The organism is Schaalia sp. 19OD2882, from assembly GCF_018986735.1.
In the GTDB taxonomy this organism is placed as follows: Bacteria; Actinomycetota; Actinomycetes; order Actinomycetales; family Actinomycetaceae; genus Pauljensenia.
This window is the reverse complement of record NZ_CP065521.1, coordinates 692,060-1,147,969: the sequence shown is the minus strand read 5'-3', so window position 1 is coordinate 1,147,969 and position 455,910 is coordinate 692,060. Positions and strand designations below refer to the sequence as shown.

Here is a 455,910-nt window from a genome sequence, read left to right as displayed (position 1 = left end):
GGCGGTGAGCATGTCAGTGGCCAGGTCGAGGCCGCTTGCCCGGTCGTTCTTTCCTGCCTGTCGGGCCACGACCTTGATGTCCGGGTGTGCCTTGAGGACCTCGTCGCAGCCTTTGACGCGGTCCTGCGGGGCGCTGGTCGGTGTGCCTTCGATGACGAGGATGTTGCCCTTTCCGCCGATCTTGTCGACCAGCGCCTCACAGGACTGTTTGCCGGCCAGGACGTTGTCGGTGGTGACGGCGGCGTCCGCACCCGAGGCGTCTACGTCCACGGCGACGACGACGATACCTGCCGCCTTGGCGCGTGCCACTGCCGAGCCGATTCCCTCCGAGTCCACGGCGTTGATGAGGATGAGGTCCACCTGTTGCTGGATCATCGCGTCGATCTGGTCGTTCTGGGTGCCCAGGTCCTGGCGTCCGTCCTGGACGTTGAGGTCGAAGCCTTTGGCTTCGGCTTCTTCCTGCATGCGTGTCTGCATGGCGGCGAAGAACGGGTTGGAGATGTCCTGGAGCATGAGCCCGACCTTCTCCACCTTGCCGCCCCCTCCAGCGCCTGCGGCGCCGCTGGAGGCTTCATCACCTGTCGTGCACGCCGCCAGGGCGAGGAAAGTTGCTGCGGCCAGTGGGATCGCGATCATCGGAGAAAATCTCATCGTGCCTCCTCGGTTGTCTCGCCCGTGTCGTGCGGGCGTGGGCCAGCTCGTCGGTGAGCTGGTCGCAGACTATTGCGGCCGAGGGAGATTTGTCCAGCTCTTGAACTTTTTGCATCCGAAATGATCTCAGGGCGGGCCCGGGCATGCCGGGACCAGCGGCCAGTGAGGATGAAACACGAACGCCGCCCCCGAAGGGACGGCGTGATCCGTGGTGGGCGATACTGGGATCGAACCAGTGACCTCTTCCGTGTGAAGGAAGCGCGCTACCCCTGCGCCAATCGCCCGAGGTGGGTACGGGATTCGAACCCGTGTGTACGGCTTTGCAGGCCGCTGCCTCGCCTCTCGGCCAACCCACCACGGTCCGTCCGGGATCCGGTGGACCCGGTAGGAGACCGAGCGGATGACGGGACTCGAACCCGCGACCCTCACCTTGGCAAGGTGATGCTCTACCAACTGAGCCACATCCGCGTCAGACCGCATTGCGGCCGGGGCCGAGGCCCCACCACACCGGCGGACCGGCGTGGCCGTGGGCGATACTGGGTTCGAACCAGTGACCTCTTCCGTGTCAGGGAAGCGCGCTACCGCTGCGCCAATCGCCCGAGCGGATGACGGGACTCGAACCCGCGACCCTCACCTTGGCAAGGTGATGCTCTACCAACTGAGCCACATCCGCGTTGCGTTTCCCTCTCGGGAACGGATGGAAGCCTAGCAGGACTTTGCCTCCGAGTCGAAACGAGGTCGTGCGACTCGGCTCACAAGCATGAGCCTCGCCCGGCACTGCACGCACAAGTCGACGTTGCCCCGGTGGTGGCCGACCATCTCGACGCGCCGGATCCGATGACGGACGGGCCCGCACGTGGCACGCTGTTCCCATGCAAATCTGGCCTGGAAAGCCCTACCCCCTCGGCGCGACCTTCGACGGACGCGGCACCAACTTCGCGATCTACTCCTCCGTGGCCACTCGGGTGGAATTGTGTCTCCTTGACGCCGACCGCAATGAGACCCGCATCGACCTGACCGAGGTCGACGGATTCGTCTGGCACGCCTATCTGCCGGAAGTCACCGCCGGGCAGCGCTACGGATTCCGGGTGCACGGCCCCCACGACCCCGCCCAGGGACACCGCTGCGATCCGTCGAAGCTGCTCCTGGACCCCTACGCCAAGGCGATCACCGGCCAGGTGACGACCTCGTCGACCCTGTACTCGCACGACCTGGTCGACCCCTCGCGCCGCAACGAAGAGGACTCGGCCGCCGACACCCTGCTGGGCGTCGTCATCAACCCCTACTTCGACTGGGGCTCGGACCGCTCCCCCGGCCTGGACTACTCCGAATCGATCATCTACGAGGCCCACGTCAAGGGCCTGACGATGCGCCACCCCGACATCCCCGAGGAGCTGCGCGGCACCTATGCCGGCATCGGCCATCCCGCGACGATCGCCCACCTGAAGAAGCTGGGCGTGACCACCATCGAGCTCATGCCCGTCCACCAGTTCGTCAACGACCCCGTCCTGCAGGGACGCGGCCTGTCGAACTACTGGGGGTACAACACCATCGGTTTCTTCGCACCACACAACGCCTACTCCTCCTCGGGCGAGTGCGGCGGCCAGGTCCGCGAGTTCAAGGCGATGGTCAAGGCACTGCACGACGCCGGCATAGAGGTCATCCTCGACGTCGTCTACAACCACACCGCCGAGGGCAACCACATGGGCCCGACGCTGTCCTTCAAGGGCATCGACAACAGCTCCTACTACCGGCTGGTCGAGGGCGACCGGCAGCACTACTTCGACACCACCGGCACCGGCAATTCACTGCTCATGTCCAACCCTCACGTCCTGCAGCTCATCATGGATTCGCTGCGCTACTGGGTCACCGACATGCACGTCGACGGGTTCCGCTTCGACCTGGCATCGACCTTGGCGCGCCAATTCGCCGAGGTCTCCCGCCTGTCCGCCTTCTTCGACCTCATCCAGCAGGATCCCGTGGTCAGCCAGGTCAAGCTCATCGCCGAGCCATGGGACATCGGCGACGGCGGCTACCAGGTCGGAGGATTCCCTCCCCTGTGGACGGAGTGGAACGGGAAGTACCGCGACACCGTGCGTGACTTCTGGCGCGGAGAGTTCTCATCCCTGCCCCAGTTCGCCTCACGACTTGCCGGCTCGGCAGACCTCTACGAGCACACCGGACGCCGCCCCATGGCCTCAATCAACTTCGTCACCGCCCACGACGGTTTCACCATGCACGACCTGGTCTCCTACAACGAGAAGCACAACGAGGCCAACGGCGAAGGAAACGCCGACGGGGAGTCCCACAACAGGTCGTGGAACTGCGGTGCCGAAGGGCCGACCGAGGATCCGCAGATTCGCGCCCTGAGGGCACGCCAACACCGCAACTTCCTCACGACCCTCATATTCAGCCAGGGTGTGCCCATGATCTGCCACGGGGACGAGTTGGCCCGCACGCAGCAGGGCAACAACAACTCCTACTGCCAGGACAACGAGATCTCCTGGGTGGACTGGAACCTGGACGAAGAGCGCCAGGCCCTGCTGGAGTTCACCGGACGCCTGCTGCAACTGCGACGCGACCATCCGGTGATGCGCAGGCGCCGCTTCTTCAAGGGCGCCGCCCAGCGGGGCGGAGAGTCCGACCTGTCCGAGGTCGAATGGTTCAGCCCGGACGGCAGCCACATGACCGAGGAACAGTGGAACCAGCCCTGGGCGCGCTCGACCATGGTCTTCTACAACGGCGCCGCCATCCAGGAGCCGGATCGTCACGGCCGTCCGATCCACGACGACGACTTCCTGCTGCTGCTCAATGCCGCCCCCGAGCCGGTCGATTTCGTCCTGCCCCATTCGCAGTACGGGCTCACCTGGCACACGGTCGTCAACACGGCCGACGACTCCGACACCTCCACACACCAAGAGGGCGAGGCCATCCGAGTGCCCGCTCGCACGAGCCTCATCCTGCTCAATCCGCAGGGTCAATGAATTTCCGACGGCGCGTCTGCGCACAATGGATGCCCAACACATCTACTGTGGAAGGGTGACCGTGCCAGAGCCGCCGGAGGACTTCATCACAGCCCTCTACAGCCTGCGCGAGGCCGCAACGAATCCCTTGGTGCAGTATGAGGAAGTGCCCTCCCCGACGAGGCTGGCACCGTGGACGGCGGCGCTCGCGTTGCGAACCATTGCCGAAGACCACTCCCAACCCCGGTCCTCGGGACGTTTCGTCGTCCTGTACGACCCCGAGGGACAACCCGGATGGAATGGTGAGTTCCGTCTGGTCGCGCAGCTTCGTTCGCAGATAGAACCCGAAATGGGTGAGGACCCCATCCTTCCTCGAGGGGTGTGGAACTGGGCCCATGACTGCCTCGAGGAAGCCGGCGCCGGCTTCCACGACCTCACAGGGACCGTGACTCGGGAACTCTCCGAGTCCTTCGGCGGCCTGGAACTGCGTGGAGCCACCATGCATGTGGAGCTGCGCGCTTCCTGGACACCGAACACCCCGTGGATCGGTGAACACCTCAACGCCTGGGCCGACCTCATGTGTCGCAGCTCAGGCGCTTTGGCAACGACCTTCCTGGAGGGCATCGGCTGATGATCGTCGACAACCTCGGCGGTCTTCCGACCGGCGACACCGACGATCCGGTCCTCGTCCACACCCCCCGCGACGGCATACCGCATGTCGTCGACTCACCGGAGGACCTCGCGGAAGCCGCCCACGTTCTTGCCCGCGCAAGCGCACCCGTCGCCCTCGACGTCGAACGCGCCCAAGGATTCCGCTACGGATCGGACCCGTACTTGGTGCAGATCCGACGCGAGGACGTGGGCACCGTCCTGGTCGACACGCACGCCCTTCCCGACCTCCGCCTGCTCGGCCCGGCCCTGTCGGGTACGTGGATCCTCCACTCGGCTTCCCAGGACCTGCCGAACCTGCGACAGGTGGGATTGGACACCACCGACCTCTTCGACACGGAGCTTGCGGCACGACTGGTCGGACTCGACAGATTCGGCTTGGCGGCAGTGTGTGAACAGGTCCTGGGCCTGGCACTGGTCAAGGACCACCAGGCGGCGAATTGGTCGGTGCGTCCCCTGCCAAAGGACTGGCTCCGCTACGCGGCCTTGGACGTCGAGTTGCTCACCGAGGCCCGCAGACGCTTGGCCATGCGTCTGCACGACCTGGACCGGTGGGAATGGGCCACCGAGGAATTCGACCACGTCCTGCACATGGCAGCCCCGGCGCCGAAGGTCGACCGCTGGCGCCTGCTGCCCGGAGCCTCGAAGATCACCTCACGGCGTGAGTTGGCGGTGCTGCGCGAATTGTGGGAGGCACGTGAGGACGTGGCCCGCAGGATCGACCTGGCACCCGGGCGCCTGGTCCGCTCCCAGGCCCTGGTGCGCGCCGCCCAACAGCCGCCGCGCAACCGACGCGCCCTGCTCTCCTTCGGCGAGTTCCGCTCCCCCGTGGCCCGCACCCACGTCGACGTGTGGCTGCGCGCGATCAACCGCGCCGTCACCATGGACGAGGACGACCTTCCCCCCAAACGCTCACCCGCACCGCGCGGCGCCGTACCTCAGGCACGCAATTGGCAGCGCATCGATCCCGAAGCCCACGCGCGCCTGCAAGCGGTGCGCGGCGCGATCTCGCGGCGGGCCGAGACCCTCGGGATTGCCCAGGAGGTGCTCCTGGAACCCAAGGTGCAGCGGTGGGTGGCCTGGGCGCCACTGGACCCCTCCATTGCACTGACCCGGGCAGTGGCCGCACGCCTGGACGAGTCGGACGCCAGGCAGTGGCAGAAGCGACTTGTGGCGGGCGCGCTGGCCGATGCCCTGTCCTGACGGGCACGCTGGGCGCCCAGGCGGCGCCCCCTGCCGGCTTGGTGGAGGTCAGGACCGCCGGCCAGGTGCGAGGGTGTCAGGCCAGGTGCGCCCGCACTGCGGCGGCAATGCCCACGGCGTCCAGTCCGAGGCCGGTCAGGATGGATTCGCGGGTGGCGTGGTCCAGGAAGCGGCGCGGAACCCCCAGGGTGACGACCGGAATCCGAGAGGTGCCCAGCAGGTCGCGGACAGACCAGCCGAATCCGCCCTCGACGATCCCGTCCTCGACGGTGACGACGAGGTCCGCTCCGACGGCGAGTTCCCGCAGGTCCTCGGGTACGGGGATGATCCACCTGGGGTCGACCACGCGCACCCGGTGGCCCTGCGCGGACAGTGCGGCGGCGGCCTCCAACGCCTGGGGCACGAGGGAGCCCATGGCGATGAGGAGCACGAGGGAAGAATCCGCGCTCGCCCCCTCGCCGGTCCCGCCCGGGCCTGCGGCGTGCTCGGCCCATTCGTCCATGAGGACGTCGACGACTCCGTGTCGGCGCAGAGCCTCGATCGGCGCGGGCAGGGAGCCTTTCCTGTAGCGCAGGACGGTCGGGGCGTCAGCGACCTCGACTGCCTCGCGGAGCTCTTCACGTAGGGTGGTTTCGTCACGTGGGGCCGCCATGCGCAGACCGGGCACGACCTGCAGCATGGACACGTCCCACATGCCGTTGTGGCTGGCTCCGTCGTCTCCCGTGATGCCGGCGCGGTCCAGGACGAAGGTGACTCCGGCCCGATGCAGGGCCACGTCCATGAGAACCTGGTCGAAGGCCCGGTTGAGGAAGGTCGCGTAGACGGCGAAGACCGGGTGGGCGCCTGCGAAGGCCATGCCGGCGGCGGCGGCCGCCGCATGCTGTTCGGCGATGCCCACGTCGATGACCCGCTCGGGGAACTCCTCGGCCATGGGCCCAAGACCGACCGGCAACAACATGGCGGCTGTAAGGGCCACGATGTCGGGGCGCTGCCTGGCGATCAGGCACATCTCATCCGCGAAGACGCTGGTCCAGCCGAATTTGGCGGGTGCGACCGGCAAGCCGGTCTCCGGGTGGATCCGCCCCACCGCGTGGAAGCGGTCGGCGATGTCCTCTTCGGCGGGGGTGTAGCCGAAACCCTTCTGGGTCATCACATGGACCAGGACCGGGCCGTCCAGTCCCGAGGCCCGCTGGAACAGGTCCTCCAGGGCGATGACGTCATGGCCGTTGACGGGTCCCAAGTACTTCAGGCCGAGGTCTTCGAACATGGCCTGCGGAATGAGGGCGTCCTTGAGGCCGGCCTTGAGCCCGTGGAGGGCGTCGTAGGCGGCCCGTCCCGGGTCACCCAGGCGCAGCAGCCGGTCCTTGGTCCACGACAGCGCGCGCTCGTAGTTCTTCGACGAACGCAGGAAGTCCAGGTGGTGGGCCACCCCGCCGATGGTCGGCGCGTAGGAACGCCCGTTGTCGTTGACGACGACCAGGACGCGCCGGTACGGATCGGAGGCAATGTTGTTCAGGGCCTCCCAGGCCATGCCTCCGGTCAGGGCCCCGTCGCCGATCACGGCGATCGTCCACGACATGTCCCCTGAGCGCTGTTTCTCTCGGGAGATGCCGTCGACCCAGGACAGGGAGGTCGATGCATGGGAGTTCTCGACCACGTCGTGCACCGACTCGCTGCGGCTGGGGTACCCGGACAGGCCGCCTTCCTGGCGCAGGGTCGAAAGGTCTGCGCGGCCGGTGAGCATCTTGTGGACGTAGGCCTGGTGGCCTGTGTCGAAGACCAGGGTGTCGCGTGGCGAGTCGAAGACGCGGTGCAGGGCCAAGGTCAGTTCGACGACTCCCAGGTTGGGGCCCAGGTGTCCACCGGTCCGGGAGACCGACTCGATGAGGCGCGCGCGCACCTGCGCCGCCACGTCCACGAGTTCGGCAGGTGTGAAGGAGCGCAGAGCTGCAGGTTCATGCACCCGCGCCAGCAGATCCGGCTGCTCGTCCCGTCCGACCATGATGGGGAGTGTAGTGCTCCCACCGCGCCATCACTGCATCGACCGGTCGGGGCCCGCGGTGACTAGGATTGGACTCGTGCCCACGGACCCGCAAGCAGTCCGTGACGACCCTGACGAAGAGGTACGCATGTCACAGGCAAGAGCGCCCTACGGCGATTGGTCCTCCCCCATCACCGGCGATTCCTTCGTCGCCCGCAGCGTGGTGCTGTCACAGGTGCGCGTGGACGGGCCGGACACCTACTGGGTCGAAGGCAATCCCAGGGCCGGTGGCCGCAACACCCTCTTGCGCCGCAACCGCTTGGGGCAGACCAGTGAGGTGCTTCCGATGATCGACGAGGTGCGTCTGCCCGACGTGCGCACCCGCGTCCACGAGTACGGGGGCCGCGCCTACGCGGTGCTGGACGGCATGATCGTCTTCTCCGACGGCTTCGACGGGCGCCTGTACAAGTTCGACCGCAAAGATCCCCGCGCCGTCCCTGTCCCGCTGACCCCCATGGCCGACATGCGTTTCGGCGACCTGGAGATCGCCGATGTGCGCGGCATCGTCTACGCGGTGCGCGAGGACCACACGGTGGCGGGTGAAGTCGTGAACTCCTTGGTGGCGGTGCCCATGGACGGGTCTGCGGCCCGCGACGCCTCGCGGGTCGTGACGATCTTCGAGGGCACTGACTTCGTCATGGCGCCGACCTTGTCCCCCGACGAGTCCAAACTCGCATGGCTGTCATGGAACCACCCGGACATGCCGTGGACCCGCAGCGCCCTGCACGTGGGCCGTCTTGACTTCGACGGGCGCGTGGTCACCCACCGCGTCCTCGTCGATGCCCTCGACGTGTGCGTGTACGAGCCACGATGGACCCTCAGCGGCGACCTCGTCCACGTGGACGACTCCACGGGCTGGGCCAACCTCTACCGCACCGAGGGATTCCACTGGCACGAGGGCGAGGACGTCGACGCGTGGACGACCCGCCTGCGCACACGGGAACTGCACCCGGGCCGCAAGGCCTTTTCCCACCCGCACTGGCAGTTGGGCCTGCACTCCTTCGACAACTTCGATCACGAGCACCTCATCTGCTCGTGGGCCGAGGACGTCACCTGGCGGGTGGGCACCATTCGCATCGACAACGGTCTGGCCGAGGAATGGGCGACCGGCTGGTGGCCGATCGGCAATGTCGCGGCGGACGACGGCCGAGTGGTCTTCCTCGCCGACTCGGCCACCCACACCCCCGCCATCGTCGAGGTCAAGGACGGGGTGACCACCGTCATCCGCCCTTCCTCCGAGGCGGAGATCGACCCGGAGTTCGTCTCCGTGGCCCGCTCCATCTCGTGGGCCACCTCGGACGGTGAGGAGGCCCACGGCTTCTTCTACCCGCCGACCAACCCCTACCACGTGGGGCCCGAGGGCGAGCTGCCCCCCTCATCGTCAATGTGCACGGGGGTCCGACCTCGTCGGCCCGCCCCGGCCTGTCGATCCCCTTCCAGTACTGGACCAGCCGTGGCTTCGCCGTCCTGGACGTCAACTACCGGGGGTCCACAGGATTCGGACGCGCCTACCGCGAGCGCCTCAACGGCCAGTGGGGCGTCATCGACGTCCAGGACTGCATCGACGGTGCCCGATACCTGGCCGGACGCCAACTGGTCGACCCCCGACGAATGGCGATCCGTGGGGGTTCGGCAGGCGGGTTCACTGTCCTGTCGGCCCTTTCCACCAGCGACGTGTTCTCCGCCGGAGTGTCCTTCTACGGGATCGGCGACCTAGTCGCACTGGCCAAGGAGACCCACAAGTTCGAGTCGCGGTACGTCCACCGTCTGCTGGGCACCGATGACCTGGACGATCCCGTGTTCGCGGAGCGTTCCCCCATCCACCACACCGAGGCCGTGTCGGCTCCGCTGCTGCTGTTGCAGGGCGCAGAGGACCGAGTGGTCCCTCCTGCCCAGGCCCAGTCCATGCACGACGTCCTGGCGGCAGCAGGCCGCCCTGTGGCCCTTCGCATCTTCGAGGGAGAGGGTCACGGATTCCGCAAGGCGGACAACATCAAGGTGGCGTGGGAGACCGAGCTCGGGTTCTACGCCTCCGTGTGGGGCATCGCCCCGGACGGAGCCTGCCCGATCCCCGTGACGAACCTGTGAGCCCCTGCCGCTGACTCTGTCCGCTTCCCCTTGTCCCTCTCGACACCTGCACTGAGACGATGACCACTTCCGCGCACCAATGGCGTACCCGGCTGTGCCGGACCGTGGCCGGCCACCGGAGTGCCTTGGCCGTGGTCGCCGTGCTCATCGGCGTCCTCGTCGGCGCCGCTTCTCTGCTCTTCGACCTCATGATCCACCTGTGGAGTCGCCTGCTCACCGGATTCGAGGACTACCCGTCCCATGCGGGTCAGGCGCACGGCACGTGGGGCTGGGCGCCCTGGGTGTTCCTGCTCCTGGCGCCAGTGGTCTCAGCCCTGCTCTACGGTCCCCTGGTCCAGCGCTTCGCGCCCAGCGCCCGCGGACACGGCATCCCCGAGGTGATGTTGGCCGTCCAGCGCAAGGGCGGCAGGATTCCCGGGCGTGTGGCCGTGGTCAAACTTGTTGCGTCTTCGCTGACGATCGGCGGCGGGTCGGCCGGCCGTGAGGGGCCCATCGTCCAGGTCGGCGCGTCCCTCGGCTCCAGTGTGGCGACCTTGCTCGCCCTGCCGACCTCGCGGGTGATCCTCTTGGCCTCGTGCGGGGCGGCCGGCGGCATTGCGGCCACCTTCCACGCGCCCCTGGCCGGAGCGGTCTTCGCACTGGAGGTCATCCTTGTCTCCTTCACCGCCGAGGCCTTCGGCTATGTCGTGCTGTCCTCGGTGGCGGCCTCCGTGGTGGCCACGGTGGTGCGAGGGGACCATCCTTTGGTCGACCTCGGTGTGGACCTCTCACTGCCCGCAATGCAGGACATGGCGTGGATCGCGCTGCTCGGGTTCCTCGCGGGGCTGGCAGGTCTGGGGTTCTCCAAACTGCTCTACCTGGTCGAGGACGGAATCGACTGGCTGTGGGAACGGATCCGGTTGCCCGAATGGTCAAGGCCCGTCGTCCTGGGTGTTGCCCTCGGAGCCGCTCTCATCGCCTTCCCGCAGATGTACGGGTCCGGGCAGTCCGTGCAATTGGCGGCGCTGCGTGGAGACTTCACGATTCCTTTCCTCCTCCTGCTGTTGTTCGGGCGGGCGCTGCTCACCTCGTGGACGATCGGCATGGGCGGCTCCGGCGGGGTCTTCGCCCCCACCCTGTTCATGGGGGCGATGGTCGGTGTGGCCTTCGGGCAGGGTCTTGCGCCGCTGTCCTCGACCCCTGCGGCAGTGTTCGGCGTCATCGGCATGGGGGCGGCCTTCGCGGGGGCAGCTCGCGCACCGATGACGGCCGTGCTCATCATCGTGGAGATGACCGGCCAGTACGGGCTGATCCTGCCGATGATGCTCGCCGTGGTCATCGCCACCGCCGTCTCCCGTTTCCTCACTCGTGCGACGATTTACACGGAGAAGCTGCGCCGACGCGGCGACGTCCTGGACGAGCCCGTCGACCACACGCTGCTGGGGCGCCGACCGGCTTCGCGCCTCATGCGGCCGCTTCCGGCCGTCCTGTCGGTGACCGACGAGGTCGCCCATGCGATTTCCCTCATGCGTCGCTCGTGCGCCGCCTCCCTGCCCGTGTGCGAGGGACCCGCAGGAAATGGGGCCACTTTCGTCGGCTCGGTGAGCGCCCTTGACCTGGCCGCCCTGGTCGCTCAGGGTCTGGATCCGCACACTGCCCTGTCCGAGGTGCGCCTGGACCCCACCCATGTGTGCGAGGACGACCTGCCCTCCCGGGTGCTGGACGTCCTGGCGAACGGGCGCACCGAGGGCATTCCCGTGCTGCCGCGTTCCTTCGACGAGGGGGCCGCAGCCGGCCCTGTCGGGTGGATCACCAGGGCGGACCTGGTCGAGCTCATGAACAGGGATCAGCACAGGGCCCTTGCTGCCGGCCGTGAGAGTTCGTGGGGTTCACGCTGGCGCGAGAGGCACTCGCGCTCGTCCTTGCGTTGACGTCGGGCGCCGGAGCGGTTCTCGGACCCGCGTGGGGGGGCGATGGACGCAGCGGCCACCTCAGAGGGCGCAGTGGAGCTCGTGCAATTCCTTCAGCGGGACGGGGTGCCTGCTGGCGGTGGTGATGTCGACCTTGGTGAACAGGAATGGGACGACGGAGATCCCCGATCCAGCGGCAGATGCTCGACCTCCGCCTGCCAGCCGGGCCAGCGCGACGCCTTGTGGAAGGTCGGGTGCTCCGGTGAGGTCGGCGCCCATCCCCTTCCACGCCAAGGTGTCGGGGGCCAGGTGGCACATCTGCCCGGGGCGATGCCGAGCCCTCCCCCATCGATGGCGAAGACTCCGCCGAGGATGCACAGTCACCCGGGGTCGAGGACGAGTCCGCCGCAGTTGAGCACACGTGAGCCGAGGACGGAGGCCTCGCTCAGGTGCATCCTCTGTGCGGGCTCTGCGCAACACGCGGGGTCTGCGGCCGGGAGGATGCGTGCCCTCCTCGGCGATTCCTGGACGGCGGCAGTGATGATCTCCCAGACTTTCCCCTCACGCATTCCCTTCGTCGGCTGGTCGGTCCACACTCGCTTTTCCCACCCGCCTGAGTATTGCGCGGGAGGGGTTCAGCCACGTTTGGCCAGCTCCCGCAGGACGTACCGGAGAATGCCGCCGTTGCGGTAGTAGTCGGCCTCGCCGGGGGTGTCGATGCGCACCACGGCATCGAACTCGATGGGATCGGCCCCCTCCCGAGTGGCGACGACCTTGACGGTCTTCGGGGTGACACCCTCGTTGAGGGCCTCGATTCCCGTGATCTCGAAGGTCTCCTGGCCGGTCAGCCCCAGGCTGTCGCGCGTCTGCCCCGCAGGGAACTGCAGGGGCAGGACACCCATGCCGATGAGGTTCGAGCGGTGGATGCGTTCAAAGGACTCGGTGATGACCGCCTTGACACCCAACAGCGACGTGCCCTTGGCCGCCCAGTCACGCGAGGACCCGGAGCCGTACTCCTTGCCGCCGAGCACCACCAGCGGCACACCTGCCGCCAGATAGGCCTGCGCCGCATCGTAGACGGGCACCACTGGGGCGTCGGCCTTCGTGAAGTCCTTGGTGAAACCGCCTTCGACGCCTGGGACGACCTCGTTGCGGATGCGGATGTTGGCGAAGGTGCCGCGGATCATGACCTCGTGGTTGCCGCGGCGCGAGCCGTAGCTGTTGAAGTCGCGGCGCTCGACCCCATGTGCCAGCAGGTACCGGCCCGCCGGGGTCTCCGGCTTGAAGGAGCCGGCCGGCGAGATGTGGTCGGTGGTCACCGAGTCCCCCAGTTTGAGCAGCACCCGTGCCCCGTGGATGTCGCTCACCGGTTCCGCAGTCATGCCCATGCCCTCGAAGTACGGGGGCTTGCGCACGTAGGTGGAGGCCTCGTCCCAGGCGAAGACGTCACCTTCCGGGGTGTCCAGTCCCTGCCAACGCGCGTCCCCGGCGAAGACGTCCTTGTAGGAGCCCTCGAACATCTCGCGGGTGATGGCCGTGTCGATGGTCTGCTGAACCTCTTCCGCCGAGGGCCAGATGTCTCGCAGGTACACGTCCCCCCCGTCCGGGTCCTGGCCGAGCGGCTGGGTCTCGAAGTCGAAGTCCATGGTGCCGGCCAGCGCGTAGGCGATGACCAGGGGCGGGGATGCCAGGTAGTTCATCTTGACGTCGGGGTTGATGCGCCCCTCGAAGTTGCGGTTGCCCGACAGGACTGAGACCACCGCCAAGTCGTGCTCACGAACGGCGGCCGAGACGGCCTCGGGCAGGGGGCCGGAGTTACCGATGCAGGTGGCGCAGCCGTAGCCGACCAGGTTGAAGCCCAGGGCATCCAGGTCAGCCCACAGGCCCGCCTTGTCGTAGTAGTCGGTGACGACCTTCGATCCGGGGGCCATTGACGTCTTCACCCACGGCTTGGAGCGCAGCCCCCGGGCCACCGCCTTGCGGGCCAGCAGGCCTGCGGCCAGCATGACCGACGGGTTCGAGGTGTTGGTGCACGAGGTGATCGAAGCGATCGCCACGTCCCCGTGGTTGAGGCGGGTTGCGGTGCCGTCCTCCATGGTGACGACCACGTCCTCGCGGACGCCCTCAGGGGCGTAGGTGCCGATGGCACGGCCGAAGGCGCCCTTGGACTCGGACAGGACGATCCGGTCCTGGGGTCGCTTGGGGCCGGCGATGGAGGGCACCACGGTGGACAGATCCAGTTCGAGGTACTCCGAGTAGGTGGCCTCGCGTGAGGGGTCGTGCCAGAGTCCTTGGGCCTTCGTGTAGGCCTCGACCAGGGCGATGGACTCCTCGCTGCGGCCGGTCAGGCGCAGATAGTCCAAAGTGACTTCGTCGATGGGGAAGATTGCGGCGGTGGAACCGAACTCGGGGCTCATGTTGCCGATGGTGGCACGGTTGGCCAAGGGCACTGCGCCGACGGATTCGCCGTAGAACTCGACGAATTTTCCCACCACCCCGTGGGCGCGCAGCATCTGGGTGATGGTCAGGACCACGTCGGTGGCGGTCACACCCGACGGGATCGCACCCGACAACTTGAAGCCGACGACCTTGGGGATGAGCATCGACACGGGTTGGCCGAGCATGGCGGCCTCGGCCTCGATGCCACCGACGCCCCAGCCGAGCACACCCAGGCCGTTGACCATGGTCGTGTGGGAGTCGGTGCCCACGCAGGTGTCCGGGTAGGCCTCGATGCTGCCGTCGCCGACCTCGCGGGTGAAGACGGTGCGGGCCAGGTGTTCGATGTTGACCTGGTGGACGATGCCCGTACCCGGCGGGACCACGCGGAAGTTGTCGAAGGCGCCCTGACCCCAGCGCAGGAACTGGTAGCGCTCTCCATTGCGTTCGTATTCGCGTTCGACATTGCGTTCGAAGGCGTCGGGGCGACCGAAGACGTCGATCTGGACGGAGTGGTCGATGACCATCTCTGCGGGGGCCAGCGGGTTGATGCGTGTGGGGTCCCCACCCAGGTCCGCCACGGCCTCGCGCATGGTGGCAAGGTCGACGATGCAGGGCACGCCGGTGAAGTCCTGCATGACCACGCGGGCCGGGGTGAATTGGATCTCCGTGTCGGGTTCGGCGGTGGGGTCCCAGTTGGCCAGTGCGCGCACCTGGTCGGCGGTGACGTTGGCGCCGTCCTCGGTGCGCAGCAGGTTCTCGGCGAGGACCTTGAGGCAATAGGGCAGCTTCTCGGTGCCGGGCACCGCATCGAGGCGGTGGATGACGTACTCGCGCTGGCCGACGGGAAGGGTCGAACGTGCGCCGAAGGAGTCGATGCTGGCCATGTGGTCTCCTTTGGTCAGGGCCGGGTCCGGGCACTCGCACCCAGATATCTCGACATCAAGATAAGTGTGCTCCGAGCCCCCTGCAAGCAGGTTCCACCATGGCCGACGAGCCCTTCACCATCGGCGCGATCGCGCCGAAATACAGGGCTTGGCGCACCGCCCGGCGAGAGTTGCCCCGGAAAACGTGACCACAAATAGGTCACGCACTGCGCGCGTTAAGAGGTGTCTGCCCGGGTTCAGGGGCGCACGAGTCCCGCAATGAACTCGACGTGGTGCGTGTGCGGGAACAGGTCCCAGGCCCGCAGGGACTCCACCACGTAGCCCGCACCCACCAGCGAGGCCAGATCACGCGCCCCCGCAGCCGGATCACAGGACACGAGGACCACGCGCCTCGCCTCCGTGGCGGCGATCGCCTCGCACACCTGCGCTCCGGCACCGATCCTGGGTGGGTCAAGGACCACCAGGTCGGCGCGCGCACCCAGCTCACCGGCCAAGTCCGCCACCCCGTCGCGGTCGACGCGGCCGACACAGGTCTCCACGGCAGCTTGGGAGGCGGTGTTGGCGCGTGCGTCCACCACGGCACCCTCGTCGCCCTCCAGGGTGAGGACGCGCCCACGCGGACCGACGGACTCCGCCAGGAACAAGGAGAACAGCCCGGCGCCGGAATAGAGTTCCATGACCCTGTCCCCCGGCGCGACCTTGGCGGCGTCGAGCACTCCCTGAGCGAGGACCCCTGCCCCTTCACGGTGGGTCTGCCAAAAGCCTGCGGGCCGCACAGCGAAGTGTCGGACTTGTCCGCCCACCTCCACCACCCAGTCAAGAACCTCTCGTCGAACCTTGCACCCTTGGGAATCGAAGAGTTGCCGGCCCACAAGGACATGCGGGGAGTCCCCTGTCGGCGCCAACGCGCGCACCCGGCTCCCCGGGCGCCAGAGCCCAGCCCACGGAGATGAGGCGGAGAAGAGGTCGAGGTCCTCGATGCCCCGGACCGCCAGAGGCATCGAGGTCAGGGGTACCAGGTCGTGTCCGCGGTGGCGGGCCATCGCTGGACGCCCGTCGTGGTCAATGACGACCTCGATCCGCGTGCGACGTTGCAACAGAGGATCATCGGGCGCCATGTCCCCCGGCGCCGGCAGGACCTCGACCCCGCCAATGGCGTCGACCGCATCCCACAGTTCCTGCCCGCCGATGCGACGCAGCTGTCCACGGACCACGTCCGCCTTCCAGCGCCTCTGGGCACATGGAGCCACATGGGCCAACTCCGCCCCGCCCACACCTGCCGGGCCGGCATCGGGCCACACCGAGGGCACGCGGTCGGGCGAGGCTTCGAGGACCTCCACGGCGTCGGCCAACGCCAACCGGTTGCGCACCGAGGTGACCCGGGCGCGCACAAGCTCTCCGGGCAGGCCGTGGCGGACGAAGACGACTCGGCCCCCGCCGTCACGGGCCACGCAGGCCCCGCCGTGGGCCGCCTCCCCCAGACGCAGGGTGAGTTCCTCCGGCGGGACCCGGTCCTGGGCGCCTGCCGGGGTGGTCGAACGGGCAGCGCCCGATCGGCGAGGGACCGGCCGGCGTCGTCCTCGTGCATTGGTCACCGTGACTCATCCTCCTTGACACGTGGTGGAGCCTGCAGTGCCGGACGGAACGGGTCGTTGACGAGTTGGCGCCCCTCGACGACGTCGTCCTCGCCGAGCATCCACGGCACGAAGGTGAGGACGACACCCGGGATCCTCACCAGCGAACGGCGCAAGGCGGCGGCCGTCCCGTTGTGCAACCCGTTCTCCCACCAGTGCCTCACGAGGAACTCGGGGACGTAGACGACGAGCATCTCTCCCGGGTTGCTGCGTCTGAGGTCCCGCACGTACTGGGTGACCACTCCGGTGACGTCCCGGTAGGGGGAGGAGACCAGCGTCAGCGGCAGAGGCAGCCCGGAAGCCTCCCACGCCGTACGGATGCGCTCCTCCTCGGAGGAGTCACGCACGACGCTGACCAGTTCCAGGGACGAGGGCGATGCGGCGCGGGCGGTTGCCACGGCCCGCATGGCGGGCTTCGACAGGCCCGAGACGAGGACCAGGGCCCGCACACGTGTCGGCAGAGCGCGTTTGGCCGACCAGTCCTCGACCCGGAGTTGTACGGCGGTGGCGTCGTAGTGACTGCGGATGAGCTTTTGGACGACGAAGACCAGAGCCATGAGCAGCAACGTGATCCATGCTCCATGGCTGAACTTGGTCACGAGGACCACGCCGAGAACCAGGGCGGTCGCCATGAAACCGACGACGTTGACAGCCCTGGAACGCAGCGCGGCCGAACGCTCGTCGCCACTTTGCGGGGTGCGCAGTCGGCGGTTCCAATGTCGGATCATTCCCAGCTGGGACAGGGTGAAGGACACGAAGACGCCGACCACGTAGAGCTGGATGAGTCGTGTGACCTCCGCGTCGAAGGCGACGATGAGGACCCCTGCCGCCACCGCCAGGGCGAGGATTCCGTTGGAATAGGACAGGCGGTCTCCCCGCTCGTGCAACTGGCGGGGCAGGAAGGAGTCGTGGGAGAGCACCGAAGCCAGGGTCGGGAAGCCGTTGAAGGCAGTGTTGGCCGCCAGGACCAGGATGAGGCCCGTGACGACGGTGACGAGGTAGAACAAGACGGACCCGTCGCCGAAGACGGCCTTGGCGATCTGACCGATCGCGGGATCCATGTCGATGTCGCCGACGCTCTTTCCGTTCAACACCAGTTGAGTGGCCGGATTCTCGACGACCTTGACCCCGCTGGCTCGCGCAAGGACGAGGATCGAGAGCATCATGGCGGCAGCGATCGAACCGAGCAGTCCCAAAGTGGTGGCGGCATTGCGGGACTTTGGGCGTCGGAAGACGGGGACGCCGTTGGAGATGGCCTCCACACCGGTCAGTGCCGCACAGCCGGAGGAGAAGGCTCGCATGAGGAGGAACGCTCCTCCCAGACCCACAAGTCCTTCCGCGTGCGTGGCCTCGGGCACGAGGTCGTACTGGGCCGTGGGCGCCGCCCCCAGTGTGCCAGTGGCCATCTTCACGAAGCCGACGACCACCATCAGGGCGATGGAGAGCATGTACACGTAGGTGGGGATGGCGAAGGCCAGACCGGCCTCCTTCGTACCGCGCAGGTTGAGGACGGTGAGGACCGCTACCAGGGTGACGGCAATGACCACCTCGTGACCGTCGAGCCACGGCACCGCGGTGGTGAGGTAGTGGGCGCCCGAGGACACCGAGACCGCGACGGTCAGGACGTAGTCCACCAGCAGCGCCGATGCGACCAGGAGCCCCCACGTGGGGCCCAGGTTGGTCGTGACGACCTCGTAGTCGCCTCCGCCGCTGGGGTAGGCATGCACCGTCTGACGGTAGGAAAGGACCACGACCGCCAGGACCGCGGACACCGCCACACCGACCCAGAACGACTGGAGGGCGGCCAGTGAACCGGCAAGGGCCAGGGTCAGGAGGATCTCGTCGGGGGCGTAGGCCACCGAGGACAGGGCATCCGATGCGAAGACGGGCAGGGCCACACGTTTGGACAGGAGCTGGTGTCCAGCCGCATCCGACCGCATGGGTCGCCCGATGAGCACGCGCTTGGCGTGCGTGAACATTTCGCGCACGAAGCCACAGCGTAGTCCTGCGGCCCGCGACTGGGACCACCTGCCCCGTCTCGGAGGGCCTGCGCACCGGCAAAGTGTCCTGTGCCGCGTCCGCGCGGTACGTTTGAGCCGTGCACTTCGTCATCATGGGATGCGGTCGGGTGGGCGCCCTGCTGGCCACCACCTTGGACCAGAACGGACACTCGGTGGGCGTCATCGACGCGGACCCACGGGCATTCGCCAGACTGCCGCAGGACTTCTCGGGCCGCCGCGTCACCGGCCTGGGAATGGACAGGGAGGTGCTGCGCCAGGCCGGGCTGAAGGACGCCTACGCCTTCGCGGCCGTCTCCAGCGGAGACAACTCGAACATCATCTCCGCCCGCCTGGCACGTGAGGTCTTCCACGTCGAAAGAGCGGTGGCCAGGATCAACGACCCGGCCCGCGCAATCGTCTACGAACGCCTCGGAATCCCCACCGTCGCCACCGTCCAGCGGACCGCCCAGTCGGTGTTGCGCCGCCTGCTGCCACCTTCGGCCGATGTCACGTGGACCCACCCGTCGGGGATGGTCTCGCTGGTCACGGCCACCCCGGTGGCTCCTTGGCTGGGCGTGCCCTTCCCCATGGTCGAAGAACTCACCGGAGAACGGATCGCCTTCGTCTCGCGACTGGGCGCCGTGGTGCCCGCGCGGGCCGACCTGGTCGTCCAGGAACACGACCAGCTCTTCTTCGCCGTCGCCGGCAAGGACGCGACCAAGGTCAAGGGTGTCCTGACCCGGGCACCGAAGTTGGAGGCATGAGGTGAAGATCGTCATCGCAGGAGCCGGCGCCGTCGGCCGGACCGTCGCACTGGAGCTCATCGACCACGGTCACGATGTCACCCTCATCGACCACCAGCCCGACCAGATCCGCGTCTCCTCCGTGGCCGAGGCCGACTGGGTCCTGGCCGATGCCTGTTCACCGGACGCGCTTCGCGAGGCGGGGGTGGGCGATGCCGACGTCCTCGTGGCCACCACCGGTGACGACAAGGCGAATCTCGTCATCTCCCTGCTGGCCAAGACGGAATTCTCCGTGCCCCGTGTCGTGGCCCGACTGACGAATCCCAAGAACGAGTGGCTCTTCGACGCTTCGTGGGGTGTGGACGTCCTCGTGTCCACCTCGCGTATTGTCACCGCCCTCGTCGAAGAGGCCATCAGCGAGGGACTCCCGGTGCGTCTCTTCTCCTTCAACAACTCCGACGTGTCGATGTACGCGCTCACCCTGCCCGAAGGGTCGGCCCTGTCCGGCCAGGCCGCCGGACGCATCCAGTGGCCGGCCCGCGTGGCCCTGACCGCGCTGCTGCGCGACGGGCGACCGATCACCCCGGGTGCCGACGACCTGTTGGAGTCCGGCGACGAATTGGTGCTCCTCGTGCCGGACACGGACCGGGCCGTCCTCGGAGAGCTCGCACGGATGGTGGAGGTGCGCCCGCGGGGCGAGGACGAGGGAACCGGGGACCTGGACGCCGCGTGGTGAGGCCCTTGCCCCGACTCACTCGGACTCGGACCGGGCCCCCTGCCCGGTGCGACTGGGCGCGAAACGGTGCAGGAGCAGCCAGGTCAGCCAAGCCAGGACGGCGAAGAGGGGCAAGCCCAGCACCATCTTCGCCACTCCCAGCTCGGCCACCATTCCCGCGCTCCACAAGGGGTACTGGACGGCCAGCCTGAGGGCGAACATCGCACACCACGCCCAAGTGACCAAGTGGGCGCGTCGACGAAGCTCCCTGCACTGCGGATCCCGCCACCACGAGGGCGCAAGACCCCAGACCATCTCGAGGACGACTCCCACCAAAGGGCGCCGGACCAGGGCGGACAGGCCCAGGACGGTGGCGAACAGACCTGCCGAGACCAGGCCCCACAAGAAGTAGTCCTCTCCCCTGCCGGTCCACGCGGCCAATGCCACTGACAGCGCCACGCCCATCAGGCCGGAAATCGCCTGCAGGAGACTTTCTCGCAGGACCAGCCGCACCACGGTGAAGACGATGGCCAACACGCAAGCAGCGACAAGTGCCCACAGGAGGTTGCGGGTCGGGACGAAAACCCCTAGGAAGACCACGGCGGGCAGGACGGATTCGGCCACCTCCCGGGGGCCGCCGATGACGGCCGACCACGAGAAGGTCTTGTCACCCAACTGCCGGACGATGGGGGATCCGCCCCCATTCGACGAGGCCGGGCCACCAACGGACGTGTCTTCGTTCTGCGGGTTCATTCGTGCTCCGGCGCGACGAGACGATACAGGGGGTTGACGATGGTCAGGAGCCCCCCTTGGCGGCCGGCCACACCTTCGACCTCGACCCTGGCGCCCACGTGCAGGCCAGGAATCGAGCGCCTACCGTGCCAGAGCAACTCGATGGTGCCGGTACCGTCGTGAAGGGTGGCGCGCAGGACGGCGGCTGCGCCTTCGGGCGGGAAGGTCATGGAACTCAATGATCCGAAAAGGACGACCTGGGCGCGTTCCTGCACGTCGCACACGGCAATGCGGCCACGTTCACGGCGCGCACGGTCCTCGTCCTCGGCCTCCACGCCCTCACGCGAAGCGGAGGCCCCGGCCAAGGCGAGGCCACTGCGCAGCCGTTTCCACGCGGACACCAACCACTCAGACACCGGAGCTCTCCCCTGCGCCCTCGGGCAGGTGGATCGGCAGCAGGTCCAGGCGGGCACGCGGATGCTGGTCACGCACGACCACGAGACGGTCGATGACCTGCTCCAGGTTCCGGGCATCCTCCTGGGAGGACACCGCAGGCCCCAGCACGTCGATGCGCGCGAACCAGCGGGGACCTTCGCGGCCGATGATGCGCATGCGCGAGGAGGCCGTACCGCCATCCGGTGTCGTCACGGGCACGTCGGCGAGGATCTCCGTACCGTATCGTCCCTTGACCTGCTCCACCCGGGCGCCGTCGGCCTGCAGGCCACCGATGATCTGTGAGCGCAGCTCGTCCCAGACCCCGCCGGACCGGGGGGCCGCCGCCAGCGATATCTGCAGGCCGGAGGTGCCAAGGACCAGCATGACGCGAACGACGGACTGCTTGTCGTCGGCCATCTGCGTCTGCACCTGCATGCCGGGCACGGCAGGCACGCACAGTGACCCCATGTCGATGTAGCCCACCGAGTGGTTCACCTCGGAGGCATCACGTGGGCCGGGCTGCGACCACACGCGATCCGGGTCCCTCAGCGTGGGAAGACGCCGCGGCGCCGACTCCTCGGCGCGCGAGTGGGCGGAACGGGACCTGAAGGAGAACACTGCCGCCCCTCAGATCGCGCACTCGGTGCACACGGGCAGACCCGCCCCGTCCACGTGGTCGAGTTGCGAGGCGTGGTGGACGAGGAAGCACGAGGAACAGGTGAACTCGTCGTCCTGGCGGGGAACGACATGGACGGTGAGTTCCTCCTTGGACAAGTCCGCGCCGGGAAGCTCGAAGTTCTCGGCGACCTCGTTCTCGTCCTCGTCGACGTTCGCGGAACCGGCGTCGTTGCGACGGGCCTTGAGTTCCTCGATGGAGTCCTCGGCGACGTCGTCCTCGTTCTTGCGGGGAGCATCGTAATCGGTTGCCATGGTCCCTTCCCTTCCGCCGGGTCACCCACCCTCGACATGGGAGGAGGAACCTCGGCGCAGGGAGGATAACACTTGACACCCGCCCGTGCCACACCCCATCGCGCACTTCGGGACACGCGGGTGCTGCTCCGGTGGCGCTGGCGAGGATCTGCGACGATTCTTGACAGACAACGCCAGGAGGTGCACATGATCGAGCTCGACCTTCTCGGGGTCGGCGCTGACGGCGAGACACTGGTCTTCACCGACGCCAATGGTGAACGCTACAGCGTCCAGATCACCGATGAGCTCCGCGGCAGTGTGCGCCGGGACCGCCCTGTCCTCGAATCCGTTCCGGCCCCCGGACGGGCACCGCTTCGCCCCAGGGACATCCAGGCCCTTTTGCGTGCCGGCGCCAGCCCCACGGAGATCGCCTGCGACCACGGGCTGGAAGTCTCCCAAGTCCAGAAGTGGGCCAGCCCCGTGGAGGCCGAGAAGGAGTTCGCCTTGGCGCGCGCCCTGGCGAGCACCATCGGTGCGGACTCCGACTCGCCGCGGATGGGTGACCTGGTCGTCGACCGTTTGGCCGCCCGCGGGGTGGATCCCACGTCCCTGTCATGGAGTGCACGCCGCGAGGAGGCCGCCCCCTGGCAGATCTGCCTGACCTTCATCCAAGGTGCAGCCGAACACGGTGCCCACTGGACCCTCACCTCCGCCGGGCACGTCGAAGCCATCGACCAGGAGGCGAAGTGGCTGACGGAGACGATCTCCCAGACTCCCTCGGCGGCGATCTTCACACCGCTGCCCGCCCAGCCTCCGGCCTGCGAGAGGGCCGACGCCGCGGACGTGCGTGCCCGTGAGGCGCTTCTCGACCAACTCAACGCCGCCCGTGGCAAGCGTCAGGAAATCGACATCGACCAGGACGACGAGGACGAGGGCGCAGACCTGGAGATCCTCCCCGCCCCGTACCCGGCGCCCTACCCGGATCCCCCGGAGTCCGTCTCGGAGGAACTCGGCCAGGACGAGGACGAGGACGAGTCGGAGCTCTCACTGTCGGCGCAGATCTACTCCCTGGCGGGGGTGCGCTCGAAGGAGGGCGACCGCGAGGACGGGCGGCCCGAGGATGCCGAAGAGCCCACGGAGGTGGACACCGCGGAGGCCACCGCCAAACGAGGCGCCCCCCTTGCCCTTGCCGCACCCGCACCGGAGGACTCCACTGGGGCCGGACGGCCCGAGGACCTTGTCGACGACGCCCTGCCGGGCCTGGACCCGCAGGCACTTGCGGCGACCGTGGAGGAGACCAAGCCGAAGGAGGAGCCTTCGAAGAAGCGTTCCCGCAGGCGCTCAGTGCCGTCCTGGGACGAGATCGTCTTCGGCTCCAGGCCCTGAGGCCTTGCCCCGACACAGGTGACACGGGCCGGACTGCCCCGTCACTTCGCGGCGGCGGCCACCCAACGTTCGACGAGCCGCGCGGCCTTGCCGGAGTCCAGGACCGTGCGCGCGACTTCGACTCCCCGGCGAAGACCGTCGACCAGCGGCGCTTCGGACACGGCGGGGACCTCGGGGCTTCCATGGGCCACGAGTCCGGCCGCGACATTGAGGCACACCGCGTCGCGCACGGCCCGGGGCCCGCGCCCCGCGAAGACCTCGCCGGCGATGGCGGCATTGTCCGTGGGGGTTCCGCCACGCAGGTCCTCGACGGTGGCGCGGGCCATGCCGAAGGTTTCGGTGGCGTCGATCTCGTGGATGTCGACCACTCCGCCGTGGACGTGCCAGACCTGGTTGACGTCGACCGTGGAGAACTCGTCCAGGCCAAGGTCGCGACCTCGCACCACCACCGCGTCGACGCCGCGCTGGGCGCACACCCCCGCGATGATCCTCGCGTTGGCTTCATTTGCGGCCCCGAAGGCGCCTGCCCTGGGGCGCGCCGGGTTGGTCAGTGGCCCCAGCAGGTTGAAGACCGTGGGGAACGCCAGGGCGCGGCGCACCGGGGCGGCAAAGCGCATGGACGGGTGGAACTTGTTGGCGAAGAGGAAGGCGATGCCGACCTCGTCGAAGAGACGGGAGAGGTTCTGCGGCGCCAGGTCAAGGTCGATGCCCAAGGCTTCAAGAAGGTCGGCCGACCCGGAGGCGGAGGTCGACGCCCGGTTCCCGTGCTTGACCACCGGGACCCCCGTCGCCGCAAGCACCAGCGCTGACATGGTCGAGACGTTGACGGTGAAGTGCCCGTCCCCACCGGTGCCCACGATGTCGAGGGAGTCGGAGGGTAGGTCGGTGGGCAGGGCGTGGTCTCGCATGGCGTCGGCCAAGCCGTGCACCTCGGCCACTGTCACACCTTTGATGGTCAGCGCCGTCAGGGCGGCGGCCAGTCGAGGTTCGGGGACCTCCCCCTCCATGACGGCATCCATGAAGGCGTAGGCGTCCTCACGGGTGAGGCTCTGGCCGGCCAGAAGGGTGGAGATGAGCTGCGGCCACTCCATCATCGGCAGGACAGGACGGCCGCCACGGCCTCCTGCAGGCGCATCGGGTCCAGTGGGCGGGCGATGGTGGCCGCGGCTCCGGCCCAAGTGGCCAGCCACTCGTCCTGCTGACGGGCGGTGAGGTAGATGATCGGCGGCACGCGGTCCACCGTGTTCTCCAACTCCTTGGCGATCCCCATGCCACCGTGCTTCTTCGCTTCGGCGTCCATGACGATCAGGGCGAAGTCATGGGCGCCCACCGCTTCGGTGACGCCGAAGGTCGTGGCGGCTTCGTGCCAGGTGATACGGGGAGAATTCTTGGAGGCCTTGATCCCGACCCCGTCGATGACGGCCTTGCGGGTGTCTGCGTCGTCGCTGAAGACGAGGACGTCAACGGATTCTTCGCTCACAGGTGCTCCTTGAGGACTGGGTTCCCGGGGGCGCACGCCCGCAGGTGGTGGTGACATTCTAGACGCACGTGGGCGGGCCCCCTTTGGGGGCCCGCCCACGTGCATGTGCCCTTGTCGAGCGGTCTCAGCCGGCCGCCGACTGCGCGCCGATGATGTCGAAGACGATCACCTGGATGAGGGGCGCCACCGCCGACTGCGGTCCGGACTGTCCGACCATCTGCGGGGCCTGGACGACCTTGACCAGCAACACTCGCGAACCGACCGTCTGGTCCACCAGACCGTACTGTTCGGCGGGGGCCGAGATCGACTGGTCGGGCCAAGTGGTTGCGCCCTCGGCCTGCGAGGGGCTTGCGGCCACACCATGCATGTAGACGGTGTCTCCCGCCTTGATCTTCGCTCCGGTGCCGGTGGCCAGGACCACGAGCTTCTCCTCCGGCGCGACATCGCCGGTGAAGGTGATCTTCGGTTCCTTGCCCAAGTCACCGGCGACCTCGATGCCCGGAATCGTCTCGCCGGTGGGCTTGGCCGAGCCGAGGGCGGAGGTGTCCGAGGGGTCGAAGGCGGAGATGATGTCGACGACGAAGACCAAGGTCGACCCTGCGGGGATCTGGCCCTGTGACTGGTCGCCGTAACCGAACTCCGCCGGGATGACCAATTCGACCCGGTCGCCGATGCGCTGGCCCGCCAGTCCCCACTTCCAGCCCGGGATGACTTGGTTGAGGCTGAAGGTCGCGGTGGCCGCGCGATCGAAGGAGGAGTCGAAGGGGGTGCCGTCCCACAGCACGCCCGCGTAGTTGACGGTGAGGATGTCGTCGGGGCAGATGGGGGCGCCCTCGCCCTTGGTCAGGGTGGTGGCGATGATGCCCTTGGGCGTCTCACCGGCTCCCGGGGCGATGGTGGGTTTTTCACCGTATGCGCCGGTGACCTTCGGAATGCTGACGCTGCCGGAGCGGTCGACCTCGGGAGCCTGGCCTCCGGACTGCGGGGCGCACTGGCGGTCCGCGGGGACGGCTCCGGCACCCGATGCGCTGCCGGACTGTCCCGTGTTGAGGTTCGAGGTGCACGCGGCAAGGCCGAGGCCGGCGACGAGGGCGGCGCAGGCCACCGCGGCGAGGGAGCGGATGCGACTGTTCACATGTACCTCCGGCTCAGTGGAAGGAGTCGCCGCAGGCGCAGGTGTTCGCGGCATTCGGATTGTCGATGGTGAAGCCCTGACGCTCGATGGAGTCGGCGAAGTCGATGGTGGCTCCGTTGAGGTAGGGCACCGACATGCGGTCGACGACGACCTCGACCCCGTCGAAGTCACGAAGGGCGTCACCATCGAGCAGACGGTCGTCGAAGTAGAGCTGGTAGATGAGACCGGAGCATCCGCCCGGCTGGACGGCGACGCGCAAGCGAAGGTCGTCGCGTCCTTCCTGCTCGAGAAGGCTCTTGACCTTGGCGGCTGCCCCGTCGGTGAGGAGGACTTCGTGGGTCGCGGTCCCGATGCTGTCGGACATGTTGCTCCTTAGGATTCGGTGCCCGCGGGACGGCCCGGGGCGCTCGTCCAAGCCTACGACCGCGGCGTCGGCAGTGCCATTGCGGGTCCCACGCGCGCGCCCAATGGTGAGGATTGCCTCACTCGGGCAGCCACGTGTGTGCCAGCCGCACACCCGCCTCGCGCAGCCCCCGGAGGTCGTCGCCCTCGTCATGGGTCAGCAGGACGCCGTGGAGTCCCCACTGGGCGCATTCGTGTCGTGACAGCGAGGAGGAGGTCGCCACCGCGACGCAGGGCAGCGCGTGGGCGGCGGCCACGGCGCTGACCGTGTCCAGGGTGGCCTCGGCCAGCAGCGGCGAGTCGAGTCGAGGTTCGAGGACGACGACGAGGTCTGCGCCGCTCACCTTCGCGTCCAGGTCAAGAAGGTCACGCAGGACCTCCCCGGTCGGCGCGAGTCGGCCCCCGAGGGCCAGGACAACGGCGCCCACTCCCCCGCCTGCTCCGCTGCCGGCCGCCCGCGCGGGCACCCGGTGGGTGTCCTGGTCCTGGCCGGCCAGGGCAAGGAGGTGCCGCGCGGGGGCCGCCGCAGCGAATCCGGCCAGGAGGGCGCTGGTGAAGGCCCGGTCCTGGTCCTGCCGGGCGGACAGGTCCGGGTCCACGGCCAGGACCGAGGCCATGCCGAGCAGCGGACGGTTGGTCGAGGCGGCCATGAGCAGGTCGAGACCGGCCACGCGGCGGCGCGCCTCCACCAGGGCCTCGGGCAGTGCGTGGGCGATCCTGTGGTCGTGCGGCAGTTCTGCGCCGGTCAGGGCGCCGAGCATTCCGAGTCCGGCGTCGGGATGGGAGGGATGACCGCCTTCGAGGACCACGCGGGTCCCCTGCTCGGCAGCCGCAGCCAAGGCGCGTCCGACCTCCTGCGTCGGCCCGTCGGCCACGAGGACGGGACGCGGCCCGCCCTCGCCCAAGGAGTCGAGGGCGGCGGCGAAGTCCTTCCCACGTCCGAGGACGACGGAGCTCACCTGCGTGTCGGGCCTGCGTTCCCGGATGCCGTGTGCCACTGCGGCCAGAGCCTCCGCCGTGTCTGCGCCGGTGGCTCTCCACGAGCCCGCGAGCAGGACGTGCGGGTCAGTCACGACCCGCTGCGGCCTCTGCCAGGCGGGCCAGGTACAGGGCCTCGGCAAGGATCGCGCAACGCAGGTCCGGCACGGACTGGGACTCGTCCTCGGAATGCGCATTCGTCAACGGGTCCTCCACGCCGGTGACCACGACGGAGGCGCCGGGGAAGGTCTGCTGGAACTGCGAGATGAAGGGGATGGAACCACCCACTCCGATGTTGACCGAGGGCACTCCCCAGGCTTCGGTGAGGACCTCGTGCAGGAGGTGGGTGGCCGGCGCATCCATGTCGGCCTGGTATGCGGGACCCAGGTCCACCTGGGAGAACTCCAGCCGGCATCCCCACGGGGCGCGCTCCCGCATGGCGGCTTCGACGGCGGCCATCGAAACCGCCGGATCCTGCCCGGGCACCGTGCGCAGGGAGAAGCGGATCCGGGTGGAGGCCGCCAAGGTGTTGGAGGCATCGGCCACGCTGGTCGAGTCCCAACCGATGACGGTCAGGGCGGGTTTGGTCCACACGCGGGCGGCCAGGTCGCCGGTGCCTGCCAGCCTGACCCCGTCCAGGACACCGGCTGCCTGGCGGTACTCGTCCTCGGGCCAGACGACGTCGGCCTCGTCGGTGCCTCCAAGGCCATCGACAGACAGGTTCCCGTCCTCGTCGTACATGGAGGCGACCAACAGGGCGCCGCAGGTGACGGCGTCCAGGAGCGGGCCGCCGAACATGCCGGAGTGGACTGCGTGGTCGGCCACACGCAGGTCCACGGTGAAGGTGCAGTTGCCGCGCAGGGTCGCGGTGACGGCCGGTTCGCCGACCTTCCAGTTGTCGGAGTCGGCGACGACGATGACGTCGGCGGACAGTTCTTCCGCGTGGCGCTCCAGGAAGGTCTGGAATGAGGGGGAGCCGATCTCCTCTTCGCCCTCGATGAAGACGACGACATTGACAGGCAGGTCGTCGCCGAGAAGGCGCAGGGCGCCCAGGTGGACGATGATGCCCGCCCCGTCATCGGAGGTGCCGCGCCCGTAGATGCGTTCGCCTCGAATCTCGGCGGTGAAGGGGTCCGAACTCCACGTGGAGGTGTCCCCCACCGGCTGGACGTCGTGGTGGGCGTAGAGGAGGACCGTGGGCGCTCCCTCGATGCGGGGGCCGTGGGCCAGGATCGCGGGCTTGCCGACGACGCCTTCGGGCGTGGTTTCCGACAGGACCCGCGCCTCCAGTCCGGCGGCTTCGAAGCGGGAACGCACGTGCTCGGCGCTGCGGGCAAGGTCGTCCTGGTGCTGGGGCAGGGAGGAGATGGAGGGGATGGCGACGAGGGCTCCGAGTTCGTCGAGGAGGGCCGGGAACTCGGCGTCGAGTCGGGTGCGCAGGTCGGCGGTGGAGGGGGCAGGCTTCTTCGCAGTCATGGTCCAAGCCTAGCCGCCCCACGGGTCATCGCCCGGCTCGCACGAGCCTTCCCGGGCGCCGGGGGCGCCTCATCGGTCGGGGTGGGAGTCGACTACGATGCAGGGGTGTTCTTCAGCCGCAAGAAGTCCGAGTCCGAACAGCCCGCCGAGCCGACCCGTCCCGACCCGTCCGGCCGCAAGGGGCGTCCCACCCCGACCCGCAAGCAGGCCGAGGCCGCGCGTCAACGCCCACTGGTGCCCTCCGACCGCAAGGCCGCCCGCAAAGCGGCCCGCGCCAAGCGGGACGAGGCCTACCGTCGCGAGCAGGAGGCCCTGGTCACAGGCGACGAGCGATGGTTGCCGGCTCGCGACAAGGGACCGGTCCGCCGTTTCGTCCGCGACTGGGTCGATGCGCGCTGGTCGGCCTCGGAGTTCATCCTGCCGGTCATGGTGCTCTTCCTGGCCGCCATGATGATCGTCTCCCTGTTCAAGATCGAGGCCGGCATGGCGGCCACGATCGTCATGGGCGTCACCATCGTCATGTACGGGTTCTTCGGCATTTCCATCGCCGAGGCCGCCCTCGTGTGGTGGCATCTGAAGAAGAAACTGGCCGACGCCTTCGGTGCGGACGCGATCCCGCGCGGGACGTGGTTCTACACCTACTCGCGCATGATCATGGCGCGCATGTGGCGTTCCCCCCGCCCTCAGGTCAAGCGTGGCGAGTTCCCGGAGGTCCGCCACAAGAAGCGCTGACCCGCCGGGGCCACCTGCCGGCCCGCGGCCCCGTCCACAGGCTCTTCCCCGCTCGGAGCCGTCCACAGTCCCCGTCCTTCCGGGCACCCCCGTCCACAGGTCCTCCCCCATGCTCTGGTGTCGGCCCGTGTCCTCCTCGCACGCTGGGGTGAGGATCCCGCGACGAAGGAGGACGCCATGAAGGGCGAGAGCAATGCCACTGCCACGACCGCCGATGACGAAGGCCTGTTCGAGGGCCTCCACGCACCCATGGGGTGGACGCGCGCCCCACGGATCCGTCGGATCATCCTGCCCTTGTTGGACCCGCACGACGTGGAGGCCCCCTTCGCGAGGTTCGCCGACCTGGGCGGGCACGACGCCCGGCGTCTTGCCGAGTTGCTGCCCGCATCGGCCCTGGAGGACCGGCAGAACAGTGGACCGACCCTGTTCCAGTGTCTTCGATCGGCATGTGCGGACCCCACCGTGCGCCTTTCCGGATACCTGGTGAGTCCTCCGCGCTGGGACGAGCGCCTCACGGTCGACGCCATCGAAGTGGCCGACACGGAGTCGGCGGACTCCGCGACGGCCGCCGACCATCCGGGAACCCAGCGGGTGTGGGAGGAACTGCGCATCCGCCTGGGACTGGCCGACACGGTCGCCGGCCCCGACGAGCTCCTGCACCTGCGGCGCCTCCCCTCGAGTGGCCGACCCGGGTGGTGGATGTGGTGGGACTAGGCTGGACGCATGATCGGCTTCGTGTACCGGCTCCTGTTCCGCACCCTCATCCGACACACCGACCCCGAGGCCGCACACCACCACGGCCTGTCCGCCATCGCGCTCGCCGGCTCCGCACTGCCCACTCGTCGCCTCATGCGCTCCGTCCTGGGGCATGCGCGCACCCCCGAACCCCACGGTCGTCAGGTCCGCATCGGCCCACGGATCGTGCCGGGACGCCTGGGACTGGCCGCCGGCATGGACAAGGACGCGCAGGCAGTGCTGGGCCTGACGGCAATGGGTTTCGCCTTCGTCGAGGTGGGCACCATCACCGCCCTGCCCCAGCCCGGCAACGACGAGCCCAGACTGTGGCGTCTTCCTGAGGCGGGCGCCCTGCGCAACCGCATGGGTTTCAACAACGGGGGCGCCCAAGCGGCCGCCGAGCGCCTCAAGGCTCTGCGTTCCACGCCCGAGGGGCGCGCGGCCATCGTCGGCGCGAACATCGGCAAGAACAAGATGACGCCCGAGCACCTGGCGGCCGAGGACTACCGGATGTGCGCACGCATGTTGGCCAAGTGGGTGGACTTCGTCGTCGTCAACGTCTCCTCCCCGAACACTCCGGGGCTTCGGGACCTCCAGTCCGTCGACCACCTGCGCCCCATCCTGGAGGCCGCGCGGCTGGGCTGCGAAGAGTCCTGCACGCGCAGGATCCCCCTCTTGGTGAAGATCTCGCCCGACCTGGCTGACGAGGACGTCGTCGCCGTGGCCGAACTGGCCCGCGAGCTCGGACTCGAAGGCATTGTCGCCACCAACACGACGACCGCTCACGACATGGGTGAGGGAGGCCTGTCGGGACGCCCCCTCAAGGAGCGTGCCCTGGAGGTGGTCCGACTGGTGGCCCGGCACATGGACGACGACCAGGTTCTCATCGGCGTCGGCGGCATCAGCGACCAGGAGGACGCCCTCGACATGCTCGAGGCCGGAGCTGACCTTGTCGAAGCCTTCACCGCCTTCGTCTACGAGGGCCCCTCATGGCCGGGCCGCATCAACCGGGCCCTGGCAGCCTACTGAACACGCGCAACCAGACGAACCCGTAATCGCCCAAGGAGACCCGCCCGTGCTCGTGCCCCTTGACGAGTCGTCCCTGTCGAAGGACCCTCGTCTGGAGGACTACACCTCCATGACGGACGTCCGTCTGCGCTCTCGCCTGGAACCCGAACGCGGCCTCTACATGGCAGAGTCGACGAATGTCATCATGCGGGCACTCGAGGCCGGGCACCGGCCTCGTTCCCTGCTGATGGCGCCCCGCTGGGTGGACACCATGGCTCCCCTGCTCCACGCCGCCACCGGCGCCGACGACGGCGGCGAAGTCCCCGTCTACGTGGCCCCAGAGCCCCTGCTGCGCGAGATCACGGGCTTCCACCTGCACCGTGGCGCGCTTGCCGCCATGCACCGCCCCGAATTGGACAGCGTCGACCATGTGCTCGCACGCTGTCGTGAGGGAGCAGGAGCCCGACGCGTCGTCGTCCTGGAGGACCTGGTCGACCACACGAATGTCGGAGCGATCTTCCGGGGCGCGGCAGCGCTCGGCGTGGACGCGGTCCTGGCCAGCCCCAGGTGCGCCGACCCCCTCTACCGGCGCAGCGTCCGCGTGTCGATGGGCACGGTGTTCCAGGTGCCGTGGACACGCACCGGCCACTGGCCCCACCCGGGGGTCGAGGACCTCCAGAACTGCGGGTTCACGGTGGCCGCCCTGGCCCTGTCGGAGGACTCGGTGAGTCTTGACGACTTCGCCGCCTCGACGGCGTGCACCGACCCGGATGCGCGCATCGCCCTGGTCATGGGGACCGAAGGGGATGGACTGTCCCGACACACCCTGGCTGCCTGCGATGTCGTCGTGCGCATCCCGATGTCCGGCGGTGTGGACTCCCTCAATGTCGCCGCCGCCTCTGCCGTGGCCTTCTGGGCCACCCGCGGCGTGGGCGCACGCTGAGGCCCCACTGGGCCGACCCGCACGCGCCGACCGCCGTCACTCCGAGGTGCGCCCCCCGAAGGGGGCCAACCTCAGATGTTGTCGGGGACCGACCCGTGACGAGGATGCTCCTGAGCGAGGTGCTCCAGCCCCTCGGCGTCGATTTCCGGGCTCGCCTCGGGCACTGGCAGCACCCTGAGGGCGACGATCGAGGCGACCAGTCCACCCCACACGAGGAGGATGGTGATGGCCATCATGAAGACTGCGACGGCGCTCATCGGGTGGCCTCCTCAGTGTCGGAAACGGCGGTCAGGTCGCTGATGTGCAGGGTGATGGGACGGTGCCGCCACGGCACGAAGGTCAGGACCAGGGACGCCAGGCCGACGAAGACGATGGAGCCCCAGCCGAAGACCCCGACGTACCATGCAGGATTCTCCCCGTACCCCTTGGTCACATAGTCGACAAGGGCCATGAAGAGCATGACACCCAGGACGATCGGCACGACGATCCCGACAAGGTGGTCCCATGCCCTGGGCACCTTGACCGAGGACACGGAGTTCAAATGGGCCCGCAGTCCCTTCATCTTCGGGCCGAGGATCGCCGCGTAGACGGTGGTGGCGATGGCCGAGCCGACGATGCCCACGTTGTTGATGAATGCGTCGACGATGTCCAACGTGTTCAGTCCGGAAGTCGTGCCGTACAGGACGATCGAGATGACGGTGGCCGGGATGCCCATGGTGAAGGAGGCGGCGACGGGGCTCATGCCGAACTTGTCCTGCAGGCCACCCGAAACCACCTGGAGCAGTGAGAGCAGGGAGGTGATGCCGGCCAGGACCAGGGAGGTGAAGAAGAGGACACCGAAGAGAGGTCCTCCCGGCATCATCGAGATGATCTTCGGGAAGGTGACGAAGGACAGGATCGGTCCGGTGAGCCCTTCGAGCTGGCTGAATGTGACCCCCTGTTCATGGGCCATGAAACCCAGGGCGGAGAATACTCCCAGGCCTGCGAGGATCTCGAAGGAGGAATTCGCGAAGCCCGCCACCAGACCGGTGCCCGTGAGGTTCGAACGGGGCTTGAGATAGGAGGCGTAGGTGAGCATGATGCCGAAGGCCACGGACAGCGAGAAGAAGATCTGGGAGATCGCTGCCAGCCACACGTGGTAGTTCGTCAGCGCCGACCAGTCCGGGGTGAAGAAGGCGTTGAGGCCTTCGACGGCGCCGGGAAGGAAGAGGGCGCGCACGACCAGGGCGAGGAAGAGGACGACGAGCAGCGGCAGGAAGATCCTGTTGGCCACCTCCACGCCCCGGGAGACACCCAGCCCCATGATGAGCAGGACCACCAGCCACACCAGGGCCAGTGGGATGGCCACCGCCGGCACGAAGTCGAAATGGACGGCGTCGGTGTCGGCAACCTTGAGGAAGTCGCCGACGAAGAAGGTCATGGGGTCGTTTCCCCAGGCCTCGGTGACCGAGAACACCACGTACTGGGCGGCCCAGGCGATCACTGCGGCGTAGTAGGCGAAGATGACGAAGCACACGAAGACCTGGACCCAGCCGAAGAACTCGCCGACGGCGCCGATGCGACGCAACGCCCACGGCGGTGAACCACGGAACTTGTGACCGATGGCGTAGTCGAGCCACAGGACGGGGATGCCGATGGCGACCAGGGCCACGAGATAGGGGATCAGGAACGCGCCGCCGCCGTTGGTGTAGGCCACGCCCGGGAAACGCCAGATGTTGCCCAGTCCGATGGCCGAGCCGATGGCAGCGAGCAGGAAACCGGTCTGACCGGTCCACGTGTCGCGTGTCTTCGCGCCGCTGGTCGGCGCTGCGGATTCACTCATGTGACTGTGCCTCCTTGGGGACTGTGCACACGTTAGCGTCCTTGCACATTTCGCGATGAAGTGCTCACCTTGTGGTCAGAGCGTGTGGATGCCCAGCGCGACGAGGATCCGGGCCACCACGAGGACGAAGACGAGGCCGATCGCGCGCACTCCTTGGACGATCGGTCCCACGTGTTCACGGCCGGACCCGCAGGTTCCTCCCGGACGCTCAGGTCCGTCGGTCGGGCCGGTGGCCCGACTTTCGACCAAGGCGCACCTCAGTTGAAGCCCATGACCGCTTGGGCCACCTTGTAGCCGATCATCGCGATCCTGCGACCCGGACGGCCGGGAATGGCGATGAGGCGCCCGAGCAGCGACCGGGTGACCGCCTCCGAGGCCTCGGGATCGACCGCTGCGAGGTCGTGCCACAGTTGTTCCTTGGCCTCCAGGTGCTCGGGGGTGCCCGACCTCAGCAGCATGACCGTGCACACCACGCAGTTGATGCGCAGGTAGTGGGCCATGTAGCGGTACAGGTTCGCCGGCACACTGCCGCGAGGAGGCATGGCCTCGACCATGAGGCGATTGACCCGCAGCAGTTGGTCGATGCGCGAGATCATCACCTTCTCGTTCACCGACTGGTCGTCGCGTCCGATGAAGTAGCGGTACAGGTCCACGTCCAGGTAGCGGATGGTGCGCACCAGCGGCAGCGGGACGTGCGAGTACAGGTAGTCGACGTAGAAGGTCTTCTCCGGCAGGACCAACCCGGAGGCCCTGACCAGGTCGGTGCGCAGGATCAGCGAGTGCATCATGAGGTACTGGTCGTACCGGCAGCGGCGCACGTTCTCCCAACCGATGACCTTCCCCTCGGGAAGGACGTTGCGGAAGCGGACCACCGTCTTGTGGGCGCGTCCCTGCTTCTCGTACACGTAGTTGGTGACCAGCAGGTCCAAGGGTTCAGCGGCTTCACGCGATGCGCGGAGCACGTCGAGGACGGCGTGAACGCTGGCACGGTCCAGCCAGTCGTCGGAGTCGACGACCTTGAGGTGGCTGCCGGTGGCGACACGGATTCCGGCATTGAGGGCGCCTCCGTGGCCGGCGTTGACCTGGTGGACCACGCGCACGGATTCCGGGTGCTTGGCCGCCCAGTCGTCGGCCAATCGGGGCGTGGAGTCGGTCGAGCCGTCATTGACGATGATCACCTCGACCTCCTGGCCGTATCCGACCAAGGACTGCATGGCCCGGTCGAGGTAGGCCTCGGAATTGTAGGAGGGGACGATCACCGACAGCAAAGGTGCTGGAGCATCGACGCGGGCACCGTGTTCGTTCATGGTCACCGACCAATCGTGCCCCACTGACCGGTCCGGTATCAACGTCGACGCGCACCGAGATGTGGCGGGCGCGACCCCTCACGAGCGCGAAGCGGGGGCGGGCCGCGGGGTCTCGTCCCGGGAGGCTGCGTCCTCGTCCCCTTCCGGGACGCGTTTGAAGATCACTTTGAACACGAGGTAGAAGACCCAAAAGGCGATGGTCGAGTTGATGAGCATCGTCACCACGTCGGCGACACTCTGTCCCCGGACCTGGCCGAACCAGTTCTGCATGAGGGAGTAGACGGGTGCCTTGTAGGCCACCTGCAGGGCCGCCGCAGCCACGGTGATGAGGATGTAGGCGATCGCGTACCAGAATGCGGCCACACGGATCGACGTGTTCGACCGGAAGGTGATGTTGCGCTGGGCGAAGAAGTCCAGCACCTGACCGATGAACAGGGTGATCTGGACGGCCAGGAAGTAGGCCAGGCCACCGCCCAGGCCGTCGGCGTCCACGTGCCCGGCCGCGTAGTCGAACATGTAGACCACATGGTCACCACTGCCGCCGATGGGCAGGGCCTGGACGGGAATGTCCACCAGAGACGTCTTGCCGAAGACCCACTTGAGAATGGGCATGAGGACGAGCTGGACGACGGTGATCGCATTGGCGAAGAACATGAACAGGACGAATTGGGCCACCGATCCGAAACGTTCTTCGAAACGGCGCCACAACTCCTTGCCCGCCCTGACCATCCGACTCCTGCCATCGCCCGCATGCCCACCGGCACGATCCGTGTTCCAGTGTGCCACGCACAGGTGTGTGCTCGCCGAGCGTGTCACAGCCGCCACGGCGGGGCAGCCCGGGCATCGAAAGGCTCCGACCACGCCGATCCTCGCGTGGGACAATGCGCACATGCGAATCACACCCGATTCCCGTCTGGTCTTCGTCGACATCGATGGCACCTTGGTCGACCACCACCAGCAGGTGCCGGCCAGCGCGGCTCGCGCCTGCCGGGCCGCTGTCGAGGGCGGGCACCGGCTGCTCCTGTGCTCGGGGCGATCTGCCCCGGAGATCTACCCGCGGATGTGGGAGCACGGCTTCTCCGGTCTGGTCGCCGGGGGCGGCGCCCATGTCCTCGTCGACGGAGCAACCCTGCTGGACACGAGGATCCAGGCCGACGACATTCGCACCATCGACTCCTACCTTGCATCCTTGGGGGCCATCTGGATCTGGCAAGGGCCCGACGCAATGCACCCGAGCCGGGGTTTCATGGAACAGTTCCTGGAAAAGATGAGCGCCGCGGGAGCCACCTCCTCATGGGAGGAATACGCGACCTCCGTGGGACCCCACCTGCGCAGTGGGCTGCCCGAGACCTCGTCGAAGGTCACCGTCTACGTGCCCGTGGGACACAGCAGCATCGACGAGGTGCGCGCAGCGCTGCCCTCCTCGGTCCGTATGGTTCCGGGCTCCGTCCACGCTGCGACGACATTCGTCGTCGAGATCATGCCTCGGGGAGTGTCCAAGGGAGCGGCCATCGAGTTGGTCGCCGCTCACCTTGCCGTCCCCATGTCACACACAGTGGCACTGGGCGACTCGCACAACGACATCGAGGCCCTGACTGTCGCGGGCGTCGGAGTGGCCATGGGGGGCTGCGCGCCGGAAGTCATGGAGGCCGCCGACCGGGTGACCACGGGTGTGACCGAGGACGGCCTCGCCCGGGCCTTCGTGGACCTGGGACTCGCCCCCGCCACGGTCCTCGACCAGGACTGAGGGCTGCCCACGGGCGCCGGCGCCGTGCAAAATGCGCTCCGACACGCCTGAGGAGTCACGCAGTAGCGGCCCGGCGCCGCGAGGCGGGGTCTATCCTGATCGGGAGGATTCCCCGCGCATGAGCGGGCCGAAGTGAGGAGTGGACAATGAGCCAAGCACAGACCATCCTCGACGCCCTGGGCGGCTGGTCGAACATCGACGTCATCGAGGCGTGCATCACCCGCATCCGCGTCGAGGTCAAGGACGTGGAGCCCGTCGACGAGAAGGCCCTGGAGGGCGCCGGCGCCTTCGGAGTCGTGGCCGTGGGCAACTCACTCCAGTTGGTCATGGGCCCCGAGGCTGAAGAAATCACCACCGCCATCGAGGCGCTCCGGTGAGACTGCGCCGACCGAAGGACCTGTGCTCCCCCGTTGCGGGAACCGCAGTACCCTTGGCCGACGTTCCCGACCCGGTCTTCGCCGAAGAGATCGTCGGACCCGGTGTGGCCGTCGAGCCCTTGGGGGATTCCTCCGTGGCGGTGGTCGCCCCCGTGGGCGGACAGATCTCCAAGCTGCACCCGCACGCCTTCGTCATCACCACGGGTGAGGGCCTGGACGTCCTCGTCCACCTGGGGATCGACACAGTGACCTTGCGGGGCCGGGGTTTCGAGGTCCACAAGGTCGAGGGCGAGACGGTCCAGGTGGGCGACAAGATCGTCACCTGGGATCTCTCGGTGGCCAAAAAGGCCGGCCTCGGTGTCACCGTGCCCGTCATCGTCCTGACGGGTTCGCCCTACACGCCTGAGCCCCTCGTGTGGCCGGGCACGCCGGTCCTGCTCGGCTCGCCTCTGTTGCGCCTGAAGTAGAGGCCAACGCACGGCCACACCATCGACCTCAACGGGGCCGCCCCGGCCCCGTCCTCGCCCGCCCCGGAGGGCAGGGCGGAATGCTCAGGAATGGACCGTGTGGTCCAACTTGGAAAAGAGCGAACCCAAGCGGTCGTTCGTCGGCAGGTCGTCGATCAAGACCTCCACACCCTCCGCATCACACAGGGGAATGCACCAGTTCGGGTACTCCTTGTCAGTGCCCGGCAGGTTCTGGGGCCGCTTGTCGCCGACAGCGTCGACAAGTCCGGCCACCACCAGCAGCGCGGGGGTACGCGCCATGTAACCGTGCATGGCCTCGACCCTCTCCTGGACACTGGGATCTGCCGAAGTCGTCAGACCGTACTCGCGCAGACGCACGGCCATCTGCTCCCGTTCGACCAGATCGGCGGCCCGCACGGCCTCCACGTCCTCCACCAGAAGGCCGAGTCGGTCACGCAGGGTCGTCTGGATGCCTTCGACGTACCCGGCGGTGGGCGGCAGGTCGTGGGTGGTCACCGCCGCCAAGCATTCCCTGCGATACCAGTCGGCGTGCATGGGCCAGCCGGAGTCCTCCTTCTCGAACCACAGGACGGAGGTGCCCAGGATCCCCCGGTCGCGCAAGTAGTCGCGCACCCACGGCTCCACGGTGCCCAGGTCCTCACCGATGACCAGGGCTCCGGCCTTCTGGGCCTCCAGCAGGACCACGCCGACCATTGCCTCGTGGTCGTAGTACACGTAGGTGCCGGCGCTGGCCCCCTGGCCTTCGGGAATCCACCACAGACGGAACAGGCCCAGGATGTGGTCGATGCGCACCGCGCCTGCCGACGCGACGGCTGCCCGCGCCATGTCACGCAGAGGGGCGTACCCCGCCTCGGCCAGGGCGCGCGGCGACCACGGCGGCTGGGACCAGTCCTGCCCCTGCTGGGAGTACATGTCCGGGGGTGCTCCCACGGAGATGCCGCGGGCGAACATGTGCGGGTCGGACCAGATCTCGGAGCCGCGGGGGTGGACGCCCACCGCCAGGTCCGCCATGACTCCGAGGTCCATGCCGATCTCGACGGCCACCGCCTGCGCATGGGCCAGTTGTTCGGAGGCGATCCACTGGCACCACTGCCAGAATTCGATGCGATCGGCCAGTTCGAGGCGCGCCCTGTCGGTGCCCGGGGCTCCGGACCAGGAGACCTCCTCAGGCAGGTGCGTGCCTTCAGCGCGCTCGACCAGCGCACACCACAGGGCGAAGTTCGCCAAGTCCGTGCCTCCGCGTGCCACGAAGCGACGGAACTGGGAGTCCCGGTGGATGGAACGCGGCAGGGCGAAGACCAACTCCAGCGCCTTGCGCTTGGCCTCCCAACTGCGGTCGCGGTCGACCAGCGTGTCCTTCTCCTCCACCGGCGCAGTGGCCAGTCGCAGTTCCTCCACGGCGGCGCGCACATGCGGTGACGCCTGGGCGAATTCCTCGACCGCCTCTGGACGCACGTACAGGGGGTTCACCCAGCGTCGGGTGACGGGAAGATATGGGGAGTTCTCGATGGGGGCGACGGGTGCGGAGGCGTGGACGGGGTTGATGAGCAGGAAGTCCGCACCCCTGTCGCCGCACACGGCCAGAAGGTCGGCCAGGTCCTCGGCGTCGCCCATGCCCCACGACCTCGCCGAGCGGGTCGAGTACAACTGCGCGGAGACACCCCACCTGCGTTTTCCGTCCTGTGCGGGCACGTGCAGGGAGTTCGGGGTGACGATCAACGTCGCGGAGTGCACGTGGCCGCCCTCGACGGTGGCGACGAGGCGGTGCCACCCGATGGGCAGGTGCGAGGGGACTCGGAAAGTCGCACGCCCCACCATGGCGTCATCGACCCGGCGCGGCGGCACCCAACGGTCCACCTGTTCGCACATGCCGGAACCGCCGTCCTCAAGCACCCATGTGACACTGACCCAGTGGCCGTCAGGAACGTGGACTGGGAACTCGGCACCAGAGCCTTGCCTCACGACGATCGTCGGCGGCAGGGTACGTCGCCAGTGGGCGTCCTCGGTCTCCTCCAGGGCGGCCCGGACGTCGGCGACCGTGGACTGGGGTGTGACGTCGACCCCCAAGGAAGCCAGGACGCGCAGCAGGGAATCGGCGCTGACGGCTTTCCAGTTGCCGTACCAGTCCCAGAATCCAGTCGCCACACCGTTGACATCCGCAAGGTGTCTGAGAAGGTCGATGTCAGCTTCGGCGGTGGGCATCTGGTCCACGCGGGTTCTCCTCCGGGGGTCGGGATCTGGGGAGGTCTCCACCAGTCTAGGACGGGCCGGTGTCCGCCGAGGACAAAGGGAGACACTCCTGCGTCCTCGTCCAACGTCCCGACTCCTGGGCCCCTTCCTGGCCGGCGCGCTCCAGCAGGGCGATCATCTCTTCCGCGATCCCGTCCGAGGGCGGGCCTGCGACCACCTGGACGATGCTGCGGGAACGGACCACGGCAAGGACGCCGGTAATGCGCAGTCCCTTCTCGTCGACGAGGGCGGGGTCGGCCACTTCCACGCGGATGCGCAGGACACACGGTTCGACGTCTTCGAGATTCTTCGGTCCGCCGAGGGCGTCGACGAAGGCCATGGCCATCGAAGTGGTGTCCAGGGTCACGTCCTGCCTCCTCACGTCCCCGGCGAATCCCTGCGCCGCACCGACGGCGGTGCGACGTCCGTCACAGACTAATCCGTGAGGTTGAAGGCGGCAATCCAGGCGCGAACGCAAGAGTGCGCTGACGGCAGCACAGGTCCACACTTGTGACATGACCGCTCCAGTTGACATTCCCCTGCTCACCGCCGAACCCGTGGCCTCGGTGCTGAGGATCCTCCAATTGGAGGAGGCCGGGGACGACCTCTTCCACGCGCACTGTCTTCCGCAGGTCAGACGCGTCTACGGCGGACAGGTCATCGCACAGGCGGCGCTGGCTGCCTGCGCCACCCTGGAGGACCCGGAGCGGATGATGCACTCGCTGCACGCCTACTTCCTGCGCGGAGGCGACCCGGCGGCCACCTTCGAGATCAGCGTCGAGCGTCTGCGTGACGGTCGCAGTTTCTCCTCCCGCGCGGTCAGTGCCGTCCAGGACGGGCGAGAGATCCTCACCATGACCGCCTCCTTCCAAGGCGCCGAGGACGGGCTCGTCTTCGAGACCGACGCTCCCACGGCGCCCGCCCCGGAGGAGCTGACCAGCGCACTGGAGATCTTCCGCATGATGGAGCACCCCGTGGGCCGCTTCCTCGGCAAGACCGCCGCCTTCGACCTGCGACACGTGGGCGCCTCCCTGTACACGGGCGCCGACCCGGCCCCCAGCCCCGTCCAGCACCTGTGGATGCGTCCTCGCGTCCCATTGCCGAAGGGCGCCTCACAGAACGTCCACCGGGCACTGCTCGCCTACGTCATCGACCAGGTGATGTTGGAGCCGGCAATGCGGGTGCTCGGCCTGTCGTGGATGACTCCCGGACTGTCGGCGGCCTCCCTCGACCACGCGATGTGGTTCCACCGGGACGTGGACGTGTCCCAGTGGCTCCTGGTGGAAGGCACCTGCCACAACGTCAACAGCGCGCGCACCCTGACCCGTGCCCGGGTCTTCACCCGATCAGGTGAGCTCGTGGCCGAAGCGGAACAGCAGGGCATGGTGCGCGTGCCTGACGAACACCACCAGGGTTCGCAGCGTTGGGGTTTCGGTGTGGATCCGGTGACGGGCAGGCCGGCCCTCGGCACGGCCTGAGCCCGCCCCCCGTGAGCCTGCCCGTCACTTGTCGGGTCGGTCCTGACCTTGGGGGGCTTCGACCTCGGCAAGGGCCTTCTGGCGTGCGCGGCGGCGTGTGCGCGCCCCTCGCACGTCCAGCCAGGTGCACAGGGCGGTCAGTGCCACCGCGAAGGCGGTGAAGCCCCACATCATGACCTTCCACGGGGCCACCGTCTGACGCACGGTGGTTTCAGGGCCCACTCCATTCATGGCGTTGGAGTTGACGACTGTGAAGACCACGTCCTTGGCGGCACGTCGCATGTCGGCCACCACCGCCTCCGAAAGCGCTTCGTCGTCGAGTTTCCACAGGTGCGAGTCCGTGTTGAGCCACAGGCTGGTGCCTGCCGCCAGGCCCTCACGCAGGTCCTCGTACGCGAAGTTCGCAAATGACGCCTGGTCGGTGATGGCAGCGCCCCGGAAACCCCATTCCCCTCGAAGGACCTCGGTCATGAGTCCCCGGTGTCCGCCCGCCCACCGGGCGCCGATCCGGTTCATCGACACCATCACCGCGTTGGCCCCGCCCCGGCGAACGGCGGTCTCGAAGGGCGACAGGTAGATCTCGCGGATGGTCTGCTCGTCCGCGAAGGTCACGACGCCCATGCGGTTGGTCTCCTGGTCGTTCAGGGCGAAGTGCTTCGTCCAGGCGATCACTCCCTTCGAGCGTGCTCCGGAGACGACGACGGCGGTCATGTCGCCGGACAGGAGCGGGTCCTCGGACCAGTACTCGAAGTTGCGGCCCGAGTAGGGGCTGCGGTGGATGTTCGTCGAGGGGGCGTACCAGCCGGTGACTCCCAGGGCCAGCGAGTCCTCTCCGACTCCGGCGCCAAATTCCGTGGCGAGCTGCGTGTTCCAGCTGGAGGCCAGGACGACCTCCGGTGGGTAGGCGGTGCCCGAAGTGCCGCCGACCAGCGTGTTCGAAATGCCTGCGGACCCGTCCTTGGCGACGGTTCCGGGAAGCTGGATAGATTCGACGGGGCGCGTCTGGTAGCCGCCCACGCGGACCAGGGCATCCAACTCGTCGACTCCGAGTTGGCCGACCAAGGTCTCCCAGGCCGGGTCGTCCCAGTCCTTCCCGACCAGGTCGACGGCTTTGAGCGGGGTGGAGGCCCCTGAGGAGGAGGCGCCGTCGCCACCGGAGGAGACGGTGTCGATGGCCAGGTCTTCGAGAAGCCGGGCGGGCGCCTCCCAGGAGCCGTCGGCGAAGGTCGTGGGCCATGTGCCCTGCCAGTCGCTGCGGGAGAGCCTGGTCCAGTCCTGTCCGTAGTGGGCGGGGTCGGCTTCCTCGAAGCGTGCCGTGACGGGCCGCCCGGTGGCCGGGGCGGTGGCCCATGTGGTCCGGTCGGTGGTGGCCACGGTGAATCGGTGGACGAGGTCGACCACACCCGGCCCGTCGAGACGCTCCGCCGGGATTCCGGTGGCCGCCAGGACCGAGTTCAGCGCCTGGTGCGCGTCCTGGCCGAGGGCCAGCGCGTACTGCCCTGCTTCGACGATCCACGTGCCGACCGTCGGGTCCCACACACGCAGGGCCTCTTCAGGGGTCTCGATGGTCACCGTCTGACTCTCACCGGGGGCCAACTGCCTGGTCTTGGCGAAGCCCACGAGGTTCACGGCTGCGCGTTCGATGCCGGCGCTGCGGTCCTGGTCGCTGTAGGGGGCGTGCAGGTACAGCTGGACGACGTCCTTGCCCGCCACCGACCCGGTGTTCGTCACCGTCACCGTGGTCATCCACCCCTTGGCGCTGCGGGTGGTGGAAGCCGTGGACCACTGGAAGTCCGTGTAGGACAGGCCGTGGCCGAAGGGGAATTGGACCTCGTCGGCGTAGGTCCACCGGCCCGCATTGCCCTGGCCACGCACGACGTCCTCGTAGCGGGTCTCGTAGTAGCGGTAGCCCACGTAGATGCCTTCGGAATAGGCGATGACCTTGTCTCCGTTGGGCACTTGGGAGTTGCTGATCGAGAAGTCGCCGATGTTGGCGGTGGCGGGCGCCGACAGGGAGTCGGTGGAGTAGGTGTCGACCAGTGCGCCGGAGGGGTTGGCTGCGCCGGTGAGGACCTCGCCGACGGCCTTCGCGCCGCCCTGGCCCAGGGCACCGATCCACACCAGGGCGTCGGGGCGGATCTGGTCCAGCTCCGACAGGTCCATGGCGTTTTGGGTGTTGAGCAGGACGATCACCTTGGGGAAGCGTTCGCGTGCCAGTGTGAGCAGGTCCAGTTCCTCGGTGGACAGTTGCAGGTAGGTGCGCCCCTTGGCATCGGGGGCTGTGGGCAGGTCGGAGCTCTCGCCTCCGGAGCGACCGATGACGACCAGTGCCGCATCCCCGTAGGAGTCGAAGGAGGACAGCGCGTCTTCCGTGTAGGCCGACTGGGGGACTTCGTTGACGGCGAAGTCTCCGCGGCCGTAGACGTCGGTGGTGGTCTTGCGGAACTCCTTGCCGGGGCCCTCCTTGTAGAAGGCCGTCAGGGTCGGGTTGACCTGGAGTCCGCTGGCGGCAAGGCCGTCGACGAGGCCCACTGCGGTCGAGGCGTCGACCGAACCCGCGCCGCCTCCGCCGTGGACGGGGTCGACGCCGTCCTGTCCGAGCACCGTCACCTTCGCACCCGCCTTCAGCGGCAGAGCGCCCTCCGAATTGCGCATGAGGGTGATTCCTTCGCGTGAGACGTCGGTGCTCAGGGCCTCAAGGGCCGATCGTCGTTCGTCGGCACTGGCGTATGCGCTGGTGAAACGCTGGGTTTCCGCGCCGCCGGGGTTGACCAGTTCGGTGCCGCCGGCACCGAGGAAGATGCTGAGGATCCCCTCGTAGCGGGGTCCGAGGACGAAAGTGCCTGCCAGTCCCGCAAGGACGAGGACGGAGCAGGCTCCGTACACGAACAGTCGACGCAGGGCGCGGCGCACGCGGCGCCATGTGGTCTCGGCTTTGCCAACCATGGGTTCCTCCTCGAACCTGCGATGGGGCGGACGCCCCGGCGCAACCCCATCCCACACCGTCGCAGGAGTCGATGTGCGGGTCCGGGCACATTCTGTCGATCCATGTCGATGATCTGTCCACGCGCGACGCGCCGAGCGCGGGCTCACATGACGACGCCACGCAGGTGCCCCCGATGTGGGGCGCCTGCGTGGCGTGTGCGTGGTCGGATCGGGTCAGCCGCGTGTGAGTTTGCGGTGGGTGACACGGTGTGGGGCGGCGGCCTCCGCTCCCAGACGCTGAACCTTGTTCGCCTCGTAGGACTCGAAGTTGCCTTCGTACCAGTACCAGTGGGCAGGGTCCTCCTCGGTGCCTTCCCACGCGAGAATGTGTGTGGCCACACGGTCGAGGAACCAACGGTCGTGGGTGACGACCACCGCGCACCCGGGGAACTGCAGGAGCGCATTCTCCAGGGAGCCCAGGGTCTCCACGTCGAGGTCGTTGGTCGGCTCGTCCAGCAGCAGCAGGTTGCCGCCCTGCTTGAGGGTGAGGGCAAGGTTCAGGCGGTTGCGTTCACCGCCGGAAAGGACCCCGGCGGGCTTTTGTTGGTCGGCGCCCTTGAAGCCGAAGGCCGAGACATAGGCGCGCGAGGGCATCTCGACGTTGCCCACCTGGATGTGGTCCAGGCCGTCGGAGACGACCTCCCACAGGGTCTTGTCGGGGTCGATGCCCGCGCGGGTCTGGTCCACGTAGGAGATCTTCACGGTCTCGCCCACGGTGAGTTCTCCCCCGTCCAGGGGCTCCAGGCCGACGATCGTCTTGAACAGGGTCGTCTTGCCGACACCGTTCGGGCCGATGACCCCGACGATGCCATTGCGCGGCAATGAGAAGGACAGGCCGTCGATGAGGGTGCGCTCCCCGAAGCCCTTTTTCAGGTCCTTGGCCTCGATGACGACACTGCCCAGTCGCGGCCCCGGCGGGATCTGGATCTCCTCGAAGTCGAGTTTGCGGGTGCGCTCGGCCTCGGCCGCCATTTCCTCGTAGCGCTCCAGGCGGGCCTTGGACTTGGCCTGACGTCCCTTGGGGTTCGAGCGGACCCACTCGAGTTCCTCCTTGAGGCGCTTGGCCAGCTTGGCGTCCTTGTGTCCCTGGACCTGCAGACGCTTCTCCTTGGTCTCCAGGTAGGTCGAGTAGTTGCCTTCGTAGGGGTAGAGGTGACCGCGGTCCACTTCGGCGATCCACCCGGCCACGTGGTCCAGGAAGTAGCGGTCGTGGGTGACGGCGATGACGGCGCCCGGGTAGCCGGCCAAGTGCTTTTCCAACCACAGGACGGATTCGGCGTCAAGGTGGTTGGTGGGCTCGTCCAACAGCAGCAGATCCGGTGCTTCGATGAGCAGGCGGCACAGGGCCACGCGGCGACGCTCACCACCGGAAAGGACGTTGACGGGCTGGTCGGGCGGGGGGCAGCGCAGGGCGTCCATGGCCTGTTCCAGCTGGGAGTCGATGTCCCACGCGTTGAGGGCGTCGATCTCGGTCTGGAGTTTGCCCATCTCGTCCATGAGGGCGTCGAAGTCCGCATCAGGGTTGGCCATTTCCTCTGAGATGGCGTTGAAGCGGTCCAATTTGGCGAAGGTGTCGGCGGCGCCCATGCGGACGTTCTCCACGACGGTCTTGGTGTCGTCGAGCTCCGGTTCCTGCATGAGGATGCCGACCGTGTAGCCGGGGGTCAGGCGCGCCTCGCCGTTGCTCGGCTCGTCCAGGCCCGCCATGATCTTGAGGATCGAGGACTTGCCGGCGCCGTTGGGGCCGACCATGCCGATCTTCGCCCCGGGCAGGAAGGACATGCTCACGTCGTCGAGGATGACCTTGTCCCCGTGCGCCTTGCGCGCCTTGATCATCTGGTAGATGTACTCAGCCACGGTTCTCCGTCCGCTCGTCAGGTGGTTTCCCGGGCCCGCCGGCGTCCTTTCCCTGGGAGCAGGGTGGCGCCCCCGTGCGGGGCTGCGGCAGTGCCCGATGGCACGGCTCCAATGCTAGGGCACGCCGAAGGCCCGGGCTCGGTCCCACTGGCGTGTGACGGGCCACCCTGCCCCGCCTCACGAGGCGTAGGCGTTGACGAAGGCCGGAGTGACCTCTCCCTCCTCGGGTGTGCCTTGAAGGGCGGAGCCTTCCTGGTCGGCGCCGGCCGGCTCCGCGTCAGGCCCGGTCTGGACCCCCATTGCGTCCTCGTCGCAGGAGACCTCGCGCAGGATCTCCCCCGTGTGCGGGTCCACCGTCGGCCCGGGAAGCGGCGCGTGCGCGGCGGGGGGCTCCTCATGGACGTGTTCGGGACGCCCGGCTGCGAAGAAGTGGCTGGTGCCTGCGGACAGGTCGTGTCCGAGCGCCTGGGCGGAGATCACCAGGGCCGTGCGCACCTCGCCCTCCTTGTCCTGCCAGGCCTGCGCCCCCGGCCTGCCGACGACAATGACCTTCTGGCCCTTCGTCAGCGACCGCAGGGCGTTGCGGGCCAGGCGGTCCCACGCCTTGACCGAGTACCACATGGTTCCGGTCTCGACGAAGTTGCCGCGGTCGTCGATCCTCCACTGGGGCACCGCCAAGCGGAACCTCACCCAGACGTGGTCCTTCGGGGTCCTGCCGCTCACCAGGTCGGTGCCCACCCGCCCACGCAGGGTGATGCTGGGCATGTCGCTCATGGTTCCTTCTCCCTTCATCCGCTCCTTCGGCGAACTGCTCCCAGACTCCGATGGAGGGAGGCGGCAGGGGAAGACGCCGGGGCCACCCCTGTGGACAACGCTCCGGGGCGCCCCGGGTCCTGTGCACGAGCGCCCGGACCCGCAGGGCCTGTGGACCAGGCCCCGCGGTTCAGGCGGGACTCACCGGGTGCGCTGGCACCCGGTGGAGGTGATTCCCATGGCCATCACATGTTCACGCGCGGCCACCGCCTGCTCACGGGTGGGCGGCTCCTGGGGGAAGAGGACGCGCCGGTAGTACTGGAGTTCCTGGATGGATTCCAGGATGTCCGCGAGCGCCCTGTGTCCACCGCACTTGGCGGGGGCTTCTTCGAAGGCCCTGCGGTACCAGCGTTTGGCGAGCTCCTTGACGGAGGAGACGTCGACGACCCGGTAGTGCAGGTGCGCAATGAGGTCAGGCATGTTCGCCTCGAGGAACACCTTGTCGGTGCCGATGGAGTTGCCGGCCAGCAGGCCCTTGCGGGGCTGGGGCACGAATCGTTTGACGTAGGACAGGACCTGCGAGCGCGCTTCGTCCATGGTGATGCCGTCCTTGAGGTCCTCCAGCAGCCCGGAGGAGGTGTGCATGGTGCGCACCAGGTCGTTCATCGAGTCCAGGGCCTCCTGGGGTGGGGCGATGAGGACGTCGATGCCGGGGTCGAGGCTGTTGAGTTCGGAGTCGGTGACGACCACGGCGACCTCGACGAGGGCGTCGGTGGCGACGTCCAGGCCGGTCATCTCGCAGTCGATCCAGACCAGGGGGTCCTTGGGTGCTCGTGTCATCCCACAAGGATAGGCCGCGCTCAGGTGCGGGCCCGCGCCTCGGTAGAATCCTTGGCGCACTCGCACCTGGAGTTTCGGAGGCCCCCATGTCCGGCAACGGCACGCCTGTCACCCTTGACGCCGCCCTCGTCAACGAGGCCGACCGGGTGTTGCGCGGGATCATTCGACGCACCCCCGTCTCGCATTCGGCGCGCCTGAGCGATGCCTTGGGGGTGGAGGTGCTCCTCAAGCGTGAAGACCAGCAGAAGTGCCGGTCCTTCAAGGTGCGCGGCGCCTATGCGCGCATGGCCGCCCTGTCCCCCGCCCAGCGCCAGGCGGGAGTCGTGTGCGCCTCGGCGGGCAACCACGCGCAGGGTGTGGCCTATGCGTGTGCGCACCTGGAGGTTCGCGGAACCATCTACCTTCCGGCCAACACTCCCAAGCAGAAGCGCAATCGCATCAAGGTGATCGGTGGTGACTGGGTCGAGCAGGTGATCGTCGACGGCACCTTCGACAGGGCCAACGCATTGGCACAGGAGGCCGCCCGCGTGTCGGGGCGCACCTATGTGCATCCCTATGACGACCCGATGACCATTGCCGGTCAGGGGACGATCGGGGTGGAGTTGGCCGAGCAGATGCCTGCCGACACCGCGTGCGTCCTGGTGCCGGTGGGCGGTGGTGGTCTGGTGGCCGGCCTTGCGGTGGCTCTGCGGGCGGCGCGGCCGGGTGTGCGTCTCATCGGTGTGGAGCCGGAGGGGGCGGCGTCCATGCGTGCTGCTCTGGATGCGGGCACGCCGGTTTCCTTGGAGCGGGTGGACCCGTTCGTGGACGGTACTGCAGTGGGGCGGGCCGGCGCCCTGCCCTTCGAGGTCGTCATGCGCGAGGTGGACGACGTGCTGGTGGTGCCAGAGGGCGCCGTGTGCACGCAGATGCTGGAGTTGTACCAGTCCGACGGTGTCATCGCCGAGCCCGCGGGCGCTCTGGCCTCGACGGCCGCTCAGTTGCACTTGGCCACCCCCCAGGACCGTGAGCGCGTGCTGGGGCGCGGGGACGGCGCGGTGGTGTGTGTGGTCTCCGGAGGCAACAACGATCTGACCCGCTATGCGGAGATCATGGAAAGGTCCTTGCGTCACGAGGGGTTGCGTCACTACTTCCTGGTGACCTTCCCCCAGCAGCCGGGAATGCTGCGCATGTTCCTGGAGGACGTCCTGGGGCCGGGGGACGACATCGTCCACTTCGAGTACACGAAGAAGAACAACCGTGAATCAGGTCCCGCCCTGGTCGGCATCGACTTGGCGGACCGGGCGGACATCGAGGGACTGCGTCGCAGGATGGAGGCGTCCCCCTTGCACGTGGAGGAGCTCGAAGCCGATTCGGAGATCTACCGTCTCGTCATCTGAATCTGCGGGCGCGCCTTCCCACCTACCATGGAATTCCCGGCATCACAGGAGGTGACTTGTGATCAGGATCGGAGTGGTCGAGGACGATGCCGTGTCGCGAAAACTCGTCCTGGACTACCTGGCCCGTTACGAGGCCGAGCATGACCTGTCCTTCGACGTGTCCGTGTTCACCGACGGCGCGCAGATCCTGGAGGGTTACCGACCCCGTTACGACATCGTCTTCCTGGACATCCAGATGGAGCGGATCGACGGGCTGACGGCCGCCCACCACATTCGCAGCATGGATGACCAGGTGGTCATCGTGTTCATCACCTCAGCGGCTCAGCACGCCATTCGCGGCTACGAGGTCAATGCCCTGTCCTTCCTGCTCAAGCCCTTGCCGTGGTTCGCCTTCGAACAGGAGCTCACCCGCTGCCTCACGCAGGTGCGGCGTCGCCGCTCGGCCTCCCTGTTGTTGCAGACGGGCACCCAGATGGTGCGTGTGGCGGTGGAGGACGTCATCTACATCGAATCCGTCAAACACCGCCTGACGGTCCACACCACTGCCGGCGACCATTCGCTGGTCGGCACTCTCAAGGACATGGAGGCCCAGCTGGAAGGGCATGGTTTCTTCCGTTCGAACTCCTGCTACCTGGTCAACCTCGCGCATGTGCAGGGGGTGCGCGACCAGTCCTGCGTGATGACCGGCGGAGAGGACCTGCGCATCTCCCGACCTCGCAAGCGGGCCTTCCTCACGGCCCTCACCCGCCATGCCGGGCGGTCCCGGTGATCGACCAGGTCCTGCCCGACATCCCCCGCGTCCACACGGGGCTGGCGGAATGGGCGGCCTGCGCCTTGTACGTGTGGCACCTGTGGCGCACGCGCACGCCGAGGAAGCATGCCATTGCCGTCCTCGTCCTGGGATTGCCGGCCCTGGTCTGCCTCCAGGTGGCTGCAGGCCATGCCCCGCACTACCTGTGGCTGGTCGGGATGGCCGCATCGGTGGGCGCCATGGCCCTGGTGGTGCGTTGGTCGACCATGGCGGGGTGGGTCGTGGTCGGCAACCTCACGGCCCGCGCCTTCATCCTTGCCGAACTGCTGGCCTCCTTCGCCTGGCAGCTGACAGTGTGGTTCCACCCCTCGGCCTCTCCATGGGACCCGCCCTCGGCGGCTCTGACCGCGGCGGCTTCGCTGCTGGTCCTGGGGCCGGCGTGGCTGCTGGAGAGGCGTCACTTCCCCGAGGGGGAACGTCTCCACCTCGAACACGCGGACCTGTGGGTGGCCATTGCAGTGGCCACGCTGACCTTCGCCATGTCCAACCTGAGTTTCACCGGAGTGCCCTCCCCCTTTTCCGGGCAGGCCGACTCCGAGGTCTTCTACATTCGCACTCTCGTGGACCTGTGCGGTTTCCTGGTGCTGTACACCCAGCAGGAACGCATCCGTGAGTTGGCTGCCGCGGCGGACCTGGCTGCCGTCCAGGCGCAGTTGCGCGCCCAGCACGACCAGTACTTGCAGTCCAAGGCCAACATCGAGGCCGTCAGTCGTGCCCACCACGACCTCAAGCACAAGATCGCGCTGATCCGCGCGGAGGTCGACCCTCAGCGCACGGTCGAGCGTTTCGAGGAACTGGAAAGGTCGGTGGGGGCCATCGGAGTCCAGTACGAGTGCGGAAACCCCGTGCTGGACGTCGTGCTCACGTCGAAGGCACAGTCCTGCGCGGCGGGTCACATCACCTTCACCGTCGTCGCCGACGGCACGCTGGTGGCGGGCCTGAGCGCCATGGACGTGGCCACCCTCTTCGGCAACGCCCTGGACAATGCCATTGAGGCGGCCCTGCACGTGAGTGACCCGGACAAGCGCCTCATCCGCCTTGCGCTGCACGCCAAGGGCACGATGACGGTGCTGCGGGTGGAGAACTACTTCGACGGCACACTCGTCAGGGACGAGGACGGCGAGCTGCGTACGCGCAAGACCGAGGCGCGGGGCCACGGCATCGGCCTGCGCTCGATCCGCTGGACCGCCCGTCAACACGGCGGCGAGGTGACCGGCGACGTCGAAGGCAATTGGTTCACCCTGACGGTCCTGTTGCCCCGGGGGAGCGTCTCAGAGTGACGGAGTCCTCGCCGCCTCGCTGCGGTCGGCCTCGTGGTCGAGGGCGGAGGTCGGCGCGTGTGCGCCGGCGTCCTCGGTGCTCTCCTTCGCGACGCCTCGCGCACCGGCAGCCTCCTCCTCGGGGACGCGACGGAAGATCCACTTGAAGATCGGGAAGAAGATCCAGAAGGAGATGGCCGAATTGATGAACATCGTGAGCACGTCAGCGGCGGTCTGTCCCGGGCCGACCCCCATGATGTCCTGGAAGAAGGCGTAGATCGGGCCCTTGTAGACCACCTGCGCCGCCGCAGCCACCACGGTGATGACCACGTAGGCGATGGCGTACCACATGGCGGCCTTCCACACCGACGAGTTCGAGCGGAAGGTGATGTTGCGTTGGACGAAGAAGTTGACCACTTGGCCGACGAGCAGGGAGACCTCCACCGCCAGGAAGTAGGCAAGGCCGCCTCCCAGGCCGGCCGCATCGACCGGGCCCGCCGCGTAGTCGAACATGTACACGGTGTTGCCGTCGATGACGCCGATGGGCAGGAAGAGGAAGGGCACGTCGATGAGGCTGGTGAAGCCGAGCATCCACCGGAAGACAGGCATGACGACCAGTTGCAGGACGGTCACCGAGTTCGACAGGACGAAGAAGAGGATGAACTGGGCAGCAGTCGGGTGTTTGTCCTCGAAGCGCTTCCACAGTGCTTTGATCCGTGTGAGCATCTCAGTGTCTCTTTCCTGCGGTCTTCCGGCAGTCGCTGTCGTCGGTGGTGGGATTGGTGGGGCGCAGCGGGCCGCGGGGGCGGTCCTGCGGGAGCTCAGCGGGGGACGCCGAGTTCGGCGCGTGTGCGCGCGTCATCGCGCTTGGCGCGCACAAGGGCGGAGGCCGTGCGGCGCAGGCCGCGCCACGTGCGCCCATTGGCCAGGTCGACGATCCCGTCGACGGCTTCCGGTGTCACGGCGCCCTTCGTCATCTTCCCCAGCGCCCTGAAGGGCATGTTCTGCACGAAGAGGATGTTGAGGTCCGGATGCCCCTTGGCGTCGGCCTGGCGGCGTTTGCGTTCGAGCAGGCGCGCAGCCATGCGTGCCAGTGCGCTGCGAGCACCGGCCATGGCGGACAGGGGGGAGTCCTCTGCCAGGTCGTGAGGGTCCTCGGTGGGTGGAAGTGGGTGTCCGAGCAACGCTTCGAAGTCTGCGCGGGCCACCGAGCGCACCTGTCCGTCGACGTACGGGGCGGGGGGCGCGGGGGCCACCACGTCAGTGCCCTCCAGAGTCAGCGCGGCACGGTCAACGATGTGCATGGCGTCGGTGCCCAGGCACACGCTCCACTCCCCCGCTTCGCGCTGCCACGAGGAGGTTTGACCGTCCCAGTGCCGCAAGCCGTACTCGTCCAAGTCGATCCGGACCTTCTGGACGGCCCCGGCGGGGACCTCGACCCTTCGGAAGGCGGCAAGTGTGCGCGAGGGGCCCCACACCCTGCCCGGGCGTTCGACGTAGACCTGGATGACGTCGCACCCGTCCCGCTCGGAGGTGTTGCGCACCTCCACATCGACCCCGTGGCCGTCAACCGCCAGGATGCGCCGCTCGAAACTGGCGTAGGACAGGCCGAAACCGAAGGGGTGGGCCACGGGGGTGTTGGTGTGGGCGAAGTAGCGGTAGCCGACGTACAGGGCCTCCCGGTACTGAGAGACCGGCCCGGCTGCCGGGACGAGGTCGGCGCTCGGATGGTCCTCCAGGTGGAGCGGCCACGTCTCGGCCAGGCGTCCGCTGGGCTCGGCGCGTCCGGTGAGCAGGTCCCACGTGGCACTTGCCCCCGCCTGGCCCGACAGGCAGGTGTGCAGGACGGCGGCGGCGTCCTTCTCCCAGTCGCACTCCACTGCCGAGCCGCTGGACAGGACGACCACGACCTTCGCGTTGACCTGCGCGATGCGGGCAAGAAGCTCGGTCTGCACAGCGGGCAGGCGCATGTGCCGACGGTCCAGGCCCTCCGATTCGGAGAGTTCGTCCAATCCGATGGCCAGGATGACGACGTCACTGCGCCTGGCAAGGGCGACGGCCTCGTCGACGAGGACGGGCCGTGGGGCCCCCTGCCGGTCGTATCCCTGGGCGTGGCCGACCAGGTGCAGGTCGGTGGAGGCGACCTCGTCGAGAAGGTTCTCCAGTCGGGTGGGGTTGACCTGGGAGGATCCTGATCCTTGGTACCGGGGGGTGCGTGCCATGTCTCCGACGAGGGCGATGCGGGTGCCCGGCGCCAGAGGAAGCAGGCCGTCGCGGTTCTTGAGCAGAACCGAGGAACGAGTGGAGATGCGCCGGGCCAGCGCATGGTGGGCGTCGGCCTCGAGTCGGGGATGATCCGGGCGGGTCGAGGGCGGGTCCGCCGCCAGACGCAGGACCTCTGCGGCGCGGGCGCGCACGTCGGCCTCGGCCAGGCGACCCTCCTGGACGGCGGTGACGATCTCGCGCACGGAGGACAGGCCCGGTGCCGGCATCTCCAGGGAGCCTCCGGCAGCCACCGCCGCCACTGCGGAGTTCGATCCGCCCCAGTCGGAGACGACCATTCCGTCGAATCCCCATTCGCCGCGCAGGATGCCGGTGAGCAACAGGGGGTTCTCGTGGGCGTGGACGCCGTTGACCTTGTTGTAGGAGGACATGAGGACCTGCGGGTGAGCCTCGCGCACGACGATCTCGAAAGCGGTCAAGTAGATCTCGCGCATGGTCCGCTCGTCCAGAACGGAGTCCGATGCCATGCGGCGAAGCTCCTGGGAGTTCACGGCGAAGTGCTTGGGTGTGGCCGCCACTCCTTGCTCCTGGATGCCGCGGACCATGCCCGCCGCCATCCGGCCTGAGAGCAGGGGGTCCTCCGAGTAGTACTCGAAGTTGCGTCCGCACAGGGGGGATCGTTTGATGTTGAGTCCGGGGCCAAGGACCACGTCCACCCCGAGGGCCAGAGCCTCCTGGCCGAGAGCGCGTCCCATTTCCTCGGCCAGTTCCGGGTCCCACGAGTTGGCGAGGGTCGCAGCCGTCGGAAAGCACGTGGAGGGTTCGGATGCGGCGATCCCCAGGTGGTCGCCGTCTCCGAGTTGGCGGCGGATGCCGTGGGGGCCGTCGGACATGACGAAGGACAGGACCCCCTTTGCGGGCAGGGCGCGCGAGTCCCACTCGGTGGCGCCCGAGAGCAGGGCGGCGGCTTCTGCCAGGGTGAGGGTGTCCAGGAGGGAGCTGATCTCCGAGGTCATCGTCTGTTCCTTCGCTCGGCTGGGGGACGCCGCCTGCGGGCCGTGCGCGCGCAGGCGGCGTCAGGTCACTTGTCCCGGGTCGGGGCCTGTGCGCGCACGCGCCTGGCGACCAGGACGCCCCCACCGGCGATGAGGAGCACCAGCAGGGCGCTCACGCCCCACTGGACGTACTTCCAGGTCGGTGGCGTGTAGGTGACGGTGGCTCCGGGGGCAAGGCCGACCATGGCATTGGAGTTGGCGACCGTGTACAGGACGTTCTTGGTCGCCTGACGCAGATTGGCCACCGCGTAGGCGGAGCTCGTGTCCGCATAGGCCTTCGACGGGGCGAAGGAGAGCGTGAGGTCCGTTCCGGCCGCGATTGCCTGGTCGGGGCTCATGTAGTTGTACAGGTTGAAGTCCGTGATGGCGAATCCCGTGAAGCCCCACTCGCCACGCAGCACGTCGTGCATGAGTCGTCGGTCGCCGCCGGCCCAGACGCCGCCGATGCGGTTGAAGGAGCTCATGACGGCGGCCGCACCGATCTCGGTCTCGGCCAGCGTGCCTTGGTCGTCGCTGATGTAGGTCACCGGAAGGGTGACCTCCTTGACGGCGATCTCGAAGGGGCGCAGGTAGATCTCGCGGATCGTCTGCTCATTGGCCCAGGTGGACACGCCGTTGTTGACGCGGTTGGTCTCCTGGTCGTTGAGGGCGAAGTGCTTGAGGGTCGTGTACAGGCCCTTCGATCCGGCACCCCGGGAGACTGCGGCGGCCATCTTGCCCGACAGCAGCGGGTCCTCCGAGTAGTACTCGAAGTTGCGGCCGGCGAAGGGGCTGCGGTGCAGGTTCATTGCCGGCGCGTACCAGCCGGAGACCTGCTTGAGCAGGGACTCGTTGCCCACCATCTCACCCATCTGCTCGGCCAGGTCGACGTTCCACGTCTGGGCGAGCAGGAACTCCGAGGTGAAGGCCGGGCCGTTGACGGAGGCGTTGATGAAGGAGGAGAAACCGGCCGGGCCGTCGAGGTCGGTGACCGCCGGCTTGCCCACCGAGGGGATGGCCGCCGAGTTGTAGGCGCCGTTGAGCAGCATGTCGGTCATGTCGTCCACGGAGATCGAGTCGAGCAGTTCATCCCACTTGGGGTCGTCGTAGGGCAGGCCCCGCAAGTCGATGAGGGTCAGGTCGGAGTCGACGCCGGTCTTGGGCATCTCGACCTTCGCGGCGGCTGCGGCGCCCTGGTGGTCGTGGACGGCGAAGGCTGACTGGGCAACGTCGCTGGCGTGCATGAGGTCGCCGGCCGGTGCGGTCGGGAAGGTGCCCTTGAAGTCCGCGCGGGACATGTTGAGGATCTTCGAGCCCTTGTCGGCCGGGTCGTCGGTGAAGGCGGCCGAGACCGCGTCGAAGCGGTTGACGGCAGCGGTGTCGTCGCCCTGTCGGGGGTTGGAGTCGTTGAAGACAACGGTCTCGGCAATGTTGTGCACGTACGGGGTCGTTCCGGGGGCCACCGTGTGGGAGTCCTTGCGCACGGAGATCCCATATGCGCCCTTTTCGAGGACGTAGGCGCCCTCGCCCTTGTAGTCGTAGGAGGCCATGTCCTGGACGGGGAATTCGACGGTGACCTTCTCGCTGGCTCCGGGGGCGATGACGGGGGTCTTGGCGAAGCCGCCGAGGACCACGGAGGGCTTCTCGATGCCGCCCTTGGTGTAGGGGGCCGAGTAGTAGACCTCGACGACGTCCTTTCCGGGCGCGGTGCCCGTGTTCTTGACCGTGACCTCGACCGTGACCGTGCCCTTGGCGTCACCGACCACAGGGGTGGCGGCACTCCATTCGAAGGTCGTGTAGGACAGTCCGTGTCCGAAGGGGTAGACGACGGCCTGGTCGTAGTCGATGAAGCCCTCTGCGGCGGCGGTCTCGTAGTACCGGTAGCCGAGGTAGACGCCTTCCTGGTAGTTGACGAAGGTCGCCTGGTCGGACAGTTCCTGGTTCGAGGCCACATTCGCCAAGGCGGTGGAGGGGTAGGAGACCTTGAGGTCGTCGTAGACGAAGCTTCCGAAGTTCACGAAGGTGGGGTCCTTGGTGAAGTCGGCGGCCCAGATGTCGGTGGTGCGCCCCGACGGGTTGGCCTTTCCGGAGAGCACCTGGCCGACGCCGTTGAAGCCGGACAGGCCCGGGGAGCCGATGAGCAGGATGGAGTCGACGCCGGTGTCGGCCTGGACCGTGCCCAGTTCCATGGTGGTGGAGGCGTTGACGAGGATGACGACCTTGTCGAAATTCGCCTTGGCCAATTCGATGAGGTCCTTCTCGTCCTTGTTGAGTTCGAGTTGGTGTTGGCCCTCGGTGTAGTTGTCGTCCCAGCCCTTCATGTCGCGCGCAAGGTCGCCGCCTTCGCCACCGGGGCGTCCGATGAAGACCAGGGCGGCGTCGCCGTAGTCGGCGAAGGTGGCCTTGTTGGCCTCGTACTGGGCGACGGGCAGCTCGCCGATGGTGTAGCTGGATTCTTCCGGCTTGTCCATGACGATGTCGCCGCGGGCGTTGCCTTCGGCCCATGTGGCGATGCTCTGGTAGACGGTGTCGTTGACGACGAAACCCGCATTCTCCAGGCCGGTGCGGGCGTTGACGGCTTTGGTGACGTCGACGGAGCCGGATCCTGCACCACCGTAGACGGGGTCGGCTGCGGCGCGTCCGAACATGGTCACCTTTGCGCCTGAGGACAGCGGCAGTGCGGCGCCCTCGTTCTTGGCCAGGACGACGCCTTCTGCTTCGATCTGCTCGATGAGGGCACTGGCGGCGCTCATGTGGGAGTCGAGGTCGGCGTAGTCGGCCGTGTAGTAGGTGGTGTCCCAGGACTGGGCGGCCTCGGAGTTGATCACTTCGTATGTGCCCGCCCCCAGTTGGGAGCCGATCCACCGGTCGAAAATGCCGATGGCGACGTTGACGATGATGACGAGGACCAGGAGGACGGCCAGTACGCTCCCCCAGATCCCCAGGAACTTGGTGTTGGACATGGGCGTCCGCGCCTTCGTGTCAGCCACTTCCTCGACTCCTTGTCGCTTGTCCTGCGTGGGCTGGTGTTGGTGGTGTGGTGGCCCGGGGCCGCGTCCCCACGGCCCCGGGCTTCCCCCACGGTCCGCCCCGAAGGGCGGAGGTCGTCCATCTCACTTGGTCTTCTCGGAGATGTTGCCGTCCTGGTCGATCTGCCAAGTCTTCTGGGACTCCTTGGCGAGGGCACCGATCACGTACTTGCCGTCCTTGATCTCCACGATCGAGGTGGTGAGCTTCTCGGTGGCGTCGGAGTGCTTGTAGGGCACGACGAGCATGCCGTACTTCTCCGTGGGTTTGTCGACGTCTCCGGCCAGGTAGACCTTGGGCAGGTCGGGCTGCTCTGCCAAGGTGTCCTTGACGGTCTTGAGCGCCAGCTCCAGGTCCGCCTTGGTCTCGGCGTCCTCACCCTGGGCGGTCTGGCTGCCAGCGGACTGGGAGGAGGTCGCCGCACCGGACGCGGCGGCGTCGCCACCTGTGGTGGCGCCACCACAGGCGGCCAGGCCCGCTCCCAGGCCGAGGGCGAGGGTCGCTGCCAGTGCGGTGCGGATGATGCTGTTCTTCATGGTGTTTCCTTTCCGGGAACGATCCGTGGGGGGTGGGTGGGCCATGGACGGTCAGTCCGTGATGGGTTTGCCGTCTGCGTGCAGGCCGAAGCCGTAGTCGTAGGTGTTGCCGGCCGAGTCCTTGTAGGGGGTGACGTCCTTGGGCACGTCCTCCTTGTTGGCCTCGACGGTGTCCATGTCCTTGGGGAATTGCATGGGCAGTCGTCCGTTGGACTCGTGCAGGCCAAGTGCGATGCGCACCAGGGCCTCGTCGGCGGTTCCGAAGCCCACGACAATGGCGTCGGAGGCGGCTTCGAACTCTGCGGGGATCACCGGGTTGTTGGCGCGCAGCAGGGTGAGCACGGGGATGTCCTTGCCCGATGCCTTGACTGCCTCGACGGCCCGTTCGAAGGCCTCCAGGTCCGCCGCATTGGAGATCTTGGAGGTTGCGCCGAAGTAGGAGCGGTTCTCCTTGCTGCCGTCCTCCTTGGTGTCGCCACCGATGGAGGTCTTGCGCACATTCGCTCCGTCAGCGGTGTAGGGCTTGTACTGCAGGGTCAGCGGGTACCAGGTGTTGTCCTTCTGGTTCCATCCGGCCTTGGTGAAGGCGTTGCCGTTGTTCGGGGAGTTCAGGCCGACAAGGACCATGTCGACCTTGGCCAGGTCGGGGGCCTTGTAGGTGAAGGTGCCGTCGGCGTTGTCGGTGACGGAGTCGGTGACGACCTCCTTGAAGTACTTCTTCAGGACGTCCTCGTTGACGGACAGGCCCTCGGTGACCTCGGCCTTGCCGAACACTCCGTCCCAGCCGCGGTCGAAGGTGTGGGGCACGTAGACGACCTTGTCGGAGAAGTCGGCCTTCTCGTCCAGTTTGATGACCCCGTTGTTCTTCAGGGTGACCACCGAGTTCAGCTGAGCCTCGACTCCGGCGTCCACCTTGTCCTGGGAGCCGACCTCGGCCTGGGAGTCCTCCAGCACCAGGTACGGATCGTCGAAGGCGTCGGCGTTGAACTCCATGGTCAGCACTCGAGCTGCGGACTGGGCCCAACGGGTCTTCGCATCGACTGGGACCTCGCCCTTGGCGTGAGCGGCGTCCCACATCGCGTAGGCCTCAAGGACGGGTTTGGCGTCATTGTCTCCGCCGAACATGTCGGTGCCGTTCTTGAGGATGACGAAGCGTCGTTCGACGGGGCTCATCTTCTCTGCGCCGTACGCCATGCCGAAGGGCAGGTCGGCGCTGTCGGACAGGGCTTTGGTCACACCCCAGTCGGTGCAGATGACGCCCTCGTACTTGTTGTCGTCGCGCAGCATGGACAGGCGCTTGGCACCGTAGGAGGTGGCGACGATCCCGTCGTCGTAGAGGGATCCGCCTTCACCGTCGAGGATGACGGAGTAGTCGGTCATGACGGCACCTGCGCCGATCGCCTCCTTGAAGACCGACATGTGCTCCTGCTGGTTCTTGCCCGGGAAGACGGCGAACTTTCCGGCGTTGGTGTGGGATTCGCGGCCGCCCTCACCAGCCCCGTCGCCGGGCCAGTGCTTGATCATCGCATTGACTGAATCCGCACCCCAACCAATGCTCTGACCCGACTCGTCGAAGGTCCCCTGGAAACCCTCCACATAAGCCTTGGCCATGGCACCGGCCATCTTCGAGTCCTCACCGAAAGTCCCCGCATTGCGCAACCAGCGCGGTTCCGACGCCAAGTCGATCTGCGGGCTCAACGCAGTCGAAATGCCCAACGCCTTGTACTCGGCAGAGGCCATCTGACCGAATTCCAACACGGTCTCGGGCTTGAAGGTCGCCGCCAGGCCCAATGAACTCGGCCACTTCGAGATCTCACCCGACTGCGTGAACAGACCCGTGTGCGACGCATCCGAACGCGGATCGGACGAATAGTTCACAGGAACGTACGGCGTCCCCTCCCCGGCAAGCGTCTCCACGAAAGCCTGCATCTCGTTCACCCACTGGACGTTCTGCTTCGTGTCCGAGGGCCCCGCATTCAAAACGTTCCGCAGATGGGAACTCTGCAGGTAGTCCTTCTGCGCATCCGTCAACCCGTCACCCGGAGCACGCTCATGCGAGGAGAACAACATCAGACCCGCCTGTTGCTCCTTGCTCAACTGCGGGGCCAGATCCGCGGCACGCTCAGAAGCCCCCAGACGCCAGTCCTCGAAAGCATCCAACTTCCCATTGGCATTCATGTCCTTGAAGGCGTAGGTGAACTCACCGTCCTTGGCCTCCACCAACGACATCGGACCATCCACCGAGAACGACAATGTCGCTCCCCCGTTCGGGTTCAGCACCCGGGTGAACTCGGTCTTCCCATCGGTGACCGTCGACGAAATGTACGTCGACGTGTCATTCACACCCGCCCGCCCACTGGCAGGCGAATTCGCAGGCAAGCACGCCGCCAGCACAAAGGCGGCCGCACCACACACGGCCACCCCTCTGATCAAAGGTGTCGAACGCATCGCGTGTCCTCTCACGTCCTCGTGTCCACAGGTCGACGATGACCTGCCTTCAGCGGCGCGTACCCGGGGCCTTGCCGGCCGGGCCCCGACAGGCAACTGCGTCACGCGCGCCGTGTGAAGATGCTCAAGGAATCCGAGCAGGGTGCGCTCAACCGCGTGGATGATCTGTCGATTGGCGTGCACAACCTGTCGCGACACGTCCCGATCGTGACCGCTTCGTGATCCGAGCGTGTCTGGGCCGCAATCTGCACGCAGATCTTCGGCCCACGAGGGGTGTGGAACCGTCGTGTCAGGCCGCCAGGGTGTGCACGCCGGAGTGACGCAGGCGCACGTGGGCGGTGCGGTTGAAGCGATAGCCCTGTCCACGCACGGTGGAGATGAGGTCGGCCGCGCCGAGTTTTGCACGAAGGCGGCGGATGTGGGAGTCGACGGTTCGTGAGGTCGAATCCAGGCCGCGGCCCTGCCAGACGGTCTCGAAGAGTTCGGCCCGTGACACGTCGCGGTCGGCATTGGTGGCCAGATGCGACAGCAGTTCGAACTCCTTGAGGCACAGGGGGACGTCCTCGCCGTCGACGCGCACTGTTGCCGCGTCGACGTCGATTTCGACTCGAATGGGGCTCAGACGAAGGCTCTGGAGGATCTGCAGGAATTCTTCGAAGGTGGTCTGGGCGCCCTGGGCGGAGATGGTCTCGGGGGTGTGGACGAGGGTCATGGTTGTGCATCCGTTTCAACGGGGCCGCTGCACCCGCTCCCGCGGGTTCACACCTCGCACGGGGACCCGTCACCGGGTACCGGGGCTTGATCGGCGGCTGGATCGACTGGGGGTCCGGGTGTCGATCACATGCACATTCGAGAGCACATCGAGCCGCACATGGGGCGGCACACGCGCATCTCGAGAGCAGACATGGGAACGAGTGTGCCAGAGGTCATCGCAATGTCAAAGTGGCGCCCCCACCACGTCCGGACTTCGGACCCGTGTGACACCTCCACGTCACCGGGGCGGCCTTGGGCATGAAGAGCCTCCTCGAACGGGCACGACCGGTCCCGTGCGCTACCCTTGACCTCGCGCCGACCGCGCTGGTCCTCCAGGACGTGTCGGCCCCGCCTCCGTAGCTCAATGGATAGAGCAAGGGCCTTCTAATCCCGAGGTTGCAGGTTCGAGTCCTGTCGGGGGCGCCATTCGTCCACTGTCACCGGCGCGGGGCTCGAGCACGACGACAGCCGAGGACCACCGCGCGCAGCGAAGCGAGGAGGAGGATCACGCGTGGCAAACCCGCCCGTCACCAGCACCCCTGCCCAGTACTGGGAGGAACGCTACTCACGAGCGCCGCAGGTGTGGACGGGCAAGGTCAATCGCACGCTTGCCGAGGTCGTGGGCCCGCTTGCCCCGGGGACCGCCCTCGATCTCGGATGCGGCGAGGGCGGGGACGTCCTCTGGCTGGCGGCGCAAGGCTGGGAAGCCACAGGGGTGGACATCTCCCCCACGGCGATCGCCAGGGCACGCGCGGCAGCCGACGATGCGCCTGTGGCGCCGGGCCGGGCGCATTTCGAGGTCGCCGACCTGTCCGGCCCTGTCGCGGCAGACCTACGGGCGCTGGGTCCACGCAGCGGCTTCGACCTCGTGTGCGCAAGTTTCCTGCACTCCCCCGTCGAACTCGACCGGATCCGGATCCTTCGGGGCGCCGCCGCCCTCGTCACCCCCGGAGGACACTTGGCGATCATCTCCCACGCCGCTCCCCCGCCGTGGGCGAGAGGGCACTTGTCCACGGGCGACGGGAGTGCGCACGGACACCATTTGCACGCCCCGGATAAGGAACTCGCACTGCTCGACCTGGACCCCGACGCGTGGCAGAAGATCCTGGTCGAGATTCGCGAACGTGAGGCGAGCGGCGCGGAGGGGACCACGGCGATCCTCAAGGACGGTGCAATTCTGCTTCGCAGGACCTTGACGGCCTGAAGCCTCCCGAGGTTCACACACTTGAACTCTCCTGGTGGCAGAGCTCACACACTCGTCTTACGGTGGTCGCACATGTTCGAAGGAGACACCGACGACTGGGAGGCGAAGTCATGCCGACACCGAAGACCACGCCTGCACACGCCACCGCGTGGGCCGTCCTTGCGACCGTTTGCCTGGGACTTGCCGCATGTTCGGTCGGAACCGCCGGAAAGGTCGACACCGGATCTTCCGGAGCGGGCAACGCCGGCGGATCCGGCCAGTCCGAAGCCATGGAGCAATCCGCGACGAATCCACCGGCTCCTCCGAGCCCGAGTGAAGGGTCACCTCGCCCGCACTCACCCGAGTCCGGCGCCATGCGTACGGGCAATGGCCCCGCGCCCGGGGGATCTTCGGACCCGGTGGTCGCCGACGCACCTCCGTCGCAGGCTCATCCGGGTGCGGGCGGCCCGGTGCCCACAGGCGCGCGCCCCGTCACCACTGTGCTCACCGGTGCGTACGACTCCACCATCTTCGCCACCGAGGACGGCGGCATCGGGTGCGACATCCGTCACAACATCATCGGATGCCACGTCAACAGCTACCGGACGACGATGCCCTACGGTCGTGACGACAAGGGCTCGGAGAATCCTCGCTGGGCGATCTGGTGGCAGGACAAGGCCGGCGTGCCCGAGCTCGGCATCCAGTCGGACATGCCCACGTGGCAGCTCGCCCTGAGCGGCAAGGAGGCCGAGCTGCCCCGGCCGCAAGTGGTGCCAGTGGGCGAAGTCGTGGCCCATGAGGGTTTTGTCTGTGCCAACGACCCGGCCGGCATGACGTGCTGGGTGGCCGATTCCGGACACGGCGCGTTCATGAACGACAAGGAGACGATCTTCTTCTGAGCCGCATGGATGCCCGCCCCCACCCCGGGCGGCCCCGCCGGCACAGGCGCACGCACTGGCGCCCCTCAGGCGCTGCGCCGCTGGAGGATGCGCAGGCGCCGCACCCCCTCCAGCCGTGCGGCGCGTTCCTGTCCAGGATCTGCCCCAGCGACGTCGGCTGTCCGCGACGAGGGCGGGGTCGTGGCCGCCTGGTCCTCCAGATGCCAGTGGTCCTCGACCGCATCCTCCGGCCCCCACCTGTGCAGGTGCCCGGCGAGCAGCGACTCGACCCGGCAAACATCCATTCCCATGCCTATGGCGACGATCTCACCTCGCCGACCGGGCGGGATCTGGGCTTCGGACAGGGCGGACAGGCGCACCTGTCCGGCCACGGAGTTGACCAGGAGCCACTTCTCCCCATTGGTCCAGCGCACGGGCAGGCGTCCTTTGAGGCGGTAGATCTGGCCCGGGACGGGCTCGAGCAATTCGGCAAGAGCCAAGGGATGGACGGGCCGGCCCACCTCCACGGTGACGACATCGGCGTGGGTGTGGTCGTGGCGGGACTCGCCGGCGGCGCCCTCGTGCCCTGCGCTCGCCCCGGGCGAGGACGCGCGCACCCGGGATCCCGCCCCGTCCGGGGCCCCTTCCGGCTCGACTGGGTCGTCGAAGAGTTCCCACAGGGGAAGTTCGTCGGGTGCGGGGATGCAGGACTGGGTGTCGAAGACCAGGTCGGGGTCCACTCGGCCGTGGCTGGTGGGCACGACCAGTGCCCACGGGTTGACTTCGCGCACGCGGGACTCGATCCGTTCCACCAGCACGGGCTCTTCGGCCAGGTCGGTCTTGTTGATGACCACCAGGGTCGCCGCGGCAAGGCGCGTGGGCGGAAGAACCCCGGTGTCGATGGTCGAGAAGTGGTTGATCGCATCCACGACCTCGACGATTCCCCCGGGCGCCATGCCCTTGACACGGGAGGTGCGCAGCAGGTGGGCGACGGTCACCGGGTCGGCGATGCCGGAGGTCTCGACCAGCACGGCGTCCAGGCGCAGGTCGGGTCGGTCGAGTTTGCGCAGAGCGACGTCCATGCCCTCCTCGGCGCTGAGGCAGCACAGGCACCCTCCGGGCACCGAGACGGCGTCGTCAACCTGCCCGACCACCAGCCCCGCATCGACATTGACCTGGCCGACGTCATTGACGATGACTCCCAGGCGCGCCCCTCGTCGACGCAGCAGGTGGTTGAGCACAGTGGTTTTGCCCGCACCCAAGTGTCCGGTCAGTGCGATGACGGGCACGCGGCGGCGGGCGGAGCAAGCGGATCTGGCAGCCATGGGATCGGTGTGTCGTGACGGAAAGAGCCCGCCACCTGGGGTGACGGGCTCTCCTACGGGATCGGGGCTCAGGCCTCGACGTCCAGCAGGCCGTTCTTGTACGCCTTCGCCAGACGACGCGGGACCCGCACCTCGCGGCCGGCCACCTTGATGGTGTTCAGCTCGGTGAGGTCGGCCTTCCACGTGGAACGGCGAGTGCGGGTGTTTGCACGGGACATCTTGCGCTTGGGAACTGCCATGACCCTACCCCTGTCTACTCGGTGACGATTTCCTTGCCGGCCCTGCGCGGACCCCCACACATTGGGGCGTTCGCGCGGATGGCAACCCGTGAAGTCTAGCACGGGGCACGCGGCCTGCCGACCTCGGGTCGACTCGGCTGCGTGCGATCCTCGTCTCAGCCTTGACGCGCTTTGAGGCGCGGATTCTTCTTGTTGATGACGTACAGGTGTCCGCGTCGGCGGACCACCATCGACCCTGGCTGCCGGGCCAGCGATCGAATCGATGCGCGCACCTTCACAGGTGCCTCCTCTCACGTGCTTTCACTTGCGCCCGTAGCGGGCGTAGAACTTCTCGACGCGGCCAGCGGTGTCGATCATGCGGGACTTGCCGGTCCAGAAGGGGTGGGATGCCGAGGAGATCTCGACGTCGATGACGGGGTAGGTCCGCCCGTCCTCCCATTCGATGGTTTGCTCGCTGGTGCGGGTCGAACGGGTGAGGAAGGCGAAGTTCGCCGCACGGTCGCGGTAGACGACCGGGTGGTAGTCCGGGTGGATTCCGGGCTTCATGGGGACTCCCTGGGTGTGGTGGTGCGGTGGTGAGGTGCCTCACCAGGAGGACTTGGTGACGCCCGGCAGTTCACCGCGAAGGGCGAGTTGGCGGAACTGGACGCGGGACAGACCGAACTTGCGCATGTATCCGCGCGGGCGACCGTCCGAGATGCCGCGGCCGCGAAGGCGCGTCGGTGAGGCGTCGCGAGGCAGGGCGTGCAGGGCCCTCATTGCGGCGTCACGCTCGTCCTGGGTCAGGTGCGGGTTGACGGATGCGGCCTTGAGGGCCGCCCGGCGCTCGGCGTACTTGGCCACGACAGCTGCACGCTGCAGGTTCCGGGCGATCTTCGACTTCTTTGCCATGTCAGCGGGTCTCCACGAATTCGACGTGCCTACGGGCCACCGGGTCGTACTTGCGAATGCGCAGGCGATCGGGGGTGTTGCGTCGGCTCTTGGTGGTCACGTAGCGGAATCCGGTGCCCGCGGTGGACTGCAGGGTGATGATCGGGCGCAGGTCCTTGGACTTGTTCGACGCCATCAGAACTCCTCCCCTCGTTGGCGCATGTCGGCAATGACCGCTTCGATGCCCACCTTGTCAATGGTCTTGATGCCGCGGGCGGACACGGTCAGCGTCACGGTGCGCCCCAGCGAGGGCACGTAGTAACGCTTCTTCTGGACGTTGACGTCCCAGCGCCGCTTGGTGCGGCGGTGGGAGTGGGACACCGAGAAGCCGAATCCCGGCCTGGCTCCCGTGACCTGACAGTAGTTACTCATGGGCTCTATATTAGGAACGATTCTCATTCGCGCAAACTTGCTCGGCGCCCACTCCGTGACTGCGCGCCGGCTCACACCTCCCGGAGGTCCTCCCCCATGCTCCTGTCAGTCCTGTCGACCACGGACCCCCTCGTCCGCGACCTCGCCGCCTTGGCGGCCAGTGACTGCGCCGACCTGCTGACCTGCGACTTCGACGAGGACGACGCCGTGCTGCGTCTCACACGCCACGGAAGGCAACTGTGGGAACACAGGATCCCGCTGGCGCACCCGTGCCTCACATGTTCCCTTCGCGAGGCCGTCGTCCCCGCCCTCGTCGACATGGCACACGGCGGCACCGAGCGCCTGACACTGTGCCTGCCCACTGCGGTCGAACCCGTGGTCGTCGTCCCATTGCTCGCAGGACTGACCCAAGCGGGCGAGGCCCTCGAGCACTGCGAGGTCACCACCTGCGTGCACGCCATCAGTCAGGACAATGCGCGCAGGGATCTGCTCACCCACACTCCCCTGTCCGAGGTCGGCCTGGCCCTTTTCGAGGACGACACCCGCTGCACCGGAGAGGTTCTCATGACCTCGCTGGGATACGCCGACGTGCTGCTCAGCATTGGCGAGGACGAGCTCGGCGGAGACCTGGTCGAACACCTGCGTCCCTTCGACACCCTGCGTCTGGACCACCTCGATCAGGTCACCGCTGATGTCCTGTTCGTGGCGCGCCACGACGTCGAGCGCGCCATCGAGCGAGTCCATCCGGCCTCCACCTCCGCCTGGGGCGGCCCGACGACCCATGGAGTGTGGACCTTGGACCTGCATTCGGAGCGGCCCTTCCACCCCGAACGCCTGCTGGAGTTCGCCACCGACCTGGCCGCCGGCGGCACATGTGCGCGCGGCTGCTTCTGGCTGCCCTCGCGCCCCGACACGATCTGCACGTGGGAGGTCAACGGGGGCTCGGCGTCGGTGGGCACCGCCGGCGGCTGGGAGACCTCCGCCCACACGCACATCGTCGTCACGGGCACCGGCGAGGACGGGGTGCGCGAAAGGGTCGAGGCGGCCTTCTCGAACATCCTCATGACCGAGGCGGAGATGCCGGAGGCCTTCGTGTGGATCGGCGCGGACGACGGATTGTCCCACTGGTTCCCGGACGAGGAGGATTGAGCCCCGCAGCCTCTCGAATCCGCGCGGAGCTGCACGTCGAAACCCTGCGGAGCCGCATGTCCGTGCCGGCGATCACCTACGATGATGGGGCAAGGAGGGGCCCGATGAACTCGACCAGCCACGACGCCTACTTCGCCGATAATGCGGCCAACTGGGACGAACGCGCCCGCCTGCATGAGGAATCTGGGTACGGGATCGCCGAGCTCCTGGCCGATCCCACGGCGATCTCGCCGGAACTCGCACAGGACGTGGACCGCTTGGGTGACCTCTCGAGGCTCGATGTCATCCACCTCCAGTGCCACCTGGGTACTGACACCATCGGCTTTTCACGCCTTGGCGCCGCCCGGGTCGTGGGAGTCGACCTGTCCGGGGAATCCCTGCGGCGCGCACGCAGCATTGCCGAGCGCGCGGGGGTCGAGGTCGAGTACGTCGAGTCGAATGTGTACGACGCGAGGGCGGCCGTCCAGGGAGACTTCGACCTCGTCTACACCTCCATCGGTGTCCTGTCCTGGCTGCCCGACATCCGAAGATGGGCGCAGGTGGTCGCCTCACTCATGCGACCGGGCGCCCGCTTCTTCGTCCGCGACGACCACCCGATGTTCCTGGCCGTCGGCGACGACACCTCCAATGGACTGGTCCTGACCGACCCCTACTTCGAGTGCGAGGAACCGCTGACCTGGGAGTCCGAGGAGTCCTACGTCCCCAGGGGCGAGGGCGTGGCTCCGCTTGCGTCCACGCGCAACCACTCGTGGAACCATTCCTTGGGTGAAGTCGTCACCTCCCTCATCGAGGCGGGCCTGGTCATCGACTCACTGGAGGAGACACGTGAATCCGCCTGGGCGCGCTGGCCAGACCTCATGGAACGAGGTGAGGACTGCGCCTTCCGGCTGAAGGACACCCCTGATGTCCTCCCCTTCGCCTTCATCATCCGCGCCCACCGACCTCAGACGCGGTAGCATGTCGGCCATCGAGACCATCGCGGCAGGCACACACCTTGTGCACGAGATCGATGTCAAACGATCCCGCTTCATCACGGCGCTGGCGCGGTCGGACTCTCCCGGCCGGGCTCGCGCATTCATCGACCAGGTGAAGGCCGGGCACCCGCAGGCCAGACACAACTGTTCGGCCTACCTCATCCAGGTCGAAGGCCGCTCCCCCCACCAGCACTCCAGCGATGACGGAGAGCCCGCGGGTACGGCCGGCACACCGATGCTCGAAGCCCTGCGGGCCGCAGGGGTGTGGAATGTCACTGCGGTGGTCACCCGATACTTCGGCGGGATCCTGCTGGGGGCAAGCGGCCTGACTCGCGCCTACTCCAATGCGGTCTCCGATGCCTTGGCCCTGGCACCCAGAGCGCGGGTCCTTCAACTGGACGTCCTAGAGACCACACTTCCTCCGGCCCAGGCAGGAAGGATCGAGGCCGAGATGCGCTCTGCAGGGGCGTTCGTCCTCGATGTCGCCTGGGACCAGCAGGTCACCCTGCGCATAGGCGTCGACAAGGCGCAGGATCGCGCGATTCATGAACTGCTGGCAAGCCTGACTCACGGGCGGAGCAGCTTCCATGTGGCGGGCACGACCAGCGTAGAAATGGACGCTCCACGACCTTGACCATAGGCTGGACACATGATGCGCCGGACCAGCTGCACCCCCGCCTGCGGGGCACACGTGCAGGCCGGTGCACGCCGCGCCGCGCTGTCCATGGCCGCCTCGATGTGCTGGCAGGCCCAGGCGCGCCCCGCGTGTACGCAGGGCGGACAGCCCCACTGGCGCCCCTGAGCACGCTGCTGGCCGCCCACTCCACCCTTGCGAGTCCCAGCCCGGGTCGGACTCTGCCCCCTTCCGTCCACAGACAGGAACACCCATGTCCGCCATCGCCGCAAATGTCACTGAACTCATCGGACGCACCCCCCTCGTGCGCATCAACCGCCTGACTCCGGGCGATGCCACCGTCCTGGCCAAGGTCGAAGCCTTCAACCCCGCCTCCTCCGTCAAGGACCGCATCGCCGCTTCCATCGTCGACGCCGCCGAAGCCTCCGGCGCTCTCGAGCCGGGCGGCACCATCATCGAGGCCACCTCCGGGAACACCGGCGTTGCCCTGGCAATGGTCGGCGCGGCACGCGGCTACAAGGTCGTCATCACCATGCCTTCCTCCATGAGCGTCGAGCGTCGCGTCCTCATGCGCGCCTTCGGCGCCGAACTGGTCCTCACCGACCCCTCGGGCGGCGTGTCCGGGGCAGTGGCCGAGGCCGAAAAGATCCGCGACGAGCGTCCCGGGTCGATCATCGCCTCACAGTTCACCAACCCGGCGAATCCCGCCGTCCACCGCCGCACCACTGCGGAGGAGATCTGGGCCGACACCGACGGTCGTGTCGACATCCTCGTGGCAGGCGTGGGAACCGGGGGCACCGTCTCCGGAGTGGGAACCGTGCTCAAGGAACGCAATCCCGGCCTGCACGTCGTCGCCGTCCAGCCGGCCGAGTCTCCGCTGCTCACCGGCGGCCAAGCGGCCCCGCACGGCATCCAGGGCCTTGGCCCGAACTTCGTGGCCCAGACCTTTGACCCGAGCGTGGTCGACGAGGTCATCGACATCGACACCCCGACAGCATTGGCCACCGCACGTCGCGCCGCAGCCGAGGAGGGCCTGCTGGTCGGAATCTCCTCCGGCGCGGCTCTCGCCGCCGCCGCCCAGGTGGCGGCCCGCCCCGAGTCCGCAGGCAAGACCATCGTCGTGGTCCTGCCCGACACCGGTGAGCGTTACCTGTCGACCAAGCTCTTCGAGGACCTGGTCGACTGAGTCCTGCCGGGACGTCACCGGGGCGTCCGCGTTGAGCGGACGCCCCGGCCTCGTCCCAGGACGCTCGACCCCGCCCTCGTCCCCCGGCAAGGCGACCCGACCCGCCCGTCCACCGGGGACGTGCCACCCACCCGCCCCGAGCCGGGTGACAATGGAACCCTCACTCAGACGGAAGGCCCTTGATGTCCCCCAACACCCGCAAGGCCCTGTACCTCCTTCGCGAGGACCTGCGCACCGCGCGCAGACGCGACCCCGCCGCACGCTCCGACGTCGAAGTGGCCTTGGCGTATCCGGGCGTGCACGCTCTGTGGGCCCACCGGCTCTCCCACGCCCTGTGGCAGACGGGCCTGGGGACCCCCGCTCGGGTGCTGTCCTCCCTCTCACGGATGTTCACCGGCGTGGACATCCATCCGGGCGCGAAGATCGGCAGACGCGTCTTCATCGACCACGCCACCGGAGTCGTCATCGGCCAGACAGCTCAGGTCGGCAATGACGTCGTCATCTTCCACGGAGTGACCCTGGGCGGAGTGTCCATGACCCCCGGCAAACGCCACCCCACCATCTGCGACCACGTGATGATCGGAGCCGGAGCCAAGGTCCTGGGGCCCATCACTGTGGGCAGCGGAGCGAAAATCGGCGCGAATGCCGTGGTGACGAAGGATCTGCCGTGCAATGCGGTGGCCATCGGCGTGCCGGCCCGCATGAAGGAACGTCCCGAGCCCTGCCCGGACAAGGACCTCATCATCGACCCGACGACCTTCGAGGACCCGACCCTGTGGATCTGAGCCCTTCGGCCTGACTCTTGCATATTTGCAGGTCCTGGGGCACGCCGGGAGCATTGAAGTCCCGTGTCGGGCCTCACTGCGCGCCTACACTTGGGTCATGACACAGCGAACACTGCAAGCCCAACTGGATGCGTTGGCTGATGTCGAACGGCCCGCGGACTACGAGGTCGCGACACTGACGCGCTACGACATCCCCGCCATGGCCGCCCTGCACGTTGAGGCCTATGGAGCCCCACGGACCGCGGAATCCCTGATCGAGGCGACCGACGAGATGCGCATGACCTTCGACGGGGTCTTCGGCACTCCGCGCGACGACTCCTTCGTCGGGGCATGGCATGAGGGCACCTTGGTCGGCGCCCTTTTGTGTGTCACCGAACCGCCGTGGGAAGAGCCCGGCGACTGCCCGGTGGTCCTCGATCTGGTCGTGGACCCGGAGTACCGGCGCCGTGGGATTGCCACGGCCCTGGTCGGTGAGATCGCCCGCCGCAGCGCCGCGTGGGGCCACGACTCACTGTCCCTGCGCATTGACGCACGTCACGGGGCGGCCGAGAAACTCTACGACGTCCTCGGATTCGAGCAGTCCCCGGACAAGGGCGACTGAGCACCCGCCCCACCGGGCACCACGGCCGGGCCCGACCGGAGCTGGTCGGGCCCATCGCCTCACATGGAGCCGTGCCAAGTGGCCAAACGCTCGTAAAGGATCCTGTTCGACTCTGCGAAAGCCGTTGCTCCGCCCTCGGCAGTGCCGCCGAACGAGATCTCCCATCCCGTGCCCAACTTGTCGAGGTCCTCGGAGAAGATGTGACCCGCATTGGGGAACACATGTGCTTCGAATGAGTCGGATTGCGCGGCAAGGGTCTTCGCCGCGACGTCGCCTGGCCACATGGCATCCTTGTCGCCCGCGAAGAACAGGGCGTGACCCTTGAAAGAAGTGAGGTCGATCTTCGAGTCCGCCGCAGCATTCTTCGCCGCAACCTCGTACATCTTCCGGTACGAGGGCGGGTAGTTCGTGAGCATCGCCCACATGACCTCAGAGGAATCCGCGGGCTCGAGCTTCTCGAAGGAAGCGAAGGGCACCGGGCTTCCCTGGTAGGTGAAGGACGGATGGAATGCTTGGTAGTCGTAGACGAGTCCGCCGTATGCGTGGTCGGCAGGCGCGAAGTTCACCAAGTTGTCGACGCCGAATCCGTGGGCGGCCAGTTCTGCGGCGAACTCCGCACCCTTCGAGGAGCCGATGACCGTGATGGGGCGTGGGTGGTCGACATGGGCCTCAATGTACTTCTCGACCTCCGTGAACTGGTCGAGCGGCACATTGGCCAAGCTCGGCTGCTGGCCCTCCTGACCCCAGAAGTACAGGGCCAGGACCTCGTAACCCTGCTCGTGGATGGCTTTGGCCTGGCGGTAGTTCGGCGACCCCTCGGAGCCTCCGTAGACGACCACGGTGCCCGGATGCAGGCGCATCCTCGGCGTGAAGCGGTAACCGATCACGGCGCCCTCGCGGATCCGGACGATCTCGTCGGTGGTCTGGTATTGGGAGTCGTTCCTCGCATTGGCTGCAGCTTGGGTGATCGTGTACTTCGACCCATTGTACCAGCGGAGCCCGAAGATGACGCCCACCAGGACGAGGACCAGGACGATCAGGGTGATGATCGTCCTGAGGATGATCTTTCCGACTGTCTTCATGAGCAATAGCACTTTTCCTTTTCGCAGGTGCAGAAATGTTGGTCGCCGGCTCCGAGCCGAGGATACTGCACAGTGCTGCAGCACACTCAACTCTGGCAGGAGGGGCACCAGAACAGGCGCCTGGCCTGCATGGGCTTCTCGGCGATGGGAGTCCCGCACCGCAAACACGGGCGCCCTGTGCGGTGGTAGACGTACCAGCGGGAAGCCTCCTCGTCACCCTCGATCGGCGGGTCGGGAGCCTCGTCGGGATCCATGGTCACCAAGTACCCGGCTGCCAAGCCTCGGTTCATGAGGTCGCAGATGAGGACCCACAATTTCCTGGCGCGCGCCGCCGAGAGCCGCTCCCCCTTGCGCATGGGGCTGATGCCGGCCAGGAACAGGGCCTCGGCCCGGTAGATGTTGCCGACACCGGCAATGATCGACTGGTCCATGACCAGCTCCCCGATGGCCCGACGTCGATATCGTACGGCGTCGACGAAACGCCCTGCGGCCGCCCGGTCCTCCCGGGCACCCGGGGCAAGAGGGTCGGGGCCGAGCTTCGCCTCGGCGGCCACGCGTTCGGCGTCCCCGATGAGCTCGCACCTGGTCGGCCCGGCAAGGTCGGCCACCGCGTGGTCGGCCAGGATCCGCAGGCGCACCTGGCCGATCGGCTCCGGGGCCTCCCACAGGTCGTCGACATCGGCGGACTCAGGCGCCCCCGCACCCGGCCCATCGACGAGGTCGCCGCCGCCCTCGTCCCGCAACTCGGTGAGATGCTCGGGGGCGGGGTTGAGCGGCCCCGTCCCCCAGCGCTGCGGACGGTGGGTGTCCTTGGGGCCCACGCGGCGGGCAACCCCGTGGCCAAGATCCATGACCGTGGAGTCCCCGTTGAATCGCCACCATCCGTACAGGCCCAAGTGGATGTGCACCCAGTGGTCGACCTCGCCGGAGGTCTCGCCCGGCGGGGGTACGAAGCCGAGGAACATGTGCTTGCCCACGGCGCGGGCGCGCGCCAGCGTCCACCCATCCAGGCGAGCCGCCGAGGAGGCAAAACGCCCCTGGGGAGAGCTCACGTGGACGCGGTGGCCGACGAAGACCTCGTCGAAGGTCTCCGCCAGGCGTCTGATCGCGTCACCTTCCGGCATGGGCGACTCAGGCCTTCGGCAGGACGATGTTCACCAGCGAGGGCGTACGGACGATGACCTTGAGCGGGTCACGCCCGTCCAGCAGACGCACGATGGGCGCCGCCTCCAGGGCGGCGGCTCGCAGGTCCTCCTCGCTGATCGAGGGCGGGACCTCCAGTTTGGCGCGCACCTTGCCGTTGGCCTGGACGATCGCCGTCACCGCCTCCTCGACCAGCAGGGACTCGTCCTCGACCACGGGGAAGGGCACGCGGGCAAGCGACCCCTCGTGGCCCAGACGCGACCACAGCTCCTCGGCGATGTGCGGGGCAACCGGGCTGACCATGAGCACCAGCTTCTCCACGACCTCGCGCGGAGCCGCCGACAGGCCTGTCAGGTGGTTGTTGAGGACGATGAGCTTGGCGATCGCCGTGTTCACGCGCATGTTCTCGTACTCGACGGTGACATCGGCGATGGTGCGGGCAAGCAGGCGTCGAGTCTTGAGGTCGGCGTCGGCGTCGGAGACGACCAGTTCGCCGGTCTCCTCGTCCACGACATTGCGCCACAGGCGCTGCAGGAAACGCTGCGAGCCGACGACTGCGCGGGTCTCCCACGGGCGGGACAGGTCCAGCGGCCCCATGCTCATCTCGTAGACGCGGAAGACGTCCGCCCCGTAGGCCTCGTACATCTCGTCCGGGGTGACGATGTTCTTCAGGGACTTGCCCATCTTGCCGTACTCGCGTCTGACGCTCTGGCCCTGCCAGGTGAAGCCGGACTCCTCATCGCCCTCGACCTCGTCGGCGGGCACGTACTGACCGCGCTCGTCCTTGTAGGCGTAGGCCTGGACGTACCCCTGGTTGAACAGGGTGTGGTACGGCTCCGAGTCGGGGACGTGCCCCAGGTCGAAGAGGACCTTCTGCCAGAAGCGCGCGTAGAGCAGGTGCAGGACCGCGTGCTCGACACCACCGACGTACAGGTCGGTGCCGCCCGAGGGCTTGCCCTCACGCGGTCCCATCCAGTAGGCGAGGTTCTGGGCGTCCGACAGCGCCTGGTCGTTGTTGGGGTCGGTGTAGCGCATCTCGTACCAGCACGAGCCGGCCCACTGGGGCATGGTGTTGGTCTCGCGGCGGTACTTCTTGGGGCCATCGCCCAGGTCCAGGGTCACGTTCACCCAGTCCTCGGCCCTGCCCAGCGGCGCCTCGGGCGAGGAGTCGGCGTCGTCGGGATCGAAGGTGCGCGGCGAGTAGTCGGAGATCTCCGGCAATTCGACCGGCAGCATGTCCTCTGGCACAGGGTGGGCCACGCCGTCCTCGTCCCACAGAATCGGGAACGGCTCTCCCCAGTAGCGCTGGCGGCTGAAGAGCCAGTCGCGCAGACGGTAGGTGACGGTGCCGCGTCCCAGGCCCTTGGACTCCAACCACTGGACCATCGCGGCCTTGGCCTCGTCCTTCGACATGCCGTCCAGGCTGATCTCGTCATTGGCGCTGTCCACGGCCACACCGTCGCCGACGTATGCGGAGGTGGACAGGTCGTGGCCGTAGGGGTCGGCGGCGGCCCCGATGGTGCGGATGACCTCCAGGTCGAAGGCGCGGGCGAAGTCCCAGTCGCGCTGGTCGTGGGCGGGCACTGCCATGATGGCGCCGGTGCCGTAACCCCACAGGACGTAGTCGGCGACGAAGACCGGCACCGGGCGGCCGTTGGTGGGATTGGTGCCGTAGAAGCCGGTGAAGACGCCGGTCTTGACGCGGTCCTCGGCAGTGCGTTCCGTCTCGGACTTGGCGGCGGCCTGCGCGCGGTAGGCGGCAACGGCCTCGCGCGGAGTGGCGTGTCCACCGGTCCAGGCCTGCCGTGTGCCCTGCGGCCAGGAAGTCGGCACCGTCAGGGAGTCGGCGTCGGTGGCGTCCCCGCCGAAGGTGCCACCGAGGATCGGGTGCTCGGGGGCCACGACCATGAAGGTCGCGCCGAACAGTGTGTCGGGGCGCGTGGTGTAGACCTCGAGGGTGGTCGGGGTGGCACCTGCGGCTTTGGCCGCGGGCATGTCGAAGAAGACGTTGGCGCCCTCGGAGCGCCCGATCCAGTTGCGCTGCATGGCGCGCACCTTTTCGGGCCAGTCGATGGTGTCCAGGTCGTTCGCCAGACGCTGGCCGTAGGCGGTGATGCGCATCATCCACTGGCTGAGGTTGCGCTTGAAAACCGGGTAGTTGCCGCGTTCGGAGCGCCCTTCCGAGGTGACTTCCTCATTGGCCAGGACAGTGCCCAGGCCCGGGCACCAGTTGACGGGGGCCTGGCTGACGTAGGCCAGGCGGAAGCTGTCGACGACCTTCGCGCGTTCGACCTGGTCCAGGTCGGCCCAGTTGCGTCCGTCGGGAACCGCGATGGTTCCGGCCTCCAACTTCTCACGCAGTTCGGCCACCGGCCGCGCGGCGCCCGTGGAGCCGTCGGGGGCGGTGGCCTGCGGGTCGAACCACGAGTTGAAGACCTGCAGGAAGATCCACTGGGTCCACCGCACGTAGTCGACATCGGTGGTGGCCAAGGAGCGGCGACGGTCGTGGGACAGGCCCATGCGTCGCAGCTGGCGACGCATGTTCGCAATGTTCTGCTCGGTGGTGATCCTGGGGTGCTGGCCGGTCTGGACCGCGTACTGTTCCGCCGGCAGGCCGAAGGCGTCGTAGCCCATCGTGTACAGGACGTTCTCACCCTTCATGCGGTGGAATCGGGCGACCGTGTCCGTGGCGATGTAGCCCAGGGGGTGGCCGACATGCAGTCCCTTGCCCGAGGGGTAGGGGAACATGTCGAGCAGGAAGAAGGGAGTGCGCTGCGCCAGCGGGCCAGCAAGGTCACCCACGGGGTTGTCGGCGTTGAAAGTGCCGAGTTCGTCCCACCGGTCCTGCCACGCCAGTTCGATCTGCCCGGCAAGTTCCGCGGTGTAGCGGTGGGCGGGTTCCGTTCCCGGAGTCTGGCTCATCGAGCGCTCCCCCTTGATATTTCGATGTCGTTTGCCTGTTCGAGCCTAGACCATCGCAGCCCTTTCCCCGTCGAGCGGTCCGCGTGACGATGGCCGCCCTCGTCGCCGCCTCTCAGGCCTGTCGAGCAGGCGAGCACCGCCCCAGTCCCATTGACCCGTCATCGATCACATGCCCGTCGCTCTTCCTCGTGGGATCCGGAGAATCCGCTGAACCCGTGCGTCGGGCGAGGGAGCTCGCCACCGAGATGAGGCGCGCAGGCCGACGCGCCGACGTCCCACGTTTCACCAGGCAGGAGGGCGATGCGCACTGCCAGGTCTCGAATCTCCCACTGGCCCAAGCCGTCGTCCTCGACCGGCTCGACGAGGTCCTCGAACGACGAATGGGCCAATGAGAAGATTCCTCGAGTCAACGCACCGGGACTCCGCCGTCTTGCGACAATGAGCCCATGAGCACAGTCTTCGAGAAGATCATCTCCGGCCAGTGGCCGGGACGTTTCGTGTGGGCCGACGACGTGTGCGTCGCCTTCGCCACAATTGCCCCTGTGGCACCCGGCCACGTCCTCGTGGTCCCCCGTGAGCCGTGGGCCAAATGGACCGACGCCCCCTCCGACGTGGCCAGCCACCTCATGAAGGTGGCCCGTCACATCGGACTTGCCCAAGAGGCAGCCTTCGACGTGTCCCGCTCCGGACTGGTCATTGCCGGTTTCGAGGTGCCCCATACGCATCTGCACGTCATTCCGCTGACCACGGAGAAGGACGTCAACCTGGCCCATGGCCGCCAAGCCGCACCCGAAGAACTCGACTCCACCATGGAGGCCCTGCGCATCCAGTTGCTGGCCATGGGCCACCAGTCACACGTGCCCACCAGCGTCTCCTCCCCTGCCTTGTCCTGACCGATGCGCATCCTCGTCATCGGCGCCGGAACCATCGGCCTGGCGCACGGGTGGCTGCTCTGCCGCCAGAACGAGGTGCGCTTCCTCGTGCGCAAGGCCAGGGCCCGGGCACTGGCCCATGGAGTCACCCTGACAGTGCACGACCTACGCCCCGGCCACGCAGACGTCGACACGCACTTCCGGCCGCACCTGGTCACGCGGATGGACCCCGAGTGGCCGGAGGTGGTCCTGGTCACCGTCGACCAGCAACACCTTCCCGAGGTGCTCCCCGACATGGCTCGGCTGCCTCCAGGCGTGTGCATCGTGTTCATGCTCAATCACTGGGACCTTGAAGCGGCGCTCGCCCCGCACCTCAGGCGCGAGCAATACGTCATCGGCTTCCCGTCGCAGGTCGGCGGAGGCCGCGACGAGGGCCGGGTGGATGTGACCGTCTTCCCCGAAGGAACTGTCGTCGAAGCACCGCCCACACGAGATTCCCAGAACATGGCCGATCAGGTCGCCCTCGTCCTGACGAGGGCCGGGCTGCGGGTCAGACGCGAAGCCCGCATGGGTGCCTGGCTGGCCGTGCACCACTTGCAGCAGTCGCTGACCGCCACACCGATCCTGGAAGCCGGGTCCTACGACGCCCTGGTCGGCAACCGGGTCGCACTGGCCCGAATGGTCGACGCATTCCGTGAAGGGCTCACCGTGGTCCGTTCACGCGGCCTGCCCGCACACCGCGTCTGGCCGGCGCCCCTCTTCCTGCTTCCACGCCCCCTGGTCGTGCGCGCGCTTCACGGGATGTTGGCTTCGCAGGACACGCGGACCATGGTGGTGCGCCACATGACTCACGGGCTGCCTGAATGGATCGACGGATTCGCGCGGATCCATGCCTGCGCACGACGGGCGGGCCTCAGGACACCGGCCCTCGACAGACAGGCCGCCATCTTGCGGGAAGCCGGACACGACCTGCCCTGACGCCGACTTGTCCCAAGGACCTTGTGCGGCGGGAGCGCCTTCGTCGACGCCGCAGTTCACATACCGCTTCGCTCCTCACTCACTCCTGCGGCCAAAGCACGTGAATCGCTTGGCACCACTGCTTGGGCAGGAGCACTTCCGCGCCATCCGGCCCGACCCTGACCCGCATCTGACCGTCGGAGGCGTGTCGAAGGACCTCCAAGTCGGCGTCCAAGCGGACACCCGCCTCGTGGAGTGCACGGATGAGGTCTGTGTCGCGGTCACTCACGCGGACGACCCGGACCGACGCCCCTTCCTCGACCTCGACCAGCGGAGTCGCCACCGGTCCTCGGTTCCCACCGTCCGGGGCAGGAATCGGGTCGCCATGAGGGTCGCGCGCCGGATGTCCCAGGACCTCGTCGAGGCGGTCGAGCAGACGGTCCGAGACGGCGTGTTCGAGGATCTCGGCCTCTTCGTGGATCTCGTCCCAGTTGAAGCCGAGGGCGTCATGAAGGTAGGTCTCCAGAAGCCTGTGGCGCCTGATCATGCCTATTGCAACCGCACGCCCTTGGTCGGTCAGGTGCACCTTCTGGTACGGCTTGTGGCTGAGCAGACCTTGAGCGGCCAGACGGGTGACGTTCTCGGAGGCCGTTGACGCCACGACTCCGGTGGCGCGGGCCAGGTCGTTGACGCTGAGGCCGGCCCCGTCGACCTCCTCCTGGGCCCACAGCAACTTGAGGTAGTCCTGGGCGACCGCCGATGTCGTCCTTGGCGAGGTCGCAGTGGCCATGGGGTCCTCCCGGTGTGGGCGCTGTGGAGCACACCCACTGTATCGAGGGGCCTGCAGCGCCGTCGAAGGTCGACCGGTGGGCGGGCGGCAAGCAGTGTGGCGATTGCCGCAGGCCCGGGTTTTGCACACGGTGCCAAAGTACGAGTAGAGTCATCTCTCGGTCACAGACCACCGCGCCGTTAGCTCAATTGGCAGAGCAGCTGACTCTTAATCAGCGGGTTGGGGGTTCGATTCCCTCACGGCGCACCACCCGGAAGCAGCGCCACGCGCTGGCAAGGGTCCCGCGCCGTTAGCTCAATTGGCAGAGCAGCTGACTCTTAATCAGCGGGTTGGGGGTTCGATTCCCTCACGGCGCACAGACCAGCCCGGACCGCACGGTCCGGGCTTCACTCGTGCTCCCGGCCATCATGAGCACGGGCCTCTGCCCCGCCACGCATTGCGCACACAATGCTGCTGGCTTCTCCACTCGGAGACTGCCCAGAATCCCGAAATCCGGCCACTTTCATGGCGACCTCAAGGCATCGACGGCATGCATTGTGTGCGCAATGGTTCGCCGATGGTGCTGTCAGGCACAAGCCCCGGTGTTGTCCGGAACTGCTACCGACGGTGTGGCTCGGCCACCGACGCAGCGACCTTGCGGCCGACGTCGCAACGTCGGCAGGAGAGCAGCAACATCGGTACGACGCAGTGATGTCGGCAAGAACGCCTCCATGGACGGCCGCGCCTCACGGTTGCCTGCCCACCTTCGTGCGCCACCACGTCGGGAAGGCCTCGCCCCGCAATGTCAGTCGATGCCGAGTTCCTTGCGGATGCGCGCCACATGGCCGGTGGCCTTGACGGCGTACTTGGCGAGGACCACCCTCCCGTCGGCACCGAGCACCACGGTGGAACGGATGACACCCACGACGGTGCGCCCGTAGTTCTTCTTCTCGCCCCAGGCCCCCCAGGCCTCCATGACCTCGTGAGTGGGGTCGGAGGCCAGCGGGAAGTTCAGGGACTGGTTCTCGACGAAGCGCTCCAGGGCGGGCATGGCGTCCGGGCTGATGCCGATGACCGTGTACCCGGCGGCCTTGAAGGAGTTCAGGTGGTCGCGGAAGTCGCAAGCCTCCGTCGTGCACCCCGGCGTGGAGGCCTTCGGGTAGAAGTAGACGACAACCCCCTTGTCGGCGGCAGCAAGCACCTCGGACAGGTGAATCCGCCCAGCAGTGGATTCGAGCGCGAAGTCAGGGGCCGACTGCCCCTCGATGAGTGTTCCCATGACCCTCATCCTCCCATGCGCGCTCAGTGCCGGCCCTCCTCCGGTTTCGTGCGTGAGGCGAACCACTGGGCGAGGCCGACGAAGAAGGCGCCGCCGATGACATTGCCCACCAGGACGGTGCCCAGATTGCGTCCCGTCTCCCACAAGGTGGCGTGGTCGACCTGGTGGAACAGGCCCAGGCAGAAGGTGGTCATGTTGGCGACCACGTGTTCCATGCCCGATGCCACGAATGCCGCCATGCACCACGCCATGAGGATCATCTTGGCCACGTCGCTGCTGGTGCGGGTGACCGACCACATCGCCAAGCACACGAGGATGTTGCACAGGATCGCCCGGAAGAACAGGTTGATGGTCGACTTGTGTGTCTTGGCGGCAATGAGCACCGCCAGAGCCTCTCCGCCCACGCTGTCGGGCGCCATGATCCCCGAGCCCAGGACCAGGGCCGCCAGGACGGCGGCTCCCGCCAGGTTGCCGAGCACCATCAGGATGAAGGCTCGTCCTGCGGGTCCCCATCCGATGCGCCGCTCCAGCAGGCCGACGGGCAGGATCATCATGGCCGAGGTCGCCAACTCACCACCTGCGAAGACGGTGAGGATCAGGCCAATGCCGAAGACGGCGCCCTCGGCCAAGGGGGCTGCCGCCGATCCTGCCACGCGCAGCGGGACAGCAGCGGTGATCATGAAGACGTCGGCCAGTCCGATGAAGGCTCCGGCCATCATGGCGGCAACGAAGTAGCGGGCGATGGAGGCGGAGCCGTGGGCCTTGTGGGCTGCGGCGTCGCACTGGGCGTCGATGTTCTGGGTCAGCGTGAGCACGGTGCCCCATCGTGGCGCAGACCCTCACCGGATTCCTGGGACCTGCGTACCCGACGTGAGGCATGCCTCAGTCGCCCGGGCGAGGGCCGGCCGCGAGCCGGGGTCGCGCAGCGACGGGGTCACGCAGCAAGGAGTGCGCGAGATGGGACTCGAACCCACACGTCAATGACACTGGAACCTAAATCCAGCGCGTCTGCCAATTCCGCCACTCGCGCGCGGCACCATCCTAGGGGGTGCGGCCCGCCCCGGTGATGGTGGCCTGTCCCAGGACGCGGCTGTCGCGGTACAGGACCAGGGACTGGCCGGTGGCCACACCCCGCATGGGCTCTTCCAACTCGACCGTCAGGCCGCCGGCGGCCGCCCCCTGGTCCCCGGCGCTGCAGGGAGCGTCCTCCCACGTCAACCGGCGCACGGGAAGCGCCCGGCCGTGGGCACGCACCTGCGCCAGGACTTGGCCGCAGCCGGTGTCCGCACACTCGTCAGCCGCATCGTCCGGGGCCAGCCAGACGACCTCGCGGGCATCGATCCGGTCGACGCTGAGCATCTCCTCCGGGCCGACGACCACGACATTCTTCGCCGGGTCGGTGCGCAGCACGTAGCGGGGTCGCCCGTCGGGGGCCGGATCTGGCAGGGCGAGGCCGCGTCTTTGTCCCACGGTGAAGTTCCAGTAGCCCTGGTGGGTGCCCACCTGCGTGCCGTCATCGGTGACGACCGCGCCGGGCGCCGTTCCCAGGCGTGCGCGCAGAAAGCCGCGGGTGTCGCCGTCGGGGATGAAGCAGATGTCGTAGGAGTCGGGCTTCGACTCGACCCCGAGGCCCAGCCGTGCGGCCTCGGCGCGGACCCAGGCCTTCGACGGAGCCTCCCCCAGGGGCAGCAGCACCCGTGAGAGTTGCTCGCCTCCCATGACCGCCAGGACGTAGGACTGGTCCTTCAGCAGGTCCCACCCCCTGTGGAGTTCGGGGCCGTGCGGCCCTGCCACCAGGCGCGCGTAGTGGCCCGTGCACACCGCGTCGAAGCCGAGGACCTGCGCACGCAGGGCCAGCTCGCGGAATTTGACGAACTCGTTGCAGCGCACGCAGGGGTTCGGGGTGGCACCGCGGCGGTACTGGTCGACGAAGTCCGCGATGACAGTGCGTTCGAATTCTTCGGCCAGGTCCCACACGTAGAAGGGGATGCCCAAGTGCTCAGCCGCACGTGCGGCGTCCCCGGCGTCCTCGACCGAACAGCAGCCGCGTGAGCCGATGCGGCACTCCTGGGGGCTGGTCGACAGTGCCATGTGGACGCCGACCACTTCGTGTCCGGCTTCGACGGCCAGGGCGGCGGCGACGGCCGAGTCGACCCCGCCGGACAGGGCGGCAAGGACTCTCATGACTCTCCCCCCTTGCGCGTGAGCCCGGAACCGGTCGGGCGGTCGAGGGCGTCCAGGGCGCGCGCCGCCTCCAGTGCGCCGGGCAGTGCGGACAGGAAGGCGTCGATGTCGCCGGTGGTGGTCCCCTTCCCCGTGGACACGCGCAGGACCCCCAGGGCTTCGGCCCGGCTGCGTCCGGCGCGCAGCATGACCTGCGATGGCCGGGTGACGCCCGCATGGCAGGCGCTGCCCGCCGACACGTGCACGTCGGCGGTGTCCAGGGCCATGAGCAGGGCCTCGGGGTGACGGGTGGGCAGGCTCAGGTGGATGATCGCCGGCGAGGAGGCCTTGGGGGAGATGCTGGGACGCACCACGCCACCGCACACCCGGGTGAGGCCCGCCAGCAGGTGGTCACGCAGGTGCCGGGCGTGTGCGACGGTGCGCTCCCGTTCGTGCGCGGCGAGGTCCAGGGCGGTAGCCAGGGCGACTGCTCCTGCGACATCCGGGGTGCCCGAGCGCAGGCCGCGCTCGTGCCCTCCTCCGGGCCGGTCGGAGACAATGGGGCAGCCTCTGCGCACGAGCAGTGCGCCGGTGCCAACGGGGGCACCGACCTTGTGGCCACCCACGCTCAGCATGTCCACTCCCAGGGTGTGGAAGTCGACCGGCAGAACGGGGATTGCCTGTGCGGCGTCCGTGTGGACGAGGGCGCCGGGGTGGTGGGTGCGGGCCGAGCGCAGGATGTCGCCCACGTCCTGGAGGGTTCCGAGTTCGGAGGAGACCATGCCGACCGAGACCAGTGCAAGGGCGTGCGAGCTGCGGAGCATTTCCACCTGGATGCGCCCGTCCCGGTCGAGTTCCAGGATGCGCACCTCCATCCCGTCTCGGGAAAGCACCTCAGCCTGTTCGAGGACGGCGTCGTGGTCGGCCCCACCGAGCAGCACCTGACGCCGATGGGGCTCGCGTGAGCGCACGCCCCTCGCGCCCCCGACGACCGCCAGGGCGTCGGCCTCAGTGGCACCGGAGGTGAAGACCACCTCGGGGCGCTGCGCCCCCAGGGCTTGGGCGACCTGCGCCCGGGCGTCCTCCAGGAGCCGGCGCGCGCGACGCCCTCCCCCGTGCAGAGAGGCCGGGTTGCCCGGATGGGCGGCCAGGTCACGTGCGGTGCGCATCCACGCCTCGAGCACCTGAGGCACACAGGGCGTGGTGGCGGCGTGGTCCAGGTAGTGGGTCACCGCGCTCCGCGGGCCTGCTCAAGGGCCTCGATCGCCTGGGGGACCACCTCGAAGAGGTCGCCGACCACGCCGAAGTCGCAGATCTCGAAGATCGGCGCATCCGGGTCGTCGCACACGGCCACCACGTGTGCCGCCGAGCGCATGCCGACCGTGTGGTGGATCGCGCCGGACACGCCCAGGCCCACGTACAGGTTGGGCGAGACGCTCACGCCTGTCTGTCCGATCTGGATGGAGCGGGGCACCCACCCTTCGTCGGCGCACACGCGGGTGGCGCCCACTGCGCCGTCCAGGGCGTCGGCCAGGGCTTCGACGGGTGAGAAGTCTCCGTCGGTGCCCCGCCCGCCCACGACCACAGTGCGTGCTTCGGCCAGGGACACCCGGCCCGTGGAGACCTGCTCGGCCGAGGAGAGGACCTCGACGCCCTCGGCCTCGCGGGAGAAGGAGACGGGCATGTTCACCCGTTCGGGCACGGTCGGGGCCTGGGCGTCCTCCTCGGTGACCACCGAGGGGCGCAGGGCGATGACGGGGGTGCCGCGCGTGATGCGCAGGCACGTGGTCCACGAGCCTGCCAGTGCGGATTTGGAGGCCAGGAGGCCCTCCTCGCTGACTTCGAGGGAGGTGACGTCCACTGCGGCGCCGGAGCCGAGCAGCGCCCCCAGGCGTCCGGCGACTTCGCGGCCCCTGTAGTTGGCCACACACAGGACCACGCCGGGGCGGATCTGCTCCACGCAGGCGGCCAGTGCGTCGGTGACGACGGCCGAGACGCGGGGCGAGTGTGCGCCGAGATCCGGCACGAGCACGCGAGCCACCGCCTGGCGGCCCAGGGCGTCCAGGTCGGGTGCCGGGTTCAGGGCGACGGCGATGACCTCGGCGCTGGTCAGACCCCGCGCAAGGGTGAGCAGTTGGGCGCTGGGGGTGGTCAGCGTGTATCCGGAGACGGCGTCACCGGTGTGGTCGGTGAGGACCAGGACGGGGCGGTCGATGGTCGTCATGTCACAGCACCTCTTCGAGCAGGTGGGCGGCCAGTTGCTTTCCGGCGTCCCCGGAGTCGGTGACGACGGTTCCGGCGCCCTCGCGGACCTTCGCGTCGGCGGCGACCACACGGGTGGCGGTGAAGGCGTCCTCGACGTCGTCGACGTGCAGGACCTCGGCCAACTCGTCGAGGTCCCACTCGTCCATGGGCTTGGAGCGGGCGGCCTTCATGGCGGCGAAGGCAGGGTAGCGCGGCTCGTTGACCTGGTCGGTGACCGACACGAGGGCGGGGGTGGTGGCTCGCAGTCGGTCGTCGAAGCCGTCGGCGCTGCGCGAGATGGTCACCGTCCACGGGCCTTCGCCCTCTACCTGGAGTTCGTGTGCGAGGCCCAGGAAGGGCAGGTGGAGGTGGCAGGCCAAGGCCGAGGGCATCATCGAGGTCATGGCGTCAAGGGAGGCCATGCCCGTCAGGACGAGGTCGACGGGGGATTCCCCGTGGAGTCGGGTGATCGCCGCCGACAGGACGAGGGCGGTGCCCAGGGCGTCTGCGCCTTCGAGGCGGTCGTCGCTGACGAGCACGCCGCGGTCCGCTCCCATCTGGAGTGCCCGCATGAGGGCGTCCTCGGCGTCGGCGGGGCCCATGGTCAAGGCGATGACCTCTCCCCCGTGTTCCTCGACCAGGCTCACGGCGGCTTCGACGGCGTTCTCGTCGAGTTCGTTGAGGACGTCGTCCTCGCCGCGCACCAGTCGACCATCCTCGAAACGCCGGTCGGACTGGACGTCCGGGACGTGCTTGACACAGACAACGATTCGCATGGTCCAAGGGTGCCACATCGCACACTCGACCTGCCCTTCCGCTCATGTGGGGTGCCCCTCCCCCGGCGGCGGCGCATGGGACGGGGCCGAACGAGGTGCACGCCCGACCAAGGCAGGGGTGCACATCTGACAATTCGTGCTTCTTCCACATGTGGGACCTTCCGAAGGCGTCTGACCATTCGGGTATGCTCATGGCCACCTGAAGGCCGGGAGTCGGCCACCGAAGCGCAATGGACACACAGAGTGAAGGGTTGGAAGGTGTCTACCGGGCTCGAGACCACCGACAAGCACCCACGGTCGCGTCGCGTACAGGAACCGAATCCGCAGCCTCGCCGCATCGGCGTCTTCGCCCGGGCGGGCGGTCTGGACATCTCCTTGGTGGCCGGAGACGCCACGGCCGTCCAGTTCTGCGTCGTCGACCCGACGACCGGCCGTGAGGACAGGTGGGACCTCATCGGCCCCGCATCCGGCATCTGGCACGGACACATCGACGGTTTGGGGGTGGGCACGCACTACGGTTTCCGTGTCCACGGCCCGTGGGACCCGGACGGGGGCCTGTTCCACAACCCGAACAAGCTGCTCCTGGATCCTCGTGCGCGCGGAATCGTCGGCGCCCTCGACCTGACCCCGCACGTGTACGCCCACCGGGTGGACGAGGACCACTACCCGACCTCGTACCCCTTGGAGAAGTCCTGCCTGGACTCGGCCGGTCACGTCCCCCTCAGTGTCGTGGTCGACTCGGACTTCGACCAGGCTCCCAAGCCCCGCATCCCGTGGGACCGCACCGTCATCTACGAGCTGCACGTCAAGGGCTTCACGAAGAACATGCCGGGCGTGCCGGAAGAGCTGCGGGGCACCTACGCCGGGCTTGCCCATCCCGCGTCGATCCGTCACCTCACGGAACTGGGTGTGACCACCGTCGAACTTCTGCCCGTGCACGCCAAGGTCGACGAATCCTTCCTCACCGAGCGTGGCCTGACGAACTACTGGGGGTACTCCACGCTGGGGTTCTTCGCCCCTGAACCCACGTACGCCTCTGCGGCGGCCCAGGCGCGCGGGGCCCAGGGAGTGGTCGACGAGTTCCGGGGGATGGTCTCCATCCTTCACGAGGCGGGCCTGGAAGTGGTTCTGGACGTCGTCTACAACCACACCTGCGAGTCCGGTGCGACGGGCCCGACCCTGTGTTACCGCGGCATCGACCAGAGCCTGTACTACCGGCAGACGCCGCATCGTCCTCGTCAACAGGTCGACACGACGGGCTGCGGGAACTCGCTCAACGTCGACCACCCGCAGACCATGTCGCTCATCCTGGACTCCTTGCGCTACTGGTCCACGGTCATGGGCATCGACGGTTTCCGTTTCGACCTGGCCGCCACCTTGGGGCGCTTCGCCTGGGGGTACACCCCTTTGCACCCTCTGCTGCTGGCAATGGCCACCGACGACCGGCTGAGCCTGGACAAGCTGATCGCCGAACCCTGGGACGTGGGCATGGGCGGCTGGCAGACCGGAAACTTCCCCGACCCCTTCTCCGAGTGGAACGACCAGTACCGCGGCACGGTCCGCGCCTTCTGGCTCTCCGACGTCGCCTCACTGTCCAAGGGCTTCGGCGCCCAAGGGCCGAACACCTTGGCGACCCGACTGGCCGGCTCCCATGACGTCTTCAGCCACGGCGCCGGATACCTGCGGGGCCCCCGCGCCTCGATCAACTTCGTCACCGCGCACGACGGTTTCACTCTGGCGGACCTGACGGCCTTCGACCACAAGCACAACCTCGACAACCTCGAGGACAACCGTGACGGCACCGACGACAACCGCTCGTGGAACCACGGCTTGGAAGGCGCCATCGCCGCCAGCCCCACCGAAGGTCTGGCGGAGGTCCTGGACGCCACCGGCCTGGTCGAGGACCTGTTCCCCATGCGTCAGCGCTCCCAGCGCAATCTGCTCACGACGATGCTCGTCTCCGCCGGCACGCCCATGATCACCGCGGGTGACGAGTTCCAACGCACGCAATTCGGCAACAACAACGCCTACTGCCAGGACGGGCCGATCTCGTGGATCGACTGGGACCTGTTCCCTTCCCAGCGCGACCAGTTGGCGACCACCCGCTGGTTGCTGTCCCTGCGTCGCAACCACCCCGCCCTGCGGCCTTCCAGTTTCGCCACGGGAAGCGTGCGTCCGGGCGACACCATCGAAGACCTGTCGTGGTACCAGGCCGACGGGCACCGCATGCGCGACGACTCCTGGGGCGACCAGGCGCACCGGACCTTCCAGATGCTCCGTTCGGGGGTGCCCGTGGGAGGCAGGGACGCCCTCGTCCTGGTCAATGGGACCCTGCAGGACCGTCAGGTCACTCTGCCGCGGGGGCACGGGGTGGACTGGCTGCTGGTCATGGACACGTGCTGGGGCTCGCCGGCCGATGGAGGCATCGACGTCTCCTTGGACGTCGACTCCCTTCCCCTGGGGTTGGAGCAGGTGACCTGTGGGGCCACCCTGGTCCTCGAACCCGCCTCGATGATGGTCCTGCTCTCCGACGTGGTCGTGGACCCGCAGGATTGAGGCCCTGGAACGAGGGCGCCGCGCCGCGCGGTAGGATTTCGTGGTGACCACGAGCGAAGACATCCTGGCGAACTCCACCAACGAGGCATCCCTGAAGCGTTCGATGCGGCGCAGTGCCGAGATCGAAATGGCCATCGACGAGGATCCCTCGCGCTTTCGCGTGATGACCGGGGACCGCCCCACGGGTCGGCTGCACTTGGGCCACTACTTCGGGACACTGCGCAATCGGGTGCTCCTCCAGCAGCGAGGGGTCGACACGTGGGTCCTCGTGGCCGACTACCAGGTGATCACCGACCGCGACGGTGTGGGCCCCATCCGCGAACGCGTCCTGGGGCTGCTGGCCGACTATCTGGCCGTGGGCCTGGATCCGGAGACGACGACGATCTTCAACCACTCGGCCATCCCCGGGCTCAACCAGCTCATGCTGCCCTTCCTGTCCTTGGTCACCGAATCCGAATTGCACCGCAACCCGACGGTCAAGGCCGAGTTGGAGGCCACCGACGGTCGCGCCATGAGCGGCCTCATGCTCACCTACCCGGTGCACCAGGCCGCCGACATCCTCTTCTGCAAGGCGAATCTGGTGCCCGTGGGACAGGACCAGCTGCCCCATGTCGAACAGACTCGCCTGATCGCCCAGCGTTTCGACAAGCGTTACGGGCGTGTGGACCCTGAGCGTCCGGTCTTCCCGCGCCCGGACGCGCTGCTCTCGCAGACCCCCCTGCTGTTGGGAACCGACGGCCAGAAGATGTCGAAGTCTCGCGGCAACACCATCGAGTTGGGCATGAGCGCCGACGAGACCGCGAAGGTCCTGCGCAAGGCGAAGACCGACGCCGAACGCGTCATCACCTTCGATCCTGTCTCGCGCCCGGAGGTGGCCAACCTCCTCCAGTTGGCGTCCCTGGCCACCGGTGAGGCCCCGCAAGCCATCGCGGAGTCGATCGGCGACAAGGGGGCCGGTGCTCTCAAGGCCTTGGTCACCGAGTCCCTCAATGCGATGCTCGCGCCGATTCGCGCCCGCCGTGCGGAACTCGAGGCCGACCCGGGTCACCTGTTGGGCGTTCTGGCGCGCGGCAACGAGCGGGCGAACGCCCAGGCCGAGGAGACCCTCACCGAAGTTCGCACCGCCATGCAGATGATGTACTGAGGCTTGCCGAAGTCCTCCCCGACGAGCCTGACCTACCGGTCAGAAGGGGTGGCTGCCCTTCGTGGAAATCGCGAAATCATGCGGATACCGTGACCTCCATGAGTGCACTCACCGCGGGCTTCACCGCCCTGTCCTCCACCCTGCGCCCGGGGCTCGCACACTCCTCCCCCGGCAGGACGCAGGCCGGCACCACCCGCAGCGGGGACAACGGTCCCGCCTCCGTCGCCTCACGCCTGAACTGGCTGCGCGCGGGGGTTCTCGGCGCCAATGACGGCATTGTTTCGATCTCAGGTCTGCTGGTCGGTGTCGCTGCGGTGGATCCGGGCAACACTGCGGCCCTGGCCATTGCCGGTGTCGCCGGCATCTGCTCGGCAGCCCTGTCCATGTCGGTGGGCGAGTACGTGTCCGTGTCCACCCAGCGCGACACCGAAGAGACCCTGGTCGCAGCCCAACGCAAGGCGCTGGCCGATGACCCGCAGGGGCAGGAGGCCCGTTTGGCCGGCATCTGGCAGGCCAAGGGGCTGAAACCGGCCACAGCAGCCCTTGTCGCCAAGGAACAGAGCGCCACCGGCGCCCTGGAGGCCCACCTCACCGCCGAACACAACCTGGATCCGGACGACCTGACCAACCCGTGGGCGGCGGCCGCCTCCTCCTTCCTGGCCTTCCTCCTGGGTGCGGCGCTGCCGCTGGTGACGATGCTGGTCCTGCCCACCGCACTGCGCATCCCCGGCACCGTCGTCTCAGTGCTCGTGGCCCTTGCCCTGACCGGCTGGACCAGCGCCGTCCTGGGTCAGGCTCCACGTCTGCGTGCCGTGACACGACTGGTCGTCGGCGGCGGCGCCGCAATGCTGCTCACCTGGGTGATCGGGCACCTCTTCGGCATCACGGTCTGAGACCGCCTGCAGGACGCCCTCGAGCGGCCTGGACGCACACGGGCCGCGTGAGGCGAGCAGAGGATCACGAGCTCAAGGTCTGCGAGGATTCGGAGACGAAGGTGTACAGGAGCGTGCCGAAGATCAGCCACAGGACGACGAAGGTGACAAGGGCGATGAGCCCCCACACGATGGTGGCAATGGCCCAACTCTTCTTCGCAACCGACGAGCCCGACCCGAGCGCAAGGATCAGGACGTAGATCGGCCCGACGATCGGCAATGAGGCGAGGAAGAGCGTGAGCATCCATGAGCCGACCGTCTCCTGGTCGACGACCACGGGCACGGCGACGGGCTGGACGTACTGGGTCGGTGCGGCGTATTGGGGCGCACCGTAGGCGGATTGGTCTGGGGCGGCGCCTGGATGGGACACGGTGGGCCTCCTCCGGAGGTCGGACGACATGGGGCGGATCTGTACCCCTGCGAGCATACGCGCTTCGGAATGTGACCATTGTCTTCGTCCCTTCCAAGCCCCACAGCGCCGAGCCCGGCAGTTTAGGCTTGTCGCGTGAGCGAGAACCTGCTTCCCCGGATCCCTGCCGTCGAATTGTTCCCCGTGGTCGAGGGCGGTCGCCTTCCCGCCAAGGCCACCGAGCACGAACCTTTCCCGATCCGTGCCACCGTCTTCCGAGAAGGCCACGACGCCAAGGCGGCAGAGGCGGTCCTCCTGCGCCCGGACGGCACCGAACACTCACGCACCCTCATGGTGGACATCGCCCCCGGGCTGGACCGGCACGAGGCATGGGTGGTGGCTGACACCCCCGGAGCATGGAGCTTCCGCGTGGACACGTGGTCCGACCCCTACGCCACGTGGCGCCATGACGCCACCGTGAAGATCGACGCGGGGGTCGACGTGGAGCTCATGCTCGAAGAAGGAGCACGTCTCCTGGAGCGCGCAGCCTCCGGAAAGGCACTGCTCAACACGTCCCAGGCCGCACCCCCGGCCCCCCAGCGGGAGATCCTCCTGGACGCCGCCCACCGCCTGCGCAACTCCTCGACCTCGCCCCAGCAGCGCCTGTCCGCAGGGCTCTCCTCCCGCGTCCGTCAGGTCATGCGCACCCACCCCTTGCGAGACCTGCTCGACCGCACCCCGTCGATGCCGCTGCGAGTGGCCCGCGAGCGCGCCCTCGTCGGATCGTGGTACGAGATCTTCCCGCGTTCGGCCGGTGCCCACCAGCGCGAGGACGGGACGTGGGTCTCGGGCACCTTGGCCGAGGCCGCGAAGGACCTGCCTCGAATCGCCTCCATGGGATTCGACGTCGTCTACCTGACTCCGATCCACCCCATCGGCACCACCCACCGCAAGGGGCGCAACAATGCCCTGGAAGCGGCCCCCGGCGACCCGGGCTCCCCCTACGGCATCGGCTCTGCCGAGGGCGGACATGACGCCATCCACCCGGACCTGGGAACCTTCGACGACTTCGACGACTTCGTCGCTGCCGCCAAGGGGCTCGGCATGGAGGTTGCCCTGGACCTCGCCCTGCAGTGCTCCCCCGACCACCCGTGGGTCCAAGAGCACCCGGAGTGGTTCACCACCCGGGCGGACGGGACGATCGCCTATGCGGAGAACCCGCCGAAGAAGTACCAGGACATCTACCCCCTGAACTTCGACAACGACCCTCGCGGCATCTACCGGGCGGTGCGGCAGGTCCTGCAGGTGTGGATCGACCACGGGGTCACCCTTTTCCGGGTGGACAATCCCCACACCAAGCCGATCCCCTTCTGGCAGATGATGATCGCGGATGTCCACTCCACCCACCCCGACGTCATCTTCCTGGCCGAGGCCTTCACGCGCCCCGCCATGATGCGCACTCTCGGCGCAGTCGGCTTCGACCAGTCCTACACGTACTTCACGTGGCGGCGCACCAAGGGCGAGATCGAGGCCTACCTGCAGGAGGTCAGCCATGAGACCGCCCACCTCATGCGCCCCGCGTTCTGGCCGACCACCCACGACATCCTCACGCCGCAGATGTGGACGGGAGGCACCGCCGTCTTCGCCCTGCGCGCGGTCCTTGCCGCCACGGGCAGCCCCACGTGGGGCATCTACTCCGGCTACGAATTCGTGGAGAACGTCAACCGCCCGGGCTTCGAGGAGCAGAACGACAACGAGAAGTACCAGTACCGTCCTCGTGACTGGGCGGCCGCCGAATCCACCGGTATCCCGCGTCTGCTCGCACTGCTCAACAATGCGCGTTCCAAGCACCCGGCTCTGCGCCAGTTGCACGACCTGCGCATCCACCCCACCGACCACCCGGAGATCCTCTGTTTCTCCAAACACGTGCCCGCGCGCCTGTCCCCCACCGGCCAAGCGGACACGGTGATCGTCGTCCTGTCCCTGAACCCGCACGACACTGTTGAAGGACATGTGCACGTGGACCTGTCCTCCTTGGGGATCGAGTCGGCCAACGGGCAGATCCGGGTCGTCGACGAATTGGACGGGGAGCAGTACACGTGGTCCTCGCACACGTGGGTGAGCCTGTCCCCGTGGACGCGCATCGCCCACGTCCTGGCGGTCGAGCCGCCCCTGTACGACTGACAGCCGCCCGTCCTCAACCGTGGACGTGTCGACGATGTCGCCCCCTGCTCTCCCCTCCGCCGACGATCTGGTGCGGGCCGTCACCTCATGGTTGGCCGGCCGCCGCTGGTTCCCGGGAGACGACCACTCGAAGATCCTTGCCGGGCAGTGCACGGCTCGCCGCGTGGGCGAGGACATGTGCATCGATCTGGTGGTGCTGGTGGATCAGGTGCGCCTGAACGTGCCGCTGGTGCTCACCCCCGGCGAACCTTCCGCCGGAGTCATCACCCGCTTCGAGGGCCAGTGGGTCGTGGACGGGCCGATGCATTCGGCGTGGTGGCAGAACTGGCGAGACCAGGCCCGCCGCGTGCCCGGTTGTGAGCGGGAGCCCGGCGCCCTGGTCCCTGCCGGGTCGCGCATGCGTCTTGTCGGCGCCGAGCAGTCGAACTCCTCCTTCATCATCGAAGGCCCTGCGGGGCCGCTGGTGCTCAAGGTCTACCGGACCCTGAGTGCGGGCGAACACCCGGACCTGCACCTGGGTGCCGCCTTGGCCGGCTCCGGCTGGACTCATGTGGCCACGCCCCTGGCGTGCACCCACCTCCGACTCGACGACGGGGAGGCGCTGTCCAGTCTGCTCACCCCGCTGGTACCCGGGGCGGTCGACGCCTTCGCACACTTCATCGACGGCGCCTCGCGCGGCCGGGACTGCCGAGGGCAGGCCCAGGAGCTCGGAAGTGTCACCCGGCAGATGCATGTCAGGCTCGCGGAGGTCCTCGGCACGGCAGACCCGATCCTCCCGCAGGAGTTGGCGGGCAGGGTCCACGGCGAGATCGACCGAACCCGCGCGGAGGTCCCCCTCCTGGACGCGGACCTGGCTCGAAGGCTCCACATGTGCGTGGAACCCCTTGGGCGGCTCGACCGGATGCCACTGCCCCAGCGGGTGCACGGTGACTACCACTTGGGACAGGTGTTGCTCAGCAGTGACGCCGCCCGGTGGTACGTCCTCGACTTCGAGGGAGAGCCACTGCGTCCCCTGGAAGAACGCAGCCGCCCCGACCTCGCCCTCAGGGACGTGGCCGGGATGCTCCGTTCCTTCGGCTACGCGCGTGCGCTGGGACAACGGCAGGCCCGCCAGGCCGACTCGCCCATTGACGAGGGCGCCGCCTGCACCTGGGAGCGACAGTGCGTACGTGCCTTCCTTCACGGGTGGAGTGGGGGCCGCGGGCTGGATGCCACGGAACAGGCGGTCCTGGACTCCCTCGTCGTGGAAAAGGCGTGCTACGAACTGCGTTACGAGGCGTCGATGCGCCCCACGTGGACGGACATTCCCCTGCATGCCCTGGAGGAGATCGCGGGTGGACGGACCCCGGAAGGCCCGGGCCGCACAGCTCAGTGACCGACGTTACACACCAAGCCACTTCACGTGCGAGGATGGACCCATGGAAAATGACACCCCGATCGCCGTTGACACGGACCTCCTGGACGCAGTCGCATACGGCACGCACTACATGCCCCACTCCGTCCTCGGAGCCCACTTGGGTGCAGGCGGTGTGACTGTCCGCACCGTTCATCACCTTGCTGACGCGGTCGACGTCGTCACCGCCAACGCCTCCTACCCGGCGACCCACGAACGCAATGGAGTGTGGGTCGCCGTCCTTCCTCTGGAGGACATTCCCGACTACCGCGTGCGCGTCACCTACGGCGACCAGATCGTCACCAAGGACGATCCCTACCGTTTCCTGCCGACCTTGGGCGAGATGGACACCTACCTGATCTCCGAAGGCCGTCACGAGGAACTGTGGAAGGTCCTGGGTGCCCACGTCAAGCACTACGAGGGCGAGATGGGCCCCGTGGACGGTGTGGCCTTCGCCGTGTGGGCCCCCAACGCCCGCGCGGTGCGCGTCGTCGGCGACTTCAACTACTGGGACGGCACCGCCACCGCGATGCGCTCATTGGGTGCTTCGGGCGTGTGGGAGATCTTCATCCCCGGTGTGGGCATCGGCGCACGCTACAAGTTCGAGATCCAGGGCCCCGGAGGCAACTGGTTCCAGAAGGCCGACCCGATGGCCCGCGCCACCGAGATCCCGCCGGCCACCGCCTCGGTGGTCACCGCATTGCACCACGACTGGGCGGACCGGACGTGGATGGATCAGCGCGCGCAGCGCAACGTCCACCGCGGCCCCATGTCCGTCTACGAGGTCCACGTCGGATCCTGGCGTCAGGGTCTGGGATACCGGGGCCTGGCCGACGAACTGGTCCCCTACCTGACCCGCATGGGCTTCACCCACGTGGAATTCATGCCCGTGGCGGAGCACCCATTCGGCGGATCCTGGGGCTACCAGGTCACCTCCTACTTCGCGCCCTCGTCACGCTACGGCACGCCCGACGACTTCCGCTACCTCATCGACAAATTGCACCAGGCAGGTATCGGAGTCATTCTGGACTGGGTGCCCGCCCACTTCCCCAAGGACGAGTGGGCGCTGGCCCGCTTCGACGGGACCCCCCTGTACGAGGACCCGGACCCCATGCGCGGTGAACACCCCGACTGGGGCACCTACGTGTTCAACTTCGGCCGGCGCGAGGTCCGCAACTTCCTGGTGGCCAACGCCCTGTACTGGCTCGAAGAGTTCCACATCGACGGCCTGCGCGTCGACGCGGTCGCTTCGATGCTGTACCTGGACTACTCGCGCAAGGACGGCCAGTGGCGTCCCAACCAGTACGGCGGCCGCGAGAACCTGGAAGCCATCGAGTTCCTGCAGGAAGCCAATGCCACGGCCTACCGCCGCAATCCCGGAATCGTCATGATCGCCGAGGAGTCCACCGCTTGGCCCGGTGTCACCGCGCCCACCTCTTCCGGCGGCCTGGGATTCGGCATGAAGTGGAACATGGGGTGGATGAACGACACTTTGCGCTACATGCGAGAGGACCCGGTCAACCGCCGCTGGCACCACGGGGAACTCACCTTCTCGCTGGTGTACGCCTTCTCCGAGAACTACGTCCTGCCCCTGTCCCATGACGAGGTCGTGCACGGCAAGGGTTCGCTCATCAACAAGATGCCCGGCGACAAGTGGCAGCGTCTGGCCGGTCTGCGTTCCCTGCTTGCCTACCAGTGGTCGCACCCCGGCAAGCAGCTGCTCTTCATGGGTCAGGAATTCGGCCAGGAGCAGGAGTGGGTCGAGGCCTACTCCCTTGACTGGTGGCTCACCGACCAGGAGGAGCACGCCGGTGTGCAGCGTCTGGTGGCCGCCCTCAACGGCGTCTACTCCACACATCCGGCCATGTGGGACGACGACTACACGGGCTTCGAGTGGATCGACGCCTCCGACGGGGACCACAACGTCATCTCCTACCTGCGCAAGGGCGTGGACGAGGACGGGAGGCAGCAGATCATCGTGTGCGTGTCGAACTTCGCCGGTAACCCGCACGAGGGTTACCGCGTGGGCCTGCCCTTCGCCGGAGAGTGGGGCGAGGTGCTGAGCACCGACGACGTGGCCTTCGGCGGGTCCGGGGTGACGAATGTCGGACCGGTGATCGCCGAGGAGGTGCCGTGGAACGGCCGTCCTGCCTCCGCCGAACTGCGCGTGCCGCCCTTGGGAGCCGTCTGGTTGACCCCGAAGGTCGACTGATCGGCGCCCGCCGGGCCTGATGCCCAGTGCCCCCGGTCCCTTCGGGGACCGGGGGCACTGCACGCGAAGCCGAGGCGCGTCAGAGCACAAGGCTCCGCAGGAGTGTCGGGCGCCTCAGACCATGAGAAGTGTCGTCAGACGCTTTCGAGCTGCGCGGACCTCTGGGGTGGGACCGGCAATGCGGAACAGGTCGACCAGGCGCTCACGCATCCGGTCGCGTTCCTCCGCCTGCCTCGAGGCGGACATGGCGTCCAGAAGCAGGTCGAAGGCCTCGGCGGGGCGTCCTGCGGCGAGCAGGGCATCCGCGCGGGCCTGCGGATCCTCGGCAGGTGCGCCTTCCACGTCAGCAGCAGCGCTGCGCAGGAGCAGACGCACGCGGGCGAGCTCGGCCTTTGCCTTCTCGTCGCGTGAGTTCAGGTCCACGACCTTCTCCCACGCGGCCAGGGCGGCGTCCAGGTCACCGGCGGCCTCGGCTTCCAAGGCCGGCAGGTGCTCCTCCGGGGTGGGCTCGGCCGTGTCGGCCTCGTCAACCGCGATCTTCGCGGTGACACCCAATTGGGCAGCGGCCTCGAGCAGCTGCGGGAGCGCCGGGCGGATCTGTTCCTTGGTCAGCGGTCCCTGTCCAATGGGGATCGGGCGGGCACCGAGCAGGGCGAGGAGGGTCGGAATCTCCTGCACACGCAGCGCTTGGGCGATGGCCGGGCAGGCGTCCGCGTCGATGCGCACCAGCTGGAAGTCACCGGCGCTATCACGCGCCAGGTCCTCCATGGCGGCGATGAGCTGCTTGGACTCCAGGGACCTGGGTGACCAGACCAGCAGGACGACGGGCACCGCCTGCGAGGTCGCGACAATGTCCTCGAAGTTCGAGTCGTTGCCGTCGATCACCAAGGGAATCTGCAGGCGCACGACGGCCTCGCCCTCGGGGTTCTGCCCCGCGGCTCCGGCCACTGGGGTCGAGTCAAGATCTGGCACGCGAATCTCCTTGGTGGCTTCAGCCGGCGTTGTCGGGGTTGGTCGACGGGTCCAGGGTCACACCCTGGATCACTTGCTCCGCGCCGACCACCGAGATCGAGCCCGGCTGGGTGGCCGGCGGGATCTTGAGCAGGACGGCGCCCGCGAAGGTGACCACGGCCTTGCCTTCGACCTTGTCCTCGTCGCCCGGGTTGAGCACCTTGGGCATTCCGGCCAAGGTCATGGTCGACTTGGCGATGGTCCTGTTGTAGGTCACCGTGTAGACCAGCGGGGCCGAGACAAGCGCAGCTCCGTCCTCAAGGGTGACGCCCACGAGGGGGTCTGTGTTCTCGGCGGCCTGGAAGGTCACCGACCCCGCGGCCTTGGCGGACTCGTCGACCTTCGCCGTGTCGGAGAGGATCTTGGTGGAGAACTCGTCGGCAGTGAACACGTCGTTGCCGGCCTTGCCCGAATTGAGCATCTCCACGTAGGCCGCCACGGCCTCACGCGGGGTCTTGACGAATCCATTGGAGTCATCCGACAGGGTCTTGGAGCCCTTGGCGACATTCGGCAGGGTCACTTCGGTGCCGCCGAGCATACGGGTCCAGGAATGGAGCTTGTAGGGCGAACGCGCGTCGGACTGGACGAGCATCTCGACCACGGGAAGCGCAATGCCGTCCTGCGTGGTCACGTTGAGGATTGCGCGGGGCCAGGTGGCCGAGTCCGACACGGAGAGCGTGTCCGGGGTCGCGTTGATGCGGGGCACGTCAGGGCCACCGGCCTTGGCGAGGGCGTATTGCGCCTTGCGCATTCGAAGGGCCGGATCGGCCAGGCGGCTGGCCAACAGGGTGGTGTCGTTGGTTGCGTCGGCGCTGGCGACCACGGATTCAAGGTCCTTGAGGACATGCGAAGCGCGGTCGGCGTCGATGGTCGGCCCCGACTGGGGAATCGTGTCGCCCGACTGGGCGACGAGGTCCCCTGCGGAGCAGGCCGCCAAGCCCAAGGACGCTGCTGCGGTGAGCGCGAGGAACGCGCGGAAGTGGCGTGCCATCACTTGCCTTCCGTGTTGTGGCCGGTGCGGCGCTTCCAGCCGGCCATGATCGACGTCCACGATCCTGTTGACGGGTCCTCTGTCTGGTCCGCGGCGGATGCCTGGCCCTGCTGGGGCTTTTGGGACAGGACCGGGATCAGGCCGGTGTCGAACTCGTGTCCTTCGACGGTGAAACGCTCGTCGCCGCGTTCGCGGGCCTCGCGCAGCGCACGGCGGGTGGGGAGGGCCGCTCCCGGGCGGATCGAGGACAGGTCGATGATGCCCGTGTCGGTCGGCTCCTTTGCGGGCGGGTCGAAGCCGTGGGGGCTCACGACGCCGTGGCGACCGGTGACACCGAAGGTCTCCGAATCCGTGGCGGGCGATTCTTCGCCGGTGGCGGCCTCCGTCCGGGGCACCAAGGATTCCTCGCGGACGTCCTGGCCGAAGGCCGCTGGGGCGTCGGCACCCGCCTGGGTGCCGAATGGGGCGAAGGCGCGTGGTGTCGCCGCGGGCTGGACCTTTTCGACCTCGGCGGTTTCGATCCCGATTTCGTAGGCGTCAGCCCCATCGACGGTCTCGTCCTCGGCCCCAGTGGTGGCACCCACGGCGGGCACCTGCGCATCATCGGCATCGTCGGAGCCGGTCTCGTACGAGGTCGCAGGCTCCTTGGGCTCCCAGCCGAAGTCGACGGCCGCACTGGCGGGGGTCTGAGGGTTCTCGTCGGCGGCCGGCATCGCCAAGGAGGTGACCTCCGGGTCGTCGGAGTCGGCGTCGGCCGCATCCGTCGAGGCGCCCCCGAAGGAGGAGCGGCGCACAATCGCTTCGGCGGCCAAGGAGGCGGCTTCGTCCTGCTCAGGCTCCTGGGAGGGTGACGGGGCCGGGATCGTCTCGCCGTCCTCACCCTTGGGCGCCGGCATCGGCGCAGCGGCAGTCGCGCTTCGGCCACGTCTGGACACCAGGTGGAGGATCCCGGCGAGGACGGCGAAGAAGAGGCCGACGCCGAGGGCGATCCAGGCAAGGAGATTCGCCTGTGGAGTGGGCCAGACGATCGAGACCTGCAGGTCCTTCGAGGTGCCGTCGGTGGCGATGAGCAACGCGCGGTCCTTGGGCACATCGGCAAGTTTCATGGTCACAGAACCGGTGCCGGTGATCTGGTCCAGCCACATGTCGGAGTCGATGACCGACGGTGGCATGGCCACCGACTGGGAGGCGTCGGACTGGCCGGCATCGGACTGCGGTGTCTCGACCGCGGGCAGGGCGGGCACCGACTGGGGCAGTTCACCCGACTGGGCGGTCTCGCCCGACTGGCCGAGGTCGGCGATGGCGTGTTCCTCCGTCTTGAGGGTCACCCGATCGGCTGCGACACCGACGACTTCGGTGTGTGCCGAAGAACCGACCCATCCCTTGACGTCGGTCGTCGTGCCCAAGGCGATCGAAACGGTGCCGCCGGAGGTGTTCGTCGCGGTGACACTGGCTTCAGTCCCGATGAGGGAGAAGAGCCCGTCACGTGTGGTGACGAGGGGGCTCGACGGTGTCACACTCGCGTTGATCTCCTGTGCCGGGCGCAGGACGGTCAGGGCGAGCACCCCGACCACCAAGCACACCACCGCGAGCAATGCGGCGGTCGCAGCCCAGACGTTCTCCTTCAACCGTTCCACTGGATTCCTCCTCGCAGGCGGGAATCGGTCCACATCCCGACCACGATACGGTGTGACATGCGTGGTTCGCACGCTCGAAACGCATGGATCCGCACACATTCACGTAGATGAGTTCTGGCATTCACGGTTCAGCGGGGTCGCAGGCGACGCCTCCAACACTCCGTGTGCCAGTGCCTTCTGGCCTCGGCGCCGGCCTCGCGCCCCCACGGGGCCTCCTCCGGCCAAGCGACCACATGCGCTGAACCCGTCCTCACCGGAGCGAGGCACCCGGGACACGTGTACTCCTTGGAGGCCGAACGCAGACGCTGGACCTGCCACTGCGTGCCGTCCGGGCCGGTCTCACTGTGCCGAGGGGCTCCGAGGGCACTCGGATCGAAAGCGCGGTGGGGCGCGGACCACGGGCGTTTGGAGGATCGTCTGGCCACTGTTCAGTCTTGTCGGAGGGCGGGTCTCACTCGACGCGAGAGCCGCGGAACCAGACCTCCAGCGCCCGCAGGTCCTCGTCCAGGACCAGGACGTCCGCACGGCACCCGCTCTCCAGGGAACCGATGTCGCTCCGGCCGAGGATTGCGGCCCCCTGGGCGGTGGCCATGAACACGGCGTCCGCCAAGTCGATCCCGCCCTTTTGGACAGCGGTGCGCACACAGTCCAGCAGGTGCGCGGTGCCACCGGCGATCGTGTCCTCCTTGGTGAGCAGCGCAATGCCGTCCTTGACGGTGACCTCCTGGGGCCCCAGCACGTAGGAGCCGTCCGCCATGCCGCATGCGGCCATGGCATCGGTGACCAGGACGCAGGATCCTCGCCCCACGGTCTCCACCACTGTGTGGACCAGTTCGGGATCCAAGTGCACTCCGTCGCAGATCATCTCCACCACGGCGCCGCCGCGGGCGGCATCGGAGAGGAACTCCATGATGGGCCCCGGGTCGCGGTGGTGCAGGGGGCGCATGCCGTTGAAGAGGTGGGTGACGGTGGCCCGCGGGGAACGCCGCTGGGCCACGGGGGTCCGGGCAAGGCATTCGCGTGAGAACTCCAGCGCATGGCGGGCCTTGAACGGATCGGCGTCGGTGTGCCCCCAAGAGGGTAGGGCGCCGCCCGAGATGAGGACCTCCGCCACTGATCCCGGGCCGTAGGCCTTGTCCTTTTCCGGAGCCAGCGTCATCGTCACAGCGTGTCCGCCGGCAGCCTCGAGCAGTTGCCTGGTGAGCTCCGGGTCGGGGGCGATGATGAAGGTGGGGTCCTGGGCGCCCTTGCGTTCATGGGAGACGAAGGGGCCCTCATAGTGCACGCCGGCCAGTTCGCCGTCCTGGCTGAGTTCACCCAGAAGGCGACCTCGTCGCAGGAGGACATCGGCGGCGGCGGTCACGCAGGACGCCACCAAGGACGTGGTCCCGTGGCGCCGGTGTTCCATGACGGCCACCATGGCCTGGTCGCGGGTCTCGGCATTGGGGAAGGACTCGCCGCCCCCACCGTGGCAGTGGACGTCGACGAGGCCCGGGATGATGATGGCATCACGCCACGGGGTCTGGGCGATGGCGTCGGCCAGGTCGGGGTTCTCGGAGGAGATGCGCTCCACAGGGCCGGTGGCGCGGATCCGCTCTCCCTCCATGACGACCACACCGTCGTTGATCATTTCATCGTCGAAAAGGACACGGGCGCGCAGGATCGAGCATTCAGAGGCCATGGCTCCATTGTGCACCCATGTGCAGCCGCCGCGGGAGGACCCCGGGCCCCTCGACCTCGACCGGGCCGCCGGACCACGGGCTTCAGGCGGAAAGACGCCTCGTCATGCGATCCACCGCGCGTCGCACATCCGCCTCCAGACGGGCACTGAGTTGCGCCTTCGGGTGCCAGAGCAGGTCGGAACCCCGCTGGACCGCCACCAGACGCCCGCGATCCACGACGAAGGGGCGGAACATCCCGTTCTTCGCCGGGCAGATGAGGTTCTCCCCCACCGTGTCGGTCAGACAGCTGCGGTCCTTGTACCCCACGTGCATCTCGTCGAACATCCCCAGGTACACGGTACCGAGCGCGCGTCGGCGTGAGGCCTCCACGAGCTCTGGAAGGTCAGCCCTCATGTAAAACGCGTGGGCGTTGCGTTCACGCGCCGAGATCGGGGTCTCCCACGGCACCAGGCGGGCCCCGCCCTCGTCAAGGCGCATCCGCGCCACCGGGGTGTCGGTCCGCGCGCTGGACTCCACCGCCGCCTCCAGTGCGCGCGAGCACTCCCCCGCGGGGATCATCAGCCAGCGCGCCAGGTCCGCCACCTGCACCGGACCGTGTCCGAGGGCGAATCGGCGCGCAATCTCCGCCAAGGCGGCCTCATGGCCGCTCTCTCCGCGCCCGACCTTCTCCCCCGGCACCGCACCGCAGGTCTCGTCCGGCAGGTCACGCGCATCGACCAGCAGGTGTTCATTGACCCCGGCCGGAGCCTGGACGAGAATCCCCTCCAGGTGCAAGAGCATGACAAGGCGCCGGCGGCGCGAGGTCTCCTGCCACGCCTCTTCGATCGACGCACCGGCACTGACCGTGCGTGCCGGATCCATCAGGCCGGCCTCGGCCCACAGTTCCACCGCGCGGGCCCGCGTGATCGGGCCCTCCCTGTCGATCTCCTCCAGGACCGTCGCGGCCGCCACGCCCAGGGTTTTCGCGTCGATTCCATGGTTCTCGGCGGCATCGTGGCGATAGGTGTCATAGCGGTGCAGCAAGGCGGCACGCAGCCAGTGGTGGTCCTGGGCGGTGGTGATGTGGACGGTTCCGCGCATGGGCCACGAACGCACCAGGGCGATCTCGTCGAAGGCGGCGCGCACGTCGCGCACGGTGGCGGAAGGGGTCCTGGCCAGCAGCGCGTGGGGGACGGCGCTGACCTGTTGTCCCTGGAGCGCCAGCAGGGAGCCGACCGCCGAGGTCACCTCCTGTGCGGCGGTTGCGGGAACCAGACCTTGGGCGACCAGGCGGCACAGTGTGATCTGCGTGGGCAGAGGTTTCAGCGTGGGCAAGGGCCCTCCTGGGTTGCCGTGTCCTCGGCGAAGTGGGGCGGGACGAGGGCGGATGCGAATCCGTGTCGGGGCAACGGTCAGAACAGGCGCGAGTCCGGGTCGTCCATGCCCCGCATCGCATCGTAGTCCAGGACCAGGCACTCGATGCCGCGGTCCTCGGCGAGTGTGCGCGCCTGCTTGGTGATCTCCTGGGCGGCGAAGATTCCCCTCAGTCCGCGCAGCAGTGGGTCGCGGCCCAGAAGCGACAGGTAGCGGGTCAGCTGCTCGACGCCGTCGATGCCGCCGCGCCTCTTGACCTCGATGGCCACCGAGGCTCCCTGCGGGTCACGCACCATGAGGTCCACCGGCCCCACCGGGGTCGGATGCTCACGCCGGACAAGCTCCCAGCCCTGGCCGAGCACCTGCGGGACCTGTTCGGCAAGGAGTTCCTGCAGGTGGGTCTCCACCCCGTCCTTGACCAGCCCCGGGTCCACGCCCAAGTCCTCGAACACGTCGTGGAGAACTTCGTGGACGCGGATGACCAGGCGGTCGTCCGTCTTGGTCGCCTGGACGGTCCACACCTGGCTGACTCCGTCGGCCCGGTCGTCCTCACCCGGGGAGTCCACACTCAACGTGCATGGCGCCGTCATCCAGTTCAGCGGCTTGTAGGAGCCTCCGTCGGAATGGACGAGGACGGAACCGTCCCCTTTGACCATGACGACACGGGTGGCCAGGTCGAGGTGGGCGGCAAGGCGTCCGGAGTAGTCAACGGTGCATCGGGCAATGATCAGGCGCACCCGGCGAGCCTAGCAGGGCTTCAGCCTCGCCCGGCCGGTGGGCCGGACTCCACCCACGAGACCAGACCGTTGTACGTCAAGGCTTCCACGGCCACCTGGACCCGGGTCTGCCCCGAGGTGAGACTGACGACCACGACGCTGCCGTCCGCGGTCAGGGGATAGGGCACAGAAACCTCCAGCCCGCGACGCGGCAAGGCGTACGCGGGCTGGCGGGAGAAGGAGACCAGGCGATACCAGGTCAGGGACTCCGTGCCGTACATGCCGATTCCCGTGACCCACCCCGACTGCGTGTCCTCACGGGTTGAGCACTGGAAGGACCCGAAGCGGCCGTAGAGGCGCCGTGCGCGAAGCATGAGGTAGACCCAGGCGAAGAACAGGCTGAGCGCCGCAAGACCCAGCGCCCACCCGGCGATGTCGAGAACAGGTCCCATGACGTGTCCGCCTCCTCACGTGCTCAATGCGTGAGCGGGGCCCGAGAGGGCCCCGCTCATCGGCCTTTCTCAGGCCACGGTAGCGTGATCTGCGACGACGGTCACGTAGTCGGAGTCAACCGAAGCGAAACCGCCCTCGATGGTGAAGGTGCGTGCGCCCTGGGCGGACTCCACGACCAACTCTCCCACCCCCAGCATGGCCAGCAGGGGTTGGCGCCCCGGCAGGATGCCGAGCGAACCGTCCTGGGCGGGGATGCGCACCTGTGAGGCCTTGCCGCTCCACAGGCGCCCCTCACGGGCGACGACCTCGACCTGCAATCCGGTGCTGTCGGTCATCAGGCGTCCTTGGCCAGCTCGTGCCAGCGACGCTCGAGGTCCTCGATGCCGCCGATGTTGAAGAAGGCCTGCTCAGGCACCTGGTCGTAGTGTCCTTCGGCGATGCGTCTGAAGGCCTCAATGGTCTCCGACAGGGGGACGGTCGAGCCTGCCACACCGGTGAACTTCTCCGCCATGTACGTGTTCTGGGAGAGGAACTGTTCGATGCGCCGGGCCCTGGCCACGGTGACCTTGTCCTCCTCGGAGAGCTCGTCCACGCCGAGGATCGCAATGATGTCCTGCAGTTCCTTGTTCTTCTGCAGAATCGCCTTGACGTGGGTGGCCACGTCGTAGTGCTCCCTGCCCACCAGGGCCGGGTCCAGGATTCTCGAGGTCGATGCCAGCGGGTCCACCGCAGGGTACAGGCCGCGCGAGGCGATCTCACGGGAGAGTTCGGTGGTGGCGTCCAGGTGTGCGAAGGTCGTCGCCGGGGCCGGGTCGGTGTAGTCGTCGGCGGGCACGTAGATGGCCTGCAAAGAGGTGATCGAGTGCCCACCCGCGGAGGTGATGCGCTCCTGCAACTGCCCCATCTCGTCAGCCAGGTTCGGCTGGTAGCCGACGGCGGAGGGCATGCGTCCCAGCAGCGTGGAAACCTCGGAGCCGGCCTGGGTGAAACGGAAGATGTTGTCGATGAACAGCAGCACGTCCTGGTGCTGGACGTCGCGGAAGTACTCCGCCATTGTCAAGCCGGTCAGGGCGATGCGCAAACGCGTGCCCGGCGGCTCGTCCATCTGGCCGAAGACCAAGGCAGTCTTGTCGAAGACACCCGCCTCTTCCATCTCGTGGATGAGGTCGTTGCCCTCACGGGTGCGCTCGCCCACGCCGGCGAAGACGGACACGCCGCCGTGGTCCTGGGCCACGCGCTGGATCATCTCCTGGATGAGGACCGTCTTGCCGACTCCCGCGCCTCCGAAAAGGCCGATCTTTCCGCCCTGCACGTAGGGGGTCAACAGGTCGATGACCTTGATGCCCGTCTCGAACATCTTCGTGCGCTTCTCGAGCTGGTCGAAGGCCGGAGGCTGGCGGTGGATGGGCCAGCGTTCGGTGACTTCGAGGGTCTGGCCGGGCTTGAGGTTCAGGGGCTCGCCGGTGACGTTGAAGACGTGTCCCTTGGTGACCTCACCCACGGGCACCGTGATGGGAGAGCCCGTGTCGACCACAGTGGCTCCACGCACCAGGCCGTCGGTCGGCTTCAGGGCGATGGTGCGCACGAGGTTGTCTCCCAGGTGCTGGGCGACCTCGAGGGTCATGGTGAAGGCGCCTTCGCCCTCGCCCTGGCCGGACAGGTCGATGTCCACGTGCAGGGCGTTGTACAGCGGCGGAATGCGATCCGGCGGGAACTCGACGTCGACGACGGGGCCGACGACTCGCGCGACGCGCCCGTTGACGCCAGTGGCAGTGTTGCTCATGTTGTCCTTCTCCGTGTGCACGGGCGTTCAGCCCTTGACCAGTGCGTCGGCCCCACCGACGATCTCGCTGATTTCCTGCGTGATCTCCGCCTGACGGGCCGAATTGGCCAGGCGCGTGTACTTCGTGATGAGCTCCTCGGCGTTCTCGGTGGCCGTGTGCATGGCCCGTTGACGGGCGGCGAGTTCCGAGGCGGCCGACTGGAGCAGGACGTTGTGGATGCGGCTCTCCACGTACAGCGGGAGCAGCGTGTCCAGGACGTGCTCGGGTGAGGGGATGAACTCGTACTGCGGGAAGGCGTTCTCCGGGCGGTCCTCGAAGCCGAGCTCGCTTTGACGTTCCGCATCCGAGGACGGGGCGTCGACCACCGTCAGGGGAAGCATCTGGCGGACCTCGGGGACCTGGCTGACCATCGTGTGGAAACGGGTGTACACCAAGTGCACCTCGGCGACTCCCGTCATGAGCTCCCCGTCCATGAAACGTGCCAGCAGTTCACCAGCGATTTCACGCGAGGTCTCCACCGTGGGCGAGTCGGACTCGCCTTCCCATGCCTTCTCGATCGCCACCCCGCGGAAGCGGAAGTAGGACTGGGCGCGACGCCCGCAGGTGTAGAGCACCGGCTCCTTCCCGTCCTCGCGCAGACGCTCCAGCAGGCGTTCGGTTTCACGAAGGATGGTCGCCGAGTAGGCGCCCGCCATGCCTCGGTCGGAGGCGATGACCAGGACAGCCACCCGGTGCGTGTCGTGACGCGGGTCGGTCAGCGGGTGGTTCATGTCCGTGTGGACCGCCACCGCCGCCACGGCCTGGGTCAGCGCCTTCTCGTAGGGACCGAGTTCGGTCGCCGCGCGCCGGGCTGCGCCGATCCTTGACGCAGCGATCATCTCCATCGCGCGGAAGACCTTCTTCAGCGTGGTCGTCGCCGCGATCCGCTGCTTGTAGATCCTCTGCTTGCCGCCCATGCCTCAGGCCTTCTGGGCGGGACGGGCGCGGGTGATCTCCTCACGGGAGAACTCTGCCTCGGTGTCGGCCTCGTCCAGGCGGGTCATGCCGCGACCGCCACTGATCCACTGGTCGTGGAAGGTGGTGACGGCCTCGCGCAGCTCGGCCTCGGTCTCCTCCGTGAGCAGCCCCGTCTCCTTGATGGTCGCCAAGGCGGTGGAGTTGGCACGCAGGTGGTCCAGCAGGGCCTTCTCGAAGGGCAGGACGTCGGCGACCTCCAGGTCGTCGAGGAAGCCGTTGGTACCCGCCCAGATGGCCGCGACCTGGTCCTCGACCATGTAGGGCGAGTTCTGCGGCTGCTTGAGCAGCTCCATGAGGCGCTCGCCGCGGGTCAGCTGGCGGCGGGTGACCGCGTCCAGGTCCGAGGCGAACATGGCGAAGGCGGCCATCGAGCGGTACTGGGCCAAGGTGAGTTTGAGGGTACCGGCAACCTTCTTCATCGCTTTGATCTGAGCGGCGCCACCCACACGGGACACCGAGATGCCCACGTCCACGGCGGGACGCTGGTTGGAGTTGAACAGGTCGGACTGCAGGAAGATCTGGCCGTCGGTGATGGAGATCACATTCGTCGGAATGTAGGCCGACACGTCATTCGCCTTGGTCTCGATGACCGGAAGGCCTGTCATCGAGCCGCCGCCGAGGTCGTCGGAGAGCTTCGCGCAGCGCTCCAGGAGGCGTGAGTGCAAGTAGAAGACGTCGCCCGGGTAGGCTTCACGCCCCGGCGGGCGGCGCAGCAGCAGGGACACGGCGCGGTAGGCCTCGGCCTGCTTGGACAGGTCGTCGAAGACGATGAGGACGTGCTTGCCCTGGTACATCCAGTGCTGGCCGATGGCAGAACCCGTGTAGGGCGCCATGTACTTGTAGCCTGCCGGGTCCGAAGCCGGGGAGGCGACGATCGTCGTGTACTCCAGGGCGCCGGCGTCCTCCAGGGTCGAACGCACCGAAGCGATGGTCGAGCCCTTCTGCCCCACGGCCACGTAGATGCAGCGGACCTGCTTCTTCGGGTCGCCGCTCTTCCAGTTCTCACGCTGGTTGAGGATGGTGTCGATGGCAATGGCCGTCTTGCCGGTCTGACGGTCACCGATGATGAGCTGACGCTGGCCGCGGCCGATCGGGATCATCGAGTCGATCGCCTTGAGTCCGGTCTGCAGGGGCTCGTGGACGGACTTGCGCATCATGACGCCGGGAGCCTGCAATTCGAGGGCGCGGCGGCCCTCCACGTCGGTGATCTCACCCAGGCCGTCGATGGGCCTGCCCAGCGGATCGACGGTGCGACCCAGGTAGCCGTCACCCACCGGGACCGAGAGCACCTCGCCGGTGCGCTGGACGGTCTGCCCCTCCTCGATCTTGCCGAATTCACCCAGGATGACGGCGCCGATCTCCCTGCGGTCGAGGTTCATGGCCACACCCAGGGTCCCGTCGGCGAAACGGAGAAGCTCATTGGCCATCGTGCCCGGCAGGCCTTCGACGTGGGCGATGCCGTCAGCAGTCTCCGTGACGTGACCGACCTCTTCGGTGGCGACCTCGCAGGGGCGGTAGGAGTCGACGAAGGAGTCCAGTGCTGCCCGGATCTCCTCGGGTCTGATGGACAGATCAGCCATTGAGCGTTCCTTCTGTGAGCGGGGTGAAGTTGGGGGTGGTGGTCGGGCTCAGCCGACCAGGGTGCGTCGAAGATCCGACAGGCGGGTGCGCACCGAGGCGTCGACGGCCTCGCTGGCGGTCCTCAGGCGGAATCCGCCCACGACGGTGGGGTCGACGGAAACCGCCAAGGTCACTTCGGAGCCGAAGCGGGTGGTCAGCGTGCGCCGCAGTCGCTGCATCTGGGCCTCGGTGAAGGGCACAGCGGTCTCGACCGTGACCAGTTGACGTTCTTCCAGGCGGGCAGCGCTCTCGGCGAAGGAGCGCAGTTTCTGGATAAGGCGACCGTGTGCGGTGCGCCCCACGGCCCGGCGCAGCAGACGCAGTGTCCATGCACTCACGTGGGGGGCGAAGATCTTCTGCGCGAGATTCGCACGCTCGTGCGGGGTGGCGTCGGACAGGTCGGACAGTGTGATGCGCAGGTCCCTCTGGTCCTTGAGGATCTCTTGGAGTTGGAAGAGTTCGTCTTCGACCTGCGCCAAGGAGCCGGCCCGCTGGGTGTCGCCAAGGACTGCCAGGACACCGAGTGCTTCGAATGCCTTGGGCAGGGCTTCGGGGCGCCTCCAGTGTTCACCGACGACTGCCTGCGCGACTTCCAACGAGGCCGGGGCAAGCGCCCGTCCGAAGGCGTCGGCCGCCAGCTTCTGCTTGTCGGCGGTTGACCGGGAAGGGTCCGACAGAGCGCGGCGTGCACGCGCATCGCCCTGGAGAATGTCGGAGAGTCCGAAGAGGTCCTCGCCAACTCGCATCGCATCGACGTCCGCCGGTGTCAGGGCGGTTTCGAGTGCGGTGCGTGCCCCGGCGGGGATCGACTCCGAAACGATCGTCATCAGGCCTTCTCCCCCACGGTGTTCGCGGACTCGAGTTCATCGAGGAAACGATCGACGACTCGCGAGGTGAGCGCGGTGTCCTTCAACTGCTCGCCGACGATCCGCTCGGCCAACTCGGTGGCCAACAGACCCACGTCGGCACGCAAAGAGATCTCGGCCGCCTGCTTTTCGGCGAGGATCTGACGCTGGGCGGCCTCGGTGATGCGTGCGGCCTCGGCCTGGGCCTCGGTGCGCGCCGCGGCAATGATGCCCTTGGCGTCCTCGTTCGCCTTGTCACGGATCTGGTGTGCCTCGGCGTTCGCCTCCCGGAGGATCTCGTCACGATCCTGCTGGGCCCGGGCGAGTTCCTTGGCGGCCTTGTCCGCGGCATTGACGCCTTCTTCGATGACGCGGGCACGCTCGTCGAGCATCGCGTAGATCTTGGGCAGCCCGTAGCGGCCCACCACCAGGACCAGGAGCAGCAGCATGACTGCCGCCCAGAAGACCTCGTACAACGGCGGAACGACGGTGGCCAGACCGCCGACCTCCTCCTCGGAGGATGCCAGGAGCGCGAACATCACTTGACGACGAGGGGCATGACGAAGCCGATGAGGCCCAGGGCCTCGACCATACCGGCGCCGATGATCATGTTGGTGAAGAGTCGACCGGCGACCTCGGGCTGACGGGCGATGGACTCCTGGGTCTTGCCGACGAGGATGCCGATGCCGATGGCAGGGCCGAGGGTCGCGAGGCCGTATCCGATGTAGGCGAGGGACATGCCCATGGTGTGGTTTTCCTTTTCTCCTGGGCACCTGAGGTGGTGCCTCTGATGGGGTCTGGCTCGACGCGGCCTCAGTGGGCCTCGACGGACAACTTGATGTAGACGGCGGACAGGATCGTGAAGATGTAGGCCTGCAGGACCGCCACGAAGATCTCGAAGCCGGTCATGACGACCATTGCGGCCCCCGTCAGGACACTGAGCGAGGACATGACCTTGAGTTCGTGCAGCAGCAGTGCGGTGCCGAAATACGTCATGCCGAGCAGCAGGTGGCCGGCGATCATGTTGGCCAGGAGTCGCAGCGTCAGCGTCACGGGTCGCACGATGAAGGTCGAGAGGAACTCGATCGGCGTGATGAGCAGGTACATGGCCTTGGGCAGGCCGGGCGGGAAGAGTTGCGAGGCGAAGAAGTGTCCGACACCCTGGGCCTTGATGCCGGCGCTGATGAAGGTCACGTAGGTGTAGGTCGCGAAGACCAGCGGAACGGCGACGGCGGAGGTGGCGGCGATGTCAATGCCCGGGAAGACGCCTGCGAGGTTGAGCAGCAGGATCGACAGGAAGGACATCGTGAGCATCGGGGCGAATTGGCGCCCCCGCTTGTCGCCGAGAAGTTCGACGGCGATGTTGCCACGGATGAAGTCGGCGGCCAGTTCAAGGATCTGCTGACCGCGTCCGGGAACCATGGACAGTTTGCGCACTCCCAGAACCATGGCCAGGCACAGCAGGCCGGCCATGACGAAGCGCGCAAGTGTCAGCCGGTTGAATTCGAAGACGGTGCCCTCGCCGAAGATGGCGGAGGGGAAGAAGTCCGCGACACCGGGCTGGTGGGGCTCCTGGGTGAAGGCGGGCACGGCGGTGACGGCGATCACCGCGACGAGAACTGCAACGAGGACCCAGTACCACGTGGGAGTCCGATAGGTACGAGCGGGTGTCGCCTCGGCCTGTGTGAGCGCGGACAGTGTGCCCTCCCCTGGTCGTCGGTCAGCATCGATGGGGCGTCGAGCGCCGGCCCGACTGGAACATGCTAACAGTTCGTGCAGGAACCGGGGCGCACCCCTTCCCACTGCGAGATGCGGCCCCGCCCTCGTCCCAAGGCATGTGAGGCACCCGGCCTGCTCCGCCCGACAGCCTCAGGATTTCGGGTCGACGGCCGGCACACGCGCCCTGACCAGCACCCACATCTCCACCCCCAGCGCCACGAGGACGACGACCACCGCCGAGACGGCGACGAATCGGACGTCCCCGTCGAAGACCTTGGCCGCTTGGACGGCGCCGAGCAGGACGAGGATCTTGGCGACATAACTCAGCCCCACCCACAGAACCAAACGGTCAGGATCCGAGGCGACCCTGGGCAGCACCAACACCTGGACGGCCACCAGCAGCGACGTCGCCACCACGGCCAACGCCAGTGAGGCCACATTCGTCGAAAGGACGAGGGCGGCACCGACCTCGCCGATGACCAGGACGACACCTGCGATGCAAAGAATGCGCTGCATGCGCCGCAGAGCCGCGGCCAGAGGAGTTGGGGGAGGCGGGGTCATCACTGGTCCTTCCGGGACGAGGTCGTTGGCTGCCAAGGATCGTCCTCGGTGACGTTGGGGCGGGGAAACTCCCACATGGTCGCCGCCACACCGATGAAGAAAGGCACGGCGGCGAAGGCGACCACCACCTGCCACCGGGCCACCAGGAGTCCGGCCGCCGAGAAGGCGACGATCGCCGTCCACAGCCACAGGATCGCGACGACTCCGCGGTGTGAGTGGCCCCTGGCCAGCAGGTTGTCGTGGAAGTGGGAGCGGTCCGCGCGGAAGGGGTTGCGTCCCTTGAGCAGTCGGATGAAGGCGGTGGTCAGCAGGTCACCCATGGGAATGGTGATGACCGACAGCGGCAGGATGATGGGCAGCCACCCGACGAGGATCTGCTGCCCGCCCAGCAGGCTCGGATCGATCTGGCCGGTGACGACCACGCCTGCTCCGGCCAGGATCAGCCCCAGTGTCTCGGCGCCGCCGCCCATGAGGATCGACGAGGGGTGGTAGTTGAACCACAGGAAACCCATGCACACTCCCACCAAGGTGACGACCACCAGCGAGGCGGTCGTCGCGTAGGAGGGGGCTCCCATGATGACGGTGATGAGGTAGGAGTAGATGAAGAATGCGCCGGCGCCGATGCCCACGACTCCTGCGGCCAGTCCGTCCAGACCGTCGATGAAGTTCACCGCATTGATGATCGCCACGATGACGAGAACCGTGAGGATGATGGAGAAGCGGGAACTGCCGATCGTCAGACCGAAGATCGGGAAGTTCACCAGTTGGACCCCGCCCAGTCCCATGAGTCCGACGATGAGGACCTGGCCGGAGAGTTTCGTCTGCCAGTCCAGGTCGATGAGGTCGTCGACCACCCCGACCACGCTCATGGCCGCTGCGCCACCGGCCAGGGCCCATGGCACGGAGGTTTGGAAGAGTGGTGCGAGGAAGGGGATGCGCCAAGCGATGAGGACGGTGATGAGGAAGGCCACCGTCATGGCCACTCCCCCCAGGCGCGGCAGAGGCACGCACTGGATGTCACGTTCACGCAGGGCCGGAAGGATCCCCCAGCGGTGGCACACCCAGCGCACCAGCGGCGTGAGCAGCGCCGTCAGGCCCGCCGCCACCAGTGCCAGCAGGATGTAGACCTTCATGGGGTGTCGGGGCTCCGCTCGTCGAGGATCGGGTGGCCGACGGTGGCGGCCAAGTCCTCCAAGGATATTGCCCCGTTGCGAAGGGGACGAATCCCCCCGTGGGCCAGGTCGAGGATCGTTGAGGGCGTGGAGCCCGCTGTGGGTCCGGAGTCGACGTAGGCGGCGACACGAGTGCCGAAGTAGTTGCGAGCCCGGTCGACATCGGTGGCGGCCACCCGCCCGGTGGGATTGGCCGAAGTGACGGCCATGGGGCCCGTGGCCGCAAGCAAGTCGAGGGTGCGCGGGTGGTCGGGCATGCGCAGAGCCAGGGTGCCGTCACTGTCCCCCAGGTCCCATCCGAGGTCGGGGCGCGCTCGAAGGATCAGGGTGAGGGCTCCGGGCCAGTGGGCGTTTGCCAGGGTGCGGGCCTCGTCCGGGACGTCGACACACAGTCGGTCCAGGTCGGCGGCACTGGCGACCAGGACGGGGGGCGGCATCTGGCGGCCTCGTCCCTTGGCGTCGAGCAAGGCCGTCACCGCCACCGGGTCGTCGGCTCGGCACCCGATCCCGTACACGGTGTCGGTCGGCAGGACGATGAGTTCCCCTGCTTTCACAATGAGCGTGAGGGTGTCGAGATCTGCTTGTCGCCATCCCTCGGAGCAGTCGACAATGGGCACCTGCGCTGTTCGTTCCACGCGCACATCCTCCCACTCTCCCACTGCCGACCGGTTGACCTACTTCACCGACAGGTCCCCGACGGACGAATCTCACCGGTCGACGGACGAATCCCACGGGGGTGGGGCAAGGGGGCGGCGGGCGTGGAGCAGACGGTCCCGCCCAGTCAGGTCCGGCAGGGTCCGCACCTCGGCGTACCCGCGCTGGCGGGCCTCGCGACGCATCTCCCGGGACTGGGACGAGGCGTGCTCGACCACCAGCAGGGCCCCAGGAGCCAACAGATGCCAGGCGACCTCGACGATTCCACGGGGAACGACCATTCCGTCCTCCCCTCCCCCGTACAGCGCACGCTCCGGGTCGACCAGCGCTTCGGCCTGGGTGACGGGCTCGCGGTCGGGTACGTACGGCGGATTCGAGACGACGACGTCCACGCCGCCCTCCAACAGGTCCAACGTCGAACGGGAGGTCGCATCCCCCACCACCAGGTCAACCCGTCCGGGTGCCAGCGCGTCGATGTTCGTGCGCGCCAGGTCCGCAGCGTCCTCGTCGATCTCGACGGCCACCACCCGCGCGGAGGGCACTTCCGTGGCCACGGCAATGGCGATGGCTCCCGAACCCGCGCACAGGTCGACGACCAGCGGCCCCGGGCGCCCCTGCCCGGCGCTTTCGCCCGCCAGGCGGGCGGCCTCGTCAATGGCGCAGCCCGCCACCACCTCGGTCTCGGGTCGGGTCACGAAGACCCCGGGGCGCGCGACAAGAGTCAAGTCGCGGAACCACATGCGCCCCACGACGTGCTGGAGGGGCTCTCGCGCACACCGGCGCGCCAAGGCTTCATGGAAGCGGCGCTCCTGGCTGCGGGTCAGTGTGGCCGGGGCGGTCCACAGGTCGTCGGCGCCCATCGCCCATTCCAGCAGGATTCGCGCCTCCTGGTGCGCGTTGGCCCCCTCGATGTGGGCCAGCGCCGCACGCGCCTTGGCAAGCAGTTCCTGTTGGGTGGCTCCCGCGTTCACCCCTCGACCTCGGCCAGTCGGGCGGCCTCGTCGGCGGCGACGGCCGATTCGATGACCGGCCCCAAGGCTCCTTCCAGCACCTGGTCCAGGTTGTGGGCCTTGTACCCGGTGCGGTGGTCGGCGATCCGGTTCTCGGGGAAGTTGTAGGTGCGGATGCGCTCGGAGCGGTCCACGGTGCGCACCTGGGACAGGCGCTGCGCCGAGTCCTCGGCCTGCTTGCGTGCCTTCGCCTCGGCCGCCAGGCGGCTGGCCAGGACTCGCAGGGCGGCCTCCTTGTTCTGCAGCTGCGACTTCTCGTTCTGCATGGCCACGACGATGCCGCTGGGCAGGTGGGTGATGCGTACCGCCGAGTCGGTCGTGTTCACGCTCTGTCCGCCCGGGCCCGAAGACCGGTAGACGTCGATGCGCAGGTCGGCGGGGTCGATGACGATCTCTGAGTCGTCCTGGACCTCGGGAACCACGAAGACACCGACGGCACTGGTGTGGATGCGTCCGGCCGATTCGGTGACGGGAATGCGTTGGACGCGGTGGACGCCGCCCTCGTACTTGAGGCTGGCCCACACGCCGTCCTCGGGTGCGGGAGTCCCCTTTGCGCGGATCGCGAAGGAGATGTCCTTGAAGCCGCCGAGCTCGGTGTGGGTCGCGGACAATTCCGTGACCTTCCATCCGCGACTTGCCGCGTAGCGTGTGTACATGCGGGCCAGATCGGCGGCGAAGAGAGCCGATTCCTCGCCTCCTTCCCCGGCTTTGACCTCCAGGATGACGTCGAGGGCGTCGTCGGGATCCCGGGGGACGAGGATCGCCACGAGGGCGGCGCGTGCGGCAGCCTCCTCGGCGCGCAGGGCCCGCACCTCCTCGGCGAAGGAAGGGTACTCGGCGGCCAGTTCGAGGGCGGCGGCAAGATCGCCGGTGGCGGCGGAAAATCGCTCGGCAGCAGTGTGGATGCGCTGCAACTCGGCCAGGCGCCTACCTGCGCGCCGCAGGGCCGCCGGGTCCGCGACAGTGGTGGGGTCGGACATGGCGGCTTCGACGGCGCCGCGTTCTGCCAGCAGGGGTTCAAGGGCGGGGAACTGTCTGACAGCCGGGTCAGTGCTGTTCACATGGGGTCCTGGTTGTGTGCGCGCTCGTGCGCGGGGTGCGGTGGAGTGAGCCGAGGGCGCCTGTGCGGGGCCGGCGCGGATGTGCGGCGGCGCCGGCGGCTCATGGCCACCGGCGCCGCCGACGAGGTCACTTGGAGGGGCGCACGCGCTTTCCGTAACGGGCCTCGAAGCGGGCGACGCGGCCGCCGGTGTCGAGGATCTTCTGCTTGCCCGTGTAGAAGGGGTGGCAGGCCGAGCACACGTCGACGCGCATCTCGCCAGAGGCGATGGTCGAACGGGTGGTGAAGGTGTTGCCGCAGGTGCACGTCACATTGGTGTCGACGTACTCAGGGTGGACTCCCTGCTTCATGGTGTTCTCCTTAAGGGATTCGAGGATGCCGGGTCCTGGCGACTCCTGCCGCGAGGTGAACCGGAACCAGTGCTCGATTCTGCCACTTCCTCACCCGCACGGTCCACGCAGGTCCCGCCACGGCCGCGTGAGGTCGACGACAACGGATGTCCGGCATGACCCGGACGCCCCCTGGTGCTTCCGCCTGCACGCTCGCCCCGATGGGTGGAGCACACGCTGCCCACAGGGGCGCCGTGGGGGACAGGGCGAACTCAGTCGTTGCTGGGTGTGGTCTTTTGCACGAGCATGAGGAACTCGGCGTTCGACTGGGTCTCCTTGAGTTTGTCCAACACCAGCTCCAGTGAGCTCTGCTGGTCCAGGGTGCCCAGGACCCGGCGCAGCTTCCACATGATGCGCAGTTCTTCGGGACGGAAGAGGACCTCTTCACGACGAGTGCCCGACGCGTTGACGTCGATCGCCGGGAAGATGCGACGCTCGGCCAGCTGACGCGACAGGCGCAGCTCCATGTTGCCGGTGCCCTTGAATTCCTCAAAGATGACTTCATCCATCTTCGAACCGGTCTCCACCAGCGCAGATGCGATGATGGTCAGCGAGCCGCCCTCCTTGAGGTTGCGGGCGGCACCGAAGAACTTCTTCGGCGGGTACAGGGCCGAGGCGTCCACGCCGCCGGAGAGGATGCGGCCCGAGGCCGGGGCGGCCAAGTTGTATGCGCGGGACAGGCGGGTCAGCGAGTCCAGCAGCACGACGACGTCCTGGCCCAACTCCACGAGGCGCTTGGCGCGCTCGATGGCCAGCTCCGCGACGATCGTGTGGTCAGAGGCGGGACGGTCGAAGGTCGAGGCGATGACCTCTCCCTTGACGATGGAACGCATGTCGGTGACTTCCTCGGGACGCTCGTCCACCAGGACGACCATGAGGTGCACCTCAGGATTGTTCAGCTCAATGGCCTTGGCGATCTGCTGGATGACCATCGTCTTGCCGGCCTTGGGCGGGGAGACGATGAGGCCGCGCTGACCCTTGCCGATGGGCGCCACAAGGTCGATGACACGCGGGGTGAAGGCCTTCGGCGACGTCTCCATGCGCAGCTGCTCATTCGGGTACAGCGGGGTGAGCTTGCCGAACTCGCGGCGGGCCGCCGCTTCCTCGGTGGACATGCCGTTGACGGCGTCCACACGCACGAGGGCGTTGAACTTCTGGCGCTGACGCTCTCCCTCGCGGGGCTGGCGCACCGCGCCGAGCACGGCGTCACCGGGGCGCAGTCCCCAGCGGCGCACATTGCCCAAGGTCACGTACACGTCATTCGGGCCGGGCAGGTAGCCGGAGGTGCGCACGAAGGCGTGGTTCTCCTGGACGTCGAGGATGCCCGCAATGGGGGCCAGGACTTCGTCCTCACGCAGGGGCGCATCCGCGTCGCGGTCACGGTTGCGCTCACGACGGTTCTCGCGGCCACCGCGATCCTCACGGGTGCGCTCACGGTCGCGTCCGCGTCGGCGGTCGCGTCCTCGACGGTTGCGACGGCCCGCCTCGGCCTCGTCGCCCTCGGGAAGTTCGATGGACTCCAAGGCCTTGGGGGCCTCGTCGGCGCGGGATTGACCTGCCTCGGGGCCCGAGTCCTCGCCGCTTGCGGAGGCGATGTCGGCCTTGACCGGCGCGGGCAGGTCGAGTTCGATCTGGGCCGGCTCGGCGGACTCGGTGGTGACCGCGCGGCGACGGCGGGACTTGCGCGGGGACTGGGCGGGCGCACCCGAGTCGGCGGGGGCAGGAGCCGAGGCCGGGACCTCCTCCGGAGCCGACGCCGCCTCAGGAGCGGGTGCGGGTGCCGACTCTGCGGTGGAGGGTTCGGTGGCCGGAACCTCCACGGCGCGACGCGTACGGCGCGCGCGGGTGGGGGCCGCCGACGAGGTCGAGGCGTCCGCTGCACCGGAGGACGAGCCGGAGGCGGCTGCAGCGATGGCGGCGACGAGGTCGCCCTTGCGCATGGCCGAGATGCCTTTGAGGCCGAGTTGGGAGGCGAGGGCCTTGAGTTCAGGCAGCTTCTTCGCCGCAAGTGATGTGGCGTCTGCTGCGTGGGTGTCGTTGCTCAACGATTGATCCTCTGCTGGATTCGCCCGGAGGCGGGTCTTGCCCGCAGTCCTGCACGGAGTACGAGCCTGATGTGGCGGAACACGTCTTCGCCACTTTGGATGCCGATCATCGGCTGGGCCTCGGAGGGCTTGATGAGCGCCATGCTAGCAAGGCACAGCGGGTCGATGTCCAGTGAAGAGCGGACACCCGGCCCCGCTGCGCCACAGATCACACACGGCGAAGGAGGCGCACGGCCACTGGGCTCACATGTGGGACGAGGTACCAAGGTCCTTCATGATGCGCCCGCGGGTGATCCGCACGCCGGTCATCGTCACCGCCAGAGGCAGCACACGCCACCCGGCTGCCTTGGCGTCGATGCGCACCTGGGTGAGCACGTGTTCCAGGGACAGCACAGTGGGACCCGCGCCGGAGACCACGGCGGCCATTCCGGCCGAGCGCAGCCAGTCGACCATCTCCATGGAGGTCTCCATCGTGCTTCGACGCTGCTCCTGGTGCAGGCGGTCCTGGGTGGCCGCCATGAGCATCTCGTGCATGGGTGTGCCCTGGGCGCCCGCCACCAAGTGGTCCCTCGAAGCACCGCTGAGCAGGGCGACCAGCAGCGCCACCCTCGACACGTTGTGGACCGCGTCCCGATGACTCACCTGGTCGGGAATGGCCGCCCGCGCAAGGGAGGTCGACAACTCGAAGTCGGGGATGAAGGCCACCGGCGAGATCCCCTCGGGCGGGTCCAGGCGCACGGCTCCCGCATGGCCACGGTTGACCCAGGCCACCGTCGCCCCACCCAGGACGGCAGGAGCCACATTGTCCGGATGCCCTTCCATCTCGGTGCCCAGGTCCAGCAGATCCGCCTCGGTCAACGCCTCCGGGTCGCCGATCAGGGCGCGGGCCAGAGTCAGACCGGCGACGATAGCGGACGCCGAAGACCCCAGCCCTCGCCCATGGGGGATGCGGTTGACGCAGCGCATGCGCACCCCCACCTGCGGGGCGCCCACGCGGTCCAGGGCCAGGCGCAGGGCCTTGACGACCAGGTTGTCCTCGCCCGTGGCGACTTCACCCGCACCCTCGCCCTCGATGACGACCTGCGTGGGCCCGGTGATCGCGTGGACGGACACGTCGTCCCACAGGTCCAGCGCCATGCCCATCGAGTCGAAACCCGGCCCCAGATTCGCCGTCGTGGCGGGCACGGAGACCGCGACGAAGTCGTCACGCAGCTTCACGGCGTGTCACTCCCCCTCCACGCGCAAGGTGGACAGGACCTCACGCACCGCGCCGGACTGGCCCAGGGCATTGGCCACGGCCCGCAGGTCGGCCTCACGTGCGGTGTGGGTGGCGATGACGATGGTGGCCGCTCCGGGGTCGGTGTTGTAGCGCTGGTGGACGGACTGGATGGACACCCCGTGCCGGGCGAAGATGCCGGCCACGTCGGACAGGACCCCCAAGCGGTCCTCGACCTTGAGGCGGATCTGGTAGCGGGTGTGCGACAGTCCGGCGTCCAGGATCGGCAGGTGCGCGTAGACGGATTCGCGCGGGGCGTTGCCGCCGTGGGCGCGGTGGTGAACGGCTGCGACAAGGTCGGACAGGACGGCGGAGGCGGTCGGGGCGCCGCCCGCCCCCTGGCCGTAGAACATGAGGCGCCCTGCGGCTTCTCCTTCGACGACGATGGCGTTGAAGGCGCCGGCCACGGTGGCCAAGGGGTTGTCCCCGGGCACGAGGGCGGGGTGGACACGCGCAGAGACCCCTTCGGTGCCGTCCTCGCCCACACGACGCTCGGCGATGGCCAGCAGTTTGACGGCGTGCCCGGTCAGGGCCGCCTCGGCCATGTCCTCGGTCGTGATGCCGGTGATGCCTTCGACGGCCACGTCCTCGATGCCGACCCGCGTGTGGAAGGCCAAGGAGGCCAGGATCGCGCACTTGGCGGCGGCATCCAGGCCGTCGACGTCGGCGCTGGGGTCGGCTTCGGCGAAGCCCAGACGCTGCGCCTGCGACAGGGCCTCCTCGTAGGTCATGCCTTTGGTGGCCATGGAGTCGAGGATGAAGTTCGTGGTCCCGTTGACGATGCCCATGACGCGGGTGACGCGGTCCCCCGCCAGGGACTCGCGCAACCCGTAGACCACGGGGACGGCGCCGGCCACTGCGGCCTCGTAGTAGAGGTCGGCTCCACTGGCGGCGGCGGCCTCGTAGAGTTCGGGGCCGTGTGCGGCCAGGAGGGCCTTGTTGCCGGTGACGACGGAGATTCCTTGGTCCAGGGCACGGCGCACGAAGGTGCGGGCCGGTTCGATTCCGCCGATGAGTTCGACGACGACGTCCCTGCCGTCGATGGCGGTGGCCGGATCGGTGGTCAGGACCGACGGGTCGACGTCGACGTCTCGGGGCGCTTCGGGATTGCGCACGAGGACGGAGGCGACGCGGATCTTCGCCCCGGAACGCGCAGTGAGGTCGTCGGCCTGTTCGCCCAGGATCCGGATGACTTGGGAGCCGACCGTTCCTGCGCCCAGGACTGCGACGTCGATGGTGGGGTGGGTGTCGGTCACTGCGGCTCCTCGGGTTTTGCGCTTTCCGTCGGTCAGTGTGACGGTCTGGTGCTGCCAGGCGGGTATTCGTCACGCCTGCCGCCGATTCTACGGTCCCACCTCCCCGCGGGATTCGTCCGCCATCCCGCGAGACTCCTTCGCCGATCCGCGAGATTCGTCGGTGGATCCGCGAGATTCGTCCATCGCCCCACGCGGTGGAGCCCAGACGCACTGACGAGGGCGAACCTCGCAGGCACCAACCCCCATCTGGGACCCAAGTCCCAGATGGAGGCGTAAGCTGGATTGCCGTCCGGCCCTGTGGGAGGGATGCCACACGCCTTTGTCGCAGTGAGGCCTGCCTTGTTCACAAATGGCCGGGATGATTGTTGAAGCACCCCACCGGGTGCCACGACTGCCACCGTCACACCCGCGTCGGTGGAACTCCCGAAAGAAGGACGCATGACAGAGGAGACCGCTCCCGCAACAGTGACCGATGCGTGGGAGGGATTCGAAACCGGGCCGTGGACGCAAGCCGTCGACGTGCGTGACTTCATCCAGCGCAACTACACCCCCTACGAGGGCGACGCGAGCTTCCTCGCCGGCCCCACGGAAAAGACCCTTCGTCTGTGGCAGACCCTGGAGGAGAAATTCCTCAAGGAGGAGCGCAAGGTCCGGATTCTCGACGTCGACACCCATACACCTGCGGACATCGACGCCTTCCGCCCCGGCTACATCAGCGATGATGACGACGTCATCGTGGGCCTGCAGACCGACTCCCCACTCAAGCGCGCAATGATGCCCAATGGTGGCTGGCGCATGGTCGAGACGGCCATCCACGAGGCCGGCAAGGAGATCGACCCCGAGGTCAAGAAGATCTTCACCCAGTACCGCAAGACCCACAATGACGCGGTCTTCGACATCTACACCCCGCGCATCCGCGCAGCTCGCTCCTCGCACATCATCACCGGCCTGCCGGACGCCTACGGCCGCGGCCGCATCATCGGCGACTACCGCCGTGTGGCCCTGTACGGCGTGGACAAGCTCATCGAGTGGAAGCAGCAGGACAAGGACCGCTACGCCGACCAGGGCTTCTCCGAGCACTGGGCCCGCTACCGCGAGGAACACTCCGAGCAGATCAAGGCCCTGAAGAAGCTCAAGATGATGGCGGCCGACTACGGCTTCGACATCTCGGGCCCGGCCCGCACCGCCCAGGAAGCAGTCCAGTGGACGTACTTCGGCTACTTGGCGTCGGTCAAGAGCCAGGACGGCGCGGCCATGTCCATCGGCCGCCTGTCGGGATTCCTCGACATCTACTTCGAGCGCGACCTGGCCGCAGGTGCCATCACCGAGACCGATGCCCAGGAGATGATCGACGCCTTGGTCATCAAGCTGCGCATCACCCGCTTCCTGCGCACCATCGACTACGACCAGATCTTCTCGGGCGACCCCTACTGGGCCACGTGGTCGGACGCAGGCTTCGGCGATGACGGCCGCACCTTGGTCACCAAGACCTCCTTCCGTCTGCTGCAGACCCTTCGCAACCTGGGCCCCGCCCCGGAGCCGAACATCACGATCTTCTGGGACGAGAACCTGCCCAAGGGCTACAAGGAGTTCTGCGCCGCGATCTCCATCGAGACCTCGTCGATCCAGTACGAGTCCGACGGCCAGATCCGTGAACATTGGGGAGACGACGCTGCCATCGCCTGCTGTGTGTCCCCCATGCGGGTGGGCAAGCAGATGCAGTTCTTCGGCGCGCGCGTCAACGCCGCCAAGTCCCTGCTCTACGCCATCAACGGTGGCCGCGACGAGATGAGCGGCAAGCAGGTCGTCACCGGCCTGGCCGGCATCGAGGGTGACGGCCCGCTGGACTTCGACGAGGTCTGGGCCAAGTACGAGGACATGTTGGACTGGGTCGTCGGCACCTATGTCGAAGCCCTGAACATCATCCACTACTGCCACGACCGCTACGCCTACGAGTCGATCGAGATGGCTCTGCACGACTCGGAGATCGTCCGCACCATGGGTTGCGGCATCGCGGGTCTGTCCATCGTCGCCGACTCCTTGGCGGCCATCAAGTACGCGAAGGTCACCCCGGTTCGTGACGAGTCCGGCCTGGTCGTCGACTACGTCACCGAGGGCGAGTTCCCGACCTACGGCAACGACGACGACCGCGCGGACGACATCGCCGCCACAGTGGTTCACACGATCATGGACAAGATCCGCCAGATCCCCATGTACCGTGACGCAATCCCGACCCAGTCGGTGCTCACGATCACCTCGAACGTCGTCTACGGCAAGGCCACCGGCAACTTCCCCTCGGGTCACCGTGCCGGCACCCCCTTCGCCCCGGGCGCCAACCCCGAGAACGGCATCGACACCCACGGAATGGTGGCCTCGATGCTCTCGGTCGGAAAACTCGACTACAACGACGCGCTCGACGGCATCTCGCTGACGAACACGATCACACCTTCGGGCCTTGGCCGCACGAAGGACGAGCAGATCACCAACCTCGTCGGCATCCTCGACGCGGGCTTCGTCCCGGACGAGGAATGCGGTCTCGTCCCGAGCCACTGACCTCCGCCCACCCCTGACCTTCACCACTGCACACTGAGAACCGAAAGAGGACACACACATGGCAACCAGGACCTACGAAGAGCGTCTCGCCGCGATGAAGGCCGCCCGTGAGGAGCACGGCGGCATCGCCGGCCTGTACCACGCAAACATCAACGTGCTGGACCGCGCCACCCTCGAGGACGCCATCGACCACCCGGAGAAGTACCCGAACCTCACGGTGCGCGTCTCCGGCTACGCGGTGAACTTCGTCAAGCTCACCCGCGAGCAGCAGCTGGACGTCCTGTCCCGGACCTTCCACCACTCGGCCTGAGCTCCGAGTCCGCCCGGACTCCGGACGGCTGAACGCTTCGAGGTGCCCTCGGCACCCCGAAGCAGACCACCCGCACGGCGCCGCGAGAGCAGGGGCTCCCCTGCCCCGCGGCGCCGCCGCACTGACACCACCGACGAGGACCCATGACCGACCTGCCCACGCCCGTCGCCCTCGGAGACGGATCGAGCATCGTCCCCACCGGACCCGTGTCCGAACGCGCCCAAAACCTGCGCGACCAGGACTTCGAAGCCCCGACCGCTCGCGCGGTCGGCCTGGGCATCGCAGGTCTGGAGGTACTGTCCGACCTGGAAAGGGCCGACCGGCTGCACCGAATGCGTGAAGGCACCTTGGGGTCGGTGCATTCGTGGGAGCTCGTCACCGCCGTGGACGGCCCCGGTACCCGACTGACCGTGTTCCTCAACGGGTGCGGACTGCGTTGCCAGTACTGCCACAACCCCGACACCTTCCTCATGAAGGACGGGGCGCCGGTGAGCATCGAGGACATTCTGGCCAGGATTCGCCGTTACCGCCGGATCTTCCGCGCCAGTGGCGGAGGCGTGACGATCTCCGGTGGAGAGGCGATGATGCAGCCCGAGTTCGTGCGTCGCATCTTCCGCGGAGCCAAGGAAATGGGTGTGCACACCTGCCTCGACACCTCGGGGTTCTTGGGCGTCAACTGTGATGACGCAATGCTCGACGACATCGACCTGGTCCTGCTGGACGTCAAGTCCGGGCTGCCGGACACCTACCGGAAGGTCACCGGCGGCGAGTTGCAGCCGACCATCGACTTCGGCGACCGGTTGGCGGCGCGCGGGACCACGCGCGTGTGGATCCGATTCGTCCTGGTGCCCGATCTGACGGACGCCAAGGAGAACATCGAGGCGATCGGCCGGATCATCTCGAAGTGGCGCAATGTCATCGATCGCGTGGAGGTCCTGCCCTTCCACCAGATGGGTCGCGACAAGTGGAAGTCACTGGGCCTGCACTACACCCTGGACGCCACGCAACCGCCGAGCGTCCAGGCCACGACCGAGGTGCGCGACCACTTCCGCTCGTTGGGCTTCGTCGTCACCTGAAGGCGTCCGCACCACCGGCGAGCATCCGCCTCACCTGCCACGGCCTGCCAGGCGCATTCTTCCTGGCCCTCGACGAGGGCGGCGTGCCCGCGTCCGGGAGGGCGCGTCGTCCTCTGCTGCACTCGGGTCCCATTGTCCCCCGTTCCACCCGGCTGCGGCGATGGCTCGTTCAGCTCGCTGGGCCCACGGGGACCCCAGACGTTGGGTGTAGACAATGCCGTCGAGGTGGTCGAACTCGTGCTGGAAAATACGCGCCAGCCACCCGCACGCCTCGATGCGCAGTGGCTCTCCATCCAGGTCACGCCCAGTCAGGATGGCGCGTGTGGCTCGCACCACCGGGTAGGCAAGTCCCGGCAGCGACAGGCACCCCTCCATCTCCGTGTCCGGGTCGGCTGCACGCTGAGGCAGGTCGGACAGTTCCAGGACCGGGTCGATGACCACGCCCGAACTCGGCCCCGGCCGCTCGGCGGGATCCAGGCGAGCGTCCCACGGGTGGCCGCCCTCATGGTGCCAGACGAAGATCCGCAGCCCATGCCCCACCTGCGGGGCCGCCAGCCCGACTCCGTCGGCGGCGTGCATGGTCTCGACCATGTCGGCAACCAAGGTGCGCACGGCCTCGTCGATCTCGCCCACCTCGCGGGCTCGGTTGTGCAGGACCTCGTCGCCCCACACTCGGATCGGCAGAATGCTCATTGGGCCCCCATCACCTCGGTGATTGTGCGAATCTCGTACTGACTCATGTGTCCCAGCGTAGTCCCGGCACTCGAGTCCGGGCTCAGGAGGAACGATGACGGAACGGACCCAGCGCAGGAGTCGACCTCGTCGATTGCGACGGTGGCTGATGTGGGCGGGTGTGTGCACGCTGGTCGCACTGCTCGCCCTGGCGGGCGCTGCCGCCGCCTACCGGCACCACAACCTGCATTTCGACGAGGGCGAGCTTGACGCCACGTGGGCGGCCGGCTACGTGGAGAAGCAGGCACACACCGCTTCGGGGACGACCCTGAACTACGTCGAGGGGCCGGACAACGGGCCCGCGCTGTTGCTCGTCCACGGCCAGCAGATGTCCTGGGACGACTACCACGCGGTACTGCCCGAGCTTGCCAAGGGGTTTCACGTCTTCGCCGTCGACTGCCACGGCCATGGGAAGTCCTCGCACGACCCCGCCGCCTACACGGCGCGCCGTGGCGCACAGGATTTCGTGTGGTTCCTCCGTGAGGTGGTCAGGGAGCCGGCGATCGTCTCTGGGCACTCCTCCGGTGGGATCATCGCGGCCCTGGTGGCCGCCGAAGCACCCGATGACGTGAGGGGACTGGTCCTGGAGGATCCACCGTTGTTCTCGGTGACCCCGCAGGAGATGCGCGAAGGGGCGGGCACTTTCGTCTGGAAGGACTCCTTCACCACGATCCACGACTTCCTCGGCCAGGACGCACTCGGCGACTACCCGACGTACTACATGGAGCATGCGTACATGGCGCACCTCTTCGGTGGGCTGCAGCCGACCCTGGCAAAGTGGACGCGCGAGCGGCGCTTGGCCCATCCGGGTGAGCGCCTCAAACTCGACTGGGTGCCACCACAGCTCCTCCGCGGTTTCCGCTCGATCGACTCCTACGACCTGGCCTTCGGTGAAGCCTTCCATTCGGGCACGTGGATGGAGGGCGTGGACCAGGAGGCGACACTGGGCGGGATCAAGGCGCCGACCGTCTACCTCAAGGCCGTCACGAAGTACGGCAATGACGGGACCTTGTTCGCGGCGAACACGGAGGAGGACGCCGCGCGTGTCATGGCGGCTCTGAACCCCGGTGCGCGCCGGGTCGATGTGGACTGCGGCCACGACATCCATGCGGAAGAGCCTGAGGTCTTCGTCGAGGCGGTCCGTTCCTTGTCTGACACTTTCGCGTTCGTGCACGGCTTTTGCCCGGGGGATGGGGACGGGGCGGCGCCTCGTCGGCGCCGCCCCGGATCACGGGTGGGTGGTTGTTCAGGCCAGCGTGCCCATCGGGTCCCAGGCGGGCAGGTGGATGGGCTCTTCGGACAGTGCCGGGCGCAGGTCCTCGGGCAGACGGTCGACGTGGACGACGACCTCGAAGACGTAGTCCGTGAACCACTGGTCGTCCATCGTGTAGAAGCCCTTGTCACCGGGCTCTTCACCCCAGGAGTTCTCCACGCGCCAGCGGCGCGGGCTCCCGGCATCGTCAAGGTCGACTCCGGTGAAGAGCATGGCGTGGTTCATGGCCGACTCGCCGGTGAGGACCCTCTGGAGCTTGGACGTTGACAGGTCGAGGCCGAACAGGCCCGTGTGGTCGTACAGTCCCGAGACCAGCAGACCGGAGTCGCGGTCCGACTGGGGTGTGACGTCGGCACCGAACCACACGGGTTCGCCTGCAACGATCGTGGCTGCCGCGAGACGCTTGATGACGTCGATGTCGGTGTTCACGTAGCGAATCCGGCGCCCGCCCACGACATTTCCAAGGTTGTCGACGCTCAGGGCCCGCCCCTTGGGGTGCTCGGGACGGGGGTCGTCGACCAGGCACACGTACTGGGTGAGGTCGATGCCGACATAGGTGTCGTAGAACTGGGTGGGGGTCAGGGTGCCGCCACGGTGGAATTCGCCCTCGTCGTCGCGCCACGTCCATTCGATCGAGGTCGGGGGCTCGCCCAGGCAGATGACGAGGATCCGCCAGACCTTGGCAAGGACGTCGTCCTTCGCGGCGGCCAGCGTCTCGGCACCGGCTCCGGCGGCGGCGAGTTCTCGCAGTTCGAGGGCGCTGCGGCGCAGCAGGGTGCGCAGGATCGGGTTCATGTCGTCGGTGTTGCCAGAGCATGCGGTCTCGGGCATGGCCTGTTTGGGGACGACCCCGTGCTTGAGGTAGACGGAGACCGCCATGTCCCACTGGCCACCGTCTCCGAGGACATCGGCCAGGAGGAACTGGAGCAGACGGCCGTCCAGTGGCTGGTCGGCGGTGGCGATGATGTCGGTGAGGAACCAGTTGGCGCGTTCGAACTTGTCCCAGAACATCGCGTGGTTCTGGGAGAACTCGAAGTCCTTGATTCCCAGACGCGCCCGGGCGGTGTCTCGCAGCAGGTTCAGTGAGGAGAAGAGCCAGCACCTGCCGGACTTCTTCTGGGAGGTGACCTTCCACGTGTCGAGCTTGTGGGAGACGACCGTGGGTGTGGCGACGACCTTTGTCCGGTCGGTCGCGCATGCGTCGACACCACTGCGGGTGACCGCGTTGCGGGCGACAAGGGCCTGCGGGTCCTGTGCCGCGCGCACACAAGCCTCGATCGTTTCCGTGGTGATGGGTGTGCGGGCGTTGTCGGAACCGGTGGCAGGGGCGGTCATGCCGTGTCTCCTCAGTAGGTGTCGAAGGTTGGGGTCTTCCCCATGGGGTCGATACATCCTACTCCTGCTTGTCGCGACCCATTCTCAACACGGATGGCGTCCTCGCCGACCGGTCGGCGCCCGCCGATCCGACATGCGCACTAGGATCATGGGTGAGGCAACGACGCCGCCGAAGTAGCCCCTCAACCTTGGGAGACACCCATGCCCCCTGCAGCATCCGGCAAGGAACTCGTCCTGACCAGTGGCGACTACGTCGCACGAGTCGTCACTGTGGGGGCTGGGATCGCCGGGCTGACTCTGCGCGGGGTCGATCTGCTCCAACCGCATGCTGTGACCGAGATCCCCGAAGGGTACTTGGGCAAGACGCTGGTCCCGTGGCCCAATCGCATCGCCAACGGCTCCTACACGTGGCAGGGGATCCGCCACGACGTGCCTGTCAACGAGGGCGAGACGGGCTGCGCCCTGCACGGGCTCATGTGCTGGGTTGACTGGGAGGTGGTGCACGCGGACAAGGACTCGGCGACTCTGGGGACCTTCATCGCTCCCAGGCCCGGTTACCCGTGGGCCCTCCAATGCTGGGTCACCTACGCGTTGTGCGCGGAAAAGGGCCTGTCGGTGACCGTTGCGACGAAGAACATCGGCGTCGAGGCCGCTCCCTACGGGGCCAGCAGTCACCCTTACCTGACCGTGGGCCTGACCGAGGTGGACGAGTACTCGATGACGATTCCCGCTGCGACGGTGGCCGAAGTCGACGAGGACCTCATCCCTGTGGCCCTGCGCCCTGCGGGCGACCTGGACCTGGATCTGCGCGAGGGACGGGTCCTCGGGACCGCTCGCATCGACCACGCCTTCACCGATCTTCCGGAGGGGCCGTGGACGGTGCGTCTGACGATCCCGGCCACGGGCTCGTGGGTGGAGATCGAGTCCGACGCGCGATGGGTCCAGGTCTACACGGGCGAAAGGCTGGGCCGACGCGGGGTGGCAGTTGAACCGATGACCTGCGCCCCCAACGCCTTCAACTCCGGGGACGGCCTGGTCGAGTTGGAACCCGGGGTCACACATTCCTTGACCTTCACTGTGCGCGGGCACGTGGCCTGAGCCCCTCCGCCGGGCACACTTGGCCTGTGACCTCCGACTTCGACCGTCTGCTGGCCCGGCCGCCCGAACTCCCCGTCGTCGAGGGCCTGCCGGAGGTGGTCCGAGCTCTCGTTGGCGCAGACACACTGGTGGTCACTGCTCCCCCGGGCTCGGGCAAGACGAGCCTGCTTCCGGCGCTTCTTGCCGGCCACTTCGACGGCAGGATCCTCGTCACCCAGCCGCGGCGTGTGGCAGTGCGAGCGGCCGCCAGGCGGCTCGCAGGCCTGCTCGGTGAGCCCTTGGGAGAATCCGTCGGGCACACGGTGCGCGGCGAGTCCTCGTGCTCGGGCACGACGCGCGTCGAATTCGCCACCCCCGGTGTCCTGGTGCGGCGCCTCCTACGCGATCCTGACCTGCACGGGGTCGACGCGGTGATGATCGACGAGTTCCACGAACGCCAACTCGACACTGATCTGGTCCTGGCAATGCTCTTGGCCGGTCGCCAAGCGGGACGTACGAAAGCTCACCTGACGGTGACCTCGGCCACCCTGGACACCGCGATGCTGCTGCCGCACCTGCGAAGGCACTGCGATGCGGAGCCTGCCCTGGTCGATGTCCCCGGACGCATCCACCCCCTTCGCACCCTGTGGGCGCCGCCTCCGCGCGGTGTCGGCCCGCTGGTGACCGACCGCTTGGGACGCACCGTCGTGGACCGCCGTTTCTGCGCGCATGTGGCCCGCACGATCGCTCGCGCCCTGGACGAGGGCGATGGCGACGTCCTCGTCTTCCTTCCGGGAGTGTGGGAGATCGACGAGGTCGCCCGCTCTCTGGGCAACCCCGAGGGGGTCGAGGTCCTCGTCCTGCACGGCAATGTGAGCGCCTCCACGCAGGACCGCATCCTCAGCCCCCGCAATGACGGGCGTCGCCACGTGGTGCTGTCCACCTCCGTGGCGGAGTCCTCGCTGACGGTGCCCGGTGTGCGCACGGTCGTCGACGCTGGCCTTGCCCGCGAGCCGCGCTTCGATCCGGCGCGGGGTGCAGGCATGTTGGTGACGGTTCCCGCCTCGCGGGCCCGTGGCGACCAGCGGGCCGGGCGCGCCGCCCGACTGGGGCCGGGCACGGTCCTGCGCTGCTGGGAGGAGGCGGAGTCCGCGCGCAGACCCGCCCGCACGCGCCCCGAGATCGAGACCGCCGACGTCACCGAGGTGGTTCTCCAGTGCGCGACCTGGCGCCGCCTGGGCCTTCCCGAACCCGCCCTTCCCACTCCGGTGCCCGATGGTGCGGCCACGGCCGCCCGGCAGTCCTTGCAGGCGATGTGGGCGTTGGAGGAGAGCGGAGAGGTCACGGACCTGGGCGTCAGCCTTGCTGCGCTTCCGCTGGAGCCCGGACTGGCCCGCGCTCTGCTCGAATCGGCCGCTCTGGTGGGTGCACATGAGGCCGCAGGCCTGGTCGCTTTCCTTGCGGAGGAGCCGCGCGTCCGGGACGCGGACCTTGCGAGGCTGTTCACACAGGTCAAGCACGGGTCGGAGCTTGAGCTCGGCGGGCGAATGCGTGCACAGGCCCAGCGCCTGGAGCGTCTTGTCAGCGCTGACATGGTCCAGGACACGTGGGCGGGGCTGGGCCTCGCCGTCGAAGGTGACCAGTGGGCGAAGGCCCTTCGACCGGGCACTTCCTCCGAAGCCCTCGCCCTCGTCGTCGCATTGGCGCACCCGCGGTGGATCGCCCGCCTGCGCCCGGGGACGAGCCGCTACCTGATGGTGGACGGACAGGGCGCACAACTGCCGCCCTCGTCACCACTCGAGGGCAGCACATGGTTGGCGGTCGCCGAGTTGCAAAGGACCCCCGGCGTCAGCGACGCCCTCATCCGCTCCGCCGCCCCGATCAACCCCGTGGTCGCCGAGTACGCGGCCACACCCATGCGTCAGGGGCGCTTCGAGGCGAACCTGGTCCAGGGGCGCATTCGAGGGCGCCGCGTGGAGGCCCTTGGCGCCATTGAGTTGGTCTCGCGACACCTGGACGCAGTGCCTGAGGGAACGGCGCTCGACGTTCTCGGCAAGGCGCTGCAGCGAGAGGGTCTTGGCCTGCTCGAATGGCCGCGCGCCGCCCAGGAACTGCGCTGGCGCATGACCGCCTTGCACGAGGCACTGGGCCCACCCTGGCCGGATGTCTCCGACGCCGCCTTGGCCGCCCGGGCAGCCATGTGGCTGGCCGGCGACCTGCCGGGGCTCGCCGCGGGAGCACCACTGTCACGGATCGACACCCTCGCTGCCCTTCGGGCCATGCTGCCGTGGCCCGAGGCCGCGCGCCTGGACGAACTGGCCCCGGAGCGTGTGGAGATACCCACGGGCGCCACCCGCTCCTTGGACTGGTCCAGCGGTCGCCCCATCCTCACCTTGCGTGTGCAGGAGGCCTTCGGTTGGGTCGACTCCCCGACCTTCGCCGATGGGCGTGTCGCTCTTGTCGTCCACTTGACGGACCCGGCGGGGCGCCCCACGGCGGTGACCTCCGACCTGAGGAGTTTCTGGTCCGGCCCCTATCAGCAGGTGCGCTCCCACCTGCGGGGCCGTTACCCGAAGCATCCCTGGCCGGAGGACCCCTTCACCGAGAAGCCGACGTCGCGGGCAAAGCCTCGGCCCCGCACCTGAGGTCGGGGCGAGCCGAGGAGTCGGTCCTCGCCCTCGCCGAGGACGGTCATGTCCTCCGATGTCTGGCGGGAAGTCGAAACTCTCCGGTACGCCCGGTACCCAGGGCGGAGCAGCCATCCCCTGCCCGGCCTTTTCGCCCGGCCATGGTTGGGCGGACGATGGGGGCACACGGATCCGGGGCACCCTGGTGGGCACCCCGGATCCGCTCGTGTGTTCAGTCACCGGGAGTCTTCCAAGGTGACCTGCCGCTCAGTCCTGGCTGCGGCGAATGCGACGCGATGCGAACAGCACCGCCACACCGCCAATGACCACCAGAGCGAAGGCGCCGAGGAGGACATTCGTCAGCGGGGCGCCCGTCCTGGCCAGGTCACCGGCCTGTGCGGACTCGGCCGAGACCGTGACGACGTCACTGCCCGGCGCGGACGGTGAAGGCTTGGTCGGGTCGGCCGGCGCGGGCTTTCCCGGGTCGGCCGGCGTGGGCTTGGAAGGATCATTGGGCGTAGGCGTGGGTGCCGTGCGGACGGTGAAGGCCACCGAGGCACTCACGTCGTCATCGGCACGCGCATCCTTGTTGCGGCCTTGGGCGCTGACCTTGACGGTCACCGCAGGGCCGGCGGCGCGCACACCGTCACCTGAGGTCTGTGCCGCGCGGGTCGAGAGGTCAACCGATGCGGCCTTGAGCTCCACCGAACCGTCAAATGCTCCACTGGCCTGTGCTTCGGCGGTGGCCAGGCCGTCCACGTCCAGGGTCGCCGCTGTCACCGGTCCGGTGAGGCCGACACGAATGGAGATCGTCGTGGGGACCGAGGCGCCCTCAAGAGGTGCCCAGGTCTTGCCGTCCGTCGAGTACTCGACGGTGCCGATGGTGGGCTTGGGCTGGTCCTTGAGCACTGCGGACAGGGCGTTGACCAGGCCCGCTCCCCGGTATTCCTTGAAGACTCCGTTGGTCTCCGAGGGCTGCAGGCGGTCGTAGTGTTCGGCCGCGTGCTTCTTCAGCACTTCGATGACCTGGTCGGCCGTGGCATTGGGGTGGATGCCCTTGATCAGGGCGGCAACACCGGCGACGTGAGGCGCTGCCATTGACGTTCCGCTGAGCGCCGCATACGGGGTGGGAAGACCTTGGGCCTGAGCGACCGCCTTGGGGTAGGTCGATGCCACTCGGCGCCCGGGGGCGGCGATGTCGACGTTCTTCGCGCCGTAGTTGGAAAAGCTTGCGCGCACCAGCGGAGCGTTGTCGTACGGCGGCTTCCATTCGGCCGGCTGCACTGCGGAGGTGGACACCACCGAGGGGATCATGGTCGGGATGTCGACCCCGCCTTCCACGTTGCGGTCCTTGATGGCACCTGCACTGCCCATGTCATTGGGGCTCGAGGAGTCCAGGGTCGGGTTGTCATTGTCATGGTCGGCGTTGCCTGCGGCGGCCACGTTGACCACTCCCTTGCCGTGGGCGTGTTCGACGGCGCGGGTGACCACCTCAAGGCCCGCTGCCTGAGTGGGTTCGGTGGGCAGCCAGTACATCCACGGGTCGACGTAGTAGGAGTTGTTGGTCACGTCGAAGCCATGGTCAGCGGCCCACACGAAGCCGCACACCGTGTATTCGGGGTAGAAGAGGCCGTTGACGTTCGACACCTTGACCGCGGCGATGGTCACATTCGTGGGCGCCACGCCGTCAATGCCGATGCCATTGTGTGCAGCTGCGATCGTGCCGGCCACGTGGGTGCCGTGGCCGTTGTCGTCCTGCCAGGCATTCCAGGAGGTGTCGGGCACGCCATTGCGCTGGCAGCCGACCGACAGTGCCTCGTCGATCTGTCCCACGAGGTCCTCATGGGTCCCGTCGACTCCGGAGTCGAGGACGCCCACGACTGCTTTCTCCAGTGGCACGTCGACGCTCTGGGCTTCCACGGCCCCGATGGCCACCTGGTCCCATCCGGTGAAGGGGTCGGGGGCGGCGGAGTCGGCCTCGTCCAGCTGCGACTCCAGGGCAGAGGCGCCCAGGCGTGCGCGAGCGATTGCGCTCTGGTCCGCGTCGGCCACGACGATCTCCGCCCCGGAGACAGGCGCTTGACGGGTCGGGCCGATGGAGGTCACGGGGATTCCGACACCTGCAGCCGCATTGTTGAGTTTGCCGGCGAAGTCTCCGGAGGACGCCTGGACGAAGAAGGAACGCAATTGCGGGTACTTCTCCAGCACCACGCCGCCAAGTCCTTCGGCCCGGGTGACGAGGTCGGCGAACTGCGCGTCACTGGCCTCAAGGGCCAGGTTCACCGCGTAGTTGCGCGGAACCCCTTTCTCCACGCCGCCGCTCTGCGTGGTGATGTCCGCGGACACGATGGCCTGCTCGGTGGCATCGGCCGCACTGGCCGCAGGGGCGATGGCGGCGGCTGGAACCAGCAGTGCGGCCGCCAGTGCGGCCGCACCCACCAATTGGGCACTGAAACCTCGTGGACGCATCATGTTCCTCTCACGTTGTCGATGTGGATCGGCGTGGTCCACACTCGTTCGAGCGGACCACTTCCATCAAGCTTTGTCGAAGCTCCTGATCAGACGCAGAACTTCCCGTGATGTGAGACACGGCAACGCATGAGGATCCGCTGTGCGCCCACTGCCGGCCCCGAGCACCTACTTCGCCCCTGTGCGTGCCGAGCGGGGCGGCGCCCAGCAAGCCACCGGTCGCCCCTCGCAGACTCCCTCCTCCAGGCGCTTCACGAGGTCGTCGAGGGTGTCTCCGCGTTCTTTGAGCCCTCGGTCCAGAGCGGCCAGATCAGCTTCGCGGCCCCATGCCGCCAAGAGATCGAGGGGGCACCTCTTCAACCACGGCCAGCGCGGGGTGAGCAATGGTCCCCAGCCGAAAACCAGGACGATCAGGACTCCGACCAAGCTGATGACCGCTGGGCCGAAGCTTTCACTCGTGGCCGCACGGCCCACCAGCAGCACGAGCATGGAGACGAGGATTCCGACACCTGCAAACGACGAGCTCATGACGGCGCAAAAACCTGCACGTAATGTCACATACGCCGCACGCAGGCCCGCGGACACAGCCAAGAGGCTCACGAATGACAGGCCGACATCGCCGACAAGAATCCAGGGGCCGCACACCAGGAGAATGACTCCTGCACAGAAGGCAATCGCCCACGCCTTTTGCCAACCGCTCACTGCCCGCCTGTTCCTGTGGTCTTCGACAAGCAGGCATCCCAGGTCTCCTGCCCCGCCAAGGTACCCGGCAAGTCGCGCATCACGCAGGATCACGGCAAGAGTGAGCAACAGTCCGGCCATTCCAAACACCCAGGTGGACAATTGACAGTTGCCCTCCTTTCCATGATCGAAACTGATTTCGAGGGCGATCAGTATCACCGCCGCAACGAAGAGTCCAGGCAGATCGTAGAAGAGTAGGTTCACCAGCAAAGAGCGCCTTGAGGTCAAGATCGTCGCATGGCGCCAGGAGTTGATGACAACCGGCCACGAGGCGAACACGAGCACGGGGAACTGCGACCACGGATTCGCCCCTTGCGCAGCGCAAAGAATGGGACATGCTCCCACGCAGATGGCGACTACGAGGAGAATTCCAGAAATCCACTTCGGCCATTTCGAATCACGATCATGCAACGATTGCACGCGAGATCTGTGCTCCGGAAGCGAGAGGGCAACCTCGAAGTCACTGAATGTCCAGTAACTCACCAACAGGCGCACCACCTGGATCAGGCAGCTCATCGCAAGCACCAGCGAAAGGGCTGCAAGGATTCGAGGCCCCGAGTGCAGGGCGACCCCATAGAACGCCACCAACGGGAGTGCCGAAACAACGACATGCACCAACAGGAGCATGAGAACAAGGAGCCGCAGCGACCCCATCTCACCCCAATTTGCGTTGCGCCGGCGCAGGCCGGGCTCTTGGTCAACCGCGTACCAAAGTCCCCTCAGGCGATCAATGCACTGGTTCAGAGCGGCACCCAGCGGGAAGATCATTGCGGCGACGAAGGCCAACAACGACGTCACCTGTGAGAAGTCATCCCACTCAAGAATTCGATCGAGCCGAGTTGTCAGGGTCTTGACCAAGTCCTCCGCGAAGGACGACTGAGAAATGTCAACGTCCCCAGGAGCCATCAGAGACACCAGCACAACAGAGGTCAGGTGCGAGAACACGATGGTGGCAACCAGTGCACTCCACACATACCGGGAACCGGAGCGAGCGGCCTTCACTTCTTCATCCGCCGTCACCGAAATGCTACGATCGCGCCTTCCACGTGAATGTGTGGCTTCGGGATTTCCAGGCCCTTGATCCGTACTCTGATGATCCAGATCGCTCACGCGACAATACTCGCACACATCTGAAATGGACGTGCAGTCTGTGGCGCAGACTCAGTGCACAGCACCTGCAGTGGAGGCCACAAGAGGTCTCCCTCCGGTCGATTCTGGGGCCACACGCACCCCCGGACCTCAACCCCGACCCGACGGCCCCGCGTCCAGGCCCGCATCCAAGGCCAGCAGGTCCTCAACGGTCTGCGGGCGCACGATCCACTGGGTGCGGCCGTCCTCCACAGCCACGACACCGGGCTTGGTGAGCATGTTGTAGTTCGAGGCCATCGAGTACCCGTAGGCGCCGGTCACCGGCACGACCAGCAGATCACCGGCGGTGACGTCACAGGGCAGGTCCACGTCCCACACGACCACGTCCCCGCTCTCACAGTGCTTGCCGACCACCCGTGAGCGCACCAAGGGCGCTTCGGAGACGCGGTTGGCCAAAGTCGCGGTGTAGCGGGCCCCGTACAGGGCCGGGCGAATGTTGTCCGCCATGCCTCCGTCAACGGCAACGTAACGGCGCCTCTTCAAGTCCTCGCCCAGGATCGCGTCCTTGACGGCGCCGACACGGTACAGGGTGACGGTGGTCGGTCCCACGACGCTGCGGCCGGGCTCGACCGAGACCCTCGGCACGGGGATGCCCAGTGCGTCAGCCTTGTCGCGGATGACGCGGGCGACCTCGCGGATGACCTCGGCCGGAGAAGTGGGGACCGGATCCGCGCCGGTGTGGGCCACGCCCACTCCCCCACCCAGGTCGATCTCCCGCAGGGGGGCGCCGACCTGGGCGCTGACCTTCGCCAGGACGTCCATGACGATCCCGGCGGCTTCGACGAAACCCGCGCTGCCCTGGATCTGTGAGCCGATGTGACTGTGCAGGCCACGCAGCTCCAGGTGGGGGCTGGCCTTGATGGCGTCCACGACCTGGTCCAGTTGGCCGTCGAAGGCACCCACGCCGAACTTCTGGTCCTCGTGGCCGGTGGAGATGTAGGAGTTGCCGCCGGCGTGCACTCCGGTCTTGATGCGGATCATCACCCGGGCCACGACGCCCTTGGCGGCGGCGATTCCTTCGATCTGGGCGACCTCGGGCAGGGAGTCGACGAAGATGCGTTCGATGCCCTGACCGTTTCCGGCGGACAGGGCCAATTCGATCTCCGCATCCAGTTTGTTGTTGCCGTGCAGGCCCACCTTCGAGGGCGCGGCGCCGGCTCGCAGTGCCAGGGTGAGTTCCCCAAGGGATGCGGTGTCGACCCCCATTCCGGCTTCGGTCACGGTGCGCACCACATCCGCACACAGGAACGCCTTGCCGGCGTAGAAGGCGTCGCCGCCGGCCATGCCGTAGCCCTCCCAGAACTCCTCGGCCATGGTGGTGGCCCACACGGTGGCGCGTCCGCGCAGGTCGGCGCGGTCCATGACGAAGATCGGGGTGGCGTGGTCGCGGGCCAGGTCCGTGGCGGCCACACCACCCAGGCGCAGGACCCCGTCCTCGTCCCTGGTGGCGGTCCACGGCCAGATGTCGGGCCGCTCGTCGGGTTCGGGGCAGACCAGGTCGCCGACGGGCACGTGGTCCAGGTCGGTGGACTCCACGCTCACATCCTCTCGGGGGCGTCCACGCCCAGCAGCGCCAGGCCTGTGCGCAGCACGGTGGTGACCGCGTCGTTGAGCCACAGGCGGGCCACGTGACCGGCCTCGACCGGGTCGTCCCCGCGGGGGGTGACACGGCACTGGCCGTACCACGTGTGATAGGCGGCGGCCAGGGACTCCAAGTAGCGAGCGACTCGGTGGGGTTCGCGCAGCTGGGCGGCCTGGGCGATCTGGGCGGGGAACTGGGCCAGTGCCCCCAAAAGCTCGGCGTCGGCCGGGGTGTCCAGGGCGGCCGGGTCGAAGCCCGCCTCTCGGGCGACCCCGTGTTCGCCGGCGTTGCGGGCCACATTGCATGTGCGGGCGTGCGCGTACTGGACGTAGTAGACGGGGTTCTCATTGGTGTGCGAGGACAGCAGGTCCAGGTCGATGTCCAGGTTGGAGTCCATGGACACGCGCACCAGGGCGTAGCGGGCGGCGTCCACCCCGACGGCGTCGACGAGGTCGTCCAGGGTGACGATGGTGCCGGCACGCTTGGACATGCGCACAGGAGCCCCGTCCTTGACGAGGTTGACCATCTGACCGATGAGGATCTGCATGTTGACGCCCGGCGTGTCACCGAAGGCCTCGCACATTGCCATCATGCGACCGATGTAGCCGTGGTGGTCCGCTCCCAGCAGGTAGATCGCGGCGTCGGCCCCGCGCCGGCGCTTGTCCAAGTAGTAGGCGACGTCTCCGGCGAAGTAGGCGGCCTGTCCGTCGGACTTGATGAGGACCCGGTCCTTGTCGTCGCCGTAGGTGGTGGTGCGCAGCCACACGGCGCCGTCCTGGTCGAAGACCTCTCCGCGCTCACGCAGGACGTCGATGGCGCGGGCCACGGCGCCCGAGGCGTGCAGGGAGTCCTCGTGGAAGAAGACGTCGAATTCGCTGCGGAAAGAGGCCAGGCGCTGTTTGATCTCGGTGAACATGAGTTCCACGCCACGAGCCCGAAAGGCTTCGACTGCGGCGTCCTGGTCAAGGGTCACCGGGTCGGGCTCACCGGCGGCCGCGGCGTCGGCACGCACCTGGGCGGCGATGTCGGCAATGTACTGGCCGCCGTAGCCGTCCTCGGGGGCCTCCTGGCCGCAGGCGCGGGCCAGCAGCGAACGGGCGAAGCGGTCGATCTGGCTGCCGTGGTCGTTGAAGTAGTACTCGCGGGTGACCTGCGCGCCGCAGGCCACCATGAGGCGTGCCAGTGAGTCGCCGACGGCCGCCCAGCGCGCGCCGCCCAAGTGGACGGGGCCGGTCGGGTTGGCCGAGACGTACTCGAGGTTGACGTGGGTTCCGGCCATGGAGGAGTTGGCGCCGTAGGCGGGGCCGGCCTCGACGATTGTCCGCGCGAGTTCTCCCGCGGAGGCGGCACCCAGGCGGATGTTGATGAAGCCGGGGCCGGCGACCTCGACCTCGTCGATTCCGTCCTTGCCGCGCAGCAGGGCGGTGAGGGCCACGGCGAAGTCGCGGGGGGCCATTCCGGCCTTCTTGCCGAGCTGCATGGCGACGTTGGTGGCCCAGTCGCCGTGGTCGCGGTTGCGGGGTCGCTCGACCTTGACGGTGTCGGGAAGATCGGCTTCGGCCAGGGGCAGGGTGCCGGTGGCGGCGGCTTCGACGAGGGCGGAGCGGATGAGTTCGGCGAGTTCTTCTGGAGTCACCCTCAAAGGGTAGGCCCCTCGTGCTGGCGCGGGCCACCTGCGTCGGCGGGGCGGGCGCGCACCGGGCACGCGACCACCGGCCTCCAGAGTCTTCGTGACCAGATCGATACTCGCCAGATGCCCAAGGACCTGTGGTGGCCATCACCGGGGCGTTAGACTCACTGCCGAACGGAAACGTTTCCTGTCGCAGCGCAGCAGCCACTTGTCGGGCTCACGGAGCGGCAGGGCTCCGGAGCCAGGAGACCCCGGAGACACCGCATCCCAGTTCGAAGGAGAACGAACAGATGTCCAGGTTCACCAGAATCACCGCGACGACCCTTGCCGGTCTGACCGCCATCGCCCTGCTCGCAGGCTGCTCCAGCGACGCCGGCGGCCAGTCGGGCAGCGCGGACGGCAAGGGCAAGGTCTACTACCTGAACTTCAAACCCGAGTCGGATGCCACCTGGCAGGAGATCGCCAAGGAATACAGCGCCGAAACCGGCGTCGATGTCCGCGTCGTCACCGCGGCACAGGGCACCTACCAGCAGACCCTCAAGTCCGAGCTGGCAAAGTCCGACGCACCGACACTGTTCCAGATCAACGGTCCGGTGGGCATGCGTCTGTGGAAGGACTACTTGGCGGACCTGTCGGGCACGGAGTTCAACAAGGCACTGCTCGACCCGACCATGGCCGTGGGCGAAGACGACAAGGTCTACGGGGTCCCCTACGTCGTCGAGGGCTACGGCATCATCTACAACAAGGCGATCATGGACAAGTACTTCGCCATGTCCGGTGCGAAGGCCACATCCATCGACGAGATCAAGGACTTCGCCACCCTCAAGTCCGTCGTCGAAGACATGCAGTCCAAGAAGGACGCACTGGGCATCAAGGGCGTCTTCGCCTCGACCTCTCTCAAGCCCGGCGAGGACTGGCGCTGGCAGACCCACCTGGCAGACCTGCCCGTCCACTTCGAGTACCAGGACAACAAGGTCGATGACATGAAGGACCTGACCTTCAGCCACAACCAGGAGTTCAAGAACATCTTCGACCTGTACCTGAAGAACTCCACCATCGACCCGAGCCTGGCCCCCTCCAAGGCAGTCACCGACTCCATGGCCGAATTCGCCCTGGGCCAAGCCGCAATGGTCCAGAACGGGAACTGGGCCTACGGCCAGGTCTCCGAGATCCCGGGCAACACCGTCAAGCCCGAAGACGTGAAGATGATGCCGATCTACACCGGCGCCAAGGACGAGAAGACCCAGGGCATCAACATCGGCACCGAGAACTTCTTCTCGGTCAACTCCAAGGCCTCGGCGGCGGACCAGAAGGCCTCCATCGACTTCGTCACGTGGCTGGTGACCTCCGAGAAGGGCAAGAAGCACATGGTCGAGGACCTTGGCTTCATCACCCCCTTCAACACCTTCACCGAAGCCGAGCAGCCGACCGACCCGCTGGCCAAGGAGGTCGTGCGCTACATGTCGGACAAGGAGCTCAAGTCGGTTCCGTGGGTCTTCACCACCTTCCCCAGCCAGAAGTTCAAGGAGGACTTCGGCGCGGCCCTGTCCCAGTACGCCGTCGGCAAGATGGAGTGGAACAAGGTCGTCGAGACCTTCGTCAAGACCTGGAAGTCGGAAAAGGGCGCCTGATCCCGGCGGACCTGCACTGACCAGCCGGCGCCCGGTGCGTGCACCGGGCGCCGGCCCCATCCCCGACCTCGTCAGGAGAAATACCCCGTGCTCAAGAGTCTTCGCAGGTTCGGCCCGGTGTTCGTCGGCCCAACTCTGATCGCATTCCTCATCGCATTCCTCGTCCCCTTCGCCATCGGCCTGTACCTCTCGTTGTGCCAGTTCACCACGGTCACCGACGCCACCTTCATCGGGATCAGCAACTACATCGACGCCTTCACCGAGGAACAAGGCTTCGTCCGCGCCATCGGCTTCACCGCCTTGGTCACCATTGTCTCGGTGGTCAGCGTCAACATCTTCGCCTTCGCCATCGCCTACGCCCTCACCCGCAAACTCAAGGGCACCAACTTCTACCGGACCGTCTTCTTCATGCCCAATCTCATCGGCGGCATCGTCCTGGGCTACACGTGGCAGACGATCATCAACGCGGTCCTGCTCCACTGGAACACGACACTGGTCACCGACTCCCTCCACGGCTTCATCGGCCTGGTCGTCCTCATCAACTGGCAAATGGTCGGATACATGATGATCATCTACATCGCCGGCCTGCAATCCGTGCCCAAGGAACTCATCGAGGCAGCACAGATCGACGGCGCCGGAAAGTGGCAGACCCTGCGCAACGTCACCATCCCGATGGTCATGCCCTCCATCACCATCTGCACCTTCCTGACCCTGAGCGGCTCCTTCAAGCTCTTCGACCAGAACCTCGCATTGACCAACGGCGCCCCCTTGGCCGAGACGGAGATGGCGGCCCTGAACATCGTCAACACCTTCTTCGCCCGTTCGGGATTCGAAGGGGTCGGTCAGGCCAAGGCCGTCGTCTTCTTCCTGCTGGTCTCGGCCATCGCCTTCATCCAGCTGCGTTCCACCCGTTCCAAGGAGGTCGAGGCATGAGCACCGCAGCACCCACCCGCACCACGGCACAGGTTTCCGGACCGAGCACCGGCGGGGCAGGGGCAAAGATCCTCCTGCACGTCGTCCTCGTCGCCCTCACCCTGGTGTTCCTGGGCCCCCTGATGTTCATCCTCATGAACTCCTTCAAGGGACGCTTCTTCATCTCCGACCAGCCCTTCGCCCTGCCGCTCGGCGACTACTTCGTCGGAGCCGACAACTACCTCAACGGATTGCAGGCCACCGGATTCTTCACCGCGATGGGATGGTCCTTCCTCATCACGATCCTGTCGGTGGTCGTCATCGTCTTCTTCTGCGCGATGACCGCCTACTACATCACCCGCGTGAAGAGCCGCTGGACCAGCGCCCTGTACCTGCTGTTCGTCTTCTCGATGGTGGTGCCCTTCCAGATGGTCATGTTCCCGACCGTCAAGATCGCCGACATCCTCAACCTCGACAACCCACTGGGCATGGTCGTGCTCTACCTAGGATTCGGCTCGGGACTGTCGGTCTTCGTCTTCTCCGGCTTCGTCAAGTCGATCCCCCTGGAGATCGAAGAGGCCTCGATGATCGACGGATGCGGGCCCGTGCAGAACTACTTCCGGGTGGTCATGCCCATGCTCAAGCCCGTGATGATCACGGTGGCGATCCTCAACGCCATGTGGGTGTGGAACGACTACCTGCTGCCCTACCTCGTCATCGGGTTGTCCACGCCGTACAAGACCATCCCCGTGGTGGTCCAGCAGCTGGTCGGCTCCTACGGTTCCAATGACATGGGGGCTCTCATGGCCATGTTGGTCCTGGCGATCGTGCCCATCATCGTCTTCTACCTGGCCAGTCAGAAGTACATCATCGAAGGCGTCGTCGCAGGGGCCGTGAAGGGGTGATTGAGGTGCGTTCCCGTTCAGGGCGTCCGACCATGAAGGACATCGCGCGCGAAGCGGAAGTCGCGCTGGTGACCGTGTCGCGCGCCCTGAACGGGGAGCCCGAGGTCTCTGCCGAGACCCGCGAGAAGGTCCTGGCGGTGGCCCGTCGCTTGGACTATCGCCCCAACCGCCATGCCCGGATGCTCAAACTCGGAAGCTCTCGGGCCATCGCCCTGATGATCAAAGGCGTGGGCAACCCCTTCTTCCAGATGATGGTGGACGTCATTGAGCAGCGTGCACGCCAGAGCGAGCATCTGCTCACCGTCGCCAAGGTTCCCCACTGGGCAGACGAAGTCGACGAGGCCGCCAAACTCGTCGATGAGGACCTCATGGCCGGCATCATCTTCCTCGGAGGCAGATTCGCTCACGAGGAAGACGTCTTCGACAGGATCCGCGTGCCTTTCGTCCTGTCAACGGTGAGGCACCTCGAACACGTTCCGGAACAGGCCTATTCCTCGGTGAGCGTTGATGACCGCCTGGAATCCGGGCGAGCCGCCGAGGCCCTGGTGGCACTTGGCCACCGCCGAATCGCGGTTCTCGGGGTGATGCCGGGTGACCAGTCCATCGGGGCCCCTCGCGTCCAGGGGTGCATGCAGGCGCTGGCTCGCGCCGGTGTGCCCGTCGATCCCACACTGGTCCTTGCCGAGGACTTGGACTCCTCTTCCCCATTCTCCACCCCCTTTTCGATGGAGTACGGCTACCGACTGACCGCCCGCCTGCTGCGCGAGCGTCATGATGTCACGGCGATCTTCGCCGTCGCGGACATCATGGCGCTGGGGGCGATGCGGGCGATCAGGGAGGCGGGGCTGCGTGTGCCCGAGGACATTTCCGTCATGGGCTTTGACGGCCTGCCCTTCGGCGACTACATGCACCCTCCCCTGTCGACCATGCGCCAGCCTGCCGTCGATCTGGCCTCGGCCACCTGCGACCTGCTGCTCGAACGCATGCGGGGAGGCGCTCCGCGTCACGTGGATCTGCCGGCCGAGCTCCTCCTGCGGGGCACCACCGGCCCCGTTCGCGACTCGACCCGGAAGGCGGCTCGATGAGCGGCGGCCTGGGACCCGATTCGCGGATCCACTCCCTTTTGTCGTGGACGGGGTCCTTGGTTGCGGCCAATGCGGTGGCCTTCGTGTCCACGTTCACCGTCATCGGCGCAGGTCCGGGCCAGCTCCTGTGTTCTCTCGTCGGACTCGACCTGGTCAGGGGCGGCCCCGGGCGCCTTGGAGCCGCGCTTTCCCGCCTTCGTTCGCCAGTGGTCCTTCCGGCCGTCCTCCTCGCAATCGGCGAGGGCGCCCTGGCCCTCCTCCTCGGATGGGAGTGGCTCGTGGTGGGGGCACTCGCCTCCCTCACCATGCAGATCCTGGCCCGCGCCCTCATCCTCTTCGTCGCCTTTGTCCTGGCACTGACTCACGTGTGGCTCTGGCCGATTCTGGCGGCTCGCGTCATGGACGGCGTGGTGACTGGTGTGGGTGACGTGCCCACTTTGCTGGCACACGCATTGCTCCTGTCGGTTGCCTCCCTGCCGCGTTCGGTGGGCGCGTGCCTGGTGCTGGTCGCGCCACTGGTCGCCGCCCTCGCCTCCCTGCAATGGGCTGCCTGGGTGATCTTCTGGTACCTGTCCATCGGCATCAGCTTCGGGGCGTATGCGGGCGTCCTCGCGGCCAGGCTTCGGGTGGCTCCCGACATTCCCCCTGAGGCGGATGAGTGAAGGCGCGGAAGGAGTAATCTTCCTGTTGTCCGAAAGGTCCTCCCGAACGAGGCACGATGAGCACCCCCGCCGCCGCCAAATCGAGCAGAGCCACCAAAGGCAGGCTCCTCCCCCTGCTCGGTCCCGCCTTCGTGGCCGCCATCGCCTATGTCGACCCCGGCAATGTCGCCGCGAATGTCACCGCAGGCGCCCGCTACGGCTACCTGCTCGTGTGGGTCCTCGTCGCCTCGAATGCTGCGGCCATGCTCGTCCAGTACCTCTCGGCCAAACTTGGTCTGGTCACCGGACGCTCACTGCCCCAGCTCCTCGGCGAGCACCTGCCCCGCATCCCCCGCCTGCTCTTCTGGGCGCAGGCGGAACTGGTCGCCGCCGCCACCGACCTGGCCGAAGTCATCGGCGGAGCTCTAGCCCTCAACCTGCTCTTCGGCATCCCACTGCTGTGGGGAGGCGCCATCATCGGCTCGGTGTCGATGCTCCTCCTGGCCCTGCAGGGCCGCGGCCGTCAACGCGTCTTCGAGTGGGCGATCATCGCCCTGCTCCTGGTCATCACCGTCGGCTTCCTCACCGGCCTGGTCGTAGCACCACCACAGTGGGGCGAAGTGGCCGCAGGCATGATTCCCCGATTCGCCGGCACCGACTCGGTCCTGGTCGCCGCCTCCATGCTGGGGGCCACGGTCATGCCCCACGCGGTCTACCTGCACTCCTCACTGGTCAACGACCGGCACGGGCGGGACGACGAGGCCGCAGGGCCGGGCCACATTCGGCGCCTGCTGCGCGCCACGCGCATCGACGTCACGTGGGCACTGTCGTTGGCCGGAATGGTCAACATCGGCCTGCTCCTGCTCGCGGCCTCGGCCCTGCAGGGCGTGGAGGGCACGGACACCATCGAGGGCGCCCATGCGGCGATCACTGCGGCCCTGGGCGGCGGAGTGGGTGCAGTCTTCGCCGTGGGTCTGCTGGCCTCGGGTCTGGCCTCCACCTCCGTGGGCGCCTACGCGGGCTCGGAGATCATGAAGGGGCTGCTGCATGTGAAGGTGCCCTTGCTGGTGAGGCGTCTGGTCACCTTGGCCCCCGCCCTGGCCATCCTGGCCATGGGAGCCGAACCCACATGGGCGCTGGTCCTGTCGCAGGTGCTTCTCTCCTTCGGCATCCCGATGGCCGTCATCCCGCTGGTGCGCCTGACCGAGGACCGGGCCCTCATGGGCGAGTACGTCAACGCGACGGTCACCCGAGTGGCGGGCTGGGCCGTGACGGCCCTCATCGTCGCCCTCAACCTGCTCCTCGTCTGGCTGACCCTGACCGGCGGCGCCTGAGCCGACTCCTCATGAGGAACCCCGCACCCGAATGCTGTCAGGACGCGGATTCGGGTGCGGGGTGGATCCGGGCTCAGTTCCTGGAGTCCTCGTAGGCGCGCATGAGGTCGATGCGGCGCTGGTGGCGCTGGTCACCCGAGAAGGGGGTGGCCAGGAAGATGTCGATGAGGCGGATGGCTTCCTCGACGCTGTGCTGACGTCCTCCCACGGCCACGACATTCGCGTCGTTGTGCTCGCGGGCCAAGGCGGCGGTGGCCTCGTTCCACACGAGGGCGGCGCGCACGCCCTTGACGCAGTTGGCGGCCATCTGTTCACCATTGCCGGAGCCTCCGATGACGATGCCGAGAGAACCGGGCTCGGCGACGACGGCCTCGGCCGCTTCGATGCAGAAGGGCGGGTAGTCGTCCAAGGCGTCGTGGACGTGAGCACCGTGGTCGACGACCTCGTGGCCCTGTGCACGCAGGTGCTCGACGACAGTGTTCTTGAGTTCGAAGCCGGCGTGGTCAGTGCCGATGTGAACGCGCATGAGGTCTTCCTCCCAAGTGCAGCAACAGTGGTACGAGCGCAAGTATGTCATCCCTCACGCGGGGCTTTGTGGGGCCACTGGCCCGCGAGCGGGCCGGTCGGGGGCTGTTAGACTGTTCATTCGTCGGCCCCGATGGCTCAGTGGATAGAGCGTTCGCCTCCGGAGCGAAAGGTCGCAGGTTCGAATCCTGTTCGGGGCACACATGGGAAGTCCGGGGGCTTCCTTCCTTCGGCAGTGCCGATGAGGAGGGCTCCTGCTTCCTTGCGGGGAGCCAGGTGCCTCAAGTTCCGGATTCCATCGGATGGCATGCCGCTCAGTCAGCGCTTGGCAGTTCGGGGTCGAAGACCTCTTCGATGCTCAAGGCGAATTCTCGGGCGATGGTGAAGGCCAGTGCGAGCGAGGGGTCGTACTTGCCGGTTTCAATGGCGATGACCGTCTGACGGGAAACTCCCAGTCGCGCTCCCAGTTCGGCCTGGGTGAGTCTGGCTTCGGTGCGCAGCTCCTTGACCTTGTTCTTCATCAGCGGTACTTCCTCGCGCTGATGGCGGCACCCATGGCCCATGCGACCATGACGATCCCGAATGAGGCGATGAAGGGCACATGGATCTTGGCGACGATCTCCAGCAGGCCCGCGGTGCACAGGATCGGGGCGCCGATGCAGAATCCGAGGGCCATGGCCTCTTGCATCTGTGTGCGGGCGAACTCGTCGGATTCTGCCCACAGCAGTCGGACGGCCCGGACGAACAGGGGGACGGCGGGCAGGACGAGGACCAGGGTGCACGATGCCCACGCTCCGGGCAGGAGACGGGACAGGGCAAGTGCGGCGGTGAGCAGCGACACGTAGGCGCCAGTGGCGGCGCCCATGCGGGCGAGGTAGCGGCGGGTGGGCGGCTCCGGAGTCTGCATTGGAGTGTTCCTTTCTTGTGTCGGGCGCGAAGGCCGTGGGTGCCCCGGTCAGGACAGTGCGAGGAAGAAGACGGGCAGCCCCAGGCCGAGCAGGTCGAACAGCCAGTGTGCAATGACCAAGGGGGAGGTGGTGCGATGCCAGACCATGAGGCCCGAGAAGACCAGTCCGGCCAGGAATGTCGTGATGACCTTGGCAAGGGTGGCATGCGGGTCGCCGACGGTGAACCCGATGTGCTGCAGACCGAAGACCAGGCTGACCAGAAGGATTGACGGCACCAGCGACAGGCGCCCGGCCACACGGGACTGCAGGTAGCCGCGATAGAGGCCTTCTTCTGCCACAGCAATGGTCATGGGCATGACGGTCAGGGCAAGGATGCCGAGCCACAGCGGCACCTCGGGCATGGAACTTGTGGGGGCGGGCGGGGCTCCGTGGTGGGCGACGAGGTTGCCGATGAAGGTGGCGGGCAGCCAGGCGACCCACACGATGACGAAGCACAGCAGGCCCCAGGCGATGTCTTTCAGGGCGAAGGGCCGGTAGAGGTCCACCAGGCGCTTTCCTTCTGCGCGCATGAGGCGGGCAAGGACGACCAAGGTGAGGATGTCGACGGCGATGACGGCCAGGTTGGTCCAGATGAGTGACTGGTGGGTGGCCAGCAGGGCGGCTCCGGCGGCCAGGAGGGGCACCAGGCGGAGCGACATCGCCAGCGCAATGCGGCCCCACGGGGTGTGGACGGACGGCGGCGGGGGAGGCGGAGGTTTGCTGGTCAAGGGGAGAAGTTGTCGTTTCCATGCCCATGAATGTACAGGGTCCTTGACATCCAAGTCAAGCCACCTTGACATCAATGTTCAGCACCCTTGACACCACAGCTCATCCCCCATCCGCGAGATTCGTCCGTCATCTCGCGAGATTCCTCCGCCGATCCGTGAGATTCCTCCTTCACGGTCAGAGCGACGAATCTCAGCGCACCAGAGCTCAAGTCGGACCAGAGGAAGGGAAGGTTAGTATCCGGGGATGAACCACCCCACGCCTCGACGCTCCCGAGATCGACTGCTCGGCATCCTTGCCGTCCTCGTCACTGCGGCGATCTGGGGCACCCTGGGAACCGCAGCCACCTTCGCACCGGAGGTCGGCCCCTTGTCCATCGGCGCGGCCTCGCTGGGAATCGGCGGCTTGCTCCAAGGCCTGCTCGGCGCGAAAACCATCCGCCAGGGACTCCCCCACCTGCGCCGACACATGGGGACCATCCTCTTCGGGGCACTCATGGTGGCCATCCACCCACTGGCCTTCTATGCGGCGGTCGACATGGCCGGAGTCGCCATCGGAACCGTGGTCGCGATCGCCTCGGCCCCCGTCCTGGCAGGCATCCTCGAAGCAGTCGTCGACCGACACCGCCTGGGAGCGGCATGGCTGCTCGCCGCCGGCATCGGAATCCTCGCCTCCGCACTGCTGGCCATCTCGAATCTCGGAGCATCCGCCACCGCACCCACACACACCGTCATCGGATTGGCACTCGCCCTCGTATCCGGCGGAACGTACGCGGCCTACTCGTGGGCGGCCCAACGCCTCATGCTCGACGCCGTCCCGCGCACCGCCGCAATGGGTTCCGTCTTCGGTCTGGGCGGCCTCATGCTCCTTCCGGTCCTGCTCCTGACAGGCGCACCGCTGCTCGCCTCGGCGCGGGCCTTCTGCGTCGCGGCCTACACCGCCCTCGTCCCCATGTTCGCCGCCTACGTCCTCTTCGGCTACGGACTGTCCAAGATCCGCGCCTCCACGGCCACCGTCATCACCCTGGTCGAACCGGCGGTGGCTGCGCTACTGGCCATCGTCGTCGTCGGCGAAAGGTTGACGCCACTCGCGTGGACCGCTGTGGCGCTGTTCGCCCTGGTCCTAGGGATCCTCACCCTGGCGCCCTCCTCCCCCGGGCCCCATGACGAGGCCACCCGTGCCCAGTGAGAGGACGGCAACTGCACATGGAGCACCCACACGGCACCTCACCGCCACGTAAAGTGGAAGCAATGCGTGCGGAACGGAACGCACCCGCCCTCGACACAGGCAAGGACTCCTCGTGACATATCCCTGGTGGTCGCTCATCCCCTTCGTCCTCATGCTCGCGGCAATCGCGATCCTGCCGATCTCGGGCGCAACCCACTGGTGGGAGAAGACATCCAGTCAACTCCTGGTCGCCCTGGGCCTGGCGATCCCCACCTCCATCTGGCTGTTCCTCTTCGCAGGATCTGAACCGCTGGTGTCCACGGGGATCGACTACATCCAATTCATCTGCCTGCTCCTGTCCCTCTTCGTGGTCTCAGGCGGCATCCACCTGGCCGGCGACATCGAAGCGACCCCACGCAACAACACGATCTTCCTGGCCGTCGGAGGTCTCCTCGCCAGTTTCGTCGGCACCACAGGCGCGGCGATGCTGCTGATCCGCCCGATCCTGGCCACCAACCGAGAACGCACCCACCGGCTGCACACCGTCTTGTTCACGATCTTCATCGTGGCCAACTGCGGAGGGCTGCTCACTCCTTTGGGCGACCCGCCGCTCTTCCTCGGCTTCCTCAAGGGAGTGCCCTTCACCTGGACCTTCAACCTGTGGGTCGAATGGCTCTTCGTGCTGGTCCTGCTACTGCTCACCTACTATTCGCTGGACTCGACGTACCACGCCTCCGAGCCGCAGCGCGCCGTCATCGCGGACCGTACCGAGATCACTCCCCTGCGCCTGGACGGCAAACTCAACCTTGTCTTCTTCGCGGCGATCGTCGCCTCCGTGGCCTTCATCCCTTCCGTGGACGCCCACGAGGTCGCCGCAGGCCACGCGCACGGTCTGGCCCTGGTTCCCTTCCGTGAGATCGCCATGGTCTCCATCGCTGCGGCCTCGTACTTCCTGGGCTCGAAGAAGGTGCGCTTCGAAGACAACGCCTTCACGTGGACGCCGATCACCGAGGTCGCCGTCCTGTTCATCGGCATCTTCGCCACGATGGCCCCGGCGCTGCGCTTCCTGGAGCAGGTCGCCCCGTCCCTGCCCTTGAACCGGGTGACCTTCTTCATCTTCACCGGCGGATTGTCCTCCGTCCTGGACAACGCCCCGACCTACCTCACCTTCTTCGAGATGGCCAAGGTGCTGGCCCAACCCGGACAAACCCTGGTGGCGGGAGTCCCGGAGCACTTCCTGGTTCCCATTTCACTGGGCGCGGTCTTCTGCGGGGCGATCACCTACATCGGCAATGGCCCGAACTTCATGGTCAAATCGGTCGCCGAATCCGACGGCGTCGAGATGCCGTCCTTCGGACGCTATGTCGTCGACGCTTTCTTGCTGCTGGTGCCGGTCCTGGCCTCGATGGCTCTGATCTTCGTCGCCGAGATCTGGTGGGCACACATCATGGGGTGGGTGCTGGCCGCCGCGATCGCCCTGCTCGCCGTCATCCGCATCGTCCGGGCCCGCCAGCTGGAGGACAACTCCTTGGCTCGCACGCAGCTCTGACCCCGGTTCGCACCGAGGTCGGACCCCACGGCCGTCTTCACTCCCGTGCGGCGCCGTGGTACCAGGTCGGCGGCAGCATCCGGCCCTTGCGCACCGCCAGGACGAGGATGACCAGGCCGAGGAGACCCGCCACCGCGATGGCCACCACGGAGCCTTCGACTCCCATTGCCCCACCGGTGAGCCACTGCGGCCCTTCCAGGCTCGACGTCAAAAGGCCCCCTTCGTTGGTTGCACCAGAGACCACTCCGCCGAAGAGCGAGGCCATGGTGGTGTTCCATGCGATGTGCAGACCGATCACCAGCCACAGTCTGCGCGTGAGCAAGTAGGTGGCTCCCAGGAGAATGCCCGCCTCCAGGACCAAGGCGAGGCTGGTGAAGAGCGAGGCGCCCGGGTTGAAGATGTGGGCGACACCGAAGAAGAGCGCCGTGACGGCCAGCGCGCCCCAGGAGCCGATCCAATCGTCCAGGATTCTCAGCAGGTTGCCGCGGAAGAAGACTTCCTCGTTGAATCCTGCGGCGATGCCGATCGCCAAGCCGGAGACGATGCCCGGGTTCCATCCGATGTCGTGCACACGGTAGACCCCAAGGATCCACAGCACTGCGAACATGAAAGTCATCAGCGCGAAGCCCATGCCCAGCCCCGCCCCGAACTCGCGCAGTTTCCCGGGCCCGGCCAAGCCCGTGCCGGGCCGCCCACCGAGATGCTTGACGATCAGCGCATGACCGCCGACGGAAACGGCGGCGGCCACCACAGCGCTCAGCAGGAAGACGGTGGCGGCCAGAAGGGGATCGTCGGGCCTGATGCCCTTGAGGGCGTAGTAGGGGGCGATGCCCATGACTTGGGCGGCGATGAGGAGGGCAAAGGAGGCCAGCAGCTGCCATCCGCGCCAGCGCTGAATCCTGTCAACGCGTCCATCCGGGTGGGACGAGGGCGGCTCCCACGGCTTGCCCACCCATGACCGGTCCCTTTCGGCGTGTGATGTCGCACTGCCCACGATTCCTCCTAGTACCAGTGACTTGATTGCCGGGGTCTGTCCGAAGTGCGTAACGATCCTCGCACATGTGCGCACAGTGCGAAGAGGCTTGGCCGGTGGCCGGGGTTCTTTCGGGGAGGGATCCGGGTGTTCCCGGACGGGCGCCATTCAGTCCTTCGGCGCGGTCCACGTCGAGGGCGTGCGCGAGGGCGGCGGCACTTCGCGCCAGAGCCCCATGTCCACCAGGACGTCCTTGGCCAGACTCGGTCGATCGGTGACGATGCCGTCGACTCCGAGGCCGACGAGTTCGCGCATGGTGGCCTCGTCGTTGACGGTCCACACGTGGACTGCCAAGCCGGCCCGGTGGGCGGTGGCGACGAAGCGCCGGTCGACGATCCGCAGGAATCCCTGTCGCACAGGAACCTGCACGGCGCGCACTCCCTGCTTGGGACCCGGCACACCCCACGCAGTGGCGTCGGAGACCGTCTGGGCGGCCCCGACCAGCAGTGCCACTGCGGTGGTGCCAATGGAGGTGGTGAGCATCGGCCCGGCCAGGGCACGCAGACGTGCCAGGCGGCGCTCGCTGAAGGATGCGACGAGGACCCGATCGAAGGCGTCGTGGTCCTCGATGACGCGCAGAAGCGGTTCGGCCACCGCATCGCTTTTGGCGTCGATGTTGAAGTACATGTCCGGGTGCGTCAGCAGGGCCTCGGACAGGGTCATCATGCGTTCACCGTCGGTGCCCACGAGGTCGCGCAGCTCGGACCACATGAGGTCGCCGATGGCCCCCTTGCCGTCATAGGTGCGCTCGACGGTGGCGTCGTGGTTGACGACCACCACTCCGTCCTTGCTGAGGTGGGCGTCGGTCTCGATGTGACGGACCCCGAGCCCGCGCATGGCGGCGAAGGCCGCCGGTGAGTTCTCCGGGTGTTCGTCTCCCCCGCCCCTGTGGGCCAGGACGAGGGGACCACGCACGCCGGTGACCGGGTACATCAGCAGCCTCCTCCCACGTGTTGGGCCTTGTGGGCGATCATCCAGGCCTGGGGATCGACGTGTTTGTCGGCCGAATCGTGGATCTCGAAGTGCAGGTGCGGGCCGGTGGACCACCCGTTGGAGCCGATGGCGCCGATGTGCTGGCCGGCCTTGACCTCTTCACCCTGCTTGACGAGGATCTTGTCCATGTACTGGTGCAGGTAGTACGAGTAGAAGACCTCTCCGTCCTGGCCCACGTGCTTGATGCCGACCAGCGCGCCGGAGCGGGAGTTCTCGGACACCTCCGTGACCACGCCGTCGGCCACAGAGTACAGGGGTTCGCCCATGGCACCGGACATGTCGATGCCTTCGTGCATGAGCAGCTGGCCGGAAATCGGCGAGATGCGCGGCCCGTAGGGCGAGGTGATCTCGTAGGCTCCTTCGGCCACCGGCCAGTACAGTGCGGCAACCTGGTTCAGGGTCCGGGTGCCGTCGGCAGCGGCGGCGGGGACGCATTGCGACACGGTCAAGGGGGAACGCACGCGGGTCCGCGAGGCTGCGGTGAGGTCTTCGGTCAGAGCGTGGGCGTCGGTGAGTCCTGCGGCGGCGGACACCCACGTGCTTCCTCCCACCGGGGTGCCGATGGCGCGCACCGGCAGTGCGATCGACGAGGCCGGGGAGAGCATGCCGCTCAGTGGTGTGGCGACGGTGACGGCGGCCAAGGCGGTCAGCAGGACGCCCTTGACGGTGGCGCGCCTGCGAGTACCGGGTTCACGACGAGGGCGGCCCCCGCGCCGGCCCGCGCTCCGGCTGCCGGCAGTCGAGGCGGTGCGACGGCTGCGCAATGCGGGGGTCGGGGACTTCGCGGCAGGCGTGGGGGCCTGTGAGATCTTCGCCTCCACCTTCGAGGCGACCGGCTCGGATGCACCGGATTCTGACGCCCGCTTGACCGGCGCGGGCACCGGAGCGGATCGCTTCACTGGCGCGGAGGCGACAGGCACCTCCTTGGCGGGCACGGGCACCGTGGGGGCCATGACAGGAGCCGAGGTCGCATGGGCGGCACCCACTGTGGTCGTCGCACGCGTCGAGGGGCTCGTGGTGCAGGCCTTTGCCGACAGGGAAGAGGTGACCCGGGCGCCGGTCGTCACCCGAGGGCGGGCCTCCTCACGGGCTTCGACTCGCTGACGTGCCGCTTCGGCGGCCTCCTGGGCGGCCAAGCGCTGACGTGCGGCGGCGGCGCGGGAGCGCGCAGGCGGAGTGGGGGCGGGCTCTGAGGTGAGGCTCGGGGCGGGCGAGTGGATCTGCCGACGCTTCGGCAGCGGGCACCTGCGACGTTCCTCTGCCAAAACCGGCTCCTCCATGATCAGACGACCTTCAAAGATGCCCGACAACTCTGGCACCGCCGTCCAAATTAGCGTGAAGAGACCGCTCCAACGCCACCCGGTCGCAGATTGTACAAGGAACTGTACATGGGGGGTGTGGTGCCCCTCGCAGCCGTTTGTCCCGGGCCACTCCGGGACCTCACAATCGTCCGTCCCGCTGCAAGGAGTCACGCACCTCGCCGACGAGTTCTTCGAGGATGTCCTCAAGGAACAGGACCCCCACGGCAGCCCCCGAGGAGTCCTTGACCTCCGCGCAGTGCGTGCCCGTGCGTTGCATGTGCCGCAGGGCGTCCTCGACCTCGTCACCGGCTCTGACCGATTCCAGACGACGGATCCTCCAGGGCTCCACGGGCTCGGCCCGCTGCTGCCCCACCGCATGCAGTACGTCCTTGAGGTGGACGTATCCGCACACGCGCCCGTCCTCGTCGCTGACGGGGAAACGCGAGAACCCGGTCCGGGCCACCTCCCGTTCGACCTGCTCGGGTGTGACAGTTCGCGGCAGGACGACAAGGTCGGCCAGCGGCACCATGGCCGTCTCGGCGGTCTCCGTGGAGAACTCCAGGGTGCCCGAGAGCAGCCCGAGTTCGTCTTCGATCATTCCCTCCTGTTGGGAGAGTTCGACGATGGAGGCCACCTCCTCCACGGTGAAGGTCGAGGAGATCTCCGAACGCGGTTCCACACTCAGGCGGCGGAGGAACCAGTTCGCAGTCGCATCCATCGCCTGGATGACTGGACGCAGCACGCGACCAAGGGCCACCAGCGGCGGCGCCAGGACCAGCAGGATCCGCACCGGGGAGGCGATGGACACGTTCTTGGGGACCATCTCCCCAAGGACCACGTGCGCCACGAGCACCAGGACCAGTGCCGCCGTGAAGCCCACTGCGTGCGAGGAGGCGGCAGGCAGGCCGATCCGCTCCAGCGGCATCTCGACCAAGTGGGCGATGGCGGGTTCGGCCACCACACCGAGCGAGGTGGAGGCCACCGTGATGCCGAGCTGGCAGATGGCGAGCATGAGGGAAACGTGTTCGAGGGCGTACATGGCCTGCGTGGAGCCGCGAGCGCCCGCCTCCACGAGGGGCTCGACCTGGGAACGTCTGGTGGAGGTGGTGGCGAATTCCCCTGCGACGAAGAAGGCGTTGACGGCCAGCAGGAGGACCGTCAGGACGAGGGCGAGGGTCGTGCTCATCGCGCACCCTCCTCCGGCTCTCCCCGCCCGAGGGGATCGATGGCCTCCCCGTCACGTTCGGGTGGAGGGGTCAGGGCGATCTGCGTGACCCTGCGTCCCTGGACCTGGGTGACCTCCAGGACCGATCCCGCCACCTCGGTGACGTCTCCGACGACGGGGACGCGTCCGAGTTGCGTCATGACCAGGCCCGCCACCGTGTCCCAGGGGCCGTCGTCGGGCAGGGCGACTCCGGCGCGTTCGAGCAATTCGTCGGGGCGCAGTGTCCCGGGCACCAGGAGCACCCCGTCCGAGCGGGTGCGGATGCCAAGGCGCCGGTGGTCGTGTTCGTCGGAGACCTCGCCGACGATCTCCTCGACGACGTCCTCCAAGGTGACGATGCCCGAGACTCCGCCGTACTCGTCCAGGACGACCGCCATCTGCACGCCCCCGTCGCGCAACTGGACCATGAGGGGGCCCAGTTCCAGGGTCTCGGGCACGCGGGGGGCCGGGGCGAGCAGTGACTGGGAGACGACAGGCACCTCGGTGCGCCTCTCGAAGGGCACGCCAATGGCCCGTCGCAGCGAGACGATTCCGAGGACGTCGTCTGAGTCCTCGCCGATGACGGGGAAACGCGAGTGCCCGGTCTCTCGCGCACGGTCGACCACGTCCTGGGCGGTGGCGTCCTCGGGCAGGAAATGGACCAGGCCGCGGTCGGTCATCACGTCGACGGCGGAGAGTTCACCCACGCGGATCGACTTGGTGAGCAGGGCCGCGGTGGAGGTGTCCAAGGTGCCTTCCTGAGCGCTGTGTCGCACGAGGGCGGCCAGCTCTGATGCGGAACGTGCGGCGGAGATCTCTTCCTGGGGTTCGATGCCCATGCGGGCAAGGATCCAGTTGGACACCGCGTTGAGCAGGCGCACCAAGGGGCCGAAGACGGAGGTGAATGCCATCTGGAAGGGGACGACCAGTGCGGCGGTGCGCATGGGGTGCGACAGGGCGAGGTTCTTGGGGACCAGCTCTCCGAAGAGCATGGACAAGGCGTTGACGGCCAGGGCTGCGACGACCACGCCGACGGTGGTGGACACCGCCGACGTGAGTCCGACGGAGTCGAGCGCTCTGGCGCTCATGTCCGCAACGGTCCTCTGGGTGGTCCAGCCCAGAAGGATCGTGGTGAGTGTGATGCCGACCTGTGAACCGGAGAGTTGGGTGGACAGGGAGCGTGTGGCACGAAGGACCTGTTCGGCGGAGCGGTCCCCTTCGGCGGCACGCCTTTCGACGACCGCCTGGTCAAGGGCCACCAGTGAGAATTCGGCGGAGACGAACAGGAAGGTCCCGACGGTCAGGGCCACGCCCAACAGGATCATGAGCAGGTCGAGGATCATCGGGGCACCTGGGTGGTCACGGGCGGGTGGAGGGCGCTGGTCTGCGATCCGGTGCGAATGTGGTGCAGGTGGCGGCGCGGGGACCGGGTCACGACGAGGGCGGCGGGTCGGGGTCGACTGTCACTGTCCATGATTGCCCCATCCTACGCGTGGGGCGCCGCAGGCGCCCCGGTGGTTCATGGGTCTCGTGCAGTGCCAAGGCAGCGCCATCTGTCGGGGTCGGTTTCCCACCTGCGGACAAGGATGTCCCTTGCCGGATCAAACGCCACTTCCGTGACACCTCAAATCTCCTCAAAGTGCCACGGACTTTGGTCCCTTTCCCCATAGAATCGTCCCGTGCCCGCACTGTGAGGGCCACGACGAAACGAGGACGATGGTGACTTCGACGACCCAAGCCACAGGAGACCAGGACAAGTGGTACGTGGAGCGGATGCGCTCCCGATGGGAAGCGGACCCCACGTCCGTGGACCCCTCGTGGCAGCAGTTTTTCGCAGGCGAAAAGCGACCCGCCCAAATCCGCGACTCCGTGGTGCCGGCACCACCGGCCCCGCCCTCGTCCCCCGGCGTCCCCGTGCCCGTGGCCACCACCCCGGCGGTGCCCCAGGTGCCCCCGACCCACTCCCCTGCCGAGGCCACCCACCCCGAGCCGGCACCACTCAGCGCCGTCGTCACCGCGGAGATCGAGGTCGAGGCCGCCCCCGAAGCCGAGACCCCGCGCAATGTCGAGTCGGTGACACGCTCCGACCTGCCCCCCGCACCCCGGTCCCGCATCGAAGAGGCCACCTCCCCCTACACGCGCCAGCAGTCCGGCCACACCGCCTCGGCCCTGACCTCCCAAGCACTTCAGGAAGACGCAGTCGAACCCCTCAGGGGCGTCGCGCGGGCCACTGCGAAGAACATGGACGAATCCCTCACCGTCCCCACGGCCACCTCGCAGAGGGACATTCCCGCCAAACTCTTCATCGAGAACCGCCTCATCATCAACCAGCACCTGGCGCGCACCATCGGCGGCAAGGTCTCCTTCACGCACCTCATCGGCTACGCAGTGGTCGAAGCCCTGTGCGAGCTGCCGCAGTTGAACGTGCGCTACGGCGTCGAGGGCACCAAGGCGACCCTGACCCGACATGCCCACGTGGGCCTGGGGCTGGCCATCGACGTGACCAACGCCAAGGGCGAACGGGTCCTCATGGTGCCCGCCATCAAGAACGCCGACACGCTGACCTTCATGGAATTCGTCGACGCCTACCAGGACGTCGTGCGCAGGGCCCGCACGGGCGAACTGGGTGCTGCGGACTTCGCCGGGGTCACCGTCACCTTGACCAACCCCGGCACCCTGGGCACCACCACCTCCGTGCCCCGTCTCATGGTCGGCCAAGGGCTCATCGTCGGGGTCGGAACCACGGACTACCCGGCCGCCTACCGGGGAGTGCCCGCCAAGCGCCTGGCCTCACTCGGCATCGGCAAGACCATGTACATGTCCTCCACCTACGACCACCGCGTCATCCAGGGCGCCGCCTCCGGCGAGTTCCTGAGACTGGTCGACACGAAACTCACCGGCCGCGACGGCTTCTACGACCGCGTCTTCACCTCACTGCACATCCCGCACCAGCCCTATGTGTGGGAGCCCGACCACGAGTACGACGCCGAGCGCGAGAAGGGCAAGCCGGCCCGCATCGTCGAACTCATCCACGCCTACCGTTCGCGCGGACACTTGGCGGCCGACACCGATCCGCTGGCGTACCGGGTGCGACGCCACCCCGACCTGTCCCTGCAGCGCTACGGATTGTCCGTGTGGGACCTGGACCGGTCCTTCCCCACCGGCAACTTCGGCGACCAGGAGCAGATGCTGCTGCGCGACATCCTCGAACGCCTGCGCGACACCTACACGCGCAGTGTCGGAATCGAGTACATGCACATCCAGGACCCGCAACAGCGCCGATGGGTCCAGGAACGCATCGAGCAGCCCTACGAACCGCCCACCGCCTCCGAGAGGCACCGCATCCTGGACACCTTGGTGCGGGCCGAGGCCTTCGAGGAATTCCTCCAGACCAAGTACGTGGGTCAAAAGCGTTTCTCCCTGGAGGGCGGAGAGTCCCTCATCCCGCTGCTCGACCAGATCCTTGCCAGCAGTGCACGCACCGGCATCCACGAGGTCGCCATCGGCATGGCCCACCGTGGCCGCCTCAATGTGCTGGCGAACCTGGCCGGGAAGAGCTACGGCCAGATCTTCTCCGAATTCGAGGGCAACCAGGATCCCCGCACCGTCCAGGGCTCCGGTGACGTCAAGTACCACTTGGGCACCGAAGGCGTCTACCAAGTGGAGGACGGGGTCGCCACCAAGGTCTACCTTGCAGCCAACCCCTCGCACCTGGAGGCCGCAGACGGAGTCCTCGAAGGCATCGTCCGCGCCAAACAGGACCTGCTGGGCGACTCCGAACTGCCGGTGGTGCCGATCCTCGTCCACGGTGACGCGGCCTTCATCGGCCAAGGCGTCGTCCAGGAATGTCTGAACATGAGCCAACTTGCCGGCTACCGCACCGGCGGCACCATCCACGTCATCGTCAACAACCAGATCGGGTTCACCACCGGCCCGACCTCGGGTCGCTCCACCCGCTACCCGACCGACCTGGCCAAGGGCCTGCAGGTGCCGATCCTGCACGTCAACGCGGACGACCCGGAACAAGTGGTGCGGGTGGCCCAGTTGGCCGCCGACTACCGGAACGAATTCCACAAGGACGTCCTCATCGACATGGTGTGCTACCGGCGTCGCGGACACAACGAGGGCGACGACCCGTCCATGACCCAGCCGGTCATGTACAACCTCATCTCCCGCATCCCCTCCACCCGCACCGTCTACGTGCGCAACCTCGTCGGTCGCGGCCAACTGACCAAGGAGGAGGCCGCACAGACCATCGCCGACTACGAGGCCGAGCTCGGCGCCATCCTCGAGGAGACCCGCCAACACGGCTGGTCGCCCGATGCCGGCGCCCGCGACCAGGAGGGCTGGGAGGTCCCCGAGTCCCAGCGCCCCGGCCAGGGCATGATGATCGGCTGGACCTCGGCGGCCCCCGCCCAGGCGCTGGCCCGCATCGGGGACGCCCAGGTGGCATTTCCCGAAGGTTTCACCCCACACCCCAAGATCCGCCAACTGTGCGAGAAGCGGCGTGAGATGGCGCTGGGCAAGACGCGCATCGACTGGGGATTCGGTGAACTGCTTGCACTTGGCACCCTGCTCATGGAAGGCACGCCCGTGCGCTTGTCCGGCCAGGACTCCCGCCGCGCCACATTCGTCCAACGCCACGCGGTCCTGCACGACCACACGAACGGGCGCGAGTTCACCCCCCTGCAATTCCTCACCGGGGACCAGGCCAGTTTCACGATCCTCGACTCGCCCCTGTCGGAGTACGCGGTCATGGCATTCGAGTACGGCTACTCGGTGGAGCGCCCGGACGCCCTGGTGATCTGGGAGGCCCAATTCGGCGACTTCGCCATCGGCGCCCAGACCGTCATCGACGAATTCGTGTCCTCTGCGGAGCAGAAGTGGGGTCAGCGTTCCTCCGTGGTCCTCATGCTCCCCCACGGGTACGAGGGCCAGGGCCCGGACCACTCCTCTGCCCGCATCGAGCGCTACCTGCAGCTGTGCGCCGAGGACAACATGTGGGTGGTCCAGCCCTCCACCCCGGCCAACCACTTCCACATGCTGCGCACCCAGGCCTATGCGCGCCCTCGCAGACCCCTGGTGGCCATCACCCCGAAGCAACTGCTGCGCCTTTCTGCGGCCACCTCGGAATTGGCGGAGTTCACCCACGGCCGCTTCGTGCCCGTCCACGGCGAGGCGGATGGGACGATCGGGGCGGCGGGCTCGCCCCGGGTCGACCGTGTCATGTTGTGCACGGGGCGCCTGTACTACGACCTCGTACGCGAACGCGCGAACCGGGAGGACGCCTCCACTGCGATCCTGCGTCTGGAACAGCTCCACCCGCTGCCCACCACGGAGCTGGCGGCCGAACTCGCGAAGTACCCGGGGGCGGAGATCCTGTGGGTCCAGGACGAGCCGGCCAACCAAGGTGCGTGGGGCTTCCTCGCCCTCAACCTCTTCCCCGAACTCGGCCTGGCGGTGCGCCGCGTCAGCCGACCCGCCTCCGCCTCCACGGCCGCCGGCCGAGGCGCCCTGCACCAGCAGCAACAGCGCATGCTGTTGGACGAAGCCTTCGCCCGCTGAGGTACGGTGATCCCACACCTCAGGCAAGGAGGAGAGCGTGCGCATCTGTGTCATCGGTGACGAGCTGGTCGCAGGAGCGGGGGACCCGCGCGCCTTGGGATGGGTCGGCAGGGTGCTCGCCCGCAGCACCTTCGCCGAAGCGCCCACCGTCATGACCCTGGCGGTTCCGGGAGAAACCACCGCCCAACTGTCCACCCGCTGGGAGGAAGAGGCCCTGCGCCGCTTGGGCACCACCGGCACGCGGGCGCTCGTGGTGGGTGTGGGCTGCGCAGACGCGAATTCAGGACTGTCCACTGCGCGTTCTCGCCTGGCGGTGGCCAACATCGCGGACCGGGCCGCCGCCCTGGGGATCCCGAGTTTCGTCGTCGGCCCACCTCCACTGGCCGGCGCCGACCAGGCACACTTGGAGGAACTTTCGCACGCATGCGCCCAAGTGTGCGAGCGTCGTCAGATTCCCTTCGTCGACACCTTCACGCCCTTGGTCGCCCACGACCAGTGGTTCGAGGACATGGCGTCCTCGCCGGCGCGTACACCGACGGGCATGACCCTGCCGGGCCAGTCGGGCTACGCCCTCATGGCATGGTTGACGCTGCACCAGGGCTGGTACGAGTGGACCGGGGCCGACGTCAGGGAATGAGCCCGCCCTGACCCGAATGCGGGCCGGACGCACGAATGCCCGGTGGCCGTGCCACCGGGCATCGTCAGGTCACGGTTCAGGCGTTGGGACGCTTGCCGTGGTTCGCCCCGCTCTTGCGGCGGTCGCGACGCTTGCGGCCTCGCTTCGACATCTCGGTCTCCTCGTCAGTGGTCGATCACAACCGTCACAGTCTCCCACACGCGCGCCCGCCGTTCCAAGCCGCAGGGCCCGTCGGCGACCAAGTGCACATGCGGGCGCGCATGGGATTCACCGCTCCTCGGTGATGTCGATGCGTGTGACTCGGGTGCGCACCGCCCTGCGCGAGCGGGACACGGTGAGCTCCATGATGCTGGCCCGCAAGCCTTCGGGGGCCTGGTGCGAGTAGCAGCGGCGCAGGGCCCGACGCATGTGCCGCTCGGCGTCGACCACGGTGGCGCAGTGCGGGCACTGGCGCGCGTGGGCCTCCAAGAGGCGCCGCATGCGGGCGTCGGGCCCGTTCAATGTGCCGGCCTCCACCAAGGCGGCCAGGTCGTCGCACTCCTCGCAGTCGAGGTAGGCGTCCAACTGGGCCCTCAGTTCCTCGCAGGTGAGCTCCTCACTCATCGCTTGCACCCCCGATTCCGTATTGGGTGGCCACATCCGCCAGCACCTCGCGCAGTGCCTTCCTGGCCCGGTGCAGGCGCGACATGACGGTGCCGATGGGCACGTCCAGCATCTCGGCGACCTCCCGGTACTTCAGTCCTTCGACGTCGGCCAGCAGGACCACCAGGCGATGGTCCTCCGACAGGGACTCCAGGGCCAGACGCACCTGGGCGTCGGGCATTCGTTCCAAGGCCTCGACCTCGGTGCTGGGCAGGGGCGTGCCGGAATGGGCGGCGGCCTCGGCCAGCTGCCAGTCCTCCACCGTGTCGGTGGAGGCGCGCCGGGGAGAGCGCCGGTCCTTGCGGTACTGGGAGATGTAGGTGTTCGTGAGGATCCGGTACAGCCACGCCTTGAGGTTGGTGCCAGGAGTGAACTGGTGGAACTTCGTGTAGGCCTTGAGGAAGGTCTCCTGGGTCAGGTCCTCGGCGTCCGCGCGGTTGCGGGTCATTCCCATGGCGGCACCGAAGATCTGGTCGAGCAGCGGCAGCGCCTCGGCCTCGAAGAGGGCGTCCCCGTCCGTGTCCGTCGACGGTTGGTTCGGGGACGAGGACGGCTCGCCCCCGTCCTCGTCCTGTGTACCCGTGTGCGCATCCATCACGGCCAATGGTATAGCCCCTCGCAGCTGCCATGCCGACCTCAACGCCCGAGCCGACCGGAGTGTTCCCTTCGTGACGCTCCGGGTTGGAAGTCCTCGCGCAAGCGGGCCTTTCACGTGACAATGGGCAGATGAACCTCCTGCGCCTGGTTGCTCGCCCCCTGCTCGCCGCGCCCTTCGTCCTCGACGCCGTCTCGGCCCTGACCCGTCCACAGGACCACGTCGAACGGGCGAGGGCGGTGCGTCCGCTCCTGGACCGCATCCCCGGATTCGAAGACCTCGACGATTCGACGCTGCGCCTGGCCACTCGCCTTGCCGGAGGAGCCACCCTGGTCGCCGCCCTGGCGTTCGCCACGGGCAGGGCCGCGCGCACCAGCGCCACGGTTCTGGCGGCGGCTGCCCTTCCCATCGCGCTGGTCAACCACCCCGTGTGGGCGGCCACGGACAAGGAAGAACGCGTCGAGCAGGCCAAGGGTCTGCTGCTGCGCGGCGCCCTCGTCGGGGCAATGACGATCGCCGCCGTGGACCGTCAGGGGCGCCCCTCCGCGCAGTGGCGCTACGGCGCGTGGCGTGTGCACCGTGGGCAACTGGACCAACTGCGCTCACAGGAGCGCCAAGCCGCAGCCCTTCGCGCCGCCAAGGTCGAGGAGGCCCACGCCCGCGCCCTGGAGAAGGCGGCCTCGCGGGCCCTCGGACAGGCCCGCCTGGAAGGCGGTGTGGAACGGGTACTGGCTCCGGCGGCACAGGTGGGCCGGCGATGACCCCTGCGGGCGGCCACTGGTCAGCCCCTCATCACCCCACCCCCGTCCACGCCACCATTCGCGTTCCCGGCTCGAAGTCGCACACTGCGCGCGCCCTCGTCCTGGCCGCCCTCGCCAATGCCCCCACGACGATCCGCGGTGCCCTCGACTCGCGCGACACGACCCTCATGGCCCGTGCCCTGACCTCCTTGGGTGCCGGAGTCGAGCGGGACGGGGACGTGTGGCGGGTTGCTCCGCTGGACCCCGCCGCCATGGAGCCGACCACCGTCGAGTGCGGGCTGGCGGGCACCGTCATGCGTTTCGTCGCCGCTCTTGCGGCGACGGGGGCCTGTCCCATCCGGTTCACGGGCGACGAGGCCGCCTTGGCGCGCCCCATGGGGCCCTTGCTGGATGCACTGTCCTCCATGGGGGTGCGGGTCGAGTACGAGGGCGATGCCGGCCACCTGCCCTTCACCGTGACCGGGCCGGCACGGGTGCCCGCCTCCGCAACAGTCCGCGTCGATGCCTCGGCGTCCTCGCAATTCCTTTCCGCCCTGTTGCTCGCCTCCCCCCTCCTGGCCGACCCGCTCCGCATCGAGGCCGACGGGAACGTCGTGTCCATGCCGCATGTGCGGCTCACGGTCGAGGCCATGCGCGAGCGGGGCCTGGATGTCACCGACGCCGGTCCCGGCAGGTGGCTGGTTCGCCCGGGCCGCGCGGCGGGCGAGAGCGTGGACATCGAACCCGACCTGACCAATGCGGGCGTGTTCCTGGCCGCCGCCCACCTGACCGGTGGCACGGTGCGGATCCCCGACTGGCCCCGGGCAACGGCTCAGGCCGGTGACGCCTGGCGTGACCTCTTCACGCGCCTGGGCGCACGGCTGCGGTGGGTCGAGGGCGCTCTGGAACTCACCGGCCCCGGGGTGGGCACCTATGACGGGCTCGACATCGACATGTCCGACCACGGTGAGCTGGTCCCCACCTTGGCGGCCGTCCTGCTGCATGCGCGCACCCCCTCGCATCTTCGCGGAATAGCGCACCTGCGCGGACACGAGACGGACCGGCTGGCCGCCCTCGTCGACCAGATCCACGCGCTGGGTGGCGGGGCCCGAGAGAAGGCCGACGGCCTGGTCATCATCCCCACCCCGCTGCACGGGGCCGCCCTGGAGGCACGCCAGGACCACCGACTGGCGACATTCGCCGCCCTGGTCGCCCTGGTGGTGCCCGGCGTCCAACTGGACGACGTGGGAGCCACGTCGAAGACCCTTCCGGGGTTCACACGCCTGTGGGAGATGTGCGTGAGTGGTCACCGTGGCACGTGACGTGGGAACCGACGACCGGCGTGTGCGAGTGCGCGCCGGCAAGGGCTCTCGCCCAAGGACCAAGGTGCGCCCCGACTGGTCGACGAAGCCCCTGGGCCGGGTCGTGGCCATCGACCGGGGCCGTTACGGGGTGGTGGTCGACGGGGCCGGGACGCGAGTCAACGCCGTGCGCGCCAAGGAGCTGGGCCGCGGCTCAGTGGTCATGGGCGACAGGGTGCGTCTGACCGGCGACCTCAGCGGACGGGTCGACACCTTGGCGCGCATCGTCGCCGTCGAGGAGCGTCGCAGCATCCTGCGGCGTTCCCTGGAGGACGCGCCGGACCAGAAGGGTGAGAAGGTCATCGTGGCCAATGCGGACCTGCTGGTGGTCGTCACGGCGCTGGCGGATCCTCCGCCTCGTACCGGCATGATCAACCGCTGCATGGTCGCCGCCTTCGAGGCGGGCATGGACGTGGTCCTGTGTCTGACGAAGTCCGACCTGGCAGACCCCTGCGAACTTCGCCGCGCATACGCCGACTTCGAGGTGACGGTGGTGGCCACGTGTGCCCGGGCCGATGGGGGCGTCGAGGGCCTGGAGGACCTCGAAGACCTGTTGACCGGGCGATTCTCCGTCCTCGTGGGGCATTCCGGTGTCGGCAAGTCGACACTCATCAACGCTCTGGTGCCGGGGGCGGGCAGGGCGGTCGGTCACGTGAACGAGGTGACCGGGAAGGGACGCCACACGTCGACCTCGTCGGAGTCCTTCGAACTGCCCGGCGGCGGCTGGATCGTCGACACGCCCGGGGTGCGATCCTTCGGGCTGGGCCATGTCAGGGTCGAGGACGTCCTGAGGGTCTTTCCCGAGGTGGCCGAGGCCGCCGCCTGGTGTCTGCCGATGTGCACGCATCTTGCGGGCGAAACCTCCTGCGCGTTGGACGAGTGGCGCCTCGGCGCGGGCCCCTTCCGCGTGTCGACCGGGGGCGCAGACGAGGGCGGCGCCAGTGACGAGGAGGAGGTGGCGCGCCGCGCCGCGCTCGTCGAATCCGCGAGGCGCCTCCTGGGGGCCGTGGCCACAGCGGAGGCCGCCTCGCGGGCCGCCCGCTGAAGGGGAGGAGCCGTCAGCGCGGGTCGCCTCGTCAACGCCGGTCAACGTCGGTGCAGCCGGACGAATGTCGAGAGCACCGAATGGCAGGGGCTCACGTTCACGCTGCGAACCATCGCGCGGATCTCCTTGGCCCGCGCCGCCTCGTAGTAGCGGCCCGCATAGTTGTCGATCCTGTTCTCGATGCCCGCAAGGTCCAATTCCGGGTGGAACTGGGTGCACCAGGCCGCATCCCCGTAACGCACCATGTGGATCGGGCACGCCTGGCCCGTGACCAGCACCGTCGCTCCCTCGCCCAGCCGGGCCACGCCCTCGTGGTGGCCCACGTAGGAGTGGAAGGCGCGGGGGAGCCCGGCCGACAGCGGGTCGGCGGCGCCCTTGTCACTGAGGTGCAGCAGCGGAGCGGAGATCTCCTCACCATGGGCACTGTCCATGGCACCGCCCAAGTGGACCGTGAGGGTCCCCAGGCCGTAGCAGATGCCGAGGAAGGGGAAGGAAGCCTCCAGGATGCGCGGATACAGGTCGGCGTGCAGCCGCGCCTCGATGCGCTTCTGGATCTCGGGCTTGTCTTCCTCGGCGCGCCCCACGTCGAAGGGGGAGCCGCACATGATGATCCCCGACCACTCGTCCAGGTCGATCGCGGGCAGTCCCACCTGCTCCATTCGAACCCACCGGTACTCACCCGCACCCAGTCCCGCGATCCTCGGCACCGCCTCGGCCTCGGAGGCGGCCGGTCCGGCATCCGCGCGGGAGGACAGGATGAGGAAGGGCTTCGACATGGGCCCATGCTACGACAGGCCCGCTCCGCCCCTGCCGGGGGTGATGGAGCGCGGGACCATGTGACGAGCGCCCCCTGTACTGTGGGGTCATGAGCACGCCCCTGGCCCACGAGGACGACCTGCGTCTGGCGCACCTGCTTGCCGACGAGGCCGACGCCATCACCATGAGCCGCTTCGGCGCGGAGGACCTGCTGGTCGAGTCCAAACCGGACCTCACTCCCGTCTCGGACGCTGACCGCGCCGCCGAGGACGCGCTGCGGGCGATCCTGGCCGAAGCCCGCCCGGGCGACTCGGTGCTGGGTGAGGAGCGTGGCACGACCGGGCAGGCGCGCCGCCAGTGGATCATCGACCCCATCGACGGCACGATGAACTTCGTACGGGGCGTGCCCGTGTGGGCCACCCTGATCGCCCTGGTCGAGGACGACGAGGTGAGAGTCGGAGTGGTCAGTGCGCCGGCACTGGGCACACGCTGGTGGGCGCGCCGTGGCGGCGGCGCGTGGACGGGACGCACCGTGTCGGAGGCACGCAGGATCCACGTGTCCAAGGTGGCGCGCCTGGAGGACGCCTCCCTGTCCTACGCCTCGATCTCCAGCTGGGCCGCACACGGCCTGGGGGATGAGTTCGCCGCATTCCTCACCCGCTTTTGGCGCACGCGCGCCTACGGGGACTTCTGGAGTTACATGCTGTTGGCCCAGGGCGCGGTGGACGTGGCGGCAGAACCCGAGTTGGAGGTCTACGACATGGCGGCCCTGGTACCCATCGTCGTGGAAGCCGGGGGGCGTTTCACCGACCTGTCCGGTGGTGAGGGCCCGTGGGGGGGCAATGCGGTGGCGAGCAACTCGCTGCTGCACGAGGAGTGTCTCAAGGCGCTCCGTGCACCGCACTGATCCGGCCTGAGGTGGAGCAACGGGTGCAGTGACTCCACTTGTGGGTGGTGGGTGGGACACTTTGGACATGCGCATCCTGCACACTGCTGACTGGCACTTGGGCCGTACCCTGCACGGTGAGGACCTTGGGCCGGCGCACGCGGCTTTCCTCGACCATCTCGTGGACCTGGTCTCCCACCATCGGGTGGACGTCCTCGTGGTCAGTGGGGACGTCTTCGACCGGACCCTGGCCCCCTTGGCTTCCCTGCGGCTGCTCCAGGGTGCCTTGGAGCGTTTGTGTCCGATGACCCGCGTGATCCTTACTCCCGGCAACCACGATTCGGCGACCCGCCTGGGCTTCGGCGCGTCCCTCATGCGTGAGGAGCTGCGGGTCTTCTCCCGAGTGGACCAGGTGGGCATCCCGGTCGAGGTTCCCGGCCCGGGAGGCCAGGACGGTCTGCTCGTCTACCCGGTGCCGTGGCTCGAACCCGATCTGGTGCGTCACGAACTGGGCGAGGTGGGATCCCCCGTCGCCCGCTCACACGAGGCCGTCCTTCGAGCAGCCCTGGCACGGATCACCGCGGACCTTCAGGTGCGGCGTTCGCAAGGCGACGCCCGCCCCGCCCTGGCCATGGTCCACACCTTCGTCTCCGGCGCCGTGGAGTCCGACTCCGAAAGAGACATCCAGGTCGGCGGTGTCGCGGCCGTACCCGCCTCCCTCTTCGAGGACACCGGCCTGGCGTACGTCGCCTGCGGGCACCTGCACCGCCCCCAGGACGTGAAGGGCACCGGCACCAAGGTGCGTTACAGCGGTTCGCCCCTGCCCCTGTCCTTCTCCGAGGCCGGGGACCACAAGTCCGTCACCTTGGTGGACATCTCCCCCGACGGCGCGGTCGACGTGCAGGTGCTCGAGCTTCCTGTGTGGCGGCGTTTGGCGGTGCTCGAAGGCACGATGGAGCATCTCCTCTCCCCTGCCACCGACACCCACCTGCAGGACTGGGTGAGTCTACGAGTCACCGACCCGGCACGCCCTTCCGAGATGGTGCGTCGCCTGCGAGAACGCTTCGCCCACGCCCTCCTCGTCCAGCACACTCCGCAAGGGGTGCAGGCCCGCACGGCTCCCGACGCCCAGGACCTGCGTACTCGCGGCGCACGCGAAGTCAGTCGCGACTTCTTCGAGGCGGTCGGTGGGCGCCCCCTCGACGAGGAGGAAGCCGCCCTTCTCGACGACGTCCTCACCGCCATTCGATCGGAGGCCACGGCATGAGACCGCGCACTCTTGACTTCACCGGCATCGGCCCCTTCGCCGGACCCCAGCACATCGACTTCACCGAGTTCGAGGCTTCGGGCATCTTCCTGCTGCGTGGGCCCACCGGGGCGGGCAAGTCGACACTGGTCGATGCCGTCACCTTCGCCCTTTTCGGGGACGTCGCGCGTCAGGGCGACTCCGACAAGGCCCGGCTGCGCTCCACCTACTGCCGTTCCTTGGACCCCAGCGTCGTCGAACTTGTCTTCGAGACCGGGCGCGGACTCTTCCGGGTGCGACGCACCCCCTCCTACACCAAGGCGGGTCGCAAGACCCCGTTGAACGCCACCATCCGCTTGGAACGGGTGGTCGAGGGCGACGATGGTGCCTTCACGCAGGTCGAGGCGATCTCCTCGAACATCCAGGAGGCCAATGCGGAGCTTTCCCGCATCGTCGGCCTGACGAAGGAGCAGTTCCTGCAGACCGTCGTCCTGCCGCAGGGGAAGTTCGCGCGCTTCCTGTCGGCCACCTCCGCCGAGCGTGAGCGGATCCTGCGCAATGTCTTCGGCACCCACGTGTTCCAGGTGGTGCAGGACGAGTTGCGTGGGCGCGCCGGCGACGCCCAGTCACGGATTTCCGCTGCCCGCACCCAGTTGGCGACGGCCATCGGAATCTTCGCTGGCCTGGTGGCCTCCTCGGCTGCACATGCGGACGCAGCGCAGGCCGATGTCGGGATCCGCGCCGAGCCTGCTCACCCCCTTCAAGACGCTGCAGGTGCCTCACTCATGGACTCCCACGCGCTGCGCGCCCTGTGCGAGGCGGAACTGGAGGTCCTCGACGGCGCGCGCGAGGCGGCAAGCGAACGCATGGGTCCCCTGCAGGCGCGGGCGCACGCGTGTCAGGAAGCACTCGAACGCGCCCGAACGCTGGAGGCGCTCATCGCCCGCCGAGACCAGCTGCTTGAGCGTCTGGAGACCCTCAACGCCGATGCCCCACGAGTGGCTGCGGACAGGTCTCGCCTGGAGGCCGCCGCCCGGGCCGACGAGGTGTGGCATCTGGTCGAGGCCGCACGCACCTGTGCGCAAGACCTTGACGCAGCGCGACTGAAGGCGCTGGCGCACGTGAACGCCCTGGACCGGTCGACGGGTGTGCAGGTTCCTGCCGGCTCCGACGCCCAGGACTTCCCTGCAGACCTGCTCGCTCAGGTCACGGCCGCTCACCAGGGCCAGCACACCCGCCGCACCCTTCTCGACTCCCTGCGTGATGTCGAGCAGGCCCTGCAGGACAAGGAAGCCCTCATCGCACGGACCAGCGCCTCGATCGACTCCGACCAGGCCTCCTTGGTCGAGGTCGAAGGCACCCTTGCGGAGGCCCCCGCACGCAGGCGCGCCCTCGACGACGAGATTGCGGCCCTGGAGACCCTCACCGCGCAGGCTCCCGCCTTGCAGGAGCAGGTCCACGCCCTCGATGAACGCATCGAGGCCGCCAACCGCGCGGACCTGTTGCGGGCGGGTCTGGCCGGACTGTCCCAGGACCTGGGCACTGCCACCCAGGAGGCCCGCGTCGCCCGCGCGCACTCCTTCGTCCTCCACGAGGCGTGGCTGGCCGATTCGGCGCTGACCCTGGCGGCAGATCTGCACCAAGGCCAAGCCTGTCCCGTGTGCGGATCCTGCGAACACCCTTCGCCGGCCCGTCCCGGCCCCGACCCCACCCATGAGAGCGTGTCCAGGGCGGATCTCGACCGGGCCGACGAAGCACTCCGCGCTGCCGAGGAGAAGGTCTCGACCGCCCGCACTGCCCACACCAGGGCCGTGGAGACGATCGCAGAACTCAATGCCCGCGCCAAGGGTGACAGTACGTCGTTGGCGCTTGCCAAGAAGGACCTCTCGGCGCAGGTCGACCGCGTGGCTGCGGCCGGCCGACGTCTGGCCGAGGCGCGCAATGACCTGGCAGCTGTCCACACCCAGGTCACCACGGCCTCGGCCCTAAGCGCCGACCTGCGCGAAAAGCTGGCCTCCGCCCGCACTGCACTGGAGGCCGCCCGGGCCGGTGCGGAGGAGGATCGCCGGCAGTTGCGCGCCGTCCTGCCCGACGGTGCTTCTGCTGCCCAGACGCTGGCGCGCGCTGAGGCAGAGCTTGCCGCCCTTGCGGACACCCAGGAGGCATTGCGATCGTGGGAGAAGGCCACCGACATGCTCTCCGACATGCGTGGCCGATGCCTCGCAGCACTTGCCGAAGCCGGATTCCCTGCCGGTGACGAGGGCGTGAGAGCCGTGCGCGAGGCACACCTGCTGCGGGCGGAGTCCGAGGCCTTGGCCGCCGCCATCCGCGCCCATGACGGGGCGCTCGCCTCTGTCCAGGAACAGCTCGCCTCCGACCCCATCCGCTCCTGTGAGGGCGCGGAGGCGCCCGACATCGACTCGCTGGCAGTGGCCGAAACTGCTGCGCGGGAGGCGCTCGCCGCCGCCTCCGCCGAGGTCCTTGCCCGCACCACGGCCCTGCAGGAGGCCAGTCGCGCCCTCGACTCGCTCACGGCTGCCGCCGAGGTCCGGGATCGCGCCGCCAGCGAGGCCGGCGCCGTGTGTCGTCTGTCGGCCTTGGCCAATGCCACCGGTCCGGAGAACCTCTTGCAGACTCCACTGGCCTCATGGGTCCTCATGTCGCGCTTCCAGGAGGTTCTTGACGCCGCCAATCCGCGCCTGCTCGATATCTCCTCGGGACGCTACGAGTTGGAGAAGGTCCTCGACGATGGCACGCAGTCACGCAAGTCCGGCCTTGGCCTGCGGGTGCGCGACCACGACACGGACGAAGTGCGGGCCACCCGCACCCTGTCCGGCGGCGAGACCTTCTACACCTCCTTGGCCCTCGCCCTGGGGCTTTCGGACGTGGTCACGGCCGAAGCCGGGGGCATCGAGATGGGCACCTTGTTCATCGATGAGGGATTCGGGTCGTTGGACGCCGCGACCCTGGACGTCGTCATGGGTCAACTTGAGGCGCTGCGCGAAGGTGGACGCACGGTCGGGGTGATCTCCCATGTGGACGAGTTGGCCAGACGCATTCCTGAACAGGTCATCGTCTCGTGGGAGCCGTCACGGGGATCCACCGTGACGCTCAGGCGCTGACCTCGCCGGCCTGCGCAGGTCGAAACAATACGCCGCCATCAGAGCAGTGCGATCGCGAGGTCCTTGATCTCCTCGACGTCGTACCACTCCAGTGCCTCCTCCCACAGGGCGGCCACAGCGTCATCGGCCTCGTCCTGCTCGGTGGCCTCCACGACCGCCTTCACCAGGACCTCGGCCTCCTCGCCGTCGACCAGGACGGCCACGACATCGGCCCACCCGAGGGCACCCGGGGCGACCTCGACCACCCCTTCGCCTTCAGGGACGTCGGCTTTCGTCACGTCGACGGCCAGGACGATCCTGCGTAGGGCGTTGCCCGGCGTGTCCCGCAGCATTTCCAGCGAGGCCAGCGCGGCCTCGGTCTGGGCGTCGTCCTCGAGAACCTCCAGTTCCTCACCGCGGACCCCAGGAGGGGCGACAACCGTCCATCCGGTGGAGGGCGCCAAGGAGTTGGCCGACAGGTCCGACGAGATCGCGGGGCAGAAGATGCGCATGCCTCAGTGTCCCACGAAGGCGACATGAGCTGCTCTCACATGCCCTGCACGACGGTGGCGGCAAGCTCCGCCCACGCCCTGGACGCGGGGGCTTCCCGCGCATTGTCGACCACCGTGCGTCCGCGAAGCAGGGCGTCGGGCACCGCTTCGTCCTCGGGAACCAAGTGGACGAGGTGTCCGTCGAGAAAGGGGGCCAGCGCGGCCCGAATGGCGTTCGGCCAGCGGGGGCCGGCAGCAGCGCTCGAACACCGGTTGACGCACACGACCAGGCGGGCGGAAAAGCCCTGGTTGCTCCACCACTCGTGAGTCAGGGAGAGCCGGTGCAGGCCCACCGCGTCGCCGCGCGCCACCATCAGCACCGTGTCCGCTTCCCTCAGGACGGCTGCGGTGGTCTCGTCCCGGGTGCCCTGGTGCAAACTGCGTTCTTCCACGGGGTCCAGGTTGACCGCAGGCAGGTCGACGACGACGGTGTGGGCCACCCGCCGAGCGGCTCGGAGCACGTCGACCAGCGCGGCGGGGCCCACCTCCTTCCAACGCTGGGGCACCCCCAGGCCCGTGAGGACGGAGAATCCGTCATCCAGGGTGTGCACGACCCGGTTGACGTCTGCCGGGCTCACGCCTCCGCGTCCGGCCACACGCGAGAGCGCCCCCAGGCCCGAGGGGTCCACCGGCAGGGACAGCATGTGCGCCAAGGACGGGTTCAACGTGTCCGCGTCGACCACGACGGTCTTTCCCGCGTGGGAGGCCCATCTGGCGACCGCGAGGGCACTGGTGGACCGGCCCGGGGCGCCCGAGGTTCCCCACACGGCCACGAGCTTTCCGCCCGGCCCGGGCGTGATTTCCTGGCCGGGACGCGGGAAGTCGAGTTCCTCCGGCAGGGGCGCCGCAGGGATTCCTCGCGACCCGAGCGCTCGAAGGGCCCTGTCCCCGCGCACGAGGGCGAGAAGGGCCTCGATGATCTGGTCGGTGGCCCGGGAGGGGATGACTGCGTCCGCACCCAGCGCCAAGGCGGACGGGTTCCGACCGTCGACCAGCAGGACCACACCCGCCCCGGCCAGGAGCAGGTCCTCGACCACGCGGGCGTCCAGGTCGGGGTCGTCGGCATCGATGCACACCAAGTCGGCCGTGCCCGCTCGGACGGCGGCGACAACCTCTGCAAGGTCAGCGCAGCGCCGGACGACTTCGAGGACTCCAGGATGCCGCCCGATGGCGGCGACGATGGCGCCTTCGACCTCGGCGTCCGCCAGCAGGGCGACGGCGTGGACGGGGCCGCTCATCGTCCCACCGGAACTGCGGTCAAGGTGGTGCGTCGGGTGGTGGCGCTGAGGACTTCGGGCAGGTCCTCGGCGTGGAGGACGACTTCGATGCGACGCCCTCGATCTGCCGTGTTCGCCTCCAGGACCTGGACGAGAGTGGCCCTGCTGCCGAGCTGACGAGGCTCGACCTTGTCCTTTCCGGCCAGGGAGTCGTCCGGCACCGCCCACAGTTCGAGTTCGTCGCCGGCCTGGACGCTCTCGGGCAGAGCTTGGGCGACGGTGAGGACGATGCGACGAAGCTTGAGGTCGCTGCCGGCTCGTGCGGCGCTGAAGGTGAGCAATTCTCCCTTGTCGATGGTGCGCGTGGCGACGGCGTCCTCGGGCAGTTCACCGTCCTTGACGTAGACGTCGCTCTCCGTGCGCACCTCGACGACGGTGGTGTTGGAGGAGTCGAGGACCTCCCCTGGGCTGATGGCGCGTGTGGCCTGCAGCATCGGAGTGCCGTTGCGTGCGACGGAGACGATCCACGTCGTGCCGACGACGGCGAGGATGACCAGAAGAAGTCCTCCGATGAACCTCGGGTCCTTCCACACGGGGCGGTCCCGGGTCACTCGGATCTTGGTTGCTTTGGTGGTCACCATCACATCTTGCCAGCTGGGGCCACTCCTTGCCAAGATCCGGTGATGTCCGAGAGGATTTGCTCTTGGCATGAACCGTGATGCAATGGCATGATTGAGTCATGAGCCCTAGATTTCTCACCCTGGCAGATGTGTCCGAAACCTTGAACCTCACGATGTCGGCAACCAGGGCGCTGGTTTCCTCGGGAGAACTGCCCGCGATCCAGGTCGGCGGCAAGCGCACGTGGCGTGTGGAGGAGACCGTCCTGGAGAAGTTCATCCAGGACCAGTACACCGCGACCCGCGAGCGCATCACCGCGGGCCAGACGGACTGAAATCCCCTCACACCACCTCAAGCCCACCCGCGCACGCTGATGCGGGTGAGTCCCTCGAGGTGCACGGCGACGACAGTTCGCTCGCCGACGTCCCGCGTGTCTCCGTCCACACCCCCGCGGTCGACCTCGAGGTCGAGATGATCGCGGTAGACCGCAACAATGCGCCCCACATGCGAACCCGCATCGTGGTCCACACGTAGGCGTGCGCGCATGTCCGCCAATTCACGCAAGGCGTGGCCGATGGTCAGACCTGTGGAGACCGCACCGTCGCCGCCGGCCACACCTCGCAGCGGCTCAGCCACGACCACGGCACGCATTGGAATGAGCGACTGCCCGGTGCCCTCGTCCAGGAGGACCCAGGTCCGCGCAGCGTCGACCACCCGCCCGATCAGCCGCCCACCGCCACGCAGAGACAGGCTGAGCACCGCCCCGCGCATCGCACGGATGCGCATGTCCAAGGTGATGCGCGTGCGTTCGGAGTCGGCGAGGTCGACGATTTCCCCTTCTCGTTCCTCGCGGCGCTGGGCATCGAAGCGACTCGACAGGTCGGCGAACATCATCTCCAGGTCCACACCTCCACGTTCCCACAGCAAGTCGCTTTGCGCGCATCTCAGCGGATCACAGCTTCATCTCGAATCGCACCCATTGACATGAACTGAACTCAATGACACCATGTGTGGGAGAGATCGACGGACACCAATCTCAACGTGGAGAACTCATGGACACGACGCAACCCCTCTCCCACTCCGGCAGTGATCACGTCGAACGCCTGATGAACGGGCTCTTGACCGTGGTGGGCCCACCGGTCAGCGCAGGCCTCGCATTCGCGGCATGGCACATGTGGCCGCAGACGCCGGAGCACCGCCCCGACCTGCTCCTTGCCGCTGTCCTCGCGCTGGTGGCCGCACTCCTGCTCGCCCACAACTCCCTGAGCCTGCTCATTGCGCGTCTGTCCCTGTTGCGCTCCACTCCCGCGGGCCTGGCCCGCGCGTGTCGCTCACTCGTCGAAGTGGCGGGAAGTCCCTCGGCGCGTCGCCTCCTCGCCCGCTCGAGCGCCGGAGCAGCACTCGGCGTGGGTCTGCTCGCCTCGGGCCTGGGCTCCGCCCTGGCCGCCGAGGCTCCCCCGGCCGACCCCGGCACAGTGTCGCAGGTCCCCCTTCAGGACGATCTCGTGTGGGGGCTGGACCTGTCGGACATGGGTGCGGCAGCCTCATCCGCTCCGCCACAGACCCCACCGAAGGCGGAAGCGGCCCAGAGTGCGCAGCCGGCACCTGCGACGCCTGCACCTGCACCACAGGTGTCGGCCCCGCCCACAACCGTCGCACCCCCGGAAGACGCCGACACACATGTGGTGGCCGGCGGAGAATGCCTGTGGTCGATTTCCGCGGATCTTCTCGACCCTGATGCCTCTGAGGCGGACATCGCCCGGGCGTGGCCGACCCTGTATGCCCACAACCGAGACGTCATCGGGGCCGACCCGGACCTCATCCTGCCGGGGCAGGTCCTCCACATACCCGGAGAACTGCAATGAGAACCATCGCCCAGCAGCGCAGCGCCCGCTCGCGCGCAGGATCCCCAGGCGCCACCAACGCCGTCTCCGCGCCCCAAACGCCCCGTTCCCCGGGCACCCGAGTGCATCGGCACCATGACCTGCACCAGGTGAACCTCGTCGGTTCTCGGGCCCACCCCGTGCGCGACCAGCAGCCCGAGGCGCCCCTGCTCATGACGTTCCCGCTGCCGGACCCGCACACCTGGGCCGAAGGCATTGCCCGGGGCCTGAGCGAAGTGCTCGACGGACACCGTCCTCTCGCCCAACTCAGACGGTGGGTCACCCCGGAGGTCCTCGCACTTGTCGGCCACGACCTGCAGGTCAGCGGCGCGCGCAAGGCTGCCGCAGCGGTCGTGCGCGCCTGCAGGGTGAGCACCGTTCGCGACGGAGTGGTCGAGGTCGCAGCGCTCGTCTCCAGCGGCCGGCGCCCGCGAGTCCTCGCCCTGCGGATGGAAGCAATTCGAGGGCGGTGGCTGACCACCGCCCTCGAACACAGTTGACGACTCAGTGCTTGCGTCGACGACGTGCAGCACGCCGCTGCGCGCGGTTGCCACCGGCGAAGGGCCCCTCGCCCGAAGTCGGCGAAGGAGCCGACGCGCTGGTCCTCTCCCTGTCGGATGAGGAGTACCTCAGACGTCGCGACTGACTCTCGTGGCCCACGGTACCCATGACCGAGGCGGCCTTGGCCACTGCTGCGGCGCGCACAGCCGCCACAGTGCTCTCATCCACCGTGGCCGACGCACTGGGGGCCGCCTGACCCGGGGCGGCGGACGCAGTGGCGGCGCCGGCCTCGGCCGATGCGGACACGCCGGTGGAGGGCTTCCCGGTGGCGACAGGCTCGGCCGCCCGGACACGATCGGCCTGTTCCTGGGCGTTGGTCAGAGCCACGTCGAACTGCTTGACGAAACCGAAGACCTGCTGGACGGACTCCTCGCGGATCCTCTCCATCATTGCGCTGAACAGTTTGGCGCCCTCGTCCTTGTACTCGACCAACGGATCACGCTGGCCCATCGCCCGCAATCCGATGCCCTCCTTGAGGTAGTCCATCTCGTAGAGGTGCTCACGCCACAGGCGGTCGACTGTGGCGATGACGACGCGGCGCTCGAGCTCCCGCATGGGTTCTTCGCCCAACTGCTGGAGAGCCAGCGGATTGGCGTTGAGACGCTCCTCCGCCTCCATGTACTGGGTGCGGATGTCGCCCACGACCTCGCCCACCAGGTCGGATCGGACCATGGAGGCGCGACCGCCGTACTCCTTCTCGACCTCGGCGTAGGTGACCGAGGGCGGGTAGTAGGCGCGCAGGGTGTCCCACAGGACGTCCAGGTCCCAGTCGCGCGGGGGCAGGCCAGCCGTGTGCTGGTCGACGATTCCCGTGACCAGGGACTCCGCGAAGGAGCTCAACTGGACCTTGAGGTCCTCACCCTCCAGGACGCGGCGACGCTCGTCGTAGATGAGCTCACGCTGACCTGTCATGACGTCGTCGTACTTCAGGACGTTCTTGCGGATCTCGAAGTTGCGCGCCTCGACCTGGCGCTGGGCGGAGGCGATCGAGCGGGTGACGACCTTGTTCTCCAGAGGCAGATCCTCCGGGTAGGCGCCCGAGGACATGATCCGCTGAGCCAGTCCCTGGTTGAACAGACGCATGAGGTCGTCCTCCATGGACAGGTAGAAGCGGGACTCGCCCGGGTCCCCCTGGCGCCCGGAGCGGCCTCGCAACTGGTTGTCGATGCGCCGGGACTCGTGACGCTCAGTGCCCAGGACGTAGAGGCCGCCGAGCTCGCGCACCTCTTCACGTTCGGCCTGGACGGCGGCCTCGGCCTCTTCGAGGGCGATCGGCCACTGCTCCCGGTACTCCTCGGGGTTCTCCTTCGGATCCAGTCCGCGGGCGGCAAGGTTGGCCTGGGCGATGAACTCCGAGTTGCCGCCCAGCATGATGTCGGTGCCTCGACCGGCCATGTTGGTCGCCACCGTCACGGCGCCCTTGCGGCCGGCCATGGCCACGACTTGCGCCTCGCGCGCGTGCTGCTTGGCGTTGAGGACCTGGTGGGGAATGTGGCGTTCCTTGAGCAGGCGCGAAACCAGCTCGGACTTCTCCACGGAGGCGGTGCCCACCAGGACCGGCTGGCCCGCATCGTGCCTGGCGACGATGTCCTCGATGATGGCGGCCAGTTTGCCCTTCTCCGTCGGGTAGACCAGGTCCGTCTGGTCCTTGCGGATCATCGGACGGTTCGTGGGGATCGGGATGACGCCGATCTTGTAGGTCGAGGCGAACTCGGCGGCCTCGGTCTCGGCGGTGCCGGTCATGCCCGCGCGCGAACCTTCGGGGTACAAGCGGAAGTAGTTCTGCAGGGTGATCGTGGCCAGCGTCTGGTTCTCGGCCTTGATCTGCACGCCTTCCTTGGCCTCGATGGCCTGGTGCATGCCGTCGTTGTAGCGGCGGCCCGGCAGGACGCGGCCGGTGTGCTCGTCGACGATGAGGACCTCTCCCCCGTCGACGATGTAGTCGCGGTCGCGGTGGAAGAGCTCCTTGGCCTTGATGGCATTGTTCAGGAAGCCGATGAGCGGTGTGTTCGCGGCCTCGTAGAGGTTCTCGACGCCCAGCTGGTCCTCGACCTTGTCGATGCCGTCCTCCAGGACGCCCACAGTGCGCTTCTTCTCGTCGACCTCGTAGTCGACACCGGCTTCGAGCAGGCGTGCGATGCGTGCGAACTCCGTGTACCACCGGTTGACGTCACCGGAGGCAGGGCCGGAGATGATGAGTGGTGTGCGGGCCTCGTCGATGAGGATCGAGTCGACCTCGTCGACGATGACGTAGTTGTGGCCGCGCTGGACCATGTCCTCCACGCGTTGGGCCATGTTGTCGCGCAGGTAGTCGAAGCCGAACTCGTTGTTGGTGCCATAGGTGATGTCGGCCTCGTACTGGCGGCGCCTTTCGGCGGGCTCCTGCCCGACCAGGACGCAGCCCACCGACACTCCGAGGAAGTTGAAGACGCGGGCCATGAGGTCCGACTGGTACTTGGCCAGGTAGTCGTTGACGGTGACCACGTGGACGCCCTTGCCGGTCAGGGATCGCAGGTAGGCGGGCATGGTGGCCACCAGGGTCTTGCCCTCGCCTGTCTTCATCTCGGCGATGTTGCCGCCGTGAAGGGCGGCGCCGCCCATGATCTGGACGTGGAAGGGGCGTTGACGCAGGACGCGCCATGCGGCTTCGCGGACGGTGGCGAAGGCTTCGACGAGCAGGTCGTCCAGGGTCTCCCCCTGCGCCAGACGCTCCTTGAACTCATCGGTCTTGGCACGAAGCTCTTCGTCAGTGAGTTGCTCGAAGTCCTCTCGCAGCGCCTCGACCTGCTTGGCCGTCCGGTCGAGCTTGCGCAACTGGCGCCCTTCGCCGGCGCGGAGGATCTTGTCGATGATGCCCACAGGGTCTCCCATGTCAGTGGCCGGGTCTCCAGGACCGCGGACGTGCGCGTCGGCACGCAGCCCCCAGTCTACGCACCTCGAGGCAAGGAGCGTCCTCCGCCCACCCTCCCCACCCCACCGCTCTCCTTCCCTCACCGCAAGATTCGTCCGTCATCCCGTGAGATTCGTCCGTCCCTCGGTGAGAATCGTCCGTCATTCGTCCAGGCGCGGGCTTCTTGGGTTCTGACGAGGGCGGAGCCTGCCCGTGCGCCGCTCCTCTCGGAGGTTCGTGTGCCAGGCAGAGCCTTGAATCCGGTCGTCCGTCACCTGCGTTGACGGATCCGGGGGGCACGAAGGAGGTGACCGCCCGCGCGATTCAGGCGCGCCATCGGCCTCTGACCTCGAAGGCGAGTCGCCGAGGTCGTGAACCAAGGCGTTTTCCTTGTCTTCGACGTCTCAGAACTGTGGGTGCATCACCCAAGCAACTCGACGAAGGTGCTCACGAACACTGACGGACGATTCCCACCGGATGACGGACGAATCTCGCGACGAAGGGCGGGAGCACGGGTATTCGCCGCGTGCTCCCGCCCCCGGGCGTGGTCCCTGACAGGCGACGGCGCTCAGCTCACAGTCGTGTTCAGGCGCAAGACGCCGTAGGTCCAGCCGTGACGGTGGTAGATGACACAGGGCTGCTTCGTCTCACTGTCGATGAACAGGAAGAACGGGTGTCCCACGAGTTCCATCTGGTACAGGGCCTCCGACAGGGTCATGGGCTCGGCCTCATGGACCTTCTGACGCACGATCACCGGGGAATCGCCCAGCTGCTCCTCACGAGCCTCTCCAACCTTGAGGTCACCGGCACTGCGCAGTGTCGCCTCTTCGAGCACCTCGACTTCAGGAGCGACCTCGGGCAGCTCGACCGGCAGGTCGGCCCCGTCGGGCACATCCAGGTGGCGACGGTGGTCCTTCGCGCGGTCACGCAGACGGCGCAGGCGTTCATAGAGCTTGCCCGCCGCGATGTCGACCGCCGCATACCTGTCTGCCGATTTCGCCTCGGCCCGGATCACCGGGCCCTTGCCGTAGACCGTGAGTTCGATCCGCTCCGCCGTGTCGGCCTGACGCGGATTTCTCTCATGGGTGAGTTCGACGTCGACCCGCTGGGCTCGCGGGTAGAACTGGGTGATCTTGGAGACCTTCTCCTCGACGTACTCACGGAAGTTCGGGTGGATCTCGGCATTTCGCGCAACGACAGTGATGTCCATCATTTCCTCCAGAGGAACTGGCGGGCGAAGCCCGCGTGGGTGGTGTCCGGCGGCATCGTCACCCCGGACGGTGTGTCTGGTTCCCACCTCCCTCCGGCGGCGGCCCCCAGGACGTCCTCGTCCTCGTGGAACCACGTCTCGTGATGGCCTCATCGTAGCGCACGCGGTGACCCACGTCATAAGGAATCGGGTGGTGTCATCGCAGGTGGCGACCACTCACGCACGCGCCAGCGCCAGGAAGACGCACCACCGGCCCCCGAGGACCCGCGCCAGCTCACGCGCAGTTGCTCCGGTGGTGACGACGTCATCGACGAGGACGAGGCCGACCCGGGTCGGCACCTCGACCAGGGCGAGCATCGCCCCACGCCGCCCCCTGCGACGTGCGGCGGAGGTCTTGCCGGACTGGCCCCGGGCGCCGGGGCGCAGCCAGGCGGCCTCGACGACCTCCGCACTGACCCCTGCACGCTCCGCCAGTTCCCGGGCCACCGCACAGGCCAGCACCACTGTCACCTCCCGTCCGAAAAGGCGCCTGCGCCAACTCGAGGGCGCCGGAACCACCCACACCCGGGTCGGCGCATCCGGGCCGGGTGGGCCGGTCCAGGCGAGCAGGCCCTGGTCGACGAGGCCTCGCGCGAGGGTGGCCCCGGCCCGCTCCAGCCACGAGTGCGGATCCCACCGGGCGGAGTGTTTGGCGGCCAGGACGAGTCCGCGCAGCTCGCCCTCGTAACCGCCCAGGGTGAGCAGCGGTGCCGCAGCGCACCTGCCCTCAACCTCCAAGGGGCTCCACTGTCCGACGGGCCCGCCCGACCTGGCGGCACAGGATGCGCACAGGGGCGTGTCCCACTGGCCGCAGCCGGGGCAGGTGGCCGGCAGCGCCAAGTCGACAAGTAGGCGCACACACCTCCTCCACCCCCGGCGAATCCGGGCGACCGGGGTGCTGGGGCCCACTGGATCGAATGTGCCGTCCACACGTCCATGCAAACACCGGCGGGCCTGTGACACAGACGAGAATCGGGCCCCTGTGGACAGCGCTTGGCGCCTCGGTGGGCCCTGTGGACAAGGGCAGTCGCGGCAGCCCCCTGTTCACGAGCGGACTCCCGGCGTCCACGGCCCACCACGTCAGCCCGGGAAACGCAAGTCCTTGACAGTCGAGGCCACCGGCTGCCACAAGGCTCCGCTGCGGGTGTGGCGAGTGCCGTCGTCCAGGGTGACCACCAGACTCGAGGCCGCCGGGCCGGCACTGATCGAGACCACGTGCGCGGGCGCAGGGGCCGAAGAGGCAAGACCCCCGAAGTCCACTGTGAACATCGATGTCGCAGAATCGGCCGTACCCGGGGTCTCGTTGACCAGAGCGACGAATCGTGACGGCCCCGCCCACGACACGTCGACGACCCCTGCCGCCAGTGCGGGCACGGGCTCCACCTGCCCCAGACCCATGGGAGTGCCGTCGCCGCTCCGTTCGACCACTGCCGACCACAGGCCGGTCGCACCGCCGAAGGACCGAAGGAGCAGGACCCGGCTGCCGTCGGGTGAGACATGGACACGGACCAGGCCTTGCGCCACGTCCGAGGGCAACTCGGGCACCGCGGTGCGCCCGTTCGCGTCCAAGGCCACCATCGGTCGAGCAGTGGCAAGTGCTCCGAGATCCTCGGCCCCATCGACTCCGCCCCCACCCGCAGCAGCCGCAGCAGCCGCAGAGGCAGGCACCCACACCCACCCGTACCTGTCGACCGAGACATGGACCGGCGCCGCCTTGACGTGGATCCGGCGCCGCTGAAGGCCGGAGGCGGCGGAGATGGTCAAGGTGTCTGCCTCGCGCCACACCACTGGCGAGTCGCCGAGGGGCCCGAGCGCCAGGTCCGAGGCGGCATCGCCGGGCCCATTGGGCGCCAGGTGGGGGCGGATGGTGCCGGCGGTCCAGGACCCCAGGCCCTGGTCGGTCAGGACCAGGGCCGCATCGAGGGAGTAGTCGGGTCCCGGAGGGGAGGCTCCCACGAGTTCCTGCCCGGACACGCTGACCAGGACCCCGGAGATGGCGGGCACGGCGGTGAGGGTCTGCTCGATCTCCCAGCGCATGAGTGCCGCGGCCCTGCCCGTGGGCGCCTGACCGCTGAGCAGGACCTTTGCCAGGCCGTCTGTGACTTCGACCCCGCGCGAGTCCAGGACGGTGCCTGCCGGCACGGCGTTCTGCAGCACCGTGGTCAGTGACTCACGTGGACCTTCGACAAGTCCTTGGACGAGGTGGGTGGCGAGGCGGCGCGCCGGGTACCAGCGTGGGTCGGCGACCAGGGCGTCTCCGGCGGCTGTGGGGAACTGCAGGTTGACGAGGTCGTGGGTGGCCAGGAAGGAGGCCTGCGAGACGACGATCCCGTCATCGGGGGCGTCGATGCGCCACTGTCCGTTCTCGCGCACGAGGTGGAAGGTGGCTGACACGGAGGAGGCCGGAGCCCTGGTGAGGATCCCGTGGGAGTCCACTGAGGCCACGGCGGGGACCTCCAGGCTGACCGTGGTGCGTGTGGCCTTCTCGGCTTCGGTCGGGGTGGAGATCACCGGGGTGGCGTCGGTCGGGAAGATCTGGACGCCGGCTTGGGGGTTCCACGACTGTGCCGAGGCGGTGGTCAGGTGCAGGCGCGCGGTGGCGAAGTCGTCGGAGGCTCCTGCGGCGCATGCCAGAAGGAAACCCTGGACGAGTTCCTGGGCGGTGGCGCCTTCGGCGGGGCCGCCTGCGGACAGGACAAGGGGTGGGGAGTCGGGCACTTCGACGTCGAAGGCCTGGGGAGCGCTGGACGTCGGCAGTGCGGAGCAGGCGGACACCGACAGGACGAGGGCGAGGGCGGCGCTGACGGCGGGTGTCCGCCACGCGCGGGGACGACGGCCCGGTACCCGGGTCATCATTCCTCCTTCCACAGTTCCAGCGGACGGGTTCGAACCGGATCGCCCACGGTCTTGGGCAGTGTGACGAGGAAGGAGGCGCCCTGTCCCGGGCGACCCCAGGCCTCGATGGTGCCCCCGTGGGCACTGACGTCCTCGCGGGCGATCGACAGACCCAGCCCGGTACCGCCGGTGGTGCGGGCGCGGGCGGGGTCGGCGCGGTAGAAGCGGTCGAAGACCCTGTCCACGACCTCTTCGCTCATGCCGACCCCGTGGTCGCGGACCCGGACGGCGACGTCGGTGGGTGTGGCGGCCACGTGGATGTCGACCGCAGTCCCATCGGCGTGTTCGACGGCGTTGACCAGCAGGTTGCGCAGGACGCGTTCGATGCGCCTGGAGTCGATCTCGGCCGCGCAGCGTTGCCCCGGCGCGTGGATCTGCACGCGCACGGAGAGCCTTGAGGCGAGTTCCTCATTGGCGGTGACGACCTTTTCCACGAGCGGCCGCAGGTCCGTGGTCTCGGTGTCGAGCAGAGTGGAGCGGGCGTCGTATCGGGAGATCTCCAACAGGTCGGAGAGCATCGACTCGAAACGCGCCACCTGCCCGTGGAGCAGTTCCGCGGAGCGTTTGGAAGGCCCCTTGAGGGCGTCCCGGTCCTGCCAGATCATCTCCTCGGCCATGCGGATCGTCGTCAGGGGCGTACGCAACTCGTGGGAGACGTCGGAGACGAATCGCTGCTGGAGCTTGGACAGGGTGTCGTACTCGACGATCTTGTCCTGCAAGGAGGAGGCCATGTCGTTGAAGGCGCTGGACAGGCGACTCATCTCGTCCACCCCTGACACGGAGACGCGCGCCTCAAGGTCGCCTTCGGCCAGCCGCGAGGCGGCTCTGGCCGTCGTACGTACCGGGCGCAGCAGGTGGTGCAGGGTCCAGAAGGTGCCGATGGGCACCAGCACGAGTAGTGGAACCGCGCCGATGGCCAGAACCTCCATGACCATGTCGACCATGGCCTGGTCATCCGCCAACGAGTAGACGATGAACAGCTGGTGGACCCCGGCCCGAGGCAGGCGCACCTGCATCCCCACCAGGATTCCGGGATTGCCGAAGGAGTCGGCGCCGGCGGCGGGAATCGCGACGGACTGCCAGTGGGCCTTGCCGGTGTCGCGGATGGCCGTGCGAATCTGATCGGTGACAACCGCGTCGAGTGTGGGGTCGACGATCTCGTTGATGCGGAATCCACCGGAGTTCCCGGGGGTGCGCAGCAGCAGGACGGACACGGCGCCCGCCCCGGCGGCTGAGGCCTTGGTGGACTCCACCGTCTGACGCGCGACCTCCTGGACCTGGTCGGGGCTGGAGGCGGTGGATTGTTCGAAAGTGGCCTGCGCGCCCGAGAAACGCACGGAGGCGTCTTCGAGCACCTGGGCGCGGCGCGCTTCGAAGATCCCGGTCTTCATCTGGGTGGCGACCAGGCCCCCGAAGACGGTGACGGCCACCATGCCGGCGGCCGTGATGACGAGGGCGGAGCGGATCGAGATGGAGGAACGGACCAGGGCGACCAAGGGCCAGGCGGCGACGCGGCGCCACAGGCCCTTGACACACTCGATCGCCTCAGGAGGCATTTCCAGCGCGGTAGCCGACGCCGCGGACGGTGACGATGACCTCCGGCTTTTCCGGGTCGCGTTCGATCTTGGAGCGCAAGCGCTGGACGTGGACGTTGACCAGTCGCGTGTCTGCGGCGTGGCGGTATCCCCAGACCTTCTCCAGCAGTTCCTCGCGTGAGAAGACCTTCCACGGGGCTCGCCCCAGGGCAACGAGCAGGTCGAATTCGAGGGGGGTCAGGGCGATCTCCTCGCCGCCGCGGCGAACCACGTGTCCGGGCACGTCGACGACGATCTCACCGATGGTCAGGTGTTCCTCGCCGACCTCTTCGCGTCCACGCAGGCGGGCGCGTACGCGGGCCACGAGCTCCTTGGGTTTGAAGGGCTTGGGCACGTAGTCGTCGGCTCCGGCTTCGAGTCCGGCGACCACGTCGGTGGTGTCGGAGCGGGCGGTGAGCATGACGACGGGCACGTCGGACTCGCGGCGGATGAGGCGGCAGATCTCGATGCCGTCGAGCCCGGGAAGCATGAGGTCCAAAAGGACGAGGTCGGGTGCGACCTGTCGGAAGGTGTCGAGGGCGAGGGCGCCGTCTGCGCAGTCCACGACCGTGTATCCCTCGGCTCCAAGGACGATTCCGATCATCTCGGACAGTGCGACGTCGTCATCCACGACGAGAATGCGCGAGCTCATGTCCCGATCGTGTCACGAACCGGCCCTGTGCGCACGCCACCCGGCCGGTCCGGGCCGACTTCCCGACGTGTCATGATCCACCCGCAGCGTGTCCCCGGTGCCCGTGGCAGGATGGACCCGACGCGTCGGGCCTGCCGACGTGCGTGAACTCCAGGAGACACGATGACCGAGGCCGACCCGCACGGGCAGTGGCGCCAACCCTCCGAACCTCCCATGGACCCCGCACAGGGCGGCCACGCCGCATGGACGTCGTCCTCGGATGCTCAGCAGGGCGCCGTCGGACAGGCCCCGGCCTCGTGGAACCAAGGGGCCCCCGCACCCTCACCGTGGCAACAGGGCGCACCCGGCGGAGCCCCACAGGGCGTGTGGGCGGGGCCTCCAGGCGTTCCCGCCGGCCAGGCCGGCCCGTGGGGCCCGCAGCCACAGGGAGGTGCCCAACTCCCGCCCGCGCCGCCGGTGTGGGGCGACAGCGCCCCCCGCCCGGGGATCATCCCCCTGCGCCCCCTGGGCCTCGCGGAACTCTTCGAAGGCACGTTCCGGGCGGTGCGCGCCAATCCGTCGGTGATGTTCGGATTCTCCATGGCGGTCATGGCGCTCGTCGCACTGGTGGCCGGCATCCTCCAGTTCTTCGCGTGGGACTACGTCTTCGCCTTGGCCGAGCAGGACCTCATGACCGCCAATGCCGAGGACCAGCTCACCCAGACCGCCGCCGCCATCTCGGGAATGATCTTCTCGACGTTGTTCTCCTCCGGCCTGATCGCCCTGTCGACGACGATCCTCACCGGCATCCTGGCCATCACGGTCCATGACGCGGTGCTCGGCCGCAAGGCGTCGGTCGGTGACGCCTGGCGTGCGGTGGCTCCGCGCGTCCTGCCGCTGCTCGGGGTGTCGATCCTCATCTCCCTCATCCAGATCGTGGTCCTCCTGGTCGTGGGCGCCCCGGTGGGCCTTGGCGTGTGGGCGATCGTGGGAAGCAACCCGGAGGAGCTGTCCCCCGGGGCCATTGTCGGGGTCGTCCTGCTCGTCCTGTTGGCCTTCCTCCTCATCGCCCTCGCGGTGGTCGCCCTGTCGGTCAAGTTGGTCTTCGCCCCGCTGTCCGTGGTCCTCGAACACCAGGGTCCGATCGCCGCTCTGGGACGCTCGTGGAAGCTCACGAAGGGCGCGTTCTGGCGCACCTTGGGCCGCTACTGGCTGATGGGGATGGTCCTGTCCTTCGCCTCCGGGTTGCTCGGAGGTTTCGCCGGGGCCATCGCCAGCCTGTTCGTGATCCTGGGTTCGCCGGCCGTGGGCCAGGCCGCGACCATGTTCTTGTCCACTCTGCTCAGCGGCATCGTCCTGCCCCTGTCGGGTGCCTTCGTCACCCTCATGTTCATCGACGAGAGGATGCGTTCCGAAGGCATCGCCGCCCAACTGGCTGAGGCCGCCCGACAGTGAAGCCCACCGGCGATGTGATCACCCCCGACGACGACCAGGCATTGCAGTGGGTCGTCGAAGAGCTCCAGCGCCCCGAGTACTCGACGGAGCTCAATCCGCTCACCCGTCTGATCCGCGCCATCCTGCAACTGTTCAAGGACGCCACTGACGCCGGTCCCACCGTTGTCCCACCGGTTGAACTGGTCCTGCTGGTGGGCTTCGTCATTGCCGCAGTCGTCCTGGTCGTCGTCGTCGTCCTCAATCCGATCAAACTGCGCCACAGGTCCTCCTCGGGAAGTGTCTTCGACGAGGAGTCGGTGCGATTGGAGGACGTCCTGGAACGCCTGGCAGCCGCCCAGGGCGACAGGGCCTGGGACGAGGTGTGCGTGTGGGCATTCCGCGTGGTCGTCCTGCGGCTGGCAGCTGCAGGCGTCTTGCGCGACAGCCCGGGCCTGACCGCTCACGAGGCCGCCACCCGCTCCGGCAGGGCCGTGCCCTCCTTGGCCGCCGACCTCGACCGCGCGGCGCTGCTCTTCGACGAGATCCGCTACGGCGAGCGCGCCGCCACCGAGGACGAGGCCTCCTTCGTCGTCGCATTGGGCGACAAGGTGCGCATCCAGGCGCCCAGAATCCGCCGTGAGGCCACGTCAAACTCGACGACGGTGGATGGACGGACCCTGTCGGCGGACATGGCGCGTGGCGCACACGAAGAGGCGCCCCGTATGAGGGTGCCGACACCATGAGGGCCACTCGCACCTCCGTCGTCACCCCGACCCCGACGAGTTTCCTCCGCTCCCTTGCTCCGGTCGGCATCTTGGCCGGGGTCATCCTCCTTGCCCTCGTCATGACGTACCTGCTGCCTTCCCTCGAACGCGATGCGCGTCCGCTGGCGGCCTCCAACTCGACTCCTGGCGGTGCCCGCGCGGTCGTGCAGGTGATGCGCGCCCACGGGGTGGAGGTCGTCGAAGCGGCCAGCGCACTTGAAGCCGTCACCAAGGCCCGTCAAGGGGCGACACTGGTCGTGGCAGGGGCGCACCGTCTGAATGACGAGGTCGCCGATGCCGTCCACGAATTGCCCTCGGTCCTGTACCTCGGCACAGGTGCGTACTTCTCGGACAAGGAAACCCACATCGACTCGACCTCCGTGTACGAACACCAGTCGACCCGCATCGATGCCGCATGCGACGTGCCCGCCGCACGCGCCGCACGCGCGGTGGCCAAAGCCGATGTGGGCATGGTGTTGGACGAGGCAGAAGGCGACTTCACCGGATGTTTCCCGATCGGCACGGAGGACCACCCGGACCAGGCCTACCTGTACGTCGAAGGCACGACGAAGGCCGGGTGGCGTGGTTTCATCGCCGCTCCCGATGTCGCCACGAACCGCTCCGTCGACGAGGAGGGCCACGCCGCGCTGGTCATCAACGCCGCAGCTCGCACGGGCACCGTCGTGTGGTACGTGCCCAACTGGAGCGACACGCTCAACGATGCCCCCACCCCCGTGCCCGCACACTTCGTTCCCGTCCTCGTGGTGCTCGTGGGTGCCGGCCTGGTCCTGGGCATGGCACGAGGGCGGCGCCTGGGGCGCCTGGTCCCCGAAGACCTGCCCTCCCACGTGCCCGCTGCGGAAACCGTGATCGGTCGCGGCCGACTTCTTCGCCACTCGAAGGACCACGCGCACACTGCGCGGGTCCTGCGCCGCCACACCGCCCGCGCGCTGGCCCGCCGAACCGGCGTGTCCACCCGGGCACCGGCGGACGAACTCCACGCCGCCCTCGTCCAACGAGGCGTCGACCCGAACGTCGCACGCGACGTCCTGTGGGGCCCCACCCCGACCAACGAAAGGGAACTCATGGCCCTTTCCGATCGACTCACCGAATTGGAGGAGACCGTCCGACATGTCTGAACCGAACACCCACCCCGGTTTCCCCGATGGGCAGGGCGCCGGAGGAGCCGGCCTGCCCCGACATGCGCACATGCCTCCTGGCGTCACCCCGACACCGGGCCATGCACAGCCCTGGACGGGGCAAGCCACCCCGACTCCCGCACCGGGGGCGGCGATGCCCCAGGCACCCGCCCATCCGACGCAGCCACCGGCACCCGGGCAGTCGGCGGGCCCCATGGCCCCACAGGGGGCCGGAGTCCCCGTCGGCCCTGATCTCAGCGAGGCGGACCTGCGCACCCGTGACTGCCTGGTCGCCTTGCGTCAGGAGATCGGCAAGGCAGTGGTCGGGCAGGACGGCGCCGTCACCGGGCTGGTCATCGCTCTGGTCGCCGGAGGTCACACGCTGCTCGAAGGCGTTCCGGGCGTGGCCAAGACCCTCATGGTCCGCACACTGGCCACAGCCCTGGACATGCAGATGGCCCGCGTCCAGTTCACGCCGGACCTCATGCCCGCCGACATCACGGGGTCGCTGGTGTGGGACGCCGGAACCTCCACCTTCGAGTTCCGGCCCGGCCCGGTCTTCACCAACCTGCTCCTGGCCGACGAGATCAACCGCACCCCACCGAAGACCCAGTCGGCTCTGCTCGAAGCCATGGAAGAACACCAGGTCAGTGTCGATGGCACCACACACGCCCTCGACGACCCCTTCATGGTCGTGGCCACGCAGAACCCCGTCGAGTACGAGGGCACCTACCCCCTTCCGGAGGCGCAGCTCGACCGCTTCCTGCTCAAGCTCGAACTGCCCCTACCCGGACGCGATGACGAGATCAAGGTCCTCGCCCGTCACCAGGGCGGCTTCGACCCGCTGTCCCTCGGCACGGTCGGCATCACCGCAGTGGCTGGACCCGAGCAGATCCTGGCCGCTCGGCGTGCCGCTGCCAAGGTCGAGGTCTCGGCACCCGTCCTGGCCTACATCGTCGACCTGGTCCAGGCGACGAGGCGCTCCCCCTCCCTGCGTCTGGGCGTGTCCCCGCGCGGTGGCACGGCCCTGCTGCGCACGGCTCGCGTGTGGGCCTTCCTCCAGGGACGCGGCTACGTGACCCCCGACGACGTCAAGGCGATGGCGGTGCCCACCTTGGCCCACCGTGTGGGTCTGCGCGCCGAGGCGGACCTGGAAGGGATCACCGCCCGCACGGTCATCGAAGGGCTCCTCGCCCAGGTTCCGGTTCCCCGCTGATGGCGCTGTCGTGGCGTGCGGCGCTTCTGGTCGCCCTCGGGGTCGTTCCCGTCATCGTGTGGCCCTCCACGGCGTTGGCCTGGGGGTGGATCCTCCTCGCCCTGCTCGTGTGCGTGATGGACATGGCGTTGGCCGTGCCTGCCTCGCGCCTGGAGCTGCTGCGCGAGGTCGAGTCCACGCTGCGCGCCGACGAGACCACACCCTCGCGAATCACTCTCCACAACCCGACCAACCGGGGCCTGCACGTGGTGGTGCGTGATGCCTGGCAACCCTCCATGCGGCCCTCGCCTGCCCGCCACGACATCCGCCTGCCCGCCGGGACGACGACCACGGTGGAGACGATCCTGGCGCCCGAGCGCCGCGGCACCCGTAGCGCCGACTACGTGACCTTGCGCGTGTGGGGGCCCTTGGGATTGGCTGCACGCCAGTCTTCGGTCACAGCCCCCCTCACGGTGTCGGTCCTGCCCGAGTTCCGGGCCCGAAAGCTCCTGCCTTCGCGACTTGCCCGGCTGCACGAACTCGAAGGGACCACGGCCACGGTTCTGCGCGGCCCGGGCACCGAGTTCGACTCCCTGCGCGAGTACGTGCGCGGTGACGACCCGCGTGACATCGACTGGCGTGCGTCGGCCCGCTCGAAGGAGCTGGTCGTTCGCACGTGGAGACCTGAACGCGACAGGCACGTCGTCCTGGTCCTGGACACGGGCCGTTCCGGCGCCATGCTGCTGGGGGCCCCGCGAGGGGTCGGCAAGGACGCGGACGTCCTCGACCTGGGGGTGGCACCGCGTCTGGACGCAGGGATCGAGGCCGCATTCCTCCTGGGCGCGCTGGCGGACCGAGCCGGCGACCAGGTGCACATGATCGCCATGGACCGCCAGGTGCGCGCGCGGGTCTCGGGCGTGCGGGGCGCGGGTTTCATGCGCAATGCCGCACACGACCTCGTCGACGTGGCCCCGTCCTTGGAACCCGTCGACTGGGCGGCAGTGGTCGCCGAGGTCAACCGCACGGTGCGCCACACTTCCCTGGTCGTGCTGTTCACCGAGGTCCCGCCTGTCGGATCGGACCCGGACCTGCTCGACGCCATCTCCCAGTTGGGGTCACGCCACCGGGTGATCGTCGCCAGTGCGCAGGACCCTGACCTGGCGCGGCTGGCTGCCGCGCGCGCCGACGCGGCACAGGTGCACACGGCGGCCTCGGCCATGTCCAGCCTTGCGGAGGAAGAACTCGGAGGCACTGACCTGTCTCGCGCGGGTGCTCATGTCATCAGTGTGGACGCGGGCCTGTTGGCGGCCCGCACCTCCGACACCTACATCGCCTTCAAGAAGGCCGGCCTGCTCTGAACCCGGGGCGCTCCCCGGTCCTCCTGGGCCGGCCGATCCGTGGCCGGCGACTCAGCCCGCCACGGGCTGTGACCAGCCGGCATCCTCTTCGAGGTCGCCGGTGTGTCCGGCCTTCACGGCGCGCCCCCCGACCAGCAGGATGTAGACCCACACGAGGGCGGTCAGGAGTGTCCCTGCGCCGATCTCCACGGCGGCCGGCAGCTCCGAGGGTGTGACGAATCCTTCGATCAGGCCCGACAGGAACAGGAGGATCGTCGTCCCGCCCGCCACGGTGACCATCGCCCGACCCGTGCGGGCAAAGGACTCCATGCGGGTCAGCGGCCCGGGCACGATCACGGACCAGAAGGTCCGCAGGCCTGCGGCTCCCGCGATGAAGATGGCAGTGAGTTCGGGCAGTCCGTGGGGCAGGATGAATCGGAAGAACTGCCAGGCGCCCGCGTACTGGTAGACGATGGCGCCGGACACTCCGACACCCAGAGCGTTGTTGTACAGGACGGCGATCGGATACAGGCCCGTGATTCCCGCGCCGATGCACTGGGCGGCGATCCACGCATTGTTCACCCACACGGACACGGCGAATTCCGCATTCGTGTCCTGGCTGTAGTAGGCGACGAAGTCGCGGGTCGCGTAGTGGCGAAGCTGCGACTCGGTGCCCAGCAGCTGGAAGAGCGAGGGGTCGCGCAGCAGCCACCATGCCTGGAGCAGCGCAATCGCCAGGAAGGCCATCATCACGCCGAAGATCCACCACCGGATCCGGTACAGGGCCGCGGGCAGCACGATGCGGAACCATGCGGACACGGCGGCGCCGGAGATGCCTGAGACCCCTGTCAGGCGCGCGCGGGCCCGGGCCAGGTCACCGGAGAGGGAACGGATGGCATCGGCGTCGGGGTTCAGAGCGCGCACAGCGGCCAGGTCACCGGTTCCCTGCCTGTACAGGCGAGCCAACTCGTCAGTGGTCGCCCCGTCCAGGGTGCCTCCCGAAGCCAGGGTGTGCAGTCTCGCCCACGCGGGGCCGCGTGCTGCTCTCAGCGCATCGATGTCCACTCCGCTAGCGTGTCACACATGAGTGCTCCCGTCGTCCCGGTGCGTCACATCACCGAAGAGAAGATCGTCACCGGTGAAGCGGTGGAACTGGAGATCCATCCCGCTTCACCCGTGCTGCGGATCGCGGCTCGTCTGGTCGACACCGTCATCACCATCCAGGTGGGGGTGCTCCTCGGCAACATCCTCTCACCGCTCGTCGAGAGCCTGTCGTCTTCGTCGGCGCGCATCGTCATGATTTCCTTCGCCGTGTTCATCATGGTGCTCATGCCCTTCCTCGTCGAGGTCCTCACACGAGGCAGTTCCTTGGGCAAGTGGGCGTTCGGCATCCATGTGGTGCGCGACGACGGTGGCACGGTGACGGCCCGCCACGTCATGGTGCGGACCCTCGTGGCCGTTCTCGAGATCTGGGGTACTGCCGGCGGCCTGGGACTGACGGCGATGATGGTCTCCCCCAAGGGCAAACGTCTGGGCGACCTGGCCGGGGGCACCATGGTGGTGGCCCTGCCCAATCCAGTGGCGCACCCTGCGCTGCTCATGCCACCGGACCTGGGGGCGTGGGCCTCCTCGGCCCAGATCCTTCCCCTGCCCCCGGCCCTGCACAACGAGGCCCTGGGCTTCATGCGTACCAATGCGTCGCTCAGGCCCGATGTGCGCGAGATCCTTGCCCGCTCACTGGCCGCCAAGGTCCAGGTCCGGGTCTCTCCCCCGCCACCTGCCCCAACCCATCCGGAACGTTTCCTCGCGGCGGTGTTGGTCGTCCTGCGCGACCGCGAGTACTTCCGCGCATTGCACCGCGATGCCGTGGGTGCGCAGCGGCGCGTGGGGCTGGACGCCCCTCAGTGGGGCATCTGAGCCCCTTCAGTCCCCGTCGGGCGCGTCCTGCCCGAGGGCGCCCACCCGGTCCGTGTCCTGGTCGGCGACGACGTGGAACATCGAGCGTCGGCGCGCCCATGGCGAGGAGGGATCCAGTGGACTCTTGGTGGCATCCGCCGCCGACGCCTCCTGGTCGGTGCCGGGCAGGGGCGCCTCCTCACCGTTGACGCGGCGGAAGGGCCCGTACTCGGGGCTGCCGCTCCGGCGGGTCTCGGCGCGAGGTGCCGGGGTGGGGTGGGTCGGCGTCGCCCTTGCCATGTCCGCCTGCGCGTCGTGGGCGGTGATGTCGGCGGCGCGGCGCACTGCGTCGACCAGGGCCATGAGATCGTCCGGCGAGGGCGGAGCCGGCTCGAAGTTGGTCGTCAGGCGCACCACCTGCCACCCCTTGGGGGCGGTCAAGGTCTGTGCGTGGACCTCGCACAGGTCGTAGGTGTGGGGTTCGGCGGTTGTCGCCAAAGGCCCCAGGACGGCGGTGGATGCGCCGTAGTCGTAGGTGAGGGTGGCCACCGCAGAACGGCTGCACCCCGGTTTCGAACAATGCCGTGCCGCGATCACCGCTACACCTTACGTCAGGGGCGTGGGGGCCACAGCACGCCACTCGGGACGGGTAGTGTGAGCGCGTGCGCACCTCGAACCGTCATCGCCCGGCCCGTGACCGGCACGGTCGCGGCATGCGTTCTCCCATGTTCTTTCCGGGCGTGCCCGCGTGGACGACTCGGCGCGAAGCCTTCGACGTCCTCGTGGCCCGGGTGGTCAATGACTTGGCCGCCAGGTGGCCGGCGGTCGCCTCCATCGAGTTCGCCACCGAGGACGTCCCGCCCTCCTCCCCCGCCCAGTGGGAGGACCACTCGAATGTCCTGGCGCGCCTGTTCCCCGCTGACCGCCGCCGCGCCCTGGCCGACAGGATCGTCGTGTACCGCCTTCCGATCATGCTGCGTTCGACGGTGGACGAGGCACCGAAGGTCGTCCGCAGGGTCCTGGCGGAGAGGATCTCGCACGTCCTTGCGATCCCCCCGGACGAACTCGACGACGCGCTGTCCTGATGCGCCCGTCGTCGACCGGCTCCCCTCGCCCTGGCTCCTCATCGGGACGCAGGTGTGGTACGCCCTGAGAATCCCATGGGGAGTGTCTGCGCAGGTCTTCAGTTGCTGACGCTGACCGTTCCGGTGGCGCCGGCCTGGTCGAAGAGGCCCGGCCGCCATGAGGCCAGGACGGGGCCGGTGGGAGTCGTCGCCTTGACGCGCAGAGCGAGGTGCACAGGAGTGTTGGAGGTCATGTCCGACTCCGCTGTCGGCAGGGGCAGGACCGCGCTGGTCCCAGCGGCCACGGTGTGGGCCTTGCCTGCCAGGGTCACGGTGGCTTCCGGCCCGCCCGCGGGAGCGTGGACGACCAGGTCGGCGCTTGCCTCGGAGGCACCCGAGGTTGAGGGGAGCGCCGAGGGGCGAAGTGCCTGGGCCGAGAGCACCTCTTCGACGTGTCCGGTGAGGGCTTCGGCGCCGGGCAGGTGAAGGGAGGTCAGGGCGCGTGTGGGGGTCGAGAGGCTGCGGTCCTTCCACGTGCCGGCACCCACTGCCGCACCTGCGGTCGTGGTGGTCACTTGGGCCGCCACCGGCACGTCGGAGGAGATGAGCAGGCTCGCCCCGTCCGGCACCGTGCCCACGGGCACGTCGAGGACGGTGGAGGCGTCGACACTGACCGCTTGCCCCAGGGGTGTGGTGGCTTCCGGGCCCGCCAAGGACAGGCGGACGGTGGCCGGTGAGTCGCCGGGCACCGCGATGCGCACACGGGAGCCCGCGCCCTCGACCAGACCCGGGATGACCAGGTCCGTCCCGGGGGCCACGGCCGAGGCCCATCCGGCGCCTGTGGGAGTCTCCCCGTCCAGGCCGGCGGTCTGGGCCCAGGCGACGACGCCGGGTCCGTCGGCTGTGATCTCCAGGGCGGGTCGTTCCTCGTCCGGGAACCACGAGGCCGGCAGCAGGGACACGCTCTTTCCCGCCGGGACGGTCACACGTGTGCCGCCGGCCTCCAGCGGGCCTGTGGCGCCGAGGGCACCCACGGTGACCACCGAGGGCACTTCGGAAGGATTGGACACGACGAGCAGCAGGTCCTCCCCCAGTGTCGTCGCACCTGCGAGGATCCACTGACGCCCTCGGGCGCTCGCGCAGCCCGCCAGCGACAGTCCGCGCAGTTCTCCTGCGCCTTGGCCGGCCACGACAATGCCCTGGGGGTTGCGAGCCGCATCCGCACCGACTTCGAGGACGGGGGACGGTGAGGGGTCCCAGTGGCCGGTCAGTGAGCTCCATGTGGCGGTGGCACCGCTGCGCGCTTGCGGGGCGAAGGGGTCGAGTGTCCCCGGGGGGCAGGCGAGCAGAGCGCGGCTGGGACGCGAGGTGACGTCGAGCGAGGTCGGGGCGCCGGCTGCGGGTGCGGGAAGCCGCAGGCCGCCGACGAGCAGCGCCACCGATCCTGCCAGGGCGAGGGCTGCGGCGCCGGGCACGAGCAGGGCCGGGCGGCGGCGCCTGGTTCTGCGGCGACGCGGCGGCTCGGCAAGCTCGCGCGCAGGCTCCGTCTGCGGGGTCATCGGCGCCTCCTGACGGGGATCGAGGCGAGCAGGGTGAGGATGAGGGCGAGAATGCAGGCGATCTTCCACGGCAGGGTCCACCACGCGTCATGCGTGACGACGAGGTGTCCGGGCCCGGGCACGGTGAAGGCCTGGCTCCAGGCGCTTTCGCCGCCACTGACCACCTGAAGGGGCTTTCCGTCGAGGTTGGCCCGCCAGCCGTTGTCCGCCCGTTCCGCCAGTCGGAGCGTGCCGGGGCCCACCACCTGCGTGTCGACCCGCAGCTGGGTGGCGTCCAGCGCGCTGACGGCATCATCGGTGACCAGTTCGACTCGGGCCGGGGCACGCCCGTCGATCCGCAGGCGCCACAGGTCACCGAGCTCTGTCACACCGATTCGCTCCAGGCCGGGGGCGCGTCCCAGCGCGTCCTGCCAGGTGGACGGACTCTTGCCGGTCGGAAGCAGAATCGTGTCGACCCCGTGTGCGGCCAGTGCGTCGACGGTGGCGCGGTCGGGTTGGGTGACCAGGGTCCAGGACGCCTCGGCCAGGTCGTCCATGGCGCGGTCCCCGGCGGAGCCACCGGTGCTGTGCAGGGCGCGCAGAGCAGGTGTGGAGGTGAGCCAGTCCTGCCCGGGTCCGCGCAGCAATTCGACCTGCAGGTCGGCGGCCCGCCCGGCGGACAGGACCAGGAGGCGCCCGGCCCTGGTGGAAGTCTGCGCCTGTTCGCTGACGGCCGGGACCCGGGTTGGTGTGGTGGTGGGTCGTCCTGAGGAGGAGGCATCGGCGCCCACAGAGGCGACCTGTCCGGCCACGGGCACGGCCAGGGAGGCGAGGACGACCAGTCCTGCCCCGAGTCCCACGCAGCGGCGGAGGCGTTCGGGCAGGCGTCGGGCAGGTGCCGTCGTCGCATCGGCTGGGGGTGGACCTGCAGGCGCCAGCAGCACGAGGAGCAGTGCCAGGCCGGCAAGGCTCTGCCAGATTCCGGGCCATGCCGACACCGGTGTGGCTTCGACAATGGCGACGGGCAGGAGGCGCAGGAGCACTGCGGGGACGAGCAGGACGGGGACGGCACCGAGGGCAAGGGCCTGGGCGCGTGCCACCGGGCGCGCGGTGGCGTTGGCCCGGCAGGAGGGGACCAATGCGCTGGCGGCCCGGACCAGGACGGCCAGGACGAGGAGCAGCGTGAGGCCTGCCTCCGCCCATCGCAGAGGGGTCCATTCGATCCACGTCGGCAGGAGCAGCAGGCTCTGCCACGGCGGCGCCGGGACCGTGCGGGGCGCCGGACCCGTCGTGGTCAGCAGGGCGATGCGTGATCCTGCGGTGGCCAGGGAGTCGAAGACATGTGGGGCGACGAGGACGCCTGCGGGTACGAGGGTGAGCAGGGCCGCACCCGTTCGCCGACGCAGGAGTGGTGCCAGGGCGGCGAGCCCGGCAGCGAGGGCGAGGAGCAGTGCGGGCTGGGCGGTGACGAGGACCGTGGCCGCCAGGGCGGCCAGACCCGCATGGCCTTTGCGTGGCCGTGGTGGGGCGGCGAGGAGCTTGACGTCGTCGGGAGTGAGCATGCGGATCCACGCCAGTGCGAGCACTGGCGCCGCCACATGTGCCATGGCGGGGACGAGGAGTCCTTCGACCAGTGCGGCGGTCAATGGTGCCAGGCCCGCCCATGTCAGCCCCGCGAGCACCCGCGGAAGGCGCGCGCAGGTGAAGACTCCGGCCAGCGTCCATGCGGCAATGCCCGCCGCCGGCATGGCCACGAGCAGCAACATCCGCATGGTCTGGTCCGGTGCCACGCCGAGGGCTCCTCCCGGGGCGCTGACCAGGGCCATGAGGACTGTCGAGGGGTCGGGGGCTGCGGCGTGGCCGTCGCCTGCGGGCAGCCAGGAGGACCATGCGGCGGCCCACAGGTCCGTCCAGCGTGCGGGCAATTGTGCGGGAGTGCCCTGATGGGGCACTGCGTCCGGGCGCAGTCGCCACAGAAGGGACAGGGCGAGCAGTCCGCCTGCGAGCAGGCCGGCGTCCGCAGCGGCCCGTAGACGGCCTCTGCGCCGATCGGCAGCCGCCCGCGCATCCTGTCCGGCTTGAGCCTCCTCGCGTTCCTGGGCGCGGGCCAGGCGCCGCATTTCGCGGATCGTGGCCGCAGGTGTCTCCAGGCCCTTGAGGGTCGAGCGGGGCACGGTGCGCACCCTGGCGTTGCGGAAGCGCGCCGCGACGATCCGGTGGGTGCGGGCCACCAGGGCGAGCCACGCGGAGATCTCGGCCCAGGCCAGGCCGGGTGTTCCCATGGCAAGTCTGGCCACCGCGCGCGCCGGGGCGATGAGTGCCAGGGCGAGTGCGACCCACGGCAGTGCCCACCAAGGAGTGGACGCTGCCCAGGTGTAGGTCTGTGCAAGGCGGCGCGCCCGGAAGGAGGCGTCGAGTTCGGCCGGCGTGGACCCCAGTGAGTCACGGCGGTGGCGCAGACGCGCGGCGGGGGCCACCAGGACGCGCCTGCCTGCCAGGTGCAGACGGCGTCCCAATTCGAGGCCGTCCGCGAATGGTCCGAGCGCCGGGTCGAAGCCGCCGACCTGGTCGAATGCGGCCGCATCGAGGAGCATCCCGGCGGTGCCCACGGCCAGGACGTCGGTGGTGGCGTCGTACTGGCCCTGGTCGATCTCTCCCGGCAGCAGGTGGTCGACCCGACGGGCGCTGGAGGTGGCGCGGACACCGAGTTCGAGGAAGTCGCCCTGGTCCCAGGAGACCTGCTTCGGGCCCACGGCGGCGACGGTGCGTGAGGATTCGGCGACGCGGAGAAGTTCGTCGAGGCAGTCGGGCTCGGGCAGGGTGTCCTCGTGGAGGATCCACCACCATTGGGCGCCCTCGAGGATCGGTGCTGCGCCTTGAGTTGCGGAGGCGGCGGCGATTGCCCTGCCGAGATTCGCGGCCCGGACTCGCACGACTGTGGCTTCGCAGGGAAGGCGGCGGGGGTCGACCTGGGCCAAGGTGGGTGCTCCCGGGCGGGAGCGGGTGTGCACGTCGATGACGAGGACGGCGTCGGGTCGACGCGTCTGGGAGTCAAGGGATCGGAGGATCCGCTCCAGATCGGGGGTGGCGCCCCGGGTCACCAGGATCGCTGCGGTTCCCCGTCGAGTCATCGCCTCACACCGCCGAGCGACGCAGGCGGCGCCTCTCACGCTCGGACAAGCCGCCCCAGATGCCGAAGCGCTCGTCATTGGCCAGTGCGTACTCCAGGCACTGCTCACGCACGTCGCATGCGTGGCACACGGCCTTGGCTTCGCGAGTGGACCCGCCCTTCTCCGGGAAGAAGGCCTCCGGATCGGTCTGCGCACACAGGGCAAGCTGTTGCCAGGCGAGTGGCCCGTCGGCCACCGCGAAGCCGTGGGCATCGGCATCAGACCAGGTCACAGGTCCTTCACCCAGGATGTTCCACACGAAGCCGTCTCCTTGTTGCAATAGGGTCAACATCAGAATTACACGCGTGTCATACCGACTCGTCAAGCCGAATGGAGTAAGTCAGTCTGAATCTGCACACATGGTCAAGGTCTAGGATGCCCGTGCACGCCAGCGCCCCTCGTCTAGGCTCGACCACATGACGGACCTGTCCTGCCTAGTCAGAGCCATGTCGGGCCGACCCGGGCCCGCACTCACATGGTACGGCACCGACCGGGTCGAGCTCACGGGCCCGGTCATTGCCCGCTGGATGAGCAAAATTGCGAATCTTCTCACGGGCGATCTCACCCCCGACCCCTTCGGGACGCCCACCGGCGGAACACTGACACTACGTCTTCCGAGGTCATGGCAAGGTCCCCTGTGGGCGTCCACAGCATTACTGACCAACTGGAAGGCGAACATTGAATCTCTTCCCACCAACCCTGACTCAGTACTCCTCACACACCGCGTGGACGAGGAATCCACGGCCCACGCGCAGGCAGGAGGCTGGGTCCTCGTGCAGGACCTCTCGCCCATGTCCGTGCGCTTCCCTCAGCCGCTTCCGCCGGGCATGACCGACGCCCTCGTCGAAGTCATGGCCCAACCGGATGCCCTGACCACCGCACCACCCACAGGCGCTCCCAGTGTGGAAGATCTCGTCACCGCCGCTCCCACAGGGCACACGAGCACCACCCGCATCCTCGCCCTTTCACGTGACCCGAAGGCCGATGCCCTGACACTGCTGTCCCACTGGTCACAGGGACGCAGCGTCGTCCTCGTGGACCCGCAAGAGCACGACGAAGACGCCATCCAAAGCATCGCCGGCGTCGAAGGAGCCCGCCCAGCGGCCCCGTGACACTCCCGTCCAGCCTCTTCAAAGGAAGTCCCCAGTCTTCGGGGATACCATCAGCAGAGCCGATCCTTAGGAGAACCCCATGACCCACTCCCCTGTCGTCACGATCGTGATGCGCACGAAGGATCGCACGATACTGCTCGACAGGGCACTGGCGGACTGTGCGGCGCAGACCTTCACCGACTGGGAGCTGGTCATCGTCAACGACGGAGGGTCACCCACTGAGGTCGACAGTCTGCTGCTCGCCCACGCCCACTCGCTGGCCGGACGTGCACGCGTCATCCACAATGCCGAATCCAGGGGCATGGAGACCGCGTCGAACCAGGCGATCAGCCAGTCCACGGGCACCTACGTGTGCATCCACGACGACGACGACACGTGGGCGCCCACCTTCCTCGACACCTGCGCGTCCTTCCTGCGTGCCAACCCCGACCTGGGCGGTGTGGCGGTTCGCACCGAGATCGTCCTGGAGAAGATCGGCAAGAGGAGGGTCAGCGAACTCGGGCGCTTCGCCGCCTTCCCCCACATCCACCACTTCTCCATGTCCGCGCTGCTCAAGTCGAACATTGCGGTGCCCATCAGCTGCATGTACCCGCGGGCGGTCATCGAGGACCTCGGAGGCTTCCGCGACGACCTGCCCGTGGTGGGCGACTGGGAGTTCCACATCCGCCTGGCCGTCAAGTACGAGGTCGGGTTCATCGACGGAAAGCCCCTGGCGTTCTGGCACCAACGGCCGACCCAGAAGGGGGTGCTCGGCAATTCGGTCTTCGCCGGCGCCCAGGACCACGCCTACTTCGAGATGCGCGTGCGCGACGAGTACCTGCGCGAGTACGCGCAGAAGAACGGCGTCGGAATCCTCCTGTGGCTGGCCACCGTCCTCAAGGACAACTCCAAGACCACTCCTCAGTCCTTCGTCAACGACGCCGCCACCCAGGCCCGGCGCTTCCTCGCCGCCCTGCCGAGGACCTGATTCCGAATTCCTCCCGGACAGGGAGCGCCCCACGGTCCCGCACGCACCTCCTGTCCTTCGAGACGGCGTTCACCTGGGCGTCAGCGAGCGCGAAACACCCACCTGTAGCCCAGGTAGTTGCACAGTGCCCCCACGCCCATGGAGAGCACTTTGGCGGCCGGAGACACCACCTGCCGCCCAAGGCCCGGAAGAAACAGGTCGGCCGCCCCGATCACCACCCAGATGACGCCCGACTGCAGAACCGTTCCCGTGAACAGGGTCAGTCCTGCGAATGAGAAGAAGTCCCCCCAGGAGCGTCGGGCCGCACCGAAGACGAAGGACTGATTCACGAAGTAGGACACGCAGACCGTGATGACGGTGGAGATGACGTTGGCGGGAACCGGATGAATCCCGACGAGCACAGCCCCCACGGTGAACAACGCGAGATCCAGCAGTGAAGTCCCCACGCCCACGAACAGGTACCGCCACACCGAGGACCCGTGAAGGAATGCATTGGTCACACGCCGCGCCAGCCCGGGAATGCGCCCGGACGCTCCCCCCTCAGCCACGAGGGGTTGACGGAAGCTGGAGGTAGGCCAATCTGGTCGCTTCCTGCCGAGCCTTGAGAATCCCGGACTGGATCATGCCCACGACGCCGGACATGGCCCCCAGAATGACCAGAGATGACGCCAGGACCGCGGAGGGAAGCCTAGGCACCAAGCCCGTGTGGGCGAACTCCCACACGACAGGAGCGCCGAAGGCCAGAGCCAGGGCGAAGAGGATCATGGCCAAGGAACCGTAGAAGGCGAGGGGTCGCTCGTGGGCGAGGAGCCGTGCGATGAGGCCCAGGATCCGCATCCCGTCGCGCACGGTGTTGAGTTTGGACTCCGAGCCTTCCGGACGGTCCTTGAATCCGACCGGATACTCACGTTGGGGGACCCGCAGCGCCATGGAGTGCACGGTCAGTTCCGTCTCGATCTCGAAGTGGCGCGACAGGGCCGGGAAGGACTTGACGAAGCGCTTGGAGAAGATCCGGTACCCGGAGAGCATGTCGGTCACAGGCTCGCCGAACAGCCACCCGACCAAGGCGTTGAAGGCACGGTTCCCTTGGGCGTGCCCCGGACGGTAGGCCGAGTTCTCCTGGTCGTCCACACGGCATCCGAGCACATGGTCGAGGTTCTCGCGCAGAAGCAGGTCGATCATCTCCGGTGCCGCAGCTGCCTCGTAGGTGTCGTCGCCGTCGATCATGAGGTACACGTCCGCGTCGACGTCCGCGAATGCACGCCGCACGACATTGCCCTTGCCCTTGCGGGGCTCGTGACGGACGATCGCGCCGGCTTCGGCCGCGACCTCACTGGTCCGGTCGGTGGAGGCGTTGTCATAGACGTAGACGTCGACACCGGGGATCGCCGCCCGAAGGTCACGGACGACAGCACCCACCGCCGTCTCCTCGTTGTGGCAGGGGACGATGGCCGCAATGCGCAGGTCGGCTGGGATCACGATGCACCTTGGGTTCCTGCCGACGCCTCTTGTCGCGCCGGTCACCCAACCCTAACGCGTTTGAGTCGCCACTCCCGTCATCGACACCACGCCGAGCAGGAGCATGATTCGGCCACGGGCAAGCGACCTGCGACAATGACAGCAGCACCGACACGCCTCTGAAAGGAAGCGATTGTGAGCTGGTTGGCGTTCTGCGGACTTCTACTCCTGGCCACAGCGCTTCTGCTGGTCCCAGGACTGCTGGTGGGATGGGCCGCAGGCCTACGAGGCCCCTCATCGGTACTCCTGGCCCCGGTCCTGTCGGTGGGCACCGTGTCCGGAGCGGCGATCCTCATGGGCGCCCTCGGCATCCCCTTCACCCCGGTCCTGTTCTTCGCCGTGACGGCAGTTGCCTGCCTCCTCACCCTGGGAGGACGGCTTCTCCTGCGCAGGGTGTTGCCGGACGGTCCACATGAACCCGCCCCAGCCTCACCCCGGCTGTGGGGAGCCATCGCCATGGGAGTCGCACTCAACGTCGCCGTGGTCTGGTGGCTCTTCCTCAGCGCCCTCGCCTCCCCCGACGGCATCATCCAGACCTACGACACCCCCTTCCATTTCTCCGTCATCACCTACCTGCACGAACAGGCCAATGGCTCCTCCATCGGCTCCGCCCTCGTCGACCGGACAGTGGGCTCCTCCTTCTACCCCGCGGCATGGCACGACATGGTGCTCCTCGCACTGGAAGGTCTGCCGGCGCCGCTTCCCGCCCATGTGAACGCCTCGATCGTCATGACCATGGCCTTGGCATGGCCCCTGTCCGTCATGGCCCTGACCCATCACCTGCGCCCGGGGCGTCCTCTCGCCCTCCTCGCGGCGGGCGCCCTGGCAAGCCTCTTCTCCGCATTCCCGGTCCGCTACGTCGTGTGGGGGGTCCTGTACTCGAACCTCCTGTCATGGGCGGTGCTGCCCGGAGCCATGGTGCTCTTCACGCTCCTGTGGTCCTCCCGAGGGCGGGACCTTGCGCGAAGTGCCTTCCTGTTCGTCCTGGCCTTCGTCGGGGTGGCGCTGGCCCAACCCAATGGGGTCTTCACGGCCTGGGTACTGCTGACCCCCTTCCTCGTGGCACAGGTGTGGGCCCTGTGCCGCACGTCCTCCCGTCCTCGCCTCACGGGCACCATTGCCGTGACCACCTTGCTCGTGTCCATGGCGGGACTGTGGCTCTTCATCCATCGACTGCCCTTCATGGCGCGCACGGTCACCCACAATTGGCCGGCCCACACCGATCTTGTCGGCGCCACCAAGGAGATCCTCACCGGAGCCACCAATGGCATGCCTGCCGAACCGGTGATGACCTCGGCAGCGCTGGTGGCTGCGGCAACATGGCTGGTCCTGTCGCTGCGCAGCAAAGATCGCCCATGGTGGCCAAGTGCCGCCTTCGCCATCACCATCGTCATGTACATCATTGGCTCGGGCGTGCCTTCAAAGGTCGTCACCCCCGGATTGCTCAACCACTTCAGGGACGTGCTCACCGGATTCTGGTACCACGACCAGTTCCGGCTGGCCGCCATGCCCGTCCTCGTCGCCGTTCCTCTGGTCGCCGTCCTTGTCGACGACCTTGCCGACGCACTCGCACGTGCCCTCACGCGCACCGGGCGATCCAGCGCCGAGGACGCACCCACCGGCCTGGTCGCACCCACCGTTGCCCTGACGAGCATCGCCGCGCTCGTCGCACCCACCCTCGTCTGGGGAGTGGTGCCCGAACGGCGCGCCAGCATCCACAACGAGAGTGTCCTTGCCGAGGACCGCCCCTTGACGGTCTCGGAGTTGGAGTTCATGCACCGGGTCAAGGACTTCGCCCGGGGACGCACGATCCTCAACCATCCCTTCGACGCCTCCGTGTACGGGTATTCCCTGGTCGGACTGAACCTCGTCTACAGGTCTTACCAGTGGAACTGGATCGGCAGCCCCACCGCCGACCAGACCGCCTTGCACACCATCGTCCACGATGTTGCCACCCGCCGTGACGAAGTGTGCACACTCCTGGAGCGCAACGACGTGTCCTACGTCCTGGTCATGCGCCGAAATGCCACCAGCGAGGAAGGGAACTGGGGCCTGACCTTCGACGGGGACTTCTGGGCCGGCCTCGACATCCGACCCGACACCCCCGGGTTCACCCCCGTCCTGTCCGACGAGCGCGGAGATGTCCTCTACGAGGTCAGCGCGTGCCGATGAGGCCGCACTGCCGGATGCGGCGGGGCGGTCTCGCGCACAAGTGCGACCGGGCTAGACTCGCATGGAACCACGACCAGAGGAGGCTCGATGTCGACCACGCCCACCGTCACCATCGTCACCCGCACGAAGGACCGGGCCATCCTGCTCGACCGTGCGATCCGCGACGTGATCGCGCAGACCTTCGAGGACTTCGAAATGGTCATCGTCAACGACGGCGGTCGCCCGGAGGAGGTCGACGCCCTGGTGGCCAAGTACGCCGACGGACTCAAGGGACGTGCGCGGGTCATCCACAACCCGGAGTCCACGGGCATGGAGCACGCCTCCAACCAGGCGATCACCTCCTCCACCGGTCGCTACATCTGCATCCACGACGACGACGACACGTGGGCTCCGTCCTTCCTGCAGACCTGCACCGCGCACCTGGAGGCCAACCCGGAACTCGGAGGCGTCGCCGTGCGCACCGAGATCGTCCTGGAAAAGCTCACCGCGAACTCCGTCCAGGAGATCGGCCGGATGCCCGCATGGCCGGAGATCCACCAGTTCTCCCTGTCCCGCCTGGTGCGTTCCAACATTGCCGTGCCCATCAGCTGCATGTACCCGCGCAAGGTCATCGAGGACTTGGGCGGTTTCCGCTCCGACCTGCCGGTGGTCGGCGACTGGGAGTTCCACATCCGCCTGGCCGTCGCCTACGACGTCGCCTTCATTGACGGAAAGCCCCTTGCCTTCTGGCACCAGCGGCGCCAGCAGAAGGGCGTCCTGGGCAACTCCGTGTTCGCCGGAGCCAAGGACCACGCCTACTTCGACCTCAAGGTCCGCGACGAGTACCTGCGCGACTACGTGCGCCGCAACGGAATCGGCGCACTGTTGTGGCAGGCCGCCGTCTTCGAGGACATGCGTCACTCCTCCCAGACCTTCTTCAGCTGGGCGAATTGGAAGGTCCGCAGGGTGTTGTCGGTCCTGCGCAAACGCTGACCACGAATCGTGCGCTGTGCCCCCGGTCCTCATTCGGACCGGGGGCACGGCCTTCGTGGCAGGTGCGTCGCCTCAGTGCGTGACGTCCAGGTCGGTGGGGTCCTCCTTGAGGGCGTGGCGGTCGAAGGTCACCTCACCCATCGCCCGCGGGAAACGCACACGAGGGCGGAACCACAGGCCCGACACGGCCGCCCACGAGAGTTTGGCACGAAGCGGCACAGGAGCCGGGGTCGTGAGCATCTGGCCGACCATCGACTGGAATGCCGTGGCGAGGATGTCGAGGCGGCGAAGGGACATGGCTGCCGACACTTGGTTGCGGATGCCGCGCGAGAACTTCCAGAAATTGTCCTCGGTGACTTGTCCCCAACTCACCGCATCGTTCTTCGGCATCAGGTGATCGACGACGGAGTCCGGGACGAAGATGCCGGTGCTCCACTTGGCCAGACGGTAGGTGTACTCCGCGTCGTCGAACCAGATGAAGTACTCCGGATAGGGCAGGCCCACTTTCTCCACCGCATGACGCATGACCATGCACGACACGAAGGACGCACACTCGAGGTTGACCCACCGCTTCCCGTGGGCCAAGGGCGAGATCCAGTCCCACTTGGCCTTCGGATAGTTCATGCGGCAGGCCTCACCGTCGGTCCACACGACCATGGAGGACACGAAGGAGGGCGGACGCGACTGGTACGCGGCGGCCTCTTCGTAGGCATCCACGAGTTGGGCCAGGGCGTCGGGCCTGGGAACCGTGTCGTCATCCATGATCCAGAAGGCGTCGTACCCGGCTTCGTAGGCCAGGTCCATGCCGACGTAGAAGCCTCCTGCGCCACCGTCGTTGCGGGGAAGACGGTGGATGTCCATGGTCATGCGGCGGGGCTTCCACCCCTTGAGCATCTGCCATGTGTCGTCGGTGGAGGCATTGTCGATGACGATCACCACCTCCGGAATCCTGGTCTGGGCGTCCAACGCCGCCAAGGTCTTCTTCAACAGCTCTTGGCGGTTGTAGGTGACGACGATCGCAGCGACTCTCATGGTGTCCTTTCCTTCAGCTCTTCCGTGTGACCCGAGGCATCGTTGTGCGCCGCCGGTCACGCCCCTCGCAGGACGTCGACGGCCTCGGCTGCCGTCCCGTCAACCTTCAGATGACCTCTTTCCAGCAGGATCCCCCGATTGCACAGGTCGCGGATGAGTCCCAGGTCATGGCTGACGATGACCAAGGACTTGCCCTCCTCCTGCATTTCGCGGATACGCCCCAGGCACTTGTTCTGGAAGGGTTCGTCACCCACGGCCAGGATCTCGTCGACCAGAAAGATGTCGGGGTCGGTGTGCACTGCCACGGAGAATGCCAGGCGCAGGAACATGCCCGAAGAGTAGAACTTCACTTCCGTGTCGATGAAGTCCCCGATCTCCGAGAATGCGGCGATCTGGTCGAAGGCGTCCTCGATCTGCTCCTTGGTCATCCCCAGGATCGCGCCGTTGAGGAAGACGTTCTCGCGGCCGGTCAGGTCCGGGTGGAAGCCCGCACCGACCTCGATGAGTCCGGCCATGCGGCCCTTGTACTTCACGGTGCCGGAATCGGGACGCATGACGCCGGAGATCAATTTCAGCATCGTCGACTTGCCCGAGCCGTTGTATCCGATGAGTCCGATGGAGTCTCCGGGTTCGACGTCGAAGGAGACTCCATCCAAGGCGCGGAACTGACTGGAGAGTTGGTCGCGCCTGCCTGTGAGGGTCCACACGAGACGGTCCTTGAGGGTGCGCGTGTTGTGGAGGGTGAATTCCTTGACGACCTCATTGACCTTGATCACTGGTGCCATCACAGCTCCTGGGCGAATCGGGACTCGACGCTGCGGAAGTAGAGTTCTCCGCCGACCAGGCACAGGACAGAGACGACGACCGCGCAGATCGTCCACATGCCCATGTGCGGAGCCATGGCGGCACCGGCGTCGGCAGGCAAGGTCGCCTGCCAGAATCCGTAGTGGAAGAGCTCCACGGCCACGGTCATCGGGTTGAGCTGGTACACCCACCACAGCCATGTGGCGCCATGGCTGACCAGCACGTCGTGGACCATTGCCCACGTGTACAGGACCGGTGAGACCCACGTGACGACCATGAGGATCAGGTCGACGAAGTTCTCCGCGTCACGGTAGAAGACGTTGAGGGCGCCGGAGAACAGGCCCAGACCCAGTGCGAAGGTCGACACGATGAGGAAGGCCACCAGGATGGCGCCCACGCCCATCGGGCTGGGCGCCCATCCGAACAGGAGGGCACCGACGACCAGGACGACCACCTGCGGCAGGAAGTGCGCCAAGGCCACCCACAGGGCCGAGGTCGGGAAGAGTTCACGCGGAAGGTAGATCTTCTTGACCAGAGCCGCATTTCCGGCGACCGCGCGGGTGGCGTTGCCGAAGACCTCGGTGAAGTAGTTGATGAGGACCACGCCGGAGAACATGTAGATGACGTAGTTCTCGATCTGCTGGTTCATCCTCATGAACACGCCGATGGCGAAGTAGAAGACGAGGAACTGGGTGGCCGGCTTGGCGTAACTCCACAGCATTCCCAGCACGGAGCCCCGGTAGCGCTGCCTCAGCTCCTTGTGGACGATGAGGCTCATGAGGAAGGGCTGGCGGAAGACCTCCAGGAGTCCTGCGGACTCGCCCGGGGTCTGGTAGCCCTGCGTGTCGGCCTGGCCGCTCACTTCACCGCCCTGCCGTCGAAGATGGGAGCCAGGTCGTTGTCGACCATGGTCAGCGCCGACGCGATGGCCATGTGCATGTCGAGGTACTTGTAGGTGCCCAGGCGCCCGCCGAAGAAGACTTGGGACTCGCGGGTCATGAGGTCACGGTATGCGGCCAGACGTTCGCGGTCCTGCGCGGTGTTCACCGGGTAGTAGGGCTCGTCCCCGTGATCGGCGAAGCGCGAGAACTCGCGGAAGATGACGGTCTTGTCGGTGCGGTATTCGCGCTCGGGGTGGAAGTGACGGAATTCGATGATCCGCGTGAAGGACACGTCCAGGTCGCCGTAGTTCATCACGGGGCAGCCCTGGAAGTCGCCGGTGTCGACGACCTCACGCTCGAAGTCGACGGTGCGCCAGGACAGGTCTCCTGCCTGGTGGTCGAAGTAGCGGTCCACGGGTCCCGTGTAGACCACCGGCACTTGTCCGACCACTGCGGCCTTTCCCAGAGGGTTGCCGGAGGCGAAGAAGTCCGACTCGAGGAACACGTCGATGCGGGGGTCCTCCACCATGCGCTCCAGCCATGCGGCGTAGCCGCCTGTGGGCAGGCCCTCCCAGGTGTCGTTGAAGTAGCGGTTGTCGTAGGTGTAACGCACTGGCAGACGGGAGATGATCGAAGCGGGCAGGTCCTTGGGGTCGGTCTGCCACTGCTTGGCCGTGTAGTTCTTGAAGAACGCCTCGAAGAGGGGCCGTCCCACCAAGGACACGCCCTTGGACTCGAAGTCGGTGACATGGGAGCCGGCAACTTCGGCGGCCTGTTCGGCGATGAGGGCGCGCGCCTGGTCGGGGGTCATGGCCGAAGCGAAGAACTGGTTGATGGTCCCCAGGTTCACGGGCATCGGGTAGACGACGCCGCCCACCGTCGTCCAGACCTTGTGCACGTAGTTCGTGAAGGTCGTGAAGCGGTTGACGTACTCCCACACGCGCTCATTCGACGTGTGGAAGAGGTGGGCTCCGTAGGTGTGGACCTCGATCCCCGTGTCGGGGTCGATCTGCGAGTAGGCGTTGCCGCCCACATGCGGTCGGCGGTCGATCACTGCGACCCTGAGCCCCCAGCGTTCGACTGCCTGCTGGGCGACGGTCAGACCGAACATGCCCGAGCCGACGACGACCAGATCATGGTTCACGGAGTTCCCCTTTCGTCCCCGACAGTCTATGGCACGGCGCCGCACGCCGATGCTTCCCCCGTGCTGGTCAGCGCGTGCGTGGAAGCTGGAGCGACGCCGGTGGTGTTCACCGGGTGAGCTCGGTCTCCAGCAGATCCGCCAACAGCAAGGTGTACTCGCGTTGGACGTGGTCGTGGTCGTAGAAGACCTGCACTCCCCCGACGGCCGCGTGGCAGGTGGTGGGGCTGCAGAAGCCCGGCGTCATGTCCGCCAGTCGGATCATCGGGTCGTCGGCGGCCTCCACGGCACGGTCCAAGGGGGCCATCGGGATCGCGTCGGCGCGAGGTCGGTCGCATTCGGAAGGATTCCGCCAGTTCGTGCTCACGCATTCGACGGGTCGCACCGCCTTGTTCAGTGGGGTGTCCGTGATGACGCTGACGCGGGTCCCACCGGCGGTCCACCTCTTCCACATGGAGCCCATGCCCTTGGCGTAGGCCTGCTCGCGGGTCAGCCCACTGCCGAACTCCACCGGTTCACCGATGGCGTAGGTGCTGGTCACCACCATGTCAGGTCGGACACGGCCGATGTGGGCGTCGACCGCGTCGCGGGTGGCCTCGCATCCACGCACCCTCGGGGTGTCATCGATCGTCAGCGTGAGGTCCCCGATGGGGCAGCCGCCCTTGACGAGGGTCCGCAGTTTCCATCCTTGGCGGCGGGCGACCTCGTCAACGGCCCATCTCCACTGCTCCGCATGGGAGTCGCCGACCAGGTACACGAGGGGTGCGTCCGCGCGGCCCTGACTGTGGTCGCATTCGACCACGGGGGGAAGGGAGTCCTTCTCGTCCTGGAGCAGGGTGCACGAGGGCGGCGCCGTGAAGTACTTGGCGTCCTCTCCCAGGGAGCGGGTTTCGAGAGGGTCGCCGATGTGTCCGGCGCACGCAGGGTCCAGGAGGGCCTTGGGCCCTGCGCACGGGCTCTGGAGGAAGACTCGGTGCGCCTCGAGTTGCGCGTGTTCGACCATGCGGCCCGCCTGACGCAGTCCCACCCCCGTGCCGGCCAGGGCCAGGACGGCGACGAGCATCACTGTCATGGTGCGCCGGGTGGTCCACGGCAGGGCGCGCCCCGGGTCCTCGACGAAGCGTTTCGTCGCCCAGGCGAGGGCGAAGGTCAGGGCCATGAGGCCAAGCTTTTCCGGCCACAACGGGGGTCGGCCGAAGGCGTGCGGGAAGAGGACGAGCAGCGGCCAGTGCCACAGGTACAGGGAGTACGACAGGTCGCCGAGAAGACGCACGAGCGGCAGGTCCGTCACACGACTCACCCAGGGCACCGCTCCCGCCGTGCCTGCGGCGATGACCAGTGCCGTGCCGACGACGGGCAGCAGTGCCCGCCACCCGGGGAAGGGGTCGGTGGGCTGCAGGAGCACGCAGGATGCACCCAGCATGAGCCATCCCGCTGCGGACATGGCGGCACGCCCGGCGGGCCGGTCCCACCGTCCGATCCGCTGTGCGCCCAGGGCCAGCAGCCCTCCTGCGGCGAACTCCCAGAATCGCACGGGTGTGAAGAAGTAGGCGCGGTGGACGTCCACCGCGGTGAACCACACGGAGAAGGCAAGGAAAAGGCCCGCCACGACGGCCACTGCCACGGCGAGGCGCCCTCGAACCCGCTCCGGGTCCCTCCCGCGAAGGAGCAACAGCAGGGCCGGCCACAGGAGGTAGAACTGTTCCTCCACCGACAGCGACCAGTAGTGCTGGGCGATGGTCGCCGTCTGGCCTTGGGCGTGGTAGTCGACGGCCTGCCAGGTCAGCCACAGGTTCTGGACGTAGCCGGCCGCCGCAGCCGCCTCGACGCCGTTGGGACCCCACAGGTTCGACGGCATGAGGGCCACGACCCCGGCCAGGGAGACGACGAGGACCAGGAATGCCGCGGGCAGGAGCCGCCGCACTCGCCGGGCGTAGAAGCGTCCGAGCTGGACCGTGCCGGTGGAGAGGATCTCCTTGAGCAGGTGGGAGGTGATGAGGAAGCCGGAGATGGCGAAGAAGACGTCGACTCCGGCGAAACCACCGGGCAGGCGCTCCGGCCACAGGTGGACTCCGAGGACCATGAGGACCGCCAGGGCGCGCAGGGCCTGGATGTCTCCGCGCAAGGCGGTCGGTGTCGCGGTGGCCTTCACGCGTGGGGGGCCTGTCGGAACCAGCGCCCCTTGCCCACCGCATGGTAGAGGGCGCGCCGCAAGCCGGAGGGGATCAGCCGGTACACGCCGCGCACGGCAACATTGCGCACGCACTGGCTCACAGTCGTGATCCGACGGGCGCGCATGCGGCGCTGCAGCGCCAGCTCCGAGCGCAACATGGCAAAACCTCCTCGCCTGGAATAGGCGCCGGCACCCACCCGGTACAGGACCAGCGCCTCGGGGTGGTTGGCGCAGGGAACTCCGGCTGCCACCATCCGCGCGAAGAGCCAGTAGTCCTCCATGTGGTCCACGTGTTCGTAGCCGCCCACCCGGTCCACGGCCGAACGCCGGTAGACGACGGTCGGGTGGTTGAAGGGGTCCCTGTAGGTGACGACCTCGCGGATCTCCTCCTGCCCCAGGGGCATGCGGCGCACCAGTCCCGGCCGGGTCTCGTCGGTGTCGAATTCGGCGATGCCCGCCCCCACCAGGTCGAAGCCCTTGACGATCATGGGGATCTGGAGTGCGAAGCGTTCGGGCACGGAGATGTCGTCGGCGTCGGCGCGGGCCACAACCTCGTGCGCGCACTGTGCGAGCCCGTGGTTCAAGGCCTCGGTGAGACCCCGGTTGACGGGAAGCCGGTGGACCCGCAGGGGCACCTCTGCGACGAGGTCGGGGCGCTGCCCTGCCTCGGCCTCGCTCAGGATCTGGTCGACCTCGGGGCGCACGGGCCCATCGCACACGACGAGGATTTCGTCGGCGGGCAGGCTCTGGTCGGCGCCGACGCTGCGCAGGGCTCTGCTGAAGTGGTCGGCGCGGTCACCGATGTACACCGGCAGCAGGACGGAGAAGGGCGGGAGGTCCTCAGTCACCTGTGCCTCCGACATCGAGGGCGGCGACCTCGGCGGCCACAGGGGTGCCGGCCAGGACCTCGCTGGTGGCTCTGGGGGCGTGCAGGCCCTGGCGCACCCCGTCGACAATGCGCTCGGCCATGGCTCCCCGCTCGGAGGTGGTGGCCAGCAGACGCGCCCAACGCAGGGCCGTCATCCCGCCGAAGAGGATCTTGTCCGCCGGCGAGAGTCCCGGCGAGCGGGTGAAGGCCCACACCTTGTTGCGCACCTCGTTGACCATGCGCGGCCCGGGGTCGGCGGTGGAGTTGCCGAAGACCTTTGTCCGGTGCTCGACGCGGGCACCGTCCACGTACAGTCCGATGCGTGTGCGCAGCAGACGTGAGGTGTATTCGAAGTCGTCGTTCCACAGGAAGTAGTCGGCTTGGGGCAGGCCCTCCTCTCGCACGGCGCGCGCGTCGATGAGGATTGCGACGAAGGAGGCGGTGCGGATCTGGCGCGCGCCCACGGCCTCGGCCTTGCGGTGCAGGCGCGGGGCCAGACCGACGCGCGTGCGCGGCCGGTTCATCGGGTGTTCGCGCCCGTCGGTCCAGTCGGCCCGGCAGGCCAGGACTGCGGGGGTGCCCTCGTAGTCCTCGCGCACCCGCAGCAGGGCCTCCAGGGCGTCCGGATGCGGGACCGTGTCGTCATCCATGATCCACACGAGGTCAGCTCCCCTGGCGATGGCACGGGCGATGCCTGCGGCGAATCCTCCGGCGCCTCCGAGGTTGCGTGTCATGGTGACGATGTCGGTGACACCCGGGTGGGCGGCGAGCACTTGGGGGGTGGTGTCGGTCGAGGCGTTGTCGACGACGACGAGGTCGTCCAGTGGGCGGGTCTGTCCGGCCAGGGCGTCAAGGGTGTCGACGAGCATGTCGGCGCGGTTCCATGCGACGACAACAGCTGCGATCCGGGATGCGGACATGGGGACAAGCCTAGGGCACTCGGGTGGCGCCGACGGAGTCGCACACGGTCAGTCGGAGCAGTCGTGCCTGGCCCTGCTCGTCGACGACCTCGGTTCCTCCCGAGGCCTCCAGTTCTGCCAGGGCCTTTTCACCGGGGAAGTCGGGGCCCGCGTAGGGGCCCCAGAAGTAGGCGGGTCCGAAGTCGAGGGCGAAGTGGATGCGGCGCCTGTCAAGGACCGTGCAGATCGCCGGGTCCTGGGCGGCCTTTGCCAGCGAGAGGGCGAGCTTCTTGCCCTCGGCGTCTCCGTCGACCACCACGTGGGGGAAGAGGACCTGCCTGTGTGCGAAGGTCGGGGCCAGGACTGACCCGTCCCACGGGTTGTTGAGGACGGTCTCCCCGGGGCCGACGTGTGTGGGCAGGCGTCGCAGGAGGGTCAGTTCGTCCTCGTCGAGCAGGCCGTGGCCGAGTTCGTCGGTGTACCCCCACGCCCAACTGGCCCGTACCAGGGCGTAGCTGCGTTCAACGGCGGCCCCTGTGAGGCCGGCCACCATGACCAGGACGCCCAGTGCCGCCGGTAGCGCACGCATGGGTACCTTGAGCCATGTGAGCTCTGCCAGGCGTCTCCTCAGGAGATGTTCCACCAGGCGCGCAAGACCCAGGACGCCCAGAGCGGCCAGGAGCACCTCGGTCACGCCCAACAGTGCGGCCAGGCGCTTGGTGTCCCCGTACCACAGGCCCACCATGTAGGACTTGAACGGCGTGGAGTCGCTGGAGCCGACCACGTAGAGAAGACCGGCGAAAAGGTGTGCCAGTGGCACCCACAGGGTGCGCACGTCCCGCAGGGCCGTGACGGCGCCGACCAGGAGCAGCGGCGCGAGGACCCAGGCGCCGACGCCCGCCAGGTCCGCAGTGTCCCCCGCCGATCCCCATACGAGGTCTCTCAGGGCCTCCAATGGTGTCTGGGTGGCCGCCCAGAACCGGTCGGAGGTGCGCAGCCTGGCCAGGGCGGGCACGAGGAAAGTCGCCTGATCGAGCGCCACCCAGGCGGTGCTCACGCACAGTGCGCCGGTCAGTGCGCCAAGGACGCACTCCCGTGGGGTTCTGCCCCATCGCACGCCCACCCGCACCGTCTCCTGCACGAACAGGGGAAGGGCCAGGACCAGGGCGGCGAAGAAGACATTCGGGTGGGACACCCCCAGTGTGACCAAGCCGAGCAGCGCCCCCACCACCGCCATCCCCCGCTGGCCCGGGTCGGACCTTCCGAAGGCCATGACGAGCAGGGCAAGGACCAGCGGCAGCAAGGCTGTGGCCAAGAGGTTCGGATACAGGACCCCGAACCATGTGAGCAGATTCGGCATCTGCATGAAGGACACACTGGCCAGGGCCCCCACGGCGGCAGCCACATGGGAGCGGGCGACGGAGCCGGCCAGTACCGCCATCGAGGTCGGCCACAACACGGAGGTGACGACGATGACCATGGCATTCGTGGCGGCAGGCGCCGAGGCCAGGCCCCACAGGACGGGCAGGCTCGCGATGTCGTGCCAGGCGGCCGGGTAGAAGCCGGGCGCGTCCACTGCCGAGTAGCCGGCATGCAGGACCGAGGCCCGTCCCGTTGACGCAATGATCTCCAGGAGGTTGAGGTGGAAGGCCCCGTCGTAGGACTGGGAGATGTGTTCCGGTCCGCCCATCGCGCCAGTGAGAAGCCTCGCGTGCACGAGTGCCACGACAGCCACCGCCGCCGGTGCAACCCACAGGGGCCCGTCCCAGCGCGGCCGGAATCCCGTCCCACACGAGGGATCCCGGCCGTTGACGACGGGACGGACCAGCACAGCGACCCCCACCAGCACCAGGGTCAGGGCTCCCAGTGGCAGCAATCCCCAAGGCACGCCCACGGCCTCGGCCCCCATGGCCGCCAGGACGAGGACGAGGACACTGAGCAGCGGTGCCGCCGCGACCAGGATCCGCGCCCTGGCCCCTGCTGCCAGCGCAACTGCTGCGCCCGGCAGCACGAGCACGGCCAGGACCACCCCCACGGCCGGGAGCAACTGGAACCATGTCGCCAAGATGTGTCCTCCCTCTGGTGCCAGTACGAGTGGGATCGTGGGGGTCCCAATGGGGCGTGTCAGTCACATGCCGAAATGCGCAGGAGTCGCGCATGTCCTTCACGGTCGATCTCCTCGACCAGCCCACTCCACGCGATGCCTTTGAGGGCCGGGAAACGTAGGTGCTTGCCCCACGTGTCGCCGTGCCACAGGTAGTCGGTGCCGAAGTCCAGGACGTAGTCGATGTGTTCGTCGCGCACGATCTGACACACCTTCGGGTCGGTGGCGGCATCACGCAGGTGTTCGGCCAGGTACATGGCGTCCGGGTTGTACACGGGGGCCACGTGCGGGAATGCGAAATCGACTCCCCCGATGCCCGAGGCGAAGACGGAACCGTTCCACGGGTTGCCGATGACCTGCGAAGCGGCGGGCACATGCTGCGGGAGACGCTCGAGCAGGCGGTACTCGTCCATGGACAGCAGACCGGCGTTCCACGACTCGGTGGTGTCGAAGTCGGAGTTGGAGCCGATCTTCGAGTACGAGGCGCGCATGGGGGCGCTCACCTGGGCGAGCAGCGCCAGGAGGAGCACCAACGTGGGGGCGACCAGAGCCACCATGCGTCTCGGCATTGCGTCGGGCAGGCGAGGGGCCACCCAAGTGACTGCCGACTTCGCCAGCACCCATGCGCCCAGCGCGAGCAGGAAGACCCCCGTCAGGCCCACCATCGCCTCGAAACGACGCGTGTCCGCGTACCACAGGCCCACGATCCAGCCGCGCCAAGGCTCTTGCCAGGAGAATGCGACGACGTAGAAGAAGGCGGCCACGGTGTGGCTCAGCGGCAGCCACGCCGTGCGCAGGTCACGCAGGCACCACATGGCACCCACCAGCGCGACAGCGCCTATGAGCCACGGAAGAACCCCACTCTGGTTGATCATCCACCCCGTGGTGAAGGACAGGACACGTGCCACCGCCTGGTGCACGGCGCCCTCACTCGCCCACACGGATTCAACCGATCGCATACCTGCCAGGGCAGGAACGGCCATTGTCATCCGCTCCACGGCCACATAGGCGCCCACCACCATCAGGGTCCCGATGACTGGCCGAATCCACCAGCGCCCCCGCCGCTGGACGGGGACCAGGGCGGACCACGTGCCGACGAGAACCAGCGGCAGGGAGAGGATCACGGCCGTGAACAAGGCGCTGGGGTGGGTGACGGCCAGTCCCGGCAGAGCGAGGATGCCGACACCGAGGGTGGTCATGGTCTCTGCCCGCGTGGCGTCTTCCTGGAAGAAGAGGCGCACGAGGATTCCCAAGACGCCGACGACCAGCACATAACCCAGGAGGTTCGGGTACAGGACCCCGAAGTAGGTGAACTGGTTCGGCATCTGCGGCAGGGCGAAGGCAAGCGCACCGGCCACCGCCCCGAAGGTCCACGAACGCGTGAGGGATGCCGTGACCAGGACCACGAGGGCGGGCCACAGGAATCCGGTGACGGCAAAGGTCATCGCATTGATGGACACCGTGGCCGGCACGCCGAGCCATTGGGAGACCAAGGCTGCCACGGCATGCCACGTGGCCGGGTAGAAGCCGCTGTCCGTCCCGTGGGTCGTCAGCGACACGTGCAACCACGAGGCGTCACCCCGTGCCACGAAACGCTGAACCAGGTTGACGTGGAAGGGCGAGTCGTAGGTCTGCGACAGGGCGAAGGGGAAACGATAGGCGCGTGTCAGACGCACGAGGTGCACTGCGGCGGCAGCCACGGTCACCGCCACGGCAATGCGTGGATCCCCGTCCCACGGCGTCTCCGAAGTGCGCTCGCGAAGACGCGCCAGTGCTGCCAGTCCAGCGAGCGCAGCGGTGACCAAGGCCAAGGGCACGATTCCCCAAGACAGGCCCACCAAGGGCGCGCACACCGAGGACAGGGCGACGACTGTGGCCGAGAGCAGGGGGGCGGCCATCAGCAGGGTCCTGGCACGCAGAGCAGCCGCCCACCCGATGAGGGCGCCGGGTACGAACAGGACCGTCCCGGCGAGGACCATCCCCGCGAGGACGTCCAGCCAGGTCGAGTTCATCAGCCCTCCGTCGAGGGTGCGCCGATGACCATGCGCGGGGTGCCTGCCCACAGGGCGGCGTCAGTGACCCGACGCCCGTCGAAGAGCAGCTTGACGCCGGGCAGGTCGGCGGGGGCGAGGGTCGTGTACTCGGCGTGGTCTGCCTGGATGATGACGGCGTCGACGGCCTCACCCACGTGGTATGCGTCCCACCCGTAGGCGGCCAGTTCCTCGTCGGTGTACATGGGGTCCTGGACGCTCACGCGGGCGCCGCGTCCACGCAGGGCCTCCACGGTGGCGAAGACTCCGGAAAATGCGGTCTCCTTGACACCGCCGCGGTATGAGGCGCCCAGCACGGCCACGTGCATGCCGGTGAGGTCACCGAGGACTTCTGCCACGCGATCCACGACGTAGGTGGGCATGTCGGCGTTGAACCAGCGCGCGGTGTGGACCACGGAGGCATCCGGGTCGGTCGACAGGTACAGGCGCGGGTAGACGGGGATGCAGTGGCCTCCCACGGCAATGCCGGGCATGTGGATGTGGCTGTAGGGCTGGGAGTTGCAGGCCTCGATGACCTTGTACACGTCGATGCCGGCCTTGTCGGCGTAGACGGCGAATTGATTGGCCAAGCCGATGTTGACGTCCCGGTAGGTGGTCTCGGCCAGTTTCGCCATCTCGGCGGCCTCCGCGGTGCCCATGTCCCACACGCCGTTGGCTCGCGGCAGGTCGGGACGCTCGTCGAAGTCGAGAAGCTGTTCGTACAGGGCGATTCCGGCTGCGGTGCCCTCCTCGGAGAGGCCGCCGACCAGCTTCGGGTACTTGCGAAGGTCTGCGAAGACCCGTCCGGTCAGGACGCGTTCCGGGGAGAAGATCAGGTGGAAGTCCTTGCCTTCGACCAGTCCCGAGATCTTTTCGAGCATCGGCTTCCAACGACCGCGGGTGGTGCCCACCGGCAGGGTGGTCTCGTAGGAGACGATGGTGCCCGGGGTCAGGTGCTCGGCCAAGGACTTGGTCGCGGCGTCCATCCACCCGAAGTCGGGCTTGGAGTCGGCGTCGACGAAGAGAGGCACCACCAGGACCACGGCGTCGGCTCCGGGGATGGCTTCGGCGTAGTCGGTGGTGGCGCGCAGACGTCCGGCGGGGACCAGTTCGGTGAGCTTGTCCTGCAGGAAGGCCTCTCCGGGGAAGGGTTCCTTCGCGTCATTGACGAGGGCGACGGTGCGCTCACTGACGTCGACGCCGATGACCTCGTGGCCTTTGTCGGCGAATTGGACCGCCAGTGGAAGACCGATCTTGCCCAGTGCGACGACTGCGATGCGCATGTGGAACTCTCCTTGTCACGGTGTGTGTCGCAAGAAGTCTAATGCGTGGGTGCGGGCTCTCGACACCTGCCAAGGCGTGGCGTTGCAGGCACCACGAACCTGGCCGTGGCGACCTGGACGGGTCAGTAGGGCAGGGTCCGGTCCCCGATTCCTGCGTCGGACCTGAGGATCTGTCCGAGGCGCGCGAACTCGGGTTTTCCGGTCATGCGTGTGAGGTCGGCCAGCTGCTGGCCCACCCGGTAGTGGTACTGGTACGAGGCGTAGTTCGTCCGGCGGCAGAACAGGCTGGCGCAATAGTAGGGGGAGCCGCCGGGTTTGCGGAAGTGCCTGAAGGTCGCGGCGATCATCGAGACCACACCGTCGGGGATCTGCCGGACGCACGAGGAACAACCTCTCGACGGAACTCGCGAATGCTCCCATCGTTACAAGCCGCCAAGGGGCGCGTCCAATCGCGCAGGGAATGACTTCTCGAGTCAGTGGGGAAGGATCGCCGTGCCGGGTGCCCAGTCGTCGGCCAGGAACAGGTCCGCGAAGACTCCTTGCAGGGTGCGCCCGCCCAGCAGGTCCTTGACGTACTGCGAGGACCTGTGCGTGCCGAGGAACGCTTCGAAAGCCATCGGATGGTTGAGCTGGGTGCGGGTGGACAGGATGCGGCGGGCGGCCTCATCGGCGCGGGTGGCCCGCAGCACGGACACCAGTGCGCCCTTGACCCGACTGTCCAGCCGGCCCAGTGTCGGCGCCCAGTATTCGCCTCCGGCGCCGGTGGTGCGGGCGTACAGGTCGCTGGTGAAGCGCGCGTACCAATGGCGGGGCCCATCGGTGAAGGTGTAGCAGCCGGACTCCCATGCCCGCACCACGCCCCGGTCCAGCATGGGCAGCGCCCAGTCCAGCCCGAAGTGTTCGTAGGCGCGCATCGAGTTGTTTATGTACTTGGCCTGGCGTTCGCGGATGTTGAACCACTCGATCCACGACTGCACGTGGGTGCTGGTGGGTTCCCAGTTGATTTCGTCCAGGAAGGCGCGCATCTCTTCCACCACGACCTTGTTGGCGCGCACGTCACGGGGGCGCCCCTGCAGGCAGAAGTGGTGGTCCGCCAGCACCTCGGCCAGCTCTCGCCTGCCGAGGACCCGCCCTTGGGTGACGACCTGCTCGTCGTGGAGGTTGCCGACCACCGTGTGTCCGGGAAGAACCACGGCGCCCGGCTCCAGGGTGCCGTTGCCGGTGAGTTCACGCAGCGCGAACCAGTCCTGGTAGTGCGGCAGGCAGGCGCCCGCCCACCCGTCTTCGAGGAAGGCCCCGCCTTCGTCGATCCACGCCCGACGCACCTTCTGCGCGTCGGTGGGGACGAAGACCCATTCGGCGCCTATTTCCTGGGCGACGGTGCGGGAGACCTCGGCCTCGGTGGAGCCGGGCACCCCGTAGGTGAAGGCCAGGACCCGCTTGGCCTCGGCACGGCAGAGCAGGGCCATGAGCAGGCGCGAGTCAATGCCGCCGGACAGGGGAACGGCGATCTGGCGCTGCCCAGCCAGCTCCACGGTCCGCGAGACGGCGGCGTCCAAGGCCGCCAGGAACCCCGCTGCGAAACTCTGTTCGTCGTCGGTGCGATCCGGCCCGTAACGGAACATGTGTGCCATGTGGGCGCGCGGGGTCTCCTCCCCGTCGCGCAGCTCGACCACGCTTGAGGCAGGCACCTGCCACATGCCCTCGATGAGGGTCCGCTGTCCCAGGACGAAGCCCGCGTGGCGGAATTGGAAGGCGCCGTCGGCGTCCAGGCGGGCCTCGGGCATCATCTCCAGAAGGGGGCGCGGGTGGTCGGCGACCACCCACCGCCCGCCGACACGCGTGCACAGCAGGGGGATGGTGCGGCCGAAGTCGGTGACCAGCAGCGTGGCTCCCTCGACGGGAATGACGGCGGCGAATTGGCCGTGCTGCGCCTGCGCCCAGGTCAGGGCCTCGTCGACGGTGGTGGGCAGGGGGCCCTCCGGCGTGGCGCCTCGGGGTGCGCTGCGCCAGTGCGCGCCCGGCAAGGCGGTCGGATCCCACAGGTGGGAGGTGAGGACGAGGGCGGACACGCGCGCTTCCTTTCCGTCGAGTGGCCGTGGGTGACCACTCTAGTCGAGTCGGTCAGGAGGTGATCCGGCGGTAGATCTGCTCCAGGGCGTGCACCGACACCACCGGGGCGTGGTGGTCGAGGACCCACGAGCGCCCCGTGCCGCCGACCTGCTCCAAGCGGTCGGGATCGGCCAAGGCTTCGCGGACGACGTCGACCAGGTCCGTGCGGGTCGAGGCGATGACGGGCACCCCGGGGGCGTCCATCACCACTGGCCGACCCAAGGCCATTGCCTGCAATTCGGAGGTTCCGGGTACGCCGAAGGAGTGCTGGCCGACGACCAGGTGTGCTTGGGCGAGGAAATCCCAGTAGTCCTCCTGCGACATGCGCGGGTACAGGACGACGCCACAAGCCTTCGCCCGGTCGGCCAGGTCCCCCCAGTCGAGGCCGTGCACCTGAACCCCCACGTCCACCATGGTGGTGGCGGCCTCGACCATGGCGGCTCCCCCCTTGGACTCCTCCCAACGCGAGCAGAAGACCACCCGGCCCGGGACGGGAGCGGGAGTCGATCGGTCGAGGATTCCCGGCGGGAGGGGGTTGGGCACCCAAGTGGCGTCCGGGCGCAGTTCGCGCACCGCATCGGCCAGGTCCTCGGTGGCGTAGACGACGGCGTCGGCCTCAAGGATGCTGCGGCGGGTGAGCCACCCGGCGCCGCTGCGGTGCAGGTCCACGCGCACGTCGGTGCCGTGCAGGTGCAGGACGTGGGGCCTGGCGGAGCCCCAGGACAGGTAGCCGTTGGGTCCGTAGTGGACGTGGAGCACCTCGGCCAGGCCCCGCTCCCCCATCCACCGGGTCAGGTCGGCGGCACGCTCCAGGGCCGCCCGCCACATCGGGGGGCGCACGGGTGGCAGGCTCCGCAGTCTCCAGGAGCGCCCATGCGCATTGGCGGCACGTACGAGGGCGGAGGGGACTCCTGCCACGTCATTGACGTGCAGGACACGGGTCCTGTCGGTGTAGGTGGCCACGCGTTCCCTTTCAGGCAGAGCTGTCCGAGGCTCCGACTAGGATAGGTGCGCTGAGGGTCACCCGGCCCCAGGGACACCCGAGGACCGCACATGCCCACGATGATCTTCCACGCACCGTACCCGCTGGACCGCAATGCGAAGGCAGCGTCGGGGATCCGCCCCGTGCGTCTGCGAGACGCCTTCGAGGAGCTCGGCTACGAGGTGCTGGACGTGACGGGAACGGGCTCCGAACGCCGCCGCCGCATCCGCGCCCTGCGCCAGCGGCTGAGGGCAGGTCAACGCATCGACTTCCTCTACTCGGAGTCGGCGACGATCCCGACGATGCTCACCGAGCCGCGCCACCTTCCGCCCCACCCGCTGCTCGACGTGGATCTGTTCCGCCTGTGCGCCAGGCACCGCGTGCCCACGGGCTTGTTCTACCGGGACGTGTACTGGGCTTTCCCCGAGTACGACGAACAGGTCAGCGCCCCGATTGCTCTGGCCATGCGCAGCCTGTACCGCTACGACTTGGCGTGGTACTCGAAGTGGGTGGACCGCCTGTTCCTGCCGTCGATGGAGATGGGCGAGTTCGTGCCCGTCTACCCGAAGGACCGCATGCGGGCACTGCCTCCGGGAGGCACGCCCAGCGACGTGGCCCGGCCGAGTCTGCAGGACGGGGTGCTCACCCTGGTCTACGTGGGGGGCCTTGGCGCCCACTACCGGCTGCACGAGGCTGTCAAGGCCGTGGCCGGGCGCAGTGACACTCGCTTGGTCATGTGTGTGCCCGAGGCCCAGTGGCAGGCCAACGTCGGCGAGTACGCGCCACTGATGGCCGACAATGTCGAGGTCGTCCACGCCTCCGGTGACGCCCTTGAGCACCTGTACGCGAAGGCCGACTGCGGGGTCCTCTTCGTCGATCCCATCGACTACCGGGGTTTTGCCGCACCGGTGAAGCTCTTCGAGTACATTGCCCACGCAGTGCCCGTCCTGACCGCCGGTGGGACCTTGGCCTCGCACATCGTCACCGAGGCAGGCCTGGGTTGGGCGGCGGACTACTCCGCCCAGGCGCTCGGGCGGCTCCTGGACGACCTGCACGCCCACCCGGAGGTTTTCGCGGACACGGCCGCCCACATGCGCGATGCCCGAGAGCAGCACACGTGGCTGGCGCGCGCCCGCGCCGCCGCTGAAGAACTCACCGCCGTTCACCAGTGAGGCGGCCTGTGGCCCGGTGGGTGCCTTTCGCGCTCTTCGCCCACGGCATGGAGATCCTCGTACCCTTCGGGCGGGCCTTGGCCCCGTCAGTCGGTTGATCCCAACAGGCGCTCTTCGAAGAGGCCGACCAGCTGGTCCGTGTACTGCTTCTGCACGTGGTCGTAGTCGTAGTAGACCTGCACCCCGCCCGCTGCGGCGTGGCAGACCGTGGCGTCGCAGAAGGCATCCGTCATGTCGAGCAGGCGCACACCGCTGCCTTCCCACGAGGCCACCGCAGCGTCGAGAGGAGCTGACGGCAGCGCCCTTGCACGCTCCACTGCACACGCCGCCGGGTCATTGGCGTGCACCACAGGGCACTCGACAGGACGCACCGCTCCGTTGAGCGGCGAATCCGCAATGACATCGACATGGGCGCCCCAACTGCGCCACTGCTCCCACCAGCGGTGCAGGCCCTCCTCGTACTGCTCGACCTGGGGACGCCCGCTGCCGTCATCCACCTTCCACCGCACCGCGAAGGTCGTGTGGAGGAGTCGGTCGGGGCGAGCCCCCACCAGGTGCTTTTCGACAGCCGAGTGCATACGTGTGCAGGCCGCGTCCTGATGGGTGTCGCCGGAGGCCGAGGGCACAGGAGCCATCGGGCAGCCACCCTTGTAGAGGAGTCGCAGGCGCCACCCGTGCTTCGTGGCGATCTGGTTGACGACATGCTGCCACTGCTGCGCGTGGGAGTCGCCCAGCACGTAGACGAGGTCGGCGCCTGCGTTGCCTGCGCTGTGGTCGCACTCAAGGATCCGCGGCAGTCCGTCGCCGGATTCCTCACTGAGAATCACGCATCCTTCGGGGTGCGTGTAGTACTTCGAGGAGTCGGACAGGTATTCCTTGAACAGGGGGTCACCGACGTGTTCGCGGCACTGGGGGTCCAGCAGTGCACGGGGCCCTGCGCACGTTCCTGTGAGGAAGACCTGCTCGGCCTGGTCCATGGCGCTCTGGGAGGAGCGTGCGTGTCCGATCGCCGCTGCCGATCCGGTCAGGGCGATGCCCAGGGCCACAAGCATCGCCAGCAGCACTTTGGCGTCGGGCCAGGGGGTTGCCTGGCCCGGGTCCTCGACCCACCGTTTCGTCGCCCACGCCAAGGCGACGGTCAGCGCGAGGATCCCGAGCTTGTCCTGCCACACGGGTGTGTGGCGCAGTGCGAAGGGCGCCAGGATGATGAGCGGCCAGTGCCACAGGTACAGCGAGTAGGAGATGTCGCCGAGGAAGCGGAACACCGGGAAGTCGGTGACCACGTGCAGCACGGGCACGTGCCCGGCGCATCCTGCGGCGACGACGGCGGCCGTCCCGAGGACCGGCACCAGCGCCCACCAGCCGGGAAATGGCGAGGTCGGGGTGAGCAGCACAGTGGTCACGAACAGCGCGAGCCACCCGGCAATGGCGACGAACACGGCCATGAGGCCTCGCACATGTGCGGCAAGCCACCCCGACGCAAGAGCAACCAGCCCACCGACGGCGAACTCCCAGAAACGCACGGGGGTGAAGAAGTACGCCTGCTTCGGCGACCACCATGTGAACCACAGGGAGAAGGCGAAGAAGACCAGCGCGAATGCGCCGACCCATGCGGCAAGGTGGCGGCGTCTGGCCAGGATCGCCCTGGCTTTGGTGCCCTGCCCCATTCGCGCCGCCCACGCGGCCCCAGCCATGAGCGCTCACGGCCACAGCAGGTAGAACTGCTCCTCGACGGACAACGACCAGTAGTGCTGGACCACGGAGGCCGCCTGCCCCTGCGTGTGGTAGTCCACGGAGGTCAGGGTCAGCCACAGATTGTGGACGTAGGACGAGGCCGCAGCGATCTCCACGAAATTTCCCGCCCACCTGTCCCACGGCATGAGGACGGCGACACCGAGGCCAGCGCAGGCCAGGACCAGGAAGGCCGCCGGCAGCAGGCGCTTGACCCTTCAGGTGTAGAAGCGGACCAGTCGGACCCGCCCTGTGGATTCCAGCTCCTTGAGCAGGTGCGAGGTGATGAGGAATCCGGAAATGACGAAGAAGACGTCGACGCCTGCGAAGCCGCCGGGCAGGAATTCGGGCCACAGGTGCACGCCGATGACGGCCAGGACGGCGAATGCGCGGAGTCCTTGGACGTCCCCACGGAAGCCCGCCCGGCGCCCCGGCCTCGTCCTGTTCGCAGCGGACACCGACGTGTCAGTCACGTGCGACACCTTGCACGATGGCGGCCACCCGGTCCCCAGTGGCGCGGATCGACCGGTTCTCCACGACCCAGGCGCGCAGTCGTTCCCGGCGCTGGTCGTCCGCTTCGGATTCGACGGCACATGTCATGAGGGCGGCCACCGGGTCGACTTCGTGGTCGCAGGCCCATCCCAAGTCGAAGTCGTCGACATCGGCTCTGGCCGGGCCGACCCCCGCGTAGAGGACGGGGGTGCCGCAGGCCAAGGAGGCCAGCACCTTCGTCGGGTAGGCGAAGTCGTAGCCGATGCCCGGCTTGATGGACACCAGTGACGCCAGAGCGCCCCTTTGCCAGCGGGCCGCCTCCTCAGGTGGCACGGATGCGCGGAAGAGCACCGCTCGGCGCCCGTCGAAGTCGGGGATCCTCTCGCCCAGTTCAGCCAGGTGCGGCCAGTACGAGCCCTGCCCCAGGAAGAGCAACTGCACCTGCGGGTGCTGCGCGCGCACGCGGGCCAGGGCGCGCACGAACACGTCGGCCCCCTGCCATTCGGAGGCGGTGCCCGCGTAGACGAAGTACCTGCTGCCAACCCCTGCGGCTTCCAGTTCATCGCAGGTGGGTGTGCCGCCATCGGTGCTGAAGATGTCAGTGTCGATCCCGTTGGGCACCACGTGGACCTTTCGTGCGCCCAGTTCCCGAACGCGGGCGGCGACCTCGTCATTGACGGCGACGACAGCCTTGGCCCCGGACACGGCGAAGGACTCCATCCACTTCACGGCCTTCTTGACCACCGCAGGGGCGTCGGTGGCCTCGGTGGCATCCGACCACACGTCCGGGGCGTACCACACGTAGGGGATGCGTCGCGCCCCCAGGGCGATGCGGGACACGACTCCGGTGGTGGGGGGCGGTTCGACCAGAGCCACCGACGCTTTGGGCGCGACCAGCAGGCGCACGAACAATGGCAGGTCGTAGCTCATGTAGGGCACGTATCCGCGCAGGTAGCCGCTCTTGTCGCGAAGTGCCGGCCAACGGCTGACCCGCAGACCCTCGGGGTCTGTGGGCGTCTGTCCCGGCACGGTGGTGGTCAGGGCGTGCACAGCGCGGCCAGCGCGCACCAAGGCTCTTTCGACCGCGTCCAGTCGGAACGAGGCCGCGGCCGCCTCCGGCAGGTGGATCCGGGTGACCATCAACACCGGGCGACCGCCTCCTGTGGGGCGTGGAGGACGACTGGGACTCATGCGACCACCTCTTCGTACACACTCAGCCACCGGGAGGCGAAAGCCTCCTTGCCGAAACGGGCCATGCACCTCTGGGCGCGCGAACGGCGCTCGTCGGCAGTGGTCGGGTGCTCCACGTGCTCGCGGATCGCCGCCGCCAGCCGGTCGCAGTCACCAATGGGCACGATTGACCCGTCCCCGGGCCCGACAATGGTGAGTCCTCCCCACGTGGCGGTGGCCACGACAGGGGTTCCGGCCGCCAACGACTCGGTGAAGGCGACACCGAAGGACTCCGAGTCCGACGGCATGACGAACAGGTCGATGTCCGCGTAGAACCGGCCGATGTCGGCGCGAGAGACGGAACCGACCAGCTCCACGGCCTCGCGGGCCGGGCTCTTGGCCACCAGGGTCTGCACCTGAGCACCGAAGGGCGTGTCCAGAGGGCCGCCGATGCGCAACCTGGCCTCAGGGCACCCGGGGTGGAGGCCTTCGAAGGCCCGCAGGATCAGGTCGACACGTTTGACGGGGTCCAGGACCGACAGGTGCCCGATGACGAATCCTTCCCTTCGGGCACGGGCGGCAGGCAGGTCCATGTCGGGAAGAAGGTTCGGCAGGTACTCCCAGACGCCGGCCTTCGACCCGAAGCGCTTTTCCAGGTGTGCCGCATGCCCGATGGACACGCCGGTCCTGCGGGCGGCCGATGCGACGACTCGTCGCTCGCTGGCCGCACCGAGGGGTGTGCGCACGCGCATGTGGGACAGGGAACGGTGTTCGGTGAGGATCCACGGGATGCCGGTGCGCGTGGACAGTGCAGCGGCCAGGAAGGCCCCGGGGTAGAGGCTGTGGGCGTGGATGACGTCGGGGCAACCGTTGGCCTGCACGTATGCGTCGAAGGCTGCCATCAGGGCAGGGACCGACCTCCAGGTGCTCAGAACCCGGGTGGACTGGATGATCTGCGGAGCCACGAAACGCAGGACCTGCACACCGTCCTCGTCCAAAGGCGCGATGGGCAACGAGGGCGCCGCCTCCCGCTCAAGGAGGGCACTCATGTGGGGGGCCAGCACGCCGACCTGCACCCCGGCTTCAGCCAGAGCCCGGCACTGCTCCCGGAAGAAGGAGCCATTCATGTCCTGTGGGCCCGACGGGTACCACGAGGGCAGCCACAGGACGTGCAGACCTTCAGCCATTGCCGGGACCGTTCGCGGGCGGCTCCAAGGCCTCGGGGGCCGCCACACCCGCGCCGCGCAGGATCTTCGTCAGGGCCGCATCCCACTTGGGCACCTCGGACTCGCAGGACAACTCACGGGCGTGGGCGTGCGAGGAGGCCTTGAGGACGGCGACCTTCTCGCGATCCAGTTCGGACAGTGCCCGGGCCAGCTCCTCGGCCCCGACACCGTCGGTGACCACCCCCACCTCTGCGTCGCGCACGACCTTGGCCATCTCGGGAATGGGCGAGACCACCAGAGCCAAACGCGCCTGGATGAAGTCGAAGACCTTGTTCGGCAGCGCGTTCGCGAAGCTGAAGTTGGACGCGGGCAGCAGGAAGGCGCCGATGTCGTACCGGTTCAGGGTCTCGATGAGTTGCTCGTAGGGAACCGGGTCGTGGACGGTGAGGTTCGACTCGGTCTCGGCCAGCTGCTTGAGTTCGGCCAGGTGCGGCGGGTCATTGGGAGTCAGGTACAGGTCCAAGGTGTAGCCGGGCACAGACAGGACGCCCTCGACGATGGCGGTGATGTTGCGTTCGCGGTGGCTGGTGCCCGAGTGGACCACACGGATCGGATCGTCGACGGACCCGGGTTCGAGGTCGTGGAAGGGGGTGGCGTTGGTGACGACCCCCACCTCAATGCCGAATTGCTCAGAGTACTCGCGGGCGATCCCTTCACTGACGGTGGTCACGGAGGTCACCTTGGGCAGGTGGACGCGGCACAGCCAGTGGTACCAAGGGCCGATCCGCTTCTTCCACGGCGCATGGTCCTCCGCCAAGCGCGGGAAGTACTCGTGCAGGTCGGCATGGATTCCGCACCTGGGCTTCAAGGGGATGGCCAAGGGGACCGTGTCGATGTCATCGGCCAGGATCACGTCGAAGCGGCGTCCCCGCAGGGCGCGGCGTGCGGTGCGCACATCGGGTATGAGCCAGTACCCGGCCCTGTAGGCCTTGGTCGCCAGCAGCAGGTCCCAGGTCTTGCCCGGCAGGGAGGAGTGGTCGATCTGCACGTGGTCGTCCACGCCGTCCGGGGCCTCCCCGAAACCGCAGGTGGTCACGTGGTAGCGGCCCACCGCCATGCGCACCTGCTTGAGGACACGGGCATCGTGACGGATGGGTGAGAAGCTGAGGATGAGCAGGCGGGGGCGGGTGGGCATGTCAGTCGTTCCTCTCCGCGTGGGGCGCCGGGGTCGGGGTGCCGAAGTCCAGGTCGGTGGCGTCGACCAAGCCTGCAAGGTGTGCCTGGACGGCGAACTCGGGTTCACGGGCCACCAATTCGTCGAATGTGCCACGTGCGGTCATGCTCCCATGTTTCATGAAGCAGACTTGGTCGGCGTGGCGGATGGTCGAGAGCCTGTGGGCGATGGAGATGACCGTGACCTGCCCGTGAAGGCTGCGGATGGCTTCGGCCACCGCGTCCTCGGTCTTCGTGTCCAGGGCCGAGGTGGCCTCATCCATGACGAGGACCAAGGGGTCGACGTACAGGGCGCGGGCGATGCCCAGGCGTTGGCGTTCCCCACCCGACAGGGCGATGCCGCGTTCCCCGATGCGGGCATGGATGCCGCCAGGGCGTCCCGCAACCATGGAGGAGAGTTGCGCCTGTTCGACGGCTTTGAGGACACGCTCTTCGTCGATGTCGTCCCCCCAGGTCAGGGCAATGTTCTGGGCAATGGTCGCATCGAAGAGGGAAACCTCCTGAGGGACGTAGCCCACGCGCGAACGCCACTCCTTGAGGACCTCCTGCAAGGGTCGCCCGTCCAACTCGATCCGGCCGGACTCCGGCAGGAGCAGCCCCAGGAGGATGTCGACCAGGGTCGACTTGCCAGACCCGGAGGAGCCGACGATGCCCAAGGAGGATCCCATGGGGATGCGCAGGTCAACCTGGTCGACGGCGCGGGCGTCCGCACCGGGGTAGGTGAAGGACACGTCCGTGAGGACCAGTTCGCGCGGATCGTCGCCCACGCGGTCGCTGCCGATGACCTCTGCGCGTGCCACATAGCCCTCAGCAGCCCGAATGTCCTGCAGCACAGCCTCCAAGTGCGGCAGGGAATTGGCTGTGGAGGTCATGACAGTCTGAAAGGAGACGATGGCTGGGACAATGCGGAACCCCGCCACGGCGAACAGGGCGATGGAGGTGAAGGCCTCCTGGGGGCCCAGCATCCACCATGCGAATCCTCCGACCAGCAGGAATCCTCCGACCAAGGCTGCCTCAACCAACCGTTGGGGGACTGCGCCAAGGAACAGCAGGTTGGCGCGGGCGCGGGTGGAGTGCTCTCGGTTGTCGTGCACCACCCGTGCGACGTCGGTGAAGGCGTCGCGCAGGGTGATCTCCTTGAGGGAGCCGACCATCTCCGTCATGAGCTTGGTGATGCGCAGGGAGTAGCAGAGGTTGACATTTCCTGCCACCACGGCAGAGCGGGAGATGCCCAAGTACATGATGGCCGCGACGATACCCAGGTAGACCAAGGTGATGGTGGCGATCGTCGGTTGGGCGACCAGGAGGACCGCGAGGATCGTCGCGAAGGTGACCAGCTGTTGGGGCAGGGTGACGGCCGGCATGAGCACGCCGGAGATCGTGTTGGCGATGCCCACGTCGGCCATGCGGACGATCTCCGCGGTGGAGCGGGACAGGCGGTCCGTCCACGGGGCACGGATGTAGGCGTCGAAGAGTGTGTCCCCCACCGTCATCTCGAAGCCTTTGAAACGCCTGGTGGCGAACCATTGGATGAGCAAGCCGAACACGGCCTTGAGGATCATGAGGACGCAGACCAGCAAGAGCAGCCACGGGTAGCCCGACGGCCCGACCTGGCCGAAGAGAGGCAGGTGGATCGTCGCACCTGTCATCATCGGCGTGAGGATCATCGCGAGGATCGCCAGCGCTCCGACGTCGAGGAGCGACAGGGCGGAGGTGGAGATCGCGTAGGCCCAGAGGAAAGGGGCGGCCCCCTCGGGAAGAAGGGGGAGCAGTTCCCGCAGGGCGTCGATCAACCGCTTCATCCGGTGGGGGTCCTTCCGTGGGTACTGGAGGTCCTACTCTACTCCCCCACTGCGCGGCGCCTTGGGCCTGGTGACCGCCGCCACGAGGTGGCGCAGGCGCGTGTCGGGCTGCAGCAGGCCCTTGGGGGAGCTGGGCAGGACCTTGGCCCACCGCGGGGCGCGGGTCAGGCCCCCGAGGGCGTCATCGACGCGATCCGGGGCGGCCCTTCGGGCAAGGGCGTCGAGCACGCCCACCTCCGCCGGGGACAGGGCCGTGCACGCCCGGGGTGCCAGGCGCGTCCAGCGGGCGGCCGCCCGTGCACCCTCGTCGACGAGGTCGGGGCCCAGACTTCCGGCGTGGGCCGCGAGCGCCGGTATCACCGAACGGCGCAGGACCCTGATGGCCAGAGCAGTGCGCAGGCGCTCGTCCAGGCCCGCCACCCACTCCTGGGTTGCGAGGCGGTTCGGTGGAGCGAGCAATTCGGCCAAGGGGAAGGGTGTGCGGGTGATGCGTTCGGCCCCGTCGTCGCCCTCCACATAGCAGGGGCCGTGCCATCCGAGCAGGTCGATCCTGCCGGCCGTGCACCACACGTGGGCCGAGTAGGCCAGATCCTCCCCGGTTCGCAGACCCTCGGTCATGCGGATGCGGTGGGCGCGCAGCAGGTCGGTGCGCACGAGCATGAGGGGGCCCGTGCGGTACATGAGGCGGTCGGAGACCGGGTCGAGGTCGCACAGTCGGCGCCTGCGCACTGGCGGCACATCGATGCTGCCGTCCCTTTCGTCCAGGACCGGCAGGATGAGCACGTCCGGGTCGCGTCGGGCCAAGTGGTCCCGCCACGCGGCCACGGCCCCGTCCTCGTAGTGGTCGTCGGATCCCATGCACGTGGCCCACGCGGTGGTCACGGCGTCAAGTCCGGCGTTGAGAGGACCCGCCGGGGAGGGGATCCCGTCGCCGCATTCGACGATGCGGACCGCGCTTCCGAAGGGGGCAAGGCGGTCGGCGAAGACGGAAGGGGCGATGTTGTGGCAGGCGACCACGGCACGGGCAACCCCCGGGGCCCCGCAGGCGGGTCCGACCACGGAGGCCACAGCTCTTTCAACGGGACGTTCCTCCCGGTGGACGGGGATGACGACCTCGACAAGTGCTTCTCCCATGGTTTGCTCCTCACTGGCCCTGCCAGACCACGGCGTCCAGGCGCGGGGCGGTGACCCGGGCGTCCAGGTGCTCCAGCACCCAGCGGCGCGCCTCGACCTCGTCCACTGCTTCTCCCTCCGGTCGGGCCAGGGCAAGGATCCTGCGGGCGGCGTCCTTCGGCGTGTCGACGACCCAGTGGGCCGGGTAGATGCGGGCGGCACCCCCCAGGGGCGCCACCCACGGCCAGTTGCGCACCACGGGCACTGCGCCCGAGGCCGCACCTTCTTGCAGGGCAAGATGGGCAGATTCGACCAGGGAGGTGGACAAGATGACGCCGACCCCTTGCAGGACCTCAGGCACGTCCTCGCGTCTGCCGAGCCTTTCCACCGACTCCCCCAGGGCGGTGATCCGCGCGTCGAGGTCGCGCCAGTACAGGCTCGGCGCCGCCTCACCTGAAGCGGTGGGGTCGGGGCCCACGAGCAGCAGACGCCAAGAGGGGTCATGGGTACGCACGAGGTCCAGCACGTCCAGGGCCCAAGCGGGGTCCTTCACACGGGTCCAGCCGACCAAGGCCATGGTGCGTGCGGAGGCCGGATGCTTCGGCAAGTCGTATCGGGTCAGGTCGGTGACATTGGGGACCACATGGATGCGGGTGCGTTCCTCGATGCCGGGGACGCTGCGGCGCAGGAGCTCACGCACATCGTGGCTCACCAGGACCAGATGGTCGACCCGGTTCCATGCGACCAGGGTCGGCATGAGGGTCTGTGCCTCATAGCGGTGCAGGCGCACGACCAGACGCGCGGCCAGGTCGATGCCGGACAGGCGTGCTGCCAGTGCCCCACCCCACTCGCAGTGGATGACATCGGCCCATTGAAGATCCTCTGCCAGCCAGTCGGGCGCAACCGGGGTACGTCCAAGGATTCGGTCCGTCACAGTTTCGCGCAGGTGCCACCAGGGGGCGCGGCCTTCCTCGCGGGACAGGTCTCGCACGCGCACCGCGACGCGAGGATCGTCGTTCCAGCGTCGAAGTGCCTCTTCCATGAACACAAGGTTGGTGTCCGTCAGGACCAGGACCCGAGCGGGTGGATTCTCCGAATCCTCCGGGCGGCTCGCACTCCTGTGGCCCACCTGGTCAGCAGCCGGTCGGTCCGGGGCGGCGGCCCGCAGACGTCCAAGCAGTGGATGGGCCAGCAGGTGCTCCATGAGGGCTTCGTCGTGGACCAGAGGTGAGGCGTCGCCGGCCTGTTGGATCCTCGGGTGGAAGACAAGGGCGAGTGTTTCGGTGACCAGGTCGACCAGTTCCCGCGAGGGGGCTCTCGAATCCCACGCCTTTTCGGCCACGTCCAGGGCGCGCGCCACAGTGGCCGCCCACTTCGTGTCGGCCCCCATTCGCTCCACCTGCGAGGTGGCGGCCAACACCTCGAGGCGGGCCCTGACCACCTCGTCGGTGCAGCGGGAGGACAGGGCCAGGGCCGTGCGCTCGGCGCGGGCGCCCACATTCGCATTGACTGCCACATGGCAGGCGCGCACGGCCAGATCGCGTCCCGCGCGAATGCGTCCCAGTATCGGCGCCCCCATGCGGATCCCGGCCAGGAGGCACGACAGGGCCAACTTCGTGAGGGCAGGACTCATCGGCGCAGGTTCTCCTCGGTGTCATCCGGGTGCCCGTCCCAAACGGACACGGGCACTACCATTGTGCCCATGCGCATCGTTTCCGTCGTGGGGGCACGCCCCCAGTTCGTCAAGCTGGCCCCCATCGCCCACGCCTGCAAGGACCTGGACGTGGACCACAGGATCATCCACACGGGTCAGCACTACGACCCGATGCTCTCCGACGTCTTCTTCCGCGACCTGGGCATCCCCGAGCCGGATGTCCACCTGGGGGTGGGCTCAGCCAGCCAGGGCCACCAGACCGGCGCCATGATGGGCGCCCTCGACGACCATCTTCCCGACCTGGAGCCCGACTGCGTCCTGGCCTACGGGGACACGAACTCGACGCTGGCGGCCGCAGTGTGCGCAGTCAAAATGCACCTGCCTCTGGCCCACCTGGAGGCCGGCCTGCGTTCCTTCAACCGGGCCATGCCGGAGGAACACAACCGGGTCCTCACCGACCACGCGGCCGACCTGCTCCTGGCACCCACCCAAGTCGCCGCGGACCACCTGGCCACTGAGGGCCTTGCCCACCGCACGAAGGTCGTCGGCGACGTCATGACGGACGTCCTGCTGCAGGTGCGCGACCAGGTGGCCGAACTCCCCTCCCCCGTCGGCACTGAACTCGGCCTGGAGGACGGCACCTACTCGCTGGCAACCATCCACCGGGCGGAGAACACCGACTCGGCCGATCGCCTCCAGGCGATCCTCGACTCCTTGGGCAGAGTCGACCACCCCGTGGTGCTGCTCGCACACCCGCGGATGCTGGCCAAGTGCGTCGAGCACGGAATCGACCCGCGTCAAGGAAATCTGCTCATCCACGAGCCCCTTGCCTACCCCGACCTGGTTGCCGCCGCCCTGCATGCCCGCGGAGTCGTCACCGACTCCGGCGGGCTGCAGAAGGAAGCCTTCCTGCTGCGTGTCCCCTGCACCACAGTGCGCCCCCAGACCGAATGGGTCGAAACCGTCGAGCTCGGCTGGAACGTCCTGGTCGAGCCCGGCACCACCCTGTCCGAGGCCGTGGCCCGCCCCCGTCCCGCCGACACAGACGCCACCCCCTACGGGGACGGGCACGCGGCGCGCCGCGCCGTCCAAGCCATCGTCGAAGCCTTCGCCTGACGGCGGGGTCCCCGTCACCAGGAGCCGGAGCAGGTCAGGACCCTCTCGACATCACCGCCGACAACGCCCGTTCCTCCGACGACATCAGTCCAAATCCGCGGCCCACGGCACGAACTCTGTCGCGCCACCCACGGGTGGGTGCGGGCACCGTCGTCCAACAGGATCACTCCGGAGCGCTGTGCAGCCAGGACGCTCCCGCTGAGGGCGTCCGGGAAGCTCTTGCCCGTGACGACCACGGCGGTTCGCGCATCGGACATGCGCAAGGCCACCTTGTCCGCGGTCTCGTAGCGGGAGGATCCGGTGTGGGCGCCGGTGATGCTCACACCGGCGCTGCGTGCGGCTTGTTCGGCCTGTCCGCCAACCGTGAAGACCTCAGGAGCCGAGGCCGCCAAGGCACGCACCTGCGCGCTCATGGAGGTGCCGCTGGTCAGCAGCACCAGACCTTGACGCCCGGCTGCCAGGGGTACGGCGGACAGCGCATCCGGGAAGTCATTTCCCGTGGCCAGGACGACCGGCAGGGCACGGGCATTGCGTTCGCTCAAGATCCTGCGGGCCACTGCCACTGAAGTGGCGAATCGGTCATTGCCTGCCACACGGGTGATGCTGCGTACGCCTGCGGCACGCAGCTGGGTCTCGATGTCAGGCGGGAGGGCGCCGGTGCCGCCCACCAGAATCACGCGCGTGGCCTTTCGACGTTCGATCTCCCCACGAATGGGCGCGGGAAGGACGGCTCCGTGGACGAGCACAAGGGGCGCCTTGAGGTGGGCGGCGTAGGACGCTCCGCTGAGCGCGTCGGGGAAATCGCCTCCGGTGGCCATGACCATGGTCTCACCGGCGGGCAGGGATGCGGACACTGCGGCGCTGGTGGCGTAACGGTCGGGGCCGGAGTGGCGCCTGACCCACCTGGGAGTCAGGGCGCTGGAGGTCACCAAGGCGGGTACGAAGTCTGTGGAAACGCCGTCCGCAACCGAGGGAGTTTCCTCGGAAAGAACCGCCCATCTTGTGGACTGGTTCCACGCCGGGCTGAGTCTTGCGCCTGTGGCAGAAACGGCGAGGGCCCGCACCATGCCGTCGATGTGGACGAGGATGCCGGTCGGTCCGACACGCATCGACTGCGCGTAGCCGCCAATGTCCTGACGCCACTTGGTGGCACCGTTCCTCGGGTCCAGGGCGACCAGTTCCCCGTCGGTGGCCAGTGCGAGGACGAATGCGGGAGCGTACACGTCCTCGGAGACGATCCCAGCGGTGGCCACGGCCCGAGAAAAGGGGGTCACCTTCCAGCGCACAGTGAGTTCTCCGGAGGCATCGGTCGCCATCCGAGCGACCCTGGGCACTGACCCCGGCAGAGGATCCACGGCTTCGCCGACAGTTTCGGTGCCGACGTAGAGGTCAGTGCCCCGGGCGGCAATAGCAGTGGCCGTCTCGTTGCCGAAGGGACTCTGATGGACGCGGCTCGCGTGGGTGGCCAAGTCGATGCGGGTCAGGGCTCCTGCGTGTCGACCGTAGTCGGGACGTGTGGAGACCCACAGGGAGTTGGTTTCGGGCATGTGCTGGATGGCCCGGGGGCGGGACTGTCCGTGGCCGATGGTGGTGATCTCGGCGACATCGAGGTCGGTGTTGATCCTCAGCACCTTGGAATTGGGATAGGTGGCGGCGTAGAGGTCCTCGCCGACCATGGTCTGCACCTTCGGTTCACCGGGCACTGGCACGACGGGCCGGGAACACGATCCATGCGCCTGGTAACGGTAATGCCCTCCGACCAGGACGCAGGAACCGAGTCTGGCAATGCCTTGGGGAACTGTGTCGGGGGTTTCGGACACGCCTTGTTCATGCGAACTCAGGACTGAGGTCTGCCCTGACGCCAAGTCGTGGCTCCAGAGATCTCCGGTTCCAGTGAGTCCACTCACGCGGTTCTCGGCAACCTGGAGCATTCTGGTCTCGGAGTCAGACACGGGGGTGGCAATGACGCTGTACTCCGTCGTGCCGTCATCACCCACGACGACGCGATGCAATGCCCCGTCGGGCCTGGTCGTGAACCAGAACTCTCCCGGTGCGCGGCCCGCTGCCACACGGTCGATCGCCGTGGCGCCCTCGGGTGTGACCGACGCACGCAGACCGGTGGAGTCGATGATGCGAAGCACGGCCGGGCTCTGTTGACCGATGGCGGTCAAGGGAGTCCCCGTGTCAGGAGCCGAATCGGACTGGGAAGCCATCGCGTAGGGGAAGGACGCACTCCTGAGTCCGTCGATGTTCACCGCCGCGGGTCGCCACCTTCCGGGCCCGAACCCCACTGCTCGTCCGGCAGCGGCGTCGAATCGCTCCACACGCGCTGGGGCCCCGAGTCCGACCAGCAAACCACCGGCGGTGGAGTCAAGGGATCGAACGTATTTCACGTCCCTCCACCTGCCATCAGTGGGCGTGTGGTCCTCGATGGCGAAAGTGTCCAGGTTGATCCGCCGCAGACGCGGACCTGTCGGGGTGTACGAGCCCACCCAGTACCACCTGCCGCGCGCGCCGGGAACAGTTCGGTCGCGGGCGATGTCCATGATGAACTCGCCCGGCCACCGGCCGATGGTGCCCTTGAAGGTGCGCGCCTCGGGATCGAACTCGACAACGGATGCGGGATTGTTCGTCCCGATCACCACCGTCGCCCCGTCGGAGACGATCGCCCAGGCGCCGGTACCCACGGGCAAGGATGCCGCGTACTGGAACCGGCCTGCCTCCGAGACGACATTGACCTGTCCGGGCGAGCTGGAACGGGAAACGGTCACCACACGTTGGCCAACACTTGTGCCTGCTGTGACCGCATTGGTGTGAAGGGCGATCGGGTTTGAGGTCGCCTCGCGGGTGCTCGCCACCTCGTCGCCGGGTACGGGCAGGGCATCGGCATTGGGATCGCCGGTGGCTCCCTCCTGGACCTGTGAGACGGTGGTCGACTGCGGGTCCTCCACGGGTTCCGGCGCCGGATCACTGGGCTCTGCTCGGGCGACTTGGGCCTGGACGAGGCCACCGACCAGGACACTCAGGGCAATCATCGCGGTGAGCAGGCGCGTTCGTCGTCCTGTCCGACGGGTGTGCGTTCCGGCAAACTGCGTGTGTCTCATCGTGGTACTTCCCGCGTGATCTGGATGGGCGGCATGTGGGGAGAAAGCGACCCTACGACACATGTCGCCCGGTCACTGTCCTCGTGGACAACAGATGGTTCTGCGCAAGAGGCGTTCCGACTCCTCACGCCGAATCCGTTCACCCGGCGGCACAGGCGCGCGCCTCGTCCAAAGTGCTGTCGTGGATGGCGCCGGTCCCGCCGATGGCGACAACCTTCGTCGGCCTGGTCTGCTTGAGGTAGGTGCACACCGAGGGAGGAAGCACCTCGGAGTGGGAGAGCACGCGCGGTCCGGTGGTGATGACTCCGGCCGCCACCCCGTCCGCCAGGACGTCGCCGCGCACCAGGTACACGGTGCTGACCTTGCCCGTGTAGGCCGCCTTGGCTGAGGCCAGCGCCGTCGCGTAGCGGTCGGGGCCGGCCAGCCGGGTACCGGCGACACCCAGGTCGGCGCCTCCGAGGATCTTCACCGACGAACTCATGCGCGTGATGTCGGCACGGGTTCCCGGGTCGAGGGGGCCTCCCACACGCGAGAGCAGGACCGGACCGTCCTCGGCGTTCGCCGCCACCACCGCGTCGGGTGATCCCTGGCCGTCGGCTCCGAATGCGTCGGCCACGTAGACCGAACGGGCCCCACCGGGGAAGGCGCGTCGGGCGATGAGGCGGGCCGTCTCGAAGCGGTCGGCACCGCCCAAGCGCACCCGAGCCTTGCCGGGGAAGGCCTGGAACAGGGAGTCCGAGAGCACTCCGGTGCCTCCGACCAGAACGATCTGGCTGGCGCCCAGCCGCTCGACCTCCGCCTTGACGACTGCAGGGACCGAGGTGGCGTGCACCGGAAGAACGGGTCCGTCGGTCACCACGCCGGCGGTCATCGCGTCCACCGGCGAGTTCGCGTTCACCAAGTACACGGCTGAGGCGCTGTGGTCGGGGAATGCGTGGCGGGAGATCGCCACAGCGGTGTCGAAACGTGTGTTGCCGGACAGGCGTCCGCCCGAGACCATCGGCTTGGTGGGGCCGGTGCCCGCACCGGCGGCTCCTGTGCGGATCTGACCATTGGCATCGATCCACGAGTCGCGGCCGTTGAGCAGGTTCTGCACCACCGTGCGCAAACGCGGCAGCTTGTCGTAGAAGGCCTGGCCGGGGCATGCGGTGCCCCCGACGTCACGGTGTCCGCTCAAGGTCTTGATGGTGCGGCCCACGGCCGGCTGGCCGGTGACCCGGATCGGGGCGTCGACATTGTGTGCGCCCATGCGCTTGAGAAGCCACGCGGAAACCTTGGCCACCGCATTCTGGGCGGCGATGGGCGGCTCCACATTCGTGAAGTCCCCGACGACGGACACTCCCAGCGTGTTGCTGTTGGCCCCGCGCGCGTGTCCGGCCTCGTAGAAGCCCGTCAGCGAGCCCTCGCGCCCTTGGTAGACGGTGCCGTAGCGGTCCACGAGGAAGTGGTAGCCGACGTCTCCCCAGCCCAGGGTCGAGGCGTGGTACTGGTGGACGCCGCGCACCGCCTGTGGGGCCTGGGCGCGCGAGTAGTTGTTGTTGCCCGCCGTGTGGTGGATGACGACACCCTTCGGGGTGATCTTCTCCAAGTCCCAGTCGGAGGTGGAGGAGATCCCCAGACCCTTGCGGGTGACGATCTGGAGCCCGTGGTAGCCGGGACTGTAGGTGCTCAGTTGGTCGGGGTTTGCGGCGCCGCGCAGGCGAGCGCCCGCAGTGGTCCCGCTCAGCAGGGCTGCGGTGTCCTCTTCGGCCGTGGCGGGTGCCCGGTGCGTGGTGGAGTCGATCTCGGCCGGGGACGCCGGGGCGGGCGCATCGGTCGCAGTCGGCTCGGTTGTGCTCGCGCCATCGGGAGCCGGCGGGACGGGGGTTTGCGACGACGTCGCCTCCGATGCGGGTGTCTGCCCGGTGGGCTCTTCGTCCTGGCCGATGACGACCAGTCGTGCATCGGGCAGGGGTGTTCCCTCCGAATCGCGGATGACGGCCTCGACGGCGCTGGCGTCCAGGGCCAGCAGGGGGTCGGTGCCCTGCTTACCGCGGGCGCCCTCGGCCTCGTTCTCGAGGTCCCATTCCTTCCACTGGTCCCAGGTGTCCCCGTGGAGCAGACGGTAGGTGATCGTCGCCCCTTCGGGGGTGGCCCCACCGGGCAGGGTCACGCCGAGGACGGCCACGTCGGATTGGATCTTCGTTCGGGCCACCTGGACCTTGGCGAGGTCCTGGGTCTGGGGCAGTGCGGACTGTGCGGCGTCGAGAGCCCGGTCGCGGGCCGCAAGACCCGCGCTGTCAGTGGCCGGTCCTGCCACGGCTTGCGCGTCGACGACTCCACTGGCCCCCTGTTCGGCGACGAGGCGTGCCGCTGCCTCCGCGGTGACGACCTCGTCCTGGGTCTTGGCGGCCTCCCCCCGGGTCTGTGCGGCGCCCGTGCCGTAGTCCTCGGGGGCCAAGGCCTGCTCCATGCCGACTTCGACACTGGGCACCTCCCCTTCGAGCAGGGTGGCGCTGGCATTCGGTTGGGCGCCACCGGTGTCGGGGCCGTTCTGGTCCGCGATGGCCGTGCGGGGGCCGGCGAGCGCGACGAGGGCGACCAAGGTTGCGCTCACTGCGAGGGATTTCAGGCCAAGGGTGTGCATGTGTGATCTTCCGTAGAGGTCGGTGGACAGGTTCGAGATCGGGCGGCGCGGATCATCGGCAGGCGCGGGTGGCGTGGGCGTCGGGGACGACGGCGCTTCCGCCAAGGACCGTGCGTCGGGAGTTCTGCAGGTCGACTCCCGAGCCGGCCTCGATGCATCCGGGGCGGGCCAGCAGCATGGGCGCGTCCTTGGCGGCCACCAGTGGTGCCGCCGTCATCGCATCGGCGAAGTCGGCTCCGGTGGCCACGGTGAGGTCGCGCACCCCCGGTGACCAGAAGGTGGAGGCCACTCGTGCGGCCGTCAGGTAGCGGTCGGGTCCGGCGATCACCTTGACCCGCGCGTCGTTGGCGGCGGTGGACATGGCGTCCGTGTCCGCCTCGGACCAGGTTCCGCCGATGACGTCGACCTCCCACGGGTCGAGTCGCCGCAATTCGGCGGCCACGGAGGGGTGCACCGCCCCGTGCTGGACCAGCAGGACGGCTTCCTCGAGGTGCGCGGCGGCGGCTCCGGCGACGAGGGCGTCAGGGAAGTTCGTTCCGTCGGTGACCAGGACGAGGTTGGTGTCACCGGGGTGCTTGGCGGCGATGCGCGCGGAGGTCTCGTAGCGGTTGGAGCCGCCGAGGCGTTCGATCCTCGCTCCTGCGGCCAGACGGGACAGTTCGCCGGCCACTTCGTCCGAGACGGCTCCGGTTTCGCCGGCGATGCGGATGGTGGTGGGCCGGTTCTGGCGGATGTAGTCGGCGGTCGAGGTCGGCACGGAGTCCTTGCGCACCAGCAGCAGTGCGGACTTCTCGCGTCCCGCAAGTGCGCCCATTGTCAGGCCGTCGGCGAAGGATTCCCCGGAGGCGACGTGGATCGTTCGTGTGGACAGGCCTGCCGCCCGTGCGACGGCCACCGCGGTGGCGTATCTGTCGGCGCCGAAGATGCGCGTGAGGGAACCGCCGACGATGGGCACCCCGCCTGCCGAAGCGTTCGGTGTCGCAGGTGCGGACGGCGTCTGGGTTGCGGGGGCCAGGGCGGTGTTCGGCCGTCCGAACCACAGGGAGTGGAAGCGGAAGAAGTTCCTGTTCCCGTAGGAGGAGCACGAGTCCCCCGTACCCCCACCTGCTGCCAGGGCCGCGGCATTGGGCGTGTAGGGAGTGTAGTTGTACAGGGCGGCGGTACCTGCGCTGCGGATGGTCACCCGTTTGCTTCCGCAGGAGGTGCCGTACTTGTATTGGATGTCGACCGTCTGTCCGTTGCGGAAACTGAAGGAGTCGGGTTGGCCCCGGTACTGCTGCAGTCGCGAGGCGGCGTTGTAGACCTGCCGGAAGAAGCCTGCGTACTGGGGTTCACAGGGTGCCGCGTCCGGGCATCGGAATCCCATGGCCTTCTCGTAGGCGCGGGCCGTCGGATTCGTCGTGGAGACCAGGGACTGCTCCTTCTGGAGCATGACCAGCAGCACCTTTGGTGAGACCTGGCAGGCTCGGGCCACCTTGCCGATGATGGTGGATGCCCTTTCCCCCCGGGCTGCCTGGTAGGCGCCGACGCACCACTTAGTGGCGGCCATGGTGGCGGTGTCGAAACGGGCGTCCTTCAGGCAATCCGAGCCATCGGCCCCGCCCTCGCACCGGGCCCCTTTGGACTCCAGGAAGGCCTGGATCTGCGCATCCGTCATCGAGGAGGCGACCTGCGACCCGTACATCTGACTGTCGTGGATCAGCAGTCCCGCGTCGAATCCTTCAAGTCCTGTGGCCGCATCCGTGGTGGGTGCACCGACCAGTGTGATGGCGGCTGATGCGAGTGCCACGAGGGCGGTGGTGGTCGCGAGAGGGCGACGGAACATGGAACCTCCAGTGATGGGAATGTTGCCAGTGTTGCACATGTGACATGAACGAACCAAGCCCGACGAACTATTACATACTGGACAATCGCCTGTGACCGGCGCGAACTCCACCAGGTGTGAAAGAAGGCCCCGTGGGGGAACCAGCGGTTCCCCCACGGGGCTTCCTCGGCGATCGAGGATCAGAAGCGGACGGAGTCTCCGGTCCTGGCGGAGTCAAGGATGCCTTCGACCACGCGCAGCGCCGTCAAGCCCTGCTCCATGGTCACGTGCTCCGAAGCAACACCCAGGATCGCGTCACGGAAGTGTTCGTGCTCGACGGCCAATGGCTCACGCTTGGTCAGCGCGTAGCGCACGACCTGCCCCTCGGACACACCCCGGAATGCGGCGATCTGGTCCCATTGGACCGGCATGTCGCCGTTCTCGTGGAAGGTGAGGTCCCCCATGGCGGTGTCGGCCACCAGGGCCCCGTGCTCACCCGTGACGATCGTCGTACGGTCCTTGAAAGGGCTCATCCAGTTCACCAGGTGGTTGACCAGCACTCCGTTGCGGAAGCGGCCCGAGGCCACCAACATGTCCTCGTGCTCGCGGCCCGAACGGTACGTGGTCTGCGCGTACACGCTCTCGTACTCCGAGCCCGCCACCCACGCAGCCAAGTCCACGTCGTGCGTGGCCAAGTCCTTGACCACGCCCACGTCGGAGATCCGGGCAGGGAAGGGCGACTGGCGGCGAGTGACGATCTGGAAGATCTGGCCGAGCTGTCCCTCCTGGATGCGCTTGCGCATCTCCAGCAGGGCAGGATTGCAACGCTCGACGTAGCCGACCGCGCCGACCAGGCCGGCATCGGCGAAAGCCTTGGCGATCCGCTCACCGGAGGCCACATCGGCCGCCAGCGGCTTCTCGACCATGGTGTGCACCCCGGCCGCCGCCAGTTTCAGGGCGGCGTCCTCGTGGTAGACGGTCGGCACGGCGACGATCGCCGCATCGATGCCCGCCGCGATCATGGACTCCACGTCGGGCAGAACCTCCATGTCACCGGCGACACCGAAGCGGTCACCCGCCGGGTCAGCCAGGGCAACCAGTTCGAAACCCTCGGTGTTCTTCGCATTGCGGACGTGATGGCGCCCCATGGAGCCGATGCCCAGGACACCGACGCGCAGCTTCGTCATGGTCAGGCACCCGCCTTCGCGCAGGCGTTGACCGCCTCGACGATGCGCTCCAGGTCGGCCTGCGACAAAGAGGGGTGCACCGGCAGTGAGACGACCTCACGGGCCGCCTTCTCCGTGTTCGGCAGGTCCAGGCCGGGCGCGAAGTGGGCCAGGGAAGGCAGACGGTGGTTCGGGATCGGGTAGTACACGTCGGAGCCGACCTGCCACTCTTCACGCAGGGCCTGCATGAAGCGGTCGCGGTCGGTGTCCTGCACGCGGATCGTGTACTGGTGGTACACGTGCACGGCCCCCGGGGCCACCGGCGGGACGACGACACCCTCAAGGTTGGCGTCCAGGAACGCGGCATTGGCCTGACGCTGGGCGGTCCATGCGCCGATCTTCGTCAGCTGAACGCGTCCGATGGCCGCGTGGATGTCGGTCATGCGGTTGTTCAGACCCACGACCTCGTTCGCGTAACGCTGCTCCATGCCCTGGTTGCGCAACAGGCGCACATTGCGCGCCACGGTGGGATCCGAGGTCGTCACCATGCCGCCCTCGCCGGAGGTCATGTTCTTGGTCGGGTACAGGGAGAACGCGGCGAAGGTGCCGAATGCACCCACCGGGGTGCCGTTCAGCGCCGCACCGTGCGCCTGGGCGGCGTCCTCGAAGACCATGAGGCCGTGCTCGTCGGCGATGGCGCGGATCTCGTCCATGGCGGCCGGATGTCCGTACAAGTGCACCGGCATGATGGCCTTGGTCCGCTCGGTGATGGAGGCGCGGATCGACTCGGGCGACAGGCAGAAGTAGTCGCCCTCGATGTCGGCGAAGACCGGCGAGGCGCCGGTGATGGCCACCGAGTTGCCCGTGGCGGCGAAGGTGAAGGAGGGGACGATGACCTCGTCACCGGCGCCGATGCCGGCAGCCAGCAGAGCCAGGTGCAGGGCGGAGGTGCCCGAGTTCACGGCAATGGACTCCACGCCGGGGACCAGGACCTTGGAGAACTCCTCCTCGAAGGCGGCAACCTGCGGGCCCTGGGCGACCATGCCGCTGCGCAGGACGGCAGTGACGGCCTCGACCTCCTCCTCACCGATGATCGGTTTGGCGGCGGGGATCATTTCGCGGGTCATTCGGTTTCCTCCATCTCGAGGGTGTCAGGGTTGGTGAGGCGGTAGGTCGCCCCGGTCAGAGGGCAGGTGAAGCGGGTGGGATCGGCCTCGTCGGCCACCAGGCGGGCGCCGGCGCGCCCGACCCACCCGATGCGGCGAGCGGGAACTCCGGCGACGAGGGCGTGGGCAGGCACGTCTTTGGTGACCACTGCACCTGCGGCCACCGTCGCCCACGCGCCGATCGTCACAGGGGCCACGCACACGGCGCGCGCACCAATGGCGGCCCCGTCCTCGATGGTCACACCCACGGGCTCCCAGTCGTGGGCGGACTTGATCGTGCCGTCAGGGTTGACGGCACGGGGGTTGTGGTCATTCGTCAGGACGACCGCCGGGCCGATGAACACCCCGTGGCCGAGCCGTGCCGGCTCGTAGACGAGGGCGTAGTTCTGGACCTTGCAGTTGTCGCCCATGACGACACCCGTACCGATGTAGGCACCGCGTCCGACGATGCAGTTCTGTCCAAGGACAGCGTCCTCTCGCACCTGTGCCAAGTGCCAGACGGAGGACCCTTCCCCGATGGTTGCGGCGTCGGAGACGTCCGCTGAGTCGACGATGCGCGGCATGCACAACTCCCGGTCTCGGTGATTCGTTCGCGCCAATCCTAAGCCCCATCGCCACCGCGGCGCCCCGGCCGAACGTCCGAGGTCCACACGTGTCGTTCCCCCTGTGACTCCAGGGTGCCTTCCGGCACGGGAGTCGACGCGGATGGAATACTGTCCCCATGCACTCCTTCCCGGACACGTGGCTCGTCATCCCTCTGTACAACGAGGCTGAGGTCGTCGGGGACGTCGTGCGGGGCGCCCTGCCCACCTTCCCGCACATCGTCTGCGTGGACGACGGTTCCCGCGACGGTTCGGCAGAGGTCGCCATTGCCGCAGGTGCCGTTGTCGTCCAGCACCCCATCAACCTCGGTCAGGGGGCCGCCCTGCAGACCGGCTTCGACTACGTGCGCACGCAGACCGACGGACGCTACGTGGTGACCTTCGACTCCGACGGACAGCACCGGGTCTCGGATGCGGTGGCCATGCGCCAGCGCGCTGAGGCCGACGACCTGGCCATCGTCTACGGATCGCGTTTCCTCGGCACGAAGGCCCAGACCGGTTGGCTCAAGGCCCTCGTCCTCAAGACGGCCGCCCTGGTGACGCGCTGGCAGACCGGACTGCGTCTGACCGACGCCCACAACGGCCTTCGTCTGCTACGACGTGACGCACTCGACCAGGTCAACCTCCAGCAGAACCGCATGGCCCATGCCAGTGAGATCGTCGAACAACTCTCCAAGACGGACCTGCCCTGGGCCGAGATGCCCGTCCACATCGACTACACCGACTACTCCAGGGCCAAGGGGCAGTCCCTCTTCAACTCCGTGAACATCCTCGTCGAACTCGTCATGAGGTGACCATGCCCACGTACTGGATCATCAAGGGCCTGCTGCTCCTCGCGCTGGCACTGCTGGCCGTCCTCGTCCTGCGCCCGGTGCGCACCGCCAAACACCTTGCGGTGCGGCGCCTCGGCATGCTCGCGATCATCGTCTTCGCATGCTTCGCCGTCCTGTTCCCGGGAATCCTCAACCACCTGGCGACCTTCATCGGTGTCGAAAAGGGCATCAACCTGCTCGTCTACACGCTGGTGCTCGCCCTGTTCATGCAGATGGCCTCCTCCTACAGGCGCGACGCCGAAGCTGAGCGACGTCTCACACGCCTGGCCCGCGCCATCGCCCTGTCGAATGTGCGTCCCCCCAAAGCCTCCCCAGCCGACCAGCAGACACCCGCAGCCCCGCCCTCGTCGTCCGGCGAGACCCCCGGCTTGTCCAACAAGTGAAGCCCCTCCCACGACACCCCAAGTGCGCCGTGTCACCCCCCGCCTCACAGGAGGGACCCCTAGGATCTCTTCCGATGAGTTCTCACCCTGACAGCGCCCGGGCCCACGCCCTGCACTCCGCAACCGAACCGCGACGCCTCGCTCCGTTGCGGGCGGCGCTGGTCGCATTGTTGAGTGTCGTCACCTTCGTCGGCGCGGGGGCCGGGGCCACATGGTTGGACCTCAGCGCCCGGGTTCGCGCCAATGTGCTGGGCGGCGACTCCCTGACCGCCAGCCAGTCCGGCGTGGGGTACAAGGTTCTTCCGCCGGCGGACTCCTTCAAGGGCCGAGCCCTGAACATCCTCGTCTCCGGCATCGACTCGCGATACGACCAGGGCGCCTTGGCCTACGGAGACACCGACGAACACGTCGTCATCCACTCCGACACGACGATGCTGCTGCACATGTCCGCCGACCGCTCGCACGTCGAAGTGGTCTCCATCCCCCGCGACCTCATCACCGAAGTCCCCGAGTGCATCGCCTCGGACGGCACGAAGACCGAGAGTTTCGAAGGCATGTTCAACTCGGCCTTCGCCTACGCGGCCGTCACCACGGACATCACCGCCGGGGTCCTGTGCACGAAGGCCACTGTCGAGCACCTCACCGGTCTGGACATCGACGGCTACGTGGTCGTCGACTTCAAGGGTTTCCAGGCGATGGTCAACGCCCTGGGAGGAGTCTGGTACGACGTCGAAGAGGACATCGACGACGAGGACGCCGACCTTCACCTGTCCGCCGGCTGCCAGAAGCTGGACGGGGTCACCGCCTTGGGATTCGCCCGAGTGCGCAAGAGCGTCGGGGACGGCTCCGACACCGGACGCATCGGGCGCCAGCAGAAACTGGTCTCGGCAATGATGCGTGAGGTCCTGTCCAAGAACTTCGTCACCGAGCTGCCGGAGGTGCTGTCCTTCGTCAGGGCCACCTTGGCCTCCCTGTACACCTCCCCCAACCTGTCCAGCTTGGAAACCGACGCCGGCCTGCTGCTCTCGATCGCCTCCATCGACCATTCACGCATCACCTTCACGACGATGCCCACCTACCCGGCCCCGTGGGACTCCAATCGGGTCCTCGAGGACGAGGTGATGGCCGACCAGTTGTGGGCGGCCCTGGCCGACGACCGGCCCATTCCCTCCGGTTTCACGGTGACCAACGGCAACGGAAACACTGGCGTGCTCACGGAGGTCACGCAGGATTCGGGTCAGTCCGCGACGACTTTGGTGGAGCAGCCTGCCTCCGATTCGGCCGAGGGCACCGGCCCCACCGGTGAGGCGGCCACCGAAGGGGCGCACGCGAACCCGGGCACCGCCCCCGAAGAGTTGCCCGCCGCCTCCCTCACCGAAGCCGCACCGACGCCCGCCCCTGCACCCCCGACCACATGCCCTCCGAGATCGTGACATGACGCTGCCCCCGTCCTTCGCACCCGACCCGTCCAGGCGCCGCCCTTCCTCCGCGGGCGCCCAGCCGACGCCTCGGAACTCCGCCACGGAGCCGCGAACCGGAACCGACCAGGGCCCGCAGGGGCCACAGGCACTCCAGCGTCATTCCGTCCTCGGCCACACGCAGGGTCCTTCCGCCCCCGGTGGCGTCCCCGAGCGTCGCACCGTCCTCGGCCCCCAGGGCCATTCCTCTCCTGACTCCGCACAGCGAGGCCCCGCCCTCGCCCCCACCTCCACCTACCCTGCGGCCATGGGGCGACGCACTGTTGCGCCGGATCGGATGCCTCCGGCATTCGCACCTCGCAGAGGCGCCGGCTCCGCACGCGGACCGGTGCCTGCGGCCCCTTCCTACCCCCCGGACGCCGACACCGAACCACGGTGGGTGGCCCCGGAGCCGCGATCTCCACTCCAGCCCGCCCGCAGGCGGCGTCGACGAGGACGGCGCGCGGTGACGATTCTGGCCCTGCTGCTCGTGTTGGTCATTGGGTGGCCCGCGTTCCTCGTGTGGGACGCGAACTCCACCATCGGTCGTACCGATGCGTTGAGCGGAGCCGCTCCGACAGAAGGTGAGACTTGGCTGTTGGCCGGTTCGGACTCGCGTGCGGACGGTGCGGTGGCCGACGACACCGAGGGGCAACGTGCCGACTCGATCATTTTGGTGAATGTTGCCCCCAATGGGCAGGCTTCGATGATCTCGATCCCACGTGACACCTTTGTCGAGATCCCGGACCAGGGTGGAGACAAGATCAACGCCTCCTTCGCCCTCGGCGGGCCTCAACTGCTGGTGAGGACCGTGGAGGGGCTCACCGGTTTGACCGTCGACCACTATGCGGAGATCGGCATGGGCGGGGTCGGCTCCATTGTCGACGCGGTCGGAGGTGTCGAACTCTGCTACGACCGCGACGTCGAGGATGCGTATTCCGAGCTGTCTTGGAAGGCCGGCTGCCACCTGTCCGACGGTCGCACGGCCCTCGCCTTTGCCAGGATGCGCTACGCCGATCCTCTGGGTGACATCGGGCGTGCGGAGCGCCAGCGTCAGGTGGTGTCCAAGACGGTGGCGAAAGCCACCTCACCTGCGTTGGTCGTCAACCCGTTGACCGCGCTGTCGCTGGAGCGCGCCGGCGCCAAGGCCCTGACCATCGATCGGGACGGCTCGGTGGTGGACGTGGCGAAGCTGGCATTTGCCTTCAAGAAGGCCCAGGCCGATCGGCTCAGTGGTGCTCCGCCGATCGCCTCCCTGGACGAGCAGACGAATGTCGGCTCCGCTGTGGTCCTCGTGGACGACACGGCCCCGGACTTCTTTGCGAAGGTCCGTGAAGGCAGCCTGACCCCTGAGGACTTCGTCCAGACCTTCTGACCCTTTCGTCGAGACTCGACGTGATTCGACCGACGGGGTCAGGGGTGTGTCAGTGTCCTTGGAGTTCTTCGGCGGTGTCGGTCAGGGCGATGTGGAGGTGTTTGACTTCGAAGGGGGGTGTGGTTTCGACGGTTTTGAGTTTTTCGTGCAGGGTGATGGTGTGTCCGGTCCACGGGTTGGTCACGGTTGCTTGCCACCATGTGGTCAGTGTCAGGTGTGTGGACTCGATTGGCTCTTCATAGGTGTGTTGGTTGGTCATATCCGGGTAGGGGGCACCCGGGTCGTGGGAGACCACCGGGTGGCTGCCGTCGCCGAAGTCGAAGATGAACTCTTGGGCGTGGAAGGTGATGGTGACTGTTTTGCCGAGCATGTTCACCGCGTGTTCCTGGTGGGTGCGGGTGGCGTGGGCCAGTTGGGCGATGCCCACCACTGCCAGGTTCGGGGGCTGCATGACCAGCCCGGCGGGCTCGACCGTGACAGTGGCGAGCGCCCTGCGTGTGATCTGCCAGTCGGAGGGCACGAAGGGCGCATCTGCCGGCTCGGGCGGACACTGACCCCGAGCACGCCCCATGAACACCTCCTCCATCTGCTCAGGCGTGTAACACCAGAACCCAGAATGATCCACCAAATACGACGGAAGAGACTCCAACACAAGACTCTCAGAAGCGGACGGCACTCCAAGACCCAAAAGCGAGAAGTCAGGGTCGCTGGCCCTCGACTCCCACTGGATTCCTTTGACACTGAGATCACCATTGTCACCCACCTCTGACTCCAACCCCGTGCCAGAACTGCCCGCATTTCCTGAACTATCTGGACCCGGCCCATCTTCAGCTAAGACAAGGAGCATACCCACTGTCGAAACGATCGCAAGCGCTCGCTTCCAGTCGACCCATGTTATTCGACACGTCACGAGCCCCATCTCATTCATCCTCAATGATACAAGCCCGAAGCACCCACTGCCCGGAGATCCATTTGCCTTGAAGCTCCACATCGTACTCGCGGTACGCGCTCTTCCTTATCGAGCGATCTCTGAATGTGACGTGCGGTGAGGCATGAATCGTTCCGACAAATGCAACCCTCCCGTCATTGGCCAGGATTGGGCGCTCGCTCTTTGAGAAGCGGTAGCGGAGTCCGTGTTCCCAGCCACCTTTTTCGTAGACGTCCTCGATCGTTTCAATCCTGTTCTTGCAGAATTTGCATGAGTTTCCTGAGACTGCTTCGAGTTTCTCGGTGTCGCCCGTGTACCAGGAGTGGGCCAGCAGATCCAGGTAGTAGCGGATGAAGGCTTCCGCGCCTTCGACACTGGGCTCCTTGGCGATGGCCGGCAGAACCGGTTCGACCATGTCCGGGTCCTCGGGCTGCAACAAGTACCCGTTCGGACCCACCACGTAACCACCGGACATCTGAACCTCACCCGACTGCACACCACTGCCAGCAGAGTCCAGCGACCCCGCAGAATCACCGCTCTGACCGCCCCCCGGACCCTGACACGCGGCCAAGCCCAACAGCCCCACCACCACACACGCCACCACCAAGGGCCCAACACCGCGTCGAGCCAGTACCCTCGCCCCGCTCTCAATTCCCATGGACCCTACAGTAGATACTCAAGGACTCAAATGGAAGACAACTGAACAAATCCGTGGACAACCACCCCCACCGCGCCCGACCCACCAGTGGACGAAACAGGCGTCCCGGCTGGTCACACCCAAGCAGGAAGCGTCAAGCCCTTGCAAGACCAGCGGGTTGGAACCGTCCCCGAAGCGGACCGGACCATGACAGCAGCCACCGCCCTACACAACCTCCCAGCCGGAGAGCACGAACGACGCACCTGCCGGCTCGGGCGGACACCGACCCCGAGCACGCCCCATGAACACCTCCTCCATCTGCTCAGGCGCGCAACACCAGAACCCAGAATGATCCACCAAATACGACGGAAGAGACTCCAACACCGGACCCCCAGCGGCAGAAGATGCTTCGGAGAACTCATCTGAACCAGGCGCAGAAGACGAGTCTGTTTGTATGCCGACAATCCCGATCGTGTTGGAGTCCGTCGCCTGCGCATTTACGCTCGCATCCCTCGAATCAGGGCCTCCTTCTCGGTTCACGAGCGCTTGGACTTGCAGAGGAAGAATGAGGGCATAGATTGTCGACACAGCTCCGAGCGCAAGCCGCTCTTTGGGTTGCAAAGAGCCTCGTCTAAAACTGAACATATCACTCCTCCGTCAGAATGCCGGCTGTGAGGGCCCAGTTTCCTGAGAGCCACTTCGTTTGAAACTCCATCTCGTATTCCCTCGAGGGAATTTCGAATATTGATCTCCTTTTGAATAGGAAGTGCGGAGACACGCTGAGTGTGCAAAGAAATGCCACTCGTCCATCATCCGCAAGAATTGGCCCCCTCAGGACTGTCAAACTATTGGACAGTCCGTGCTCCCAGCCGCCCTTCGCGTAAAGCCCTCGGATTGCCTCGACCCTGCCTTTGCAGAATTTGCATGAGTTTCCTGAGACTGCTTCGAGTTTTTCGGTGTCGCCCGTGTACCAGGAGTAGGCCTCCAGGTCGAGGTAGTAGTGGATGAAGGCTTCCGCGCCCTCGACGCTGGGGTCCTTGGCGATGGCGGGCAGGACCGGTTCGACCATGTCCGGATCGTCGGGCTGCAACAAGTACCCGTTCGGACCCACCACGTAACCACCGGACATCTGAACCTCACCCGACTGCACACCACCGGCAACAGAGTCCACTGAGCCCACAGAATCACCACTCTGACCGTCCCCCGGGCCCTGACAAGCGACCAGCCCCAGCAACCCCACCACCACACACGCCACCACCAAGGAGCCAGCGCCGCGTCGAGCCAGCACCCTTACCCCGACCTCATTTCCCATGACTCACACGCTAGATACTCAAGGAATCGATGGGAAGACAACTGAACAAATCTGTGGACAACCACCCCCACCGCACCAAGCCAGCTGACAGACGAATCTCACCGAATGACGGACGAATCTCACGGAATGGGAGTGGGTCAGGGCAGATGAGCTGGTCCGCCAACTTCACTGAGGGCTTCTGTCAACTTCCCCAACGGCTTTGGGGCGGTTTCCCGTGCCGGCATCGACTCCGGCGATGACGATGTCGATCTTGCGGTCCAGCCAGCCACGATCGAGGAGTTCGGCGTTTGGAAGCAGAGCGCTTGGAATCGCCCGGGCCGCGGTGCCGTTCGCGACGCGGTCATGAGCCGCGCCCACGCCGGTCCTCAGGCGCGGATCGACGGGCCCACCTTCGGGCGACCACGCCGCCCGAAGAGCGCCCACCTGGATGTTCGTGGAGATCGTCAGGTCCGCGATGAAGTCGATGAGGATGAGGGCGTCTTCTTCGCCCAGCCCCCCCTCCACGAGGGCGGAGCGGACACTGTGGATCTCGGAAGCGAAGGCCTGGTACGCCCAGGGAACCACCATGAGGACCCGCGCAAGCCCTGGGTGATCCTCGAGAAGACGCCACATGCGTTCGACGCATTCGCGCGCGACCTCGGGCCAGGGCGCAACAGGGATGGCGAAGTCGGCTTGGCCGGCGATGCGCCGCAAGCACATGTCGAGAAGGTCCTCGCGCGAGGACACGATCCGGTACAGGGCCGATGTGGCGACCCCCAAGCGTTTGGCAACCGACGAGAGCGTGAACGAGTCGACACCGAGGTCGAGGGCGGCAGCGATGACGTCGTCGCTCGCGAATCCGGGCTTGGGCCCAGTCGGGCGTCCGAGTCGCTTCATGGGGCAACCCTAGTGCCCGGAGCCCTGGATTGCCTTGAAAGCGATCGGAGACTAAGGTGACCCTCACTCAATACTGAAACCCATTCACAATTGGCGGAAGGCAGAGTTCACAAGCGATGACACAGACAAACAGTCCCTCGCAGGTCGGCGAGGGCGCCACGGAAGCACTCAAAGAGCCTTCAACCGTGAACCGGGAAGAGAACGCCCTGGCCGGGAACGACCGCGAACGATCCCGAGCAGGCCAAAAGGCCCTCGCGCGACTCGGTGCGCCCGTGCGTCCGATGCTTCTGATCGGGCAGATCCTCACAGTCGTCGCCGCCCTCCTCGGCGTCGCCCCCTACGTCGCCCTCGTCCGACTCGGACAGCTCCTCCTGAGCGCACACCAGTCGGGCGCGCCCCTGGACAACGACGCCGTCCACTTCGTCGTCATGCTGCTCATCAGCGCCTACTCCGCTCGTCTACTGCTCCACTTCCTCGCACTGCTCATCACCCACTTGGCAGACCTGCGACTTCGAGACCGAATCCGCAGGGACATCGTCCACCGACTCTCCCGCGCACCCCTGGCCTGGTTCACGGCCTCGACCTCGGGACGCATCCGAAAGGCCGTCCAAGACGACACCGTCGCCGTTCACACCGTCATTGCCCACGGCCCCATCGAACGCCTCAATGCCGTCGTCTCGCCGCTGGCCCTTCTGGGCGCCGCCTTCTGGATCGACTGGCGGCTGGCGCTCCTCGCCGTCGCAACCATCCCCCTGCACGTCGCCACCTACACCCTCACCCTGCGAGGGATGAACGAGAAGACCGTCGAGATGGACCGGCGCATGGCGAAGGTCTCCTCGACCATGGTCGAATTCGTCGCCGGGATCTCCGTGGTCAAAGCCTTCGGCAGGACCGGCCGGGCCCATCGCGCTTACATCACCGCCGCGGAGGACTTCTCCACCTTCTTCTCCAACTGGTCGCTGCCATTCATCTCCATTTCCTGTGCTTCCTTCACATGGGTGTCCATTCCGGTCCTCCTGTTGGTCAATCTCGGTGGAGGTGCGTTGATGATCGACGCAGGCCTGGTCGACCTGCCCGCGCTGCTCGCCACGACCCTCATCGCCCTCGTCCTGCCCGGAGCGCTCATCACCATCGTCACCGTCTCGTGGGCCTACCAAGTCGCGGGCGCTGCGGCCTTGCGCCTCTGTGACGTCCTCGACACCGAAGCCCTACCCGAACCGCGCGACGCGAAAACCCCCACGTCGGGACGCGTCGACATCGACTCCGTCTCCTTCTCCTACGGTGACAACCTCGCCATCGACAATGTCAGCCTGACTCTCGAGGCCGGAACCGTCACCGCACTCCTCGGCCCGTCCGGCTCAGGCAAGTCCACCCTGGCCACTCTCATCGCCCGTTTCGCCGACCCCGACTCGGGCGCCATACGCATCGGAGAAGTCGACCTGCGCGACATGACCGAGGAGACCCTCTACTCGACCGTTTCCTTCGTCCTCCAAGACGCGCAACTCCTCGCCGCACCCATCAAGGACAACATCGCCCTGGCCCGCCCCGAAGCCACCCTGGAGGAGATCCGCGCCGCCGCACGAGTCGCCCGCATCGACGAATTCATCACCGGATTGCCTCGCGGATACGACACCGTCCTCGGCAGCGAAACCTCCCTGTCGGGCGGCCAGGAACAGCGAATCGCCATCGCCAGGGCGGTCCTGGCAGACACGCCTGTGATCCTCCTCGACGAAGCGACCGCCATGGCAGACCCCGAGTCCGAGGCCGAGATCCAGGAAGCCCTGTCCGCTCTCGTCAAGGGTCGGACCGTCCTGGTCATCGCGCACCGACCCGCCGCCGTGCGAGGGGCCGACTCCATCGTCGTCATGAATCGCGGACGCATCAAGGCTTCAGGACGCCACGAGGACTTGCTCGACGACCCGCATTACCAGGCGCTGCTGCGCCTGAGTGGAGCAGACGACGACCTGCTCTCCCCACAGGGCAACGCAGACAGGAAGGATGCCTGAGATGACCGCCGCGAACACTCCCGCCCCACGCTCCCTCATCCTGCGATACCGGGGTCTCATGGAGCCCCGATCGTGGAAGCTCTTCTCCACAGGTCTTGCCCTCGGAGTCGTCAACGGGCTCGTCACCGGCGCGGCCCTGCTGGCGCTGCTCCCCGCGACGCTCGCCCTGGCAACGGGCGAGGCTCACTGGGGGCTCGTGTTCTCCCAGTGGCTGATCGTCCTTGCCGTGTGCGCGATTCTGGCCGTCGCCTCCGACTTCATGGGCCAGCGTTTCGCAATGCTCGGGGTCCTCGGCTTCATCCCTGACACCCACCACAAGATCGGTGACAAGATCGCCACCCTGCCGCTGCACTGGTTCACCGCGGAATCCGCCGGAGTCCTGTCGCGCGCCGTCACGAAGGAACTCTTCGACCTGGCCGAATCAGGGGCGCACTTCCTCTTCAAGGTCTTCTCCACCGTGTCTGCGGCGGTCGTCATCTGGGCCGGGTCGTGGGCGTGGGACGTCAGACTCGGCCTGTTCCTCACGGTGAGCGCCCCTGTCCTGGCAGGAATCCTTGCACTCTCGCGCCGGCTCCTCAACCACGGCAAGGCGATCCTCGAACCTCGCGAACGCGAGCTGGCCGCAAGGATCGTCGAATACAGCCGCTGCCAGGGCGCGCTGCGGTCGTGCCATGCCGCCGGCGACTACGCCCAGCTCGACTCCGCATTCGACGAATGCCTGCGCACCTCCCGGCGCACCCTGTGGTGGGAGAGCGCCGCGAACGTCCTGTCCGGCGCCTTCACGCAGATCATCATTGTCACAATGATCGTGCTCACCGCCGGATTCGCGGTCTCGGGCGCGATGGAGCCGCTGGTCGCCGTCGCCACGATCGGGATCTGTCTGCGATTCACGACGATGCTCGAGGACATGTCCGCCACCCTCATGGGCGTGGAGGACCGACGTCAGATCATGAACCACATCCATGAGGTCATGGACGCCGACGTCCTGCCCGAGCCGGAAGTGTCCGCCAAGATGAACGCCCCCGGACAGGTCGAGTTCGTCGACGTGCGTTTCGCCTACGTCAAGGGGACGCAGGTTCTCGACGGGGTGTCGCTGCTGGTCCCGGACAAGTCGATGTGCGCCATCGTGGGCCCCTCAGGGTCCGGGAAGACGACGATCGCCCGCCTCGTCGCGCGATTCTGGGACGTCGACGAGGGCAGCGTCCGAGTCGGTGGCGCCGATGTCCGTGAGCTCACGGGCGCGGACCTGATGAAGCAGGTCTCCTTGGTCTTCCAGGACGTGTACCTCTTCGACGACACGCTGGACGCGAACATTCGCATCGGGCGACCCGACGCGAGCGAGGAGGAGGTCCGTCGCGCGGCCGACTTGGCTGGCGTCACCGAGATCGTCCAGAGGCTCCCTGACGGCTGGGATTCGCGGGTCGGCGAGGGCGGGCGCGCCTTGTCAGGCGGCGAGCGCCAGCGCGTGTCCATCGCCCGCGCCCTGTTGAAGCGCGCGCCGATCGTCCTTTTCGACGAGGCGACCAGCGCCTTGGACGCGGAGAACGAGTCGCACATCGTCGCGGCGATGGAGGAACTGCGCCGCACCTCGACCCTGATTGTCATCGCCCACAAACTCGAGACGATCCAGCGGGCGGACCAGGTCGTGGTCCTGGGTTCCAATGGGCGCATCGCCCAGCGCGGGTCCCACGACAGTCTCGTCAATGTCGAAGGGCCCTACCGGGACTTCTGGGAGTACCGGAGCCGATCGAAGGGGTGGACATTGGTTCTCTGAGGAGCTCCGAAAGGCCGTGGCGCCACTGGACCGACGAATCTCGCGGAGGGATGGACGAATCTCACGCGGGGTTGGTGGGCACCTCGATGCGTCGGGGGCCTGACTGCCAAGCGTCCCATGCGGAGGTGAGGATCTCCTCAACCCCGAAGTTCGCCTTCCAGCCCAGGTCCACGCCGATGCTCAGCGGATCGCCGATGAGCTTGGGCGGGTCACCGGCACGCCGGTCGACCTCGTCCACGGGGAAGTCCCAACCGGAGACCCGCCGCAGCCCATCGATGATCTCGCGCACCGAGGTCCCCATCCCCGTGCCGACATTGAAGCTGCGATGCGCCGGCACACCCTGTTCGAGGACGTCCATGGCGGCGATGTGTGCCTCGGCCAGGTCCATGACGTGGATGTAGTCGCGGATGCAGGTGCCATCGGGTGTCGGGTAGTCCGTGCCGAAGATCTTCGGGTGCTCGCCCTTGGCCAAGCGGTCCAGCACCATGGGCACCAGGTTCAGGCAGGCGGGATCGGCCAGGTCGACCCATCCCGCACCGGCGACGTTGAAGTAGCGCAGACCGATCCAGTTCAGGCCCCAGGCCTTCTCGCAGTCCGCCATCATCCACTCGCCGATGAGCTTGGTCTCGCCGTAGGGGTTGATGGGTCGGCACACGGCGTCCTCGGGGACGACCTCGACCGCAGGCATGCCGTACACGGCAGCCGAGGAGGAGAAGATCATGCGGTCCACACCGGTCTCGCCCATGGCCATGAGGACGTTGGCCAAGCCGCCGACATTCTGCTGGTAGTACCAAGCGGGTCGCTCGACTGATTCGCCGACCTGCTTGCGAGCGGCGAAGTGGATGACGGCAGTGACATCCTCGTCGACCATGGCATTGGCCAGTTGGACGCGGGCCGCGTCGGTGGCCACATCCACCTGGACCAGCGTGGCGTCACCGATCCGCTCGGCCCGGCCCGTGGACAGGTTGTCGACGACGACGACCTTCTCACCGCGCTCCTGCAAGAGTCTGACGACGTGCGCGCCGATGTAGCCGGCGCCTCCAGTGACGAGAATGCTCATGGTCACAGCCTATCGCCACCACCGCTTGCACCGGAATGGCGTTGTCCCGGTCCCCGTGGGAGGACGCCAACGGCGCGCAGGTGCCGCCGGCCTCACTCCCCCGCCGTGGCACCCGCCAAGCGGGCGGCCAGCGCCTGCCCCTTGGCCACGGCCTGCCCTCGCAGGTCCGCCTGGAAACTCCGCATCCGCTCACGCAAGGCGGCGGCGGCCTCGTCCCCGCCTGCGCCCAGGACACGCGCAGCCAGCAGACCCGCATTGCGGGCTCCGGCAATGGACACGGTGGCCACGGGCACTCCTGCCGGCATCTGGACGATGGAGTGCAGCGAGTCGACCCCGTCCAGGTGTTCGAGGGGCACAGGCACGCCGATGACGGGCAATTCGGTGAGGGCCGCCAACATGCCGGGCAGGTGCGCGGCACCACCCGCACCTGCGATGACGACGCGCAGGCCGCGCTGGGAGGCGTTGCGCCCCCAAGCCAGCATGTCCTCGGGCATGCGGTGGGCGGAGACGACGCCGACCTCACAGGCGATGCCGAACTCGGCCAGGGCATCCACCGCTGCGGACATGGTCGGCCAGTCGGAGTCGGATCCCATGACGACCCCGACCAGGGGCGCAGGACCGGTGCGGTGCAGGACGAGGTCTCTGGGCAATTCGGGTGTGGTCTCCATGTCTCCTCCAGTGGTGGGTGGGTTGGCGCTCCGACAGGGGCCGGGCGTGTCCGGCTAGGACGGGGCGGTCAGTCGGCCCTCTTCGTGCTTCGTCCGGCCAGGGCGTCGACGGCGCGGGTGGCCCGCGAGCGCGCCTGCCCGGGATCGGCGTCGACGACGGCGACGTGTCCGAGTTTGCGTCCGGGCCGCACCTCTTTGCCGTAGAGGTGCACCTTGACGTCATCACCTGCCTGCAGGGCGGCACCCAAGGCGCGCGCAGGCTGGGCGAGGGTGGAGCCCAGAAGATTCACCATGACGGCGCACGCCCCCGGCCTGACCATGTCGGTCGAACCCAACGGCAGGTCCAGGACGGCCCTGAGATGCTGTTCGAACTGGCTGGTCAGGGAACCGTCAATCGTCCAGTGCCCGGAGTTGTGGGGCCGCATGGCCAGCTCGTTGACGAGGACGCCCAGGCCGTCCGCGCTCTTGACCACGAACATCTCGACCGCCAGAACCCCGGTGACGTCGAGTTCGGCGGCGATGCGCTCCGCGATGCGACGGGCCTCCTCGGCAACCTCGTCCGGCAGATCGGGGGCCGGGGCGATGACGACGGAGCACACGCCCCCTTCTTGGATGGTGGCCGCCACCGGCCAGGAACGAATCTCCCCCGAGGGGCTGCGGGCAAGCAGAGCTGCGGCTTCGGCGACGAAGGGGACCTTCTCCTCGGCAAGCAGGGGCGTACCCGCGGCGAACCAGTCCTCCACATCCTCGTCCTGTTCGACGATGCGCACGCCGTGTCCGTCGTATCCGCCCACGGGGGTCTTCAGGACGACGGGCCAGCCGACCCGGTCCGCGAAATGTTCCAGGTCCTGCCGACAGGTGACGCGCGCCCACGCGGGGCAGGCAATCCCGAGCTCGGTCAGGCGCTCGCGCATGGCGAGCTTGTCCTGGGCGAAGACGAGGGCGTGGCGGCCGGGGTGGACGGGCAGGTCGGCGGGCAGGCCTGCCAGCAGGGACTGTGGGACGTGTTCGTGTTCGAAGGTGAGCACGTCGGCGCCCCGGGCGGTCCGGGCCACGGCCGCAAGGTCCGAGGCCGCGCCCACGCGGGAGGAGACGACCACCTGCCCGGTGGATCCGTCGGCGGCCTCCACCAGGGGCCGCAATTCGATGCCGAGCGCAATCGCGCTCTCCTGCATCATGCGGGCGAGCTGCCCACCTCCGACGACGGCGACAACAGGCGCGCTTGGCGCAAAGGAGTCCACTCCCCCACTCTATCGGCCGGGCCATGCCCTCGGAAACGACGCCCGCGCCAACGGTGCCTTCAGAAGCGGCGTGAGCGACGCCCCATGGACACCAGCGGCCCCATCGGCATGATCCGGTCGGGATCGAGGGAGGCGGGAACGGCCGCCAGCGAGACGCGGAAGACGGGCGGGGCGTTCTGCGCCAACTCGAGTCGTCCGCCCATGGCGGCCGCCAGGTCCTTGGCCAGCGCCAGGCCGATGCCCGTGGAGCCGTGGCCGGAGACCCCGTACTCGAAGAGGTCCGGTACCAGCTCGGCTCCCACACCCGCGCCCTCGTCGGACACGTCGATGACCACGCCCCTCTTGTTGGCCGACGACCTGGCGATCACTCGGACCGTGTCGGCCCCGTAGCGCAGTGCGTTCTCGATGAGGGTCGCCAGCACCTGCCCGAGCTTGGCCCCGTCGGCCAGGACCGGTACACCTGCCTCGTCGGTGAAGATGAGGGCACGCCCGGCCTTGTCGAATTGCGGCTCCCATTCCTCACGCAGGTCGTTGAAGACTTCGAGCAGGTGGATGGCGGTGGTCGTGCCGCCGGCACGTTTGGAGGGATCGAGCAGTTCCGAGACCACATCGGTCAGGCGTTCGACCTGTTCGAGGCACGAACGCGCCTCCTCCTGGACTTCCGCTTCGGTGGAGATGAGTTCGATCTCTTCGAGTCGCATGGACAGCGCAGTCAGCGGAGTGCGCAACTGGTGGCTGGCATCTGCGGCGAATTGACGTTCGGCGGCCAAGCGCCCGGCCATGCGCTCACCCGTTCGGACCAGTTCTTCTTGGACCAGGTCGATCTCTTCGATCCCTGAGGGCCGAAGCCGCGCCCGCACTTGCCCCGAGCCGATCTGCTCGGCCTGGGCCGACAGGTAGATGAGGGGGGCGGACAGTCGCCTGGAGAGCCGGTTCGCCATCATCCACCCGACTGCCATCGAGGCGATCATGCCGCTGAGGAACAGGGCGCAGGTGCGGATGATCCGCTGGATCGTACCCACGGCGGAGACTTCCAGCCGCACGGTCGCCGAGGCGGAGTGGGCGGTGGCCACCAGGACGGGGTCCTGGACGGGAGAGCCGACCGTGTGGTCCCCGGCGTCGATGGTGCGCACGAGGGCGTAGACGTCGGGCTCGTCCTCGTCCAGGGGCAGCGCCCATGCCTCGACGAGCGACTCGGGCACGGAGCCGGTGGTCTGGATGCGCCGGTCGACGGCACGCAGCAGGGACAGGGCGCGCGAGTCGAGGTTCATCTGCTCGGTGCGCCACTGGAGGACCGAGGCGGCCAATGCGCCCGGGATGCCGAGCAGCAGGGCGACGACGGTGACCGCTGAGAGGATCATCCTCACGGCGCGTTTGCGCACTTCGGCCTCCCGTCAGCCAGGTCGGGTCAGCGTGCGGCCTTTTCGAAGCGGAAGCCCATGCCGCGCACGGTGGTGACGTAGCGGGGGTCGGCGGCGTCGTCACCGAGTTTGCGCCGCAGCCACGACACGTGCATGTCAAGGGTCTTCGTGGAGCCGGTGGGGTCGGATCCCCAGACCTCACGCATGAGGGTCTCGCGTTCGACGACATTTCCGGCCTCGCGCACCAGGACGCGCAGCAGGTCGAATTCCTTGGCGGTGAGCTGCAACTCCCGCTCCCCACTGAAGGCGCGGTGGGCGTGGACGTCCACACGTACGTCCTGGGCGACCAGTTCTCCTTCGACACTGTCGGCACCGGTGCGACGCAGGAGGGCCCGCACGCGGGCCAGCAGTTCTGCCAGGCGGAAGGGCTTGGTCACGTAGTCGTCCGCGCCGGCATCCAGGCCGACGACCATGTCGACCTCGTCGGTGCGTGCCGTGAGGATGAGGATCGGCACTGCGCGTCCGGACTGGCGGATCTCGCGGGCAACCTCCAGCCCGTCGATGTCGGGCAGGCCGAGGTCGAGGACGACCAGGTCGACACCGTCAACCTCCGACAGGGCTCCGCGGCCGGTGCCGTGGGCGCGCACTTGGTAGCCTTCGCGCCCCAGGGCGCGGGCAAGAGGTTCGGAGATCGCGGGGTCGTCTTCGACAAGAAGTACCGTGGTCATGGAGCCATCCTATACTGGAACACTCCCGAACTTTCAGTTCTGTTGACTTTCTCCAAGCCAGATCGTCACATTGCAAAGTCTCCTCACGCCGCGTCGACGCGCCACCCCACTCATTGGATGCGGGTCAACAGATACGGCGAGACCTGCCCGAATCCCCGCAGTTCCGCCGAGGGGAATTCCTCCAGGCGGTAGCTTGCTCCGATCTCGTCGGCGGCGATACCGGCAGCGGTGGTCGGGTCGGTGAGGATCCTGCCGACCGGCGCAATGTCCGCCAGTCGGGCAGCAAGGTTGACGGTGGGTCCGAAAACGTCTCCCGAACGGGAGAACACGTCCCCACGGACGAAGGAGGCGCGCACGGGAAGGATCTCCTCGTCGGCGCCGAGCCTTTCGATGAGGGAACTGGCGACCTCCAGTCCGGTGGGCAGGTCGTCGGCGATGTACATGACCGCGTCACCGATCATCTTCACCACTCGTCCGCCTGCCTCGGTCACGGCGGCGCGCGACTCCTCCTCGAATCGCTGGATGAGGCCGACCAGGGCGTCTCCCATGATCGTCGAGTGCGAGGTGAAGGAGACCATGTCGACGAAGCCGAGGGAGCGCGTCAGGGGAAAGCGGGCTTTGACGTCCTCCAGGCCCCTGGCGGCGACCTCGGAGTCCATGCGCGAGAGCAGGGCTTCGAGTTGCCGGTGCCAGGAGTGGGTCATCATCCGCTCCAGGACCGCCACCTTGTCGCGCATGTGGTCCAGGACGTAGATGCGGGCGGTCGTGTCGTCCAGGCCCAGGCGCCGCACGGCGTCCTCGACCAAGGCTTCGACCTGCCACAGGCCCAGTCGGTCGGCCAGGTGGGCGTTGGCACGCAGCAGCGACTGGCTGGTGGCTTCGTCGATGGCACCGGATTCGAGGAGTTCCGTCCATGAGGCGTACACGCCCAAGTCCCGGTGGGTGAATGCGAGTGCTTCGGGGTCGCGGACGGGAAAGCCCATGGCGGACCAGAATCGGCGTACGCCTTCGACGGTGGTGCCGGTGCGTGAAGCGAGGTCGCGGGCGCTGTGCACCACGGGACCGCCGAGCAGTGTGGAGGCGTAGGAGGTGAGCGTCGACTCGGGCGCGGGCGGCACTTCGAGAACGTGCGAGGTGGGCTCACGGACGTCAGTCACGGCGAGCACCCCCTGAAAGATGTGTCCATCATCACTTCGAATTGTAAGCGATTGTCACATTTTCGTCACATTGTGCGAAGCGCCCTCCGTGAGCCGCCGAGCCCGTACCGTCTCCGGTCTGCGAGAATCGGCCCATGATCCTCGCCCTCGCCTCGAAGTCCCCCGCCAGATCGGCCACCTTGCGTGCCGCAGGGATCACCCCCTCGGTCTTTCCTTCCGATGTGGACGAGGACGCCGTTCTCGCCGCATTCATCGACCGGGCCCGCGCCCGAGGAGAGGCGGCCGGAGCGGCCGAGCAGGTCCAGGTCCTCGCCCGGGCGAAGTTGGAGGAGACATTGACCCACCTGGTCGAGGTCGAGCACGCCCACGTCCCCCACGACAGCACCATGTTCGTCGTCGCCTGCGACTCGATGCTGGACACCGACGGGCAGGTGGTCGGCAAACCCGGCTCCCCCGAAGAGGCGCGTCGGCGAATCCTCGCCATGAGTGGCTCCACAGCGACCTTGTGGACGGGCCACGCGGTGGCGCTCCTGTCGGCCGCCACCGCCCCCGGGGCGCGACGCGAGGTGCTCGCCCGGGCAGGCGCCGCCGCCTCCACCGTGGTGCACTTCGCCGACATGGACCAGGACGAGGTCGACGCCTACGTGGCCACGGGCGAACCGCTGCACGTGGCAGGTTCCTTCACGATCGACGGATTGGGCGGCGCTTTCGTCCGCGGAGTCGAAGGGGATCCTCACAATGTGGTCGGCATCTCCTTGCCGCTGCTGCGTACCCTTGCCCGCGAAGTCGGCGTGACTTGGCACGAACTGTGGGACGCCCACCAGTTCTGAGACAAGAACGCGTAAAGTAGCGGTCATGGAGACGACGACTGCGTGGGGCATCGGCCTTGCCACCGTGACGAATTCAGGACAGACGCTCGACGTCTGGTTTCCCTCCCCGCGCCTCGGGGACAAGCCCGAGGCCGGCGACCCCGAGCTGCTCGAGACCCTGGCCGCCATGCAGCAGGCAGACGAAGCCCGCCGGGTACGCGCCTCGGTGGTCACCTGCGTCGTCGACCTGGACGACCAGCCCCAGTCCACCGCCGACGCGTACCTGCGCCTGCACCTGCTCTCTCACCGCCTGGTGCGCCCCAACACCATCAACCTGGACGGGATCCACTCGCGTCTGCCCAATGTCGTGTGGACCAGCGCCGGCCCCTGCGCGGTCGAGGACTTCGAGGCCACGCGCCTGCGCCTGCGTGCCCACCTGGGCCACCCGGTGACGGCCCACGGAGTCGACAAGTTCCCGCCGATGGTCAACTACGTGGTCCCCTCGGGAGTGCGCATCGCCGAGGGCGCCAAGGTGCGCCTGGGTGCCCACTTGGCAGAGGGCACCTCGGTCATGCACGCCGCTTTCGTCAACTACAACTCCGGGACCCTGGGGCGTTCCATGGTGGAAGGCCGCATCTCGCAAGGAGTCGTCGTCGATGACGGGTCGGACGTGGGTGGTGGAGCCTCCACCATGGGAACCCTCTCGGGCGAGGGACGGACGCGGGTCCGCGTCGGCAAGCGCTGCCTTCTGGGCGCCAATTCCGGTCTGGGCATCCCCTTGGGTGACGACTGCGTGGTGGAAGCCGGCCTGTACCTCACTGCCGGCACGAAGGTGGCGCTCATGCCCAGTGGCGGCGTCATCCCGGGGTCCAACGGCCTGTTCCAGGACCCGCGCATCGTGCCGGCAAGGGCACTTGCAGGCGCCTCGAACGTCCTGTTCCGACGCAATTCCATGTCCGGTCGGGTGGAGGCTCTGGCCCGCGGCGACCGGCCCATCGTCTTTGCCGACACCGACACTCCGGTGGCATGACCCCGCCGGCTTGGAGGGCCACCGGCGGGGCGGCCGCTTGCCCTCAGATCTCCGCGCGGCGCTGACGGAGCCGCATGGGCACGTAGTCGCGCTGGACCTCGCCGACGTAGACCTGGCGCGGACGGCCGATCTTCGTCTCCGGGTCCTCGGTCATCTCCTTGTACTGGGCGATCCAACCGGGAAGGCGCCCCAGGGCGAAGAGCGGGGTGAACATCTTCGTGGGGAAGCCCATGGCGGAGTAGATGAGGCCCGTGTAGAAGTCGACATTCGGGTAGAGCTTGCGCGCCTTGAAGTAGTCGTCCGACAGGGCGATGTCCTCCAGCTCCATGGCGATGTCGAGCAGCTCGTCACGCTTGCCCAGGCGGGACAGGACGTCGTGGGCCGTCTCCTTGACGATGGCCGCACGCGGATCGTAGTTCTTGTAGACGCGGTGCCCGAATCCCATGAGGCGCACCCCGGCCTCCTTGTTCTTCACGCGCTCCACATAGGTCTGCACGCTCTGGCCGGTGGCCCGGATCTCGCGGAGCATGCGCAGGACCGCCTCGTTCGCGCCGCCGTGCAGAGGGCCGGCCAAGGCGCCCACACCTGCGGCCACCGAGGCGTACAGGTTCGCCTGTGAGGAGCCCACCAGACGCACCGTCGAGGTCGAGCAGTTCTGCTCGTGGTCGGCATGCAGGATCAACAGCATGTCCAGGGCGCGCACGATCGCCGGGTCGATGTCGTAGGCTTGGTAGGGCATCCCGAAGGTCATGCGGATGAAGTCCTCGGTGTATCCGCGCTGGTTGTCCGGGTACAGCAGTGGCAGACCGGCGGAGCGCTTGGCGATGTAGCCGATCATGGTCGGGAGTTTCGCGATCAGCAGGACCAGGGCGCGTTCCAGTTGTTCGGCATCGCGCGGGTCCAGGGTTGACTCGTAGTAGGTGGCCAAGCCCGCCACACCCGCCTGGAGGATCGCCATCGGGTGGCCGTTGTGGGGGAAGGCGGTGAAGAAGGCCTTGAAGTCCTCGTGCAGCAGGCGGTGCTTCATCACGCGGCGGATGAAGGCTTCGAGGGTGGGGGCATCAGGCAGTTCCCCGTGGATGAGCAGGTAGGCGACCTCGAGGAAGGATGAGTTCTTCGCAAGCTGTTCGATGGGGTAGCCACGGTAACGCAGGATGCCTTCACCCCCGTCGATGAAGGTGACGGAGGATCGGCACGAGGCCGTGTTGGTGAAGCCGGTGTCCAGGGTGACCAAGTCCGCGTCCGCCATGAGGCGCCCGATGCGCACGCCGTCGGTACCCACGGTGGCGGCTTCGCGGGGCAGGTCCACGCTGGACTCCCCCACGACGAGTTTCGCCGCGGGTGCGGCGGGGGATTCCATGGGCGTCCCGGTGGCGGTGTCGTTCTCGGTTGCGGCCTTGGACATGGTCAGGACCTCCTTGATGATCAGTGCCAATGTCGACCTCGACACTCCAGCACACTGCCCCACCGAATGTGGGACCCTGGTCCCAACTGTAATCCCTGAACCAAAAGTTCGTCAGGGTTCACCACGTTCCGGACAGGCCCTCCTCGATCCGGCGGGCGGCTGCCTCGATGCGCTCGTCAGAGGCGGTCAGCGCGATGCGGACCGCACCGTGGGCGGCCTCGCCGTAGAAGTCGCCCGGGGCCACGAGGATGCCGAGGGCCGCGAAGGCGCGCACCAGCTCCCAGGAGTCCCCTCCCCCACGTGCGAAGACCTGCTCTGCCCCCACGCCTTCCCGGTCGCGCCGCACCCACAGGTACAGTCCGGCCACCGACTCGGGATCATTGACCAGGTCCGTGCGCGACAGGGCCTCCAACAGACGTGCGCGACGCGCCGCATACCGCGCCACCTGCGCCTCCACATGCGCGCGGTCCGCCAGTGCGATGGCCATGGCGTGTTGGACGGGGGCCGGCACCATGAGTCCGGCATGTTTGCGCACCTCGACGGCCGCACGCACCAGGTTCGGGTCGCCGGCCATGAGGGCTCCCCGGTAACCCGCCATGTTCGACTGTTTCGACAGGGAGTACAGCACCAGCAGACCCGTGGGATCGCCCTCGCACACCCCGTCGGACAGCAGGGAGGGCACACCCGTCCGGGTCCACGGAGCCTGCCAGGGCAGGGCCGCGTAGCATTCATCGGCGACCAGGACCGCGCCACGCCCCCGTGCCCAGTCCCGGGCGGCCCGCAGGTGGTCGACGGACAGGACGTGCCCGTCGGGGTTGCCCGGAGAGTTCAGCCACACGAGGGTCGCATCGGGCCAGTCCTCGGGGCGCGTCGGGTCGACGGGAACGGGGGTGGCTCCGGCCAGGCGGGCGCCGATGTCGTAGGTCGGGTAGGCGACCTTCGGGACCAGGACCCTGTCCCCGGGCCCCACGCCGAGAAGACGCGGCAGCAAGGCGACCGCCTCTTTGGAACCGATGGTCGGCACCACCCCGTCGGGTCCGGGGTCGACCATGCCTCGGCTGCGACACCAGGTGCGGATGGCGTCCCGCACCTCCTCGGTGCCGACGACCACCGGGTAGCCGTGGGCGTCGGAGGCCTCGGCCAAGGCCGCGCGGGCCAGGTCCGGGGTGGAATCCACCGGGGTGCCCACCGACAGGTCACAGATGTCGCCCGGGTGGGAAAGGGCCACCTGCTTGTGGGGGGCCAGCAGGTCCCACGGGAAGTCCGGCAGTGCCAGGGCGCGGGGCAGGCGCAAGGGCTCCATCATTTCGCTGTCCTTCCGGGGACGAGGGCGGGGCGGAGATGCGGGTGTCAGGAGTTGGCGTCCAGGTACTCCTGGTTCTGTGGGGGCAAGGCGGCGATCATCGCATCGTCGAAGTCCTGCACTCCGGCTCGCTGGGCGCCGCCGGGCGAGCCCAGGTCGTTGAAGAAGTCGGCATTGGCCCGGTAGTAGTCGGACCACTGCTCGGGCAGGTCGTCCTCGTAGAAGATGGCCTCCGTGGGGCACACGGGCTCGCAGGCACCGCAGTCGACGCATTCCTCCGGGTGGATGTACAAGGACCTGGCACCCTCGTAGATGCAGTCGACGGGGCACTCGTCGACACACGCGCGGTCTTTGACGTCCACGCAGGGCTGCGCGATGACGTAGGTCATTTCCCTTGCTCCTCCCCAACGGGTGCCGGCTCCGCGCCGGCCGGTGAACAGCTCATATTATCCACCCATGGACGATGGCACAGCACCCCCTGCAGGTGGCACCCGCGATCCTGGCGCCCCTGCCCCGCGCCCGCCGTGGCTCGACTGGAGGCCGGGGCAACGGGTGGCGTTGCTGGCGCGCCTGGACGACGGGTTGCACGAGGTGGCCGGTGAGTTGATGCACACGGAACTCAGCCATGTCCTGGTGCAAAAGCGCGATGGCACCCTGGTCCGAGTCGACGCGTGGACGATGGTCACCGGTCGGGCCATCCCGGCAAGGCGGTGACCGGCCCTACGCCCCTCACTTCTGGGCGCGGCGCTGCCGGGCGGCGATCTTGAAACGCTCCTGGGCGTCCAGCACGACCTTGCGCACACGCACAGCCTCCGGAGTGACCTCCACGCATTCGTCGTTGGCGGCGAACTCCAGGGACTCCTCCAGGGTCAGGCGACGCGAAGGAGTGAGGGACTCGTACACGTCGGCAGTGGCGGAGCGCGTGTTCGTCTGCTTCTTCTCGCGGCAGATGTTCACGTCCATGTCCTCGCCGCGCGGGTTCTCACCCACGACCTGCCCCTCGTAGACCTCCGAGCCGGCCTCGACGATGAAAACACCGCGCTCTTGCAGGTTGATCATCGCGTAGGGAGTGGCCTGGCCGGCCCGGTCGGCCACCAAGGATCCGGTCAGGCGCTGCTCGATGGGCCCCATCCACGGGGCGTAGCCCTCGGAGATGGAGCTGGCGATTCCGGTTCCGCGGGTCTCGGTGAGGAAGCGGGTGCGGAATCCGATGAGGCCGCGTGCAGGGACCACGAACTCCAGGCGAATCCACCCGGACCCGTGGTTGGCCATCGTCTCCATGCGTCCCTTGCGCGCCGCCATGAGCTGCGTGACGGCCCCCAGGTACTCCTCGGGAATGTCGATGGTCATACGTTCCATGGGCTCGCAGGTGGCGCCGTCGATCTGCTTGGTGACGACCTGCGGCTTGCCGACGGTCAGTTCGAATCCTTCGCGGCGCATCTGCTCGACCAGGATCGCCAGGGCCAGTTCGCCGCGTCCCTGGACCTCCCAGGCGTCGGGGCGGTCGGTGGGCAGGACCTTGAGGGAGACGTTGCCCACCAGTTCCTTGTCCAGACGGTCCTTGACCTGGCGGGCCGTGACCTTCGCGCCCTTGACACGGCCCGCCATGGGCGAGGTGTTGATGCCGATGGTCATGGAGATCGCCGGGTCGTCGACCGTGATGAGAGGCAGGGGTCGCGGGTCTTCCAGGTCGACCAGGGACTCTCCGATGGTGATGTCCTCGATGCCGGCCACGGCGACGATGTCGCCCGGCTCGGCGGACTCGGCGCTGTGGCGCTCCAGGCCCTCGGTGCGCAGCAGCTCCGAGATGCGCACGGTCTTCAAGGTGCCGTCGTGGCGGGCCAGGCCCACGGTGGAGCCCTTGCGCAGGGTGCCGTTGTGGACACGCAGCAGGGCAAGGCGTCCCAGGAAGGGCGAGGCGTCCAGGTTGGTGACATGCGCCTGCAGGGGTGCGCCCTCCTCGAAGGTGGGGCCGGGGATGCGCTGCAGGATCGTGCGGAACAGGGGCTCCAGGTCCTCGGTCGGCAGGAGTCCGTCGCCAGGATTCGTCAGGGAGGACACCCCGGCCTTGGCGGAGGCGTAGACGACGGGCACGTCCAGAAGCGCGTCCACATCCGCCTCGACACCGTCGTCCATGAGGTCCTCGGCCAAGGAGAGCAACAGGTCGGTGGTCTCCGAGACGACCTCCTCGATGCGCGAGTCCGGTCGGTCCACCTTGTTGACCACGACGACGACGGGCAGCTGGGCCTGCAGGGCCTTGCGCAGGACGAAACGGGTCTGGGGCAGGGGACCTTCGGAGGCGTCGACCAGCAGGACGACGCCGTCAACCATGGACAGGCCACGTTCGACCTCGCCGCCGAAATCCGCGTGGCCGGGGGTGTCGATGACGTTGATGACGACCCCGCCGGTCAGTCCCATCTCCTGGGCGGCAGGCCCGCGGTAGTGGACGGCGGTGTTCTTGGCGAGGATCGTGATGCCCTTTTCGCGCTCCAGATCGCCGGAGTCCATGACCCGCTCGCCGGTCTTGTCCACCGTGTCGCGTTCGGAGAAGACACCGGACTGCCACAGCATCGCGTCCACGAGCGTCGTCTTCCCGTGGTCGACGTGGGCGACGATGGCGACGTTGCGCAGGTCCGGGCGCTGGGGCATGGGGGTCTCCTTCTGGGCACGGAGACCGCCGGCCTGCCGTCCGAGGGGACGAGGGCGGTGCTCCGCGCGACGGTGGGCGTGCTGACTCCAGCGTAGTGCGCCCCTGTGATCCTCCTTGAAGTGACCTCTGCGACATCGGACACGCTCACACTGCACTCGCGCGGCCCCTCCCGACCGGTCGAGGTCTCCTCGCAACCACTTGTCACCACGTAGGATCGGCCCATGGGGACCCCTGATCGGATCAGTTTGGACAATGGTGCATCTGCCGCCACTCTCACCACTTTGGGCGCCCAATTGCTCAGCTGGGCTCCCACGGACGACAAGCCGGTCCTGTGGATGTCCTCCAAGGCGGTCACCGACGGCTCGCGTCCGATCCGTGGTGGAGTCCCCGTGTGTCTTCCGTGGTTCGGACCCGCCTCCCTGTCCGCTGCACCTGTGGAGCCAACCGCCCGGGCGCACGGGTTTGCGCGCATGTCCACGTGGTCGGTCGTCTCCCAGGACGAGGGCGCCGTCGAGTTCGAACTCACCCACGGCCGCGAGGACCACGGTGGAACATTCCCCCACGCGTTCACGGCGACCATGAGCGTCCGGCTGGACGATGCGGATCTGCTCGTGGAACTCACCATGCGAAATGACGACGACCACGACTACCTCGTCGAGGCGGCGCTGCACGCCTACGTGGCCGTCGGCGACCTCAAGGACGTGACCATTGGCGGCCTGGAGGACGCCCAGTACCGTGACCTGCTCGACGGACAGGTCCACACCCAACGCGGCGAAGTCGCCCTCGTCGACAGCACCGACCGCATCTACCGCTCCTGCGCGCCCCTGGTCATCGAGGACCCCCGGTGGCTGCGCCGGATCTGCTTGGAGAAGGACCGCTCCGCCAGCACCATCGTGTGGACCCCGTGGATCTGCGGGGCCCGCGAGATCGCCGACATGGATGACCACGAGTGGATCTCCTTCGTCTGTGTCGAAGCGGGCAACGTGCGCGAGGACGCCATGGAGCTGCCGGTCGGAGCCTCACGCACCATGGCCATTTCCCTGCACGTCGACCCCCTCGACTGATCGGGGCCGGCACTCCCGGCGGCACCCGACCGGGCAAGCACGGACCTGAGCACCGATGGTCACTGGGTAACATGACGTGACAGGCCACGCCATCATGAGCACATGTGAACGGCCCTGTCCGACCTGAAGGAGTTCACGTGAGCGACACTGCGGCCGAGCCCACACGGCCCCGCCACCGCTGGCTGACATCCCTTTCTTCCGCAGGACGACTTCTGGTCAGGTGCGTACGCGGGGCGCCCGCCGCAACCACGCTGGCCGCACTCGCCTTGACGGTTGGCCTGGCCGGAATCCTCGGCCATGCGTCCTGGTACCCGGCGCTGCACACCACAGCCGATCCCCTGGCGCGTCCGTGGGTGGTCGTGACGGCCCTCCTGTGGACTCCCACATGGCACCAACTGGCCGTGGCCGTCCTGGCCATGGTCACCATCGGCGCCCTGGTCGAACACCGTCTGGGCACCGGCACGTGGACTGCGGTGGCGGCCACGTGTTCCGTCGCCGCTCTCGTCATCACTCAGATGATCCTGCTCGTGGCCGACAGCATGCATTGGCTTGACCAGCTCATGACCGCCCCACCCGGCGGAATCGGCCTCGTCCTGGCCGCCGTGGTGGCCGCGTGGGGCCGCACCCTGAACGCATTGGCCCGTCGGCGCGTCCTCGCGGTCGTCCTGCTGTCCACACTGCTGCTCGCGGCGCTCGGAGGCACGGCGAACGCCATGGCACTGTTCATCTCCGCCACACTCGGGGCATTCGTCGCAGGATCGATCCTGCGCTCGGTGCTGGGAATCAGGGAACGCCCCCTGGTGGGAACCCGCCACGAAGGCAGAACCCTGGTGGCACTGCTCATGTCCGTGGTCTCCGTCGGCTCGTTGCTGGCCCTGTGGTACACGCACGCCAACGGGCCGCTCGCCTCCGCACGCCTCGGCCTCGACCCCGGCTACCTCACGGTGGAGTCCCTCATGGACCTGTGTGAGAGGGTCGACCTTGCCACATGCGCCCACGCCATCGACACCCTGCGCACCACCGGAACCGCGCCGATCGCCCTGACGATCATGCCGGTCTTCCTGCAACTCGCTGTGGCAATGGGACTGCTGCGCGGGCGACGGTCCGCCTTCTGGGTGGCGGTCGTCGTGGAATCGGCCCTGGCCGTCTTCGCCTTCGCACGGATCCTGGTGCCTCGGGAGGACTTCATCTTCGAAGGCAATGCCGCCATTGACATCACCTTCGCCAACGACCTTCCCGTCGGCCAACTGGTGGTGCCGGTCCTGCTTCCCCTGACGACGCTGGCAGTGGTCGTGTGGAACAGGCGGTGGTTCCGCGTCAGATCCACGCGCCGCGACCTCGTCTGGGCCGGAGTCGCCCTTGCCACGGTGGCAGTGCTCGGCAGCCTCGTCGCAGTGGTGGGCGGCCTGATGATCCGCAGCCAATTCGTCCCCGCAGCCACGTGGGAGCTGCTTGCCGCCAACTACTGGGCCAGGCTCCTTCCGCCCACCGCCCTGTTCCTCCTCACTCCCCCGCTGCTCCCCTCCTCACCCGCGGCCTTCCTGGTGGTGAACTGGCTTCCGGTCCTCGTGTGGGCGGGGGCGGTCGCCATCCTCCTGCGACTGTTCACCTCCACCCCTGCGGACCTGCAGACCACGGCCTCGGCCACGCAGAACAGGGCCAGAGACATCGTGCGGGCCACCGACGCGGGCACCCTCGGGTGGATGCTCACCTGGCCGGGCAACAGCCGCTGGTTCGCACCCGAGGGCAGGGCGATGATCGCCTACCGCGCGGCCCACGGGGTGGGTCTGACCCTTGCCGACCCTGCCGCATGCACCACGGACTTGGCAGGCACGGTCGAAGCCTTCGCCGAGCACTGCACGGAACACTCGCTGGTACCGGCCCTGTACTCGGTGCACGCCCCCACCGCAGCCCTCGCCCAACGGCTCGGATGGACCAGTGTGCAGGTGGCGGAGGAGGCCCTCATCGACCTGCCTGACCTGGCTTTCACAGGAAAGAAGTTCCAGGACGTGCGCACCGCCCTCAACCGCGCCAAGACGGAGGGCATCGAGGCCCGCTGGACCACATGGCAATCCGCTCCGGCCGGCATGCGCGACCAGATCCGGGCGATCTCGAACCAATGGGTCGCTGAAAAGGCCCTGCCAGAGATGGGCTTCACCCTGGGCGGGCTGACGGAGATCAAGGATGCGGACACCAGGCTCCTCCTGGCCCTCGACAAGGACGGAACCGTCCACGCCGTGACCTCGTGGCTGCCGATTCACCGGCAGGGCCGGCTGATCGGCCTCACCCTGGACGTCATGCGTCGACGCGACTGCTGTTTCCGGCCCGTCGTGGAGTTCCTCATCGGCCGCGCCGCCCTCGACGCCAAGGAAGAAGGCCTGCAGGTCCTGTCCCTGTCGGGGGCTCCCCTTGCCCACTCGGCACCCACTCATGGACCCGACGGCACCCATTCGGCGGCGGCCGAGCGGATCGAACCCCTGCTCGATTCCCTGGGCGCCCTGCTCGAACCGGTCTACGGGTTCCGCTCCCTGCACTTCTTCAAGTCGAAGTTCCAGCCGAGGTTCGAACCCCTGTACCTCGTCGTCCCGGACGTGACCGACCTTCCCGCAGTGGGTGCGGCCATCGCCAAGGCCTACCTGCCCGGTCTGGGACCCGTGGAAACCGCTCGTTTCGCCCAGAAGTTGGTGACCCATGACTGAGGCAATCATCGCGTGGCTGGCGCCCCTGCCACTGATCGTCCCGGACCCGGTGACCTGGTGCGGGGCGGTGTTGGTGGTGCTCGCCCTGGTCTGCTGGTTCCTGTGGACCCGCCACCTGGGGCCCGTCGGCCAGGTCCTGGTTCTCCTCGCCGGCCCGATCGTCGCCCTCCTCGCCTGGGTGGGGGTCGACGTCCTGTGGCGCCCCTTCGCCGACGGGGTCGGGAAAGCGACCTTCACGTGGATCGGGGCCGTGGTGCTCGTGATTGCCGAGATCCTGTCCGGGTGGAGTTCCCAGGTGCGGGCCGCCCGGCGTGCGGGCGACCACAAGGGAGTCGATTCGGCCATGCATCGCAGGACCGCTCGCGGGCTCGGCGTGGGTCGCGGCCTCGGCCTGTTCCTGGTGGGCCTGGCGCTGGCGGTGGTCGCATTCCTCACGGGCGCCGTGGGCGTGAACTCCACCTTTGGCGCCTACCCCACGCTCGGCGCCGTCATGGGCTGGGGGATCAATGCCACGCCCCTGCCCCCCGCAGGCGGCGGGCAGTCCGGAGCCGGCGCCTCCGCCCCCCAGCCCGGGGCCACCGCCGCCTCCCCGCAGTCGGCCGCCAAACCCGCTCGCCCGCAGGGCCCCCTGGCGGCCTCCTGGAAGGCCCCCTCCGGGATGCCTGCCCAAGGCAATGTGTACACCTCCGAGATTCCCGCCTCAGGCGACTTCTCTCCCCGACCGGCATGGATCTACGTCCCGCCCGCCTACCTGAGCGCCACACCCCCGGTACTGCCGGTCCTTGTCCTCATGGCCGGGCAGCCGGGCCAGCCCGGCGACTGGTTCACCATCGGCCGCGTGAAGGAGACGATGGACGCCTGGGCGGCCAACCACCAAGGGTTGGCGCCGGTGGTCGTCGTGGCCGACCCCTTGTCCTCCGACACCGTCAACCCCCTGTGCTCCGACGCGGCGCACGGTGACGTGGCCACCTACCTGCAAAAGGACGTGCCGGCCTGGATCGCCCACAACCTCAAGGTGGACCCGGACCACAGCCGGTGGGCGATCGGCGGCCTGTCGAACGGCGCCACCTGCGCCCTGCAGGTGGCCACCCGCGCGCCGCAGGTCTACACGACAGTGCTGTCCATGTCCGGCGAGGAGCATCCGACCCTCGGCTCCGAGGAACGCACCATCAGTGAAGGATTCGGAGGCGACCGCGCGGCCTACCAGGCCAATGACCCCCTGACCCTGCTGGGCACGCATCGCTACGAGGGCCTGTCCGTCCTGTTCAGCGTGGGCGCGGACGACAGCGAGTACCTGCCGGGAGTCAAGCGCCTGGCCGAGGCGGCACGCGGGGCCGGCATGAGCGTCGAAGAACGCACCTACCCGGGAACCCACTCCTGGCAGGTGTGGACCATGGCCCTTGCCGAGCAGGTCGACTGGCTCGCCGCACGCCTGCAGATCATCGGCTGAAACCCCGACCTGCATTGCCCGGGGCCGCGACCTCGTAATCTGGAAGCACGGCCCACAAGGGCCCCGATCCCCCACCCCAGGAGGCACTGTGCGTGCGCGCCAGTTCATCGCCCGGACCTACCTGCGCTTTTCGCGCTGGACCTTCGTCCACGAACCCCTGCCCGAGCGGGCAATGGTCATCGGTGCCCCACACACGTCGAACTGGGACGGGGTGTTCATGGCCCTGTGCTTCTGGTCGCTGGGGCGTCCTTTCCATTTCCTGGTCAAGGACTCGATCATCCGCAAGCCTCTCTTCGGACCGTGGGTGCGGTGGATCGGCGGAATCGGCGTGGACCGCAGCGCCGGCAGTGGTCTGGTCGACCGCATCGTGCAGCTCTCGCGCGAGGAGTCGCCCTTCACCGTGGTCCTGACTCCGAAGGGGACCCGGTCTGCGCGCCCGTACTGGAAGTCCGGGTTCCACAGGATCGCCACGGGCGCCGACCTGCCCGTCTTCCTGGGCTTCGTCGACCGGTCGACGATGACCTTCGGCTGGGGGCACAGCATCCGTCCGGGCCAGGACCTGCGCGCAGACATGGACCGGATCCGCGCCTTCTACGCGACGAAGTCCGGCTTCCACCCGGAAAAGGCGTCGGTGCCGCGCCTGCGCGCCGAGGACGAGGACGCAGGTGGAGTCGGTGACGCCGGTGCCCGCTGAGGCTTCCCGCCGCCCCACGCCGGAGCCGCCGATGACCCGCGAGGTCATGGACGCCCGCGGCAGGAACGCCCTGCGCATCCTGGGTGCCACTTGGCCCCCGGAGGGCGCCCTCGCCGCTGCTGGGCGCCCCTTCGACGAGGACTGGGCCGGCGCCGCTGGGCGCACTGTGCAGGTCTCCTCCCCCCTGACCGGCGCGCCGATCGGCCAAGTGCCGGCCTTGGGGCGGCATGAGGTCGCCGGCGCTGCCCTTGCCGCCCGGCGCGCCGGCGCCCTGTGGGCGTCCCGGCCCCTGCGTGAGCGCACACGTGTCCTGCTGGCCTTCCACGACCTCGTCTGGAAGCACAGGGACGCTCTGTTGGACCTGGTCCAGTGGGAGTCGGGCAAGGCTCGGGCCCACGCCTTCGAAGAGGTGGCCGACGTCGCCATCACCGCCCGCCACCTGGCGCACACGGCCGCCTCCCGCCTGCGGAGCGAAAGGCGCACCGGCGTCATCCCCGTACTGACCCGCACGGAGGTCCACCACCACCCCAAGGGAGTGGTCGGGATCATCGCCCCGTGGAACTACCCGTTGATCCTGACGGCCTGCGATGCGATGGCGGCGCTGGTGGCCGGCAACGCGGTGATCCTCAAACCCGACTCGGCCACCCCCTTCACCGCGCTGGCGGTGGCGTCCCTGTTCCACCGGGCAGGGCTGCCCTCCGAGGTGTTCCAGGTGCTGCCCGGGTCCGGTTCGGTGGTGGGTTCGGCGATCGTCGACGAGGCCGACGCCGTGATGTTCACCGGTTCCAGCCCCACAGGCGCTCGGGTGGCCGCGCGGGCGGCCGCCCGCCTGGTGGCGGCCTCTGCGGAGCTCGGCGGCAAGAACCCGATGGTGGTTCGGGCGGATGCTCCTGTGGAGCGCACGGTGCGCGGCGCCGTCAAGGCGTGTTTCGCGAACTCCGGGCAGCTGTGCGTGTCGATCGAGCGGATCTACGTGAATGCGCAGGTGTGGGATCGTTTCGTCCCGGCCTTTGTCGAGGCGGCCGGGCGCGTGGGCGTGCGCGCCACCATGGAGTGGACCACTGCCATCGGGCCGCTCATCACCTCGGCGCACGCCCGACGGGTCGACGCCCACGTCCGCGACGCGGTGGCGAAGGGCGCGCGGGTGCTCACCGGCGGATCCTTCTGTCCACAGGCTTCGCCCGACCCGTCGGATCCGAGCGCCTACCTGCCTACGGTGCTCACCGACGTGACCTCCGCGATGGAGGTTTTCGCGGAGGAGACCTTCGGTCCTGTGGTGAGCGTGTACCGGGTGGCCGACGACGAGGAGGCCCTGCGCCTGGCGAATGCATCCCCCTATGGTCTGAATGCGTCGGTGTGGAGCGCCAACGCCACTGCCGCGCGGGCACTTGCGCGCAGGATCCGATGCGGCACGGTGAACGTCAATGAGGGCTACGCGGCCACGTGGGCCTCGCCCGGCGCCGAAATGGGCGGGCGCGGGCGCTCGGGGCTGGGCAGACGTCACGGACGCGAAGGACTGCTGAAGTACACCGAGACCCAGAGCGTGTCCACGCAGCGGCTCTTCGGCCTTCAAGCGCCCTTGGGCATGGGTGAGGAGGCATGGGCGCACCTGATGGGCACATGGTTGCAGGTGGCGCGCCACCTGCCCTTCCTGGATCGTTGACGCCCGGGGGCCGGTCGATTCGGTCGCGGTAGCGGCGTAGTTGCGGGAGAATTCCAAGGTAACGACCCTAGGAGATCCTCGTGTTCGAGCAACCATCGTTCTTGCCGCCTTTCCTGCGTCCCACCGTGGTGCCCGTACGCGGCGCCGTCGTCCTGGTCACCGGGGCGGGATCGGGCATCGGCGCCCTCGTCGCCCGAGGGGCGGCAGCACGGGGAGCCAAGGCGGTCCTCCTGTGGGACATCGACGAGGACGCCGCCAACCGGGTGGCAGCGGACATCGTGGCCGCAGGCGTCAGCGCCCGAGTGTGGTCGGTGGACGTGGCCTCGACGACGTCGGTCAAGGACGCCGGGGCCGGTGTCCTGGAGGAGTTCTCCCGCGTGGACATCCTGGTCAACTGTGCGGGTATCGTCACCGGCAAGTACTTCGATGAACTCAACGACACCGATGTGCGACGCACCTTCGAGGTCAACACCTTCTCCCTGTACCGGTGCACTCGCCCCTTCCTGCCCGGCATGATCGCCCGCGACAAGGGGTCGGTGGTCACCATCGCTTCTGCGGCGGGGCTGGTGGGTGTCTCCCGCCAGACGGACTACTCGGCGTCGAAGTTCGCGGCGATCGGTTTCACCGAGTCTCTGCGCAGCGAGTTGCGCCACCGCGGCTCGCGGGTCCACACCTTGGTGGCTGCCCCCTACTACGTGGACACCGGCATGTTCGACGGGGTGCGCACCAAGATTCCGGCGCTGCTGCCGATCCTGGATCCGCGTCGGGTGGCCGAGCAGGTGCTGGACGCCGTTGAGAAGGGTCAGCAGCGCAAGGTCATGCCGGTGTTCGCCAACGCGGTCATGGCCCTGAAGGTCCTTCCCGTTCCCGTCCTTGACTGGATCACCGACCTGTTCGGGGTCTCGTCGACGATGGACCATTTCGTCGGACGCAAGGTGAAGGACCCGGGGCGAGGGCTTCGCGCAACCGGGCGCTGACGCCTCTGAGCATCTGGCTGTGAGGCTCTGACGGCCGCTGTGGCTCTGTGAGCCCGGCGTCAGCCGCCGATGGGAACCACGAGCATGCTGAGGCCCTTCTGGCCGGCCAAGGTGAGGGTCACGGTCCAGGAGTTGTTCTGGAAGGCGACATTCGACAGGCCCTCCGTGGGCTGGCCGAGGTCCTCGGCGGTGAACCCGGCGGCTTCCATGGCCGCAACCTGGGCGTCGAAGTCCTGCTTAGAACCCTCGGCCCACACGAGCAGGTATCCGCCGCTCTGGTCGGTCACCAGGTTCGGCTTCGCGGAGGGCAGGGGGATGTCGGCGGGGAAGTCCGCAGGCACGTCGACCCCGTCGCCGGTGACGTCAAGGCGCACATCCGACCCGCTGGCCTGCTCTTCGATGGCCTTCTCGATCTGGCGTTCGGCGATGTTCTGGACGGCATTGCAGGCGGTCAGGGAAATGGCGAGCGCCGCGACTCCTGCGATTGCGGCCAAGGACTTCAGTGCCTTCATGGGATTCCTTCCGTGCGGGATCGCTGTGGGGACCAGTGGAGGCCCATGCGACATCATCCCAGAAGTCGTGTCGCTCGACACCTGTGGTCCGGTCACCGCCCGTTGAGAACCAAGCCGACGATGGCGACCAGTGCGCCCAAGGGGACCAGGATCACCGAGCCGTAGGCCTGGAGCGCATTCATGAAGTGGTCGACCTGGAAGTAGGCCTGAAGGAAGGGGAGGCCACCGGTGATCAGTGACATCGAGTTGACGATGTTCCACACGCCCAGCAGCACGCCGACGACGAGCATCGACCATCCGGTACGCGGCATGTGTGCCACCCACGGGGCCACAGGCGCGCCGGGTTGGGCGTACTCGGTGGCGTGGGTGGCCTGCGGGGCGGTGCACTGCACGCCGCTGACAGACCCGTACGGGGACTGCGCGGCCGCGATCTGCGCGGGCGCAGCGCCGGCCTGTTGCATGGCGGTGATCTGCTCGGGGGTCAACGGTTGCCGCGCCTGCTGGGGATTCGACAAGGCAGTCTCACTTCCTGTACTTGTGATCCGGTCAGTATTCCAAGAGTTTCACCACCTTGCAACGACCGTCCAGGGCCCCGTGGACACCTCCGCGCGTCTGCTGGGAACATTGAAGCGAGTCTCCGTTCCGACACGCATGTCACCGATGAAGGAGTGCCTGTGAGCCCCAACCCCCAGTCAGCCACAAGTCGCGTCCTGCCAGGCGTCCTGATACCCATCCGCATGACCGCCCTCGTTCTGGCGGTACTGCTTGCACTGCTCCTGGCCTGCCCGTCCGTGGCTGCTCCTTCTCCCGCCGACCCGCGTACCGACGATCCGCAGTCCGCCCTGCCCGTTCCTGCGGCCCCGCAGTCGGCCGTGGCACCTGCCGGTGGGCTCCACGCCCTCGACGCCGCAGATGCCGAGGCATGGCTGGACGGCCTGATCCCCTCGATCCTGTCCACCACGGATGGACCGGGCGCGGCGGTGGCTGTCGTCAAGGGAGGGAAGGTACTGCTGGCCAAGGGCTACGGGGCGACGGACCAGTGGTCGGCGGGAGACCCGCTGGGCACACCGGTGGATCCGGAGCGCACCCTGTTCCGACTGGGCTCGGTCACCAAACTCTTCACGGCGATCGCCGCCATGCAGTTGGTCAAGGACGGACGCCTCGACCTGGACGCCGGGATCACCCAGTACATCGACGTCCCCCTGGACCTGCCCATGGGCGAGCCGACCGTGCGTGACCTCATGACCCACACGGCCGGCTTCGAGGAGTACTTGGGGCAGATCCTGGTCAAGGACCCGGCTGCGCCCCAGCCCTCTCTCGAAGAGGTCGCGCGCGACCAGCCGGCACAGGTGCACGCACCCGGCACGGTGTCGGCATACTCGAATTACGGAGTGACCCTGCTGGGGCTGATCGTCGAAAAGGTTGGCGGCAAGCCGTGGACTGACACGGTCCGCGACCGGATCCTCGCCCCCCTGGGCATGACGCACTCGACGATGCTCCAGCCCGTCCCCACCGACATCGACGGCTCGGTGGCCCAGGGCTTCACCGACCCGGCCCAGTCCACCGGGGCACAGCCTTTCGAACGCATCGGCATGGCTCCCGCCGGTGGCGGCAGTGCCACTGCCGCCGACATGGCGCGCTTCGCGAACTTCCTGCTTGGCCACGGCCCCGACGGCGTCCTGGACGAGGCGACCTTGGATCAGATGACCTCCCCGGCCATCGACACCCAGAAGGCCCCCTTGTACGCCACCTCTCCCAACACAATGGGCCTGCAATTCTTCGTGACGACGACCAATGGCGTGCGTGTGGTCGGGCACGAGGGCGACCTCACCCAGGCCCATGCCATGGTCTGGGTCTTCCCGGAGCACGACACCGGCTTGGTGGTCATGCAGAACGGGCTCGGTTCGGGCAACAAGGGCGATGTGCGCCCCGTCCTGGTCCAGCAATTCGTCGAGCGGTACCTGGCGGCGCGCCCCGAGGTGCCCGACGCAGCCGCGGGGGCCCACGAGGCCGCCCGGGCCCTGGCCGGCACCTATGTGTCCTCACGAATCCAGTACAGCGGGATCATGCGCACATCGATTCCCCTGTCGGAGGTCACCGTGGTGGCCAACGAGGACGACACGGTGTCCCTGACCGGTTCACCCGCCCGGTGGCGCATGGTCCGTGACGGCGTGTGGCAGGCGGTCGACGGAAAGGGCAGTGGCCCGATCGGCGCCACCTTCGTCACCGACGGAACGACGATCCTGCACGTGCCCGCCCATGAGCTGAGGCGCCAGGAGTTCTTGGACTCCAGCACCTTCTTGTGGCTGGTGCTGGCACTGGCGCTGCCCGCAGCCCTGGGCACTTTGCTGGTCTTCGTCGTGGGTGCCCGCCACCGTCGCCATCTGCTCAAGTTCGCACCCGACTCGCCCATTGTCGACGAGGGCGGCCTGGAGAGGTGGAGCCGCCGCGCGATGGTACTGGTCGGGCTGGGCACATTGCTTGCCTTCATCGCCTTGGCCGTCTTCAGCGCCTTGTCAACGGCAGCTTTGAAGCCCGAGATCGTGAGTTTCAGGGTCGTGCAGGCCGGCTTGGCGTTGGTGGCCCTGGGCGGAGTGGCGGCACTTGCTCGCTTGGTGACGGCCGTGGGCCGTCGCCGGTGGGGCGCCGCACTCTGGGCCCTGTTCGTGGCGGCCGGGACGGCGGCCACGCTCTTCCTGTGCTGGCACCACAACCTCTTCGCCCTCGTCCCTCGGATGTGAGCACGGGGTGGGCCGCCCCGTGCGGCCCGCCCCCCCGACGGACGAATCTCACGGGTTGACGGACGAATCTCAGCGAATGCACGGATCCCCCGGTACCCGCTCGACGAGCGAACGTACCGAGGGATCCTTGCGCAGAAGGTCGGGTCAGCTGCCGGACTGCGTGGTGCTGGTCGAGCCGGACTGGGTCGAGCCGCCACCAGTGTTTCCACAGGCGCTCAGTGAGAAGGCGAGGCCGCCGGCCACGGCGAGCGCGAGAATCTTCGTCGTCACGTTCTTCATCTTCGATGGTCCTTTCATCGGAGGGCGCGGGGCCGCACCCATGGCTCCAAATTTAGGGAAAGTCTGCCACTCCAACAACTCTTGATGGGGAATGCAGATTTTCGTTGACTTGGAGGTCCCCACGTGCTAGCCGGACTTTTCCGCGTGATTCCGCGGCTCAGCCGAGCGCGACTGGCCGATCTGCGTCCGTGACCCATCCACTCCACGAACTGGCATACAAGACGGGGTCGGCAAGGATTCCGCTCGCAGCGCCCGCCAGAGCCGCATGACAGGCCTGGATTCCGGATCCGCAGTACAGGCCGACCTCGACCCCCGGAGCCGCCCCGACGGCCTCGAACTTGGCGGCCAGCTCCGCGGCAGGAAGGAAGCGCCCGGTCTCGTCCACCAACTCCAGGGCCGGCAGTGAGCGCGCGCCGGGAATGTGGCCGGCCACGGGGTCGATGGTCTCGTCCTCTCCACGGAAACGATTCGCCGGACGCGCGTCCAGCAGGACACCGGTCTCGGCGATGCGCGCGGCGCCCTGGGCCTCGACCACGCGGCGCCCACCGGGTCGCACCGTGACATCGCCTGGCACCGGCACGACCTCTCCACCTTCGACGGCTCCTCCACCGGCCCGCCATGCGCGCCAGCCTCCGTCCAGGACCCGCACGTCCTCGTGCCCGGCCCACAGGAGCAGCCACCACGCACGTGCAGCGGCGATCGACTTCCAGTCGTCGTAGACGACGACGGGGCGTCCTGCGCTGACGCCGGCCGCACGCAGGGCCGCCTGCAGGACCTCCACCTCGGGCAGGGGGTGACGGCCGGTCACGCCCGGAACGTGGGGGGCGGCAAGGGCGGTGTCCATGTCCAGGTAGGCGGCACCCGGCACATGCCCCTGCAGGTACTGGGCATGGCCGTCGACGGGAGAGCCGGGACCCGGGTAACGCACGTCAAGGACGACGGGGCGGCTTCCGGGATCCCCGGCAAGCAGGGCGCTCAATTCGACGGCGTCGACAAGGGGCGAGGGCGAGGCTGTGTCCATGTGAGCAGAGTAGGCCAGCTCCGCCCCTCAGGCCCTCACCAGCGCGTCGGCGCACACGTCCTTCGCCCCCGCAGGTCGGCGGCCCAGCCGTTGGACGCCGGGGGCGCCCTCGTCCGCACAGGGTCTAGCGTGACCACGTCACCCGACCGCCGGCCGCACCACAGGAGGACGCCCTTCATGTCCCAGCAGCCCTCCGCCACCCCGATGGATCCCGCCTCGACGTCCACCCCCGCCGACGGGCACAGCGACGCCGAGTCGCGAAAGCTCCGCCGGTCACTGGTCGGCCGTCACCTGACGATGATCGCCATCGGCGGCTCCATCGGCACAGGCTTGTTCGTCGCATCGGGCGCCACGATCTCCCAAGCCGGCCCGGGCACGCTCAGCCAGGGCTCGGACAGGGCCGCCGGCTCCGCCGTGGGCCCCGCGGCGGCAAACCCTCCCGCCTCATTCGACCTGGAATCCCACCGGGGAGGTCGCGGTGAAACCACCGAAGAATCCATGCGGGCCTTCGAGAAGTCCCTCGACCTGGGGGTGACCACCCTGGAGTTCGACATCGTCCTTGCCAAGGACGGCACACCGGTCGTCTGGCACGACCCGGTGGTCCTGCCAGAAAAGTGCAAGGACACTCAAGCCGCAACCGAGGGTGACCCGCAGTTCCCCTACGTGGGCAAACTGGTCCACGACCTCACTTGGGCCCAGCTGCAGACCCTGGACTGCTCCGGCGGGCTCGAAAAGTTCCCCGACGCCGAACAGGTGGCTGGCAACAAGATGCTGCAACTGGCCGACGTCTTCGAGTTGACGAAGAGGCGTGGGGCGGATGTGCACTACAACATCGAGACCAAACTGGAGGCCATCGAGCGCTCGAAGTCGGCCACCCCGCAGGAGTTCGTCGACGCGATCCTGCCGGTCATTGACAAGGCGGGCGTCACCGACAAGGTGATGATCCAATCCTTCGACTGGCGTTCCCTGCCCTTGGTGCACGCGAAGAATCCGAACATTCCGCTGGTGCTCCTGTGGGACGAAACCACATGACTGTCCGGCTCGCAGTGGACGGGTGACATCGACTTCGACGCAGTGGGCGGCGACATCGTCAAAGCCGCACGCCAACTCAATGTCTCCGTGCTCTCGCCCGGCTACTCAGTGCCCTACGGCCAGAAGGCAAAGGACGAGGGCTTCCGCCTGATCGCCGACAAGAAACTGTGCGAGCGCGCGCATGCGGCGGGAATGAAGGTGGTCCCGTGGACCATCAACGACCCCGAAACCATGGCGGCGCAGATCGAAGCCGGTGCGGACGGCATCATCTCCGACCACCCGACCAGGCTGCGTGAGGTGATGGCGCAGCGCGGCATGGACCTGCCCAAGCCCTACCCGGCCAAGTAGGTGGTTCCTGGGCCTGGCGAAGGAACTTGGGACGAGGACGGCGGCGCCCGACGGGAGATCTCCCGCCGGGCGCCGCCACTACGTGGTTCACAGCCAGTGGGCGCGAAGCTCCTGCGGCTCCTTTGCGGACAGGTCCGCCAAGGTCACGTCGAAGACGGTGCGGGCTCCGACCTGGCCGCGTGCGGCCATGCGGGCCACTGCGCGAGCGAAGGCCACCAGCACGGAGCCCGTGAACTCGGGGTTGGAACCCAGCTGCAGTTCGAAGGTCACGTTGGCGGCCACGCCCTCGGAGGTGACGCCGCGGCGGATGACTGTTCCGCCGTGCGGAATGCCCGCGTGGTCGCGCGCCATTTCCTCGGCGGTGACGAAGGTGACCATCGTGTCGTGGTCGGCGAAGTAGTTCGGCATCTGCGTGATCTCACGCTCGATGCGCTCCACGTCCGCCCCTTCTTCGGCCAGGACGTAGCAGTCGCGGGTGTGCATCGAGCGGGTGGTCAATTCGACCTCGTCCCCGTTCTTGACGGCCTCGACGGTGGCCGGGACGGGCAGCGTGTACTGGCGGGCGTCGATGACGCCCTCGATCCGGCGGATCGCGTCGGAGTGCCCCTGCGAGACGCCCGGCCCCCAGAAGGTGGTGGAGGTCCCGTCGGGCAGCACCGCGTCACCGAGGACGCGCAGCATGGAGAACAGGCCCGGATCCCAGCCGGTGGAGATCAGCGCCAGGTGTCCCGCGTCCTTTGCGGCAGCGTCGACGGCGGCGAAGTGCTCGGGGATGCGCGCGTGGGTGTCGAAGGAGTCGACGGTGTTGAAGATGGCGGTCGTCTGCGGGCCCTGGGTCTCCAGGTCGGTGGCCGAGCCTCCGCAGTTCACGCACACGTCGACCTTGTCCGCCCACGCCGCCATCTCGTCCACGTGTGCGACGGGTGCGCCCTTGGTGGTGATGCCGGCGGGGTCGCGCCTGGTGAAGACGACGGCCACTTCCACGTCCTCACACTTCGAGACGGCCTGCTCCACTCCGCGGCCGAGGTTTCCGTACCCGTTGATCGCCACCCTGATCATCATTCCTCCTGAGTTCAGCTGATTCCACGTGCAATCCTGCGACCACAGTGGCGCGGATGCCGAAGTGGTCTCAGGGGACGGACCGGCTTCCTCCGCTTCCCTCACGAGGACGGGGTAGCCCTCCACGACAAGCGTCGGAGGCCCAGAGGTGGTCACGCACTCGTACCATCGAAGAGATCTGCTCGGACGGGCACGAAGCAGCGCGACTGGGCATCGCGGTACCTCCCCACGTGGAGATCGACCCGGCGCGAGACCTCAGGAAGGACATCCACCCATGAAGTACGGCATCCCGAGTCCAAACACAAGACCACCGGTCGACCCGGCCGCTGCCTACCAGCAGCAGATCACCGGAATCCACTACGACGCTTGCGACAACGAGATCAAGTACCGTGTGCGAGGTCCTGTCGGGGACGTCTACTTCGATGGCGCCGTGGAACGGCCAGGAACCTCCACGCCTTTGGTCTACCTGGATGCCAAGTACGGCTTCACACACCTGTTCGACGACCCTTTCGCCCTGAAGTCCCTGTTCACCCGGATGATGCTCGTCGACCAGGCCCGCGCCCAACTGATCGCTGCCGATGCCAGAGGCGCGGTCATCGAATGGCATGTGTCCACCCCCGCGGGCGCTCAAGCCATCCGCGATCTGCTCAATGCCCACGGGATGAAACGCATCGTCGTCATCCACACCCGATCGATCTTGGAGGCCGACCGATGACCTGGGACCTGACCCGATTCTCCGTTCGCTGCGCATGGACGAGAACCGGCGAAACGCCGAAGCGCATTGCCCAGATGACAGAGGCCTACATCGCCGACTTCTCGACCAGGATGGGCGGGGGCAGGTGGGCCTCCCTCGATGGCGCCTGGGACGGCTCGATCGCCAGTTTGACCGCTCTGGTTCGCCAAGGCGTCGAGACCGGCGAAACCCGTGACTCGAATCCAGCGGGGGGCCACGGAGTGTGGATGCGGAGCGTGCACAGCCCGGTGGAGTCGCTCCTCAACGTCTTTGCCGGACAGGCACAGCTGTCGCCCGCTGTGGCATCTCCCGGGATGACCCACGCCTTCGGAACGAAGTCCGACGTTTCGGCGCCCGTGACCTGGGATGCGGCGACCAGGGCTGCCATCACCGCCTTCGACCCCGCATTCGTGGCCGCCCAGGAGAGGGATCTTCTGCGCGTGGCGCCTGGCGAGGGATGGCAGCTACCGATCGCCTACCGCGTGTGGGTCAACGAGAGCGTCGGCCGCGTGCAGCAGGTTCCCGATGGGGTGGTCCTCGAAAATGTGGGGAAGGGCACTCTGGTGTCGGTCCCTGTGGAGTGGCCTGCCCAGCGTGTGCTCGAGCAGATGTCGGAGGTCTACAGGTTGAACGGGCTGGACAGCGTCCCGCTGCTCGCGCAGTGACGTGTGTGACGGTGCGCTCGCGCGCGGCCGCGCTCCCGGGAGGATTCGGGTTCTCCGGGCAGAATCCGGTGTGTCGTAGGGGTGCGGGCCTGTCTCACCCGCGCAGGATCTTGTCCATGGCGCGCCCGCGGGCGACCTCGTCGACCAGCTTGTCCATCTGGCGGACCTGCCGACCGACCTGTTGAGGCGCACGGCGGCATCACTGCTGGGCCCAAAGAGCGGCGGTGAGGGGCCATGACCTCGCCGCAGACACTGAGTGACTCTCAACGCAGGGACTTGGCCGCTTGGGTGGCCGAATGCGCCGAGCCGGGCATCGATCTGGTCGACAACGATCCAACCGCACGTAGGCGCGCGCAGGAGGCCTTGGGGAGGACGCGGGCTTTCGGCCAGGCCGCCTCGGGCCCGTTGGGTCCGGGGTTGCTCAGCAGAGACGTCGTCGGAGAAGCGATTCTCGCACTCCAACTGGCGATCGCCGAAAAGTGATCCGCCGCTCTGCGGACAATCCCTTCACGCCGGGCCCGCGCGAGCCCGCCCGTCGATAGCATTGGGGACATCGAACCGCCGCCCAGGAGGAGGCCACCATGTCCACCGCCAAGGACACCCGAGCCGTCGCCACGATCCCGCAGGAATGGGTGCCACGTGTCGGCCTCGTCGAGGGCGTGGACGTCATCGCCTGGAACCTCGACGCCCCGTCCGAAGCCGTCGCCGACGCCACCTACGTGTGCATGCCCTACCAGGTCGGCGGACACCCATGGCACCAGCTGGCCAGCACCCCGAAGGTACGCACCGTCCAGCTGCTCACCGCAGGTTACGACGACGCCCTGCCCCACCTGCCCCAGGGCGTCGCCTTGTCCAACGGGCGCACCATCCACGAGACGGCGACTGCCGAACAGGCTTTGACGCTCACCCTGGCCAGCCAACGCGGCGCACTGCACTGGGCGGGCAACCACCACATGCAGACGTGGCGCCCCATGGGTTTCGAACCGGGGTTGGCCGACCGGCGTGTCGTCATCCTGGGATACGGCAGCATCGGCAAGGCGATCGCCCGGCGTGTGGCGCCCTTCGAACCGGCTTCCATCACGGCCGTGGCCTCCCGCCGGCGTCAGGGTGACGAGGTCGTCGAAACCGTCCACGGGATCGAGGACCTGCCGTCGATCCTGCCGCAGTGCGACGTCCTCATCTGCGTCCTGCCGGCCACACCCGCCACAGCGGGCTTGATCGATGCCGAGGTGCTCGCGGCCCTGCCCGACGGGGCTCTGGTGGTCAATGTGGGGCGTGGCGCCGTTGTGGACACCGGCGCGTTGGTGGAGGCCTGCGCCAGCGGCAGGATCCGCGCGGGGCTGGACGTCACAGACCCGGAACCCCTGCCCGACCGCCACCCGCTGTGGACCACCCCCGGCGTGCTGGTCAGCCCCCATGTCGGAGGACGCTCAGCGGCCTTCTTCACCAGGGCCGCCAACCTCATCAGGCGCCAGTTGAAGCATGTGGCTGCAGGAGAGCCTCTGGAGAACATCGTCGCCTGAGCCTCCAGCGGCGCAGGTGGCTGCCCAGTGCCACTGTCAGCGGCGCGACTCCTGCCGCCCAGACGAGGGCGCCGAGGACATCACTGGGGAAGTGCACTCCGACCACCATGACCATCCCGGCGATCGCTGCGATGCAGACCACGCCCAGGCCCGCCACGAGGCGGCGCAGACGCGAGGACCTGGACATGAGGACCCCGACTGCCACCAGCGTGGCCACGAATGTCGTGTGACCGCTGGGGAAGGACCAGTCGGTGGGTGTGATGCCGCTGGGGTCGGGCAGCAGGTGGACGAGGGGGCGAGGGCGCTTGAAGACCAGTTTCAGCAGGTTCACCGGCGCCCATGTGATCAGGACCGCCGCCCCGTAGTGGACGCCCACCCACATGTCCTTGTTCTTCACGGCAATGATCCCGGACATCGCCACCGCCAAGGCGATCGCGCCGAAGAGTTTGAGGCTGCGGTAGACGGCATCGGCCAGCGGTCCCACCCACGTCGTGTGGGCGGAGTTGAACCATGCAGTCACCGTCAGGTCACCGCTCCAGGTGCGCGCCCACATTCCGAGGGCGACAGTCAGCGCCACACCGACCAGGGCCGTGCCCAGCGTCAAGGCGTCGACGCGCTTGGAGGCCCACCCGGTCTCGGGTGTTCCTGAGGCAGACGGGACTTCATTTCGTGCGGAGGCCGTGTTCATGGTCGAACCATTGTCCACTGTCCCCCGCCCACTTCGCGACGGGGCCGACGTGTGTCCGCCCTCGTGGTCAAGCGGGCCACGGCGGGCCTTGATCTCAATAGGGTGTTGGCCATGGACCCCAATCCCTGGAGGAACCGCCTGAGCTTCGGCCTGGGCACAGTGGGCCGTGACATGACGGCTGCGCTTGTCGGCGGTTACCTGATCTTCTACCTGACGGAGGTGGCCCACATCGGCACGGCCGCCACTGGGGCGGTCACCGTGGTGCTGGTGGTCATGAGGATCTTCGACGCGGCAAACGACCCGATCATGGGGATGATCATCGACAACACGCGCACCCGGTGGGGAAAGTTCAAGCCGTGGTTGGCGCTGGGCGCCGTCCTGTGGTGTGCGGCGACCTTCGCCTTCTTCATGGCCCCAGACCTTCGTGGGTGGGCCTTCATCGCGTGGTTCACCGTGGTCTACCTGGTCTGGTCCATCGCCTACACGATCAACGACATCTCGTTCTGGTCCATGCTGCCTGCCCTGTCGCAGGATCAGAGGGAGCGTGAGCGCATCGGGTCGGTGGCGCGGATCTGCGCGAATGCGGGCCTTTTCGTGGTGGTCGTGTCGGTGGTGCCGGCAACGAAGGCTCTGGGCCAACTGGTGGGCAGTGCGACCGGAGGCTGGTTGGCCTACGCCGGGATCCTGGTCGCCGCGAATCTGGGGTTCCAGATGCTGACGCTGGCCTTCACCCGCGAGCGCGTGGAGCCCGAGCGTCGACGCACGTCACTGCGTGAGGTGCTGGGCGTGCTCGTGCGCAATGACCAGCTCATGTGGGTGACCGCGTCGATGTTGGCGTACATGAGTGGCTACATGACGGTGACCAGCTTGGGCATCTACTGGTTCAAGTACGTGTACAGGGACGAGGACGCCTACTCGGTCTTCGCGGTGATCCTTGCAGTGGCCCAGTTGGGGGCTCTTGCCCTGTTTCCTGCCCTTCGGGCGCGCCTTCGACGCTCTGAGCTGTTGAACCTGGGCATGGTCTCCAGTGCAGTGGGTCTTGGGGTCTTCTGGTTCGCCGGCTCTTCTCTGGCGCTGGTCGCGGTGGCCGGGGTGCTGCTCTTCGCCGGGCAGGGAATCATCCAGTTGCTCATGCTCATGTTCGTCACGGACTGCGTGGAGTACGGGCAGTGGAGGTTCGGGCGACGCAACGAGTCGATCACCCTTGCCGTCCAGCCCTTCATCTACAAGGCGTCGACGGGGATCTCCTCGGGGTTCATCGGAGTGGCGCTGCTCGTCTCGGGCATCAGTGCCGCACATTCGGTCCCGGACGTGACTCCCGCCGGGGTCCACGCATTCAAACTGGTCATGCTGGTGGTCCCGATCTTCCTGACGGCCTTGGCGTGGGCGGTTCTGCGACGCGGCTACCGGTTGGACGAGGCGCGTTTCGCCGCAATCATGCAGGACCTGCGCCAAGGGAAGCACGAGGCCGCCTCTGACGCCGGCGTGACGAGCCATGAAGGGTGAAGCGATGGCACTGGACCACAATTCGACACTGGGCGACGTCTACGCCCATCCTTTGGGTCGCGACGTCATCGACAAGATCCTCATGCAGATGGGGCGCAGCCCGGCGTGGGTGACGAACCCGCTGGTCCGACGCCTGCGCCTGTCCTGCGTGCGGCCCTTGGTCGCGCGTTTCCTCGGTCCGGACTTCGTCGAGACCTTGCTGGCGCTGCTCGGCGACTGCCCGCCCTCTCCCCCACTGGCCGACGCTCCCGTGGCACCCACATGGTGGAAGAAGGCGGTCTTCTACCAGATCTATCCGCGTTCCTTCGCCGACAGCGACGGGGACGGCATCGGCGACCTGCGCGGCGTCATCGGGCACCTGGACCACCTGGAGGACCTGGGCGTCGACTGCCTGTGGCTCTCGCCGATCTTCGCCTCACCCAATGTGGACATGGGCTACGACATCTGCGACTACCGGGACGTCATGACCGAGATGGGCACGGTGGAGGATCTGCAGGAGCTGCTGGATGAGTGTCACCGGCGCGGCATGCGACTGATCCTGGACCTGGTGGTGAACCACACCTCCGACCAGCACCCGTGGTTCCGTCAGGCACTGGCGGACCCGCAGGGCCCGTACGGCGACTTCTACTTCCTTCGCCGGGCCGATGCTTCAGGCGCCCCACCCAACAACTGGACGTCGTTCTTTTCCGGGTCGGCGTGGAGGCGCATCGGTGACATGTGGGCGTTGCACCTGTTCGCTCCCGAACAGCTCGACTTGAACTGGGACAATCCCGCGGTGCGGCGCGAGGTCGCCGACATCGTCCGCTTCTGGGTGGACCGGGGCATCGACGGCTTCCGCCTGGACGTCATCAACTACGTGTCCAAGCGCCCGGGCCTGCCCGACGGGAACGCGGCGATCGGCCGGCTCATGGGCTTCACCGGGGTCGAGCACTACTTCCACGGTCCTCACCTGCACGACCACTTGGCGCAGCTGCGTCGCGAGGGCTTCACCCGTCCCGGCCAGGACGCAGGGCACGAGGCGCCGGGCCAGGACGCCCGACCCGTCATGGTCGGCGAAGGGCCGGGGGTCGGGATTGAGGTTGCCCGGCTCCTGACCAACGCCACACGCGGCGAACTGGACCTGGTCTTCAGCTTCGACCACTTGGAGACTCCGGGACATGTCCGCTGGGACGACTACGCCTACGACCTGAACTTCCTCAAGCACTACTGGATCGACTACCAGAGGCGTTTGGGCAGCGACGACTGGCAGACCCTGTTCTTCGAGAACCACGACAATCCACGGATGATCTCGAAGGTGAATCCAGATCCGGCTGTGCGCGCACCCCTCGGCAAGGCGCTTGCCACCCTGCTGCTGACCATGCGTGGCACGCCCTTCATCTTCCAGGGTCAGGAGATCGCCTCCGTCAACCAGGACTTCCCCGGCGCCGAGGCCCTGCGTGACGTCGAGTCATTGAACCTCCTGGCCGAAGAAGGCCCCACCGCCTGGGGCAAGATCGTGACCGGGTCCCGCGACCATGCGCGCACCCCCATGCGGTGGAGTCCGCAGCCCGGCCTCGGCTTCACCACCGGAACTCCCTGGATCGCCGGGTACGAGGATTCGCAAGGGTTCACGGTCGCCGAGCAACAGACGGACCCGGACTCGGTGCTCGCCTTCCACCGGGCTCTCATCGCCCTGCGCCGCGCCCACCCTGCACTGTCACTGGGGAGGATCGTTTTCGTCGACGAGGGCGTGCGCGACTACTTCGCGTACTTCCGCGAACACGAGGGCGAACGCCTCTTCATCGAGGTCAACCTCTCCGGGCGCCCTCTGCCCCGCCGCCACGCGGACAGGCCCTTGGAGGTGCTGCTCGGCACGGCGCCGGACCGCCGTCGCCCGATGGCCCCCTACGAGGCGATGGTTTGTCGGGTACTGCGCGGCTGACTCTCTCGGCCTTCAGCACGGCCGCCAGGCGCGTAGCACCGAGGTCCCGTGTACCCGGGGTAGGGGGAAGCATCATGTCCCTCGTCTTCACCGTCGCCGGACCCTGCCCGGGGTTCGGGAAGCGGATCGGGGTCAGGTGTACGGCCGGGCTCCGGGTCGGGAACGTGAACCGGATCCGGATCCGCTGCGGCCTGCTGCGCCGCCTGTTCTTCGGCTTCGCGCTCGGCGGCTTCCCGTGCGGCCTGCTCGGCTGCTTCACGAGCCGCACGTTCCTGCGCGGCCTTCTTTGCAGCAGCTTCATCAGCCTTCTTCTTCGCTTCGGCGGCAACCTTCGCCGCAGCTTCGTCCTGGCGTCTCTTGACCTCCGCCTTCAGCGTCGAGGCGGCGTCCTCGATGTCGCGCACTTGCGCCGAGAGCCTCTTGACGTCCCAGGCGGCCCTCATCCACGCGGTCTCATCAGTGTGGGGCAGAGCATCCATGAGGTCGCGCAGACGAGCGGCGTCGGTCGAGATCGCGTCGAAGGAACCAATTTGCAGATCTTCGGGAGGGGTCGACGTGGCTGCGGCATATGAGTGCACCAATGAGGTGACCCGGGCAGGCAATGTGCAGGAGGTGTCGGCGTCGTACAGGCCCACCGCTGCCTTCTGAGCGCGTTCCTGTGCGGCCTTCACTTCTGCGTAGTGTTCGGTGTTCGGCTTGACGAGGACTGCCACGCCCAAGCCGGCCTCGGCGATCGCCGCGTTGACGAGCGTGCCGTTCTTGCGAACGCCAGCCAGCAGTCGACCGTACTCGTCACTTCGCTCGATGTCGAAGTCGAGAGTGACGGCCTGCCCTGCTGGCAGCAGATCCGTGAGGAATGCAGTGGCCTCCGGTCCCAAGCACTGGACAGCCTTCTCGGGATGCTTGGTTTCCGGGGTGTCAATGTTCAGCAAACGCACGATGGCGCTCCTGCCTGCCAGCTGGACCTCGATGGTGTCTCCGTCGATGACCCTGGTGACTGTTTCCGATTGCCCACCTTGAGGTCCCACAGCACTGACGAAGGCCACCGCAGCTTCAACAGCCACGGTGGCAGCCGCGAACCCGGCAATCACCTTGAGGCCCGATCCCGCAATGCCGTGCATGGACAATCCTCTCCTCATCCAAACTGGCCACCCCCGTCTCATCGGAAAGTGGCGTCGTGTTCTCCTCTCGCGGGATGCTACCGAGTACAGCGAGTGGCCAAGTCGCCCCACGGCCCCGAATCGTTGCGCCGACCGGGCTCCAACTCCTCCGACTCACTTGTGGTCCTCACCTCCGCTGCCCTGTCGAAGCCGCACGGCGAGTCGCAGGTGCGGGCCCTCCCCCCGACCTCGTCCCACATTGACTAAGCTGCACGAACGCCCGCATTCGCCGCGAGGACAGGCCTCGTGGGTCCGCGACGCCCGACGCGCAACGGACTGCCCGCCCGACGGAGCGATTGCTCGACGCCCGAGGACACGATGCCCAACCCCACGCAGGACACCACCGGATCCCGTTCCGTCCGCCGCGCCCTGCCGCGCCCCTCATGGCTGGAGATCAGCCACATCAACGAGGTCCTGCGCAAGGAAACCGTCGGAGGGATGCTGCTGGTGGCGGCCACAGCCATCGCCCTGCTCTGGGCGAACCTGTCCCCCACCACCTACGGGGCACTTCGCGACTTCCACGTGGGGCCGGCAGCGCTGCACCTGAACCTGTCGCTGGGACACTGGGCAGCGGACGGGCTTTTGGCAATCTTCTTCTTCCTGGCCGGTCTGGAACTCAAGCACGAGTTCGTGGCCGGATCGCTGAAGTCCCCCGCCAAGGCCGCTCTGCCCGTTGCCGCAGCCGTGGGCGGCATGATCGTGCCGGCGCTGCTCTTCACCGCCTTCAACCTGGGCGACGGCCAGGGCGCCCTTGCAGGCTGGGCCATCCCGACCGCCACCGACATCGCCTTCGCACTGGCGGTCCTGGCGGTGGTCGGCACCCAGTTGCCTGCGGGCCTTCGGACCTTCCTGCTCACATTGGCGGTGGTCGACGACCTGCTTGCGATCATCGTCATCGCCGTGTTCTACAGCTCGGACCTGCAGCCGCTCTTCCTGGCGGCAGCAGCGATCCCGCTGGCCCTGTTCGCGGTCCTGGTCAGGCGCCGCATCACCCATTGGTGGCTGTTGTTCCCGCTGGCCTTCGCCACATGGATGTCCATGCACGCCTCGGGCATCCACGCCACGGTGGCCGGTGTCCTGCTGGGCTTCACCGTCCCCGTCCTGCGCGAGGGTGTGAGCGGGGTGCGCGACATCGCCCACGAGTTCGAGCACCTCTGGCGACCGATCTCTGCGGGCTTCGCGGTTCCCGTCTTCGCCTTCTTCGCCGCAGGCGTGACCATCGGCGGCGCGGAGGCCCTGGGGGCGGCGTTGACGGACACGGTTGCCCTGGGCATCGTCGTCGGCCTGGTGGTGGGCAAAAGCGTCGGCATCTTGTCGACCACTTGGCTGATGGCCCGTTTCACCCGCGCAACCTTGGATCCTGCCCTGTCGTGGATCGACGTCCTGGGAGTGTCGGTGCTGGGCGGCATCGGCTTCACCGTGTCGCTGCTCATCGGTGACTTGGCCTTCGGCGACTCGGGGGGCCGGGGCGAGGTCGTGAAGATCGCGGTCCTGCTGGGCTCGCTGTCGGCCGCTGGCTTGGCCTCGGTGATCCTGGTGCTGCGCAACCGCGTGTACCGGCGCATCAACGAGGCCGACGCGGTGGACGCTGATCACGACGGTGTTCCAGACGTCTACGAGCAGGATGAAGAGGACAGTGGAAGCGGCACGGCGGATCGCTTTGTCTGACGAGGGCGGAGTGCCCGTCCCTACGACTGTGGTTCCCGTGCGAGCTTCGGGTGCGGACGGGGCGATTCAATGCCGGTCCCGCCGCGCGCAAAGTCCGTCTGCACCGTGACTGAGGCCGGCTCCTCCACTTGAAACCTGGACTTCGCAGTTGCAGCGCCCTGTTCTTGCCGCCGGCAAAGTGCCGGAACCGGCGCCGGGCCACGAACGCCTTCGTCGCCCGGCTGCGTCGACTACCAGATCGCCTTGATGATCACCGACAGTAGTAAGACACACGCTATGGCCATGAAGTGCCTTTCTCCGTAGGACAGCACAGGTGGCCCCGGCAACGGCTCAAGACGGTGCCAGAATTCCTCGAACCATTCCGGCATCTGTCCCCCCGCTTCTTCCCCCTCATCCTCGGCCACGTCAACATGGTCATCCTCATCGTCGACATGGTCATCCTCGTCAACATGGTCATCCTCATCCTCATCGTCGAACCCCGAGTACTCGATCGCCTGCCAAAGCGGATAGGTGACGAAGATCGGCAGGGCGGCTTCCTGCTCCAGCACTGTGACGATGGACTTGTGGTTCTCCGCGTAGAACCAATAGCCCGGAACATACTTGTCTTCGTCGCTGACTTCTTCCTCGGGGGTCTCGGGGAGCAGCCCCCTCCGGTTCAATCTCCCGTACCTGTCGGTGAACACCGCCTGCAGTTTTTCGCGCAGCCGCAAGAGTTGTCCGCGTCCGGTCTCGGTGCGAGAGTAGGGCACGGGCTGCCAAAACACCTGGTGCACCAAATCTTCGCAGTAGTGGACGACCACGCCGGGCACGGCCCACGGCCCCACAGGCGCAACATAGCGTTGTACGGTCTCCTCTTCGCTCTCCACCTTCACCCAGCCGTGCTTTTCGGCCAGCGCCAGTACGAAGGGGCTTCCGCCGCTTCTTCAACTGCGGTGAGGTCCGCAACCAGGGCGGTGATTTGTCGCAGCACCTGGTCCTCATCGAAGCCCCCGCCAGTGGCGGCCTGTTCATCCACTACGCTCAGCACGCTTCGGCCCCCGATTTCCGTCAGGGTCATGACCCGGTTGCCGGCCTGCCACTGGTACTGCCACCCGCCCTCGATCTGCGTGCTGACGGCCTCACCGAGGTGATGCTCCATGCCCTGGCGCGCCTCGCCCTCGCAGGCGAATGCGGGCAATTCGATTGAGAGTTTGCGCTTTCCCGGGCCCTCGCTGCTCACGGTCACGGCCGGCGGCGCAAAGATCACGCCCAGTTGTGGTCGCCCACCAGGATGGCTGACTGTCTCCAGTGCGCCACCCCCGGCAAGGAAGAAGTGTTCAAAGGACCCCGACAGGCGCAGCCAGCCCATGTCGTTGGCAAATCGCAGCAGTCCGCCAAGGCTCACCGGCCATTCTTCTGCCCCCATGGCGTCCACCAGCGCGAAAAAGCCGTCCCCATGAATCAGAGCCGGTGTCATCACGGGGGTGATCGCGGCAGCGGGAGGAATCTCGGCGGACTCAAAGGCCTGTGTGGCCCACGGGACGGCGCCATCAGGGCGCCCGGCGGCGGAAAAATCACTGGCAGAAGGAAAGTCGGCGGCGGCGTTGAGACGGGTCACCCAAAGATCGCTCACCTCTTCCCCTTTCGAGACCAGGTGCAGGCGCACTCCTCCTGGCAAGGCCCACCACCGATAGGCGGTGACCTGGTCATCGGCAGTGGCGGTGACGGGCGCGCCGTAGTGCCGCTCCAGGAAGGCCGTCCGCCTCGGTCAGGCATTCTCCCATCGCCTCCCCGGCCGAGTTCCACGCGCCCGCATGTCGTTTGAGTGTGCCGGCCAAGTCGAGACGGTAGGCGGTGATTCCACGCTCGTCGTGCAGGGCGTTGAAGTCGAAGGCGGCAGGGTCAAGTGCGGGGCTCGTGACCGCGGACTGATCCATCGGCCCGCCGCTTTCACCCCGCTCCAACGGCAGCGGCCATGCCGCCTCACCTGCGGCTTCCACGAATGCGGCGATCTTGCCGGTCAGGTTGTCAAGTGGTCTCATGGTCCCTCGCTCCCCATCCGTCCCTCGTAAGTGTGACACGCACACGGCTGCGGTCCTTATGCTTTACACAATCCATTCACAGGGGGAAACCATGCAGCCGATGCCCGCCGAGGACCAGCAAACGCCACCCACCGACGCCGGTGCCCACGCGGAGCGGTCCACCGGGGGGGCGGCTGAGCGCCCTGGCTGCGCACTTGGTGGGCTTGGCGGCTTCCACGAAGTTCTTCCTGTACATGGGCGGTTACCGTCTGTTCCAATCCTTCATCTGGAACGGCCGGACCACCGGTATGGTCTCCCTGTCGATTCAGCGCGGGCCCGAAATCTTCTTCGCCGGGATCGCGCGTTCCTGCCAGACGTACTTCTTCTACCGACCAGCCGAGCAAGCCCTGGAGGGCGGCGCCCACTTGTTCGCCCCGTGCGTGGAGCCCGCCACCCGCCTCACGGTGGCCTTCAACCCCGCCGATCCCACACAGGCGGTGCCCGTGCTTTTCACCGCCCAAGAGGGGTTCTTCGTCTCCTTGGGCATGGCGCTGGTGGCGTACTCCGTCTTCTTGACCATCGCCGCCCAGGTCGCTCCCCTGCCGGTGGCCTCTACAACGAGCCCGTGGACCGAGGGCGCAGTCCTGTTCTCCCACTTCTACAGCAATGCCTGGATGCGGATGATGCAGGACAGCAGAACGACCATTCGCCCCAGCCTGTAGCGCGCTGCCCACTTGGCGCGCCCTTTCTCCTGCAGTCGGTGGCAGACCCGCCGCGGCTGGGGCAGGCATCCGCTTTGCCCCCAGTCCCCGATCTGGCCGACGTGGGCCATGGGCGCTCGCAGGGTCTGCACGCCGGCCGGTCTTTGAGAGAGCACAAGTCACGCTTCTGGGCGCAGCTTCGGGCACGGCTGCCCTCGCCCGCCCAAATGTGGGCAGGGCCCCGGTTCCCCGGGCCCTGCCACGATCGCTGCGGGAGCGGCCCTGGCGGCCTGGACCGCTTCTTGGCTTTCCTCCCGCCGAATCATCACGCTCCGGCCGGCTCCCGCCTGCCCAGTCGGACCTTCTTGACCTCCCTGGCGGTCTCGAAGTCCGTCTCCTTGAAGCCGAACAAGTAGGTGGCGGTGAAGGAGACCAGCAGCGTCGCAAAGGATGCGATCCAGTAGCCCGTGAAGCTACCGTCGATTCCGTTGGGGTTGATGAAGGACGGGAAGCCCACGAAGGCGCCGGGGAAGCCCCACATGTTGACGTCGAAGAGCCCCGTGAGCAGACCACCCACTGCGCCGCCCAAGGACGCGGTCATGAACACGCGGCCGTACTTGAGGTTCAGGCCGTACATGGCCGGCTCGGTGATACCACAGAAGGCGGAAATTGTGGCCGGCCCGGCCAGGGCCTTGATCTTGGAGTTCTTGGTCTTGAGCCAGATGGCCATGGCGCCTCCGCCCTGCGCGATCATCGTGGCCGAGAGGATGGCGTTCAGCGGGGAGGAACCATCGATGGAGATCTGGGAGGCCACCAGCGGGATGACCGCCCAGTGCAGGCCAAAGATGACCAAGCACTGGTAAAGGCCACCGATGATCAAACCTGCCACCGGGTAGTTGAAGGACAGGATGGAGTTGACACCGTCGGCCAGGCCGCCGGAGATGAACATGATGATCGGTCCAAAGACCACCAGCACCAGGGCGGAGACCACGAAGACCTCGATCAGCGGCGCGAAGATGGAGCGCAGCATGAGCGGAATGTACTTCTTCAGCACAGGCTCGATCTTTGCCGCCAGCCATGCGGCGACGATGACCGGGAAGATCGAGTACGCGTAGGCGTTCTCCAACGGCAGCGAGATCGGGATGCCGAAGAACTCAGCATTGAAGACGGTGTTGCCGAAAGTGGCAAACGCGTTGTAATTCTCGGATTTCGGGTTCGACATCGTGACGATGGACGGGAAGACCAACACTCCACCGATGATCGCCACCACGATCGGGTCGGAACCCAACCGCTTTGCGGCCGTGAAGCCGATGATGATCGGCAGGAAGTAGAACATGGACGAGGACATCGCGTCGATGATCGTGTAGGTGCTCGTCCCGGTCTGCACCAGGTTGAATTCGGTGAGCAGAGCCAGGATTCCCTTCAGGATGCCGGAGGCGGCCAACAGGCCCACGACCGGGATCATGGATCCGGTGATCACGCCGATCAGGGAGGAGAAGCCGAACTTCACCCAGCCGAGGATGGTGGTGGGCTTTTCCACCTCCTCCGCCACGTCATCGCCGGCCCCGCCCAGCTGCTTGGTGATCGCCTCGTACACGTCTGCAACTGCCTGCCCGATGACCACCTGGAACTGGCCGCCGGCCTTGGCGACGTCGATGATGTCCAGGCTCTTGAGGTGGCCCTCGTCCGCCAGCGAGTCGTCCTTCAGGTAGAAGCGCACCCGGGTGATGCAGTGGATGACGCTCTTGATGTTGTCCTGACCACCAACTCCCTTGATGATGTCGTACGCCAACAGGTCGAAGCCCTGCAGGCCCGCCCGCGCCGGGTCGTCCTCCTGGGCCGCCGGGCGCGCTGCCGGTGCCGCTTGGGCCTTGGCGGCCTGCGCTGGGCTGACCGCCGCCACCTGGGCACCCAGCTCGGCCTTGCCCTGCTGCAGCTCCAGTTTGCCTCCGTGTTTCTTCTGGTTGGTGAAGACCACCACCGTCATGGTGGACTTCCCGGCCGCTTCAACGGCCGCCAGGTCCATCGTGGCAACCGGGGTGTCTGCCGCGATCACGTCCCCCTTGGCGATTTGGAGCGTGAACGGCGCGCCGTCCAACTCCACCGTGTCGATGCCCATGTGCACCAGGATCTCCACGCCGGACTCGGTCTTCATCCCGAAGGCGTGCTTGGTCCTGGCGACCATGGTGACAGTGCCGGAGACGGGGGCAACCACGGCGCCACCAGTCGGGGCGACACCGAAACCGTCTCCCATCGTCTTTGACGAGAACACCGGGTCTGGGACCTGGTCGATGGGGACGATCTCACCCGCCAGCGGCGAGAGAATCGGTTCATTGTCGGCAGTACTCATCGGGAGCCTCCATGATTGATGTTGGTGAGGGACAAGTTTGATTGGAAAAACGATTGGTCAGATCAGGATTGCAAGGGACTGGTAGGCGCGCAGGCTGACGGCCTGCTGCGCGGGCGAGGCAGCATCGTCGTAGTTGGAAATCAACACCCGACCGCCCACGAACTCGACCGGGACTTCCACCTGCGTGGGCGTGCCGTAGAAGTTGTTCAGCACCAGTAGGCGTTGGCCGTCGTACTCCCGCACGTATGCGAAGACCTGCGGGTGGTCCAGGGCGTAGGGGGCGAAGGTGCCGTACCCGATCAGCGGTAGTTCCTTGCGCAGCCGGATCAGCTTCCGGTAGTAGGGCAGGATTCTGCCGCCGGCCTCCTCGGCCTCCACATTGATGTGCTCTTGGTTGGTGGGGCGCAGCCAAGGGGTGCCGCTGGTGAAACCGGCTGTGGCGGAGGCGTCCCACTGCATCGGGGTACGGGAGTTGTCGCGGGCCTTGGCGTGCACCGTCGCGAAGGCCTCTTCCCGGCTCATCCCACCGGCCACCAGCTCCTCGAAGGCATTGATCGCTTCCACGTCCCGGTATTCCTCGATCGAGGTGTAGTCCGGGTCCGTCATGCCGATTTCCTCTCCCATGTACACGTACGGGGTGCCGCGCATGAGGTGAATGGTGGTTGCCAGCATGGTGGCGCTCTCCACCGGGAAATTGACCACGTCACCGAAGCGGTTGTTCGCGCGCGGCTGGTCGTGGTTGTTCCAGAACAGGGCGTTCCAACCCCCGCCGGCCTGCATGCCCACGCCCCACTCCGACAGCAGCGACTTCAACGCGTCGAAATCGAAGGGGGTGCGCGTCCACTTCTTGCCGTCCAGGTAGTCCACCTTGAGGTGGTGGAAGTTGAAGGCCATGGAGAGGGTACGACTGTCCGGGTTGGAATAGAGGATGCACTTCTCGATGGAGGTGGAAGACATCTCCCCCACGGTGATGCTGTGCGGATCCTGCCCGAAGCTTGCCGCCGCCAGCTCGCGCAGGAAGGGCACCACCGCTTCGCCGTCCGTGTACATGGCGCGGTCGTCCGTACCCGCCGGGGCGGAGGGAAGATCCTGCGGCTTGCCGATCAGGTTGATCACGTCGAAGCGGAACCCGTGAACGCCCTTGTCCAGCCAGAACTTCACCACGGCGGCCATCTCCTGGCGCACGCGAGGGTTGTGCCAGTTCAAGTCGGCCTGGGTCACGTCAAAAAGGTGCAGGTAGTAAAGGTCAGGGTTGCCGGCGTCCGGCCCGGCGGCGTTCAGCGCGAAGCCGTTTTCGGCCGCCCCCTCCGGCGTGATGCCCATGCCGGCGTACTGGGCGGTGAACGGCGCCCAAGCGTTGCCACCAAACTTCGAGACCCAGTTGTTGGGCAGCTCTCCGCCAGGCCCGGCCGGACGCAGGTAGTAGAAGTCCTGGTACTCCTTCTCCCCGGCCAGGGCCCTCTGGAACCATTCATGCTGGGTGGAGGTGTGGTTCAACACCATGTCCAGCATCACACCGACTCCGTGGGAACCCAGTGCGGCCACCAGCTCCTCGAAGTCCTCCATCGTGCCCAACGAGGGGTTGATCGCCCGGTAGTCCGCAATGTCGTAGCCATTGTCCCGCTGCGGCGAGACGAAGAACGGGTTGAACCACACCATGTCCACGCCGAGTGAGGCAATGTAGGGCACCTTTTCGATGATGCCGCGCAGGTCCCCCACGCCTGAGCCTGTCGAGTCTCGAAAAGAGCGCGGGTAGATCTGGTAGATCGTCTTGTCTTGGAAGCTCATCGTCAGCCTTTCACCGCCGGCCAACCGCCACCCCCACGGAGCGGTTCGTGATTTGCACAGTATTTGGCCCCAGCGTTCCCGGCAGGCGTTTGCGGACCTTGTTGCGCAGTTGCGTGGAGCTGTTGCGTTGCCCGCAGGTCGTCCGGCAGCGCCTCCCAACCAGCGGGGGTGGCGGAACTGGACGGAACTAGACGGAAAAGCGGCGCGTGCTGCCGCGCACCACCAAGCGGGTGGGCAGGGTGACCGGCGCCGGCGAGGGGCCGGAGGGGGCGGCCAGAATCTGCAGGGCGAGTTCGGCGGCCCGCTGCCCCTGTTCGCGAGCCGGCTGCGCAATCGTGGTCAATCCCATCATTGAAGCCACAGGGTGGCCATCCACCCCGATCACGGAGATGTCGCCCGGAATGTCCACGCCCACCTGCCGGAAGGTGGCGATCATGTCTGCGGCGATCTCGTCGGAAGAGCAGATGACACCTTGGGGCAGCTCCTCGCTGGCAAGCAGCAGTTCTGTGGCCGCCCGGCCAGGCTTGCTGCTGTAAGGGGCCTGCACGAACCGTGGCCTGAGCCCGGCCTTCTCCATCGCCTGCCTGTAGCCCACGCCGCGCCGGCGCGTGGCCACGCCGTAGGTGCCCTCGTGGTCAAGGAAACCGGCGTAGGCGATCGAGGTCAGGCCGACGTTGCGCAGGTAGTTGGTGGCCATGTGGCCGACGGCGATGTCGTCGATGCCGACGCTTGCCACGCCCTCGACCACGGTGCCGGCAATGACCACCGCCACCGGCAGCTCCTTCAGGGCCTGCACGGGAATGTCTCGTGGGGCCGGTACCAGGATGACCAGGTCGATCTCATCCGCCAAGTGCGGGTCCGCCAGGAAGGCGGCGCGAGTTGAATCAGACAGCCCCTGCTTGACACGCAAGGAGACGTCCAGCGGACCGAGAACGTCGTGTATGCCAGCCAGGATCGAACCGAAAACCCAGCGATCGGACTCCGGGACCACCGCCGTGATCCGCGCGGGGCGTGCCCCCGGGCCAAGCCAACGGGAGTCGAGGGGCACGCCGGACACCGGGCGGGCTGGCGGCGGGCCACCGGCGGCCAGACCCGCCGAGGTCGAGGCAGTAGCAGGTGCCGTCAGATAGCCGAGCCGACGGGCAATGGCAAGGATTTCTTCACGTTTTTGGGCTGAAACTCCGGGGGCACCGCTGAGCGCCCGTGAGACCGTGGAGACGGCGACGCCAGCGGCTGCGGCGATGTCAGCCATTGCCACGTTGCTCTCGGTCTGCGCCATGGCGATACCATCTCACGCGGGGGTGCGGCGAGCAACCAAATTGGTGGCAGGCGCCGGCAGAGGTGTGCCGACCCGTCCCGGGTGTTGGCGGCCCCGGTTTTGTCGATGATTGGCGGCACTGATCGAGAAGGCCGCGGGCATGCGGGTTCGAATCCGAATTCACGAGGGCGGCGCCAAGCGCGGGACCCGGATGGCAGCACCCTCCAAGTGCTTCCAAATTGCCGAACCTTGCCGATGTGCATTGAGCCCATGCAATACGGGTTTGCACATCGGCAAGGTTCAGTACGGGGCAGCGGACCTCAGTCCACCGGATGGCCGGTGACGGGCCCCTCTGTGTTGGGCTTCCAGCCCAGTGCCGGGGCGACGTGCTCGGCGAAGGCCTGCAGGACGTGGACGTTGTAGTCCACCCCGAGTTGGCTGGGAATGGTGAGCATGAGCGTGTCGGCGGCTTTGATGGCCTCGTCCTTGGACAGCTCCTCGATGAGCACGTCTGGCTCGGCGGCGTAGGTGCGCCCGAAGGTGGAGTGCAGGCCGTCGATGATGCCGTAGTGGTCCTGGTCGTCACCTGCGCGCAGGCCGAAGAGCTGTGCGTCGGCTTGGGAGACGATGGGGAAGATGGAGCGCGAGACGCTCACGCGTGGACTCCAGTCGTGGCCGGCCTCCTTCCAGGCTGCCCGGTAGCGCTGAATCTGCTCGGCCTGCAGGTCGGAGAAGCTCTTGCCGGTGACTTCGGTCAGCAGGGTGGAGCTCATGAGGTTGAGCCCTTGGCGTGCCGTCCACTCGGCGGTTTCACGTGTGGCCGCACCCCACCACAGGCGCCGGTCGACGCCTGGCGAGTGCGGCTCGACGCGCAGGCGCGGGAGCTCGCCGGGGATCATGGCGTTGCCCGGGTCGAGTTCGGCCTGCGGGACGCCGCGCACGGCCTCCAGGAACTTGGCGGCATGGGCACGGGCGATGTCGGCTCCACGCGGGTCCTTGGAACCGGTGTACCCGAAGGCCTCCCAGCCGCGCTTGGCCTGCTCCGGGGAGCCGCGGGAGATTCCGATGGCGATGCGCTGGTCGGCGAGCAGGTCGAGGGCGGCGACCTCCTCGGCCATGTACAGGGGGTTCTCGTAGCGCATGTCGATCACGCCGGTGCCGACCTCGATGCGCGAGGTCCGGGCTGCCGCCGTCGCCAGGAGCGGGAAGGGCGAGGCGGCCTGGCGGGCGAAGTGGTGCACGCGCCAGTAGGCGCCGTTGACGCCGATCTCGTCGGCACCCACGGCGATCTCGACCGCGTCCTTGAGTGCCTGTCCCGCGTCAGGGTCGCCGGGGCCCCGGCCGTGTCCGTAGTGTCCGAAACTGAGGAATCCAAATGCCTTCATGCAAGATTCAACTACCTGTCTCGGCCGATGATTCCCTTCCTCCATTTGATGCTCGTCACATGGAAGGCTCCCGTGTCGAGGCTGCCGACCCCGCGGGGCGGTTGACGGGGGCCACATGCCACGACTTGTCTCCCGTTGAGCAGCGCGCACTCGGATGCGATCAGGCGCTGGCCGCCCGAACGTTCCAGGGCACCCCGTTTACCGGCTCACCCAAAGCCGCCGAGAGGGACCCTGGCCCCTACCCGATGCCTTCACGACTCCCCGGCCGAAAGACTGCTAGTGATCTGCGCTCTGACTGCCGTGTCCGACCGCCAGGAGGCGCTCAGGCAGTGCCTTGAGCACCAGGACTGCCACGACGCAGGCCACGGCCAAACCCAGCACCGTGACATCGGGTACCAGGAACCACAGAAGCACGAAGACGGCCATGGGCTTGCGCAGGGCCACCGTGGTGGCCGCTGCCATGCCGGCCACCATCGCCGTCTGCATGTCGAGCAAGGGAAGAAGCGCGAGGGTGGCAGCGCCCGCGCTGGCACCGGCGAACATGAGGGGGAAGAAGTCCCCTCCTCGCCATCCGGCAGAAAGACTGAGCGCGGTGGCCACCACTTTGCCCAGGCCCAGCAGCACCAGTGGGACCCACGCCCCGGCCTCGGCGTGGGAGAGGAGCACCCCGAAGTCGTCATGACCCGAGAAGCGCAGCACCGGCCATGCGCCCAACAACACTGCAAGCAGGGCCGAGCCGACAAGGGTCTGCACACGCGGGGATCCAAGTTTGGACACCAGCCTTCCCAACCAATGTCGCACCAGCAGATAGAGCACCGCCAGCCCCGCCCCCACTGCGGCGGGGATGGCTGCCAGCAAACCGGGCAGCGTGGCCACATCGGGTCCGGGCAGTTCCAAGGGGTGGGATTCCAACCCCAGCACGCGCGAGGTCAGGATGAACGCCACGAATCCGGCCAAGGAGGCGCCAAAGACCGACAAGCGCCCCATGGATGGGCTTTCCTGACGGTAGACCGCGCCCACGGGTGGCGCACCATAGAAGCCTGAGAGCACCGCAGCGTTGCCGGCCTCGGCGATGAGCGCGGCCTCGGCGCGGGTCCGGGCGATCCGGTGCTTGATGATGACGGAGAATTCGGTGACCACCGCCAGGAGACCTGCTTCGGGGCCGATGGCCCCTCCGAAGCCGATCGCGATGACGGCCGACATGGCCAGGACTGCGATCCTGCGCCATTGCCCGGAGGCAGGCCCTTGGGGATCAAGTTGATCGTCCAGATCCGCTTCCACGGAGTAGTTGCGCAGGAGGGCGATGAGGACGCCACCGAGCATGACCACGACCACGGTGTACCACCACGCACGGTTGTGATCCCAGATGAGGTGTTGCAGGGTCTTCATGAGGAAGAAGGTGACGCCGGCAACCGCTCCTGCAATGAATCCGTAGCCAACGGCGATGCCGTGGATGCGCGCCGACAACTTCGCTCCCTCCGGACCCCGTTCCGCATCCATCGGCGCCCCTGCGTTCAGCCCAGCAGCCATTGTCAGACCCCAATCACTCGCATTGATTCCCGCGCCCGGCAGGTCACCCGCCGATGCCTCGTCCTGTGCTTTCGCGGCCTTCCACCGAGTTTCCAGCGTTGCCCGGCCCACTCAGCCCTTCATCGGCACCGTCCCGTGATCCATCTTCCCCGCGGGAGGCGGCCTGTCGGGCCCGGCGCAGGTTGTCTGAAACCGCCGCAGCCAAGGCACCCAGAAAGACGACATCAAAAATGATCATGGTCGTCACCAAGGCCCGCGCAGTCTGACCCACAGGGTGGATGTCCCCGTACCCGACGGTCGAAATGGTCGTGATGGTGAAGTAGAGGGCATCGGTGCGTGTCTCCAGGCCGACGAATTGCCCCGGCTGGTGCACTGACACGGCGTAACAGGTCAGGGCCAGTAGCGCCACGGCGGCGATGAAGACGGTGACAAGCCTGCCGATTCTCTCGGAGTGGTAGCGCAGTTGGCGGACAACCACCGCAGCCAGTCCCACGAGGAGCACCACTGACAGGCCACTGCGCAGGGGTAGGTCCTCACCGGGGTGCACCGGCAGCACATAGAAGGCTCCGATGATGAGAATTGCTACGACCAGATGTTCGACCGGGTGTCGGAACATTACGTCCGAGCCCCTGGACGTCAGGCCACTTCGGGCGATTGCTTTGCCATCGAGCGCACACGAAAGCCCGCAACGACCAACGTGATGCCCCAAGCCACTGCCATGAGTCCCAGGAGCCAGGTCAGGGTCAGCAGCGCCTCGGCAGGATTGGCCAGGACGACGAGGCCGGCCAGGAACCACAGCACGCCACCGAGCGCCAAGAGGACCTTGTCCACCATGGCCTTGGGAGCAAATGCGGTCACCAGTTCAGTGACGCCGCGAGCAAGCAGGAAGATGCCAAGGATCCATGCCGATACGGCCAAGCCGATACCTGGACTCGCCATGACGGCGACACCCGCAATTGATCCCAGGATTCCAGAGACCAAGTACCAGCCCCTGGCACTGCGGTCCCTGAAGGCCATGACCAGTGAACTGATCCCGTCCATGAGCGCGTAGGCACCCCAGATGATGGCAAAGGTCATTGCGGAGACTCCCGGCCACAGTGCGAGCACCAGCCCCCACAGCACCCCGAGGACACCCATGGTGATCAGAGCAGTGGAGGAACGCCCCACCATCCCCTCAAGTGACGACGAACCCATGAGAAAACCACCTTCACCAGCACAAACGGACACACTGTCAGATAATTGTAACATGCCTGCCATGCCTCGCCCCGAGCACGCGTGTCGCGACATGGCTGCCGGCACACAGGCGCGCCGAACACTCACACCATTCCACACCTCGACGACATGTGGGCTCAAGACAATTGCCGCCATCGCATGGGATGAACTGCGTGGCATCGATCCCGGTGGGCAGATTCTGGCGCCACGAGGGCGCACTCCTCGAGGGCCGAGATGGCGGCGGCGTAGCGTCGAAGCAACACTCCCTGTTGGTGGGGTCTGACCGGGTAGGGAGGTATCCATGTGGCGTGTGTCGTTGTCATTGAGTGACAGGGCAGCGATCGGGACGGGGACGAAAGCAGGCCTGTCGTTTCATCAGATTGCTTGGTACCTGGGTCGGTGCCCGTCGGTGATCTCCAGGCAGATCCGCCGAAATACGACAAGAACGTGGGGCGTTAGGTCGTGAGCGCGGAGGCGGCCGCACAACGCCGCCGGGCCCGGCCCCAGCCACACAAGGTTACTGCCGGCTCGGCACTCAAAGCACGGGCGGGAATGGACCTTGCGGCACCATGTCCCCCGAACCAGATCGCAGACCACTTGCCTCTGGAGACGGCAGACCTGAGGGGGAATGTACGGCGACTTCTCCCAATGCGCAAGGCCGGAGCATCTGCGGCGAAACGATTTACCAGTACATCTACGCGATCCCACGTGCCGCACTCGCCTGTCGAGAGATTTTCTGCCCTCCAATACTCACCCGCCACCGACCCTGCACCTTTGGCTGCACCCGGGGCGGGCCGACCATCGCCCTGCGCCCATTGATCGAATGCGGCCCCAAGACCCACGGGGCGGCGGGTTCCTGGAGATTGGGAAGGAAATCCCATCATCGCCAACAACGCTGCCTTGTGCGCCTCGACCGGTGCAACAGGTCAGTGGATTCGCCGGGCTGGTCACTCTGACCTCCACGCACGCCGGCCCCACCGCCGACACGGTGATTGCGCACTTCAACAAGCTACCAAAGACGCAGCGAGCAAGTATGGCCCGGGATCAAGGCACCAAGACAGCCCACCACGCCAAGATCATCCCGGCCACACATACCGGGTCCATCTCGCCACTTCTCACTTGCCCTGGAAGCAACCCAGCAACGAGAACACCGCCCGTGACCTTGTTGGTGGTTCTGGATGGTCCGGTGCCCGGTCAGTGGTCGTGGGCATGATGTCTTGCCCCTGTCCATGGATGATCCGGGGGTGTTGTCACCCGCGACCACGGGCGCTGGTGACCGCTGATTGGGGGAACGGCCGACTCTTGTGGGTTGGGGTCTTGGGTGACGTGGGTGCGGGACAGGTACGCCCTCTCACTGGCCATTGACCGCCAGGGAGGCGCCCATGGAGGTGGGAGACATCGAGGTCTTCGTCGGTATCGATGTCGGCCAGGCCGAGCACTGGGCCACGGCTTTGACCCAGGGCCGAAAGAAGCTGTTGGACATGGCCCTGCCCAACCACGAGGCCCGCCTGGGCGAGGTCTACGAAGGCCGCCCGGACCATGCCCCACACCCTGAGAGCCATCAATGCCACCGACGAGGACGCCGCGCTGAGGGTGCTCACCGGCTTCGATCGGGACCTGGCCCGCCAAGTCAACCAAGTTTCCAACCGTATCCGAGGCCCATGTGCACCCAAATCCATCCCTCTGTCGAAGGGGTGCTGGGCCCTTGGTTGGAGCACGATGGCGTGCTGGAGATGATCGCCACCTGGTCGACCCCGGCGGCGTTGAGGAAGGCAGGTAGGGTCCGGATCGATGCCAAACTCAAGGCCAACGGGTGCTGGCGCCATGCCGCCTGGGCCCAGGCCATCGTCCAGTCCCTGAGCAAGCAGAGCGTCACCGTCGCGGGGACTGACGCTGCCAGTGTCGTCCCGCCGCACCTGGCGCGCCAGCTCATCGCCCTGCACACCCAGAGAGCCGATGTCGCCGTCCAGGTCGAGGCTCTGGTGGAGGCCCACACTCTCTTGCCCGGTCATGACCTCAATGCCCGGGGGCGGGTCAGGACCGCCGTCACCTACCTGGCCGAGACCCTGGGCAAGACCCTCACCACGGGCGCCTGGCCTCCTACGCAGTCCTGGCACCCGTCACACGCCGCTCGGGCACATCGCTCCGCGGCGAGCACGTCTCTCATGGTGGCAACAAGCGCCTCAAACGGGCCATGTTCCTCTCAGCCTTCGCTTCCCTCCACGCCGACCCGGTCTCCAGGGCCTGCCACGAACGCAAGAGAACACAAGGCAAACACCACAACCAAGCCATCCTCGCCCTGGCAGACCGCCGAATCCCCACCCTGCACGCCAAGATCCGCAACACCACCCTCTACAACCCACAACCAACCCAACCACCAACCACCGCCGCTTGACACACCACACAGGAGCGCCCCCCTTCGCGGGGTCAGCTTGGACGGCCTTGATCTTCTCCCATACCACGTCATCCGACAACACTCGTGCCAAGGGGTGACGCTTGCGAGCCGCCGAGTCAGCGGATGAGGCGATCTTGCAGCCACGCACGGTGAACACCTCACAGATCGGTGTGAGCCCGAATCCGACCCTGTGCTCTTCGATGAAGGCCACCAGCATGACAGCCGCGAGTCGAGTTTCCGCCGCGTGTGAAACTTGAAGCCGCCAACAAGATCCCGTTGACGCGCTTTGGCTCCCGGTCCTCGGCCTCCAACGCCTTGATACGAGCCGACTCGCTGGTGGTGGTCACACCAAGGAGCCCGGCCAGAATCTATACAAGCCAGCTTGACCCATCTGCGCAGCACGTCTGGATCCACCCCGACCCGCCGCCCAACCCTGATCACAGCCCGGTTCATCAACAAGCAAGGGACCCTCCCTCAAAGCCTCCAGAAACAGCCCAAGCGCCCACTCTCGCAACCCCGGCAAGTACGTCCCAAGAACCGACACGATCCATCCCCCTCCCACCGAATCAAACCCACCACCAAACCCAGCGCGGCTCACGATAAAAGGGGCATCCTCAGACGTCAGCCCCGTGCAGAACTCCACTGCGTGACATGATGACCATGAGCACCCGTCGAAACAGTTCAAATCCAAGTATTTGCGCAGATGAGACTATAATTCTCCGCAAGCGCTGAACCGTGACTCACCAGACGGAACGACAGAATCACCGCGCGCGGCCCTGAGGGCCGGTATGGAAGGTCGACGCCGGGCAAATCCCGTACTCATGACCGACACGGCGGCGGAGATCAAGTTGGCTGGGGAAGCCATAACTCCGAGCTACGAAGGGCGAAAAGATCACCCGAAACAGCGAGCATGTATTCGTGAAGCAGTTCTACCACTCGCACTCGAGATGCTCTGGCGCTTCGACGAGTACCGGGATCCATTCGGGGTCAAACTCATCTGCCATGCCATCAGACCAGCAGTCGAAGGGCTCCTCACCCCAGCCCGGAGCGCCGCCGTCGATCGCACGCCGTCAAGTCCGCCGGACCGAGCGACGACCCACCTCCTGCAGGAGGTTGCCTGACTATGTGCAGATGACGACGGCCTCTGCGTAACTCAGGAGTTGGGCTCTGGATCGCACGCTTCCCGGCAGACCGCCCGCAACTGCGGGTGCTCCCGTACGATCTGGCGCTGCCGTTCTGCCGGCAGCCCAAGCTCGTGCAGGACGTTGAGGATCACGACCGCAGTCGTAGCCTCGACGATGGCGATCAACTCGTCGATGGAATGCTTGGGCGTCCTGCCCTCGTGTGCAAGATCATTGCGGGCTTGTGTCGTCCGTCCCGCCCAATGATCAATGTCTGGCACAAGCTGCGCGATCGCGTCCCGATCAGGTCGAGCAGCGAGAGCGCGAAGCCGGTCCCGGAGCTTCGGATCGTTTCGAATCATCTCCTTCAATCTTCCGCGATGCATCTCGGGCACCACGTCAAGCATCGCGTCGCGCATCTCCGTGAACTCCTCCTCTGGGAACGGCTTCTCATCAATACCGAGGCTCCGGTGCAAGACCTCGGCAGCCCCCACCGCCATCAGGAGGTTGTTCTCGACGAAGAGCGCCGGTGCGTAGCGCAGACCCAGGATCATGTTGATCGCTGCCTGCAGTCGGTCATAGACCTTGCACCAGCGCGGCACAATCTCCTCGAACGGAAGCTCCTCGCAGGTGAAGAACACGTGGTGGAGGTCAACAGCCTTCGCGTCGTGCTTGCCGAGCACTGCAGGCGAGCCGAGCACTGCAGGCGAACAGAGTACGTTACAGAGTACGTTGGCGCGCCGACGCGGCAAAGGCTGACCATCCGGCGAGACCGACTCGGTCCCGGCAACCTCCAACCGGAGCCAGATCACGCCAGCGGCGCGGTGCGTTGCCAGCGCGATCAGGTCCCGTATCAGTCTCGCCGCCTTCAGCGCGTCACTCAGGGCGAACGGCCCGGCCGGGCACACGCGGATGAAGACGGTGTCGCGCACGCTAGCGACAGTTCCGCCTTTGCGACCGTCAAAAGGCGACCAAGTGTTAGTGTGCATGAGGTGGTACTCTGCGCCATCGACTGTCACCGCCTGCACCTCGACGGGTTTCACCAAGATGCTCCCAGTCCCGTCGATCTTGTCCTCGGAAATGCCGAAGGAAGCCCCGAAGCTGGACGATGTAGCCCACAGGTTCAAATCTTCGACTGAGACCTCGGCCGCCGCGAACGCTTCGCCCTCTTCTCCGCTGACATGTTTGCCGATGATCACCATCATAGCCATCACCGTCTGCGTATCGGGGCTCCCGTCCTGTGGGAATATGGCTCGCTTGCTATGGAGGGAGTCGCAGACCAGAAGAGTAACTTCACATTGCTCGGCCATGCCGTGGATGACATCCCACGTCCTGCTACCCCCGTGGTACACCGTCCCCCCCGGAGGCGAGATTAGAAGTGATGTCGTCCTCAAATGCACCGATCAGCGAGAGCGAGATGTTGCCCTCACCGTCGTACCGCAGGAATCCTGGGACCTTCTTGTCAGGGTCGTCCGGCAGCCACCACAGGCCACGCCACTCGACGGCTTCATCGAGATTCAGAGGACCTTTTTTCATCGCTCTCCAAAAGTTACTATTTCTTCCCACCAGACGTCAGCCCTGTACGGACTCGACGCCGTTCCGGCTGGCGCCTCATCCCGCTGGTCATGCCTCAGCATTCTCGGCCGGATCAACCTCATACCAGTGCTTGGGATTCCGCCCGCACTCAAGAGCAGGAACACGCTCTGTTACCTCGCGCCGCCTCTTACCGTTCGCATCGACAGAGTCTGTCCACTCTGTCGGCTTGTTGTAGTAGCGCATCTTCCCACCGCACTGAGGGCAAGCCCCTGTCCGAATCTTCTCCAGCGTGATACGACGCCCCACACCGCTCAACGCCCATCCCAGAAAGAGTGGCCGCCGCAACTGGAATTTCGTCAATCGACGAAGCGACATGACCGAGACAAACATCAGGAATATAGCGATGAAGACCCAAAACCACCAATGCTGCCCACCCCTTGGCTCTGATAGATCAAGCCCCATTCTGAACAGTTGAAAAACGGGTCGCAACACCTTCCAGAGCGGGAAAACCCCTACCAACCCCAATACCAGACCCAGCCATGAAAGGACTCCTTGAGTGAAAGGACTGCGCCACTTCGGAACTGCCTCATATGTGGCCGATGGCGGAGCGCTTGGCGCGGCATTGAGCACCACGTCACGCCCGGCTTGGAAAATGCCGCCGTAGACATCCCCGCTTCCAGCAATCACGGAGTGCCCAGAAACGCCAGCCAGCATAGCTCCACATTCCCCACAGAACTTCTGCTGCGACTCAGTAGGCTGCCCACAAGCGCGACACCTCACTTCTTCCTCCCAGACGTGAGCCCCGTACGGAACTCCACCACGTCCCCGTCGGCCATGACGTAGTCCTTGCCTTCCATGCGCGCGCGGCCGGCCGCGCGCGCCTCGGCCACGGAGCCGTAGTGGACCAAGTCGTCGAATGAGACGATCTCGGCCTTGATGAAGCCCTTCTGGAAGTCCGTGTGGATGACACCGGCAGCCACCGGAGCGGTGTCACCCTTGTGGATCGTCCACGCGCGCGCCTCCTTCGGGCCGGCCGTCAAGTAGGTCTGCAAGCCAAGGGTGTCGAAGCCGACGCGCGCCAACTTGTCCAGCCCGGACTCTTCCTGGCCGGAGTCCTCCAACATCTCGCGAGCATCGTCCTCGTCCAATTCGACCAGCTCGGACTCGAATTGGGCATCCAGGAAGATCGCCTCCGCGGGAGCCACCAGCGCGCGCAACTCCGCCTGCTTGGCCTCGTCAGCCAAACCTGCTGCATCCATGTTGAACACGTAGATGAATGGTTTGGAGGTCATCAGCTGGAAGGACTTGACCGCGTCCTGGTCCAGCTTGGCGCCCTCGGGACCGGAAAGCAGATGCCCCTTCTCCAGCAACGCCAACGCCTCGCGCGCCGTCTCCAGCACGATCGGCTCCGTCTTCTTGCCGCGCACCTCCTTCTCCAGGCGCGGGATGGCCTTTTCCAAGGTCTGCATGTCAGCCAGGATCAGCTCGGTCGAGATCGTTTCGATGTCCTCAGCCGGGTCGACCCGCCCGTCGACGTGCACGACATCCGGGTCCTCGAAAGCGCGAGTCACCTGGCAGATCGCATCGGCCTCGCGAATGTTCGCCAGGAACTGGTTGCCCAGCCCCTCACCCTCGCTGGCGCCGCGCACGATTCCGGCAATGTCGACGAAGGACACGGTCGCGTGCAACTTCCTCTCCGAGTGGAAGATCTCGGCCAGCGTGTCAAGGCGCGGGTCCGGCAGCGGCACCACACCGACATTCGGCTCGATCGTCGCGAAAGGGTAGTTGGCAGCCAGCACGGTGGCGCGCGTCAACGCGTTGAACAGGGTCGACTTGCCGACATTGGGCAGTCCGGCGATTCCGATGGTGAGAGACACGCCTGCCATTCTAGGCGAGCCCGTCCCCGCCCTCGTCGTCGCGCATCCGCGCCACCGCGCCGGCCCCGCCTCGTCCTCGTCCTCGTCCCGGATCCACAGCCCCGGTGCCGGCCCCCTTCGTCCACAGGTGGCCCCGGGCGTTTCCGCCTTTTCACAGGACGAGGGCGGGCTCCTTGAACGCCGCATTGCGCGCCGTCAAAAGTCGGCACATGGAACTCTCACTTGCAGGCTTGGTGCCTTTGCGCGGACGCCACGAGACTCAGCGCCGAGGACACGATCTGGTGCTCATCCGGCACGGCTTCGCCATTCCGAATCCGCCCGATGCCTCCGACCTGCGGCCCTGGCAGGCCAATGACCTTGTGGCACGGGCGCGAATCCTGGCCACATGTCTCTCCCACGCCGGCCCTCCGGTCTTCTCGCTCGAATCCGCATTGCGGCTTCACGGACTGCCGACTCTTGACAGCAACCCGGATGTCACCTTCCACACGGCGACTCGGCGCAATGCGCGCATCCTGCCACCGGTGGCCATCGGACCCCACCTGGTTGCCTCGGTGAGGGCCCGTTGGACTTCTCCTGCGCTGTCGACGGCGCCGGTGCAGGCTGCAGGAGTCTGGGTGGACGATCCCGCAGAATGCGCGGTGCGAATGGCAATGATGCGCCCGTTCCTGCACGCGATGGTGGCAGCCAGTTCGGTCCTGCGACACCTCAGCGGCTTCAACCGTTTCGAACAGGAGTCTTCCCGGCTCGCCGAAACACGGGTCAGGCATCGCTTGATCGCGATGGTCGAGGCTCTGGGGCACAGGCGAGGAGTCGCACGGGCTCGCCTTGTCCTCACACACGCCGATGCCGGCGGCGAAAGCGTGGGAGAAAGGGTCCTGCTCGCGCTGCTGCTGTCGATGGCCCCAGAGCTGGTCGAAACCCAGGTGAAGGTCGTAGCAAATGGGCGTCTGTACTTCCTGGACTTGGCCATGTCCATTCTGAAGATCGCCTTCGAGTTCGACGGCGTGCTCAAGATGGGCTCCGACCCGGAGCAGTTCCGCCGCGCCCAACATGCTCTGCTGGCCCGTCAGCGCGACCTGGAGGAAGCAGGTTGGACCGTCATCCGTGTCGGCTGGGTGGACTTCTCGGACTTGGCGGCCCTGCGGGCCAGGATCATCCAGCGGATCGAACGCGTGACCGGGCGCGAGGTCCAACTCAGTGTTCAGGCGCGCCAGATCTGGGCACTGCTGGTCGCCGACAGATGAGCGGCGGTCTTCTGCGACGGATCTGACGTCAAAGGCGAAAAATAGCCCGTCGTTCTTGACGTATCAGAGGCGTCATTGACTGCTGATCCACGAATGGCAGTCAAGAACGCCATCGTCGGCACAGTGTGGGTCCTCAGCTCGTGTGGTCAGGCCCGGCCTGGCGCCTGGCATGCGGGCGCTGGTCGACCATTCCGTGCTCCTTGAGGGCCGCGCGCAGGTTCCTCGGCAGTGCAAAGGTCGTCGTTTCGGTCTCGGTACGCACCTCTTCGACATTCGGGAAGCCATGCTCGCCCAACCAATCGACAACCTCTCGCACAAGGATCTCGGGCACCGAAGCCCCCGAGGTCAAGCCGACCGTCGACGCCCCGTCGAACCATTCGACCTGCAACTCGTCGGCCTTGTCGACACGATGTGCGGCACCAGCCCCGGCCTCCAGGGCCACCTCGACCAGGCGCACGGAGTTCGACGAGTTCGCCGAGCCGACGACCACCATGACATCGACCTGTGGCGCAATGGACTTCACAGCGATCTGACGGTTCTGGGTCGCGTAGCAGATGTCATCGGAAGGCGGATTGACCAGCAAAGGGAAGCGCTGGCGCAGGCGGTCGACGGTCTGGTTGGTCTCGTCGACGGACAAGGTGGTCTGCGAGAGCCAGACGACGCGCTCGGGGTCACGCACCTGGACCTTGGAGACCTCGTCGGGGGTACCGACGACCTGGATGTGTTCGGGCGCCTCACCGTAGGTGCCTTCGACCTCTTCATGGCCTTCGTGTCCGACCAGGACGATGTCGTAGTCCTCGTTGGCGAATCGCACTGCCTCGCGATGCACCTTCGTCACCAGCGGACAAGTGGCGTCAATGGCGTGCAGGCCGTGCGCATCAGCGGTTTCGCGAACCATCGGCGAGACGCCGTGCGCGGAAAAGACCACATGGGCGCCTTCGGGCACCTCGTCGGTTTCCTGGACGAATACGGCGCCACGTTTGGTGAGCATCTCCACGACGTACTTGTTGTGGACGATCTCCTTGCGCACGTAGACGGGCGGGCCGTACAGGTCCAGTGCTTTCTCCACCACGTCCACGGCGCGATCGACCCCTGCGCAGTATCCACGTGGTGCGGCCACCAGGACCCGTCCGGTGCCCGTGGGAGCAGGGGCGGAGGCGGTTTCAACCAGGGGCTGGTTCGTCTGGAGCGTCATGGCTCCAACCCTATCGGGCACCCGGTCCGCACCCCTGGCCAGGAGCAGGTCAGAGCGCTCACACAGGCACCCCTCCCCCGGCGTCACCCCCTTTGCACTTCGACCACCCCGATTCCGCACACAATGCGGACCCACAGGTGCTGGTGAAACAAACCTGAATCGTGCTGACCAGCGCATTCGTTCGGCGACCCGGCGGTGCCGGCCGCGCATTGTGTGCGGTATCGAGGGGGCAGCAGGCGGAACCGGTGCGGAATCCAGGGGCGGTAGGTGCATGTCGCCCGGAGGCGCCCGACAGGCCCCGCCTCCAGCGGCCAAGCCCGTGTGTGCCATCCTTGGACCGTGCCCCAGACTTCACCCGCCGGCAACCCGCAGCCCTTGGCCGCCAAAGCCGCCGACACCACCCGCGAGAACCCGTGGCCGTTGCGCCTGTTGGCGGAGAACATCCGCCGTTACGTCGACCGGATGTCGGAGATGTGGGTCGAAGGTCAGGTGGTCGAATACCGCCCGAGGCCCGGCACGAAGATGGCCTACTTCGTCCTGCGCGACCTGCAGGCCGACATGTCGATGCGCGTGTCGACCTTCGCCGGGGTCATGGAGGCGGTGGGCCCCGGCTTCGAAGAGGGTGCACGTGTCGTGGCCCGCATTAAGCCGAACTTCTGGGAACGTACGGGTTCTCTTGACCTGCGTGCCAAGGAGATTCACCTGCAGGGCATCGGCGACCTGCTGGCACGTGTCGAGGAGCTCCGTCGGCGCCTTGCCGCGGAAGGCATCTTCGACGAGGACCGGAAGAAGCCCCTGCCCTTCCTGCCGCGAATCGTCGGACTGGTGTGTGGCCGCAATGCGAAGGCGAAGGAGGACGTCATGGTCAACGCGGCTGCGCGTTGGCCGGGCGTGCGCTTCGAGGTGCGTGAGGTCGCCGTGCAGGGCAACGCCGCCGTGCCGCAGGTCTGCGGGGCCGTCGAGGAACTTGATGCGATGAGCGGCGTAGACGTCATCGTCGTCACCCGTGGTGGCGGTGCCGTGGAGGATCTGCTGCCGTTCTCCGACGAACGCATGGTGCGTGTGGTGGCAGCGGCCCGAACCCCCGTGGTCTCGGCGATCGGGCACGAATCCGACGCACCCTTGCTGGACCTGGTGGCCGACCACCGCGCTTCGACTCCCACAGATGCCGCACGTCGTGTGGTACCTGACCTGGCCCAGGAGTTGGAGGGATTGACGAGGGCGACGCAGTCGATGCGTTCCCGCATCGCCACCCGCCTTGCCCAGGAGGAGCATGCACTGGAATTGCTCACCTCGCGCCCGGTGTTGCTCCAGCCCTCGGCGGTGCTGGAGGGCCACTTCAGCGTGCTGGATGCACACATGGCGAGCCTGCGCCGCGCAGTGGAGCGGACACTGGAGCGTGAGGGTGCGCTTCTGGCGCATGCCAGTACCACCCTGAAGGCGCTGTCACCCCAGGCCACCTTGGAGCGGGGATACTCGCTGCTGCGCACTCCCTCGGGGGCTTTGGTGCGCAGCGCCGAGGAGGTCAAGAAGGGGGACCTGTTGGAAGGCGTTCTGGCACGAGGGCGCCTGGTCGCCCAAGTCGTCGGTGCGACGAAGCCACCGGCCCCCTGACCAGCCCCAGCCCCGCCCCCACCCCTGACGACCCCGGAGAAGCTCATGACCAGACAAGAACGTCCCGATCCCCAGGCCCTCAGCTATGAGGAGGCCCGCGACGAGCTGGTGGCCATCGTCCGCCAGCTCGAAGGCGGACAGGCGCCATTGGAAGCCACGATGGAGCTGTGGGAACGCGGCGAGGCTCTGGCGGGGCGCTGCCGCACGGTGCTGGAGGATGCTCGCGCACGCCTGGATCGCACCCAGGCGCAATCCAGTGTGTCCGAGGCCACCAACTGAGGCGCGCAGGCCGTTAGACTGACCTGCGAAACCGCGTGTTCCCGCAAGCCCGCACCCCCTCAGGAGGAACTCCGATGGACCTCGCCACCACGCCCCACGTCCTCGCGATCGGCGAAACGCTCATGGACATCGTCCAGCCCTTCGGTGCCAGTGAGCCTGCCGCCGAGTACCCGGGTGGTTCCCCTGCTAATGTCGCAATGACCCTGGGGCGATTGGGGCGCACGGTCGTCCTGCAGACGTGGATCGGTGACGACCTGCGCGGGCACGCGATCGATGCGCACTTTTCCGCCTCTCGCGTGCACATCACCGCCGAGTCGCACGGCGCCCATCACACGTCGACCGCCTTGGCCTCCTTGGACCAGCGTGGCGCGGCCACCTACACCTTCGACTTCGACTGGAGCCCCACTGCGCCCATCGCAGTGGGCGAAGCCGCTCGAATCGTGCATGCCGGGTCGATCTCGGCGACGACCACACCCGGCTGCGACGCGGTTCTCGACGCGTTGCAGCGCGCACGCGCCCACGCGTTGGTCACCTACGACCCCAATGCACGCCCGAGCCTCATGGGCACGCCCGAACAGGCACTGGCCAAGGTGGAGCGTTGCGTCGCCCAGGCCGACGTGGTCAAGGTCTCCGACGAGGACATCGAGTGGTTGACCGGCGGGCGCGACATGGACGAGGTCGTGGCCGCTTGGCTGGAACTCGGCCCGAAGTTGATCGTGGTCACCCGCGGCAAGAAGGGCGCGTTGGCCGTGTCCGCATCGGGTGTTCGCCTGGAGTCCGTGCCCGGGGACGTTGTTGTCGTGGACACGGTGGGGGCCGGTGATTCGTTCATGGGCGGCATCCTGGACGCCCTGTGGGAGCTGGGCCTGCTCGGCGCCGAGGGCCGCGAGCGTCTTGCCTCCATCAGTCGGGACGAGGTCGCAGCCATCCTTGCGCGGGCCGACCGGGTTGCCGATGTCACGGTGTCGCGCTCGGGCGCGAATCCGCCGTGGGCGGACGAGCTCGAAGGCTGAGACTGCCGCGTTCGACCTCAACGCCCCATGCGTCGCTCACGCTGGGCGTAGGCACGCAGCGCCCGCAGGAAGTCGACCCTGCGGAAGTCGGGCCAGTAGGTCTCGCAGAAGTAGAACTCGGAGTGCGCCGACTGCCAGAGCATGAAGCCCGACAGGCGTTGCTCGCCGGAGGTGCGAATGACCAGGTCAGGGTCGGGCTGGTCCTTGGTGTACAGGTGGGCGCCGATGTCGGCGTCGCTGAGGGTGTCGGCCAGCTCTTCCAGGCTGCGCCCCTGCTCGCCTGCCGAGCGGATCAGGGCGCGCACGGCGTTGGTGATCTCGTGCCGCCCGCCGTAACCGACGGCGATGTTCACTGTCATGCCCGCGCTCTGGGAGGTGGAGTCCACGGACATCCGCAGGTCCTGGGCGACGTTGTCGGGAAGCAGACTCATGTCACCGACCAGCCGCAGCCGCCACGGGCCCTGCTGCGCCAGCGAGGCCACTGCGGCACAGATGATGCCGAGCAACTCCTCCAGCTCCTTCGACGAGCGCGACAGGTTGTCGGTGGAGAGCATCCACAGGGTGACGATCTCGACACCGACCTCGTCGGCCCACCCGAGGAACTCGGCGATCCGGCCGGCGCCCGCACGGTGCCCCTGGGAGGTGGTGGCGCCCGTGGCCTTGGCCCAGCGGCGGTTGCCGTCCAGTATGACGCCGATGTGGCGCGGGATGGACTCGCGGCGCAGCGAGCGCATGACACGGCGTTCGTAGAGGTCGTAGAGCAGGTTCCACTGCGCCACTTCGGGCCTCCTCGGGTGTGGGGGTCTCGCGTGCGGTCACTGGCGTGCGTGTCGTGTGGGCGGGGCCTCTGTCGCGACCGGAGCACGCCACGCATGGTTCATGACGTGCCAGGACGTGCGGCAGTGTCCACTGCGATCAGGGTACCCCTGAGCGACGGGTGCAGGTCGCCCTCGGTACCGGGACACCCACCCTACGGTGTAGTAACCTACGGTTGCGTAGGGCAAGGGGTTCGAACGCCCGCCGGGCGCTGTCCCCTTGGTCCCAAGTCCCCCGGAACGCCCGGTGGACCCTCGAGGGAGTGGTGGAATGAGCATGAAGATCGCTTCGCTCAAGCCGACTCAGTGGATCCCCGACCAGCTCGTCGCGATCAAGCCGCATCTTCGCGGGTGGATTCACCTGGTCACCGCCCCCTTGTCGCTTGCCGCCTCAATCGTCCTGACCGTCCTTGCCCCGACCACTGCCACGAAGTGGGGGGCCGCAGTGTACTTGGTCGCCTCACTGGTGCTCTTCGGTGTGTCGGCCGCCTACCACCGCTTCTACTGGGCGCCGAAGTGGGAGAACTTCTGGAGGCGCTTGGACCACTCGAACATCTTCCTGCTCATCGCCGGGACCTACACCCCTTTGTGTCTTGCCCTGCTGTCCTCTCACGACGCCATGGTGATCCTGCTGATCGTGTGGTGCGGCGCCTTGGCGGGCATCCTGTTCAACCTGTTCTGGTTGAACGCCCCACGCTGGTTGCTGACATTGGTGTACGTCGTGCTGGGATGGGTGGCCATCGCCTACCTGCCACAGTTGTGGGCGGCGGGCGGCCCAGCCGTCGTCCTTCTGATCTTCGCGGGCGGCCTGCTGTACACGGCCGGCGCCGTCATCTACGCCTTGAAGCGTCCGAACCCGTCGCCCACGTGGTTCGGCTTCCACGAGATCTTCCATGCGTGCACGGTGGCCGCGTGGACCTGCCACTGCGTCGCCGTCTACTTGGCGGTCCTCGGAGCGGCCTGAGGGGGCGAGGGCGGGGCTGACGCCCTTCGTGAGCCCCGGCGGCACTCCGGCACCCACCCTCATTTCCTGCACGGAGCCGGATCAGTGGCACACTTGCTCTAGTTGAGTGAGTCCATCTGCCGGCACCACCACGGTGCCGGCTCTCATTTTCCGGAGGTTCCCATGGCCGACACCCAGTGGCTGACCCAGGCCCAGTACGACGCGCTGCAGGCCGAGCTGACCGAACGGGTCGAGGTCACGCGCCCCCACATTGCCAAACTCATCGACGCCGCCCGCCAGGAAGGCGACCTGCGTGAGAACGGCGGCTACCACGCGGCCCGCAATGAGCAGTCCCTGAACGAGACCCGCATCCAGACCCTGCAGGAGATGCTAGAGAACGCCGAGGTGGGTGAGACCCCCGCCGATGACGGTGTGGTCGAAGCCGGAATGGTGGTCAAGGCGCGGGTCGCCGGGCGGGAGATGGAGTTCCTGCTGGGATCACGTGACGCCGGCGGCGACCTCGGCGTGCAGGTCTTTTCGACCCAGGCCCCCTTGGGTGCCGCCGTCAACGGGGCACGCGCAGGCGAGACCGTCAGCTACGAGGCCCCCAACGGCAAGACCATCGAGGTGGAGATCATCTCCGCCACCCCCTTCAAGGGCTGAGAGCTCCCCGCCCCGACCTTCACGCCTTGCGTTCGGGGCTCCCATTCGTGTCCGTGCCGGACACTCCCTCAGTTGACTCGGCCACCCGACTGGTCGGGTTCGGCCGGGGAGTCGGGCGCCACGCCCTCGCCTACGAGCGGGCGCGCGCCTTCGGCTTCCTCCGCTGCCTTGAGACGGGCGCGCTCCTGGGCGGCAGCGGCCTCCTCTTCGTCGACGACTCCGTCCCCATTGGCATCCAGCGGGGCTTCGGCCACCATGACGACCGGGGCGGCGCCCTCACGCTTGTAGGAGGAGCGGATCATCTCCGCCAGGTGCCCGGGCGCCCCACCGGGTCGGTCCTTCTTCGTGGCCAGTTCGGGCACCGGGTCGTAACCGTGCAGGTACAACATGGTGGCGTTGAGGAAGGCGGCCACCGGCACGCCGAAGACCGCACCGGGAATACCGGCCACGGCGCCGCATCCGGCGACCACCAGCAGCACGGCCATGGGGTGCAGTGACACGGCGTTGGACATGATGAAGGGCTGCAGCAGGTTTCCTTCGACCTGTTGGACCACCAAGATGACGACCAACATGATGACGCCCGCGGTCAGGCCCTTGCTGACCAGCGCCACCAGGACCGCGATGGACCCGGACACCAGCGCACCCACGATCGGCACGAAGGAACCGAAGAAGACGACGACGGTGATCGGCACGGCCATGGGGATGCCGAGGAATGCGGCACCGATGCCGATGGAGACCGCGTCGATTGCGGCCACCTGGATCTGGCCGCGCACGTAAGCGCCCAGGGTCACCCACCCGCGGATCGCCGACTCGTGGACGGGCACCCGCGCCGGTTCGGGGAGCATGCGCACCACCCAGATCCAGATGCGGCGCCCGTCCTTGAGCAGGAAGAACAGGCAGAACAGGGTCATGGCCAGTCCGGAGAGCAAACTGATGACGGAGCTGGTCACCGACAGGGCACCGGAGGCCACGGTCTGGGAGTTCTTCTGCAGCCAAGCGGTCACCTCGACCTGGACGGTTCGCTGGATGTGGTCCAGCGCCGAGGTGTCGATGTTCAGGGGCAGACTCTTGATCCACTCGATGGCCTCGGTCAGACCGAGGTTCGCCTGCCTGATGAGGTCCGGGACCTGAAGGGCGATCTCCGTGCCCGCTCCGGACAGTGTGGCCACGACGACGGCCAGGGTGATGACCAGTCCCAGGGCGGCCGCCAACGCCCGCGGGAAGCGGAGCCGCCGATGCATCCACTCGACCATGGGCGAGATCAGCACCGCAAGGAGCAAGGCGATGGCCAGGGGAAGCAGGATGAAGGACAGTTGCACGGCGATCCACGCCAGGCCCGCGGCGGCCGCAGCGACGACGATCGCCCGCCAGGACATGGCGGCCGCCACACGCAGCGACCACGGGACAGCGGACTGTGCGGATTCGTCGCGCAGGGACTCACTGGCGTGGAATTCGATGGCGGGACCGCGCTCATCCACCTTGCGCCGCTCCGGGCGTTGCGTGACGATGCGGTCGAGCAGGTCGGCAAACCCCCACCACTGGCGTGAGTTCTCTGCGCTCATGTGTCCTCCTCGCGTCGGCGTTCACCCAAGAGTAGCCGCGGGCGCCCACGTCAGCGCGACCAGGACGAAGGCCGGGCGCCTCGTGGGCAGGACCTGGACCGTGCGGATGCCCCGCAGCAACTCCCCGTCCTCGCCAAGCGGGTCGTCCTGGTCGTTGCGGGCAGGATCCTCGGGTGTTTCTTCGTGGGATTCGCTGTCACTGCGCCCATCGGATCTGTGAGATTGCTCGCCGACTGAGTGCGAGCGACCTTCGCCGGGCCCCACCCTGGATGCGACAGAACCCCCGCACACACGGTGCAGGGGTTCTGAGTGGTGCCGGTGGGATCAGGCGACGCCGAGGATGTCGGTGACGAAGACCAGGGTGTCCCCGCCTCGAATCCCCGCCTGGGGAACGCCGCGCTGACCGTAGCCGTACTCGGAAGGGATGGACAGCAGGACACGTGAGCCCACACGGTGTCCGACCAGGCCCTCGTCCCAGCCGCGGATGACCATTCCGACGCCGATCTGGAAAGTCAGGGCGCCGCCGCGGTCGTAGGAGTTGTCGAAGACCTTGCCGTTCCACACCTGCCCCAAGTAGTGGCAGTGGATCTCGTCGCCGGCTTCGACCACCTGGCCCTCACCCTCGTGCAGGACTTCGACCAGCAGCTCAGGCGAGGGCTCGGTCGAATCGAAGGTGAGGACGGGCTTGCGACCGAAGTCGCCGGTGACGGTGATGTTCTCCACGGGGGGTCCTTTCGACGGGGGTGGCGCACGCAGGCGCCCGGGTGAGGGCGGCTCCCAGTCGAAGCGGGTGCCGCCGGAGTCGATCGAGGGTCAGTCGCGCAGTCTGGCCAGCAGCTGCAGGATCTCCAGGTACATCCACACGATGGTGACCATGAGGCCGAATGCGCAGGCCCACGCGTAGCGGGAGGGGGCGCCCATCTGGATGCCGACCTTGGCCTGGTCGAAGTCCTGGATGAGGCACAGGGTGCCGATGCCCACGGCGATGAGGCCGACCAGCACACCGACCTCGACCTGCAGACCCAGGATCGAGATCGTCGTGTTCGAGAAGGAGGTGCCGATGACGCCGAAGGCCACCAACAGCATGTTGACCAGGCGGTAGACCAACAATCCCACCAAGCCGATCAGGGCGATCTTGGCCAACTTGGGCGAGTTGCGCACGATCCCCATGGTGAACAGCACCAGGGTCACCCCGAAGACGGCGAGCGTGGCCAGGACCGCCTGGATGACGATGCCCGGGTACAGGTGCTCCATGAGCATCGAGAAGGCGCCCAGGGCCATGCCTTCGAAGGCCGCGTAGGCCAGAACCAGGGCGGGCCGGATGGTCCGCGAGAAACTGTTGACCAAGGCCAGGACGAAGCCGCCGATGAAGCCGACGGCGACAAGACCGAAGAGGATCGACGAGTTCATGGTGGCCGCCCACCACGACACGGTGCCCACGGCCAGGAGGAGCGCGAAGGACAGGCCCGTCTTGACCAGGACGTCGTCGAAGGTCATGCGGCCGCGGTCCACTGCGTCGGCGGCGGGCGCCTGCCATGCGGCCTCCATCGCCTGCTGGTCCCACCCTGACGGGGCGGACTGGGAGATGGGCCCACCCTGCTGGGTTCCCCGGTGGGGCGAGGGTGGGGCGTACTGCGTCTGGGCGCCGGGCGCACCGACCTGGTAGCCGGGCATGGTCGGGTATCCGGCCGGAGTGGTGCCCGCCCACTCTCGCTCGAGCTTGTTGAAGACCGGGTTGCTCATGGTGTCCTCCACTTCGGGCGCACGCACGGCACCCTCAGTGAGAACTGAATCATGTACGCCCGACAAACGCCACCTCTGGGCGCCTCGGGTCTCTCCGCCCGTGGCGAACGGGGCCCGGCCGACCTCGCCGGGCCCCGACGCCCGCACTCGACCTGCCGGTCCTCAGACCCGATTGGTCGAACCGAAGACCTCCATTGCGCGCGCGACCGCGACCTGCATGGCCTCCATTCCCGCCCTCGTGACCTCCCACGGGTCGACCTGGTCCCGATGGGCACCCATCCACGCGCGGGTGGCGCCGGTCCACGCCAAATTCGAGTCGGTGCCCTGGTTGATCTTGCGCATCCCCAAGGCGACCGCCCGACGCTTGTCCTCGGCGGTGATCCCTGACGAGGGCGATACCCGCCCGCCATGGGCGTTGACGCGGGCCACGTCCTCGTGCGGGCAGGTCGAACTGCCGTGGAGCACCAGGGCCACCTCCGGCAGCGCCCGGTGGACCTGCTCGATGAGGTCGAAACGCAGCTCCGGTTGGGCGCCCACGGGGAACTTGACCGCTCCGTGGCTGGTGCCCACGGCCAGGGCCATGGCATCCACACCGGTGGTGCGGGCGAAGTGGACAGCGTCCTCGACGCTCGTCGTCTCGAAGTCGAAGGCCCCGCGCATGCCGGCGCCTTCTCCCCCGCCGCCGACCGTGCCGACCTCGCCTTCGACCGACACCCCTGCCCCTGCGGCCAAGGTGACCACGCGGAGGGTCTCGGCGATGTTGTCCTCCAGGCTCAAGGGCGTTCGACCGGCCTCGTCCCTGGAGGCGTCACGCATGACCGAGGTGAAACCGCAGTCGATGGCGCGGGCGCAGTCCTCGTAGGTGCGCCCGTGGTCCAGGTGCAGGGCCACCGGCACCTGCGCCGTGGCCTCCACGACGGAGCGGGCCAGCGGCCACATGATCGCATCCGGCAGGGTTCCCACTCCGGCGATCATCTGGACGATGACCGGGCTGTGTTCCCGGTTCGCCACCTCGACCACGGCCGCCACCTGCTCCAGTGTCGAGCAGTTGAAGGCACCCACCGCGTAACCGCCCCGCTCGGCCTCGACCAGCAGGTCGGACATGGGGCGCAAGAACTCAGAGGGCATGGTCCAACCCCAGCTCGTCGTAGGAGAGCAGGCTCAGGTCACTGGAGATCGCCTTGGCCGCCCACAGGATCTTCGCCGCCGACTCGACGGCCACGGCGGTTTTGAAGGCCGTGCGCAGGTCGGGGCCCACGGTGAGGATCCCGTGGTTCGCCCACACGACAGCATTGAGATCACCCATGACATCGCACATGGCCTCGCCGAACTCGCGGGAGTTGGACTGCTGGAAGGGCATGATCGGCACTTCGCCCTTGGTGTAGATGATCATGTTCACCATGGACCCGGCGATCGGGGTGCCGGCCACCCCGAATGCGTTGGCGAAAACCGGTTCGGCGTGGACGATCGCCTGCGCATCCGGGCGGCGCTCGTAGGTGGCCAGGTGGACGTCGATCTCCGAGGACGGGGCGTGCGAGCCGGAGTGGACCGCGCCGTCCATGTCGACGATGACCATGTCAGTGGCGGACATCCGGTCGTACTCGATGTCCGAGGGGGTGACCATGACCAGGTCCGTGCCGGGGATCCTCGCCGAGATGTTGCCCTGGGTGTTGAAGTTGAGTCCGTACTCCATCGACTTCTGGCAGTAGTAGAGGATCTCAAAGGCGAGGGGAAGATGAGCACGGTTGAACATGGTGTGTCCTTTCGTCGGGGTGTTCAGTGTGCGAGGTATTCGCGGCGTTTGTCGGCCAACAAGTCGCACCTTGCGGGTTCGACCGTGGCCAGGACGGGCGGGGTGTGGCATCCCACGAGGGATTCGAAGGCGCCCAGACCGACCCACGCCTGCAGGGCAGCGCCCTGAATGGCGGCGTCGGGCGGGACGATGGTCAGCGTGCGCGTGCAGGCATCGGCGCGAATCGAGGTGGCGTCGAAGGAGGCGCCCGTGCCGGAGCAGTGCACGCGAGCGGGGCGCCCCAGTGAGGCTTCCGTGCGGGCAAGGCCGTCCCCCAGCTCGAAACCGGAGGCTTCGACCATTGCCCGGGTCAGGTCGACCAGGTCCACGTCCAGGCTGAGTCGATGCATGCTCGCACTGGCCGAGGGGTCGTTGCGGAAGGTCGGGGATCCTCCGAAGTAGGGGTGGACCAGGACTCGGGTCACCTGTCGGGCGGCGGCCTCCGAGACCAGCGAACCCACGGGGCGGGAGCCGAGTTTCGCCAGCCATTCCAGCGCCCATCCGCCTGCGGGTATGCCGACCAGGGTGAGCCACAGGTCCTCGGCCACCGGGTAGGTGGGCATGGCGCTGCCGAAGACGTCGGGGCGCCCCCACCGGCCCTGTGTGAGGCATTCGGAGGAGCCCGCGGAAAATACGGCGACCTCGGCCGGGATGCCTCCGGCGCCCCAGTAGGCGCAGGCCTGGTCGTGGGAGCCCACGACGATGGGTGTCCCCACGGGCAGGCCGGTCAGGCCGTGGCCGTCCTGGTCGACTGCGCCGACGACACTTCCTGCCGGTACGACCGGCGGCAGCAGGTGGGCGCCGAGGCCCGCCCAGCTGCACAGTTCGGGCGACCATTGGCGCGCGTCGACGTCGAACATGCCGGATCGTGACGCCAAGGACAGGTCGATCTGCGGGCCGCCTCCGAGGAGTTGTCGGATGTGGCTGTCCAGGGAGACCACACGTCCGAAGCTCTCCCCTGCCCGGTGGCGCCCGTGCAGACGGAAGACGGGAAACATGGCGTGCAGCGGCTGGCCGGTGGTCGCCTGGAAGTCTGCGGCGTCCCCGGCCTCGGCCATTTCGTCCTGTGAAGGCACGCCGGAGGTGTCCACGGTGACCGCGAAGGACTCCGGGGCACTGCCCTGCGGGGTCAGGGGGAAGATGACCTCGCCCTGGGAGGAGAAGGAGACGGCGTCGACCTCGACTCCTTCATTGCGTTCGAGCAGGGAGCGGATTCCGGTGAAGACGGCCGTGAGCACGTGGGCAAGGACCACGGTGGCGCGCCCGTCGGACTCGAAGGCGACCGTGATGCCGGTGCGGATGGCGTCGTGCAGGTCGAGGTCGCGGTCGACCAGCGCCACGCGCACTCCGGAGGTGCCCAGATCCACTGAGACGATCATTTGATGGCTCCTGCCAGTCCGTTGACCAGGCCCCGCTGCATGAGCAGGAAGATGAGGACCATCGGCATCGAGATGAGGACCAGGACGGCGAAGAGGGCGCCCGGCTGGGACAGGTAGATGCCTTGGTACGCCAAGGGGACCAGGACGAGGGGTTTGAGGATGTTGTCCGCGATGGAGACCAGTGGCAGCAAGAAGTCGTTCCACGTCATCATCGACTGCCACACGACAACCACCGCCACCGAGGCCTTGGCCAGGGGCAGGTAGATGCGGAAGAGGATCCTCCACTTGCCGGCCCCGTCGACGAGGGCGGCCTCGTAGGTCTCGTCGGGGATCGCGGCGAAGGAGTTCCTGATCATGATGACCGCGAATGGGGTGCCCAGCGCCGTGTAGACCAGGACCAGGCCGATGATCGAGTTGTACAACCCGAGGAATTGCAGGACCCGGTAGACGGCCACGACGATGGAAGCCATCGGCAGGACCATGGTGAGGACCATGAGGGCGAAGACCACCGGTTTTCCGGGGAATCGCAGGCGCACCAGGGCGAAGGCGACCATGGATCCGGACAGGACCGTGAGGATCACCGAGGGCACGGTGATGAGCAGGGAGTTGACCACGTGCCTGAGGATCGGGTTCTGCGCGAAGATCAGGGAGTAGTTCGACAGGGATGGGCTGTTTGGCACCAGCCCCCAAGCGGTGGTCGTCGGGTCGCTCGTGGGCATGAGGGACAGGCTGAGCACCGCCAGGACCGGCAGGACCCACAGCAGGGACCATGGGGCAGCCAGCAGGTGGAGGTACTGGATGGCGTTTCTACGCTTCTTCATCGCGTCTCCTCTTCAGGACTCGGGTGAGCAGGGACGCTTCGTCGTGAGAACCGGAGATGAATCCGGCGCCGAAGAGGACGACCAGGACCAGGGCGGAGACGACTGCCAAGGCAATGAGGACGATCGACAGCGCGGCGCCACTGCCCACGGACTGCAGTTCGAAGGCCTTGAGGAATGTGTAGGTGGGGATCATCTCGGAGGCGTGGTTGGGGCCTCCCTTCGTCGTTGCGTAGACCAGTTCGAAGGTCTTGAGGGATCCGATGACCGAGAGCAGCACCAGTGACAGGTGTGTGGGCTTGAGAAGCGGCAGGATGATCGAGCGGACGGTCCTCCAGTAGGAGGCTCCGTCGATGCGCGCGGCTTCGAGCAGCGAGGCGTCGATCTGCTGGAGACCGGCCAGGTAGAAGAGCATCGAGTATCCCGACCACTGCCACACGTTGATGACGATGACGGTGAAGATGGCGGTGTCGGGGCTGCCGAGGAAGTTCTGGCCGAACCATTCCCATCCGGTGGCGTGGGCGATGGCACCCGTGACGCCCCGGAAGGGGTCCAGTAGGCGCTGCCAGACGATGCCGATGACGATGGGTGAGATCACCACGGGGACGAAGAACAGGGTGCGGTAGACGATGCGCCCTTTGAGTTCGGTGTTGAGCAGCAGTGCCATGAGGAATCCGATGACCGATTGGGGGACGACGGTCAGCAGGATCCACAGAGCACTGTTGCGCAGGGTCAGGGCGAATGTCGGGTCATCTGCCAGGGCCGCGTAGTTGTCCAGGCCCACGGGTGTGGCCTCGTTGATGCCGTCCCACTCGAGCAGGGACGCCTGGAAGTTGTAGACGATCGGGTAGGCGACGAAGACGAAGAAGAGAACTGCGGCTGGGAGCAGGAACAGGTAGGAGTCCCACTGGATTCGGTCGGTCTTCTTGTTCATGAGTCCTCCGGCTCAGGGTGGGCGGGGCCCCGGTGGGCCCCGCCCACGTCGTCACTTCTTGAGCACGGCGTCCTGTGCGGCCTGGACCTTCTGGGCGGCGGTGTCGGGAGTGAGTTCTCCCGTGGCAAGGCCGGCCAGGGCGTCACCGAGTGCGGAGTCCATGTCGGGTGTGCGCAGGTAGCGCGAGTACGTGACCTTGGGCATCCACGTGGTGGTCATGAGGTCCCAGACCTCCTTCTGGTGGTCGGAGGTGAACTTCTCGGGTTCGAGCCCCTTGACGGCGGGCAGGTCGTTGAAGGTGTTGATGAGCACCTGCGCGCCCGCACCTGCGATCCAGTCGGTGAGCACCTTGCATGCCGCGTCGGGGTTCTTCGTGTTGGCCGAGATCCCCAGACCCACGTCGACTCCTCCGACGAGTTGCGACTCGCTGGCTCCCCCCGCAATGGTCGGGAAGAGGAAGGGTGTGAAGCCCTTGAGGCCTTGGGACAGCGGCGGTGCGTCGGTCTTGGCGGGGTCGGACTGTTGGATCCACCAGGCACCCAGGGGGATCATCGCGGCGCCGCCGGCCTCGAATTGGTTGGCGCCGTTCGGGTAGGCGTCCAGCGCCATGGCGCCGTCCTGGGCGATCTTGTCGGTGAAGAGTTTCTGCCAGTGTTCGAAGGCCTTGACCACGGCCTCGTCGGTCCATTTGGCCTTGCCGACCTCGGCCTCGTAGACGAGGCCGGGTTTGACGTTGTTGGCGATCTGGAGGAAGACGACATTGCGCAGCCACGAGTCCTTGGCCGGAAGCATGAAGCCCGCCTTGCCGGACCCGTTGAAGGCGGCGGAGGCCTTTTGCAGCTCCTCCCAGGTCTTGGGGGTGGCCACGCCCTTTTCCTTCATGAGCTCGTCGTTCTGCCACAGGTTCACCGTCTGGACCAGCAGTGGCAGGGTGTAGTAGTTCTCGTCGCCCTCGGGATTGCCCAGCAGGGACTGCTCCAGACCGATCGGGTGGAACTTGTCCTTCCAGTTCTCACCCCAGGTCTTGGCGGCGCAGTCGTTGAGCGGCATGAGTTTGCTGCGGTACTGCTGCGTGAGGGCACCCGGTTGCAGGCCGACGATGTCGGGCATGGTGTCCGAGGAGGCTCTCGTGTTGAGGTCCACGAGGTACTCCGGGTAGTTGAAGATCTCTGACTTGATGATGATGCCCGGCTCCTTCGCCTGGGTGGCCTCGACCATCGCTGCGGTTGTCTGGGCGATCGGGCTCCATGACCTGAAGGTCACCTCTCCCCCGCCACCGGCGCCGCCACTCATCCCCGAGGGTTGGGAGACGGGTTGTCCCGCGCATGCGGTGAGGATCAGGCCCAGGCAGGTCACGCCCACCATTGCTCGTCGTGACACGGAGATCATGCTCTTCTCCTTTCTGCGGGGCGCCGTTGCCCCGCGACCCCGTTCTCCGGTCCTCCGTTGGACCGTGGGGCGTGTTCCCAGTTTTCGAGAAATCGATTACAGTGTCAAGCACTGAAATGATTTCGTTACCGAAGAACCGCTTTCGTGATCCGACACTGCTACGGAGGAAGGCATGAGAGCCCGCATCGTCGACGTCGCCCGCGAGGCCAAGGTCTCCACCGCGACCGTCTCGCGCACCCTCAACGGAGCCAAGGTCAGACCCGAACACGCCCGCGCCGTCGCCGCAGCAGTCCAACGGCTCGGCTACTCCCCCAGTCGAGCCGGCAGGGCCCTGCGCAAACGGCAGGCAGCGGTCATCGCATTGGTGGTCGGCGACATCGAGAACCCCTTCTTCACCGCCATGGCGCGAGGAGTCGAGGACGTCGCCCTCGACAATGACCTGAGCCTGGTGCTGGCCAACTCCGACGAGGACCCCGACAAGGTCGAGCGCTACCTGCAGGTGGTCGTCGACGAACGGATGGCAGGCGTGGTCATCTGCCCGGCGGACACGAATGTCGACCTGTCCCCCCTCGTCGACGAGGGCGTCCACGTGGTCGTCGTGGACCGACCCACGCGTTTCGACCTCGACCACGTGCTGCTCGACAACGAGAGCCTGGCCCTGCAGGCCACCCGGGACCTCATCGCCCGCGGAGCCCGCAGGATCGCCTGCCTGACCGGGCCGGCGACGATTCCGACCGCCGTCGAGCGCGCCGGCGGGTGGCGCCTGGCACTGGAGGAGGCGGCCCTACCGGTCGAGGGGCGTCTGCTCACTCACACCGACTTCCGCGTGGCAGGGGCCAGGCGGGCAACTGAGCAGCTCCTGGGCTCCGCCGATCCTCCTGACGCCCTGTTGGCGGCGAACAACCTCGTCGGAGTCGGCGTACTGCAGGCGCTCGACGCATGCGACTCCGCCGCCCTGGTCGCGGTTCTCGGGGAACTTCCCTTCCAGACCCACCACGACCAGCACATCCTGGTGCGCCCGCTGGACCCGGCACTCATGGGGCGCCTGGCGGCGCAGATGCTGTGCGAGCGAATCAACGGGTCGCACACCGGACCCGGTCGGCGCCTGGTGTTGGGCGGGGCCGGTGGCCCCCCTCTTCCTCGCGGTGCCCCCAGTCGGGTTCGAACCGACACTTGACCGATTTTAAGTCGGCTGCCTCTGCCAATTGGGCCATGGGGGCTGGTCAGGGGCGATTCACAGCAGCGACAGGGCGATACCGTCCAGGATGTCGTGCTCGGAGGTCAGGACGCGGTCGATGCCGCGCCCCTGCCCGCCGGTTGCTGCGGCCACCCGCTCGACGATGCGGGACCAGATCAGGGCACCGCCGGCGATGACATCGGCCCGCCCCCGGGGCATGAACCCCAGTGCCGCCTTGACGGACACCGGCTCATCCACCATGAATCGCACGGCCTTGCGGATCTCCTCCAGGGTGAGCACGGCGCCGTCGATGCGACTGGGTTGGTAGTCCACCAGCCCCAAGGCCTGGGCGGTGACGGTGGTGACCGTGCCCGCCACCCCGACCAGGGTGCCCACCTTCGTCAGGTCGACCACGGCGGCGGCCTCGTCCAGGCGCTCGTCGATCCATGTGATGGCCCGGGCCTCGGCGGCGGCGGGAATGCCTGCCTCGGGGTGGCAGTCGTGGAAGAACTTCTCGGTGACCCGCACCGACCCCATGTCCACTGAGATCGCGCAGTCCACCGAGGTCCGCCCCAGGACCAGTTCGGTGGAGCCGCCGCCGATGTCGACGACCATGAGGGGGCGCGGCCACCGGGGGGCCACGCCGGAAACGGCCCCCGCGAAGGACAGTGCGGCCTCCTCGTGGCCGGGCACCACCTCGGGTTCGATGCCGAGCACCTGCACCACGGCGCCGATGAAGTCTTCGCGGTTCGAGGCGTCCCTCACGGCCGAGGTCGACACGAATCGCAGGGCCCGGCAGCCGAATTCGTCGATGATCCCCTTGTACTCGCGCACGGCGGTCATGGTGCGTTCGATCGCCTCCGGGGCCAGCACGCCGCTGCGGTCGACTCCCTGCCCCAGGCGCACGATGCGCATCTGGCGGGTCAGGTCATGCAGGACCGGGCGACCATCCCGGCTGTCGGCATCGGCCACCAGCAGGCGGATGGAGTTGGTGCCACAGTCGATGGCGGCGATTCTCGTCATGGGGCAATCGTCCCACACAGCGGGCTCGGCGCCGGTCAGCGCCCGGCCGCCTCCAGGGTCCACAGTCCTCGCTCGACGATGATCTCCAGCGCACGATCCCCCACGACGTTGACTCCGGGGCCTGCGACAAGGGAGTGAGCGAGCAGCGCATGCAAGCACTTGACCCTGTTCGGCATGCCCCCTGCGGAGATCCCGTCGATCTGCGGGACTTCACCCAGGCTTCGGCGACGTGCGATGTAGTCCTCGTGGGCGCGGGCGTGGGCGGCCATGGCCCGCGGGTCCTCGGCCAGCCAGCGATTGAGGTCCTCCATGACCTTCTCGGCCTCGAGCACCGAGCAGGCGTAGATCGCGTCAGGGTCGGTGAGGTAGAAGGTCGTCGGGAAGGGGGTGCCGTCCTCCAGCCTGGGGGCGGTGACGACCACGGTGGGGCGCCCGTCGCTCCTGCGGGCGCCGATGCCGACGACTCCGCGGGGGACTCGGTCGAGTTGTTCGCGCAGGATGGCGAGGTCCTCGGGGGTTGCGGGGTCCCATGCGGGATGGTCGACGGGCTGGTTCATCGGGGCTCCTGGCGATGGGGGCGGGGTGTCACTGGGCGTCCGACTGGGGCGCCTGGGCGCTTTGGCCGGTCGAGGCGCCGGAGGGGCCGCTCTGTGCGCTGCCGGACTGCCCATGGGTGAGCAGGTCGGGGCGTTCGAGAGTGCTGTCGGCGGACTGGATGGACAGTGCGACGACCTGCAGCCATGGGCGGGCAGGTCCTTCGTCGGCAGCGGCGGCGACCCGAGCCTGGTCGAGGTACTCCTTGCCGGGGTCGACGACGGTGTACTGGGTCTCGCCGGGTTTGACGTATCCAAGGCGTTCACGGGCCTGGGAGGCGACGAATTCCGGGTCCTGCCACAGTTCCAACTGCTCCTGCAACTTGGCGTTGCGTTCACTTGCCGCATCGACCTGGGTGGTGATGCGCCGCAGTTCCTGTTCCTGACTCCACCACTGGAACAGTGAGGGCACCAGCATGAGGGCCAGGAACCCTGCGAGCAGGGCGATGCCGAGGAAGCGTACGGAGATCTCCACGCCGCCGAAGTCGAAGGTGGTGGCAAGGTCGGGACCGGTCGAGGCTCTTTCGCGTCGGGCACGGCGGCGCTTCCCGGCCTCCCGGATGCGGCGCGCGGCACGCTCGGCGGCATCGCCTTCGCCGCCCTGGGGGCGAGTGCGGGGCGTGGCGCGCACGGGACGACCCTCGGAATCGAGGGCGCCCACGGCTCGTGGGGTCCGGCCGGTGCGGCCGGCCGAGGGGGTTCCGGGCGCGCCGGATCCGCCCTGGCGCGCCGAGCGCCTGGGCGGACGAGGACGCGAGGGTCCGGAGGTGGAGGCCATGAGCAAATGGTGCCTGTTCGTCCGCAATCTCGCAGCACGAGTTGCCCGGCATGTCCTCAGTGCGTCGCACGCCTCACGGCGCTCGCTTGTCCACAGGAACTCCCAATTCCCTTCCGTAATGACATGAACCGACGCATACTGCATTCATCAATATTGAAGGGATGGGGAGACCATGAACCTGACACCCGGCACCGCAATCCTTGCCCGCTCCCACGGCGCCCTCCTCGTGGGTGCAGACCCCACCCGAAGGCTCCTGCTGCACTCGCCCACCCCCGATGAAAGACAGTGGCTGCTCGAGGCCGCTCGCGCCGCCCAACCTGCCGATCTCGGGCGAATCCCTCCCCCCGCTCCGGCCCCGACTCCGGCCCTCGAACCCCTGCGCCTGCGTCTGCACCAGGCGGGACTCCTGGCTAGTGAGGACGCCCGGCCCGCCTTGCGCCTGCTCCTCGACGGAGTCGACCCGACCTCATTGGGTGTCCTGCCCCTTCTGCGCGAGGTCTGCGACCTGCACGTGCACCTGGCCGACCACGCCCCCGCCGACCGCAGCCTCCAGGAATTCCTCGGCGTGCCCTGCCTGGGTCAGGCTCGCGGGCGCGCAGCCTCGGCGTGCCTGGCCCCTCGAATGCCGGATGTCACGTGGGGACGCATGTCGCATGCGGACATCGTCCTGGTCACCCGCGAGCGCATCGTCGACCAGGTCCGAACGGGTGCGCTGGTCGAGCAGGAGGTGCCCCACCTGCTCCTCACCCACGACGAGGCCAGCACCGTCATCGGGCCACTGGTCGTGCCGGGGCACACTCCGTGCGCCCATTGCTGGGAGTTGTCCATCACCGAGGCCGAGCCGCGGCATCCGCTGGACCGCCTGGAGCTGGAGGAGTGGCGGGTGGCTCGGCCCGGTCCCGCCCGCAGGCAGGTCGCCGCCCTGGAGGCGGCGCGCGCCCTGCTGGCGATCACGGGTGCGCATCGGTTGGGCGGACGCGCCCCCACCACCTGGGGCGGGCTGCTTGTCCGGGTGGGCGAGGACGGCGAGGCGAGGAGCTCTCGGATCGTCGCCCACGCCAGGTGTCGCTGCGGAGCGCTCGGGACCCCCTTCCCCGTCCGGCGCGAAAAGGCCCGCCGCACAGGAGTCGGTGCACGCGAGCCCCTCAGTCGGGGCGCGCAAGGTGGCGCGGGGGCGCAGGTGTTCGAGAAAGTGCGCTCAGCCGTCCTCGTCGGCGGGTGAAGCGGGCTCCTCGCCTCGGATGAGCGCCAGCAGCGGCGCGCCGAATCTGTCGAGTTTGACCTCTCCGATGCCTTTGATGACCCGCAATTGGGTGAGCGTGCGCGGGCCGGCCACGGCCACGTCCCGAAGCGTCTGGTCGGTGAGGACCGCGAAGGGAGGAACACCGAGTTGGCGTGAGAGGTCGAGTCTCCATTGCCGCATGCGTTCGAACAGGGCCACGACCTGCGGGGAGTTCTCCTTTTCGAACTCCTCGTTGATGCGCGCGCGGTTCTTCTTGCGGGAGGGGGCGGCCTCGCCCGCACGCCCACGGCCCCGTCCGGAGGACTCCTGCTCCGGCCAGATCCCGTGGAGCAGGCTGGAACGTTTCCTGTTGGCGCGTCCGCCCTCGCCCCTGGCCTTGGCCCAGGAGATCTCCAGGTGGTCGCGGGCCCGGGTGATGCCGACATAGAGCAGTCGGCGTTCCTCCTCACGCGCTTCAGGAGTGGTCGCCATCGAGATCGGGAGCAGCCCTTCGGAGGCGCCGACCAGGAAGACCGCGTCCCATTCCAGGCCCTTGGCGGTGTGCAGGGTGGTCAGGGTGACGCCCTCGACAGTGGGGGCCGCCTGGGCGCGGGAGCGTTCGGCCAATTCCTCGACGAATTGCGCCAGCGTGAGATCCGGTTTCGCGCGGGCCAGTTCGACGATGGCGGTGAGGTTGTCCCACCTCTCGCGCACGGCACCGCCGGCCACAGGGGCCTGCGGTGCCCATCCGAGGACGGACAGGGCTTCCTCGACCAGGTCGACCAGCGTGTCCTGGGGCTTGGTGGAGGCCTCGGCGTCCTGGTCGCGGGTCGTGGTGGCGACGGCGTTGTCGACGACGGCATGCGCCAGAGCGTGGCGGCGCAGGGCGAGCATCGCGCGTTGGACTTCTTCGCGGTCGAAGAATCGTGTGCCGCCCTTGACGACGAAGGGCACGCCCACCTCGGACAGAGCCTGTTCGAGAACTTCCGACTGACTGTTGGTCCGGTACAGGACGGCAATGGCGGACCAGGGCAGGCCATGGGCGTGGAGTTCGTGTGCGCGCCGGGCCACGTGGTCGGCCTCGGAACGTTCGTCGGCGTGGGTGGAGAAACGCACCGCCGAACCCGGTGGGCGGGTCGAGGTCAGGTGCACGGCGCCCGAAGTGCGCACAGGACCCGAGGCGCGCCCATGGTCCATGAGTCGATTCGCCACGGCCACGACCTGGGGGGTCGAGCGGTAGTCGCGGGTGAGTTCGACGACATTCGCTCCCCTGTGGCGCTTCCGGAAGTCGCGCAGGTATGCGGATGAGGCCCCCGCGAAGGAGTAGATGGTCTGGGCGACATCGCCCACCACGCACAGGTCGTGGCGCTCCCCCAGCCACAGGTCCAGAAGGTGTTGCTGCAGGCGCGACACGTCCTGGTACTCGTCCACGACGAAGGTCCGGTACTGGGCGCGGATCCGGCGGGCCACGTCCTGGCGCTCCTGGATCATGCCCGACAGGGTGAGCAGCACGTCCTCGAAGTCGATGACACCGCGTTCGTCCTTGGCGTCCTCGTAGGCGTCCAGCAGACGCACCATGTCCTCCACGGAGGTGCCCGAGGGCGTGGGGCGCGAGTCCCTGCGGATCTGCTCGGCGTAGGTCTCGGGTCCCACCATGGACACCTTCGACCATTCGATCTCGGCGGCCAAGTCGCGCACCAGTGCCTTGTCGACGCGCATGCCGATCCGTGCGGCCGCAGCGGCCACCAGGGAGGCCTTGTGGGGGATCAACTCGGGGACCGGTCCGCCGACCACCCCGGGCCAGAAGAACTGGAGTTGACGCAGGGCGGCGGAGTGGAATGTGCGCGCCTGGGCGCCCGGGACCCCGAGGTCCCGCAGCCGCGAGCGCATCTCGGCTGCGGCGCGCGCCGTGAAGGTCACCGCCAGGATGTTCGTCTGGTCAAAGGCGCCCGTGGCGACTCCGTAGGCGATCCGGTAGGTGATCGCCCGGGTCTTGCCGGTTCCCGCCCCGGCGAGCACCGCCAGCGGGCCTGCGACCTGGACGGCGACCTTGCGTTGGTCAGGGTCCAAGGCGTCGAGGAGCTGCTCGGGGTCACGAAGGGTCATGGTCGGATCATCCCATCCCCCACCGACGTCTGCACCCTCCCTCCCGGTGCGGGTCGCGTCCGCCCGTGGTTCAGGTCGCCGGATCCTGCGCATGTGCGGGCCACGGCGGGAGCGGGCCGCCCAACCAGTCCTCGAGCACCACCCGGGCAATGGCCGTGGGCCGCGGTGGTTCGATGTCACCGGCGGTGACGGCCTCGACCAGTTCGCTGCGGCTGAGGAAACACGCCCTGTCGATCTCGACCCCGTCGGGTGTGGGCGTCCGCGCACTGCCCGGCGCCAAGTGCGCCCGGAACGCCATCATCATCGAGCGCGGGAAGGGCCAAGGTTGGCTCGCCAGGTAGTCGACTCCTGTGACCTCCAGGCCCACCTCCTCACGCAGTTCCCGCACCACCGTGCGTTCAGGTGATTCGCCTGCGTCGACGAAGCCCGCCGGCAGGGACATGAAGCGCGGTCGCCACGCGGTGTTGTGGGCCAGGAGCACACGATCGTCCTCGTCGGTGACCAAGGCGATGACCGCCGGGTCCTGCCGGGGGTACTCCAGGCGTCCGCAGGCAGAACACGTGCGCGTCCAGCCGCCGCCACTGACGTGGGACGGCGCGCCGCAACTCTGGCAGAAGGAGACCTCGCCGTGCCAGGCCACCAATGCGCAGGCCGAGGTCGCCAGGGCCGCGTCCTCGTCGCCGAGCAGGTGCCCCACTCGCCTGAGGTCGGACCACACGCCCCCGAACTCCTCCACGCCGGCGCCTTCGACGCGGGCCTCACATCTGCCGGGCCCGGCCGAAGCGCAGGTCCTGGGCACGTGCAGCGCCACGTGGAAGGTGCCCTCGGCGGTGACCCCCAGGGCGAGGACGTGACTGGTCCGGCCCGCGACCATCTCACGCAGCTGCGCCCCGCCCCGCAGCAGCCCCACCTGCCGCCCGTTCGCGGGTTGCGAGGCCAGGAGAACCGCTCCACGGTCCCCGACCACCAGGTACTCGATGCGTCGGACTCCTGCGATCGACCCCTCCACCACGAGGTCCGTCTCGCCCAAGGTCTGCCTGAAGGAAACCATCGGGTCGATCAGTCCACGGGCCAGCGGCAGTCGGGCGTCCATGACGACCACGGTAGCGCCCGGCTAACGTGGGGGCATGACTGCGAACACGCGCGCCGACGGGCGCACCCCCGACCAGCTCCGACCTGTGCGACTGACCCGCGGGTGGTCGGGCACCGGTGAAGGTTCCGTCCTGGTGGAGTTCGGCGACACACGCGTCCTGTGCGTCGCCTCCTTGACCGAAGGCGTTCCCAGGTGGCGCAAGGGCAGCGGCCAAGGGTGGGTGACTGCCGAGTACGCGATGCTTCCGCGCGCCACCTCCGAACGCTCCCAGCGCGAGTCCGTCAAGGGCAAGGTCGGTGGGCGCACCCAGGAGATCTCGCGTCTGATCGGACGCTCCCTGCGTGCCGTGGTGGACGTGGCCGCCCTGGGTGAGAACACGATCGTCCTGGACTGTGACGTCCTGCGCGCCGACGGCGGCACGCGCACGGCGTCCGTCACCGGCGCCTACGTGGCCCTGGCCGAGGCGGTGCGTTGGGGCACACAGGAGGGGCTCATCGTCCCGCGGGCCGCCCGCCCGGTCCTCACGGATTCGGTCAGTGCGATCTCCGTGGGCATCATCGACGGCACGCCAATGCTGGACCTGCCCTATGTCGAGGACGTGCGCGCCCACACCGACATGAATGTCGTCCAGGTGGGCTCGGGCGCCTTCGTCGAGGTGCAGGGCACGGCCGAGCACGCCCCCTTCGACCGGGACGAGTTGGGCGCCCTGCTGGACCTTGCGGCCTTGGGCAATGCGCAGTTGGCCGATGTGCAAAAACGCTGCCTGGAGGCGGCCCGGGGTGAGACGGTCACGCTGTGAGTGTGCGCCCTCGCCTGGTCTTCGCCACCGGCAACGCCCACAAGATCTCTGAATTGGAGGCAATCCTGGCGCCCGCGTGGCAGGGATACGAGGCCGGGACCATTGCCCGCATGTCGGATCTGGGCGCGCCCGAGCCCATCGAGGACGGAGCCTCTTTCGAGGAGAACTCCCTGCTCAAGGCCCGCGCCCTGGTGGAGTTCACCGGGCTGCCGGCGATCGCCGACGACTCGGGTCTGAGCGTCGAGGTCATGGGTGGCGCTCCGGGGATCTTCTCGGCGCGCTGGTGTGGGCGTCACGGGGACGATGCGGCCAATCTGGACCTGCTGCTCGCCCAGTTGACGGATGTTCCTGACCGCCTGCGGGGCGCCTCATTCGTGTCGGTGGCGGCTCTGGTCCTGCCCGACGGGCGGGAGTTCGTCGAAAGGGGCGAGGTCCACGGGCGTCTGCTGCGACTGAGACGTGGCGAGGGGGGCTTCGGTTACGACCCGATCTTCGTGCCCGACGGTTTCGAGGAGACCACTGCGCAGATGTCACCCGAGCAGAAGAACGCCATCAGTCACCGGGGCATTGCGTTCAGGGCGCTGACCCCCGCCATCGTCGCTACCCTGCGCGAGGGTGAGGGCGTCCTCAGTTGACGCCGACCGCAGCGGCAACGGGGATCGGCAGGGCCTCGGCCGGGGCTTCCTGCGGAGCGCCCACCGGGCGCGGTCCGGCGCCGGCCAGGACGCGCTTGGCGCGCACGAGGATGCGGTCACGGACCTTCCACGTCATGTGCACGCCGATCGCCATGAACATGAGGTTGGTGACCATCGAGGGCCAGGACCGGGTGGCCAGGCATGCGAAGGCGAGCATGGCGCACGCGGCCATGTTCAGCGCGTGGTAGCGCAGCGAGTCGGGCGCGAAGCGGCCGCTGGAGACAAGGTAGTAGGCGGCCATGGAGCTGGCGGCCCCCACCCATCCGAGAACCATCGCCACTGCGCCGATCGAGAAGGTCATTGCATGATCGTCGACGCCACCCGGGATGTAGCACAATGGAACCCTGCTTCACACCTCGTGAAGCATTGCTTCATTCATGGGGGTGTCGGTGCACATTGACCCGCGAAGACTGCCATTCCTCCTGGCAGTCCACCAGGAAGGGGGCGTCGTCGCAGCTGCGGACGTGTTGCACATCTCAGCATCGGCCGTGTCACAACAGCTGCGTCACCTGGAGGACGAGGTCGGTCTGACCCTGGTCCAACGCACCGGCTCCGGCCTGGTCCTCACCCCCGCGGGCCTGGTCCTTGCCCAAGGCGCAGAGCGGATCACCGGCGAGATCGACCGGATGACGACCGAGCTGCGTCCGCTGGCCGGTCATGTCACCGGAACGGTGACCATCGGCGCCTTCGCCACCGTCACCCGCGCCCTCCTTCTGCCGGCCCTGCCCCACCTGCGCGAAGAACTTCCCGGCGTGGAGGTGAGTCTGCGCGAGGTCGACGAGGGCCCCGGAATGGCGGCACTGCGCTCAGGTCGCCTCGACGCCCTCGTCCTGGAAAAGGACACCGACGTCTCCCCCACCCCACGCGGCTGGGAGGATCTGCCCCTGCTGGACGAGAAGTGGGTGGTGGTCTCCCCCGAATCCGCACCGACGGTGGCCACCCTGGACGACCTCGCGCGCCTGCGGTGGTTGCGCGTCTCGGCCGGGATGACCGGCACGGAACCCCTTCGACGCATCCAGTCCCGGGTCGGTGAACTGGAGGTCGTCGACTTCTCCTACCTCACCTACGAGGTCGCGCTGGCCCTCGTACGCGAAGGAATCGGGTCCACGGTTCTGCCGGCCATGGCGCTGCACCGGGTGGACACCACCGGCATCCGCCTGAGCGCCATGGCGGGCCTGGGCGTGCGGCGAATCCTCCTGCGCAGACGCCGGGGCTCAGGGGACGAGGACGCCGCCGGCCAGTTCGTCACCCGCCTGCGCGGACACGTCGCGAGGAATGGTCCCAACTGGGACCCGCAGCTCTGACAATTGCGGGGTGGCTCCGGCCCGCCCGTGACGCAGGGAACGACCGAAGCTGCGTCCCACCGTGAAGCACTGGCCGGCCTGGGCGGCCACGAGGGGCCCGGACCACGTGCGGCGCACCTCCTCCAGCGCGACCTCGACAGGGGTCCAGGGCTGGATGTGGGTCGCCACCACGGCCGAGACCTCGGCCCTGGTGGCCAGGCGTCCCGCACGTTCCCCGTCCATGTGGATGCCTCGGGCGGTGTCGGCTCTGGTGAAGCCCACCTCGGTGAGCAGCAGGTCGACACCGCGCGCGCCCTCGAGGATCGTGTCGCACTCGTCGGTGTCCCCCGTGTAGAAGAGGGTGACCGTGCGGAAGGGGTCGGCCTCGTCCGGGCCGGAGATGCGCACGCCGAAGGCCGGAACCGAATGCCAAGCGGGGCTGGGCACCAGCGAGAGCGGCCCGATCTGCACGTTCTGGCCGGCGATCAACTCCTGGACGCGGAACTCCCCCGCGTAGTCCTCGCCCGGACCGCAGCCGTCGATGTCGCGGATGCGGTCGATGGTGCCCGCCGGGCCCGCCACGACGATCGGCGCCCGCCCCTTGGCCGGCCCCCAACGGCGGTGCACGTGCAAGGAGATGACATCAGCCATGTGGTCGGCATGGCAGTGCGAGAAGACCACGGCGTCCAGGTCCACCGGATCGATGTGGCGCCACAGCTGTCCGAAGGAACCCGGGCCCAGGTCCAGGGCCAGGTTCCACCAGCGCACCACCCCGGTGACGGGATCCATGCCGCGAGCGCGGACCAGGTAACAGGAGGCTGAGGAGTGCGGGCCGGACATCGACCCCGTGCACCCGACGATCCTCAGTTCCATCCCGTGGCCGTCCTGCCCCTGCGTCCGCCGCCGTGGGAGTCGACGTCGACGTGGTGGACCTGTTGGACCTCGGGACCCAGGAATCGTCTGGCCAGTTGCGGGAAGGCTCCTTCGGCCTCGGTGGTGAGGAAGAGGTGTTCTTGGCGCTCGCCGGGCCCCAGGGGCACGTGGAGCATGTCCCTGTCGACCAATTCGTTGTAGGTGACGTTGGCGGTGGCCTCCGAGGAGGTCACCAGGGTGACGCCCTCGCCCATGACGCGCCCGATGACGCCTGTGAGCAGCGGGTAGTGCGTGCAGCCCAGGACCAGGGTGTCGACTCCGGCGCTCTTGAGCGGGACCAGGTATTCGCGGGCGACGGACTCAAGATCCGGCCCGTGGGTGATGCCCGCTTCGACGAATTCGACGAATCGCGGGCACGCTCGGGCGTGCAATTCGAGTCCGGGCACTGCGGCAAGGGCCGAACTGTAGGCCTCCGAGCGGATCGTCGCCTCGGTGCCGATGACGCCGATCCGGCGGTTGCGGGTGGCGTTGACCGCTGCGCGGGCCGCCGGGGTGATGACTTCGATGACGGGGATTCCCGCATCGATCCAGTAGCGTTCCCGCGCATCCGACACTGCGGCGGCCGTGGCCGTGTTGCAGGCGATGACCAGGGCTTTGACTCCCCGGGAGGCCAGTTCGTCCAGGCCTGCCAAGGTGTGTTCACGGACGGTGGCGATGGGTTTGGGGCCGTAGGGGGTGTTCGCCGTGTCGCCCAGGTAGATGATGTGTTCGTCGGGGAGTTTGTCGATGACTGCACGCGCGACGGTCAGGCCTCCCAGGCCCGAGTCGAAGATCCCGATCGGCGCGTTGTCCATGCTCCGGACACTAGTTGGTGGGTACTCCCGCACGCATCGCGCCAAGCAGTGAACCTTGCCACCAGGTGACCATCATGTACACCGCGGCGACGTTGTTCTCCCTTGCGCGGGACTCTTCCTGCTCCATGGCGAGGCGTTCGACACGTTCTGCGTCCGACTGGTCCTCCAGTCCCAGTTCCCCGGAAAGGGCCAGGCGCACGTCATTGAGGGCGGCCAGCCAGTCCCACACGTCGTCTTCGTCGACCCACACCGGTCGTGCGGCAAGACGCGCACGGCTCATCTCCTGGCGAACACGACGCAGGCGTGAGGACTTTTCCGCGCGCAGGAAGTCCTCCGTCAGGGCACGCATGCGTTCGGCCTCCTGCGGTTCCAGGCTCATCGACGGCAGGAGGTGTCCCAGTGCGGGGTCGTGGGGTGCGGGCCGGTCGGTCTCCTCGTCGATGGCCGCCAGGACCGGGCTGGAGACCCCCGGGTCGTCCAGGACCAACAGGATCTCCCGCAGGAGCTGTTGGAACAGCAGCGAGTGGTCCCCGTCGAGCGACGCCCGGTACCCACCCGGAGCGCGTTCGAAGTGGCCGATCATTCGTCACGCTCCAAGGTGGCGCGCAGCCCGTAGCCGTGCAGGGCGACCACGTCGGCCTCCATGCGCTCCCGCATCCCCGTCGAGACCACTGCGCGCCCTTCGACGTGCACCTGCAGCATGAGGGCCTCGCAGGTGGAGCGGGGGTAACCGAAGTGACGCAGGAAGACCTCGGTGACGTACTCCATGAGATTGACCGGGTCGTCCCACACGACAGTTCGCCACGTGGACAGCGGGGCTCTGACCGTGTCCACGCGCGAGTCCGGACGAACCTCCACGTCGGCTGACATGCTCCAAGACTAGGAGGCCCCGGTCCTTCGCCGCGGCGTTTCGGTCGGAGCCGGGGCATGGTGCGTTAGGTTTGGGACATGCCTGCTTCCTTCTCCACGTCGCTGTTGACGGACATGTACGAACTCACGATGCTCGATGCCGCCTTGCGTTCGGGCACGGCATCACGCCATTGCGTCTTCGAGCTCTTCGGACGTCGCCTGCCGGCGACCCGCCGATTCGGGGTGGTGGCCGGGACCGGACGCATCCTGGAGGCGCTGGAGCGTTTCGAGTTCGAACCCGAACAGATCCAGTGGCTGCGCGGGCTGGGAATCGTCAGCGAGGAGACGCTGGAGTACTTGGCGAATTTCCGATTCTCGGGCAACATCTTCGGATACGCCGAGGGCGAGTGTTATTTCCCCGGGTCGCCTCTGCTCACCGTGGAAGGCACCTTCGCCGAATGCACGGTGTTGGAGACCCTGCTGCTGTCGGTGCTCAACCACGACTGTGCGATCGCCTCGGCGGCCTCGCGAATGACCATTGCCGCCCACGGACGGCCCTGCAATGACATGGGAGCCCGCCGCGCCCACGAGCGCGCGGCGATTTCTGCGGCCCGGGCCGCCTACATCGGTGGCTTCGCCGGCACCTCGAACCTGGAGGCCGCCAAGCGCTACGGCATCCGCGCAATCGGCACTGCCGCGCACAGCTTCACCCTGCTCCACGACTGCGAGCGTGAGGCCTTCGACGCCCAGATCGCCTCCTTGGGAACCGCCACGACCCTGCTGGTCGACACCTACGACGTGGCCCAGGGGGTACGCAATGCCGTGGAGGCGGCGCGTGCCGCCGGGGGTGAGCTCGGCGCGGTGCGCCTGGACTCGGGTGACCTGGTGGCCCAGGCTTTCACGGTGCGCGGTCAACTGGACGCCATGGGGGCCACGACGACGAAGATCACGGTGACCAACGACCTGGACGAGTACGCGATCGCCGCCCTGGGCGCCGCGCCCGTCGACTCCTACGGTGTGGGCACGAAACTCGTCACCGGTTCCGGGGTGCCCACGGCCGCCCTCGTCTACAAGGTCGTCCAGCGTGAGGGCGAGGACGGGGCCATGCATCCGGTGGCCAAGAAGTCCGAGGCCAAGTCGACGGTGGGTGGGCGCAAGTGGGCCGGCCGCACGGTGGACGAGGACGGCTACGCCGCCGAAGAGGTCCTGGTGACCGCCCCCAGTGAGGAGGCCGCCATGGCGGAGTTGGAGCGGCTGGGGGCCCGGCCCCTGCAGGTGGTCCTGGTGCGCGACGGGGTCATCGACGCCGAGGCGTGGGGCCCCGACGCCTTGGAGCGGGCCAAGGAGCGTCACCTGCGTTCCCGCAATGAACTGCCCTACCAGGCGTGGCGACTGTCCGAGGGCGAGACGGCGATTCCCACCCGCCACATCGCACTCTGAGTGCTGCTCGCGCCGCCGGCGCCCTCAGGAACGTCCGACGAACCACTCGCGCAGCAGCGCGATGCGCGCCTCGATCTGCTCGGTGGTGGCCTGGGCGACCTCGGGGCCCCCGCAGCGCCTGCGAAGCGCCGAGTGGATGTTCGCGTGGGACTCCCCCGACCTGCGTGACCACGACGAGACCAGGTGCGAGAGTTCCTTGCGCTTGGCGGCGCGCCGGCGGTGGTCGGCGATCCCGGAATTCGCCTCACGCACGCGTGCCGCCTCCGAGGACCTCCTCTGCTGGGCGATCTGTTCCTTCTGGCGGGCCCGCAGCAGGGTGGTCACCTGTTCGGGTTCCAGCAGCCCGGGAATGCCCAGGTACTCCTGTTCCTCGATGGAGCCGACCTGCGCTCCCGTGCCCCATGCGGCGCCGTCGAAGAGGACGGCGTCGAACTCCGCATCCGCTCCCAGGGCCCGGAAGGAACCCGTGAGTTCGGCCGAGGCCTTTTCCTCACGGTTGGCCCGGGCCACCAAGGCGTCCTCGGGACTCCACTCGGGGTCCCCGCCCTCCGCCGGTTTCCGGTCGAGTGCGTGGTCGCGTTCGACCTCCATCTGTCCGGCCAGGTCCAGCAGGGGCACCACGGACGGGATGAAGACGGTCGCGGTCTCTCCGCGGCGGCGTGCCCGCACGAATCGGCCCACCGCCTGGGCGAAGAAGAGCGAGGTCGAGGTGTTCGTCGCGTACACGCCCACCGCCAGGCGCGGCACGTCCACGCCCTCGGAGACCATGCGCACGGCCACCATCCACTTGTCGGTGGATTCGCGGAAGGCGTCGATGCGTTCGGAGGCGTCCGCGTCGTCGGACAGGACCACGGTGGCTCCGCGTCCGGTGATGGAACGCAGGTGGCGGGCGTAGGCGCGCGCCTGGTTCTGGTCGGCGGCGATGACCAGTCCTCCGGCGTCGGGAACTTGGCGTCGCACTTCCTCCAGGCGCTGGTCGGCGGCCTGGAGGACCTGTCGGATCCATTCCCCCGACGGGTCCAGGGCGGTGCGCCAGGCCTGTTTCATGAGGTCCTTCGTCAGCGGCTCGCCCAGGCGCGCCGTGTACTCGTCGCCCATCGAGGTGCGCCAGGACATCTGCCCGGAGTAGGACATGAACAGGACCGGCCGCACGACCCCGTCTCGCAGGGCGTCCCCGTAGCCATAGGTGTAGTCGGCGCGTGAGCGGCGCACCCCGGAGTCGTCCTCGACGTAGCGGACGAAGGGAATGGGTGAGGTGTCGGAGCGGAAGGGCGTTCCCGTCAGCGCCAGTCTGCGCGTGGCGTCCTCGAAGGCTTCACGCACACCGTCGCCCCACGACAGGGAGTCTCCGGCGTGGTGGATCTCGTCGAGGATGACCAGGGTGCGGTGGGTGCGCGTGCGCGCGCAGTGGACCATCGGGTTGGCGGCGACCTGCGCGTAGGTGACGGCCACCCCGTCGAAGTGGGAGCCGGCAAGGCCTTGGGAGTTGGTGAAGGCGGGGTCCACGTGGATGCCCACACGCGCTGCGGCATCGGCCCACTGGACCTTGAGGTGCTCGGTCGGGCAGACGATCGTCACCTTGTCGACGACGCCCTGACCCATGAGCTCCACGGCGATGCGCAGGGCGAAGGTGGTCTTGCCGGCCCCGGGGGTGGCCACGGCCAGGAAGTCCTGCGGAGCGGAGTGCATGTACAGGGACAGGGCTTCCGCCTGCCACTTGCGCAGGTTCTGTGCGGTGCCCCACGCGGCTCTGGCGGGGAAAGAGGGCGACATGGACTGAGCGGCCGAGGTCGACGCGTGTGCGGGACCACCCGGCCGTGCGGGCGTGGGCCTCACTGCCGGCCGCCTCCAGACCCGGAGCCCCCGTCGGAGAAGGGCCAGTTGCGCCCATTGCGTCCCATCTCCTCGCGCAGTTTCCGGCATGTGGGGCACACGGGGAATTTCGAGGCGTCCCTGGTGGGGATCCACACCTTTCCGCACAGGGCGACCACCGGCTGGCCGGTGATCATCGACGAGTTGGCCTTGTCCTTGCGCACGAAGTGCGCGAAGCGGTCACCGTCTCCGGGTGACTTCTCGCGTTCGACCTCGGTGCGCTCGAGCAGTCCGGTCGAGGACTGGGTCGCCGGGCCTTCGGGTGCTCCCGGGCCGGTGGGTTCGTCGAGTGCGCGCATGGGCTCCATGGTAGCCGGGCGCGGCGGTGGGGCCACTGCTCGCGTTGGGCGTCGATGCGGCCAAGGGACGAGGGCGGGCCCGCCGAAACCGCGTGGTTCCAACGGGCCCGGGCCTTCGGGTACGGCGGGGTGCGCTCAGAGCGGAAGCTGTTCCTTCTCCCACACCTCGCGGTAGAAGTCCTTCATCTCCAGGCGGGAGGCGGCGGCCTCGTCGAGGAAGACCACGGTGTTGGGGTGCATCTGGAGGATGGTGGCGGGCCAGCGCTGGGAAACGGGCCCCTCGACGAGTTCGCGCACGGCTTCGGCCTTGCCTTCGCCGGTGCAGATCATGAGGTTCTCCCGAGCCTCCATGATGGTGCCCAGGCCCTGGGTGATGCAGTGGGTGGGGACCGCGTCGATGTCGCCGTCGAAGAAGCGGGAGTTGTCGCGGCGGGTCTGTTCGGTCAGGACTCCCACGTGGGTGCGGGAGGTCAGGGATCCTGCGGGTTCGTTGAATCCGATGTGTCCGTCCGAGCCGATGCCCAGGACCTGCAGGTCGATGCCGCCCGCTTCGCGGATGGCGGCGTCGTAGGCGGCTGCGGCCGCGTGGCTGTCACCGGTCCAGGCGTCAGGTCCGTGTGCGGCGCCCTCACGGAAGTCGACGAGGTCGACGAGGTGGCGGTGGATGAAGTTCGAGTAGCCCTCGACGTGGTCGCGGGGCAGGCCGACGTATTCGTCGAGGTTGTAGGAGGAGACCTCGGCGAAGGAGATGCGGCCGGCCTTGTGGCGTTCGACCAGTTCGGCGTAGAGCGGCAGGGGGGTCGATCCGGTGGCCAGACCGAGGACGAAAGCGGGTTTGCGCCGGTACAGGGCTTCGATTCTGTCTGCGGCGAGGCCGGCGATGGCGGCGGCGTCGGGCAGGATGGCAATCCTCATGGAGAAGGCTCCTCAACATTGAAGGTGCCGCAGGTCGCGGCGTTCGCAGGTGCCAGTCTACGCCTTCTCACACACGAAAATGCGTACTTGTGCGCGTTCTGAGTCACTAATCGTCAAGAAACATCGCTCATGTGGGTTTCCGGGGACAGAGAAGGGGCCCGTCCGAGGTGGACAGGCCCCTTCACGCGGGTCGTGTCGACCGATCAGGCGGAGACGGCCTTCTTCAGGGTCGAGCCGGCCGAAAGCTTCACGCCGAAGCCCGCGGGGATCTGGATCTCCTCGCCGGTGCGGGGGTTGCGGCCGGTACGGGCGGCGCGCTCGACGCGCTCCACCGACAGCAGACCGGTCACCTTGACGGACTCGCCAGCAGCCAGCGACTCGACCAGGACTTCCTGGAAGGCGGCAAGGGCAGCGTCAGCCTGGACCTTGGTCAGGTTGGCGCGCTCAGCGATCTTGGCGACGAGTTCGGTGCGGTTGACGGACATCGGGAACCTCATTCCTCGTAGTTTCGGGGCCACAATGGTGGTCACAGGGGACACAGTACGTAAAACAGTCGATGTTGTCAGGTCGAGACCCGCTGTTTCGCACAATTCAGACGACACTCGTGCACTCCACGGGCCCCGAAGGCGCCTCCCGGGCCGCTGCGCCCCCTCGTCGCCTGCTATTGCCTCTTCACCGCCACGATCTTCTGCAAGATGACGAATCCCAGCAGGACGACTCCGATGAAGACCTTCGTCCACCACGAATCCAGACCTTCGCGGGCAATGAGGACCTGGATGAGCCCGTAGACCAGGACACCCACTGCCGAACCCAGGACGAAACCGTAGCCGCCCACGAGCAATGTCCCGCCGATGACCACCGAGGCAATGGCGTCGAGTTCCATTCCGATGCCCGTGAGATTGAACCCCGACTTCGTGTACAGCGCGAAGAGAATTCCCGCGATTCCCGCACACGTCCCGGAGATCACGTAGACAAGCACCCGCGTGCGCCCCTCACTCAGGCCCATGAGCCGAACAGCCTGCCCCTGGTCCCCCGCGCCAAGGCCGTACACGGTTCGCCCGAAGCGGGTGTGGTGGAGGATGTGGAAACCGACGAGCAGCACGATCCCGGCCACGATCATTGACGCATTGATCCGCCACAGCGACTTTCCCTCACCGAATTTCAGGGACCACGCGGCCAGCGCCGCAAAACCCTGGTCCTCGATCGGCAAGGATTGCACCGAGACGACATTGGCCAGACCGCGGGCAAGGAACATGACGGCCAGCGAGGCGATGAAGGGTTGGATGTCGAAGACCTGGACCAGGACCCCGATGACCAGTCCACAGGTGGTGCCGATGAGAACTCCGACGATGACGACCACGGGCAGGGAGGCCCCCGCCATGAAGAGTTTGGCGGTGACCAGGCCGACCAGGGCCACCACGGCCCCCACCGACAGGTCGATGCCGCCGGTGAGGATGACGAAGGTCATCCCCACGGCCAGGACCAGCAGGTAGGAGTTGTCGACCAGCAGATTCGACAGGAGCTTCATCGAGATGAAGGCGCGCGACCCGCTGCCCAGCCCGTAGCGGAGCTCGCCGATCAGGAGAATGACCGCCAAGGTCAGCACGGTCCCGATGACCGGCAGGAAGCGGCGGTCGATCCTGGGCACCCGTCGCAAAGTGGCATGCGCGGTGTTCATGCGACCACCTCGCTGGTCATGGCTCCTGCGCGGGCGGCTTCAGCGCGCGCCCTGCGCAGTCGCATCCTTTCGGCGAACAGCGGCGAGGCCGCCACACACACGGCGATGAGCACCACCGCCTTGAACAGGGGCGTGGTCTGGGAGGGCAGTTCGAAGATGACGACGGCCCTTTCCAGTGCGGAAAGGATGAGCGCGCCGACGACCGTACCGGCCAAGGAGAACCGGCCGCCGTCGAGTTTCGTCCCGCCCAGGACCACGACCATGATCGCGTCCATCTCCTTCATGAGGCCGATGTTGTTCGCGTCGGCGGCCATGGTCGGCGCGCCGTAGACGATGCCGGCCAGTCCCGCCAGCAACCCGCAGACCACGTAGACGATCCATGTGGTGCTGGCGGCGCGCACACCTGCCAGGCGCGAAGCCTCCCGGTTGATGCCGATCGACTCCAGCATCATCCCGAAGGCCGTGCGTCGCACCAGCAGGGCGAGCAGGGTGAAGACGACGGCCGCGATGACGACAGGGTTGGGGATGCCCAGGAAGAACCCGGAACCGATCGCCTTGAACGGGGGTGAGGTGACGGTGGTGATCTGCCCTTGGGTGAGCAGCATGGCGATTCCGCGACCGGCGACCATGAGGATCATCGTGGCGATGAAGGGTTGGATCTCCAACACCGTGACCAGGAACCCGTTGAACACGCCGATGACCAGGGCGACCAGCAGGCCGAGCAGCAGGGCGACGACCACGGTGCCGGGGTCGCCTCCCGCGGGTGAGGAGTCGATCCACGTGAGCGAGACGGCCAGGGAGATCGCCATGACGGCACCCACTGACAGGTCGATGCCGCTGGTGGCGATCACCAGGCACATCCCCAGGGCAAGCAGCAGCGGTGTGGCGGAGTTCCTCAGGATGTCCACGGGCTGTCCGAAGAGGTGCCCGTCCTGCACGGTGACGTCGAGGAAGCCGGGGCTCTTGACTCCACAGGCGATGACCAGGGCCACCAGCGCGATCGAGGGCCAGAAGGTCGAATGCCCGGAGGCTTTCCGCAAAACCGCGCCGATGTCGAGTGAGGCGGCGCGCCCGTTGTCACTCATGTGCGACTCCTTCACCTGCGGCCCCGTCCTCGTCCTGGGCTCCTCGCGCCGAGGCGATGGCTTCGAGGACCGTTTCCTGGGTGACCTCGGGACCGTTGTCGATGGTGGCGATCATCCGCCGGTCCCTCATGACGCAGACCTTGTGGCACAGGCGTACGACCTCGTCGAGTTCGGAGGAGATGTACATGACGGACATTCCCTCAGAGGCGAGTTGCGTGACGAGCTTTTGGATCTCGGCCTTGGCACCCACGTCGATGCCGCGCGTGGGTTCGTCCAACAACAGCAGTGAGGGGTCGGTGGCCAGCCAGCGTGCCAGGAGGACCTTCTGCTGGTTTCCGCCGGAGAGGTTCTTGATGAGCGCTTCGGGGTCGCGCGGGCGGATGTTCATGGCCTCCATGAAACGCCGGACGATCTCGTCGAGTTCCTTGCGGGGGATGGGGCACAGCGTCCCACGCGCGGATTGGAGAGCCAGGGCGATGTTCTCGCGCACCGTGAGGTCCGCGATGATGCCATCCTTCTTCCTGTCCTCGGTGGAGTAGGCGATGCCTTCCTTGAGGGCCACCAACGGGTTCTTCAAGGCGACCTCGTGCCCACGGATCTCGATGTGCCCGGTGTCGACCTGGTCGGCGCCGCACAGCAGGCGCGCCGCCTCGGTGCGCCCCGAGCCGAGCAGGCCCGCCAGGCCGATGATCTGCCCCTTGTGGACGCTCAGGTCGAAGGGTGCGACGCTGTGGTTGCGCCCCAGGGCCCGCGCTTGGAGGAAGGTGGGGCGGACCTCCTCGTCGTCGGCCAAGGACCGGGCGGTGGACTCGATCTGTGTGAGGGAGTCGACGGTGTGTCCGACCATGGCCGAGACCAGGTCGCGGCGCGAAACCTCGTCGGTGACGAATTCGGCGACCAGACGCCCATTTCTCAGGACGGTCATCCTATCGGTGATCTCGTAGACCTGGTCGAGGAAGTGCGAGACGAAGATGATGGAGACCCCTTGGTCCCGCAGCTCCCGGACGATCGTGAAGAGCTGGTCGACCTCGCTGGGGTCCAGGGACGAGGTCGGCTCGTCCAGGATGAGGACCTTCGCGTCGGTGACGAGGGCGCGGGCGATGGCGCACAGTTGTTGGACGGCGACGCTGTGCGAGGACAGTTGCGACCTGGGGTCGATGTCCAGGTGCATGCGGGCCAGGTTCTCCGCGGCGATGCGGCGAGTGGCACGCCAGTCGATGAAGGGCCCGATGTGGACCTCGTGGCCCAGCATGACGTTCTCGGCGACGGTCATGTTCGGGCAGAGGTTCACCTCCTGGTAGACGGTGGCGATTCCCCGTCTTTGGGCGTCCTCAGGGCCCGTGGGCGCACAGGGCCGACCCAAGAGGCTGATGGCACCGCCGGCAAGGGCGTTGATGCCGGTCAGCGCCTTGATCAGGGTCGACTTGCCAGCGCCGTTCTCGCCCATGAGGGCGTGGACCTCCCCCTTGGCCAGTGTGAAATCCACTGCGTCAAGGGCTCGTACCCCCGGGAAGGTGACGGTGATCCCCGTCATTTCGACGACCGGTTCGCGCCCGCCGCCGCCTGTGGCACTCATCGAGTTCTTCTTTCCTCACTCGCAGCCCATTGTCCTGTGCGCCGACGCGCCCGATCAGTAGGCGCGGGCGTCGACCTCCGCCTGGGTGATCGTCTGGTCGAAGGCCTTGTCCTCGACGACGGTCTTTTCAGGGACGGATTCTCCGGCGGCGACCTTCTTGACCAGTTCGGCCAACTGCTCACCGAAGATCGGGTTGCACTCGACGACGTAGTTGAACTTCTTGTCCACCAGGGCCTGCAGGCCGTCGCGCACGCCGTCGATGGTGACGATCTTGATGTCCTTTCCCGGAACCTTGCCGGCCGCTTCGATGGCTTCGATGGCTCCCAGACCCATGTCGTCGTTGTGGGCGAAGACGAGGTTCATGTTCGGGTGGGCCTGCAGGGCGGCCTCCATCGCGGTCTTGCCTTCGGCGCGGGTGAAGTTGCCTGAGGCCTTGCCCAGGATCTTGTCGGCGCCGACGACCTCGTCGAAGGCCTTCTCACGGTCGATCTGCGGGCCCGAGCCCATCGTGCCCTGCAATTCGAAGATCTTGGCGTCGGGGACGTTCTTCTTCACCCATTCGCCGGCGGCCTTGCCCTCGGAGGCCATGTCGGAGCCGATGTGCGTGACGTAGGACTTGTCGACGCTGGTCTTGATCGTGCGGTCGACGAGGATCACAGGAATACCGGCGTCCTTGACCTCTTGGAGGACCTCGTCCCATCCGGTCTCGATGACCGGGGCGAATGCGATGACATCGACGTCCTGGGCGATGAAGTCGCGCAGGGCCTTGATCTGGTTCTCCTGCTTCTGCTGCGCATCGACGAAGGTGAGGTCGAAACCCTTGTCCGCGGTGAGTGAGGACTTGATGGACTCGGTGCTGGCGGTGCGCCATCCGGACTCGGCGCCCAACTGGGAGAAGCCGATCTTGATGGTTCCTCCGGCGCCGCCTCCACTGGCGGCCCCGGACTCGGCTCCGCCTCCCCCGCCACCGGATCCGCAGGCGGCCAGGGAGAGGGCGACAACGGCAGAAGCTGCGACAGCGGCCAGACGCGGCCACTTTCCGGTGTGGGACATGGGTTCCTCCTCGAACGATCCCAGAAGGTCCGCGCGTGCCGGTCACGCCTTCGGACCCTGTTCAGACACTTGGAGGTTAGCGCTAACACCAGATCCACTGTGAGCATTCTCTCATTCGTAATCATATTGTGACCCTCTTTGACGAAGGCCTCTGACGACGTCAGAGGGCATTCCAGCCACAAGGGTGGAGGGCCCGTGCCTACTCCCGCGGGCCCTCCACCCAGCTGCACCCGCAGCGCGGCGATTCAGCGCCTCACAGACCCTGCGCCAGGCGGTGGTAGGCTTGGTTCCACCGCACACGCTGATGGAAGTCGCGGGCGGTCGTCGACTCGTCGATGACCAGCAGCTCCATACCGGCGATCCGGGCGAACTGGTCCCACACCTCGACACCGACCTGGGTGGTCATCACCGTGTGGTGGGCTCCGCCGGCGGTCAACCACGCCTCGATCGAGGTGTACAGGTCCGGTTCGGGGCGCCACATCGCGCGCGCCACCGGCAACTTCGGCATCGGGTGGGCCGGCTCGACCACCTCGACGACATTGGCCGTCAGTCGGAAACGGTCCCGCATGTCCGACAGGGCCACGACCACGCCGGCGCCGGCTGAGGCGTCGAAGACCATGCGCACGGGATCCTCCTTGCCGCCGATGCCCAGCGGGTGGATCTCGACACGGGGCCTGGCGGTGGTCAGACTCGGGCAGATCTCGAGCATGTGCGCCCCCAGGATGAGTTCCTGGCCGGGCACCAGGTTGTAGGTGTAGTCCTCCATGAGGGAGGCCCCACCGGCAAGCCCTTCCCCCATGACCTTGGCAGCGCGCACCAGCACGGCGGTCTTCCAGTCACCCTCGGCGCCGAAGCCGTATCCGTCCGCCATCAGGCGCTGGACCGCCAGGCCCGGAAGCTGACGCAGCGCCCCCAAGTCCTCGAAGTTCGTGGTGAAGGCCTTGGCCCCCCTCTCGTCCAGGAAGGAACGGATGGCGATCTCCTGGCGGGCGGCGTAGCGCAGGCACTCGTGGCGAGGTGCCCCCTTTCGCAGCTCCTCGGCGACGTCGTAGAGCTCCTCGTACAGGCTGACCAGCGCATCCACGTCGGACTCGTCGACGGCCCCGACCGCAGCGACCAGGTCGTTTACGCCCCACGTGTTCACCGAGACGCCGAGTTGGCGTTCGGCCTCGGTCTTGTCGCCCTCGGTGACGGCCACATTGCGCATGTTGTCACCGAAGCGCACGACACGCAGTTCGTGGGTGGCGGCCCAGCCGGCGGCGGCACGCATCCACGTGCCCACCTTCTCGCCGACCTGCGGATTCGACGCGTGCCCGACCACCGTCGTGCGCGCCACCCCCAGGCGCGTGAGGATGTAGGCGTACTCGCGGTCGCCGTGTGCGGCCTGGTTGAGGTTCATGAAGTCCATGTCGATGGAGTCCCAAGGGATCTCGACATTGGCCTGGGTGGCCAGGTGCAGCAGCGGCTTGGACAGGACCTCCAGGCCACGGATCCACATCTTCGCCGGGCTGAAGGTGTGCATCCAGGAGATGACACCCAGGACCCTGTCATCGGCGGAGGCGTCGAGCATGGCCCGGCGGATCGCCTCGGAGTCCTTGAGGACCGGCTTCCACACGATCGGCGCGGGAAGGACCCCGGACTCGTTGAGCAGGCGGACCACCTCCTGGGACTGTTCGGCTACCTGACGCAGGGTCTGCTCGCCGTAGAGGTCCTGGCTGCCGGTGAAGAACCAGACCTCACGGCCTTCGTAGAAGCTCGACATGGGGACAGTTCCTTCCTCGTGGATTCTTCCGGCCCTCTCAGTGCTGACCGTAGACGTTCTGGTAGCGGGCGTACAGGGAATCGATCCTGTCCTGGGGAATCGGGATGGGCTCACCGAGTTGCCGGCTGATGTGCACGGTGCGGGCGACCTCCTCGACCATGGCGGCGGCCTTGACGGCGGCGCGGGCGTCCTTGCCGATGGTGAAGGGCCCGTGGTTTCGCATGAGCACCGCGGGGCTGCGCGAGGTCGACAGGGTCTCGACAATGCCGCGTCCGATGGAGTCGTCGCCGATCAGGGCGAAGGGGCCCACGGGTACCGGGCCGCCGAACTCGTCGCCCATCATGGTCAGGACGCAGGGGATCTCCTCGCCGCGTGCAGCCCAAGCGGTGGCGTAGGTGGAGTGGGTGTGGACCACTCCACCGACCTGCGGCATGTGCGTGTAGACGTAGGCGTGGGCGGCGGTGTCGGAGGAGGGCGAGGCGTCCCCTTGGACGAGGGCGCCGTCGAGGTCGCACACCACCATGTTCTCCGGTGTGAGGTCCTCATAGGCGACCCCGGAGGGCTTGATGACAAGAAGGTCCTGCGAAGCGTCCTCGGCCGGACCCTTCACCCTCTGGGACACGTTGCCGGCTGTCCACACGACCAGCCCCCACCGGGTGAGTTCCCCGTGGAGCTTCGCCACGACCTGCCTTGTCCGTGCGACCTCTGCCGTGAACTCCTGCGTCCACGTCGTCGGATCCCTGTGGTCCACGATGTCCTCCTTCATTGGGGCACGTCCCTGCGGACCCCCCAAGGTTAGCGCTCACATCGTTGGCATGTCCACGATTCGAGGGCGGCCCGCACCCCCCTTCCAAGGGCCACGAAGGCCCCGCCTTCGCCCCCGTCCACGGGAGCCGTCCACACCACGGGTTCACCCCTGCCCCTTCACCCGGTGCGCGGGGGCGCAGTGGACTCGCGCACCACCAGTGTGGGGGCGAGCATCGAAGTCTCGACCGCCTCGCCCTCGTCAATGGCCCGCACCAGAGCATCGACCGCCCTGCGGCCCATCCGCGTGAAGTCCTGCCCGATGGTGGTCAACGAGGGCAGGTAGTGGGCCGCGGCCGGCATGTCGTCGAATCCGACCACGGACACCTCCTGCGGAATGCGCACCCCCAACTGCCCGAAGGCCCTGTACAGACCCAGGGCGGACTGGTCGTTCGCACAGAAGACCGCCGTGGGAAGCCCTTGGGCGTGCATGCGCAGGCCTTCGCGGTACCCGACCTCGAACTCCCATCCACCGTCGTGCGGCTCACGCACCGCAAGACCCCGATCCTCCAGCATCCCGCGCCACACGCGGCACCTGATGCGCGCCTCGAAGTAGGAGCGCGGACCCGGCACGTGCGCAATGTCCGTGTGCCCCAGGTCCAACAGGTGCTCCATGGCCGCGCGGGCGCCGGCCTGCTGGTCGATGGAGATGGTGATGACCCCGCAGCCCGGCCCCGGATCGGCAGCCGTCACGGCGACGACGGGCACCGGAAGGGACAGGTTCGCCAGGTCGGCGGCCACGTCACGCACAGGAGAGATGAGGACCACCCCGTCCACGGGCAGGCTGAGGAAGTGGTCGATGACCGCACGTACGGCGCCCGGGTCGTCATCGTCGACAGGGGCCACCACCGTGTAGTAGCCGTGGGTGCGGGCAGCCACCTCGACGGCCAGAAGAGTCGACATCGGGCCGTGGAACAACCCGGAGGTGCTCACCACGCCGATGGTCTCGGACCTGTTGCGCGCCAGTGCCCGCGCCACGGAGTTGCGCCGGTAGCCGGTCTGTTCGATGGCGTCCAGGACCTTGCGTCGGGTCTCCTCGGCCACCCGCCCACTGCCGTTGAGCACGCGGGAGACCGTCTGGTGCGACACCCCCGCGATCCTCGCGACATCCGTCATGGCCGGGGCCCTGTGCCCCCCACCCGCACTCCTCATTGGCGTCCTCCGAACTGCCTCACAGCCGCGCTCACGGCCGTCGTGTCGGTCTCGCCATGGTCGCACGACCCACCGGGCGCCTGCGGCAGCTTTCCCGGAAAGGCTCTCAGGCGTGTCGCGGCGCGGCGGTGGAGCCTCGCACGACCAGTCGCGTGGGCAGGTGCGCCTCCTGCGGGAGCGACTCGCCGGCGAGGGCCTCCTTCAAAGCCGCGACGATCTGCTCGCCCAGTGCCTCGAAATCCTGGGCGACCGTCGTCAGAGGAGGAACGTAGAACGGGGCGGAGGGCAGGTCGTCGAATCCGACCACGGAAACATCCTCGGGAATGCGGACCCCTGACTCTGCGAAAGCGCGGTACAGCCCCAGTGCCAATTCGTCATTCGCGCAGAACACCGCGGTGGGCAGTCCCTCCTTGACCAGGACCCTGCCGGCCTCGTAGCCGGAGTCGCAGTCCCACGCGTGGCCCAATGGCTCGCGCACCGTGAGCCCGCGCTCGGCCAGTCCGGCGCGCCACACGGATTCGCGGATACGGGCCTCGTAGGCCCCGTCGGGACCGGCCACATGGGCGATGTCCCGATGCCCCAGGCCGAGCAGGTGGTCCATCACGGCGTCCGCGCCGCCCTCCTGGGCGATGTGGACACCGATGATGCCACTCATGGCGCCGATCTGCGCCGAGGTCACGGCAACCATCGGAACCGGCAAGGAAATGCCCTGCAAGTCCCGGGCGATGTCACGTGTGGGGGCGATGAACACCAGGCCTTCGACGGGCAGGCCCAGGAAATCGTCCAGGGCCCTGGCGACCTCGTCGACCTCGGCCTCGTCGTCGATGGGTGCCACCACCGTGTAGTAGCCGGCGGCCCGCGCGGCGATCTCCACGGACAACAGGATCGAGGTCGGCCCGTAGTGCCATGAGGTGGTGGTGACGATGCCGATGACCCCGGAGCGGCGGGTGACCAGTGCGCGGGCCACCGAGTTGCGGCGGTAGCCCAAGGCCTCGATGGCGGCCTGCACCTTCTCGCGGGTGTGTTCGGCGACATTCGCCGACTTGTTGAGCACGCGGGAGACCGTCTGGTGCGACACCCCCGCTGCGGCGGCCACGTCGAGGATCGACGGCGGTCGCCTGCGGTTTCGACCTGTGGCCATTGGCCCTCTCCTCAGTCAATGCGGGCGAGCGCTGTCCCTTCCCGATGGTGCGAGGGCAGGGCTCAGGCGCGATCGCCTGAACGCCCCGCCCTCGTCACCGTGTGGGACGGGCTCGACTCACTGGTTGCCGGAACGACGCTTGTTCCACACGTCGAAGGCGACAGCCAACAGCAGGACCATGCCCTTGACCATCTGCTGGGTGGCGGTGTCGGCACCCAGCAACTGCATGCCGTTGGACAGGACCGCCATGATGAGACCACCGATGAGGGCACCGGAGATGCGTCCGATGCCGCCAGTGGTCGACGCGCCGCCGATGAAGCACGCGGCGATGGCGTCGAGTTCGAACATGTTGCCGGCGCCCGGCTGGGCGGCGGACATGCGCGAGGAGTAGACGACGCCGGCGATACCGGCCAGCAGACCCATGTGGACGTAGGTCCAGAAGGTCACCGCGCGGACACTGATGCCGGACAGGGCCGCTGCGGCCTTGTTGCCGCCGATGGCGTACACGTCACGGCCGAACACGGTCGAGTTCGACATGACCCCGTAGATGAGGACGAGGACGGCCAGGAGGATCAGGACGATCGGCAGGCCGCGCTCGTGCGCCAACTGCCAGGCAAAGGCCATGACGACCAGACCGATGAGGACGATCCTCACGATGAAGATCCACATGGCTTCGATGACCTGGTTGTAGGCGATGCGCGCCTGACGCGAACGCCACTGGGAGTAGGCGAAGCCCAGGACTCCGATGCCGAAGACCACCAGGGTGAATACGTCGTACCCGTGACCGCCGAGCAGGCCGTTGAGGTGGCCCTGACCAATCGCCTTGTAGGCCTCGGGGAAGGGAGAGACCGACACGTTGTTCGTCACGACGAAGGTCAGGCCGCGGAAGAGGAGCATGCCGGCCAGGGTCACGATGAAGCCGGGGATGCCCACGTAGGCGACCCAGAAACCCTGCCAGGCACCGATGAGGACACCGGCTGCCAAGGCGGCCAGGATGCCCACCCACCAGGGCAAGCCCTGCTTGATGATGAGCACACCGGCGATGGCTCCCGTCACCGCGACCACCGAGCCGACCGACAGGTCGATCTGGCCCAGCACGATGACGAAGAGCATGCCGATGGTCAGGATGAAGACGTAGGAGTACTGCTGGACGATGTTGTTGATGTTCGGCGGGCTCAGGAACGAGGGGCTGAGCACGGAGAACAGGATGACGATCGCCGCGAAGGCGACGAAGATGCCACTCTGACGGATGTTCCCCTTGAACATCTCGACGAGGTTCTTGGTGCTGCTCACTTTCCTTGCTCCCTTGCAGGTTCGATTGTCATGAGTTCCATGAGTTTTTCCTGGGTGGCATCGGCCACGGGCATCTCGCCGGTGACCCTGCCGTAGGCCAAGGTGTAGATGCGGTCCGAGACACCGAGAATCTCTTCGAGTTCGGAGGAGATGACGATGACGGCCTTTCCTGCGGCCACCATCTCGTTGATGAGCGTGTAGATCTCGAACTTGGCACCCACGTCGATGCCGCGGGTCGGTTCGTCCAGGATGAGCACGTCCGCATCGGTGTAGAGCCACTTGGACAGGACGACCTTCTGCTGGTTTCCGCCCGACAGCGAGCCCACCCGCTGGAGCACGGACTGGGAACGGATGTTCATCCGACGCTTGTACTCATTGGCAACGGCCAGTTCCTCATTGCCGTTGACCATTCCGCGGCGGGCCAATTTGAACATGCCTGCCATGGCGACATTGTGTCGGATGTCGTCGATGAGGTTCAGACCGAAGTGTTTGCGGTCCTCAGTGGCGTAGGCGATGCCGTGGTGGATGGCCTCGGAGACCGTGCGAACCCGGATCTCCTTGCCGTCCTTGTAGATGCGTCCGGAGATGTCCCGACCGTAGGAACGGCCGAAGATGCTCATGGCCAGCTCCGTGCGGCCGGCACCCATGAGGCCCGCGATGCCGACCACCTCGCCGTGACGGACCGTGAAGGAAGCGTCCTTGACGACCACGCGTCCTTCCTGGGTCGGGTGGTGGACGGTCCAGTCCTCCACGCGCAGGATCTCCTCACCGATGTGGGACTCACGTGCGGGGTAGCGCTGTGAGAGTTCTCGACCCACCATGAGCGAGATGATCCTGTTCTGGGTCGAGGCCGGGTCCGACATGTCGATGGTCTCGATGGACTGGCCGTCACGCAGGATCGTCGTGCGATCCGCGATGGCCGCGATCTCGTTGAGCTTGTGCGAGATGATGACGATCGACACGCCCTGGTCGCGCAGCTGGCGGATGAGGTCCAGCAGTTGGGCCGAGTCGTTGTCGTTGAGGGCGGCGGTGGGTTCGTCCAGGATGAGCAGGCGCACGTCCTTGGCCAGGGCCTTGCCGATCTCGATGAGCTGCTGCTTGCCGACACCGAGCTGACCGACGGGGGTCAGGACGTTCTCGTGCAATCCCACCTTGGCCAGGATCTCCTCGGCCTGGCGGTTGACCTCGTGCCAGTTGATGAGGCCGCCCGTCATGGGCTTGTCGGAACCGAGGAAAAGGTTCTCGGCCACCGACAGGTACGGGATCAGAGCCAGCTCCTGGTGGATGATGCCGATGCCGAGACGCTCGGAGTCCTTGACGTTGGAGAATCGCACCTCCTTGCCGTCGAAGACGATCGTGCCGTCGTACTGTCCGTGGGGGTAGACACCGGAAAGAACCTTCATGAGGGTCGACTTGCCGGCCCCGTTCTCTCCGCACAGGGCATGGACCTCTCCGGTGCGGACCTCCAGGTTGACGTGTTTGAGCACCTGGACGCCGGAAAAGCCTTTGTCGATGTCCCGCATCTCCAGAATATTTGACGCCATGTCACTTCCAAATCTGCCGAATGTGGCGGGTGATGGAGGAAGGGGCGGGACGGGCGCGACCCCAGGGCCACGCCCACCCCGCCCCGTTCCAGGCGGAGATCACTTGGCGGCGACGCCGGCCTTGACCTCGTCGGCGGTCCAGTAGCCCGAACCGATGATCTCGGACTCGATGTCCTCCTTGAAGATCGTCTTGACCTCGAGCAGGTAGGACGGCACGACCTTCACACCGTTGTCGTAGTCGGTGGTGTTGTTGATCTCGGGCTCCTTGCCCTCACCCAGTGCGGTCACGGTCTTGATGGTCTGCTCGGCCAGGGAGCGGGTGTCCTTGAAGATGGTCGAGGACTGGACACCGTCATTGATGAGCTTGACCGAGGCGATCTCGGCGTCCTGACCGGTGACGATCGGCAGTCCGGCGGCGATGTCCTTGCCGTAACCGGCGCCCTGCAGAGCGGTGATGATGCCGCGGGAGATTCCGTCGTAGGGAGACAGGACACCGGCGATCTTGCCGGAGCCGCCACCATAGGTGGAGGTGATGAGGTCCTCCATGCGCTTCTGGGCGACGTCCTGCTGCCAACGCAGCGTGGCGACCTGGTCGAAGTTGGTCTGGCCGGACTTGACCACCAGGGTCTTGTTGTCGATGTAGGGCTTGAGGGCCTCCATCGCGCCGTTGAAGAAGAACTGCGAGTTGTTGTCGTCGTTGGAGCCGGCGAAGAGCTCGATGTTCAGGCCGGTCGGGTGTCCGGCGACCTCCTTGCCGTCCTTGTCGACGATGCCCATGCCGCGCAGCAGAGCGGTGCCCTGGGCGACACCGACCTTGTAGTTGTCGAAGGAGACGTAGTAGTCGACGTTCTTGTTGTCGCGGATCAGGCGGTCGTAGGAGATCACCTTGATGCCGGCCTGGGCGGCCTTGTCCAGCTGCGAGGACAGTGCGGTGCCGTCGATCGAGGCCAGGACGAGGACCTTGGCGCCATTGGTGATCATCTGGTCGACCTGCTGGGTCTGGGTGGGGATGTCGTCGTTGGCGAACTGCAGGTCGACCTTGTAGCCGGCCTTCTCCAGGCCTTCCTTCACCGCGTTGCCGTCGGCGATCCAGCGCTCGGAGGTCTGGGTGGGCATGGCCACGCCGATGGTGTCGCCCTTGGCCAGCGAGAATCCGGTCGAAGCGTCGCCCGACTGCGCCGAAGCGCCCGAGCCGGTGGCGTCCGAGCCGGCCCCACCCGCACCACTGCCGCCGCAGGCGGACAGGAGGATGGCTCCGGTTGCGAAGATGGCGGCAGCACCTGCGGCGCGGCCACCGAATGCGCGACGAATGTTCATTGATTTCTCCTCATTGAGCGATCGACCGATGGATCGGTTCGACTGGTCCGGCAGCTCTCGGACGTCCGCGTCCGATGTCTGACGGGACCACGTTAACGATCACATCAATGTCGGGCAACCGAGCTCAGCAACGATTCGATAACGTTCACACCGCCCTCGTCACCTGTGCCGGGGGGTGTCGGGAAGCACCCGCCCCGCCCTCGTGACCCCGGGTCGGACTGCCCCCACACGCAGCGATCCGCCCGTGGAACGCCCGCTCGTCATGTCCAAGTTCTTCGACACCCCACCCGCAGGCCCGACGAGTCTGCATTGGCACGTGAACCGGCGGTGATCGGCCCCATCACGCCCATCGCCGCCACCGCTCCCTCACTCGGGTGCACACCACGAGCAGCCAGTGGCGCCCCGAAGCGCCCACCAGAGCCCCGACCGGGGCCCAAGACCGGACTTCCCGTGCAGTCGGTTTGATAATCTCAGAGGCGTATTGGGTTCAGTTGTCCGCAAATGCCCAAACCGATCTCCCGTCAACCTCAAGGACTCCCGTGACCACCACGACTCCCACCGGCGCCACCCACGAGGTCGGTGTCGACGACCTCTTCTTCTCCACGACCGATGCGCGCGGTGTCATCCAGCGGTCGAATGAAGTCTTCGTCGAACTCTCCCGCCACCCTCGCGAAGAACTCACCGGCGCACCGCACAACATCATCCGCCACCCTGACATGCCCGGCGGCGCCTTCCGCGCCATGTGGGACACCCTGGAGTCGGGCGAGCCCTTCGCCGCATATGTCCGCAACCTTGCGGGCGACGGAAGCGAGTACGACGTCTTCGCCACCGTCACCCCCCTGCCGGACGGCGGCTACCTCTCGGTGCGCTCGCGCGTGATGAACCCCGACATCTACGAGACAGTGCTCGACGTCTACCGGGACGCGCGCGAGGTCGAGCTGGCGGCGATGGCCAACGGCATGAACCGCCGCGACGCCGCCGTCGAAGGCGTCGGTCGCATTGTCGCCCGACTGGGCGACCTGGGCCTGGGTTCCTACGAAGAGTTGCAGCTCATCGCCCTGCCCGAAGAGGTCACCGCACGCGCCAAGGTGTCAGCCGGCCTGCCCACCCGCCCCGGCGCCACCGGCCAGTTGGCTGAGCTGCTCACCGCCTCCCAGGAGTTGGCAGAAGCACTGGGGGCATGGACTGCGCACCAGGAAGAACTCGTCAATCTGGCGTCCTCGCTGCGCCGCGTCGGAGCAGACCTGACCAGCGCCTCGAAGGACCGCCGCCTGACCCCGGACAAGATCGCCGCTCTGGATCGATCCAACCCCACAGTCAAGGCCCTGGGCGAAGTGCTCGACCTGTGGACCCGCATGCAGGGCAACGTCCAGGAGCCCGCCGATGGTCTGCTCGACCGGCTCTCCGCATTGGCGTTGACCACGGGCCGCGTGGGCTTCCGCATCGCCTTGGCGCGCCTGCACACCAATGTCATCGCGAACTTCGCCGCCGAGCTGATCGACGGCGTCGGCGACCACGAGACCTCCGTCCATGCCCTGCCGGACCTTGCGGCATCCCTGCGTGACGGCATGACCCAGTTGGACAAGCAGTCCGCCCTGGCCCTGGACTACGGCAGGCGCGCCGTGACCTCCGTCGACCGCACTGCGGTCTTCATGGAGATGCCGCACCAGCTTCTGACCATGTGGACCCAGTCCAACTTCAAGAAGGACCTGCCCGCCGACGCTGCGCTGATGTCGCAGATCATCGAGCGCCTGGTGATCGTCGTCGACAACAACCTCAAGGAGCTGCACGCGCTGTCGCGCCGCTGCGTCGAACTGGGCGAAAAAGCAGATCTGAGCCTTGTGCGCGAGAAGGTCTTCAAAGTCTGCGCGATCGCCGAGTCGATCACCAACTGAGCCTGCGCACCCTCGAGCGGGCCGCCGGCACGCCTGTGGCTGACAGGCCCCGGGCCCCGCACCCCTCGTCGGCGCGGGGCCCGTTGACGTCCACCTGCTCACTCGCGCAACGGCGAACCCTGGACCTCGAAGCCGGAGCCGCCCATTTCGCCCGACAGGATGGCCATCGCCTCAGTGGTGGCGACCCGCCTTCATGGCATGAACGACCAGTTCGCATCCACTGTCGAAGATGAGGACAACCACTTCGAGAAGACGTCCATTCGTGTCGAAACCCAGCCGTGACTCCCGCTGCAGATCCTCCTCTTCATGCGGCTCGACCCACATGGGCCAGGTCGCCGCCTGCACGATGTCCACATCCGAAACTCCATGTCTGCGAGCCGAGCCATGGACCGAGATCTTCACACAAACACCGCTTCGCGCAAGAGCTCGGATCGCGTCTTGTTCAGCCGCGCCGCCTTGGCATCGATGAAGGCCAACTCCTGTTCAGTGAATCGGACCGTGACCACCCTGCTCGGCGCCGTTCCGCGCCTTGGCCGGCCCCGGCCGCGCCTGCGAAGGACTTCGGCGTCACACCCAACCTCTGCTTCCTCAGCCCAGGAAGCAATCTGTTCTTCGGTGGCTGACACGCCCTTGATCGTCTCCACCATGCGATTGTCGTATTACACCATTCAAGGCTGCTCAGATACTGGGTACTGTCAACATCTGCCGGATGAAGGTCCACCAGGGCTGGAAGAACCCGGGATCACGCTGACTTCGGAGCATCAAAGTGGAGTTCGGGGCGCATGTGTCGGCCTCCTCCCGGCATGACGCCCCCCGCCCTTGTCCCTCGCAGACAACAAGTGGTGCCGATGACGACAAGAGGTGTCGAAATCCGCCCACACATCGGCACCTCTTGTCGCTTTCGGCACCACTCACGGCAACCGTCTTCGCACGCTCCGACCACGTCATCGGGCGCTCCGGTTTGAGCGGTCACGCACTGTCAGACCAACGGCCAGCATGTGGCGGTTGAGAAGGGCTCCGTGCAGCCCGCCAACATGACCCGACGGGCCAAGTGGCGCCTTTGTCGAGGGCGAAGTGCGCGTGGAGGCACAAACGTACAAAGGGGCGGGTCAGGTGCGCGCAAGCTGGGAGGCTCGGCCCTCCGTCACACCCAACACGGGCGCAGCGTCCTGCACGGTCAGGCCAGGACTCCAGGGGACGACTGCTCAACCACTGCAGGCACCGGGGTCGCGTGGCAGCCAGCCTCGGAGAGAACAGCTGCCAAGCTGTCGATATCCGACTCGGAAGCCGCGTCAGGGAACGTCCAGTGAATGTCTTGCTGCTCGGTGAACACGTCGACAGTTCGCCGAAGGTTCCCTTCGCGATTGGCGCGAACGCGCACGTATCGCACATCGTTCAGTGAGTAGATCTGTTCGAGTTCGCCTCGTTCGAGGAAGTCTGTCGGGCGCGCGGTGATGATTCGTCGATCGGTCACCGCAACGAAGATCTTCGGTGGGCGCTTCTCACCGAATTTGTCGCCCCTTCCCGATGCGACCCGGTTCCAGGCCCTGTCAAGCTTGGTGAGAAGCAGTAGCTGAACTCTGTCGGAGCTGGGCGTTCTCTCGAATGGGAATGCCACGCCTCGAAGAGTCTCGCCGTCTGCAAGGAACCATCGGAGGATACGCAAGTAGCGATCCAAGTCGATCCCCTCGGGTGCACACACGATCTTCGGCACCACTGGCGTCTCGGCCACTGGCCTGAGCACCTTTGCCAGGGGCTCGATGGCTTCGAGGAGCTGCCTGCAAGTGAACTGGGATGCCTTCGCATCCTTCCTCTTCTTTGTCAGGGGCACGGTGGCGGGACCGGAGAGCTCGGCGATGATCCGCAGCTCACGCACGAGCGAATCAGTCAGCAGGCGAATTTCGGTGAGCGACTCGTCGATCTCGTCCGGCGTGTTTCGGGTGATCCGGTCGAAGAGCTGCGCTTCACTCTCGTCGCCGACGCTTCGCTTTCTGGCGAGAGCAGCGCGGACAGCTTGGTACTCGGCGTAGGTCTTCAGCGAGCTCAGAAGCGCGTAGGTATCGAAGACGATTGCTTCGGCGTTGGATTCGACGTAGTGGCGGCGGGCAGAACCCTCCACCTTTCCGAGTTCGTCGATGTGGCCCGCAACGTTCTTGCGGTACAGTTTCTGTTGCTTGCGGATGCTGGGGGCGCTGGCGGCAATCGGTTCCCAGACAGAATCGGTGATGGCGTCCAGTTCGCGGGTCTCCTTGACCGCCTCATCGACGGATTCCGACAGCCCCTCAAGTTCTGCCCATTGCTCGTTTCGGATGGCTTTGAGCGTTTGTGTCGTGAGCTGAATGTTGGAGCGGACGAGGCCGGAGATCTCGCCAAGTTGCATCTGGAGAGCGATCATTGCCACGGCCGGACCGATGGCGGCGATCGCTGTTGCGGCCGTCATCGAGGCGGGGACAAAACGCGCCTGAGCGACCAGTTTGCCGTTCTTGAAGATTGTCCCGAGTTTGGCTCCTTCCTTTGTTGCCATCTGTCCGCCACTCTTCAGGAGAGACAGCGTCGCATCGTTGACACGGAAGAGTCCTTGCGCGCTCGATACGGCCTCTGCAATGTTGCCGACGATCGTGCCTGCGTTGCCAAGCGAGCCAAGTGCGGCGGAGAGCTGAGCACGGTCGAATGACGGCAGCATGTCAATGCTGATGAGCTCAAGACCGTCGGGGACCTCGCCGAACACGACCGCGACACCTGGAGTCACCTCGACGAGGGTCGTGGATGGAACCAGTTCAAGTGCGTCAGACCTGATCTGACCGTTTTCGCTGTTTGTCCGACAAACGGCCTCGTCACCGCGGGGGTTGTCGCGTGCGTCGTCCATGTGGGTTCGCTTTCTCGCCAGTGGCCGTCTCACTCCCGGCACTCGAAAGACCATTGTCGCAGACACCACTGGCCGTGGTCACAACGAATGCAGCCTCGCGGCAGACACCACACCGAGGGGCTGAGAGCTACAGCTCTTCAGCCCCTCGCAGATGGTGGAGATGGGGGGAAACTCAACACAACCTGGCATGACCAGCCAAAACATCGAGGGCGCTACACGCCGTGCCATCCCCGTGCCACGCGAACGCCGCGCTCGCGGGCGAGGAGGGTCTGGTAGTCGAGGATGAGGCGCCCCACCACCCCGCCGGGAGAGTGGAGCATTCGCGTACCTGCACGCCCTCGTCGTCGAGGCGGTCGAGGAGGCCCACGAGTGTGATGGTCACACGTGCATGATCGGCCTGGTCACCCACATGTGCGGGTGCTGCTTCTTCTCCCGAAGGGGGGCGTGAATTCAGAGCTTGTCGTTGGCCATGGCCTCGGCTTGGCTGAGGCGGTATTGCTCGGCTTCAGGCTCTTCTACGAATTCGAGGAGGTTGCCGGCGATGGAGGCAAGCTCGGTCCGGACCTCAGCAGGGGTGGCGCAGAAGAATTCGCGGCGCGCGTTGATGCGGTTCACGCGTCGATCAGCAAAGCGGCGGTGAAGTTCCGCCTCGACTCCGACTGCGTCTTCGGAGAAGAACAGGGCGTGGACGTCGAAATTGAAAGGGACGGATGCGTCGCCGAGTTCGCGCACGCGGTCCATTGGCTCGAGACGTCGAGTCATGCCGATTTTGACCATGCGTTCACCGAAGGCTCCGATGTTCGAGATGACATACACGTAGCCTGCCCGAATGTTTGCGGCGCGGAATTCAACGGACTGAATCTCGGCTTCAACCTGGGTGAGATTGGCGCGGATCTGCGCCGCCTCGTCGACACGCCCTTGCGCTTCGAGCGCGGCAAGAACATTCTCGTAGTGCGCCTTCTGTTTGGCGAGCTTCTCTCGCGCCGCCTCGAACTCCTTCTGGGCTCGCGCTTCCTCGCGCAGCCTTGCGCGCTCTTCGCGCTCGGCCTCCTTCTCTGCCTTCTTTGCGTTCAGGTATCGCAGAGCCAAGATGAGCTCGCGCTGACGAAGGGCGTGATACTGCGAACTGATATGGAGGTTGATGAGCTTTCCGAGCGCCTTGACCTGGTCGCGAGCACGTTCGAGGCGCTTCTGCGCGGCTTCACCATTCCCAGCCTTCACGGTGAGGACGCAGTTCTCAGCTTCGGCGTTGTAGGCGCGAAGCATCATCTTGGACATGTCGGACACGAACTTGCGGCCTTGGGCTTTGGAGCCGTTGAACGTGAAGTCTGTGTTGGCAACGACGGCACTCTTGGCGCGGATCATCTCCTTGATCCTGGATCGAACTTTAGCGAGCTCGTCACCGAGTTGGACCGAGGACTCAGCGGGATGGGTGTATTCGCTCAGGCCAAATTCGGAGAAGATTCGCACATGCTCAATACGGCTACCAAGGGCGGTCAGTTCCTTCTGCTTCTCCCGGATCTCTTGGGCAATGGTGTCGGCCTCGCGTCGACGCGCTTCGAGAAGTGCGTCCAAGTCGGCAAGCTCGCGCGCTCCAGCAGTCTTGCGTTCTTCGAGATCGGCGGCCATCGATGAGGCGAGTGCTTGCAGCCGAACGATATCGCCCCCGCCGGTGCGTTCGAGGATCCCACGCAGCTCCTCGATGCTCCTCAGTGCATCGAGGTATTGCTTCTCACCGACGGCGAGCTTCTGCTCGAGTTCCTGAATCCTTGCCTTCTTCGCGCCAAACACCTTGGTGTCCTTTCGCTACTGAGTTGCTTCCCTGGCTCATGCGCCCCCGATCAGGCGCGCGACTGGCACGTCACACCGCGACGCAGCCCTTGGGCGGCCGTCCGGCTGTAACACTTCCGACACGAAACTGGGCACCTCAGGCCCCGTCCACGAACCCACCACTCCCCTGCTCGTCCTCCGGCGCGTAGCCAACGTCGTGGGCGGCCATCTGCAACCAGTCGAACCCACCCTCGCCGAAATCACCCGTGTCAGCAGGGGGCGCAGAAGGTAGCGAAACGGGGGCGGATGCGCCATCTCGGGCAGCGCGTTGTTCGGCGCGCTGAAGCAGAAGGCCACTTGACAACCCGAGGCCAGAAGCAATGTCGGCTAGGGAGTTGACGGTGATGGCGCGCTCAGCCTTCAGCAGGCGGATCAGCGTCCGCGCTGGGATCCCGCTGCTGGCAGCGAGGTCAGCGATGGTCAGCTGCTGCGCCGCGCGTTCAGCACGGACCTCCGCCGCCAAGGCGGCGTTGAGGCCACTTCCGTGTGTGCCGTCTCGTGAAACCATGACACAAGTGTGCCACATTGGACACTAGAAGTATCAGTTCTGGGACAAAGGATGTCCAAACTTGCGCCGGTGCCCAACTGGGCACTTAAACTGCCTACATGGTCATCACGCACATCGGACTCGGCGCAAAGGTCGCCAAGCTCATCGATCGGAAGCGAACCCAAGCAGGGAAATCCGTCGTCGCCCTCAGCAACGAGAGCGGAATCCCACGGGCAACACTCATCCGCAGACTCAACACGGGCTCCGGCTTCACAGTCGAGGAACTTGAACTCATCGCCAACACCATGGGCACAACTGCCGCCGCCCTCGTGACCGAAGCCGAGAACACAGCGCTCGCGGCTTCGTCTGGGGAGGTGGCGTGATGACCAGCTACGAGGAGTTGTTTTGCAGGTCTCGGCGCGTGTGGCGTCAAGTGGACTTGGATGTCACCGAGGTCGTCGAGGAAGTGGAGAAGCTGACGAAGCGGCTGGCGACCGCGTCGCAGGGCATGCCCCTCTTGTTCGAGGATCCTCCGAGAAGCGTCAACGCAAAGTCTCAAGGGCAGCGACGTGCTCGTCGAAACCTTGAGTACTTGGATGCTCAGTTCGCGAAAGTGGCACGCGTGGCCGAGGCGAACAGAGCGCAGATGCGGGAGCGTTTCGCCGGCTCGTCACTGAGGCTCGGGCAGAATGTGGGACAGGCTGATTCCGCTCGGCTGGATCTCGATGAGGTACACGAGGGGCTCTCCAGCAACGCTCCTGCGGGGGTGCTCTCGGATCCAGGCGTTGACCAGGTCATCGTCGAGACTGTCGGTCGCCCGGACCATGTGCTCGGTGGTGCTGAACCTGAAGCCGGGCCGGAGCAAGATCGTGCCGAAGTCGGTGTGCTCGTCGTCGCAGATGGCGATCTCGACGGTGAGGTCCTCATCGCGGGCGAACTGCAGGGCCCTGGCGGCGATCTCGGGCCTGACGGTCGCGGGGAACTCGAAATTCATGATTCTTCCTCCTCGGTAGGGGGTTCGGTGGTTGGCGCTTCCAACCCTACCGAGGAGGAACCCAGCGGGAGCGTGCCTGAGAAGAGCGGGTATGCGGCGTACGCCCGCGTGATTCCCGGCCAGGTGACTGCCGATGACCTGCCGTGGGCATTGCGCGTCAAGGTCGACAAGGCCGCGATCGACGAGGTCGTCGACCGTGCGCTCCGCATCAAAGAGTCTCAGGGCCTGACGTTGGAGGTCGCGCGTGCAGCGATGCATGTCGGCGCGGTGGAGGCGCTGACTTGGTCGGGCTTCCTCTGGAGTAAGTACGAGGGGGAGACGGTCTTGTTCGGCATCCACCGGATCCCGGCTGAGATTGCCGATCGTCTGGTCGAGTTCGTTGATGAGGCGCTGGCGCACACGAGGCTGATGCCGTTCGGGACGGGGCGTCCGGAGTTCGTTGCCACCAGAGTCGCCCGTGGGGTGGCGCGCATGGCGCTGGCCTGGGCGGACGAGCACAAGGGGCAGTGGTGAACGCCCAGGATGAGTTCGTCGCGACGCTGTCGGCGATGTTCGGTGCGCCTGCGCGCGGGTCAGTTGAGGAGCCCGGCGATGGTCGTGATGCCGGCGGTCAGGAGGTTCCCGGCGGCGCCGGCGGTGGCGCTGGCCACCCAGGTGCAGGTGAGTCGGCCGACAGCGGCGAGGAAGCCTTCGCGGCGGTCCTCGGGGACATGCTGAAAGGTCGGCAGGACGGCACCAGCTACTTCGCAGGTGGCGGAGCGGACTTGGTCGCCGGGCGCGCCGTCGTCGAGGAGCCGTTGCGCGTGCCGGACGAGTTGGAGGAGGCGGTCGCGTTCTTCAACCGGCAGTTGGGTCAGTTCCCTGAGCTGCTGGTCGATTTCCACAAGGGCCTCGCGCAGACCTTGCGCAATCTCGGGGGTGATCTCGGTGGGCGGCACTAGTTCGCGTTCCATGCGTCGTCCGACTTGGCGGAGCATGGACCGGGCGCCCTGGGAGGCTTTGGGCAAGGGCGCGGTGACGCACCAGTCGGCGCGGGGCGGGAAGACCTCGCACAAGAACTCGGTGAGCGTGGGCGCCTCATCCTCGTACGACCCGTCGTCGCGGAGGAATTGCTCGACCTGTTCGAGGAGCGTCGCGGCGCGCTTCTGGGCTTCCCAGAAGGCCTGGGAGTTGGGGTCGTTGGTTTCGGACCCGCGGGAGATGACGACGGAGCGTTCGTCGGTCCAGGTGTCGATGAGGTCGAGGAGTTCCTGCGCTGGGTTGCTCATGGCCCGACCCTACAGGCGGGAGGTGGCCTGGTGAGTGCTCGCAAACGGCCTGGGGGTTCTGCTCCCCCGCCGGAGGCTCTGTTCGACCCGGAGGTCTGGTACGCGGCCCGCGAGATTGCGCGGCGCTTGTCGGTGACCAGGCAGACGGTGGACAGGTGGTGCTCAGAGGGCTTGGTGCGCGGCATGAAGATCCGCGGCTCGGTCCGGTTCCTGGGGAGGGACCTGAACTCGTTGATGGTGCCGATCGGCCCACCGCCAGCCGCGTGAGACCGGGACACAGAGGAAATGTGAAGCGCCCCGCCCGGGCGGTGGTGTGGGCGGGGCAGAGCAGAAAGGAGTTTCGAATGCTCGATGGCAATCGTATCAAGTGGGACCCGCAATTGGGGCTGTGTGGCCTCGCGGGCATCAGAAGCCAAGCTGGCGGCTCGAAGGGCCCGTCCGGTGGTGCAGAGCGTGGAGGAGGCAGCGTGAGCGGGATCGACGAGTCCGCGGCGGTGCGGGGCCGGGAGTTCATGCTGGGCTACGCCGAGGGCTGCATCGAGGAAGCGCACGATCTGGTGACCGAAGCCACGCAGGAGGCGTTGACCCGCGCTCACGAGGAGCTCCTGGTGGCAGCGGGTGTCCTGCAGACCGCGATCAAGCTGGGGGGGCGAGCACAGTGAACGCAGGCCTGGTCAAGTGGGGGCTGCGCCTCATAGTGGCCGCCCTGGTCCTGGGCGCCGTCAACTGCATGACGTCGCTGGCCTGGGGGACGGTCGGGGGAGGGTTCGGCCTGCTGGGCGTCATCACCATGACTGTGGGGGTCGCCCTGGTGTGGGGTGGTCGCGGTGGCCGGTGAGCGGAAGTCGGGCACGGACCGCCGGCCGAAACCGTGCCTCCACAAGCGCGTCAAGCACACGCACGGGACGAACCACGCGTATGAGCAGGACGGCTGCAGGTGCGATCCCTGCACGAATGCGCACGCCGCCTCCTGCGCGTCCTGGCGGAAACAGGAAGCGGAGTCCAGGTGGGTCGCGGCGGGTGTCCTGCGGGAGCACCTGACTGGCCTGAGGAGTCAGGGGGTGACGAGGGCGGAGATCGCGTGCGCGACAGGAATGTCGGTGAAAGCGGTGTCCAACTATTTCTACCGGAGCAACAAAGTCGCGGCCTCGACCGCGCGCCGGATCATGAGCATCTCGGTGGAGGACGTCAAGGCTCGCCGCGGTGAAGTGCTGGTGCCGGCGTGGGGAGCGACTCGGCGCTTGCGCGCTTTGGCGGTCCTGGGGTGGGATGCCAACGCCTTGGCACAGCGCATTGGTGTGAGCGCGGCTCGCGTGGAGGGCATCACAGCGGACGACGAAGTCGTGGAGCTACCGGCGGCGGAGGCGAGTCGGATCGCGACTGCGTATGACGTGTTGTGCTTGCGCCGGCCAGCCAGCTGGGAGTCGCCGGACTCGGCGAGCCGGGAGGCTGTGGCGCGTTCGCTCGGATGGGCGGAGCCAGCGCAGTGGGCGGGCAGGGATTTGGAAGCCAAGGGGGCGCGACCGTTGCAGCACGGCCGATTCGACGCCGTGCCGTTGCTGGAGGTGTCGGCGCTCAGCGCGACGCGCGTGCAGGGCGCGCTGGTTGTGCGTTGCGCGGTGCGCCTGGTCGCCGGCGACGCGGATGTGCGCCGGATGCGGCGCGTCCTGGCGGAGGCGACGAAGTCAGCGCTGAGCGCGCACGGCTTGGTCGCGAGCACCAGGCCCCGCGTGAGGCGGCACCCGGAGACAAGGGAAATGGCGATGACCGTGAGAGTGAAGCAGGCATGAAGAAGGCTTTCGTGAGGAATTTGCGCGGCAGGCCCGGCACGGATGTGGCCGTGAAGGTGGTGGGCGGCCCCGAACCGCGAATCCGACTGCACTCAACCACGTCCTGCTGGTTCGCGAACTGCTGGTTCGACGCGGACGGCCTGCGGGAGCTGATCTCAGCGCTGCAGCAGGCGGAAGAGGACTTCCGGCTGAATTTCGCGTGTGGCGCGCGCGACTTCGACGACAACGACAACACGGATACGACGGGAGACGGCGAGTGAGCACGATGGAGACGATGGCAGATGCAGCGGAGTTGGAGGTCGTGGAGCTCGCGCCGGACCAGGTGCAGCTGGACGACAACGTTCGCAAGGACACGGCCCTGTCCGATGAGTTCTTGGCTTCGGTCGAGGCCTTGGGCGTGATCGCCCCGGTGGTGGCTTCACGTGACGCCCTAGGGCAGATCATCGTGCATGACGGACAGCGGCGCGTGCTGGCCGCCCGCAAGATCGGCTTGGCACGGATCCCAGTGCTGATCGCGCCAGCGCCCGGCTCGCCGGAGGCCAGGGTGGTCGAGCAGCTCGCGTTGAACGAGGCCAGGGCGGCGCTGACGACTGGCGAGCTGGCTGACGCGGCCCGCCAGCTGGAGCTGTTCGGCATGGAGCCTGACACGATCGCCCGCAAGGTAGGCCGCCGCCCGGCGGAGGTCAGGCACCTTCTGCGCGCTGCCGCATCGCGTGAGGCGGCTGCGGTGGTCAGACGTCTGCCTGACCTGACGATCGTGCAGGCCGCACGCTTGGCAGAGCTGGCGGAGTCGCCGGCCTGCGACGAGGAGACGTTGCGCGGAATCGAGGAGCAGCTGACGGGATCTCCGGAGCAGGGGGATCACATCATCGCCAAAGCGTTGAAGGACGTGCAGGTCGAGGAGCGGATGCGTGAGCTCGAGGCGAGCTTCGCCGAACGCGGCATCACGTGCGTGCGCGAAAGGTCCGAGGACTGGGTAGCGGCCGGCGGAAGCAGGCTGGCGCGGTACTCGACCCTCGTGGACAAGAAAACCGGGAAACCGCTGGAGGAGCAGGAGCAGGAGAGACGCCCGGGCCTGGTCGTCGTCCTGCGAGACACAACGGACGGCGTGATCGCGAGCTACTGCTGCCACCGTGACAAGGCGGCCGGCCTGGTGGACCGGTGGTACTTCAGTCAGAGCGCGCCGAAAGCGGCCGAGAAGACTGACGAGGAGCGGGCGGCTGAAGCGGCTGAACGCCGCAGGGTCATCGAGGGGAACAGAGCGTCCGACGCGGCCAAGGAAGTGCGAACAGCCTACGCGCAGGCACTGGTACGTCAGGGGACGAGTGAGAGCATTTTGACGACTCTGGTCGATTTCTTCGGCCATGCCGGCGGCCACGCCGGGTGGGTGCTGGACCCGCCCGCGGCCCTGCTGCAGGACGCAGGAGTGCTGCCAGCAAAAGTCACAGTGGAAGCGTGGGGGCGGTTGAACCAAGCACAGGCGAAGAAGACACTCTTGGCAGCCGTGTTGACAACCTGCGAAAACCGGATGGGCCGCAGCTTCTGGCGACATGTCAGGGCCGCAGGCGGATTCGGCCATCGCCCGTTCCGCGTGCCGATGGAGTGCTGGTACCTGCGATTCCTCGCACGACAGGGCTACGCACTGGCCGACGTCGAGCGCGAGTACTGCGAGGCCTGCGAAAAGCTGGTTGCCGCCGAGAACGCGAAAACCGAGCGGGGAGGCAAGAAATGACCGGGCGGGAGATCGAGTTCTTCGTGGCCGGCACTCCAGTGCCTGAGGGGTCGACAAAATACCTCGGGCACCGAGGAGGTCGTCCAATCATCGTGCACGACAGCCCCGATCTGGTGGCGTGGCGGCAGGCCGTCGCCCTGGTGGCCGCGAACGAGGCGGCGAAAGCCGGCTGGGACCTTCCATTGGACGAGCCAGTGTCGGTCACGACCAAGTTCTTCATGCCGCGCCCCAAGAGCGCGCCGGGCCGAGCATTGCCGGCGGTGAAACCCGATTTGGACAAGCTCGTCCGCGCTGTCGGTGACGCCTTGGGAACCCGACTGTTGCGAGAGGACTCGCGGATCGTCAGATGGGCTGCCGACAAGGTGTACGTGGGACAGGGCGGCCAGCCAGGCGTGGCCATCGCGGTCGTTCGCGACGTCGGCGGAGCGGAGGAGTGATGGAGGTCGGATCGATCACCATGCGGCTCCTCATCGCAGGCGACGGGAGCGAGGACGTGCACATCAGAGTCGAGGGGGACATCGGCTTGTGCACGCAGCTCGGCATGCTCGACCTGGCCAGAGAGGCCGTCAGAGAGATCGCGAGACGTGACGATGACGAGGGGGACGCGGGGTGAGCGCTGGCTTGGTCGTGATCGTCACCCTGGTGTGCGTGGCCGTGGTCGGTGCCGTCCTCGTGTGGGGTGACTCATGGCTCTGAAACCGCATCCAGAGGAGTCGTTCCACTGTGGCGCGCGCGGCGCGTTCCGGGTTGTCCCGTGGGTGGACAACAGGCCTCGGCCCGACCTGGAGCATGCGCGCACGCTGTTCTGTGACTTGCACAGGTCGCATGTGGCGCGTCCTGGTCAGGCCAGGCACTTCGACAGGGTCACGGGGCACTCGTGGTCCGACCAGGGATCAGGTGGAGAGGGGGTGGGGTGATGGAAGTGTGTGATTCGTGTGGTGGTGTGATCAATCCGCTGACCGGCGAGTGCCGGTGCAGCGACTAGGGGTGAGGAGTGAGCGTGAGCGAGGAGACAAAGGCGAACCGCATTTGGCTGACGACTGCGCAGGCGGCAGACCGCTTGGCAGTCTCGAAGCGGACTCTGATGAGGCTCAGGCAGTCAGGTGCTGGCCCGAGGTTCCACAAGCGCGGGCAGATCGTCAGGTACAGGGCTGACGATGTCGACAGGTGGATGGGAGGTGACACCTCGCGTGAAGCGCGTTGAACTGCGGACGAGGGTGGCCTCGCCACGTAGACTCCGTGACGAGGCCACCCGCCGCTTTCAGATCTCCGAGCGGTCACTTCGAGATCTTGTAGGTCGTGTTCGGGTGGCTCTTCGCGTACGCGGCCGTCACGAACTTCCCGGTCACTGCGGATTTGTGACGGCCGCCACTCTTCTTACCCATCTGGCTCACCTCCTTTCGGTCTTCATTTCTGGCACCCGCACTTCGCGAGTGCCAACGGAAGACTATAGGAGACAAGCACTACATATGGGGGTTGCATTGGGCGGCGCGCCGTACATCTTGTGTGGTGGGTGCACCTTGCGGGCACTCCGTGAAGTCGCGACAGTGAAGATGCCTTGCGGCCCAGAGGCGGTGAAGGCATGAGCTGGGTCAAGCTCGGTGACGAGTCGGACATGAACGCTCGGCTGATGGCCTTGTCCGAGTGTGAGGGCTTCGATTCGCGGACCATCAACGAGGTCCACGGGTGACCGGCGAGTGTCGGTGCAGCAGCTGAGGGGGAGTTCACGTGTCGTGGACACGCGTAGGTGATGAGGCGGCGACGCACCCGAAGCTCATGGATGTCATGAGTGTCCCAGGTGCGGACGCGAGGAGCACGAATGAGGTCTTCGGCTACATCGTGCGACTGGCGACCCTGTCGGCCAAGCACATGACCGACTACGTGCTGGACATGGGTACCGCCGTCATGTTCGCGAACGGCAACCTGGCCGTCCTCGAGCAGGCGGTTGCCGCCGGCCTTCTCGAGTACATCGAAGTCGACGGGGCCCGCAAGGTCCGCCTGATCGACGACCCTGCTTTCATTCACATCAGGCTGAAGGAGGACGTCGAGCACGACCGGCAGCAGAACAACGACACGCGGAACCCGAATCTCAAGGGGCCGGTGATTCTGCGCGACGGGGACACCTGCAGGTGGTGCGGCAAGCACGTCACGTGGTCTGGCCCTCACGGCAAGTACAAGGCGACCATCGACCACCTGGAGCCGGGCAAGCCGGGGACGGTGGACACGATGGTGGTCGCCTGCATGCCCTGCAACAGCGCTCGCCAGCAGGACGACATGGGCACCTGGTCGACCTATCACCAGCTGCTTCCAGCGCCTGCCCAGCCCAGGTACGGCAAGTGGTCTCGCCGCTACCTCGTGGAGCGCGGATTCCTTCGGGAGCCTGCTGCTCCGACTCCTGCCTTGATCTCGGATGAGGTCTCAGGTTCGCCCTCGTCGGGCGAGTCCCCGGACCAGGTCCTTGAGATCGGTGGGGGCCGTACGTCGGACGCCGATGGTGCGCCCGCGAGTATCTCCCGGGAGGTGATCTGCCTGCCCTCGCATGCGGGGCGGGACTGTGATCCTCCACAGAGTGAAGTCTGTGCCACTGCCAGTGGCGCTGTGACGCCCTCCCGGGATGACTCCGGCACCGCGGGGCCCGCGCATGAGGACGGCGGCCCTGGTCGCTGCGAGTCAGGCCAGAGTCAGGGCAGAGTCAGCCCACTAGTCGCTGACTCAGTCATGACTCAGTCGCGACTCAGTGCCTCTGCAAGTCGCGACTTTCCGGGTAGGGAAGGGACGGGTGGGGGCGGGTCGGGCAGGGAAGGGCCTGGTCTGGACGGGACGGGGAGGCAGGGCGCGCCGCCTGGGAGGCGCAGGAAGCGAAGGTCGAACCGTGGGAGGAGTGTGCCTTGATGACGGGTGACTTATGGTGTGTATGTGGCTGCCGGGTCTCGGGTAGGCACCTGGGGTCCTGTGGGGGTGAGCCTTGCAGGGGGTGTGCGCCCAGGCCTGCGGAGGTGGGTCGCCTGTGCCGGTGGTGTTTCCAGCGTCTGACAGGTGCGGTGGTGGACATGCCTGGCCTGGTGGAGCATCTGCACTTCGAGGCGGTTCCGTCGATCCAGTCGCCGATGGGTCGTGGCGACTCGGGTGGTGGTTCGGTTCCTGGGTCCAGGGTGTTGTTCCCTGCGGCTCTCGACGCGGCTGACGAGTTGGCGGCGCTGCTCGGGTCGTGGATCGACGAAGTGGTTCGTCTGCACCCGGCTGGGTTGCGTGGCCCATCGGCGTGGGGGTGGAGGTTCTCGGCACCCGAACGCCAGGTGGACCCGGCCTCGGGCAAGGTATTCCTTCCGGCCGAGCACCGGTTGGGAGCGTCAGTCGACGCGGTCCGCTCTGCATCGAAGTGGCTGCTGCCTCACCTGGCGTGGGTGGCCGCCCAGTCGTGGGCGGGCGACATGCGTGCCGAGCTCGACGCGGCGGTGTCGACCGCCAAGGCCCGGTGGCCCGTCGAGGAGCCGGCGCACAGGGTGCCGATGCCCTGCCCCTGCTGCGGTCTGCGGTCCCTGGTGTACTGGCCTCCTCGTGAGGCGGGGGATGCGGCCTTGGTGTCCTGCGACAGCGAGGACTGCGGTCGCCTGTGGGTCGAGGACGCGTGGACGCGGACGGTCGAGCTGGTGCTCGCTCGCCCGGACCTGGTCGAGGAGGTGGCCGAGCGTGCGAGCGCCTGACGGGATCGAGTGGCTGACGGTGGCCGAGGTCGCCGACCGCATGGGCATCGACGCGTGCAGGGTCAGGCAGTGGATCGCACGGGGCAGGGTCCAGTCGGTCCTGGTTGCGGGCCGCCGCTGGGTGCGCTGGCCAGACGCAATGGCGCAGGAGAAGCGGGGTCGCCACGCTTCTCGTCCGCACGCGGGGGCACACTGATGTGGGGTGAGTTGCCGTCCTTTGGCCGGGGTGTCACACTGGTGTCAGTGCCACCAGTGTGCCCACGCCCCGCCCATGCAGGTCGGGGCGTTCGTGTTGAGGGGGCATGATTGGCTCATGGCTTCACGAATCTGCTGGAACTGTGAACAGGTAGCGCACCTGACTGCGCACTCAGACGTGACGCAGGCCGCCGATGGATTGTGGTGGCAGGTCTTCAAGTGCGACAGCTGCGGGTACCTGTCAATGACTTCGACCGCTGACCTCGACGGCATGGACCGCATCGAGGTGCGGACAATCCTGGAGGCGTCCGACCACCAGGCTGAGTGGCTGCCGGTTCGCGGCCTGGGGAGGAGGTTCGTCGACGTGCCACATCCGATCTGCGATGCCGCGTCCGAGGCGTACGCCTGCTACTCGATCCGCTCGTACAGGGCAGCGATCCTTCTCGCGCGATCAGTCATTGAGGCTGTCGCGAAGGACAAGGGCCTGACATCAGGCACACTCTCCTCGAAGATCGACCACTTGGCCGAGGTGGCCGAGCTGCCGGGCTTGCTGGTTGAGACCGCTCACGAGATCCGCCACCTCGGCAACGAGATGGCGCTCGGAGACTTCGTCGCTGACGTCACCGAGGAGGAATGCGACGACGTGCTCGCGTTCATGTCGTCCCTGCTTCAGTACATCTACCAGATGCCCGCGCACCTGACCCGATACCGGGAAGCACGTGAAGCCAGGCGCGCGAACGGAAGAGACGGGCGCTGACCGTGGGCTGGGAGTCCAGCGGGCGCCGCGCCCGGCTGCCGCGCGACTGGCAGGAGCGCCGGCGTTTCGTCCAGGCAAGGGCAGGCGGACAGTGCGAGGCCATGCTTCACGACGGGACGCGCTGCCCAGCATGGGGGACGGACTGCGACCACGTGCAACGGGGGGATGACCATCGGGTCGAGAACCTTCAGTGGTTGTGCTCGTGGCACCACAAGCGCAAGACCCGCGTCGAGGCCCAGCAGGCCCTGGCCGAGGCGCGACGCCGGACCGCGCCGCCGCCCCGCCCACACCCGGGTCTGACCAGCCCAGGGGGTGGGGACCCCCTCCCCCGCCCGACCTGAGCACCAAGAGGTGCTGTCGGATTTTGTTTGTACGGGTCTGGGGATTCGGAGATGGGGACTTTTCGTTGACGTTACACAGAAAAGTCGGGGTGCGGGTGTCCCTCCCGTGAGGGTTTTGACGGGGGATTCGAGCGGCGTTACAGGGGTAGGAGGCGCCCGGCGCGGAACACTCGGCCGGTGACGGTGATGTACCTGCCGACCGAGTAGAACTCGACGCTCTGACCCTTCCAGGTGCGCCTGAATCCGGGGCGCTCGCACGAGGTTCCCCAGATGTGCAAGCCGCGTCCGCTCGGGCTGGCCTCCACGTAGGAGCCAGCGTAGAAGTCGAGGAGCTCGACGGTCGCCTCGTTCGGGGTCCCGTCCTCGTCGAGGCAGTGGTCGAGGTCGATGCATCCGATGCCGGCGCCGAGGACGTAGCCCAGGTGCTCGGGGTCGCGCTCGCGGGCAGCATCGTAGGTCCCCCAGGTGGCGGGGTTGGTCGATGAGGCCGCCTGCCCGGTCCTTGGATTGATCGGCCGCTTGTCAAGGTGGTTGACCCACCTGGGCTGTGAGATCATCTCGGTCGGGACATTCCCGGCGCGGGCCGACCGGTGAGCGGCGACTCGGCAGCGCGTCGAGCAGAACCTCGTTCCGACTCTCTTGGACGAGGGGATGGGGCGCCCGCACCAGGCGTTCTGACAGATCCTCACGCAACCATTGTAACGCGAAAACCCGTTGGGGGATCTGACTGTTGGGGGTGATCTGCGCATGGCTGGACGCGGCCCGCAGCCAAAGGATCCGACCAAGAGGGCCCGTCGCAACGCCGACCCGGCGCCGTTGAAGATCATCCCGGCGATCCCCACCGAGCAGCCGCCACTCCCCAAGTTCTACCGAGAGGTCGTTGGCGAGGATGGGGTTCCCCGCAAGAAGCTGTTCGTGTGGCCGGCGGTCACAAGGCGCTGGTGGCAGATGTGGGCACAATCCCCACTGTCGGGGGATTTCACCGAGACGGACTGGTCGTTCCTGCTGGATACGGCGCTACTTCACGCGGCTGTGTGGTCAGGAGACTTGCGGTTCGAGTCGGAACTGCGTCTGCGGGTCGCAAAGTTCGGTGCGACGCCCGAGGACAGGGCGCGCCTGCGCATCACGTTCGCTGACGCTGACATGGTAGAAGCAGGTGAGCCAAGACTCGTCGACGGCCTGGGGAGCGCTCGACAGCGCGCGCGCTCGCGGGTGACTCGCCTGGCGGCTGTCGACGCCTGAGAGGGGGCGCCATGCCATGGAAGCCTCTCGAGGGGGACGAGTTCCCGACGCTGGGGTTCGACGTGGCGGACTGGATGACTGCCTACCTGCTGCGTCCGGACACTGACAACGCTGAGCCGTTCGTCCCGACGCAGGAGCAGTTGGACTTCCTCGTGAACTTCTACGAGGTCGATCCGATCACCTGTGAGCGCGTCAAGACGCGCGGAGTTCTGTCGCGGCCTCGAGGGTGGGGCAAGTCGCCGTTCGTGGCGGCCTTGGCGGCTGTGGAGGCCATGGGGCCGGTCCTGTGCGACGGGTGGGACGCTCAGGGTCAGCCCGTGGGGGTCCCGTGGTCGACCCGGCGGACACCGCTGGTGCAGGCGACGGCGACGACTGATGACCAGACGTCGAACACGTGGGACCCGCTGTTGGAAATGCTGCGTGGCTCGCCGGCACAGGACGAGTACAGGCTTGATGTGATGGACTCGTTCGTCGCGCTGCGGCGCGGCCGGATCGAGACGCGCACCTCGTCCGCGACGTCGGTCAAGGGTGCTCGAGCTGTGTTCGCTGTCATGGATCAGACGGAGACGTGGCTGCCGGGCAACGGGGGCATCAAGCTGGCGCGCACTCTTCGCTCGAACGCGCGGAAGGTCGGCGGAACCACGGTGGAAACGCCGAACGCGTACACGGTTGGTGAGCGCAGTGTCGCTGAGATGACAGCGAGGGAAGCGGACCTCATCGCGGCTGGCAAGGTGAAGGAGCTCGCCGCAAGGACCCTTCTCTACGATCACCGGGAAGCGCCGCTGACGACGGACCTGGCGGACCACGACAGTCTGATCGAGGGGCTGCGGGTAGCCTACGGTGATTCCTCGAGAGATCCGCGTGGGTGCGTGCTGCACGATCCGCCGTGCACTCCTGGGTGGGTGAATCTTGAGACGATCACTGCGGAGTTCTGGGCGCCGTCGGCCGACCCGGCGCAGATGTCGTCCGACTTCCTCAACCAAATCACGTCGGCGTCTGACGCGTGGCTGTCGATGCCTGAGCTGCGGGCGATCGAGGACCGCACCAAGGTCGTGTCATCGACCGAGCCGATCACGCTTGGCTTCGACGGGTCCGAGGGTCGCAAGATCGGTCTCGCTGACTCCACGGTCCTCATCGGGTACTCGGTTACACAGAAGCACTTTTTCAGGGTGGGCATCTGGTCCCAGCCTGACGGGCCGGCGGGCGAGGGGTGGACGCCGCCCAAGTTGGAGATCGAGCAGACCGTGAAGGCGGCGTTCGAGCGGTTCAATGTCGTTGGCTTCTACGCTGACCCGTCGGCAGGGTGGGCGCAGCTCGTCAAGGAGTGGGAGGCGGCCTACCACGGGCGCCTGAAAGCGAAGATCAGCGCCAGCGAGCCGATCCGCTACCCGCAGCGCAACGTCTCGCAGACGTGTCAAAACTTCGCGGACATGCTCTCCGCGATCCGCTTGTGCGAGGTCACCTACGACGGGGACCCGACGTTCACTGCTCACCTGCTCAACGCGCGTAAGGCGCCAAGGCAGGCCGGGTACGTCCTCGTCAAGCCGCCAGACGATCAGGACTGCAGCAAGATCGACGCCGCCTGGGGCGCCATGTTCGCGTTCAAGGCGGGCCTCGACGCCGTCGGAAAGGGCGCCGCCAGGCAGACGGCCAGGCGCCGCCCGCGCCGCATCTACTGAGAGACCAGGGGAAGGGGAACCGCATGCCGAAGACGATGGACCAGTGGGTCTCCTTCCTCACCGAGCGGATGGACAAGGCGCGTCCCAGGATCGACAGGCTGCGCGGCTACACCAACGGCAACGCTCCCCTACCGGAGATGGGGCCGAACCTGCGCAAGTCATGGGCGGCCTTCCAGCGGCGCGCCTTGGCAAACTCGGCCGCTCTCATCGTCGATTCCCTGGCCGAGCGCATCCATCCGAACGGGATCCTCGTCGGCAACTCACCTGATTCGCCCCTCGCGGAACAGGCGCGACGGATCTGGCGGGACAACCGCCTTGACGTCGCTTTCCAGGACGCAGCTCGCGATGCCTTCACCGTCGGCGTCGGCTACATGCTGGAGACCGTCGACGACAACGGGGAAGCCGTCGTCACACGGGAACGGCCGGAGCAGTTCTACGCCGAGCCGGACCCGGTCCGCCCGTGGAAAGCCCGGGCCGCCGTCAAGGTCTGGCGAACCATGTCGGACCACACCGACCACATGGTCGTGTGGGTCGACGGCGTCTGCGCCGAATACGCGCGCGACTCATACGGCAGGGACGCCAAACTCATCGAACGTGTCCGCGGAGACTGGAACATCACCCGGCTCTCCGAGTACGCAGGAGACCCGCCCGTCATCCTCCTGGTCAACAAGGACGAGATGGGTGAGTTCGAGGCCCACACGGGCATCATCGACCGCATCAACACCGGCATCCTCTACCGCCTCGTCACAATGGCGATGCAGACCTACAGGCAGCGCGCCCTCAAGGCCTCCTCGCCAGACGCCCCTGGCCTGCCGGACACGGACGAGAAGGGCGACCAGATCGACTACCAGGCGATCTTCGAACCCGGCCCAGGCGCCCTGTGGGAACTCCCACCTGGCGTGGAGATCTGGGAATCCCAGACCGTCGACCTCACCCCCATGCTCAGCGCCGTGAAGGACGACTGGCGCGAACTCGCAGGCGCCACCCGCACCCCGCTCTCCGCGATGCTCCCAGACGCCGCGAACCAGTCCGCATCAGGAGCCGAACAGCCCATGGCGCAACTCGTCTCCAAGGCAGAGGACCGCATCCGCCGCTTCAAGCCCGCGCTCGCGGTCATGTTGGTGCGCGCTCTGCAGATCGAGGGCGCGCAGCTGGATGGCGCGACGGTCGAGGCGAAGTTCGCTCCGCCGGCGACGATCAGCATGACGGAGCGGTACGCGGCTGCTGCGCAGGCCAGGGGTGCTGGCGAGGCGTTGGAGACGATTCAGGAGAACATCCTGGGGTATTCGCCTGAGCAGATTGCGCAGGACAAGCAGCGGCGCGCGGAAGAGCAGATGGCTCTGGCGCTCGGCCTGCAGGCCGCGCAGGGGGTGACTCCTCAGCCGAAATCTGGTGGGCAGCTGGCCCCGATCGGCTCCGCTGACGTGTCTTCACGGGCTGCGAGGGTGGGCTGAGGATGCCGGCGATCTGACGGCCGAGGTCGAGGTCTTAGGGCTGGAGGGCGTTCGGATGAAGGGGTGAGTGATGCCTGACGTCGGCAGGTTGGATGAGCTCGCCCAGGTCTACGACGCTCAGGTGCACGAGATACGGTCGGCGGTCGAAGCATTCGGTCGCGCTGTCTGGGCGAGTCTGCCCTACTACCGGGATTCTGCGATCGAGGAGATGATCGCGGCGATCGTGCCGCGCGTTCGTGCCGGCCAGTTGCAGACCGCGAACCTCACTCGCGCCTACATGGTCGAGTGTGCGCGCGAGTTGGGGTGGAAGCTCGCGCTTCCGCCCATCGACGAGGAGGCGGTCACGGGGCTGCGGGGAGTTGATCCGCAGGCCGTGTATCGGCGTCCTGGCGTGCAGGTGTGGAATGGGCTGTCCGAAGGAAAACCACTGGACGCTGCGGTCCGCGCTGGGGAGCTGAGGTTGATTCAGCTCATTGGTGGGGACATGCAGAACGCAAAGCGCGTTCAATCACGCGATTCGATGCGCGCGATGGGCGGCCAGTACTACCGGCGAATTCTCACTGGTCGCGAGAATTGCGCCCTGTGCGTGATTGCGTCGACGCAGCGCTACCACGTGAAGGACCTGCTGCCGATCCATCCGGGGTGTGACTGCAATGTGGGACCCCTACCGCCGGAACTCGCGATGCGTCAGGTGATTGACGAGGAGACGTTGGAGCGCGCACATCAGGTGGTGGAAGCGCGCACAGGCGTGTCTGACAGGAGCGGGCGCCTGCCGGACTATCGTCACTTGATTCTGGAAACCGAGCATGGCGAATACGGGCCGGTCATCTCCTTCAAGGAGACGAAAGCGAAGAGCCGCAAGAAGGCGAAGAAAGCCGAGCGCCAGGGGCACAAAGCGGAAGAGTCTGCCGCCAGACGTGCTGGGCTTGGCCAAGTCAAAATTCCGCGCGGCCTCAAGGTCAAAGCTCACGAGATCGCCACAGGTGAAACGCTGGCGGCTGCTGGCATCGACGTGGAATTTCGGCCGCTTTCGCATGAGAAGGGCGCCAAGAACCCGGACGCAATCATCGAGGGCCACGTGTGGGAGTTCAAATCTCCCAGGGGGTCCTCTGAGAGGAACACAATCTCTGACCAGTTCAAGCGAGGCGCAAAGCAAGCTGATCGCCTTGTCATAGATCTGCGGCGCTGCGGGCTTTCTGATGAGGTCGCACTCGAGCAGATTCGGAGGCGATTCTTCGGGCGTCAGAAATTCGTCGAGATCATGGTGATCGACCATGCAGGAGAGCTGACGCGCCTGACGCGCACGACAAGTGGTGGTACGCTGTAGCTGTCAGGTGGCAGCCGTCCCACCGTCGCCGTAAGGCATTTGGGGAAGGCCAGCCGCCTGACCTTTTTGCTGCGTCCAACAGAAGATGTCCGCCCGCGGCAGCTGGGCGGAGTTTCAAGGCCCTACCGAAAAGGCGGGGCCTCTTTTCGTACCCGAAACGGGAGAGGAAACCATGAGTGACACGACTGAACAGCAGGCTGCGGCGCCGCAGGAAACCGTCGAGTCCGAGGCCGCCGAAACGGTGGACTACCGGGCTGAGGCCGAGAAGTGGAAGGCGCTGTCGCGTCGAAACGAAGCGAAGGCGAAGGAGAACGCGGAGAAGGCGCGTCGCCTCGATGAGATCGAGGAGCAGTCCAAGAGCGAAATGCAGCGGGTTGTGGAGGCCAGAGAGGCGGCCGAGAAGCGTGCGGCATCGGCTGAGGCGCAGCTGCTGCGCGCGAGTGTCGCAGCATCGAAGGGCGTACCTGCCAATCTGCTGTCCGGGACGACGGAGGAGGAGCTGATGGCGTCGGCGGATGCGCTGCTCGCGTTCCATGGGCATGTCCAGGAGGCCGCGGGGGATTCGGCGCCTCCGGCCTCGACGTCGGCCTCGCACGCGGGCAACCGCGGGGACGAGATCCGGGGGGCTGCTCAGCTCACTCGTGAGGATCTGAAGGGGATGACCCCGGAGGAGATCAACAAGGCGCGTCGTGAGGGGCGCCTGGACACGCTGCTCGGCCGCTGACAGCGGGCGAGAAAAGATCAACATTGAAAGGGGCCAAGCGATGGCTTTGCAGCACTTCATTCCCGAGGTCTGGTCCGCATCCATCCTCGAGAACTTCCACAACCAGGCGGTCTTCACCGGCCTGACCAATCGCGAGTACGAGGACGCCTTGTCGTCGGGCTCGAAGGTGCACATCCCGGGGATCGTTGACGTGAGGGTCAAGGACTACAAGACCGGGGTCGTTCCCAAACCTGGTGGTGGCGGAACGATTCCGCGCACGACCGCACCGGACGCCCTCGCTGACACGGGCATTGACCTGGTCGTCGATCAGGAGAAGTCTTTCGATTTCCTGGTCGACGACATCGACCGCACACAGGCGGCGGCGTCCTTCGACGCCTACACGCGCTCGGCGGCCATCGGCCTGGTCGAGGATGCCGAGGCGTTCCTGACCGCTCTGGTCACTGCGAACGGGACGGTGATGCCGGGCACGGTGGCCGTCACCGATTGGCCGTCTGCCTACGCAGCCGTCCTGGCCACCCGTGGCGCGCTGTCGGCGGCCAAGGTCCCCCAGTCGGATCGTGTCCTGTTCATCAATGCGGCGTTCGAGCAGGGTCTGCTCGCCGACGGATCGAAGCTGACCGCGTTCGACACCTCCAACTCGACCGATGGTCTGCGCGAGGCGGCGATCGGGCGCCTGCTGGGCTTCGACGTGGTGACCTCCCCGTGGATGGACAACGCCAAGCCCACAGCGATCGGCGTTCACAAGCCTTCGGTCGCCTACGTCTCCCAGATCGACAGGATCGAGGCGATGCGGTCGGAGGAGAAATTCGCCGACCGTGTGCGCGGCCTGCACGTCTACGGCGCCGCGATCCTGCGCCCCACCGCTGTCCAGGTCTACAAGGGGGCCTGATCATGAAGATCAAGGGACGAAGCGGCCTGGTGATCGAAGTGCCTGAGTCGGTCGGCACTGGCTTGGTCGGCGCAGGCCATGCGGAGCTGGTCGACGACGCCACCCAGGCGCCGGCGTCCGAGGAAGCGGCGCCCGAGGAAGCGGAGTCCGACGGAGAGGCCGGCCAAGAGGCGGAGGCCAAGCCGAAGCGTGGGGCCAAGTCCTGACAGGCGGTGCGAGGGGAGGGTGAGGCATGCAGCTCGCTAGCAAGTCTGACGTTCAGGCGGCGCTTGGGCGCGACCTCAGTGAGGGCGAGGCGGCGCGGATCGAGCATCTGCTTGATCTGATCTCCGCGAAGTTCGAGGCTGAGGCGCGTTGCAGCTTCACCAAGTCGGAGCGCACGCACCGGGTGAAGGTCAACGGCGGGCAGGCTTACCCTCCCATCGTTCCGATCCAGTCGGTCCAGAGCGTGGTTGACGATGACGGCCTGGCGATCCCGTTCCGGGTGCGTGCCGGCGCCGTCGTCGTCGACCTGCCGTCGGACGAGTTCGTGACAGTCACCTACACGTCTGGCCTCGACAAGGTTCCGGACCGGGTCCGCCTGCAGGTCGCTGACTCGGTCGCCCGGCTGCTGCGTGCAGACCCGCGGGCCGCCGCCGGCCAAACCCAGGCCTCGACCACCACGGGGCCGTTCAGCGAGTCGTCGTCGTTCGCGGCCTGGACGGTGGGCGGCCAGGGGCTTCTCTCCCCTGACGATCTGGCGTTGGCCAGGTCCTACCGGCCACGGCGCGTGAACGTGTGGGTGGGAGGTGTCCGGTGATCGACAGTGAATGGCTGGTCCAGGTCACCAGGATCCGAAGCACGCCCGCTGGCGTCGACCAGTATGGAGAGCCCATCCCGGGGCAGCTGGAACGCACCGTGCTTCCGCCTGCGCTGTTCGCGCCAGCCTCCTCCGCCGAGCCGCTCGCACCAGGCCGCGCACCGGTCATCTCCACGGCGTCTCTGTACTGGCGAGGCCAGCACCCGGACGTCCAGGCGGGCGACCAGGTCGAGGTCGACGGCATCACGTGGGAGGTCGAAGGCCGGCCATCCACATGGCCCAAAGGCCTCGTCGCGGAACTGCGGGCGTCAACGGGGAGGGGTATGGCATGAAGAAGGTGTGGATCCAACTCGATGACGCTGCCGTCAAAGCGATGCTCACCTCACCAAGGGCACAGATCGCAGTGAACACCTTGGCGACCGAGATCGCGCGCAGAGCTGGCAGCGGCTTCGGCGTCCTGCCGTCCACCACGTCAAGGGCGCGCGCATACGTCCGCGCCCTCACACCGGCGGCCAAGAGGGCCGCAGCAAACCACGCGCTCGAACGCGCAGCGTCAGGAGGACCACTGTGACCAATCCAGATCCGAAGGAAATCCTGCTCCGCCACCTCGGAGAGGCACTGAAACTCCCCGTGGTCTCCAAACGGCCCGACAGTGACGTGCCAGACGAGTTCGTCGTGATCACCGTCCTGGGCGGCCCCGGCCGCTCCCAGAAGGTCCTCACCACGGCCTCGCTCACCGTCGACTCCTACGCGCTGAGCACCGGCCAGGCGGCTGCGCTCGCGGCCAAGGTCGATGATCTCGTGCACGCTCTGCCGGCGTCTCCGGAGCTGATCGCTCACGTGGTCGGCTCGACTCCGGGGGAGCTCCCGGATCCTGACAGGACTGACAGGCCGAGATACACGGCCACCTACCAGATCACCACCAAGATGAAGCGAAAGGGGCCGTGAAATGGCAACTCTGAATGCGCTCAATGCGCTCATGTTCGGGTCGGACAACGACTCGCTCTACCTGGGGGAGCACTCCCCGGACGACGTGAAGGGAATCACGGGCCTCAAGGCGGAGATCCCTCAGACCCTGATTGACATGGGGTGGGTCAGCGAGGACGGGCTCTCGCTCGACCTGGCGGACTCGGTCTCTGAGATCAAGGGCCACCAGGGCCACGGCACGGTTCGAACGTTCATGTCGGATTCAACGACGAAGATCAGCGCGGTCTTTCTCGAATCGAAGCTGAAGACGGTCGAGTGGAACCTGGACGCGAAGGTCGCCAAGCTCAAGGAGACAGTCGGCTCCGAGCAGGTCGACATCGCAAAGCTCACGGTGCCGGCAGCCCGCAAGGTGCGTCGCTTGTCGGGCGTGATCGACGCGTTCGACACGTCGGACTCGTCCATCCAGTGGCGCGTGCTCTTCCCGACGCTCGAGCTGGGTGAGCGCGAGGGAGTCCAGCTCAAGGTCGGTGAGATCACCGCGTGGAAGTACACGCTTCAGGTGATCGGCGAGTACTACCTGCTCACCAATCACAAGGCGATGATTCCCGCCTGACGCATGCTCCCGCCCGGGCCGGTTGTCGGTCCCCGGCCCGGGCGGGCACCACAGACCACCAGGGGCCGGCCGACACTGACGAGTGAAAGGGACCGACACATGAGCAACAAGCGAGGACGAGGCAAGCGGAAGGCGCCGTCGGCGGCGGAGCTGGCGCGCCGTGAGGCGCAGGCACAGCAGGACACCGGGGAGGCGTCGGAGCCGGTCGAGGTCGACCTGTGGGGAGCCACAGTGACGATCAGCCCGAGCATCGTCAACGACCTCGGCTACACCTTCCAGCTGCTGAAGATGGAGGACGAGAGCGAGCCGGAGGCCGAGCGTTTCAAGGCCGGTCTACTGGCGGTCAAGCACATGCTGGGCGCTGACCTCGACCGCGTGATCGCGGCGATCCGCCGAGAAAACAACGGAGCGGCCCCGCTCTCCGTGCTGCAGGAAATCATGTCCAAGTGCCTGGGGGCACTCGACCCGGAATCCCGGGCCTCCTGAGCCTGCTTGCCAGGCGGTGGGAGGCGATCGAAGCGGATCTGCTGCGCGTCTACGGCGTTGACCTGTTGGGTCTGTTCCGGGGGGAGCTCACGCTGCGTCGTCTCGCTGTCCTCGTCCGGGGGATGCCGCCGGGGTCGACGACGGCGTTCCTTGAGGGCGGGCGCGCGGCTTGGTCGAACGAGGTCGCCGCCGTCCATGAGGAGGGGTGGCTGCTGCGCGACGTCGTCGTCCAGTTGCTGGCTGGCAAGGGGGCGAAGCGTCCTCCGGCGCCGGAGCCTCCGGAGCCGGGCTGGTTGGACAAGGCGGCCGCACGCGAGGACAAGCAGTTGCGGAAGCTGGAGAACTGGCTCGCACGCCATCCGGAAGTGCAGGCCTGAGCCTGGCCGGTGAACTGAATATGGGAAGGGGGCCGTCGTGGCAGGAAGCTACAACTTGGGAACCGCGTGGCTGCAGGTGGCGATCAGCGGCAAGGGAATCGCGCCGCAGATCAATCGCGAGCTCGGCGGAGTCCGTACGGACAAGCTGGAATCCAAGATAGTTTCCGGCCTCGGCGGCGCCTTCAAGACTGTCGGGTCGATCGCCTCGGTCGCTCTGGGCGCCGCGGGCATCGCCGGACTGAGCCTGGGCCTCAGCCAGGTCGTCACCGAGGCCCTAAACGCCTCGGATGCGACCGACAAATTCAAGAAGACTCTGGGCTTCGCCAAGATCGGCGCGGCAGACATCGAGAAGCTGACGGCCTCGACCAAGGAATACGCCGACCGGACCGTCTACGGGCTGGGAGACATCCAGTCGATTACCTCCCAGCTGGCCGCGAACAACGTCAAAGATTTCGACAAGCTCGCCGAAGCCGCCGGAAACCTCAATGCGGTGGCCGGCGGAAACGCGGAGACTTTCAAGTCGGTCGGCATGGTCCTCACCCAGACGGCAGGCGCCGGCAAGCTGACGACGGAGAACTGGAATCAGCTGGCCAACGCGATCCCGGGCGCCTCCGGCCAGCTCCAGCAGGCGCTCGCAGATGCCGGCGCGTACACGGGCAATTTCCGTGAGGCGATGGAGAAGGGGCAGATCTCCGCCGAAGAATTCAACGACGCGCTGATGGGCCTGGGCATGACGGACGTGGCCAAGGAGGCGGCCACTTCAACCTCCACGATGGAGGGCGCATGGGGCAATTTCGAGGCCACCATGGTCACCGGCGCCACAAAACTCGTCGACCAGGTCAAGCCATCGATCACGAACGCACTGCAGCACATGTCCGACGGAGCAGAGCAAGGGTTCGCGTGGGTGATCGACACGCTCATCCCGAACGTCCAGCGCCTGTGGGACATCGTCGCCAACGGGGATTTCTCCGGCCCGATCTTCGGCCTCGAAGAGGACTCGGCCCTCGTCGACTTCCTGTTCACAGCGCGCGAGTACGCGGCAGGACTTTACGACACCGTCGCCGGTGACCTCATTCCGGGCGTGAAGGGCCTGTGGGACATTCTCGCAAGCGGGGATTTCTCGGGCCCGATCTTCGGCTTCGAGGAGGACTCAGCGTTCGTGGACTTCCTGTTCAACGCGCGCGAATCAGCTCTGGCTCTGTGGGCGGCGGTCCAGGACAACTTGGTCCCCATCGCCACCGACCTATTCAACGGCATCACCGGGTTCCTGTCCCAGGTCGCGAGTTCCCCGGCTTTCGGCGCCGTCGTCGATTTCATCGCGGCGGTCGTTTCGATGAAGGAACTGCTCACGGCGGTCGTCGCCGCTTTCGCGACGTGGAAGGGCCTCATGACGGCCTTCGCGATCGTGGAGTTCGTCAAGGGCATGTGGGCGATGGTCACCGTCGCAAACGCGCAGACGGCCGCACAGTGGCTGCTCAATGCGGCGCTCAACGCCAACCCGATCGGCCTGGTCGTCCTCGCGATCGCCGCCCTGGTCGGGGCCCTCGTTCTCGCGTGGAACAACTCTGAGACCTTCCGAACGATCGTCACCGCAGCCTGGGAGGGAATCAAGGCGGCGGCGCTTGCGGTCGGTGACTGGTTCATGCGGACCCTGTGGCCGAACATGAAGGTCCTGTTCGAGTGGCTGGCGGCTGGCGCCAGGGTGATGGGCGATGGGATCGGCCGCGCCTGGGACTGGATCAAATCTGCGGCTTCAGCCGTGTACCAGTGGTACACGGGGACGGTCCTCGCCGGCTTCAAATCGGTCACGTCAGGAATCCTCAAGGGCTTCGAGCTGATGCGCGACGGCATCAGGGTCGTGTGGGACAAGGTGAAGGAGATCGCCGCAAAGCCGGTGAATTTCATCATCAACACGGTCTACATGAACGGCATCAAGAGGACGTTCGACACGGTCGCCGAGAAGCTCGGCCTGTCTCTGCGTCTGCCGGCAGTCTCTGGGATCCAGGGGTACGCGTCGGGCGGCGTCCTGCCCGGCTACACCCCGGGCAGGGACGTCTTCGATTTCTACAGTCCGAACGGTGGCGGCCACCTGCGCCTGTCTGGCGGTGAAGCGATCATGCGTCCCGAGTGGGTGCGCGCGGTCGGCGGCCCGGCTGCCGTGGCTGCTATGAACCGCGCCGCCCGCTCCGGAGCGGCGCTGTCATCTGTCGGGGACAGGGGAAACACTCAAGCGTTCGCCGATGGCGGCATCTGGGAGCGGGTCACCGGGTCGTTCTCCGACGCCATGTCATGGGTGGCAAGCGCACAGGAGGCGGTGGCCTCGATCATTCAGGACCCGCTGGGCGCCGTGGAGAACTTGATCCGCACGCCGGTCGCGAACATGCTCTCTGGCATCGGGGTGCAGGGCACCTGGTCGCAGATCCTCCAGGCGATCCCAGGCCTGTGGGTCGACGGCATCGGGTCGCTGCTGAAGAGCCAGACCGCCGGCATGTCGTCCTCGGCCCTCGTGGCGATGGCGCGCCGAGCGATCGGCACCCCCTACGTGTGGGGCGGCGTCGACGTGCCAGGCGGCGTCGACTGCTCGGGCCTGATCGTGTGGGCCCTCCACCAGATGGGCGTGCCCGTGCCCAGGCACACAGCCTCCACGTTCCAGGCGGCATCCAAAGCGGTCCCTGCAGGATCGGTCCTGCCGGGCGACCTGTGGTTCTGGGGCGGCGCGCCCGGAGTCGGAGGAGCCCATCACGTCGCCGTCGCCTCCGGCAACGGCATGATCGTCGAGGCCCCGACGTTCGGCATGACCGTGCGCGAGACCGGCGTATACGGCGGCGCACACGCAGGACGATTCCTCTACGACTCAGGCGGATGGCTCCAGCCGGGCGTCTCCGTCGTTGAGAACAGGACCGGCAAGCCAGAGCCGGTCTTCTCCGCCGGCCAGTGGGGACTCCTCGAAGCCCTCGCCTCCAACAGCCGAATGCCTGAAACCTTCATCCTCAAGGACGTGGACAACGCGCTCATCGGCCGGGTGCGCGTCGAAGCGGAAAACGCGGTGGCCACGGCCACCGCGCCGGTTTCGCGCTCGCGGGCTCGTGAGCTGATGGGCATCTGACAAGGACAGGGGGCGCCGTCATGGCGATCGTGTGGAGCTCGTCGTCTGGCTACATGTCAGTCGGCATCGAGCTGGGGATGTGGGGAAACCCGTCCTCAGGGTCGATGACGGTGGAGGCCGCGTACTTCCTGAGGTCGGACGCCTACGGACACAACTGGTCGAACGTCCTGCATCGGACGGGGTCGATCTCGGGTGATGTCGAGGTCTCGTTCCAGTCCGGGTTCGGCCAGACGGTCGTCAAGGAGGTCGCCCGCCAGCGCACCACCGTCGCCCTGAAATATGGGGCGACCACGAGGGCGAATTTCAGCGCTCAGCTGGGGCCGATCTGGAATGGCGGCAGGCCGGAGGTCACGGCAGGTGTGACGCTACCAGCGCGCCCGCACGTGGCGCCGCGCCCACCGAAGAACCCGGCAGCCGCGTGGGTCGCGGACAGGCGCACCAGGGTCACGTGGGAGGGAGACTACACGGGCGCCACGGGAGCGCAGCCCTGGTCGGGGGTGCGCGTCCAGCGGTACACCGGCTCCGACAAAACATGGCGGACGATCGCGGTCCTGCCATGGTCAGCGACCGCGTTCGACGACGCGTCTGCTCCCCTCAACGAACACACCGAGTACGCGATCGTCGCCTACAACAGCGCGGGCCAGTCACCAGCGGCGTGGGCAGGCACGGTCAACACGAGGCCGGCGACTCCGGTGAACGTGCAGGCCGTCAAGGACGGCCAGGACGTCATCGTCTCCTGGGAGCAGAAGTCCTCGCCGATCAGCTACATCACTGGCTACGACGTCCTGGACGGCGGGGTCGTGGTCGGCCAGGTGCAGGGCGGAGCATCCCAGCAGTGGACCCACGTCGGCCCGTCGACGTCGACCACGCACACGTACACGGTGGTCGCCAAGACAATCCGGCCGGCACTGTCGTCAGCGCAGTCGCTCCCGTCACCGACTGTGCGCCTGCTCGCCCCGCCTGACGCCCCGACCCTGGTAGCCCCGAGCGGCTATGCGACGCCCGGCCAGGTGGAGCTCACCTGGGTGCACACGCCGACGGACGCGTCCAGGCAGACACGCGCCGAGGTCCGCCACCGCCAGCAGGGCGCCTCCTCGTGGACGACCAGCATCGTCACGGGGCAGGCGCAGAAGTCGGCGGTCGACCTGCAGGTCGGCTCCTGGGAGTGGCAGGCCAGAACCTGGGGCTCCTACATGAGTGGGCAAGAACAGGGTGCCTCACCGTGGGCGGCAGTCAAGACCCTCATGGTCGTCGACGCGCCCACGGTCCAGATCACGAACCCGCCTGACGGGACCGTCGCGGTCTCCTCGATCACCGTCTCCTGGGCCTACTGGCAAGCCCAAGGGTCCGCGCAGGCGGGCGCGCAGGTCGAGGTCGCAAGAGGCGGCCAAGTCATCGAGGAAAAGCAGGTCCAAGGGCCAGCCACGCAGGCGGCACTGGACACGCGCTTCGAGGACGGCGCCGCCTACACGATCACCATCAGAGTCCGCTCCGGCCACGGCATATGGTCCGAGGTCGACACGCGAAATGTCACGGTCGACTACCCCGAGCCGCCGGCGCCTCTGGTCGAGGTCACATGGGACGACCAGCTGGGGCAGGCGCTGATTCAGATCACCAACCCGGCCGCAGGCGCAGACCAGGCAGAGACCGTGTCCAACACGGTCGAACGCTCCGTCGACGGCGGCGCAACCTGGGAACCGGTAGCCACCGACCTGCCAGTGTCCGCCGCCCTCACGGACAGGGAGGGCCTGTCCAACGGCCAGACCCAGTACCGGGTCTCCGCAGTCTCGGCGCTCCCCTCGTCCGCGTCGACCACTGTCACCCTGGACGCAGAGTCCTGGGCGATCTGGCTCACAGGCGGGCAGGACGGCACGACCACCGTCGGCCTGTTCTACGACCCCGAGCACACGCTCGCGCCCGCCCTCCTCAACCGGGAGGTCCACCACTTCGCCGGCCGACTACTCGGCGTCGAAATGGCCGGCACACAGCGCTCGCGGGTCATCGGGATCTCGGCGACGCTGCTCGATGAGGACATGCCTCTGCTGCTGCGGTTGGAGGAGCTGGCGCTGACGCCAGGCCCGATCCTGTACCGGGATCCTGCGGGGCGCAGACTCTTCGCGTCCCTGTCGGGCGTCCAGCTGTCCAGGCAGCTGTCGACCGCGTGGAAGGTAAAGGCGCAGGTCGAGGAGGTTGGTCGTGGCTGACCTGACGGGGCACAGGGTTGCGGGGTTCACGGTGACCCTGTTGGACGCTGACGAGCAGGAGAAGGGTCTGCTGGACGGGGTCACGGGCGGCGACGTGACGCTGTCGGCGGCCACGCGCCTGCGGGCCTCGGGGACGCTGCAGGTCGACGAGGTCGGCCAGCAGATCGACTGGGGGACCGACCGTGTCCGCATCGACTACGAGGCGAACGGCCAGGCGTGGCCGATCGGTGTGTTCCTGCTGTCGGCTCCGACCCAGTCGTTCGAGGACGGCATGGTGTCCAGGCGCGTCGAGCTGCTCGGCAAACTTGCAGTCATCGATCAAGACGCGACCGTGAGCACGCTCTCCCTGGCATCTGGGACGCGGGTGACGGACGCGGTCAGGCAGATCCTCGCCGAGGCCGGGGAAACTCGCATGGCCGTCACCGACTCGCCGGAGACGCTCAAATCACAGATGGTCTGGGACCCCGGCACCTCCAAGCTGACAGTCATCAACGATCTGCTCGACGCGATCGGCTACTGGGCGCTCTCCCCGGATGGCGCCGGCGTCCTGCAGGTTCGCCCATACGTCCGGCCGGCGGCCAGGCCACAGTCGTGGACGTTCGCTGAGGGGGAGCAGGCCGTTCACTCGGCGAAGTGGGACCTGGAGCAGGATCTCGCAGACGTGCCGAACCGGGTGGTACTGGTCGGCCAAGGCTCTGACGACAAGCCGGCCTTGGTAGGGGTCGCATCGAACGAAGACCCTGACAGTCCGTTCGGCTTCCCAGCGCGCGGCAGGTGGGTAACGCGCACGGAGACCGGGGTCGAGGCCTCCAGCCAAGAGGTCATCGACAGTCTGGCCAGACGACGCCTGATCGACGCTTCCACACCGGTGGCCACGATCCGCATGACCCACATGCCGCTGCCCCTCTCCCCAAACGACCTCGTCACCTGGGACACCGGCGGCCACAAGGCGAGAGCAACCATCCACGAGATCGCCTACGGCCTCGACCCGACGGCCCTGTGCAGGACGACACTGAAGGAGGTGGTCGACCTGTGACAAGCCTCGACTACCTCGCCTCAGTCATCGCAGGACTCAAGCGTCAGGCCGCGCAGATGCCGACCCTGAGGTGGGGGCAGGTCACCGGCGCGTCTCCGCTGCGGGTCACCCTCGATGGTGACACGCAGGCGCTCGCGGAATCGCCAGTCGACCTGTGCGGCCGCCTCGCCGCTGGGGACCGGGTGCTGACTGTGACCGCGGCGCGGCGCGTCTACGTCCTCGGTCGTCCTGGTGGTGCCAGGCCAGCGGATCCGAACACTCTGATGATCGACGGCGTCGCCTACCCGGCGTCAGGCGTAATCCAGGTCCGCGGGCTCCCAGCGTGGGGACTCTCATCGTCACCGTGGTGGGCGACGAGCTTCGAGATCGACCCACCATTCGCGCCGCCGCCCGGGTGGTTTTTCGCTCTGTCGACGGCGACAACGACAGGATTCACGCTGGTGCACGGGGTGACGACGGGTCTGACGGCCGGCGGAAAAATTCTTGCGCGCGCCGTCCAATTCGGGTCGGCCGACAGGGCGGCCTTGAAATCGGTGACTTGGCGCCTGACCAAGTCGTGACATGAAGAGACGAGGAGGAAGCGTGTCATACGCGGAGGATCAGGAATTCCGAGCGAGAGTCGGAGTCTGTCTGAGAGCGGAGGGCATCGTGGCGCCGGCCCAGTGGCTGATCGACAGGATCGTCGATGTCGCCATGCAGCCTGGACTGGCCGCGGCCTACGCGGCCGCGTGCGCCAGGCACATTGACCGGCCTGGCCTGTACGAGGACGTCATCAGTGACAAGGCGATCCTGGAAGCGGTGCACAGCGTCCGAAAGAACCACCCGGACCGCTGACCTCAGCGGCCACAGGCCGCAGAACAACTACTCCCCCGCGCCACCGCTGGCGCGGGGTTTGTCATGCCAGCAGCAAGGAAGGAAGGCAACGGAATGTCCGATCAGATCGAGACCGACACCGACGTGAGCGTCGAGGATGAGGTCACGCTGATGCGCACTGCGACGGCCACGGGAGACAGCTCTCCGGCCGACGTCGCGGAGGCTCAGGAGGTGACCTACTGATGATGGCAACCGCGCGACAGGTTCTCGCAATCGCTACGGGTGAGCTCGGCTACAACCGATACGACGATCCAGCCGAGGGGACGAAGTACGGGCGCTGGTACGCGCAGACGCACGGTTCCTACTTCGGGGCTTCCGGAGTCCCGTTCTGCGCCATGGGCGTGTCCTGGACACTCTCGCGCGCAGGAATGACTCCTCCGGGCGGTCACTTCGCGTACGTGCCTGCCGGGATCGCGGCTGCACGCCGTGAGGGGCGTCTGGTCGACATCCACGATGCGGCCCCCGGCGACCTCGTCTGCTTCGACTGGGATGACGACGGCGAAGCTGATCACATCGGCATCGTCGAGCTCAACCGCGGCTCGTACGTGCAGACGATTGAGTTCAACACGTCGGGATCGTGGGCGGGCTCGCAGTCGGACGGCGGTGGCGTCTACCGGCGCACCCGCGGTTGGGGCAGCATCTGCGCGATGATCCGCCCCGCCTACGACCACGCGAGCGCCGTGTTGGACGCCCTCGTCGTCGACGGCATTTGGGGGCCTCAGACCACGCGAGCCCTGCAGGAGATCAACCGCACCCCCGCGGACGGTGTCATCTCGGACCAGTGGAGCGGGTCGAGCCGGGAGATGCCCGCGTGCTCGGCCGACTCGTGGGAGTGGGTCGACGACCCTGCGGAAGGGTCCACCCTCGTCCGCGCGCTCCAGACGGCCTTCGGCGTCACCGTCGACGGCATCTGGGGTCCTGAGACCACCCGAGGAATGCAGGCCTACTACGGCGTCACCATCGACGCCATCCTTGGGCCGGACACGGTCTCGGCCATGCAGAAAGCCGTCAACAAGCAGAAGGGACGCCGCAAGTGAGCATCTACACCACCACAACGTTCTGGGTCGGCGCTGGCGAGCGTGCGATCAAGACGGCCGCGCAGACCATGCTGGCCCTGGTCACGGTCGGCACCGCCGTCACCGCCCTGGACTGGACCTCGATCGCCGCGATCACCGCGACCGCGACCATCGCGTCCGTCCTGACCTCCATCGCCGACCCGAAGGCCACTGCGACCGACGCCGAGCCCGCGTACGCGCTCAGGCATCGAGGAGGCGACGCTGCATGATCGAGGTCCTGGCCGACGAGAAGGTGGCCACCGCCGTGGTCACCCTCCTCGTCGCCGTCCTCGGTCTGGCCGCTGCTGGAGTCGGGGTCGGCATCACCTACCTGAACAACCTCCGCAGGCACCTCCAGGAGAGTCGGGAGGACACGAAGGCGATCCGAGAGTCCACGGTCAACAGCCACTCGACCAACCTGCGAGAGGACGTGGATGCTCTGGCGGGACAGGTCCGCGAGGGCATGACGGCAATCTCGCTGTCCCTACGCAGGGCCGACGCGAGAGCTGAGCGCGAGCACGCCGAGCGGGTCGCTGACATCCGGCTCATCCGCGAGGATTTCGGCCGCCTGCGCACGGACCTGCAGGCTGTGCAGGCCTCGGTGCAGCGAGCCGACGCGCGGGTGGACACGCTCACCAGGACAGTCCCGGACACATGAGCGAGCAGCGCGCTCGAGAACCGCCCCCACCATGGCATGACCGCCGTGGTGGGGGCGGTTTCGTCATGTCCGCCGGCCACCACTCCCGCGCTGCATGCGACTGCGTGACACCGCCTGTATGGCGTCTGGCCCGCGCGAGTGCGACGCGCGCGTGGGATCACGGTGACCATCGAGGTACCCGGCGCTGTCGACCCTGCGCGCCCGCTCACTGTGCGCTGCGCTGATCCTCGACGTGACAAGTGGCGTACCTCGCGGCAGGCCGTACAGGTCGCGGTACTCCGCTGCGGTGAGGCCGTGCGCTGGACGCACGTGCGCTGCCAGGTGCTCGAATCGTCGCCCACACTCGTGGCACAGCAACCCATCGTCGGTCTCATCCAGGATGCCGAACTCGCCTGCTCCTGCCGGCGCTCCGAGTGCCGGCCCAGACCATAGACGTCCCTTCCACCGGCGCTTGTAGTGCATGAGGCACATCCCCTTGGCCCACGCGTCGCGTTCGCAGCCGGGCTCTTGGCACGGACGCGGTTTTGTGGCTTCCACGCGCTGCTCATGCCATGCTCGGATCTCGTCTTCGCTCCACCAGTAGCCATGTCGGATCCGCGTCGGGGTAGGTGCCCGACCGCGTTTGACCATCTCGCGGAGCGTCTCTCGGGTCATGCCGAGGATGGCGAGCGCCTCCTGCGTGGGGATGTACCCGGCTTCGCGGGCCTCCAGGTCTGTGTGGAAGCGTCCGTCGGCTGCTTTCCTGCCCACGTCAGCCTCGCCTAGCGAGCCGCTTGTACACGGTGCGCCTGGTGAGACCAGTCATGTCGGCGATGCCGGTGATCGTGCGTCCAGTGAGCTCAGCGGCGACCATCGCGCCAGTCGTGGCAAGCTTCGCCTGCTCCAGCGCGTGCACGGCGCGCCGCTCAGCGCGGCCCACATCCTGCACGGTCTCGTCGCCGAGGATGATTTTCACAGCGCCGCCCAGGGCCGTCTCCCGCTCGCCGCGCATGTCCTGGCCTGGCATGAGAGCGTCCAAGCGGGCGGCGGCGCGGACGATCAGCTCCTTCTGCTCGCCTGAGGTCTCATCGGCGGAGTCTCCCAGGTAGGCGTCCACCCACGTGTCGTCTCCGTCCCCCTCGTCATCGTCTGCCAGCATGCACCTGTAGTCCTCCAGCGCGTCCAGGACAGCCTGGTCAGGGTGCCGCTGGTCTGCGGCTGGCCCGCCCTTGCCGGTGGGCATCTCGGCAGGCCAGTCCGTGCGGGGCACGTACGCCTCGACTGTGGGCCACTCGGCCGTGTCGTCGCTGGACGCGGCAGGTCCCCTCGTGGGGAAGACGACGAAGGAAGATTCGATGTAGCCGTCGACGTCTGCGATGTGGAACTCGATGCGAGTGTGGTCGTCTGCCCACGCTTGGAGTCGGCAGGTGTCCGAGCAGCCGGAGACCTGGTCGGTCCACTGGTAGCGGTCTCTCATGGGTCTTGTCCTCTCTGTGTGTGTGGCCCGCCCACAGTGCGACCGGGGCGGGGCCGGTCTTTTGGTCAGTCGGTCTCGTAGATGGACAGGTCCATGCCGACGATTGCTGCGGCCTGCGCGTCGTCCATGGTCTCGCCGCCCATCGCCTCGGCGAAGCAGTCCCCCTCGTGCGTGCGTCCCCATGCGGGGACGTGGTACAGGCCCTGGGCGGCGTCTGCGTACTCGTAGAGTGCTCGGGCGATGCCCTCGCCCTGTCGGTCCTCGTCGACCTCGACGTTGAGGATCAGGCCGGTCGTGTGGGCCGCCAGGTAGCCGACCTCGGTGTCGCCGTCGATCATGGCGTAGCGGGTGCCGGGGAGAGTCTGAAAGCCCTCGACCTGCTCGGTGGCGATGATGTGCATGGCTCTTGTCCTTTCAGCTCTCTGGGGGCTGGTCCCCCTGTCGATGCACCTACTGTATACCAGTGCACAGTGCACTGTCTACCCATATACACACGAGAGCGTGTGTCAGTTCTCATACACTCGCCGTCGCCACGCGCCGACGCCGAGCCGAAATCGCAGACATCGAGCCTCAGATGGCTACACCGATGGCTACAGCACCCCGCCTACGGCCGTCGGTACAGGAATGCCCCGCACCGACTTTCGTCAGGCACGGGGCCGATCTCAGCTGGAGCCGCCTGTGGGAATCGAACCCACGACCTATTCATTACGAGTGAATCGCTCTGCCGACTGAGCTAAGGCGGGGGGCCTGCCGCTCAGGTGAGGATCGAGGTGTCCATGCTGTCGGCAAGCGCGCGGTCGCGCGCCTGGGTGGCGTGCTGGTAGCGCAGGGCGACGCTGACGTCGGAGTGTCCACCGCGGTGGAGGAGCTCTGCGAGGGTGGCGCCCTGTTGGGCGAAGACGGTCAGGCCGGTGTGGCGCAAGTCGTGGAAGCGAAACCAGGGGATGCCTGCCGCTGCCCGTGCCCGGTTCCAGTGGCTACGCAGGGTGTTGGGGTGGATCGGCTGGTCGATGAGGTCGGGCCGATGGAAGACCGGGGCCGTTGGTGCACCGCCAGTGTGGGTCTCGAGGTGGGCGCGGATGAGGGGGATGAGGGAGACTGGGATCGTGATGGCGCGGTCTCCAGCCGTTGACTTGGGACCGGTGGTGACGGGCCCCTCCCCGGTGAGGTACTGGATCTGGCGGCGGATGTGCAACGTCGGGGAGTCGTCGAGGGTGAGGTCGCGGCGCTGGAGGCCGATGATCTCGCCCTCCCTGGCTTGGCACCATGCGGCGAGATGGACGGCGAGCCGTAGGTCGTTGGGCATGGCGTTGGCTGCGGTGCGTACTTCTTCGGGGGTTGCGACTTGGCGCTTCGGCTCGGCTGGTGGGTGGTGCTTCTGGCCGCCGGGAACCTGGCACGGCGAGGTGTCGATGTGGCCGGCCTTGACGGCGGCCGCCATGAGACTGACGAGGGTCATGTAGGTGGGGCGTGTCACGCCGGGCCCTGCCTCGGCCCACAGGGCGGAGTACCAGGCCAGGACGTCGCCGGAGGAGATGTAGGCGAGCACATGCTCGCCGAACGCTTGGCGCAGTCGGCTGAGCCGGTAGCGGTGAGTCTGGACGGTCTTCGGCGAGCGGCCGAGCGAGGGCAGGAGTGCCAGCCACTCGTCTGCCCACTCATTGAGCGTGAGAGTGTCGCGGCGCGAGGACCGGCTTCCGCAGGGCCGCCGCTCAGGCCGCCCGGGAGTGAGCCAGTCGCCCTTGGCGATGGACGTCTGAATGCTCGCCAGCCATGTGGAGGCGTCCGAGCGTCGTTCGAAGGTTGCAGGCGCTGTGTATTGCCTGCCGTCGGGCCCGGTGTACCTGGCCTGGAATCGACCGGAGCTGAGCTTGCGAATCGACCCGAATGGGCGCCTAGGCATAGACATCGCCTCCACTTGTGGCACGCGGTCCGACGTGCCACATCTCGTGCCACCTGCGTGCCACATCCAATGAGTAAGCATGTAACAACATGTCACATTCATTGTGGCACGACGGCCCCACAAATCCGCATCAGGGCAAGGAAAACCCCGGAATCACGCGGATTCCGGGGTGTCCAAGTGGAGATGGGGGGAATCGAACCCCCGTCCGACGGCCGACCCCGAGGTCTTCTCCGGGCGCAGTCTGCTGGATCATTTCTCAGCCCCCGGCGTCATGCAGACCTGCTACCGGATGGGCTCAGTCGACTGGGTGTCGGAGGGGGCCAGCCGACACGACCCCCACCCAGTGGCTCCCTGAACGACGCCAGACACCAGGCTGGGAGCACCACCTGGGCTGACGGACTAAAGGTTCACGCGGCAATCAGGCGGCGAGAACGTAGTCGGTGCGATTCTGTTCGGCACCTATTGGTTTGCACGCATCGTTTGCGAGTAGAGCGCGCATCCTCGGCCCGCTTCCCCTCGATCGACGACCGTCGTCGAAACCGATCATCCCCTATTGAGTTCTTCACTCACCCGACCACTGAAGGCCGGATGTTCAAGTGTACAGTCGGGTCGGCGACTGTTCAAGACCGGGTGACGGCTGCAGCAGCCCCGCACAACGCGCGACGCACCGCGATTGCCCGGGGCTTCTGCCCCCCCCGCTTGGGCGGCCATCACTTCCTCAGGGCTTGTCGGCGTAGCGGCGGGAAGCGCCATCAGCGATGGATGAGGGCGGCGCCCCGCCTGTTGCGGGAACTCTCGCGTCAGCCACCCAGCACACCCGGCGTGCAATGCGCACACACAGGCAATGCGCCCCTAGGCCTCGCCCGTGGCGCCCTCGCCTGCCCCTTCGGGCCGGACCGAGGGCAGACCCGAGGATTCCTCCCCCACTCGCATGACCACCAAAGGATCGGAGGTCGGATGCGCCGAACCACCAGCGGGCTCCAAGGTGATGAACACCTCCAGGCCGGGCTCCGGCATCAGGTCGATGAAGGCGAACTCTCCATCGCCTCTCGGCTCGTACACGCCGGCCGGGCTGACCCTGCCGTCCTTGCGCACCCACACCTGCAGCTGCTTGCCCGCCTCGGGAGTCATCTCCTTGGGCAGGGTCACCGCCGTCATCCCCATTCCCGGGGACCAGGTCAAGGTGGCCACATGCCCGTCGGGCATCGTGTCCTTGACCCTTTCGACGTCCTGCATCTGATTGAGGGTGGCGAAATGGCTGGTGTCCTGCATGTCGTCCATGGTCGTCCACCGGCCGATGCCGACGCCTGCGACCAGCAGCACCACCGCTGCGGCCACCTGCGCGACAGGACGCAAAAGGCGGCGGGGCGAGCCGCGAAGAGGCACCACAGGGGCAAGGCCTTCAGCCGTCGCTCTCGCAGCCGGGGGGCGCATCGACCCGGGCCCAGTGGGGCCGGGCAAGCTCGACCCGGGCAGGCTCGTCCCGGCGGCCTCCTCCGCGTAACCGAGGTCGGCACCCAAGGGATTGCTGACCGGCGCGGCCGAAGCCACCTCCAAGAACTGCGGGGTCCTGGCGATCGCGTCCAGCAACTCGACTCGAATGCGCGGGGGTGGCGCCACAGGCGCCAGGCACGCCCCGAGGATCCCGGTCAGTTCGGGGTCGACATCGGGGTCGGCAAATCCGATGACGTCGTTGTTCATCGGTCCACCTCCATCTGCTTCCTGAGTTTGGCCAGGCCGTCACGGATGCGGGTCTTCACAGTACCCAGAGGCACACCACAATGTGCGGCGATCTGGGAGTGTGTCATTCCCGTGAAGTATGCCAGTTCAATGGTGGTGCGATGGGGTTCCCCCACCGCGACGAGGGCGGCCCGTACCTCGTCACTGACAATGCGTTCCTCGACCTGACGCAGGGTCGTGTCGTGGTCGGGTTCGAATGGGATCCATGCGTTGTCGCGTTCACGCGCAGCCTGCGCTGCGCGAACCCGGTCGATGGCCCGGCGTCGAGCCAAGGTCACCAGCCATGCGCGGGAGCTTCCCCGGGACGGGTCGAAGCTGTCGGCGCGCCGCCACACCTCCAGGAAGATCTCCTGCAGGACCTCTTCGGACTGCGCCCTGTCGACGACGATCTGCAGGACCAGGGCGAAGATGCGCCCTGACCACATGTCGTAGAAGCGGGCGAAGGCCTCCTGGTCGCCACCGGCGATGGCAACCAGGGCCTCGTCATCATCTCGGGCCCCGGAAATCACCCGACCATGGTAGTCGGTTCTGTTCCGAGGACGCACGGCTGCGCGCGGGCGCACGGTGGCGCCCACGCGCGCGGGCAGGATGCCCGTGGCCGTGCCAGTCATCAGCCGAAGGTGAAGGAGTAGAGGTGGACACCCGGCGAGACCTGCAATTCCAGGATTCCTGTGGCGGTCTGGTCGGTGCGGACAAGCTCGATGCCGTTGGGCACACCACTGACCTTCATCGACTTCTTCTCACCATTTGCGCTCCACGTGAGTTCGCCCTCACCTGAGGCGACCAGGTTCACCTGCTTGCCCTTGTAGGCCAGACGCAGCGTCCCAGTGGCCTCGGTCGGGGTGATGGATTGGCTCGCCACCTGCCAGGTGCCGCCCAGGGCGAAGTGGTCCTGGGCCGGATCCTTGGCAGGAATGGTGAAGGACTGCACACCGTCGACCAGTGGCCCGTTGTCCAGGCGGTCCACCCGCGCAGAGCCGAGGTAGGTCTCGGGGGTGCGCGGCCCGGTGGCGCGCGGAGCATTGTCCGCAGTCGTGAAGATCGGGGTGGGCAACTGGACGTTCGGGTTGGCGTCGACCAGCAGCTCACGCACGAGCTTCTCGGTGGTGGCCTCGCCGCCCTCGCCGTAGTGGATGTGACGCAGCTGACCGGTGGCGTCCGCAAGGTAGTGGGCGGGCCAGTAGTGGTTCTTGAAGTTGCGCCAGGTCACCAGGTCGGAGTCGACGGCCACCGGGTAGGTGATGCCGAGCTTCTCGGCGCCGGCCTTGACGTTGTCGACCTCCTTCTCGAAGGCGTATTCCGGGGTGTGCACGCCGATGACGGTCAGGCCGGAGTCGGCGTAGGTCTCATGGAGCTTTTGCAGGCCGGGCACACTGCGCTGGCAGTTGATGCACGAGTAGGCCCAGAAGTCGACCAGGACGACCTTGCCTTTGCGGGCCGCCGCGTCGATCGGCGTGTTGTTGGGCGTGTTGAACCACGCGTTGATGCCGGAGATCTCGGCCAGAGGGCCGCAGTTGCCGAGGCTGGTCGCCCCGTCCACGCAGGTCGGGCCGGCAGGTGTCGCCGGATCGGCGGTGGCTTCCTGCAGAGCCTTGTCCGTGCTCTGCTGGATCCCTGCGGTCCAGTCGGGCAGCAGCCGCTGGACATGGGCCGGCAGGTCGAAGACGATGCCGAGGGCCAGGGCCAGCATGGCCACGCCGGCGATGATGCGGATGGCGCGCTGGTGGGTGCGGAAGGCGGCGATGCGTTCAGCCAGTCCACGTCCTGCCAGGGCGAAGAAGAGCAGCGGCACGCCCGTGCCGATCGCGAAGGACAGGGCCAGGGCCACGGTGTCCAATCCGATCTCACCGGTGGATCCGGCCACCGAGACCGCTGCGAGAACAGGACCGGCGCAGGGCACGTATGCGGCACCCAGGACCACGCCGAGCAGGAAGCCGTTGGACGGATTCTTCGACCCTGCCTTGCCGAAACGCTCGAAGGGCTTCTCCAGGATCTCCATGACCTTGGGCACCAGCATGCCGATGCCGATCAGGGACAGAAGGACCACACCGGCCCAGCGAATGGAGTCCTGGGGCAGGTGGGCAAGGGAGAGCAGGGTCGAGCCGAGCAGGGTGAAGAAGGTGAAGCTGAGAACCAGTCCGAGGACCACGAGGTAGGGCCGCCACTTCGACGGGGCAGCAGGTGCGGTGGCGGGTCGCAGGGGGGTCGAGGAGGCTTCGGCCGTGGCCACCGTGCTGGCCGTCTGCACCGACGAGCCAATGGCGAGGCCGCCGGCGGCGCCGGCCATCGGCATCGACTTGCCTGCGCCCTGGGTCCCGATCGGGCCCGCAACGGTGAAACGTGAGGACTGTGCCCCGCCCGACAGGAAGATGACGGGTAGGACGGGGAGGATGCACGGGGAGATTCCGGTGATGAATCCGCCGAGCAATCCGATGAGAATCAGGGAGAGCACGTCCCCTCCTTCCGGTAGGTGGTTGTGACTGCCGTTCGGAGCTCGCCGCGTGCTCGGATGGTGGATTCACGGCCCTCGGCAATGTGTCCTTCCCCACGCCATCACTTGCAATCCGCCGGCCCACCCCACTCCGAACATTCCCCGAAGGCGCCGACCGGGCGCCACCGACCGAAGAGAGAGTTCATGAACATCCGCAAGATCGCCGCCGTCTCCGCCATTGCCTTCGTCGCCGCTGCAGGCCTTGCCGCCTGCGGTTCGGCTGGGACCACCGACACGATGTCCGGCGCCCCCAAGATGAGCGACGACAAGATGTCCGACGCCATGATGTCCGACCAGCACATGATGATGTCGGGCGACGACAAGATGTCGGACGCGATGATGTCTGATGCCATGATGTCCGACGCCATGATGTCCTCCCACTGAGGACTCGCTCTCGGCGCTCGGCCGTCACAGCAAGAGGTGGCACCCCGCAAGGGGTGCCACCTCTTCATTGCGTGCGACAGTTTCGACCAACCTGCGACTTCGACCGGCCTGCGACCCGGAGCGCCCCCGAGCCACGCGGACTCAGTGCCGCGCCTGCTTGACGTAGCGGCGCATGGCGCGTTCGGCCTCGCGCTTGTCCTGGGCTTCACGCAGGGCGTGCCGCTTGTCGAATTCCTGCTTGCCCTTGGCCAAGGCGATCTCGACCTTGGCGCGTCCGCCGATGAAGTACAGCTCCAGCGGCACGATGGTGAAACCCTTGGCCTGCACCCGCTGTTCCAGCCGCTCGATCTCCAGCCTGTGCAGCAGCAGTTTGCGTTTGCGGGTGGGAGTGTGGTTGTTCCACGACCCTTGCGAGTACATGGGGATGTTGGCCCCGTAGAGCCAGGCCTCGCCGTCCTTGATCTCGACCCAGCTGTCGACCAGCGAGGCACGCCCCATCCGCAGAGCTTTGACCTCGGTGCCGGTCAGCACCAGGCCAGCCTCCCACGAGTCCTCGATGAGGTAGTCGTGACGGGCCTTCTTGTTGCGCGCAATCGTCTTCTTCGCATCCGAAGCGGCCTTTCGACGCTCACCCTCTGTGGGCTTTGGCTTCTTCCATTCCTTGGGCACGTCTCGGCCTCCTTCGTGCGGCGTGACCGTTGGGCCCCGGAGCGTCCTCGCCGGTCGAGGACGGGCGCACCTTTGGCGCGCCACGAGGGCGGACATGCGATTGTGCTACAGCCAGCCCATCGGGTCAACGTCGGCACCGTCCTGCATGACCGACAGGTGCAGGTGGCAGCCGGTGGAGTAGCCGGTGGTCCCGACCTCGCCGACGACTGTTCCCGGGGCCACGGTCTGCCCGACGGAGACGTTGACGGACTGCAGGTGGACGTATGCGGAGGACATGGACGAGCCGCCGACCATGCCGTGGCTGACGTAGACGACGTTGCCGCCGGCTTCCTCGAAGGTGACGGCGCTGACCACTCCCCCGCCGATCGACAGGACCGGCGTGCCGCAGTCGGCGGCGAAGTCGGTGCCGTTGTGGAAGCGTTCGATGCCGAGCACCGGGTGGACCCGCCATCCGAAGGGTGAGGTGACGACCAGTGAGATCGGCAGGGGTGAACCGAAGGGGCCTCCTCCGGCACTGGACTGGGTGTAGACCACGTTGTTGCGGCGGTTCTCGGCGTCGATTGCCGCCAACTTGTCCTGGGCGGCCTTGTGTTCGGCCTCCCATTTGGACAGTTGTTTGGTGGCGTCAGCCTTCTTGGCGTCCCATTCCTTCTTCTTCGCCTCGGCCGAGGCCTTGAGGGAGTCGAGTTCCTCGACCTTGGCCTTCGCCTGGGCTGCCGCTTCCTTCGCCTGGGCGGCAGCGGCAGCGGCCTTGGCCTCCAGGTCGGCGACGCGGGCCGTGGTGGCCTCCTGACGCGCCTTGCGGTTGCGGGTGGTGGACTGGGCACCCAGCGCGGATCCGAGGGCGCGGTCCTGGCTGCGTGCGGCGGCTTCAGCCATGGCGGCGCGTTGGCCGAGCTGGGCGGGGGTCTGCGCGGTCATGGCGACGACCATGGCGTTGGGCGTGCCGCCCCGGTAGAGCTCGCGGGCGAGGCCGCCGATGGTGCGGGTGGCGTCCGCCTGCTGCTTCTCCGCCTCCTCGATCTGGCGCGCAAGTCTTTCCTGTTCGGCGCGTGAGGAGTCCAATTGTCCGAGTGCGACCTCATGGTCGCGTTCGGCACTGTCCTGGGCGGTGCGCGCATCTTCGAGTTGCTTCTCGGCGACGGGGATCTGCTGCGTGAGGGCGTCCAGGTCCAGGTAGACCTGCGCGAGGGTCGCGTCGATGCCCTGCAGATCCGCCTTGAGTTGGGCGACGCGCTGGGCGGCGGCGGCCTCGGCGTTGGCGGCGTCGTCCCAGTCATCGGCCCGGGCGAGCGGAGTCCACCCGAGTGAGGCGCCGGCCAGGGCAACGACTGCGGCGGCCGCCAGCCACCGGCCTCGTCCACCCGGTACGAGGGCGGGGCGGCGGGATCTGAGTGACATGCGCACGGCTGGACCTCCTCGGCTCAGATCTTCGTGTACTTGGCCAAGGACACCATCGAGGCGAACAGTGCCAGCAGAACGGCGGCGCCCACGAGGACCGGAGTCATGATCCACACCTCGGTGGTGCCGACGAAAGTGATCCACTGGAAGGTGGGGGCCAGCCAGCCGGCCACGAGGAAGTGGACTCCGGCGAAGAGGGCGCCCACCGACAGCAGGGAGCCGACGACAGCCGCCAAAGCGCCTTCGATCATGAAGGGTGCCTGGATGAACAGGGAGGAGGCACCCACCAGGCGCATGATGGAGGTTTCACGTTCACGACTCATGGCCGACAGGCGGATGGTCGTCGTGATGAGCAGGATCGCGGCCACGATCATCACGGCCGCCAGACCCAGCGACAGGTTCTTGGCCATGTCGAGGGCGGCGAAGAGGGGTTCGATGACCTCCGACTGGTCGCGGACCTCGGAGACCCCTTCCTGTCCGGCGAAGTGCTCCTTGATGAGGGGATACTGCTCGGGATTGACCAGTTTGATGCGGAAGGACACCGACATCATGTCCACGGTGGTCCACTGGCCGATGGCGGAGTCACCGAGCTGTTCGGTGAAGGCCTTGAAGGCCTCCTCCTTGGATTCCTCGTAGACCTCTTTGATCAGGGGGGCGATCTCGGGGGACTTGAGTTTGGAGCGCACGGCGGCGATCTGTTCGGCGCTGGCCTCGGTGCCGTTGCAGGCGGGAGTGGCGTCCTGGATGGCACACATGTAGATCGAGACCTCGATCTTGTCGTACCAGTTGGACTTCATCTTGCCGACCTGCATCTGGGCCAGGCCCGCCACGCCGACGAAGAGCAGTGAAACAAAGGTGACGATGATGACCGCCAGGGTCATCGCGCGGTTGCGGGCCAGGCCCTTGCCGACTTCGGAGAACACGTAGCGCAGCACTGCCCTCACCTGGCCTCTCCGTAGACGCCGCCGGTCTGGTCGCGGATGACGCGGCCGCCTTCGAGCTCGATGACACGCATGCGCATCTGATTGACGATTGTGGCGTCATGGGTGGCCATGACCACGGTGGTGCCCGTGCGGTTGATCCGGTCCAGGACCCTCATGATGCCCAAAGAGGTGTCGGGGTCCAGGTTGCCGGTGGGCTCGTCGGCCAGCAGCAGCTGGGGGCGGTTGACCATGGCGCGGGCAATGGCCACACGCTGTTCCTCACCGCCGGACAGTTCGTGGGGGCGGCGCCCTTCCTTGCCCTTGAGGCCCACCAGGTCGAGGACCTCGGGCACGGCGGTCTCGATGGCGTGCCGGGGTTTGCCGATGACCTGCATGGTCAGGGCGACGTTCTCGAAGACCGTCTTGGAGGGCAGCAGGCGGAAGTCCTGGAAGACGGTACCGACCTTGCGTCGCAATTTGGGCACTGCCCAGCGTGAGAGTTTGCCGACGTCCTGGCCCAGGACCCACACGTGTCCGTCGGTCGCCTTGATCTCACGCATGACCAGTTGGAGGAAGGTGGACTTCCCGGAGCCGGACTTGCCGACCAGGAAGACGAACTCCTCTCGTTCCACCTCCAGGGACACGTGGTCCAGGGCGGGGCGAGCGCCAGGTGTGTACACCATCGAGACATCGTCGAAGCGAATCATGGGGCCGTCCGGGTCGGGGTCATGGTCCCGTTCAGCGTATGCGGGAGGCTTCGGGAGGCCTTGGCGCGACACGCGAAACTCCCGGTCCTCGACATGTTGTCCGGCCCCCGGCTCCCGTCCCCGGGCAGCGGCGACCGGCGGCAGCGGCACGTGGGGCGCGCGCCTGGTGAAGGATCGCGGCAAGGGCGCCGCGAGATGCGGGCAGGGTCAGTCCTGTTCCGCCTGCTGGTTCTTGCGCCAGCGGATGCCGGCGTTGATGAAGTCGTCGATCTCGCCTTCGAAGACGGACTGGGGGTTGCCGGATTCGTGTTCGGTGCGCAGGTCCTTGACCATCTGATAGGGCTGCAGGACGTAGGAGCGCATCTGGTCCCCCCAGGAGGCCTTGACGTCGCCGGCCAGCTCCTTCTTCTTGGCGTCCTCCTCCTGCTTCTTGAGCAGCAGCAGACGCGACTGGAGGACCCGAAGCGCTGCGGCGCGGTTCTGGATCTGCGATTTCTCGTCCTGCATGGACACGACGATGCCGGTGGGGATGTGGGTCATGCGCACGGCGGAGTCCGTGGTGTTGACCGACTGGCCGCCGGGGCCAGAGGAGCGGAAGACGTCGATCTTGAGTTCGGTCTCGGGGATCTCGATGTGGTCGGTGGACTCGATCAGCGGAATGACTTCGACCGCCGCGAAGGAGGTCTGGCGGCGTCCCTGGTTGTCGAAGGGGCTGATGCGCACCAGGCGGTGCGTGCCGGCCTCCACGGACAGGGTGCCGTAGGCGTAGGGCGCCTGGACTTCGAAGGTGGCGGACTTCAACCCCGCCTCTTCGGCGTAGGAGGTGTCCATGACCTTCGTGGGGTAGCCGTGTCGTTCGGCCCAACGCAGGTACATGCGCAGGAGGATCTCGGCGAAGTCCGCGGCGTCGACGCCTCCGGCACCGCTTCGGATGGTGACGACGGCGTTGCGTTCGTCGTACTCGCCGTCCAGCAGGGTGCGGATCTCCAGGTCGGAGATGTCGGATTTGAGGGAGGTGAGGTCGCCTTCGGCCTCGGAGAGGATTTCGGCGGCCTCGTCGGGGTCCTCCCCCGCCATGTCGACCATGGCTTCGAGGTCGTCGATGCGCTCGACCATCTTCGTCACGCGGTCGAGTTCGCTCTGGCGGTGGCTCAGTGCAGAGGTGACTTCCTGGGCCTTGGCCGGGTCGTCCCACAGGTCGGGGGCCGCGGCTTTGTCGGAGAGCTCGGCGATCTGGGTGCGCAGACGCTCGGGCTGGACGACGGCGAGGATGTTCTCCATCGTCGCGCGCAGGGACTGGATCTCTTCGCTGAACTCAATGGTCACCCTGACAGCGTAGTGGATGCGGGGGTGCTGGTTCGGCGGGCACTGCGGATCTTGGCCCACATGCGACCGGAGCGGCACGGGTGGGTCGGTCCGAACTCCGAGCCACCGTACATATTGCACATGCTGTCCATATGCGATATAAACAGTATGTGCACATCATTCTCTCCCGCACCTCCGGGACCCCCATGTACGAACAGATCGTCACCCAGATCCGCGAAGCGATCTGGTCGGGCGACCTTGCGCCGGGAACCCCGTTGCCGTCGCTGCGCCAACTGGCGGCCGACCTGGAGGTCTCCCTGATCACGACCACTCGCGCCTACAACGACCTGGCCGCCCAGGGCCTCATCGGCAACCAGGCGGGCCGAGGCTCCTTCGTCCTGCCCCAGGACGCAGACGAAACCCGCGAGCGCCTGCTCGCACGGATCGACCACCACCTCGACGACGCCATTGCCGACGCCCGGCTTGCAGGCCTCGACGCGACAGAACTCAACGAAAGGATGATTCAGCGATGGAACGTCCAACAGTGACCTCCCCCGCCGCACAGGCAGCAGTCGGGGCCGACGACGCCATCAGTCTCCACAGAGTCGTGCGCACGCAGGGGACCTTCACCCTGGGCCCTCTCGACATGCATGTGCCCGCCGGCCTGGTCACCGGATTCGTCGGTCCAAACGGTGCCGGCAAGACGACGACCATCAAGGCGATGCTCGGCATGACCTCGATCGATTCCGGATCCATTCGCGTACTCGGAAACGCTACGGGCGCCTGCCATGAGCGGATCGGCGTCGTCCTGGACGCCCTCGCCCTGTCGACGGAGTGGACTGCGGACTCTGCCGCGCGAACCCTGGCGCGCTTCTACCCGACCTGGGACCAGCCCTACTACGAATCCCTGCTGCGGCGCATGGACGTACCGACGCACACCAAGGTCCGCAACCTCTCTCGCGGCCAAGGAGTCAAACTCCAGCTCGCCCTGGCGCTCGCCCACCGGCCCGAACTGCTCATCCTCGACGAGCCGACCTCCGGACTCGACCCGGTCGCGCGCCTCGACGTCCTCGACGTGTTCCGCGAATACCTCGTCGACGAAGGACGCACGATCCTCTTCTCGACTCACATCACCTCCGACCTCGAACGGATCGCCGATCACCTTCACATCATCGGCGCCGGCCGCACCTGCTTCGAAGGCTCCATGGTCGACTTCGAGGAAGGTTTCGTCATCGCACGCGGCCCGCTGTCCCTCCTCGATGGTCCTTCGCGGGCGGCCCTGATCGGAATGCGCGAGCACTCGGGCTCCTTCGAGGGCCTTGTTCGCGTCGGCGACACGGCGGTCTTCGGCCCGCAGGTCGTCATCGAGACGGCGCAGCTCGACGAGGCCGTCGCCTCATTCATCCGCGACGACGGTCGACCACGGACCGACATCTCGACCTCCACCACAAAGGAGCACTGACATGCGCCGCTCATCAACACCATGCGCCTGGACATCTCGGCGCATGCACCGACCCTGCAGACCTTCGCGGTCGTCGTCCTGATCTTCATCACGATGAACATCGCCGTCAACGGTGGCGAGGGCATCGCCTACTCGCCCGTCATCGCCGCCACGACGACGATGTTCCTCCCCTCAAGGCTCTTCGCCATCGACGAACGCTCGAACCTGACGACGCTCGGAGAGATCCTGCCGATCACGCGAAGTCGAATCGTGGCCGGACGCCACCTCCTCATCGCCCTCGTCGCGGCTGCATCGATCCTCTTCGGCCTGGCGGTCCTCTTCGGCGGACACGCCCTGTTCCCCGGCGAGGTCGACACCCCACTACGGGAATCCCTCGGCGGACTCGCAGTGGCGCTTCTGGTGACCTGCCTCGTGTGCGGCATTCAGATGCCCTTCCTCTACGCACTCGGCCACGCACGCACCGGCATGTGGGCGCTGGGCGCCACCATGGTCGCCATCTTCGGTGGAGTGGCCCTGCTCAAGCAGTTCCCCGACGCCATCACCTCCATGACCGAGATCTTCGCAACGCCGTGGGCCCTGCCCGTGTGCATCGCCGGCGCCCTCGTCGTCCTCGCGCTCTCCGCCATCGTGTCGACGGTGCTGTACCGAGGACGCGACCTGTGACCCCTTCCCACCCGTCCCGAGCAACACAATGCGGGCCTTGACCGCCTCGCGCTTCCAGGCTTTCAGGCGCTCGCGGACTGCCCGGACTTGAGCAGCCAGGCCTTGTCCGCCTCCACGGAAAGGCGCACCACTCGCCCCTCCTCCAGGAGGTCGTCGGCCTTCGGGTCGGGGACCACACAGACCAAGGAACCGAACTCGGTCTCGATCTCGTACTCGACGGTCTCGCCGTAGAAGACGCTGGTGACGATCTGCCCCAGCGAGCCGGTAAGGGCCTGGGGGGCCTCGTCGACAGGAGACAGACGCAGGGACTCGGGTCGAACCATGAGGACGACTTCCTCCCCCGCCTTCGCGGCGCGGCGGGCCTCAGGTTCGGCGGGCACGTCGATGTCCGCCCCCAGGGTGCGCACCCGCACCGTGTCCCCGGCCGAGGCCTCCAGGACCTCGCAGGCGAGGAAGTTCGCGCGGCCCACGAAGTCCGCCACGAAGACGGAGGCCGGGTGCAGGTAGATCTCCGAGGGCGGGGCCACCTGCTCGATCCTTCCGGCGTTCATGACGACGATTCGGTCCGACATCGCCATGGCCTCCGACTGGTCGTGGGTGACGTACACGCTGGAGATGCCCAGGCGCCGCTGCATCCGGCGGATCTCGATGCGCATCTTCACGCGAAGTTTCGCGTCCAGGTTCGACAAGGGCTCGTCGAAGAGGAGCACCTTGGGGCGAACGACCATGGCGCGGGCCAGGGCCACACGCTGCTGCTGACCGCCGGAGAGCTGCGAGGGCGCGCGGTCGGCCATGGCCGTGAGGTTCATGGCGGCCAGGGCCACGTCGACGGCCTCGGTCAGTTCGGCGGCGGGCATGCGCTGCAGCTTGAGGCCGTAGGCGACGTTGTCACGCACCGACAGGTGCGGGAACAGTGCGTAGGACTGGAAGACCATCGACATGGGCCGCTTGTTCGGCGGCATGGTCACCATGTTCTCGCCGTCGAGCATGACCTGACCGGAGGTGGCGTCCTCGAAGCCGGCGATCATGCGCAGGGTGGTCGTCTTGCCGCAACCCGACGGGCCCAGCAGGGTGATGAACTCCCCCGGGCAGATGTCCAGGTCGATGTGGTTGACGGCGGTGACGGCATTCGCCCCGTCGCCGAAGGTCTTCGTCAGCGAGACCAGGGAAAGCCGGCCCGTGGCGTCGTCGCCGGTTTTCGCGGCGGCAGCGCCGGTGGAGGTGGTCGTGGATGAGGTGGACATGCTGTTCTCCTTGGGGTGGTCCGCGCTCACAGGCCGGCGCGGCTCTGCGAGGTCACGGAACGGTCCCTCACCAACACGTTGGTGAGTCCGATGACGGCCATGACGATGACGATGAGGATCGTGCAGAAGGCGAAGGCGTTGCCGAATCTTCCGGCATCGACCTCGGAGAGGATCTGTGAGGTCATGATCTTCGTGCGCGGAGTCGTGATGAAGACGATCGGCGACAGGGTCGTCATTGATCTGGCGAAGGCGTAGGTGAGGCCGGCGATGAAGGCCGGACGGATGAGGGGCAGGGTCACCCGGGTGAAGGTCTGCAGGCCCGAGGCACCCAAAGAGGTCGAGGCTTCGTCGATGCTCTTGTCGACCTGCTGCAGGCTGGCGATGCCGGAACGCTGGCCCGAAGGCATCGAGCGGGCCACGTAGACCAGGATGATCGCCAACGCGCCACCGAATACGGCGCTGCCGCCGGCCAGTGCGGGAAGGAACTGCAATCTGCCGATGATCAACGGCTTGTTGTACGTGATGAGGTAGCCGATGCCGATGACGGTACCGGGCACCGACAGGCCGAGCATCCCCAAGAAGTCCATGAGGCCGGCGCTGGCCTTGAGGCGCACGACGACCAGCCAGGCGACGACCATGCCGAGCAGACCGGCGATGGGCGTGGCGATGAGGGCCAGGACGGTCGTGTCGATCATCGCGTCATTGCCGATGCCCGACAGGATGTACTCGAAGTTCTTCAGGGTGAAGGTGTTGTCCACTCCGAGGATGTTGACGAAAGCCCCGACGATGACGGTCGCGTAGATGGTGACGACGAAGAGGGCCAGGACCGCAGTGACGATTCCCAGGGGAATGCGCGCCGCCAAGGCGCTGACCATGCGTACGCGCCCCGTCGGCTTGCCCGTCACCGTCACCGCGGAGGAACGGGAAGCCCAGTAGCGCTGGAGGAGGAAGACCAACAGCGCCGGCACCAGCAGGACCAGCGAGTAGGCGCTGCCCGCAGCCGTGTTGTACTCACCGTTGACGGCGATGTAGGCGCGCGAGGCCAGGACGGTGAAGTCGCCGCCGATGACCAGCGGGTTGGCCAGGTCTGCGATGGCTTCGACGAAGAGCAGCAGGAAGGAGGCCGCGAAACCGGGGACGAGCATCGGCAGGGTGACGCTGCGGAACACCGTCCACGGTGAGGCGCCCAGGGAAGCGGCCGCTTCCTCCATTGCCGGGTCGAGATTGCGCAGCATGCCGAGCATGTTCATGTAGGCCACGGGGAAGAAGGACAGGCTCAGGACCAGGGTGAGGCCGGACAGTCCGTAGATGTTCCACTGCTGACCGAGCATCTGGGTGGAGATGATGCCATTGCGTCCGAACAGGGTGATCGCCGAGGTCGCCACCGCAAAGGGCGGGGAGACGATCGGGATGAGGCAGATGAGGTGCAGGATCTTCTTCCCGGGCAGGTCCACCCGCGCCTGGACGAAGGCGAGGAAGAAGCCGAGCACGGTTCCCACCGTGCCGACGACGATTCCCAGGACCAGGGTGTTGACGATGATCGCCCGGTGGGAGGCGGTGTCGAAGATTCCTGTGAGGACCGCCGCCCCGTCGGGTGAGAAGGCGCGGGCCAGGACGGTGCCCAGCGGCAGCAGGACGAGGAGGAAGAGGATCAGGGAGACCAACGCGACGATGATGACGGTGACCGGGTCCTGTCGGACCTTTGTGCGCGTGGTGGCCGGGGCGCGTGTGGGCGCCGCGCCGGCAGGCCGTGGTGGGGCTGCGGAGGACATGGCGAAGTTCCGTTCTTGTGTACGGGGGCGCATGGGGCTCCGGCGGGGTGCTGCCGGAGTGTGCAAGGGGGGGTGGGACGAAGGCGGGGCCGCGGCCCCGGGCAAACCCCGGGGCCGCGGAGTCGCTCATTCCTTCGGCTTGGCGGCGATCTCTTCGTCGAAGCGCGCAGTCAGAGCCGGCTTGGCGGCCGAAGCGGCCGCGAAGTCGTAGTCGATGAGTTTGACCGTCTTGAGGTCGACCATCTTGTCACTGACCTTGGCGGCCGGGTTGGTCAGGACCTGGTAGGAGCCCACGGTCTGACCGATGTTCTGGGCGTCGGCCGAGATGGCCCAGTCGATGTACTTCTTCGCGGCTTCGGCGTTCTTGGAGTTCTTGACCAGGGCGACACCTCCGACCTCGTACCCGGTCCCTTCCTTGGGGAAGGAGACCACGAGGTCCTTCATGCCCTGCTCCTGGTACTTCACGCAGTCGTGGGAGAAGACCAGGCCGACGCCGACCTCGCCGCGGCCGGCGATCTGGCCGGGGGCGGTGCCGGACTTCGTGTACTGCAGGACGTTGTTGTGCATCTTCTTCATGAAGTCCAGGCCCTGGTCCTCACCGCCGCGCAGGCTCACCTGGGTCCACAAGGTGGTGAAGGCCGTTCCGGAGGTGGAGGGGTGGGCCGTGGAGATCTGGCCCTTGAGCTTGGGGGCCAGCAGGTCCTCCCACGAGTCGGGCACCTCGACGCCGAGTTTGTCCAGGACCGCCTTGTTGGAGCAGAAGCCGAGGGCGCCCACGTACACGCCGGTCCAGTTGTGGTTGGGATCCTTGTACTTGTCCGGGATGTCGGCCGCGGAGGGCGAGTCGTAGGCCTCGATGAGCCCCTTCTCCACTGCGGCGCCGTAGCCGTCCACGGGTCCACCGTGCCAGACGTCGAACTCGGGGCTGTCCTTTGCCGAGTCGAGTCGGGCGACGGTTTCACCCGAGGACAGTCGCACGAATGAGGTGGGGATGCCGGATGCCTCGGTGAAGGCCTCCGTCCACTTCTGGCACAGGTCCTCCATCGCCCCGCAGGCAATGGTCAGGGACCCGCTGGCACCTGCGCCCGAGGCGGCGCCGCTCTGGGCGTCCTGGACGACACAGGCACTGAGGGCGAGCATGCTGGTCAGGGCCACGCCCACGACAGGCAGGACACGTCTGTTCGTCATGGAGATTCTCCTTTGAATCCGACGGGATCAAAAGCCCGAGATCCTCAACGACCCCGGCCTGTGTCCATGGTCGGGCCTCACGCGCTCGTGCGGCACCCGTGGGGGTAACATCCGGTAACGACCTCGTTACCGCTCCCCCTCCCGGATCCTCGGCATCATGTATCCAACCGAGCGAACGGATTTGACGTAGGTGTGACCGTGTTCACCCAGGGCCTGCCTGGCCCGGTAGGCAGTCATCTTGATCATGTCCTTGGCGCCGGCAACCTCCTGGGTCTGCCACACCTCGTTGAGAAGGTCCCTGTAGGTGACGGGTCGGTCGAGGTGTGCGGCAAGGGTCTCCAGGAAGCGGGCCTCGGTGTCAGGGACGTCGAGGAGGGCGCCGTCGAGCGCGATGGAGTGGGTGTCGGCGTCGAGGGTCAGCCGTCCATTCGTGATGACTTGGCGAGGGCGGCGCCTCCACCGCCGCACGAGGGCTTGGGCGCGCAGGGTGAATTCGCGCGGACTGAAAGGTTTCGTCATGTAGTCGTCCGCGCCGATCTCCAGCCCGTGGACCCGGTCGGCCTCCTCCGACAGCGCGGTGATCATGAGGATCGGCACCTCGGAGACCGCGCGGATCCGTTGGGCAAGGGTGAGTCCTCCGACCACGGGGATCATGAGGTCCAGGACGACCAGGTCGACCTGCATGCGGGTGAAGACCTCCCATGCGCGCGCTCCGTCCGATGCGGTGGCCACGGTGAAACCCGCGGTCTCCAGGGCGAATTGCATGATCATGAGGATCTGGGGCTCGTCGTCCACGACCAGGGCCGTGGCTCCCGCCCCTTCGTCCCTGCTGGTGCTCACCCGTGCTCATCCCCTTCCGTTGTCGGCGTCGTCCATTTGCGTGGGAGCGTGAGGTAGAAGGTCGTTCCCTTGGTCTGGATGGTGTCGACGAGGAGGCGGCCGCCGTGGAGCCTGGCCACCCGTTGCGTGATCATCATGCCCAAGCCAGTGCCCGGGCGCAGCGACCCTCCTGTGGCGAAGGGGACGAAGAGGCGCTGACGTTCCTCCGAGGTCATCCCGACCCCGTCGTCGGCCACGCTGATGGTCACGTCCTCGTCGGAGTCGGACACGGCCACGAGGATCGACGTACCGTCCCCCGCGTGGCGTGCAGCGTTGTTGACGAGATTCGAGATCGCTTGGCTGGTCAGCCGAGGGTCGACGTGCATGTGGATGGGGCTGCCGTGGTTCTCCAGGCGGATCGGGGCGCTGTGGAAGCGCCGCATCTGCGCGACGACACTGCGCACCAAGGCGCGCATCTCGACCCTTTCGAGGCGCAGTTGGAACAGGTCGGAGTCCATGCGCACCTCGGCCAGCAGGTCGTCGGCCATCTCGATGACCTGGTTGGAGTTCTCGGCGATGGTCTTGACGAATCGGTGCTGGACGGGGTTCAGGGGGCCGGCGCTTTCGTCGAGGAGCAGTTCGGCGGCGCCCCTGACGACGGTCAGAGGGGTGCGCAATTCGTGTGAGAGGACTCCGGGGCGTTCCAGGTGTTCCTGGTGGAGGTCACGCAGGCGCGCCAAGGCCGAGCGCGTGCGTTGGAGGTCGTGGCGGGTGTGCACGGCATATCCGCACGCCAGGGCCAGGGCCACCGCCAAGCCGATCGCCACCCACACCCACACCGCGCCTCCCCTTCGGGCACGTGCGGCCCTCACGGCCACAGTAGCGCAGCTCACTGCGCGGCTTTCATGGTCCCGACTTTCCTGCAGGTACGCGCGAGGCGGGCCCGCATTCGCGGACCCGCCTCCCAACGCGAAGAGGTGGACGACCCCGTGGGGATCAGATGAGGCCGTGGGCCACCATCGCATCGGCCACCTTGATGAAGCCGGCCAGGTTGGCACCGGCCACGTAGTCGCCGGGCTTGCCGTACTCGGCGGCGGTGTCCAGGCACTGGCGGTGGATGTCGACCATGATTTCGTGCAGGCGCTTCTCGGCGACGTCGAAGGTCCACGAGGTGCGGCCCGAGTTCTGCTGCATCTCCAGGGCGGAGGTGGCCACGCCACCGGCGTTGGAGGCCTTGCCGGGCGCGTAGAGAACACCGGCGCCCTGCAGGACGTCGATGGCCTCGGGGGTGGTGGGCATGTTGGCGCCCTCGGCCACGAGGATCACGCCGTTCTTGACCAGCGTGCGCGCGTCGTCCTGGTGAAGCTCGTTCTGGGTGGCGCAGGGCAGGGCCACGTCACAGGGAACGTCCCAGATGGAGCCGTCGGTCACCACGCGGGCGGAGGAGCGCTCGGCGGCGTAGTCGGCAATGCGTCCGCGACGGACCTCCTTGACGTCCTTGAGCAGAGCCACGTCGATCCCGTTCTCGTCGACGACGTAGCCGGAGGAGTCCGAGCAGGCGAGGACCTTTGCTCCCAGCTGCTGGAGCTTCTCGATGGCGTAGATCGCCACGTTGCCGGAGCCGGAGACCACGCAGGTCCTGCCCTCGAAGGACGTGCCTGCGGCCGCGAGCATCTCCTGGGCGAAGAAGACCAGGCCGTAACCGGTGGCTTCTGTGCGCACCTGGGAGCCGCCCCAGGTCAGGCCCTTGCCGGTCAGGACGCCCGCGTCGAAGCGGTTGCGGATGCGCTTGTACTGCCCGAAGAGGTAGCCGATCTCGCGGCCTCCCACACCGATGTCACCGGCGGGCACGTCGGTGTCGGGGCCGATGTGGCGCTGGAGTTCGGTCATGAAGGACTGGCAGAAACGCATGATTTCGGCGTCCGAACGGCCCTTGGGGTCGAAGTCGGAGCCGCCCTTGCCGCCGCCGATGGGCAGGCCGGTCAGGGCGTTCTTGAAGATCTGCTCGAAGCCGAGGAACTTGATGATGGACAGGTTCACCGACGGGTGGAAGCGCAGTCCACCCTTGTACGGCCCGAGGGCCGAGTTGAACTCGATGCGGAAGCCACGGTTGACGTGGACGTTCCCGGCGTCGTCGGCCCACGGGACACGGAACATGATCTGACGCTCGGGCTCGATGACGCGGTCGAGGATGGCCAGGTCGGTGTACTCGGGCTTCTTGCCGACAAGGGGCTCCAGCGAGATGAGGACCTCGTGGACTGCCTGGTGGAACTCGGTCTGGCCCGGGTTGCGGTCCAGCATCGCCTGATACTGCGGACGAAGAGATGGGGTGATGAGTTCAATGTCAAGGTTAGCCATGGGTCGAGTGTGCACCCTGTTCAGCACAGAATCATCCCTCTTCCCAACATGTGACACATGATCGGTAAAGATCTGGTCATGAATTCGACCAAAGTCCCCCAGAATACGCACATGCGTGGTCAAGGTCACGTCGAATGGGAATGCGCTCCGTCATGGCTGCGTCAGGCAGGACCGATCCCGTCACGGGAAGCTCACCCCAGACGGGCGGAGGAGGTCTCGACGAGGATCGGGGCGACTGCCGCACCGAGGAAGGGCGGCAGTCCCACCAAGCGCGCGGTGGCGCTGACCCGGACGACAATGTCCTTGTCCTCGACCGACATGCCGTCAAGGTGCACCCCCTCACCCACCCGGCACGTGGTCCCCGCCGAGTCGTCGAGCAGTCCCTGGACCCGCGCCTGCACCAGATCAAGTTCTCCGACGCCCGGGGTGATCCGCCCATCCGCGTAGAAGCCGTTGGCCACCACCACCTGGGCCCCCGCCGCTGCGAGAGCGTCCGCGCAGGTGAGCAGGCGCGAGCGTTGGACGTGGACGGTGGTGATCACCGCACCCACCGACACCAGGGCCAGGACCACCATCGTGCACACCAGGATGAGCAGGCCCACACGCCCCGACTCCGGATCCTGCGCGTCCGACCTGGGCCCTGTCGACACCCGCATCCAAGTCGAAGTCCTCATTGGAGGACCACCTTGTCCACGCGCACCGTCGAAGTCGCCTCCACCGGCACCACACCCAGACCCGTCCATCCCGGAACTAGCGGCCAGGTCACCTGGGTGCGTACGGTAACCGACACGTCCTCCTCAGGGCCCGAGCAGATCCGACACCCCACGTCCATGTCGACCGGCCCTGCGAGTCCATGGTCGGCAAAGGCCAAGTCGACCTGTGCGCGCGCCAAACCCGTGTCGTCACGGTGGATCGCCAGGCTGCGGGCGGCCACGGAGGCCCCGGACTCGGCGGCGAAGACGCTGGCCTGGACCTGGGAGAGCATGAGGATGAAGTAGATGAGCGGAATGACCAGGACCACGAAGTAGCCGACGAACTCGACACTGGCCTCTCCGGATTCGGGGTGACGCTTCGCCCGGGGCCTCATGGCCTCTCCTCGACGAGGGCGCGTCCGCTGACGGTGAGCCACCTGGGGCCCAAGTCGAGCAGCAGAGGCAGCGAGGTCGTCACGGTCACAGTGAGCACCTCCGAGCCTGCGACGTTCTCGCGCGAGGCCGAGGCCGAGGCACGATCCGGCCCCAGCATGGAATCGAGCAGGGCGAGGGTGCGCGCAACGGCCTCGCCCTCGTCCCCGCCCAGGAGGGCGCCACGGCGCGACCCCTCCCCTGCCGCATGGACGCTGACATTGCGCACGTGCAGGGAAATGGCCAATTGCACGGCCCCCAGGAAGAGCAGCACGACGAGGACCTGCACCAGGACGTGGGAGACGACCTGGGATCCCGACTCCGGGTCATCGGCTCGTGCGCGGAGCGCCGGGCCGAGGTTCTCAGATTCCACTGACCTTGTTGAGCGCATCCTGGAAGACCTCGACGAGCCGCGTCTGGGCGACGGTCCAGATGGCCACCACCAGGGCGGCGGTCATGAGGGTGATGAGGACCCAACCGGGCACGTCTCCCCTCTCGGGGTCCTCGGGCAGAGGCGCGGGGGCGTGGGGACGGTGACGGAACATGGTGTTCTCCTTCGTGTGTCGGCTCGGACGTACCAGTGGGTCAGGGTGGGTGAGAGCATCGGGCAACGGGTCACGGTGACAGTGAGACGACGACCAGTCCCGGGTACAGGGCGAAAAGGACCGTGACCGGCAAGATGAGGAAGACGACGGGCACCATCATGGCGATCTCCCGTTTGCCCCCCTCTTCCATGAGCGCCGTTCGGGCGCTCTCGCGGATGTCACGCGCCTGGTCGTGCAGCACCTGTGCCAGCGGGGATCCGCGTTCGATGGCGGTGACCAGTGTCTGGACGAGTCTTTCGAGGGCGGCGGCCTCGTTGCGGGCGGACAGGTCCTCCAGGGCGCGAGTCACCGGCACCCCGAGGTGCACCTGCTCGGAGACGATGTCGAGTTCTTCGCGCACAGGGCCGCTGCAAGCCAAGCGGATCCGGTCCAGCGCATCCGGCACCGACTCGCCGGCGCCCAGCGCCAGGGCGAGCAGTTCCGACACGTCGGGCACCTGCAGGTCGATGCGGCGCTGGCGGGCCCTCGCCCGCCAGGAGAGCACCAGGTCCGCCGCCGCCGCTGCGCACAGGGCACCCAGGGCCATGACCGCCAGGACCAAGCCGCCGGAGGCAGGGCTCATTCCGGAGCGCAGGACCACCGGCAGCAGCACGACCACGGCACCGACTGCACCGAAGAGGGCCAGCAGGGTCTGGCGCAGGCGGAACACTGGCAAGGTGCCGCCCTGTCCGAGCAGGGTCAGGCGACGTTCGACCGTGGCCGAGGTCGATCCGATGGACTCCAACAGGCCCAGCACGGGGCCGCAGACCCAACTCGGGGCCGGTGGGCGTTCGCCCTGGCCCGCGATGCCCCCTTCGGCCACCCGACGTGCCAGGTTGGGCAGCGTTCGGGCACGCGCGCCCAGCAGGAGGAGCACTCCGACGGCGAAGACCACGCCGAGCAGGGCGGGCCCCCACACGAAGGGGTCGGTGACGTCAGGCAGCAGGTGCCTCATCGCAATGTCCTCGTCTCGGAGGTGAGTCTGCCCAGGGCCTGCATGAGCACATAGGCGAGTACGCACAGGAGGGCGCCGGTGACCAGGACGCCGATCCCTCCGGGGGAGTTCCACACGCGGGCGGCGCCGGGTTGGGTGGACACCAGGACCAGGACGATCCACGGTGCGACGACTGCAAGTCTGGCGGCGTTCACGGTCCACGACTGGCGGGCTTCGAGTTCGCCGCGCGTCCTGGCGTCCTCACGCAGGAGGATGCCCAGGTCGCGCAGCAGTCCGGACAGGTCCGACCCACCCACTTCGCGTGCCAGGCGCAGGGCTTCGACGATGCGGTCGGCCACAGGATCGGCGCATGCCGCCTTGAGGGCGTCCAGGGCGGGGGCGAATCGTCCGCTGGCGCGGTACTCGGCTGCGAAGAGGGCGAACTGGGGGCGCAGGGCCTCGGGGCCCTCGGTGGCCAGGTCGCACAGGAGGTCCGGCAGACCGGCACCTGCGCGCACCCCGGACACGAGCAGGTCGACGACGTCGGGCCAGGCGCGGCGCAGCACCTTCGTGCGCGCGGCCGCCCGGGATGCGACGACCAGTTGCCCCATGGGCGCCACGACGAGGGCGACGACGAGCGCCACCATCCACACCCCCGTCCACGCCAGGACGGCCAGGGCCACGACAAGAGCAGCAGCCGCGGAGAGCATGAGAAGGCGGGTGAGCGTCAGGCCGCGGATCTCCGAGCGTTGGACCTGTTCCTCCCACGCCTTCCACCATCCGGGCGCGGCAATGGTCGGAGCTCGCACGCCGAGGACTGCCCAGGCCATGAGGAGCAGTCCGACTCCGAGGACCAACCCCAGTGCAATCGCATCCATCATCGACCTCCGAGAAGTGCCGTCAGGTCGTGTCCGGAGGCGGCGAAACGCTCATACATCTCCAGACCCCCGGAACCGCGGTGTGCGCCGCCCTCGTCAACGGTCCACAGGACCCCGGCCTCGATCCGCTCCCCCTCGCTGCGTCCGGCCAGGGAGAGGACCTCGGTCAGGCGCCGGCGTCCTCGCCAGTCCCTGTGCACATGGCACACGAGGTCGACGCTGGCGGCCAAGGTCGGCACGACGAAAGCAGTGGTCACATTGCCTCCGGCCAGCAGGGGCAGGCCGGTGAGTTTGGACAGGGCTTCGCGGGCCGAATTCGCGTGGACGGTCGCCATGCCGGGGATTCCGGCGTTGAGGGCCAGCAACAGGTCCAGGGCCTCCGGGCCCCTGACCTCGCCGACGATGATCGTCTCGGGCCGCATGCGCAGGGATTCGCGCACGAGGTCGCGCAAAGTGACCTCGCCCCGCCCTTCGAGGTTTCCGGGGCGGGTCTGCAGGGCCACGCAGTCGCGGTTGGACAGGCCGAGTTCGAAGACCTCCTCGCAGGAGATCACCCGGCGCGTGCGGGGGATCTCTCCGGCAAGGGCTCGAAGGACGGTGGTCTTGCCGGCCTGGGTGGCCCCCGAGACGACCACGGACAGGCCCACGTGGACGGCGGCCGCCAGGAAGCGCGCCACGGGCGGCGCCACCATGCCGATGGCTTCGAGTTGGGCCAAGGAACGCGCGGCGCGCACGTGTTTGCGGATGTTGACCGACCAGTGCACACCTGCCACCGGCGGGATGACCACGTGGAGGCGTTCCCCACTGCGCAAGGTCGCGTCCACGAAGGGTGAGCTCAGGTCCAGGCGCCGTCCGGAGTGGTGGAGCATCCTTTCGACGAGGTCACGGATCTGATGGTCGGTGAGGATCACGGTGGTGAGTTCCGGGTTGCCGTCCCTGGCGACGAAGACACGGGAGGGGGAGTTGATCCAGATCTCCTCCACCGACGGGTCGTCCATGAAGGGTTGCAGGGGTCCGAGTCCCGTGACCTCGGAGAGCAGGGAGCGAATGGTGTCGTCGCGTTCACCCTGGCTCATGGGGGCGGCAACCTCGTCGAGCACGGATTCGACGACGCTGCGCGCACGCTCCGCCGAGGCGAAGGGATCGGTGCCCGTGCGGGCAAGTTCGGCCCTGACACGCGCCAGGATGGGGTCGGCGCTCGCCTCCAGCATGTGTGTCCCCCTCCTCGATCAGCAGTTGCTGCGAAACTGTCCGCCACGAGGGCGGATACCTTCCCTACGTGAAGCACACCATGTCTTGGGCTCTTTCGGAAGGGATTCGTACAAATATGTGGACAAGGACCGCATGCCGACCACACGCCCGCCCCGGCTCCGGGGAAGCGCGAGAGCGCGCATGTACCGTGGCCTGATGACACGCACGAAGACTCCCCTGGAACTCGCCGCACTGGCCACGGTTGCCGTGCCCGGACTGCAGGTGGCCGCCGTGCGCCCTGTCGCCCACAGCGACGAGCTGGTCTCGATCACGGGAATCGTCGACTCCTCCGGCAACAGGTGGACGATCACCTGCCCGCACGACACCGTCGGCGGATTGGACATGGAGGCCCAGCAGACGGTCCTGGCCCGCCTGGCCAAGGCCACGGACCACCGGCGCATTCCCTTCGACGTGCCCAGGCCGGCCGGGGCCACGACGACCCCCGAGGGCGACCGTGTCCTGGTCCACAAGGATCTGGGCGGGCGCGCCATGGTCGAGGAGGACTTCGAGGACTCCCAGATGCTGCCCGCATCCTTGGCCAAGGCCCTGGCCTCACTGCACAACCTTCCTCCATTGATCTACACGGGCGCCGACCTGCCCTCCTACGACGCGCCGGAGTGCCGCATGCGGCACCTGTCGGTGCTGGACGAGGCGGCCCGGGCCACGGTGATTCCCGCGAACCTGTGGAACCGGTGGGAGGCCGCCCTGGAGGATGTGACCCTGTGGCGCTTCGCGGCCGTACCGGTGCACGGTGACCTGCAGTCGACTGCGGTCGTGGTCGAGCGGGGAAGTGTCGTGGCGCTGACCGGTTTCCACGGAGCCCACGTGGGCGACCCCGCGGTGGACGTCTCCTGGGTCCTTGCGCAGGCCGGCGACGATTTCCTGGCCCGGTTCCAGGAGGCCTACTCGATGGAGCGCCACGGGCCGGACCTGCACCTGTTCACCCGCGCCCAGCTGATCTCGGAGCTGGCCCTGGTCCGGTGGCTGGTGCACGGGATACACGCGCAGGACCGTCAGATCGTGCGTGATGCCCGCACGATGATCCAGGAGCTCTCGCAGGACGTGGGCGATGACCTCATCGTCCCGCGCCGCCCGAACCCGCATGACGTGTCGGCTCTGACCGAGGAGGACCTGCGTGGTCCGATCGACCTGCATGAAGGGGACGTGCCCACTGTTCTGAACCGACGCGTGGAGGCGCCTCGTGGAGGTGCAGGCCGTGGTGGCGGGCGCTCGGTGCCGTCGGCTCCCGAGGGCGTCGGAGCGGCGACGGTGGCGGGACCCACGGCTCGTGAGCGGGCGGGGCTGCCGCCTCGGGTTCGGGTACGGAGTCGACCTGTGCGCGCCGAGGGCTCCCATGGGGAGCAGGCGCTGCACCAGGCCCCGCCGCAGGCGCCGGGCGGCGCCCCGCGTGGGGGTGGGCCCGAGGTCGCCCCTCAGGATGCGATCCCCACCGAGCGCCTCGACCTGTCCGAAGTGCCGCACTCGGACTGACGACGCCTGCGCTCACCCGCCTTCTCGCCAAGGCCGCCGACTCGGGCGCTCACAGGCGCAGGTGGGCCGCGTCGAGGCCGGCTCCCACTGCCCGATCCAAGTCTGTCGGCGCCGCGACCCCGCGTCGTGCCAGCATCGACAACAGCTCCTCCACGGTGAAGGTTGCCGGCTCCTCGAGGAAGACCACCGCGGTCCCGACCTCGTCTTCAGCCTTCCCGCAGCGCCGGGCACGGGCGCGCCGGTAGAGCCTGAGCTGCGTGGCGTAGTAGGCGATGTCCTTCGGGTCCGAGCCGGGTCCGACCACGCGTCCCGATTTCCAGTCGACCACGACGTCGCGGCCGTCCCTGCCGCGAAGCACCGCGTCGATGCGTCCTTGGACCGAGACCCCGCCCACGTCCACCGCGAAGGGTTCCTCGACGGCAACGACTTCGTGTGTGCGCAGCAGATCCAGGTGCCGGAAGTTGTCCTGCATGGTTGCCAGGCGGCGACGCTCCCTCGGCCCCAGGGCCTCCACGCCCGGCACCTCCACGTCCCACAGGGTGCCGGTGGAGACCCGCAATTCTCCTTCGATCCACTGGTGGAGAAGTGAGCCGAGCATGGATGAGGCGCGCGGCTGGACGGGCAAGGGGCGTCGCAAGTGTGCCGCGAAGTCCTCCGGCGCGCTCATGAGATCGTTGACGGAGGTGGCGGCAAGTCGGTCGACTTCGACCTGCCGGGCCGCATGTCCTTCTGCGTGCAGGCGACGCTCCTCCACCAGGGCGATCGTGTCGCGCACCAGCGGCTCGGCGTCGAGGTCCTCCAATTCGGCCAGGACGTCCCGATCGGTGCGCATCGATGCGCGCAGCGTCTCCAGTCGCTCCGCGCTGAGTCGGACCCGCCGCCTGGAGGGGCCTTCGGGCAGGGGATGGATGACCGGGTCGTCGTCGACAGCCATTTCGGCGATCTGCTCGTCGGTGGGGACGGCCTGGACGGCGGCGTCCAGGGCGTCGATCTCACGCGCCCGACTCGCGGCGTCCAGGTCCCCCACAGCAGCTGACGAGGCCGGGTCATCGGAGTGCCTCTCCTCGGCAGCGCACATCCGGTCGGCCGACTCCTCCGGGCCCGTGCAATCCCCTCGGCAGGCAGGGTCCGACCCTCCCACGAGGTCTGTCTGACCTGTGAAGAGGGCGTGCAGCGCGGCGCGGGCCTCCATGAGGTAGCGGGAGGGGAACTTCGGCGTGGTGGAGAAGTCCACCCACGAGCCGACGAGCAGCATGTCGTGACGCGCCCGTGTCAACGCCACATAGGCGAGTCGGCGTTCTTCGCGTTCGGCGTGGGCGCCGAAGGCCGCTCTGGCCACCTCGCGCACGTGTCTGTTGAAAAGGGAGGTCGGCGTCGAACGGGAGGAGGTGGCCTCGGCCATGAGTCCGTGGAAGTGTTCGGACAAGGAAATGACCTCCCCCAGGCCTTCGACCAGTTCGGGCAGGTCAGCCGCATCCCCACGGATCGGGTAGGGCAGTTCCGAGCGCGCCTTGAGCCATCCACTCGACGGCGCGGGGTCGCTGCGCCAGTCGACGGGCTTGGAGGAATGGCTGGGGAATATCGAATCCCCCATGGACACCACCGCCACGGAATCCCATTCGAGGCCCTTGGCGGAGTGGACGGTGAGGATGTCAACGGCTCCTGGCGCGGGTGAGTCGACGGGGCGGGCAAGACCGTCCTCCTCGGCTTCGGCCACAGCCAACCACTGGAGGAATCCGCGCATGTCGGCGCCGGGGACCTCGGCCTCGTAGGTGAGGGCCACGTCGACCAGGGCGTCAAGGGATTCACGGCCACTGTTGGACAGTGGGTCGGCAATGAGGTCCTCGACCAGGCCGAGGATCCCGATCGTGCGTTCGACCTGGTCGACGACCCCACGGCCGAGGCCGGCCCGTACCGCGCGTAGGCGGCGGGCGAGCAGGCTCACTCGTTCATGGGCGGCCCTGCTGAAGCGGGGGCCGTCACTGCCCCGGGGTCTCCACCCGGCCTCGGGCGGGTCGTCGACAGCGCTGAGCAGGATCGTCGTCGGATGAGCCGCCCCCTTCGCCCCGACGCCCGCCGCTTCTGCGGAGCTTCGCGCCTGCTGGCGCGCCCATTTGCCGAGCAGTGCCATGTCCGCCGTGCCGAGGTCCATGGCCACCAGGAGTCTCGGCAGCCACTGGGCGGCGGACGGGTCCTGCGCGAGCTCAAGGGCCGCGCGGACGTCGGCAACCGCCGGTTGGGCGAGCAGTCCGCCGAGGTCGCAGATGTGGGTGGGTATGCCGGCCTCTCGCAGTGCACGCTCCACATCGGGGAAGTCCCTGCGTCGGCGACACAGGATCGCGCAGGTGCTCCGACGTCCCCCCTCCTGATGCCGCGTGCGCTGCACGAAGTCGACGACGGTGTTCATCTGCGCAGCGCGGTCAGCGACGTGGGCGACCTCGACGTGCCCGGTTCCGGCGCCGGGTCTGGGCCGCAGGAGCGGTGACTTCGCGCGGACCGAGTGGGCACGCAGCGGTTGTGCGACCGCGTTGGCGGCGACAAGGATCCTGCGGTCGTTGCGCCAGGCGGTGGACAGGGTCCGCGTCTGGTCGGGGCGCACGTCGCCCACCGTGGTGAAACGTTGCAGGAAGGACTCCAGTGACGAGGCCGAGGCTCCGCGCCACCCGTAGATCGCCTGGTTCGGGTCGCCCACGGCGGTGACCGGGTGGTCGTGGAAGAGAGTGGACAGCAGGTTCATCTGGATGACCGAGGTGTCCTGGAACTCGTCGAGAAGCACCGCACGGTGCTCTTCACGCAACTGGGAGACGACCTCGGGCGTGGAGGTGACGATCCGAGTGGCAAGGACCAACTGGTCGGAGTAGTCGATGACGCCCATGGCGCGCTTGCGCCGGTCGAACTCCTCGACGAGGTCGAGCAGCAGCAGACGCGCCTCGTTGGCGGCAAGCGCGTCACGCAGGTCGGCGGTCGGTGAGCCGATCTCGGCAAGGTCCTGCCCGAGGGCGATCAGGGCCTCGCGCGCCTGGTCGAGGCTCATGTCGTGTTCTCCGACGTGCCCCGCCATTGCCAGGGCGTCCTTGACCCACGTGGACAGGGCGACCTCACGTGGCAGGGCGGTGGGCCACCTGTCGATGACCTCGGTCATGAGTTTCACGGCGCGGGCGCGGCCGATGAGGCTCAAGTCGGGGTCCAATCCGATGTGCATCCCGTGTTCGAGGACGATCCTCTGGGCGAAGGAGTTGTAGGTCAGGGCCGTGGGCTCCCCGTCGAGGGTGCCACCCAGATGCCCTGCCAGGACCTGCAGGTCCTGGCGCATCTTCGCGCCGAGTTCCCCCGCGGACTTGCGTGAGAAGGTCAGGCCGAGGATGCTGCGTGGGTCGAATCCGCGGTTGGCGACCAGCCACAGGACCCGCATCGACATGGTGGCGGTTTTGCCGGCGCCCGCACCTGCGACTACGAGGAGCGGCTCGGGTGGGAACTCGACGATGGCGGCCTGTTCGGGTGTGGGGGTCAGCACCGCGCGACCATCGGGGGTGGCCAGGGCAAGGACGGAGGCCGCGTCGAGATTCGGGTCGGCGACCAGGACTCCTTCAGGGGTCAGGGACAGGTGGTGCGTGAGGGTCATTCGATGCTCCTGACGGCCAAGGACTCGATGAGGTCGGTGCCGCCGCGCGGCCGGAAGTCGGTGGAGGGGATGGCGGCATAGGTGGGGCCGCGCATGATGTCGGCGACCGCCTGCAGCTCGCCGATCCAGTACTCGGTGCGCTCCGGGTCCAGCGGCATCTGCACGGCGGTGCGCACGTCACCATGACCCAAGTACTTGAGTTCGGCACCCACGCACATGCGCCCCATGGCGGTCAGGGCCAGTTGGTACAGGGCCAACTGCGGGTTGTCGGGCACGGGGACCGCGCTCTTCTTGTTGCCCTTCTTGGCGGTCTTGAAGTCGATGATCCGCCAGCCCTCCCCGACCTTCTCCAGGCGGTCGATCCTCCCGCGGATGCGCACTCCGGCGACAGTGACGTCGAAGGGGACCTCGACCTCGACCTGCGCATGAGAATCTGTGGCATCGAGGTAGGAGGCCAGGGCCGCCACCACCTCACGGGCGTGCTCGTGCACGCGGCGCCCGTTTTCCGTGTCCGGGTCGACATCGAGTTCCGGCAGGTGTTCCTCCAGGGCGGCGAGGATCCGCTGGCCTCCGCCGTGGGGGTGGGCCTCGGCCAGAGCATGGACCAGTGATCCAAGGGTCTGCGCCTGCCCCGGTGCTTCGCTCGCGCCGATGGAGGAGAGGAACCAGGCCATGGGGTTCTCGCGGACCTTTTCGAAGGACGAGGGCGAGACGACGACTTCCGCCGTGCTGCATGTGGCTTCGGCGGAGGAGATTCCTCCGGCGCCCGTCCACGTGCGGGGGTCTGCGGCGCTCACGCCTTCACGTGCGAGCAGGGCGAGCAGGGTCAGGGCGCGCTCACTGCGGGGGCCGGACTCCTCGGATGCGGCGATGTGGCGAAGGGCGCCGACGTGTCCGGCCAGGTCCAGGGGTGGCGGGACTTCGTCGACCTGCAGGTCATCCAGCGCGTCCCCACGAAAGCCCGGGACGAGGTCGAGGAAGGGTGATGGTGCCTGGTCCTCGGACAGGACGGCCCCTAGGTGGAGGACTCTGGTCGAGCGGGAGATCGCTGCGGCGAAGAGGCGGGTTTCGTCGTCGAGGACGGCTTTGCGTGCGGCCCTGGCGTCCTCCGGCACGATGACATTGCCGTCCTGGTCCTGCGGGAGGCGTCCTGCGACCAGGTCAGTGAGGATGTCGGTGCGCAGCAGCCGGTCACGCAGTCGCAGGTCGGGCCAGGTGCCGTCCTGGATTCCGAGCACGCACACGACCTCCCACTGCCGCCCCGCCGCCTGCGCGGGCGTGAGGACGTCCACCCCGGGTGGGCGGCGTCCGACGGCGCCCAGGGTGTCCACGGGCAGGGTCTCGGCCAGCAGGTCGGTGGCGAAGGCAAGGGCGTCACCACCAAGGTGGCGTTGTTCCCACACGTCCGCCACGCGGAAGAGGGCGAGGACGGCGTCGAGTCTGTCGTCGAAGAGGTCGCAGTCCCCGCCCCCCTTCACGGCCTGTTCTCGCCAGGACTGGGCGACTCCTGCGGCGTCCCACAGGGCCCACAGGGCCTGCGAGGGGCTGGAGTGGGCGACCTCGGATCCCAGGCGCCACATGCTTGCCGCGCGAGTGAGGGCCTCGCGGAGGTCTTGGTCGCCGAGCCCTTCGATCAGGTCAGGAGCCTCCAACAGGTCGACGAGGCCGACAGGTCGAGCCACCCCGACGCCCCTGTCGGCGTTGAGAGTGGACAGGGCGCGCTGCAGGTCCAAAGAGTCGGCGTCCAGGTAGGCGGAGTCGAGCAGCATGTGCGCCCTCTCCGTCGTGACCGTCGGGTCCTCCCCCTGGTCGGCCTCGTGCAGGAGGGCAAGGAGGACGCGGGTGACGGGCTGTGCGGAAAAGACGTGGGCCTGCCTCCTGCCGGCCAGGGGCACCCCCGCCCTGCGCAGGTGACGCCTGGTTTCCAGGACTCGGGAGGCGGATCGGACGATGACGGCCTGCTGGTCCCACGGGATCCCTTCGTGCAGGTGGTGGGCGCGCAGGAGGCGAGCGGTGAGGGCACCGAGTTGGGCGGCCGAGGCCGCCAGGTGAGTGCGCACCTCCTCCGGCGGGGCACTTGTGTCGGAGGCACGGTCTGCGGCGGGGGTGGTGTCGGTCCGCACGCCGCCCACCTGCGGCGCCTGTGGTGTGTGGACGCCGACCGTGCGGCGCCCTGCCGGCCCCGACTGGCCGATGCGTGAGACCGTCCTTCGGACCAGGTCGCGCAGAAGCGGGCCACCTCGGTGGACCTGCCCCAGGTCCACGATGTCGACACCCAAGCGTTCGGCCAGACGTCCATCCAGGTGGGGCTGGCCGCCACGGTAGGAGGCGACGGCCACGTCCGGGTCCGAGAAGGCCACCACGCGGGCCCCTGCCCCGGCACATGCTGCCAACAGCTCGACGGTGGAGGCCGTGCAGTCCTGAAGGTCGTCGACGACGACCGTGTGCGGAAGGGGGGGTGGCGCCGTGACGCCTGCGCCGTCGGCCCGCTCCTGCCAGTGGGTGAGCAGTGTGGCGGCGAGGTGTTGGATGCGTGAGAGGTCGGCCTGCATCGAAGTGCGAGTGGTGACGTCGAATCCTTCTCCGTGCTCCCATTCGTGAAGGAGGTGTCCGGCGCCCTGCCAGACGGGTATGTCCAGTTGGGCGCCCAGGCGGGCCAGTTCGAGCCCGTCGATGCCGGCTTCTCCCGCGCGCGCGAAGAGGTTCCTCACCTGTGCTCGAAAGGCCGGAAGTGCGCGCAGCCCGGGACTGATCGAATCCGGCCAAGGAGCGTCCGTGGTCACGAGCAGACGCCCGAGGAGTTCTTCTTGCCGGGCGCCGGTGACCAGTTGGAGGGGGCCCAGGGGATCGGTGCGCACTCGCCTCCAGGTGTCGACGACGTGGTAGGCGAAAGCGGCCGGAGTGCGCACGGGCCGCACCAGATCCGGCGCCATCTCCTGGACGAGGGGCATGAGGCGGTCGGCCCGCACACGGTCCGGAACCAGGACGAGGACGTCACCTCCGCGTGCCAGGGCCTCGCGCGCGGTGGCCAGGGCGCAGGTTGTGCGACCCGAACCCGGCGCGCCACGAACCACCATGTCGTGGTCACGGGCAAGTTCCACCGCATGGGACTGTGCCGTGTCGAGTTCGACCTTTCGCCCTGCCCTGTGCAGATCCGGCAGTGTCCCAGCCCGTCGTTCGCTCATGACTGAATGATCCCAGAGGCCACCCACGTCTGCGTCCACCCATAATGGATGTCATGACCCCCGGGCGCCTGGAGCACCCGAAAAGAAGGAGACCTGCATGATCACCGTCGTCATCGGCGTGCGCGACATCGCCCGTGAACTCACCGTGGACCTGGAACTCGACGCCGACCGGTTCTTCGCCTCGGTCGACCAGGCCGTGCGTGCGGGCACCCCGGTCCAGTTCACCGACACCAACGGTGACCGCGTGCTGGTCCCGTCCTCGGCCCTCGGATTCGTCCAGGTCGTCAGCGAGAAGCCTCAGCGCGTCGGTTTCTCCGTCGACTGAGCCCCCCGGTTCGCCCTCAGGAGCGACCAGGACCCGCGCTCTCAGGCCTGCAGCCCCAGGTCCGCCATGCGTTGGCCGTGGCACTTCGTCACCTTTTCGACGACGGCGTCGACCTCGTCGGGGTCGCTGAGCAGCGCGGGATGGGTGAACAGGGTCGACCGGACCAACCCGAGGACCTCGCCGGCAACCCGCCGCGCCCACAGGGACAGTCGCGCCGCCACCTGCGGGTCCTGCGCGATCGTCGGTTGCAGGTGCTCCATGGCCCACTCGCCCTGCCCCAGGTCCCAGTCGGTGTCGTGGTCGGCGAAGAGGCCGTGGGCGCGGGTGACCTCGTTGAGCAGGTCACCGAAGATGCCGACGGTGACGTAGGTCTTCACGCTGCGTTCGGACCAGCGGGCCGGACGCGTCCTGGCGTCGAGGTCGTCGAAGAGGTCTTCGAAACGACCGGCGACCTCCAGCAGATCCAGTCCGCGGTGCTGGGCCCACAGCTCGATCTCCTCGAAATGTCGAAAGGCGCGGGCGCTCATGCGCGCGTGCGCCACATGGGCGGTGATCGAGGGCGCCTGGTCGCCGTCCTTGGCAAGGCGAGTCATGACTGCCAGTGCGGAATTCGCCAACAGGCCGACGACCTCGGCGTCGGCGGCTTCCACGGGTTCGTAGGTGCGTGTCATGTGCTCCAGCGTAGTTCGATGCATGTGCCGCCGGGGCCCTGCGGCACGTGCCGACCGGTGCGTGTGTGAGAATCGTCGGAACGGAGGAGGCACGAATGAGCAGGGACCTTGTGGCTCGGACGGTCGACGCGATCCTGGACCGCGTGGCGGATGGAACCTACGCCCTGGATGCCGCCCTTCCCAACGAGGTGGACTTGGCCACGGATTTGGAGGTCTCCCGTCTCACCGTGCGCGAAGCCGTGAAAATCCTGCGCGAAAGGGGCGTCCTGCGCGTGCGTCAAGGACGCGGCACCTATCTGGCGCCCCAGTCGGAGTGGACGGACTTGGCCACGCTCATCGAGATGACACTGCGCACTTCTTCCGAGCGCGAGGTCGGTTTGAAGCTGGTCGAGTTGCGGCGGATGGTGGAGGTGGGCTCCGCCGGCCTTGCCGCCCGCAACCGCAGTGAGGAGGATGTGGAGGAGCTGCGCGAACTCATCGCCCGCCTGGACGAGGCGAGCACCGCCGGCGACGTCCAGCACGTGGTCGATGCGGACATCGCCTTCCACAGGGCGATCATGAACGCCAGCGGAAACCCCTTCATCACGGCGATCATGACGCCTTTGACGCAGGTCCTGCGCACATCGCGTTGGGTGACCTCCTCCCATGAGGACGTCCGCACCCGTGCGCAGACGCACCACCGGGAGATCCTCGACGCAATCGCCGACGGGGACGAGGAACGCGCCAAGGACGCGATGCGTTCGCACATGACGCAAACGCGCCTGGATCTGGCCGATCACGCACGCGACTGAGGCCGGGTGGTTTCTCGATTCGCTTGTCGAGGAAGCACGAGAGGCGCTACGCTGACAATCAGTCCTCAGAGGTCTGAGCACAGAGGGGTGCGCGGACCTGGGCCTCCACGCAAGGAGCACCACATGCCATCGGTCAGCAGCGCAGACCTTCTGTCACCACTCCCCCCGGCCCCCACCACCAGCGCGGCGCAGGTACGGGCCGCCCGGGCGGCCGACCCGTCCAACACCTTCTACGTCGTCCTGGACGACGACCCGACCGGCACCCAATCCGTCGCCGACCTACCCGTCATCACCTCATGGAGGCGCGACGACTTCACCTGGGCAATGGGAACGGGCGCCCCCGCCGTCTACGTCATGCTCAACTCCCGGTCCTTGTCCCCCCAGGACGCCCGGCAGGTCAACGAGGAAGCGGTCCAAGCCGCCCTCGCCGCCGCCCTCGAGGCAGGTCGCACGATCTCCTTCGTCTCCCGCTCCGACTCGACACTGCGCGGCCACTTCCCTGTCGAACCCGACACGATCATGGCCACACTCCATGCCCATGATGGCGCCCGAGTCGACGGCATCCTCATCGTCCCCGCCTTCGGTGATGCAGGGCGTGTCACCGTCCACGGCATCCACCACGCCGGCTCGGCCGCCGAGGGCTACCTGCCTGTCGGTCAGACGGAATTCGCGCGGGACGCCACCTTCGGCTACCACTCCTCCGACCTCGCCCAGTGGATCGAGGAGAAGACCCAAGGCCGGAGGAAGGCCTGCGAGGTCACACGCATCGACATCGACATGCTCCGCAGTGACAGGGACGGCGTCGTCGACCTGCTGCGCAGCGCCCACGACGGTGCAGCGATCATCGCCGACGCCGTCGTCGAGGAGGATCTGCGCGAGATCGCCCTGGCCCTGGCACGGGCCGAAGCGGCCGGCTCCACCTTCATCTACCGGGTGGGACCCCCCTTCATGCGGGCACGCCTGGGACAGGACATCCCCGCACCGGTCACCCCTGAGCGCATCGCCGCCACCCGGACGAACGCTCCCTCGACCTCCGGTGGCCTGGTCGTCATCGGCTCCCACGTGGCCCTGACCACCCGCCAACTCGACCACCTGCGCAAGGCCGAACACCCCCTGGAGATCGAGGTCGAGGTCCCCCGGCTCCTCGACCCGACCACCCGGGACTCCCACGTCCGGGCCGTGATCGACCAAGCCGTCGGAGCCCTGATGGACGGCAATGTCGTGGTGCGGACTTCCAGGAACCTCGTCAGCACCCACGACCCCCAGGAGTCCCTGGCCATTGCCCGCTCGGTCTCGGAAGCCGTCGTCCAGACCGTCCAAGGGGTTCTTGCCCGCTCGACTCCGCGATTCGTCGTCGCCAAGGGAGGCATCACCTCCTCCGACGTGGCCTCCAAGGGCCTTGGGATCCGCCATGCACTGGTCGTGGGCCCCATGTTGCCGGGAATCACCTCCATGTGGGCCGCACAGGACGGGCCCGCCGAAGGAATCCCCTACGTCGTCTTCCCCGGCAATGTCGGCGACGAGACCTCATTGACCTCCGTCGTACGCACCCTGTCCCTCTGAAACGCCTCGACACAGGGCAACGACGCCCGGAAAAGGAGAAATGATGACCACCAGAGTTGCCGTCCTCGGCTTGGGAGCCATGGGACTGCCGATGGCATCTTGGCTGTCCCGAAGCTTCGACGTGATCGGCGCCGACCCCTTCGAGGAACGCCGCGCTCTGGCAGCCGACCAAGGAGTCACCGCCGTCGCCTCCGCCCAAGAGGCAGCCCGCGGCGCAACGATCGCCTTGGCCGCCGTCCGCAACGGAGATCAGCTCGAAGACCTCCTCCACGGTCCCGACGGCATCGTCGAGATCCTCGAGCCCGGTGCGGTCGTCATCCTCACCTCCACCGTCGGCATCACCACTGTGGCAGCAGTGGCTGCTCGCCTGCGCGACAGGGGCATCGGACTGGTCGACGCCCCCGTGTCCGGCGGCCCCGTCCGCGCCGGCGAAGGCGACCTGCTGGTCACCTGCGGCGCCACGCCCGAGGACTGGCAACGCGCCCTTCCCGTTCTGGAGGAGATGGCCGGAACCCTGGTGCTCGTCGGCCATGAGCCCGGAAAAGGACAGGCGATGAAGACCGTCAACCAACTGCTGTGCGGGGTCCACATCGCCGCCGCAGGAGAGGCGCTGGCCCTTGCCGGCCTGCTCGGCCTGGACCAGCACAAGGCCCTGGAGGCGCTCATGGCCGGGGCCGCCCAGTCCTTCATGCTGGGCAACCGGGGACCGCGCGCAATCGAAGCCTACGAGGGCGGCACGCCCGAGACCGCCTCACGCATGGACATCTTCGTCAAGGACATGGGCATCGTCACGGCCACGGCCAAGAGCGTCGGCCTGTCCGTCCCGGTGGCCGCAGCCGCCGAGCAGCTCTACGTCATGGGTGTGGCCCAAGGGCGCGCCGCTGACGACGACTCGACGATCATCAACGTGGTTTCCTGCCGCTGACACGACCTCGACCCGCCACGAAGGGGTGGCGGTCCCAAAGGAGACACCCATGAATCTGTCCGAACTCATCTCCGACGTTTCAGCGTTGAAACGCCTCTTCACGGGTGGCAGGTGGCTCGAAGGCCCCTGCTGGTTGCCAACTGCCGGACGTCTGCGTTTCTCCGACGTCATCGGCAATCGCGTCTGGGACCTGGATCCGCTCAGCGGACAGGCAACGGTTCACGATGACGCCCCCGACCACGTGAACGGACGCACGATCGACCTGGACGGGTCGGTCATCCAGTGTTCCCACGGGGGACGCCGCCTGGAGCGCGACCGGGACGGGCACGTCAGCGTCATCGTCGACCGCTGGCACCAAGCCCGATTCAACGCCCCCAATGACGTCGTCGTGTCCTCCGACGGTTCTATCTGGTTCACCGACCCGGCCTACGGGATCATCTACCCCGAGGAGGGGCATCCGGGCAGACGCGAGTACTGCGACCACTGGGTCTTCCGCCTCACCCCGCAGGGACGCCTCACGGTCGCCCTGACCGACCTCGTCGAACCCAATGGGCTGGCCTTCTCCCCCGACGAGACCATCCTCTACGTCGCCGACTCGGCCGCCCTCAACCGCGAGGGTGCGATGGAACGCCACCACATCCGCCGCTACCTCGTCGACGACTGGCGTGTGAAGGCGGGGCAGGACTTCGTCGAGGTCCGCCCCGGCGTACCCGACGGGATCAAGGTCGACGAACACGGCAACGTCTGGTCCTCGTGTCTGAGCGGTGTCGTGGTCTACTCCCCCGACGGGCAGGAGATCGGCAGGATCCCGGTGCCCGAGAAGGTCGGGAACCTGTGTTTCGGAGGCGAGGACGGGAGCGATCTTTTCGTCGCCGCATCCACCTCGATCTACACGATCCCCACCCTGACCCGCGACTGCCGGCACCTGTCCGGCAGGGCATGAGAACGAGGAACCCGCCATGAAAACCCCTCCCTCTGGCACAGTGTCCCCGGCACGCCTGTGGACGGCACTGCTCCTGCTGCTCGCCCTGTCCTTGGGCGGAGCCGTCCTCGCGAAATCCGCCGACACCGGATTCGGACGCATCGACGTCCAGACGGTGACCTTCATGACCCCGTCGAACGCACCCATGACTGCGAAGATCTACCGACCGATGTGGGTGAGCGAGGATTCCCCCGCCCCCGGACTCCTGGCCCTGCACGGGTACCAGTCGGACAAGGAAGCGACCACCACCTTCGGCACGATCGAATTGGCGCGCCGCGGATTCGTGGTCCTGTCGATCGACCAGTTCGGACACGGTTTCTCCACGCAGCACGGGGTGGACCCGAAAATCATGTCCGGTGCCGCCCACGGCCTGGCGTATCTGAAGTCCCTTCCCTTCGTGGATGCGAAGAACCTCGGAACCTACGGGCACTCGACCGGCTCGATCTACGCCGTCAAACTGGCCAAGGCCGACCCCGACGTCAGGGCGGTCGTGGCACTGTCGGGTGAAGGAGGCGACCCGGACATCCTCGATGTGCGCAACTACCTGCTCGTGCAAGGGGACAACGAGGAGATCAGCCCCTACAGGGAGAAGACCTTTCCCGTCTCCTCCCTCACCACCCATCCGGCTCGTCTGGCGGCCTTCGGCCTGGCAAAGGGCGACACCCTCGAATGGAACCACACCTACGGGGACTTCGCGGACGGCAGCGCCCGTCGCGCCGAACTCGTGGCCGGCACCCACCTTGGAGTCATGACTTCCGGTGCGTCCAACACCGCCGTCGTCGACTGGTTCAACTCGGCCCTGCGAAACGGCACGCAGGACGCCCACTGGATCCCCAGCGACTCGCATGTCTTCCAGTGGAAGGAGATCGGCGGGGCCATCGCGTTCTTCGCCCTCGTCGCCTCCCTCGTCCCGCTCCTCGCCCTCCTGCTGCGTCTGCCGCTGTTCCAGGGGCTCAAGGGCTCCGAAGGCCCCTCGAGGCCGACCAGCCGACGCGATCTCATCATCTCGGGCACCATCGGAGTCGTCACAACGATCCTTCTTTACCCACTGTGCACGCAAAAGGGCGGCGGCCAGGACCCGATCTCGGCAGCCATCCCCTTCCTGCCCCTGCAGATGGGAAACGGCATCGCGACATGGTTGGTGGTGACGACCCTGCTGAACGTGGTGGTGTTCGTCCTGTGGAAGCGCTTCGGTGCCGGACGCGCTTCGTCGTGGTCGGACCTGGGCGTCCTTCCCGCTGAGCAGCCCTTGCGCCGGATCCTCACAGCATTGGGTCTGGCGGCCACCCTGGTCGCCTGGCTGGCTGTGGTGGTGGCGCTGACATCCTTCTTCCGTGGCCCTGAGTTCCGCGTCCTCTGGCCGATGCTCAAGCCGCTGACGCCCGAAAGGGCTCTCGTCCTCGCGCCCTACTTCCTCATCATCTGGGCGTTCTTCTTCGTGGTGAACGGGTTGTCCCTGAACACCATGAACCGGATCGAGGCGAAGGAGGGCCAAAGTGATCTGTGCCTGTGGGCCACACGTTTCGCATTCGTCTGGCCGACGGCGATCCTCGGCCTGGCCCTCCTGTGGCTCTTCCATTTCGTCCCCGGATACGCGGGCATCGGCCCGGGCATGGACGTCATCGGACTGCCCACCTTCGGGGGAAGGTGGATGATGATGCTCTCCGTCATCATCCCGCAGTTCACGGTCCTGGTCGCACTCAACATCTGGGTCCAGGTGCGCACGCGCTCGATCTGGGTCGCATCCGCCCTCGGCGCCGCCCTGTTCACCTGGATGATGGTCGGAGGACAGGTCGGAGCCTTCTGACCGCCTCCGCACCACCGGCCCGTCGGCGCCGGTCGGCCGTGGTGGGTGTGGCGCTCTCCTCACCGACGTGGGCGCCCCGCCCTCGTACAATGGCAGGGACCATGGCTGACCGGTCGCTTCGACACCTTCCTTCGCGCTGCGGCGCCTGACACTGCGCGATCGGCTGCCCCACCACCCCGGACGCGTCCCGGGGACGACCCGGGCCGTGCCCGGAGACAAGGCCGACCGTGAGCACCACTGTCACACAGGGCGCCGACGCGCCCGAGAACACCTCCCCCGCCCTGAATCCCGACGGCGTCGAATACTCCGCCGGAGTCGTGCGGCTGGGCAGCATCGTCGCCCCGCCTCCCGAACCCGAGGCCGCTCCCGACGTCATGGACGACGGTACGGCGACCGCCGACCTGGAGTCCATGTCCTTCGCGGACTTCGGGGTCACCGACCCCATCGTCGACGCCCTGGCGGACAAGGGCATCACCCACCCCTTCCCCATTCAGGCACTCACCCTGCCGCCCGCCCTGGACCGCCACGACATCATCGGCCAGGCGAAGACCGGCACCGGCAAGACCCTGGGTTTCGGGATCCCCGTGCTCGAGGACGTCATCGCCCCCGACGAGCAGGGCTACGAGGACCTGCTCAACCCCGGCAAACCCCAGGCCCTGGTGATCCTGCCCACCCGCGAGCTCACCAAGCAGGTCGCCGAGGACCTGCGTGTGGCCGCGAAGTACCTGTCGACCCGCATTGTCGAGATCTACGGCGGTGTCGCCTTCGAACCGCAGATCGAGGCCCTGGAGCGGGGCGCCGACATGGTCGTGGGCACCCCCGGGCGTCTCATCGACCTTCTGCGCAAGGGTGTCCTGCACCTGTCGGGGGTCGAGACCGTGGTCCTGGACGAGGCCGACGAAATGCTGGACCTGGGCTTCCTGCCGGATGTGGAGACGATCCTGTCGCGTGTACCTTCCAACCGGCACACGATGCTCTTCTCGGCCACCATGCCCGGCCCGGTGATTGCCTTGGCCCGCAAGTTCATGGTCCAGCCCACCCACATCCGCGCCCAGGACCCCGAGGACCAGGGGGCGACCGTCAACACCGTCAAGCAGGTCATCTACCGCGTGCACGCGATGAACAAGGTCGAGGTGGTTTCGCGCATCCTGCAGGCCGAGCACCGTGGACGCACCGTGATCTTCTGCCGGACCAAGCGCACCGCCGCCCGCTTGGGCGAAGACCTCACCGAACGCGGTTTCGCCGTGGGTTCCTTGCACGGTGACCTGGGGCAGGGCGCACGCGAGCAGGCGATGCGCGCCTTCCGCAACGGCAAGGTGGATGTGCTGGTGGCCACCGACGTGGCGGCCCGCGGCATCGATGTCGACGACGTCACACATGTCATCAACTACCAGTGCCCCGAGGACGAGAAGATCTACATCCACCGCATCGGCCGCACGGGCCGCGCGGGCAACTCCGGCACTGCCATCAGCTTCGTCGACTGGGACGACATCCCGCGATGGTCGCTGATTTCCAAGGCCCTTGGCCTGGGGGTGCCCGAGCCCTTGGAGACCTACCACACCTCCGAGCACCTTTTCACCGACCTCGACATCGACCCGTCGGCGACTGGACGTCTGCCGCGCTCCAAGCGCACGCGTGCCGGCCTGTCGGCCGAGGTCCTGGAGGACCTGGGTGAGACGGGCGGGCGCCACGGTGGCGGCCGCGGTGGCCGCGCGGGTGCGGGCCGCGGGGGCCGTGGGCGCGTGCACTCCCCGGAGCGCAACCGCCCTTCCAAGGACGGGGACCGCAGGGCGCATGGGGGCCAGCAGGGTCGTTCGGACCGTGGCGCCAGGGGACGAGGCCGGGGTGAGCACTCTCCCGAGCCTCGCCAAGGTGACGCCGCTGGGAGGGCTCCTCGCAAGCGCGTGCGCCGCCGCAAGGGTCAGTCCCCCTCAACCGACTGACCCACGCCCTTCCCGCGAGATTCGTCCGTCAAACGGTGAGATTCGTCAGTCGCGCCATCTCGGAGGAGTCTGACCGAGGCCGGTCGAGTGTCGACACGAGGAAGGTCGGGTCCTGCGCCAAAAGTCGGCGGCTGCAGCTGAAGCGACAAGGGCGGTGGTGGCGAGCATCAATGCTCGCCATTGCATGGAACCGTCGTGGAACCACCCGGCCGGGTCTTGCTTTGCGCCCATTCCTGTGCGTTCCTAGAGGCCATGGGATTCTTCAACTTTTTCAGACGTACCCCAAAGCCTTCCACGGGCACGACAGCAAAGACGAGCAATGCCTACAGGGGCGGCGGACTCCAGGAACCCGGCAAGGGGCGCGGCCACGGATCCGGCGACCACCGCAGCGCCGGGCACCCGATGGACGACAGACTGCTCGAGATCCTCGAATCCCAGGCCGGAGCCGACCTGAGCCTTGCCCGCGACTGGATCCACTATTCCTACTTCCCGGACGAGACCTCTGCCCGCGCTGCCTTGGCCGAGTGCGAGGCCGCCGGCTGGACCTGCGTCAATGACGTGTGGCAGACCGATGATGGGGCGTGGTCCGTGTCGGTGGCCCGTTTGGACACTCCTGTCAATCACTCGACCGTGCCCAAGGCACGTGTCTTCTTCGAAGAACTGACGGAGCGCCTCGGCGGCGAATACGACGGGTGGGAGTGTGCCGTGGAGCCCAGTGGCAAATGACCAGTGCGGGCAGGTGGTCGGTGCCACCTGCCCGCTGTCCTGCTGCCTCGGGCGTGCGCTTGCTCAGCGCAAGGCGGTGTGCTTCTCGACTGCACGGACACCCCAGCACGTGAGGACCGCACTGAGCAGCAATTGCAGGACGATGGCCCCGAATCCGATGATCTTCGGCTGGCCGCCTGTGACGATGGCGTCGATCAGCGATGGCACGGACCATTCCCATGTGAATCGTCCGGTCGTGATGTCGACTCCACCCGGCAGCAAGAATCCGAGGACGCCGAAGACCTGACCCGTGACGTAGTAGATCATGTAGCCGACGACAGGGGCCCCGAACCCCAGGTGATTCCAGCGCGGACCGGCGCCGATGGACATGATGGCCGCCAGGGGGAAGAGGTAGGTGAAGCCCATGATCGGTACGGATGCGACTGCGATTGCGAGCACGACCGGGTCGATGTTCGACAGGATCGTCGCGAATTGGTCCATGCGTGCGCCTACGTCCACGCCGTTCAGGTACGCCTGCGCCCACCACAGGGCCAGCTGCAGGACGAGCGCGACCGTCACCGCGACCATGAACGCCAAGTACCCGTGAATCGTCTTGGCCAGGAAGACGTTTCGTCCTCGTGTGGGCAGGGCCATCGTGAAGTAGCCCCGGTCGCCGTACATCGTCCGCCAGAAGTTCTGCAGGGAGATGACCAGGACTGCCGCGGGACATGCGAATGCTGCCAACGTGACGACAGTGGCGGACATCGTTGAAATCAACGGCCAACGCAGCATGACGATCGCCAGGGCAAGCGCCGCCACCAGCACTGACAGCCCGATGGCAGTGAGGTTCTGCTTGGCGTTGACGCGGAGCTCATGGGTGAAGAGCCGGGTGAACATCAGCGGTACTCCTTCCGGAACAGGCGGTCGAGGGAGCAGCTGTGCTCCTCGCGCAGGTCATCGGCGTTGCCGGCCATGAGCAGGCGTCCGTCCTTGAGTATGACGGCATGGTCGATGACGGGTTCGATGTCGGCGATGAGGTGCGTGGACACGATCATGAGGGCGTCTTCGCTGAAGTCTCGCAGGATGCCGTTCATGATGACTTCGCGCGCGGCCGGGTCCACACCGGAGATGGGCTCGTCCAGCAGGTAGACCTTGGCCTTTCGGGCCATGACGAGGGCGATCTGGAGTTTCTCCCCCATGCCCTTGGACATTTCCTTCAGGCTCCGCGTCATCGGCAGGGCGAAGAAGTCGATGGTCTCGCGCGCTTTGGCGGCGTCGAAGTCGTCGAAGAAGTGGGTGTAGAGGTCGATGGCACGCGCCGGGGTCAACGCCGGGTCGAGGAAGTCGTTGCCCGGCAGGAAGGCGGTGACGGCCTTGGTGTGCGCTCCCGGCGCGTGGCCGTCGAGGATCACGCTTCCGCTCCAGTCGGACAGGACTCCGGCGAGGATCTTGAGCAGGGTGGTCTTGCCGCATCCATTGGCTCCGAGCAGTCCGACGATGCTGCCGGCGGCAAGGTCCAGGCTGAGGTCGTCCAGGGCCGTGGTGTTCCTGTACTTCTTCGTCAGGTGGCTGACGCTCACCAGCGGGGTCTTGGGGCTGTTCATTTCTCCCCTCCTTCAGGGGTGGTCGCATCACGGTCCCAGCGGGCGCTGAGCAGGTCCTGGGCTTCCGGCAGCTCCATGCCGATGGAACGCAGGGAGTGGATGTGCTCATCAGTGGCGCGTAGGGCCAGTTCCCTCCTGACGAGGGCGATGGCGACGGGGTCGGTGGTGACGAAACGTCCTTGGGCGCGTTCTGCGGCGGTCAGGCCTTCGCGGTCGAGCTCTCCCAGGGCGCGTTGGATCGTGTTGGGGTTGGCTTGGGCTTCCAGGGCGAGTTCTCGCACGCTGGGAATCTTGGCTGCCGGGGCCCACGCTCCCGAGGCGATTCGGCGGCGATAGGTCTCGACCAGTTGCACCCAGATGGGGCGGGTGTCGTCGATGCGCATTCAACGCCCCCTTCCTGCGTCGGTGTATTAATACACTAATACAGTGACACAGATACTCGACTGTGTCAAGCCACTGACACAGTTCACTCCGCCCGATGACCCGAAACCGCACACAATCCTGACCACCCAGTTCAGCCGGGACCACTGTTTCCGCAGGTCACACCCGTCCAGCGTGGCGCATGCGGTCGCACGGGGACCGCATTGTGTGCGAAACAGGTGGGGCCGGGACGGGGACAGCGAGGCTCCCCTCGAAGGCTGTGCCGCAACCCGACTCACCTTCGGTCCACCAGGGCCTCGACGCGGATCCCACAGGAATGCCGTCCGCAGATGCCTCCTGCTCGACGACTGAAGCACCGATTGTGCGCCCCGAGCTTTGCCCCAACCTTCTCGGAGTCACCGACAGCACGCACATGACGGCGCCCCGGAGGACCTTGCGATCCTCCGGGGCGCCGCCCTCGTCCTTCGGGTCCGAAAAGCCGCCACCCACACAGGGCGGGGCACTCGGGCCCTCCCAGGTTTCAGTGAATGGGCGTGGCCTGCAGCCTCCACACTTCGCGCGCGTAGTCGCCGATCGTGCGGTCGGAGCTGAAGCGGCCCGACTTGGTGATGTTCACCCACGCGCGGCGCGCCCAGGCGCGAGAATCCGCGTGATCGGCGGCCATGCGGTCCTTTGCCTCGCGGTAGGCGGCGAAGTCGCCCAACACGTAGTAGACATCGGCGGGTTCGTAGCCGGCCTCCAACAGAGACCAGCGCAGGTCGTGGAACCAGCCCGATCCGTTGTCGTCCAGCGTGCCGTCGGTCAAGGCGTCCAGGACGCGACGCAGACCCGGCACGTTCTCGTAATGCCAACGCGGGTCGTAGTTCTGGCGCAGTTCGGGCAGCTCGTCCTCGGTGGCACCGAAGATGTAGGCGTTGTCCGGGCCTACCGCATCCAGGATCTCGACATTCGCACCGTCCAGCGTTCCCAGGGTCAGAGCGCCATTCATCATGAACTTCATGTTCGAGGTGCCCGAAGCCTCCTTGCCGGCCGTCGAGATCTGCTCGGACACGTCGGCCGCCGGGATGATGTGCTCGGCCGGCGAGACGTTGTAGTTGTGGATGAAGACGACCTTGATGCGGTCGGCCACGTCCTCGTCACCATTGACCAAGTCGGCAATGGTGTTGATGAGCTTGATGATGCCCTTGGCACGGATGTAACCGGGGGCGGCCTTGGCACCGAAGATGAAGACGCGCTTGGGCACGTCCAGGGCCGGGTTCTCCTTGATGCGGAAGTAGAGGTCCAGGACGTACAGGGCGTTGAGCAGCTGACGCTTGTACTCGTGCAGACGCTTGATCTGCACGTCGAAGATCGCGTCGGGGTCGATCTCCACGCCCTCGCGCTGCAGGACCCACGCGGCGAAGTCCACCTTGTTCGCGTGCTTGATCTGGCTGAGGCGATCCAGGACCGCGTCATCGGCGCAGTCGGTGAACTGCGAGAGCACCGACAGGTCGGTGACCCACGCGTCGGAGCCGGTGACCTCGTCCAGCAGGGCCGCAAGGCGGGGGTTGCACTGCTTGAGCCAGCGGCGCGGGGTCACACCATTGGTCTTGTTGTTGAAGCGCTCGGGCCAGATCTCGTGCCATTCGCCCAGGGTCTCGCGCTTGATGATCTCGGTGTGCAGGGCGGCCACGCCATTGATCGAGTACGAGGCGTAGCAGGCGATCCACGCCATGCGCACGCGGTTGCCGGACACGGGCGCCATGTACTCGATGCGTCCCTGGTCCAGGCCGCGCTCGGCCATGTCGATGCGGAAGCGGCGGTCGATCTCGCGGACGATCTCCGCGATGCGCGGGAAGAGACGGTCGAAGATCGTCATCTCCCAGGTCTCCAGCGCCTCGGCCAGCACCGTGTGGTTCGTGTAGGCGAAGGTCTTGGTGACGACCTTCCACGCCTCTTCCCAGCCCAGACCGTGTTCGTCCATGAGCAGGCGCATGAGCTCGGGGATGGCCAGCACCGGGTGGGTGTCGTTGAGCTGGATGGCGTTGTAGGTGGCGAAACCGGTCAGGTCGTTGCCGTGCTCGGCCACATAGGTGTCGATGATGGACTGCAGGGAGGCCGAGCAGAAGAAGTACTGCTGGCGCACACGCAGGACCTTGCCTTCGAAGGTCGTGTCGTTGGGGTACAGGACACGGGAGATGTCCATGGTGCGCTCACGGTCGACGATGGCGTCGGTGAAGCGCTGCGAGTTGAAGGCGTCGTAGTCGAACTCCTCCATCGGCTCGGCCTTCCACAGACGCAAAGTGTTCACGTTGTCCGTGCCGTAGCCGGTGACAGGCAGGTCGTAGGGGATGGCGCGCACGACCAGGTCGGCGTAGCGCACGACACGCTGCAGTTCCTCGCGGCGGATGACGAAGGGGTAGCCCTCTTCCATCCAGGGGTCGGGGTGCTCGGTCTGGAAGCCGCCCTCGAAGAGCTGCTTGAACAGGCCGTAGCGGTAGAGGATGCCGTAGCCGGCCACCGGAAGGTCCAGGGTGGCGCAGGAGTCGAGGAAGCAGGCGGCCAGTCGGCCAAGGCCTCCGTTGCCGAGCGCCGCGTCGGGCTCCTGTTCGAGGACGACGGACAGGTCCTGGCCCGCTGCGGCCAGGGCTTCACGGGCCTCGTCGACCATGCCGAGATTCGACAGGTTGTTGAGCAGGGCACGGCCCATGAGGAACTCTGCGGAGAAGTAGTGCTCCATGCGTCCCTTGGCGTACGCCTGCTCGGTGGCGTGCCAGTTGTCCGCGATGCGGTCCACGACGGCAGCGGACAGTCCCTGCCACACCTCCATGGGGGTCGAGGCGTTCGCGGGACGGCCAGAGTTGGCCCGCACGTGTGAGGCCAGGGTCTCGGTCAGCGACATGTCGTTTCTTCCTTCTGTACGGATTCACCGTGTGCGCTGCGGTCCGTCGCCAGACGGTCCGAGGCGCTGGCTGTCGCCACGCGCATTGCGTGCATCCGCGGGGTCTCGGTGGGTCCGATTTCCCCCGCGAAGGTCTTCGCGCGGCGATTCGCTGCAAGCCTACTGCAAGATGCAGTACGCGTTTCAGAGGTGTCCTCCTCCGGGTTGTGCGGGTGTACCACCGCCCCCGCCTGCCCGCCTGCCCGCCTGCGGCAGCGTTCCTATCGACGTTGCTGTACTCCTACCGACGTTGCAACGTCGGTGGCAAGGTCACGATGTCGGTGGCAATCCTGCGCCGTCAACCCGTCGGACAGGTGATGAAGCCGGCGAAATTCCGGGCTTGCGAGCAACCGCCGACCGGAGCTGCCGGCAGCGTCGTGTACGGAACGTACAGCGGGTGAGGTGGGTTGCCGGGATGGGACCCGTGGCGCCCCCAGGTCACACCTTTGCCCTTGTCAATCCGACACTGCTGCCGCACAGGCCGCCCTCGCCGACCACCCCGCTCACATGTGCAGCGGCATCCATCCGACGGGAAACGGACCCGCCAAGCGCCCACGCGCATCGACCACTCTTGGGCGCCTTGTGCCCCGGCCTCACCCACGGCGCCACGAGCGACGCGAAAGCCCATGGCATCGGTTCCCACGCCGCGACCCGCAGGTGCCAAAACCCGGGTCAGGACCCGATGCCGGCCTCGTGGACGAAACGGAAGAAGGCGGACATCGCCATCTGCGTGGCGATGGAGGCCAGCAACAGACCCGCGATCTTGGTGAGCAGCATGATGCCGCCCGGGCCCAGCAGTCGCGAGAGCTTCAGCGAGAAGCGCATGGTCGCCCACATGACCGCATGCGCCGCCACCACGGCCACCAGCACCGCCACCCAGCTGCCGAATCCGTGGTTGGCCTGGCCCACGGCGACCATGACGGCGACGATGGCGCCCGGTCCTGCCAACAAGGGCGTGCCCAGCGGAACCAGCGCGACATTGACCCGTTCATCCCCGGTGTCCGGTTCCTTCGCGTCCCCTCCCATGAGCAGTTCCATGGCGACGAGGAACAGCAGCACCCCGCCGGAGAACTGCAGGGCTTCGACCGAGATCTGCAACAGGTGCAGGATCTGCTGGCCCAGGACCGCGAAGACGACGATGACTCCGAAGGAGACGGCAGTGGCCTGGCGGGCGGCGCGCTTCTGTCCAGCGGGCGTGTAGCGGCTGGTCAGCCCCAGGAACACGGGGATGGTTCCGGGCGGGTCCATGATGACCAGCAGCGTTGTGAAGGTCGGCGCCAACAGGGCGACGTCGAGCACAGCGTCGAAGTTCAGGTTCACGGACGCAGGACCTCCAGGGCGCCACGCTCCTCGATCTCGCGGAGCACGCTTTCAGGGGTGAGGTTCTCACCCAGTCGATTCGGTTTGCCAGTCCCGTGGTAGTCGGAAGAGCCCGTCATCCGCAAGTTCAGTCGCTCCGCAATGGCCTGCACCTCGGCACGGTCCTGTGGGCCGTGGTCCCGGTGATCCCGCTCAATGCCGAACAGGCCGGCCTCGGCCATGCGGTCGATCACATCGACGGGCAGCAGACGCTGGCGGGCCCGGGCCCTGGGGTGGGCCAGGACGGGCACTCCCCCGGCGGCGATGACCAGGCCGACCGCCTCGACGGGATCGGGCGCCCAGTGGTGGACGTAGTAGGGGCCGCTGGGGTGCAGTGCGCGGGTGAAGGCCGCGCTGCGATCCGGGAAGGCTCCGGCGGCCACGAGGGCGTCCGCGATGTGCGGGCGGCCCACCGGGCCGTCGTCCGGGGCGAAGGCCTGCACCTGCTCCCAGGTGATCGGGTAATCGGCGGCGAGGTTGTCGACCATGCGCCGGGCGCGGGTCAGGCGCGATTCCCGCGACTCTGCGAAGACGTTGAGAAGGCCCGAGTCGGTGGGGTCGGGCAGGTAGCCCAGCAGGTGCACGGTGATGCCCTCCGCCGAGCACGACATCTCCACCCCGCGTAGCAGGGCCACGCCAGTGCCCTCGGTCCGGGCGGCCGCCTGGCCCCACCCTGCGAAAGTGTCGTGATCGGTCAGGCCGATGACGTCCAGACCCGCACGCCGTGCGGCCTCCATGAGCTGGGCGGGAGAGTCGGTGCCGTCGGAGCAGGAGGTGTGCGTGTGCGGGTCGATGCGGATCACCCTTCGAGGGTATCCGACCCCGCCTTCGTCAATCCTTCCCCGGGGATGCGTCCCTGATCTCCTCGGCCACGAGGGCGCTCTGGATGAAGTCCGTCTTTGCGTCCGTGTAGCCGTCCCGGTTGTGCTCGAAGCGCTTCCACAGGGACAGTTTGAGGGCCTCGTAGGCCTTGGCCTCCTCCGGATGGGCCCGCATCCGATCGCGGAAGGTCAGCTCAGGGGTGTCTCCCGGCGTGACGACATGCAGGTGGAAGACCCGGGGCGCGAACCCTGCGGGCGTGTACCCCTTGTTGAAGTGCAGCCGGCGCGCCTCCCGATTCATGAGCAGCCAACCTGATGCCAGGAGTGCCTCCTCGGCCTCGTCGAAGGCGCCGGAGCGGACCTCCGCCAGGATGTCGACAATCGGTTTGGACCAGATCCCGGGAATCGCCGTGGACCCGATGTGGTGCAGGACCACGCCCTCCGGCAGCACGGACGTCAAGGCGAATGCCTCCTGCACATAGCGTTCGTCCCAGTCGGGGCGCGGGGGCACCAATTCGATGGGGAAGAGTTGCCACAGTTCCTCCAGTGTCATGTCCTCCAGGCACTTCACCCGTCCACCGTATGCCTGGTCCTCACCCGAGGTGACGGGCCCTGCGGGGCAGGGGGACAATGTGGGACATGACAGATCAGCCGACGCAGCCAGACGCGCAAGTCCCTTCAGACCAGCCCCAACCGATCTCCGACCGCGGTTCGAACCGCAGCCGCAGGCCCGAATCCGACGCCTTCCGCACCTTCATGGCCTCAGCGTGGGGGCCGCGCCCCGACACCCTTCCCGAGCGTGAGGAGGTCGCCGACTTCCTGCCGCGACGCCACGCCGCCGCAGGCGCCCTCTTCGAAGGCGAACGCCTGGTGATTCCGGCCGGCACCTACAAGGTGCGCAGCAACGACACCGACTACCGCTTCCGCGCCCACTCGGCCTTCGCCCACCTGTCGGGCCTGGGCGGCGAGAAGGAGCCGGACACGGTCCTGGTCCTGGAGCCCCGCAGCGACGAGGACGCCTCCCCGACCGGCCACGAGGCGGTCCTCTACTTCAAGCCGCGCGCCTCACGCACCTCCCGCGA

General features: G+C 67.4%; 416 protein-coding genes, 11 tRNA genes, 1 other RNA gene and 6 pseudogenes (2 of these 434 only partly in view). 172 read left to right on the top strand and 262 right to left on the bottom strand.

Translation table 11 applies throughout. The annotated features are described in order from the left end of the window. The 6 genes from I6B53_RS05105 to I6B53_RS05080 all read right to left on the bottom strand — a co-directional run. A protein-coding gene (locus I6B53_RS05105) for a substrate-binding domain-containing protein (RefSeq protein WP_216765146.1) crosses the window boundary here: on the bottom strand, positions 1–651 show its 5' portion. Its footprint begins 312 nt before the window's first position; the window shows 651 of its 963 coding nt (coding positions 1–651); it begins with the start codon at positions 649–651; its stop codon lies beyond the left edge, outside the window. A gap of 209 nt (positions 652–860) precedes the next feature. Beyond that, positions 861–935, bottom strand: a tRNA-Val gene (locus tag I6B53_RS05100). Between the two features lies 1 nt (position 936). After that, positions 937–1,007 (bottom strand) — tRNA-Cys (locus I6B53_RS05095). A gap of 39 nt (positions 1,008–1,046) precedes the next feature. Further along, positions 1,047–1,119 (bottom strand) — tRNA-Gly (locus tag I6B53_RS05090). 59 nt (positions 1,120–1,178) lie between these two features. Beyond that, positions 1,179–1,250: transfer RNA gene (locus I6B53_RS05085), tRNA-Val, on the bottom strand. Between the two features lies 1 nt (position 1,251). Continuing rightward, positions 1,252–1,324 (bottom strand) — tRNA-Gly (locus I6B53_RS05080). A 199-nt stretch (positions 1,325–1,523) separates the two neighbouring features. On the opposite strand from I6B53_RS05080, the gene glgX (I6B53_RS05075) reads away from it, so the two are divergent. From glgX (I6B53_RS05075) to I6B53_RS05065, 3 genes are read left to right on the top strand one after another with little or no spacing between them, the layout of a single operon-like run. Then, positions 1,524–3,635 carry a glycogen debranching protein GlgX gene (gene glgX, locus I6B53_RS05075; protein WP_216765145.1) on the top strand — a complete coding sequence of 704 codons (2,112 nt, stop codon included), beginning with the start codon at positions 1,524–1,526 and terminating at the stop codon, positions 3,633–3,635. Positions 3,636–3,660: 25 nt separating this feature from the next. Further along, on the top strand, positions 3,661–4,245 hold the full coding sequence (locus tag I6B53_RS05070; RefSeq protein ID WP_216765144.1) for a DUF3000 domain-containing protein: 585 nt from the start codon (positions 3,661–3,663) through the stop codon (positions 4,243–4,245). Next, positions 4,245–5,486 carry an HRDC domain-containing protein gene (locus I6B53_RS05065; RefSeq protein ID WP_216765143.1) on the top strand — a complete coding sequence of 414 codons (1,242 nt, stop codon included), beginning with the start codon at positions 4,245–4,247 and terminating at the stop codon, positions 5,484–5,486. The genes I6B53_RS05070 and I6B53_RS05065 overlap by 1 nt, the downstream gene beginning before the upstream one ends. 76 nt (positions 5,487–5,562) lie before the next feature. On the opposite strand, the gene dxs is transcribed toward I6B53_RS05065, so the two are convergent. Then, positions 5,563–7,488 (bottom strand): 1-deoxy-D-xylulose-5-phosphate synthase, encoded by a 1,926-nt coding sequence (gene dxs, locus I6B53_RS05060; protein WP_216765142.1) that lies wholly within the window; start codon positions 7,486–7,488, stop codon positions 5,563–5,565. A 127-nt stretch (positions 7,489–7,615) separates the two neighbouring features. Between dxs and I6B53_RS05055 the strand changes: the two are divergent. After that, positions 7,616–9,615, top strand: a pseudogene (locus tag I6B53_RS05055) (alpha/beta hydrolase family protein). Positions 9,616–9,674: 59 nt separating this feature from the next. After that, positions 9,675–11,525: a chloride channel protein gene (locus I6B53_RS05050; protein ID WP_216765141.1), complete on the top strand. Its 1,851-nt coding sequence runs from the start codon at positions 9,675–9,677 to the stop codon at positions 11,523–11,525. A 60-nt stretch (positions 11,526–11,585) separates the two neighbouring features. On the opposite strand, the gene I6B53_RS05045 is transcribed toward I6B53_RS05050, so the two are convergent. From I6B53_RS05045 to I6B53_RS05025, 5 genes are all read right to left on the bottom strand, one after another. Beyond that, complete coding sequence (locus tag I6B53_RS05045) at positions 11,586–11,822, bottom strand: hypothetical protein (RefSeq protein WP_216765140.1); 237 nt, start codon at positions 11,820–11,822, stop codon at positions 11,586–11,588. Between the two features lie 62 nt (positions 11,823–11,884). After that, on the bottom strand, positions 11,885–12,100 hold the full coding sequence (locus I6B53_RS05040; RefSeq protein ID WP_216765139.1) for a DUF2625 family protein: 216 nt from the start codon (positions 12,098–12,100) through the stop codon (positions 11,885–11,887). Positions 12,101–12,139: 39 nt separating this feature from the next. Then, complete coding sequence (gene acnA, locus I6B53_RS05035; protein WP_216765138.1) at positions 12,140–14,827, bottom strand: aconitate hydratase AcnA; 2,688 nt, start codon at positions 14,825–14,827, stop codon at positions 12,140–12,142. A 236-nt stretch (positions 14,828–15,063) separates the two neighbouring features. After that, positions 15,064–16,314, bottom strand: coding sequence for a class I SAM-dependent RNA methyltransferase (locus tag I6B53_RS05030; RefSeq protein WP_253954007.1), 1,251 nt, complete (start codon positions 16,312–16,314; stop codon positions 15,064–15,066). 104 nt (positions 16,315–16,418) lie between these two features. Then, positions 16,419–18,440 (bottom strand): APC family permease, encoded by a 2,022-nt coding sequence (locus I6B53_RS05025; protein WP_216765348.1) that lies wholly within the window; start codon positions 18,438–18,440, stop codon positions 16,419–16,421. A 134-nt stretch (positions 18,441–18,574) separates the two neighbouring features. Between I6B53_RS05025 and I6B53_RS05020 the strand changes: the two genes are divergently transcribed. Together I6B53_RS05020 and I6B53_RS05015 are read left to right on the top strand one after the other, a co-directional pair. Next, positions 18,575–19,225 carry a TrkA family potassium uptake protein gene (locus I6B53_RS05020; RefSeq protein WP_216765347.1) on the top strand — a complete coding sequence of 217 codons (651 nt, stop codon included), beginning with the start codon at positions 18,575–18,577 and terminating at the stop codon, positions 19,223–19,225. A 1-nt stretch (position 19,226) separates the two neighbouring features. Continuing rightward, entirely contained in the window at positions 19,227–19,940 is a 714-nt protein-coding gene (locus I6B53_RS05015; protein WP_216765136.1) for a TrkA family potassium uptake protein, read from the top strand. 15 nt (positions 19,941–19,955) lie between these two features. On the opposite strand, the gene I6B53_RS05010 is transcribed toward I6B53_RS05015, so the two are convergent. Genes I6B53_RS05010 through I6B53_RS04995 form a run of 4 tightly spaced genes read right to left on the bottom strand, consistent with a single transcriptional unit; the run spans position 19,956 to position 22,016 of the window. Continuing rightward, entirely contained in the window at positions 19,956–20,672 is a 717-nt protein-coding gene (locus I6B53_RS05010; protein WP_216765135.1) for a DUF3159 domain-containing protein, read from the bottom strand. Continuing rightward, positions 20,669–21,067 carry a DNA-binding protein gene (locus I6B53_RS05005; RefSeq protein ID WP_253953978.1) on the bottom strand — a complete coding sequence of 133 codons (399 nt, stop codon included), beginning with the start codon at positions 21,065–21,067 and terminating at the stop codon, positions 20,669–20,671. Before I6B53_RS05005 ends, I6B53_RS05010 begins: the two co-directional genes overlap by 4 nt. Beyond that, positions 21,060–21,704: a DUF3710 domain-containing protein gene (locus tag I6B53_RS05000; protein ID WP_216765134.1), complete on the bottom strand. Its 645-nt coding sequence runs from the start codon at positions 21,702–21,704 to the stop codon at positions 21,060–21,062. Before I6B53_RS05000 ends, I6B53_RS05005 begins: the two co-directional genes overlap by 8 nt. Before the next feature lie 9 nt (positions 21,705–21,713). Further along, complete coding sequence (locus I6B53_RS04995; RefSeq protein WP_216765133.1) at positions 21,714–22,016, bottom strand: DUF4193 domain-containing protein; 303 nt, start codon at positions 22,014–22,016, stop codon at positions 21,714–21,716. 186 nt (positions 22,017–22,202) lie between these two features. Here I6B53_RS04995 and sepH point away from each other — a divergent pair, with 186 nt between their 5' ends. Beyond that, a complete protein-coding gene (gene sepH, locus I6B53_RS04990; protein WP_216765132.1) occupies positions 22,203–23,381 on the top strand; it encodes a septation protein SepH in 1,179 nt (392 codons plus the stop codon). 41 nt (positions 23,382–23,422) lie between these two features. Here sepH and trpD read toward each other — a convergent pair whose 3' ends face one another. From trpD to I6B53_RS04960, 6 genes are all read right to left on the bottom strand, one after another. Continuing rightward, the gene (gene trpD, locus I6B53_RS04985) at positions 23,423–24,481 is read right to left on the bottom strand and encodes an anthranilate phosphoribosyltransferase (RefSeq protein WP_216765345.1); all 1,059 of its coding nucleotides are present in this window, start codon (positions 24,479–24,481) and stop codon (positions 23,423–23,425) included. Then, positions 24,472–24,861, bottom strand: a complete 390-nt coding sequence (locus I6B53_RS04980; protein ID WP_216765131.1) for a hypothetical protein — start codon at positions 24,859–24,861, stop codon at positions 24,472–24,474. The genes trpD and I6B53_RS04980 overlap by 10 nt, the downstream gene beginning before the upstream one ends. A gap of 124 nt (positions 24,862–24,985) precedes the next feature. Continuing rightward, entirely contained in the window at positions 24,986–25,996 is a 1,011-nt protein-coding gene (locus I6B53_RS04975) for an FKBP-type peptidyl-prolyl cis-trans isomerase (RefSeq protein WP_216765130.1), read from the bottom strand. 13 nt (positions 25,997–26,009) lie between these two features. Continuing rightward, positions 26,010–26,360: an iron-sulfur cluster insertion protein ErpA gene (gene erpA / locus I6B53_RS04970; protein ID WP_216765129.1), complete on the bottom strand. Its 351-nt coding sequence runs from the start codon at positions 26,358–26,360 to the stop codon at positions 26,010–26,012. A 118-nt stretch (positions 26,361–26,478) separates the two neighbouring features. Then, complete coding sequence (locus tag I6B53_RS04965) at positions 26,479–27,471, bottom strand: glycerate kinase (RefSeq protein ID WP_216765128.1); 993 nt, start codon at positions 27,469–27,471, stop codon at positions 26,479–26,481. Then, on the bottom strand, positions 27,464–28,852 hold the full coding sequence (locus I6B53_RS04960; protein WP_216765127.1) for a M20/M25/M40 family metallo-hydrolase: 1,389 nt from the start codon (positions 28,850–28,852) through the stop codon (positions 27,464–27,466). The genes I6B53_RS04965 and I6B53_RS04960 overlap by 8 nt, the downstream gene beginning before the upstream one ends. Before the next feature lie 105 nt (positions 28,853–28,957). Here I6B53_RS04960 and I6B53_RS04955 point away from each other — a divergent pair, with 105 nt between their 5' ends. From I6B53_RS04955 to I6B53_RS04940, 4 genes are all read left to right on the top strand, one after another. Continuing rightward, positions 28,958–29,584 carry a DUF3043 domain-containing protein gene (locus tag I6B53_RS04955; protein WP_216765126.1) on the top strand — a complete coding sequence of 209 codons (627 nt, stop codon included), beginning with the start codon at positions 28,958–28,960 and terminating at the stop codon, positions 29,582–29,584. A gap of 177 nt (positions 29,585–29,761) precedes the next feature. Further along, the gene (locus I6B53_RS04950; RefSeq protein WP_216765125.1) at positions 29,762–30,298 is read left to right on the top strand and encodes a hypothetical protein; all 537 of its coding nucleotides are present in this window, start codon (positions 29,762–29,764) and stop codon (positions 30,296–30,298) included. Between the two features lie 9 nt (positions 30,299–30,307). Beyond that, positions 30,308–31,348, top strand: coding sequence for a quinone-dependent dihydroorotate dehydrogenase (locus tag I6B53_RS04945; RefSeq protein WP_216765124.1), 1,041 nt, complete (start codon positions 30,308–30,310; stop codon positions 31,346–31,348). A 46-nt stretch (positions 31,349–31,394) separates the two neighbouring features. Next, positions 31,395–32,270 carry an RNA methyltransferase gene (locus tag I6B53_RS04940; RefSeq protein ID WP_216765123.1) on the top strand — a complete coding sequence of 292 codons (876 nt, stop codon included), beginning with the start codon at positions 31,395–31,397 and terminating at the stop codon, positions 32,268–32,270. Positions 32,271–32,341: 71 nt separating this feature from the next. Here I6B53_RS04940 and I6B53_RS04935 read toward each other — a convergent pair whose 3' ends face one another. The 5 genes from I6B53_RS04935 to I6B53_RS04915 form a co-directional block, all read right to left on the bottom strand. Continuing rightward, complete coding sequence (locus I6B53_RS04935) at positions 32,342–32,527, bottom strand: methionine/alanine import family NSS transporter small subunit (RefSeq protein ID WP_216765122.1); 186 nt, start codon at positions 32,525–32,527, stop codon at positions 32,342–32,344. Then, positions 32,524–34,092: a sodium-dependent transporter gene (locus I6B53_RS04930; protein ID WP_216765121.1), complete on the bottom strand. Its 1,569-nt coding sequence runs from the start codon at positions 34,090–34,092 to the stop codon at positions 32,524–32,526. Before I6B53_RS04930 ends, I6B53_RS04935 begins: the two co-directional genes overlap by 4 nt. A 75-nt stretch (positions 34,093–34,167) precedes the next feature. Beyond that, the gene (locus I6B53_RS04925; protein WP_216765120.1) at positions 34,168–34,341 is read right to left on the bottom strand and encodes a hypothetical protein; all 174 of its coding nucleotides are present in this window, start codon (positions 34,339–34,341) and stop codon (positions 34,168–34,170) included. Positions 34,342–34,349: 8 nt separating this feature from the next. After that, a complete protein-coding gene (locus I6B53_RS04920) occupies positions 34,350–35,399 on the bottom strand; it encodes a glycosyltransferase (RefSeq protein ID WP_216765344.1) in 1,050 nt (349 codons plus the stop codon). Positions 35,400–35,477: 78 nt separating this feature from the next. Next, positions 35,478–36,185, bottom strand: a complete 708-nt coding sequence (locus I6B53_RS04915; RefSeq protein WP_253953977.1) for a hypothetical protein — start codon at positions 36,183–36,185, stop codon at positions 35,478–35,480. 103 nt (positions 36,186–36,288) lie between these two features. On the opposite strand from I6B53_RS04915, the gene I6B53_RS04910 reads away from it, so the two are divergent. From I6B53_RS04910 to I6B53_RS04900, 3 genes are all read left to right on the top strand, one after another. Next, positions 36,289–37,146, top strand: a complete 858-nt coding sequence (locus I6B53_RS04910) for a Cof-type HAD-IIB family hydrolase (protein WP_216765119.1) — start codon at positions 36,289–36,291, stop codon at positions 37,144–37,146. 146 nt (positions 37,147–37,292) lie between these two features. Beyond that, positions 37,293–37,523 carry a glucose PTS transporter subunit EIIB gene (locus I6B53_RS04905; RefSeq protein ID WP_216765118.1) on the top strand — a complete coding sequence of 77 codons (231 nt, stop codon included), beginning with the start codon at positions 37,293–37,295 and terminating at the stop codon, positions 37,521–37,523. Further along, positions 37,520–37,990, top strand: coding sequence for a PTS glucose transporter subunit IIA (locus tag I6B53_RS04900; RefSeq protein ID WP_216765117.1), 471 nt, complete (start codon positions 37,520–37,522; stop codon positions 37,988–37,990). The genes I6B53_RS04905 and I6B53_RS04900 overlap by 4 nt, the downstream gene beginning before the upstream one ends. Before the next feature lie 84 nt (positions 37,991–38,074). Here the strand turns inward: I6B53_RS04900 and malQ are convergent, their stop codons facing one another. Both malQ and I6B53_RS04890 read right to left on the bottom strand, forming a co-directional pair. Next, complete coding sequence (gene malQ, locus I6B53_RS04895; RefSeq protein ID WP_216765342.1) at positions 38,075–40,213, bottom strand: 4-alpha-glucanotransferase; 2,139 nt, start codon at positions 40,211–40,213, stop codon at positions 38,075–38,077. 55 nt (positions 40,214–40,268) lie between these two features. Continuing rightward, entirely contained in the window at positions 40,269–40,607 is a 339-nt protein-coding gene (locus I6B53_RS04890) for a PTS transporter subunit EIIB (protein WP_253953976.1), read from the bottom strand. 148 nt (positions 40,608–40,755) lie between these two features. On the opposite strand from I6B53_RS04890, the gene I6B53_RS04885 reads away from it, so the two are divergent. Then, a complete protein-coding gene (locus tag I6B53_RS04885) occupies positions 40,756–41,718 on the top strand; it encodes an acyl-CoA thioesterase II (protein WP_216765116.1) in 963 nt (320 codons plus the stop codon). Between the two features lie 24 nt (positions 41,719–41,742). On the opposite strand, the gene I6B53_RS04880 is transcribed toward I6B53_RS04885, so the two are convergent. From I6B53_RS04880 to orn, 4 genes are all read right to left on the bottom strand, one after another. Then, positions 41,743–44,664, bottom strand: coding sequence for a glycoside hydrolase family 3 N-terminal domain-containing protein (locus I6B53_RS04880; protein ID WP_216765115.1), 2,922 nt, complete (start codon positions 44,662–44,664; stop codon positions 41,743–41,745). Between the two features lie 213 nt (positions 44,665–44,877). After that, on the bottom strand, positions 44,878–46,560 hold the full coding sequence (ettA, locus tag I6B53_RS04875) for an energy-dependent translational throttle protein EttA (protein ID WP_216765114.1): 1,683 nt from the start codon (positions 46,558–46,560) through the stop codon (positions 44,878–44,880). Positions 46,561–46,737: 177 nt separating this feature from the next. Beyond that, entirely contained in the window at positions 46,738–47,334 is a 597-nt protein-coding gene (locus tag I6B53_RS04870; RefSeq protein WP_216765113.1) for a single-stranded DNA-binding protein, read from the bottom strand. Positions 47,335–47,514: 180 nt separating this feature from the next. After that, positions 47,515–48,153 (bottom strand): oligoribonuclease, encoded by a 639-nt coding sequence (orn, locus tag I6B53_RS04865; protein ID WP_216765112.1) that lies wholly within the window; start codon positions 48,151–48,153, stop codon positions 47,515–47,517. Between the two features lie 86 nt (positions 48,154–48,239). Between orn and ilvA the strand changes: the two genes are divergently transcribed. The 3 genes from ilvA to I6B53_RS04850 are packed head-to-tail and all read left to right on the top strand — an operon-like array spanning position 48,240 to position 51,623. Continuing rightward, a complete protein-coding gene (gene ilvA / locus I6B53_RS04860) occupies positions 48,240–49,532 on the top strand; it encodes a threonine ammonia-lyase IlvA (protein WP_216765111.1) in 1,293 nt (430 codons plus the stop codon). Positions 49,533–49,590: 58 nt separating this feature from the next. After that, positions 49,591–50,301, top strand: a complete 711-nt coding sequence (locus tag I6B53_RS04855) for a LytTR family DNA-binding domain-containing protein (RefSeq protein ID WP_216765110.1) — start codon at positions 49,591–49,593, stop codon at positions 50,299–50,301. Continuing rightward, complete coding sequence (locus I6B53_RS04850; protein WP_253953974.1) at positions 50,298–51,623, top strand: GHKL domain-containing protein; 1,326 nt, start codon at positions 50,298–50,300, stop codon at positions 51,621–51,623. Before I6B53_RS04855 ends, I6B53_RS04850 begins: the two co-directional genes overlap by 4 nt. On the opposite strand, the gene I6B53_RS04845 is transcribed toward I6B53_RS04850, so the two are convergent. The 6 genes from I6B53_RS04845 to I6B53_RS04820 all read right to left on the bottom strand — a co-directional run bounded on the left by I6B53_RS04845 (position 51,615) and on the right by I6B53_RS04820 (position 61,582). Then, entirely contained in the window at positions 51,615–52,328 is a 714-nt protein-coding gene (locus tag I6B53_RS04845; RefSeq protein ID WP_253953973.1) for a hypothetical protein, read from the bottom strand. The genes I6B53_RS04850 and I6B53_RS04845 overlap by 9 nt on opposite strands. A 95-nt stretch (positions 52,329–52,423) precedes the next feature. Beyond that, positions 52,424–54,841, bottom strand: coding sequence for a glycoside hydrolase family 3 C-terminal domain-containing protein (locus I6B53_RS04840; RefSeq protein ID WP_216765109.1), 2,418 nt, complete (start codon positions 54,839–54,841; stop codon positions 52,424–52,426). 65 nt (positions 54,842–54,906) lie between these two features. Beyond that, positions 54,907–57,849: a glycoside hydrolase family 3 protein gene (locus I6B53_RS04835; protein ID WP_216765108.1), complete on the bottom strand. Its 2,943-nt coding sequence runs from the start codon at positions 57,847–57,849 to the stop codon at positions 54,907–54,909. Between the two features lie 123 nt (positions 57,850–57,972). After that, positions 57,973–58,422 carry a hypothetical protein gene (locus I6B53_RS04830; RefSeq protein ID WP_216765107.1) on the bottom strand — a complete coding sequence of 150 codons (450 nt, stop codon included), beginning with the start codon at positions 58,420–58,422 and terminating at the stop codon, positions 57,973–57,975. Positions 58,423–58,473: 51 nt separating this feature from the next. Beyond that, positions 58,474–60,651 (bottom strand): glycoside hydrolase family 3 protein, encoded by a 2,178-nt coding sequence (locus I6B53_RS04825; RefSeq protein ID WP_216765106.1) that lies wholly within the window; start codon positions 60,649–60,651, stop codon positions 58,474–58,476. Positions 60,652–61,159: 508 nt separating this feature from the next. Then, positions 61,160–61,582 (bottom strand): winged helix-turn-helix domain-containing protein, encoded by a 423-nt coding sequence (locus I6B53_RS04820; protein WP_216765105.1) that lies wholly within the window; start codon positions 61,580–61,582, stop codon positions 61,160–61,162. Between the two features lie 391 nt (positions 61,583–61,973). Between I6B53_RS04820 and I6B53_RS04815 the strand changes: the two genes are divergently transcribed. The 3 genes from I6B53_RS04815 (at position 61,974) to I6B53_RS04805 (ending at position 63,705) form a co-directional block, all read left to right on the top strand. Then, positions 61,974–62,049 (top strand) — tRNA-Arg (locus tag I6B53_RS04815). Positions 62,050–62,134: 85 nt separating this feature from the next. After that, complete coding sequence (locus I6B53_RS04810) at positions 62,135–62,827, top strand: bifunctional 2-polyprenyl-6-hydroxyphenol methylase/3-demethylubiquinol 3-O-methyltransferase UbiG (RefSeq protein ID WP_216765104.1); 693 nt, start codon at positions 62,135–62,137, stop codon at positions 62,825–62,827. Positions 62,828–62,937: 110 nt separating this feature from the next. Continuing rightward, positions 62,938–63,705: a hypothetical protein gene (locus tag I6B53_RS04805; RefSeq protein WP_216765103.1), complete on the top strand. Its 768-nt coding sequence runs from the start codon at positions 62,938–62,940 to the stop codon at positions 63,703–63,705. 65 nt (positions 63,706–63,770) lie between these two features. Here I6B53_RS04805 and I6B53_RS04800 read toward each other — a convergent pair whose 3' ends face one another. The 7 genes from I6B53_RS04800 to rpmB form a co-directional block, all read right to left on the bottom strand. Then, entirely contained in the window at positions 63,771–65,009 is a 1,239-nt protein-coding gene (locus tag I6B53_RS04800; protein WP_216765102.1) for a GTP-binding protein, read from the bottom strand. Between the two features lie 68 nt (positions 65,010–65,077). Further along, positions 65,078–65,248, bottom strand: coding sequence for a 50S ribosomal protein L32 (rpmF, locus tag I6B53_RS04795; RefSeq protein ID WP_216765101.1), 171 nt, complete (start codon positions 65,246–65,248; stop codon positions 65,078–65,080). A gap of 155 nt (positions 65,249–65,403) precedes the next feature. Continuing rightward, on the bottom strand, positions 65,404–65,526 hold the full coding sequence (gene ykgO, locus I6B53_RS04790; RefSeq protein WP_216765100.1) for a type B 50S ribosomal protein L36: 123 nt from the start codon (positions 65,524–65,526) through the stop codon (positions 65,404–65,406). Positions 65,527–65,548: 22 nt separating this feature from the next. Continuing rightward, entirely contained in the window at positions 65,549–65,794 is a 246-nt protein-coding gene (locus tag I6B53_RS04785; protein ID WP_216765099.1) for a type B 50S ribosomal protein L31, read from the bottom strand. A gap of 39 nt (positions 65,795–65,833) precedes the next feature. Continuing rightward, positions 65,834–66,139 (bottom strand): 30S ribosomal protein S14, encoded by a 306-nt coding sequence (gene rpsN / locus I6B53_RS04780; RefSeq protein WP_216765098.1) that lies wholly within the window; start codon positions 66,137–66,139, stop codon positions 65,834–65,836. 1 nt (position 66,140) lies between these two features. Then, positions 66,141–66,314: a 50S ribosomal protein L33 gene (rpmG, locus tag I6B53_RS04775; protein WP_216765097.1), complete on the bottom strand. Its 174-nt coding sequence runs from the start codon at positions 66,312–66,314 to the stop codon at positions 66,141–66,143. After that, entirely contained in the window at positions 66,314–66,550 is a 237-nt protein-coding gene (gene rpmB, locus I6B53_RS04770; protein ID WP_216765096.1) for a 50S ribosomal protein L28, read from the bottom strand. Before rpmB ends, rpmG begins: the two co-directional genes overlap by 1 nt. Before the next feature lie 96 nt (positions 66,551–66,646). On the opposite strand from rpmB, the gene I6B53_RS04765 reads away from it, so the two are divergent. The 7 genes from I6B53_RS04765 to I6B53_RS04735 all read left to right on the top strand — a co-directional run bounded on the left by I6B53_RS04765 (position 66,647) and on the right by I6B53_RS04735 (position 71,879). Then, complete coding sequence (locus I6B53_RS04765; protein ID WP_216765095.1) at positions 66,647–67,699, top strand: GTP-binding protein; 1,053 nt, start codon at positions 66,647–66,649, stop codon at positions 67,697–67,699. Between the two features lie 104 nt (positions 67,700–67,803). Further along, entirely contained in the window at positions 67,804–68,655 is an 852-nt protein-coding gene (locus tag I6B53_RS04760; RefSeq protein WP_216765094.1) for a bifunctional 2-polyprenyl-6-hydroxyphenol methylase/3-demethylubiquinol 3-O-methyltransferase UbiG, read from the top strand. A 1-nt stretch (position 68,656) separates the two neighbouring features. Then, complete coding sequence (locus I6B53_RS04755) at positions 68,657–69,307, top strand: YigZ family protein (protein ID WP_216765093.1); 651 nt, start codon at positions 68,657–68,659, stop codon at positions 69,305–69,307. A gap of 15 nt (positions 69,308–69,322) precedes the next feature. Continuing rightward, positions 69,323–69,475: a hypothetical protein gene (locus tag I6B53_RS04750; protein ID WP_216765092.1), complete on the top strand. Its 153-nt coding sequence runs from the start codon at positions 69,323–69,325 to the stop codon at positions 69,473–69,475. Positions 69,476–69,560: 85 nt separating this feature from the next. Then, positions 69,561–70,493: a cysteine synthase A gene (gene cysK, locus I6B53_RS04745; protein WP_216765091.1), complete on the top strand. Its 933-nt coding sequence runs from the start codon at positions 69,561–69,563 to the stop codon at positions 70,491–70,493. A 182-nt stretch (positions 70,494–70,675) separates the two neighbouring features. Next, a complete protein-coding gene (gene cysE, locus I6B53_RS04740; RefSeq protein WP_216765090.1) occupies positions 70,676–71,278 on the top strand; it encodes a serine O-acetyltransferase in 603 nt (200 codons plus the stop codon). Positions 71,279–71,375: 97 nt separating this feature from the next. After that, positions 71,376–71,879 carry a GNAT family N-acetyltransferase gene (locus I6B53_RS04735; protein WP_216765089.1) on the top strand — a complete coding sequence of 168 codons (504 nt, stop codon included), beginning with the start codon at positions 71,376–71,378 and terminating at the stop codon, positions 71,877–71,879. A 59-nt stretch (positions 71,880–71,938) separates the two neighbouring features. Here the strand turns inward: I6B53_RS04735 and I6B53_RS04730 are convergent, their stop codons facing one another. The 3 genes from I6B53_RS04730 to I6B53_RS04720 all read right to left on the bottom strand — a co-directional run bounded on the left by I6B53_RS04730 (position 71,939) and on the right by I6B53_RS04720 (position 77,026). After that, complete coding sequence (locus I6B53_RS04730; protein ID WP_216765088.1) at positions 71,939–72,961, bottom strand: acyl-CoA thioester hydrolase/BAAT C-terminal domain-containing protein; 1,023 nt, start codon at positions 72,959–72,961, stop codon at positions 71,939–71,941. 86 nt (positions 72,962–73,047) lie between these two features. Continuing rightward, positions 73,048–74,085 (bottom strand): Fpg/Nei family DNA glycosylase, encoded by a 1,038-nt coding sequence (locus I6B53_RS04725; protein WP_216765087.1) that lies wholly within the window; start codon positions 74,083–74,085, stop codon positions 73,048–73,050. Positions 74,086–74,092: 7 nt separating this feature from the next. Beyond that, positions 74,093–77,026 (bottom strand): leucine--tRNA ligase, encoded by a 2,934-nt coding sequence (locus I6B53_RS04720; RefSeq protein WP_216765086.1) that lies wholly within the window; start codon positions 77,024–77,026, stop codon positions 74,093–74,095. Between the two features lie 245 nt (positions 77,027–77,271). Here I6B53_RS04720 and I6B53_RS04715 point away from each other — a divergent pair, with 245 nt between their 5' ends. From I6B53_RS04715 to I6B53_RS04705, 3 genes are read left to right on the top strand one after another with little or no spacing between them, the layout of a single operon-like run. Further along, positions 77,272–77,418 (top strand): hypothetical protein, encoded by a 147-nt coding sequence (locus I6B53_RS04715; RefSeq protein WP_216765085.1) that lies wholly within the window; start codon positions 77,272–77,274, stop codon positions 77,416–77,418. A 54-nt stretch (positions 77,419–77,472) separates the two neighbouring features. Further along, on the top strand, positions 77,473–77,919 hold the full coding sequence (locus I6B53_RS04710) for an HIT family protein (protein WP_216765084.1): 447 nt from the start codon (positions 77,473–77,475) through the stop codon (positions 77,917–77,919). A 3-nt stretch (positions 77,920–77,922) separates the two neighbouring features. Continuing rightward, positions 77,923–78,876, top strand: a complete 954-nt coding sequence (locus I6B53_RS04705) for a ketopantoate reductase family protein (RefSeq protein WP_216765083.1) — start codon at positions 77,923–77,925, stop codon at positions 78,874–78,876. A 79-nt stretch (positions 78,877–78,955) separates the two neighbouring features. Here the strand turns inward: I6B53_RS04705 and I6B53_RS04700 are convergent, their stop codons facing one another. Then, the gene (locus tag I6B53_RS04700) at positions 78,956–79,645 is read right to left on the bottom strand and encodes a metal-dependent transcriptional regulator (protein ID WP_216765082.1); all 690 of its coding nucleotides are present in this window, start codon (positions 79,643–79,645) and stop codon (positions 78,956–78,958) included. Positions 79,646–79,818: 173 nt separating this feature from the next. Here I6B53_RS04700 and I6B53_RS04695 point away from each other — a divergent pair. Both I6B53_RS04695 and I6B53_RS04690 read left to right on the top strand, forming a co-directional pair. Then, positions 79,819–79,894, top strand: a tRNA-Lys gene (locus I6B53_RS04695). A 34-nt stretch (positions 79,895–79,928) separates the two neighbouring features. Then, positions 79,929–80,001, top strand: a tRNA-Lys gene (locus I6B53_RS04690). Positions 80,002–80,429: 428 nt separating this feature from the next. On the opposite strand, the gene I6B53_RS04685 is transcribed toward I6B53_RS04690, so the two are convergent. The 7 genes from I6B53_RS04685 to I6B53_RS04655 all read right to left on the bottom strand — a co-directional run bounded on the left by I6B53_RS04685 (position 80,430) and on the right by I6B53_RS04655 (position 86,086). Then, the gene (locus tag I6B53_RS04685; RefSeq protein WP_216765081.1) at positions 80,430–80,903 is read right to left on the bottom strand and encodes a peroxiredoxin; all 474 of its coding nucleotides are present in this window, start codon (positions 80,901–80,903) and stop codon (positions 80,430–80,432) included. 23 nt (positions 80,904–80,926) lie between these two features. Next, entirely contained in the window at positions 80,927–81,718 is a 792-nt protein-coding gene (locus tag I6B53_RS04680; protein ID WP_216765080.1) for a formate/nitrite transporter family protein, read from the bottom strand. Positions 81,719–81,852: 134 nt separating this feature from the next. Then, positions 81,853–81,933, bottom strand: a tRNA-Leu gene (locus tag I6B53_RS04675). Positions 81,934–81,944: 11 nt separating this feature from the next. Next, positions 81,945–83,087 carry a tRNA 2-thiouridine(34) synthase MnmA gene (gene mnmA, locus I6B53_RS04670; protein WP_216765079.1) on the bottom strand — a complete coding sequence of 381 codons (1,143 nt, stop codon included), beginning with the start codon at positions 83,085–83,087 and terminating at the stop codon, positions 81,945–81,947. Next, positions 83,084–84,298: a cysteine desulfurase family protein gene (locus tag I6B53_RS04665; RefSeq protein WP_216765078.1), complete on the bottom strand. Its 1,215-nt coding sequence runs from the start codon at positions 84,296–84,298 to the stop codon at positions 83,084–83,086. The genes mnmA and I6B53_RS04665 overlap by 4 nt, the downstream gene beginning before the upstream one ends. Then, on the bottom strand, positions 84,295–85,290 hold the full coding sequence (locus I6B53_RS04660) for an electron transfer flavoprotein subunit alpha/FixB family protein (protein ID WP_216765077.1): 996 nt from the start codon (positions 85,288–85,290) through the stop codon (positions 84,295–84,297). Before I6B53_RS04660 ends, I6B53_RS04665 begins: the two co-directional genes overlap by 4 nt. A gap of 1 nt (position 85,291) precedes the next feature. Beyond that, complete coding sequence (locus I6B53_RS04655; RefSeq protein ID WP_216765076.1) at positions 85,292–86,086, bottom strand: electron transfer flavoprotein subunit beta/FixA family protein; 795 nt, start codon at positions 86,084–86,086, stop codon at positions 85,292–85,294. Positions 86,087–86,344: 258 nt separating this feature from the next. Here I6B53_RS04655 and glgX (I6B53_RS04650) point away from each other — a divergent pair, with 258 nt between their 5' ends. From glgX (I6B53_RS04650) to I6B53_RS04640, 3 genes are all read left to right on the top strand, one after another. Beyond that, positions 86,345–88,642: a glycogen debranching protein GlgX gene (gene glgX, locus I6B53_RS04650; RefSeq protein ID WP_253953972.1), complete on the top strand. Its 2,298-nt coding sequence runs from the start codon at positions 86,345–86,347 to the stop codon at positions 88,640–88,642. A 43-nt stretch (positions 88,643–88,685) separates the two neighbouring features. Then, complete coding sequence (gene trpS, locus I6B53_RS04645; protein ID WP_216765074.1) at positions 88,686–89,786, top strand: tryptophan--tRNA ligase; 1,101 nt, start codon at positions 88,686–88,688, stop codon at positions 89,784–89,786. Between the two features lie 98 nt (positions 89,787–89,884). Beyond that, on the top strand, positions 89,885–90,679 hold the full coding sequence (locus I6B53_RS04640) for a VIT family protein (protein ID WP_216765073.1): 795 nt from the start codon (positions 89,885–89,887) through the stop codon (positions 90,677–90,679). A gap of 64 nt (positions 90,680–90,743) precedes the next feature. On the opposite strand, the gene I6B53_RS11075 is transcribed toward I6B53_RS04640, so the two are convergent. Next, a complete protein-coding gene (locus I6B53_RS11075) occupies positions 90,744–91,088 on the bottom strand; it encodes a hypothetical protein (RefSeq protein ID WP_253953971.1) in 345 nt (114 codons plus the stop codon). Positions 91,089–91,223: 135 nt separating this feature from the next. Here I6B53_RS11075 and I6B53_RS04630 point away from each other — a divergent pair, with 135 nt between their 5' ends. The 3 genes from I6B53_RS04630 to glgB are packed head-to-tail and all read left to right on the top strand — an operon-like array spanning position 91,224 to position 96,856. After that, positions 91,224–93,251 (top strand): alpha-1,4-glucan--maltose-1-phosphate maltosyltransferase, encoded by a 2,028-nt coding sequence (locus I6B53_RS04630; protein WP_216765072.1) that lies wholly within the window; start codon positions 91,224–91,226, stop codon positions 93,249–93,251. Positions 93,252–93,285: 34 nt separating this feature from the next. Beyond that, a complete protein-coding gene (locus I6B53_RS04625) occupies positions 93,286–94,626 on the top strand; it encodes a phosphotransferase (protein ID WP_216765071.1) in 1,341 nt (446 codons plus the stop codon). A 43-nt stretch (positions 94,627–94,669) separates the two neighbouring features. Then, on the top strand, positions 94,670–96,856 hold the full coding sequence (gene glgB / locus I6B53_RS04620; protein ID WP_216765070.1) for a 1,4-alpha-glucan branching protein GlgB: 2,187 nt from the start codon (positions 94,670–94,672) through the stop codon (positions 96,854–96,856). Positions 96,857–96,970: 114 nt separating this feature from the next. Here the strand turns inward: glgB and I6B53_RS04615 are convergent, their stop codons facing one another. The 25 genes from I6B53_RS04615 to I6B53_RS04500 all read right to left on the bottom strand — a co-directional run bounded on the left by I6B53_RS04615 (position 96,971) and on the right by I6B53_RS04500 (position 121,107). Continuing rightward, entirely contained in the window at positions 96,971–97,828 is an 858-nt protein-coding gene (locus I6B53_RS04615; protein WP_216765069.1) for a tetratricopeptide repeat protein, read from the bottom strand. Positions 97,829–97,847: 19 nt separating this feature from the next. Continuing rightward, positions 97,848–98,858 carry a hypothetical protein gene (locus I6B53_RS04610; RefSeq protein WP_216765068.1) on the bottom strand — a complete coding sequence of 337 codons (1,011 nt, stop codon included), beginning with the start codon at positions 98,856–98,858 and terminating at the stop codon, positions 97,848–97,850. After that, positions 98,858–100,495, bottom strand: coding sequence for a hypothetical protein (locus I6B53_RS04605; RefSeq protein ID WP_216765067.1), 1,638 nt, complete (start codon positions 100,493–100,495; stop codon positions 98,858–98,860). The genes I6B53_RS04610 and I6B53_RS04605 overlap by 1 nt, the downstream gene beginning before the upstream one ends. A 128-nt stretch (positions 100,496–100,623) precedes the next feature. Further along, positions 100,624–100,920 (bottom strand): hypothetical protein, encoded by a 297-nt coding sequence (locus I6B53_RS11070; RefSeq protein WP_253953970.1) that lies wholly within the window; start codon positions 100,918–100,920, stop codon positions 100,624–100,626. Between the two features lie 26 nt (positions 100,921–100,946). Next, positions 100,947–102,176, bottom strand: coding sequence for an N-acetylglucosamine-6-phosphate deacetylase (locus I6B53_RS04600; protein ID WP_216765066.1), 1,230 nt, complete (start codon positions 102,174–102,176; stop codon positions 100,947–100,949). Between the two features lie 82 nt (positions 102,177–102,258). Then, the gene (locus I6B53_RS04595) at positions 102,259–103,491 is read right to left on the bottom strand and encodes a crosslink repair DNA glycosylase YcaQ family protein (protein ID WP_253953969.1); all 1,233 of its coding nucleotides are present in this window, start codon (positions 103,489–103,491) and stop codon (positions 102,259–102,261) included. 77 nt (positions 103,492–103,568) lie between these two features. Further along, positions 103,569–104,267: an endonuclease NucS gene (gene nucS, locus I6B53_RS04590; RefSeq protein ID WP_216765065.1), complete on the bottom strand. Its 699-nt coding sequence runs from the start codon at positions 104,265–104,267 to the stop codon at positions 103,569–103,571. Positions 104,268–104,287: 20 nt separating this feature from the next. Next, a complete protein-coding gene (locus I6B53_RS04585) occupies positions 104,288–104,698 on the bottom strand; it encodes a DUF2550 family protein (RefSeq protein ID WP_216765064.1) in 411 nt (136 codons plus the stop codon). Positions 104,699–104,767: 69 nt separating this feature from the next. After that, positions 104,768–105,034, bottom strand: a complete 267-nt coding sequence (locus I6B53_RS04580) for a F0F1 ATP synthase subunit epsilon (protein WP_216765063.1) — start codon at positions 105,032–105,034, stop codon at positions 104,768–104,770. Continuing rightward, positions 105,034–106,482 carry a F0F1 ATP synthase subunit beta gene (gene atpD, locus I6B53_RS04575; RefSeq protein WP_216765062.1) on the bottom strand — a complete coding sequence of 483 codons (1,449 nt, stop codon included), beginning with the start codon at positions 106,480–106,482 and terminating at the stop codon, positions 105,034–105,036. Before atpD ends, I6B53_RS04580 begins: the two co-directional genes overlap by 1 nt. 27 nt (positions 106,483–106,509) lie before the next feature. Next, positions 106,510–107,439: a F0F1 ATP synthase subunit gamma gene (locus I6B53_RS04570; protein WP_216765061.1), complete on the bottom strand. Its 930-nt coding sequence runs from the start codon at positions 107,437–107,439 to the stop codon at positions 106,510–106,512. A 3-nt stretch (positions 107,440–107,442) separates the two neighbouring features. Continuing rightward, positions 107,443–109,080 (bottom strand): F0F1 ATP synthase subunit alpha, encoded by a 1,638-nt coding sequence (gene atpA / locus I6B53_RS04565; RefSeq protein ID WP_216765060.1) that lies wholly within the window; start codon positions 109,078–109,080, stop codon positions 107,443–107,445. Between the two features lie 48 nt (positions 109,081–109,128). Continuing rightward, positions 109,129–109,947, bottom strand: a complete 819-nt coding sequence (locus I6B53_RS04560; RefSeq protein WP_216765059.1) for a F0F1 ATP synthase subunit delta — start codon at positions 109,945–109,947, stop codon at positions 109,129–109,131. Further along, positions 109,947–110,504: a F0F1 ATP synthase subunit B gene (locus tag I6B53_RS04555; RefSeq protein WP_216765337.1), complete on the bottom strand. Its 558-nt coding sequence runs from the start codon at positions 110,502–110,504 to the stop codon at positions 109,947–109,949. Before I6B53_RS04555 ends, I6B53_RS04560 begins: the two co-directional genes overlap by 1 nt. After that, the gene (atpE, locus tag I6B53_RS04550; RefSeq protein WP_216765058.1) at positions 110,504–110,710 is read right to left on the bottom strand and encodes an ATP synthase F0 subunit C; all 207 of its coding nucleotides are present in this window, start codon (positions 110,708–110,710) and stop codon (positions 110,504–110,506) included. Before atpE ends, I6B53_RS04555 begins: the two co-directional genes overlap by 1 nt. 68 nt (positions 110,711–110,778) lie before the next feature. Then, complete coding sequence (gene atpB, locus I6B53_RS04545) at positions 110,779–111,663, bottom strand: F0F1 ATP synthase subunit A (RefSeq protein ID WP_216765336.1); 885 nt, start codon at positions 111,661–111,663, stop codon at positions 110,779–110,781. A 171-nt stretch (positions 111,664–111,834) separates the two neighbouring features. Further along, entirely contained in the window at positions 111,835–112,245 is a 411-nt protein-coding gene (locus I6B53_RS04540; RefSeq protein ID WP_216765057.1) for a hypothetical protein, read from the bottom strand. Further along, positions 112,245–113,378: a glycosyltransferase family 4 protein gene (locus tag I6B53_RS04535; RefSeq protein WP_216765056.1), complete on the bottom strand. Its 1,134-nt coding sequence runs from the start codon at positions 113,376–113,378 to the stop codon at positions 112,245–112,247. Before I6B53_RS04535 ends, I6B53_RS04540 begins: the two co-directional genes overlap by 1 nt. After that, positions 113,375–114,028 carry an L-threonylcarbamoyladenylate synthase gene (locus I6B53_RS04530; protein ID WP_253954006.1) on the bottom strand — a complete coding sequence of 218 codons (654 nt, stop codon included), beginning with the start codon at positions 114,026–114,028 and terminating at the stop codon, positions 113,375–113,377. Before I6B53_RS04530 ends, I6B53_RS04535 begins: the two co-directional genes overlap by 4 nt. 96 nt (positions 114,029–114,124) lie before the next feature. Then, positions 114,125–115,042 (bottom strand): peptide chain release factor N(5)-glutamine methyltransferase, encoded by a 918-nt coding sequence (prmC, locus tag I6B53_RS04525; protein WP_216765055.1) that lies wholly within the window; start codon positions 115,040–115,042, stop codon positions 114,125–114,127. Further along, on the bottom strand, positions 115,039–116,142 hold the full coding sequence (prfA, locus tag I6B53_RS04520) for a peptide chain release factor 1 (protein WP_253953968.1): 1,104 nt from the start codon (positions 116,140–116,142) through the stop codon (positions 115,039–115,041). The genes prmC and prfA overlap by 4 nt, the downstream gene beginning before the upstream one ends. A 127-nt stretch (positions 116,143–116,269) precedes the next feature. Next, positions 116,270–116,491 carry a 50S ribosomal protein L31 gene (gene rpmE / locus I6B53_RS04515; RefSeq protein WP_216765054.1) on the bottom strand — a complete coding sequence of 74 codons (222 nt, stop codon included), beginning with the start codon at positions 116,489–116,491 and terminating at the stop codon, positions 116,270–116,272. 251 nt (positions 116,492–116,742) lie between these two features. Then, positions 116,743–118,575, bottom strand: coding sequence for a transcription termination factor Rho (gene rho, locus I6B53_RS04510; protein ID WP_216765053.1), 1,833 nt, complete (start codon positions 118,573–118,575; stop codon positions 116,743–116,745). 243 nt (positions 118,576–118,818) lie between these two features. Beyond that, on the bottom strand, positions 118,819–119,793 hold the full coding sequence (thrB, locus tag I6B53_RS04505; protein ID WP_216765052.1) for a homoserine kinase: 975 nt from the start codon (positions 119,791–119,793) through the stop codon (positions 118,819–118,821). Between the two features lie 6 nt (positions 119,794–119,799). Further along, positions 119,800–121,107, bottom strand: coding sequence for a homoserine dehydrogenase (locus tag I6B53_RS04500; protein WP_216765051.1), 1,308 nt, complete (start codon positions 121,105–121,107; stop codon positions 119,800–119,802). A 438-nt stretch (positions 121,108–121,545) separates the two neighbouring features. Between I6B53_RS04500 and pflB the strand changes: the two genes are divergently transcribed. The 3 genes from pflB to pflA all read left to right on the top strand — a co-directional run bounded on the left by pflB (position 121,546) and on the right by pflA (position 125,046). Beyond that, on the top strand, positions 121,546–123,660 hold the full coding sequence (gene pflB / locus I6B53_RS04495; protein ID WP_216765050.1) for a formate C-acetyltransferase: 2,115 nt from the start codon (positions 121,546–121,548) through the stop codon (positions 123,658–123,660). 58 nt (positions 123,661–123,718) lie between these two features. Next, positions 123,719–123,970 (top strand): autonomous glycyl radical cofactor GrcA2, encoded by a 252-nt coding sequence (gene grcA2, locus I6B53_RS04490; protein WP_216765049.1) that lies wholly within the window; start codon positions 123,719–123,721, stop codon positions 123,968–123,970. Positions 123,971–124,113: 143 nt separating this feature from the next. Next, a complete protein-coding gene (pflA, locus tag I6B53_RS04485; protein ID WP_216765048.1) occupies positions 124,114–125,046 on the top strand; it encodes a pyruvate formate-lyase-activating protein in 933 nt (310 codons plus the stop codon). 30 nt (positions 125,047–125,076) lie between these two features. Here the strand turns inward: pflA and I6B53_RS04480 are convergent, their stop codons facing one another. Beyond that, positions 125,077–125,739, bottom strand: a complete 663-nt coding sequence (locus I6B53_RS04480; RefSeq protein ID WP_216765047.1) for a peptide deformylase — start codon at positions 125,737–125,739, stop codon at positions 125,077–125,079. 94 nt (positions 125,740–125,833) lie between these two features. On the opposite strand from I6B53_RS04480, the pseudogene I6B53_RS11065 reads away from it, so the two are divergent. Then, positions 125,834–126,904, top strand: a pseudogene (locus tag I6B53_RS11065) (alpha/beta fold hydrolase); the annotation flags it as partial. A gap of 120 nt (positions 126,905–127,024) precedes the next feature. Here I6B53_RS11065 and I6B53_RS04475 read toward each other — a convergent pair. Then, a complete protein-coding gene (locus tag I6B53_RS04475) occupies positions 127,025–128,386 on the bottom strand; it encodes an aminopeptidase C (protein ID WP_216765046.1) in 1,362 nt (453 codons plus the stop codon). Positions 128,387–128,587: 201 nt separating this feature from the next. Between I6B53_RS04475 and I6B53_RS04470 the strand changes: the two genes are divergently transcribed. Continuing rightward, on the top strand, positions 128,588–129,484 hold the full coding sequence (locus I6B53_RS04470) for an aldose-1-epimerase (RefSeq protein WP_216765045.1): 897 nt from the start codon (positions 128,588–128,590) through the stop codon (positions 129,482–129,484). Between the two features lie 26 nt (positions 129,485–129,510). Continuing rightward, positions 129,511–132,108, top strand: a complete 2,598-nt coding sequence (gene hrpB, locus I6B53_RS04465) for an ATP-dependent helicase HrpB (RefSeq protein WP_253953967.1) — start codon at positions 129,511–129,513, stop codon at positions 132,106–132,108. 249 nt (positions 132,109–132,357) lie between these two features. On the opposite strand, the gene I6B53_RS11225 is transcribed toward hrpB, so the two are convergent. The 4 genes from I6B53_RS11225 to argS all read right to left on the bottom strand — a co-directional run bounded on the left by I6B53_RS11225 (position 132,358) and on the right by argS (position 139,667). After that, complete coding sequence (locus tag I6B53_RS11225) at positions 132,358–134,562, bottom strand: S8 family serine peptidase (RefSeq protein ID WP_216765044.1); 2,205 nt, start codon at positions 134,560–134,562, stop codon at positions 132,358–132,360. 165 nt (positions 134,563–134,727) lie between these two features. After that, positions 134,728–136,410: a hypothetical protein gene (locus I6B53_RS04455; RefSeq protein WP_216765043.1), complete on the bottom strand. Its 1,683-nt coding sequence runs from the start codon at positions 136,408–136,410 to the stop codon at positions 134,728–134,730. A 129-nt stretch (positions 136,411–136,539) separates the two neighbouring features. Next, complete coding sequence (gene lysA / locus I6B53_RS04450; protein WP_216765042.1) at positions 136,540–137,985, bottom strand: diaminopimelate decarboxylase; 1,446 nt, start codon at positions 137,983–137,985, stop codon at positions 136,540–136,542. 2 nt (positions 137,986–137,987) lie between these two features. Further along, positions 137,988–139,667, bottom strand: a complete 1,680-nt coding sequence (gene argS / locus I6B53_RS04445; RefSeq protein WP_216765041.1) for an arginine--tRNA ligase — start codon at positions 139,665–139,667, stop codon at positions 137,988–137,990. A 284-nt stretch (positions 139,668–139,951) separates the two neighbouring features. Between argS and I6B53_RS04440 the strand changes: the two genes are divergently transcribed. The 6 genes from I6B53_RS04440 to I6B53_RS04415 all read left to right on the top strand — a co-directional run bounded on the left by I6B53_RS04440 (position 139,952) and on the right by I6B53_RS04415 (position 146,169). Further along, entirely contained in the window at positions 139,952–141,292 is a 1,341-nt protein-coding gene (locus I6B53_RS04440) for an ABC transporter substrate-binding protein (protein WP_216765040.1), read from the top strand. A gap of 87 nt (positions 141,293–141,379) precedes the next feature. Further along, positions 141,380–142,225, top strand: a complete 846-nt coding sequence (locus I6B53_RS04435; protein WP_216765039.1) for a carbohydrate ABC transporter permease — start codon at positions 141,380–141,382, stop codon at positions 142,223–142,225. Then, positions 142,222–143,109, top strand: a complete 888-nt coding sequence (locus tag I6B53_RS04430) for a carbohydrate ABC transporter permease (protein ID WP_216765038.1) — start codon at positions 142,222–142,224, stop codon at positions 143,107–143,109. Before I6B53_RS04435 ends, I6B53_RS04430 begins: the two co-directional genes overlap by 4 nt. 32 nt (positions 143,110–143,141) lie before the next feature. Continuing rightward, positions 143,142–144,194, top strand: coding sequence for a LacI family DNA-binding transcriptional regulator (locus I6B53_RS04425; protein ID WP_216765037.1), 1,053 nt, complete (start codon positions 143,142–143,144; stop codon positions 144,192–144,194). Continuing rightward, positions 144,191–144,856 (top strand): hypothetical protein, encoded by a 666-nt coding sequence (locus I6B53_RS04420; RefSeq protein WP_216765036.1) that lies wholly within the window; start codon positions 144,191–144,193, stop codon positions 144,854–144,856. The genes I6B53_RS04425 and I6B53_RS04420 overlap by 4 nt, the downstream gene beginning before the upstream one ends. Before the next feature lie 56 nt (positions 144,857–144,912). Beyond that, positions 144,913–146,169, top strand: coding sequence for an Nramp family divalent metal transporter (locus I6B53_RS04415; RefSeq protein ID WP_216765035.1), 1,257 nt, complete (start codon positions 144,913–144,915; stop codon positions 146,167–146,169). Between the two features lie 73 nt (positions 146,170–146,242). On the opposite strand, the gene I6B53_RS04410 is transcribed toward I6B53_RS04415, so the two are convergent. Continuing rightward, the gene (locus I6B53_RS04410; protein WP_216765034.1) at positions 146,243–146,695 is read right to left on the bottom strand and encodes a ribose-5-phosphate isomerase; all 453 of its coding nucleotides are present in this window, start codon (positions 146,693–146,695) and stop codon (positions 146,243–146,245) included. A 126-nt stretch (positions 146,696–146,821) separates the two neighbouring features. Here I6B53_RS04410 and I6B53_RS04405 point away from each other — a divergent pair. Continuing rightward, positions 146,822–146,894, top strand: a tRNA-Arg gene (locus tag I6B53_RS04405). A 114-nt stretch (positions 146,895–147,008) separates the two neighbouring features. Here the strand turns inward: I6B53_RS04405 and I6B53_RS04400 are convergent. Genes I6B53_RS04400 through I6B53_RS04390 form a run of 3 tightly spaced genes read right to left on the bottom strand, consistent with a single transcriptional unit; the run spans position 147,009 to position 148,300 of the window. Then, positions 147,009–147,215: a helix-turn-helix transcriptional regulator gene (locus I6B53_RS04400; RefSeq protein ID WP_301554140.1), complete on the bottom strand. Its 207-nt coding sequence runs from the start codon at positions 147,213–147,215 to the stop codon at positions 147,009–147,011. Next, positions 147,215–147,601, bottom strand: coding sequence for a hypothetical protein (locus tag I6B53_RS04395; RefSeq protein ID WP_216765033.1), 387 nt, complete (start codon positions 147,599–147,601; stop codon positions 147,215–147,217). Before I6B53_RS04395 ends, I6B53_RS04400 begins: the two co-directional genes overlap by 1 nt. A gap of 48 nt (positions 147,602–147,649) precedes the next feature. Then, positions 147,650–148,300 carry a CPBP family intramembrane glutamic endopeptidase gene (locus I6B53_RS04390; protein ID WP_216765032.1) on the bottom strand — a complete coding sequence of 217 codons (651 nt, stop codon included), beginning with the start codon at positions 148,298–148,300 and terminating at the stop codon, positions 147,650–147,652. A 313-nt stretch (positions 148,301–148,613) separates the two neighbouring features. Between I6B53_RS04390 and I6B53_RS04385 the strand changes: the two genes are divergently transcribed. Beyond that, a complete protein-coding gene (locus tag I6B53_RS04385) occupies positions 148,614–149,555 on the top strand; it encodes a DMT family transporter (protein ID WP_216765031.1) in 942 nt (313 codons plus the stop codon). Between the two features lie 112 nt (positions 149,556–149,667). Beyond that, positions 149,668–151,083: a sodium:proton antiporter gene (locus tag I6B53_RS04380; RefSeq protein WP_216765030.1), complete on the top strand. Its 1,416-nt coding sequence runs from the start codon at positions 149,668–149,670 to the stop codon at positions 151,081–151,083. A gap of 37 nt (positions 151,084–151,120) precedes the next feature. Here the strand turns inward: I6B53_RS04380 and I6B53_RS04375 are convergent, their stop codons facing one another. The 5 genes from I6B53_RS04375 to I6B53_RS04355 form a co-directional block, all read right to left on the bottom strand. Beyond that, positions 151,121–152,077 carry a CPBP family intramembrane glutamic endopeptidase gene (locus I6B53_RS04375; protein ID WP_253953966.1) on the bottom strand — a complete coding sequence of 319 codons (957 nt, stop codon included), beginning with the start codon at positions 152,075–152,077 and terminating at the stop codon, positions 151,121–151,123. A 147-nt stretch (positions 152,078–152,224) separates the two neighbouring features. After that, entirely contained in the window at positions 152,225–153,049 is an 825-nt protein-coding gene (locus I6B53_RS04370) for a glycerophosphodiester phosphodiesterase family protein (protein ID WP_216765029.1), read from the bottom strand. Beyond that, entirely contained in the window at positions 153,049–154,389 is a 1,341-nt protein-coding gene (locus tag I6B53_RS11055) for a M23 family metallopeptidase (RefSeq protein ID WP_253953965.1), read from the bottom strand. Before I6B53_RS11055 ends, I6B53_RS04370 begins: the two co-directional genes overlap by 1 nt. A gap of 160 nt (positions 154,390–154,549) precedes the next feature. After that, positions 154,550–155,596 (bottom strand): hemolysin family protein, encoded by a 1,047-nt coding sequence (locus tag I6B53_RS04360; RefSeq protein ID WP_216765028.1) that lies wholly within the window; start codon positions 155,594–155,596, stop codon positions 154,550–154,552. Further along, the gene (locus I6B53_RS04355; protein ID WP_216765329.1) at positions 155,593–156,954 is read right to left on the bottom strand and encodes a hemolysin family protein; all 1,362 of its coding nucleotides are present in this window, start codon (positions 156,952–156,954) and stop codon (positions 155,593–155,595) included. The genes I6B53_RS04360 and I6B53_RS04355 overlap by 4 nt, the downstream gene beginning before the upstream one ends. A gap of 376 nt (positions 156,955–157,330) precedes the next feature. Between I6B53_RS04355 and I6B53_RS04350 the strand changes: the two genes are divergently transcribed. Next, positions 157,331–161,179 (top strand): multifunctional oxoglutarate decarboxylase/oxoglutarate dehydrogenase thiamine pyrophosphate-binding subunit/dihydrolipoyllysine-residue succinyltransferase subunit, encoded by a 3,849-nt coding sequence (locus tag I6B53_RS04350; RefSeq protein ID WP_216765027.1) that lies wholly within the window; start codon positions 157,331–157,333, stop codon positions 161,177–161,179. 37 nt (positions 161,180–161,216) lie between these two features. Then, a complete protein-coding gene (locus I6B53_RS04345; protein WP_216765026.1) occupies positions 161,217–161,816 on the top strand; it encodes a GDSL-type esterase/lipase family protein in 600 nt (199 codons plus the stop codon). Between the two features lie 267 nt (positions 161,817–162,083). Here I6B53_RS04345 and I6B53_RS04340 read toward each other — a convergent pair whose 3' ends face one another. Further along, entirely contained in the window at positions 162,084–162,419 is a 336-nt protein-coding gene (locus tag I6B53_RS04340; RefSeq protein ID WP_216765025.1) for an anti-sigma factor, read from the bottom strand. Beyond that, complete coding sequence (locus I6B53_RS04335; protein WP_216765024.1) at positions 162,412–163,053, bottom strand: sigma-70 family RNA polymerase sigma factor; 642 nt, start codon at positions 163,051–163,053, stop codon at positions 162,412–162,414. The genes I6B53_RS04340 and I6B53_RS04335 overlap by 8 nt, the downstream gene beginning before the upstream one ends. 131 nt (positions 163,054–163,184) lie before the next feature. Here I6B53_RS04335 and I6B53_RS04330 point away from each other — a divergent pair, with 131 nt between their 5' ends. From I6B53_RS04330 to rsgA, 3 genes are read left to right on the top strand one after another with little or no spacing between them, the layout of a single operon-like run. Next, a complete protein-coding gene (locus I6B53_RS04330) occupies positions 163,185–163,814 on the top strand; it encodes a DoxX family membrane protein (protein ID WP_216765023.1) in 630 nt (209 codons plus the stop codon). Continuing rightward, on the top strand, positions 163,811–165,115 hold the full coding sequence (gene aroA / locus I6B53_RS04325; RefSeq protein ID WP_216765022.1) for a 3-phosphoshikimate 1-carboxyvinyltransferase: 1,305 nt from the start codon (positions 163,811–163,813) through the stop codon (positions 165,113–165,115). The genes I6B53_RS04330 and aroA overlap by 4 nt, the downstream gene beginning before the upstream one ends. After that, positions 165,105–166,199, top strand: coding sequence for a ribosome small subunit-dependent GTPase A (rsgA, locus tag I6B53_RS04320; RefSeq protein ID WP_216765021.1), 1,095 nt, complete (start codon positions 165,105–165,107; stop codon positions 166,197–166,199). The genes aroA and rsgA overlap by 11 nt, the downstream gene beginning before the upstream one ends. Positions 166,200–166,240: 41 nt before the next feature. Here rsgA and I6B53_RS04315 read toward each other — a convergent pair whose 3' ends face one another. Next, the gene (locus I6B53_RS04315) at positions 166,241–166,975 is read right to left on the bottom strand and encodes a gamma-glutamyl-gamma-aminobutyrate hydrolase family protein (RefSeq protein WP_216765020.1); all 735 of its coding nucleotides are present in this window, start codon (positions 166,973–166,975) and stop codon (positions 166,241–166,243) included. An 89-nt stretch (positions 166,976–167,064) separates the two neighbouring features. Here I6B53_RS04315 and hisN point away from each other — a divergent pair, with 89 nt between their 5' ends. The 3 genes from hisN to I6B53_RS04300 all read left to right on the top strand — a co-directional run bounded on the left by hisN (position 167,065) and on the right by I6B53_RS04300 (position 172,209). After that, a complete protein-coding gene (gene hisN, locus I6B53_RS04310) occupies positions 167,065–167,862 on the top strand; it encodes a histidinol-phosphatase (RefSeq protein WP_216765019.1) in 798 nt (265 codons plus the stop codon). Between the two features lie 67 nt (positions 167,863–167,929). Beyond that, complete coding sequence (locus I6B53_RS04305) at positions 167,930–169,108, top strand: exonuclease SbcCD subunit D C-terminal domain-containing protein (protein ID WP_216765018.1); 1,179 nt, start codon at positions 167,930–167,932, stop codon at positions 169,106–169,108. Further along, positions 169,105–172,209 (top strand): AAA family ATPase, encoded by a 3,105-nt coding sequence (locus I6B53_RS04300; protein WP_216765017.1) that lies wholly within the window; start codon positions 169,105–169,107, stop codon positions 172,207–172,209. Before I6B53_RS04305 ends, I6B53_RS04300 begins: the two co-directional genes overlap by 4 nt. Positions 172,210–172,247: 38 nt before the next feature. Here the strand turns inward: I6B53_RS04300 and I6B53_RS04295 are convergent, their stop codons facing one another. The 3 genes from I6B53_RS04295 to I6B53_RS04285 are packed head-to-tail and all read right to left on the bottom strand — an operon-like array spanning position 172,248 to position 174,594. Continuing rightward, entirely contained in the window at positions 172,248–172,700 is a 453-nt protein-coding gene (locus I6B53_RS04295; RefSeq protein ID WP_216765016.1) for a hypothetical protein, read from the bottom strand. A 35-nt stretch (positions 172,701–172,735) separates the two neighbouring features. Next, complete coding sequence (locus I6B53_RS04290) at positions 172,736–173,977, bottom strand: AAA family ATPase (RefSeq protein ID WP_216765015.1); 1,242 nt, start codon at positions 173,975–173,977, stop codon at positions 172,736–172,738. After that, entirely contained in the window at positions 173,974–174,594 is a 621-nt protein-coding gene (locus I6B53_RS04285; RefSeq protein ID WP_216765014.1) for an SAF domain-containing protein, read from the bottom strand. Before I6B53_RS04285 ends, I6B53_RS04290 begins: the two co-directional genes overlap by 4 nt. A 101-nt stretch (positions 174,595–174,695) precedes the next feature. On the opposite strand from I6B53_RS04285, the gene I6B53_RS04280 reads away from it, so the two are divergent. Further along, a complete protein-coding gene (locus tag I6B53_RS04280; RefSeq protein ID WP_216765013.1) occupies positions 174,696–174,908 on the top strand; it encodes a helix-turn-helix domain-containing protein in 213 nt (70 codons plus the stop codon). A gap of 17 nt (positions 174,909–174,925) precedes the next feature. On the opposite strand, the gene I6B53_RS04275 is transcribed toward I6B53_RS04280, so the two are convergent. Then, on the bottom strand, positions 174,926–175,480 hold the full coding sequence (locus I6B53_RS04275; protein ID WP_216765012.1) for a hypothetical protein: 555 nt from the start codon (positions 175,478–175,480) through the stop codon (positions 174,926–174,928). A 146-nt stretch (positions 175,481–175,626) separates the two neighbouring features. Between I6B53_RS04275 and I6B53_RS04270 the strand changes: the two genes are divergently transcribed. Together I6B53_RS04270 and I6B53_RS04265 are read left to right on the top strand one after the other, a co-directional pair. Beyond that, positions 175,627–176,439, top strand: coding sequence for a LysM peptidoglycan-binding domain-containing protein (locus I6B53_RS04270; protein ID WP_216765011.1), 813 nt, complete (start codon positions 175,627–175,629; stop codon positions 176,437–176,439). Next, complete coding sequence (locus tag I6B53_RS04265) at positions 176,436–176,957, top strand: Rv3235 family protein (protein WP_216765010.1); 522 nt, start codon at positions 176,436–176,438, stop codon at positions 176,955–176,957. The genes I6B53_RS04270 and I6B53_RS04265 overlap by 4 nt, the downstream gene beginning before the upstream one ends. A gap of 4 nt (positions 176,958–176,961) precedes the next feature. Here I6B53_RS04265 and secA read toward each other — a convergent pair whose 3' ends face one another. The 6 genes from secA to mtrA form a co-directional block, all read right to left on the bottom strand. After that, complete coding sequence (secA, locus tag I6B53_RS04260; protein WP_216765328.1) at positions 176,962–179,877, bottom strand: preprotein translocase subunit SecA; 2,916 nt, start codon at positions 179,875–179,877, stop codon at positions 176,962–176,964. Between the two features lie 599 nt (positions 179,878–180,476). Then, positions 180,477–181,118, bottom strand: a complete 642-nt coding sequence (gene raiA / locus I6B53_RS04255; protein WP_216765327.1) for a ribosome-associated translation inhibitor RaiA — start codon at positions 181,116–181,118, stop codon at positions 180,477–180,479. A gap of 216 nt (positions 181,119–181,334) precedes the next feature. Further along, positions 181,335–182,015, bottom strand: coding sequence for a ComF family protein (locus I6B53_RS04250; RefSeq protein WP_216765009.1), 681 nt, complete (start codon positions 182,013–182,015; stop codon positions 181,335–181,337). Between the two features lie 222 nt (positions 182,016–182,237). Then, complete coding sequence (locus tag I6B53_RS04245) at positions 182,238–184,013, bottom strand: GerMN domain-containing protein (protein WP_216765008.1); 1,776 nt, start codon at positions 184,011–184,013, stop codon at positions 182,238–182,240. Then, positions 184,010–185,608 (bottom strand): MtrAB system histidine kinase MtrB, encoded by a 1,599-nt coding sequence (mtrB, locus tag I6B53_RS04240; protein ID WP_216765007.1) that lies wholly within the window; start codon positions 185,606–185,608, stop codon positions 184,010–184,012. The genes I6B53_RS04245 and mtrB overlap by 4 nt, the downstream gene beginning before the upstream one ends. Continuing rightward, positions 185,598–186,278, bottom strand: coding sequence for an MtrAB system response regulator MtrA (gene mtrA / locus I6B53_RS04235; protein WP_216765006.1), 681 nt, complete (start codon positions 186,276–186,278; stop codon positions 185,598–185,600). The genes mtrB and mtrA overlap by 11 nt, the downstream gene beginning before the upstream one ends. A gap of 162 nt (positions 186,279–186,440) precedes the next feature. Between mtrA and I6B53_RS04230 the strand changes: the two genes are divergently transcribed. The 5 genes from I6B53_RS04230 (at position 186,441) to I6B53_RS04210 (ending at position 192,147) form a co-directional block, all read left to right on the top strand. After that, on the top strand, positions 186,441–187,712 hold the full coding sequence (locus I6B53_RS04230) for a hypothetical protein (protein WP_216765005.1): 1,272 nt from the start codon (positions 186,441–186,443) through the stop codon (positions 187,710–187,712). Continuing rightward, positions 187,709–188,434: a DUF4129 domain-containing protein gene (locus tag I6B53_RS04225; protein ID WP_216765004.1), complete on the top strand. Its 726-nt coding sequence runs from the start codon at positions 187,709–187,711 to the stop codon at positions 188,432–188,434. Before I6B53_RS04230 ends, I6B53_RS04225 begins: the two co-directional genes overlap by 4 nt. Beyond that, entirely contained in the window at positions 188,431–189,594 is a 1,164-nt protein-coding gene (locus I6B53_RS04220; protein WP_216765003.1) for a DUF4350 domain-containing protein, read from the top strand. Before I6B53_RS04225 ends, I6B53_RS04220 begins: the two co-directional genes overlap by 4 nt. A gap of 214 nt (positions 189,595–189,808) precedes the next feature. Beyond that, positions 189,809–190,810 (top strand): MoxR family ATPase, encoded by a 1,002-nt coding sequence (locus I6B53_RS04215; RefSeq protein ID WP_253954005.1) that lies wholly within the window; start codon positions 189,809–189,811, stop codon positions 190,808–190,810. After that, entirely contained in the window at positions 190,810–192,147 is a 1,338-nt protein-coding gene (locus tag I6B53_RS04210) for a DUF58 domain-containing protein (RefSeq protein WP_216765002.1), read from the top strand. The genes I6B53_RS04215 and I6B53_RS04210 overlap by 1 nt, the downstream gene beginning before the upstream one ends. A 51-nt stretch (positions 192,148–192,198) precedes the next feature. Here the strand turns inward: I6B53_RS04210 and I6B53_RS04205 are convergent, their stop codons facing one another. Further along, on the bottom strand, positions 192,199–193,191 hold the full coding sequence (locus I6B53_RS04205) for a stage II sporulation protein M (protein WP_216765001.1): 993 nt from the start codon (positions 193,189–193,191) through the stop codon (positions 192,199–192,201). An 18-nt stretch (positions 193,192–193,209) separates the two neighbouring features. Here I6B53_RS04205 and I6B53_RS04200 point away from each other — a divergent pair, with 18 nt between their 5' ends. Beyond that, positions 193,210–194,043, top strand: coding sequence for an RDD family protein (locus tag I6B53_RS04200; RefSeq protein WP_216765000.1), 834 nt, complete (start codon positions 193,210–193,212; stop codon positions 194,041–194,043). Between the two features lie 6 nt (positions 194,044–194,049). Here I6B53_RS04200 and I6B53_RS04195 read toward each other — a convergent pair whose 3' ends face one another. Further along, complete coding sequence (locus tag I6B53_RS04195) at positions 194,050–194,619, bottom strand: DUF3499 domain-containing protein (protein WP_216764999.1); 570 nt, start codon at positions 194,617–194,619, stop codon at positions 194,050–194,052. A 116-nt stretch (positions 194,620–194,735) separates the two neighbouring features. Here I6B53_RS04195 and I6B53_RS04190 point away from each other — a divergent pair, with 116 nt between their 5' ends. After that, the gene (locus I6B53_RS04190) at positions 194,736–195,107 is read left to right on the top strand and encodes a metallopeptidase family protein (RefSeq protein WP_367880399.1); all 372 of its coding nucleotides are present in this window, start codon (positions 194,736–194,738) and stop codon (positions 195,105–195,107) included. 98 nt (positions 195,108–195,205) lie between these two features. On the opposite strand, the gene I6B53_RS04185 is transcribed toward I6B53_RS04190, so the two are convergent. Genes I6B53_RS04185 through I6B53_RS04175 form a run of 3 tightly spaced genes read right to left on the bottom strand, consistent with a single transcriptional unit; the run spans position 195,206 to position 200,053 of the window. Further along, a complete protein-coding gene (locus tag I6B53_RS04185; RefSeq protein WP_216764997.1) occupies positions 195,206–196,645 on the bottom strand; it encodes a DUF5719 family protein in 1,440 nt (479 codons plus the stop codon). Continuing rightward, positions 196,642–199,755: a glycosyltransferase family 2 protein gene (locus tag I6B53_RS04180; RefSeq protein WP_216764996.1), complete on the bottom strand. Its 3,114-nt coding sequence runs from the start codon at positions 199,753–199,755 to the stop codon at positions 196,642–196,644. Before I6B53_RS04180 ends, I6B53_RS04185 begins: the two co-directional genes overlap by 4 nt. 4 nt (positions 199,756–199,759) lie before the next feature. Further along, on the bottom strand, positions 199,760–200,053 hold the full coding sequence (locus I6B53_RS04175; protein WP_253953964.1) for a WhiB family transcriptional regulator: 294 nt from the start codon (positions 200,051–200,053) through the stop codon (positions 199,760–199,762). Between the two features lie 157 nt (positions 200,054–200,210). On the opposite strand from I6B53_RS04175, the gene I6B53_RS11050 reads away from it, so the two are divergent. Continuing rightward, positions 200,211–200,906 carry a TIGR03089 family protein gene (locus tag I6B53_RS11050; RefSeq protein WP_367880398.1) on the top strand — a complete coding sequence of 232 codons (696 nt, stop codon included), beginning with the start codon at positions 200,211–200,213 and terminating at the stop codon, positions 200,904–200,906. Between the two features lie 79 nt (positions 200,907–200,985). Next, the gene (locus tag I6B53_RS04165; protein ID WP_216764993.1) at positions 200,986–201,873 is read left to right on the top strand and encodes a glycosyltransferase family 2 protein; all 888 of its coding nucleotides are present in this window, start codon (positions 200,986–200,988) and stop codon (positions 201,871–201,873) included. An 80-nt stretch (positions 201,874–201,953) separates the two neighbouring features. On the opposite strand, the gene I6B53_RS04160 is transcribed toward I6B53_RS04165, so the two are convergent. Then, positions 201,954–202,373 (bottom strand): GtrA family protein, encoded by a 420-nt coding sequence (locus I6B53_RS04160; RefSeq protein ID WP_216764992.1) that lies wholly within the window; start codon positions 202,371–202,373, stop codon positions 201,954–201,956. 40 nt (positions 202,374–202,413) lie between these two features. Continuing rightward, a complete protein-coding gene (locus tag I6B53_RS04155; protein ID WP_216764991.1) occupies positions 202,414–203,352 on the bottom strand; it encodes a glycosyltransferase in 939 nt (312 codons plus the stop codon). Between the two features lie 174 nt (positions 203,353–203,526). On the opposite strand from I6B53_RS04155, the gene I6B53_RS04150 reads away from it, so the two are divergent. Both I6B53_RS04150 and I6B53_RS04145 read left to right on the top strand, forming a co-directional pair. Next, complete coding sequence (locus tag I6B53_RS04150; RefSeq protein ID WP_216764990.1) at positions 203,527–205,563, top strand: DUF6541 family protein; 2,037 nt, start codon at positions 203,527–203,529, stop codon at positions 205,561–205,563. Positions 205,564–205,650: 87 nt separating this feature from the next. After that, a complete protein-coding gene (locus I6B53_RS04145) occupies positions 205,651–206,535 on the top strand; it encodes a glycosyltransferase family 2 protein (RefSeq protein WP_216764989.1) in 885 nt (294 codons plus the stop codon). A 72-nt stretch (positions 206,536–206,607) separates the two neighbouring features. Here I6B53_RS04145 and I6B53_RS04140 read toward each other — a convergent pair whose 3' ends face one another. The 13 genes from I6B53_RS04140 to I6B53_RS04080 form a co-directional block, all read right to left on the bottom strand. Then, complete coding sequence (locus tag I6B53_RS04140; RefSeq protein WP_216764988.1) at positions 206,608–207,567, bottom strand: glycosyltransferase family 2 protein; 960 nt, start codon at positions 207,565–207,567, stop codon at positions 206,608–206,610. A gap of 56 nt (positions 207,568–207,623) precedes the next feature. Beyond that, complete coding sequence (locus I6B53_RS04135; protein ID WP_216764987.1) at positions 207,624–208,352, bottom strand: ABC transporter ATP-binding protein; 729 nt, start codon at positions 208,350–208,352, stop codon at positions 207,624–207,626. Next, positions 208,352–209,233, bottom strand: a complete 882-nt coding sequence (locus I6B53_RS04130) for an ABC transporter permease (protein ID WP_253953963.1) — start codon at positions 209,231–209,233, stop codon at positions 208,352–208,354. The genes I6B53_RS04135 and I6B53_RS04130 overlap by 1 nt, the downstream gene beginning before the upstream one ends. Continuing rightward, a complete protein-coding gene (gene glf / locus I6B53_RS04125; protein ID WP_216764986.1) occupies positions 209,230–210,396 on the bottom strand; it encodes a UDP-galactopyranose mutase in 1,167 nt (388 codons plus the stop codon). Before glf ends, I6B53_RS04130 begins: the two co-directional genes overlap by 4 nt. A 106-nt stretch (positions 210,397–210,502) precedes the next feature. Then, on the bottom strand, positions 210,503–212,545 hold the full coding sequence (locus tag I6B53_RS04120) for an acyltransferase family protein (protein WP_216764985.1): 2,043 nt from the start codon (positions 212,543–212,545) through the stop codon (positions 210,503–210,505). Continuing rightward, a complete protein-coding gene (locus tag I6B53_RS04115) occupies positions 212,542–213,414 on the bottom strand; it encodes a glycosyltransferase (protein ID WP_253953962.1) in 873 nt (290 codons plus the stop codon). Before I6B53_RS04115 ends, I6B53_RS04120 begins: the two co-directional genes overlap by 4 nt. Next, positions 213,407–214,354 carry a glycosyltransferase gene (locus tag I6B53_RS04110; protein WP_216764983.1) on the bottom strand — a complete coding sequence of 316 codons (948 nt, stop codon included), beginning with the start codon at positions 214,352–214,354 and terminating at the stop codon, positions 213,407–213,409. Before I6B53_RS04110 ends, I6B53_RS04115 begins: the two co-directional genes overlap by 8 nt. Before the next feature lie 10 nt (positions 214,355–214,364). Continuing rightward, complete coding sequence (locus tag I6B53_RS04105; RefSeq protein WP_216764982.1) at positions 214,365–216,398, bottom strand: DUF6541 family protein; 2,034 nt, start codon at positions 216,396–216,398, stop codon at positions 214,365–214,367. Positions 216,399–216,457: 59 nt separating this feature from the next. Then, positions 216,458–218,449 carry a DUF6541 family protein gene (locus tag I6B53_RS04100; protein WP_216764981.1) on the bottom strand — a complete coding sequence of 664 codons (1,992 nt, stop codon included), beginning with the start codon at positions 218,447–218,449 and terminating at the stop codon, positions 216,458–216,460. Then, entirely contained in the window at positions 218,449–219,750 is a 1,302-nt protein-coding gene (locus tag I6B53_RS04095) for a nucleotide sugar dehydrogenase (RefSeq protein ID WP_216764980.1), read from the bottom strand. Before I6B53_RS04095 ends, I6B53_RS04100 begins: the two co-directional genes overlap by 1 nt. Before the next feature lie 122 nt (positions 219,751–219,872). Next, positions 219,873–220,097: a hypothetical protein gene (locus I6B53_RS04090; protein ID WP_216764979.1), complete on the bottom strand. Its 225-nt coding sequence runs from the start codon at positions 220,095–220,097 to the stop codon at positions 219,873–219,875. A gap of 126 nt (positions 220,098–220,223) precedes the next feature. Continuing rightward, positions 220,224–221,822 carry an asparagine synthase C-terminal domain-containing protein gene (locus tag I6B53_RS04085; RefSeq protein ID WP_216764978.1) on the bottom strand — a complete coding sequence of 533 codons (1,599 nt, stop codon included), beginning with the start codon at positions 221,820–221,822 and terminating at the stop codon, positions 220,224–220,226. A 52-nt stretch (positions 221,823–221,874) separates the two neighbouring features. Further along, on the bottom strand, positions 221,875–222,825 hold the full coding sequence (locus I6B53_RS04080) for a glycosyltransferase family 4 protein (RefSeq protein WP_216764977.1): 951 nt from the start codon (positions 222,823–222,825) through the stop codon (positions 221,875–221,877). 90 nt (positions 222,826–222,915) lie between these two features. On the opposite strand from I6B53_RS04080, the gene I6B53_RS04075 reads away from it, so the two are divergent. Further along, positions 222,916–224,016: a glycosyl transferase family 1 gene (locus I6B53_RS04075; RefSeq protein WP_216764976.1), complete on the top strand. Its 1,101-nt coding sequence runs from the start codon at positions 222,916–222,918 to the stop codon at positions 224,014–224,016. An 86-nt stretch (positions 224,017–224,102) separates the two neighbouring features. Here I6B53_RS04075 and I6B53_RS04070 read toward each other — a convergent pair whose 3' ends face one another. From I6B53_RS04070 to I6B53_RS04030, 9 genes are all read right to left on the bottom strand, one after another. Beyond that, positions 224,103–225,710, bottom strand: coding sequence for an acyltransferase family protein (locus I6B53_RS04070; RefSeq protein ID WP_216764975.1), 1,608 nt, complete (start codon positions 225,708–225,710; stop codon positions 224,103–224,105). A 6-nt stretch (positions 225,711–225,716) separates the two neighbouring features. After that, entirely contained in the window at positions 225,717–225,866 is a 150-nt protein-coding gene (locus tag I6B53_RS04065; RefSeq protein WP_216764974.1) for a hypothetical protein, read from the bottom strand. A 99-nt stretch (positions 225,867–225,965) separates the two neighbouring features. Then, on the bottom strand, positions 225,966–226,220 hold the full coding sequence (locus tag I6B53_RS04060; RefSeq protein WP_216764973.1) for an acyltransferase: 255 nt from the start codon (positions 226,218–226,220) through the stop codon (positions 225,966–225,968). Continuing rightward, positions 226,213–227,430: a glycosyltransferase family 4 protein gene (locus I6B53_RS04055; RefSeq protein ID WP_216764972.1), complete on the bottom strand. Its 1,218-nt coding sequence runs from the start codon at positions 227,428–227,430 to the stop codon at positions 226,213–226,215. Before I6B53_RS04055 ends, I6B53_RS04060 begins: the two co-directional genes overlap by 8 nt. After that, positions 227,427–228,596: a glycosyltransferase gene (locus I6B53_RS04050; protein WP_216764971.1), complete on the bottom strand. Its 1,170-nt coding sequence runs from the start codon at positions 228,594–228,596 to the stop codon at positions 227,427–227,429. Before I6B53_RS04050 ends, I6B53_RS04055 begins: the two co-directional genes overlap by 4 nt. Further along, a complete protein-coding gene (locus tag I6B53_RS04045; protein WP_216764970.1) occupies positions 228,589–229,770 on the bottom strand; it encodes a hypothetical protein in 1,182 nt (393 codons plus the stop codon). The genes I6B53_RS04050 and I6B53_RS04045 overlap by 8 nt, the downstream gene beginning before the upstream one ends. Before the next feature lies 1 nt (position 229,771). Then, positions 229,772–231,610: an ABC transporter ATP-binding protein gene (locus I6B53_RS04040; protein ID WP_216764969.1), complete on the bottom strand. Its 1,839-nt coding sequence runs from the start codon at positions 231,608–231,610 to the stop codon at positions 229,772–229,774. Between the two features lie 33 nt (positions 231,611–231,643). Further along, complete coding sequence (locus I6B53_RS04035) at positions 231,644–232,744, bottom strand: hypothetical protein (RefSeq protein ID WP_216764968.1); 1,101 nt, start codon at positions 232,742–232,744, stop codon at positions 231,644–231,646. Between the two features lie 10 nt (positions 232,745–232,754). Then, a complete protein-coding gene (locus tag I6B53_RS04030; RefSeq protein WP_216764967.1) occupies positions 232,755–234,356 on the bottom strand; it encodes a glycosyltransferase family 4 protein in 1,602 nt (533 codons plus the stop codon). 69 nt (positions 234,357–234,425) lie between these two features. On the opposite strand from I6B53_RS04030, the gene wecB reads away from it, so the two are divergent. After that, the gene (wecB, locus tag I6B53_RS04025) at positions 234,426–235,493 is read left to right on the top strand and encodes a non-hydrolyzing UDP-N-acetylglucosamine 2-epimerase (protein ID WP_216764966.1); all 1,068 of its coding nucleotides are present in this window, start codon (positions 234,426–234,428) and stop codon (positions 235,491–235,493) included. A gap of 14 nt (positions 235,494–235,507) precedes the next feature. Here wecB and I6B53_RS04020 read toward each other — a convergent pair whose 3' ends face one another. The 6 genes from I6B53_RS04020 to I6B53_RS03995 form a co-directional block, all read right to left on the bottom strand. After that, positions 235,508–238,528, bottom strand: coding sequence for a cell wall-binding repeat-containing protein (locus I6B53_RS04020; RefSeq protein ID WP_216764965.1), 3,021 nt, complete (start codon positions 238,526–238,528; stop codon positions 235,508–235,510). Positions 238,529–238,736: 208 nt separating this feature from the next. After that, complete coding sequence (locus tag I6B53_RS04015) at positions 238,737–241,223, bottom strand: cell wall-binding repeat-containing protein (RefSeq protein WP_216764964.1); 2,487 nt, start codon at positions 241,221–241,223, stop codon at positions 238,737–238,739. A 52-nt stretch (positions 241,224–241,275) separates the two neighbouring features. Further along, the gene (locus tag I6B53_RS04010) at positions 241,276–243,048 is read right to left on the bottom strand and encodes a cell wall-binding repeat-containing protein (protein WP_216764963.1); all 1,773 of its coding nucleotides are present in this window, start codon (positions 243,046–243,048) and stop codon (positions 241,276–241,278) included. Positions 243,049–243,227: 179 nt separating this feature from the next. After that, positions 243,228–244,214, bottom strand: a complete 987-nt coding sequence (locus tag I6B53_RS04005; protein ID WP_216764962.1) for a Gfo/Idh/MocA family protein — start codon at positions 244,212–244,214, stop codon at positions 243,228–243,230. Between the two features lie 2 nt (positions 244,215–244,216). Then, complete coding sequence (locus I6B53_RS04000; RefSeq protein ID WP_216764961.1) at positions 244,217–245,320, bottom strand: DegT/DnrJ/EryC1/StrS aminotransferase family protein; 1,104 nt, start codon at positions 245,318–245,320, stop codon at positions 244,217–244,219. Further along, positions 245,317–245,922: an acyltransferase gene (locus I6B53_RS03995; protein ID WP_216764960.1), complete on the bottom strand. Its 606-nt coding sequence runs from the start codon at positions 245,920–245,922 to the stop codon at positions 245,317–245,319. The genes I6B53_RS04000 and I6B53_RS03995 overlap by 4 nt, the downstream gene beginning before the upstream one ends. A 158-nt stretch (positions 245,923–246,080) precedes the next feature. On the opposite strand from I6B53_RS03995, the gene I6B53_RS03990 reads away from it, so the two are divergent. The 4 genes from I6B53_RS03990 (at position 246,081) to I6B53_RS03975 (ending at position 250,009) form a co-directional block, all read left to right on the top strand. Beyond that, the gene (locus I6B53_RS03990; protein ID WP_216764959.1) at positions 246,081–246,755 is read left to right on the top strand and encodes a glycosyltransferase family 2 protein; all 675 of its coding nucleotides are present in this window, start codon (positions 246,081–246,083) and stop codon (positions 246,753–246,755) included. Between the two features lie 2 nt (positions 246,756–246,757). Beyond that, positions 246,758–247,177, top strand: a complete 420-nt coding sequence (locus I6B53_RS03985; protein ID WP_216764958.1) for a DUF2304 domain-containing protein — start codon at positions 246,758–246,760, stop codon at positions 247,175–247,177. Between the two features lie 74 nt (positions 247,178–247,251). Then, entirely contained in the window at positions 247,252–248,610 is a 1,359-nt protein-coding gene (locus I6B53_RS03980) for an LCP family protein (protein ID WP_216764957.1), read from the top strand. Between the two features lie 490 nt (positions 248,611–249,100). Continuing rightward, positions 249,101–250,009, top strand: a complete 909-nt coding sequence (locus I6B53_RS03975; protein ID WP_367880397.1) for an LCP family protein — start codon at positions 249,101–249,103, stop codon at positions 250,007–250,009. 49 nt (positions 250,010–250,058) lie between these two features. Here the strand turns inward: I6B53_RS03975 and I6B53_RS03970 are convergent, their stop codons facing one another. The 4 genes from I6B53_RS03970 to I6B53_RS03955 all read right to left on the bottom strand — a co-directional run bounded on the left by I6B53_RS03970 (position 250,059) and on the right by I6B53_RS03955 (position 253,762). Beyond that, entirely contained in the window at positions 250,059–250,634 is a 576-nt protein-coding gene (locus I6B53_RS03970) for a hypothetical protein (protein WP_216763434.1), read from the bottom strand. A 295-nt stretch (positions 250,635–250,929) separates the two neighbouring features. Next, a complete protein-coding gene (locus tag I6B53_RS03965; protein WP_216764955.1) occupies positions 250,930–251,595 on the bottom strand; it encodes a DUF6318 family protein in 666 nt (221 codons plus the stop codon). Between the two features lie 625 nt (positions 251,596–252,220). Then, positions 252,221–252,886, bottom strand: coding sequence for a DUF6318 family protein (locus I6B53_RS03960; RefSeq protein WP_216764954.1), 666 nt, complete (start codon positions 252,884–252,886; stop codon positions 252,221–252,223). 165 nt (positions 252,887–253,051) lie between these two features. Beyond that, positions 253,052–253,762: a TetR/AcrR family transcriptional regulator gene (locus I6B53_RS03955; protein WP_216764953.1), complete on the bottom strand. Its 711-nt coding sequence runs from the start codon at positions 253,760–253,762 to the stop codon at positions 253,052–253,054. 116 nt (positions 253,763–253,878) lie between these two features. Here I6B53_RS03955 and I6B53_RS11300 point away from each other — a divergent pair, with 116 nt between their 5' ends. Continuing rightward, entirely contained in the window at positions 253,879–255,768 is a 1,890-nt protein-coding gene (locus I6B53_RS11300) for an ABC transporter ATP-binding protein (protein ID WP_216764952.1), read from the top strand. After that, complete coding sequence (locus tag I6B53_RS11295; protein WP_367880396.1) at positions 255,761–257,542, top strand: ABC transporter ATP-binding protein; 1,782 nt, start codon at positions 255,761–255,763, stop codon at positions 257,540–257,542. The genes I6B53_RS11300 and I6B53_RS11295 overlap by 8 nt, the downstream gene beginning before the upstream one ends. A 61-nt stretch (positions 257,543–257,603) precedes the next feature. Here the strand turns inward: I6B53_RS11295 and galE are convergent, their stop codons facing one another. The 6 genes from galE to I6B53_RS03915 all read right to left on the bottom strand — a co-directional run bounded on the left by galE (position 257,604) and on the right by I6B53_RS03915 (position 263,757). Next, complete coding sequence (gene galE / locus I6B53_RS03940) at positions 257,604–258,602, bottom strand: UDP-glucose 4-epimerase GalE (RefSeq protein ID WP_216764951.1); 999 nt, start codon at positions 258,600–258,602, stop codon at positions 257,604–257,606. A 92-nt stretch (positions 258,603–258,694) separates the two neighbouring features. Continuing rightward, positions 258,695–259,270, bottom strand: a complete 576-nt coding sequence (gene purE / locus I6B53_RS03935) for a 5-(carboxyamino)imidazole ribonucleotide mutase (protein ID WP_216764950.1) — start codon at positions 259,268–259,270, stop codon at positions 258,695–258,697. A 68-nt stretch (positions 259,271–259,338) separates the two neighbouring features. Next, entirely contained in the window at positions 259,339–260,511 is a 1,173-nt protein-coding gene (locus I6B53_RS03930) for a 5-(carboxyamino)imidazole ribonucleotide synthase (protein ID WP_216764949.1), read from the bottom strand. A gap of 59 nt (positions 260,512–260,570) precedes the next feature. Further along, positions 260,571–261,893: an ATP-binding protein gene (locus I6B53_RS03925; protein WP_216764948.1), complete on the bottom strand. Its 1,323-nt coding sequence runs from the start codon at positions 261,891–261,893 to the stop codon at positions 260,571–260,573. A gap of 26 nt (positions 261,894–261,919) precedes the next feature. Further along, positions 261,920–262,600, bottom strand: coding sequence for a response regulator transcription factor (locus I6B53_RS03920; protein WP_216764947.1), 681 nt, complete (start codon positions 262,598–262,600; stop codon positions 261,920–261,922). Positions 262,601–262,710: 110 nt separating this feature from the next. Then, on the bottom strand, positions 262,711–263,757 hold the full coding sequence (locus tag I6B53_RS03915) for an adenylate/guanylate cyclase domain-containing protein (protein WP_253953960.1): 1,047 nt from the start codon (positions 263,755–263,757) through the stop codon (positions 262,711–262,713). Between the two features lie 134 nt (positions 263,758–263,891). On the opposite strand from I6B53_RS03915, the gene I6B53_RS03910 reads away from it, so the two are divergent. Then, on the top strand, positions 263,892–264,587 hold the full coding sequence (locus tag I6B53_RS03910) for a nucleoside triphosphate pyrophosphatase (protein WP_216764946.1): 696 nt from the start codon (positions 263,892–263,894) through the stop codon (positions 264,585–264,587). 25 nt (positions 264,588–264,612) lie between these two features. Beyond that, positions 264,613–265,596: a 2,3,4,5-tetrahydropyridine-2,6-dicarboxylate N-succinyltransferase gene (gene dapD, locus I6B53_RS03905; RefSeq protein WP_216764945.1), complete on the top strand. Its 984-nt coding sequence runs from the start codon at positions 264,613–264,615 to the stop codon at positions 265,594–265,596. Positions 265,597–265,639: 43 nt separating this feature from the next. Here the strand turns inward: dapD and I6B53_RS03900 are convergent, their stop codons facing one another. From I6B53_RS03900 to fdxA, 3 genes are all read right to left on the bottom strand, one after another. Then, positions 265,640–266,956, bottom strand: coding sequence for a citrate synthase (locus tag I6B53_RS03900; protein ID WP_216765322.1), 1,317 nt, complete (start codon positions 266,954–266,956; stop codon positions 265,640–265,642). A 163-nt stretch (positions 266,957–267,119) separates the two neighbouring features. Then, the gene (dapC, locus tag I6B53_RS03895) at positions 267,120–268,304 is read right to left on the bottom strand and encodes a succinyldiaminopimelate transaminase (RefSeq protein WP_216765321.1); all 1,185 of its coding nucleotides are present in this window, start codon (positions 268,302–268,304) and stop codon (positions 267,120–267,122) included. 47 nt (positions 268,305–268,351) lie between these two features. Continuing rightward, the gene (gene fdxA, locus I6B53_RS03890; protein WP_216764944.1) at positions 268,352–268,693 is read right to left on the bottom strand and encodes a ferredoxin; all 342 of its coding nucleotides are present in this window, start codon (positions 268,691–268,693) and stop codon (positions 268,352–268,354) included. A gap of 67 nt (positions 268,694–268,760) precedes the next feature. Here fdxA and I6B53_RS03885 point away from each other — a divergent pair, with 67 nt between their 5' ends. Further along, the gene (locus I6B53_RS03885; protein ID WP_216764943.1) at positions 268,761–269,018 is read left to right on the top strand and encodes a hypothetical protein; all 258 of its coding nucleotides are present in this window, start codon (positions 268,761–268,763) and stop codon (positions 269,016–269,018) included. A gap of 15 nt (positions 269,019–269,033) precedes the next feature. On the opposite strand, the gene typA is transcribed toward I6B53_RS03885, so the two are convergent. Beyond that, positions 269,034–270,953: a translational GTPase TypA gene (gene typA / locus I6B53_RS03880; protein WP_216764942.1), complete on the bottom strand. Its 1,920-nt coding sequence runs from the start codon at positions 270,951–270,953 to the stop codon at positions 269,034–269,036. A gap of 222 nt (positions 270,954–271,175) precedes the next feature. Here typA and I6B53_RS03875 point away from each other — a divergent pair, with 222 nt between their 5' ends. The 6 genes from I6B53_RS03875 to I6B53_RS03850 all read left to right on the top strand — a co-directional run bounded on the left by I6B53_RS03875 (position 271,176) and on the right by I6B53_RS03850 (position 279,501). Beyond that, positions 271,176–272,018, top strand: coding sequence for a D-hexose-6-phosphate mutarotase (locus tag I6B53_RS03875; protein ID WP_216764941.1), 843 nt, complete (start codon positions 271,176–271,178; stop codon positions 272,016–272,018). 137 nt (positions 272,019–272,155) lie between these two features. After that, positions 272,156–274,717: a bifunctional lysylphosphatidylglycerol flippase/synthetase MprF gene (locus I6B53_RS03870; protein ID WP_216764940.1), complete on the top strand. Its 2,562-nt coding sequence runs from the start codon at positions 272,156–272,158 to the stop codon at positions 274,715–274,717. Then, positions 274,710–276,167 (top strand): alpha/beta hydrolase family protein, encoded by a 1,458-nt coding sequence (locus I6B53_RS03865; RefSeq protein ID WP_216764939.1) that lies wholly within the window; start codon positions 274,710–274,712, stop codon positions 276,165–276,167. The genes I6B53_RS03870 and I6B53_RS03865 overlap by 8 nt, the downstream gene beginning before the upstream one ends. An 88-nt stretch (positions 276,168–276,255) precedes the next feature. Further along, a complete protein-coding gene (locus I6B53_RS03860; protein WP_216764938.1) occupies positions 276,256–276,861 on the top strand; it encodes a 1-acyl-sn-glycerol-3-phosphate acyltransferase in 606 nt (201 codons plus the stop codon). Positions 276,862–276,892: 31 nt separating this feature from the next. Beyond that, positions 276,893–278,524, top strand: coding sequence for a succinic semialdehyde dehydrogenase (locus tag I6B53_RS03855; protein ID WP_216764937.1), 1,632 nt, complete (start codon positions 276,893–276,895; stop codon positions 278,522–278,524). 80 nt (positions 278,525–278,604) lie between these two features. Further along, positions 278,605–279,501 (top strand): SDR family oxidoreductase, encoded by an 897-nt coding sequence (locus I6B53_RS03850; protein ID WP_253953959.1) that lies wholly within the window; start codon positions 278,605–278,607, stop codon positions 279,499–279,501. A gap of 59 nt (positions 279,502–279,560) precedes the next feature. Here I6B53_RS03850 and I6B53_RS03845 read toward each other — a convergent pair whose 3' ends face one another. Next, complete coding sequence (locus I6B53_RS03845; RefSeq protein WP_216764936.1) at positions 279,561–280,013, bottom strand: hypothetical protein; 453 nt, start codon at positions 280,011–280,013, stop codon at positions 279,561–279,563. A 92-nt stretch (positions 280,014–280,105) separates the two neighbouring features. After that, positions 280,106–280,528: a hypothetical protein gene (locus I6B53_RS03840; protein WP_216764935.1), complete on the bottom strand. Its 423-nt coding sequence runs from the start codon at positions 280,526–280,528 to the stop codon at positions 280,106–280,108. Between the two features lie 222 nt (positions 280,529–280,750). On the opposite strand from I6B53_RS03840, the gene I6B53_RS03835 reads away from it, so the two are divergent. After that, positions 280,751–282,754, top strand: a complete 2,004-nt coding sequence (locus I6B53_RS03835) for a serine hydrolase (RefSeq protein ID WP_216764934.1) — start codon at positions 280,751–280,753, stop codon at positions 282,752–282,754. 144 nt (positions 282,755–282,898) lie between these two features. Here the strand turns inward: I6B53_RS03835 and I6B53_RS11220 are convergent, their stop codons facing one another. Together I6B53_RS11220 and I6B53_RS03830 are read right to left on the bottom strand one after the other, a co-directional pair. Then, on the bottom strand, positions 282,899–283,033 hold the full coding sequence (locus I6B53_RS11220; protein ID WP_301554139.1) for a hypothetical protein: 135 nt from the start codon (positions 283,031–283,033) through the stop codon (positions 282,899–282,901). Between the two features lie 157 nt (positions 283,034–283,190). Then, a complete protein-coding gene (locus I6B53_RS03830) occupies positions 283,191–284,054 on the bottom strand; it encodes a sulfurtransferase (protein WP_216764933.1) in 864 nt (287 codons plus the stop codon). A gap of 204 nt (positions 284,055–284,258) precedes the next feature. Between I6B53_RS03830 and I6B53_RS03825 the strand changes: the two are divergent. Together I6B53_RS03825 and I6B53_RS11040 are read left to right on the top strand one after the other, a co-directional pair. Further along, positions 284,259–284,429: pseudogene (locus I6B53_RS03825) on the top strand (gamma-aminobutyrate permease); the annotation flags it as partial. A 39-nt stretch (positions 284,430–284,468) separates the two neighbouring features. Then, a pseudogene (locus I6B53_RS11040) lies at positions 284,469–285,434 on the top strand (glycerophosphodiester phosphodiesterase family protein). An 87-nt stretch (positions 285,435–285,521) separates the two neighbouring features. Here I6B53_RS11040 and I6B53_RS03815 read toward each other — a convergent pair. Continuing rightward, on the bottom strand, positions 285,522–286,493 hold the full coding sequence (locus tag I6B53_RS03815) for a diaminopimelate dehydrogenase (RefSeq protein WP_216765319.1): 972 nt from the start codon (positions 286,491–286,493) through the stop codon (positions 285,522–285,524). Positions 286,494–286,767: 274 nt separating this feature from the next. Between I6B53_RS03815 and I6B53_RS03810 the strand changes: the two genes are divergently transcribed. Continuing rightward, on the top strand, positions 286,768–287,208 hold the full coding sequence (locus tag I6B53_RS03810) for a Tox-REase-5 domain-containing protein (protein WP_216764932.1): 441 nt from the start codon (positions 286,768–286,770) through the stop codon (positions 287,206–287,208). After that, on the top strand, positions 287,205–287,891 hold the full coding sequence (locus I6B53_RS03805; RefSeq protein ID WP_216764931.1) for a hypothetical protein: 687 nt from the start codon (positions 287,205–287,207) through the stop codon (positions 287,889–287,891). Before I6B53_RS03810 ends, I6B53_RS03805 begins: the two co-directional genes overlap by 4 nt. Before the next feature lie 94 nt (positions 287,892–287,985). Here I6B53_RS03805 and I6B53_RS11290 read toward each other — a convergent pair. Beyond that, positions 287,986–288,060 (bottom strand): annotated as a pseudogene (locus I6B53_RS11290) (DUF2200 family protein); the annotation flags it as partial. A gap of 65 nt (positions 288,061–288,125) precedes the next feature. Between I6B53_RS11290 and I6B53_RS03795 the strand changes: the two are divergent. After that, positions 288,126–288,374 (top strand): hypothetical protein, encoded by a 249-nt coding sequence (locus I6B53_RS03795; protein WP_216764930.1) that lies wholly within the window; start codon positions 288,126–288,128, stop codon positions 288,372–288,374. 98 nt (positions 288,375–288,472) lie between these two features. After that, a complete protein-coding gene (locus tag I6B53_RS03790) occupies positions 288,473–289,414 on the top strand; it encodes a 2-hydroxyacid dehydrogenase (RefSeq protein ID WP_216764929.1) in 942 nt (313 codons plus the stop codon). On the opposite strand, the gene I6B53_RS03785 is transcribed toward I6B53_RS03790, so the two are convergent. Continuing rightward, on the bottom strand, positions 289,356–290,102 hold the full coding sequence (locus I6B53_RS03785) for a phosphatase PAP2 family protein (protein WP_216764928.1): 747 nt from the start codon (positions 290,100–290,102) through the stop codon (positions 289,356–289,358). The two genes, I6B53_RS03790 and I6B53_RS03785, sit on opposite strands and share 59 nt — an antisense overlap. 111 nt (positions 290,103–290,213) lie before the next feature. Here I6B53_RS03785 and I6B53_RS03780 point away from each other — a divergent pair, with 111 nt between their 5' ends. Together I6B53_RS03780 and I6B53_RS03775 are read left to right on the top strand one after the other, a co-directional pair. Then, positions 290,214–291,608, top strand: coding sequence for a glycoside-pentoside-hexuronide (GPH):cation symporter (locus tag I6B53_RS03780; RefSeq protein ID WP_216764927.1), 1,395 nt, complete (start codon positions 290,214–290,216; stop codon positions 291,606–291,608). 4 nt (positions 291,609–291,612) lie between these two features. Further along, positions 291,613–293,529 (top strand): alpha-glucosidase, encoded by a 1,917-nt coding sequence (locus I6B53_RS03775; RefSeq protein ID WP_216764926.1) that lies wholly within the window; start codon positions 291,613–291,615, stop codon positions 293,527–293,529. Here I6B53_RS03775 and I6B53_RS03770 read toward each other — a convergent pair. Then, positions 293,493–294,650 (bottom strand): thermonuclease family protein, encoded by a 1,158-nt coding sequence (locus tag I6B53_RS03770; RefSeq protein WP_216764925.1) that lies wholly within the window; start codon positions 294,648–294,650, stop codon positions 293,493–293,495. The two genes, I6B53_RS03775 and I6B53_RS03770, sit on opposite strands and share 37 nt — an antisense overlap. Before the next feature lie 357 nt (positions 294,651–295,007). Here I6B53_RS03770 and nhaA point away from each other — a divergent pair, with 357 nt between their 5' ends. Next, positions 295,008–296,357 (top strand): Na+/H+ antiporter NhaA, encoded by a 1,350-nt coding sequence (nhaA, locus tag I6B53_RS03765; protein ID WP_216764924.1) that lies wholly within the window; start codon positions 295,008–295,010, stop codon positions 296,355–296,357. A gap of 230 nt (positions 296,358–296,587) precedes the next feature. Here the strand turns inward: nhaA and I6B53_RS03760 are convergent, their stop codons facing one another. Genes I6B53_RS03760 through I6B53_RS03750 form a run of 3 tightly spaced genes read right to left on the bottom strand, consistent with a single transcriptional unit; the run spans position 296,588 to position 298,378 of the window. Continuing rightward, on the bottom strand, positions 296,588–297,229 hold the full coding sequence (locus I6B53_RS03760; protein ID WP_216764923.1) for a hypothetical protein: 642 nt from the start codon (positions 297,227–297,229) through the stop codon (positions 296,588–296,590). Continuing rightward, the gene (locus tag I6B53_RS03755; RefSeq protein WP_216764922.1) at positions 297,226–298,002 is read right to left on the bottom strand and encodes a hypothetical protein; all 777 of its coding nucleotides are present in this window, start codon (positions 298,000–298,002) and stop codon (positions 297,226–297,228) included. Before I6B53_RS03755 ends, I6B53_RS03760 begins: the two co-directional genes overlap by 4 nt. A 40-nt stretch (positions 298,003–298,042) precedes the next feature. Next, positions 298,043–298,378, bottom strand: coding sequence for a hypothetical protein (locus tag I6B53_RS03750; protein ID WP_216764921.1), 336 nt, complete (start codon positions 298,376–298,378; stop codon positions 298,043–298,045). Positions 298,379–298,518: 140 nt separating this feature from the next. Here I6B53_RS03750 and I6B53_RS03745 point away from each other — a divergent pair, with 140 nt between their 5' ends. Further along, positions 298,519–299,079 (top strand): hypothetical protein, encoded by a 561-nt coding sequence (locus I6B53_RS03745; RefSeq protein ID WP_216764920.1) that lies wholly within the window; start codon positions 298,519–298,521, stop codon positions 299,077–299,079. 304 nt (positions 299,080–299,383) lie between these two features. Here the strand turns inward: I6B53_RS03745 and I6B53_RS03740 are convergent, their stop codons facing one another. The 7 genes from I6B53_RS03740 to I6B53_RS03710 all read right to left on the bottom strand — a co-directional run bounded on the left by I6B53_RS03740 (position 299,384) and on the right by I6B53_RS03710 (position 308,563). After that, positions 299,384–301,408 (bottom strand): glucose PTS transporter subunit IIA, encoded by a 2,025-nt coding sequence (locus tag I6B53_RS03740; protein WP_216764919.1) that lies wholly within the window; start codon positions 301,406–301,408, stop codon positions 299,384–299,386. Positions 301,409–301,465: 57 nt separating this feature from the next. After that, positions 301,466–303,196, bottom strand: a complete 1,731-nt coding sequence (locus tag I6B53_RS03735) for an alpha,alpha-phosphotrehalase (protein WP_216764918.1) — start codon at positions 303,194–303,196, stop codon at positions 301,466–301,468. A gap of 187 nt (positions 303,197–303,383) precedes the next feature. Continuing rightward, positions 303,384–304,475 carry a LacI family DNA-binding transcriptional regulator gene (locus tag I6B53_RS03730; RefSeq protein ID WP_216764917.1) on the bottom strand — a complete coding sequence of 364 codons (1,092 nt, stop codon included), beginning with the start codon at positions 304,473–304,475 and terminating at the stop codon, positions 303,384–303,386. A 299-nt stretch (positions 304,476–304,774) separates the two neighbouring features. Beyond that, positions 304,775–305,839 carry an LLM class flavin-dependent oxidoreductase gene (locus tag I6B53_RS03725; protein WP_216764916.1) on the bottom strand — a complete coding sequence of 355 codons (1,065 nt, stop codon included), beginning with the start codon at positions 305,837–305,839 and terminating at the stop codon, positions 304,775–304,777. A 276-nt stretch (positions 305,840–306,115) separates the two neighbouring features. After that, on the bottom strand, positions 306,116–307,369 hold the full coding sequence (locus tag I6B53_RS03720) for a chloride channel protein (protein WP_216764915.1): 1,254 nt from the start codon (positions 307,367–307,369) through the stop codon (positions 306,116–306,118). 43 nt (positions 307,370–307,412) lie between these two features. After that, complete coding sequence (locus tag I6B53_RS03715; protein ID WP_216764914.1) at positions 307,413–307,985, bottom strand: ion channel; 573 nt, start codon at positions 307,983–307,985, stop codon at positions 307,413–307,415. Positions 307,986–308,005: 20 nt separating this feature from the next. Next, a complete protein-coding gene (locus tag I6B53_RS03710) occupies positions 308,006–308,563 on the bottom strand; it encodes an HdeD family acid-resistance protein (RefSeq protein ID WP_216764913.1) in 558 nt (185 codons plus the stop codon). Between the two features lie 319 nt (positions 308,564–308,882). Between I6B53_RS03710 and I6B53_RS11285 the strand changes: the two genes are divergently transcribed. After that, complete coding sequence (locus I6B53_RS11285) at positions 308,883–309,047, top strand: helix-turn-helix domain-containing protein (RefSeq protein ID WP_216764912.1); 165 nt, start codon at positions 308,883–308,885, stop codon at positions 309,045–309,047. A gap of 916 nt (positions 309,048–309,963) precedes the next feature. Continuing rightward, positions 309,964–310,976: pseudogene (locus I6B53_RS03700) on the top strand (transposase). Between the two features lie 1,153 nt (positions 310,977–312,129). Here I6B53_RS03700 and I6B53_RS03695 read toward each other — a convergent pair. From I6B53_RS03695 to ychF, 4 genes are all read right to left on the bottom strand, one after another. Beyond that, positions 312,130–313,407 (bottom strand): HEPN domain-containing protein, encoded by a 1,278-nt coding sequence (locus I6B53_RS03695; RefSeq protein ID WP_216764911.1) that lies wholly within the window; start codon positions 313,405–313,407, stop codon positions 312,130–312,132. A gap of 25 nt (positions 313,408–313,432) precedes the next feature. Further along, the gene (locus I6B53_RS03690) at positions 313,433–313,633 is read right to left on the bottom strand and encodes a hypothetical protein (RefSeq protein WP_216764910.1); all 201 of its coding nucleotides are present in this window, start codon (positions 313,631–313,633) and stop codon (positions 313,433–313,435) included. Positions 313,634–313,720: 87 nt separating this feature from the next. Then, positions 313,721–314,347 carry a hypothetical protein gene (locus I6B53_RS03685; RefSeq protein WP_216764909.1) on the bottom strand — a complete coding sequence of 209 codons (627 nt, stop codon included), beginning with the start codon at positions 314,345–314,347 and terminating at the stop codon, positions 313,721–313,723. Between the two features lie 62 nt (positions 314,348–314,409). Then, a complete protein-coding gene (ychF, locus tag I6B53_RS03680; RefSeq protein WP_216764908.1) occupies positions 314,410–315,510 on the bottom strand; it encodes a redox-regulated ATPase YchF in 1,101 nt (366 codons plus the stop codon). Positions 315,511–315,719: 209 nt separating this feature from the next. Between ychF and I6B53_RS03675 the strand changes: the two genes are divergently transcribed. Continuing rightward, complete coding sequence (locus I6B53_RS03675) at positions 315,720–316,754, top strand: hypothetical protein (RefSeq protein WP_216764907.1); 1,035 nt, start codon at positions 315,720–315,722, stop codon at positions 316,752–316,754. Between the two features lie 133 nt (positions 316,755–316,887). Here the strand turns inward: I6B53_RS03675 and I6B53_RS03670 are convergent, their stop codons facing one another. After that, positions 316,888–317,949, bottom strand: coding sequence for a 4-hydroxy-3-methylbut-2-enyl diphosphate reductase (locus tag I6B53_RS03670; protein ID WP_216764906.1), 1,062 nt, complete (start codon positions 317,947–317,949; stop codon positions 316,888–316,890). A 339-nt stretch (positions 317,950–318,288) separates the two neighbouring features. Between I6B53_RS03670 and xseA the strand changes: the two genes are divergently transcribed. The 3 genes from xseA to I6B53_RS03655 all read left to right on the top strand — a co-directional run bounded on the left by xseA (position 318,289) and on the right by I6B53_RS03655 (position 320,855). Then, positions 318,289–319,563 carry an exodeoxyribonuclease VII large subunit gene (xseA, locus tag I6B53_RS03665; RefSeq protein WP_253953958.1) on the top strand — a complete coding sequence of 425 codons (1,275 nt, stop codon included), beginning with the start codon at positions 318,289–318,291 and terminating at the stop codon, positions 319,561–319,563. 45 nt (positions 319,564–319,608) lie between these two features. After that, complete coding sequence (locus tag I6B53_RS03660) at positions 319,609–319,842, top strand: exodeoxyribonuclease VII small subunit (protein WP_216764904.1); 234 nt, start codon at positions 319,609–319,611, stop codon at positions 319,840–319,842. A 74-nt stretch (positions 319,843–319,916) separates the two neighbouring features. Further along, complete coding sequence (locus I6B53_RS03655; RefSeq protein ID WP_216764903.1) at positions 319,917–320,855, top strand: carbohydrate kinase; 939 nt, start codon at positions 319,917–319,919, stop codon at positions 320,853–320,855. 17 nt (positions 320,856–320,872) lie between these two features. Here the strand turns inward: I6B53_RS03655 and I6B53_RS03650 are convergent, their stop codons facing one another. Further along, positions 320,873–321,634 (bottom strand): isoprenyl transferase, encoded by a 762-nt coding sequence (locus I6B53_RS03650; RefSeq protein WP_216764902.1) that lies wholly within the window; start codon positions 321,632–321,634, stop codon positions 320,873–320,875. Positions 321,635–321,947: 313 nt separating this feature from the next. Between I6B53_RS03650 and I6B53_RS03645 the strand changes: the two genes are divergently transcribed. Both I6B53_RS03645 and greA read left to right on the top strand, forming a co-directional pair. After that, positions 321,948–322,634, top strand: a complete 687-nt coding sequence (locus I6B53_RS03645) for a hemolysin III family protein (protein ID WP_216765317.1) — start codon at positions 321,948–321,950, stop codon at positions 322,632–322,634. 162 nt (positions 322,635–322,796) lie between these two features. Continuing rightward, positions 322,797–323,276 (top strand): transcription elongation factor GreA, encoded by a 480-nt coding sequence (greA, locus tag I6B53_RS03640; protein ID WP_216764901.1) that lies wholly within the window; start codon positions 322,797–322,799, stop codon positions 323,274–323,276. A gap of 68 nt (positions 323,277–323,344) precedes the next feature. On the opposite strand, the gene I6B53_RS03635 is transcribed toward greA, so the two are convergent. The 9 genes from I6B53_RS03635 to I6B53_RS03595 form a co-directional block, all read right to left on the bottom strand. Then, positions 323,345–324,838 (bottom strand): AI-2E family transporter, encoded by a 1,494-nt coding sequence (locus I6B53_RS03635; protein WP_216764900.1) that lies wholly within the window; start codon positions 324,836–324,838, stop codon positions 323,345–323,347. Between the two features lie 324 nt (positions 324,839–325,162). Then, on the bottom strand, positions 325,163–325,561 hold the full coding sequence (locus I6B53_RS03630; RefSeq protein ID WP_216764899.1) for an FKBP-type peptidyl-prolyl cis-trans isomerase: 399 nt from the start codon (positions 325,559–325,561) through the stop codon (positions 325,163–325,165). A 90-nt stretch (positions 325,562–325,651) separates the two neighbouring features. After that, on the bottom strand, positions 325,652–326,581 hold the full coding sequence (locus I6B53_RS03625; RefSeq protein WP_216764898.1) for a Bax inhibitor-1/YccA family protein: 930 nt from the start codon (positions 326,579–326,581) through the stop codon (positions 325,652–325,654). Between the two features lie 162 nt (positions 326,582–326,743). Next, positions 326,744–327,709: a ketose-bisphosphate aldolase gene (locus tag I6B53_RS03620; RefSeq protein WP_216764897.1), complete on the bottom strand. Its 966-nt coding sequence runs from the start codon at positions 327,707–327,709 to the stop codon at positions 326,744–326,746. Next, positions 327,699–328,334 (bottom strand): class II aldolase/adducin family protein, encoded by a 636-nt coding sequence (locus I6B53_RS03615; protein ID WP_216764896.1) that lies wholly within the window; start codon positions 328,332–328,334, stop codon positions 327,699–327,701. The genes I6B53_RS03620 and I6B53_RS03615 overlap by 11 nt, the downstream gene beginning before the upstream one ends. A 23-nt stretch (positions 328,335–328,357) precedes the next feature. Further along, entirely contained in the window at positions 328,358–329,752 is a 1,395-nt protein-coding gene (locus I6B53_RS03610; protein WP_216764895.1) for an L-fuculokinase, read from the bottom strand. After that, on the bottom strand, positions 329,749–330,573 hold the full coding sequence (locus I6B53_RS03605) for a carbohydrate ABC transporter permease (protein WP_216764894.1): 825 nt from the start codon (positions 330,571–330,573) through the stop codon (positions 329,749–329,751). The genes I6B53_RS03610 and I6B53_RS03605 overlap by 4 nt, the downstream gene beginning before the upstream one ends. Further along, complete coding sequence (locus I6B53_RS03600; protein WP_216764893.1) at positions 330,560–331,504, bottom strand: carbohydrate ABC transporter permease; 945 nt, start codon at positions 331,502–331,504, stop codon at positions 330,560–330,562. Before I6B53_RS03600 ends, I6B53_RS03605 begins: the two co-directional genes overlap by 14 nt. A gap of 51 nt (positions 331,505–331,555) precedes the next feature. Continuing rightward, positions 331,556–332,893, bottom strand: coding sequence for an ABC transporter substrate-binding protein (locus tag I6B53_RS03595; protein ID WP_216764892.1), 1,338 nt, complete (start codon positions 332,891–332,893; stop codon positions 331,556–331,558). Positions 332,894–333,065: 172 nt separating this feature from the next. On the opposite strand from I6B53_RS03595, the gene I6B53_RS03590 reads away from it, so the two are divergent. After that, positions 333,066–334,070, top strand: a complete 1,005-nt coding sequence (locus I6B53_RS03590) for a LacI family DNA-binding transcriptional regulator (protein ID WP_216764891.1) — start codon at positions 333,066–333,068, stop codon at positions 334,068–334,070. Here the strand turns inward: I6B53_RS03590 and I6B53_RS03585 are convergent. The 4 genes from I6B53_RS03585 to I6B53_RS03570 all read right to left on the bottom strand — a co-directional run bounded on the left by I6B53_RS03585 (position 334,040) and on the right by I6B53_RS03570 (position 336,464). Next, a tRNA-Leu gene (locus I6B53_RS03585) sits at positions 334,040–334,113 on the bottom strand. The genes I6B53_RS03590 and I6B53_RS03585 overlap by 31 nt on opposite strands. Positions 334,114–334,127: 14 nt before the next feature. Further along, on the bottom strand, positions 334,128–335,093 hold the full coding sequence (locus I6B53_RS03580) for a Ppx/GppA phosphatase family protein (protein ID WP_216764890.1): 966 nt from the start codon (positions 335,091–335,093) through the stop codon (positions 334,128–334,130). Between the two features lie 35 nt (positions 335,094–335,128). Continuing rightward, a complete protein-coding gene (locus tag I6B53_RS03575; RefSeq protein ID WP_216764889.1) occupies positions 335,129–335,650 on the bottom strand; it encodes a DUF501 domain-containing protein in 522 nt (173 codons plus the stop codon). A gap of 28 nt (positions 335,651–335,678) precedes the next feature. Beyond that, positions 335,679–336,464: a septum formation initiator family protein gene (locus I6B53_RS03570; protein WP_216764888.1), complete on the bottom strand. Its 786-nt coding sequence runs from the start codon at positions 336,462–336,464 to the stop codon at positions 335,679–335,681. Between the two features lie 172 nt (positions 336,465–336,636). On the opposite strand from I6B53_RS03570, the gene I6B53_RS03565 reads away from it, so the two are divergent. After that, positions 336,637–337,686, top strand: a complete 1,050-nt coding sequence (locus I6B53_RS03565; RefSeq protein WP_216764887.1) for a hypothetical protein — start codon at positions 336,637–336,639, stop codon at positions 337,684–337,686. Here the strand turns inward: I6B53_RS03565 and I6B53_RS03560 are convergent. Both I6B53_RS03560 and nudC read right to left on the bottom strand, forming a co-directional pair. After that, positions 337,663–339,792: an ATP-dependent DNA helicase UvrD2 gene (locus I6B53_RS03560; RefSeq protein ID WP_216764886.1), complete on the bottom strand. Its 2,130-nt coding sequence runs from the start codon at positions 339,790–339,792 to the stop codon at positions 337,663–337,665. The genes I6B53_RS03565 and I6B53_RS03560 overlap by 24 nt on opposite strands. Before the next feature lie 70 nt (positions 339,793–339,862). After that, complete coding sequence (gene nudC / locus I6B53_RS03555; RefSeq protein WP_216764885.1) at positions 339,863–340,885, bottom strand: NAD(+) diphosphatase; 1,023 nt, start codon at positions 340,883–340,885, stop codon at positions 339,863–339,865. Between the two features lie 34 nt (positions 340,886–340,919). On the opposite strand from nudC, the gene rph reads away from it, so the two are divergent. Further along, entirely contained in the window at positions 340,920–341,684 is a 765-nt protein-coding gene (gene rph, locus I6B53_RS03550; protein ID WP_216764884.1) for a ribonuclease PH, read from the top strand. A 2-nt stretch (positions 341,685–341,686) separates the two neighbouring features. Next, entirely contained in the window at positions 341,687–342,319 is a 633-nt protein-coding gene (rdgB, locus tag I6B53_RS03545; RefSeq protein ID WP_216765316.1) for an RdgB/HAM1 family non-canonical purine NTP pyrophosphatase, read from the top strand. Here rdgB and I6B53_RS03540 read toward each other — a convergent pair. Then, positions 342,312–342,680: a hypothetical protein gene (locus I6B53_RS03540; RefSeq protein WP_253953957.1), complete on the bottom strand. Its 369-nt coding sequence runs from the start codon at positions 342,678–342,680 to the stop codon at positions 342,312–342,314. The genes rdgB and I6B53_RS03540 overlap by 8 nt on opposite strands. A gap of 88 nt (positions 342,681–342,768) precedes the next feature. On the opposite strand from I6B53_RS03540, the gene I6B53_RS03535 reads away from it, so the two are divergent. Further along, positions 342,769–343,683, top strand: coding sequence for a LysR family transcriptional regulator (locus I6B53_RS03535; RefSeq protein ID WP_216764883.1), 915 nt, complete (start codon positions 342,769–342,771; stop codon positions 343,681–343,683). Here I6B53_RS03535 and I6B53_RS03530 read toward each other — a convergent pair. From I6B53_RS03530 to clpS, 4 genes are read right to left on the bottom strand one after another with little or no spacing between them, the layout of a single operon-like run. Then, on the bottom strand, positions 343,594–344,535 hold the full coding sequence (locus tag I6B53_RS03530) for an MBL fold metallo-hydrolase (RefSeq protein ID WP_216764882.1): 942 nt from the start codon (positions 344,533–344,535) through the stop codon (positions 343,594–343,596). The two genes, I6B53_RS03535 and I6B53_RS03530, sit on opposite strands and share 90 nt — an antisense overlap. After that, complete coding sequence (gene murI, locus I6B53_RS03525) at positions 344,526–345,389, bottom strand: glutamate racemase (RefSeq protein ID WP_216764881.1); 864 nt, start codon at positions 345,387–345,389, stop codon at positions 344,526–344,528. Before murI ends, I6B53_RS03530 begins: the two co-directional genes overlap by 10 nt. A 10-nt stretch (positions 345,390–345,399) precedes the next feature. After that, positions 345,400–345,972 carry a DUF2017 family protein gene (locus tag I6B53_RS03520; RefSeq protein WP_216764880.1) on the bottom strand — a complete coding sequence of 191 codons (573 nt, stop codon included), beginning with the start codon at positions 345,970–345,972 and terminating at the stop codon, positions 345,400–345,402. Continuing rightward, the gene (clpS, locus tag I6B53_RS03515) at positions 345,969–346,259 is read right to left on the bottom strand and encodes an ATP-dependent Clp protease adapter ClpS (RefSeq protein WP_216764879.1); all 291 of its coding nucleotides are present in this window, start codon (positions 346,257–346,259) and stop codon (positions 345,969–345,971) included. The genes I6B53_RS03520 and clpS overlap by 4 nt, the downstream gene beginning before the upstream one ends. 78 nt (positions 346,260–346,337) lie before the next feature. Here clpS and I6B53_RS03510 point away from each other — a divergent pair, with 78 nt between their 5' ends. Further along, the gene (locus tag I6B53_RS03510; RefSeq protein ID WP_216764878.1) at positions 346,338–347,678 is read left to right on the top strand and encodes a nicotinate phosphoribosyltransferase; all 1,341 of its coding nucleotides are present in this window, start codon (positions 346,338–346,340) and stop codon (positions 347,676–347,678) included. Between the two features lie 24 nt (positions 347,679–347,702). Here the strand turns inward: I6B53_RS03510 and I6B53_RS03505 are convergent, their stop codons facing one another. The 15 genes from I6B53_RS03505 to chvE all read right to left on the bottom strand — a co-directional run bounded on the left by I6B53_RS03505 (position 347,703) and on the right by chvE (position 365,169). Continuing rightward, entirely contained in the window at positions 347,703–349,451 is a 1,749-nt protein-coding gene (locus I6B53_RS03505; RefSeq protein ID WP_216764877.1) for a DEAD/DEAH box helicase, read from the bottom strand. Between the two features lie 59 nt (positions 349,452–349,510). Beyond that, positions 349,511–349,849, bottom strand: a complete 339-nt coding sequence (locus I6B53_RS03500; protein ID WP_216764876.1) for a DUF3039 domain-containing protein — start codon at positions 349,847–349,849, stop codon at positions 349,511–349,513. Positions 349,850–349,984: 135 nt separating this feature from the next. Next, positions 349,985–350,764: a glucosamine-6-phosphate deaminase gene (gene nagB / locus I6B53_RS03495; RefSeq protein WP_216764875.1), complete on the bottom strand. Its 780-nt coding sequence runs from the start codon at positions 350,762–350,764 to the stop codon at positions 349,985–349,987. A gap of 203 nt (positions 350,765–350,967) precedes the next feature. Further along, the gene (locus I6B53_RS03490) at positions 350,968–351,249 is read right to left on the bottom strand and encodes an HU family DNA-binding protein (protein ID WP_216764874.1); all 282 of its coding nucleotides are present in this window, start codon (positions 351,247–351,249) and stop codon (positions 350,968–350,970) included. 176 nt (positions 351,250–351,425) lie between these two features. Further along, the gene (locus I6B53_RS03485) at positions 351,426–352,442 is read right to left on the bottom strand and encodes a hypothetical protein (protein WP_216764873.1); all 1,017 of its coding nucleotides are present in this window, start codon (positions 352,440–352,442) and stop codon (positions 351,426–351,428) included. Beyond that, on the bottom strand, positions 352,439–353,527 hold the full coding sequence (locus I6B53_RS03480; RefSeq protein ID WP_216764872.1) for an ABC transporter permease: 1,089 nt from the start codon (positions 353,525–353,527) through the stop codon (positions 352,439–352,441). The genes I6B53_RS03485 and I6B53_RS03480 overlap by 4 nt, the downstream gene beginning before the upstream one ends. After that, positions 353,520–355,103, bottom strand: coding sequence for a sugar ABC transporter ATP-binding protein (locus I6B53_RS03475; RefSeq protein WP_216764871.1), 1,584 nt, complete (start codon positions 355,101–355,103; stop codon positions 353,520–353,522). Before I6B53_RS03475 ends, I6B53_RS03480 begins: the two co-directional genes overlap by 8 nt. 54 nt (positions 355,104–355,157) lie before the next feature. Then, complete coding sequence (locus tag I6B53_RS03470) at positions 355,158–356,156, bottom strand: ABC transporter substrate-binding protein (RefSeq protein ID WP_216764870.1); 999 nt, start codon at positions 356,154–356,156, stop codon at positions 355,158–355,160. Between the two features lie 253 nt (positions 356,157–356,409). Further along, positions 356,410–357,918: an L-arabinose isomerase gene (gene araA / locus I6B53_RS03465; RefSeq protein WP_216764869.1), complete on the bottom strand. Its 1,509-nt coding sequence runs from the start codon at positions 357,916–357,918 to the stop codon at positions 356,410–356,412. A gap of 37 nt (positions 357,919–357,955) precedes the next feature. Next, positions 357,956–358,684 carry an L-ribulose-5-phosphate 4-epimerase gene (locus I6B53_RS03460; protein WP_216764868.1) on the bottom strand — a complete coding sequence of 243 codons (729 nt, stop codon included), beginning with the start codon at positions 358,682–358,684 and terminating at the stop codon, positions 357,956–357,958. Positions 358,685–358,842: 158 nt separating this feature from the next. Further along, the gene (locus I6B53_RS03455; protein WP_216764867.1) at positions 358,843–359,838 is read right to left on the bottom strand and encodes a LacI family DNA-binding transcriptional regulator; all 996 of its coding nucleotides are present in this window, start codon (positions 359,836–359,838) and stop codon (positions 358,843–358,845) included. A gap of 142 nt (positions 359,839–359,980) precedes the next feature. Next, positions 359,981–361,015: a LacI family DNA-binding transcriptional regulator gene (locus tag I6B53_RS03450; protein WP_216764866.1), complete on the bottom strand. Its 1,035-nt coding sequence runs from the start codon at positions 361,013–361,015 to the stop codon at positions 359,981–359,983. Between the two features lie 117 nt (positions 361,016–361,132). Beyond that, positions 361,133–362,308: a multiple monosaccharide ABC transporter permease gene (gene mmsB, locus I6B53_RS03445; RefSeq protein ID WP_216764865.1), complete on the bottom strand. Its 1,176-nt coding sequence runs from the start codon at positions 362,306–362,308 to the stop codon at positions 361,133–361,135. Then, the gene (mmsA, locus tag I6B53_RS03440; protein ID WP_216764864.1) at positions 362,305–363,852 is read right to left on the bottom strand and encodes a multiple monosaccharide ABC transporter ATP-binding protein; all 1,548 of its coding nucleotides are present in this window, start codon (positions 363,850–363,852) and stop codon (positions 362,305–362,307) included. The genes mmsB and mmsA overlap by 4 nt, the downstream gene beginning before the upstream one ends. 99 nt (positions 363,853–363,951) lie before the next feature. Further along, positions 363,952–365,169, bottom strand: a complete 1,218-nt coding sequence (chvE, locus tag I6B53_RS03435) for a multiple monosaccharide ABC transporter substrate-binding protein (RefSeq protein WP_216764863.1) — start codon at positions 365,167–365,169, stop codon at positions 363,952–363,954. A gap of 539 nt (positions 365,170–365,708) precedes the next feature. Here chvE and I6B53_RS03430 point away from each other — a divergent pair. Then, a complete protein-coding gene (locus I6B53_RS03430; protein ID WP_216764862.1) occupies positions 365,709–367,064 on the top strand; it encodes a PAS domain-containing protein in 1,356 nt (451 codons plus the stop codon). Between the two features lie 171 nt (positions 367,065–367,235). Here I6B53_RS03430 and I6B53_RS03425 read toward each other — a convergent pair whose 3' ends face one another. The 5 genes from I6B53_RS03425 to I6B53_RS03405 all read right to left on the bottom strand — a co-directional run bounded on the left by I6B53_RS03425 (position 367,236) and on the right by I6B53_RS03405 (position 372,268). Then, positions 367,236–367,418 (bottom strand): toxin, encoded by a 183-nt coding sequence (locus tag I6B53_RS03425; RefSeq protein ID WP_253953955.1) that lies wholly within the window; start codon positions 367,416–367,418, stop codon positions 367,236–367,238. Between the two features lie 44 nt (positions 367,419–367,462). Further along, a complete protein-coding gene (locus tag I6B53_RS03420; RefSeq protein WP_216764860.1) occupies positions 367,463–367,711 on the bottom strand; it encodes a ribbon-helix-helix protein, CopG family in 249 nt (82 codons plus the stop codon). Positions 367,712–368,241: 530 nt separating this feature from the next. Further along, the gene (locus tag I6B53_RS03415) at positions 368,242–369,930 is read right to left on the bottom strand and encodes a hypothetical protein (protein ID WP_216764859.1); all 1,689 of its coding nucleotides are present in this window, start codon (positions 369,928–369,930) and stop codon (positions 368,242–368,244) included. A 450-nt stretch (positions 369,931–370,380) separates the two neighbouring features. After that, a complete protein-coding gene (locus tag I6B53_RS03410; RefSeq protein WP_216764858.1) occupies positions 370,381–371,721 on the bottom strand; it encodes a DUF4041 domain-containing protein in 1,341 nt (446 codons plus the stop codon). A gap of 136 nt (positions 371,722–371,857) precedes the next feature. Beyond that, on the bottom strand, positions 371,858–372,268 hold the full coding sequence (locus I6B53_RS03405) for a helix-turn-helix domain-containing protein (protein WP_216764857.1): 411 nt from the start codon (positions 372,266–372,268) through the stop codon (positions 371,858–371,860). A 98-nt stretch (positions 372,269–372,366) separates the two neighbouring features. On the opposite strand from I6B53_RS03405, the gene I6B53_RS03400 reads away from it, so the two are divergent. Together I6B53_RS03400 and I6B53_RS03395 are read left to right on the top strand one after the other, a co-directional pair. After that, complete coding sequence (locus I6B53_RS03400; RefSeq protein WP_216764856.1) at positions 372,367–372,630, top strand: helix-turn-helix domain-containing protein; 264 nt, start codon at positions 372,367–372,369, stop codon at positions 372,628–372,630. Then, on the top strand, positions 372,630–373,754 hold the full coding sequence (locus tag I6B53_RS03395) for a hypothetical protein (protein ID WP_216764855.1): 1,125 nt from the start codon (positions 372,630–372,632) through the stop codon (positions 373,752–373,754). The genes I6B53_RS03400 and I6B53_RS03395 overlap by 1 nt, the downstream gene beginning before the upstream one ends. 59 nt (positions 373,755–373,813) lie before the next feature. On the opposite strand, the gene I6B53_RS03390 is transcribed toward I6B53_RS03395, so the two are convergent. Then, complete coding sequence (locus tag I6B53_RS03390) at positions 373,814–374,509, bottom strand: hypothetical protein (protein ID WP_216764854.1); 696 nt, start codon at positions 374,507–374,509, stop codon at positions 373,814–373,816. 30 nt (positions 374,510–374,539) lie between these two features. On the opposite strand from I6B53_RS03390, the gene I6B53_RS11280 reads away from it, so the two are divergent. The 13 genes from I6B53_RS11280 to I6B53_RS03330 all read left to right on the top strand — a co-directional run bounded on the left by I6B53_RS11280 (position 374,540) and on the right by I6B53_RS03330 (position 382,687). Further along, the gene (locus I6B53_RS11280) at positions 374,540–374,776 is read left to right on the top strand and encodes a helix-turn-helix domain-containing protein (protein WP_367880395.1); all 237 of its coding nucleotides are present in this window, start codon (positions 374,540–374,542) and stop codon (positions 374,774–374,776) included. A gap of 77 nt (positions 374,777–374,853) precedes the next feature. Beyond that, the gene (locus I6B53_RS03385) at positions 374,854–375,171 is read left to right on the top strand and encodes a hypothetical protein (RefSeq protein WP_216764853.1); all 318 of its coding nucleotides are present in this window, start codon (positions 374,854–374,856) and stop codon (positions 375,169–375,171) included. Further along, entirely contained in the window at positions 375,168–375,347 is a 180-nt protein-coding gene (locus tag I6B53_RS03380; RefSeq protein WP_216764852.1) for a hypothetical protein, read from the top strand. The genes I6B53_RS03385 and I6B53_RS03380 overlap by 4 nt, the downstream gene beginning before the upstream one ends. A gap of 223 nt (positions 375,348–375,570) precedes the next feature. Continuing rightward, complete coding sequence (locus I6B53_RS03375) at positions 375,571–376,299, top strand: hypothetical protein (protein WP_216764851.1); 729 nt, start codon at positions 375,571–375,573, stop codon at positions 376,297–376,299. Next, positions 376,296–376,559: a hypothetical protein gene (locus tag I6B53_RS03370; RefSeq protein WP_216764850.1), complete on the top strand. Its 264-nt coding sequence runs from the start codon at positions 376,296–376,298 to the stop codon at positions 376,557–376,559. The genes I6B53_RS03375 and I6B53_RS03370 overlap by 4 nt, the downstream gene beginning before the upstream one ends. A gap of 5 nt (positions 376,560–376,564) precedes the next feature. Next, positions 376,565–378,031, top strand: a complete 1,467-nt coding sequence (locus tag I6B53_RS03365; protein ID WP_253954002.1) for a ParB N-terminal domain-containing protein — start codon at positions 376,565–376,567, stop codon at positions 378,029–378,031. Next, positions 378,028–378,468 carry a RusA family crossover junction endodeoxyribonuclease gene (locus I6B53_RS03360; protein ID WP_216764848.1) on the top strand — a complete coding sequence of 147 codons (441 nt, stop codon included), beginning with the start codon at positions 378,028–378,030 and terminating at the stop codon, positions 378,466–378,468. The genes I6B53_RS03365 and I6B53_RS03360 overlap by 4 nt, the downstream gene beginning before the upstream one ends. Continuing rightward, complete coding sequence (locus I6B53_RS03355; protein ID WP_216764847.1) at positions 378,468–378,644, top strand: hypothetical protein; 177 nt, start codon at positions 378,468–378,470, stop codon at positions 378,642–378,644. Before I6B53_RS03360 ends, I6B53_RS03355 begins: the two co-directional genes overlap by 1 nt. 381 nt (positions 378,645–379,025) lie before the next feature. Then, a complete protein-coding gene (locus tag I6B53_RS11275) occupies positions 379,026–379,235 on the top strand; it encodes a helix-turn-helix domain-containing protein (protein ID WP_367880394.1) in 210 nt (69 codons plus the stop codon). A gap of 581 nt (positions 379,236–379,816) precedes the next feature. Next, positions 379,817–380,923, top strand: coding sequence for an HNH endonuclease (locus I6B53_RS03345; protein WP_216764845.1), 1,107 nt, complete (start codon positions 379,817–379,819; stop codon positions 380,921–380,923). A gap of 149 nt (positions 380,924–381,072) precedes the next feature. After that, entirely contained in the window at positions 381,073–381,735 is a 663-nt protein-coding gene (locus tag I6B53_RS03340) for a hypothetical protein (protein WP_216764844.1), read from the top strand. Then, on the top strand, positions 381,722–381,931 hold the full coding sequence (locus I6B53_RS03335; RefSeq protein WP_216764843.1) for a phosphoesterase: 210 nt from the start codon (positions 381,722–381,724) through the stop codon (positions 381,929–381,931). The genes I6B53_RS03340 and I6B53_RS03335 overlap by 14 nt, the downstream gene beginning before the upstream one ends. A gap of 270 nt (positions 381,932–382,201) precedes the next feature. Further along, on the top strand, positions 382,202–382,687 hold the full coding sequence (locus I6B53_RS03330; protein ID WP_216764842.1) for a DUF4145 domain-containing protein: 486 nt from the start codon (positions 382,202–382,204) through the stop codon (positions 382,685–382,687). A gap of 478 nt (positions 382,688–383,165) precedes the next feature. Here I6B53_RS03330 and I6B53_RS03325 read toward each other — a convergent pair whose 3' ends face one another. Next, on the bottom strand, positions 383,166–383,585 hold the full coding sequence (locus I6B53_RS03325; RefSeq protein ID WP_216764841.1) for a hypothetical protein: 420 nt from the start codon (positions 383,583–383,585) through the stop codon (positions 383,166–383,168). Positions 383,586–383,775: 190 nt separating this feature from the next. Here I6B53_RS03325 and I6B53_RS03320 point away from each other — a divergent pair, with 190 nt between their 5' ends. The 23 genes from I6B53_RS03320 (at position 383,776) to I6B53_RS03215 (ending at position 402,477) form a co-directional block, all read left to right on the top strand. Further along, a complete protein-coding gene (locus I6B53_RS03320; RefSeq protein ID WP_216764840.1) occupies positions 383,776–384,270 on the top strand; it encodes a hypothetical protein in 495 nt (164 codons plus the stop codon). Between the two features lie 11 nt (positions 384,271–384,281). Further along, on the top strand, positions 384,282–385,949 hold the full coding sequence (locus I6B53_RS03315; RefSeq protein WP_216764839.1) for a hypothetical protein: 1,668 nt from the start codon (positions 384,282–384,284) through the stop codon (positions 385,947–385,949). A gap of 23 nt (positions 385,950–385,972) precedes the next feature. Continuing rightward, entirely contained in the window at positions 385,973–387,403 is a 1,431-nt protein-coding gene (locus tag I6B53_RS03310) for a phage portal protein (RefSeq protein ID WP_216764838.1), read from the top strand. 70 nt (positions 387,404–387,473) lie between these two features. Further along, complete coding sequence (locus I6B53_RS03305) at positions 387,474–388,730, top strand: hypothetical protein (protein WP_216764837.1); 1,257 nt, start codon at positions 387,474–387,476, stop codon at positions 388,728–388,730. A 172-nt stretch (positions 388,731–388,902) separates the two neighbouring features. Next, positions 388,903–389,454: a hypothetical protein gene (locus I6B53_RS03300; protein ID WP_216764836.1), complete on the top strand. Its 552-nt coding sequence runs from the start codon at positions 388,903–388,905 to the stop codon at positions 389,452–389,454. A 40-nt stretch (positions 389,455–389,494) separates the two neighbouring features. After that, a complete protein-coding gene (locus I6B53_RS03295) occupies positions 389,495–390,343 on the top strand; it encodes a P22 phage major capsid protein family protein (RefSeq protein ID WP_216764835.1) in 849 nt (282 codons plus the stop codon). Between the two features lie 2 nt (positions 390,344–390,345). Then, entirely contained in the window at positions 390,346–390,549 is a 204-nt protein-coding gene (locus I6B53_RS03290; protein ID WP_216764834.1) for a hypothetical protein, read from the top strand. 26 nt (positions 390,550–390,575) lie between these two features. Further along, positions 390,576–391,142: a hypothetical protein gene (locus I6B53_RS03285; protein WP_216764833.1), complete on the top strand. Its 567-nt coding sequence runs from the start codon at positions 390,576–390,578 to the stop codon at positions 391,140–391,142. Further along, complete coding sequence (locus I6B53_RS03280) at positions 391,139–391,474, top strand: hypothetical protein (protein ID WP_216764832.1); 336 nt, start codon at positions 391,139–391,141, stop codon at positions 391,472–391,474. Before I6B53_RS03285 ends, I6B53_RS03280 begins: the two co-directional genes overlap by 4 nt. Beyond that, positions 391,471–391,713, top strand: a complete 243-nt coding sequence (locus I6B53_RS03275) for a hypothetical protein (protein WP_216764831.1) — start codon at positions 391,471–391,473, stop codon at positions 391,711–391,713. Before I6B53_RS03280 ends, I6B53_RS03275 begins: the two co-directional genes overlap by 4 nt. After that, positions 391,710–392,090 (top strand): hypothetical protein, encoded by a 381-nt coding sequence (locus I6B53_RS03270; RefSeq protein WP_216764830.1) that lies wholly within the window; start codon positions 391,710–391,712, stop codon positions 392,088–392,090. Before I6B53_RS03275 ends, I6B53_RS03270 begins: the two co-directional genes overlap by 4 nt. A 1-nt stretch (position 392,091) precedes the next feature. After that, a complete protein-coding gene (locus I6B53_RS03265) occupies positions 392,092–392,682 on the top strand; it encodes a hypothetical protein (RefSeq protein WP_216764829.1) in 591 nt (196 codons plus the stop codon). Between the two features lie 99 nt (positions 392,683–392,781). Next, positions 392,782–393,168, top strand: coding sequence for a hypothetical protein (locus I6B53_RS03260; protein ID WP_216764828.1), 387 nt, complete (start codon positions 392,782–392,784; stop codon positions 393,166–393,168). Continuing rightward, entirely contained in the window at positions 393,129–393,545 is a 417-nt protein-coding gene (locus I6B53_RS03255; protein ID WP_216764827.1) for a hypothetical protein, read from the top strand. The genes I6B53_RS03260 and I6B53_RS03255 overlap by 40 nt, the downstream gene beginning before the upstream one ends. A gap of 37 nt (positions 393,546–393,582) precedes the next feature. Further along, entirely contained in the window at positions 393,583–396,651 is a 3,069-nt protein-coding gene (locus tag I6B53_RS03250) for a tape measure protein (RefSeq protein WP_216764826.1), read from the top strand. Positions 396,652–396,704: 53 nt separating this feature from the next. Further along, entirely contained in the window at positions 396,705–398,855 is a 2,151-nt protein-coding gene (locus I6B53_RS03245; protein ID WP_216764825.1) for a fibronectin type III domain-containing protein, read from the top strand. Continuing rightward, positions 398,848–399,891 (top strand): hypothetical protein, encoded by a 1,044-nt coding sequence (locus I6B53_RS03240; protein ID WP_216764824.1) that lies wholly within the window; start codon positions 398,848–398,850, stop codon positions 399,889–399,891. Before I6B53_RS03245 ends, I6B53_RS03240 begins: the two co-directional genes overlap by 8 nt. Beyond that, on the top strand, positions 399,888–400,451 hold the full coding sequence (locus I6B53_RS03235; protein WP_216764823.1) for a hypothetical protein: 564 nt from the start codon (positions 399,888–399,890) through the stop codon (positions 400,449–400,451). The genes I6B53_RS03240 and I6B53_RS03235 overlap by 4 nt, the downstream gene beginning before the upstream one ends. A gap of 88 nt (positions 400,452–400,539) precedes the next feature. Then, the gene (locus I6B53_RS03230; RefSeq protein WP_216764822.1) at positions 400,540–400,725 is read left to right on the top strand and encodes a hypothetical protein; all 186 of its coding nucleotides are present in this window, start codon (positions 400,540–400,542) and stop codon (positions 400,723–400,725) included. A 93-nt stretch (positions 400,726–400,818) separates the two neighbouring features. Next, positions 400,819–400,947 carry a hypothetical protein gene (locus I6B53_RS11215; protein ID WP_301554138.1) on the top strand — a complete coding sequence of 43 codons (129 nt, stop codon included), beginning with the start codon at positions 400,819–400,821 and terminating at the stop codon, positions 400,945–400,947. Continuing rightward, positions 400,947–401,801: a CHAP domain-containing protein gene (locus I6B53_RS03225; RefSeq protein WP_216764821.1), complete on the top strand. Its 855-nt coding sequence runs from the start codon at positions 400,947–400,949 to the stop codon at positions 401,799–401,801. The genes I6B53_RS11215 and I6B53_RS03225 overlap by 1 nt, the downstream gene beginning before the upstream one ends. Further along, the gene (locus tag I6B53_RS03220) at positions 401,798–402,049 is read left to right on the top strand and encodes a holin (RefSeq protein ID WP_216764820.1); all 252 of its coding nucleotides are present in this window, start codon (positions 401,798–401,800) and stop codon (positions 402,047–402,049) included. Before I6B53_RS03225 ends, I6B53_RS03220 begins: the two co-directional genes overlap by 4 nt. After that, entirely contained in the window at positions 402,046–402,477 is a 432-nt protein-coding gene (locus I6B53_RS03215) for a DUF2746 domain-containing protein (protein WP_216764819.1), read from the top strand. Before I6B53_RS03220 ends, I6B53_RS03215 begins: the two co-directional genes overlap by 4 nt. Before the next feature lie 63 nt (positions 402,478–402,540). Here I6B53_RS03215 and I6B53_RS11270 read toward each other — a convergent pair whose 3' ends face one another. The 8 genes from I6B53_RS11270 to I6B53_RS03175 all read right to left on the bottom strand — a co-directional run bounded on the left by I6B53_RS11270 (position 402,541) and on the right by I6B53_RS03175 (position 410,028). After that, positions 402,541–402,939, bottom strand: coding sequence for a MucR family transcriptional regulator (locus I6B53_RS11270; RefSeq protein ID WP_367880404.1), 399 nt, complete (start codon positions 402,937–402,939; stop codon positions 402,541–402,543). A 289-nt stretch (positions 402,940–403,228) separates the two neighbouring features. After that, positions 403,229–403,933, bottom strand: a complete 705-nt coding sequence (locus I6B53_RS03205) for a hypothetical protein (protein ID WP_216764817.1) — start codon at positions 403,931–403,933, stop codon at positions 403,229–403,231. Positions 403,934–403,998: 65 nt separating this feature from the next. After that, positions 403,999–404,334, bottom strand: coding sequence for a GNAT family N-acetyltransferase (locus I6B53_RS03200; protein ID WP_216764816.1), 336 nt, complete (start codon positions 404,332–404,334; stop codon positions 403,999–404,001). A gap of 353 nt (positions 404,335–404,687) precedes the next feature. After that, the gene (locus I6B53_RS03195) at positions 404,688–405,482 is read right to left on the bottom strand and encodes a site-specific integrase (RefSeq protein ID WP_216764815.1); all 795 of its coding nucleotides are present in this window, start codon (positions 405,480–405,482) and stop codon (positions 404,688–404,690) included. Positions 405,483–406,011: 529 nt separating this feature from the next. After that, positions 406,012–406,387: a transfer-messenger RNA gene (gene ssrA / locus I6B53_RS03190) on the bottom strand. Positions 406,388–406,688: 301 nt separating this feature from the next. Next, positions 406,689–407,537: an anti-sigma factor gene (locus tag I6B53_RS03185; RefSeq protein ID WP_216764814.1), complete on the bottom strand. Its 849-nt coding sequence runs from the start codon at positions 407,535–407,537 to the stop codon at positions 406,689–406,691. Continuing rightward, positions 407,534–408,187, bottom strand: a complete 654-nt coding sequence (locus I6B53_RS03180; RefSeq protein ID WP_216764813.1) for a sigma-70 family RNA polymerase sigma factor — start codon at positions 408,185–408,187, stop codon at positions 407,534–407,536. Before I6B53_RS03180 ends, I6B53_RS03185 begins: the two co-directional genes overlap by 4 nt. Beyond that, positions 408,187–410,028, bottom strand: coding sequence for a cytochrome c biogenesis protein DipZ (locus I6B53_RS03175; RefSeq protein ID WP_253953953.1), 1,842 nt, complete (start codon positions 410,026–410,028; stop codon positions 408,187–408,189). Before I6B53_RS03175 ends, I6B53_RS03180 begins: the two co-directional genes overlap by 1 nt. Before the next feature lie 183 nt (positions 410,029–410,211). On the opposite strand from I6B53_RS03175, the gene I6B53_RS03170 reads away from it, so the two are divergent. Next, positions 410,212–410,451 carry a hypothetical protein gene (locus I6B53_RS03170; protein ID WP_216764812.1) on the top strand — a complete coding sequence of 80 codons (240 nt, stop codon included), beginning with the start codon at positions 410,212–410,214 and terminating at the stop codon, positions 410,449–410,451. A gap of 141 nt (positions 410,452–410,592) precedes the next feature. On the opposite strand, the gene smpB is transcribed toward I6B53_RS03170, so the two are convergent. From smpB to prfB, 5 genes are all read right to left on the bottom strand, one after another. After that, positions 410,593–411,120: an SsrA-binding protein SmpB gene (smpB, locus tag I6B53_RS03165; RefSeq protein ID WP_216764811.1), complete on the bottom strand. Its 528-nt coding sequence runs from the start codon at positions 411,118–411,120 to the stop codon at positions 410,593–410,595. Positions 411,121–411,225: 105 nt separating this feature from the next. Then, complete coding sequence (locus I6B53_RS03160; RefSeq protein ID WP_216764810.1) at positions 411,226–412,521, bottom strand: M23 family metallopeptidase; 1,296 nt, start codon at positions 412,519–412,521, stop codon at positions 411,226–411,228. Positions 412,522–412,544: 23 nt separating this feature from the next. After that, positions 412,545–413,465 (bottom strand): permease-like cell division protein FtsX, encoded by a 921-nt coding sequence (gene ftsX / locus I6B53_RS03155; protein WP_216764809.1) that lies wholly within the window; start codon positions 413,463–413,465, stop codon positions 412,545–412,547. Further along, entirely contained in the window at positions 413,462–414,151 is a 690-nt protein-coding gene (gene ftsE, locus I6B53_RS03150; protein ID WP_216764808.1) for a cell division ATP-binding protein FtsE, read from the bottom strand. Before ftsE ends, ftsX begins: the two co-directional genes overlap by 4 nt. A gap of 207 nt (positions 414,152–414,358) precedes the next feature. Beyond that, positions 414,359–415,477, bottom strand: a complete 1,119-nt coding sequence (prfB, locus tag I6B53_RS03145) for a peptide chain release factor 2 (RefSeq protein ID WP_216764807.1) — start codon at positions 415,475–415,477, stop codon at positions 414,359–414,361. 149 nt (positions 415,478–415,626) lie between these two features. Between prfB and I6B53_RS03140 the strand changes: the two genes are divergently transcribed. From I6B53_RS03140 to I6B53_RS03130, 3 genes are read left to right on the top strand one after another with little or no spacing between them, the layout of a single operon-like run. Beyond that, positions 415,627–416,004 (top strand): GntR family transcriptional regulator, encoded by a 378-nt coding sequence (locus I6B53_RS03140; protein ID WP_253953952.1) that lies wholly within the window; start codon positions 415,627–415,629, stop codon positions 416,002–416,004. Then, entirely contained in the window at positions 415,986–416,918 is a 933-nt protein-coding gene (locus tag I6B53_RS03135; protein WP_216764805.1) for an ABC transporter ATP-binding protein, read from the top strand. The genes I6B53_RS03140 and I6B53_RS03135 overlap by 19 nt, the downstream gene beginning before the upstream one ends. 21 nt (positions 416,919–416,939) lie before the next feature. After that, complete coding sequence (locus tag I6B53_RS03130) at positions 416,940–417,581, top strand: ABC-2 transporter permease (RefSeq protein WP_216764804.1); 642 nt, start codon at positions 416,940–416,942, stop codon at positions 417,579–417,581. A gap of 62 nt (positions 417,582–417,643) precedes the next feature. Here the strand turns inward: I6B53_RS03130 and I6B53_RS03125 are convergent, their stop codons facing one another. The 13 genes from I6B53_RS03125 to I6B53_RS03065 all read right to left on the bottom strand — a co-directional run bounded on the left by I6B53_RS03125 (position 417,644) and on the right by I6B53_RS03065 (position 429,693). After that, on the bottom strand, positions 417,644–418,825 hold the full coding sequence (locus I6B53_RS03125; protein ID WP_216764803.1) for an ABC transporter ATP-binding protein: 1,182 nt from the start codon (positions 418,823–418,825) through the stop codon (positions 417,644–417,646). A gap of 26 nt (positions 418,826–418,851) precedes the next feature. Next, positions 418,852–420,597: an iron ABC transporter permease gene (locus tag I6B53_RS03120; protein ID WP_216764802.1), complete on the bottom strand. Its 1,746-nt coding sequence runs from the start codon at positions 420,595–420,597 to the stop codon at positions 418,852–418,854. 126 nt (positions 420,598–420,723) lie between these two features. Then, positions 420,724–421,785 carry an ABC transporter substrate-binding protein gene (locus I6B53_RS03115; RefSeq protein ID WP_216764801.1) on the bottom strand — a complete coding sequence of 354 codons (1,062 nt, stop codon included), beginning with the start codon at positions 421,783–421,785 and terminating at the stop codon, positions 420,724–420,726. A 126-nt stretch (positions 421,786–421,911) separates the two neighbouring features. Further along, entirely contained in the window at positions 421,912–422,625 is a 714-nt protein-coding gene (locus I6B53_RS03110) for a response regulator transcription factor (RefSeq protein WP_253953951.1), read from the bottom strand. Then, positions 422,622–423,476 (bottom strand): sensor histidine kinase KdpD, encoded by an 855-nt coding sequence (locus tag I6B53_RS03105; RefSeq protein WP_253953950.1) that lies wholly within the window; start codon positions 423,474–423,476, stop codon positions 422,622–422,624. The genes I6B53_RS03110 and I6B53_RS03105 overlap by 4 nt, the downstream gene beginning before the upstream one ends. Positions 423,477–423,600: 124 nt before the next feature. Continuing rightward, the gene (gene gdhA, locus I6B53_RS03100; protein ID WP_216764799.1) at positions 423,601–424,962 is read right to left on the bottom strand and encodes an NADP-specific glutamate dehydrogenase; all 1,362 of its coding nucleotides are present in this window, start codon (positions 424,960–424,962) and stop codon (positions 423,601–423,603) included. Between the two features lie 191 nt (positions 424,963–425,153). Continuing rightward, positions 425,154–425,636 (bottom strand): hypothetical protein, encoded by a 483-nt coding sequence (locus I6B53_RS03095; RefSeq protein WP_216764798.1) that lies wholly within the window; start codon positions 425,634–425,636, stop codon positions 425,154–425,156. Continuing rightward, entirely contained in the window at positions 425,633–426,049 is a 417-nt protein-coding gene (locus tag I6B53_RS03090; protein ID WP_216764797.1) for a hypothetical protein, read from the bottom strand. Before I6B53_RS03090 ends, I6B53_RS03095 begins: the two co-directional genes overlap by 4 nt. Then, positions 426,046–426,459, bottom strand: coding sequence for an ABC transporter (locus I6B53_RS03085; protein ID WP_253953949.1), 414 nt, complete (start codon positions 426,457–426,459; stop codon positions 426,046–426,048). Before I6B53_RS03085 ends, I6B53_RS03090 begins: the two co-directional genes overlap by 4 nt. Next, positions 426,449–426,631, bottom strand: a complete 183-nt coding sequence (locus I6B53_RS03080; protein ID WP_216764796.1) for a hypothetical protein — start codon at positions 426,629–426,631, stop codon at positions 426,449–426,451. Before I6B53_RS03080 ends, I6B53_RS03085 begins: the two co-directional genes overlap by 11 nt. 70 nt (positions 426,632–426,701) lie before the next feature. Further along, positions 426,702–427,625 (bottom strand): type II secretion system F family protein, encoded by a 924-nt coding sequence (locus tag I6B53_RS03075; protein WP_216764795.1) that lies wholly within the window; start codon positions 427,623–427,625, stop codon positions 426,702–426,704. After that, entirely contained in the window at positions 427,622–428,485 is an 864-nt protein-coding gene (locus tag I6B53_RS03070; RefSeq protein ID WP_367880393.1) for a type II secretion system F family protein, read from the bottom strand. Before I6B53_RS03070 ends, I6B53_RS03075 begins: the two co-directional genes overlap by 4 nt. After that, positions 428,482–429,693 (bottom strand): CpaF family protein, encoded by a 1,212-nt coding sequence (locus I6B53_RS03065; RefSeq protein ID WP_216764794.1) that lies wholly within the window; start codon positions 429,691–429,693, stop codon positions 428,482–428,484. Before I6B53_RS03065 ends, I6B53_RS03070 begins: the two co-directional genes overlap by 4 nt. A 196-nt stretch (positions 429,694–429,889) precedes the next feature. Between I6B53_RS03065 and I6B53_RS03060 the strand changes: the two genes are divergently transcribed. Continuing rightward, positions 429,890–431,224 carry a phosphotransferase gene (locus tag I6B53_RS03060; protein ID WP_216764793.1) on the top strand — a complete coding sequence of 445 codons (1,335 nt, stop codon included), beginning with the start codon at positions 429,890–429,892 and terminating at the stop codon, positions 431,222–431,224. Between the two features lie 49 nt (positions 431,225–431,273). On the opposite strand, the gene I6B53_RS03055 is transcribed toward I6B53_RS03060, so the two are convergent. Together I6B53_RS03055 and I6B53_RS03050 are read right to left on the bottom strand one after the other, a co-directional pair. Beyond that, positions 431,274–434,846 (bottom strand): ATP-dependent DNA helicase, encoded by a 3,573-nt coding sequence (locus I6B53_RS03055; RefSeq protein WP_216764792.1) that lies wholly within the window; start codon positions 434,844–434,846, stop codon positions 431,274–431,276. Beyond that, complete coding sequence (locus tag I6B53_RS03050) at positions 434,843–438,031, bottom strand: PD-(D/E)XK nuclease family protein (RefSeq protein WP_216764791.1); 3,189 nt, start codon at positions 438,029–438,031, stop codon at positions 434,843–434,845. Before I6B53_RS03050 ends, I6B53_RS03055 begins: the two co-directional genes overlap by 4 nt. A 97-nt stretch (positions 438,032–438,128) precedes the next feature. Between I6B53_RS03050 and I6B53_RS03045 the strand changes: the two genes are divergently transcribed. After that, positions 438,129–438,356, top strand: a complete 228-nt coding sequence (locus tag I6B53_RS03045; protein ID WP_216764790.1) for a DUF3107 domain-containing protein — start codon at positions 438,129–438,131, stop codon at positions 438,354–438,356. 41 nt (positions 438,357–438,397) lie between these two features. Here I6B53_RS03045 and I6B53_RS03040 read toward each other — a convergent pair whose 3' ends face one another. After that, complete coding sequence (locus tag I6B53_RS03040; protein ID WP_216764789.1) at positions 438,398–439,027, bottom strand: ferritin-like fold-containing protein; 630 nt, start codon at positions 439,025–439,027, stop codon at positions 438,398–438,400. 95 nt (positions 439,028–439,122) lie between these two features. On the opposite strand from I6B53_RS03040, the gene I6B53_RS03035 reads away from it, so the two are divergent. From I6B53_RS03035 to I6B53_RS03005, 7 genes are all read left to right on the top strand, one after another. Continuing rightward, on the top strand, positions 439,123–439,818 hold the full coding sequence (locus I6B53_RS03035; protein WP_216764788.1) for a FadR/GntR family transcriptional regulator: 696 nt from the start codon (positions 439,123–439,125) through the stop codon (positions 439,816–439,818). Between the two features lie 123 nt (positions 439,819–439,941). Continuing rightward, positions 439,942–441,381, top strand: coding sequence for a four-carbon acid sugar kinase family protein (locus tag I6B53_RS03030; protein ID WP_216764787.1), 1,440 nt, complete (start codon positions 439,942–439,944; stop codon positions 441,379–441,381). Between the two features lie 43 nt (positions 441,382–441,424). Beyond that, complete coding sequence (locus I6B53_RS03025; RefSeq protein WP_216764786.1) at positions 441,425–442,306, top strand: NAD(P)-dependent oxidoreductase; 882 nt, start codon at positions 441,425–441,427, stop codon at positions 442,304–442,306. A gap of 49 nt (positions 442,307–442,355) precedes the next feature. Continuing rightward, a complete protein-coding gene (locus I6B53_RS03020) occupies positions 442,356–443,249 on the top strand; it encodes an SMP-30/gluconolactonase/LRE family protein (RefSeq protein ID WP_216764785.1) in 894 nt (297 codons plus the stop codon). Positions 443,250–443,265: 16 nt separating this feature from the next. Further along, positions 443,266–445,095 (top strand): alpha/beta hydrolase, encoded by a 1,830-nt coding sequence (locus tag I6B53_RS03015; protein ID WP_216764784.1) that lies wholly within the window; start codon positions 443,266–443,268, stop codon positions 445,093–445,095. A 317-nt stretch (positions 445,096–445,412) separates the two neighbouring features. Then, positions 445,413–447,038, top strand: coding sequence for a DEAD/DEAH box helicase (locus I6B53_RS03010; protein ID WP_253954000.1), 1,626 nt, complete (start codon positions 445,413–445,415; stop codon positions 447,036–447,038). 402 nt (positions 447,039–447,440) lie between these two features. Beyond that, on the top strand, positions 447,441–447,764 hold the full coding sequence (locus tag I6B53_RS03005) for a ribonuclease E inhibitor RraB (protein ID WP_216764782.1): 324 nt from the start codon (positions 447,441–447,443) through the stop codon (positions 447,762–447,764). Positions 447,765–447,827: 63 nt separating this feature from the next. Here I6B53_RS03005 and I6B53_RS03000 read toward each other — a convergent pair whose 3' ends face one another. From I6B53_RS03000 to I6B53_RS02970, 7 genes are all read right to left on the bottom strand, one after another. Further along, positions 447,828–448,640, bottom strand: coding sequence for a hypothetical protein (locus I6B53_RS03000; protein ID WP_216764781.1), 813 nt, complete (start codon positions 448,638–448,640; stop codon positions 447,828–447,830). After that, on the bottom strand, positions 448,640–449,347 hold the full coding sequence (locus tag I6B53_RS02995) for an ABC transporter ATP-binding protein (RefSeq protein ID WP_216764780.1): 708 nt from the start codon (positions 449,345–449,347) through the stop codon (positions 448,640–448,642). Before I6B53_RS02995 ends, I6B53_RS03000 begins: the two co-directional genes overlap by 1 nt. Continuing rightward, the gene (locus tag I6B53_RS02990; RefSeq protein ID WP_216764779.1) at positions 449,344–449,730 is read right to left on the bottom strand and encodes a GntR family transcriptional regulator; all 387 of its coding nucleotides are present in this window, start codon (positions 449,728–449,730) and stop codon (positions 449,344–449,346) included. Before I6B53_RS02990 ends, I6B53_RS02995 begins: the two co-directional genes overlap by 4 nt. A gap of 518 nt (positions 449,731–450,248) precedes the next feature. After that, entirely contained in the window at positions 450,249–452,609 is a 2,361-nt protein-coding gene (locus tag I6B53_RS02985) for a glycogen/starch/alpha-glucan phosphorylase (RefSeq protein WP_216764778.1), read from the bottom strand. Between the two features lie 711 nt (positions 452,610–453,320). Continuing rightward, positions 453,321–453,962 carry a MarC family protein gene (locus I6B53_RS02980; RefSeq protein ID WP_216765311.1) on the bottom strand — a complete coding sequence of 214 codons (642 nt, stop codon included), beginning with the start codon at positions 453,960–453,962 and terminating at the stop codon, positions 453,321–453,323. A gap of 2 nt (positions 453,963–453,964) precedes the next feature. Continuing rightward, the gene (locus tag I6B53_RS02975) at positions 453,965–454,810 is read right to left on the bottom strand and encodes a PHP domain-containing protein (protein WP_216764777.1); all 846 of its coding nucleotides are present in this window, start codon (positions 454,808–454,810) and stop codon (positions 453,965–453,967) included. A gap of 28 nt (positions 454,811–454,838) precedes the next feature. Continuing rightward, positions 454,839–455,399 (bottom strand): GrpB family protein, encoded by a 561-nt coding sequence (locus I6B53_RS02970; protein ID WP_216764776.1) that lies wholly within the window; start codon positions 455,397–455,399, stop codon positions 454,839–454,841. A gap of 68 nt (positions 455,400–455,467) precedes the next feature. Between I6B53_RS02970 and I6B53_RS02965 the strand changes: the two genes are divergently transcribed. Then, a protein-coding gene (locus I6B53_RS02965; protein ID WP_216764775.1) for an aminopeptidase P family protein crosses the window boundary here: on the top strand, positions 455,468–455,910 show its start. It continues 1,114 nt past the right edge of the window; 443 of the gene's 1,557 nt are visible here — the first part of the coding sequence; the start codon lies at positions 455,468–455,470; the stop codon falls past the right edge of the window.

What these genes read in the sequence shown, in the direction of transcription:
- I6B53_RS03810 (WP_216764932.1), top strand. Translation starts at nt 286,768, where the DNA reads ATGAAGTACGGCATCCCGAGTCCAAACACAAGACCACCGGTCGACCCG.
- I6B53_RS04265 (WP_216765010.1), top strand. Translation starts at nt 176,436, where the DNA reads ATGAGAACCATCGCCCAGCAGCGCAGCGCCCGCTCGCGCGCAGGATCC.
- I6B53_RS03695 (WP_216764911.1), bottom strand. Translation starts at nt 313,407, where the DNA reads ATGGCCGAGCAATGTGAAGTTACTCTTCTGGTCTGCGACTCCCTCCAT.
- I6B53_RS04390 (WP_216765032.1), bottom strand. Translation starts at nt 148,300, where the DNA reads ATGTCGCTCCGCCTGGTGCCCCTCCTGGCCGCCGGAGCCGCCCTGCTG.
- I6B53_RS04305 (WP_216765018.1), top strand. Translation starts at nt 167,930, where the DNA reads ATGCGCATCCTGCACACTGCTGACTGGCACTTGGGCCGTACCCTGCAC.
- orn (WP_216765112.1), bottom strand. Translation starts at nt 48,153, where the DNA reads ATGACACGAGCACCCAAGGACCCCCTGGTCTGGATCGACTGCGAGATG.
- I6B53_RS03245 (WP_216764825.1), top strand. Translation starts at nt 396,705, where the DNA reads ATGTCAGTCGGCATCGAGCTGGGGATGTGGGGAAACCCGTCCTCAGGG.
- I6B53_RS11300 (WP_216764952.1), top strand. Translation starts at nt 253,879, where the DNA reads ATGACACAGACAAACAGTCCCTCGCAGGTCGGCGAGGGCGCCACGGAA.
- typA (WP_216764942.1), bottom strand. Translation starts at nt 270,953, where the DNA reads ATGCCCCAGCGCCCGGACCTGCGCAACGTCGCCATCGTCGCCCACGTC.
- I6B53_RS03455 (WP_216764867.1), bottom strand. Translation starts at nt 359,838, where the DNA reads ATGACGGATGTCGCGAGGATCGCGGGGGTGTCGCACCAGACGGTCTCC.
- I6B53_RS03510 (WP_216764878.1), top strand. Translation starts at nt 346,338, where the DNA reads ATGCCTGCTTCCTTCTCCACGTCGCTGTTGACGGACATGTACGAACTC.
- I6B53_RS04290 (WP_216765015.1), bottom strand. Translation starts at nt 173,977, where the DNA reads ATGAGCGGCCCCGTCCACGCCGTCGCCCTGCTGGCGGACGCCGAGGTC.
- I6B53_RS04760 (WP_216765094.1), top strand. Translation starts at nt 67,804, where the DNA reads ATGAACTCGACCAGCCACGACGCCTACTTCGCCGATAATGCGGCCAAC.
- I6B53_RS03370 (WP_216764850.1), top strand. Translation starts at nt 376,296, where the DNA reads ATGAAGAAGGCTTTCGTGAGGAATTTGCGCGGCAGGCCCGGCACGGAT.
- I6B53_RS04475 (WP_216765046.1), bottom strand. Translation starts at nt 128,386, where the DNA reads ATGACCGCCCCTGCCACCGGTTCCGACAACGCCCGCACACCCATCACC.
- I6B53_RS03835 (WP_216764934.1), top strand. Translation starts at nt 280,751, where the DNA reads ATGACCGCCCTCGTTCTGGCGGTACTGCTTGCACTGCTCCTGGCCTGC.
- I6B53_RS04220 (WP_216765003.1), top strand. Translation starts at nt 188,431, where the DNA reads ATGAGGGCCACTCGCACCTCCGTCGTCACCCCGACCCCGACGAGTTTC.
- I6B53_RS03655 (WP_216764903.1), top strand. Translation starts at nt 319,917, where the DNA reads ATGGACCTCGCCACCACGCCCCACGTCCTCGCGATCGGCGAAACGCTC.
- raiA (WP_216765327.1), bottom strand. Translation starts at nt 181,118, where the DNA reads ATGGACATCACTGTCGTTGCGCGAAATGCCGAGATCCACCCGAACTTC.
- I6B53_RS04165 (WP_216764993.1), top strand. Translation starts at nt 200,986, where the DNA reads ATGACCCACTCCCCTGTCGTCACGATCGTGATGCGCACGAAGGATCGC.
- I6B53_RS03360 (WP_216764848.1), top strand. Translation starts at nt 378,028, where the DNA reads ATGACCGGGCGGGAGATCGAGTTCTTCGTGGCCGGCACTCCAGTGCCT.
- I6B53_RS03485 (WP_216764873.1), bottom strand. Translation starts at nt 352,442, where the DNA reads ATGAACACCGCGCATGCCACTTTGCGACGGGTGCCCAGGATCGACCGC.
- I6B53_RS03290 (WP_216764834.1), top strand. Translation starts at nt 390,346, where the DNA reads ATGAAGATCAAGGGACGAAGCGGCCTGGTGATCGAAGTGCCTGAGTCG.
- I6B53_RS03285 (WP_216764833.1), top strand. Translation starts at nt 390,576, where the DNA reads ATGCAGCTCGCTAGCAAGTCTGACGTTCAGGCGGCGCTTGGGCGCGAC.
- I6B53_RS04750 (WP_216765092.1), top strand. Translation starts at nt 69,323, where the DNA reads ATGATGCGCCGGACCAGCTGCACCCCCGCCTGCGGGGCACACGTGCAG.
- grcA2 (WP_216765049.1), top strand. Translation starts at nt 123,719, where the DNA reads ATGGCAACCAGGACCTACGAAGAGCGTCTCGCCGCGATGAAGGCCGCC.
- I6B53_RS03215 (WP_216764819.1), top strand. Translation starts at nt 402,046, where the DNA reads ATGATCGAGGTCCTGGCCGACGAGAAGGTGGCCACCGCCGTGGTCACC.
- I6B53_RS03120 (WP_216764802.1), bottom strand. Translation starts at nt 420,597, where the DNA reads ATGTCCTCCGCAGCCCCACCACGGCCTGCCGGCGCGGCGCCCACACGC.
- I6B53_RS03610 (WP_216764895.1), bottom strand. Translation starts at nt 329,752, where the DNA reads ATGATCGTCTCAGTGGATCTGGGCACCTCCGGAGTGCGCGTGGCGCTG.
- I6B53_RS03530 (WP_216764882.1), bottom strand. Translation starts at nt 344,535, where the DNA reads ATGGAACTGAGGATCGTCGGGTGCACGGGGTCGATGTCCGGCCCGCAC.
- galE (WP_216764951.1), bottom strand. Translation starts at nt 258,602, where the DNA reads ATGAGCATTCTCGTCACTGGAGGCGCCGGCTACATCGGCGCGCACGTC.
- I6B53_RS03090 (WP_216764797.1), bottom strand. Translation starts at nt 426,049, where the DNA reads ATGAGGCCCCGGGCGAAGCGTCACCCCGAATCCGGAGAGGCCAGTGTC.
- I6B53_RS03645 (WP_216765317.1), top strand. Translation starts at nt 321,948, where the DNA reads ATGAAGATCGCTTCGCTCAAGCCGACTCAGTGGATCCCCGACCAGCTC.
- I6B53_RS04535 (WP_216765056.1), bottom strand. Translation starts at nt 113,378, where the DNA reads ATGAAGGTCTACATCCTGCTGGCACTGGTGGCGGCGGGCCTGACGGCG.
- sepH (WP_216765132.1), top strand. Translation starts at nt 22,203, where the DNA reads ATGATCGAGCTCGACCTTCTCGGGGTCGGCGCTGACGGCGAGACACTG.
- I6B53_RS04585 (WP_216765064.1), bottom strand. Translation starts at nt 104,698, where the DNA reads ATGGGACCTGTTCTCGACATCGCCGGGTGGGCGCTGGGTCTTGCGGCG.
- I6B53_RS04560 (WP_216765059.1), bottom strand. Translation starts at nt 109,947, where the DNA reads ATGACGATCGTTTCGGAGTCGATCCCCGCCGGGGCACGCACCGCACTC.
- rph (WP_216764884.1), top strand. Translation starts at nt 340,920, where the DNA reads ATGACTGCGAACACGCGCGCCGACGGGCGCACCCCCGACCAGCTCCGA.
- I6B53_RS04725 (WP_216765087.1), bottom strand. Translation starts at nt 74,085, where the DNA reads ATGCCGGAAGGTGACGCGATCAGACGCCTGGCGGAGACCTTCGACGAG.
- rpmE (WP_216765054.1), bottom strand. Translation starts at nt 116,491, where the DNA reads ATGAAGCAGGGAGTCCACCCTGAGTACGTCGACACCAATGTGACGTGC.
- I6B53_RS04045 (WP_216764970.1), bottom strand. Translation starts at nt 229,770, where the DNA reads ATGCCCACCCGCCCCCGCCTGCTCATCCTCAGCTTCTCACCCATCCGT.
- I6B53_RS03805 (WP_216764931.1), top strand. Translation starts at nt 287,205, where the DNA reads ATGACCTGGGACCTGACCCGATTCTCCGTTCGCTGCGCATGGACGAGA.
- I6B53_RS04180 (WP_216764996.1), bottom strand. Translation starts at nt 199,755, where the DNA reads ATGACTCGACGGGGAACCGCAGCGATCCTGGTGACCCGGGGCGCCACC.
- glgX (WP_216765145.1), top strand. Translation starts at nt 1,524, where the DNA reads ATGCAAATCTGGCCTGGAAAGCCCTACCCCCTCGGCGCGACCTTCGAC.
- I6B53_RS11055 (WP_253953965.1), bottom strand. Translation starts at nt 154,389, where the DNA reads ATGGAGGAGCCGGTTTTGGCAGAGGAACGTCGCAGGTGCCCGCTGCCG.
- I6B53_RS04410 (WP_216765034.1), bottom strand. Translation starts at nt 146,695, where the DNA reads ATGCGCGTTCACATCGGCACTGACCACGCCGGCTTCGAACTCAAGAAC.
- I6B53_RS04945 (WP_216765124.1), top strand. Translation starts at nt 30,308, where the DNA reads ATGATCGGCTTCGTGTACCGGCTCCTGTTCCGCACCCTCATCCGACAC.
- I6B53_RS04185 (WP_216764997.1), bottom strand. Translation starts at nt 196,645, where the DNA reads ATGACCCCGCAGACGGAGCCTGCGCGCGAGCTTGCCGAGCCGCCGCGT.
- I6B53_RS03770 (WP_216764925.1), bottom strand. Translation starts at nt 294,650, where the DNA reads ATGCACGGCATTGCGGGATCGGGCCTCAAGGTGATTGCCGGGTTCGCG.
- I6B53_RS03075 (WP_216764795.1), bottom strand. Translation starts at nt 427,625, where the DNA reads ATGAGGCACCTGCTGCCTGACGTCACCGACCCCTTCGTGTGGGGGCCC.
- I6B53_RS04400 (WP_301554140.1), bottom strand. Translation starts at nt 147,215, where the DNA reads ATGAAGAACAAGGTCAAGGAGCTGCGCACCGAAGCCAGACTCACCCAG.
- I6B53_RS04100 (WP_216764981.1), bottom strand. Translation starts at nt 218,449, where the DNA reads ATGAACTCGACCTGGCTGGACGTCCTCGCGGGGATGGTCCTCGCCGGG.
- I6B53_RS04765 (WP_216765095.1), top strand. Translation starts at nt 66,647, where the DNA reads ATGCTCCTGTCAGTCCTGTCGACCACGGACCCCCTCGTCCGCGACCTC.
- dxs (WP_216765142.1), bottom strand. Translation starts at nt 7,488, where the DNA reads ATGGTCGGACGGGACGAGCAGCCGGATCTGCTGGCGCGGGTGCATGAA.
- I6B53_RS03740 (WP_216764919.1), bottom strand. Translation starts at nt 301,408, where the DNA reads ATGAGTACTGCCGACAATGAACCGATTCTCTCGCCGCTGGCGGGTGAG.
- I6B53_RS11220 (WP_301554139.1), bottom strand. Translation starts at nt 283,033, where the DNA reads ATGAAGAACGTGACGACGAAGATTCTCGCGCTCGCCGTGGCCGGCGGC.
- I6B53_RS04095 (WP_216764980.1), bottom strand. Translation starts at nt 219,750, where the DNA reads ATGCGCATCGCAGTCGTCGCACTGGGCAAGATCGGTCTTCCACTGGCG.
- rpmG (WP_216765097.1), bottom strand. Translation starts at nt 66,314, where the DNA reads ATGGCGTCGAACAAGTCCAAGGACCTGCGCCCGATCATCACCCTGCAG.
- I6B53_RS03855 (WP_216764937.1), top strand. Translation starts at nt 276,893, where the DNA reads ATGACCCGCGAGGTCATGGACGCCCGCGGCAGGAACGCCCTGCGCATC.
- rpsN (WP_216765098.1), bottom strand. Translation starts at nt 66,139, where the DNA reads ATGGCAAAGAAGTCGAAGATCGCCCGGAACCTGCAGCGTGCAGCTGTC.
- rpmB (WP_216765096.1), bottom strand. Translation starts at nt 66,550, where the DNA reads ATGAGTAACTACTGTCAGGTCACGGGAGCCAGGCCGGGATTCGGCTTC.
- I6B53_RS03200 (WP_216764816.1), bottom strand. Translation starts at nt 404,334, where the DNA reads ATGCACATCATCGCCACCGAGCAGGTCGAGGGCTTTCAGACTCTCCCC.
- I6B53_RS04905 (WP_216765118.1), top strand. Translation starts at nt 37,293, where the DNA reads ATGAGCCAAGCACAGACCATCCTCGACGCCCTGGGCGGCTGGTCGAAC.
- rpmF (WP_216765101.1), bottom strand. Translation starts at nt 65,248, where the DNA reads ATGGCAGTTCCCAAGCGCAAGATGTCCCGTGCAAACACCCGCACTCGC.
- I6B53_RS03520 (WP_216764880.1), bottom strand. Translation starts at nt 345,972, where the DNA reads ATGATCGGCCACTTCGAACGCGCTCCGGGTGGGTACCGGGCGTCGCTC.
- I6B53_RS03330 (WP_216764842.1), top strand. Translation starts at nt 382,202, where the DNA reads ATGGACCGCATCGAGGTGCGGACAATCCTGGAGGCGTCCGACCACCAG.
- I6B53_RS04090 (WP_216764979.1), bottom strand. Translation starts at nt 220,097, where the DNA reads ATGATCGCCGCGACCTTCAGGCACTTCCGCAAACCCGGCGGCTCCCCC.
- I6B53_RS03355 (WP_216764847.1), top strand. Translation starts at nt 378,468, where the DNA reads ATGGAGGTCGGATCGATCACCATGCGGCTCCTCATCGCAGGCGACGGG.
- I6B53_RS02985 (WP_216764778.1), bottom strand. Translation starts at nt 452,609, where the DNA reads ATGTCGCTGACCGAGACCCTGGCCTCACACGTGCGGGCCAACTCTGGC.
- I6B53_RS03790 (WP_216764929.1), top strand. Translation starts at nt 288,473, where the DNA reads ATGTCCACCGCCAAGGACACCCGAGCCGTCGCCACGATCCCGCAGGAA.
- I6B53_RS03460 (WP_216764868.1), bottom strand. Translation starts at nt 358,684, where the DNA reads ATGAAGGAGGACATCGTGGACCACAGGGATCCGACGACGTGGACGCAG.
- I6B53_RS03900 (WP_216765322.1), bottom strand. Translation starts at nt 266,956, where the DNA reads ATGGAATCCCCCGCCGCACCCGCGGCGAAACTCGTCGTGGGGGAGTCC.
- I6B53_RS04825 (WP_216765106.1), bottom strand. Translation starts at nt 60,651, where the DNA reads ATGTCGTTGGTGGAGGCCAAGGACGGTGAGTTCACCTACGCCTTCAAG.
- I6B53_RS04470 (WP_216765045.1), top strand. Translation starts at nt 128,588, where the DNA reads ATGCCCCCTGCAGCATCCGGCAAGGAACTCGTCCTGACCAGTGGCGAC.
- I6B53_RS03540 (WP_253953957.1), bottom strand. Translation starts at nt 342,680, where the DNA reads ATGACCTTCTCGATCGGCGCAGTGGCGATGGTTCTCGGATGGGTGGGG.
- I6B53_RS03320 (WP_216764840.1), top strand. Translation starts at nt 383,776, where the DNA reads ATGGCTGGACGCGGCCCGCAGCCAAAGGATCCGACCAAGAGGGCCCGT.
- I6B53_RS03735 (WP_216764918.1), bottom strand. Translation starts at nt 303,196, where the DNA reads ATGAGCTTCCAAGACAAGACGATCTACCAGATCTACCCGCGCTCTTTT.
- I6B53_RS04030 (WP_216764967.1), bottom strand. Translation starts at nt 234,356, where the DNA reads ATGAGTCCTGCCCTCACGAAGTTGGCCCTGTCGTGCCTCCTGGCCGGG.
- I6B53_RS04000 (WP_216764961.1), bottom strand. Translation starts at nt 245,320, where the DNA reads ATGACCCGCGAAATGATCCCCGCCGCCAAACCGATCATCGGTGAGGAG.
- I6B53_RS04420 (WP_216765036.1), top strand. Translation starts at nt 144,191, where the DNA reads ATGAGCGGCGGCCTGGGACCCGATTCGCGGATCCACTCCCTTTTGTCG.
- I6B53_RS03065 (WP_216764794.1), bottom strand. Translation starts at nt 429,693, where the DNA reads ATGCTGGAGGCGAGCGCCGACCCCATCCTGGCGCGTGTCAGGGCCGAA.
- I6B53_RS05065 (WP_216765143.1), top strand. Translation starts at nt 4,245, where the DNA reads ATGATCGTCGACAACCTCGGCGGTCTTCCGACCGGCGACACCGACGAT.
- I6B53_RS03590 (WP_216764891.1), top strand. Translation starts at nt 333,066, where the DNA reads ATGAGAGCCCGCATCGTCGACGTCGCCCGCGAGGCCAAGGTCTCCACC.
- I6B53_RS03450 (WP_216764866.1), bottom strand. Translation starts at nt 361,015, where the DNA reads ATGGCCACAGGTCGAAACCGCAGGCGACCGCCGTCGATCCTCGACGTG.
- I6B53_RS04930 (WP_216765121.1), bottom strand. Translation starts at nt 34,092, where the DNA reads ATGAGTGAATCCGCAGCGCCGACCAGCGGCGCGAAGACACGCGACACG.
- I6B53_RS03395 (WP_216764855.1), top strand. Translation starts at nt 372,630, where the DNA reads ATGACCAGCTACGAGGAGTTGTTTTGCAGGTCTCGGCGCGTGTGGCGT.
- dapC (WP_216765321.1), bottom strand. Translation starts at nt 268,304, where the DNA reads ATGGAGCCCTTGCGCCTGCCCCGCGCCCTGGCACTGCCGGACTTCCCG.
- I6B53_RS03505 (WP_216764877.1), bottom strand. Translation starts at nt 349,451, where the DNA reads ATGTCGCCCTCTTTCCCCGCCAGAGCCGCGTGGGGCACCGCACAGAAC.
- I6B53_RS03295 (WP_216764835.1), top strand. Translation starts at nt 389,495, where the DNA reads ATGGCTTTGCAGCACTTCATTCCCGAGGTCTGGTCCGCATCCATCCTC.
- I6B53_RS03570 (WP_216764888.1), bottom strand. Translation starts at nt 336,464, where the DNA reads ATGGCCTCCACCTCCGGACCCTCGCGTCCTCGTCCGCCCAGGCGCTCG.
- malQ (WP_216765342.1), bottom strand. Translation starts at nt 40,213, where the DNA reads ATGCCCACCGCCGAAGCTGACATCGACCTTCTCAGACACCTTGCGGAT.
- I6B53_RS03980 (WP_216764957.1), top strand. Translation starts at nt 247,252, where the DNA reads ATGAGTTCTCACCCTGACAGCGCCCGGGCCCACGCCCTGCACTCCGCA.
- I6B53_RS04110 (WP_216764983.1), bottom strand. Translation starts at nt 214,354, where the DNA reads ATGTCCGCATCCCGGATCGCAGCTGTTGTCGTCGCATGGAACCGCGCC.
- I6B53_RS04055 (WP_216764972.1), bottom strand. Translation starts at nt 227,430, where the DNA reads ATGAGTCCCAGTCGTCCTCCACGCCCCACAGGAGGCGGTCGCCCGGTG.
- I6B53_RS04785 (WP_216765099.1), bottom strand. Translation starts at nt 65,794, where the DNA reads ATGAAGCCCGGAATCCACCCGGACTACCACCCGGTCGTCTACCGCGAC.
- I6B53_RS04385 (WP_216765031.1), top strand. Translation starts at nt 148,614, where the DNA reads ATGAACCACCCCACGCCTCGACGCTCCCGAGATCGACTGCTCGGCATC.
- I6B53_RS04350 (WP_216765027.1), top strand. Translation starts at nt 157,331, where the DNA reads ATGGTGACTTCGACGACCCAAGCCACAGGAGACCAGGACAAGTGGTAC.
- I6B53_RS03985 (WP_216764958.1), top strand. Translation starts at nt 246,758, where the DNA reads ATGCCCACGTACTGGATCATCAAGGGCCTGCTGCTCCTCGCGCTGGCA.
- I6B53_RS03600 (WP_216764893.1), bottom strand. Translation starts at nt 331,504, where the DNA reads ATGAACAAGAAGACCGACCGAATCCAGTGGGACTCCTACCTGTTCCTG.
- I6B53_RS03955 (WP_216764953.1), bottom strand. Translation starts at nt 253,762, where the DNA reads ATGAAGCGACTCGGACGCCCGACTGGGCCCAAGCCCGGATTCGCGAGC.
- I6B53_RS04800 (WP_216765102.1), bottom strand. Translation starts at nt 65,009, where the DNA reads ATGGCTGCCAGATCCGCTTGCTCCGCCCGCCGCCGCGTGCCCGTCATC.
- I6B53_RS04480 (WP_216765047.1), bottom strand. Translation starts at nt 125,739, where the DNA reads ATGAGCATTCTGCCGATCCGAGTGTGGGGCGACGAGGTCCTGCACAAC.
- I6B53_RS03490 (WP_216764874.1), bottom strand. Translation starts at nt 351,249, where the DNA reads ATGTCCGTCAACCGCACCGAACTCGTCGCCAAGATCGCTGAGCGCGCC.
- I6B53_RS03205 (WP_216764817.1), bottom strand. Translation starts at nt 403,933, where the DNA reads ATGAGAGACCGCTACCAGTGGACCGACCAGGTCTCCGGCTGCTCGGAC.
- I6B53_RS04720 (WP_216765086.1), bottom strand. Translation starts at nt 77,026, where the DNA reads ATGAGCCAGACTCCGGGAACGGAACCCGCCCACCGCTACACCGCGGAA.
- I6B53_RS04430 (WP_216765038.1), top strand. Translation starts at nt 142,222, where the DNA reads ATGAGCACCGCAGCACCCACCCGCACCACGGCACAGGTTTCCGGACCG.
- I6B53_RS03990 (WP_216764959.1), top strand. Translation starts at nt 246,081, where the DNA reads ATGCACTCCTTCCCGGACACGTGGCTCGTCATCCCTCTGTACAACGAG.
- I6B53_RS03420 (WP_216764860.1), bottom strand. Translation starts at nt 367,711, where the DNA reads ATGGTGGAGACGATCAAGGGCGTGTCAGCCACCGAAGAACAGATTGCT.
- I6B53_RS03040 (WP_216764789.1), bottom strand. Translation starts at nt 439,027, where the DNA reads ATGACACGCACCTACGAACCCGTGGAAGCCGCCGACGCCGAGGTCGTC.
- I6B53_RS03605 (WP_216764894.1), bottom strand. Translation starts at nt 330,573, where the DNA reads ATGAAGAAGCGTAGAAACGCCATCCAGTACCTCCACCTGCTGGCTGCC.
- I6B53_RS03710 (WP_216764913.1), bottom strand. Translation starts at nt 308,563, where the DNA reads ATGGGTTCGTCGTCACTTGAGGGGATGGTGGGGCGTTCCTCCACTGCT.
- I6B53_RS03260 (WP_216764828.1), top strand. Translation starts at nt 392,782, where the DNA reads ATGAGCAACAAGCGAGGACGAGGCAAGCGGAAGGCGCCGTCGGCGGCG.
- I6B53_RS03055 (WP_216764792.1), bottom strand. Translation starts at nt 434,846, where the DNA reads ATGACCCTCACGCACCACCTGTCCCTGACCCCTGAAGGAGTCCTGGTC.
- I6B53_RS03405 (WP_216764857.1), bottom strand. Translation starts at nt 372,268, where the DNA reads ATGGTTTCACGAGACGGCACACACGGAAGTGGCCTCAACGCCGCCTTG.
- I6B53_RS03050 (WP_216764791.1), bottom strand. Translation starts at nt 438,031, where the DNA reads ATGAGCGAACGACGGGCTGGGACACTGCCGGATCTGCACAGGGCAGGG.
- I6B53_RS03180 (WP_216764813.1), bottom strand. Translation starts at nt 408,187, where the DNA reads ATGACTGGCACGGCCACGGGCATCCTGCCCGCGCGCGTGGGCGCCACC.
- I6B53_RS03580 (WP_216764890.1), bottom strand. Translation starts at nt 335,093, where the DNA reads ATGACGAGAATCGCCGCCATCGACTGTGGCACCAACTCCATCCGCCTG.
- I6B53_RS03635 (WP_216764900.1), bottom strand. Translation starts at nt 324,838, where the DNA reads ATGAGCGCAGAGAACTCACGCCAGTGGTGGGGGTTTGCCGACCTGCTC.
- I6B53_RS03225 (WP_216764821.1), top strand. Translation starts at nt 400,947, where the DNA reads ATGATGGCAACCGCGCGACAGGTTCTCGCAATCGCTACGGGTGAGCTC.
- chvE (WP_216764863.1), bottom strand. Translation starts at nt 365,169, where the DNA reads ATGAACATTCGTCGCGCATTCGGTGGCCGCGCCGCAGGTGCTGCCGCC.
- I6B53_RS04840 (WP_216765109.1), bottom strand. Translation starts at nt 54,841, where the DNA reads ATGACCTCGGAGATCAGCTCCCTCCTGGACACCCTCACCCTGGCAGAA.
- glgB (WP_216765070.1), top strand. Translation starts at nt 94,670, where the DNA reads ATGGAAAATGACACCCCGATCGCCGTTGACACGGACCTCCTGGACGCA.
- greA (WP_216764901.1), top strand. Translation starts at nt 322,797, where the DNA reads ATGGCCGACACCCAGTGGCTGACCCAGGCCCAGTACGACGCGCTGCAG.
- I6B53_RS04755 (WP_216765093.1), top strand. Translation starts at nt 68,657, where the DNA reads ATGTCGGCCATCGAGACCATCGCGGCAGGCACACACCTTGTGCACGAG.
- I6B53_RS04020 (WP_216764965.1), bottom strand. Translation starts at nt 238,528, where the DNA reads ATGATTGCCCTGAGTGTCCTGGTCGGTGGCCTCGTCCAGGCCCAAGTC.
- I6B53_RS03115 (WP_216764801.1), bottom strand. Translation starts at nt 421,785, where the DNA reads ATGACGAACAGACGTGTCCTGCCTGTCGTGGGCGTGGCCCTGACCAGC.
- I6B53_RS03365 (WP_253954002.1), top strand. Translation starts at nt 376,565, where the DNA reads ATGGAGACGATGGCAGATGCAGCGGAGTTGGAGGTCGTGGAGCTCGCG.
- I6B53_RS03060 (WP_216764793.1), top strand. Translation starts at nt 429,890, where the DNA reads ATGACACGCACGAAGACTCCCCTGGAACTCGCCGCACTGGCCACGGTT.
- I6B53_RS03415 (WP_216764859.1), bottom strand. Translation starts at nt 369,930, where the DNA reads ATGGACGACGCACGCGACAACCCCCGCGGTGACGAGGCCGTTTGTCGG.
- I6B53_RS03885 (WP_216764943.1), top strand. Translation starts at nt 268,761, where the DNA reads ATGGACGATGGCACAGCACCCCCTGCAGGTGGCACCCGCGATCCTGGC.
- I6B53_RS04280 (WP_216765013.1), top strand. Translation starts at nt 174,696, where the DNA reads ATGAGCCCTAGATTTCTCACCCTGGCAGATGTGTCCGAAACCTTGAAC.
- hisN (WP_216765019.1), top strand. Translation starts at nt 167,065, where the DNA reads ATGAGCACGCCCCTGGCCCACGAGGACGACCTGCGTCTGGCGCACCTG.
- I6B53_RS04710 (WP_216765084.1), top strand. Translation starts at nt 77,473, where the DNA reads ATGAGCACAGTCTTCGAGAAGATCATCTCCGGCCAGTGGCCGGGACGT.
- fdxA (WP_216764944.1), bottom strand. Translation starts at nt 268,693, where the DNA reads ATGACCTACGTCATCGCGCAGCCCTGCGTGGACGTCAAAGACCGCGCG.
- I6B53_RS04640 (WP_216765073.1), top strand. Translation starts at nt 89,885, where the DNA reads ATGAGTGCACTCACCGCGGGCTTCACCGCCCTGTCCTCCACCCTGCGC.
- nagB (WP_216764875.1), bottom strand. Translation starts at nt 350,764, where the DNA reads ATGAGGATTGCCATCCTGCCCGACGCCGCCGCCATCGCCGGCCTCGCC.
- I6B53_RS05045 (WP_216765140.1), bottom strand. Translation starts at nt 11,822, where the DNA reads ATGTGCCACCTGGCCCCCGACACCTTGGCGTGGAAGGGGATGGGCGCC.
- I6B53_RS03875 (WP_216764941.1), top strand. Translation starts at nt 271,176, where the DNA reads ATGGGGACCCCTGATCGGATCAGTTTGGACAATGGTGCATCTGCCGCC.
- I6B53_RS04880 (WP_216765115.1), bottom strand. Translation starts at nt 44,664, where the DNA reads ATGGTTGGCAAAGCCGAGACCACATGGCGCCGCGTGCGCCGCGCCCTG.
- I6B53_RS04570 (WP_216765061.1), bottom strand. Translation starts at nt 107,439, where the DNA reads ATGGGCGGCAAGCAGAGGATCTACAAGCAGCGGATCGCGGCGACGACC.
- I6B53_RS03310 (WP_216764838.1), top strand. Translation starts at nt 385,973, where the DNA reads ATGCCGAAGACGATGGACCAGTGGGTCTCCTTCCTCACCGAGCGGATG.
- I6B53_RS03080 (WP_216764796.1), bottom strand. Translation starts at nt 426,631, where the DNA reads ATGTTCCGTCACCGTCCCCACGCCCCCGCGCCTCTGCCCGAGGACCCC.
- I6B53_RS11285 (WP_216764912.1), top strand. Translation starts at nt 308,883, where the DNA reads ATGTGGCGTGTGTCGTTGTCATTGAGTGACAGGGCAGCGATCGGGACG.
- I6B53_RS03720 (WP_216764915.1), bottom strand. Translation starts at nt 307,369, where the DNA reads ATGGCTGCTGGGCTGAACGCAGGGGCGCCGATGGATGCGGAACGGGGT.
- I6B53_RS03960 (WP_216764954.1), bottom strand. Translation starts at nt 252,886, where the DNA reads ATGGGAAATGAGGTCGGGGTAAGGGTGCTGGCTCGACGCGGCGCTGGC.
- I6B53_RS03345 (WP_216764845.1), top strand. Translation starts at nt 379,817, where the DNA reads ATGAGTGTCCCAGGTGCGGACGCGAGGAGCACGAATGAGGTCTTCGGC.
- I6B53_RS04360 (WP_216765028.1), bottom strand. Translation starts at nt 155,596, where the DNA reads ATGAGCACGACCCTCGCCCTCGTCCTGACGGTCCTCCTGCTGGCCGTC.
- I6B53_RS03035 (WP_216764788.1), top strand. Translation starts at nt 439,123, where the DNA reads ATGAGCAGGGACCTTGTGGCTCGGACGGTCGACGCGATCCTGGACCGC.
- I6B53_RS03675 (WP_216764907.1), top strand. Translation starts at nt 315,720, where the DNA reads ATGGAACTCTCACTTGCAGGCTTGGTGCCTTTGCGCGGACGCCACGAG.
- I6B53_RS11050 (WP_367880398.1), top strand. Translation starts at nt 200,211, where the DNA reads ATGACGGACCTGTCCTGCCTAGTCAGAGCCATGTCGGGCCGACCCGGG.
- I6B53_RS02995 (WP_216764780.1), bottom strand. Translation starts at nt 449,347, where the DNA reads ATGAACAGCCCCAAGACCCCGCTGGTGAGCGTCAGCCACCTGACGAAG.
- I6B53_RS03015 (WP_216764784.1), top strand. Translation starts at nt 443,266, where the DNA reads ATGAAAACCCCTCCCTCTGGCACAGTGTCCCCGGCACGCCTGTGGACG.
- I6B53_RS03845 (WP_216764936.1), bottom strand. Translation starts at nt 280,013, where the DNA reads ATGAAGGCACTGAAGTCCTTGGCCGCAATCGCAGGAGTCGCGGCGCTC.
- I6B53_RS03385 (WP_216764853.1), top strand. Translation starts at nt 374,854, where the DNA reads ATGCTCGATGGCAATCGTATCAAGTGGGACCCGCAATTGGGGCTGTGT.
- I6B53_RS04715 (WP_216765085.1), top strand. Translation starts at nt 77,272, where the DNA reads ATGAGGCGCGCAGGCCGACGCGCCGACGTCCCACGTTTCACCAGGCAG.
- I6B53_RS03170 (WP_216764812.1), top strand. Translation starts at nt 410,212, where the DNA reads ATGAACATCCGCAAGATCGCCGCCGTCTCCGCCATTGCCTTCGTCGCC.
- I6B53_RS03785 (WP_216764928.1), bottom strand. Translation starts at nt 290,102, where the DNA reads ATGAACACGGCCTCCGCACGAAATGAAGTCCCGTCTGCCTCAGGAACA.
- I6B53_RS03780 (WP_216764927.1), top strand. Translation starts at nt 290,214, where the DNA reads ATGGACCCCAATCCCTGGAGGAACCGCCTGAGCTTCGGCCTGGGCACA.
- atpE (WP_216765058.1), bottom strand. Translation starts at nt 110,710, where the DNA reads ATGGGCATGTCCCTCGCCTACATCGGATACGGCCTCGCGACCCTCGGC.
- I6B53_RS04415 (WP_216765035.1), top strand. Translation starts at nt 144,913, where the DNA reads ATGAGCACCCCCGCCGCCGCCAAATCGAGCAGAGCCACCAAAGGCAGG.
- I6B53_RS04010 (WP_216764963.1), bottom strand. Translation starts at nt 243,048, where the DNA reads ATGTTCCGTCGCCCTCTCGCGACCACCACCGCCCTCGTGGCACTCGCA.
- I6B53_RS03480 (WP_216764872.1), bottom strand. Translation starts at nt 353,527, where the DNA reads ATGAGTGACAACGGGCGCGCCGCCTCACTCGACATCGGCGCGGTTTTG.
- I6B53_RS04015 (WP_216764964.1), bottom strand. Translation starts at nt 241,223, where the DNA reads ATGCACACCCTTGGCCTGAAATCCCTCGCAGTGAGCGCAACCTTGGTC.
- I6B53_RS03625 (WP_216764898.1), bottom strand. Translation starts at nt 326,581, where the DNA reads ATGAGCAACCCGGTCTTCAACAAGCTCGAGCGAGAGTGGGCGGGCACC.
- I6B53_RS04820 (WP_216765105.1), bottom strand. Translation starts at nt 61,582, where the DNA reads ATGACCCTCGTCCACACCCCCGAGACCATCTCCGCCCAGGGCGCCCAG.
- I6B53_RS03560 (WP_216764886.1), bottom strand. Translation starts at nt 339,792, where the DNA reads ATGACCCTTCGTGACCCCGAGCAGCTCCTCGACGCCTTGGACCCTGAC.
- I6B53_RS03995 (WP_216764960.1), bottom strand. Translation starts at nt 245,922, where the DNA reads ATGCCGCGCATCGTCGACTCAGCGGACGTCTCCGACGCCGCAACCATC.
- I6B53_RS04140 (WP_216764988.1), bottom strand. Translation starts at nt 207,567, where the DNA reads ATGAGAGTCGCTGCGATCGTCGTCACCTACAACCGCCAAGAGCTGTTG.
- I6B53_RS03470 (WP_216764870.1), bottom strand. Translation starts at nt 356,156, where the DNA reads ATGTCCCACACCGGAAAGTGGCCGCGTCTGGCCGCTGTCGCAGCTTCT.
- I6B53_RS03795 (WP_216764930.1), top strand. Translation starts at nt 288,126, where the DNA reads ATGACCTCGCCGCAGACACTGAGTGACTCTCAACGCAGGGACTTGGCC.
- I6B53_RS03830 (WP_216764933.1), bottom strand. Translation starts at nt 284,054, where the DNA reads ATGGACACAGCCTCGCCCTCGCCCCTTGTCGACGCCGTCGAATTGAGC.
- I6B53_RS03305 (WP_216764837.1), top strand. Translation starts at nt 387,474, where the DNA reads ATGCCTGACGTCGGCAGGTTGGATGAGCTCGCCCAGGTCTACGACGCT.
- I6B53_RS04330 (WP_216765023.1), top strand. Translation starts at nt 163,185, where the DNA reads ATGAACCTCCTGCGCCTGGTTGCTCGCCCCCTGCTCGCCGCGCCCTTC.
- I6B53_RS04870 (WP_216765113.1), bottom strand. Translation starts at nt 47,334, where the DNA reads ATGAGCGACATGCCCAGCATCACCCTGCGTGGGCGGGTGGGCACCGAC.
- purE (WP_216764950.1), bottom strand. Translation starts at nt 259,270, where the DNA reads ATGGAGACCACACCCGAATTGCCCAGAGACCTCGTCCTGCACCGCACC.
- I6B53_RS04935 (WP_216765122.1), bottom strand. Translation starts at nt 32,527, where the DNA reads ATGAGCGCCGTCGCAGTCTTCATGATGGCCATCACCATCCTCCTCGTG.
- ilvA (WP_216765111.1), top strand. Translation starts at nt 48,240, where the DNA reads ATGTCCGGCAACGGCACGCCTGTCACCCTTGACGCCGCCCTCGTCAAC.
- I6B53_RS04540 (WP_216765057.1), bottom strand. Translation starts at nt 112,245, where the DNA reads ATGACCCCGCCTCCCCCAACTCCTCTGGCCGCGGCTCTGCGGCGCATG.
- I6B53_RS04245 (WP_216765008.1), bottom strand. Translation starts at nt 184,013, where the DNA reads ATGATGACCCGGGTACCGGGCCGTCGTCCCCGCGCGTGGCGGACACCC.
- I6B53_RS04845 (WP_253953973.1), bottom strand. Translation starts at nt 52,328, where the DNA reads ATGCTCACACGGATCAAAGCACTGTGGAAGCGCTTCGAGGACAAACAC.
- wecB (WP_216764966.1), top strand. Translation starts at nt 234,426, where the DNA reads ATGCGCATCGTTTCCGTCGTGGGGGCACGCCCCCAGTTCGTCAAGCTG.
- I6B53_RS04425 (WP_216765037.1), top strand. Translation starts at nt 143,142, where the DNA reads ATGAAGGACATCGCGCGCGAAGCGGAAGTCGCGCTGGTGACCGTGTCG.
- I6B53_RS03135 (WP_216764805.1), top strand. Translation starts at nt 415,986, where the DNA reads ATGGAACGTCCAACAGTGACCTCCCCCGCCGCACAGGCAGCAGTCGGG.
- I6B53_RS04600 (WP_216765066.1), bottom strand. Translation starts at nt 102,176, where the DNA reads ATGGCCTCTGAATGCTCGATCCTGCGCGCCCGTGTCCTTTTCGACGAT.
- mtrB (WP_216765007.1), bottom strand. Translation starts at nt 185,608, where the DNA reads ATGCCTCCTGAGGCGATCGAGTGTGTCAAGGGCCTGTGGCGCCGCGTC.
- I6B53_RS03315 (WP_216764839.1), top strand. Translation starts at nt 384,282, where the DNA reads ATGCCATGGAAGCCTCTCGAGGGGGACGAGTTCCCGACGCTGGGGTTC.
- I6B53_RS03865 (WP_216764939.1), top strand. Translation starts at nt 274,710, where the DNA reads ATGACTGAGGCAATCATCGCGTGGCTGGCGCCCCTGCCACTGATCGTC.
- nudC (WP_216764885.1), bottom strand. Translation starts at nt 340,885, where the DNA reads ATGGACGCCCGACTGCCGCTGGCCCGTGGACTGATCGACCCGATGGTT.
- I6B53_RS03275 (WP_216764831.1), top strand. Translation starts at nt 391,471, where the DNA reads ATGAAGAAGGTGTGGATCCAACTCGATGACGCTGCCGTCAAAGCGATG.
- I6B53_RS04040 (WP_216764969.1), bottom strand. Translation starts at nt 231,610, where the DNA reads ATGAAGCGGTTGATCGACGCCCTGCGGGAACTGCTCCCCCTTCTTCCC.
- I6B53_RS04135 (WP_216764987.1), bottom strand. Translation starts at nt 208,352, where the DNA reads ATGGCACCAGTGATCAAGGTCAATGAGGTCGTCAAGGAATTCACCCTC.
- I6B53_RS04660 (WP_216765077.1), bottom strand. Translation starts at nt 85,290, where the DNA reads ATGACGACCATCGACCGCCCCGTCCTGGTCCTCACCGACCACACCGGT.
- I6B53_RS03965 (WP_216764955.1), bottom strand. Translation starts at nt 251,595, where the DNA reads ATGGGAATTGAGAGCGGGGCGAGGGTACTGGCTCGACGCGGTGTTGGG.
- I6B53_RS04805 (WP_216765103.1), top strand. Translation starts at nt 62,938, where the DNA reads ATGCCGACACCGAAGACCACGCCTGCACACGCCACCGCGTGGGCCGTC.
- atpD (WP_216765062.1), bottom strand. Translation starts at nt 106,482, where the DNA reads ATGAGCAACACTGCCACTGGCGTCAACGGGCGCGTCGCGCGAGTCGTC.
- I6B53_RS04070 (WP_216764975.1), bottom strand. Translation starts at nt 225,710, where the DNA reads ATGGCTGGGGCCGCGTGGGCGGCGCGAATGGGGCAGGGCACCAAAGCC.
- I6B53_RS03685 (WP_216764909.1), bottom strand. Translation starts at nt 314,347, where the DNA reads ATGCTGGCTGGCGTTTCTGGGCACTCCGTGATTGCTGGAAGCGGGGAT.
- I6B53_RS03125 (WP_216764803.1), bottom strand. Translation starts at nt 418,825, where the DNA reads ATGTCCACCTCATCCACGACCACCTCCACCGGCGCTGCCGCCGCGAAA.
- I6B53_RS05025 (WP_216765348.1), bottom strand. Translation starts at nt 18,440, where the DNA reads ATGTTCACGCACGCCAAGCGCGTGCTCATCGGGCGACCCATGCGGTCG.
- I6B53_RS03000 (WP_216764781.1), bottom strand. Translation starts at nt 448,640, where the DNA reads ATGTTCACCCGGCTCTTCACCCATGAGCTCCGCGTCAACGCCAAGCAG.
- I6B53_RS04885 (WP_216765116.1), top strand. Translation starts at nt 40,756, where the DNA reads ATGACCGCTCCAGTTGACATTCCCCTGCTCACCGCCGAACCCGTGGCC.
- clpS (WP_216764879.1), bottom strand. Translation starts at nt 346,259, where the DNA reads ATGTCAGCCGACGTGGAGGTTCGTCCGGACTCGCGCGTGGACACGGTC.
- aroA (WP_216765022.1), top strand. Translation starts at nt 163,811, where the DNA reads ATGACCCCTGCGGGCGGCCACTGGTCAGCCCCTCATCACCCCACCCCC.
- mmsA (WP_216764864.1), bottom strand. Translation starts at nt 363,852, where the DNA reads ATGGCGTCAAATATTCTGGAGATGCGGGACATCGACAAAGGCTTTTCC.
- I6B53_RS11295 (WP_367880396.1), top strand. Translation starts at nt 255,761, where the DNA reads ATGCCTGAGATGACCGCCGCGAACACTCCCGCCCCACGCTCCCTCATC.
- I6B53_RS03020 (WP_216764785.1), top strand. Translation starts at nt 442,356, where the DNA reads ATGAATCTGTCCGAACTCATCTCCGACGTTTCAGCGTTGAAACGCCTC.
- I6B53_RS04685 (WP_216765081.1), bottom strand. Translation starts at nt 80,903, where the DNA reads ATGGGAACACTCATCGAGGGGCAGTCGGCCCCTGACTTCGCGCTCGAA.
- I6B53_RS03095 (WP_216764798.1), bottom strand. Translation starts at nt 425,636, where the DNA reads ATGAGGACTTCGACTTGGATGCGGGTGTCGACAGGGCCCAGGTCGGAC.
- cysK (WP_216765091.1), top strand. Translation starts at nt 69,561, where the DNA reads ATGTCCGCCATCGCCGCAAATGTCACTGAACTCATCGGACGCACCCCC.
- pflA (WP_216765048.1), top strand. Translation starts at nt 124,114, where the DNA reads ATGACCGACCTGCCCACGCCCGTCGCCCTCGGAGACGGATCGAGCATC.
- I6B53_RS03025 (WP_216764786.1), top strand. Translation starts at nt 441,425, where the DNA reads ATGACCACCAGAGTTGCCGTCCTCGGCTTGGGAGCCATGGGACTGCCG.
- I6B53_RS04625 (WP_216765071.1), top strand. Translation starts at nt 93,286, where the DNA reads ATGTCGCCCCCTGCTCTCCCCTCCGCCGACGATCTGGTGCGGGCCGTC.
- I6B53_RS04370 (WP_216765029.1), bottom strand. Translation starts at nt 153,049, where the DNA reads ATGTACCCGGTCACCGGCGTGCGTGGTCCCCTCGTCCTGGCCCACAGG.
- I6B53_RS03390 (WP_216764854.1), bottom strand. Translation starts at nt 374,509, where the DNA reads ATGAGCAACCCAGCGCAGGAACTCCTCGACCTCATCGACACCTGGACC.
- I6B53_RS04960 (WP_216765127.1), bottom strand. Translation starts at nt 28,852, where the DNA reads ATGACTGCGAAGAAGCCTGCCCCCTCCACCGCCGACCTGCGCACCCGA.
- I6B53_RS04395 (WP_216765033.1), bottom strand. Translation starts at nt 147,601, where the DNA reads ATGCAGACTCCGGAGCCGCCCACCCGCCGCTACCTCGCCCGCATGGGC.
- I6B53_RS03300 (WP_216764836.1), top strand. Translation starts at nt 388,903, where the DNA reads ATGAGTGACACGACTGAACAGCAGGCTGCGGCGCCGCAGGAAACCGTC.
- I6B53_RS02990 (WP_216764779.1), bottom strand. Translation starts at nt 449,730, where the DNA reads ATGCGCATCGACGACACCCGCCCCATCTGGGTGCAACTGGTCGAGACC.
- I6B53_RS04705 (WP_216765083.1), top strand. Translation starts at nt 77,923, where the DNA reads ATGCGCATCCTCGTCATCGGCGCCGGAACCATCGGCCTGGCGCACGGG.
- I6B53_RS04035 (WP_216764968.1), bottom strand. Translation starts at nt 232,744, where the DNA reads ATGGGAGAAGCACTTGTCGAGGTCGTCATCCCCGTCCACCGGGAGGAA.
- I6B53_RS04230 (WP_216765005.1), top strand. Translation starts at nt 186,441, where the DNA reads ATGACCGAGGCCGACCCGCACGGGCAGTGGCGCCAACCCTCCGAACCT.
- mtrA (WP_216765006.1), bottom strand. Translation starts at nt 186,278, where the DNA reads ATGAGCTCGCGCATTCTCGTCGTGGATGACGACGTCGCACTGTCCGAG.
- I6B53_RS04735 (WP_216765089.1), top strand. Translation starts at nt 71,376, where the DNA reads ATGACACAGCGAACACTGCAAGCCCAACTGGATGCGTTGGCTGATGTC.
- I6B53_RS04005 (WP_216764962.1), bottom strand. Translation starts at nt 244,214, where the DNA reads ATGACGAAGCTGCGCGTCGGTGTCCTGGGCATCGGCTCCATGGGGCGC.
- I6B53_RS04340 (WP_216765025.1), bottom strand. Translation starts at nt 162,419, where the DNA reads ATGAGTGAGGAGCTCACCTGCGAGGAACTGAGGGCCCAGTTGGACGCC.
- I6B53_RS03615 (WP_216764896.1), bottom strand. Translation starts at nt 328,334, where the DNA reads ATGTTCAACCGTGCTCATCTTCCCCTCGCCTTTGAGATCCTCTACTAC.
- I6B53_RS03030 (WP_216764787.1), top strand. Translation starts at nt 439,942, where the DNA reads ATGCCATCGGTCAGCAGCGCAGACCTTCTGTCACCACTCCCCCCGGCC.
- I6B53_RS03660 (WP_216764904.1), top strand. Translation starts at nt 319,609, where the DNA reads ATGACCAGACAAGAACGTCCCGATCCCCAGGCCCTCAGCTATGAGGAG.
- mnmA (WP_216765079.1), bottom strand. Translation starts at nt 83,087, where the DNA reads ATGAGAGTCCTTGCCGCCCTGTCCGGCGGGGTCGACTCGGCCGTCGCC.
- I6B53_RS04315 (WP_216765020.1), bottom strand. Translation starts at nt 166,975, where the DNA reads ATGTCGAAGCCCTTCCTCATCCTGTCCTCCCGCGCGGATGCCGGACCG.
- I6B53_RS04830 (WP_216765107.1), bottom strand. Translation starts at nt 58,422, where the DNA reads ATGAAGAACAGCATCATCCGCACCGCACTGGCAGCGACCCTCGCCCTC.
- I6B53_RS03325 (WP_216764841.1), bottom strand. Translation starts at nt 383,585, where the DNA reads ATGATCTCACAGCCCAGGTGGGTCAACCACCTTGACAAGCGGCCGATC.
- I6B53_RS03595 (WP_216764892.1), bottom strand. Translation starts at nt 332,893, where the DNA reads ATGATCTCCGTGTCACGACGAGCAATGGTGGGCGTGACCTGCCTGGGC.
- I6B53_RS04215 (WP_253954005.1), top strand. Translation starts at nt 189,809, where the DNA reads ATGGCCCCACAGGGGGCCGGAGTCCCCGTCGGCCCTGATCTCAGCGAG.
- I6B53_RS04655 (WP_216765076.1), bottom strand. Translation starts at nt 86,086, where the DNA reads ATGCGAATCGTTGTCTGTGTCAAGCACGTCCCGGACGTCCAGTCCGAC.
- I6B53_RS03910 (WP_216764946.1), top strand. Translation starts at nt 263,892, where the DNA reads ATGATCCTCGCCCTCGCCTCGAAGTCCCCCGCCAGATCGGCCACCTTG.
- atpA (WP_216765060.1), bottom strand. Translation starts at nt 109,080, where the DNA reads ATGGCTGATCTGTCCATCAGACCCGAGGAGATCCGGGCAGCACTGGAC.
- I6B53_RS04580 (WP_216765063.1), bottom strand. Translation starts at nt 105,034, where the DNA reads ATGACCGACAGCACCGGATTGCAGGTCGAGGTCGTCGCCCGTGAGGGG.
- I6B53_RS03620 (WP_216764897.1), bottom strand. Translation starts at nt 327,709, where the DNA reads ATGCCCTCTGAGTTCTTGCGCCCCATGTCCGACCTGCTGGTCGAGGCC.
- I6B53_RS03690 (WP_216764910.1), bottom strand. Translation starts at nt 313,633, where the DNA reads ATGAAAAAAGGTCCTCTGAATCTCGATGAAGCCGTCGAGTGGCGTGGC.
- I6B53_RS04270 (WP_216765011.1), top strand. Translation starts at nt 175,627, where the DNA reads ATGGACACGACGCAACCCCTCTCCCACTCCGGCAGTGATCACGTCGAA.
- cysE (WP_216765090.1), top strand. Translation starts at nt 70,676, where the DNA reads ATGTCCCCCAACACCCGCAAGGCCCTGTACCTCCTTCGCGAGGACCTG.
- I6B53_RS04190 (WP_367880399.1), top strand. Translation starts at nt 194,736, where the DNA reads ATGCGTTCTCCCATGTTCTTTCCGGGCGTGCCCGCGTGGACGACTCGG.
- I6B53_RS11270 (WP_367880404.1), bottom strand. Translation starts at nt 402,939, where the DNA reads ATGCACTACAAGCGCCGGTGGAAGGGACGTCTATGGTCTGGGCCGGCA.
- I6B53_RS05020 (WP_216765347.1), top strand. Translation starts at nt 18,575, where the DNA reads ATGGGATGCGGTCGGGTGGGCGCCCTGCTGGCCACCACCTTGGACCAG.
- I6B53_RS04920 (WP_216765344.1), bottom strand. Translation starts at nt 35,399, where the DNA reads ATGAACGAACACGGTGCCCGCGTCGATGCTCCAGCACCTTTGCTGTCG.
- I6B53_RS05050 (WP_216765141.1), top strand. Translation starts at nt 9,675, where the DNA reads ATGACCACTTCCGCGCACCAATGGCGTACCCGGCTGTGCCGGACCGTG.
- I6B53_RS05070 (WP_216765144.1), top strand. Translation starts at nt 3,661, where the DNA reads ATGGATGCCCAACACATCTACTGTGGAAGGGTGACCGTGCCAGAGCCG.
- I6B53_RS04730 (WP_216765088.1), bottom strand. Translation starts at nt 72,961, where the DNA reads ATGAAGACAGTCGGAAAGATCATCCTCAGGACGATCATCACCCTGATC.
- I6B53_RS04555 (WP_216765337.1), bottom strand. Translation starts at nt 110,504, where the DNA reads ATGTTCGCGCTCCTGGCATCCTCCGAGGAGGAGGTCGGCGGTCTGGCC.
- I6B53_RS03005 (WP_216764782.1), top strand. Translation starts at nt 447,441, where the DNA reads ATGGACGACAGACTGCTCGAGATCCTCGAATCCCAGGCCGGAGCCGAC.
- I6B53_RS05010 (WP_216765135.1), bottom strand. Translation starts at nt 20,672, where the DNA reads ATGAACCCGCAGAACGAAGACACGTCCGTTGGTGGCCCGGCCTCGTCG.
- I6B53_RS03160 (WP_216764810.1), bottom strand. Translation starts at nt 412,521, where the DNA reads ATGTCACTCAGATCCCGCCGCCCCGCCCTCGTACCGGGTGGACGAGGC.
- I6B53_RS03070 (WP_367880393.1), bottom strand. Translation starts at nt 428,485, where the DNA reads ATGATGGATGCGATTGCACTGGGGTTGGTCCTCGGAGTCGGACTGCTC.
- I6B53_RS04050 (WP_216764971.1), bottom strand. Translation starts at nt 228,596, where the DNA reads ATGGCTGAAGGTCTGCACGTCCTGTGGCTGCCCTCGTGGTACCCGTCG.
- I6B53_RS04295 (WP_216765016.1), bottom strand. Translation starts at nt 172,700, where the DNA reads ATGCGCATCTTCTGCCCCGCGATCTCGTCGGACCTGTCGGCCAACTCC.
- I6B53_RS04200 (WP_216765000.1), top strand. Translation starts at nt 193,210, where the DNA reads ATGAGTGCTCCCGTCGTCCCGGTGCGTCACATCACCGAAGAGAAGATC.
- I6B53_RS04995 (WP_216765133.1), bottom strand. Translation starts at nt 22,016, where the DNA reads ATGGCAACCGATTACGATGCTCCCCGCAAGAACGAGGACGACGTCGCC.
- I6B53_RS03130 (WP_216764804.1), top strand. Translation starts at nt 416,940, where the DNA reads ATGCGCCTGGACATCTCGGCGCATGCACCGACCCTGCAGACCTTCGCG.
- I6B53_RS03045 (WP_216764790.1), top strand. Translation starts at nt 438,129, where the DNA reads ATGATCACCGTCGTCATCGGCGTGCGCGACATCGCCCGTGAACTCACC.
- araA (WP_216764869.1), bottom strand. Translation starts at nt 357,918, where the DNA reads ATGTCGAGCTTCTACGAAGGCCGTGAGGTCTGGTTCTTCACCGGCAGC.
- I6B53_RS03775 (WP_216764926.1), top strand. Translation starts at nt 291,613, where the DNA reads ATGGCACTGGACCACAATTCGACACTGGGCGACGTCTACGCCCATCCT.
- I6B53_RS03500 (WP_216764876.1), bottom strand. Translation starts at nt 349,849, where the DNA reads ATGCGCGCACTCGACGAACCCACCGGCCCGGGAGCACCCGAAGGCCCG.
- gdhA (WP_216764799.1), bottom strand. Translation starts at nt 424,962, where the DNA reads ATGGCTAACCTTGACATTGAACTCATCACCCCATCTCTTCGTCCGCAG.
- I6B53_RS03750 (WP_216764921.1), bottom strand. Translation starts at nt 298,378, where the DNA reads ATGAGACCACTTGACAACCTGACCGGCAAGATCGCCGCATTCGTGGAA.
- I6B53_RS04610 (WP_216765068.1), bottom strand. Translation starts at nt 98,858, where the DNA reads ATGGCACGCCACTTCCGCGCGTTCCTCGCGCTCACCGCAGCAGCGTCC.
- I6B53_RS03815 (WP_216765319.1), bottom strand. Translation starts at nt 286,493, where the DNA reads ATGATCAGGGTGGCGATCAACGGGTACGGAAACCTCGGCCGCGGAGTG.
- I6B53_RS03565 (WP_216764887.1), top strand. Translation starts at nt 336,637, where the DNA reads ATGAACCTGACACCCGGCACCGCAATCCTTGCCCGCTCCCACGGCGCC.
- I6B53_RS04440 (WP_216765040.1), top strand. Translation starts at nt 139,952, where the DNA reads ATGTCCAGGTTCACCAGAATCACCGCGACGACCCTTGCCGGTCTGACC.
- I6B53_RS11225 (WP_216765044.1), bottom strand. Translation starts at nt 134,562, where the DNA reads ATGATGCGTCCACGAGGTTTCAGTGCCCAATTGGTGGGTGCGGCCGCA.
- erpA (WP_216765129.1), bottom strand. Translation starts at nt 26,360, where the DNA reads ATGTCCGACAGCATCGGGACCGCGACCCACGAAGTCCTCCTCACCGAC.
- I6B53_RS03475 (WP_216764871.1), bottom strand. Translation starts at nt 355,103, where the DNA reads ATGAGTGCCACAGGCGGCGGCGGGCGCGAACCGGTCGTCGAAATGACG.
- ftsE (WP_216764808.1), bottom strand. Translation starts at nt 414,151, where the DNA reads ATGATTCGCTTCGACGATGTCTCGATGGTGTACACACCTGGCGCTCGC.
- I6B53_RS04700 (WP_216765082.1), bottom strand. Translation starts at nt 79,645, where the DNA reads ATGGCCACTGCGACCTCGCCAAGGACGACATCGGCGGTCGCCCAGGAC.
- I6B53_RS03730 (WP_216764917.1), bottom strand. Translation starts at nt 304,475, where the DNA reads ATGGCGCAGACCGAGAGCAACGTGGCAATGGCTGACATCGCCGCAGCC.
- I6B53_RS04335 (WP_216765024.1), bottom strand. Translation starts at nt 163,053, where the DNA reads ATGGATGCGCACACGGGTACACAGGACGAGGACGGGGGCGAGCCGTCC.
- I6B53_RS03400 (WP_216764856.1), top strand. Translation starts at nt 372,367, where the DNA reads ATGGTCATCACGCACATCGGACTCGGCGCAAAGGTCGCCAAGCTCATC.
- I6B53_RS04950 (WP_216765125.1), top strand. Translation starts at nt 29,762, where the DNA reads ATGAAGGGCGAGAGCAATGCCACTGCCACGACCGCCGATGACGAAGGC.
- I6B53_RS04075 (WP_216764976.1), top strand. Translation starts at nt 222,916, where the DNA reads ATGCCCACGATGATCTTCCACGCACCGTACCCGCTGGACCGCAATGCG.
- I6B53_RS03725 (WP_216764916.1), bottom strand. Translation starts at nt 305,839, where the DNA reads ATGAAGGCATTTGGATTCCTCAGTTTCGGACACTACGGACACGGCCGG.
- I6B53_RS04300 (WP_216765017.1), top strand. Translation starts at nt 169,105, where the DNA reads ATGAGACCGCGCACTCTTGACTTCACCGGCATCGGCCCCTTCGCCGGA.
- I6B53_RS03670 (WP_216764906.1), bottom strand. Translation starts at nt 317,949, where the DNA reads ATGACGCTCCAGACGAACCAGCCCCTGGTTGAAACCGCCTCCGCCCCT.
- I6B53_RS03265 (WP_216764829.1), top strand. Translation starts at nt 392,092, where the DNA reads ATGGCAACTCTGAATGCGCTCAATGCGCTCATGTTCGGGTCGGACAAC.
- dapD (WP_216764945.1), top strand. Translation starts at nt 264,613, where the DNA reads ATGGAGACGACGACTGCGTGGGGCATCGGCCTTGCCACCGTGACGAAT.
- I6B53_RS04210 (WP_216765002.1), top strand. Translation starts at nt 190,810, where the DNA reads ATGGCGCTGTCGTGGCGTGCGGCGCTTCTGGTCGCCCTCGGGGTCGTT.
- I6B53_RS04145 (WP_216764989.1), top strand. Translation starts at nt 205,651, where the DNA reads ATGTCGACCACGCCCACCGTCACCATCGTCACCCGCACGAAGGACCGG.
- nhaA (WP_216764924.1), top strand. Translation starts at nt 295,008, where the DNA reads ATGCCCAACCCCACGCAGGACACCACCGGATCCCGTTCCGTCCGCCGC.
- pflB (WP_216765050.1), top strand. Translation starts at nt 121,546, where the DNA reads ATGACAGAGGAGACCGCTCCCGCAACAGTGACCGATGCGTGGGAGGGA.
- I6B53_RS03575 (WP_216764889.1), bottom strand. Translation starts at nt 335,650, where the DNA reads ATGAACCAGCCCGTCGACCATCCCGCATGGGACCCCGCAACCCCCGAG.
- I6B53_RS04910 (WP_216765119.1), top strand. Translation starts at nt 36,289, where the DNA reads ATGCGAATCACACCCGATTCCCGTCTGGTCTTCGTCGACATCGATGGC.
- I6B53_RS03920 (WP_216764947.1), bottom strand. Translation starts at nt 262,600, where the DNA reads ATGACCACGGTACTTCTTGTCGAAGACGACCCCGCGATCTCCGAACCT.
- murI (WP_216764881.1), bottom strand. Translation starts at nt 345,389, where the DNA reads ATGGACAACGCGCCGATCGGGATCTTCGACTCGGGCCTGGGAGGCCTG.
- I6B53_RS03185 (WP_216764814.1), bottom strand. Translation starts at nt 407,537, where the DNA reads ATGAACAACGACGTCATCGGATTTGCCGACCCCGATGTCGACCCCGAA.
- I6B53_RS03715 (WP_216764914.1), bottom strand. Translation starts at nt 307,985, where the DNA reads ATGTTCCGACACCCGGTCGAACATCTGGTCGTAGCAATTCTCATCATC.
- acnA (WP_216765138.1), bottom strand. Translation starts at nt 14,827, where the DNA reads ATGGCCAGCATCGACTCCTTCGGCGCACGTTCGACCCTTCCCGTCGGC.
- I6B53_RS11215 (WP_301554138.1), top strand. Translation starts at nt 400,819, where the DNA reads ATGTCCGATCAGATCGAGACCGACACCGACGTGAGCGTCGAGGATGAG.